The 461,373-nt window shown below is 70.9% G+C and carries 405 protein-coding genes, 2 tRNA genes, 6 pseudogenes and 2 riboswitches (2 of these 415 running past the window's edge); of the genes and pseudogenes, 196 read left to right on the forward strand and 217 right to left on the reverse strand.

Features of this window, described 5'->3' with window-relative positions:
* Positions 1–847, reverse strand: the 5' portion of a protein-coding gene (locus tag OG417_RS11475; RefSeq protein ID WP_329253881.1) for an MFS transporter. 695 nt of this gene lie to the left of the window's left edge; only the first 847 of its 1,542 coding nucleotides appear in the window; its start codon is at positions 845–847; the stop codon falls past the left edge of the window.
* A 112-nt stretch (positions 848–959) separates the two neighbouring features.
* Between OG417_RS11475 and OG417_RS11480 the strand changes: the two genes are divergently transcribed.
* The gene (locus OG417_RS11480) at positions 960–1,694 is read left to right on the forward strand and encodes a TetR/AcrR family transcriptional regulator (protein WP_329253883.1); all 735 of its coding nucleotides are present in this window, start codon (positions 960–962) and stop codon (positions 1,692–1,694) included.
* A 186-nt stretch (positions 1,695–1,880) separates the two neighbouring features.
* On the opposite strand, the gene OG417_RS11485 is transcribed toward OG417_RS11480, so the two are convergent.
* Both OG417_RS11485 and OG417_RS11490 read right to left on the reverse strand, forming a co-directional pair.
* Positions 1,881–2,306 (reverse strand): alpha/beta hydrolase, encoded by a 426-nt coding sequence (locus OG417_RS11485; RefSeq protein ID WP_329253886.1) that lies wholly within the window; start codon positions 2,304–2,306, stop codon positions 1,881–1,883.
* A 13-nt stretch (positions 2,307–2,319) separates the two neighbouring features.
* The gene (locus tag OG417_RS11490) at positions 2,320–2,757 is read right to left on the reverse strand and encodes a hypothetical protein (RefSeq protein ID WP_329253889.1); all 438 of its coding nucleotides are present in this window, start codon (positions 2,755–2,757) and stop codon (positions 2,320–2,322) included.
* A gap of 60 nt (positions 2,758–2,817) precedes the next feature.
* Between OG417_RS11490 and OG417_RS11495 the strand changes: the two genes are divergently transcribed.
* Positions 2,818–3,252, forward strand: a complete 435-nt coding sequence (locus OG417_RS11495; RefSeq protein ID WP_329253892.1) for a hypothetical protein — start codon at positions 2,818–2,820, stop codon at positions 3,250–3,252.
* Positions 3,253–3,341: 89 nt separating this feature from the next.
* On the opposite strand, the gene OG417_RS11500 is transcribed toward OG417_RS11495, so the two are convergent.
* Both OG417_RS11500 and OG417_RS11505 read right to left on the reverse strand, forming a co-directional pair.
* Positions 3,342–3,779: a PaaI family thioesterase gene (locus tag OG417_RS11500; RefSeq protein WP_329253895.1), complete on the reverse strand. Its 438-nt coding sequence runs from the start codon at positions 3,777–3,779 to the stop codon at positions 3,342–3,344.
* 117 nt (positions 3,780–3,896) lie between these two features.
* A complete protein-coding gene (locus tag OG417_RS11505) occupies positions 3,897–4,460 on the reverse strand; it encodes a class I SAM-dependent methyltransferase (RefSeq protein ID WP_329253899.1) in 564 nt (187 codons plus the stop codon).
* A 108-nt stretch (positions 4,461–4,568) separates the two neighbouring features.
* Here OG417_RS11505 and OG417_RS11510 point away from each other — a divergent pair, with 108 nt between their 5' ends.
* A complete protein-coding gene (locus OG417_RS11510) occupies positions 4,569–5,207 on the forward strand; it encodes an RDD family protein (protein ID WP_329253903.1) in 639 nt (212 codons plus the stop codon).
* A 51-nt stretch (positions 5,208–5,258) separates the two neighbouring features.
* Here the strand turns inward: OG417_RS11510 and OG417_RS11515 are convergent, their stop codons facing one another.
* The 5 genes from OG417_RS11515 to OG417_RS11535 all read right to left on the reverse strand — a co-directional run bounded on the left by OG417_RS11515 (position 5,259) and on the right by OG417_RS11535 (position 10,410).
* Positions 5,259–5,633, reverse strand: a complete 375-nt coding sequence (locus OG417_RS11515; protein ID WP_329253907.1) for a hypothetical protein — start codon at positions 5,631–5,633, stop codon at positions 5,259–5,261.
* A 227-nt stretch (positions 5,634–5,860) separates the two neighbouring features.
* Positions 5,861–7,240, reverse strand: a complete 1,380-nt coding sequence (locus tag OG417_RS11520) for a GH1 family beta-glucosidase (RefSeq protein WP_329253910.1) — start codon at positions 7,238–7,240, stop codon at positions 5,861–5,863.
* Positions 7,237–8,100: a carbohydrate ABC transporter permease gene (locus tag OG417_RS11525; protein WP_329253913.1), complete on the reverse strand. Its 864-nt coding sequence runs from the start codon at positions 8,098–8,100 to the stop codon at positions 7,237–7,239. The genes OG417_RS11520 and OG417_RS11525 overlap by 4 nt, the downstream gene beginning before the upstream one ends.
* Positions 8,093–9,088, reverse strand: a complete 996-nt coding sequence (locus tag OG417_RS11530) for a carbohydrate ABC transporter permease (protein ID WP_329253916.1) — start codon at positions 9,086–9,088, stop codon at positions 8,093–8,095. The genes OG417_RS11525 and OG417_RS11530 overlap by 8 nt, the downstream gene beginning before the upstream one ends.
* A gap of 8 nt (positions 9,089–9,096) precedes the next feature.
* Positions 9,097–10,410: an ABC transporter substrate-binding protein gene (locus tag OG417_RS11535; protein ID WP_329253919.1), complete on the reverse strand. Its 1,314-nt coding sequence runs from the start codon at positions 10,408–10,410 to the stop codon at positions 9,097–9,099.
* Positions 10,411–10,539: 129 nt separating this feature from the next.
* Between OG417_RS11535 and OG417_RS11540 the strand changes: the two genes are divergently transcribed.
* Entirely contained in the window at positions 10,540–11,796 is a 1,257-nt protein-coding gene (locus tag OG417_RS11540) for an ROK family transcriptional regulator (protein WP_329253922.1), read from the forward strand.
* A gap of 33 nt (positions 11,797–11,829) precedes the next feature.
* Entirely contained in the window at positions 11,830–13,038 is a 1,209-nt protein-coding gene (locus OG417_RS11545) for a cytochrome P450 family protein (RefSeq protein WP_329253925.1), read from the forward strand.
* 80 nt (positions 13,039–13,118) lie between these two features.
* On the opposite strand, the gene OG417_RS11550 is transcribed toward OG417_RS11545, so the two are convergent.
* The 4 genes from OG417_RS11550 to OG417_RS11565 all read right to left on the reverse strand — a co-directional run bounded on the left by OG417_RS11550 (position 13,119) and on the right by OG417_RS11565 (position 17,736).
* Positions 13,119–15,278 (reverse strand): discoidin domain-containing protein, encoded by a 2,160-nt coding sequence (locus OG417_RS11550; RefSeq protein ID WP_329253928.1) that lies wholly within the window; start codon positions 15,276–15,278, stop codon positions 13,119–13,121.
* A gap of 218 nt (positions 15,279–15,496) precedes the next feature.
* Entirely contained in the window at positions 15,497–16,741 is a 1,245-nt protein-coding gene (locus OG417_RS11555; protein ID WP_329253931.1) for an RNA polymerase sigma factor, read from the reverse strand.
* Positions 16,738–17,061, reverse strand: a complete 324-nt coding sequence (locus OG417_RS11560) for a YciI family protein (protein ID WP_329253934.1) — start codon at positions 17,059–17,061, stop codon at positions 16,738–16,740. The genes OG417_RS11555 and OG417_RS11560 overlap by 4 nt, the downstream gene beginning before the upstream one ends.
* Positions 17,062–17,112: 51 nt before the next feature.
* A complete protein-coding gene (locus OG417_RS11565; RefSeq protein ID WP_329253937.1) occupies positions 17,113–17,736 on the reverse strand; it encodes a dihydrofolate reductase family protein in 624 nt (207 codons plus the stop codon).
* Between the two features lie 145 nt (positions 17,737–17,881).
* On the opposite strand from OG417_RS11565, the gene OG417_RS11570 reads away from it, so the two are divergent.
* The 3 genes from OG417_RS11570 to OG417_RS11580 all read left to right on the forward strand — a co-directional run bounded on the left by OG417_RS11570 (position 17,882) and on the right by OG417_RS11580 (position 20,157).
* Positions 17,882–18,643 carry an SDR family oxidoreductase gene (locus tag OG417_RS11570; RefSeq protein WP_329253940.1) on the forward strand — a complete coding sequence of 254 codons (762 nt, stop codon included), beginning with the start codon at positions 17,882–17,884 and terminating at the stop codon, positions 18,641–18,643.
* A 113-nt stretch (positions 18,644–18,756) separates the two neighbouring features.
* Positions 18,757–19,479 carry a DUF2470 domain-containing protein gene (locus OG417_RS11575; protein ID WP_329253943.1) on the forward strand — a complete coding sequence of 241 codons (723 nt, stop codon included), beginning with the start codon at positions 18,757–18,759 and terminating at the stop codon, positions 19,477–19,479.
* A gap of 45 nt (positions 19,480–19,524) precedes the next feature.
* On the forward strand, positions 19,525–20,157 hold the full coding sequence (locus OG417_RS11580) for a flavin reductase family protein (protein ID WP_329253946.1): 633 nt from the start codon (positions 19,525–19,527) through the stop codon (positions 20,155–20,157).
* Positions 20,158–20,165: 8 nt separating this feature from the next.
* Here the strand turns inward: OG417_RS11580 and OG417_RS11585 are convergent, their stop codons facing one another.
* Positions 20,166–21,398, reverse strand: a complete 1,233-nt coding sequence (locus tag OG417_RS11585) for a serine hydrolase domain-containing protein (protein ID WP_329253949.1) — start codon at positions 21,396–21,398, stop codon at positions 20,166–20,168.
* Between the two features lie 122 nt (positions 21,399–21,520).
* Here OG417_RS11585 and OG417_RS11590 point away from each other — a divergent pair, with 122 nt between their 5' ends.
* Positions 21,521–21,916: a cold-shock protein gene (locus tag OG417_RS11590; protein WP_329253952.1), complete on the forward strand. Its 396-nt coding sequence runs from the start codon at positions 21,521–21,523 to the stop codon at positions 21,914–21,916.
* Positions 21,917–21,935: 19 nt separating this feature from the next.
* Here OG417_RS11590 and OG417_RS11595 read toward each other — a convergent pair whose 3' ends face one another.
* The 4 genes from OG417_RS11595 to OG417_RS11610 all read right to left on the reverse strand — a co-directional run bounded on the left by OG417_RS11595 (position 21,936) and on the right by OG417_RS11610 (position 25,000).
* A complete protein-coding gene (locus OG417_RS11595; protein WP_329253955.1) occupies positions 21,936–22,223 on the reverse strand; it encodes a YiaA/YiaB family inner membrane protein in 288 nt (95 codons plus the stop codon).
* 223 nt (positions 22,224–22,446) lie between these two features.
* Positions 22,447–22,953: a hypothetical protein gene (locus OG417_RS11600; protein ID WP_329253957.1), complete on the reverse strand. Its 507-nt coding sequence runs from the start codon at positions 22,951–22,953 to the stop codon at positions 22,447–22,449.
* Positions 22,950–24,329, reverse strand: coding sequence for a sensor histidine kinase (locus OG417_RS11605; protein WP_329253960.1), 1,380 nt, complete (start codon positions 24,327–24,329; stop codon positions 22,950–22,952). Before OG417_RS11605 ends, OG417_RS11600 begins: the two co-directional genes overlap by 4 nt.
* Positions 24,326–25,000, reverse strand: a complete 675-nt coding sequence (locus OG417_RS11610) for a response regulator transcription factor (RefSeq protein WP_329253963.1) — start codon at positions 24,998–25,000, stop codon at positions 24,326–24,328. Before OG417_RS11610 ends, OG417_RS11605 begins: the two co-directional genes overlap by 4 nt.
* Positions 25,001–25,120: 120 nt before the next feature.
* On the opposite strand from OG417_RS11610, the gene OG417_RS11615 reads away from it, so the two are divergent.
* The 6 genes from OG417_RS11615 (at position 25,121) to OG417_RS11640 (ending at position 34,594) form a co-directional block, all read left to right on the forward strand.
* Positions 25,121–27,187, forward strand: coding sequence for a transglycosylase domain-containing protein (locus tag OG417_RS11615; RefSeq protein WP_329253967.1), 2,067 nt, complete (start codon positions 25,121–25,123; stop codon positions 27,185–27,187).
* A 224-nt stretch (positions 27,188–27,411) separates the two neighbouring features.
* Entirely contained in the window at positions 27,412–28,374 is a 963-nt protein-coding gene (locus OG417_RS11620; protein WP_329253970.1) for an aldo/keto reductase, read from the forward strand.
* An 86-nt stretch (positions 28,375–28,460) separates the two neighbouring features.
* Positions 28,461–30,287: a glycoside hydrolase family 15 protein gene (locus OG417_RS11625; RefSeq protein ID WP_329253973.1), complete on the forward strand. Its 1,827-nt coding sequence runs from the start codon at positions 28,461–28,463 to the stop codon at positions 30,285–30,287.
* Entirely contained in the window at positions 30,284–31,669 is a 1,386-nt protein-coding gene (locus OG417_RS11630) for a glucose-6-phosphate dehydrogenase (protein WP_329253977.1), read from the forward strand. Before OG417_RS11625 ends, OG417_RS11630 begins: the two co-directional genes overlap by 4 nt.
* A gap of 143 nt (positions 31,670–31,812) precedes the next feature.
* Entirely contained in the window at positions 31,813–33,603 is a 1,791-nt protein-coding gene (locus OG417_RS11635; protein WP_329253980.1) for an IlvD/Edd family dehydratase, read from the forward strand.
* Complete coding sequence (locus tag OG417_RS11640) at positions 33,590–34,594, forward strand: C-terminal binding protein (protein ID WP_329253983.1); 1,005 nt, start codon at positions 33,590–33,592, stop codon at positions 34,592–34,594. Before OG417_RS11635 ends, OG417_RS11640 begins: the two co-directional genes overlap by 14 nt.
* On the opposite strand, the gene OG417_RS11645 is transcribed toward OG417_RS11640, so the two are convergent.
* Complete coding sequence (locus OG417_RS11645; RefSeq protein WP_329253986.1) at positions 34,569–35,411, reverse strand: helix-turn-helix domain-containing protein; 843 nt, start codon at positions 35,409–35,411, stop codon at positions 34,569–34,571. The genes OG417_RS11640 and OG417_RS11645 overlap by 26 nt on opposite strands.
* Positions 35,412–35,425: 14 nt before the next feature.
* Between OG417_RS11645 and OG417_RS11650 the strand changes: the two genes are divergently transcribed.
* Together OG417_RS11650 and OG417_RS11655 are read left to right on the forward strand one after the other, a co-directional pair.
* Positions 35,426–35,881, forward strand: coding sequence for a nuclear transport factor 2 family protein (locus OG417_RS11650; protein WP_329253989.1), 456 nt, complete (start codon positions 35,426–35,428; stop codon positions 35,879–35,881).
* Between the two features lie 65 nt (positions 35,882–35,946).
* Positions 35,947–37,356 (forward strand): MFS transporter, encoded by a 1,410-nt coding sequence (locus OG417_RS11655; RefSeq protein WP_329253992.1) that lies wholly within the window; start codon positions 35,947–35,949, stop codon positions 37,354–37,356.
* 49 nt (positions 37,357–37,405) lie between these two features.
* Here OG417_RS11655 and OG417_RS11660 read toward each other — a convergent pair whose 3' ends face one another.
* From OG417_RS11660 to OG417_RS11685, 6 genes are all read right to left on the reverse strand, one after another.
* The gene (locus OG417_RS11660; protein WP_329253994.1) at positions 37,406–38,254 is read right to left on the reverse strand and encodes a chitosanase; all 849 of its coding nucleotides are present in this window, start codon (positions 38,252–38,254) and stop codon (positions 37,406–37,408) included.
* A gap of 193 nt (positions 38,255–38,447) precedes the next feature.
* Positions 38,448–38,951 carry a mycothiol transferase gene (locus tag OG417_RS11665; RefSeq protein ID WP_329253997.1) on the reverse strand — a complete coding sequence of 168 codons (504 nt, stop codon included), beginning with the start codon at positions 38,949–38,951 and terminating at the stop codon, positions 38,448–38,450.
* A gap of 154 nt (positions 38,952–39,105) precedes the next feature.
* Positions 39,106–39,516, reverse strand: coding sequence for a VOC family protein (locus tag OG417_RS11670; protein ID WP_329254000.1), 411 nt, complete (start codon positions 39,514–39,516; stop codon positions 39,106–39,108).
* A 14-nt stretch (positions 39,517–39,530) separates the two neighbouring features.
* Positions 39,531–39,968 carry a helix-turn-helix transcriptional regulator gene (locus OG417_RS11675; protein ID WP_329254003.1) on the reverse strand — a complete coding sequence of 146 codons (438 nt, stop codon included), beginning with the start codon at positions 39,966–39,968 and terminating at the stop codon, positions 39,531–39,533.
* A gap of 30 nt (positions 39,969–39,998) precedes the next feature.
* Positions 39,999–40,439 carry an iron chaperone gene (locus OG417_RS11680; protein WP_329254006.1) on the reverse strand — a complete coding sequence of 147 codons (441 nt, stop codon included), beginning with the start codon at positions 40,437–40,439 and terminating at the stop codon, positions 39,999–40,001.
* Positions 40,440–40,502: 63 nt separating this feature from the next.
* On the reverse strand, positions 40,503–41,129 hold the full coding sequence (locus OG417_RS11685) for a glyoxalase (protein ID WP_329254009.1): 627 nt from the start codon (positions 41,127–41,129) through the stop codon (positions 40,503–40,505).
* 166 nt (positions 41,130–41,295) lie between these two features.
* Between OG417_RS11685 and OG417_RS11690 the strand changes: the two genes are divergently transcribed.
* Positions 41,296–42,309, forward strand: coding sequence for an SDR family oxidoreductase (locus tag OG417_RS11690; protein ID WP_329254013.1), 1,014 nt, complete (start codon positions 41,296–41,298; stop codon positions 42,307–42,309).
* The gene (locus OG417_RS11695; RefSeq protein ID WP_329254017.1) at positions 42,306–42,674 is read left to right on the forward strand and encodes a hypothetical protein; all 369 of its coding nucleotides are present in this window, start codon (positions 42,306–42,308) and stop codon (positions 42,672–42,674) included. Before OG417_RS11690 ends, OG417_RS11695 begins: the two co-directional genes overlap by 4 nt.
* On the opposite strand, the gene OG417_RS11700 is transcribed toward OG417_RS11695, so the two are convergent.
* Positions 42,671–42,928, reverse strand: a complete 258-nt coding sequence (locus OG417_RS11700; protein ID WP_329254020.1) for a DUF7218 family protein — start codon at positions 42,926–42,928, stop codon at positions 42,671–42,673. The genes OG417_RS11695 and OG417_RS11700 overlap by 4 nt on opposite strands.
* Before the next feature lie 121 nt (positions 42,929–43,049).
* Here OG417_RS11700 and OG417_RS11705 point away from each other — a divergent pair, with 121 nt between their 5' ends.
* A complete protein-coding gene (locus OG417_RS11705; protein ID WP_329254023.1) occupies positions 43,050–44,108 on the forward strand; it encodes a DNA topoisomerase IB in 1,059 nt (352 codons plus the stop codon).
* Here OG417_RS11705 and OG417_RS11710 read toward each other — a convergent pair.
* The 11 genes from OG417_RS11710 to OG417_RS11755 all read right to left on the reverse strand — a co-directional run bounded on the left by OG417_RS11710 (position 44,100) and on the right by OG417_RS11755 (position 54,280).
* The gene (locus OG417_RS11710) at positions 44,100–45,143 is read right to left on the reverse strand and encodes a Ppx/GppA phosphatase family protein (protein ID WP_329254026.1); all 1,044 of its coding nucleotides are present in this window, start codon (positions 45,141–45,143) and stop codon (positions 44,100–44,102) included. The two genes, OG417_RS11705 and OG417_RS11710, sit on opposite strands and share 9 nt — an antisense overlap.
* A 70-nt stretch (positions 45,144–45,213) precedes the next feature.
* Positions 45,214–45,453, reverse strand: a complete 240-nt coding sequence (locus OG417_RS11715; RefSeq protein ID WP_329254029.1) for a hypothetical protein — start codon at positions 45,451–45,453, stop codon at positions 45,214–45,216.
* A gap of 52 nt (positions 45,454–45,505) precedes the next feature.
* The gene (locus OG417_RS11720) at positions 45,506–46,171 is read right to left on the reverse strand and encodes a glycosyltransferase (protein ID WP_329254032.1); all 666 of its coding nucleotides are present in this window, start codon (positions 46,169–46,171) and stop codon (positions 45,506–45,508) included.
* Between the two features lie 473 nt (positions 46,172–46,644).
* Entirely contained in the window at positions 46,645–47,235 is a 591-nt protein-coding gene (locus tag OG417_RS11725) for a class I SAM-dependent DNA methyltransferase (protein WP_329254035.1), read from the reverse strand.
* Positions 47,232–47,975, reverse strand: coding sequence for a PIG-L deacetylase family protein (locus tag OG417_RS11730; protein ID WP_329254038.1), 744 nt, complete (start codon positions 47,973–47,975; stop codon positions 47,232–47,234). Before OG417_RS11730 ends, OG417_RS11725 begins: the two co-directional genes overlap by 4 nt.
* Positions 47,972–48,865 carry an acyl-CoA dehydrogenase gene (locus OG417_RS11735; RefSeq protein ID WP_329254041.1) on the reverse strand — a complete coding sequence of 298 codons (894 nt, stop codon included), beginning with the start codon at positions 48,863–48,865 and terminating at the stop codon, positions 47,972–47,974. The genes OG417_RS11730 and OG417_RS11735 overlap by 4 nt, the downstream gene beginning before the upstream one ends.
* 161 nt (positions 48,866–49,026) lie before the next feature.
* Positions 49,027–52,374: a protein kinase domain-containing protein gene (locus OG417_RS11740; protein WP_329254044.1), complete on the reverse strand. Its 3,348-nt coding sequence runs from the start codon at positions 52,372–52,374 to the stop codon at positions 49,027–49,029.
* A gap of 45 nt (positions 52,375–52,419) precedes the next feature.
* Positions 52,420–53,019, reverse strand: coding sequence for a hypothetical protein (locus tag OG417_RS11745; RefSeq protein WP_329254047.1), 600 nt, complete (start codon positions 53,017–53,019; stop codon positions 52,420–52,422).
* 184 nt (positions 53,020–53,203) lie between these two features.
* Positions 53,204–53,311 (reverse strand): DUF397 domain-containing protein, encoded by a 108-nt coding sequence (locus OG417_RS11750; protein WP_329254050.1) that lies wholly within the window; start codon positions 53,309–53,311, stop codon positions 53,204–53,206.
* Between the two features lie 70 nt (positions 53,312–53,381).
* Positions 53,382–53,477 carry a DUF397 domain-containing protein gene (locus tag OG417_RS54275; protein WP_442875675.1) on the reverse strand — a complete coding sequence of 32 codons (96 nt, stop codon included), beginning with the start codon at positions 53,475–53,477 and terminating at the stop codon, positions 53,382–53,384.
* A complete protein-coding gene (locus OG417_RS11755; RefSeq protein ID WP_329254053.1) occupies positions 53,477–54,280 on the reverse strand; it encodes a helix-turn-helix domain-containing protein in 804 nt (267 codons plus the stop codon). Before OG417_RS11755 ends, OG417_RS54275 begins: the two co-directional genes overlap by 1 nt.
* A 166-nt stretch (positions 54,281–54,446) precedes the next feature.
* Between OG417_RS11755 and OG417_RS11760 the strand changes: the two genes are divergently transcribed.
* On the forward strand, positions 54,447–54,839 hold the full coding sequence (locus tag OG417_RS11760) for an ATP-binding protein (protein ID WP_329254055.1): 393 nt from the start codon (positions 54,447–54,449) through the stop codon (positions 54,837–54,839).
* Here OG417_RS11760 and OG417_RS11765 read toward each other — a convergent pair.
* Together OG417_RS11765 and OG417_RS11770 are read right to left on the reverse strand one after the other, a co-directional pair.
* Complete coding sequence (locus tag OG417_RS11765) at positions 54,808–55,452, reverse strand: hypothetical protein (RefSeq protein ID WP_329254058.1); 645 nt, start codon at positions 55,450–55,452, stop codon at positions 54,808–54,810. The two genes, OG417_RS11760 and OG417_RS11765, sit on opposite strands and share 32 nt — an antisense overlap.
* A 109-nt stretch (positions 55,453–55,561) precedes the next feature.
* On the reverse strand, positions 55,562–56,683 hold the full coding sequence (locus OG417_RS11770; RefSeq protein ID WP_329254061.1) for a hypothetical protein: 1,122 nt from the start codon (positions 56,681–56,683) through the stop codon (positions 55,562–55,564).
* Between OG417_RS11770 and OG417_RS11775 the strand changes: the two genes are divergently transcribed.
* Positions 56,676–56,876 (forward strand): hypothetical protein, encoded by a 201-nt coding sequence (locus tag OG417_RS11775; protein ID WP_329254064.1) that lies wholly within the window; start codon positions 56,676–56,678, stop codon positions 56,874–56,876. The genes OG417_RS11770 and OG417_RS11775 overlap by 8 nt on opposite strands.
* A 39-nt stretch (positions 56,877–56,915) precedes the next feature.
* On the opposite strand, the gene OG417_RS11780 is transcribed toward OG417_RS11775, so the two are convergent.
* Positions 56,916–57,473, reverse strand: coding sequence for an SDR family NAD(P)-dependent oxidoreductase (locus tag OG417_RS11780; protein ID WP_442875676.1), 558 nt, complete (start codon positions 57,471–57,473; stop codon positions 56,916–56,918).
* A gap of 106 nt (positions 57,474–57,579) precedes the next feature.
* On the opposite strand from OG417_RS11780, the gene vph reads away from it, so the two are divergent.
* On the forward strand, positions 57,580–58,443 hold the full coding sequence (vph, locus tag OG417_RS11785; RefSeq protein WP_329254070.1) for a viomycin phosphotransferase: 864 nt from the start codon (positions 57,580–57,582) through the stop codon (positions 58,441–58,443).
* 83 nt (positions 58,444–58,526) lie between these two features.
* On the opposite strand, the gene OG417_RS11790 is transcribed toward vph, so the two are convergent.
* Positions 58,527–59,033 carry a universal stress protein gene (locus OG417_RS11790; protein ID WP_329254073.1) on the reverse strand — a complete coding sequence of 169 codons (507 nt, stop codon included), beginning with the start codon at positions 59,031–59,033 and terminating at the stop codon, positions 58,527–58,529.
* Between the two features lie 112 nt (positions 59,034–59,145).
* Between OG417_RS11790 and OG417_RS11795 the strand changes: the two genes are divergently transcribed.
* Both OG417_RS11795 and OG417_RS11800 read left to right on the forward strand, forming a co-directional pair.
* Positions 59,146–59,550 (forward strand): nitroreductase family deazaflavin-dependent oxidoreductase, encoded by a 405-nt coding sequence (locus OG417_RS11795; protein ID WP_329254076.1) that lies wholly within the window; start codon positions 59,146–59,148, stop codon positions 59,548–59,550.
* A gap of 200 nt (positions 59,551–59,750) precedes the next feature.
* Positions 59,751–61,637, forward strand: coding sequence for a translation factor GTPase family protein (locus OG417_RS11800; RefSeq protein ID WP_329254079.1), 1,887 nt, complete (start codon positions 59,751–59,753; stop codon positions 61,635–61,637).
* Positions 61,638–61,648: 11 nt separating this feature from the next.
* On the opposite strand, the gene OG417_RS11805 is transcribed toward OG417_RS11800, so the two are convergent.
* Together OG417_RS11805 and OG417_RS11810 are read right to left on the reverse strand one after the other, a co-directional pair.
* Positions 61,649–62,485, reverse strand: coding sequence for an aminoglycoside phosphotransferase family protein (locus OG417_RS11805; protein ID WP_329254083.1), 837 nt, complete (start codon positions 62,483–62,485; stop codon positions 61,649–61,651).
* Between the two features lie 80 nt (positions 62,486–62,565).
* Complete coding sequence (locus tag OG417_RS11810) at positions 62,566–65,241, reverse strand: helix-turn-helix transcriptional regulator (RefSeq protein ID WP_329254085.1); 2,676 nt, start codon at positions 65,239–65,241, stop codon at positions 62,566–62,568.
* 128 nt (positions 65,242–65,369) lie between these two features.
* On the opposite strand from OG417_RS11810, the gene OG417_RS11815 reads away from it, so the two are divergent.
* Positions 65,370–65,951 (forward strand): dihydrofolate reductase family protein, encoded by a 582-nt coding sequence (locus OG417_RS11815; protein WP_329254088.1) that lies wholly within the window; start codon positions 65,370–65,372, stop codon positions 65,949–65,951.
* Between the two features lie 14 nt (positions 65,952–65,965).
* On the opposite strand, the gene glgC is transcribed toward OG417_RS11815, so the two are convergent.
* Positions 65,966–67,201 (reverse strand): glucose-1-phosphate adenylyltransferase, encoded by a 1,236-nt coding sequence (glgC, locus tag OG417_RS11820; protein ID WP_329254091.1) that lies wholly within the window; start codon positions 67,199–67,201, stop codon positions 65,966–65,968.
* 71 nt (positions 67,202–67,272) lie between these two features.
* On the opposite strand from glgC, the gene glgA reads away from it, so the two are divergent.
* The 4 genes from glgA (at position 67,273) to OG417_RS11840 (ending at position 70,703) form a co-directional block, all read left to right on the forward strand.
* Positions 67,273–68,451 carry a glycogen synthase gene (gene glgA / locus OG417_RS11825; RefSeq protein WP_329254094.1) on the forward strand — a complete coding sequence of 393 codons (1,179 nt, stop codon included), beginning with the start codon at positions 67,273–67,275 and terminating at the stop codon, positions 68,449–68,451.
* Positions 68,452–68,586: 135 nt separating this feature from the next.
* Positions 68,587–68,946, forward strand: coding sequence for an SPW repeat protein (locus tag OG417_RS11830; RefSeq protein WP_329254097.1), 360 nt, complete (start codon positions 68,587–68,589; stop codon positions 68,944–68,946).
* A gap of 81 nt (positions 68,947–69,027) precedes the next feature.
* Positions 69,028–69,618 (forward strand): TetR/AcrR family transcriptional regulator, encoded by a 591-nt coding sequence (locus OG417_RS11835; protein ID WP_329254100.1) that lies wholly within the window; start codon positions 69,028–69,030, stop codon positions 69,616–69,618.
* Between the two features lie 233 nt (positions 69,619–69,851).
* Complete coding sequence (locus tag OG417_RS11840) at positions 69,852–70,703, forward strand: siderophore-interacting protein (protein WP_329254103.1); 852 nt, start codon at positions 69,852–69,854, stop codon at positions 70,701–70,703.
* Here OG417_RS11840 and OG417_RS11845 read toward each other — a convergent pair.
* The 8 genes from OG417_RS11845 to OG417_RS11880 all read right to left on the reverse strand — a co-directional run bounded on the left by OG417_RS11845 (position 70,700) and on the right by OG417_RS11880 (position 79,277).
* Positions 70,700–71,701, reverse strand: coding sequence for a proline racemase family protein (locus tag OG417_RS11845; RefSeq protein ID WP_329254106.1), 1,002 nt, complete (start codon positions 71,699–71,701; stop codon positions 70,700–70,702). The genes OG417_RS11840 and OG417_RS11845 overlap by 4 nt on opposite strands.
* Positions 71,698–72,633 (reverse strand): dihydrodipicolinate synthase family protein, encoded by a 936-nt coding sequence (locus tag OG417_RS11850; RefSeq protein ID WP_329254110.1) that lies wholly within the window; start codon positions 72,631–72,633, stop codon positions 71,698–71,700. Before OG417_RS11850 ends, OG417_RS11845 begins: the two co-directional genes overlap by 4 nt.
* Positions 72,630–74,006: an FAD-dependent oxidoreductase gene (locus OG417_RS11855; protein WP_329254113.1), complete on the reverse strand. Its 1,377-nt coding sequence runs from the start codon at positions 74,004–74,006 to the stop codon at positions 72,630–72,632. The genes OG417_RS11850 and OG417_RS11855 overlap by 4 nt, the downstream gene beginning before the upstream one ends.
* Complete coding sequence (locus OG417_RS11860; protein WP_329254116.1) at positions 74,003–74,308, reverse strand: (2Fe-2S)-binding protein; 306 nt, start codon at positions 74,306–74,308, stop codon at positions 74,003–74,005. Before OG417_RS11860 ends, OG417_RS11855 begins: the two co-directional genes overlap by 4 nt.
* The gene (locus tag OG417_RS11865) at positions 74,305–75,447 is read right to left on the reverse strand and encodes an NAD(P)/FAD-dependent oxidoreductase (protein ID WP_329254120.1); all 1,143 of its coding nucleotides are present in this window, start codon (positions 75,445–75,447) and stop codon (positions 74,305–74,307) included. Before OG417_RS11865 ends, OG417_RS11860 begins: the two co-directional genes overlap by 4 nt.
* A 105-nt stretch (positions 75,448–75,552) precedes the next feature.
* The gene (gene fxsT / locus OG417_RS11870) at positions 75,553–78,441 is read right to left on the reverse strand and encodes an FxSxx-COOH system tetratricopeptide repeat protein (RefSeq protein ID WP_329254125.1); all 2,889 of its coding nucleotides are present in this window, start codon (positions 78,439–78,441) and stop codon (positions 75,553–75,555) included.
* A 107-nt stretch (positions 78,442–78,548) separates the two neighbouring features.
* Complete coding sequence (locus OG417_RS11875; protein ID WP_329254128.1) at positions 78,549–78,884, reverse strand: hypothetical protein; 336 nt, start codon at positions 78,882–78,884, stop codon at positions 78,549–78,551.
* 222 nt (positions 78,885–79,106) lie between these two features.
* Positions 79,107–79,277 (reverse strand): hypothetical protein, encoded by a 171-nt coding sequence (locus tag OG417_RS11880; RefSeq protein WP_329254131.1) that lies wholly within the window; start codon positions 79,275–79,277, stop codon positions 79,107–79,109.
* Positions 79,278–79,580: 303 nt separating this feature from the next.
* Between OG417_RS11880 and fxsT (OG417_RS11885) the strand changes: the two genes are divergently transcribed.
* Positions 79,581–82,097, forward strand: coding sequence for an FxSxx-COOH system tetratricopeptide repeat protein (fxsT, locus tag OG417_RS11885; protein WP_329254134.1), 2,517 nt, complete (start codon positions 79,581–79,583; stop codon positions 82,095–82,097).
* A gap of 23 nt (positions 82,098–82,120) precedes the next feature.
* On the opposite strand, the gene OG417_RS11890 is transcribed toward fxsT (OG417_RS11885), so the two are convergent.
* From OG417_RS11890 to OG417_RS11900, 3 genes are all read right to left on the reverse strand, one after another.
* On the reverse strand, positions 82,121–83,470 hold the full coding sequence (locus tag OG417_RS11890) for an HEXXH motif domain-containing protein (protein ID WP_329254137.1): 1,350 nt from the start codon (positions 83,468–83,470) through the stop codon (positions 82,121–82,123).
* Complete coding sequence (locus OG417_RS11895; RefSeq protein WP_329254141.1) at positions 83,467–84,684, reverse strand: FxsB family cyclophane-forming radical SAM/SPASM peptide maturase; 1,218 nt, start codon at positions 84,682–84,684, stop codon at positions 83,467–83,469. Before OG417_RS11895 ends, OG417_RS11890 begins: the two co-directional genes overlap by 4 nt.
* Before the next feature lie 243 nt (positions 84,685–84,927).
* A complete protein-coding gene (locus tag OG417_RS11900; RefSeq protein WP_329254144.1) occupies positions 84,928–86,472 on the reverse strand; it encodes a DHA2 family efflux MFS transporter permease subunit in 1,545 nt (514 codons plus the stop codon).
* A 307-nt stretch (positions 86,473–86,779) separates the two neighbouring features.
* Here OG417_RS11900 and OG417_RS11905 point away from each other — a divergent pair, with 307 nt between their 5' ends.
* The 6 genes from OG417_RS11905 to OG417_RS11930 all read left to right on the forward strand — a co-directional run bounded on the left by OG417_RS11905 (position 86,780) and on the right by OG417_RS11930 (position 91,925).
* On the forward strand, positions 86,780–87,856 hold the full coding sequence (locus tag OG417_RS11905; RefSeq protein ID WP_329254148.1) for a serine hydrolase domain-containing protein: 1,077 nt from the start codon (positions 86,780–86,782) through the stop codon (positions 87,854–87,856).
* 2 nt (positions 87,857–87,858) lie between these two features.
* Complete coding sequence (locus tag OG417_RS11910; RefSeq protein WP_329254151.1) at positions 87,859–88,764, forward strand: SAM-dependent methyltransferase; 906 nt, start codon at positions 87,859–87,861, stop codon at positions 88,762–88,764.
* 117 nt (positions 88,765–88,881) lie between these two features.
* Positions 88,882–89,670, forward strand: a complete 789-nt coding sequence (locus OG417_RS11915; RefSeq protein WP_329262240.1) for a hydroxypyruvate isomerase family protein — start codon at positions 88,882–88,884, stop codon at positions 89,668–89,670.
* Positions 89,667–90,539, forward strand: a complete 873-nt coding sequence (locus OG417_RS11920; protein ID WP_329254154.1) for an NAD(P)-dependent oxidoreductase — start codon at positions 89,667–89,669, stop codon at positions 90,537–90,539. Before OG417_RS11915 ends, OG417_RS11920 begins: the two co-directional genes overlap by 4 nt.
* Positions 90,540–90,657: 118 nt before the next feature.
* The gene (locus OG417_RS11925) at positions 90,658–91,020 is read left to right on the forward strand and encodes an STAS domain-containing protein (protein WP_329254156.1); all 363 of its coding nucleotides are present in this window, start codon (positions 90,658–90,660) and stop codon (positions 91,018–91,020) included.
* Between the two features lie 80 nt (positions 91,021–91,100).
* Positions 91,101–91,925, forward strand: coding sequence for an SDR family oxidoreductase (locus tag OG417_RS11930; RefSeq protein WP_329254159.1), 825 nt, complete (start codon positions 91,101–91,103; stop codon positions 91,923–91,925).
* 25 nt (positions 91,926–91,950) lie between these two features.
* On the opposite strand, the gene OG417_RS11935 is transcribed toward OG417_RS11930, so the two are convergent.
* Complete coding sequence (locus OG417_RS11935) at positions 91,951–92,490, reverse strand: cysteine hydrolase family protein (protein WP_329254162.1); 540 nt, start codon at positions 92,488–92,490, stop codon at positions 91,951–91,953.
* A gap of 85 nt (positions 92,491–92,575) precedes the next feature.
* Positions 92,576–92,803 (reverse strand): hypothetical protein, encoded by a 228-nt coding sequence (locus OG417_RS11940; RefSeq protein ID WP_329254166.1) that lies wholly within the window; start codon positions 92,801–92,803, stop codon positions 92,576–92,578.
* 250 nt (positions 92,804–93,053) lie between these two features.
* On the opposite strand from OG417_RS11940, the pseudogene OG417_RS11945 reads away from it, so the two are divergent.
* The 5 genes and pseudogenes from OG417_RS11945 to OG417_RS11965 form a co-directional block, all read left to right on the forward strand.
* Positions 93,054–93,287, forward strand: a pseudogene (locus OG417_RS11945) (SDR family oxidoreductase); the annotation flags it as partial.
* Between the two features lie 42 nt (positions 93,288–93,329).
* On the forward strand, positions 93,330–93,542 hold the full coding sequence (locus OG417_RS11950) for a hypothetical protein (RefSeq protein ID WP_329254169.1): 213 nt from the start codon (positions 93,330–93,332) through the stop codon (positions 93,540–93,542).
* Positions 93,543–93,752: 210 nt separating this feature from the next.
* Positions 93,753–94,646: a glycosyltransferase family 2 protein gene (locus OG417_RS11955; protein ID WP_329254173.1), complete on the forward strand. Its 894-nt coding sequence runs from the start codon at positions 93,753–93,755 to the stop codon at positions 94,644–94,646.
* Entirely contained in the window at positions 94,643–95,545 is a 903-nt protein-coding gene (locus tag OG417_RS11960) for a glycosyltransferase family 2 protein (RefSeq protein WP_329254176.1), read from the forward strand. Before OG417_RS11955 ends, OG417_RS11960 begins: the two co-directional genes overlap by 4 nt.
* Positions 95,546–95,567: 22 nt before the next feature.
* Positions 95,568–96,524, forward strand: coding sequence for a UDP-glucuronic acid decarboxylase family protein (locus tag OG417_RS11965; RefSeq protein WP_329254181.1), 957 nt, complete (start codon positions 95,568–95,570; stop codon positions 96,522–96,524).
* Here the strand turns inward: OG417_RS11965 and OG417_RS11970 are convergent.
* From OG417_RS11970 to OG417_RS12010, 9 genes are all read right to left on the reverse strand, one after another.
* Positions 96,490–97,437 (reverse strand): glycosyltransferase family 9 protein, encoded by a 948-nt coding sequence (locus OG417_RS11970; protein WP_329254184.1) that lies wholly within the window; start codon positions 97,435–97,437, stop codon positions 96,490–96,492. The genes OG417_RS11965 and OG417_RS11970 overlap by 35 nt on opposite strands.
* Positions 97,434–98,768, reverse strand: a complete 1,335-nt coding sequence (gene rfaE2 / locus OG417_RS11975; RefSeq protein ID WP_329254187.1) for a D-glycero-beta-D-manno-heptose 1-phosphate adenylyltransferase — start codon at positions 98,766–98,768, stop codon at positions 97,434–97,436. Before rfaE2 (OG417_RS11975) ends, OG417_RS11970 begins: the two co-directional genes overlap by 4 nt.
* A gap of 10 nt (positions 98,769–98,778) precedes the next feature.
* Positions 98,779–99,990 (reverse strand): glycosyltransferase, encoded by a 1,212-nt coding sequence (locus OG417_RS11980; protein ID WP_329254190.1) that lies wholly within the window; start codon positions 99,988–99,990, stop codon positions 98,779–98,781.
* On the reverse strand, positions 99,987–100,904 hold the full coding sequence (locus OG417_RS11985) for a glycosyltransferase (protein WP_329254193.1): 918 nt from the start codon (positions 100,902–100,904) through the stop codon (positions 99,987–99,989). Before OG417_RS11985 ends, OG417_RS11980 begins: the two co-directional genes overlap by 4 nt.
* Entirely contained in the window at positions 100,901–101,890 is a 990-nt protein-coding gene (locus tag OG417_RS11990) for a glycosyltransferase family 9 protein (RefSeq protein ID WP_329254197.1), read from the reverse strand. Before OG417_RS11990 ends, OG417_RS11985 begins: the two co-directional genes overlap by 4 nt.
* The gene (locus OG417_RS11995) at positions 101,887–103,407 is read right to left on the reverse strand and encodes an HAD-IIIA family hydrolase (RefSeq protein WP_329254200.1); all 1,521 of its coding nucleotides are present in this window, start codon (positions 103,405–103,407) and stop codon (positions 101,887–101,889) included. Before OG417_RS11995 ends, OG417_RS11990 begins: the two co-directional genes overlap by 4 nt.
* A complete protein-coding gene (locus tag OG417_RS12000; RefSeq protein WP_329254203.1) occupies positions 103,404–105,014 on the reverse strand; it encodes a carbamoyltransferase family protein in 1,611 nt (536 codons plus the stop codon). The genes OG417_RS11995 and OG417_RS12000 overlap by 4 nt, the downstream gene beginning before the upstream one ends.
* Before the next feature lie 145 nt (positions 105,015–105,159).
* Positions 105,160–105,786 (reverse strand): hemerythrin domain-containing protein, encoded by a 627-nt coding sequence (locus OG417_RS12005; protein ID WP_329254206.1) that lies wholly within the window; start codon positions 105,784–105,786, stop codon positions 105,160–105,162.
* A 131-nt stretch (positions 105,787–105,917) separates the two neighbouring features.
* The gene (locus OG417_RS12010; protein WP_329254209.1) at positions 105,918–106,439 is read right to left on the reverse strand and encodes a hypothetical protein; all 522 of its coding nucleotides are present in this window, start codon (positions 106,437–106,439) and stop codon (positions 105,918–105,920) included.
* A gap of 73 nt (positions 106,440–106,512) precedes the next feature.
* On the opposite strand from OG417_RS12010, the gene OG417_RS12015 reads away from it, so the two are divergent.
* The gene (locus OG417_RS12015) at positions 106,513–106,713 is read left to right on the forward strand and encodes a hypothetical protein (protein WP_329254212.1); all 201 of its coding nucleotides are present in this window, start codon (positions 106,513–106,515) and stop codon (positions 106,711–106,713) included.
* Positions 106,714–106,912: 199 nt separating this feature from the next.
* Here the strand turns inward: OG417_RS12015 and OG417_RS12020 are convergent, their stop codons facing one another.
* Positions 106,913–108,139: an RNA-guided endonuclease InsQ/TnpB family protein gene (locus OG417_RS12020; protein WP_329254215.1), complete on the reverse strand. Its 1,227-nt coding sequence runs from the start codon at positions 108,137–108,139 to the stop codon at positions 106,913–106,915.
* Positions 108,140–108,243: 104 nt separating this feature from the next.
* Between OG417_RS12020 and OG417_RS12025 the strand changes: the two genes are divergently transcribed.
* The 4 genes from OG417_RS12025 to OG417_RS12040 all read left to right on the forward strand — a co-directional run bounded on the left by OG417_RS12025 (position 108,244) and on the right by OG417_RS12040 (position 112,638).
* Complete coding sequence (locus OG417_RS12025) at positions 108,244–109,449, forward strand: glycosyltransferase (RefSeq protein WP_329254218.1); 1,206 nt, start codon at positions 108,244–108,246, stop codon at positions 109,447–109,449.
* A 132-nt stretch (positions 109,450–109,581) separates the two neighbouring features.
* Entirely contained in the window at positions 109,582–110,235 is a 654-nt protein-coding gene (locus tag OG417_RS12030) for a D-sedoheptulose-7-phosphate isomerase (protein WP_329254221.1), read from the forward strand.
* A 13-nt stretch (positions 110,236–110,248) separates the two neighbouring features.
* On the forward strand, positions 110,249–111,673 hold the full coding sequence (gene rfaE2 / locus OG417_RS12035) for a D-glycero-beta-D-manno-heptose 1-phosphate adenylyltransferase (RefSeq protein ID WP_329254225.1): 1,425 nt from the start codon (positions 110,249–110,251) through the stop codon (positions 111,671–111,673).
* A complete protein-coding gene (locus OG417_RS12040; RefSeq protein WP_329254228.1) occupies positions 111,670–112,638 on the forward strand; it encodes a UDP-glucuronic acid decarboxylase family protein in 969 nt (322 codons plus the stop codon). Before rfaE2 (OG417_RS12035) ends, OG417_RS12040 begins: the two co-directional genes overlap by 4 nt.
* Positions 112,639–112,896: 258 nt before the next feature.
* On the opposite strand, the gene OG417_RS12045 is transcribed toward OG417_RS12040, so the two are convergent.
* Complete coding sequence (locus tag OG417_RS12045) at positions 112,897–113,967, reverse strand: RNA-guided endonuclease InsQ/TnpB family protein (protein WP_329254231.1); 1,071 nt, start codon at positions 113,965–113,967, stop codon at positions 112,897–112,899.
* Positions 113,968–114,123 carry a helix-turn-helix domain-containing protein gene (locus OG417_RS54280; RefSeq protein ID WP_442875677.1) on the reverse strand — a complete coding sequence of 52 codons (156 nt, stop codon included), beginning with the start codon at positions 114,121–114,123 and terminating at the stop codon, positions 113,968–113,970.
* A gap of 92 nt (positions 114,124–114,215) precedes the next feature.
* On the opposite strand from OG417_RS54280, the gene OG417_RS12050 reads away from it, so the two are divergent.
* From OG417_RS12050 to OG417_RS12060, 3 genes are all read left to right on the forward strand, one after another.
* Entirely contained in the window at positions 114,216–115,007 is a 792-nt protein-coding gene (locus OG417_RS12050; protein WP_329254235.1) for an ABC transporter ATP-binding protein, read from the forward strand.
* 14 nt (positions 115,008–115,021) lie between these two features.
* Positions 115,022–117,544, forward strand: coding sequence for an FtsX-like permease family protein (locus tag OG417_RS12055; protein ID WP_329254238.1), 2,523 nt, complete (start codon positions 115,022–115,024; stop codon positions 117,542–117,544).
* Positions 117,545–117,687: 143 nt separating this feature from the next.
* Positions 117,688–117,897 carry a PspC domain-containing protein gene (locus OG417_RS12060; RefSeq protein WP_329254241.1) on the forward strand — a complete coding sequence of 70 codons (210 nt, stop codon included), beginning with the start codon at positions 117,688–117,690 and terminating at the stop codon, positions 117,895–117,897.
* Positions 117,898–117,992: 95 nt separating this feature from the next.
* On the opposite strand, the gene OG417_RS12065 is transcribed toward OG417_RS12060, so the two are convergent.
* Complete coding sequence (locus OG417_RS12065) at positions 117,993–118,832, reverse strand: enoyl-CoA hydratase/isomerase family protein (RefSeq protein WP_329254244.1); 840 nt, start codon at positions 118,830–118,832, stop codon at positions 117,993–117,995.
* A gap of 96 nt (positions 118,833–118,928) precedes the next feature.
* Between OG417_RS12065 and OG417_RS12070 the strand changes: the two genes are divergently transcribed.
* Positions 118,929–119,288: a winged helix-turn-helix transcriptional regulator gene (locus OG417_RS12070; protein ID WP_329254248.1), complete on the forward strand. Its 360-nt coding sequence runs from the start codon at positions 118,929–118,931 to the stop codon at positions 119,286–119,288.
* A 123-nt stretch (positions 119,289–119,411) separates the two neighbouring features.
* Here the strand turns inward: OG417_RS12070 and OG417_RS12075 are convergent, their stop codons facing one another.
* From OG417_RS12075 to OG417_RS12090, 4 genes are all read right to left on the reverse strand, one after another.
* Positions 119,412–120,698: a nucleotide sugar dehydrogenase gene (locus OG417_RS12075; protein ID WP_329254251.1), complete on the reverse strand. Its 1,287-nt coding sequence runs from the start codon at positions 120,696–120,698 to the stop codon at positions 119,412–119,414.
* Between the two features lie 89 nt (positions 120,699–120,787).
* Complete coding sequence (locus OG417_RS12080; protein WP_329254254.1) at positions 120,788–121,735, reverse strand: NAD-dependent epimerase/dehydratase family protein; 948 nt, start codon at positions 121,733–121,735, stop codon at positions 120,788–120,790.
* Positions 121,732–122,910 carry a glycosyltransferase gene (locus OG417_RS12085; protein ID WP_329254257.1) on the reverse strand — a complete coding sequence of 393 codons (1,179 nt, stop codon included), beginning with the start codon at positions 122,908–122,910 and terminating at the stop codon, positions 121,732–121,734. The genes OG417_RS12080 and OG417_RS12085 overlap by 4 nt, the downstream gene beginning before the upstream one ends.
* A gap of 102 nt (positions 122,911–123,012) precedes the next feature.
* Positions 123,013–124,026, reverse strand: a complete 1,014-nt coding sequence (locus OG417_RS12090) for an NAD-dependent epimerase/dehydratase family protein (protein ID WP_329254260.1) — start codon at positions 124,024–124,026, stop codon at positions 123,013–123,015.
* An 83-nt stretch (positions 124,027–124,109) separates the two neighbouring features.
* On the opposite strand from OG417_RS12090, the gene OG417_RS12095 reads away from it, so the two are divergent.
* Entirely contained in the window at positions 124,110–125,498 is a 1,389-nt protein-coding gene (locus OG417_RS12095; RefSeq protein WP_329254263.1) for an O-antigen ligase family protein, read from the forward strand.
* On the forward strand, positions 125,495–126,343 hold the full coding sequence (locus OG417_RS12100; RefSeq protein WP_329254266.1) for a class I SAM-dependent methyltransferase: 849 nt from the start codon (positions 125,495–125,497) through the stop codon (positions 126,341–126,343). The genes OG417_RS12095 and OG417_RS12100 overlap by 4 nt, the downstream gene beginning before the upstream one ends.
* On the opposite strand, the gene OG417_RS12105 is transcribed toward OG417_RS12100, so the two are convergent.
* From OG417_RS12105 to OG417_RS12125, 5 genes are all read right to left on the reverse strand, one after another.
* Positions 126,320–127,615, reverse strand: coding sequence for an oligosaccharide flippase family protein (locus OG417_RS12105; RefSeq protein WP_329254269.1), 1,296 nt, complete (start codon positions 127,613–127,615; stop codon positions 126,320–126,322). The genes OG417_RS12100 and OG417_RS12105 overlap by 24 nt on opposite strands.
* Positions 127,612–128,733: a glycosyltransferase gene (locus OG417_RS12110; RefSeq protein ID WP_329254272.1), complete on the reverse strand. Its 1,122-nt coding sequence runs from the start codon at positions 128,731–128,733 to the stop codon at positions 127,612–127,614. Before OG417_RS12110 ends, OG417_RS12105 begins: the two co-directional genes overlap by 4 nt.
* Positions 128,733–130,655, reverse strand: a complete 1,923-nt coding sequence (asnB, locus tag OG417_RS12115) for an asparagine synthase (glutamine-hydrolyzing) (RefSeq protein ID WP_329254275.1) — start codon at positions 130,653–130,655, stop codon at positions 128,733–128,735. The genes OG417_RS12110 and asnB overlap by 1 nt, the downstream gene beginning before the upstream one ends.
* Positions 130,643–131,875: a glycosyltransferase gene (locus tag OG417_RS12120; RefSeq protein WP_329254278.1), complete on the reverse strand. Its 1,233-nt coding sequence runs from the start codon at positions 131,873–131,875 to the stop codon at positions 130,643–130,645. Before OG417_RS12120 ends, asnB begins: the two co-directional genes overlap by 13 nt.
* Before the next feature lie 86 nt (positions 131,876–131,961).
* Positions 131,962–132,828 carry a hypothetical protein gene (locus OG417_RS12125; protein ID WP_329254281.1) on the reverse strand — a complete coding sequence of 289 codons (867 nt, stop codon included), beginning with the start codon at positions 132,826–132,828 and terminating at the stop codon, positions 131,962–131,964.
* A gap of 420 nt (positions 132,829–133,248) precedes the next feature.
* Between OG417_RS12125 and OG417_RS12130 the strand changes: the two genes are divergently transcribed.
* The 3 genes from OG417_RS12130 (at position 133,249) to OG417_RS12140 (ending at position 136,482) form a co-directional block, all read left to right on the forward strand.
* Positions 133,249–134,208 (forward strand): MraY family glycosyltransferase, encoded by a 960-nt coding sequence (locus tag OG417_RS12130; RefSeq protein ID WP_329254285.1) that lies wholly within the window; start codon positions 133,249–133,251, stop codon positions 134,206–134,208.
* Positions 134,209–134,232: 24 nt separating this feature from the next.
* On the forward strand, positions 134,233–135,606 hold the full coding sequence (locus tag OG417_RS12135; protein ID WP_329254288.1) for a polysaccharide biosynthesis tyrosine autokinase: 1,374 nt from the start codon (positions 134,233–134,235) through the stop codon (positions 135,604–135,606).
* Between the two features lie 474 nt (positions 135,607–136,080).
* Positions 136,081–136,482: an STAS domain-containing protein gene (locus OG417_RS12140; protein WP_329254291.1), complete on the forward strand. Its 402-nt coding sequence runs from the start codon at positions 136,081–136,083 to the stop codon at positions 136,480–136,482.
* Positions 136,483–136,536: 54 nt separating this feature from the next.
* On the opposite strand, the gene OG417_RS12145 is transcribed toward OG417_RS12140, so the two are convergent.
* Positions 136,537–137,367 (reverse strand): MBL fold metallo-hydrolase, encoded by an 831-nt coding sequence (locus OG417_RS12145; RefSeq protein ID WP_329254296.1) that lies wholly within the window; start codon positions 137,365–137,367, stop codon positions 136,537–136,539.
* A gap of 91 nt (positions 137,368–137,458) precedes the next feature.
* A complete protein-coding gene (locus tag OG417_RS12150) occupies positions 137,459–138,037 on the reverse strand; it encodes a TetR/AcrR family transcriptional regulator (RefSeq protein ID WP_329254299.1) in 579 nt (192 codons plus the stop codon).
* A 219-nt stretch (positions 138,038–138,256) separates the two neighbouring features.
* Between OG417_RS12150 and groL the strand changes: the two genes are divergently transcribed.
* A complete protein-coding gene (gene groL / locus OG417_RS12155) occupies positions 138,257–139,879 on the forward strand; it encodes a chaperonin GroEL (protein ID WP_329254302.1) in 1,623 nt (540 codons plus the stop codon).
* 38 nt (positions 139,880–139,917) lie between these two features.
* On the opposite strand, the gene OG417_RS12160 is transcribed toward groL, so the two are convergent.
* The 4 genes from OG417_RS12160 to OG417_RS12175 all read right to left on the reverse strand — a co-directional run bounded on the left by OG417_RS12160 (position 139,918) and on the right by OG417_RS12175 (position 142,491).
* A complete protein-coding gene (locus tag OG417_RS12160) occupies positions 139,918–140,529 on the reverse strand; it encodes a methylated-DNA--[protein]-cysteine S-methyltransferase (RefSeq protein WP_329254305.1) in 612 nt (203 codons plus the stop codon).
* The gene (locus tag OG417_RS12165) at positions 140,526–141,014 is read right to left on the reverse strand and encodes an RNA polymerase sigma factor (protein WP_329254308.1); all 489 of its coding nucleotides are present in this window, start codon (positions 141,012–141,014) and stop codon (positions 140,526–140,528) included. The genes OG417_RS12160 and OG417_RS12165 overlap by 4 nt, the downstream gene beginning before the upstream one ends.
* A gap of 221 nt (positions 141,015–141,235) precedes the next feature.
* Complete coding sequence (locus tag OG417_RS12170) at positions 141,236–141,970, reverse strand: PIG-L deacetylase family protein (RefSeq protein ID WP_329254312.1); 735 nt, start codon at positions 141,968–141,970, stop codon at positions 141,236–141,238.
* A gap of 161 nt (positions 141,971–142,131) precedes the next feature.
* Positions 142,132–142,491 carry a DUF805 domain-containing protein gene (locus tag OG417_RS12175; protein ID WP_329254315.1) on the reverse strand — a complete coding sequence of 120 codons (360 nt, stop codon included), beginning with the start codon at positions 142,489–142,491 and terminating at the stop codon, positions 142,132–142,134.
* A 206-nt stretch (positions 142,492–142,697) separates the two neighbouring features.
* Between OG417_RS12175 and OG417_RS12180 the strand changes: the two genes are divergently transcribed.
* Both OG417_RS12180 and OG417_RS12185 read left to right on the forward strand, forming a co-directional pair.
* Positions 142,698–143,519: an SAM-dependent methyltransferase gene (locus OG417_RS12180; RefSeq protein WP_329254318.1), complete on the forward strand. Its 822-nt coding sequence runs from the start codon at positions 142,698–142,700 to the stop codon at positions 143,517–143,519.
* 159 nt (positions 143,520–143,678) lie between these two features.
* Entirely contained in the window at positions 143,679–144,500 is an 822-nt protein-coding gene (locus OG417_RS12185) for an SAM-dependent methyltransferase (RefSeq protein ID WP_329254321.1), read from the forward strand.
* Positions 144,501–144,563: 63 nt separating this feature from the next.
* Here the strand turns inward: OG417_RS12185 and OG417_RS12190 are convergent, their stop codons facing one another.
* Together OG417_RS12190 and OG417_RS12195 are read right to left on the reverse strand one after the other, a co-directional pair.
* Complete coding sequence (locus OG417_RS12190) at positions 144,564–144,890, reverse strand: hypothetical protein (protein WP_329254324.1); 327 nt, start codon at positions 144,888–144,890, stop codon at positions 144,564–144,566.
* Between the two features lie 323 nt (positions 144,891–145,213).
* Entirely contained in the window at positions 145,214–146,272 is a 1,059-nt protein-coding gene (locus OG417_RS12195; protein WP_329254327.1) for a hypothetical protein, read from the reverse strand.
* Positions 146,273–146,396: 124 nt separating this feature from the next.
* Between OG417_RS12195 and OG417_RS12200 the strand changes: the two genes are divergently transcribed.
* From OG417_RS12200 to OG417_RS12220, 5 genes are all read left to right on the forward strand, one after another.
* On the forward strand, positions 146,397–146,885 hold the full coding sequence (locus tag OG417_RS12200) for a pyridoxamine 5'-phosphate oxidase family protein (protein WP_329254330.1): 489 nt from the start codon (positions 146,397–146,399) through the stop codon (positions 146,883–146,885).
* Positions 146,886–148,070: 1,185 nt separating this feature from the next.
* Positions 148,071–148,658, forward strand: coding sequence for an RHS repeat domain-containing protein (locus OG417_RS12205; RefSeq protein WP_329254333.1), 588 nt, complete (start codon positions 148,071–148,073; stop codon positions 148,656–148,658).
* Between the two features lie 129 nt (positions 148,659–148,787).
* Entirely contained in the window at positions 148,788–149,366 is a 579-nt protein-coding gene (locus OG417_RS12210; protein WP_329254336.1) for a hypothetical protein, read from the forward strand.
* A 27-nt stretch (positions 149,367–149,393) separates the two neighbouring features.
* Positions 149,394–151,400 (forward strand): SPFH domain-containing protein, encoded by a 2,007-nt coding sequence (locus OG417_RS12215; protein ID WP_329254339.1) that lies wholly within the window; start codon positions 149,394–149,396, stop codon positions 151,398–151,400.
* Entirely contained in the window at positions 151,397–156,283 is a 4,887-nt protein-coding gene (locus OG417_RS12220; RefSeq protein ID WP_329254341.1) for a DNA repair ATPase, read from the forward strand. The genes OG417_RS12215 and OG417_RS12220 overlap by 4 nt, the downstream gene beginning before the upstream one ends.
* On the opposite strand, the gene OG417_RS12225 is transcribed toward OG417_RS12220, so the two are convergent.
* Positions 156,273–157,481, reverse strand: a complete 1,209-nt coding sequence (locus tag OG417_RS12225; protein WP_329254344.1) for an FxsB family cyclophane-forming radical SAM/SPASM peptide maturase — start codon at positions 157,479–157,481, stop codon at positions 156,273–156,275. The two genes, OG417_RS12220 and OG417_RS12225, sit on opposite strands and share 11 nt — an antisense overlap.
* Before the next feature lie 372 nt (positions 157,482–157,853).
* On the opposite strand from OG417_RS12225, the gene fxsT (OG417_RS12230) reads away from it, so the two are divergent.
* Together fxsT (OG417_RS12230) and OG417_RS12235 are read left to right on the forward strand one after the other, a co-directional pair.
* On the forward strand, positions 157,854–161,516 hold the full coding sequence (fxsT, locus tag OG417_RS12230; protein WP_329254347.1) for an FxSxx-COOH system tetratricopeptide repeat protein: 3,663 nt from the start codon (positions 157,854–157,856) through the stop codon (positions 161,514–161,516).
* A gap of 31 nt (positions 161,517–161,547) precedes the next feature.
* Positions 161,548–162,669: a hypothetical protein gene (locus tag OG417_RS12235; protein ID WP_329254350.1), complete on the forward strand. Its 1,122-nt coding sequence runs from the start codon at positions 161,548–161,550 to the stop codon at positions 162,667–162,669.
* Between the two features lie 1,141 nt (positions 162,670–163,810).
* Here OG417_RS12235 and OG417_RS12240 read toward each other — a convergent pair.
* Genes OG417_RS12240 through OG417_RS12250 form a run of 3 tightly spaced genes read right to left on the reverse strand, consistent with a single transcriptional unit; the run spans position 163,811 to position 167,822 of the window.
* Positions 163,811–166,060, reverse strand: coding sequence for a hypothetical protein (locus OG417_RS12240; RefSeq protein ID WP_329254353.1), 2,250 nt, complete (start codon positions 166,058–166,060; stop codon positions 163,811–163,813).
* Positions 166,060–166,992, reverse strand: coding sequence for a hypothetical protein (locus OG417_RS12245; RefSeq protein WP_329254356.1), 933 nt, complete (start codon positions 166,990–166,992; stop codon positions 166,060–166,062). Before OG417_RS12245 ends, OG417_RS12240 begins: the two co-directional genes overlap by 1 nt.
* A complete protein-coding gene (locus tag OG417_RS12250; RefSeq protein WP_329254359.1) occupies positions 166,989–167,822 on the reverse strand; it encodes a hypothetical protein in 834 nt (277 codons plus the stop codon). The genes OG417_RS12245 and OG417_RS12250 overlap by 4 nt, the downstream gene beginning before the upstream one ends.
* A 414-nt stretch (positions 167,823–168,236) precedes the next feature.
* Between OG417_RS12250 and uidA the strand changes: the two genes are divergently transcribed.
* From uidA to OG417_RS12270, 4 genes are all read left to right on the forward strand, one after another.
* Positions 168,237–170,003, forward strand: a complete 1,767-nt coding sequence (gene uidA / locus OG417_RS12255) for a beta-glucuronidase (RefSeq protein WP_329254362.1) — start codon at positions 168,237–168,239, stop codon at positions 170,001–170,003.
* Positions 170,004–170,078: 75 nt separating this feature from the next.
* Positions 170,079–170,933, forward strand: coding sequence for an FAD-binding oxidoreductase (locus OG417_RS12260; RefSeq protein ID WP_329254365.1), 855 nt, complete (start codon positions 170,079–170,081; stop codon positions 170,931–170,933).
* 80 nt (positions 170,934–171,013) lie between these two features.
* Complete coding sequence (locus tag OG417_RS12265) at positions 171,014–171,907, forward strand: DUF6406 domain-containing protein (RefSeq protein WP_329254368.1); 894 nt, start codon at positions 171,014–171,016, stop codon at positions 171,905–171,907.
* A 208-nt stretch (positions 171,908–172,115) separates the two neighbouring features.
* Positions 172,116–172,886 carry a hypothetical protein gene (locus OG417_RS12270; protein ID WP_329254371.1) on the forward strand — a complete coding sequence of 257 codons (771 nt, stop codon included), beginning with the start codon at positions 172,116–172,118 and terminating at the stop codon, positions 172,884–172,886.
* Between the two features lie 49 nt (positions 172,887–172,935).
* On the opposite strand, the gene phoA is transcribed toward OG417_RS12270, so the two are convergent.
* Both phoA and OG417_RS12280 read right to left on the reverse strand, forming a co-directional pair.
* Positions 172,936–174,294 carry an alkaline phosphatase gene (phoA, locus tag OG417_RS12275; protein ID WP_329254374.1) on the reverse strand — a complete coding sequence of 453 codons (1,359 nt, stop codon included), beginning with the start codon at positions 174,292–174,294 and terminating at the stop codon, positions 172,936–172,938.
* A gap of 208 nt (positions 174,295–174,502) precedes the next feature.
* Positions 174,503–175,471 (reverse strand): annotated as a pseudogene (locus OG417_RS12280) (CehA/McbA family metallohydrolase); the annotation flags it as partial.
* Between the two features lie 614 nt (positions 175,472–176,085).
* On the opposite strand from OG417_RS12280, the gene OG417_RS12285 reads away from it, so the two are divergent.
* A complete protein-coding gene (locus OG417_RS12285; RefSeq protein ID WP_329262242.1) occupies positions 176,086–176,589 on the forward strand; it encodes an LURP-one-related/scramblase family protein in 504 nt (167 codons plus the stop codon).
* A 24-nt stretch (positions 176,590–176,613) separates the two neighbouring features.
* Here the strand turns inward: OG417_RS12285 and OG417_RS12290 are convergent, their stop codons facing one another.
* Positions 176,614–179,439 carry an ABC transporter substrate-binding protein gene (locus OG417_RS12290; protein ID WP_329254377.1) on the reverse strand — a complete coding sequence of 942 codons (2,826 nt, stop codon included), beginning with the start codon at positions 179,437–179,439 and terminating at the stop codon, positions 176,614–176,616.
* 179 nt (positions 179,440–179,618) lie between these two features.
* Between OG417_RS12290 and OG417_RS12295 the strand changes: the two genes are divergently transcribed.
* Positions 179,619–179,834 carry a hypothetical protein gene (locus tag OG417_RS12295; RefSeq protein WP_329254380.1) on the forward strand — a complete coding sequence of 72 codons (216 nt, stop codon included), beginning with the start codon at positions 179,619–179,621 and terminating at the stop codon, positions 179,832–179,834.
* Here the strand turns inward: OG417_RS12295 and OG417_RS12300 are convergent.
* Positions 179,815–180,810 (reverse strand): TetR/AcrR family transcriptional regulator C-terminal domain-containing protein, encoded by a 996-nt coding sequence (locus OG417_RS12300; protein WP_329254383.1) that lies wholly within the window; start codon positions 180,808–180,810, stop codon positions 179,815–179,817. The genes OG417_RS12295 and OG417_RS12300 overlap by 20 nt on opposite strands.
* 179 nt (positions 180,811–180,989) lie before the next feature.
* On the opposite strand from OG417_RS12300, the gene OG417_RS12305 reads away from it, so the two are divergent.
* Positions 180,990–182,198: an FAD-dependent monooxygenase gene (locus tag OG417_RS12305; protein WP_329254386.1), complete on the forward strand. Its 1,209-nt coding sequence runs from the start codon at positions 180,990–180,992 to the stop codon at positions 182,196–182,198.
* A 20-nt stretch (positions 182,199–182,218) separates the two neighbouring features.
* Here the strand turns inward: OG417_RS12305 and OG417_RS12310 are convergent, their stop codons facing one another.
* A complete protein-coding gene (locus OG417_RS12310) occupies positions 182,219–184,642 on the reverse strand; it encodes a LuxR C-terminal-related transcriptional regulator (protein WP_329254389.1) in 2,424 nt (807 codons plus the stop codon).
* A gap of 245 nt (positions 184,643–184,887) precedes the next feature.
* On the opposite strand from OG417_RS12310, the gene OG417_RS12315 reads away from it, so the two are divergent.
* The 3 genes from OG417_RS12315 (at position 184,888) to OG417_RS12325 (ending at position 189,162) form a co-directional block, all read left to right on the forward strand.
* On the forward strand, positions 184,888–185,298 hold the full coding sequence (locus OG417_RS12315; protein WP_329254392.1) for a BlaI/MecI/CopY family transcriptional regulator: 411 nt from the start codon (positions 184,888–184,890) through the stop codon (positions 185,296–185,298).
* A 92-nt stretch (positions 185,299–185,390) separates the two neighbouring features.
* On the forward strand, positions 185,391–185,867 hold the full coding sequence (locus OG417_RS12320; protein ID WP_329254395.1) for a DUF6010 family protein: 477 nt from the start codon (positions 185,391–185,393) through the stop codon (positions 185,865–185,867).
* A gap of 172 nt (positions 185,868–186,039) precedes the next feature.
* Positions 186,040–189,162: a glycoside hydrolase family 2 TIM barrel-domain containing protein gene (locus tag OG417_RS12325; RefSeq protein ID WP_329254398.1), complete on the forward strand. Its 3,123-nt coding sequence runs from the start codon at positions 186,040–186,042 to the stop codon at positions 189,160–189,162.
* A 12-nt stretch (positions 189,163–189,174) separates the two neighbouring features.
* Here the strand turns inward: OG417_RS12325 and OG417_RS12330 are convergent, their stop codons facing one another.
* Positions 189,175–189,366, reverse strand: a complete 192-nt coding sequence (locus OG417_RS12330; protein WP_329254401.1) for a hypothetical protein — start codon at positions 189,364–189,366, stop codon at positions 189,175–189,177.
* 158 nt (positions 189,367–189,524) lie between these two features.
* On the opposite strand from OG417_RS12330, the gene OG417_RS12335 reads away from it, so the two are divergent.
* On the forward strand, positions 189,525–192,167 hold the full coding sequence (locus OG417_RS12335) for an ATP-binding protein (protein ID WP_329254404.1): 2,643 nt from the start codon (positions 189,525–189,527) through the stop codon (positions 192,165–192,167).
* 121 nt (positions 192,168–192,288) lie between these two features.
* Here OG417_RS12335 and OG417_RS12340 read toward each other — a convergent pair whose 3' ends face one another.
* The 5 genes from OG417_RS12340 to OG417_RS12360 form a co-directional block, all read right to left on the reverse strand.
* Positions 192,289–193,200, reverse strand: coding sequence for a helix-turn-helix domain-containing protein (locus OG417_RS12340; protein WP_329254407.1), 912 nt, complete (start codon positions 193,198–193,200; stop codon positions 192,289–192,291).
* Between the two features lie 79 nt (positions 193,201–193,279).
* On the reverse strand, positions 193,280–193,825 hold the full coding sequence (locus OG417_RS12345) for a dihydrofolate reductase family protein (protein ID WP_329254410.1): 546 nt from the start codon (positions 193,823–193,825) through the stop codon (positions 193,280–193,282).
* Between the two features lie 7 nt (positions 193,826–193,832).
* Positions 193,833–194,012, reverse strand: a complete 180-nt coding sequence (locus tag OG417_RS12350; RefSeq protein ID WP_329254413.1) for a hypothetical protein — start codon at positions 194,010–194,012, stop codon at positions 193,833–193,835.
* A 104-nt stretch (positions 194,013–194,116) separates the two neighbouring features.
* On the reverse strand, positions 194,117–194,968 hold the full coding sequence (locus OG417_RS12355) for an IclR family transcriptional regulator (protein WP_329254416.1): 852 nt from the start codon (positions 194,966–194,968) through the stop codon (positions 194,117–194,119).
* A 78-nt stretch (positions 194,969–195,046) separates the two neighbouring features.
* A complete protein-coding gene (locus OG417_RS12360) occupies positions 195,047–195,835 on the reverse strand; it encodes a phosphorylase family protein (protein WP_329254420.1) in 789 nt (262 codons plus the stop codon).
* Positions 195,836–196,209: 374 nt separating this feature from the next.
* Here OG417_RS12360 and OG417_RS12365 point away from each other — a divergent pair, with 374 nt between their 5' ends.
* From OG417_RS12365 to OG417_RS12385, 5 genes are all read left to right on the forward strand, one after another.
* The gene (locus tag OG417_RS12365; protein WP_329254423.1) at positions 196,210–196,959 is read left to right on the forward strand and encodes an ABC transporter ATP-binding protein; all 750 of its coding nucleotides are present in this window, start codon (positions 196,210–196,212) and stop codon (positions 196,957–196,959) included.
* Positions 196,956–197,801, forward strand: coding sequence for an ABC transporter permease (locus OG417_RS12370; RefSeq protein ID WP_329254426.1), 846 nt, complete (start codon positions 196,956–196,958; stop codon positions 197,799–197,801). Before OG417_RS12365 ends, OG417_RS12370 begins: the two co-directional genes overlap by 4 nt.
* Positions 197,802–197,829: 28 nt before the next feature.
* A complete protein-coding gene (locus tag OG417_RS12375) occupies positions 197,830–198,864 on the forward strand; it encodes an ABC transporter substrate-binding protein (RefSeq protein WP_329254430.1) in 1,035 nt (344 codons plus the stop codon).
* Entirely contained in the window at positions 198,851–199,657 is an 807-nt protein-coding gene (locus tag OG417_RS12380) for an ABC transporter permease (protein WP_329254435.1), read from the forward strand. The genes OG417_RS12375 and OG417_RS12380 overlap by 14 nt, the downstream gene beginning before the upstream one ends.
* A gap of 171 nt (positions 199,658–199,828) precedes the next feature.
* The gene (locus OG417_RS12385; RefSeq protein WP_329254438.1) at positions 199,829–200,821 is read left to right on the forward strand and encodes a DUF5914 domain-containing protein; all 993 of its coding nucleotides are present in this window, start codon (positions 199,829–199,831) and stop codon (positions 200,819–200,821) included.
* On the opposite strand, the gene OG417_RS12390 is transcribed toward OG417_RS12385, so the two are convergent.
* The 6 genes from OG417_RS12390 to crtI all read right to left on the reverse strand — a co-directional run bounded on the left by OG417_RS12390 (position 200,807) and on the right by crtI (position 206,313).
* Positions 200,807–202,330, reverse strand: a complete 1,524-nt coding sequence (locus tag OG417_RS12390) for an FAD-dependent oxidoreductase (RefSeq protein ID WP_329254441.1) — start codon at positions 202,328–202,330, stop codon at positions 200,807–200,809. The two genes, OG417_RS12385 and OG417_RS12390, sit on opposite strands and share 15 nt — an antisense overlap.
* On the reverse strand, positions 202,327–203,043 hold the full coding sequence (locus tag OG417_RS12395; RefSeq protein ID WP_329254444.1) for a class I SAM-dependent methyltransferase: 717 nt from the start codon (positions 203,041–203,043) through the stop codon (positions 202,327–202,329). Before OG417_RS12395 ends, OG417_RS12390 begins: the two co-directional genes overlap by 4 nt.
* Positions 203,040–203,351 (reverse strand): lycopene cyclase domain-containing protein, encoded by a 312-nt coding sequence (locus tag OG417_RS12400; protein WP_329254448.1) that lies wholly within the window; start codon positions 203,349–203,351, stop codon positions 203,040–203,042. Before OG417_RS12400 ends, OG417_RS12395 begins: the two co-directional genes overlap by 4 nt.
* Entirely contained in the window at positions 203,348–203,692 is a 345-nt protein-coding gene (locus tag OG417_RS12405; protein ID WP_329254450.1) for a lycopene cyclase domain-containing protein, read from the reverse strand. The genes OG417_RS12400 and OG417_RS12405 overlap by 4 nt, the downstream gene beginning before the upstream one ends.
* A gap of 20 nt (positions 203,693–203,712) precedes the next feature.
* A complete protein-coding gene (locus OG417_RS12410) occupies positions 203,713–204,672 on the reverse strand; it encodes a phytoene/squalene synthase family protein (protein WP_329254453.1) in 960 nt (319 codons plus the stop codon).
* Positions 204,673–204,804: 132 nt separating this feature from the next.
* A complete protein-coding gene (gene crtI / locus OG417_RS12415) occupies positions 204,805–206,313 on the reverse strand; it encodes a phytoene desaturase family protein (RefSeq protein WP_329254456.1) in 1,509 nt (502 codons plus the stop codon).
* A 330-nt stretch (positions 206,314–206,643) separates the two neighbouring features.
* Between crtI and OG417_RS12420 the strand changes: the two genes are divergently transcribed.
* Genes OG417_RS12420 through OG417_RS12445 form a run of 6 tightly spaced genes read left to right on the forward strand, consistent with a single transcriptional unit; the run spans position 206,644 to position 213,084 of the window.
* Positions 206,644–207,972 carry an MFS transporter gene (locus tag OG417_RS12420; RefSeq protein ID WP_329254459.1) on the forward strand — a complete coding sequence of 443 codons (1,329 nt, stop codon included), beginning with the start codon at positions 206,644–206,646 and terminating at the stop codon, positions 207,970–207,972.
* A 28-nt stretch (positions 207,973–208,000) separates the two neighbouring features.
* Complete coding sequence (locus OG417_RS12425; protein WP_329254462.1) at positions 208,001–208,687, forward strand: GntR family transcriptional regulator; 687 nt, start codon at positions 208,001–208,003, stop codon at positions 208,685–208,687.
* A gap of 44 nt (positions 208,688–208,731) precedes the next feature.
* Positions 208,732–209,601, forward strand: coding sequence for an isocitrate lyase/PEP mutase family protein (locus OG417_RS12430; RefSeq protein ID WP_329254465.1), 870 nt, complete (start codon positions 208,732–208,734; stop codon positions 209,599–209,601).
* A gap of 26 nt (positions 209,602–209,627) precedes the next feature.
* Positions 209,628–211,031: a dihydroorotase gene (locus OG417_RS12435; protein ID WP_329254468.1), complete on the forward strand. Its 1,404-nt coding sequence runs from the start codon at positions 209,628–209,630 to the stop codon at positions 211,029–211,031.
* A complete protein-coding gene (locus tag OG417_RS12440) occupies positions 211,028–211,723 on the forward strand; it encodes an isochorismatase family protein (RefSeq protein ID WP_329254471.1) in 696 nt (231 codons plus the stop codon). Before OG417_RS12435 ends, OG417_RS12440 begins: the two co-directional genes overlap by 4 nt.
* Positions 211,720–213,084 carry an FAD-dependent oxidoreductase gene (locus OG417_RS12445; protein WP_329254475.1) on the forward strand — a complete coding sequence of 455 codons (1,365 nt, stop codon included), beginning with the start codon at positions 211,720–211,722 and terminating at the stop codon, positions 213,082–213,084. The genes OG417_RS12440 and OG417_RS12445 overlap by 4 nt, the downstream gene beginning before the upstream one ends.
* Before the next feature lie 4 nt (positions 213,085–213,088).
* Here OG417_RS12445 and OG417_RS12450 read toward each other — a convergent pair whose 3' ends face one another.
* Together OG417_RS12450 and OG417_RS12455 are read right to left on the reverse strand one after the other, a co-directional pair.
* Complete coding sequence (locus tag OG417_RS12450) at positions 213,089–214,162, reverse strand: ABC transporter ATP-binding protein (RefSeq protein WP_329254478.1); 1,074 nt, start codon at positions 214,160–214,162, stop codon at positions 213,089–213,091.
* Complete coding sequence (locus tag OG417_RS12455) at positions 214,146–215,054, reverse strand: ABC transporter ATP-binding protein (protein WP_329254481.1); 909 nt, start codon at positions 215,052–215,054, stop codon at positions 214,146–214,148. The genes OG417_RS12450 and OG417_RS12455 overlap by 17 nt, the downstream gene beginning before the upstream one ends.
* 287 nt (positions 215,055–215,341) lie before the next feature.
* On the opposite strand from OG417_RS12455, the gene OG417_RS12460 reads away from it, so the two are divergent.
* The 11 genes from OG417_RS12460 to OG417_RS12510 all read left to right on the forward strand — a co-directional run bounded on the left by OG417_RS12460 (position 215,342) and on the right by OG417_RS12510 (position 225,037).
* On the forward strand, positions 215,342–216,550 hold the full coding sequence (locus tag OG417_RS12460; RefSeq protein WP_329254484.1) for a dipeptidase: 1,209 nt from the start codon (positions 215,342–215,344) through the stop codon (positions 216,548–216,550).
* Positions 216,550–218,148, forward strand: coding sequence for an ABC transporter substrate-binding protein (locus OG417_RS12465; RefSeq protein WP_329254486.1), 1,599 nt, complete (start codon positions 216,550–216,552; stop codon positions 218,146–218,148). Before OG417_RS12460 ends, OG417_RS12465 begins: the two co-directional genes overlap by 1 nt.
* Before the next feature lie 15 nt (positions 218,149–218,163).
* On the forward strand, positions 218,164–219,126 hold the full coding sequence (locus OG417_RS12470) for an ABC transporter permease (protein WP_329254489.1): 963 nt from the start codon (positions 218,164–218,166) through the stop codon (positions 219,124–219,126).
* Positions 219,123–220,019, forward strand: a complete 897-nt coding sequence (locus OG417_RS12475) for an ABC transporter permease (protein WP_329254492.1) — start codon at positions 219,123–219,125, stop codon at positions 220,017–220,019. Before OG417_RS12470 ends, OG417_RS12475 begins: the two co-directional genes overlap by 4 nt.
* A gap of 2 nt (positions 220,020–220,021) precedes the next feature.
* Positions 220,022–221,197, forward strand: a complete 1,176-nt coding sequence (locus OG417_RS12480) for a M24 family metallopeptidase (RefSeq protein ID WP_329254495.1) — start codon at positions 220,022–220,024, stop codon at positions 221,195–221,197.
* Positions 221,198–221,209: 12 nt separating this feature from the next.
* The gene (locus OG417_RS12485; RefSeq protein ID WP_329254498.1) at positions 221,210–222,055 is read left to right on the forward strand and encodes an alpha/beta fold hydrolase; all 846 of its coding nucleotides are present in this window, start codon (positions 221,210–221,212) and stop codon (positions 222,053–222,055) included.
* Positions 222,056–222,058: 3 nt separating this feature from the next.
* Positions 222,059–223,087, forward strand: a complete 1,029-nt coding sequence (locus tag OG417_RS12490) for an Lrp/AsnC family transcriptional regulator (protein ID WP_329254502.1) — start codon at positions 222,059–222,061, stop codon at positions 223,085–223,087.
* Positions 223,088–223,251: 164 nt separating this feature from the next.
* Positions 223,252–223,689, forward strand: a complete 438-nt coding sequence (locus tag OG417_RS12495; RefSeq protein ID WP_329254505.1) for a response regulator transcription factor — start codon at positions 223,252–223,254, stop codon at positions 223,687–223,689.
* A gap of 73 nt (positions 223,690–223,762) precedes the next feature.
* Positions 223,763–223,835, forward strand: a tRNA-Lys gene (locus OG417_RS12500).
* A gap of 573 nt (positions 223,836–224,408) precedes the next feature.
* Positions 224,409–224,687, forward strand: coding sequence for a hypothetical protein (locus tag OG417_RS12505; protein ID WP_329254508.1), 279 nt, complete (start codon positions 224,409–224,411; stop codon positions 224,685–224,687).
* The gene (locus tag OG417_RS12510; protein WP_329254512.1) at positions 224,687–225,037 is read left to right on the forward strand and encodes a hypothetical protein; all 351 of its coding nucleotides are present in this window, start codon (positions 224,687–224,689) and stop codon (positions 225,035–225,037) included. The genes OG417_RS12505 and OG417_RS12510 overlap by 1 nt, the downstream gene beginning before the upstream one ends.
* Positions 225,038–225,256: 219 nt before the next feature.
* Here OG417_RS12510 and OG417_RS12515 read toward each other — a convergent pair whose 3' ends face one another.
* A complete protein-coding gene (locus OG417_RS12515) occupies positions 225,257–225,637 on the reverse strand; it encodes a DUF1622 domain-containing protein (RefSeq protein WP_442875678.1) in 381 nt (126 codons plus the stop codon).
* Positions 225,638–226,963: 1,326 nt separating this feature from the next.
* On the opposite strand from OG417_RS12515, the gene OG417_RS12520 reads away from it, so the two are divergent.
* Genes OG417_RS12520 through OG417_RS12540 form a run of 5 tightly spaced genes read left to right on the forward strand, consistent with a single transcriptional unit; the run spans position 226,964 to position 230,539 of the window.
* Positions 226,964–228,541, forward strand: coding sequence for a sensor histidine kinase (locus OG417_RS12520; RefSeq protein WP_329254516.1), 1,578 nt, complete (start codon positions 226,964–226,966; stop codon positions 228,539–228,541).
* Positions 228,542–228,572: 31 nt separating this feature from the next.
* A complete protein-coding gene (locus OG417_RS12525) occupies positions 228,573–229,001 on the forward strand; it encodes a roadblock/LC7 domain-containing protein (RefSeq protein ID WP_329254518.1) in 429 nt (142 codons plus the stop codon).
* A 2-nt stretch (positions 229,002–229,003) separates the two neighbouring features.
* On the forward strand, positions 229,004–229,372 hold the full coding sequence (locus OG417_RS12530; protein ID WP_329254521.1) for a DUF742 domain-containing protein: 369 nt from the start codon (positions 229,004–229,006) through the stop codon (positions 229,370–229,372).
* Positions 229,353–229,934, forward strand: coding sequence for a GTP-binding protein (locus tag OG417_RS12535; protein ID WP_329254524.1), 582 nt, complete (start codon positions 229,353–229,355; stop codon positions 229,932–229,934). Before OG417_RS12530 ends, OG417_RS12535 begins: the two co-directional genes overlap by 20 nt.
* Positions 229,935–229,969: 35 nt before the next feature.
* Positions 229,970–230,539 carry a GAF domain-containing protein gene (locus OG417_RS12540; RefSeq protein WP_329254527.1) on the forward strand — a complete coding sequence of 190 codons (570 nt, stop codon included), beginning with the start codon at positions 229,970–229,972 and terminating at the stop codon, positions 230,537–230,539.
* 50 nt (positions 230,540–230,589) lie between these two features.
* Here OG417_RS12540 and OG417_RS12545 read toward each other — a convergent pair whose 3' ends face one another.
* Positions 230,590–232,089 carry an acyl-CoA dehydrogenase family protein gene (locus tag OG417_RS12545; protein WP_329254530.1) on the reverse strand — a complete coding sequence of 500 codons (1,500 nt, stop codon included), beginning with the start codon at positions 232,087–232,089 and terminating at the stop codon, positions 230,590–230,592.
* A 964-nt stretch (positions 232,090–233,053) separates the two neighbouring features.
* A complete protein-coding gene (locus OG417_RS12550; protein WP_329254533.1) occupies positions 233,054–234,088 on the reverse strand; it encodes a sigma-70 family RNA polymerase sigma factor in 1,035 nt (344 codons plus the stop codon).
* A gap of 214 nt (positions 234,089–234,302) precedes the next feature.
* Here OG417_RS12550 and OG417_RS12555 point away from each other — a divergent pair, with 214 nt between their 5' ends.
* The 3 genes from OG417_RS12555 to OG417_RS12565 all read left to right on the forward strand — a co-directional run bounded on the left by OG417_RS12555 (position 234,303) and on the right by OG417_RS12565 (position 237,021).
* Positions 234,303–235,781: an MFS transporter gene (locus OG417_RS12555; RefSeq protein WP_329254536.1), complete on the forward strand. Its 1,479-nt coding sequence runs from the start codon at positions 234,303–234,305 to the stop codon at positions 235,779–235,781.
* 77 nt (positions 235,782–235,858) lie between these two features.
* Entirely contained in the window at positions 235,859–236,194 is a 336-nt protein-coding gene (locus OG417_RS12560) for an antibiotic biosynthesis monooxygenase (protein WP_329254539.1), read from the forward strand.
* Between the two features lie 2 nt (positions 236,195–236,196).
* A complete protein-coding gene (locus OG417_RS12565; protein WP_329262248.1) occupies positions 236,197–237,021 on the forward strand; it encodes an alpha/beta fold hydrolase in 825 nt (274 codons plus the stop codon).
* Positions 237,022–237,381: 360 nt separating this feature from the next.
* Here the strand turns inward: OG417_RS12565 and OG417_RS12570 are convergent, their stop codons facing one another.
* From OG417_RS12570 to OG417_RS12580, 3 genes are all read right to left on the reverse strand, one after another.
* Entirely contained in the window at positions 237,382–237,663 is a 282-nt protein-coding gene (locus OG417_RS12570) for a hypothetical protein (protein WP_329254543.1), read from the reverse strand.
* A 307-nt stretch (positions 237,664–237,970) separates the two neighbouring features.
* The gene (locus OG417_RS12575) at positions 237,971–238,279 is read right to left on the reverse strand and encodes a hypothetical protein (RefSeq protein ID WP_329254546.1); all 309 of its coding nucleotides are present in this window, start codon (positions 238,277–238,279) and stop codon (positions 237,971–237,973) included.
* A gap of 319 nt (positions 238,280–238,598) precedes the next feature.
* Complete coding sequence (locus tag OG417_RS12580; RefSeq protein ID WP_329254548.1) at positions 238,599–239,768, reverse strand: ROK family transcriptional regulator; 1,170 nt, start codon at positions 239,766–239,768, stop codon at positions 238,599–238,601.
* A gap of 157 nt (positions 239,769–239,925) precedes the next feature.
* Here OG417_RS12580 and OG417_RS12585 point away from each other — a divergent pair, with 157 nt between their 5' ends.
* The 9 genes from OG417_RS12585 (at position 239,926) to OG417_RS12625 (ending at position 251,253) form a co-directional block, all read left to right on the forward strand.
* Positions 239,926–241,236 carry a glycoside hydrolase family 36 protein gene (locus OG417_RS12585; protein ID WP_329254551.1) on the forward strand — a complete coding sequence of 437 codons (1,311 nt, stop codon included), beginning with the start codon at positions 239,926–239,928 and terminating at the stop codon, positions 241,234–241,236.
* Complete coding sequence (locus OG417_RS12590) at positions 241,233–242,207, forward strand: carbohydrate ABC transporter permease (RefSeq protein WP_329254554.1); 975 nt, start codon at positions 241,233–241,235, stop codon at positions 242,205–242,207. The genes OG417_RS12585 and OG417_RS12590 overlap by 4 nt, the downstream gene beginning before the upstream one ends.
* An 8-nt stretch (positions 242,208–242,215) precedes the next feature.
* A complete protein-coding gene (locus OG417_RS12595; RefSeq protein ID WP_329254556.1) occupies positions 242,216–243,025 on the forward strand; it encodes a carbohydrate ABC transporter permease in 810 nt (269 codons plus the stop codon).
* A gap of 27 nt (positions 243,026–243,052) precedes the next feature.
* Complete coding sequence (locus tag OG417_RS12600; protein WP_329254558.1) at positions 243,053–244,366, forward strand: ABC transporter substrate-binding protein; 1,314 nt, start codon at positions 243,053–243,055, stop codon at positions 244,364–244,366.
* Positions 244,367–244,520: 154 nt separating this feature from the next.
* Positions 244,521–246,128: a beta-N-acetylhexosaminidase gene (locus OG417_RS12605; RefSeq protein ID WP_329254561.1), complete on the forward strand. Its 1,608-nt coding sequence runs from the start codon at positions 244,521–244,523 to the stop codon at positions 246,126–246,128.
* Between the two features lie 117 nt (positions 246,129–246,245).
* Positions 246,246–246,869 carry an SGNH/GDSL hydrolase family protein gene (locus OG417_RS12610; RefSeq protein WP_329254564.1) on the forward strand — a complete coding sequence of 208 codons (624 nt, stop codon included), beginning with the start codon at positions 246,246–246,248 and terminating at the stop codon, positions 246,867–246,869.
* An 18-nt stretch (positions 246,870–246,887) separates the two neighbouring features.
* A complete protein-coding gene (locus OG417_RS12615) occupies positions 246,888–247,760 on the forward strand; it encodes a helix-turn-helix domain-containing protein (RefSeq protein WP_329254566.1) in 873 nt (290 codons plus the stop codon).
* Between the two features lie 307 nt (positions 247,761–248,067).
* Positions 248,068–249,972 carry a bifunctional metallophosphatase/5'-nucleotidase gene (locus tag OG417_RS12620; protein ID WP_329254570.1) on the forward strand — a complete coding sequence of 635 codons (1,905 nt, stop codon included), beginning with the start codon at positions 248,068–248,070 and terminating at the stop codon, positions 249,970–249,972.
* Positions 249,973–250,266: 294 nt separating this feature from the next.
* Complete coding sequence (locus tag OG417_RS12625) at positions 250,267–251,253, forward strand: sigma-70 family RNA polymerase sigma factor (RefSeq protein WP_329254573.1); 987 nt, start codon at positions 250,267–250,269, stop codon at positions 251,251–251,253.
* Between the two features lie 411 nt (positions 251,254–251,664).
* Here the strand turns inward: OG417_RS12625 and OG417_RS12630 are convergent.
* The 3 genes and pseudogenes from OG417_RS12630 to OG417_RS12640 all read right to left on the reverse strand — a co-directional run.
* A pseudogene (locus tag OG417_RS12630) lies at positions 251,665–252,534 on the reverse strand (RNA polymerase subunit sigma-70); the annotation flags it as partial.
* 122 nt (positions 252,535–252,656) lie between these two features.
* Positions 252,657–253,253, reverse strand: coding sequence for a dihydrofolate reductase family protein (locus OG417_RS12635; protein WP_329254576.1), 597 nt, complete (start codon positions 253,251–253,253; stop codon positions 252,657–252,659).
* A gap of 137 nt (positions 253,254–253,390) precedes the next feature.
* Complete coding sequence (locus OG417_RS12640) at positions 253,391–254,266, reverse strand: SDR family oxidoreductase (RefSeq protein ID WP_329254579.1); 876 nt, start codon at positions 254,264–254,266, stop codon at positions 253,391–253,393.
* Positions 254,267–254,334: 68 nt separating this feature from the next.
* Here OG417_RS12640 and OG417_RS12645 point away from each other — a divergent pair, with 68 nt between their 5' ends.
* Positions 254,335–254,976 carry a winged helix-turn-helix transcriptional regulator gene (locus OG417_RS12645; RefSeq protein ID WP_329254582.1) on the forward strand — a complete coding sequence of 214 codons (642 nt, stop codon included), beginning with the start codon at positions 254,335–254,337 and terminating at the stop codon, positions 254,974–254,976.
* A 556-nt stretch (positions 254,977–255,532) separates the two neighbouring features.
* On the opposite strand, the gene OG417_RS12650 is transcribed toward OG417_RS12645, so the two are convergent.
* The 4 genes from OG417_RS12650 to OG417_RS12665 form a co-directional block, all read right to left on the reverse strand.
* Complete coding sequence (locus OG417_RS12650) at positions 255,533–255,943, reverse strand: GNAT family N-acetyltransferase (RefSeq protein ID WP_329254586.1); 411 nt, start codon at positions 255,941–255,943, stop codon at positions 255,533–255,535.
* Between the two features lie 201 nt (positions 255,944–256,144).
* The gene (locus tag OG417_RS12655) at positions 256,145–257,329 is read right to left on the reverse strand and encodes an FxsB family cyclophane-forming radical SAM/SPASM peptide maturase (protein WP_329254589.1); all 1,185 of its coding nucleotides are present in this window, start codon (positions 257,327–257,329) and stop codon (positions 256,145–256,147) included.
* A gap of 227 nt (positions 257,330–257,556) precedes the next feature.
* Positions 257,557–257,841 carry a hypothetical protein gene (locus OG417_RS12660; RefSeq protein ID WP_329254592.1) on the reverse strand — a complete coding sequence of 95 codons (285 nt, stop codon included), beginning with the start codon at positions 257,839–257,841 and terminating at the stop codon, positions 257,557–257,559.
* Positions 257,842–258,223: 382 nt separating this feature from the next.
* Entirely contained in the window at positions 258,224–258,541 is a 318-nt protein-coding gene (locus tag OG417_RS12665) for a hypothetical protein (RefSeq protein ID WP_329254595.1), read from the reverse strand.
* Positions 258,542–259,403: 862 nt separating this feature from the next.
* Between OG417_RS12665 and OG417_RS12670 the strand changes: the two genes are divergently transcribed.
* Both OG417_RS12670 and OG417_RS12675 read left to right on the forward strand, forming a co-directional pair.
* Positions 259,404–261,242, forward strand: coding sequence for a helix-turn-helix domain-containing protein (locus tag OG417_RS12670; RefSeq protein ID WP_329254598.1), 1,839 nt, complete (start codon positions 259,404–259,406; stop codon positions 261,240–261,242).
* A gap of 343 nt (positions 261,243–261,585) precedes the next feature.
* Positions 261,586–261,753, forward strand: coding sequence for a hypothetical protein (locus OG417_RS12675; protein ID WP_329254601.1), 168 nt, complete (start codon positions 261,586–261,588; stop codon positions 261,751–261,753).
* Positions 261,754–261,778: 25 nt separating this feature from the next.
* Here OG417_RS12675 and OG417_RS12680 read toward each other — a convergent pair.
* The 14 genes and pseudogenes from OG417_RS12680 to OG417_RS12745 all read right to left on the reverse strand — a co-directional run.
* Positions 261,779–261,913, reverse strand: a pseudogene (locus OG417_RS12680) (SAM-dependent methyltransferase); the annotation flags it as partial.
* A gap of 93 nt (positions 261,914–262,006) precedes the next feature.
* Positions 262,007–262,210, reverse strand: coding sequence for a hypothetical protein (locus OG417_RS12685; RefSeq protein ID WP_329254605.1), 204 nt, complete (start codon positions 262,208–262,210; stop codon positions 262,007–262,009).
* A gap of 135 nt (positions 262,211–262,345) precedes the next feature.
* Positions 262,346–263,209, reverse strand: coding sequence for a hypothetical protein (locus OG417_RS12690; protein WP_329254608.1), 864 nt, complete (start codon positions 263,207–263,209; stop codon positions 262,346–262,348).
* A 444-nt stretch (positions 263,210–263,653) separates the two neighbouring features.
* Complete coding sequence (locus tag OG417_RS12695; protein ID WP_329254611.1) at positions 263,654–264,685, reverse strand: acyl-CoA dehydrogenase family protein; 1,032 nt, start codon at positions 264,683–264,685, stop codon at positions 263,654–263,656.
* A complete protein-coding gene (locus OG417_RS12700; protein ID WP_329254614.1) occupies positions 264,682–265,464 on the reverse strand; it encodes an enoyl-CoA hydratase-related protein in 783 nt (260 codons plus the stop codon). The genes OG417_RS12695 and OG417_RS12700 overlap by 4 nt, the downstream gene beginning before the upstream one ends.
* Complete coding sequence (locus OG417_RS12705; RefSeq protein WP_329254617.1) at positions 265,461–266,351, reverse strand: 3-hydroxyacyl-CoA dehydrogenase family protein; 891 nt, start codon at positions 266,349–266,351, stop codon at positions 265,461–265,463. Before OG417_RS12705 ends, OG417_RS12700 begins: the two co-directional genes overlap by 4 nt.
* A 12-nt stretch (positions 266,352–266,363) precedes the next feature.
* Complete coding sequence (locus OG417_RS12710; RefSeq protein ID WP_329254620.1) at positions 266,364–267,257, reverse strand: 3-hydroxyacyl-CoA dehydrogenase family protein; 894 nt, start codon at positions 267,255–267,257, stop codon at positions 266,364–266,366.
* 24 nt (positions 267,258–267,281) lie between these two features.
* Positions 267,282–268,034 (reverse strand): SDR family NAD(P)-dependent oxidoreductase, encoded by a 753-nt coding sequence (locus tag OG417_RS12715; protein WP_329254623.1) that lies wholly within the window; start codon positions 268,032–268,034, stop codon positions 267,282–267,284.
* Positions 268,031–269,320, reverse strand: a complete 1,290-nt coding sequence (locus tag OG417_RS12720) for an acyl-CoA dehydrogenase family protein (protein WP_329254626.1) — start codon at positions 269,318–269,320, stop codon at positions 268,031–268,033. The genes OG417_RS12715 and OG417_RS12720 overlap by 4 nt, the downstream gene beginning before the upstream one ends.
* Positions 269,317–270,120, reverse strand: a complete 804-nt coding sequence (locus tag OG417_RS12725; protein WP_329254629.1) for an enoyl-CoA hydratase/isomerase family protein — start codon at positions 270,118–270,120, stop codon at positions 269,317–269,319. The genes OG417_RS12720 and OG417_RS12725 overlap by 4 nt, the downstream gene beginning before the upstream one ends.
* Positions 270,121–270,184: 64 nt before the next feature.
* Positions 270,185–271,429 (reverse strand): CaiB/BaiF CoA transferase family protein, encoded by a 1,245-nt coding sequence (locus OG417_RS12730; RefSeq protein ID WP_329254632.1) that lies wholly within the window; start codon positions 271,427–271,429, stop codon positions 270,185–270,187.
* Complete coding sequence (locus OG417_RS12735) at positions 271,426–272,439, reverse strand: NADPH:quinone oxidoreductase family protein (protein ID WP_329254635.1); 1,014 nt, start codon at positions 272,437–272,439, stop codon at positions 271,426–271,428. The genes OG417_RS12730 and OG417_RS12735 overlap by 4 nt, the downstream gene beginning before the upstream one ends.
* On the reverse strand, positions 272,436–273,563 hold the full coding sequence (locus OG417_RS12740; RefSeq protein ID WP_329254638.1) for a CaiB/BaiF CoA transferase family protein: 1,128 nt from the start codon (positions 273,561–273,563) through the stop codon (positions 272,436–272,438). The genes OG417_RS12735 and OG417_RS12740 overlap by 4 nt, the downstream gene beginning before the upstream one ends.
* Before the next feature lies 1 nt (position 273,564).
* Complete coding sequence (locus OG417_RS12745) at positions 273,565–274,989, reverse strand: MFS transporter (protein ID WP_329254641.1); 1,425 nt, start codon at positions 274,987–274,989, stop codon at positions 273,565–273,567.
* A 224-nt stretch (positions 274,990–275,213) separates the two neighbouring features.
* Between OG417_RS12745 and OG417_RS12750 the strand changes: the two genes are divergently transcribed.
* From OG417_RS12750 to OG417_RS12760, 3 genes are all read left to right on the forward strand, one after another.
* Positions 275,214–276,899 (forward strand): AMP-binding protein, encoded by a 1,686-nt coding sequence (locus OG417_RS12750; RefSeq protein ID WP_329254644.1) that lies wholly within the window; start codon positions 275,214–275,216, stop codon positions 276,897–276,899.
* Between the two features lie 61 nt (positions 276,900–276,960).
* A complete protein-coding gene (locus OG417_RS12755; RefSeq protein ID WP_329254647.1) occupies positions 276,961–277,692 on the forward strand; it encodes a FadR/GntR family transcriptional regulator in 732 nt (243 codons plus the stop codon).
* Between the two features lie 189 nt (positions 277,693–277,881).
* A complete protein-coding gene (locus OG417_RS12760) occupies positions 277,882–281,394 on the forward strand; it encodes a S8 family serine peptidase (protein ID WP_329262251.1) in 3,513 nt (1,170 codons plus the stop codon).
* 94 nt (positions 281,395–281,488) lie between these two features.
* On the opposite strand, the gene OG417_RS12765 is transcribed toward OG417_RS12760, so the two are convergent.
* The 9 genes from OG417_RS12765 to OG417_RS12805 all read right to left on the reverse strand — a co-directional run bounded on the left by OG417_RS12765 (position 281,489) and on the right by OG417_RS12805 (position 291,513).
* Entirely contained in the window at positions 281,489–283,303 is a 1,815-nt protein-coding gene (locus OG417_RS12765; protein ID WP_329254650.1) for a flavin-containing monooxygenase, read from the reverse strand.
* A gap of 184 nt (positions 283,304–283,487) precedes the next feature.
* Complete coding sequence (locus OG417_RS12770; RefSeq protein WP_329254653.1) at positions 283,488–285,086, reverse strand: FAD-dependent monooxygenase; 1,599 nt, start codon at positions 285,084–285,086, stop codon at positions 283,488–283,490.
* Entirely contained in the window at positions 285,070–285,936 is an 867-nt protein-coding gene (locus tag OG417_RS12775; RefSeq protein ID WP_329254656.1) for a fumarylacetoacetate hydrolase family protein, read from the reverse strand. Before OG417_RS12775 ends, OG417_RS12770 begins: the two co-directional genes overlap by 17 nt.
* A gap of 61 nt (positions 285,937–285,997) precedes the next feature.
* A complete protein-coding gene (gene mhpA, locus OG417_RS12780) occupies positions 285,998–287,626 on the reverse strand; it encodes a bifunctional 3-(3-hydroxy-phenyl)propionate/3-hydroxycinnamic acid hydroxylase MhpA (protein WP_329254659.1) in 1,629 nt (542 codons plus the stop codon).
* 3 nt (positions 287,627–287,629) lie between these two features.
* Positions 287,630–288,355, reverse strand: coding sequence for an HpcH/HpaI aldolase family protein (locus tag OG417_RS12785; RefSeq protein WP_329254662.1), 726 nt, complete (start codon positions 288,353–288,355; stop codon positions 287,630–287,632).
* 65 nt (positions 288,356–288,420) lie between these two features.
* Positions 288,421–288,855: a nuclear transport factor 2 family protein gene (locus OG417_RS12790; protein WP_329254665.1), complete on the reverse strand. Its 435-nt coding sequence runs from the start codon at positions 288,853–288,855 to the stop codon at positions 288,421–288,423.
* Positions 288,856–288,860: 5 nt separating this feature from the next.
* Positions 288,861–289,667 carry a 2-keto-4-pentenoate hydratase gene (locus tag OG417_RS12795; RefSeq protein WP_329254668.1) on the reverse strand — a complete coding sequence of 269 codons (807 nt, stop codon included), beginning with the start codon at positions 289,665–289,667 and terminating at the stop codon, positions 288,861–288,863.
* The gene (locus tag OG417_RS12800; RefSeq protein WP_329254671.1) at positions 289,664–290,560 is read right to left on the reverse strand and encodes an alpha/beta fold hydrolase; all 897 of its coding nucleotides are present in this window, start codon (positions 290,558–290,560) and stop codon (positions 289,664–289,666) included. The genes OG417_RS12795 and OG417_RS12800 overlap by 4 nt, the downstream gene beginning before the upstream one ends.
* A complete protein-coding gene (locus OG417_RS12805) occupies positions 290,557–291,513 on the reverse strand; it encodes a 3-carboxyethylcatechol 2,3-dioxygenase (protein ID WP_329254675.1) in 957 nt (318 codons plus the stop codon). The genes OG417_RS12800 and OG417_RS12805 overlap by 4 nt, the downstream gene beginning before the upstream one ends.
* 208 nt (positions 291,514–291,721) lie before the next feature.
* Between OG417_RS12805 and OG417_RS12810 the strand changes: the two genes are divergently transcribed.
* Positions 291,722–292,420, forward strand: coding sequence for a TetR/AcrR family transcriptional regulator (locus tag OG417_RS12810; protein ID WP_329254677.1), 699 nt, complete (start codon positions 291,722–291,724; stop codon positions 292,418–292,420).
* 43 nt (positions 292,421–292,463) lie between these two features.
* Here OG417_RS12810 and OG417_RS12815 read toward each other — a convergent pair whose 3' ends face one another.
* The 6 genes from OG417_RS12815 to OG417_RS12840 form a co-directional block, all read right to left on the reverse strand.
* Positions 292,464–293,177 carry an SDR family oxidoreductase gene (locus OG417_RS12815; protein WP_329254680.1) on the reverse strand — a complete coding sequence of 238 codons (714 nt, stop codon included), beginning with the start codon at positions 293,175–293,177 and terminating at the stop codon, positions 292,464–292,466.
* A 123-nt stretch (positions 293,178–293,300) separates the two neighbouring features.
* Complete coding sequence (locus tag OG417_RS12820; protein WP_329254683.1) at positions 293,301–294,662, reverse strand: MFS transporter; 1,362 nt, start codon at positions 294,660–294,662, stop codon at positions 293,301–293,303.
* A 316-nt stretch (positions 294,663–294,978) separates the two neighbouring features.
* Positions 294,979–296,136 (reverse strand): glycerate kinase, encoded by a 1,158-nt coding sequence (locus tag OG417_RS12825; protein ID WP_329254686.1) that lies wholly within the window; start codon positions 296,134–296,136, stop codon positions 294,979–294,981.
* Between the two features lie 330 nt (positions 296,137–296,466).
* Positions 296,467–297,237: an IclR family transcriptional regulator gene (locus tag OG417_RS12830; protein WP_329254689.1), complete on the reverse strand. Its 771-nt coding sequence runs from the start codon at positions 297,235–297,237 to the stop codon at positions 296,467–296,469.
* A gap of 12 nt (positions 297,238–297,249) precedes the next feature.
* Positions 297,250–298,092 carry a sugar phosphate isomerase/epimerase family protein gene (locus tag OG417_RS12835; RefSeq protein WP_329254692.1) on the reverse strand — a complete coding sequence of 281 codons (843 nt, stop codon included), beginning with the start codon at positions 298,090–298,092 and terminating at the stop codon, positions 297,250–297,252.
* Positions 298,089–299,126 carry an alcohol dehydrogenase catalytic domain-containing protein gene (locus tag OG417_RS12840; protein ID WP_329254695.1) on the reverse strand — a complete coding sequence of 346 codons (1,038 nt, stop codon included), beginning with the start codon at positions 299,124–299,126 and terminating at the stop codon, positions 298,089–298,091. The genes OG417_RS12835 and OG417_RS12840 overlap by 4 nt, the downstream gene beginning before the upstream one ends.
* A 439-nt stretch (positions 299,127–299,565) precedes the next feature.
* On the opposite strand from OG417_RS12840, the gene OG417_RS12845 reads away from it, so the two are divergent.
* The 6 genes from OG417_RS12845 to OG417_RS12870 all read left to right on the forward strand — a co-directional run bounded on the left by OG417_RS12845 (position 299,566) and on the right by OG417_RS12870 (position 305,778).
* On the forward strand, positions 299,566–300,915 hold the full coding sequence (locus OG417_RS12845; RefSeq protein WP_329254698.1) for an ABC transporter substrate-binding protein: 1,350 nt from the start codon (positions 299,566–299,568) through the stop codon (positions 300,913–300,915).
* A 101-nt stretch (positions 300,916–301,016) separates the two neighbouring features.
* Positions 301,017–301,922 (forward strand): 3-keto-5-aminohexanoate cleavage protein, encoded by a 906-nt coding sequence (locus tag OG417_RS12850; protein ID WP_329254701.1) that lies wholly within the window; start codon positions 301,017–301,019, stop codon positions 301,920–301,922.
* Positions 301,923–301,949: 27 nt separating this feature from the next.
* Positions 301,950–302,936, forward strand: coding sequence for a carbohydrate ABC transporter permease (locus tag OG417_RS12855; protein ID WP_329254704.1), 987 nt, complete (start codon positions 301,950–301,952; stop codon positions 302,934–302,936).
* A gap of 4 nt (positions 302,937–302,940) precedes the next feature.
* On the forward strand, positions 302,941–303,771 hold the full coding sequence (locus tag OG417_RS12860; RefSeq protein ID WP_329254708.1) for a carbohydrate ABC transporter permease: 831 nt from the start codon (positions 302,941–302,943) through the stop codon (positions 303,769–303,771).
* Positions 303,772–303,800: 29 nt separating this feature from the next.
* A complete protein-coding gene (locus tag OG417_RS12865) occupies positions 303,801–304,865 on the forward strand; it encodes a Gfo/Idh/MocA family protein (protein WP_329254711.1) in 1,065 nt (354 codons plus the stop codon).
* Positions 304,866–304,917: 52 nt separating this feature from the next.
* Complete coding sequence (locus OG417_RS12870; RefSeq protein WP_329254714.1) at positions 304,918–305,778, forward strand: fumarylacetoacetate hydrolase family protein; 861 nt, start codon at positions 304,918–304,920, stop codon at positions 305,776–305,778.
* A 98-nt stretch (positions 305,779–305,876) separates the two neighbouring features.
* Here the strand turns inward: OG417_RS12870 and OG417_RS12875 are convergent, their stop codons facing one another.
* Positions 305,877–307,580, reverse strand: a complete 1,704-nt coding sequence (locus tag OG417_RS12875) for a GMC family oxidoreductase (protein ID WP_329254717.1) — start codon at positions 307,578–307,580, stop codon at positions 305,877–305,879.
* A gap of 594 nt (positions 307,581–308,174) precedes the next feature.
* Between OG417_RS12875 and OG417_RS12880 the strand changes: the two genes are divergently transcribed.
* Complete coding sequence (locus OG417_RS12880) at positions 308,175–309,524, forward strand: serine/threonine-protein kinase (RefSeq protein WP_329254720.1); 1,350 nt, start codon at positions 308,175–308,177, stop codon at positions 309,522–309,524.
* A gap of 634 nt (positions 309,525–310,158) precedes the next feature.
* Here OG417_RS12880 and OG417_RS12885 read toward each other — a convergent pair.
* Both OG417_RS12885 and OG417_RS12890 read right to left on the reverse strand, forming a co-directional pair.
* A complete protein-coding gene (locus OG417_RS12885; protein ID WP_329254723.1) occupies positions 310,159–310,863 on the reverse strand; it encodes a choice-of-anchor P family protein in 705 nt (234 codons plus the stop codon).
* Between the two features lie 81 nt (positions 310,864–310,944).
* A complete protein-coding gene (locus tag OG417_RS12890) occupies positions 310,945–311,700 on the reverse strand; it encodes a L,D-transpeptidase (RefSeq protein WP_329254726.1) in 756 nt (251 codons plus the stop codon).
* 608 nt (positions 311,701–312,308) lie between these two features.
* Here OG417_RS12890 and OG417_RS12895 point away from each other — a divergent pair.
* The 4 genes and pseudogenes from OG417_RS12895 to OG417_RS12910 form a co-directional block, all read left to right on the forward strand.
* Positions 312,309–312,707 (forward strand): annotated as a pseudogene (locus tag OG417_RS12895) (SAM-dependent methyltransferase); the annotation flags it as partial.
* 61 nt (positions 312,708–312,768) lie between these two features.
* Entirely contained in the window at positions 312,769–314,337 is a 1,569-nt protein-coding gene (locus tag OG417_RS12900) for a class I adenylate-forming enzyme family protein (RefSeq protein WP_329254728.1), read from the forward strand.
* Positions 314,338–315,051: 714 nt separating this feature from the next.
* The gene (locus OG417_RS12905; RefSeq protein ID WP_329254731.1) at positions 315,052–315,684 is read left to right on the forward strand and encodes a TetR/AcrR family transcriptional regulator; all 633 of its coding nucleotides are present in this window, start codon (positions 315,052–315,054) and stop codon (positions 315,682–315,684) included.
* A gap of 41 nt (positions 315,685–315,725) precedes the next feature.
* A complete protein-coding gene (locus OG417_RS12910; RefSeq protein ID WP_329254734.1) occupies positions 315,726–316,514 on the forward strand; it encodes an SDR family oxidoreductase in 789 nt (262 codons plus the stop codon).
* Positions 316,515–316,564: 50 nt separating this feature from the next.
* On the opposite strand, the gene OG417_RS12915 is transcribed toward OG417_RS12910, so the two are convergent.
* From OG417_RS12915 to OG417_RS12925, 3 genes are all read right to left on the reverse strand, one after another.
* Positions 316,565–317,497, reverse strand: coding sequence for a GNAT family N-acetyltransferase (locus tag OG417_RS12915; protein WP_329254736.1), 933 nt, complete (start codon positions 317,495–317,497; stop codon positions 316,565–316,567).
* A gap of 53 nt (positions 317,498–317,550) precedes the next feature.
* The gene (locus OG417_RS12920) at positions 317,551–318,312 is read right to left on the reverse strand and encodes a glucose 1-dehydrogenase (RefSeq protein ID WP_329254740.1); all 762 of its coding nucleotides are present in this window, start codon (positions 318,310–318,312) and stop codon (positions 317,551–317,553) included.
* A gap of 93 nt (positions 318,313–318,405) precedes the next feature.
* Positions 318,406–319,128, reverse strand: coding sequence for an aspartate/glutamate racemase family protein (locus tag OG417_RS12925; RefSeq protein ID WP_329254744.1), 723 nt, complete (start codon positions 319,126–319,128; stop codon positions 318,406–318,408).
* A 112-nt stretch (positions 319,129–319,240) separates the two neighbouring features.
* Here OG417_RS12925 and OG417_RS12930 point away from each other — a divergent pair, with 112 nt between their 5' ends.
* The 5 genes from OG417_RS12930 (at position 319,241) to OG417_RS12950 (ending at position 326,514) form a co-directional block, all read left to right on the forward strand.
* Positions 319,241–320,176 (forward strand): LysR family transcriptional regulator, encoded by a 936-nt coding sequence (locus tag OG417_RS12930; RefSeq protein ID WP_329254747.1) that lies wholly within the window; start codon positions 319,241–319,243, stop codon positions 320,174–320,176.
* Positions 320,177–320,712: 536 nt separating this feature from the next.
* A complete protein-coding gene (locus OG417_RS12935) occupies positions 320,713–324,084 on the forward strand; it encodes an AfsR/SARP family transcriptional regulator (protein WP_329254752.1) in 3,372 nt (1,123 codons plus the stop codon).
* A gap of 223 nt (positions 324,085–324,307) precedes the next feature.
* Positions 324,308–325,060, forward strand: a complete 753-nt coding sequence (locus OG417_RS12940) for a DUF4190 domain-containing protein (protein ID WP_329254755.1) — start codon at positions 324,308–324,310, stop codon at positions 325,058–325,060.
* Between the two features lie 121 nt (positions 325,061–325,181).
* Positions 325,182–325,826 (forward strand): hypothetical protein, encoded by a 645-nt coding sequence (locus OG417_RS12945; RefSeq protein ID WP_329254758.1) that lies wholly within the window; start codon positions 325,182–325,184, stop codon positions 325,824–325,826.
* Between the two features lie 133 nt (positions 325,827–325,959).
* Entirely contained in the window at positions 325,960–326,514 is a 555-nt protein-coding gene (locus tag OG417_RS12950; RefSeq protein ID WP_329254761.1) for a cysteine hydrolase family protein, read from the forward strand.
* A 66-nt stretch (positions 326,515–326,580) separates the two neighbouring features.
* Here OG417_RS12950 and OG417_RS12955 read toward each other — a convergent pair whose 3' ends face one another.
* From OG417_RS12955 to OG417_RS54285, 3 genes and pseudogenes are all read right to left on the reverse strand, one after another.
* Complete coding sequence (locus OG417_RS12955) at positions 326,581–327,354, reverse strand: GntR family transcriptional regulator (protein WP_329237685.1); 774 nt, start codon at positions 327,352–327,354, stop codon at positions 326,581–326,583.
* 147 nt (positions 327,355–327,501) lie between these two features.
* Positions 327,502–327,984, reverse strand: a complete 483-nt coding sequence (locus tag OG417_RS12960; RefSeq protein WP_329254764.1) for an ROK family protein — start codon at positions 327,982–327,984, stop codon at positions 327,502–327,504.
* Positions 327,948–328,349: pseudogene (locus OG417_RS54285) on the reverse strand (ROK family protein); the annotation flags it as partial. The gene OG417_RS12960 and the pseudogene OG417_RS54285, both read right to left, overlap by 37 nt.
* Positions 328,350–328,406: 57 nt before the next feature.
* On the opposite strand from OG417_RS54285, the gene OG417_RS12970 reads away from it, so the two are divergent.
* The 4 genes from OG417_RS12970 (at position 328,407) to OG417_RS12985 (ending at position 334,181) form a co-directional block, all read left to right on the forward strand.
* The gene (locus tag OG417_RS12970) at positions 328,407–329,690 is read left to right on the forward strand and encodes a hypothetical protein (RefSeq protein WP_329254770.1); all 1,284 of its coding nucleotides are present in this window, start codon (positions 328,407–328,409) and stop codon (positions 329,688–329,690) included.
* Between the two features lie 303 nt (positions 329,691–329,993).
* The gene (locus OG417_RS12975) at positions 329,994–332,246 is read left to right on the forward strand and encodes an MMPL family transporter (RefSeq protein WP_329254773.1); all 2,253 of its coding nucleotides are present in this window, start codon (positions 329,994–329,996) and stop codon (positions 332,244–332,246) included.
* A 7-nt stretch (positions 332,247–332,253) separates the two neighbouring features.
* Positions 332,254–333,516: a sensor histidine kinase gene (locus OG417_RS12980; RefSeq protein ID WP_329254775.1), complete on the forward strand. Its 1,263-nt coding sequence runs from the start codon at positions 332,254–332,256 to the stop codon at positions 333,514–333,516.
* Positions 333,513–334,181 (forward strand): response regulator transcription factor, encoded by a 669-nt coding sequence (locus tag OG417_RS12985; RefSeq protein WP_329254777.1) that lies wholly within the window; start codon positions 333,513–333,515, stop codon positions 334,179–334,181. Before OG417_RS12980 ends, OG417_RS12985 begins: the two co-directional genes overlap by 4 nt.
* 75 nt (positions 334,182–334,256) lie before the next feature.
* Here OG417_RS12985 and OG417_RS12990 read toward each other — a convergent pair whose 3' ends face one another.
* Positions 334,257–334,760 carry a CGNR zinc finger domain-containing protein gene (locus OG417_RS12990; RefSeq protein WP_329254779.1) on the reverse strand — a complete coding sequence of 168 codons (504 nt, stop codon included), beginning with the start codon at positions 334,758–334,760 and terminating at the stop codon, positions 334,257–334,259.
* Positions 334,761–334,843: 83 nt separating this feature from the next.
* Between OG417_RS12990 and OG417_RS12995 the strand changes: the two genes are divergently transcribed.
* Positions 334,844–335,710, forward strand: coding sequence for an alpha/beta fold hydrolase (locus OG417_RS12995; protein ID WP_329254782.1), 867 nt, complete (start codon positions 334,844–334,846; stop codon positions 335,708–335,710).
* 33 nt (positions 335,711–335,743) lie between these two features.
* On the opposite strand, the gene OG417_RS13000 is transcribed toward OG417_RS12995, so the two are convergent.
* Both OG417_RS13000 and OG417_RS13005 read right to left on the reverse strand, forming a co-directional pair.
* Positions 335,744–336,952 carry an FAD-dependent monooxygenase gene (locus OG417_RS13000; protein ID WP_329254785.1) on the reverse strand — a complete coding sequence of 403 codons (1,209 nt, stop codon included), beginning with the start codon at positions 336,950–336,952 and terminating at the stop codon, positions 335,744–335,746.
* Positions 336,949–338,280 (reverse strand): MFS transporter, encoded by a 1,332-nt coding sequence (locus tag OG417_RS13005; RefSeq protein ID WP_329254787.1) that lies wholly within the window; start codon positions 338,278–338,280, stop codon positions 336,949–336,951. Before OG417_RS13005 ends, OG417_RS13000 begins: the two co-directional genes overlap by 4 nt.
* 337 nt (positions 338,281–338,617) lie before the next feature.
* Between OG417_RS13005 and OG417_RS13010 the strand changes: the two genes are divergently transcribed.
* Positions 338,618–339,589, forward strand: coding sequence for a GlxA family transcriptional regulator (locus OG417_RS13010; RefSeq protein WP_329254790.1), 972 nt, complete (start codon positions 338,618–338,620; stop codon positions 339,587–339,589).
* 6 nt (positions 339,590–339,595) lie between these two features.
* Here the strand turns inward: OG417_RS13010 and fxsT (OG417_RS13015) are convergent, their stop codons facing one another.
* Entirely contained in the window at positions 339,596–344,785 is a 5,190-nt protein-coding gene (fxsT, locus tag OG417_RS13015) for an FxSxx-COOH system tetratricopeptide repeat protein (RefSeq protein ID WP_329254793.1), read from the reverse strand.
* A gap of 227 nt (positions 344,786–345,012) precedes the next feature.
* Here fxsT (OG417_RS13015) and OG417_RS13020 point away from each other — a divergent pair, with 227 nt between their 5' ends.
* Positions 345,013–345,180: a hypothetical protein gene (locus OG417_RS13020; protein ID WP_329254796.1), complete on the forward strand. Its 168-nt coding sequence runs from the start codon at positions 345,013–345,015 to the stop codon at positions 345,178–345,180.
* A gap of 37 nt (positions 345,181–345,217) precedes the next feature.
* On the opposite strand, the gene OG417_RS13025 is transcribed toward OG417_RS13020, so the two are convergent.
* Both OG417_RS13025 and OG417_RS13030 read right to left on the reverse strand, forming a co-directional pair.
* A complete protein-coding gene (locus tag OG417_RS13025; RefSeq protein ID WP_329254799.1) occupies positions 345,218–345,514 on the reverse strand; it encodes a LysR family transcriptional regulator in 297 nt (98 codons plus the stop codon).
* Between the two features lie 70 nt (positions 345,515–345,584).
* A complete protein-coding gene (locus OG417_RS13030; protein ID WP_329254802.1) occupies positions 345,585–346,025 on the reverse strand; it encodes a hypothetical protein in 441 nt (146 codons plus the stop codon).
* A gap of 161 nt (positions 346,026–346,186) precedes the next feature.
* On the opposite strand from OG417_RS13030, the gene OG417_RS13035 reads away from it, so the two are divergent.
* Both OG417_RS13035 and OG417_RS13040 read left to right on the forward strand, forming a co-directional pair.
* Positions 346,187–347,329: a sensor histidine kinase gene (locus tag OG417_RS13035; RefSeq protein WP_329254805.1), complete on the forward strand. Its 1,143-nt coding sequence runs from the start codon at positions 346,187–346,189 to the stop codon at positions 347,327–347,329.
* A 4-nt stretch (positions 347,330–347,333) separates the two neighbouring features.
* Positions 347,334–348,023, forward strand: a complete 690-nt coding sequence (locus OG417_RS13040; protein WP_329254808.1) for a response regulator transcription factor — start codon at positions 347,334–347,336, stop codon at positions 348,021–348,023.
* 46 nt (positions 348,024–348,069) lie between these two features.
* On the opposite strand, the gene OG417_RS13045 is transcribed toward OG417_RS13040, so the two are convergent.
* Positions 348,070–348,756 (reverse strand): TetR/AcrR family transcriptional regulator, encoded by a 687-nt coding sequence (locus OG417_RS13045; RefSeq protein ID WP_329254811.1) that lies wholly within the window; start codon positions 348,754–348,756, stop codon positions 348,070–348,072.
* Between the two features lie 168 nt (positions 348,757–348,924).
* On the opposite strand from OG417_RS13045, the gene OG417_RS13050 reads away from it, so the two are divergent.
* Positions 348,925–350,511, forward strand: a complete 1,587-nt coding sequence (locus tag OG417_RS13050; RefSeq protein WP_329254815.1) for an acyl-CoA mutase large subunit family protein — start codon at positions 348,925–348,927, stop codon at positions 350,509–350,511.
* A gap of 15 nt (positions 350,512–350,526) precedes the next feature.
* Positions 350,527–352,281, forward strand: a complete 1,755-nt coding sequence (locus tag OG417_RS13055) for an acetyl/propionyl/methylcrotonyl-CoA carboxylase subunit alpha (RefSeq protein WP_329262254.1) — start codon at positions 350,527–350,529, stop codon at positions 352,279–352,281.
* Between the two features lie 86 nt (positions 352,282–352,367).
* On the opposite strand, the gene OG417_RS13060 is transcribed toward OG417_RS13055, so the two are convergent.
* The 4 genes from OG417_RS13060 to OG417_RS13075 all read right to left on the reverse strand — a co-directional run bounded on the left by OG417_RS13060 (position 352,368) and on the right by OG417_RS13075 (position 360,991).
* Positions 352,368–356,111, reverse strand: a complete 3,744-nt coding sequence (locus tag OG417_RS13060; RefSeq protein WP_329254818.1) for a carboxypeptidase regulatory-like domain-containing protein — start codon at positions 356,109–356,111, stop codon at positions 352,368–352,370.
* Positions 356,112–356,241: 130 nt separating this feature from the next.
* Complete coding sequence (locus OG417_RS13065) at positions 356,242–359,109, reverse strand: helix-turn-helix transcriptional regulator (RefSeq protein ID WP_329262258.1); 2,868 nt, start codon at positions 359,107–359,109, stop codon at positions 356,242–356,244.
* A gap of 233 nt (positions 359,110–359,342) precedes the next feature.
* The gene (locus tag OG417_RS13070; RefSeq protein WP_329254820.1) at positions 359,343–359,927 is read right to left on the reverse strand and encodes a TetR/AcrR family transcriptional regulator; all 585 of its coding nucleotides are present in this window, start codon (positions 359,925–359,927) and stop codon (positions 359,343–359,345) included.
* A gap of 86 nt (positions 359,928–360,013) precedes the next feature.
* Complete coding sequence (locus OG417_RS13075; RefSeq protein ID WP_329254823.1) at positions 360,014–360,991, reverse strand: L-threonylcarbamoyladenylate synthase; 978 nt, start codon at positions 360,989–360,991, stop codon at positions 360,014–360,016.
* A 131-nt stretch (positions 360,992–361,122) separates the two neighbouring features.
* Here OG417_RS13075 and pknB point away from each other — a divergent pair, with 131 nt between their 5' ends.
* Positions 361,123–362,934, forward strand: coding sequence for a Stk1 family PASTA domain-containing Ser/Thr kinase (pknB, locus tag OG417_RS13080; protein ID WP_329254827.1), 1,812 nt, complete (start codon positions 361,123–361,125; stop codon positions 362,932–362,934).
* Between the two features lie 45 nt (positions 362,935–362,979).
* Here pknB and OG417_RS13085 read toward each other — a convergent pair whose 3' ends face one another.
* Both OG417_RS13085 and OG417_RS13090 read right to left on the reverse strand, forming a co-directional pair.
* Positions 362,980–363,633: a GNAT family N-acetyltransferase gene (locus OG417_RS13085; protein WP_329254828.1), complete on the reverse strand. Its 654-nt coding sequence runs from the start codon at positions 363,631–363,633 to the stop codon at positions 362,980–362,982.
* A gap of 66 nt (positions 363,634–363,699) precedes the next feature.
* Positions 363,700–363,798, reverse strand: a riboswitch (SAM riboswitch).
* Between the two features lie 77 nt (positions 363,799–363,875).
* Positions 363,876–364,349 (reverse strand): Lrp/AsnC family transcriptional regulator, encoded by a 474-nt coding sequence (locus OG417_RS13090; protein ID WP_329254831.1) that lies wholly within the window; start codon positions 364,347–364,349, stop codon positions 363,876–363,878.
* A gap of 111 nt (positions 364,350–364,460) precedes the next feature.
* Here OG417_RS13090 and OG417_RS13095 point away from each other — a divergent pair, with 111 nt between their 5' ends.
* The gene (locus OG417_RS13095; RefSeq protein WP_329254834.1) at positions 364,461–365,810 is read left to right on the forward strand and encodes an APC family permease; all 1,350 of its coding nucleotides are present in this window, start codon (positions 364,461–364,463) and stop codon (positions 365,808–365,810) included.
* Here the strand turns inward: OG417_RS13095 and OG417_RS13100 are convergent.
* The 3 genes from OG417_RS13100 to OG417_RS13110 form a co-directional block, all read right to left on the reverse strand.
* Positions 365,776–366,798, reverse strand: a complete 1,023-nt coding sequence (locus tag OG417_RS13100; RefSeq protein ID WP_329254836.1) for an LLM class flavin-dependent oxidoreductase — start codon at positions 366,796–366,798, stop codon at positions 365,776–365,778. The genes OG417_RS13095 and OG417_RS13100 overlap by 35 nt on opposite strands.
* Positions 366,799–366,963: 165 nt before the next feature.
* Positions 366,964–367,920 (reverse strand): NADP-dependent oxidoreductase, encoded by a 957-nt coding sequence (locus OG417_RS13105; protein WP_329254839.1) that lies wholly within the window; start codon positions 367,918–367,920, stop codon positions 366,964–366,966.
* Positions 367,921–368,073: 153 nt separating this feature from the next.
* Complete coding sequence (locus OG417_RS13110) at positions 368,074–368,463, reverse strand: TetR/AcrR family transcriptional regulator C-terminal domain-containing protein (protein WP_329254842.1); 390 nt, start codon at positions 368,461–368,463, stop codon at positions 368,074–368,076.
* Positions 368,464–368,528: 65 nt separating this feature from the next.
* Here OG417_RS13110 and OG417_RS13115 point away from each other — a divergent pair, with 65 nt between their 5' ends.
* Positions 368,529–369,743, forward strand: coding sequence for an FAD-dependent oxidoreductase (locus tag OG417_RS13115; protein ID WP_329254845.1), 1,215 nt, complete (start codon positions 368,529–368,531; stop codon positions 369,741–369,743).
* A 41-nt stretch (positions 369,744–369,784) separates the two neighbouring features.
* On the forward strand, positions 369,785–370,999 hold the full coding sequence (locus OG417_RS13120; protein ID WP_329254848.1) for an acyltransferase family protein: 1,215 nt from the start codon (positions 369,785–369,787) through the stop codon (positions 370,997–370,999).
* Positions 371,000–371,030: 31 nt separating this feature from the next.
* Here OG417_RS13120 and OG417_RS13125 read toward each other — a convergent pair whose 3' ends face one another.
* The 3 genes from OG417_RS13125 to OG417_RS13135 are packed head-to-tail and all read right to left on the reverse strand — an operon-like array spanning position 371,031 to position 373,593.
* Positions 371,031–371,513 carry a hypothetical protein gene (locus OG417_RS13125; protein WP_329254852.1) on the reverse strand — a complete coding sequence of 161 codons (483 nt, stop codon included), beginning with the start codon at positions 371,511–371,513 and terminating at the stop codon, positions 371,031–371,033.
* Positions 371,510–372,922 (reverse strand): HAMP domain-containing sensor histidine kinase, encoded by a 1,413-nt coding sequence (locus OG417_RS13130; RefSeq protein ID WP_329254855.1) that lies wholly within the window; start codon positions 372,920–372,922, stop codon positions 371,510–371,512. The genes OG417_RS13125 and OG417_RS13130 overlap by 4 nt, the downstream gene beginning before the upstream one ends.
* Positions 372,919–373,593 carry a response regulator transcription factor gene (locus tag OG417_RS13135; RefSeq protein ID WP_329254859.1) on the reverse strand — a complete coding sequence of 225 codons (675 nt, stop codon included), beginning with the start codon at positions 373,591–373,593 and terminating at the stop codon, positions 372,919–372,921. Before OG417_RS13135 ends, OG417_RS13130 begins: the two co-directional genes overlap by 4 nt.
* On the opposite strand from OG417_RS13135, the gene OG417_RS13140 reads away from it, so the two are divergent.
* Entirely contained in the window at positions 373,574–374,455 is an 882-nt protein-coding gene (locus OG417_RS13140; RefSeq protein ID WP_329254862.1) for an SGNH/GDSL hydrolase family protein, read from the forward strand. The genes OG417_RS13135 and OG417_RS13140 overlap by 20 nt on opposite strands.
* A 28-nt stretch (positions 374,456–374,483) precedes the next feature.
* Here OG417_RS13140 and OG417_RS13145 read toward each other — a convergent pair whose 3' ends face one another.
* Complete coding sequence (locus tag OG417_RS13145; protein ID WP_329254865.1) at positions 374,484–375,086, reverse strand: TetR/AcrR family transcriptional regulator; 603 nt, start codon at positions 375,084–375,086, stop codon at positions 374,484–374,486.
* A gap of 96 nt (positions 375,087–375,182) precedes the next feature.
* Between OG417_RS13145 and OG417_RS13150 the strand changes: the two genes are divergently transcribed.
* Positions 375,183–375,632, forward strand: coding sequence for a hypothetical protein (locus OG417_RS13150; protein WP_329254868.1), 450 nt, complete (start codon positions 375,183–375,185; stop codon positions 375,630–375,632).
* Positions 375,574–376,800 (forward strand): cytochrome P450, encoded by a 1,227-nt coding sequence (locus OG417_RS13155; protein WP_329254870.1) that lies wholly within the window; start codon positions 375,574–375,576, stop codon positions 376,798–376,800. The genes OG417_RS13150 and OG417_RS13155 overlap by 59 nt, the downstream gene beginning before the upstream one ends.
* Before the next feature lie 12 nt (positions 376,801–376,812).
* Here the strand turns inward: OG417_RS13155 and OG417_RS13160 are convergent, their stop codons facing one another.
* Positions 376,813–377,961 (reverse strand): PucR family transcriptional regulator, encoded by a 1,149-nt coding sequence (locus OG417_RS13160; RefSeq protein WP_329254874.1) that lies wholly within the window; start codon positions 377,959–377,961, stop codon positions 376,813–376,815.
* Positions 377,962–378,081: 120 nt separating this feature from the next.
* Between OG417_RS13160 and OG417_RS13165 the strand changes: the two genes are divergently transcribed.
* Both OG417_RS13165 and pruA read left to right on the forward strand, forming a co-directional pair.
* Positions 378,082–379,008 carry a proline dehydrogenase family protein gene (locus tag OG417_RS13165; RefSeq protein WP_329254877.1) on the forward strand — a complete coding sequence of 309 codons (927 nt, stop codon included), beginning with the start codon at positions 378,082–378,084 and terminating at the stop codon, positions 379,006–379,008.
* Positions 379,009–379,025: 17 nt separating this feature from the next.
* Positions 379,026–380,651, forward strand: a complete 1,626-nt coding sequence (pruA, locus tag OG417_RS13170; protein ID WP_329254880.1) for an L-glutamate gamma-semialdehyde dehydrogenase — start codon at positions 379,026–379,028, stop codon at positions 380,649–380,651.
* A 67-nt stretch (positions 380,652–380,718) separates the two neighbouring features.
* Here the strand turns inward: pruA and OG417_RS13175 are convergent, their stop codons facing one another.
* Complete coding sequence (locus OG417_RS13175) at positions 380,719–381,645, reverse strand: MurR/RpiR family transcriptional regulator (RefSeq protein ID WP_329254883.1); 927 nt, start codon at positions 381,643–381,645, stop codon at positions 380,719–380,721.
* Between the two features lie 168 nt (positions 381,646–381,813).
* On the opposite strand from OG417_RS13175, the gene OG417_RS13180 reads away from it, so the two are divergent.
* Both OG417_RS13180 and OG417_RS13185 read left to right on the forward strand, forming a co-directional pair.
* Positions 381,814–382,134: an MFS transporter gene (locus tag OG417_RS13180; protein WP_329254885.1), complete on the forward strand. Its 321-nt coding sequence runs from the start codon at positions 381,814–381,816 to the stop codon at positions 382,132–382,134.
* Positions 382,135–382,163: 29 nt separating this feature from the next.
* Complete coding sequence (locus OG417_RS13185) at positions 382,164–383,387, forward strand: metal-dependent hydrolase family protein (RefSeq protein WP_329262261.1); 1,224 nt, start codon at positions 382,164–382,166, stop codon at positions 383,385–383,387.
* 31 nt (positions 383,388–383,418) lie between these two features.
* On the opposite strand, the gene OG417_RS13190 is transcribed toward OG417_RS13185, so the two are convergent.
* A complete protein-coding gene (locus OG417_RS13190; RefSeq protein ID WP_329254888.1) occupies positions 383,419–384,291 on the reverse strand; it encodes a sigma-70 family RNA polymerase sigma factor in 873 nt (290 codons plus the stop codon).
* Positions 384,292–384,429: 138 nt separating this feature from the next.
* Here OG417_RS13190 and OG417_RS13195 point away from each other — a divergent pair, with 138 nt between their 5' ends.
* Positions 384,430–384,885, forward strand: a complete 456-nt coding sequence (locus OG417_RS13195; protein WP_329254891.1) for a carboxymuconolactone decarboxylase family protein — start codon at positions 384,430–384,432, stop codon at positions 384,883–384,885.
* Positions 384,886–384,935: 50 nt separating this feature from the next.
* Here OG417_RS13195 and OG417_RS13200 read toward each other — a convergent pair whose 3' ends face one another.
* From OG417_RS13200 to OG417_RS13210, 3 genes are read right to left on the reverse strand one after another with little or no spacing between them, the layout of a single operon-like run.
* On the reverse strand, positions 384,936–386,261 hold the full coding sequence (locus OG417_RS13200; protein WP_329254894.1) for an MFS transporter: 1,326 nt from the start codon (positions 386,259–386,261) through the stop codon (positions 384,936–384,938).
* A 29-nt stretch (positions 386,262–386,290) separates the two neighbouring features.
* The gene (ilvD, locus tag OG417_RS13205; protein ID WP_329254898.1) at positions 386,291–387,955 is read right to left on the reverse strand and encodes a dihydroxy-acid dehydratase; all 1,665 of its coding nucleotides are present in this window, start codon (positions 387,953–387,955) and stop codon (positions 386,291–386,293) included.
* Positions 387,956–387,969: 14 nt separating this feature from the next.
* The gene (locus OG417_RS13210) at positions 387,970–389,334 is read right to left on the reverse strand and encodes an FAD-dependent oxidoreductase (protein WP_329254900.1); all 1,365 of its coding nucleotides are present in this window, start codon (positions 389,332–389,334) and stop codon (positions 387,970–387,972) included.
* A 62-nt stretch (positions 389,335–389,396) separates the two neighbouring features.
* Here OG417_RS13210 and OG417_RS13215 point away from each other — a divergent pair, with 62 nt between their 5' ends.
* From OG417_RS13215 to larA, 4 genes are all read left to right on the forward strand, one after another.
* Positions 389,397–390,035, forward strand: coding sequence for a GntR family transcriptional regulator (locus OG417_RS13215; protein ID WP_329254903.1), 639 nt, complete (start codon positions 389,397–389,399; stop codon positions 390,033–390,035).
* A gap of 215 nt (positions 390,036–390,250) precedes the next feature.
* Positions 390,251–392,140 carry an AfsR/SARP family transcriptional regulator gene (locus OG417_RS13220; RefSeq protein ID WP_329254906.1) on the forward strand — a complete coding sequence of 630 codons (1,890 nt, stop codon included), beginning with the start codon at positions 390,251–390,253 and terminating at the stop codon, positions 392,138–392,140.
* A 135-nt stretch (positions 392,141–392,275) separates the two neighbouring features.
* Positions 392,276–392,509, forward strand: a complete 234-nt coding sequence (locus OG417_RS13225; protein WP_329254909.1) for an EF-hand domain-containing protein — start codon at positions 392,276–392,278, stop codon at positions 392,507–392,509.
* A 2-nt stretch (positions 392,510–392,511) separates the two neighbouring features.
* Positions 392,512–393,786: a nickel-dependent lactate racemase gene (gene larA / locus OG417_RS13230; RefSeq protein ID WP_329254912.1), complete on the forward strand. Its 1,275-nt coding sequence runs from the start codon at positions 392,512–392,514 to the stop codon at positions 393,784–393,786.
* Between the two features lie 212 nt (positions 393,787–393,998).
* On the opposite strand, the gene OG417_RS13235 is transcribed toward larA, so the two are convergent.
* The 5 genes from OG417_RS13235 to OG417_RS13255 all read right to left on the reverse strand — a co-directional run bounded on the left by OG417_RS13235 (position 393,999) and on the right by OG417_RS13255 (position 398,384).
* On the reverse strand, positions 393,999–395,018 hold the full coding sequence (locus OG417_RS13235; RefSeq protein WP_329254915.1) for a C40 family peptidase: 1,020 nt from the start codon (positions 395,016–395,018) through the stop codon (positions 393,999–394,001).
* Between the two features lie 4 nt (positions 395,019–395,022).
* Positions 395,023–395,352, reverse strand: coding sequence for a hypothetical protein (locus OG417_RS13240; RefSeq protein WP_329254917.1), 330 nt, complete (start codon positions 395,350–395,352; stop codon positions 395,023–395,025).
* Positions 395,353–395,482: 130 nt separating this feature from the next.
* Entirely contained in the window at positions 395,483–396,571 is a 1,089-nt protein-coding gene (locus OG417_RS13245; RefSeq protein ID WP_329254919.1) for an amidohydrolase/deacetylase family metallohydrolase, read from the reverse strand.
* Positions 396,568–397,623, reverse strand: coding sequence for a serine hydrolase domain-containing protein (locus tag OG417_RS13250; protein ID WP_329254922.1), 1,056 nt, complete (start codon positions 397,621–397,623; stop codon positions 396,568–396,570). Before OG417_RS13250 ends, OG417_RS13245 begins: the two co-directional genes overlap by 4 nt.
* Entirely contained in the window at positions 397,620–398,384 is a 765-nt protein-coding gene (locus OG417_RS13255) for an IclR family transcriptional regulator (RefSeq protein WP_329254925.1), read from the reverse strand. The genes OG417_RS13250 and OG417_RS13255 overlap by 4 nt, the downstream gene beginning before the upstream one ends.
* Positions 398,385–398,546: 162 nt before the next feature.
* Here OG417_RS13255 and OG417_RS13260 point away from each other — a divergent pair, with 162 nt between their 5' ends.
* From OG417_RS13260 to OG417_RS13335, 16 genes are all read left to right on the forward strand, one after another.
* On the forward strand, positions 398,547–400,100 hold the full coding sequence (locus OG417_RS13260; RefSeq protein ID WP_329254928.1) for an ABC transporter substrate-binding protein: 1,554 nt from the start codon (positions 398,547–398,549) through the stop codon (positions 400,098–400,100).
* On the forward strand, positions 400,097–401,077 hold the full coding sequence (locus tag OG417_RS13265) for an ABC transporter permease (protein ID WP_329254931.1): 981 nt from the start codon (positions 400,097–400,099) through the stop codon (positions 401,075–401,077). Before OG417_RS13260 ends, OG417_RS13265 begins: the two co-directional genes overlap by 4 nt.
* Positions 401,077–401,988 carry an ABC transporter permease gene (locus tag OG417_RS13270; RefSeq protein ID WP_329254936.1) on the forward strand — a complete coding sequence of 304 codons (912 nt, stop codon included), beginning with the start codon at positions 401,077–401,079 and terminating at the stop codon, positions 401,986–401,988. The genes OG417_RS13265 and OG417_RS13270 overlap by 1 nt, the downstream gene beginning before the upstream one ends.
* The gene (locus OG417_RS13275; RefSeq protein ID WP_329254939.1) at positions 401,985–403,238 is read left to right on the forward strand and encodes a threonine synthase; all 1,254 of its coding nucleotides are present in this window, start codon (positions 401,985–401,987) and stop codon (positions 403,236–403,238) included. Before OG417_RS13270 ends, OG417_RS13275 begins: the two co-directional genes overlap by 4 nt.
* Positions 403,235–404,395 (forward strand): M20 family metallopeptidase, encoded by a 1,161-nt coding sequence (locus OG417_RS13280; RefSeq protein ID WP_329254943.1) that lies wholly within the window; start codon positions 403,235–403,237, stop codon positions 404,393–404,395. Before OG417_RS13275 ends, OG417_RS13280 begins: the two co-directional genes overlap by 4 nt.
* Before the next feature lie 5 nt (positions 404,396–404,400).
* Entirely contained in the window at positions 404,401–405,411 is a 1,011-nt protein-coding gene (locus tag OG417_RS13285; protein WP_329254946.1) for an ABC transporter ATP-binding protein, read from the forward strand.
* On the forward strand, positions 405,408–406,439 hold the full coding sequence (locus OG417_RS13290; protein WP_329254950.1) for an ABC transporter ATP-binding protein: 1,032 nt from the start codon (positions 405,408–405,410) through the stop codon (positions 406,437–406,439). Before OG417_RS13285 ends, OG417_RS13290 begins: the two co-directional genes overlap by 4 nt.
* A 10-nt stretch (positions 406,440–406,449) precedes the next feature.
* Complete coding sequence (locus OG417_RS13295) at positions 406,450–406,845, forward strand: RidA family protein (protein WP_329254953.1); 396 nt, start codon at positions 406,450–406,452, stop codon at positions 406,843–406,845.
* Positions 406,846–407,000: 155 nt separating this feature from the next.
* Positions 407,001–407,735, forward strand: a complete 735-nt coding sequence (locus OG417_RS13300) for an IclR family transcriptional regulator (RefSeq protein WP_329254957.1) — start codon at positions 407,001–407,003, stop codon at positions 407,733–407,735.
* A 23-nt stretch (positions 407,736–407,758) separates the two neighbouring features.
* Positions 407,759–409,441 (forward strand): hypothetical protein, encoded by a 1,683-nt coding sequence (locus OG417_RS13305; protein WP_329254960.1) that lies wholly within the window; start codon positions 407,759–407,761, stop codon positions 409,439–409,441.
* A gap of 2 nt (positions 409,442–409,443) precedes the next feature.
* Positions 409,444–410,145 carry a hypothetical protein gene (locus OG417_RS13310; RefSeq protein ID WP_329254963.1) on the forward strand — a complete coding sequence of 234 codons (702 nt, stop codon included), beginning with the start codon at positions 409,444–409,446 and terminating at the stop codon, positions 410,143–410,145.
* 38 nt (positions 410,146–410,183) lie between these two features.
* Positions 410,184–411,152: a dipeptidase gene (locus tag OG417_RS13315; protein ID WP_329254965.1), complete on the forward strand. Its 969-nt coding sequence runs from the start codon at positions 410,184–410,186 to the stop codon at positions 411,150–411,152.
* A gap of 117 nt (positions 411,153–411,269) precedes the next feature.
* Positions 411,270–412,694, forward strand: coding sequence for an MFS transporter (locus tag OG417_RS13320; protein ID WP_329254967.1), 1,425 nt, complete (start codon positions 411,270–411,272; stop codon positions 412,692–412,694).
* Between the two features lie 187 nt (positions 412,695–412,881).
* Positions 412,882–413,796 (forward strand): 5-dehydro-4-deoxyglucarate dehydratase, encoded by a 915-nt coding sequence (gene kdgD / locus OG417_RS13325; RefSeq protein WP_329254970.1) that lies wholly within the window; start codon positions 412,882–412,884, stop codon positions 413,794–413,796.
* Between the two features lies 1 nt (position 413,797).
* On the forward strand, positions 413,798–415,429 hold the full coding sequence (locus OG417_RS13330) for an aldehyde dehydrogenase (NADP(+)) (RefSeq protein ID WP_329254972.1): 1,632 nt from the start codon (positions 413,798–413,800) through the stop codon (positions 415,427–415,429).
* The gene (locus OG417_RS13335) at positions 415,426–416,553 is read left to right on the forward strand and encodes an L-talarate/galactarate dehydratase (protein WP_329254975.1); all 1,128 of its coding nucleotides are present in this window, start codon (positions 415,426–415,428) and stop codon (positions 416,551–416,553) included. Before OG417_RS13330 ends, OG417_RS13335 begins: the two co-directional genes overlap by 4 nt.
* Positions 416,554–416,590: 37 nt before the next feature.
* Here the strand turns inward: OG417_RS13335 and OG417_RS13340 are convergent, their stop codons facing one another.
* Both OG417_RS13340 and OG417_RS13345 read right to left on the reverse strand, forming a co-directional pair.
* Positions 416,591–417,919 (reverse strand): enolase C-terminal domain-like protein, encoded by a 1,329-nt coding sequence (locus OG417_RS13340; protein ID WP_329254977.1) that lies wholly within the window; start codon positions 417,917–417,919, stop codon positions 416,591–416,593.
* Positions 417,920–418,038: 119 nt separating this feature from the next.
* Entirely contained in the window at positions 418,039–418,920 is an 882-nt protein-coding gene (locus OG417_RS13345; RefSeq protein ID WP_329254980.1) for a LysR family transcriptional regulator, read from the reverse strand.
* Between the two features lie 166 nt (positions 418,921–419,086).
* Between OG417_RS13345 and OG417_RS13350 the strand changes: the two genes are divergently transcribed.
* Both OG417_RS13350 and OG417_RS13355 read left to right on the forward strand, forming a co-directional pair.
* Complete coding sequence (locus OG417_RS13350; protein ID WP_329254983.1) at positions 419,087–420,559, forward strand: GntT/GntP/DsdX family permease; 1,473 nt, start codon at positions 419,087–419,089, stop codon at positions 420,557–420,559.
* 156 nt (positions 420,560–420,715) lie between these two features.
* Positions 420,716–421,903 (forward strand): MFS transporter, encoded by a 1,188-nt coding sequence (locus OG417_RS13355; protein WP_329254986.1) that lies wholly within the window; start codon positions 420,716–420,718, stop codon positions 421,901–421,903.
* A gap of 245 nt (positions 421,904–422,148) precedes the next feature.
* Here OG417_RS13355 and OG417_RS13360 read toward each other — a convergent pair whose 3' ends face one another.
* Positions 422,149–422,571 carry a PPOX class F420-dependent oxidoreductase gene (locus OG417_RS13360; RefSeq protein ID WP_329254989.1) on the reverse strand — a complete coding sequence of 141 codons (423 nt, stop codon included), beginning with the start codon at positions 422,569–422,571 and terminating at the stop codon, positions 422,149–422,151.
* 65 nt (positions 422,572–422,636) lie between these two features.
* Positions 422,637–423,386 carry a TetR/AcrR family transcriptional regulator gene (locus OG417_RS13365; protein ID WP_329254991.1) on the reverse strand — a complete coding sequence of 250 codons (750 nt, stop codon included), beginning with the start codon at positions 423,384–423,386 and terminating at the stop codon, positions 422,637–422,639.
* An 89-nt stretch (positions 423,387–423,475) separates the two neighbouring features.
* On the opposite strand from OG417_RS13365, the gene atpB reads away from it, so the two are divergent.
* From atpB to OG417_RS13380, 3 genes are all read left to right on the forward strand, one after another.
* A complete protein-coding gene (gene atpB, locus OG417_RS13370) occupies positions 423,476–424,231 on the forward strand; it encodes a F0F1 ATP synthase subunit A (RefSeq protein ID WP_329254993.1) in 756 nt (251 codons plus the stop codon).
* 89 nt (positions 424,232–424,320) lie between these two features.
* Positions 424,321–424,494: a hypothetical protein gene (locus tag OG417_RS13375; protein ID WP_329254996.1), complete on the forward strand. Its 174-nt coding sequence runs from the start codon at positions 424,321–424,323 to the stop codon at positions 424,492–424,494.
* Positions 424,495–425,093: 599 nt separating this feature from the next.
* A complete protein-coding gene (locus OG417_RS13380; protein WP_329254999.1) occupies positions 425,094–425,498 on the forward strand; it encodes a hypothetical protein in 405 nt (134 codons plus the stop codon).
* 666 nt (positions 425,499–426,164) lie between these two features.
* Here the strand turns inward: OG417_RS13380 and OG417_RS13385 are convergent.
* The 3 genes from OG417_RS13385 to OG417_RS13395 all read right to left on the reverse strand — a co-directional run bounded on the left by OG417_RS13385 (position 426,165) and on the right by OG417_RS13395 (position 427,593).
* A tRNA-His gene (locus tag OG417_RS13385) sits at positions 426,165–426,237 on the reverse strand.
* Between the two features lie 50 nt (positions 426,238–426,287).
* Positions 426,288–426,881, reverse strand: a complete 594-nt coding sequence (gene orn, locus OG417_RS13390) for an oligoribonuclease (RefSeq protein ID WP_329255002.1) — start codon at positions 426,879–426,881, stop codon at positions 426,288–426,290.
* An 85-nt stretch (positions 426,882–426,966) separates the two neighbouring features.
* A complete protein-coding gene (locus tag OG417_RS13395) occupies positions 426,967–427,593 on the reverse strand; it encodes a pyridoxamine 5'-phosphate oxidase family protein (RefSeq protein ID WP_329255004.1) in 627 nt (208 codons plus the stop codon).
* 67 nt (positions 427,594–427,660) lie between these two features.
* On the opposite strand from OG417_RS13395, the gene pdxR reads away from it, so the two are divergent.
* Positions 427,661–429,040 carry a MocR-like pyridoxine biosynthesis transcription factor PdxR gene (gene pdxR, locus OG417_RS13400; RefSeq protein ID WP_329255006.1) on the forward strand — a complete coding sequence of 460 codons (1,380 nt, stop codon included), beginning with the start codon at positions 427,661–427,663 and terminating at the stop codon, positions 429,038–429,040.
* On the opposite strand, the gene OG417_RS13405 is transcribed toward pdxR, so the two are convergent.
* Positions 428,985–429,710, reverse strand: a complete 726-nt coding sequence (locus OG417_RS13405; RefSeq protein WP_329255009.1) for a hypothetical protein — start codon at positions 429,708–429,710, stop codon at positions 428,985–428,987. The two genes, pdxR and OG417_RS13405, sit on opposite strands and share 56 nt — an antisense overlap.
* A 416-nt stretch (positions 429,711–430,126) precedes the next feature.
* On the opposite strand from OG417_RS13405, the gene OG417_RS13410 reads away from it, so the two are divergent.
* Complete coding sequence (locus OG417_RS13410; protein ID WP_329255012.1) at positions 430,127–431,188, forward strand: phosphotransferase family protein; 1,062 nt, start codon at positions 430,127–430,129, stop codon at positions 431,186–431,188.
* 51 nt (positions 431,189–431,239) lie between these two features.
* Here the strand turns inward: OG417_RS13410 and OG417_RS13415 are convergent, their stop codons facing one another.
* The 6 genes from OG417_RS13415 to OG417_RS13440 form a co-directional block, all read right to left on the reverse strand.
* The gene (locus tag OG417_RS13415; protein ID WP_329255015.1) at positions 431,240–432,607 is read right to left on the reverse strand and encodes an RNA polymerase sigma factor; all 1,368 of its coding nucleotides are present in this window, start codon (positions 432,605–432,607) and stop codon (positions 431,240–431,242) included.
* Positions 432,608–432,762: 155 nt separating this feature from the next.
* On the reverse strand, positions 432,763–433,581 hold the full coding sequence (locus OG417_RS13420; RefSeq protein WP_329255018.1) for an isocitrate lyase/PEP mutase family protein: 819 nt from the start codon (positions 433,579–433,581) through the stop codon (positions 432,763–432,765).
* Positions 433,582–433,665: 84 nt separating this feature from the next.
* Complete coding sequence (locus OG417_RS13425) at positions 433,666–435,081, reverse strand: RNA polymerase sigma factor (protein WP_329255021.1); 1,416 nt, start codon at positions 435,079–435,081, stop codon at positions 433,666–433,668.
* A gap of 292 nt (positions 435,082–435,373) precedes the next feature.
* On the reverse strand, positions 435,374–437,059 hold the full coding sequence (locus tag OG417_RS13430; protein WP_442875679.1) for an AMP-binding protein: 1,686 nt from the start codon (positions 437,057–437,059) through the stop codon (positions 435,374–435,376).
* Between the two features lie 48 nt (positions 437,060–437,107).
* Positions 437,108–438,610 (reverse strand): RNA polymerase sigma factor, encoded by a 1,503-nt coding sequence (locus OG417_RS13435; protein ID WP_329255027.1) that lies wholly within the window; start codon positions 438,608–438,610, stop codon positions 437,108–437,110.
* Between the two features lie 192 nt (positions 438,611–438,802).
* Positions 438,803–441,148 carry a substrate-binding domain-containing protein gene (locus OG417_RS13440; protein WP_329255030.1) on the reverse strand — a complete coding sequence of 782 codons (2,346 nt, stop codon included), beginning with the start codon at positions 441,146–441,148 and terminating at the stop codon, positions 438,803–438,805.
* 386 nt (positions 441,149–441,534) lie between these two features.
* Here OG417_RS13440 and OG417_RS13445 point away from each other — a divergent pair, with 386 nt between their 5' ends.
* Positions 441,535–442,527 (forward strand): endonuclease/exonuclease/phosphatase family protein, encoded by a 993-nt coding sequence (locus OG417_RS13445; RefSeq protein ID WP_329255034.1) that lies wholly within the window; start codon positions 441,535–441,537, stop codon positions 442,525–442,527.
* A 50-nt stretch (positions 442,528–442,577) separates the two neighbouring features.
* Positions 442,578–443,396 carry a TrmH family RNA methyltransferase gene (locus OG417_RS13450; RefSeq protein WP_329255037.1) on the forward strand — a complete coding sequence of 273 codons (819 nt, stop codon included), beginning with the start codon at positions 442,578–442,580 and terminating at the stop codon, positions 443,394–443,396.
* A gap of 17 nt (positions 443,397–443,413) precedes the next feature.
* On the opposite strand, the gene OG417_RS13455 is transcribed toward OG417_RS13450, so the two are convergent.
* The gene (locus tag OG417_RS13455) at positions 443,414–443,635 is read right to left on the reverse strand and encodes a hypothetical protein (RefSeq protein ID WP_329255040.1); all 222 of its coding nucleotides are present in this window, start codon (positions 443,633–443,635) and stop codon (positions 443,414–443,416) included.
* On the opposite strand from OG417_RS13455, the gene OG417_RS13460 reads away from it, so the two are divergent.
* Positions 443,634–443,999 carry a hypothetical protein gene (locus OG417_RS13460; RefSeq protein ID WP_329255043.1) on the forward strand — a complete coding sequence of 122 codons (366 nt, stop codon included), beginning with the start codon at positions 443,634–443,636 and terminating at the stop codon, positions 443,997–443,999. The genes OG417_RS13455 and OG417_RS13460 overlap by 2 nt on opposite strands.
* A gap of 500 nt (positions 444,000–444,499) precedes the next feature.
* Here the strand turns inward: OG417_RS13460 and OG417_RS13465 are convergent, their stop codons facing one another.
* The 9 genes from OG417_RS13465 to OG417_RS13505 form a co-directional block, all read right to left on the reverse strand.
* Positions 444,500–444,868: a hypothetical protein gene (locus tag OG417_RS13465; RefSeq protein ID WP_329255047.1), complete on the reverse strand. Its 369-nt coding sequence runs from the start codon at positions 444,866–444,868 to the stop codon at positions 444,500–444,502.
* Positions 444,865–447,357, reverse strand: a complete 2,493-nt coding sequence (locus tag OG417_RS13470) for an SseB family protein (RefSeq protein WP_329255051.1) — start codon at positions 447,355–447,357, stop codon at positions 444,865–444,867. Before OG417_RS13470 ends, OG417_RS13465 begins: the two co-directional genes overlap by 4 nt.
* A gap of 146 nt (positions 447,358–447,503) precedes the next feature.
* The gene (locus OG417_RS13475; protein ID WP_329255054.1) at positions 447,504–448,757 is read right to left on the reverse strand and encodes an aminotransferase class V-fold PLP-dependent enzyme; all 1,254 of its coding nucleotides are present in this window, start codon (positions 448,755–448,757) and stop codon (positions 447,504–447,506) included.
* A gap of 36 nt (positions 448,758–448,793) precedes the next feature.
* Positions 448,794–448,907, reverse strand: a riboswitch (SAM riboswitch).
* Positions 448,908–448,993: 86 nt separating this feature from the next.
* Positions 448,994–451,732: a transglycosylase domain-containing protein gene (locus OG417_RS13480; protein ID WP_329255056.1), complete on the reverse strand. Its 2,739-nt coding sequence runs from the start codon at positions 451,730–451,732 to the stop codon at positions 448,994–448,996.
* 202 nt (positions 451,733–451,934) lie between these two features.
* On the reverse strand, positions 451,935–452,849 hold the full coding sequence (locus OG417_RS13485; RefSeq protein WP_329255059.1) for a 1-phosphofructokinase family hexose kinase: 915 nt from the start codon (positions 452,847–452,849) through the stop codon (positions 451,935–451,937).
* A complete protein-coding gene (gene nagA, locus OG417_RS13490; protein ID WP_329255062.1) occupies positions 452,846–453,943 on the reverse strand; it encodes an N-acetylglucosamine-6-phosphate deacetylase in 1,098 nt (365 codons plus the stop codon). The genes OG417_RS13485 and nagA overlap by 4 nt, the downstream gene beginning before the upstream one ends.
* A complete protein-coding gene (locus OG417_RS13495; RefSeq protein ID WP_329255064.1) occupies positions 453,940–454,821 on the reverse strand; it encodes an ROK family protein in 882 nt (293 codons plus the stop codon). Before OG417_RS13495 ends, nagA begins: the two co-directional genes overlap by 4 nt.
* On the reverse strand, positions 454,818–455,699 hold the full coding sequence (locus tag OG417_RS13500) for an SIS domain-containing protein (protein ID WP_329255067.1): 882 nt from the start codon (positions 455,697–455,699) through the stop codon (positions 454,818–454,820). Before OG417_RS13500 ends, OG417_RS13495 begins: the two co-directional genes overlap by 4 nt.
* Positions 455,700–455,804: 105 nt before the next feature.
* Complete coding sequence (locus OG417_RS13505; protein ID WP_329255070.1) at positions 455,805–456,047, reverse strand: hypothetical protein; 243 nt, start codon at positions 456,045–456,047, stop codon at positions 455,805–455,807.
* Positions 456,048–456,481: 434 nt separating this feature from the next.
* On the opposite strand from OG417_RS13505, the gene OG417_RS13510 reads away from it, so the two are divergent.
* From OG417_RS13510 to OG417_RS13525, 4 genes are all read left to right on the forward strand, one after another.
* Positions 456,482–457,249, forward strand: a complete 768-nt coding sequence (locus OG417_RS13510) for a bestrophin-like domain (protein WP_329255072.1) — start codon at positions 456,482–456,484, stop codon at positions 457,247–457,249.
* Positions 457,249–458,523 (forward strand): hypothetical protein, encoded by a 1,275-nt coding sequence (locus OG417_RS13515; RefSeq protein ID WP_329255075.1) that lies wholly within the window; start codon positions 457,249–457,251, stop codon positions 458,521–458,523. The genes OG417_RS13510 and OG417_RS13515 overlap by 1 nt, the downstream gene beginning before the upstream one ends.
* A 202-nt stretch (positions 458,524–458,725) precedes the next feature.
* Positions 458,726–460,153: a family 2B encapsulin nanocompartment shell protein gene (locus tag OG417_RS13520; RefSeq protein ID WP_442875680.1), complete on the forward strand. Its 1,428-nt coding sequence runs from the start codon at positions 458,726–458,728 to the stop codon at positions 460,151–460,153.
* Between the two features lie 93 nt (positions 460,154–460,246).
* Positions 460,247–461,373, forward strand: the 5' portion of a protein-coding gene (locus OG417_RS13525; protein ID WP_329255081.1) for a family 2B encapsulin nanocompartment shell protein. The gene runs 274 nt beyond the window's last position; 1,127 of the gene's 1,401 nt are visible here — the first part of the coding sequence; its start codon is at positions 460,247–460,249; the stop codon falls past the right edge of the window.

Raw genomic sequence — 461,373 nt, forward strand, 5'->3', positions numbered from 1 at the left:
CGATGGACAGGCCGGCGCCGCTGAAGTCGCGGTCGCGGAACAGCTCCAGCGGCAGCATCGGCGTCCGGGTGATGCGCTGCCAGACGGCGAACGCCGCCAGCGCGACGACCGCGACGACGAAGCCGCCGATCGTCTGCGCGGACGACCAGCCGTCCTTCGCCGAGCCGATGACGCCCCAGACCAGCGCCGTCATGCCGACGGTCGACAGGAGCGCGCCGAGCAGGTCGGGCCGGCCCGCCGGGCCGCGGCTCTCGGGGATGAGCAGCAGGGACGCGACGATGCCGAGCGCGGCGATCGGGACGTTCAGCAGGAACACCGATCCCCACCAGAAGTGGTCCAGCAGCAGGCCGCCGACGACCGGGCCGCCGAGCGCGCCCAGCATGAGCACCGAGCTCCAGATGGCGATGGCCTTCTTACGCTCCTCGTCGTCGAAGACCGTCGTGAGGATGGACAGCGTGCCCGGCATGAGGAAGGCCGCGCCCGCGCCCATCAGCGCCCGGGAGGCGATGAGCTGGCCGGAGGAGCCGGAGAAGGCCGCCGGGATCGACGCGCCGCCGAAGAGCACCAGGCCGATCACGAGGCCGGTGCGCCGGCCGTACCGGTCGGAGAGGGCGCCCGCCGTGAGGAGGAGGCCGGCGAGGACCACCACGTACGCGTCGAGGACCCACTGGATGTCGGCGTTGGTCGCGCGCAGGTCGCGGATGAGCGAGGGGATCGCGACGTTGAGAACCGTGTTGTCGATCACGACGACGAGCAGGCTCAGGCACAGGACGCCGAGGATCAGCCATCGCTGCGGATGAGGTGCCGTCGCCTCCGGGGAGGGCGCGGTGCCGGGGGGAGTGGACATGAGCCTCCGTTCGTACGCTGTGCGAGATAATCGCACAGCGTACTACTGCATCGAACAGTGTGCGAGTGGCGTTATCCTGCGGTGGAGCCGTTCCTCGTGCGAAGGACGTCCGATGCCACGCGACACCGACCCGATCACCAGCTCGGTCTGGGTGCGCCCCTCACGGGCACGCCGGGGTGAGCAGCCCACCCTGAGCCGGGAGCAGATCGTGCGTGCCGCGATCGAGTTGCTCGACGCCGAGGGGCTGAGCGGCCTGAGCATGCGCCGGCTCGGCGCCAAGCTGGGCGCGGGCGCGACATCGGTCTACTGGTACGTGGCGAACAAGGACGAACTGCTCGAACTCGCCCTGGATGAGGCCATGGGCCAGGTCGAACTCCCCGATCCGGCCGTCGCCGACTGGCGATCCGCCGTCGGCGACGTGGTCCGGAGCGTACGGACGGTGATCCTGCGCCACACCTGGATGGCCGGCCTGTACGGGATCCACCCCGCGATCGGCCCCCAGGCGATGCGGCTGAGCGACCGGTTGATCGGGGTGCTCACCGCCGCCGGTTTCGCGAACCTCGATATGGCCTATGCGAGCTCGCTGCTCATGTCGCACGCGTTCGGCTCGGCCGTCATGGACGTGGCAATGCACACGGCGACCGCTCTGGCCGGCAAGGACGCGAATGACCTGGTCCGGCAGCTGGAGCCGTACATGGACCGCATCGCCGGGGAGTACCCGCACTACGCGAAGTGGTGGGCGCAGAACAAGGGCGCGGACATGGAGCGGATGCGAGAGGACGGCTTCGAATTCGGCCTGCAACGCCTGCTCGACGGCCTGGAGTCGTGGCTCCGATCTGATGCCTGACCACCCACGGACCGGCCGCGGTCCGTGGAGCCCGGTGGCGTGGCTCGGCCGGTGGCCGAGCCGTTGTGGGGTAGGGCGGCCGGTCCGCGGTGTGCGTGTTCTCCCCGGGTGCTTTCGGGGACGGAGCGGCGTGCGGTTGCGGACCGGCCGTGGTTCGAGGAGCCCGGTTGTGGCTCCGCCGTGCGTTTATTTTTCGGATGCCTCCGGGAACGGGCTGGCGTCCGGCTCGCAGACGGTCCCGGCAGGAGGAAGGGCGCCGGTCAGCAGGTAGCGGGTCTCATACTCCATGGCGCAGGCGCTGGGATTCGAGAAGACGGTGTGGCCGTACCCATCGACGGTCAGGAGGCGGGCACGGGCCAGCTCGCGCGACAGCGCGACCGCTCCCTGATACGAGGTCGCCGGGTCCTTGGTGTTGTTGAGAAGAAGGATCGGATTGGCCGTGCGCCTGTTCCACGGTCCTGTATACCGGTCCTTGCCCTGCGGCCATCCCGCGCAGGGCTCCGTGATCCACGCGGGCCCCCGCCCCATGGGCCCCGACCTGGCGTAGGCCAGCCGCGAGGCGGTCGTGTAGGCACTCGGGTCACGCGGATTCGGGCTGTCGGAGCAGATCATCGCGAGGAACTGCTCATGCCCGGTGTAGACGGCCGGCGCCGAGGCGTCGGAGCCGGGTCGCGCCCGAGCTCGCGGCTTCGTAGCGGACGCCGCAGACGTCGCGGACGACATAGAAGCCGCGGACGACATGGGGACGGCGGGCGTTGTGGTGGTTGTGGTCGGGGTGGGTGCGGTGGGTGAGGGGATGGCGGAGGTTGTGGTGATTGTGGTCGGGGTGGGTGCGGTGGGTGAGGGGATGGCGGAGGTTGTGGTGGTTGTGGTCGGGGTGGGTGCGGTGGGGCCGGCTGGCGAAAGTGATCGCCGTCGACTCCTGCCGCAAGAGCACGACGGGGCGCCTGGACACCACGGGCAGCCGGATCGTACGGGTCGAGTCGGCGAAGCCGCACTGGATGGCCCGCCGGAGCGCCCGGCCGCGCATCCGGGCGCCGGCGCGCTCCCCAAGGCCGCCCACGTCGGCGACGAGGACGCCGCGCGGGCCTGTGTGGGGGCCGCCGTCGAAGAGTTCGGCGGTGTGGACATCCTGGTCAACAACGCGGGCACTAGCCCGTACTACGGCCCCATGGTCGACCTGGACGCCTCGCGCGCGGCCAAGCGCCGCACCGATCGCCGTCGACACCAGCCCGTCGATGCCGCTCACGCGGAAAAGGTCCACCGCTCCGGCGCCGAAGCGCTCGCCCCGGCCCAGCCCTACGGCCGTACCACCGAGCAGGGGGAACGGCACATCGCCGCCGATCCGCGCGCCCAGGTATACCGCCGGCGTCGCGAGGAGACGCCGCAGGCACCAGCAGCGATACCGAAGTCGCGATCAAAGGCCCTGGCCCGCTTCGGGCGTACTGTCGGCCGCGAGGAGAAGATCATGGCGATGCGCTTCGGCCCGTGCGACGGGGCACCGCGGCGCTACGCCACAGGTGGCGCCAGCACCGTGGTGTCGGTGTGCCTGCGGTAGACGGTTTCGATCACCAGGATGGGCGTCAGGTGGAGAGGCAGTACAGGCGCCACTCGTTGCGCGACGAAGACGTCAAGGCGGGTCGTTGGTCAGGGGAGGGGCTGGATGCGGGCGGTGGCGGTGGCGACGGCGACCGTCTTGCCGTCGGGTGCGGTGAGTTCGCCGGACAGGAAACACACCTCCCTGCCCCGGTGGACGACGCGGCCGTGGCCGGTCAGGCGACCGGGGCGGGCCGGGCGTAGGAACTGGACGTGCAGGTCGAGGGTTGGCGCGAACCGGCCCTCCGGCAGGGTCGCGACCAGGGCCGGGCCCAGCGTGTCGTCCAGCATCGCGGCGAGGAAGCCGCCCTGGATCACGCCCGCCGGGTTGACGAACCGTTCGCTCGCCTCGAAGGCCACCTCGATCGTGCCGTGTTCCGGGTCCACCGCGACCAGTTGCCAGCCGAGTGTCTCGGCCGCGGGCGGAGGAGCCACCCGCCCCGCGAGAACGTCCCAGAACAGTCCTTGCCTTTCGTCGTGTTCTGTCACGCTTCCCATTTCACCAGCCCCCGCCGACATTCCCACGAGGGAACATCTGTCGCGGTGGGAAAGGCCGGCAGGTTTTCTCACTCGGGTGCGGCCGGATCGCGGGCGGGGAGTGATCTTTCAGAGCGCTGGGTCACGGCGCGCCAGGATTCGGCGTTTTTCCCGTTCATCGGTGACGTCGAGCACGGTGAAGTCCTCCGGGAGCAGGGAGGCCGGCTCGCCGGGGGCCAGGCACCACGCGGCGGGCAGCGGGCGGTGCCGCCGGGCGTCCTCGGTGAACGCCTCCCATGCGAGCGCACCGCCCGGAAGCACCGCAGCGGCGGCCGGGCCGAAGAGTTCGCGGTCCCAGTAGCCGAAGCAGCGCACCGCCGCGTACGACGAGGGGGGCGGACGCCATTCGAGCAGGTCGGCGTGGACGAGTGTGATCCGATCCTCGAGCCCCCTACGGCGTACCTCCGCGTCGAGACGCTCCAGGGCCACGTCGGAGACGTCCACCGCGGTCACCGCGCGTCCGGCCTCGGCCGCCGAGAGCGGGTCGCCCGAGAGCCCGCACGCCAGATCCAGCACCGGGCCGTCCGGCAGGGGCGGCGCCAGCGCACGAGCGGCCAGGGGATGGACGGAAAAGGACGGCGTCGTCCGCGCGGCGTACTTGGCGTTCCATCGAAGCCGGTCGGGTGAATTCACGCGCCGCACGTTACTCCGGCGCGATCGGTGGCCTGGACCGGAGGGGCATTTCAAAACGGTTCAACAACGATTTCAGCATTTCAGTAAAGATGGGCCTATCGTTCTGACATGACGCAATCGCCTGATCACCCCGAGGAACGAGCAGGCGCCGAAGGTGCCGCTCCGCCACCCGATCCAGCCCCAGAGGCGACCTCCGCGGCACCCCCACCTCCACCCCCGCCCGCAGAGCCGTACCCCGCCGCACCGCCGATCTCCGAGCCGTACGGCCAAGCACCCCCGCCCGGAATCACCGGGGAGCTCGCCGGCCGCTGGTCCCGCCTGTTCGCGGGGATCATCGACGGGATCGTCTTCACCGCCATCGGCTGGATCGTCGCGGCACCGATCGTCGGCGTCGGCGCGATGTACGACAACAAGCACCTCGGCCCCCGGCTGGCCGCGGACGGCATCACCGTGGTCATCGCGATCATCTATTTCACCTGGCAGCACGGCAAGTGGGGACAGACGCTCGGCAAGCGCGCCCTGGGCATCCGGCTCGTCCGGGCACAGGACGGCGGCCCGATCGGCTACGGCAAGGCCGCGTGGCGCGTGCTGTTCACCTACCTCATCACCTACGTCACGTGCGGGCTCGGCGGGTTTCTCGACGACCTGTGGATCCTGTGGGATCCCCGCAAGCAGGCCCTGCACGACAAGGTCGTCAAGACATACGTGATCAAGGCCGAAGGCCCCGACCCGTACGCCGACCACTGAGCGAGGCGACGCCACGCGCGTAACCCGCCGCCCTCAGCGGTCCGGGGCCGGTTACCGGTAGCGGAAACCGTCGAGGAAGCGTCGGAACACGCCGCCCTCGCGCGGCAGCGGCTTGGCCGGTGGGGGCGTGACGTCGCGCTGCCGCGCCACCGGCTGGTCGTAGTCGGTGCGGGCGATGGCGTCGACGACCTGCTCCTCGGTGAAGTCCGCCGAACCCTCGATCTTCGGCACGAAGCCGACGAGCATCCCGTTGCGCATGACCTGGGCCTCCAGGCCGGCGGTGCCGTCGGTGTCCCACTCGGCCTCGCGGCCGCCGGGCAGCGACACGCGTACGCCGTACTGGCCGACGCCGGCTCGCAGCAGATGGGCGTTGATGCCCCGATCGCGCAGCGCGTCAACGACCCGTCGTGCTCGGTTCTCCTCCATGCGCTCAAGGTAGCCGCCCAGGTGGGCGGCCGGCACGGTCGACGGTCCGAAGGCCCGGTGGTCCGACGGTCGCATGGCCCGAGGTCCGACGGCCCGTCCGGGCAGGACGGCCCGTCCGGGCAGGATGGCCCGTCCGGGCAGGATGGCCCGTCCGGGCAGGACGGCGCTCCAGGCGGGAACGCCGCCCCGGAACGGGCCCGGAGGGACGGTGGCCTTGGAACGCCGCGTCAGGCGGCGCGTTCGCTGTCGCGGCGGTGGGTGCGGATGAGATCGCCGTACCGGTGTCCGCTGCCCTTGATGATCCGCTGCTGCGTCTCGTAGTCGACGTACACGAGCCCGAAGCGCTTGTCGTACCCGTACGCCCACTCGAAGTTGTCCAGCAGCGACCAGACGAAGTACCCGGCCACCGGTGCGCCGCGGCGTACCGCGCGGATGCAGGCGGCCAGGTGTTCCTCCAGGTACCGGATCCGCTCAGGGTCGTCGACCTGCCCGTCGGGGCCGACCACGTCGGGCCAGGCCGAGCCGTTCTCCGTCACGTGGATCCGCGACGCGCCGTAGTCCTCGGTCAGCCGCATGAGCAGCCGCTCCAGGCCCTCGTCGCGGATCTCCCAGTCCATCGCGGTACGGCGGACGTCCGGCCGGTGGACCTCGCGCGTGTACGGCGGTGGTCCGGACGGGTCGTCGGCGATGGTGGTGGGGAAGTAGTAGTTGAGCCCGAGCCAGTCGAGCGGTGCGGCGATGGTCTCCAGGTCGCCGGGGCGTTCGGGCAGGTCGACGCCGTAGACCTCGATCATGTCCGCCGGGAAGCCGCGTCCGTGTACCGGGTCGAGCCACCACCGGACCGAGTGCCCGTCGGCGCGGCGCGCCGCCGCGACGTCGGCCGGGGAGTCACTGGCCGGCTCGGCGTACCCCAGGTTGTTCACGATGCCGACCTCCGCGTGCGGCACGGCCGCGCGGATCGCCTGTGTGGCCAGGCCGTGGCCCAGGAGCAGGTGGTACGAGGCGGGCACCGCGACCGTGATGTCCGACAGGCCGGGCGCCATCGTGCCCTCGAGGTGGCCGATCCACGCCGAGCAGAGCGGCTCGTTCAGCGTCGTCCACGAGGTCACCCGGTCGCCGAGCGCGGCGGCGACGTGCGCGGCGTACGCGGCGAAGTGTTCGGCGGTGTCGCGGGCCGGCCAGCCGCCGCGGTCCTGGAGCACCTGCGGCAGGTCCCAGTGGTACAGGGTCGGGTAGGGCGTGATGCCGGCCTCGAGGAGCGCGTCGACGAGCCGGTCGTAGAAGGCGAGGCCGGCCGGGTTGACGGCGCCGTCGCCGTCGGGCACGACACGAGGCCAGGCGACGGAGAAGCGGTAGGCGTTCACGCCCAGCCGCTTCATGATCTCGATGTCCTCGGGCCAGCGGTGGTAGTGGTCACAGGCGACGTCGCCGTTGTCGTTCCCGTCGATCTTGCCGGGGGTGTGGGAGAACGTGTCCCAGATGGACGGCGATCGGCCGTCCTCCGCGACGGCACCCTCCACCTGGTACGCGGCGGTGGCCACGCCCCAGACGAAGTCGGCCGGGAGAGAGGTGAGGTCGTGCACGGACTGCCCTTCTGTGTCGATCACTTGACGGCCCCGGCGGTGAGGCCGGTGACGAGGTAGCGCTGAAGGAGCAGGAACCCGGCGACGACCGGCACGCTGACGACCAGCGAGGCGGCCATGACCTGGTTCCAGTAGACGTCGTACTGGGTCGAGTAGCCGCGGAGGCCCACGGCGAGCGTGCGGGTGGTGTCGTTGGTCATGACCGAGGCGAACAGCACCTCGCTCCACGCCGTCATGAAGGCGTAGACGGCGACGGCGACGATGCCGGGGATGGCGGCCGGGATCACGACGCGGAACAGCGCGCCGAGCGGTCCGCACCCGTCGACCATCGCGGCCTCGTCCAGGCCGCGCGGGATCGACTCCATGTACCCGGCGAGCATCCAGATGGAGAACGGCAGGGAGAAGGTCAGGTAGGTGATGATCAGCCCGGCCCGCGAGCCGTACAGCGCGATGCCGGTGGCGTTCCCGATGTTGACGAAGATCAGGAACAGCGGCAGCAGGAAGAGGATGCCGGGGAACATCTGGGTGGACAGCACGGTGATCGTGAAGATCCGCTTGCCCTTGAACCGGTAGCGGCTCACCGCGTACGCCGCGAAGACCGCGATGAGCACCGACAGGCCCGTCGCCGCCGCGGAGACGATCGTGGAGTTCACGAAGTAGTGCGCGAGCGGCACGGTGTGCCAGATGTCGACGTACGGCCGGAGTGTGAGGTGGCCCGGGAACCAGCGGAACTTCTCGGTGACGTCCCGCAGCGGCTTCAGCGACGTGCTGATCATGACGTACACCGGCAGCGCGGCGAAGATCGCCATGAGGGTGAGCACGATCCGCCGGGTCCACACGAACGACATCGGCCGGGCGGTCGGCGACCGGTACGTGCTAGGCATTGCTCCTCCGGTTGCTCAGGGAGGTGACGGTAAGGTACGCGGCGGTCACCAGGAGCAGGAAGAGCAGCATCAGCACGGACATGGCCGAGCCGGAGCCGAAGTTCCAGGTGTGGAACGACGCCTGGTAGATGTGCACCGAGATCAGGTCGCCCGCCGGCGGCGCCGACTGGCCGAACAGCACGTACGGCACGTTGAAGTCGTTGAACGTCCACAGGAACAGCACCAGGACGAGCACGCGGTTGATCGGGCGCAGGGACGGCATGGTGATCCGCCGGATCTGCTGCCAGACGCCGGCGCCGTCGATCGCGGACGCCTCGTACAGCTCGTCGGGGATGTTCTGCAGGCCGGCCATGATCACCAGTAGCGCGAACGGCCAGTTGCGCCAGACCGAGACGACGACCACCGAGATGAAGCTGTTGTCGCCGATCAGCCAGAACGCCGGCTTGGCGGTCAGGTGCAGCTGGTCGTGCAGCACGTGGTTCACCAGGCCGTTGTCGTGCTGGAGCATGAACGCCCAGATGATGACGGAGGCGTAGACCGGCAGCGCGTACGGCGTCATGAACAGCGCGCGGAGGAAACCCCGCCCGCGGAAGGTGTCCTGCATCAGGATCGCCCCCGTGATCCCGAGCAGCCAGGAGAACCCGACGGCGAGCACGGCGAACGCGCAGGTGATGAGGAAGGAGTGCAGCAGGGCACTGCCGACCGCGCCGTTGAAGTCGACGACGACGCGGTAGTTGTTCAAGCCCGCCCCGGGCGCCGCGCCCCAGTTACGAATGTAGAACTGGGTGAGCTCCTTGAAGCTCATCACGACGCCGACGACCATCGGCACGAGATGGATCAGCAGCTCCATGACGATGGCGGGCAGGACGAGCAGGTACGGAACGGCGCCCCGCCCGATCGAGTAGCTCCGCCGGGGTTTCTCGCGCCCCCGCGCCGGGCCGGAGCTGTCACTCCGGCCCGGCGCGGTCGCGCTCGTGGTCGCGGCCATGGACGACCTCAGCCCGCCATCTGCTGCTGGGCCTTCTCCAGGCGCTTGCGGACCGAGTCGTCGGTGACCGGGCGGCCGGCCGCGGCGTCGGCGAACAGGTCCTTCAGCGCGGGGCCGACCAGGTCCTCGAACTGCGACTCCTTCGCCACCTGGGGAAGGGCCACGGCGCTCTTGGCGAGGCCCTGCCGAAGGACGGTCTGCTCGGGGTTGGCGAACTGCGGGTCCGACTGGGCGGAGGTCACCGGTGGGATCGAGCCGTACTTGCCGTTGAGGATCTTCTGCTCCTCATCGCTCGTCATGAACTTGACGAACTTCAGCGCGCCGTCGCGGTTCTGGGTGTTCTTGAAGACGGCGAGATTGATGCCCGCGACCATCGTGTCGACCTGGGTGCCCTGGCCGGGGGTGCCGGACTGCACGGGCACCGGGGCCACGCCCCAGTCGGCGGCCTTCATGCCGCGCTGCGCGAGCTGGACGCCCGCGGCCTGCCAGAGCAGCATCGCGGCCTTGCCGGTGGCGAAGTCCTGCAGCGACTGGTTCTGGGCGTACTCGGCGTCGCCCGCCGCGGTGATCTTGTCGGCGGCCATGAAGTCGACGTACTGCTTGACGCCCGCGACCGCACCGGGAGAGGTGAAGGTCGGGTTGCCCGAGGCGTCGAAGAAGTCACCGCCGTGCTGCTTGGCGAAGATGTAGGCGTGGTGGATGTTCTCGGCGTTGTTCGCGCCCTCGACGGCCAGGCCGTACTTCCCGCCGTGGGTCAGCTTCTTGCCGTCGGAGACCAGCTCGGACCACGTGGCGGGCGGGTTCGCGATGCCGGCGTCCTTGAAGAGCTTCTTGTTGTAGTAGAGGCCGTAGGCGAGGGAGTAGAGCGGCACGGCGGCCGGAGGCTTGCCGGCGACGCCGGTCGAGCCGAGTGCGGAGGCCACGAACCGCTGCTTGCCCCCGATGGCGCCCCACGTGCCATCGTCGAAGGGCAGCAGCGCGCCCGTGGCCTGCAGCGACGCGGACCAGGTGTTGCCGATGTTGAGGACGTCGGGGCCCTGGCCTGAGGAGGTGGCGGTCAGGATGCGGTTGAGCAGATCCGGCCAGCCGATCACCTCGAGCTTGACGTGGATCCCGGTCTGCTTCTCGAACTTCTGCAGCTCGGGGGTGAGCTTCTGCTTGTCGTCGTCGAGGTTCTTGCCCTGGTTGCTCGCCCAGTAGGTGAGCGTCTTGGGATTCTTGTTACCACCGTTTCCGGTGGCGGTGCCGCCACCGCAGGCGGTCAGGGCGGCGGAGGCGACGGTGATGGCTGCTATCGCAGCGGTGATCCGGGTCCTGCGCATGGTCAGTGGGCCCTCTCCGGAGGCAACTTCGGCGGGGAAGTTAATTTAGGTTATGAGTTAAGACGTGAGAGAAGATCCTCGTCAAGACTTTGGGGGCGGTAGGTTGCGTCATCGGGGAGGATGTCCGTGATGAGGGATCGGGAGAAACGGACGGTGCGCGACCTACGGCGCACGAACCGCTCCGCCGTGCTGCGCAAGCTCTACTTCGACGGGCCGCTCAGCCGGCAGGAACTGGCGCCGGCCACCGGGCTCAGCTCCGGTTCGATCAGCAACGTCGTCGCGGAGCTGACCGCCGACGGGCTGCTGGAGGAGGCGGGCTCGGTCGATTCGGACGGGGGCCGTCCCCGCACTCTGCTGCGCGTCGCGCGCCGCAGCGCGTACCTGATCGGCGTCGACGTCGGCGAGACCCGGGTGGGCGTGGAACTCTTCGACCTCGGGCTGACCGAGCTGGCCCGCGCCGAGAGGCCGCTCGCCGCGCACGGGTACGACGTCGACCGGGTCGTCGGGCTGATCAGCGACGCGGTGGCCGACGTGCTGCGCGACGCGGACGTCGCGCCCGAGTCGCTGCTCGGCGTCGGCGTGGGCGTTCCCGGCATCGTCGACCGCAGTTCGCCCGGCGGTGCGGTCGTGCACGGCCAGACCGTCGACTGGGACGGCGTGCCGCTCGAGTCGCTGCTGCGGGAGGCCGCCGCCCTGCCGCCGGAGGTGCCGCTGTTCATCGACAACGGCGCCAAGACCCTCGGACAGGCCGAGATGTGGTTCGGCGCGGGCCGGGGAGCGCGCCACGCGGTCATCGCGCTGATCGGCTCCGGCGTCGGCGCGTGCATCATCACCGACGGCGTCCTGTACGGCGGCGCGCACAGCAGCGCGGGCGAGTGGGGCCACACGACCCTGCAGGTGCGCGGGCGCCCGTGCCGCTGCGGCGCGCGAGGTTGCCTGGAGGCGTACGCCGGCGCCGAGGCCGTGCTGGAGCGCTGGGCCGAGATCGGCGGCGACCCGGGAGAGGCCGACGAGGAGACCGCGCTCGCCGCGTTCCTCGCCTCCGCGGCGCCCGCCGACCCGGGCGAGGCGGACGACAAGGCCGCCGCGCTGCTGGAGGAGACCGCCGAGTACCTGGGCGCCGGCATCGCCGACCTGGTGAACCTCTTCAACCCCGAGCGGATCATCATCAGCGGGTGGGCCGGGCTCATGCTCGGCCGCCACGCCCTGCCCGCCGTCCGCGAGGCGGCCGCCGCGTACGCCCTCCGCCATCCGCTCGAACGCACCACGATCGAGCTGGGCCGGCTCGGCCCGGACGCCGTCACCGTGGGCGCCGCGACGCTGCCGCTCGCCGACTTCCTCAGCCGGGGCGGCCGCGGGCGCGAGTCGGCCCCGGCCGTACGCTGACCCGGCCCGAAGAGATCATGGAAGGATCGTCACATGACGACCGCTGACGACCCTTTCATCGCCGTGCCGGACGGGGCGCGGCACCGGGCGCTCGCCGAGCTGGCCGCGGCCGGCCCGGTGCACCACATGAGGCTCGCCACCGGCGCGGACGCCTGGGTCGTGACCGGCCACGCCGAGGCGAAGGCCGTGCTGACCGACCCGCGGGTGGTCAAACAGGGCGCGTCCACCTCGCCGTACGGGGACGAGCTGCCGGCCGAGCTGAGCTCGGCCCTGGACTCCCACATGCTGAACACCGACCCGCCCGAGCACACCCGGCTGCGGCGCCTGGTCTCGGCGGCCTTCACCCGGCGGCGGGTCGAGGCGCTGACGCCGCGCATCGAGCGGATCTGCGACGAACTGCTCGACGGCCTGGAGGAGACCCTGGAGGCGAAGGGCGAGGCCGACCTGATCACCGTGTTCGCCGCGCCGCTGGCCATCACCGTGATCTGCGAGCTGCTCGGGGTTCCGCCGGGGTCGCGGGAGGACGTGCGCGCGTGGGCCGGGCCGCTGCTGGCGGGCCGGTTCGCCGGGTACGAGGCCTACCGCCGCGCCTCGGAGGAGATGGTGGCGTTCCTGCGCGGGCTCCTGGCGGACAAACGCCGCGCACCGGCCGACGACCTGCTGTCCGCGCTGGTCGCGGTCCGCGACGGCGACGACCGGCTGAGCGAGGACGAGCTGACCTCGATGGTCCACCTCCTCCTGCTCGCCGGCCATGAGACGACCGTCAACCTCATCGCCAACGGGATGAACGCCCTGTTCGCCGACCCCGCCCAGCTCGCGCTGCTGCGGGCCGAGCCGGAGCGGCTGCCCGCCGCGATCGAGGAGCTGCTGCGCTACGACTCCCCGGCGCAGGTGCCGATCCCGTCCATCACCGCCGAGCCGATCGAGGTGGCCGGGCAGCGCATCCCGGCGGGGGAGAACATCGTCGTCGCGCTGCTGGCGGTCAACCGCGACCCGGCGCGCTTCGCCGACCCCGGCGTGCTCGACCTGACCCGTGAGGCCGCCGGTCATCTGGCGTTCGGGCACGGCGTCCACCACTGCCTGGGTGCTCCGCTGGCGCGGTTGGAGACGCGGATCGCGCTGGACGCGCTGCTGCGGCGGTTCGGCGACCTCGCGCTCGCGGTGCCCGCGGAGTCGCTGGAGCGGCTGCCGTCACTGATCATCAACCGGCTGGCGACGCTGCCGGTGAGACGGGAGGGCTGATGGTGAACCGGGCCGGCCCGCACCCAGCCATGGCGGGCACGGGCCGGCCGGTTCCGGCCCATTGAAACACGGCGCTTTGATCAGGGGAAACTGGTGATGTTCACCGGGACCGTGTCGGTGCCCTGCGCGGCGGCACCGGTGCTGTTGATCACGTGGTTGATGATGCCCTTGCCGCCGAGCGACACCGTGAGCAGGTCGTGGAACCGCACTCCGGAGTTGTTCGGCACCTCGAAGCCGTGCTCATCGACGATCGAGGGATCGACGTCGAAGTTGCAGTAGCTGCCCAGGCCCCAGCCCTCATGGCTGGTGACGTTGTCGGCCACCTTGTAGGCGGCGTAGCCGCGGGTGCTCCCGTTCATGTAGGCGGCCTGGTTCGGCGGGTCGTACGGCAGTTCGTTCTGGAAGAAGATCGTCTTACCGCCCTGGCCGTTCCAGACGACGTTGTACTTCTGGTAGTGCTCGACGAACAGGCCGTACGCCGTGACGTTCGCGCCGTTCACGATGAGGCCGGTGTCGGCGGTGTTGGTGGTCCACCCGACGCCGCTGCCGTGGTCGGCGCGCCAGGCCCAGATGTGGTCGATGATGGTGTTGGCGCTGTTCACGACGAGGCTGTTGGTCGCCTTGCCCGCCCCGGCGCCGCCGATGCGGAAGAAGACGTCCTGGATCGAGGTCGGGTCGCTCGCGTGGCTCGCCGACGAGCCGCTCGGGCCGACCTGGAGCAGCACCGGCGAGTTGGTCGTCCCGGCGTCGAACAGCAGACCGGCGAGCTTCACGCCGTCGACGTCGGCGACCGACATGGGCGTCACGCCGCCGTCCGGCACGATCGTGGCGTACCCGAGCCCGAGCACGACGGTGTTCGCCCGCGTCACGTTGATCGTCTGGCTGACGTGGTAGACGCCGGGCGTGAACAGCAGGTTCAGCCCCGAGTTCAGCGCGGCGTTGATGGTGGCGGCGCTGTCACCGGAGTGGGCGACGTAGAACTGGCTCAGCGGGATCGACGTGCCGGGGGTCGAGCCGCTCGCCCAGGTCGTGCCGCGCGAGTTCGTGCGCAGGCTCGGCACGAGCACGTTGTAGTTGCCGGCGCCGTCGACGTACAGGTACGGCTTCTCCCGGGTCACCGGGCTGTTGGCCAGCACGGTGTACGGCGGGTTGGGGAAGCTCTGCGCGGGCGCGCCGACCACCCCGGAGAAGACCATGTTCCAGACCCCGTTGAGCCAGCCGCCGATCTGGCTGTCCCGGGTGAGCCACTGCTGCTGGGAGTACGGCTGGACGGTGCCGTCGATCTTGGAGTCGGCGATGTACCCGCCGCTGGCCCAGCCGTACCCGGTCGGGGCGAGGTTGAGGTCGCCGCGGACGTGCATGCGCCGGAACGGCGCCGCCTGCGCCACCGCCCAGCGGTCGTACCCGCCGGACGGGGTGATCGACAGGTTCTCCGCCGAGCGCCAGAAGTTCTGCGTGGCGTTGCCGTTGAACCAGCCCGCGTCGACGGTGACCCCGCCGTTGATGTTCACGTCGTCGACGTTCCGGCCCAGGCCGGCGATCGAGGTGTAGAAGCCGATGTTGGCGTTGACGTTGTAGCTGCCCGGCTTGAACAGCAGCGCGTACCGCTGCGAGCCGAACTGGTTGCTCTCCTGCTGGCTGAAGACCGAGTCGAGCTGGCTCTGGATGCTGCCGCTCGACATCGACGGGTCGAAGACCTTGACGTTCGGCCCGAGGTCACCGCCGCCGGTCGGCGGTGGCGTGGTGCCGCCGCCGGAGCCGTACACCTGGAACTCCCACAGCGAGTAGCCGTACTGGGTGTGCCGGGCGGTGCCGTACATGCGGACGTAGCGGCCGGTGCCGCTGACCGTCAGCGTCTGCGTGCCGCCGGTGCCGCTGGTCGTGGAGTAGACGGTGCTCCAGTTGGAGCCGTCCGACGACACCTGGATCTGGTACGCGGTGGCGTACGCGGTCTCCCAGTTGAGGACGACCCGGCTGACGGTGGCGGAGGCGCCGAGGTCGACCTGGAGCCACTGGGGATCGCTGAAGGCGCTGGACCAGCGGGTGCCGGTGTCGCCGTCCACGGCGGCGGAGGCGGGGGTGCCGGCGTTCTCGGTGGAGGAGGCGGTGGCGGGTTTGTCCTGGGAGAGCAGCGTGTCCGCGGCGTGCGCGGGCCGGGGCGGTGCGACGAACACGACGGTGAGTGCGACGACCACGGCCCAGAGGACCGTGGCGACGCGGGGGAGGGACAGAGATCTCATGGATCGTCTCCTGAGGGGGAGTGGAGACCCGAGCGGCTCTGGCGGGGCCCTGGGTCTCCACACGGTCCGGGGCTTAATTCATGGCGTGATTAAACATGCGGAAAACAGGCCCGTCAAGAGATCAAACCGCTGGTGAATGGCTTCTTTATCGGCTTGATTAAAGCTCTGAAGTGCATCTCGGTGCTTCTCTTCCCCGGTCCCCGCGCTGACCTGGCGGGTCAGTACTGCAGTTGGTCGCGGCGGCGGGTGAGGTAGGCGGTCTCGGCGGGGTTGCCCGCCAGTTCGATGGCTTTGTCGTAGGCCGTGCGTGACCGCCGGCTGTGGCCCAGCCGGCGCAGTAGGTCGGCGCGGGTGGCGTGGTAGGCGTGATAGCCGGTCAACGCCTCGGCGAGGCGGTCAACGATGGCCAGTGCCACGTCCGGGCCGTCGAGTTCGGCGACCGCGATGGCCCGGTTGAGGGCGATGATCGGCGAGGGGTCGAGGCGGATGAGCTGGTCGTAGAGGGCGAGGATCTGCGACCAGTCGGTGTCGCGCATGTCGCGGGCGGAGGTGTGCACGGCGTTGATCGCGGCGAGGATCTGGTAGCGGCCCGGAGCGAGTCCGGCGGCGGCAGCGGCGAGGCGCTCGCGCACCAGCCGGTGGCCCTCGGCGATCAGCGTCGTGTCCCAGGCGCCACGGTCCTGCTCGGCCAGGGGGACCAGTTCGCCGCCGGCCGAGACCCGGGCGGGGCGGCGGGCCTCGATGAGGAGCATCAGCGCCAGCAGCCCGGCCACCTCACCGTCGTCCGGCAGGAGGGCGCGGATCAGGCGAGTGAGCCGGATCGCCTCGGCGGTCAGCTCATGACGTACCGAGTCGGTGTCGGGGCCGGTGGCCAGGTAACCCTCGTTGAAGACGAGAAAGAGCACGGCGAGCACGCCGGACACGCGTGCCGGCAGATCCTCCACGGACGGCACCCGGTACGGGATGCGGGCCGCCTTGATCTTGGCCTTCGCACGGGTGATCCGCCGCTCCATGGCGGTCTCCTGCACCAGGTAGGCGCGGGCGATCTCGGGCACGGTCAGACCGCCGACCATGCGCAGCGTCAGCGCGACGCGGGTCTGCATCGCCAGCGCCGGGTGACAGCAGGTGAAGATCAGCCGGAGCCGGTCGTCGTCGATGGCGCCGACAGGCGAAGGCGGGTCGTCGTCGTACACCAGCCGAGCCTCCTTGTGCTTGTCGTCGCGCTTGTTCTCGCGGCGGATCCGGTCGATGGCCTTGCGGCCCGCGGTGGTGGTCAGCCAGCCGCCGGGGTTGGGCGGTACGCCGTCGGCCGGCCACCGCTCGACGGCGGTCGCGAACGCCTCGGCCGCCGCCTCCTCGGCGATGTCGAGGTCGCCGAAACGCCTGGTCAGGGAGGCGACCACCCGCGCCCACTCCTCGTGGTGGGCCCGGGTGATCGCCTCGCGGACGTCGACTTCGTTCACAGGAACGGCCGCACCTCGATCTTCCGATCGCAGACCTTCGACGCCTCGGCGGCGAGCTTGAGCGCCACATCCAGATCGGGGGCCTCCCACACCCAGACGCCGGCGAGGTACTCCTTCGACTCCACGAAAGGCCCGTCGCTGAACACCGGCTGCTCGCCCCGGTTGTCGATGACCGTGGCCGCGTCGGTGTCCGCGAGTCCGCCCGCGAAGACCCAGTGGCCCTCGGCGATCAGTCGTTCGTTGAACGCGCTGATGGCGGGCTGCCTGTCCGTGCTGCCGGGATTGCTCTTGTCATCGATCACGGAAACCAGGTACTGCATGAAGATCATCTCCTGTTGTGTCAAGACAGCGTGGTTCGGTGGTCAGGGACGTCAAGCCGTTGGCGCGTACTGCGGGCGCCCGGCCGGCCGGTAGACCTGGATCGTCACGCCCTTGGAGTCGACGCGCGACTCGACCAGGTCGAGTGCGAGATCCGGGCCCGCGTCGGGGAACAACCGCGCGCCCTGGCCGACGACCACCGGGACGGTGATCAGAGTCATCTCGTCGACCAGATCGTTTCCCAGCAGCCACCGGGTCAGGGTGCCACTGCCGTGTACCTGCAGCTCACCCCCCGACTCGGCCTTCAGCTTCCGGACGGCGGCCGCCACGTCTCCGGACAGGACGGTCGTGTCCCCCCACGACGGATCGGTGAGCGTGGTCGACGCGACGTACTTGGGCCGTGTGTTCAACGCTTCCACGACGGACTTCCAGGCAGGGACATCCTGGACCGTAAGGGTCCCCCACGAACCGGCGAACAGCTCGTAGGTCCGCCGCCCGAACAGGAACGCCTCGGCGCGCCGGTAGGTCTGGTTGATGAACGCGTGGGTCTCGTCGTCGCCCTTCCCCAGGGCCCATCCGCCGCGCTCGAATCCGCTCCTGCGGTCCTCATCCGACGCGCCGCCGTTTCCCTGCATCACTCCGTCGAGGGTGACCTGAGTCACGGTCGTCAGCTTCATGTCGCGATTCCTCTGCCTTGGCGCCGCCCCCTGTGGACGGTCTCACCCCTGCTACGAACACCACCGCCCCGACCCGACACCGCCTCCCCGGATTTCTTCAAAACGGGTCATGTCACGTTCTCACCGGCTGTGCTGTCTTGGGGGCATGAGGAAGACCTTTCTTGTGACCGGCGGCACCGGGCGGCTCGGCACGCTCGTGGTCGGCCGGCTCCGGCAGGCCGGACATGAGGTCCGCGTCGTCAGCCGGCGTAGCGGGCCCGGGCTGTTCACCGTGGACTGGAAGACCGGCGCGGGGCTCACGGCCGCGCTCGACGGGGTGGATGTGGTGGTGCACTGCGCCTCCGCGCCCGGAAACGTCGACATGGACCGCAGGCTGGTCAAGGCCGCGGCCGACGCCCATGTGTCGCATCTGCTGTACATCTCGATCGTCGGCGTGGACCGGAATCCGCTCCGGTACTACCGGACCAAGCTGACCGCGGAACGGATCGTGGAGCAGTCGGGTGTTCCGTACACGATCCTGCGCGCCACTCAGTTCCACGACCTGATCCGCATGCTGCTCGCGACGCTCGCGCGGATTCCGCTGATGCCGGTGCCGGACCTGAGCTTCCAGCCGGTGGACGTGTCGGAGGTGGCCGCCCGGTTCGCCGACCTCGCCATGGCCGAACCCGCCGGGCGCGTGGCCGACATGGGCGGCCCGCAGGTCCTGCGGCTCACGGACATGGCCAGGACCTACCTGAAGGCGACCGGACGCCGTCGCCCGATCGTGCCGTTCCGGTTGCCGGGCAAGGTCTTCGGCGCCTTCCGGGCCGGCTACCACCGGGCGCCCGACCACGCCGACGGCCGGATCACCTTCGCCGACTACCTCGCGACACACTCGGACGAGCGGGCCGCTTCGCATCGAGGGTGAACCTCGCCGGTGGGCTCGAGCGCACGGAGACCAGAGTGTGATGCCGGGCGCGAGGTGTTCACGAACGGCCTTTCCTCGACTAAGGTTAGCCTTACCTTACTTAGGGAGGCTGGATGTCCGCCACCGATCACCTCGCGGCGCCCATCGCGGAACCGACCCCCGCCGAGCTGGTCCGTTCCGTGCTCGCCGCGGCCCGGTCCCTGACCCTGACGACCGCGGCGCACCGCGTCGACCTCGTCGGCCTGCACGCGCTGGAGACCCCCGGCCGCCTGCTGCTCAACGTGCCGGCCGAGAGCCACGTGGGCGCGGAGATCGTCCGGGCGCCGGGTGGTGACCTGGCGGCCTCGCTGGAGTTCACCGACGTCGCGCCGGTTTCGGTGCCCGACCGGGTTCGCGCCCGGGTGCTGCTGGGCGGCCGGCTGAGCTTCGACCGTCCGGGCGCGAGCGCGGAGGCGCTGTGCTTCGCGACGGCGACCGCCGAGCTCCGGCACGACGGACGGCGGTACGAGCCGACGATGGACGAGTTGGCCGCCGCCGAGCCGGACCCGCTCGCCGCGACCGAGGCGGAGCTGCTCATCCACCTCGCCGACGCCCACGGGGACGCCGTCGAGCTGCTGGCCCAGCTGGTCGACCGCCGGTTCCTGCTCGGCGTGATCCGCGTGGACCCGCTGCGGCTCGACCGCTACGGTGTCGTCCTGCGCCTGCGCCGGGCGGGCGGCCACCGCGACGTGCGCCTGCCCTTCCCCACCCCGCTGCGCAACCCGGCCCACGCCGTGCTGCAGATGCGCGCCCTGCTGGCCCAGGGCCAGGCCTGCGCTCGTCGCTCACGGCGCTGATGATTCGACCGGTGTCGAAATGATTCGCGGCTACGGTCTCGGCCCATGGAGACTCCCGTGGCCGCTGCCGCCGAACACCAGGTCATCACGCCGAGCATCCTGTACTTCGGGACGCCCGTCGTGCTGCTCAGCACCGAGAACGAGGACGGCACGGCCAACCTCGCGCCGATGTCGTCGGCCTGGGCGCTCGGCCAGACGGTGGTCCTCGGCCTCGGCGTGCACGGCCAGAGCGCGCGCAACCTGCTCGCGCGCCCCGAGCTCGTGATCAACCTGCCGGCGCCCGAACACTGGCCGGCCGTCGAACGGCTGGCGCCGTTGACCGGACACGACCCCGTTCCCGCGCACAAGCAGGGCACGTTCCGGTACGAGCCGGCCAAGTTCGAGGCCGCCGGGCTGCGTCCGCTGCCCGCCGACCTGGTCCGGCCGCCGCGCGTCGCGGAGTGCCCGATCCAGCTGGAGGCCCGCGCCGCCGATGTACGGACCGACACCGCGGGCGCGTTCCTCATCGTGGAGGCGACCGTCCTGCGGGTCCACGCCGACCCCCGGCTCATCGTGCCGGGCACCCAGCACGTCGACCCGGCGCGGTGGAGCCCGCTGATCTACAACTTCCGTCACTACTTCGGCCTCGGCCCCGAGCTGGGCAGTAGCTTCCGCAGCGAGACGCGCACCGCGCCGTGACGCCCGGCTCAGTCGACGATGGCCTGGTAGACCAGCTGCCTCAGCCGGGTGCGGATCGGATGGGCGTTCGAGGGCAGCAGCTGGGTCAAGAAGACCACCGTCAGCTCCTCGGCCGGGTCGACCCAGAACGCCGTGCTCGCCGCGCCGCCCCAGTTGTACTCGCCCTTCGACGTCAGCGACTTCGTCCTCGCCGCGTCCTCCACGACGGCGAAGCCCAGGCCGAAGCCGATGCCCGCGTAGGAGACCTCGGCGAACACCGGGCGGTCGAACTCCTCCAGGTCGGCGCCGCCCGGCAGGTGGTTGCGCGTCATGTACGCCACCGTGCGCGGGCTCAGCAGCCGTACGCCGTCCAGCTCGCCGCCGCGCAGCAGCATCTGGCAGAACCGGTGGTAGTCGGCCGCGCTGGAGATCAGGCCTCCGCCGCCCGACAGCGCGAGCGGCGGCCGGAAGGCGCTGTCGCCCATGTCGAGCAGCGTGGCGCGGCCGTCGGGGCCCGCGTAGTACAGCGACGCCATCCGCTCCGCGTCGTCCGCGCCGACGTGGAAGCCGGTGTCGGTCATCCCGAGCGGGCCGAAGATCCGATCGGCGAAGAAGCGGTCCAGCGGCTGCCCGGACACCACCTCGACCAGCCGCCCCAGGACGTCGGTCGCCATGGAGTAGTTCCACTGCGAGCCGGGCTCGAAGAGCAGGGGGAGCCCGGCCAGCCGGTCGACGGCGCCGGCCAGGTCGAGGCCGCGCGGCGTCGTACGGTCGAAGCCGGCCGCGCGGTACAGCTCGTCGACCACGCTGACGCGCTGGAACCCGTACACGAGCCCGGACGTGTGGCTGAGCAGGTGCCAGACGCGGATCGGCTCGGCGGCGGGACGGGTGATGGGGGCCTCCGCCGTGCCCTTCTCGTACACCCGCATGTCGGTGAAGGCCGGGAGGAAGCGGCTGATCGGATCGGTCAGCTCGAAGGCGCCCTCCTCGTACAGCATCATCGCCGCGACCGAGGTGATCGGCTTCGACATCGAGTAGATGCGGAAGAGGGTGTCGGTCTCGACCGGCGTGCCGGAGCCCAGGTCACGCGCGCCGTACGCCGACAGGTGGGCGATCTCGCCGCGGCGGCTGACCAGGGTCAGCCAGCCCGGCAGGCGCCCGTCGTCGACGTACGGGGCGAAGTGGGAGTCGATGCGGCGCAGCCGCCCGGCATCGAGGCCGACATCCGCAGGATCGCACGTGACCTTCAACTCGCCGCCCATCGGCCCCTCCGTGATCGCGGAAGCGTGTTTTTAGAACGTCATTCTAGTGTAGGGGTGCGCACAAGGAGAGGTAGCATGGCTGCGCATTGATGGGGAGTAAGTGCGGATAACGAGGTTATGCGGTGGCGGCTGGAAGCATTGTGCGGTTCGACGAGGTTCGCGGCTACGGATTCATCGCGCCGGAAGGCGGCGGCGAGGACGTTTTCGTACACGCCAACGACCTCATGGCGGACAAGTCACTGTTCAAGGTCGGAGCCAGGGTCGAGTTCGACATCTCCGAGGGCGACCGGGGGCTCAAGGCGTCCACCGTGCGCCTCGTGAGGCAGTCCGCCCCGCCGGCCCGGCGCGGGGACCTCTCCGACGCCGACGAGCTGTGCGACGTGCTGTCGGCGGGCGAGTTCACCCAGGACGTCACCGAAGTGCTCCTCCGCGTGCCCAGCCTCACCGGCGAGCAGATCCTCCAGCTGCGCAGGCACCTGCTGGAGCTGGCTCGCGACCGCGGCTGGGTCGACTCCTGACCGACGCGGGTGTCCGGCGTCACGTGTCGACCTTGAACGGGTCGTGTTCGGCCAGCAGCTTGTCCAGCCGGGCCTGATCCACACGCCCCACGAAAGTGGCCGTCTCCAGCCGGTCCCGAACGCACTTGGCGAGCGTGAACGTGGACGTCACCGCGTACAGCAGCGCGAGTGCCAGAAACGCCCTGATCCATCCGCCGACCGGCAGATAGGCGATGCCGATCACGCAGGCCGCCAACGACACTCCGAACGAGATGGCCGCCTGAACCAGGAACGCGGCCGTGGTACTTGATCTGACCGTTGTGCTCATGCCCACATCGTCCGCTCGCGCGAGCCGGCCCGCATGAGTAGGAGTGCTCAACTCTCGCGGTGTCCCAGGCGCCTGCTGGAATCGGCCCGCGACCGAGGCGCCGGCGACTCCGGATGGTGCCCGCCCCGGCGATCACTACCTGAGAGGCGGTTCCCTCCAGTCTCCGGCCTCGGTTTCACCGAGGACGAGCCGCCGGGTCTGTCGATTCGGGGCACTTCAGGCGTCACTCCGTGGGCGAGGGCATCGGAGCCGCGCCGCCGGGTGAGCCCGCCGCGCCGGAGCAGTCGGGGCTCGGGTAACCCGCGGCGTCTGTCAGGGCCACCTTCACCGAAGGTCGTTCGGGCAGCATGAGCCCGGTGCAGTAGATCTGCGTGTACGCCGGCTCCAGGAGCTTGGGCATGCGCGGCACCGTCTCGATGAAAAGCGCCCGGCCGCCGAGATCGCGGACTGTGATCTGCTTGATCCCGGTCAGCTCCGTGGTCAGGCCCTTCGCGCGCTCGGCCGAGGTGGGCCCGCGCAGCAGTTCGTCGAAGACCTGCTGGGCGTCCCAGGGGCTGACCGCGCGGCCGACCGGGAACGGGAACCCGCGGAGCAGGAAGAAGACCTGGGACCGCGACGACGCCGAGGCGGTGGCGACCGGGGGCTCACCCGCGTACACGACCCCGGTGGGGCGCACGCCGCAGCCCGCCAGCAGCGGGAGCGTCAGCAGGCCCGCGACCAGGCGCCTCACGCGGGAATCCACACGGTGAAGACGGCGCCGCCGCCCGGCGCGTTGGCGGCTTCGATGCCGCCGCCGTGCAGGGCCGCGTTGGCCTGTGCGATGGCGAGGCCGAGGCCGCTGCCCTGGCTCGCGGGACGGGCCGGGTCCGCCTTGAAGAACCGGTCGAACACCTTCGGCAGCAGCTCCTCGGGGATGCCCTTGCCCTGGTCGATCACGCGTACCTCCACTCCGGGCGGACCGGACCGGGCGATGACGCGCACCGGCGGCGCTCCGTGCGACAGCCCGTTGCCGATCAGGTTGGCGAGGATGACGTCGAAGCGGCGGGGGTCCAGGCGGACCCGCAGGTCCGGCGGTACCTCGACGACGATCTGGTCGGCCCAGCCGCGTGTCGTCACGCACTCGCGGACCAGGTCGGCGAGCGGCACCTCGTCCAGGACGAGCTGCGCCGTGCCGGCGTCCATCCGGCTGATCTCCAGCAGGTCCTCCACGAGCGCGTTCAGCCGCCGGGTCTGGCCGGCGATGAGCCGGGCCGCCGTGCCCGTGTCGGCCGGCAGGTCCGCGGCGTCCTCCTCCAGCACGTCCGTGACGGCGGTCATCGCCGCGATGGGGGTGCGCAGCTCGTGCGACACGTCGGCGGCGAACCGCCGCGCGCCCGCCTCCAACCGGCGCAGCTCGTGCACGGTGAACTCCAGGGACGCGGCGCTCTCGTTGAACGCGCGGGCGACGTCGGCGAGCTCGTCGCGGCCGCGCACCTCGACGCGCGCGCCGAGGTCACCGGTGCCGAGGGTACGGGCGGCCCGGCCGAGGCGGCGCAGCGGCCGGAGCACGCTCTGCCCGAGCAGCACGGCCAGGACCAGCGCCAGCAGGAGCGTGAGGGCGCCCGCGCGGATGAGCGCCCGCTGGATGCCGTCGAGATCGGCACGCTCTTTGGCGAGCGAGGCGAACACATACACCGACAGCGGGGAGGACCCCCGGTCGGCGGTGTAGACGCGGGTGGCGACCACCAGCCACGGAGTGCGGCGCAGCTCGACGCGCTGGAAGTACAGGCCGTACTCCGCCCGGCTGACGAGCGACGGCGGCACGTCCCGGACGCCGAACTCCCCGACGCTCACCGTGTCGTCGCCGGCGGTGACGACCACGGCGCGGTCGGGCCGTACGAGGGCCTGGGCGACGTCGCGCAGCGTGTCGCCCGGCACCGGGTCGGCGAGCGTGCCGGGCACGACGCGGGCGAGCGTGTCCCGGGTCTCCACGAGCACGGTGTCCTGGGCCCGCTGCAGGACGGCCCTGCGGACCAGGACATAACCGATGCCGGCCACGAACGCGGTCGAGGCCAGGCACGCGACGATGAACGAGGCGAACATCCGCCCCCGCAGTCCGGTGATCACGAGGCGACGAACCGGTAGCCGAACCCGCGGACCGTCTGGATGAACGCGGGTGCGGAGGCGTCCGCCTCGACCTTGGCGCGGAGCCGCTGCACGGTGGCGTCGACGAGCCGGGAGTCGCCGGCGTACCCGTGGTCCCACACCTCCCGCAGCAGGTGCCGCCGGCTGAGCACCTGTCCCGGGTGGCGGGTCAGTTCGAGCAGCAACCGCAGCTCGGTCGGGGTCAGGTGCACGTCCGCGCCCGCCCGCGAAACCCGCAGCGCACCGCGGTCGATGACGAGGTCGCCGTAGGTGGACCGGTCGCCGGCGCCGCCCACGGCCCGCCGCAGGACGGCGCGGATGCGGGCGTCCAGCACGGCGGGCTCGACCGGCTTGATCACATAGTCGTCCGCGCCCGCCTCCAGCCCGATGACCACGTCGAGGTTGTCGCTGCGGGCGGTCAGCAAGATGATCGGCATCTGGTCGGTCCGCCGGACGCGGCGGCAGACCTCGAACCCGTCGACGCCGGGCAGCATCACGTCCAGGATGACGATCTCCGGCCGGCGTGCCCGCGCGTGCTCCAGGCCCTCCTCGCCGGTCGCGCACGCGGTGACCGAGTGCCCCTGGCGGGTGAGGGCGAGCTCCAGGCCCGTACGGACCGAGGGGTCGTCCTCGACGAGAAGAATGGCGGCCATCGCCCCATTATCGGGCGACCGCCGGGCCCTCGGCCGTACGTCACAAAACCCGGACATTTTCCGGAAAGCGTGACGCTGTTGCGACGCCGGCCGGACGTCCCGCGCCAAGGCTTGATCGACATGGGACGACGACTTCCGAAGGGACGACGACGGCTTCCGAAGGGACGGCGACGGCTTCCGAAGGGACGGCGACGGCTCCCGAAGGGCCGCCGGCGGTGGCGGCTGGTCCGGCGCGGGCTGTACGTCCTGGCCTTCGGCTTCGGGGCCCTGTGCGTGGCGGTGGGCATCATGTACTCACGGACCAAGCTGCCGCCGGTCAACGCCGCCGCGCAGGCCCAGGCGAGCATGTTCACCTACCGCGACGGCTCCACGCTGGCCCAGGTCGGGCAGCTGAACCGGGTGGCCGTGCCGCTGCGGGACGTGCCGCCGTACGTGCGCGGCGCCGTACTCGCCGCCGAGGAGCGCGGTTTCTACCACGACCCGGTCGTCTCGCCGAGTGGGCTGGCGCGGGCGAGCTGGGCGGCGGTCTCCGGCGGGGACACTCAGGGCGGTTCCGGCATCACCCAGCAGTACGTCAAGGTGGCCTACCTCAACCCCGAACAGACGATGTCCCGCAAGGTGAAGGAGCTGTTCATCGCGGTCAAGCTCAGCCGCGCCCGGTCCAAGGACTGGATCCTGGAGCAGTACCTCAACACGGTGTACTTCGGCCGGGGCGCGTACGGGATCCAGGCCGCCTCGCAGGCATACTTCCGCAAGAACGCCGGTGCGCTGACCCCCGCCGAGGGCGCCCTGCTGGCCGGGCTGATCCAGGCACCCTCCTACCTCGACCCGGCGCTCGGGCACACGGCGGAGACCCGGGCACGCTGGCGCTACGTGATCAACGGGATGATGAGCACGGGCGTGCTGCCCAGAGGGCCGTTGCCCGCGTTCCCGAGCATCGCCCCGGCGCACACCGAGCCGACGTACGCCGGCCAGCGGGGCTACCTCATCGAACGCGTCATCGCCGAACTGCACGACCACGGCTTCGACGACGACCAGATCTACCGGCGTGGCCTGCGCGTGACCACCACCATCGACCCGCGGATTCAGGCGGCGCTGCCGGAGGAGGTCGCCCGCGCTACCGGCACCGACAAGGACCTGGAGGTCGGCGTGGCCTCGGTACGGCCCGGCACCGGCGAGATCATCGCCGCCTACGGTGGCCGCGACTACCTCACCCACCAGTACGACAACGCCTTCCTCGCCGCGCTGCCGCCGGGATCGTCCTTCTCGCCCTTCGTCCTGGCGACCGGCCTGCGGGCCGGGATCGGGCTGCGCAGCACGTTCGCCGCGACCCCGGCCGGCTCGGTGGTCAACGACGGTGACGCCAAGGTCGAGTCCGCCGACCTGCTCACCGCGACCACCCGCTCCTACGCCACCGTCTTCTCCCGGCTCGGCGCGAAGGTGGGGGCGTCCGGGGCGACGCGTGTCGGGCTGCCCGGCCGCCTTCCGCCGTCGGGGGTGCACGCCGTCGACCAGGCGGCGGCGTACGCCGCGCTGGTGAACGGCACCTACGCCGCGCCGCACATCCTCGCCAAGGTGACGGACCGGTCGGGAAAGGAGCTGCTCACCGTGCGGCCGCGCACGCGGGCGGCGTTCCCGCCGGCGGTCGCCGCCGACGTCACCTACGCCCTGCAGACGGCGCTGCTGTATGACGGCAAGAAGGGACCCCGTCAGGTCGTGCCGGGCCGGCCGGCGGCGGGCACGATCGGCACCACGGACCACAACGCGGCGGGCTGGTTCTGCGGTTACACGCCGGACATCTCCACCGCGGTCGCCGTCTACCGCGCCAGCAACCGGCCGGTGGTCAACATCGGCGATGCGCCCCAGCGGAGCAGCGCGGACGTACCGGCCGAGATCTGGGGGTCCGTCACCAAGAACGCCGAGTCCGGCCTGCCGGTCCGGACCTTCCCGCCGCCCGCCCTGATCGGATCGGACAGGAACTTCGGCTCCCCGTCTCCCGCGCCCCGCACCCCACAGCGCTCGCCGGTGTCCTCGGCACCCGCAAAACCAGTGCTACGGCCGAAGATGCCGGCGACGGACAAGCCGGGCGCCGGGTCGAGCGGCAAGCCGCCGGTAGAGACCCCGCCGGTCACGACTCCGCCGAAGGGGAAGACGCCGCCGGGCAAGGCACTGGAATCCGCCGGCTGAAACCTTCGAAACCTCACCTGGCGAGGCGTCCTCGCTTCCGGGAGAGGTAATCGACGCGCCCTGACGACGGCGTGTCGCGTAAGGGGGTGCCTCTCCACCCGGTCGTCGCAGCCCCGGGTTCACGCGGTCATGCACCGTCTTTGCCATGTTTCCGCATGTCAGACAGGTTCCTGGACGACATCGGGTAGGTGGCGACGTAGACGGCGTCTGCGGAGGGGCGAGAGATGGAGACGGTAGCGCTCGGTCGCACAGGGCTTCAGGTCACGCCGATCGCCTACGGCACGTGGCAGTTCGGCGGGGAGTGGGGCGAGGTCGAGGAGCGGGCGGCGATCGAGAGCATCTCTCACGCCCGTGACCTGGGCATCAACATCTTCGACACCGCACAGGGATACGGGTTCGGGACCGCGGAGCGGCTGCTGGGAAGGGCCTTCGCCGGTGCGATGGACCAGGTGGTGATCGCCACCAAGGGCGGGCTGCGCATGGACGGCGAGACGCTGGTCCGCGACTCCAGCCCGGCCTGGATCCGGCGCGGCGTGGAGGAGAGCCTGAACGCTTTGGGAGTCGACCACATCGACCTGTACCAGGTCCATTGGCCCGACCCGAGGACTCCGCCGGCGGAGACCGCGGCGGCCTTGTGGGGCATGGTCGATGAGGGGCTGATCGACCATGTCGGCGTCTCCAACTTCGACGCCGAGCAGATGCGCGCGTTCTCGGCCGAACGGCAGGTCGAGGCGTTGCAGTCGCCCTACCACCTGTTCCACCGGGACATCGAGGTGGACACCCTGCCCTATGCCGCCGAGCACGATGTGGGCGTGCTCGCCTACGGTCCGCTGGCGCACGGGCTTCTGGGCGGCCGGTTCGACGAGAACACCACCTTCCCCGCGAACGACTGGCGATCGGGCAGCCCCGACTTCACCGGTGAGACGTTCCGCCGCAACCTTCAGGTGGTCGGCGAGCTTCGTCGCTTCGCCGAGGAGCGGGGCGCCACGATCGGGCAGCTCGCCGTGGCGTGGGTGCTGGCGCACCCCGCGGTGCAGGTCGCCATCGTCGGCTCCCGCCGCCGGGCCCATCTCGAGGAGACGGTCGGCGCCCTGGACATCGGCCTGAGCAAGGAGGACCTCGCGCACCTGGACAAGATCATGTCCGGGGCCGTACCCCTCCGCGCGCCCGCGCCCGAGGGTGCGTGACCGCCCTTGGACATTCGCTGCTCGTGTCCTGGACCTGCCGAATCAAGCAGTACCGCCGAGCTCCGGCTCGGCAGAAACGAGGCGGCATGCTCGATCTCGAGCCATCATTCCGGCCGATTCACCTGCGCGGCGGGTACCTGCCGTTGGAGGATCTCGGCCTGATCGGGGACGGCGCGACGGCGGCGCTGGTCGGCCTGGACGGTTCCATCCCGTGGATGTGCCTTCCCCGCTTCGACTCCGAACCGCTGTTCTGCGGGCTGCTCGATCACGCGCATGGCGGCCACTTCACGGTGGCGCCGGAGGATCCGGTGGAGGCCCGGCAGCGCTACGAGCCGGACACCGGCGTGCTGACGACCGAGCTGCGCAGCGCCACCGGCGTCGTCCGGGTCACCGACGCGCTGGTCCTGCGCTCCGGCGCCGATCTCACCGATGACGCTCCCGTCGACCGGGCCGAACTGGTCCGTTCGGCCGTCGTCCTGTCCGGGAGCGTCCGTCTGCGGGTGGACGTGAGGCCTCGCGGCGGCGGGCATGCCCGGGCGCTGTTCAGCGGGCTGGAGGTACGAGCGTCCCGGCGGCCGGACCTCCGGCTGCACCTGCGCTCCAACCGCCCTCTGACCGCCCTGTCCAGCACACACGACCTGGAACAGGGCGATCGCCTCGACCTGGTGTTGTCCTGGGGGCGTTTCCATCGCCACCATCGGTTCGACGCCGAGGCGATGTTGCGGCAGACCGCTGAGGCGTGGCGCCGCTGGATGACGCATTTCAGCTACCGCGGCCCTGACGAACCACTGGTCCGGCGTGCTGCGATCACCTTGAAGATGTGCGACGACTGGGCCAACGGCTCGCTGGTCGCGGCGCCCACGTCCTCCTTGCCCGCACCCGTCGGCGGGATCCGTAACTGGGACTACCGCTACGCGTGGATCCGCGACGCGGCCTACGCCGTGTTCGCCATGCGCCGCATCGGTTTCGGCGGCGAGGCCGACGCCTTCCTCGGCTGGGTGCTGGACGCGTTCGAGCAGAGCGGGCGACCGCGGATCATGTACGACCTCGGTGGCAATCCGGTGCCGGGCGAGGTCGAGGACTTCGAGTTGGAGGGTTACCGGCGTTCTGCTCCGGTGCGATGGGGCAACGGCGCCGCCGACCAGCGCCAGCACGACGTCTACGGCGAGATACTGGACTGCGCCGACCAGTGGCTGCGCTCCGGCGGTGAGCTCCAGCCGACGCTGTGGGCCGACCTGGCCGCGCTGGCCGACGCCGCGGGGAGCTCCTGGCGGCAGCCGGACCAGGGCATCTGGGAGGTGCGCAGCGAGAGCCAGGTGTTCACGTACTCGGCCGGGATGTGCCAGGTGGCTCTCGACCGGGCCGCGGCGATCGGTGAACGGCTCGGCCTGCCCGGGCGGATCGCGGCGTGGCGAGCCCAGGCCGACAAGGTCCGCCAGCTCATCCTGGACCAGTCCTGGGACGAGGAAGCACAGACCCTGAGCGTGTATCTGAACGGCGGCGGCAGCCTGGACGCCAGCCTGCTCGCCCTTCCGCTGCGGCGGGTCATCCCGGCCGATCACCCCCGGATGGTGGCGACCACGACGGCCGTCGCCGAGCGCCTGTCGGCCGGCGGCGGCCTGCTCTACCGCTACCTGCATGATCAGTCACCGGACGGTCTCGCCGGCGACGAGGGTGCCTTCCTGCTGTGCAGCTTCTGGCTCGTCGACAATCTGATCGGCCAAGGCAGGATCGAAGAGGCCGAGGAGCTCTACGCCTCGCTGTGCGCGCGGGCGAGCCCCCTCGGGCTGCTGTCGGAGCAGATCGATCCGTCCACGGGCGAGTTCATGGGCAACTTCCCGCAGGCGTTCAGCCACATCGGAATCATCGCCAGCGGCGTGAACCTCGCGCGGGCGAAGGCGGGTGCGGCATGATCAATCGGCTGGCCGTCTTCGGCGCGACGGGTGACCTCAGCGCGCGTTACCTGCTGCCGGCGCTGGCCGCGCTGCGAGCGGCGGGACACCTCGGTGACCGGTTCCAGCTGACCTGCGCCGGCCGGGAGGACTGGGACGGCGAGCGGTTCCGGCACTGGGTGGCCGGCCGGCTCGACCGGCACGGCGCATCCTGGCCGGCCGACGCGAGGAAGGCGATCGTGGCTTGCACCCGTTACCGGCGGGCCGATGTCACCGACCCCGCCGACGTCGCGTCGGTCATCGCCGGTGATGGGCCGGTCGCCGTCTACCTCGCCCTTCCCCCGGCGGTCTTCCCCGCCGCGGTCACCACGCTGCACGACGTGGGCCTGCCGCCGGGCAGCCGGATCGCGCTGGAGAAACCCTTCGGGGAGGATCTGGAGGGCGCGGTGGAGCTGAACCGGCTGCTCGCCGACCTCGTACCCGAGCAGGCGGTGTTCCGGGTCGACCACTTCCTGGCCATGACGACCGTCCAGAACGTGCTCGGCAGCCGGGTGGCCAACCGCATGCTGGCGCCCATCTGGAACAGCGTCCACATCGCCGAGGTGGAGATCGTCTGGGATGAGTCCCTCGCGCTGGAAGGCCGGGCCGGCTACTACGACGGCGTCGGGGCGCTCAAGGACATGGTGCAGAACCACCTGCTGCAGCTGCTGTGCCTGGTGGCCATGGAACCGCCGATCAGCCTCGACGAGCGCGAGCTGCGCGACCGGAAGGTCGATGTGCTGCGCTCGGTACGGCCTCTCACCGAGAAGGACGCCGTCCGCCGCACCCGCCGCGCACGCTACAAGGCCGGCCGGATCGGTGATCGCCCGGTTCCCGCCTACACCGACGAGGAGGGCGTGGACCCGGGGCACCACACCGAGACCTTCGCCGAGGTGGAGCTGGAGCTGGACAGCCCGCGCTGGTCGGGAACGGTCTTCCGGCTTCGCAGCGGCAAGGCGCTCGGACATGACCGCAAGGAGGTCGCGGTGCGCTTCCGGCCCGTACCCCACCTGCCCTTCGGCCACAGCGGGGAGGCGCGGCCCGACGTGCTTCGATTCGGGCTCGAGCCGGAAGGTCTCGCCATGGACCTGATGGGCATCGGTTCTCGCGCCCAGACCCTGGTACCCCTCACGCTGACCGCACGGATGGACCCACCGGACCTGCCCGCCTACGGCCAGGTGCTGCTCGACGTACTCAGGGGGGACGCCGCCCTGTCCGTCCGCGCCGACGAGGCCGAAGAGTCATGGCGGGTCCTAACGCCGGTGCTGTCGGCCTGGTCGAAGGACCTCGTCCCGCTTCAGGAGTATCCGGCGGGCTCGAACGGACCGGTTCCCCCGCGGCGAGACGCACCCTGCTCGGCGTGAAACGACCACCGCCGGAGGCAGGGCCTGGCCGCGGCGGAACGCCGGTCTTTGCCATATCTGCGCAGGTCACGCGGATTTTCGCGCGTTGGCGCCGGGTAAAGGCGCCGTAGGGGACTCGGGTAGGCCGGCCAGGAGAGCACCTCATGCCACCGACGAAGCGCACCACGGGAGGCCTGCGGAGCCAGGCCTGGTGGGACAACGCGGGCAATCCGGAGATGACGGCTCTGTACCTCGAGCGCTTCCTCAACTACGGCCTCACCCCGGCCGAACTCCAGTCGGGCCGGCCGATCATCGGCATCGCCCAGACGGGCAATGACCTGGTTCCGTGCAACCGGCACCATCTCGCCCTCGCCGATCGGGTCAGGGACGGCATCCGCGACGGCGGTGGCATCCCGTTCGAGTTCCCCGTCCATCCGCTGCAGGAGACCGGCAAGCGCCCCACCGCGGCGCTGGACCGCAACCTGGCCTACCTCGGGCTGGTCGAGGTGCTCTACGGATATCCGCTCGACGGAGTGGTCCTGACGACCGGCTGCGACAAGACCACGCCCGCGTGCCTGACCGCGGCGGCGACGGTGAACATCCCGGCGATCGTCCTGTCCGGAGGGCCGATGCTCAACGGCTACCACGACGGCATGCGGACGGGCTCGGGGCTGGTGATCTGGCAGTCGAAGCGGCTCCTCGCCGGCGGGCAGATCGACTACGACGAGTACATGGCGCGCGTGGCCGCCTCCGCGCCCAGCATCGGGCACTGCAACACGATGGGCACCGCGCTGTCGATGAACAGTCTGGCCGAGGCCCTGGGAATGTCCCTGCCCGGCTGTGCGGCGATCCCGGCCCCGTACCGCGAGCGGGCGCAGATGGCCTACGACACGGGCCACCGGGTGGTGGCCATGGTGCGCGAGGACCTGACCCCACGCAAGGTCATGACCCGGCAGGCGTTCGAGAACGCGATCGTCTGCGCCTCGGCCATCGCCGCGTCGACCAACGTGCCCATCCACATCAACGCCATCGCGCGTCATGTCGGGGTGCCACTGTCCAACCAGGACTGGCAGCGGGTCGGATCCGACATCCCGGTGCTGGTGAACCTCGCCCCGGCGGGGGAGTTCCTCGGCGAGGACTTCTACCGCGCCGGCGGCGTCCCCGCGGTCCTGCGGTCGTTGCTGACGGCGGGGCACCTGCACGGCGACGCCATGACGGTCTCGGGCCGTACCCTGGCCGAGAACCTCGACGGCGTCCCGCCCGCCGACCCGCGGGTCATCCGGCCCTGCCATGACCCTGTCGCCGCGCGGGGCGGGCTTCTCGTCATGTCCGGCAACCTGTTCGACTCCGCGGTCATGAAGACCTCGGTCGTCACCGACGACTTCCGGGCCCGCTATCTGCCGCGCCCCGGCGATCCGCCGGTGTTCGAGCTTCGCGCCATCGTCTTCGACGGGCCCGAGGACTACCACGCCCATATCGAGGATCCCGAGCTGGGCATCGACCAGGACTGCGTTCTCGTCATCCGCTACACCGGGCCGATCGGCTATCCGGGATCGGCCGAGGTGGTGAACATGGAGGTGCCCGCCGCGCTGATCCAGCGGGGCGTCACCGCGCTGCCCACGCTCGGTGACGGCCGGCAGAGCGGCACGTCGGACGCACCGTCCATCCTCAACGCCAGCCCCGAGGCCGCGGCCGGCGGCAACCTCGCCATCCTGCGCACCGGCGACCGGATCCGCGTCGACCTGGACAACGCGCGTGTCGACGTCCTCCTGCCGGAGGAGGAGATCGCCGCGCGGTGGGCCGAGTACACACCTCCCGCGCTGGAGAACCAGACACCGTGGCAGGAGATCTACCGCTCCACGGTCGGGCAGCTGGACAGCGGAGGTTGTCTGGAGCTCGCCGTGTCGTACCAGGATCTCGTACATACCAAGGGGATTCCGCGTGACTCGCACTGACCCTGGCGGAACGGTCCTGATCGCCGACTTCGACTTCGGCGACGTGGACATCGAACGCGAGATCATCGAGGGCGCCGGCTTGAAGCTCCTCGCCGCCCAGTGCAAGAGCGAGGACGAGGTGATCGAGAAGGGCCGTGACGTCGACGGCGTCCTGACCCAGTACGCGCGGGTCGGCGCCCGCGCCATCGACGCGTTCACCCGTTGCCGGGTGATCGCTCGCTACGGTACGGGCGTGGACATCGTCGACGTCGACGCCGCGACCCGACGGGGCATCCAGGTCACGAACGCCCCGAACGACTGGTGCGCCGACGAGGTCGCCGATCACGCCGTCGCACTCTGGCTCGCCGCCGCCCGCAAGATCTGCGAGTACGACCGGGCGACCCGGCTGGGCGAATGGCACTGGAAGACCGGGCGGCCGATCTGGCGGCTGCGGGGACGGGTGTTCGGCCTGCTGTCCTTCGGCGCCATCGCACGGCTCATCGCCGAACGCGCCCAGGCGTTCGGCGTCGAGGTCTGGGCGCACGACCCGTTCCTCGACGAATCGGAGATGCGCTCGCGCCAGGTGCGGCCGGTGTCCTTCGACGAGCTCGTGGAGGGCGCCGACTACCTGGTGATCCAGTCGCCGCTCACCCCACAGACCCACCACACCTTCGACCGCGCGACGCTTCGCAAAATGAAGCCGACCGCCATCCTCATCAACACCGCACGCGGACCCATCGTGCAGGACACCGCGATCTACCAGGCACTCACCGAAGGGTGGATCGCCGGCGCGGCACTGGACGACATCGAGGAGGAACCCGCGAAACAGCGCGACTGGCGTCCGAGCAACCCCCTCTTCACGCTCCCCAACGTGATCATCACGCCTCACGCCGCCTACTACTCCGAGGAGGCCATCGCATCGGTGCGGCGCATCGCCGCCGAAGAGGCCGTACGGGTCCTGACCGGGCAACCGGCGCGCTCACCGGTCAACGACGTGACCGGCACGCCGTGAGCCCTGACCGGTCCCGGAAGGACACGGCCCGGGGCTTGACGTCACCGACGGACTCCTCGAAGTAGGCGGCGCTCTCCGCGTCCATCGGGTAGTACGACTCGATCGCGACCTCGTCCAGGGTGATGTCCATCGGAGTACCGAACGTGGTGATGGTCGAGAACAGCTGCAGCTGTCGTCCGTCGACGTGAAGGATCATCGGGATCACGACATCGGATTCGACCGATCGGCTCGACGCGTCCTCGGAGCCGGGCTCCAGCAGTTCCTCATAGAGCGCGGTGAGCTCGGCGTCGGGAGCAACGGCGAGTTGACGTCTGATCCGGGAGCGGAACACCGCACGCACGTCGGCCAGGTTGAGGACCAGAGGAGCGAACCCGCGCGGGTCCAGTCCCAGCCGAACCAGGTTGATCGGCGGCCGTAGCAGGTCGGGATCGACGTCCGCGAAGAACGGCTCGACGGCGCGGTTGGTCATCACGATGTTCCATCGGCGATCGAAGGCCAACGCCGGGTACGGCTCATGCGCGCGGAGCACCCTCGCGACCGCGCCCCGGGCCGCCGACAGCCCGTCGTCATCGAGTGGCCGCTCGGCGTACCGGGGTGCGAAGCCGGCCGCGAGCAACAGCCGGTTGCGCTCACGCAGCGGCACATCGAGCCGGTCGGCGAGCCGGAGAACCATGTCGGCGCTCGGGTTGGACTTGCCCGTCTCGACCAGGCTGACGTGACGAGCCGAGACGTCGGCCGAGATCGCAAGATCGAGCTGGCTGAGTCGTCGGCGATGCCGCCACTGCCGCAAGAGTTCCCCGACCGTGTGCACGGTCATCGAGAGTACTCATCGTGGAGCCGTACGCCATGAAATCGGATTTCATCGACAACCGTCGCGACCGCGGAAACACTGCGTCCATGACCACGGACAACAAGAGCATCGTTCAACGGGCACTGGCGGAACTGATCGAGACGGGCAGCGCCGATGCGCTCGAACCGTTGCTGAGCGATGGCTTCGTCCATCACCGGCCGGACTCGACCTCCTCGACCAAGGCGGAATGGCTCGCCGCCGTTCACGCGGCACTCACCCCGCTCGCCGGTATGCGGGTCGAGGTCCACCACCTGCTGGCCGACGGTGATCACGTCGTGATGCACTCGCGGCGACGGCTCCCCGACGCCGGGCCGGAGATCGCCGTCGTCGATATCTGGCGGATCGACGATGGGCTGATCGCCGAGGGCTGGGAGATCATTGAGCCGGTGGCCCAGGCGGCCGCCAACCTGGTGTGGTGGGAGCCTGCTGAGCGCTGACGGCGGGCATCCGCCTTACCCGTGAGGTAATCGACCGGATGACCCGCGGCGGCGAACCTTACGGCATGACCACCGCGATCATCGAAAGACCGGCGCGGGACCACGCTCGCGCCGTACCCGGATGGGGCACGCTGCTCGTTCTGCTCACCGGGACCTTCGTCACCACCCTCGACTTCTTCATCGTCAACGTCGCGATCCCGGCCACCCAGCGGGACCTGCACGCCGGGCCCGCCACCATCCAGTTCATCGTCGCCGGCTTCGGGCTCGCGCTGGCCTCCGGGCTGATCACCGGAGGACGGCTCGGCGACCTGTACGGCCGGCGCCGGATGTACACGCTCGGGCTGAGCCTGTTCACGCTCGCCTCGCTCGCGTGCGGGCTCGCGCCGAGCGCCGGGTTCCTCGTCGCGGCGCGCGTCGCGCAGGGCGCGGCGGCGGCGATGCTCATGCCGCAGGTGCTCGGCATCGTGGGCACCGTCTACACCGGCGAGCGCCGGGCGCGGGCCTTCAACGCGTACGGGCTGGCGATGGGGTTCGGCGGTGTGTTCGGCCAGCTCATCGGCGGCCTGCTCATCAAGGCCGACATCGCCGGGCTCGGCTGGCGCAGCGTCTTTCTGATCAACGCTCCGGTGGGGCTCGTGGCGGTGCCGGTGGCGATGCGCCTGGTGCCGGAGTCGCGGGCGCCCAAGGCCCGGCTCGACGTGCGGGGCGCCCTTCTCGTCACCGCCGGGCTGGTCCTGATCGTGCTGCCGCTCGTCGAGGGCCGCCAGGAGGGCTGGCCGCTGTGGACCTGGCTGTCCCTGGCGGCGGCGCCGTTCGTCCTCGCCGGCTTCGCCGCGTACCAGCGGCGCGCCGGTGAGCGCGCGCTGATCCACCTCGGGCTGTTCCGGCACCGGGCGTTCAGCGTGGGTGCCATGATCGCGGTCCTCAGCCAGATGGCGGTCGCCTCGTTCTTCCTGATCCTCGCGCTCTACCTCCAGCAGGGCCGCGGGCTGTCGCCGCTGGAGTCGGGCCTGATCTTCCTGGCGCTCGGCGCCGGCTACTTCGTCTCCTCCGCGCGGGCGGTCCAGGTCGCGGCCCGGCTCGGCCGTCAGGTCCTCGCCGTCGGCGCGCTGACCATGGCCCTCGGGTACGGGCTGCTGGCCCTCGTCGCGGGGGCGACCGGCGGCGGGATCGGCTGGCTCATCCCCGGGCTGCTCCTCGCCGGCTGCGGCATGGGCCTGGTCATGTCACCGCTTCCCGCGACCGCGCTGAACGGTGTCGAGGCGCGGCACGCCGCCTCCGCCGCCGGGGTGATCTCCACCGCGCTGCAGTCCGGCGGGGCGATCGGCGTCGCCGTCGTCGGTGTCGTCTTCTACGACGTCCTCGGTACGGCCCGTTTCTCGGCCGCGTTCGTCGCCGGCCTCGCCACGGCGGGCGCCTGCTGCCTGGCCGCGACCGCGCTCGTCCAGTTGCTGCCAGGCCGGTCCAGGTCGTGAACCGGCGGGCGGGCGCGGTCGGGATCCGCGTCCGCCCGCCGGAGTTCTTCTATTCGCTGATGGTGTAGCCGTCGCCGTACACCTTCCAGGTGAGCGGCGGGGTGAAGTCGAGGTTTCCGTCGTTCAGGAAGACGCGCTGCTCGGTGTCGACGCGGCTGGTGTCGCTGTGCGCCTCCTCGCGTTTCATCGCGGCCTTCCGCGCGTCGAGGAACGCGTTGAGATAGGCGACCTCGCCGCCGCCCTGCGCCGGAGGCTCGGCCTTCGCCAGGGCGGCGGCGCGGATCCCGCCGAAGCTGTCGGCGTCGTCTCCCGGGCCGTGCATGACCATGGCGTCGTAGTAGATGAACTGCCCGAGCGCCCGCAGGCCGTCGCTCTTCGCCTGCCGGACGGCGGGGTCGAAGTACATCGAGTCGCGCTCGTCGTCCTGCGCCCGCTGGAACGCCGGGTCGGCCGCCGCCTCACGCCAGTCGGCGGGGAAGCCCGGGTCGAGTCCCTCGTGGGAGTCGGTGCCGTTCACCGCGCGCAGCGCCGGCAGGTACTCGGCGAGGACGTTGCCCGGCTCGGCGTCGGTGTAGGCCTGGACGATCTCGAGCATGTCGCCGGTGCCGGAACAGAAGCCGATGATGCCGGCGGTGTAGCCGCGCCCGTCGCCGATGTCCTCGATGTACTTGTACTGCGCCCGCCAGTCGAGCGAGGAGTTCTCCGCGCTGGAGACCACCTGCATGGCGATGTCCTTCTCGTGCGGATCGGCCAGGTCGACGGCCGTCGCCCGTGCGGAGAGCACGGCCGGCGTTCCGGACGCATGCCCGTCACCGGTGAAGGCCACGAGTGCGGGTACGCCGCCGGCGAGGAGGACGACGAGGGCGGGGATCGTCCATCGAGCGGATATCCGTGGCAAGAATGATCCTGTCGGTCCGGGAGCGCGGGGCGAATGGCGCTGGCGGCGAGTGACGAAGGCTGCGCGATTCGTTAATGGCCTTCCTGGCGGGCGCTGGGATAAAAGCATGGATTTCGGCCCGTGTCAACGATTCAGTTAGGAACGTACTTATAACGGAAAGTAGGGTCCCCCAGGCAACAGGGCGAAAAACGAGCTAAATAATAAGACCGCGCAGGAATGCGGCCTGGCCGGCGTGCTGTGTGTCGTCGTTGATCACGCTGACGAGCCGTACGCCCAGCGTCACCGGCGGGTCCCACGCCTCGTCCACCACACGGTCGAGGTCGGCGTCCTTCAGCCCGGCGACGTACCGCAGGGTCTGCTCGTGCACGGCGTCGTAGTAGCCGGTGAGGAGCTCGCCCGACTCGACGCGGACGGCGTCGACGGCCCGTGCGTCGTGGCCGTACCCGGTGTCGGACGGCGGCAGCGGCAGGCCGAACCGCTCGGCCCACCCACCGGCGGTCCACACCTGCTCGACGCCCGCGACGTCGGCGATGTGGTCGTCCTGGACGCGTGTCAGGTGCCAGACGAGCCACGCGATCGAGTTGGAGTCGTCGGTCGGCCGCGTGGCGAGCCGGTCCGGGGACAGGCCGTCCACGACCTCGTGTACGGTCTCGCGAACGCGTTCGAAGGCGTCGGTCAGCAGTTCCGCGCTGTTCATCGGCTTGGCTCCCTTCCTCGCCCGGCCGCGGCGTCCTTCGGTCGGCCGGGGGCGTCATCGGTCCGCTCGTTTCGAGGATGCCAGGCTCGGACGCGACGCCGGGGCGCGGGTGGGGCGGCGGAACCGTCCCCGGCGTCGGGACCCGCCGGACGGCTCAGCGCAGCTCCTGGATGCGGACCATGTTGCCCGCGGGGTCGCGGAAGGCGCAGTCGCGCACCCCGTACGGCTGCTCGGTCGGCTCCTGGACGACCTCGGCGTCGCCGGCCTGCACCCGTTCGAAGGTGCCGTCGAGGTCATGGGTGGCCAGCAGGATCCACCCGTAGGTGCCCTTGGCCATCATCTCGGCGATGGTGCGGCGCTCGTCGTCGGTGATGCCGGGGTCGGCGGCCGGCGGCGCCAGGAGGATGGACGTGCCGGGCTGGTCCCTGGGGCCGACCGTGATCCAGCGCATCCTGCCCTTTCCGACGTCGCTGCGGACCTCGAAGCCGAGGGTGTCGCGATAGAAGGCCAGCGAGGCCTCCGGGTCGTCGTGCGGCAGGGCGCAGGTGTGAATCGTGATGTCCATACTGCTCACGCTAGTCAGTGTCGGCTCCTGACCGGCCGGGTCACCTGTTTCGCCACGCACGACGGCATCTCCTCGGTCGCCTCCATCGCCTGGTGCCGGTAGACGCTGGGCGACACACCGACCAGCTCGGTGAAGCGCGTGCTGAAGGTGCCCAGCGACGCGCAGCCGACCGCGAAGCAGACCTCGGTGACGCTGAGGTCGCCACGGCGCAGCAGCGCCATCGCGCGCTCGATGCGCCGCGTCATCAGGTAGGAGTACGGCGACTCACCGTAGGCGAGCCGGAAGCGGCGGCTGAGGTGCCCGGCCGACATGTGCGCGCCGCGGGCCAGGGCCTCGACGTCCAGCGGCTGCGCGTACTCCCGGTCGATCCGGTCCTTGACGCGGCGCAGGCGCGCGAGGTCGCCCAGTCGCTGCTCCTCGGCGAGTGCGCGGCCCCACGAGGGGTGACACATGAGAGAACTCCGTTCAGCTCCGCGAGTGCGTCAGCTCACCGCCTGCTTCACGAGCGCGCTGATCCGCGCCTCCACCTCGGGGGTGATCTCGGTCAGGGCGAAAGAGGTCGGCCACATCGTCCCCTCGTCCAGTTGCGCCTGGTCGCTGAACCCGAGGTTCGCGTAGCGGGTTTTGAACTTCGCCGCGGGCTGGAAGAAGCAGACGACCTTGCCGTCCAGCGCGTAGGCGGGGCTGCCGTACCAGAGCCGCGGCTCGAGGGCCGGGGCGCTGGCCGTGACGATGGCGTGGACACGCTCGGCCATGGTGCGATCCGAGCCCTGCATCTCGGCGATCTTCGCGAGCACGTCTCGCGCCGCCTCCGCCGCCTTCTCCGCGCGCGAGCCGCGGCGCGACGCCTTCTTCATCTCCTGGGCGTGGTCCTTCATCGCGGCCCGCTCCTCGGCCGTGAATCCCTCGTACGTGCTGCTCATGCCGAATTTCCCCTCAATGTGACTGTGGTGACCTTATGTGATGAACGATGGGTTTTGCCCGGTTTAAAGCGACGCGGTCTTCGCCGCCGGCTCCCACGCGAACCCGTCCGGGTCGGTGAACGGCGTGCCGTCGCCGTTGATGACGAGCCGGTGCGATCCGGTGCCGTCGGGCGAGACGCCGGCGTCTTTGGCGAGGGCCCGGCGCCCGTAGAGCGCCAGCTTGACGGGGCTCGACCCGGTGTCGAACTCGACGTACTTGCGGCCGAAGCTCTTCGCCACGGTCAGACCCTGCTCCAGGTAGAAGCGCTTGCTCGCGGCCATGTCCGCGACCCCCAGCAGGAGCACGACGGAGTCGATCTTTCCGGTGGCCGGGCCGGTGTCCTTCTTCGCCGAGGTGGCGACCTTCCAGATCGCCCCGTCCGGGGCTCGCACGACGCCGCCGTGGCCCCAGAACGACTTCGTGACCGGCTTCAGCACCGAGGCGCCTGCGTCGAGTGCGGCGTCGACGAGGGCGTTGACGTCGGCCGGCTGGGAGACCGTGACCGACAGCGTGAACCCGCGGAAGCCGGTCGTCGGCGCCTCCGAGGCGCGCAGGCGGATCTGGGTGTCCACGCCGAGGGCTTCGGCGTAGAAGCGGTCGGCGGCGGTGAGGTCGGCCACCTCGAGGGTGACGGATGCGATGGAGGTCATGGAGAACAGGCTAGGAACGGCCCGGTGAGGTGCGCTTCTTCATTCCTGACCGGTCTGGCCACCGGACGCCCGCGCACGCCGCGACTCCACGGGCCACCGGCATGGCGTCGGCGATGCTGGGTAGCGCTGCTCGTGAATGGAAGGTAAGCGACCGAGGGGGAGTTCGATGGGCGGCAGTCGTGTCGTGGTGGTGACCGGTGCGAGTGGAGGGATCGGCCGGGCGGCGGCCCGTGCGTTCGGCGCACGGGGCGACAAGGTCGCCCTGCTGGCGCGGGGTGAGACCGGTCTGAACGCGGCGGCCGAGGACGTGCGCGCGGCCGGCGGCGAGGCCCTGGCCATTCCCACGGACGTGGCCGACTACGACCAGGTACGCGCCGCCGCCGAGCGCGCGGAGGCCGTGCTCGGCCCCATCGACGTGTGGGTGAACGTGGCGTTCAGCTCGGTGTTCTCCGAGTTCGTCGACATCGAGCCGGCGGAGTTCAAGCGGACCACCGAGGTCACCTACCTCGGCTTCGTGCACGGGACGAAGGTCGCGCTCGACCTGATGCTGCCGCGCGACCACGGCACGATCGTGCAGACCGGGTCCGCTCTGGCCAAGCGCGGCATCCCGCTTCAGTCGGCGTACTGCGGCGCCAAGCACGCCATCCAGGGCTTCTACGAGTCGCTGCGCACCGAGCTGCTGCACCGGGGCACCAAGGTGCGCACGACCATCGTGCACATGCCGGGGGTCAACACCCCGCAGTTCGACTGGGTGGAGTCGCGGCTGCCGAACCACGCCCAGCCGGTGCCCCCGATCTACCAGCCGGAGGTGGCCGCGCGGGCACTGGTGTACGCCGCGGACCACCCGGCGCGGCGGGAGTACTGGATCGGCGGGAGCACCGTGGCGACCCTGCTCGCGAACCGGATCGCCCCGGGCCTGCTGGACCGCTACCTCGCCCGTACGGGGTTCGACTCCCAGCAGACCGGCAAACCGCGTGACCCGCACCAGCCGGCCAACCTGTGGAAGCCCGCCGACGGCAAGGACGGTCACGACTACGGCGCGCACGGAAGCTTCGACGACCAGGCACATCCGCGCAGCTACCAGATGTGGGCTAGCCGGTACCGGGTGGCCGTGGCGACGGCCGCGGTCGCGGGGGTGGGCCTGGCCGGCCTGGGCCTGCTGCGGGGCCGGTGCCGGTGAGGGGCCTGGCCGCGGCGCGACTCGCGTGGGGCGGGCTGCTCGTGACCGTGCCGGACCTGGTCCTGAACACGCTCACGGGCCGTCCGGCGACGCGGTCCCAGACGTGGGTGCTGCGGGTGCTCGGCACCCGCCATCTCCTGCAGGCGGGGGTGGAGCTGGCCCACCCCACGCGCGCCCTCGCCCGCGCGGGCGCGGCGGTGGATCTGCTCCACGCGGCGACGTGCGCGGGCGCGGTGGCGCTCCTGCCGGCCTGGCGGCGGGCGGCCCTGGTCGACGGTACGGGCGCGGTGGTCTTCGCCACCGGCGGCCTGACCCGCGCCCGCCTCACGTCGACCGGTGCCTCCCCGTCGGCCGGCGTCGCCTAGTGGTTGCGCAGGGCCTTGACGAGCTGGGCCTTGGTCATCGTCGACCGGCCCTTGACGCCGATCTCCCGGGCGCGTTTGACCAGGTCGTCCTTGTTCCAGTCGTCGTACGACGGGCTCTTGCCGCCCTTCTTGCCGACCGACTTGCGTGAGCTGCCCGCCGACGCGTTGGCGATCCGGGCGGCCTTCTCCTTGCTCTCGCCCTTCTCACGGAGCTTCTGGTAGGTCTTCTCGTCCTTGATCTGTGCTCTCGGCATCGATGTGCTCCTTTCCCGGTCGGCCGTTACCGATCGCCTACCCACCCTGCGCGTTTCACACCTGCGCACGAGGACGCGCGGCCGGTGATAGGCCGGAACGGCCGCGGGTAACGGGAGAAATGTGGATGACACGCGAGAGGACGCCCTGACGGTCGAGCTCGTGCGCAGCGACCTCGGCGGTCCGGGCATTCGCCGGAGACGGTGTGGCCGCGGGTTCCGCTACTTCGACGGGGAGGCCGTCGCGATCAGGAATCCGGACACGCTCGCCCGCATCAAGGCGCTGGTGATCCCGCCGGCGTGGGAGGACGTGTGGATCTGTCCCGACGAGAACGGGCACATCCAGGCGGTCGGGACCGACGCGGCGGGCCGGCGGCAGTACCGGTACCACGACCGGTGGCGTGAGCGGCGCGACCGGGAGAAGCACGACCGGGTCCTGGCGTTCGGCGCCGCCCTGCCCCGCGTCCGTGAGCGGGTCGAGCGTCACCTCGACGGCCGGGGACTGGGCCGCGAACGAGTGCTCGCCGCCGCGATTCGCCTGATCGACCTGGGATTCTTCCGGCCGGGCGGCGAGGAGTACGCCGCGGAGAACGGCACGTACGGCCTGGCGACCATCCGCCGCGAGCACGTCACGTGCTCGCACGGCGAAATCGTCTTCGACTACACCGCCAAGGGCGCCAAGGAGCGCGAGCAGGCCCTCGTCGACGACCAGGTCATGGCCGTCGTACGGAGCCTGAAGCGGCGCCGGAGCGGCGGGGAGGAACTCCTGGCCTACCGGAGCGGCCCGCGCTGGCACAACGTCACCGCCGCGGACATCAACGACTACCTCCGGGAGATCTCCGATGGGGAGTTCACCGCCAAGGACTTCCGCACCTGGCACGCCACCGTGCTCGCGGCGGTGGGGCTCGCCGTCTCCAGACCCGCCGCGACCACCGCCAACGCGCGCAGGCGCGCGGTCGTCCGGGTCGTGCGCGAGGTGTCGGAGTACCTCGGCAACACCCCCGCCGTCGCGCGGGCCTCCTACATCGACCCGCGGATCATCGAGCTGTACGAGCAGGGCGTCACGGTCGAGCCGGCGCTCGCCGACCTCGGCAAGGGACGCGACCTCGGCGAGCTCGCCACGCGCGGTCCGGCGGAGAAGGCCGTCCTGAAGATCCTCACCGACTGCGCCGGGTCACCGTGACCCTCCCGCGGCGACGGTCGCGCTCCGGCCGGCCCGTAAGGCCGGCACGGCGCGCCGGGGGCCGAAGGAGCGCTGGACCAGGCTGCCCAGCTCGTCGGTGACCGCGAGTGCCGTCGCGGTCCGCGTCCGCCGGACCGCGATCCCCTCGCGCAGGGCCCACGGGCAGACCTCGGCCTCGTCCAGGCCGAGCGTCGTCATCAGGGCCTCGGCGACGATCGCTCCCGCGACGATCTGGTGCACCCGGCTCTTCGCCACGCCCGGCAGCCGGGCCCGGCGCCGGTCGTCGCACGCGACGAGCTCGGGGATCCGGTCGCGCAGCAGGTCGCGGCGCAGGACCCGGTGCGCGTACGGGCCGGCCGCGCCTCCCGGCGCGCCGGTCAGCCGGGCGAGCTGCTTGAAGGTCTTGGACGTCGCCACCACCCGCCGCGCCGGGGGAAGCCCCCGGATCCGCCCGCCGACCCCGGCCAGGCGCTCGTACACGAACCGCCGCAGCAGCCGGACGTCGCGTGGGCGCGGCGGGTCGCCGGGCAGGAAGGCGCGGGTCAGCCGTCCGGCGCCCAGCGGCAGGGACAGGGCCGGCGCGGGCTCCTCGCCGTCGCCGTAGGCGAGTTCGGTGGATCCGCCGCCGATGTCCATCAGCAGCATCGGACCGGCCGAGCAGCCGTACCAGGCGCGGGCGGCCAGGAACGTGAGGCGCGCCTCGTCCTGCCCGGTCAGGTGCCCCAGCCGGATCCCGGTCTCGGCCGCCACCCGCGCGAGGACCGGCTCGCGGTTGGCCGCGTCGCGCACCGTGGAGGTGGCGAAGGCGATCAGCTCGTCGAGGTGCTCGTCCTCGGCCGCGCGGGCCGTCGCGCCGACCGCCGTGACCAGCCGCTCGACGGCCGGCGCCTGGATGCTTCCGTCCGGGGCGATCGCGTCGGCCAGCAGCGTCGGGTGCTTCACCGACCGGACCGGCCGCGGAGGCTCCCCGGGACGGAGTTCCACGATCTTCAGATGGGCGGAGTTCGATCCGACGTCGAGGACACCGAGGCGCATGGGTAACGCTCTACCCGCCGTTCCGGAACATCACTCGACGTATCGGCGTGGCGGAGGTTTACGGACGTGACTAAAGGTTCTTGCGGTGCTCTTCGGGCGCGTCCTGACGCGGGGCCTCGCCGGTGAGGATGTTCTGGCCCGGGTCGCCGTGGATCGCTCCGCCCGAGACCGGTCCGCGCCTGAGCCTGCCGCCGGGGTTCCTGCTCTTCATCGGGTGCCGGCTCGCTCGCACGGTCATGAAGATCCAGCCGATCAGGACGATCACGATCAGGATGAGCCCGAGGACCGCCAGAATCCCGATACCACTCATGAGACCTCCTTCGTCCGTCAGGAGCCCTACCCAGCGCGCACCGATCATGCGCTCATCCGAGCGTCGTGAGGAAGTGACCGAAGCCGTGCGGCGCCCGGTAACGGTGCCGCGCGGAGGTGATGACCCTGACCTGGGGTGTGTGCAGCACGCGGTGGCCCGCGGCCGTCATCGCGGCGACGAGCGCGCGGTCCTCGCCCGTACGGAGCGGCGGGAAGCCGCCGGAGGCCACGTACGCGTGCGCGCTGAAGCCGAGGTTGGCGCCGTGGACGGGGGCGGGGTCACGCGCGTAGTGACGGGCGTAGGCGGCGATCCGCCGGGGCTCGTGCCCGGTCCAGTCCGTGACCTCGACCGTGCCGACGACGGCGTCCCAGCCCCGCGCCGCGTACCGCAGCTGGGAGGCGAGCCATCCCGGCGGCACCAGCGTGTCGGCGTCGGTGGTGGCCACCCACGACACCCCGCGCCGCAGCAGCGCGCGAACCCCGGCCGCGCGGGCGGCCCCGACGTTGCGGGCGGCGATCTCCACGACCTGCGCCCCGTGCCGTCGGGCCACCTCGGCCGTACCGTCGGTACAGGCGTCGGCGACGACCACGACCGGAACGCCACGGAGCGCGGCCAGGCAGGCCGGCAACCGTTCCTGCTCGTTATGCGCCGGCACCACCACGCCTGCTTTCTGGTCGCGTCCGCTCCTCACTCGCTCCGCGGGCGGCTCGTCCCTCACCGCCCACTCCACTCGCTGCGTCGCTCCCGCTCGGGCTTTCTGGTCGCGTCCGCTCCTCACTCGCTCCGCGGGCGGCTCGTCCCTCACCGCCCACTCCACTCGCTGCGTCGCTCCCGCTCGGGCTTTCTGGTCGCGTCCGCTCCTCACTCGCTCCGCGGGCGGCTCGTCCCTCACCGCCCACTCCACTCGCTGCGTCGCTCCCGCTCGGGCTTTCTGGTCGCGTCCGCTCCTCACTCGCTCCGCGGGCGGCTCGTCCCTCACCGCCCACTCCACTCGCTGCGTCGCTCCCGCTCGGGCTTTCTGGTCGCGTCCGCTCCTCACTCGCTCCGCGGGCGGCTCGTCCCTCACCGCCCACTCCACTCGCTGCGTCGCTCCCGCTCGGGCTTTCTGGTCGCGTCCGCTCCTCACTCGCTCCGCGGGCGGCTCGTCCCTCACCGCCCACTCCACTCGCTGCGTCGCTCCCGCTCGGGCCTTCACGTGAGCCCCTCGGCCGTGGCCACCGAGACCGGTTCGCCGTTCACGTACACCTCGGCGACGAAGTCGGCCTCCCGGTGCTCGGCGAGCCGGGCCAGGCCGGTACGGGCGAGGGCCGCGTGCACCGCGTCACCGGTCTGCGGATAGTCGGCCACGGGGTGCCGCCAGTGCACCGCCAGGAGGGTGCCGTCCGGCCGGAGGGCCTTGGTGGCCAGGTCGAGCACCTGACCCAGGTCTCTCTCGTCCAGGTAGTAGAGGAACTCCGAGAACACGATCAGGTCGAACGTCCCGTCCGGCCAGTCCTCGGGGAGCGTCCGCCGCTCCACCCGCGCCCCGGGCGCCCGCCGCCGGGCCTGCCGTACCGCCTGCGGCGCGACGTCGCAGGACAGCAGGCGGTCGCAGCGCGGCGCGAGCATCGCGGTCAGCACGCCGATCGAGCAGCCCGGCTCGAACGCGTCCTCGTAGTGCCGCCGCGGCAGCATCGCCAGGCTCAGCGCGTACTTGCGCTCCTCGTACCAGCGGCTCGTGAATCCCCACGGGTCGGGCGAGCCGGCGTAGACCCGGGCGAAGTACTCCGGTCCGAGCGTCACCGAAAGAGCACCTCCCACGGGCGCGCGAAGTGGTCCACGACCCCCGGCGGCAGGATCGGCTCCGGCCCTTCGAGCTGGCTGGTGAAGCAGCCGATCGCCGCCTCCTTCCGTTCGCGGGCCTCCGGGGACAGCGGCACCCGTACGGCCCGGTCCCAGGGCAGCCGCGGGTCGCCGGGCCGTGCCCAGTGCCAGGTCCAGATGGGGAACCGCCACACCTGCCCGCCGCAGGCCAGCGCGGCGCGCCCGACGGCCTCGTGGTCGGGGTGCAGGTCCTTCTCCCAGGGCGCCAGGCACGCGTCGAAGCCCGCGGCCAGGTCCGGCAGGAGGCGGCGCAGCTCCTCGTCCCGTACGCCGCTGTCGGGCAGCCCGAGCCGTACGGTCTCGCACGCGCCGATGTGCCTCAGCGCGGCGGCCGACTCGGCGATCCGGCGGGCGGCGATCTCTCCGGGCGGGACGGCGGGGTGGGAGGCCTCGCCGTCGGTCACGGCGACGAGCCGCAGCCGCACGCCACGGGCGGCGAGCAGGGACATCAGGCCGCCCGCGCCGAGAACCTCGTCGTCGGGGTGCGCCGCGACCACCACGACACTGCGCCACGCGGCCGTGTCGAGCACGGGCAGCGCGGGCAGGCCGTCCCACGCGCGCCACTCGTGTTCGGCGGTGCCGGGAGCGTCGATCGGGTTCGGCTCGGCGGGGGCGGTCTCGGCGGCGTCGGGTGCGATGGGTGCGGGCTCCGGGCTCACCAGGTGTCTCCGGTGACCGTCGCGCCCAGGGCGGCCAGGTCGCGCTCGGCGTGGTGCTGGCGGATGTAGACGGTCAGGTCCGCCACCCGCCGCGCATGCGCCTCGTCGTGGGAGAGCGGCCCCGCGCCGAGAGCACGGCCCGTACGGTCGAGGACCTCCGCCGCGACCTCGGCCACCAGCGACCGCACCCGCAGGGCGCGGGCCGCCGCCTGCTCCTTGCGGTCGAGCGGGTCCGCGTCCATCTCGGCCGCCGCCCGCTCGAGCGCGTCGCGCGCCGAGGTCAGCGCGATCTCGACCGCGCCCAGGTGCGCCAGCGCGTGCGGCTCGCGGACGCCGAGCAGGGGACGGGCCACCGCGCGGGCGCCGCCGTACCAGACCGCGGCGACGCCGACCCCTCCGTGGTGGAACCCGGGCCGCCCGGTGTACCCGCCCGGCGGCCCCACCTGCTCGGCCGGAGCGTCGGTGAACCGCACGTCGAGGCTGTCGCTGGCCGCCATGCCGGTCGCCGGCCACGTGCCCTCGACCGGCTCACCGGGCCGCACCGCGAACAGCAGGTCGCCGGCGGTCACGAGCGCGCGGGTACAGACGCGGGCTCCGCTGCAGTACGGCCTGACGCCGCTGACCCGCCCGCCGGAGGCCTCCAGGCTCGGCGGCTTGGCCGCCCACACGCCCCAGAGGTCGCCGGGGGCCGGGTCGGGCCCGTTCAGCTCGGCGAGGATCGCCACTGCGTCGAAGTGTCCCTCGCTGAGCCGGGCGAGGGAGAGGTCCTCTTCGGCGAGCCGGGCGAACAGGGCCCACCGCTCACGCGTCGCCCCGCCGCCGGGCAGGGGGACGCGCAGCCCGGCGACCTCGCGAAATCTTCGTTCGACATGTCGCTGCCATGGAATCACCCGCCTCGCGCTACCCCGATTTCGGCCGCTTTAGCAGACCCCGGCTGAGGTCCGGCGCCGGGTTACGGCCGTCGCCGGTGCTCCCGGCCGGGAAGTACGGCAGCCCGTTACCGCCGCGGAATCCCGAGGAGCGCGAGCAGGGTCGTCGTCGGCACTTCGCCTCAGCCGGGGACGCGCAGGTCCCAGTCGAGCTCCCAGCGCCGTACGGTGCCGTCCGTGCTCGCGGAGAGCGCGAACCCGGCGTCGGCGCCGACCACGACGGCGGTCACCTCTCCCTCGTGACCGTCGAGCGTGCTCAGGCATCGTCCGGTGGCCAGGTCCCAGATCCGCACGGTCGCGTCGGTTCCGCCGGAGACCGCGAACCGCCCGTCCGGGGTGAACCGCACCCGCTTGGAGACCACCTTGGGCACCGAGTCGGCTCCTCGCGGGCTGTCGGGCTCGTCGCCGAAGACGCGCAGGCACTCGCCCGTCGCGGTGTCCCACAGGCGGATCGTCCGGTCGGTGTACGCGCCCGCGGAGAGGGCGTACCGGTCCCCGGGGCTCAGGCAGACCGACATCACCTGATCGGTGTGGCCACACAGCGTTCGCAGGCACTGCCCGGTCCGCGGGTCCCACAGCCGCACCACCCGGTCCGCTCCGGCGGACGCGGTCAGGCGCGGCCCGAGCCAGAGCGCGCAGACCTTTCCGGCGTGTCCCGTCAGCTCGTGCTCGCACGCGCCGGTATCGAGGTTCCAGAGCCGGATCGCCGCGTCCGCCCCGGCCACCAGGGCCAGCCGGCCGGCGCGGTCGAACGCCGCCGCGGTCGCGCCCAGCGCCAGCGGACGGTCGAGGCCGCCGATCCGCTCACCGGTCTCGACCGACCACACGGCGATGGTCCCGTCGCGGCTCGCGGACATCGCTCGGGACCCGTCGTCGCTCACCTCGACGGTGTTGACGGCGCTGAGCTGCTTCCCGGTCACCCGCAGACAGGTCCCCGCCTCCACGTCCCACACCCGGACCGTGCCGCCCGTCCCGCCGGACACGGCGATCCGGCCGGCCGCGTCCACGTCCACCGCGAACGCCGCGGTGTCTCCCTCGAATACCCCGGCGCTCCAGGCCGAACGCAGGCCGATCCGGTCCGCGGACCGGCCGAGTTCCCGCCACGCCGCGAGCAGCCGCGGCTCACGCTCGTATCCGGGGACCGCCCTGGCCTCGGCGAGCAGCCCCAGAGCGTTCCGCGGATCCGTGGCCGACCGAGCCCGGTGCATCAGGTGCGCCACCGTGGCGTCGAGGCCGCTCAGCTCGGCGTGTTCGCGCGGCCTGCTCAGCCGGGGCGGCGCGGTGCGCCGCGGGGGCACCGCCCACCGGCGCAGGAGACCGGCCTGCCATGCGGACAGCAGCACGCCCGCGTCCGCGTCGAGGTGGGCCGCCCGCACGGGGCCGCCCTCCCCGCGGAAGGTGCGCAGGCAGCGTCCCTCGTCGAGCGTCCACAGCCGGACCGTGTCGTCCGCGGCCGTGGACACGAGGAACTCGCCGGACACCGCCAGCGAGCCGACCACGCGGGTGTGCCCGCGCAGGGTACGGGTGTGGCCGCCGTGCAGGTGCCAGACCCGGATCCGCCCGCCGGCGGCCACCGCCGCGATGCGCCCGTCGGCGCTGAGGCAGAGCGCGTCGACCCCCTGGTAGCCGTCGCGTACGCGGCCGTCGAGGACGCGGACGCAGCGCCCGGTGGCGACCTCCCACAGCCGGACCGTGCCGTCCTCGCGGCCCGCGGTGAGCACGAGCCGCCCGTCGTGGTCGACCGCCGCGATCGCGTTGCCGTCGTGCCCGTCGAGGGCCGGCCGGAGCCGGCCGTCGGGGAAGTCCCAGACGAGCACGGTGCCGTCGTGGTTCGCCGACACCGCGACCCGCCCGTCGCCGCTGAGACGCACCGACGCCGACCACAGGCTCCGGTCCCAGCCTTCGGGGGCGTCCAGCACACGCAGGCGGCGCTCGTTCGCCAGGTCCCAGAAGTGCACGGCGTCCGGCCCGGCCGTGACGGCGTACCGGCCGTCGCCGCTGACGTCGAACCGCCCGGCCGGGACCGCCAGTTGCCGCAGGCAGCGTCCATCGCGGACGTCCCACACGCGCAGTACGCCGTCGCATTCGGTCACCGCGCGCCCGCCGTCGTCGGTGAAGCGGATGTGCATCGACGGCGGCTGCCGGCGCATCCGCATGCCGAAGAACGTCCCGTCGTGCTCCTGGTAGACGTACCACGGGATGCGGAGCGCGCCGTCCGATCGCCCAGGCCGGACCGTCGACGCGCGGCCGACCAGCGCGTCCGCCTGGTCGCGGTCGCCGCGCTCCCGATGCACCTCGGCGAGGAGCCGGCGGGTCTGCCCGGGGTCGGCGCCGCCGGCGACCGTCGCGTCGAGAGCGGCGAGAAGGTCCTCGTCGGTGCACTCGCCGCGCCGCCACCGGAGCAGCCCGGCGTTGTAGGTGGCGTTCAGGTGCTGCGGGTCGGCGACCAGCGCGGCGGCGAACGCCTCGCCCGCCTCGTCCGGACGGCCGAGGTCGAGCAGTGAGACGCCGCGGTTGTTGAGCTCGTCGGCCCGCAGGTCCGCGGCGACCGGGGCCGAGCGCGGGTACGGCGTGCCGACCACGCGCCGGTAGATCTCGGTGAGCTCCGTGGCGACCTCGCCCATGGACGCGGGCCGCCCGGCCGGGTGCGGGCTCAGGCACCGGGCCAGCAGGTCGGTCAGGTCCTTCGGCGGCTCGGGTATTCCCGGCTCGGGCCGCTCGCGGCGGGCGGCCAGCGCCGCACCCGCCGTCGCGCCGGACATCCAGTTGATCCCGCCGGTGAACATCTCCAGCACGGACACCGCGAAGCTGTACACGTCGGTGCGCCGGTCCACCCGCCGGCCCGCGCTCTGCTCGGGCGAGGCGTAGGCGGGCGTCAGGCCGTGGACGGACACCACCGGGTTCACCTCGGACGGGGCGGCGTCCGCGGCCATCGGCGGCGCGCTCACGGCCCGGGCCAGCCCGAAGTCGGTCACCTTCGCGACGGCCCCGGAGGCGGTGACGTCCATCAGCACGTTGGCGGGCTTGACGTCCTGGTGGACGAGCCCACGGTCGTGCGCGTGCGCCAATCCCCACGCGAACTGCACCGCCACGTCCAGGACGCGGGCGAGCGCCTCCGCTCGGCCGCCCGCGTACAGGCGGCGGTCGTGGATCCAGTCGCGCAGGCTGCCGCCCGTGACGTATTCGGCGAACACCCGCGGAATCCCGTCGAGGACGCGCACATAGTGGCAGGCGCAGACGTTCGGATGCAGGCCCAGCGACACCCAGATCTCCGCCTCGGCGACGAACAGGTCCCGCTGTGCCCTGGTCCGGAACAGCTCCGCGCGCGGGCACTTCACCGCCAGGTCGGTGTCCCACTCCAGGTGCCGGACCCGGTACACGACGCCCATGCCGCCGCTCTCGTGTACCTGAAGGACCTCGTATCGTCCGTCGACGACCTGGCCGGTCCGCCACACCCCGTCTGCCGCCATGGGTGTCTCAGCCCCGTACGCGTGCCGGGGTCGCTTCCTGGTCGGTCACCGGCCGGAGGCGGTGCCCGGTGCCGGAGGACCGGGCACGAAGTCGGGCAGGGCGGCGAAGGCGGGGTCGACCTGTGCCGTGGCCAACACCCATCGCACCCACGCCCGTACGCGCGACAGCGGATGATCGGGGAACTGCGCGTCCCACGCCGGATCGTCGCCGCGGTGGTACGGCAGCGCGCCCTTCAACTCGGGGGCGTAGGGATGCGGCATGACCCAGCCGTCCATCATGAGGCCGAGCTTGGCCATGATCGTCGTCTCGCGCACTCCGGTGATGCCGCGTTCCTCGGCGGCGCAGCCGAACATCACATGGCGGTCGGCCTTGGCCAGGAAGATGTTCGCAAGGAAGACCTGCCCGCTGGGCGCGTTCGGGATGGGTACCTTCACCACCTGGACCACCCCGCGAACACCGCCGAGCACCACCGGTTCGGCCTCGATGAGACACCCCATCTGCGCGTACTCGATGGCGAGGTTGCGCCGCATGGCCGGGATGTTCTCCAGCCAGGCCGGCTCGGTCAGCGGGCTGTTGTTGAGTTTGAGATTGATCCAGTCCCCGGTGGCGGGGTGCGACCAGGTCGCCTCGTCGACGCGCTGCAAGCCGCTTGTATCGAAGGTGACGACCACGCTCAAAACCCCTCAGAAGCCGAACCGATGACACGCTGCCGCTCGCAACGTACAGCACCGCCTCCGGGACCGCTCCCGACCAGCATGTCCGCATTTGCGTACGAGACGTGTCTCGCGGAACTCGCCAGGAGAAAGGGCCGCTGAGGAGTGACTCAACTCATCCAGACTGTTCGTCGATGATCACCTTGACCTCAACGCAGTTCGGGTTGTTGCCCCCGCTGCGGGTGCTCTTCCGCCAGCCGTCGTGGGTGATGAGCCTGTTCACCTCTGAGCCTCCATTTGCGCTGATGAAGGAGGGCCCCTCGGGAGAGGGGGCTACTTGGGGACGAGCTGGTTCAGGCGGACTGCTCGAGTACCTTGACTTCTACGCATTCAGTGCTTCCACTACGGGTGCTCTTTCGCCAGCCGTCGCGGGTGGCCTGCTTGTCCATCAGAGAGCCTCCATGATTCGTTGGATCATCTCTCGGGACGCCGATGCGGGTAATGCCGCTTGGCCGATTCGTTCATACCGGAGGCCATACTCCCGGACCTCATCGGACGAGGCCACAAGCCTTCCTCCGCCTGGCGACTCGGTGTAGGCGACGTCTCCATCTTTGCCCGATATGAGGGAGAAAGATCCATCTACCCCAGCATGGGCTCCTGCGACCCGGGGGACAACCCTCAGGCTGACGTTGGGTTGAGTGGACAGGTCCAAGAGGTGGGCGAGCTGCTTCCGCATGATCTCTGGCCCGCCGATCGGCCAGTCGATGACGCTCTCCGTGACGATGGCCCAGCACAGGGGTGGGGTGCTCCTTTTGAGTACCTCCGCTCGCGCCATGCGCTTGCTCAACGGGCCCTCGATGTCGACTATGCCCAGAGCTCGGAACAGCTCGGTCGCATACTCCGGGATCTGGAAAAGACCGGGCACGGTGATGGCCTGATATGTCTTGATCAGCCGGGCCTTGGCTTCGAGGTGGGCGTACTGCTTGAACCAGTCCGGGTCGTGACCGCGGCGGGCGAACCGCAGCAGTCTGGAGAAGTGGCCGCCCGTCACGAACCGGACGTCGAGGGCCAGGGCCTGCTCGTCGGTGAGCTTCCGCCGCCCGGCTTCGATGTTTGAAACGTTCGAAGCACTGCTGATGATGACCTGCCCCAGCTGATGTTGCGTCAGGTTGTATTTCTTCCGATAGAACCGCACGTCGTAGGCCAGCCATGCCCATAGTGACGACTCGGGATCGACCAGATCATCAGTCATTTCGCCCCTCCTTCTCTTCGAAGCCTTCGAAATCTATCGCTGCTTTACGCGGCGGGTCCAGGCTTTCTCTAGAGAAACCTAGGGGGTAGGTATGGGGCGCTGCAAAACGCAAGAATTCGGACCAAGTATCCAGAATTCCGACAATCCACTTCGGCAGGAAAGGCGCTTGCCGCCGTTTCTCTCCTCGGCCGGTGTGGCACGCGACTTCGTCGCCTCGAGGCTTCGCCTCTGGGGACGGTCGCACCAGGTCGATGACGGTGTTCAGCTCATCAGCGAGATGTTCAACAATGCCCTCATTCATGCGCCGAGCCCGGATTACGTCGTCGCCGTCGACTGGAACGGCGGACGGATCCGCCTGGAGATGTGGGACTCGTCGCCGCACCGCCCGACCGTGCTCCCGATCGACGTCGAGGAGGAGCACGGCCGGGGCATGCACCTGATCGCGGCCCTCGCGGAGATATGGGGGAGTCGTGTCGCGGCGTCCGGCAAGTGCGTATGGGCCGTCCTTCCCGGCACGCCGGACAAGGTCAGACGGGCGGCACCAGATCGCTCTCGCTGATGGTGTACGTCAGCATGGGGTAGACGAAGTCCGTTTCATTGTTCTCGCGGCGCCGTAGTCGGTAAAACTCGTGCCTCTGCTCATCGTCGGCCGGCGTGAGGCGCGCCCCTTGGGGGAGGTGTGCATGTCCGTCGCGGAACCGAACGAGGGTCTTCGATGTTCGAAAGGTTACGCCCAGCCATTGATTGTCCGCCGCCCGGCCGGGCGTCTCCAGCACGATTTTATGCTTGAGTCGCCGATTCGAGTCGACAGAGAACGCGACGATGCTGTTGTGGGCGAGGGGGATCTCGAACTTCTCGCCGGCGGACCCCTTTGATTCGAAGATCAGCTTCCTCGGCGGGCTCGCTTCGGGACGTTGGTAGCAGGAGAAGACGGCGATGAACGACTCGTCGGCCAGATCGAGGGCTTGGTCGGAATGGCTGCCCATGGTCGTGTAGGCGTTCGTGTAGATCTCCATGAGGGCGTTGTTGAAGCCGACCGAAATCGCCGCACTTTCTTGAATCCGTTGCGCCAGCCGCTCGTGCACCGCCCGGAAACGCTGCGTCGGACTGCCGTATCGAGTGGTAGTACGTACGAGAGGCGCACCACCCGCCTCGTCGACCTTGGCGAGCACGGCGCCTCGCCGGCCTTTTCCTACGTCTTCCAGGCGAGTCGACGCAGATAGCTCCGCGAAGAGATTCCCCTCGATTGGAAGAGCGCACGAGAGGACTTCATCCGCGATCCTATATCCGGGGGGCAACGTAATCTCCCGTGTTCATGCTGAAGAATATTTCGTCGCCGTAATCAATGAAGGACGAGGTCCTGTTCTCCTCGGCGTACAGTCTGCGCAGCTCGTCCATGCCGGCCGGTGTGGGCGGCTCTAGCCTCACCACATCTTCGGCCATCTTGAGGAACGTGTGTCCGTTCTTGTGAACGGCTTCGGCACTCGAACAGCGCACCACATATCCCAGGCGCGTCGGGAGCAAATCGGCGCCCAACGCCGACGGCCGGATCTCGTGCGTGTACAGGCGGTTGGTGGACAGCGGCATGAAGAAGACGGAGCCGGGATAGAGAGTCAGGGTGAACTGCCGGGGGAGCGCGACCTCGTCCCGTTCTTCGTCCGGCTCCTTGAGGCGGAAGTGGAGCCTGGTCAGTCCGCTGGCACCCGTCACGCCGTAGTCGAAGGCGTCTTCGGCCAGGGGCTGCAGCTTGTCGAGCCGGTCATAGAAGGTGCAGAAGGCCATGATGCCGTTGACGGGCATGTCCTTGGTCTTGTCGGCATGGGCCGAGATCTTGGCCTTGGACTGCTTGCGCCCGGTCGTGGCAGGGGTGTTGTGGTAGATCTGAGCGAGGACGTGATTCAGCGGTGCCTGGTTCCGGAAGACGGATGCGGCCTCGCGGTTCAGAGCCTCGACGATGTGCGTGTCGGTCGGGCGAAAGCTCTCGGTCGGCCCCGAGAAATTCGTGGAGCACCGGAGCAGGCGGAAATGCAGTTCGTCGCCGTCTCGTGTGACGGGCGTCAGATAGATTCCGCTGCGATGGGCTGTTCCAGGCTTGGTGGACTCCGTCAGGGACTGGAACGTGTGCTCCGCACGGATCCGTCCGAAGTGATCGGCGTCGAGTCCGAAAAAGCGGCGGTAGTACACGCCGACGCCGTGGACGCGGATGGGAACTCGACCGAGGTCGATGAGGGCCCAGTGTTCGTCGACGCCCTCGTGGTAACCGTGTGACAGCTCCCGGATGACGAACACCCGGGCAGCCGCACGCAGCCGGCGACGGCTGATCCCGGATATATCGCCACACAGGTAAACGGTCTTCTGCGCGAGGTCGGGCGCGCCGGAAGCAAGGTCCTCTGGCGTGATCATGGACCCGAAGAATTCCCTGATGAAGGAATCGTCTTGCAACGTCGAAGGCGCAACCAAGGTGTTGCTCGCATCCTCGATGCATGCTTCTGATCGCTCTTTTGTGTACATCGAACTGGACCTGCCATTCGCAGATCTTGGCTGTATTGCTCAAAATCTTGGACATGGCAACGGCGAAAAGGAGACGGGCCGTTGATGTTTGATGCTCTCACGGGGCTCGACAGCGGGCAACGGGTTATGCGCAAGTCGGGGAGATGGACGTCAGGCGCCGGCACCGCGACGACCTTTCACGATCGTGGTGTGCCGGCTGCTTCCCGATCGGAGTGTCGATCGCTCCAGGGGCCACCGCGACCACTCGAACCCCGCGAGGGGCCAGCTCCACCGCCCAACTGCGGGTGAGCAGTTCCAGGGCGGATTTCGTCGCGGCATAAACCGCGTTGCCCGGCCAGGCCCGTTGCCCGGCCGACGTAGTGATGTTCACGATCACCCCGCCGCTGGTCTCCAACGCGGGCAACGCGGCCCGCGCCAGCATGACCGGCGCAACCAGGTTGGTCGCCAGCTGCGGACCGATCAGACCCCGGCTGATCGTCCCCAGCGTCCCGCCGCCGACAATCCCCGCATTGTTGACCAGCACGTCCAGCCGACCATACGACTCCATGACCGCACGCATGATCTCCTCAGCGGCGCCCTCGGCAGCGACGTCGGCGGTCAGCGGATGGATGCCGTCATAATCGGCAGCGGTTTCCGCCAACGGCTCCGCTCTGCGGCCTACGGCCACCACCCGCGCGCCCATCCCAGCGAACATGCGCGCTGACCGACCAGGAAGGGCAGAAACTGCAGCAGATCGTGTGCCGGGGCAGTACCAGCTCGGTGCGCCGAAGGATCCAGAGGTCACGCTCGTGAGCATCCGTACGACACATCGCGCTCTGCTGGGCCGTCTGCTGCCCGACGACAAACCGGACGACCTTGCAGTACGTCAGGGGCAATTCCACATCGTGGTCATTGGCTCAGACCGCGTCGTGTGCCTGCCTCGCACCCGGGCAGCGGCCGCCCGGTTGCCCCAGCGGGCGGCCGCACTACACGCACTCGCCGGCCTCGACCTCGGCTTCCGCACACCTGAGCCGCTACTCCTGGGCGACGCCCACGACACCGACGAGGCGCCGTTCCTGGTACTCAGCCGCATTCCCGGGGAACCGCTGGAGACCGACGCCATCAACGATGCCCAAGTGGTCGACACCGTGGCGGCGCAGTACGCCATGCTGCTGTCCGGTCTGGCCCGTGCCGGCACCGACGAGAGGGTACGAGCAGTTCTCCCTCAGGCGCCAGAAGGCCGGTGGCGGCTGTTCGCGGAGAACGTGCGCGCGGAGTTGTTCCAGCTCATGTCCGACAGCGGGCGCCTACGGGCCGAGCGGGAACTCACAGCACTCGACGGCCTTCCCCACGTCACCCGAGCAGTGGTGCATGGCGACCTCGGTGCCGAAAACGTCCTGTGGGAGTGGACGCACGGGCTGCCGCACCTCTCCGGAGTACTCGACTGGGACGATGTCACACTCGGCGACCCGGCCGAGGACCTCGCAGCCATCGGTGCCGGCTACGGCCCTGAGCTCCTGGAACGGGTACTCGCCCTGGGCAGCTGGTCAAACCACGGACTCCTTACCCGCATCGCCGCGATCCGCGGCACATTCGCCCTGCAGCAGGCCCTCTACGCAATCCGCGACGGCGACGAAGAAGAACTCGCGGACGGCCTGGCCGACTACCGCTGAGGCACACCGGCACATCCGCCTCATCGAGCACTTCATATCAACAGCAACCCCGCGAACTTATGCGGTCACAGCACTAGCTATATCTAGGGGACGACGGTCACCGGCCAGCGGCCCGCGCGGACCAGGCGGGAGGCGACCGAGCCGATGAGCCGGTGGCCCGCCTGCTCGGACGCGCCGACGACCACCATGTCGGCGTGGAGTTCGGTCGCCGCGTCGCGCAGTTCGACGAACGCGTCGCCGCGCCGGACGACGAAGGTGATCGGCACGCCGATCTCGTCCGCGCGTTCGCGGATCTGGGTGCGCAGATCGTCGATCAGCTCTCCGAACAGCTGTTCCTGCGCGGCGACCGCCGGTCCGGTCGACATCCCGGTCCACAGCGACGGCGCCGCGACGTACACGAACACCAGGCGGGAGCGCTGGCGGCGGGCGAGCCCGGCGGCGTACGAACTGGCCCGCATGGCCGTCGGTGAGCCGTCCACGCCGGCGAGGATCAACAGGGGACCGTCGGTGCCGCGTTCGAACACGCCCGGAGACCACTCGGGTCCGTACTCCTCGACCAGCTGGACCGGCCCGGTCTCATCGCCACTCACCCAGCCAGTATCGATCACGGAAGGCCCTGCCGGCGACGGGGCCCGGGGGAAGGATCGCGGAGGCTCATTGGTTGTGCCCGAGCGAAGATCCCGATCAGATGAGGTGAGGCACATGCTGTTCGGCCGGGAGCACGTCGAGCGCTACCAGGAGACCGATGGCGCCGAGGGGCACGACTGGCAGGGTACGACGGTCCTGCTCCTCACGACGGTCGGCCGTAAGAGCGGGCAGAAGCGCACGAGTCCCCTGATCTACCGCAAGAAGGACGGCGATACCTACACGGTGATCGCCTCCAACGGCGGGGCCGACGAGCCGCCGCTGTGGTACGCCAACCTGCAGGCCGACCCGGAGGTCGAGGTCCAGGTGTGGGGCGAGAAATTCGTCGCACGGGCCCGTACGGCCACGCCGGAGGAGAAGCCCGCGCTGTGGGAGGCCATGGCCGAGACCTGGCCCGCCTACGACGACTACCAGAAGAAGACCGAGCGGGAGATCCCCGTCGTGGTCCTCGAACGCGTCTGACGCGACCGTCCCGCTCGGCGCCGGGTGCGTCACCCGGCCACCCGGCGGCCGGCGGGGCCGGGTAAATCCCGTTGCCCCGCGGAGCGGTCACCTGCTGTAATCGCGCCGACCAAGGAGCCGACCGACGGAGAGAGCAATGCGCCAGGCGTCCATGTCCCCACGCAAGGGAGTTCTCGCCTACCTCAAGGACATGACGCTCGGTGACAACGCTCAACCTCGGGATTCTCGCCCATGTCGACGCCGGTAAGACCAGCCTGACCGAGCGGCTCCTCTACGCCGCCGGTGTCATCGACGCGGTCGGCAGCGTCGATGACGGCAACACCCAGACCGACTCGTCGGCGCTCGAACGCCGGCGCGGCATCACGATCAAGTCCGCCGTGGTGTCGTTCCGCCTCGGCGACGTCACGGTCAACCTGATCGATACCCCCGGCCACCCGGACTTCATCGCCGAGGTGGAGCGGGTGCTCGGCGTGCTCGACGGGGCCGTGCTGGTGGTCTCCGCCGTCGAGGGCGTACAGGCGCAGACCCGCATCCTCATGCGTACGCTGCGCCGCCTGCGCATTCCCACGCTCATCTTCGCGAACAAGATCGACCGCCGGGGCGCGCGGTCCGACGGCCTGCTGCGGGCGCTGGCCGAGAGGCTGACGCCCGCGGTCGTGGCGATGGGCGCGGTCCGCGGACTCGGCACGCGCGACGCGGCCTTCACCCCGTACGGTCCGGGCGACGAGGACTTCCGCGCGGCCCTCGCCGACCTGCTCACCCGACACGACGACGACCTGCTCACCGCGTACGTCGAGGACGCGCTCACCTACCCTCGTCTCCGCGACGCGCTCGCCGCCCAGGTACGGCAGGGGCGGGCGCATCCGGTGTTCTTCGGCTCGGCGATCACGGGTACGGGTCTGGACGCGCTCACCGCCGGCATCCGTGAACTGCTGCCCCGGGCCGGCGACGACGCGGACGGCCCGGTCTCGGGCACGGTCTTCAAGATCGAGCGCGGGGCGGCGGGGGAGAAGGTCGCCTGCGCGCGCCTGTTCTCCGGCACCGTACGGGTGCGGGACGCGCTGCGGTTCGGTGACGCGGGGGAGGCGAAGGTCACCGGGATCAGCGTGTTCGACGGCGGCGCGGCGGTGCCGCGCGGCCGCGCCGGCCCGGGTGACATCGTCCGGCTGCGGGGGCTCGGCGGCGTCCGGATCGGCGACTCGCTGGGCGAACCGCCGTCGGGCGACGCGACCGGCCACTTCGCGCCCCCGACGCTGGAGACGGTGGTCGTGCCGCGCCGCCGGTCCGACAGGGGCGCGCTCCACGCCGCGCTCACCGAACTCGCCGAGCAGGACCCGCTGATCGGCCTCCGGCAGGACGACCTCGGCCAGGAGATCTCCGTGTCGCTGTACGGGGAGGTGCAGAAGGAGGTCATCCAGGCGACCCTCGCCGACGACTTCGGTCTCGACGTGGAGTTCCGTGAGACCACGACGCTTCACGTCGAGCGGCCCGCGGGCACCGGAGAGGCGGTGGAGGTCGGGCAGAAGGACGGCAACCCGTTCCTCGCCACGATCGGCCTGCGCGTCGACCCGGCCCCGGCGGGCTCCGGCACGCGCTTCCGGCTGGAGGTCGAGCTCGGCTGCCTGCCGTACGCCTTCTTCGCCGCGGTCGAGGAGACCACGCACGCGACGCTGCGCCGGGGGCCGCGCGGCTGGCAGGTCACGGACTGCACCGTCACCATGACACGAGCGGGCTACTTCCCGCCGGTCAGCACCGCCGCCGACTTCCGCGGCCTGACCCCGAGAGTGCTGAGGGCGGCGCTCAGGAGGGCGGGCACGGTCGTCTGCGAGCCGTTGCAGCGCTTCCATCTGGAGGTGCCCGAGGACACGTACGGCGGGCTGGCGCCCGTGCTCGGGCGGCTGCGCGCCGTACCGCGCACCACCGAGGTCCACGGCACGGTCCGTACGGTCGAGGGCGAGATCCCGGCGGCGCGGGTACACGAGCTGGAACGCCGGCTGCCGGGCCTGACCCGCGGCGAGGGCCTGCTCGAATGCACCTTCGACCGGTACGCCCCGGTGCACGGCGAAGCGCCCGGACGCCCGCGCTGAACGACATCGCGTCAGTAGTGACCGAGTGCCGCCCGGATCCGGTCGAGCCACTGTGTGCCCAGCCGGCGTCCGTTCGGGAGTTGGTCGTCTCGATCCCAACGCCATGTCGTGGCTATCGCGAGCGTGAGGATCCGGCACCGGCGAAGCAGGTCCGGATCGGCGGCTCGATAGTGCTCGTCGACCTGCTCGGGCGCATGGGCGAGGTCGAACTCGACCGGTCCGCGGCAGCATGTCTCCAGGTCGATGAACAGCTGCCCGGTCTCCGTCCGGAGCACGTTGCCTGGATGCGGCTCACCGTGCAACAGCTGCTCATCGGCGCCGCGGTCGCCGATCTCGCGGCTCAGGCGCGTCAGCGTGTCGCCGAGCAGTCCGCGCTCCGCCTCACCGAGCTCCGGGGTACGCGCGCGGTCGCCGACCAGCCGCTGCGCCTGCGCGACTCGATCGGTGAAGTGCGGCGCGGGAACGTCGATCCGCCGCATGCCGGCATGCAGCCGCACGAGCGCCCGCGCGTACTCGGCGGGCGCGAGGCCGGGTGATGGCACAGGCTCGTAGTACGTCCACAGCGTGACCACGAAGCCGTCACGCACGTACGCGCGGGGCTCGACCCGAGGCTCGAGGCCGGCCACCGGGCTGTCCGTTTCGGCGAGTCGCCGAGCGAGCTCGACCTCGAACTCGGCATCTGCCCGACGTGCGACATACGCGACCCGGGCGAGAACGCCACAAGGCCGCAGGCGCACGGCGATCCGGTTCGAGTCGTGCAGGACGACCGCGTCATCGACGCTCAGGCCGAGCGCGGTGGCCGTGCCAACGGCCGCGGCCACCGCTCGCGGGACATCTGATGCCTTCAACGCGCCTGGTCCCCTCTGCCTCGCGTGGCCGGCCGCCGGCGTTCAACTGTGGGTGGTCAGGTGGTGCAACGAGTATGTGGTCAGTCGTTCGTGAGGTGCGGTATCGCCAAGGCGGCGAGTTCGGTGCGGTTCGTGACGCCGAGCTTGGCGTAGACGTGGGAGAGGTGGGTCTTGACGGTACTGCGGCTCATGAACAGCCGGGCCCCGATGTCGGGGTTGCTGAGGCCCTCGGCGGCGAGCCGTACGACGCTGCGCTCGGCCGGGGTGAGTCCGGCCCAGCCGCTCGACGGGCGGCGGCGCGGGCCGCGGGCGCGGCGAGCCCACTCCACCGCCGCGCGTACGTCGAGTGCACTCCCCTCGGCCCACGCGGCGGCGTACGCGGTCTCGCCCAGCGCGGCGCGTGGGCCGGGGTCGGCGGGTACGGGGCCGACGCCCATGTCCGTACGCGCGCGGTCGCAGGCGGCGAACAGCCGGGTCGCCTCGGTGTGCGCCCCCGCCTCGGCCGCGATCCGGGCGAGCGCGTCGAGGCCGCCGACGCAGGCGAGCCACAGGCCGTGTTCCGCGCGCAGGGCCAGGGCCTCGTGGTGCAGTCTCTCCGCGTCGGCCGGGCCGGCGAGGCGGGCCCGCTGTTCGAGCGCGTCGGCGGCCACCCGGGGCATGCCGACCGCACGGGCGACGGCGAGGGCGCGTTCGCACGCCGACGCCGCGGCGGCGTCGTCCCCGGCGGCGTGGAACGCGGCGGCGAGCCCGGTCAGGGTCTGCGGGGACAGCGCGGCCTCGTGGCCCTCACCGAGCCAGCTCGTCTCCGACGCGAACCAGGCGACCGCCTCGCGCGGCCGGCCGGACCGCAGTTCGAGCTCGCCCATGGCACGCGCCAGACCGGGCACGAACGGCGGACGCTCGGCGCCCTCCACCAGCCGGACCAGCGGGGCGAGGATCGCACGCGCCTCGTCGAGCCGTCCGGCCGCCGTCTCCACGGTGGCCAGCACACCGGCGGCCGACCCGACGCGATGGTGGTCGGCGAGCGGGCGGGCCGTCTCCACGGCCTCGGTCGCGAGCGCGCGTGCCCGTACGACGTCACCCGTGTAGAGCGCCCCGCAGGCCCAGAACCCGAGCGCCGTCGAGGCGACGCCGCGGTCTCCGCGCCGCAGCAGGCCCTCGGTCGCGCTCCGGAAGAGCTCCTCGGCCTCGTCATGCTCGTCGCGCAGGTGCCGGATCATCCCCATGAGGGCGGTCGCCCCGTCGGCGACGAACTCCTCACCGGCCGCACGCGCCTCGACCCGCGCCGTCTCCGCCAGCGACCAGGCGGTGTCGAAGTCCGTGGAGAACAGGGCGACGGCCCGCAGGAGCCGGGCGAGGCAGGCGGTCGCCACGTCACCGGCCTCCACCGCGATCTCCAGCGCGGCCTGTGCCGCGTCGTGGTCCGGTCCCGCCGGGTGGGTCGTGTCGGCGACCAGCGCCAGGCCGGTCAGCAGCCGGGCCTGGAGCGCGGTGCGGTCATCCGGTGTGCGGGCGACGGCCCGGCGCAGCAACTCCAGCCCCTCGTGACCTCGCGTGGTCAGGTGCCACAGCCAGGGCAGGCCCGCCAGGAGCCGGCGTCCGCGTCCGGGATCGTCCCGGGACAGGCCCCAGGTGGCGGCGGCGCACAGGTTCTCGTGTTCGGCGCCGACCGCGGCACGCCAGGCGTCCTTGTCGCGGGCCAGCAGGGGACGGGCGTCGTCCGTCAGCGCCAGGTACGTGTCGAGGTGCCGGTCGCGGACCCGGCCGGCCTCGGCGGAGGCCGCCAGCCGCGCCACGGCGTACTCGCGGACCGTCTCGAGCAGGTGGTACCGCGCGACGCTGCGGTGCGTGTCCGCGACGACCAGCGACTTGTCCACGAGCCGCCCCAGGCCGGCCAGCACCGCCATCCGGTCGAGCGGGCCGAACGCGCAGACCCCGCGGGCCGCCTCGAGCGTGAAACCCCCGTGGAAGGCGCCGAGCCGGCGGAACAGGACCTGGTCGTCCTCTGCCAGCTGGTCGTGGCTCCACGCCATCGACGCCGCGAGCGTCTGGTGCCGCGCCGCGACCCCGCGCGGGCCCCGTACGAGGAGGGAGAACCGGTCGTCCAGGCCCTGAAGGATCTCCCGCGCCGAGAGAGTTCCCGACCAGGCGGCGGCGAGCTCGATGGCGAGCGGGATGCCGTCGAGCCGGGCGCACGCCGTACGCACGGCGTCCCGGTCCGGCGCCGGCGTCGGGCCCGAGCGCTCCTCGAAGAGGGCGACGGCGTCCTCGGCGCCGAGCGGCGGAACGCGCCAGACGACCTCGCCCGGCACGCGGAGCGGTTCGCGGCTCGTGGCCAGCACCGTCACGCCGGGGCAGGCACGCGTCAGCTCGGCGGCCAGCTCCGCGGCGGCCTCGACGACGTGTTCGCAGTTGTCCAGGCACACGAGCATCCGGCGGTCGCCGAGCTGCCGGGCCAGCGAGGGGATCGTGTCCCGGTCCGGCGCGGGGAGGACCCCGGCGGCCGTCGCGACCAGCTCGGCGACGACGAAGGCGTCGCCGGTGGTCGTCAGGTCGGCCCAGCAGACGCCGTCCCGCCGGTGTGCGGCCTCCGCCGACGCCGCCTCGATCGCCAGCCGGGTCTTTCCGCAGCCGCCGGGACCGGCGATGGTGACCAGCCGCGCGTCGCCCAGCGCGGCGGCGAGGGCGCGCAACTCCGGTTCGCGGCCGACGAAGGTCGTCGGCGGAACCGGGAGATCGTGTCGGATCGCGGACATCGCGCCACAGTCTGCCAGCCGGTCTCTCGCCCAGGGGCGATCCCGGTATCGGCCAGGTGGCCGATGTTCCGCACCGCGCGCTCGGCCAGCCTGGATCTCGTCACCGAAGAACGAGAAGGAGATCCGAAATGGGCAAGGTCATCGCCAACATGTCGATGTCGCTGGACGGCTTCATCGCCGACCCGGCCGACGGGATCGACCAGCTGTTCGGCTGGATGGGCAACGGCGAGGTGGAGGTGCCCACCGCCGTGGAGTGGGCGACGTTCCGCATGTCCGAGGCGAGCGCGGCGTACATGCGCGAGTCGATGGCGGGCGTCGGCGCGCTGGTCGCGGGCCGGCACCTGTTCGACATCACGCACGGGTGGGGTGGCACCCATCCACTGGGCGTGCCGGTCGTCGTGGTCACCCACGAGCCGCCGGCCGACCGCCCGGAGACCTTCGCCTTCGCCGGCTCGGTGGAGGCGGCGGTGAAGCTCGCCCGCGAGGCCGCGGGCGACAAGAACGTCGTGGTCGCCAGCGCGAAGATCGCCCAGCAGTGCCTCGACGCGGGGCTGCTCGACGCGATCCACGTCGACCTGGTGCCCGTGCTGCTCGGCACCGGCGTCCGGTGGTTCGAGAACCTCACGACGGCGCCGGTCCGGCTGGAGGGCCCGGCGGTCATCGAGGGACACGGCGTGACGCACCTCGCCTACACCGTCCACCGGTCCTGAGCGTTCCGCCGGCGTCAGCCCGGAATGATCTGGTTCTTCTCGATCACGCGGACGCCGCTCGGCGTGACGGTGAAGCGCTCCTGGTCCTCCTCCAGGTCCACGCCGATCCGCGCGCCGTCCGGCACGTGCACGTTCTTGTCGATGATGGCGTGCCGTACGACGGCGCCGCGCCCGACCCGTACACCGTCCATCAGGACCGAGTCGCACACCGACGCGCCGGAGTCCAGGTGGACGTCCGGCGACAGGATCGACCGCTCGGCTGTGCCGCCGGACAGGATGGCGCCGGGGGAGACCATCGAGTCGACCGCGTACCCGCGCCGTCCCTCCTCGTTGAAGACGAACTTGGCCGGCGGCAGCGGGTCGTGGCCCGTGTAGATCGGCCACTTCCGGTTGTAGAGATTGAAGATCGGATGCACCGAGATCAGGTCCATGTGCGCCTCGTAGAAGGCGTCCAGCGTGCCGACGTCGCGCCAGTAGCCGCGGTCGCGGTCGGTGGCCCCCGGCACCTGGTTGTCGGCGAAGTCGTACACCTCCGCCTGCCCGGCCTGGACAAGCTTGGGGATGATGTCTCCGCCCACGTCATGGCGGCTCACGGTGTCCAGCGCGTCCTGCTTGACGATGTCGATGAGCACGCGCGTGTCGAAGACGTAGTTGCCCATGGAGGCGTAGATCTGGTCGGGCGCGTCGGGCAGGCCGGCGGCGTCCTTCGGTTTCTCCAGGAACGCCGCGACTCTTCGCCCGTCAGGGGCGGTCTCGATGACACCGAACTGGTCCGCCAGCGACAGCGGCTGGCGGATCGCCGCGATCGTGACGCCCGCGCCGGACGCGATGTGCTGGTCCACCATCTGCCGTGGGTCCATGCGGTAGATGTGGTCGGCGCCGAACACCACGACGTGGTCGGGGCAGTCGTCCTCGATGAGGTTGAGGTTCTGCAGGATCGCGTCGGCCGAGCCGGCGAACCAGCGCGGGCCCAGCCGCTGCTGCGCCGGCACCGGGGTGACGTAGTTGCCCAGCAGGGTCGACATCCGCCACGTGCGGGAGATGTGCCGGTCGAGGCTGTGGCTCTTGTACTGCGTCAGCACCACGATCCGCAGAAATCCGGCGTTGGCCAGGTTCGACAGCACGAAGTCGATGAGTCGGTACATGCCGCCGAAGGGCACCGCCGGTTTGGCCCGGTCGGCCGTCAGCGGCAAGAGCCGCTTGCCCTCGCCACCTGCCAGCACCATGGACAGGACCTGAGGCGTCGCCATGGGATGACGATAACCGCCCAGGTCACCCCCGGAACAGACGAAATGGGATCTTTCGCTTTACGCTACTGAGCATGCGCGTCGATCTGCTCAGCCGTGAGTACCCGCCGGAGGTCTACGGCGGCGCGGGGGTGCACGTGGAGTACCTCGCGCGGGAGCTGCGCGCGCTCTGCGACGTCCGGGTGCACGCCTTCGGCGCCGAGCGCGACGAGCCGGGTGTCTCCAGCCACCGCGTTCCCGGCGGCCTGGAGTCGGCCAACGCCGCGCTCCAGGTGCTGGGCGTCGATCTGGAGATGGCCGCCGCCTGTGCCGGGGCGGACCTCGTCCACAGCCACACCTGGTACGCGAACCTCGCGGGGCATCTCGCCAAGCTGCTGCACGGCGTCCCGCACGTCGTCACGACGCACAGCCTGGAGCCGTTGCGGCCGTGGAAGGCCGAGCAGCTCGGCGGCGGCTACGCGATCTCCTCGTGGGCCGAGCGCACCGCCATCCTCGCCGCCGACGCGGTCGTCGCGGTCTCGGAGGGCATGCGCCGCGACGTGCTCGCCTGCTACCCCGAGCTCGACCCCGAGCGGGTCACCGTGCTGCACAACGGGATCGACACGGTGCAGTACGCGCCCGATCACGGTACGGACGTCCTGAAGCGGTTCGGCGTGGACCCCGGTCGGCCCTCGGTGGTGTTCGTGGGCCGGATCACCCGGCAGAAGGGGCTGCCGTACCTGCTGCGGGCGGCCCGGTCCTTCGACCCGTCGGTGCAGCTCGTGCTCTGCGCCGGTGCGCCGGACACCCCTGAGATCGCCGCCGAGGTCGACGCGCTCATCGATGGCCTCCGCCGCGAACGACAAGGCGTCGTGTGGATCGCGAAGATGCTGCCTCGCCCGCAGGTCGTCCAGCTGCTCAGCCACGCGAGCGTGTTCGTCTGCCCGTCGATCTACGAGCCGATGGGCATCGTGAACCTGGAGGCGATGGCCTGCGAGGCGCCGGTCGTGGCCACCGCGACGGGCGGCATCCCCGAGGTCGTCGCCGCTGGGGAGACCGGGCTACTGGTGCCGATCGAGCAGGTCGCCGACGGTACGGGCCTGCCGGTCGACCCGGAGCGTTTCGTCACCGACCTGGCCGAGCGGGTCAACGCGTTGATCGCCTCCCCGGACCGCGCCGCGATGGGCCGGGCGGGCCGCCGCCGGGCGGTCGAGCACTTCTCCTGGCCGCGGATCGCCGAGCGCACCCGGGAGCTGTACGCCCGGCTCGTCTGAGCCTCGGCGCACCGGTGCCGCCCAGTGGAATGTGACATAAATCACATCGTCTTCGGTGGAATTGATTGACCGGGCGGCCAGTTATGGATGGGTGATTGACCGTCCGGCCAGTCAAAAGAGACGGAGGTGGCATTCATGAAAGCCTGGACTCGATGGCAGGACTGGGTGGCGTTGGTCGCGGGTCTGTACGCGGCTCTGTCTCCGATCTGGGTCGACACCACGCATGAAGGCGGTGCCGTCGCCTCGCTGATCGTTCTGGGCGCGCTGCTCGTCATCACGAGCCTCGTCTCCCTCGCCCGCGCGGCCGGTGCCGTGACGGAGTGGCTGATCGCGCTCTGGGGTGTCCTGCTCTTCATCGCGCCCTGGGTGATCACCTACACCGGGCACAGCGGTGCCGCGTGGACCTCCTGGATCGTCGGTGTCATCGCCGTGCTGGCCGGCCTCAGCGTCGGTGTCACCGGCGACCTGACGCACCGCCGCGCCGTTACCCACTGATCCCCCACCGACACACGTACGCTGACGAGGGGCCGGGCAGGCAGCCCGGCCCCTCGCCGTATCTCACCGGAGGAGTCCGCGATGCCCGGCACGTCACGCGTCCGCTCGGCCGAGGACAGCCGCGCGCGCATCCTGGACGCGGCCGAGGGGCTCTTCGCCGAGGAGGGGTACGACGCCACGCCCACGTCGCGCATCGCCGAACGCGCCGGCGTCTACAAGGGGCTGGTCTTCCACTACTTCGCTCGCAAGATCGACATCCTGCTGGCCCTCGTCGACCGCGTGCCGATCGAGCAGATCGCGTCGCTGGAGGCCGAGGTGGTGCCCGGCGACGTCGCCGCGACCCTGCGCAACGTGGCCGCCGACTTCGACGTCTGGTACACCCGGTCGTCCGGGGCGCGGCTCATCCTGTTCCGCGAGGCGGCCACCCATCCGGAGGTCGGCGGTGCGCTCGCCGAGGTGAACGCCAAGCTCATCGGCCTCGTACGCCGGGCCATCGACGGCGCGCTGCCCGACCCCGCCGTGCCCGAAGGCCGCCGGACCGCGGCCGCGACGACCTTCGCCGTCGCCCTGCTCAACCACGCGCACTGGCGCGACGTGGGAGTACCCACCTTCGATCTGGGTGAAATCGCCGAACTTCTGAGCGCCGGCCTCAACCCCAGCGCCAGCCTGTGAAGGGGTCCCCGGCCTGCTGAGGGGCACCCTCACCAGGTTCTGGCCGGGTCAGGGGGACCCTCACAACTCGTAAGCCCTTGCACGCGCCCACGCGGTCGCCGCTCGGCGGCCCTCGCGTCAAGGGCCGGCGCTTGATGCCACCGTCCCTGGGGCGGATGCGCCCACAGCGGATAACCTGTCACACAGGGGGCGTGAGTTAGGTTGACCTAAGCAACCCGTTGAGGAGTCAATCAATGGCGAACGATAGACCGGCCCGCAAGGGCAGGAGACTGACCCGGGCGAAGGTCCTGCGGGTCCAGTGGATCACGCCGCACATGATCCGCGTGTTCATCGGCGGTGAGGGCCTGGCCGGCCTCGGCGTGGGTGAGTTCACCGACCACTACATCAAGCTGCTGTTCCCGGTGCCGGGGGTGAGCTACCCCGAGCCGTTCGACATGGAGGTCATCCGTCGTGACCTGCCCCGCGACCAGTGGCCCCGCATGCGCTCCTACACCGTACGGAGCTGGGACCCGCACGCGCTGGAGATGAGCGTCGACTTCGTCCACCACGGCGACGAGGGCCTGGCCGGCCCGTGGGCCGCGAACGCCCGGGCAGGGGACGACGTGCTGTTCCTGGGCCCCGGCGGCGCCTACCGGCCGTCCCCGGAGGCCGACTGGCACCTGCTGGTCGGCGACGAGAGCGCCCTGCCCGCCATCGCCGCGTCTCTGGAGGCCCTGCCGCAGGGCGCTCCGGCCCGGGTGTTCATCGAGGTGACGGGCCCCGGCGAGGAGCAGGAGCTGATCACCCAGGGCGACGCCAAGCTGGTGTGGCTGCATCGCGGCGACGCGCCGGTCGGCGACGCGCTCGTCGAGGCGGTACACGGGCTGGAGTTCCCGGACGGCGACGTGCACGCGTTCGTCCACGGGGAGGCCGGCTTCGTCAAGCGCCTGCGCCGCCACCTGCGCGTCGAGCGCGGCATCCCGCTGGAGCAGCTGTCGATCTCGGGCTACTGGCGGTACGGCACCGACGACGAGGGCTGGCGCGCCGGCAAGCGCGAGTGGAACCGCCAGATCGAGGAGGAGGAAGCCCGGAGCGCGGCCGGTTAGAGGACGAAGCCGGTCGGCAGTGGATCGGCCGGGTCGAGCAGGTAGTTCGCCGTACCGGTGATCCAGGCGCGGCCGGAGATCTCCGGGACCACGGCCGCGACCCCGCCGACGCGCGTCGTGTCCACGAGCCGGCCGGTGAAGCGGGTGCCGATGAACGACTCGTTCACGAACTCCGCCCCCAGCGGCAACTCGCCCCGCGCGTGCAGCTGCGCCATCCGGGCCGAGGTTCCCGTGCCGCACGGCGACCGGTCGAACCAGCCCGGGTGGATGGCCATCGCGTTGCGCGACAGCCGCGCGTCCGAGCCCGGCGCCAGGAACTGGACGTGCTTGCAGCCCGTGATCAGCGGGTCGGCCGGGTGACGCGGCGGGCGCTGCTCGTTGATCGCCGCCATGATGGCCAGGCCCGCCTTGAGGATGTCGTCCTTGCGGGCGCGGTCGAAGGGCAGGCCGACCGACGACAGCTCGACGATCGCGTAGAAGTTCCCGCCGTACGCCATGTCGTACCGCACCTCGCCCAGGTCCGGCACGTTCACGGTCAGGTCGTGGCCGAGGGCGAACGACGCGACGTTGCGCAGCGTGACGCGTTCGGCGTGCCCGTCGCGGACCGCCACCCGCGCCTCCACCAGGCCCGCCGGGGTGTCGAGCCGTACGACGGTCTCCGGTTCGGTGACCTCCACCATGCCGGTCTCCACCAGCACCGTCGCCACGCCGATCGTGCCGTGGCCGCACATCGGCAGGAAGCCGCTGACCTCGATGTAGACCACGCCCCAGTCGGCGTCCTCGCGCAGCGGCGGCTGGAGGATCGCCCCGCTCATCGCCGCGTGCCCGCGCGGTTCGTCGACCAGGAAGCGGCGCAGGTCGTCCAGGTGCTCCACGGCGTACCGCCGGCGTTCGGCCGCCGTCGCGCCCGGGATCGGCGCCACCCCGCCGGTGACGACCCGCGTCGGCATGCCCTCGGTGTGCGAGTCGACCGCGCTGATCGTACGGATCGACCTCACCGGGCGGTCCTCCTCCGCTGCTTGGCCAGGGCCGCGATCGCGCGGTCCATGTCCGCCTTCACCTGGGCGCGCTGCTCGCCGGTCAGCGGCCCGCGCGGCGGGCGGCAGGGGCCGCCGTACCTTCCGACCATGTCCATGCCCAGCTTGATGGCCTGGACGAACTCCGTACGCGAGTCCCAGCGGAAGGCCGCCACCAGCGGTTCGTACAGCTCCCGCGCCTCATCCAGCCGGCCCGCGACGCCCAGTTCGTACAGCCGTGCCGACTCGGCGGGAAAGACGTTCGGGAAGCCGGCGAACCAGCCGGTCGCGCCCATGAGCAGCGCCTCCAGCGTCACGTCGTCCGCGCCCGCGACGACCTCCAGGCCCGGCGCCTTCTCCTGGATCTCCAGGACCCGCCGCACGTCGCCGGAGAACTCCTTGACCGCGACGACGTTGTCGATCTGCGCGATCTCGGCCAGCAGGTCGGGTGTCAGGTCCACCTTCGTGTCGATCGGGTTGTTGTAGACCATGACCGGCAGGCCGACCGAGGCGACCGCCTCGAAGTGCGCGATGACGTCGGCGCGGCTCGCCCGGTACATCGTCGGAGGCAGGCACAGCAGGCCGTCCGCGCCGTCCTCGGCCGCCAGCTCCGCCCAGTGCCGGGCCAGGTGCGATCCGGGGGCGTGCACGCCGACCACGACGACGGCCCGGTCGCCGACCGCCTCGATCGCCGTACGCGCGACGCGGCGGCGCTCCTCGTCGGTCAGCGAGGAGTACTCGCCGAGCGAGCCGTTCGGGCCGACGCCCCGGCAGCCGCCGTCGATCACCCAGCGGCAGTGTTCGGCGTACCGCTCGTAGTCGACCGCCAGCCCGGCGGGCGCGGAGGCGTCCTCACGGTAGGGGAGCGCGGTCGCCACGATGACGCCGCCGAGCCCTTTGACCTGCCTGGTCACGTGGTTTGCTCCTTTTCGGGGGGATTGGCGAGCTCGCCCAGCCGGATCGGCCAGGCGACCGGCCGGTGGTGCGGGTTCGTGTCGAGCAACTCGGCCAGCGCGGGCCCGCAGATCCGCGCCTGGCACGGCCCGAGCCCGGCACGCGTACCGAGGCGCACGGCACGAGCATCGAGCCCCGGCGCGCGGGCCCCTTCACGAAGGGGGGTGGCTTGGGCGTGGGCGGCTTGGCGGAGGGTGCCGTAGTCGGTCTCCTCACAGCGGCACACGATCGTGTCCGGGCGCAGCCACTCCGTCCAGCGGCGGCCGATGGGATGCGCGGTGGCCAGTCGTAGGGCGAAGGCGCGGCCCTCGTCGCGCCGCCGGAGTATCGCGCGCAGCCGCTCGGGGGAACCGCCGCCCGCGACCCAGCCGGCCACCACGCCCTCGGCGCGGGCGGCCGGCGCGCCGGCGATCCCGGTGACCTCGCCCGCCGCGTACACGCCGGGGACGCTCGTCGCCTGGTCGCCGTCGACCATGACGAAGCCGCCGAGGACGGCGCAGCCCGCGGCGACGGGCAGTTCGAGCCGCGCGGTGAACCCGTGGGTGACGCACAGCGCGTCCACGGCCGAGGTCCGCTCACTGCCGGGCACCACCGACCAGTCGGCGCGGAGCCGTGCGGTGACGGCCTCCTCGATGCGACCGTCGCCGCGCGCCTCGATCACCGCCCGCCCGGTCCGGTACGGGACGTGGCCACGGGCGAGCCTCGCGGCGTACGCGGCGAGTTCGGCGGCCTTGCCCGCCTGTCCCGCGAGCTCCCAGGGACGGTGGGTCCAGCCGCGCAGGACCGCGCCGGCCGTGTTCGCCTCCAGTACCGCGATGACGTGCGCGCCCACGTCCAGCAGCGACGCGGCCACCGGCAGCAGGAACGGCCCGGTGCCGGCGACCAGCGCGCGCTCGCCCACGGCGACGCGTTCGCCCTTGGCCAGTGCCTGGGCGGCTCCGGCGGTGACGACGCCGGGCAGGTCCCAGCCGGGGAAGGGCAGCACGCGGTCATGGGCGCCGGGGGCGAGGATCAGTGCGTCGGGCCGGAGGACGTACCGGCGGCGTTGGGCGCCGTCCGCGTCCGAGCCGCGCACGACGTGTACGAGCGGCGGGCCGGAGTCGCGTCGTTCGAGCGACCAGACGGCGGCACCGGGCCACCAGTCGCAGCGTTCGCTCTCACGGATGCGGAAAGGGCGTTTCTCCTCGTACGCGTCCGTCGGCATCCGGTGGTACTGCCCGCCCGCCTGGTCGGCGGCGTCGATGAGCGTCACCCGCGCCCCGGCCCGTACGGCGGCGGTCGCGGCGGCGAGCCCGGCCGGTCCCGCGCCGATGACGACGACGTGGCGCGTCACGGTGTCTCCTCCGCGATGTCCTCGGCGCGGGACTGGGTGGTGACCACGTCGCCGTCGCGGGCCCTCCGGAGGCAGGCGCGCACGTCGCGGACGCCGTCCACGGTCACCAGGCAGTCGAAGCAGACGCCGATGCCGCAGAACACCCCGCGCGGCGCCCCGGACGGCGCCCGCCGCCACGACCGGTGCCCGGCGGCGATGAGAATCCCGGCGATCGTCTGTCCGTCCCGGCCGCTCAAAGGCTCCCCGTCGACGGTGATCCGGGTCATCGGCACGGCCTCGTTCGCCCGGCGGCTTCGTGTCATCCGGCGGCTCCCTGGGGCAGGACGGCGGGTCGGTCCACGCGGAACGGGGCGGCGTCGACCTCGGGCGTTCGTCCGGTCACCAGGTCGGTGAGGAGGCGTGCGGTGCCCGGGGCGAGGCCGATGCCCGCGCCCTCGTGGCCCGTCGCGTGCCACAGGCCGTCGACGCGAGGATCCGCGCCGATGATCGGCAGATGGTCGGTGACGTACGGGCGGAAGCCGCCGTACGCGCGCATCGCCGGTACGCCGGACAGGCACGGGAACAGCCGCAGCGCCCGCTGCGCGATCACCGAGAGGACCTCTGGGCGCAGCCGGTCGTCGAATCCGGCGGCGCGGCGCGAGGAGCCGAGCAGCACGGTGCCGGCGCGGGTGGACTCGACCACGGCCGAGGCCTGGAGTTCGTCCGTGTCGCCGCCCACGGCACCCACGTAGTCGGCGTCGTACACCTTGTGGAAGACGGTCGGGGGCAGCGGCGTCGTGACCAGGATCTCTCCGCGCCGGGGGCGTACGTCGATCGGCGCGCCGAGGCGGCGGCTCAGCACGCCCGCCCACGGGCCCGTGGCGTTGACGAACAGGTCCGCCTCCAGCGTGCCGGCCGTGGTGTGGACCGCCGTGAGACGCCCGCCACGCGAGTGTGCGCCGAGGACCTCGCAGCCGGTCAGCAGTGTGGCGCCCTCGCGCACGGCGGCGTCGAGGAGGACGTTCGCGGCGCCGGCGGGCTGGACCTGGGCGTCGTCCGGGTAGTGGACGGCCGCGGTGACGTCGAGAGTGAGGTGGGGTTCGGCGCTCGCGAGCTCGGCCGGGCCGAGCGGCTCGGCGCGTACTCCGGCGGCCCGCTGCGCGGCGGCGAACGCGGTGAGCTCGCGGGCCCCCTCCTCGGTGGTGGCCACGACGATGCCGCCCTTGGCCTGCCACTCGGTGCCGTCGCCGGTCACCTCCGGCCACAGCCGCCGGGAGAACTGGGCCAGCCGGAGCTCGGCACCGGGCCCCTTGTCGGAGACGAGGACGTTGCCCTCACCGTGCGCGGTGGTCGCCCCGGCCACGCCGGCCCGGTCGACGAGGGTCACGTGGACACCGGCGAGAGCCAGCTCACGGGCGCACGCGGTGCCGATGATCCCAGCGCCGATCACGATCGCCTTCATCCGTTCGATGATCCGAACGTTATGGCGGCTCTCGCGACGACGTCAACGGCCAGGCCGGGAGGCCCTCGGCGTCGAACACCTCCGGCCGAGCGCCCGTGCGCGAGGTCACAGGGGCATCGGGGAGAAACCCGGGTCGAGGCGTTCGCGGCGAAGGAAGAAGGTCACGTGCGGGTGTTCGGCGCCGAGCGACCGCTGGTAACGAACAAGAATGTCGGCGCGATCGGTCCCCGCCTCCTGCTGCCGGCCGAGGTCCGACAGCACCAGCGTGAGATTTCCGGCGCAGGCCAGCGTATGCGGGTGGTCGGGGCCGAGTACGCGCCGCAGCCCGGTGAGCGCGGTCCGCGCCTCGGCCGCCGCGTCGTCCAGGCCGCCGGAGTCCGCCAGGGCGTTCGCACGCGTGGTCATGGCGGTCAGCGTGTACGGGTGGCCGGCCCCGACCGTGCCGTGCAACCCGCTCAGGGCCCCGTCCAGCAACGTGATGGCCGCCGCGGGGTCTCCGCTCTGCCGGTGGGCCGCCGCCAGCTCGATCGCGCAGGCGTGCGTGTAGGGATGATCGGTGCCGAACGTGGACCGGTAGCGGTCGGCGGTGTCCGTGAGACGGTCCAGAGCCTCCTTCGTGCGACGGCTCATCCGCAGCGCGGAGCCGAGAGTCACCGCCGCGGCGAGTGTCTGCGGATGGTTCACGCCGAAGATCCGCCAGCATCGGTTGTGCACGTCCGAGGCGGACTCGTAGGCGTTCGGGACACCCGCGTCGGCGCGTGCCGCCGCGAGGTCGTTGCCGTGAGCCAGCACCCATGGGTGGTCCTCGCTCAGGATCCCCCGGTCGATGACCGACCGGTATCCCTCGTTGACCTGGTCGGCGACCTGGAGCGCGGCGTGGTAGCGGCCGGCGTGCCGCAGGCTGCGCGCCATCGCGTTCTGGTAGTAGAGAACGGCTGGATGATCAGCGCGGCCGTAGAAGTTCAGAGCGTCGCGGTAGACCCTCTCGTCCTCGCGCGCCGCGTCGTCGTGACGCCCGTTGAGCGTGTCGTCGATCGCGACGTTGTTGCGGGCCATGAACGACTGGGGATGGTCCCGGCCGAACACCCGCAGGTGCGCGCGCAACGAGGCCCTGTCGGCCTCGAGCGCCTCGGCGAAACGTCCGCGCATGCGCAACTCGGCACCGACGGACCTCCCGAGGATGACGGTCTCCTCGTGGTCGTCGCCGAGGGACGCCTGAGCCCGGGCCAGGGTGGTCCGGCTGAGTTCGAAGGCGTCGTCGTACGCGCCGAGGGCCCCCATGGCATCGGCCTTGGAGCGGTTGACGGCCAGGTGCATGGTGAGAGCATCCAGGTCGTCGGGGACCGACGCGGGCCATTGCCGCAGGGCACGGTCCGCGAGCGCGCGTGCCTGCACCGGATCACCGACGACCCGCAGGTAGCGCACGATGTTCAGCACCAGGCGCTGAGCGGACGGGTCGCGGCAGCCCTCCAGGCCGGAGGGCGACATGTGCCCCCGGAGTTCCTCGTAGTGCGGCCAGTTGTCGAAGTCGTCGGGGTCACCCGGATCCGCGGCGGCCAGCAGGAGATGCACGTCGTGTCGCGACTGCTCGACGTCCGCCGCGCTCAGCCGGTCGCGTACGACGGCCTGCACGATGCGGTGCACCTGGATGGTCCGGCGCGCCGGATCCACCCGGGCGAGCGCCGTCCGCCCCAGCGCGCCGATGGCACGGCTGCGCGTGATCGGGTCACCGAGGGTCGTCTGGAGAGAGGAACGGGGAAGATAGCGTCCGCGTTCGAGCGCCTCCAGCGGGATGGGCCCGGCACCGAAGAACGCGCAGCACCGCAGCAACTCGAGTGCCGGCGGTGTGTCCTGTCGCAGTCGTTCGATCGCCGCGTCCCAGCTCTCGGTGACCGATACCGGATAGCCGGACGGCTGATTCGCCGACAGCAGCCGCCGGGGAGCGGCTGCGAGCCGGGTGAGGTACTCATCGAGAGGGATCCGCGACTCGGCGGCGTGTTCGAGGACCAAGGGAAGATCGCCGGCCGCCTCCGCCAGCCGATGGGCGTCCGCCTCGCTGAGCCCACGTATCCGGCGCGACAGGAACTCGACGCTCTCGCGCCGGGAGAGCACGTCCAGCTCGTGCAGCTCCTCGAAGGCCCTCCACCGGCTGTTGCGCGTCGTGATGATGATGTTTCCGCGTTCCGGCGGCAGCAGATCCCGGACCCGGTCGGGGTCGTCCGCGTTGTCGAAGACCAGGAGCCACTGCCCGTAGGGGCGGCCGAGGCGCAGCGCGTCGATCACCGCGGCGGCCCGGTCTTCGTCGGTCATCTCCGTTTCGCCGGCGATGCCGATCTGCGCCAGGTCGGCGAGAGCCCGTTCGCGTGTCTCCGCGGAGATCCACCAGACCAGGTCGTGATTGCCCTTGAAGTGGTTCGCGTACGCGATGGCCACCTGGGTCTTGCCGACGCCGGCCAGGCCCTGGACGGCGATGACGCCGCCCCGCCCGATCAGACGGCGACGCATCTCCTCCAGCACGTCCTCACGGCCGATGAAGTCGTGCACGATCGGCGGCACCGGTCCCCACAACGTGCTCTCGGCCGTGTACGGAGATGGATCATCCGCCGGGGCGGCGGGCGAGGTGGGGGCAGGTGCCGTGCCGCTCTTCTCCGGTCGTGGGCTCCGCGTTCTCCGGGCGCCCCCGTAGCCGACGTCGCGGTGTCCCGCCATGGCCGCGTCCCAGCGGTTCTTCCAGTCCGCCGGGGTGCCGAGCGGGTCCGGATCCAGGCCGCTCTCGGCGGCGGCCTCGCGGCACGCGGTGACGAACACGGCCACGAACCGCCACTCGGGAAGACGGACCCGCTTACCGGTGAGGACATCGCTCATGGTCGAGCGGCTCAGGCGGTGGTCGCTCAGCCGCTCCAGGGTGGAGTAACTCGGCATGCCCGCGTCCTGACGCAGCCGGACCAGATCCGCGACGAAGCTCGGTGCCGCCTCCTCCCCCGAAGGGTTCATCCTCACCCGCCTTCGGCCGCCGGATGTCCACGTGGATGCTGTCCCAAATCCTCCGGATTCCTCCGGACTCATCCGTAGTGTGCCAGGTAGGAAAGGCGATGACTATGTCATTTATGCACCATTCGTGCGGTCACTCCTGACGGATGCGTTTTTGGACGGCGTAAAAATCGAGTATGACCACGTCGCCGCTGCCGTGACACGGTGACCGGAGCCATCGCGGCCGGCCTTTCGGCCGGCCGCCGGCTCGTGTGCTCCTCGAGCCGGGGCGTGAAGCTGAGGGCTCGGGCGAATTCGCGGTAGATCGGCAGCCGCTGGTCGCTCGGCGCGCCGTGGAGCGTCAGCCTCAACCCGATGAACAGCGTCAGGCAGCGCAGTGTCGCCGCGACGACGGTCCCGCCGGCCAGAGCGACGAGCGGCCATAGACATGCCTGGCTCAGGATCACGGAAACGACCTTCCTTGTCGGCCTCTGGTTCAAGCAAACGAGGTCGGTGCCTGGCCGGACAAGGTCATCAGCCGACGTCGGAGGACTCCGGCGTCCGTGGGTCCGGATGCGGCGGCCGGTCCGGACGAATCAAGAAAGACGAGATCCCGGAAATATCGGTCCTCTTCCGGAAGGGGTCGGAATATCGCGGAGTGTCATCCGGCTCGCCCTCCGAGCGGAGGTTCAGAGCCGGTTCTGAAAGCCCGCGGACGCTTCGGTGGTGGCCTCGTCTTCCGCGAGTACGCGGCGAAGTGCCTGGTCCAACGCCCCGTCGGCGTCGACGCGTAGCTCACGGAGAGGCAGCCGTGACAGGTTCGGCAGATCGCGGATCGCCGGAAAGGCGTCGTCGCTCATGTGGTCCCTTTGCTCGCCCATCGATACTGGTAGCAGGCACATCGTAGACCGCGGTGCCAGCCCGGGAATCGACGGCCGGCGGGCATCGGTTCCGGGGTCGGAACGGCCTCCCGGGACGGTCGGCGGCGACGGAAATGCCATCCGGGAACGGATGAAAACGCCGTTCGGGGCGAATAGTCGGCGGAAGTGGCGACATCAGGGCCATGGGTGCTCGGTCGGCGGAGTCTTATGATGTGGACGCATCCGATCCGCCGACCTGAATCCGGAGGTAGGAGCATGGCCATTTCCGGGGAGTCAGGGCGAATGCCGGAGGTCTGGGGCGGAGTGCCGACCCGGAACAAGAACTTCACCGGACGCTCCGAGCTGCTCCAACTCCTGCGGGCACGGATCGGTGACTCGGCCACCGCGGTGCTGCCGAGCGTCGGGTCGCGCCGTACCGCCGGTCCCTCCCATGCGCTTCAGGGCTTGGGCGGCGTCGGCAAGACCCAACTCGCCGTGGAGTACGTCTACCGGTACAGCGCCACGTACCAGCTGATCTGGTGGATTCAGGCGGATCAACCGGCGCTCGTGCGGTCTTCACTGGCCAAGCTCGCCCCTCGCCTCGGGCTGCCGTCCTCCGAGCGCAGTGGCACCGACGGGGCGGCGCAGGCCGTCCTGCGGGCCCTGGCCCGAGGCGAACCCTACGATCGCTGGCTCCTCGTCTTCGACAACGCGGTCGAACCGGCCGACCTGAAGGACCTGATCCCCACGGGTCCGGGCCACGTCCTGGTGACCACGCGCAACTACAACTGGAACGGCCTCGTCGAGACGCTCGAGGTCGACGTCTTCCGGCGCGAGGAGAGCGTGGAGTTCCTCCGGCGGCGGAGCGCGGTCGCCGAGTCGGAGGCCGATCGGCTCGCGGAGGCCCTGGGCGACCTGCCTCTCGCCCTTGAGCAGGCCGCCGCGCTGAAGGCGGAGACGGGCATGTCCGTCGACGAGTACCTGGGGCTGCTCAACGAACGGACCCGGGAACTCCTCGAACAGAGCCGGCCGGCGGACTATCCGACGTTCGTGTCCGCGGCGTGGACGGTGTCCGCCGAAACGGTGGAGGCGAAGCTGCCCGAGGCCATCGAGCTGTTGCGATGTCTCGCGTTCTTCGGCCCCGACCCGGTGCCGCGCGAGATCCTGCGCGCCTCCGGCGAGCTGCGCCGGCCCCTGCTCAAGGCGACGCTCGCGGATCCCATCATGTTGACCCGGGCCGTCGGTGAGCTGGGACGTTTCGCGCTCGCCAAAGTCAGCACCGGCGACCGGTCCATCGAGGTGCACCGGTTGATTCAGGCGCTCCTCCGCGATCAGCTCCCCGCGAAGGACCGGGAGTCGCTGCGCAACGACGTACACGTCCTGCTGGCGCACGGGGCGCCGGCGAACCCCGACGACGGCTCTCAGTGGCCGCGCTACGCCGAACTCGTGCCTCATCTCGGGCCGGTCGGGATCGTCCGGAGCGTCGACATGCGGGTGCGGGACTTCGTGCTGAACGTCGTGCGCTACCTGTACCAGTCGGGCGACCGCCAGGCGGCACGGTCGATGGTGGAGGACGTCCTGCGCCGCTGGGACGACACCCCGGGCGAGGACAACGACCGCCTGCTCCTGACCGCCGCCGCTCACCGCGGTGACATCCTCCGCGATCTCGGGGACTACGCCGCGGCGCTGGAGACCGACCAGGAGGCGTTCCACAACGCCCAGCGGGTCTTCGGGCAGTACCACGAGATCACCCTGCGCCTCGCCCGTGGCATGGGCGGCGACCTGCGCGGCACCGGCAGTTTCGCGGAGGCGGCGGCCCAGGACGACTCCGCGCGCGAACGCCACGTCCAGGCGTTCGGCGCCGACGACCGCAGGACGCTGCGCAGCGTCAACAACCTCGCCCTGGACTACGGCCTCGTGGGCCGCTACAAGGAGGCGCGGGAGCTGCACCTGCTCGCCTACACCAGCCAGCGCGACCCGGAGAGCGGAGCCAGCGAGGTCGAGATCCTCAGCTCCTGGAACGGCCTCGCCCGGGTGATCCGGCAGAACGGTGACTACGCGATCGCGCGTGACCTCGGCCGGGACGCGTTGGGGTACGGACACAAGGAACTGGGTGCCGAACACCCCTGGACGTTGCGGACCGGCCGGGACCTGTCCATCGCGCTGCGCCGGGCCGGTGAGTTCGAGGAGGCGCACGAACTCGCGGAGAGGGTGTACGCCGCGTGCCGCCGGCTCTTCGGGCCGGACAACCCCGACACCCTCGCCGCCGCGACCTGCCTGGCCAACGCCGAGCGCAGCGTCGGAAACACCGACAAGGCCTTTGATCTGGCCGAGGACGCGCTGCGCCGCTATGCCCCGGTCTACGGGCAGGAACACCCCTTCACCATCGCCTGTCTCGGCAACGTCGCGCTCCTCCACCGGGTGAAGGGCGCCGTACGGACGGCACGAGAGCTGGACCAGGAGTGCCTCGCGGGCCTGCGGGACACGGTCGGTCCCGACCATCACTACTCGCTCAACGTCGCGATCAACCTGGCCAGCGACCTGGCGGCGCTGGGCGACATCGCCGCCGCCGTGTCCTTGGGCACCGAGACGCTGGAACGCGTACGCGCGGTCCTCGGCGAGGGGCATCCCGTGGCGATGGGCTGCGCGGCCAATCTGATCAACGACCTGACCGCGGCGGGCGACCGGGAGGCGGCGGCCGTGCTCTCAGCGGAGACGTTCCCCCTGTACGAGCGGCTCTTGTTCCCCAACCATCCGGATGTCAGAACCGCCCGGGAGGGCCGGCACCTCGACTTCGACTTCGATCCACCGCTGATCTGAGCACCGCTGATCTGAGCACCGGGTCAGCCGGACGCCGCAGTGGTGGTGTTCCGCCGCTTCCAGGCGTCGTGGTGCCGCTGGTTCTCGTCGGCGGCCCGGGCCATCGCACGCGCCGGGACTTCGTCTCGCTCCCAGCCGAGCAGCGTGGCGCGTACGCCGGAGACGAACTCCTCTCCCGCGGCGGTCAACCGGCCGCTGTTCAGCAGGGTCTCCGCGCCGGCGCGGGCGGCGGCACGCCAGCGGGCGAACTCGCGGTCGGCGGTTCCGGTGGTGTCGAGGGAGCGTTCGCGGCGCCAGAAACCGGTGACGCCGAGGTACGCGTACACCCCCTGGAGGAGGCCACTGGCCGGGCGTGGGTCGTCGCGCCACGGCGCGTAGTAGCGCGTGCCGTCGTCGGGGAGCACGAGGCGCACGATGTCGAGCAGCCCGGTGAGCTTCGCGTGCCCGACCTCGTGCGCCAGAGTCTCGGCGCAGGACCGCGGGTCGGTGGGCACGGACATCGCGATGGAGCCGAAGGTGTCCCGCCCGGTCGCGCTGACCTGGCCGTGCTCGGGTGACCGCAGCGGAGTGAGCACCCGCAGGGCGGCCCGGACCTCGTCGGCGGTGTCCGGGTGGTGACGCGCGAGGTGTTCCCAGCCCGCCGGGAAGACCTCCTGCCACTCGCGGACCTGCCGGTCGGTGAGCGGGCCGGCGAGATCGGGCATCGCGGGCATGCGGTAGGGGTCCGTGTCATCGACGATCAACTCGATACGGCGGCTCGCGCCGCCGGCGGACAACCTGGGCAGGGCACGCCAGCCGGGGACGTCGTGGCGTGGATCGGCCGGCAGCGTCAGGCGGTCGACCGCGGCGTCGTCGGCGACGCGAGCCGGGGCGCCGCCGGGAAGGCAGCGGATCTCGGCACCGTCACCGCTCACGTCGATGACGGCCCGGTCGCGCCGCAGGAGCGCCCGGCCCAGCGAAGGGAGTACGAGCACGCCCGCGGGCGCGGCCACCTCGACGGTGGCCGGGACGCCGGCGCGGATCGCGGCGGCGGCGGCGAGGGCGCCGAGACGGCCGAGGTCGGCGTCGGCGTCGCGGGCGGAGGAGGGGCGGGTCAGCGTACGTGCGGCATGCCGCGCCCAGGCCCGGACCGACGGGTGGCGGAGCGTGGCCTCCACCTCGTCCGGCGCCTTGTCGTGCAGCGAGGCGAGCTGCTCGAAGGCGCGCTCGGCGTCGAGCGCGCCGGGACGGCCCGTGGCGCGGCGGAGTACGCCGGTGACGAGCAGCAGGAGCTTGCTGTAGGAGATGTCCGAGAGCAGGCTGATCGCCGTCGGCCCGCCTCCTCCCGCGGCGATGGCCGAGAACGTCTCACGCGAGAGCTGATGAGATCTCATGCTTCTCTGTTTCCGTTCGCCCGGGCGATCAGGTCGGTCTCCATCACGCGCGCCATGTGGGAGATCAGGCGGAGCAGATCGGGGCAGTACACGGAGGGATTCGCGAACCCCGACCCAGGCCGGTAGCGGTGCGCGTACAGGCCCGCTCCACAGACACGGTGGACGGCGCAGCGGCGGCAGTCGTCCGCGAGGGCGAGCTCTCCGAGCTGACGTGCGGCGACCGAGGGCAGGGCGAGTGCCGCGTCGAACGGATCGCGTGCGACGTGAAGGCCGGTGACCGGCGCGCCGGAGTAGGCGGACTTCAAGATGTCGGACTGTTCGATGCTGCCATCGGTCTCGACGACCACCACCGTGACCGGCGAGAGCCCGACGCTCTCACTGGCCGACGCGCCGCCGAGCAGCAGGTGCATCAACTCGCCGAACAGCCGGACCCGCGTCTCCTGCCGGGGGGCGGCGTACCAGTGATCGAACACCTCGATCAACCAGTCGGCGTACGGCGTCGCCGCCGAACCGGGGTGCCGGCCGGGTGGCGGCGCCGTCCAGTTGCCGTGCGGGAGAAGAAAGTCGATCGCCGGCGGGTCGAACTCGAGCAGGGCCGCGTACGTGTCGAGCGGTGGGTTGCGCAGGTCGACCGTGCACAGCAGGCCGCTGAACAGATGCCGGTGGCGTTCGGACAGAAGACGCACGTTGGCCGCGACCGTGTCGTAGCTGCCCGCGCCGTGCGCGTAGCGCCGGTGCCGGTCGTTGGCCACGGAGTCCCCGTCGAGGCTGACTCCGACGTGGACGCCGAGCCGGTCCAGCAGTTCGAGGTGGGCGGCGAGCCGTACGCCGTTGGTCTGGAGCGCCATCCGGACCTCCACCCCCGGCCCGACCGCCTCGCGAATCGTGGTCACGGTCTCGGTGATGGCCTCCGGGCCGGCCAGTAGGGGCTCGCCGCCGTGCAGGACCACGTCGATCGAGGTGAGCCCATGGGACCTGACGTGCTCGCCGATCCGGGAAGCGGTCGCGGCGACGACCTCCGAGGACATCCGGAGCGGCCGGTCTCGCCAGCTCTGGTCGGCCATCGCGTAGACGTAGCAGTAGTCACACGCCAGGTCGCAGCGGCTGTGGATCTTCAGGACGAATTCCCGGAACGGGCGAGGCCGCCAGCCGGTCCGTACCAACCGCCCCACGTCCAGCGACGCGGGCCACTCAGGGACGGCCTCGGCTGGCAAGTCTCATCAACCCCTTGCAGGGATCGCGTAGTCGCGTCGTCCAACGCGCGACGCCGCTCGGCGAGCCCGGCGCGTCGTGCGGGCATCAAGCTACTGGTTCACGTACACCGGTGGGGGGAGGCGACCAAGCGTGTTGGGCGGCGGCTCGACGGGCGTCCCCCGGTGTGCCCGGAGGCGGCTTCGATACGGCTTCGGCCTCGCGACGGTGAGGTCGCGAGGCCGAAGAGGACCGATCGAAAGGCGTCAGTGCATCGTCATCGCGGCCGGGCTGTCGGTGGAGCTCGTCGGGTCCGGGCGGTGGCGGGGCATGAGCAGGGCCGGCAGGAAGGCCAGGGCCAGCAGGCCGACCGCCCACCAGTAGGTGCTCTGGAACGCGTCCGCCATCGGGCCGGCGATCTTGTGCATGAGCGCCGGAGGGATCTTCTGAGCGGAGGACAGGCCGCCGCCCGAACCGGCGCCGAGCTTGTCGGTCAGGTTGTTGGCCAGCAGCACCGACATCAGGGCCGTGCCGATGGAGGCCGACACCTGCTGGATGATGTTCAGCATCGTGCTGGCCCGCGGCACCTCGTCGTGAACGAGGGTCTGGATCGCGGCGGCCATGGTGGGCATCATCGTCAAACCCATGCCCAAACCCATCACGAACAGCACCGCGCCCAGCGACCAGTACGAGGTGTCGGCGTGCAGCAGGCTCGTGAAGCCCGCGACCGACGCCACCACCACGACCAGGCCGATCAGCACGACGCGGCCGGGGCCGATGCGGTCGGTGAGCTTGCCGCCCACCGGCATCGTCACCATCGCGCCGATGCCCTGCGGGGCGAGCAGCAGGCCCGCCGCCAGGGCGCTCTCCTGCCGCACGACCTGGTAGTAGAGCGGCAGCAGCAACATGGCGCCCATGAACGCGCACATGAACAGCACCATCGTGCCCGCCGCCGCGGCGACCGAACGCCGCTTGAGCAGGCGCAGGTCGATCAGCGGGTTGGCGGCCGTGAGCGCGCGGACCGCGAACAGGACCACCAGCACCGCACCGGCGATCGTGGTGATGAGGACGTCGGTCGCGCCGAAGTCGCTGTTCTGTGCGCCCTTGGCCAGGCCGTAGATGAGCGCGGCCAGGCCCGGGGACAGCAGGAGGACGCCGAGCACGTCGAGGCGCTCACCCGGACGCGGGGTGTCGCGCTTGAGGATGCGGGCGGCCAGGAACAGCGCCACGAGGCCGATCGGCAGGTTGATGAAGAAGATCCAGCGCCAGGACACGTCGTCGACCAGGTAGCCGCCCAGGATGGGGCCGCAGATCGGGCCGAGCAGCATCGGGACGCCGACGATGCTCATCACCTGGCCGACCCGCTTGGGGCCGGCGGCCTGAGTGAGAATCGTCATACCCGCCGGCATGATCATGCCGCCGCCCAGGCCCTGCAGCACCCGGAAGGCGATCAGCGACTCGGCCGACCAGGCCATTCCGGCCAGTGCCGACCCGATCACGAAGAGCGCGATCGAGATCATGTAGAGCCGTTTCGTGCCGAACCGGGCGGAGGCCCAGCCGGTGAGCGGGATCACCGTGGCCAGCGCCAGCGTGTAGCCGGTGGCCACCCACTGGATCGTGGACAGCGGGGACTTGAACTCGCTGGTCAGGTGGCTGATTGCGACGTTGACGACGGTGACGTCGAGGATCGACATGACCGCGCCGAGTACGACGACCATGGCGACGGCGAGCACGCCCCGGTCGAGCTTCCCCGACGAGTCGGACGCCTCGGGTGGGTCGCTGGCGACCTCGGGTGAGGAAAGGGTGCTCAATGAAGGGTTCCAATCGTCAATGCGCGGGGGGGCCGTTGTCTTGGGATAGTGCGGCAACATGATGGCGGGGCGCACTGACATTTTGGCAAACGAATTAGCCGCCTTGATCAGCACCCCTGTGCTCGGGAACGCCCTTCGCGACGCTGAGCACACCCTCGCTCGCCGACCGTGAGAAGGGCAAAAGTCGCGATCCGAGCGGCTCGGTGACGCCGGCGGATTACCGGCCCGTTACCGGCCCGCGGAAACGCGCGTACGCCGGCGCCGAGGCCCTTCGCACCGCCGGACCCGTCGTTCTAGAGTCCTGGATGTGGCAGACGTCGAGGGATTCTGTGACGAACGTTTCACCGCCGTGCGCGAGGCGCTGGCCGCGAACCTGGCCGGCGGGGCCGACGTGGGCGCGTCGGTCGCCGTGTACCTCGGCGACGAACCCGTCGTCGACCTGTGGGGCGGGCAGACCCACGACGGGCCGTGGCGGCGCGACACCATCACCAACGTCTGGTCCATCACCAAGACGATGACCGCGCTGTGCGCCCTGATCCTGGCCGACCGCGGCGAGCTGGACTTCCACGCGCCGGTCGCGCGCTACTGGCCCGAGTTCGCCGCGGCGGGCAAGGAACGCGTGGAGGTCCGTCACCTCATGGGCCACACCGCCGGCCTGCCGACGTGGGCCGAACGGATCGACGGCTCCCTTCTGTACGACTGGGAGAAGGCGACGTCACTGCTGGCCGCCCAGGCGCCGGAGTGGGAGCCGGGCACCGAGTCCGGCTACCACGCCGTGACGCAGGGCTACCTCGTCGGCGAGGTGATACGCCGGATCACCGGCCGTACGGTCGGCACGTTCTTCCGCGAGGAGGTCGCCGGTCCGCTCGACGCCGACTTCCACATCGGCCTGCCCGCCGAACACGACCACCGGGTGGCCCGGGTCATCCCGCCCGAGGACGCCCCTCCGCCCGCCCCGCCGCGTCAGGCGGCCGAGGCGAGCTGGACCACCGAGTGGCGCCGCGCCGAGATCCCCGCCGCCGGGGGCCACGGCAACGCCCGGTCGGTGGCGCGGATCCAGTCGGTCCTGGCCACGGGGGGCGGCTCGCTGCTGTCCGCCGCCGGCTGCGAACGCGTCTTCGAGCAGCAGTCCGACGGCGTCGACCGCGTCCTGGGCACCTGGGTGCGCTTCGGCCTCGGGTACGGCCTGCCCTCCCGCGGCCTGCCCCTGCCGAGCCCCCGCAGCGTGGCGTGGGGCGGCTGGGGCGGCTCGGTCGTCGTCGCGGACCTGGACGCCGGGATGACCGTGTCGTACGTCATGAACCGCATGGTCGGCGGGTTCACCGGCGACGCCCGGGGGGTCGGCATCGTCCTCGCCGCCTACACGGGACTCGCCGAGAGCTGACCGTGCGGCGCCGCCCGGCGCGGCTCAGGCCCGGGAGATCCAGCGGACGCCCGGCAGGCGTTTTTAATTTTTCGCTAACCTTCGGTGTATATCCGAAAGGTGGAGGTATCGGCATTTCCCACAACCGACCGCCGAAGCGCTTCAACCCCGCGGTGCCCAACGAAGCGCGGATGTTCGACTATGCGATGGGCGGCAAGGACAACTACCGAGCGGATCGGGACGCGGCGCATCTGATCGGGACCGCCCTTCCCACGGCGCTGGCCGCGGTGCGGGAGAACCGCCAGTTCATGCGGCGGGCCGTGCGTCACCTGCTGTCCGCGGGCGTCCGGCAGTTCCTCGACCTCGGCTGCGGCATGCCCGGACGCGGCAACGTCCACGAGCTCGTGGCCGCCGTCGACCCGTCCGCCACGGTCGTCTACGTCGACAACGAGCCGATGGTCGTCAACCACTTCCAGGCGCTGCTGTCCAGCTCCAGCGTGGCGACCGCGCTGCTCGCCGACATCCGCCGGCCGGGCGACGTCCTCTCCAGCCCCGAGGCGAGCAGGCTGATCGACCTCCGCCGGCCGGTGGGGATCGTCCTGGCCGCGGTACTGCACTACTTCGAGGACGAGGACGACCCCGCGGGCGTGGTGAAGGAGTTCGTCTCCGCCGTTCCCCCGGGCAGTCACGTCGTTCTCACCCACTACCACGCCGAGGGCATCCCCGCCGAGGACCGGGCGGTGACGGCCGAGTTCGCCGAGTCCCTGGACGTGACGATGGCCGAACGCGACCGCGCCCAGATCGAGGCGCTGTTCGGCGAGCTCGTCCTGGTGGAGCCGGGCCTGGTCCCGCCGCCCCGATGGCGCCCCGACCGCCCGCTGCGCGACCCGACCGGATGGCTTCTCGCCGGCGTCGCCCGCAAACCGTGACCGAAGCCGGCGCGGAGGCCTGAGGATCGGGCCGTGCGACGCACCGGCGCGGAGGCCTGGAACCTGGCCGCGCACGCAACGGAGGCAATCTTGACGCGTTACCTCGCCAACTGCTCGATGCTGTTCACCGAACTCCCGCTGCTCCGCCGTCCCGACGCGGCGCGGAGGGCCGGGTTCGAGGCGATCGAGTTCTGGTGGCCGTTCGCCTCGCCGGTGCCCGGCGACGCCGAGGTCGAGGCGTTCGTGTCCGCGATCGAGGACGCGGGCGTACGGCTCGTCGGGCTGAACTTCTTCGGCGGCGACCTGGCCGGGCCCGACTGCGGCGTGCTGTCCATCCCGGAGCGGGCCGGGGAGTTCCGCGACAACGTGGAGGTCGCCGTCGGCATCGGCGAACGCCTCGGCGTCCGGGTGTTCAACGCCCTGTACGGCAACCGGGTCGAGGGCACGGAGGCCGGACTCCAGCACGAGACGGCCCTGGCGAGCCTCGCCCTGGCCGCCGAGGCGGCCGGCCGGATCGGTGCCACCGTGCTGATCGAGGCGGTGAGCGGGCCCAAGCCGTACCCTCTGCGCACCGCCGACCAGGCCGTCGCGGTCGTCGACGCGGTGAACGCCGCGACCGGAGCGGCCGGCGTCGGGTTCCTGTGCGACCTGTACCACCTGGCGACCAACGGCGACGACGTCGGCGCCGCCATCGCCCGGCACGCCGACGTGATCCGGCACGTACAGATCGCGGACGCGCCCGGCCGGGGCGAGCCCGGCACCGGCGATCTCGACCTCGCCGGCCACCTTGCCTCGCTGCGGCATCATGGCTACGACGGCTGCGTCTCGCTGGAGTACCGGCCGTCGACCACGACCGAGGAGAGCCTGGCCTGGCTGCGCCGGGGTGATCTGGAGGAGACACGATGACGACCGTCGGCTTCATCGGCCTGGGCATCATGGGCGGCCCGATGGCGGCCAACCTGGTGGCGGCGGGTTTCGACGTCATCGGGTACAACCGCACTCCGGCCAAGACCGAGCGTCTCGTCGAGCGCGGCGGGCGCGCCGCGGGCAGCGTCGCCGAGGCGGTGCGCGACGCCGACATCGTCGCCACGATGCTGCCCGACTCACCGGACGTACGCGCGGTGCTGACCGAGATCTTCGAGCACGCGCGGCCCGGCACGCTCATCATCGACTTCTCCACGATCCGGCCCGACGTCGCGGCCGCGCTGGCGGCCGAGGGCGGCGAGCGGGGGTTCCGCGTGCTGGACGCCCCCGTGTCCGGCGGGGAGCAGGGCGCGATCGACGGCAAGCTGTCGATCGCGGTCGGCGGGGCCGACCGCGACTTCGCGGACGCCGTCCCGGTCTTCGAGGTGGTCGGCGCCACCATGGTCCACGTCGGCCCGTCCGGCGCCGGCCAGACCGTCAAGGCGGCCAACCAGCTCATCGTGGCCGGCAACCTCCAGCTGCTCGCCGAGGCGCTCGTCTTCCTCGAGGCCCACGGCGTCGACACGGACGCCGCCCTCCAGATGCTCCGCGGCGGCATGGCGGGCAGCACCGTGCTCGAACGCAAGGGCGCCTCGATGGTCGCCCGTGACTTCAAGCCGGGCTTCCGCGTCGAGCTGCACGACAAGGACATGGGCATCGTCACCAGCGCCGCGCGGGAGGCGGGAGTCGTGATCCCGCTGGGCTCGGCCGTCGCCCAGCTCCTCGCCGCGCTGCGTGCCCAGGGCGACGGCGGCCTCGACCACTCCGCGCTGTACATGCTGGTCAGCCGGTTGTCCGGCCGTGACTCCTGAGCGCGGTTGACTGCGGACGGTCGCCGGGTGGATGGTGGAGAGAGCCGCCCACCGGTCGCCGGCGGGCGTAGGGGTCCAAACACGCGGCCCTCACCATGGAGCGATGTGAGGAGCCGGCATGTATGCCATGACGCCATTGCAACTCCCCGTGACGACGGTGCGTGGAGACACGGTCGCCGTACTGCCGTCCGAGATCGACGCCCACAACGCGCCGATGATCCGTGATGCGCTGTTCAACCTGCTCGACCAGGGCGTGCCCTCGTTGATCGTCGATCTGACGGGCACGAACTTCTGCGACTGCGCCGGCCTGCGCGCGCTCACGCGCGTACGGCGGCGGGCCGACGTCCTGCACACTCCGGCGTGCGTGGCGCTGCCGGACACCGGTTCCGTCCGCCGGGTCGCGGAGCTGTCGGGCTTCATGCGCGACGACCAGGTCGCGACCGGCCTCGCGGCGGCCCACCGCCGCCTGCACCCGGTCTGAGCGACCGCCCGGCACCGACGCCGCGCCGGCTCCGGAGCGGCGCCCGGGTTCCTCCGACCTCGTACGGGTAGGGCGCGGGCATGACTTCAGCGAACGCGCCGGTCCACGGCACCGGCTACCCGAACATCGCGGTCATCACCGGTGCCGACTCCGGCATCGGCAAGGCCACCGCGGTCACACTGGCCGAGCGCGGCCTGGACGTGGGGATCACCTTCCACCAGGACGAGGACGGCGCACGGCGTACCGCCGAGGAGGTCCGCTCACTCGGCCGGTCGTGCGCGGTGCGACGCCACGACCTGACCGACCCGGTCACGGCGGCGGGCGCCGTGGACGAACTCGCCGACGAACTGGGCGGGATCGGTGTGCTGGTCAACAACGCCGGCACCGGCAGCGGCCGTTCGCTCCTGGAGATGGACTACGACGAGTGGCGGTCCGTACTGTCCGTCGACCTCGACGGCGCCTTCCTGTGCGCCCAGCGGGCGGCGCGCCGGATGACCGAGCGAGGCGGAGGGGGCCGCATCGTCAACGTGACGAGCGTGCACGAGGAATACCCGCGGGTCGGCGCCGGGCCGTACTGCGCGGCCAAGGGTGGGCTGAAGATGCTGGCACGCGTGCTCGCGCTGGAGCTGTCGCCGTACGGGATCACCGTGAACACCATCGCGCCGGGCGAGATCGCCACGCCGATGACGGGCCAGGAGGACCAGCCGCCCCGGCCGGACACCCGGCCCGGCTACCCGCTGGCCCGGCCGGGCGACGCGCGCGAGGTGGCGGCGGCCATCGCGTTCCTCGCCGACCCGGCCGCTTCGTACGTCACGGGCGCCTCGCTGTTCGTCGACGGCGGGATGGTCCTGATGGGTCCCCAGGCATCGGGCGCCCTCGACTCCGCCGGTTGGCGCCGCGGCTGAGCTTGGTCCTCCCGGTGTGAGCGGGTCAGCAGAGGCACTCGGCGGCGGTGACGATCTCGGCGCGCATGTTGCGTTCCATCATGCGCAGCGCGGCCTCGCCCAGCTCCGGGTCGATGCAGGCCACGGCGTCGCGCGGGATCATGATCCGGAAGTGGCGCACGTACGCGTCCAGGGCGCTGTAGAGCACGCACTGCTCGGTCACCTGCCCGGTGAGGATGAGCTGCTCGGCGCCGATGCGCTGGAGCACGTACTCCAGCGGCGTGCCGTAGAACACGCTGTGCCGCACCTTGGTCAGGAACGTCGCGTCCGGCGGAGGCAGGATCGGCTCCACGATGTCCGGCCGCCGGCCGTCGAGGGCCTGGTCGATGAGGTCCTGCCGGCTCGCGGAGAAGTCGCCGAAGTTGTCGTTGACGTAAAGGACGCGGACGTCGTCACGCTCGCGGGCGCGTCCGATCAGCCCGTGCAGCGGTTCGGCGATCCGCTCCGCCTCGGCCGCCAGCCGGTCACCGTCCTCGTGGTCGTACGAGTTGAGCATGTCGATGACGATCAAAGCCGTGACACTCACGGCGCTCACCTGCCCCCACGGTCACGGCCTCATTCACCGGATTCCCAGAACCGCGGCGTCCCCGTTCCCCGCCGGTCGGCGGCGCCTATGCGTCGCTGTCGCGGGAGCGGTCGGCGCGGGCCTCGGCGCCGGTCTCCTCCGCGTAGCCCACGTCCTGGCCCGCGACCCGGCCCACGAACTTCTCGTTCGGCGTGGTGCCCGTCGTCGTCGCCTGGTCGGGCTGGTCGGGATCGGGGACGCCCCCCGTGTCCCGGCTGGCGGCCACGGCCTCGTCCGGCTCCACGTCGCTCTCGGTGTGCTTGTTCCGCTTCATGGTCCCGGCCCTACCCACCAGGTCAGGGACCATTCGGGCGTCCCTGCCGCGCCGTTTCGGCCCGGTCCGCGCGGGTAGCGCGCCGACCGTACCCAGCGGGGATCGGAGGGAAGGTCATGACGGAAAAACCGGCACAGAGTCAGCCGTACCCGGGCAGACCGGTGAGATGACACCGAGGCCGCGCGACGAGATGCGCGACTACGCCGGAAGCGGGCTGCTGGAGGGCCGCCGGGCGCCGGTGACCGGAGGAGACTCCGGGATCCGGGTCAACTGCGTCGCGCCCGGCCCGGTCTGGACACCGCTGATCCCGGCCACGTTCGACGCCGAGCGGGTCGAGGGCTTCGGCGAGCAGTCGCCCATGGGGCGGGCGGGCGAGCCCGACGAGATCGCCCCGTCCTACATCTTCTTCGCCAGCAACCGGCTCTCCTCCTACTACACCGGGCAGAACCTCGTGCCCGCCGGAGGTGAGATCCATCCGGGTTGAGAGTGCGCCGACCGGCGGCGGCACCCGTACGAGAACTGACCCGTGCCGACCGTGATCACCGGCCTGGCCGGCGCCGGCCCGGCGCGGCCCGTGCCGGTCGGGTCGGCTCTGGCGGAGTTCGGCTCCGCGCTGCACGTGCTGCGCGACCCCGGCCACCACGGCGCGTTCTTGAACCTCTGCGGCGTCCTGTCCGCCGGGAACCACGCGCTCGACCTGATCGCCACCGAGCTGCGGGAGGCGTTCGGCCGGCGGTGACCGACCGGTCGGCCGCTTGGTCGCGACGGCCGGAAGCGGCACGGGTTGTCACCGGCGGGCCGTAGCGCCCATCGGATCCCCGGTTCACGATGGAGGAAGGGGATCACGGGGAATGATCCGGGCGGCGGCGGACAGAACAGCATGTCCTCGGGACGGGTGGGTAGAGCGGGAACCCGGTGACAGGTCGGCGGCCGATGAAGGGGGAGACCCATGGCGTCACGTGTGACCGTGGTCATCGCGACCCGGAACCGGCGGGACGAGCTGGCGCACACGCTGCGCCGGCTGCGGGCGCTGCCCGACCGTCCCGAGATCATCGTCGTCGACAACGGCTCCGCCGACGGGACCGCCGAGGCCGTACGCCGTGAGTTCCCCGGCGTGCGCGTGCTCGCCCTCCGGCGCAACCTCGGGGCCGTCGCACGGAATCTGGGGGTCGAGGAGGCGCGCACGCCGTACGTCGCGTTCAGCGACGACGACTCGTGGTGGGAGCCGGGTGCGCTCGACACCGCCGCCGGGCTGTTCGACGCGCATCCGCGCCTGGGCCTGATCGCCGGACGGCCGCTCGTCGGGGACGAGAGGCGACCCGACCCGATCGCCGGCCGGATGGCGGACAGCCCGCTGCCGCCCGACGACCGCCTGCCCGGCCCCGCGGTCCTCGGCTTCCTCGGCTGCGCCGCGATCGTGCGCCGCGCGGCGTACCTGGAGGTCGGCGGTTACAGCGAGGTGCTGTTCTTCGTGGGGGAGGAACGCCTGCTGGCCTACGACCTGGCCGCGGCCGGATGGGGGCTCAGCTACGTCTCCTCGGTCGTGGCGGTCCACCGGCCCTCGCCGGTCCGCGACACGCCCGAGCGCCGCCGCGGGCTGGAGATGCGCAACGAGGTGCTCACGGCGTGGCTGCGGCGTCCGGTACCGCTGGCGCTCGCCCGGTCCCTGCGCCTGGCGGGCCGGTCGGTGACCTCGCCCGCCGCGCGGTCGGCCTGGCCGTCGGCGCTCGTCCGCCTCCCGGCCGCGCTGCGCGACCGGCGACGGCTGCCGGAGCCCGTCGAGCGCCACGCGCGGCTGCTGGAGTCCGTCGAGCGTCACGCGCGGTCGCTGGAGACGGTGTGAGGGCCCGCGACGAGCGGGTGACCGTCGTCATCATCACTCGTGACCGGTGCGGGGAGCTCGCCCGCACCCTCGGCCACATGGTCGCGCTGCCGGAACGCCCGGAGATCATCGTCGCCGACAACGGCTCGCGGGACGGCACCGTCGCCATGGTCGCCGCCCGCTTCCCTCGGGTCCGGCTGCTGCGGAGCGACCGCAACCTCGGCGCGACCGCGCGCAACCTGGCCGTACGCCAGGTGACCTCGCCGTACGTCGCGTTCTGCGACGACGACACCTGGTGGGAGCCGGGCGCCCTGAGCACGGCGGCCGACCTGCTGGACGCCCACGACGGGCTGGCGTCGGTGACGGGCCGGATCGTGGTCGAGCCCGGAGGCGAGGAGGACCCGATCGTCGCCGAGCTCGACGGGTCGCCGCTGCCCGCACCGGGCTGGCTGCCCGGGCCCGCGCTGCTCGGCATCCTCGCGGGCGCCAGCATGCTGCGCGTGACGGCGTTCCGCGAGGTCGGCGGATTCTCGCCGCGGCTGTGGCTCGGCGGTGAGGAGGAACTGCTCGCGATCGATCTGGCCGCCCGCGGATGGTGGATGTGCTACCGCGGCGACGTCGTCGTCCACCACGCGGCCTCGTCCGCCCGCGACGCCACCGAGCGCCGCCGGCTGGGCATCCGGAACACGCTGTGGACGACCTGGCTGCGGCGGCCGGTCCGGGACGCGCTGCGCCGTACCGGCGTGGTCGTCGGTTCCCTGCCGCGCGACACCACGAGCGCCCGTGCGCTGGCCGCCGCCGTCGCGGGGCTGCCGTGGGTGGTGCGCGAACGACGTGTCGTGCCGCGCGACGTCGAGGAGGGGCTGCGTCTGCTGGAGGGGCCGCAACGCCGGTCCGTCGCCCGAAGGTATGTCGGGTAATGCCAGAGAAAGGGAGCGATCTGTGACTGTGCGAACCTTTGCGCGTGCCGTGGTCACCGGCGGGGCCGGTTTCCTGGGCTCGCACCTCTGCGAACGTCTGCTGGAGACCGGCGCGGAGGTCATCTGCCTGGACAACTTCCTGACCGGCACCCCGGACAACCTGGCGCACCTGCAGGAGCATCCGCGGATGCGGATCATCCGCTGCGACCTGACCGACTTCGTGCACGTACCGGGGCCCGTCGACCTGGTCCTGCACTTCGCCTCGCCGGCCTCGCCGATCGACTACCTGCGCCTGCCGCTCGACACGCTCAAGGTCGGCAGCCTGGGCACGCTGCACTCGCTCGGCCTGGCCGCCGAGAAGGGCGCGCGCTTCCTCCTCGCCTCCACCTCGGAGGTGTACGGCGACCCGCTCGTCCACCCGCAGCCGGAGTCGTACTGGGGCAACGTGAACCCGGTCGGCCCGCGCGGCGTGTACGACGAGGCCAAGCGGTTCTCCGAGGCGCTCACCACGGCGTACCGCGCGAGCAAGGACGTCGACACCGCCATCGTCCGGATCTTCAACACCTACGGCCCCCGGATGCGCCCCGACGACGGGCGGGCGATCCCCACCTTCATCCGCCAGGCGCTGCGGAACGAGCCGCTGACCGTCGCCGGCGACGGCTCGCAGACCCGCTCGATCTGCTACGTCGACGACACGGTGTCCGGCATCCTCGCCCTCGCCGCCTCCGGGCACCCCGGCCCGATGAACATCGGCAACCCCGAGGAGATGAGCGTGCTGGACCTGGCGACGAGGATCCGCGCGCTCGCCGGCTCGTCGTCGGAGATCGAGTTCATCGAGCGGCCGGTGGACGACCCGCGCGTACGCCGCCCGGACTGCGCGCTCGCCGAGCGCGAGCTGGGCTGGCACCCCCGGGTGAACCCCGACGACGGCCTCGCCCGGACGATCAAATGGTTCGAGGAGTACCTCGCGGGGGCGTGAGCACGCGCGCCGCCGCGTCGAGGACCTCCTCGACGGAGATCTGCAGCAGGCGGGGGTCGGTCTCGGCGCCGTGGGCGTCGCCCGGGCGGTCGCCGGAGCCGTGCCAGAGGGCGACGTGCTCCGGCCGGCCGGGCGGCGGGCCCCACAGGGCCGGGGACACGGGCCCGAAGAGCGTGACGGAGGGCGTCCCGTACGCGGTGGCCAGGTGTGAGGTGCCCGTGTCGTTGCTGATCACGGCGCGGGCCGACGCCACGAGGGCGGCCAGCTCGGTCAGCGTCGTCTCCAGGGCGGCGCCGGCGGGCAGGCCGGCCTCGGCCGCGACCCGCCGGGTCAGGTCGCGCTCGTCCGGCGCGCCGGTGAGGACCACGCGGTGCCCCTCGCGGGCCAGCGCGCGGGCGACCTCCGCGAACCGTCCGGCGGGCCACCGGCGGCCCGCGCTCGCGGCGCCGGGGTGCAGCACGACCGCCCCCGCGTACGGAGAGGGGCCCGGCGAACGCAGCCGCAGGTCGCCCGGATCGGCCCGTACGCCGTACCACTCCAGCAGCCGGCACCACCGCGTGACCTCGTGCTCGCCAGGGTCCCACCAGGGCCCCTTCGCGTCCGGTGCCTGCGGCGAGGCGTACAGCAGGGTCAGCGGGGCGGACAGCGCCTCCACGACCTGATGGCTGGCCGGGCCGTTGCCGTGCAGGTCGACCGCGACCTCCGGAGGCGGTCCGGACCAGGCGACCGGCTCCAGCTCACCCGCCGGCAGCAGCCGGTCGATCGCGCCGGTCAGCTCCGCCAGGGGCGCGAGCACGGAGGGCGCGGCCAGGATCGTCTCGTGCCCGGGGTACGCGGCGCGCAGCGCGCGGTAGGCGGGCACCGCCGTGAGAAAGTCGCCGAGCCCGAGGGCCCGCAGCATGAGCACCTTCATGACCGGTGCGCGAGAATGCGCGTCGTGGAGCGTCCGGGCAGGTAGGGCAGCACCACCGTACGCCCGCCCCAGCTCGCCACGACCGACGCCTCGGGGAGCCGGTCGACGGTGTAGTCGCCGCCCTTGACCCACACGTCCGGGCGCAGCCGGCGCAGGACCTCCTCCGGCGTGTCCTCCTCGAAGACCTCCACGGCGTCGACGCACTCGAGCGCGTTCAGCACCGCGGCCCGGTCGGCGGCCGGGTTGACCGGCCGGTCCTCGCCCTTGGCACGGCGCACCGACGCGTCGGAGTTGAGGCAGACGACGAGGCAGTCGCCCAGCGCCCGTGCGGAGCGCAGCGTCGCCACGTGCCCGGCGTGCAGGACGTCGAAGCAGCCGCCCGTCGCCACGACGGTGCCGCCGGCCTCGCGTACGGCGGCGACCGGGTCCCGTACGGGCCGGGGCCGCGGTGCCCGGGACAGGGTGGAGGCCGCGCCCCGCTCGACGAAGGCCGCGGCGGCGGCCACGGCGGCCTCGACCGCCTCGGACGGCAGCGCGCCCCGCCCCAGCAGGCCGGCCGCGGTCGCGGCGAACCTGTCGCCCGCTCCGCACGTGTCGCGGCCGGTGACGGGCTCGGCGGGGAAGATCTGCGGTGCTCCCGAGCCGTGCGACAGCAGCGCGCCCCGTTCGCCCATCGTCACCGCGACCCCGTCGGCCCGGTAGCGCCGCACGATCTCCTCCGCGCTCCGGGTCACCGCGTCGAGGTCGTCCTCCCGCCGGTCGCACCAGGAGAGGGCCTCGCTCAGGTTCGGGCAGATCAGCCGGGCGCGGGGCACCGGATCGGCGCCGCGCGGATGCGGGTCCCACACCAGGGGCACCCGGCGAGCGGCGTCGGCGAGCAGCGCGCGCATCCGCGGCTGGGCCACCGCCCCCCGGCCGTAGTCGGAGACCAGCACGGCCCCCGCGTCGGCGAGCACCGCCTCGGCCTCCCGGCCCGGCTCGCCCACGACCCCCGGTGCCGACCGGTCGATCCGCACCAGCGGATGGCCGCCCGCCCGGACCCGGGTCTTCTCCGCCGGGCTCTCGCTGAGCGGCAGCGCGACCACGCGTACGCGCGGCGCCAGCAGGTCCCGCAGCGTACGGCTGACGCGGTCGGCGCCGAGCGGCGTCACCAGGACCACGTCCGGACCGTCGTCGGCCGCCAGGAGGGCGGCCAGGCCCGCGCCTCCGGGACGCGTGTGCTCCTCGACGGCGTCGACCACCGGAACCGGGGCGTCCGGGCTGAGCCGCTCGGCCCGCCCGTCCAGGTCGCGGTCGAGCATAACGTCGCCGACGATGACCAGGGGCTTCATTTGATCTCCTTCACTGGCTCGCCGCCATGGGCCGCCGCCGCGCCAGCCGGTCGTAGACCGCCTCGGTGCGCGCGGCCACGTGCTCCCAGGAGTAGCGGGAGCGGGCCCGCTCGGCGCCGGCGCGGCCGTACTCCGCGAGGCGCGCCGGGTCGTCCAGCAGCGCGCGCAGCGTTTCGGCCAGCACGTCGGGCCGGCGCGGGGGCACGTGCTCGCCGGTGACGCCGCCCGCCACCGTGTCGACGATCCCGCCGACCGCCGAGGCGACCACCGGGACGCCGCACGCCATCGCCTCGACCGGCGCGATGCCGAACGGCTCGTACCAGGGGGTGAAGACGGCCACGTCGGCCGAGCGCAGCAGCGCCGGCACGTCCGCCGGGGGTACGCCGCCCAGCATCACCAGCCGGTCGGCGACGCCCACCTCGGCGGCGACCTTCCGCAGCCGGCACGCCTCGCGGTCGCCGTCGAGCTCGCTGGCGGCTGGGCCGCCGGCGACGACGAGCTCGGCGTCCGGCAGGTCGACGAGGGCCCGGATGGCCGTCTCCACACCCTTGCGCTCGACGAGACGGCCGACGTAGATGAGCCGGTGGCGTTCGCGTCGCGGCACGCGGTCGTCGACCGGCCCGTCCGGGCGGAGTCGCGCCAGGTCCACGCCGCAGGGCACGACGGTCGTCCTGCGGTGGGTCACCCCCATCTTGGCCAGCTCGAACACCTCGTCGCTGCACGTGGCGATGATGTGGTCGGCGTCCTGGCCGATGCGGCGCTCGACGTCGAGGCGCTCGGCCGGGCTCGGGTCGTCCTCGCCGAGGTGGCGGCGCTTGACCGTGCCGAGCGCGTGGTAGGTCAGCGCGACCGGGACGGCGCGCTCGCTCGCCGCGAGCGAGGCCAGCCCCGACATCCAGAAGTGCGCGTGCGCGACGTCGGGCGGGCGGGCCCGCCACCGGCGGCCCAGCTCGTGCCCGAACTCCCGCATGTGCGGCAGCAGCAGGTCCTTGGGCACCGGCTCCGGCGGCCCCGCCGGCACGTGCTCGACCGTGTATCCGGCGTCGGTGCCGACCCGGTCGGGCAGATCGGGGTCGTCGCGGCGCGTGTGCACGGTCACCTCATGGCCACGCCGGCAGAGATGCTCGGCGAGCGCCGCGACGTGCACGTTCTGCCCGCCGGCGTCCTCCTCGCCCAGCACGGCCAGCGGGCTGGCGTGTTCGGAGACCAACGAGATCCTCATGCCGTCACCTCTTTCAGTACGCGGTCCCAGTCGTCGAGGAACCGCTGGAGGCCGTACCGGTTCAGCACGCTCTCGCGGGCGGCGCGCCCGGCCTCGGCGGCCTCGGCGGGATCGCCGAGATACCGCCGGATCGCGGCGCGCAGCGCGTCGACGTCGGTCGAGACGACGCCCGCCTCGGGCGGCACCGCCTCGACCACCTCGGTCGTGGCGAGCGCGACCACGGGCATCCCCAGGTGCATCGCCTCCAGCAGGGACAGGCCGAGCGAGGTCCACCGGATCGGGTGGACGTAGACGCGGCGGCGGGCCAGTTCGGCGTGCATGCGGTCCTGGGGCAGGTCCTCATAGGTGCGGCAGCCGGTCAGCCCGGAGACCTTCATCCCGAACACGTCCAGCGGCGCGTCCAGCCGGGGCAGCAGGTCGGTGCCGACGTAGCGGCCCCGCCGGATCGGCTCGTTGACGACCACGGCGGCGCGCGGGATCTCCCCGGTCCACAGCGGTCCCGGGTCGACCACCCCGTGCTCGACCACGGTCGCAGGCGTCGTGCCGCAGTCCCAGAACAGGTCGTTGAAATGGGTGACGTGCACCAGGCGCAGGTCCGGCCGGTCGGCCATCGGATGCCGGGTGAGCGGCACGTCGCCCCAGGGGGCGTCGTGTTCGAGGTAGACGGTCGGCACCCGGCCGAGCGGGCGGACGAACTCCTCCTCGTGCGGCCGTTGCAGGATCACCACGTCGGGCTCGGCCTCGGCGATCCGGTCCAGGGGCACCTCGCGTACGGACGCGGGCCAGTCCCAGGTGCGCGCGCGCCCGAGCCCGTCGGGGCCGCGGTCGGGCGTCACCGGGACGAAGTACTCGTGCCGCCCCTGCACGAGGGCCGTGGTGTACGAGCCGTGCACGTGCCAGAGCAGGATCCTCACGTCAACAACACCTCCTCGACGGCGGCGACCACATCGGCGGGCTCCACCGAAGTCAGGCACGGGTGCCCGGCGACCGGGCACTCGCGTGCGCGCGTGTCACGACAGGGGGCGTCCTGGTCGCCGAGCAGCACGTGCCGCACGCCGTACGGCGCCCAGCGGACCGCGGGCACGACCGGCGCGAACAGCGAGACCACCGGTGTGCCGACGGCGGCGGCCAGGTGCGCGGGGCCGGTGTTGCCGGCCACGACCGCGCTCGCCCCCGCGAGGACGCCGGCCAGCTCGGCGAAGGTCGTACGGCCGCCCAGGTCCAGGCCGGCGTCGCCCGCGACCCGCGCGGTCAGCGCGCGTTCGTCCGGCCCGCCGGTCACCACGACCCGCCGGCCGCGCGCGGTCAGGTCGCGTACGGCCCGCGCGCAGTGCCCCTCGGGCCAGGCGCGCGCCGGTACCGACACTCCGGGATGCAGCACGACGTACCGGCCGTCGAGCGGCGCGGGCGGCAGGGGACGCCGGACGGCGAGGCGGCCGTCGTCGCCGTCCGGCAGGTCGAAGCCGGCGGCGCGGGCCAGCGACAGCGCGCGCTCGGCCTCGGGGATGTCGTCCTGGACCCGGTGCCGTACGTCGAGCAGGGAGCCCGGGTAGTCCTCGCTGATCGCCGCGATGTGCCCGACTCCGGCGAGCCGCAGCAGCAGCGCGGCCGGCAGCGGCGACTGGTGGAAGGAGGTCAGGATCAGCGCGCGGTCGTAGCCGCCGAGCCGCGCGACCAGGTCCGCCACCTCCCGGCGGTCCACCGGAGGCGGGTCGAACCCGGCCCAGGGAGCGCGCCACACGATCACGTCGTCGACGCCGGGCAGGAGCCGCGCGGCGTCCGCGCCCTCCGGTCCGGCGAGCAGCGTCACGTGGCGCGACCCGGCGGCGGCGGCGCGCACCGCGGGTCCGCACAGCAGGACGTCACCCGCGTTGTCCAGGCGCACGACGAGGGTCCTCATCGGCGTTCCCCGATCGCGAACCGCACCGCCTCGGTGAGCGACCCGGCCACCCGCGCGCCCCGGCACTCGGCCTCCAGCGTCTCGGCGGTCGGCACGAGGACGCTCCGGGCCCCGGCGGCGCGGGCGGCGGCGATGTCGGAGCCGATATCGCCGATCACCACGCACTCGTCCGGGCGGACCCCGAGGGCCGCCGCGGCCTGGAACACCAGGCCGGGCGCCGGCTTGCGGCAGGCACATCCGCCGTCGTGCGGGCACACCTGCCACGTGTCGAAGGGCCCGAGCAGCTCGTCCACCCGCTTGTTGACGCGCTGGACGTCGTCCTCGGTGATCAGGCCGCGCGCGACGCCGGACTGGTTGGAGACCACGCCGACGCGCACGCCCGCGTCACGGGCGAGGCGCACGGCCGAGGCCGCGTCCGGCACGGGCTCGACCTTCTCCGGGTCGCCGTTGTACGGGACGTCGCAGATGAGCGTGCCGTCGCGGTCGAACAGGACGGCCTTCGCCGGGCCCGGCCAGGCGCGCTCGCCGCGGGTCGTCGCGAGGCCGCGCAGCCAGTGCCAGGAGGCCATCGGGGGGATGAGCGCGCTGGTGGCCGCCATGGTCAGGATCTCGTCCGGGGTACGCGGGCCGGGCCTGACGCGGGCGGCGGCGAACTCGGCGATCCCGGCGAGCGCGGCGGCGCCGGCCAGGGCACCGGTCTTGCGCCGTCCCGTGACGGCCAGCCCGGCGGCGAGCGTGCCGGCGGCGGTGATCGCCAGGTGCCGCCCGCGGCGTCCGGGATCGGCACGGGCGCGGCTGTGCCAGCCGGGTCCGTGGACGGCGCGCATGAGCGCGTCGTCGGCGTTGCCCGCCTGCGCGCGTACGCTCGCCCACCGCGACGCGGCCCGTACCGGGTGCACGGTGCGCCGCTCACCTTTGGTCAGGACCCATCCGGCGTCCATCGTCCGCAGGGCCATGTCGGCGTCCTCGCGGAACGCGCGGGGGAACCGCTCGTCGAAACCGCCGGTCTCGACCAGCGCGTCATGCCGGTAGGCCATGTCCGCGGTGATCCACCAGGCGTCGGCGAGCCCGGCGGTGCCGCGCTCCCAGTCGGTCGGACGGCGTCCGTCCGGCAGCGGCACGGTGACGCGTCCCTGGATCCCGCCGGTCTCCGGGGAGGCGTTCTCCAGGTCGCGCCGCAGGTCCTCCCGCCAGGTCTCGGTGACCCGCACGTCGTCGTCGAGGAACGCCACCCAGGGCGCGGTGGTGATCCGCCAGCCGGTGTTGCGGGCCGCCGCCGGCCCCCGGCCGCCGCTGCGGACGACCGTGCCGGGCACGTCGAGCGGCGGGCCGCCGCCCGGCCGGTCGTCGACGACGACGATCTCGTCGGGCTCCGGACCCCGGGACCGTTCGAGGGCACGCAGGCAGTCGGCGAGGCAGGCGCGCCCGATGGTCGGGATGACGACGGCGTACCTGGTGCCGCCGGGCCTCGTGTCGGCGTGCCTCGTGTCGGCGTGCCTCGGGCCGGCGTGGCTCATGACGGCCTCCGGACGGCGAACGGGCCGATCGCCAGGAGGTCGACCGGGGTCGAGCCGAAGCACTCCAGCGCGTCGCGCGGGCTGTCGACCATCGGGCGGCCGGCGGTGTTGAGGCTGGTGTTGACCACGACGGGCAGGCCGGTACGGCGTTCGAACGCGGTGAGCATCCGGGCCACGAGCGGCTCGGCGGCGGGGTCGACGGTCTGCACGCGCGCGGTGCCGTCCACGTGGACCACGGCCGGGATCCGGTCCTGCCAGGCGGAGGTCACGTCGTGCACGAAGAGCATGTACGGGCTGGGCAGCGGGCCGCGGGTGAAGATCTCCGCGGCCCGGTCGGCGAGCACCATCGGCGCGACCGGGCGGAACTGCTCGCGGCCCTTGACGTTGTTGAGCCGCTCCAGGTTCGCCTTGCGGCCGGGGTGGGCGAGCAGCGAGCGGTGGCCCAGAGCCCGCGGGCCGTACTCGGCGCGTCCCTGGAACCAGGCGACGATGCCGTCGTCCGCCAGTGTCTCCGCCACGGCCTCGGCGACGTCGGGCGGCCGTTCGTACGGCACGCGCGCCGTCCGCAGCGCCTCCTCGATCTCCGCGTCGCCGAACTCCCGCCCGAGGTCGGGGGCGAACTCCAGCGGCCCGGTCCGCGCGAGGTGCACGGCCGCGCCGAGCGCCGTGCCGGCGTCCCCGGCGGCGGGCTGCACCCAGACGTGCTCGAACGGGCCCTGCTCCGACAGCACGGTGTTGGCCACGCAGTTGAGACCCGTGCCGCCCGCGATCATGAGGGTGCGGTCGCCGGTGCGCTCGTGGATCCAGCGGGTGAGGTCGAGCAGGACCTCCTCCAGCCGCCGCTGCACGCTCGCGGCCAGGTCGGCGTGCTCCTGCGTCCACTGCTCGTGCGGGGCGCGGGCCGGCGCCAGCCGCTCCCAGTCGATCGTGCCGGTGACGAACCCGCCGTCCTCGGTGGCGCGCACGGCCTCCCGCAGCAGGTCCAGGTGGCGTGGTTTGCCGTACGAGGCCATCGCCATGACCTTGTACTCGTCGCTGGAACGCAGGAAGCCCAGGTGCTGCGTGAGGTCCTCGTACATCAGGCCGAGCGAGTGCGGCAGCTCCTGGCTCGCGAGGATCTCCAGGCCGTCGGGGGAGTGACGGCCGCTCAGGTGGGAGGCGCGCTCCCCGCGGCCGTCGCAGACCAGGACGCTGCCCTCCCGGCCGAGCAGCGCGGAGGCGGCGTGGGCGACGTGGTGGGGGACGAACCGCACCTTGGCCGGATCAAGCCCCGGCAGGGCGTCGGCCAGCAGGCTCGGGGCCTGCTCGGCGTACATGATCCGCAGGTGGTCCCAGGGGTCGTTCAGGCCCATCGCCTCGGCCGGCCGTACGAGCGAGGGATCGTAGGAGAAGCCGACCAGATCGAGGTCACCGGGCCGCAGGCCGGCCTGCTCCAGGCACCAGCGGGCCGACAGGACGGGCTGTTCCCAGGCGGAGAAGGGCACGGGTCGCTTACCGTGTTTGCGCCTGCTGAAACGCTCCTCCTCGGCCGCCGCGACGATGCGGCCATCGACCACGAGCGCCGCGGCCGGATCGTGGAAAATCGCGTTGATCCCGAGTACCCGCACGACCTACCTCCCTCGCAAGAGCCTGCCTGTCGCCTTTTCCCGGAACACAGAGCACTCGCGCTGCCCCAGAAGTCGCTCCGCAAACACCGGCCGCCGATGCCCGAGCTGGGCACCGCTCGCTATGGGCGGGGCTTCGCGGTAGGCCCTACGTTTGCCGGTGGGTGGCCCACAGGTCCGGCCACATGCTGTTCTGGTCGCAGGCGTCGGGGTCCTTCGGGGTGCGCGGTCGGCGTGGTCGCGTCTCGCGTGCCGGTTCAGGCGGGAAGTGTTCGCGTACGCGGTGGGTCAGGTCGCCCTCGTCGCGTGGGTGGGCGGGAGTGGTGAGCTGCGACCGGCTCGGGGCGCGGTTGAACGCGGATTCGACCCGTTCGCCGAGCCGTCGCAGGTCCTCCGGGCTCGCGTGTTCGGCGAGGCGTGGGAGCAGGGCGTGCTGTTCCTCCCGCAGGTGCTCGTGTACCTCGTCCGCGAGCCGCCGGGTCAGTGACGCGAAGGCCCGGTCGGCGGTCGTGGAGCGGCGGAGCTCCTCCAGGAGCCGTTCGACCTGTGCGTTGTCCGAGGCGCACTTGTCGGCGACCTGGGCGCCGTCCGGCAGGTGCCGGCGTACCGCCGGGTACAGGTGCGTCTCCTCCACGACCGCGTGCCAGACGAGCTCGATGGTGACGTCGTCGAGGATGCGGCGGCGTTCGCGGAGGTTCCGTGCGACGGTCAGCTCGCCGAGCAGGCCCTCCAGCTCTCGTTGATCATGGGTCAGGATGTCGATCAGATTCGTCATCAGGCTCCCCCGTCCGGTGACGACCAGCGAACCGTGTTGTCTGGTTCTCTACCCCGCTACTCGGTCATACAGGTCAAAACACACGGTTATCGCGTGAAAGCGCCGCCGATCACCGTCCTTCGCGCGTACGGTCAGGCGGCGGAGGTGGCCAGCCGGGTGCCGGCGCGGAAACGCAGCTCTTCCAGCGTCTCCGCCTGCCGCTTCGCCCGCTCGAGAAGATCGTCGAGTCGTTCGGGATCGAGCCGGTGGTCGTGCTCGGCCAGGATCCGCAGCACGCGCCAGCAGGCGGACTTGCCGGCCACGCCGAGCGCCATGGTCTCCAGCTCCTCCAGGTCGCTCAGCGGCGACCGTTTCAGCAGCCGCCCGTTGGGTTTGAACCGGCCGGCCTTCTCAGCCGTCCAGCCCAGCAGGACCTTGTAGTGCCGGACCGGAACCTCCAGGGCCGCCATCAACGCGATCAGCGTGGCCCGGTCCTCGCGGATCTCCGCGGCGAGGCGTTCGAGGACGGCGCCGTCCTCCGAACCCCGGTGCGCCGAGGTCAGCCGCGCCGCCAGCTCGGTGCCAAGCGTCGCCCCGGACAGGTGGTCGTTGAGGTAGACCCCGAGCAGTTCGGGATCGGCGTTGGCGTCGGCCGTCCGCCCATCGCTGTGCATGGTCCCTCCTTGCCTGAGCCTCTGACCCGGGACCTACCCGCGCGTGCCTGCGCCTATCGTCGGAGTACAGCCGGTGCACAGAGCGGGTTTCACCCTTCCCGCGCCGGTGGCCCTGGCTCGGCGGACCGCGCGGATGGGCCTGGCGGCGGTGCGCGACGGCGACGCCCGCGCCGCGCTGGTGGCCGCCGCGCTGCGCATGCCGATCGCGCTGCGCCGGCGCCGGCCGGTGCCGGGACCGGTCGAGAGCGCCATTCGCCTGATGATCGAGGAATGACTGCCGCGAACCCAACGGTAAAAACTTATTGAAGCCCTTTGACCTAATAATTTACGCCATTTCTGGTGTGGTCGGCCTGCTCGGGTAAGTGGGGTTTCGGTGCTTGTTATCCGGTAATTGTGTTGATATGGCCTGCCTGATAAAGGAGTGACTCTTGACGTCCTCCCCCGCCTGGAAGCGGGGGATTCAGCCCGATCCCCTACACGTAGGAGGGAACAGGTTGAGGTTCGCGGTTCATGGCCCCGCCCAATGGCTGGAGGGCTCCCCGCTCGGGAGGTCGGTCGGGGTCGGTTGGTCGGGGCAGGAACGTCACGGCACGTCCTGCCGCGATGTTCTTGGCCGCGTTCACGTCCGCGTGATCGACATGCCCGCAGGCGCGACAGCGAAAGACCGCTTGGCTCTCACGGTTGTCCGCTGCGCGATGCCCGCAGGCATGACAGGTCTGGGACGTGTAGGCGGGATTGATCTTCTCCACCCGGCCGGCGGCTTTGTGCTCCAGTCGGGTCGCCAGAAGGCCCCATCCGGCCGCGTAGATGGAACGGTTGAGCCCGGCCTTGGCCCGAACGTTCACCCCCGGCGCGGCGATCGTGCCGCGCGCGGAACGGACCATGGCGCTGATCTTCAAATCTTCGAGGCGGATCACATCGAAGCGGCGGGCCAGATCGGTGGAGGTCTTCTCCACCCAGTCCTTGCGCCGATCGGTTTGGCGAGCTTTCAGCCGGGCGATCGCGGTCTTGACCCGCCTGCGCCGGTTCGACCCACGCTGCGCACGGGCCGGCCGACGCTGCAACCGCACCACACGCTTGGCCTCGCTGTCGCGCAGGCCGGGCACCGACAACCGCTCACCGGTCGACAACGCGGCCGACACGGCCACCCCACGGTCGACACCGACGATCGTGCCCGTACCCGGCCCCTCGATCGCCGGTGGGATCACTGCGAACGCCACATGCCAGCGGCCCGCCCGGTCCCGTTTGACCCGGAACGACTTCACCTCGCCGGGGATCTGACGGGACCAGCGGAACCGCACCCAACCCACCTTCGGGACCCAAACCTCACCGATCTTGCGGGACGGCCGCCGAACGTCCCAGTGAGCGCCACGGCGGCCGACAATCCGGAACCCCTCGTGAACGCCCGCCTTACGCCACATCGGACGCCGAGGAGTCCCGGCGAAGAAATTCGCCATGGCCTGGGCGAAATCCCGCAACGCCTGCTGCTGCACCGTCTGCGAACCCGCCGCCGGCCATCCGAACTCTCGCCTGGCTTGGGTCAGCTGCCGGGACTGTTCGCCGTAGCCCGGCGCACTCGCCCGCCCCGGCCGCCAATGCAGATGCTGCTCACACGCCAGATTCCACACATGACGGGCATGCGCACAGTGCTCCAGCAACGCCGCCTCTTGGGCGGGCGTGGGTTGAAGCCGAAATCGCATGCCACGACGCTAACCACCACCACCGACAAACGGGGGAGGGAGCGGCGTTTCCTCCCAGGCCTGAAGGCCAGGGTCTCCACGCCGCGCAGGCGATGAAGATCGAAATGGTCTCGGAGCACGCCAGCCCGCTCGCGCGGGTGGGTGGTCCGGACGCGGGCGGCCAGAACGTCCACGTCGGCGCGCTGGCCGTCGCGCTGGCGCGGCGAGGCCATGAAGTGGTCGTTCTCACGCGGCGTGACGACGCGCACCGGCCGACGGTGGTGCCCTTCGCGCCCGGGGTCACGGTCGAGCACGTCCCGGCGGGGCCGCCCCGCAGGGTGCCCAAAGATCGGTTGCTGGCCTATATGGACGACTTCGCCGCCGCCCTTTCACGGCGGTGGGCGGTACGGCCGCCGGACGTCGTGCACGCGCATTTCTGGATGAGCGGACTCGCCGCCCTCGACGGCGCGCGGGGCCGCGGAATTCCCGTCGTGCAAACATTTCACGCCCTCGGCAGCGTCAAACGCCGGCACCAGAGACAGGCCGACACCAGTCCCGCGAGCCGGATCCACCTGGAGCGGCGGATCGCCTGCGAGGCGGACGCGATCATCGCGACGTGCACCGACGAGGTGAGGGAGCTCACCGCGTACGGAGCGCCGCCCGGCCGGGTGTTCGTCGTGCCCTGCGGCGTGGACACGGCCTGCTTCCGCCCGGACGGCCCGTCGGACGCGCGCGACGGGCGGTTCCGCATCGTGACGTTCGGCCGGCTGGTGCCGCGCAAGGGCGTCGACACGATCATCGAGGCGCTCGGCCGGACGCCCGACGCCGAGCTGCTCGTCGCGGGTGGCCCCGACCGCGGCGCCCTGTGCCGCGACGCCGAGGTGCGCCGCCTGGCGGGAGTCGCGCGGGAGGAGCACGTCACCGGCCGGGTGACGTTCCTCGGTCGGGTCGCGCACGAGGACCTTCCATCGCTGATCCGCTCCGCCGACGTGGCCGTGTCGGTGCCCTGGTACGAGCCGTTCGGTATCGCGCCGGTGGAGGCCATGGCCTGCGGGGTGCCCGTGATCGTCTCGGCGGTGGGCGGGCACCTCGACACGGTCGTCGACGGAGTGACCGGCCTGCACGTGCCGGCGCGGCGACCAGGCGCGCTCGCCGCGCAGCTGCGCCGCCTGCTCGCCGATCCCGAGCTGCGCTGCACGCTGGGGGCCGCGGCGGCCGAGCACGTCCGGGACCGCTACACCTGGGAGCGGATCGCCGCCGAGACCGAGGCCGTCTACGAACGCCTGATCCCGGCCTCCGCCGCCCCGGTCGCCGTCGCGGACCGGGCATGAGCGAGCGGAGCGAGCGAATCAAAGAACACGCGCGCCTGGTCTCTCCTCCGACGAAGGAGGGCTCATGAGCGAGCGGAGCGAGCGAATCGAAGAACACGCGCGCCCGGTCACTCCCCCGACGAAGGAGGGCTCATGAGCGAGCGCATCGACGAGCACGGACTCCCCGGCCTCTCCGCCGACGCGGGAGGTCTCCATGCCGTGTCCCCCCACCTCGCGGAGCTGGAACGGGCCGTGTGCCGGTTCGCCGCGCACGCCGCCCGCATCGAACAGTGGGGGCGGCGGCTCGCGTGCGTGCTGGAGTCCGGCGGCCGGCTGCTCGCCTGCGGGAACGGCGGCAGCGCCGAGCAGGCGCAGCATCTCACCGCCGAACTGGTGGGCCGGTACGAGGACGAGCGCCCGCCGTACGCGGCCATCCCGCTGCACGCCGACCTCGCGGCCCTCACCGCGATCGCCAACGACTACGGGCCGCGGGAGATGTTCGCCCGGCAGGTGCGCGCGCACGGCAGGCCCGGGGACGTGTTCATCGGGCTGTCCACGAGCGGCGAGAGCCGCAACGTCATCGCCGCCGCCGAGGCCGCCGCCGGTCTGGGCATGCGAACCTGGGCGCTGACCGGCCCCGCGCCGAACACGCTCGCCGGCGTCTGCGACGACGCCGTCGCGGTCGACGCTCCGCGCACCGCGACCGTTCAGGAGATCCATCTCGCCGCCATCCACATGCTCTGCGCGTCCGTCGACGCGGTCGTGTGTCGTCCGGGCCGCGCGGCCGGAGAAGGCCTGGCCTCATGACGGAGGAGGCCACGTGACATCTCGGGGCGGGCCGCTCGTCGTGGTCGGCGACGCGCTCCTCGACGTCGACATCGAGGGGACCGCGGGACGGCTCTGCCCGGACGCCCCCGTACCGGTCGTCGAGCGGACACGTGAGCACCGGCGCGCCGGCGGCGCGGGCCTGGCCGCCCGGCTCGCCGCCGAGATCACCGGAAGAGACGTCGTCCTCGTCACCGCCGTGGGCGACGATGAGGCGGGACACGGCCTGGGCACGCTCCTGAAGGCGTACGCCGACGTCGTCCGGATGCCGATGGCCGGGACGACCAGCTGCAAGACCCGGGTCCGCGCCGGGGGCCAGACCCTGGTGCGGATCGACGAGGGCGACGGCCGCGCGGCCGACGGGCCCCTGCCGCCGCGGGCGGCGGAGGTGCTCGCGCGCGCCGGCGCCGTACTCGTCTCCGACTACGGGCGCGGCGTCGCCGCCCACCCCGGGATCCGCCGCCTGCTCGCCGCCCTCCCCGACGGCGTGCCGGTGACGTGGGACCCGCATCCGGCCGGCCCGCCGCCCCCGCGCGGAACACGCTTGGTGACGCCGAACCACGCCGAGGCGCGCCGGTTCGCCGGAGGAACCCCGGCGGACGAACCGCTCTCGCAGGCCGCCGCCGACGCGGCCGCCCTCGTCGGCCGGTGGCGGGTGACCGGGGTCGCGGTGACGCTGGGCGAGCACGGCGCCCTGCTGTCGATGGGCGAGGCGGCGCCCCATGTCGTCCCGGCTCCCGTCGTCGCGGGACCACGTGCGGACGGCTGCGGGGCCGGTGACTGCTTCGCGGCGGCGGCCGCGCACGTGCTGCGCGACGGCGGCATGGTCACCGAGGCGGTCACCGAGGCCGTACGGCGCGCGAGCGCCTTCGTGGCGGCGGGCGGGGCCACCGCGCTCGGCGCGCCGGCCCCCTCCGTGGACACGGCCGCCGTGGAGGAAGACGACCTGTGGGACCTGATCCGGCGCACCAGGGCCTCGGGCGGGCGCGTGGTGGCCACCGGCGGATGCTTCGACCTGCTGCACGCGGGCCACGTCAGCCTGCTGCGGGAGGCCCGGCGGCTCGGCGACTGCCTCGTCGTCTGCGTCAACTCCGACGCCTCCGTACGCGCGCTCAAGGGCCCGGACCGCCCGCTCGTGCCGGCCGCCGACCGGGTGCGCGTGCTGGCGGCGCTGGAATGCGTCGACGCCGTCGCCGTCTTCGACGAGCTCACCCCCGTCGCGCTGCTGGAACGCCTGCGGCCCGGCATCTGGGTCAAGGGCGCCGACTACGCCGGCATCGACCTCGCCGAGGCCGGAGTGGTACGCCGCCACGGCGGCGAGGTGGTGCTGCTGCCCTACCTGGACGGCCGTTCGACGAGCCGCCTGGTCGCGCGGGCCCGCGAGATCACGAGCGTTCTTCCCGGAGGTGATGGCCAATGATCGGACACGCGGTGGTCACCGGGGGAGCGGGCTTCCTCGGCTCCCACATCTGCGAGCGGCTGCTGGCACAGGGCGCCGCGGTGACCTGCATGGACAACTTCCTCACCGGATCGCCGCGCAACGTCGCGCACCTCCTCGGCGAGCCCGGGTTCCGGCTGACCGAGTGTGACCTGACCGGCTTCGTGCACGTGACCGGCGGCGTCGACCTCGTCCTGCACCTGGCGTCGGCGGCCTCACCGGTGGACTACCTCCGGCTGCCGATCGAGACCCTGAAGGTGGGCGGGCTCGGCACCCTCCACGCGCTGGGCCTCGCGCGGGAGAAGAACGCCAGGTTCGTCCTGGCCTCCACCAGCGAGGTGTACGGCGACCCGCTCCGGCACCCCCAGCGGGAGGACTACTGGGGCAACGTCAACCCGGTCGGGCCGCGCAGCGTGTACGACGAGGCGAAGCGCTACGCGGAGGCGCTGACGACGGCGTACCGCGTCAGCCGCGGCGTGAACACCGGCATCGTGCGGATCTTCAACACCTACGGGCCGCGCATGCGGCCGGACGACGGCCGGGCGATCCCGACGTTCATCTGCCAGGCGCTCATGGGCCGGCCGCTGACGGTCGCGGGCGACGGCGGCCAGACCCGGTCGATCTGCTACGTCGACGACACGGTCGCCGGGATCCTCGCCATGGCCCGCGACGACTTCGCCGGCCCGGTCAACATCGGCAACCCGGAGGAGATGTCCGTCCTGGACCTGGCCATGACCATCCGCGACCTCGCGGAGAGCGAGTCGCCCATCACCTTCGTCGAGCGCCCGGCCGACGACCCGGCCGTGCGCCGGCCCGACACCGCACTCGCCCACGACCGGCTGGGTTGGCGGCCCACGGTGCCGAGTAAGGACGGCCTGCGGCGGACCATCGACTGGTTCGCCCGCGAGCTGGACGTACGAGCGGCCGACGGCGCCATCACCACCTGACGGTCCCCGCTCGCCGGGCACACTGCCGCAACGGCGCCGGCGACGTGGGGTGACGACGACGGGCCGCAGGGATGGAGCCCGGCGGAGCGTCACCCACGTCGGTGGCGTCCAGGGGACAGCACCAGGGGGCTGGCACCAGCAGAACCGGCCAGCTCACCGGATCGTCCCGGCGCACGCCGGAACCTAGCGTCTTCTCTAGCTCGAACAGGAGCACCATTGACGTCCTCCCCTGCCTGAAGGCGGGGATTCCAACCCGCCCTACGCTGAGGAGAGGACAAGTTGAGGTTCGCGGTTCAGCGCCCCGCCCAACGGCTGGAGGGCTCCCCGCTCGGGAGGTCGGCCGGGGTCGGTTGGTCGGGGCAGGAACGTCACGGCACGTCCTGCCGCGATGTTCTTGGCCGCGTTCACGTCCGCGTGATCGACATGCCCGCAGGCGCGACAGCGAAAGACCGCTTGGCTCTCACGGTTGTCCGCTGCGCGATGCCCGCAGGCATGACAGGTCTGGGACGTGTAGGCGGGATTGATCTTCTCCACCCGGCCGGCGGCTTTGTGCTCCAGTCGGGTCGCCAGAAGGCCCCATCCGGCCGCGTAGATGGAACGGTTGAGCCCGGCCTTGGCCCGAACGTTCACCCCCGACGCGGCGATCGTGCCGCGCGCGGAACGGACCATGGCGCTGATCTTCAAATCTTCGAGGCGGATCACATCGAAGCGGCGGGCCAGATCGGTAGAGGTCTTCTCCACCCAGTCCTTGCGCCGATCGGTTTCGCGGGCTCTCAACCGGGCGATCGCGGTCTTGACCCGCCTGCGCCGGTTCGACCCCCGCACGGCACGCGCCAGCCGGCGCTGCAATCGCAACAGACGCTCGGTCTCGCCGGCGCGCACGCCCGGCACGGACAACAACTCGCCGGTGGACAAGGCGGCCGAAACGGCCACACCACGGTCGACACCGACGACCGCACCGGTCCCCGGCCCGTCGATCACCGGCGGGATCACCGCGAAGCAGACGTGCCGGCGGCCGGCCCGGTCCCGGTTGACCCGAAACGACTTGGCCTCGGCGGGGACGCCACGGGACCAGCGGAACCGCACCCAGCCCACCTTCGGGATCCGAACCGCACCGACCTTGCGGGACAGACGTCGTACGTCCCAGTGACGGCCGCGCGCTCCGACGATCCGGAGCCCCTCATGCACGCCCGCCTTGCGCCACGTCGGGCGCCGAGGAGTCCCGGCGAAGAAATTCGCCATGGCCTGAGCGAAGTCCCGCAACGCCTGCTGCTGCACCGTCTGGGACCCCGCCGCCGACCACGCGAACTCTCTCCTGGCCTCGGTCAACTACCGACGGTGTTCGGCATACCCCGGCGCACACTTCCGCCCCGGCCGCCAATGCAGATGCCGCTCACACGCCAGATTGCACACATAACGGGCGTGGGCGAAGTGCTCCAGCAACGCCGCCTCTTGAGCGGGCGTGGGCTGAAGCCGGAATCGCATGCCACGACGCTGACCACCACCACCGACATTCCTAGGAGGGAGCGGCGTACCCGCCTTGGCCCGAAGGCCAGGGTCCCGACGCCACGCAGCCGATGAACACGCCACCTCCGCCCCTCACCGAGCCTCCGCCCGAGGCCGCCGTCGCGCTGCGCGGCGTGCGTAAGACCCACGGGCGTCACGCCTCGGCCGTCCAGGCGCTCGACGCCGTCGACCTCGACTTCTTCGGTGGTACGTTCACCGCGGTCATGGGCCCGTCGGGGTCCGGCAAGAGCACGCTGCTGCACTGCGCGGCGGGCCTGGACCGGCCCAGTGCCGGCACGGTGCTGCTCGGCGGCACCGACCTGGCGCGGCTGTCGGAGACGGAGCTGACCCGGCAGCGCCGCACCCGCGTCGGCTTCGTCTTCCAGGCCTTCAACCTCGTGCCCGCGCTCACCGTGCGGGAGAACATCCTGCTGCCGTCGCGGCTGGCGCACGTGCGGCCGGACCGGCGGTGGCTGGCCGAGGTCGTGGAGCGGGTGGGCCTGCGGGGGCGGCTGCGCCACCGGCCGGCGCAGCTGTCCGGCGGTGAGCAGCAGCGGGTCGCGATCGCCCGCGCCCTGTCCGTACGGCCGCAGGTGATCTTCTGCGACGAGCCGACGGGCGCGCTCGACACGACCACCGCGGCGCGCGTGCTGGCCCTGCTGCGCCAGGCGGTCGACGCCGACCGGCAGACCGTCGTCATGGTCACCCACGACCCGGTGGCGGCGTCCTACGCCGACCGTGTCGTGTTCCTGGCGGACGGGAGGGTCGTCGACGACCTGGCGGCGCCGGGCGTGGACGCGATCGCCGAGCGCCTCGCGCACCTCGGCGCGGCGCGCGCCGGAGGCGAGACGCCGTCATGGTGAGGATCGCCTGGCGGATGCTGACGCAGCGTCCCGCGAGCATGCTCGCGACCTTCCTGGCCCTCTGGTTCGCCGTCGTGATCGTGACGATGTGCGGCGCCATGCTGGAGTCCGGGATTCGCTACAACGGCACGGTGGCGCGCTACGCCGCCGCGCCCGTCCTCGTCGCGACCACCGACCTGCAGGTGACCTTCGGCTCGGGCGAGGACCGCGAGACCGAGCGTTACCCGCTGGCCGAGCGCGGGCGGCTGGACCCGTCGCTGCCCGCGCGGATCGCCGCGGCGCCCGGCGTGCGTGAAGCGGTCACCGACGTCGCGCTGCGGGGCCGGCTCGACGCCGACGGCCGTACCGCGCCCGTGGAGGCGCACCCGTGGTCGGCCGCGCGGCTCGCGCCGTTCACGCTCCGCGCGGGCGCGGCCCCGGCGGCGGCCGGTCAGGTCGTGCTCGACCAGAGCCTCGCCGCCCGCGTCGGCGCGCGGCCGGGCGCGCGGGTGCGCCTCGGGCTCGCCTCCGGCGTGCGCACCTACACCGTGGCGGGGGTCGCCGCGCCGGACGGCAGTGCCCCGGAGGCGCCCACGGTCTTCCTCGGCGACGCCGACGCCCGCGCGCTCGCGGGCGGCGCCGCCCAGGTCATCGGGGTCCTGCCGGATCCCGGCGTGGGACCGAAGACCCTGGCCGGCGCCGTACGGCGCGTGCTCCCGCCGTCGCCGGCCCGCCTCGCCGGTGCCTACCCGCACGTCTACTCCGGCGCCGGCCGCGGCACCGTCGAGTCACCGGACGTCGGCAACGGGCGTGAGTTCGCCATCTCCGTCTCGAGCGTGTTCGGGGGCTGCGCGCTGCTCATCGCCGTCCTCGTCATCGCCGGCACGGTCGGCCTGTCGGTACGGCAGCGCCACCGCGACATCGCCCTGCTCCGCGCGCTCGCGGCCACGCCGCGCCAGGTCCGGCGGATGGTGGTGCGGGAGGCCACGGGCCTCGGCCTGCTCGCCGGCGCGCTGGGCGTGGGGCCCGGCCTGCTGTTCGCGGACCGGCTGCGCGACCAGTTCGTCGCGCGGGGCATGGTCCCTGGCACCTTCCGCACGCACCTCTCGTGGCTGCCACCGCTCGTCGCCGCCGGGTCCGCGCTGGTCATCGCGGTCGCCGCGGCCTGGATGGCCAGCCTCCGCGCCAGCCGGATCCGGCCCACGGCGGCGCTCGCCGAGACCGCCGTCGAACGCGGCGGCGTCGGCCTGGTCCGGTCCGCGCTCGGTCTGGTGGCGCTGGCCGGCGGGATCACCCTGTGCGTGGTCGCCGGTTCCGTGTCGGGCGACAGCGCGGCCGGCACCTCGGTCGGCACGGTGTTCACCCTCGTGGTGGCGGTCGCGCTGCTGAGCCCGCTGCTGATCCGCGCCGTCGCCGCGACGTTCGGCCGGCTGCTGCACCTGGCCGGCGTCACCGGCCGCCTCGCCAGGGCCACCACCGCGACCTCGGCCCGGCGGCTCTCGTCCGTGGTGAGCTGCCTGGTTCTCGCGGTCGGCCTGGGCGGCTCGCTGTGGTTCATGCAGACCTCCGAGCTGCACGTCGCGGACCGCCAGAGCCGGGCCGGGCTGCTCGCCGACCGGGTCGTCACGCCCGCCGCGCCCGGCCTGCGGCCCGAGGCGACCGCGGCGATCCGGCGCACCGGCGGCGTCACGGCCGCCACCGGGGTCGTGCACAGCACGCTCTTCACCCGCCAGGCCGGAGGCATCACCGACTTCCCGGCCCAGGGCGTCGACCCCGAAGGCCTCGACCGGACCCTGGACCTGGACGTGACCGGCGGCGACCTGGCCGGCCTGCGGGGCGACACGGTCGCCCTGGACGCCCTCACCGCCCAGTCGATGCACCTTCGCGTCGGCGGGCGCTTCCGCGGCTGGTTCGGCGACGGCACGCCGGTGATCCTCCGCGTCGTCGCGATCTACACGCGGGGCCTCGGTTTCGCCGCGCTGACCCTCCCGCACGACACGCTCGCGCCGCACACCGGCACCGGGCTGGACGACGCGGTGCTCGTCGCCACCACGGGTCCGCGCGCGGTCGCGGCGCTCCGCGCCGAGTTGGACACCGCGGCGCCGGGCTCCTCGGTCGTGAGCCGCGACGCCTTCCAGGTCGGCCTCGACCACAATCTGGAGGAGAACGCCTGGACGAACAAGGTGGTCACCGCGGTGCTGCTGATCTATGTGGTGATCGCGGCGGTGAACACCCTGGCCATGTACGCACTGGGCCGCCGCCGGGAGTTCGCCGTACTGCGCCTGTCCGGGACGACGCGCACACAGGTGCTGCGCATGGTCCGGCTGGAGCAGGTCCTGCTGCTGGGGCTGGCGCTGGTGGTCGGCGCAGCGATCGCCGCGGGCACGCTGATCCCCATGGTCAAGGGCATCACGGGCTCGGCGACGCCGTACATCCCGCCCGGCGGATGGATCGCGGTGATCGGTGGCGTCGTGCTGATCAGTGTCGTGGCGACTCTCCTGCCGGCCCGGCGGGTCCTGCGGACCCGCCCGGTCGACGGGGTCGGCCTCCGCGAGTAGGAGCAGCCACGCGCCGCCGTACGACCTCCGGCGGGAGCCGTCCCTCTCCCGGGGGACACGAGAAGGGTCCCCCAGGGCGACGCGCGCCGGCGTCCGCGTCCCTAACGTAAGAAGCAGCAGGTCATCCCGAGGAGGAAGACGACATGAACGGTCTTTACCGCCCGCGCCAGGGTCGCGTCATCGGCGGCGTGTGCGCCGGGCTCGCCCGCCGGTTCGGGCTCGGCGCCTGGACCGTACGGCTGTTGGCGATCATCTCCTGCGTGCTGCCCGGGCCGCAGTTCCTCGTCTACATCGCGCTGTGGATCATCATGCCGGACGAGCGCAAGTACGCAGCCTCGCACCCGACGATGTGACGGCCGGCGGCCCAGGGCCGGAGGGGCCTGTTCCGAAGCCACGCCGTGCCAACCGCGCGCCGCTCGCCACGGACGAGGACTTTGAGCCAGGCCCTTTAGGCGATCTTGTCGACAAGGATCTCAAAGCGGCGCTCTCCGTCGCGGGTGTGCGCGCCGGCGGCCAGTGCGGCCTTGGCGAGACGGGCTGCAGCGGGTTCGCCGAAGAGTCCGTTGAGGAGCTCGTTGGCCGTCCGCAGACCGTGAGTGGTCGACTCGACCGCGGCGTCGACCGCTTCGGTCGCGGCGCGGGCGACGCCGGGAGGCATGGCGGCGATGCGGGTGGCGATGGTGTCGACGACGTGGTCGAGTTCGGCGTCCGGCACGGCCCGGTTCACCCATCCGATCCGCTCCGCGGTCGCGGCATCGATCAGCTGCCCGCCGAGAATGATTTCCAGGGCGCGTGCGCGACCCACGAGACCGGGCAGGTATGCGGTGCCTCCCGCGCCCGGGATGATTCCCAGCCGACACTCCATCTGCGCCATGCCGGCGCGCTCGAGCGATGCGAACCGCATGTCCATCGCGGACAGCAGTTCCGCCCCGCCGCCGCGTGCCAGTCCGCGCAGCTTGGCGATGGTGATCTGGGGCAGCGACCGGATACGTTCGTGGAGCCGCATCATCGGGTTGAGGGACTGGTCCTGCTCGGGTGCGATGGGAAGTTCAACGAACGACGCGGAGTCGTCGGCGGTCGTCATATCGCCGTGCGCGACGAAGAAGTCCGGGTCCGCGCTGTCGAAAACGATCACCCGGATGTCGTCGTCTCCGGACACGGCGTCCGCGAACCGGTCCAAGTCCGTCATCAGGGCGGCGTCGAGCAGGTTGATCGGAGGGTTGTCGATCACGACGTGCGCCACGCCGCTGGTGACAGAGATCCTGAGGGTCGAGTATGCGTCAGTCATGATTCCCGTCTTCGCCGTCCGGCCAGTTGGTATCTGACGTATATCTAGTAGTCCGCGTATACTTCAACGAAACCAGGTATCGCGAGGGAGACCGACGTGCCCGAAGTAGAGCTCGACGGCGACGGCCGGCGTCTGCTCGACCAACTCTTCGACAAGTGGTCTCTCCTGGCACTGGCCGCGTTGTGCGACCGCCCCCGGCGCTTCAACGAGCTCCGGCAAGACCTGCCCGCTGTCACACCGAAGTCACTGACCACATGCCTGCGGCGGCTGGAGCGCAACGGCATGGTCGAGCGAGCGGTCGTGTCCACGGATCCAGTGGCGATCGAATACCGCATCACCCCCCTGGGCCGAACCCTTCGGTCCCCTGTGCGCGCCATGCTGGAATGGACCGTCGATCACCTCGACGCGGTCGAAGCCGCCCGTTGCCGCTACGACGAGCGGCACGTGGACCACTGACGTCCCGGCACGTGTCGCGAGGACGGCGCCAGGACTCCCGACCGGTCACGCCGAGCCGTTCGCCATGTGCGGCCAGAGCCAGGCCGGTACCGAAACCGCTGTCGCGGCATTCCGACAGGAGCTCTAAAGGCGCTCGACGGTGTCCGACGGCGGCAGCACGCCGCGGGTGTCCAGCACCAGCGCCGCACGCGTCGCGACGAGCGACAGGTCGAAGGACCGGTGCGGCTGGAGCAGGATCGCCAGGTCGGCGGCGTCGAGCGCCTCTTCCAGGTCGTGGACCCGCCGCACGGGCACCCCGCCGGCCGTCCACTCGTCGATGAGCGGGTCGTGGTAACTGACCCTGGCCCGCGCGGCGTCCAGCCGCCGGGCGAGAGGCTCGGCCGGCGACTCGCGGCCGTCGGCGACGTCGGGCTTGTACGTCACGCCGAGCAGCACCACGTCGGCGCCGTTGGCGCAGCGGCCGTGCCGGTGCAGCAGACGCGCCGCCCGCTCGGCGACGTACGCCGGCATCCGGTCGTTGACCTGCTGGGCGAGCTCGGCGAACTGGAACTGCTGCCCCAGGCGCCGCACCCGGTGCGACAGGTAGCTCGGGTCGATCGGAATGCAGTGCCCGCCCACACCGGGGCCGGGCCGGAACGGCTGGTAGCCGAACGGCTTGGTGGCCGCCGCCGAGATCGTGTCCCACACGTCGATCGCCAGCTCGTCGCACAGGACGGCGATCTCGTTGACGAGCGCGATGTTGACCTGACGGTAGGTGTTCTCCAGCAGCTTGGCCATCTCGGCCTCGCGGGTGCCGCGCACCGGCACGACCTGCTCCACGAGCTTGCCGTAGAACGCCATGGCGCGGTCCAGGCACGCACTCGTCACCCCGCCGACGATCTTCGGGGTGTTGCGCAGCTCGTAGACCGGGTTGCCGGGGTCGATCCGCTCGGGTGAGTAGGCCAGGTGGAAGTCGATCCCCGCGGACAGCCCGCTCTTCTCCAGCAGCGGGCGCAGCACCTCCTCGGTCGTGCCGGGCCACGTGGTCGACTCCAGCACGACCAGGGTGTCCGGGCCGAGATGGTCCGCGACCGTGCGGCCGGCCCCGATCACCGCGCCCAGGTCCGGCCTGCGGTCCTCGTCCAGCGGCGTGGGCACGCAGATCACCACCGTGTCGGCGGCGGCCAGCACGCGCTCGTCCGAGGTGGCGCGGAACCCCTGCGCGAGCAGCGTCGTGATCTCGCCGTCGGAGATGTCGTCCACGTGGGAGATCCCGGCATTGAGCCGGGCGATCCGGCCGGGGTCGACGTCGAGCCCGGCGACCCGCATCCCGCCCCGTACCGCCTCGCGGACGAGCGGCATTCCCACATAGCCCAGGCCGACGACGACGAGGTCCCATTCGACGAGTCGATCGCCTCGTGACTGATCCATGATGTGTCCCCCCCGGTTGCACGAGTTGCCATGGTCGAAACGGCCCGTCGAACGCCCCCTGCCGGACAGGCCTGAGCGAACGCCGCCGGTCAGGGCGCGGCGGCGTACACCGGACGCCCGCGGAACCAGGCCACCGTCCGCCGGAGCCCCTCCTCCAGGGGCACGGCCGCGGCGCCGGGAAAGAGCCGCCGGAGCCGGTCGTCCGCGGCCTGGGACTCCCGGACGTCGCCCGCGCGCGGCGGGCCGTGCCGCACCTCGACGGGGGTGCCCAGCACCACGGACAGCCGGCGGGTCAGCTCCAGCACCGACACCCGCGTGCCGAACGCCAGGTTCACCGGCTCGTCGCTCGTGACCCGCCGCAGGACGGCGTCGGCGAGCACCCCGGTCACCGTCCCGACGAAGGTGAAGTCACGCGTCTGGTACCCGTCCCCATGGACGAGGAGAGGCTCCCCGCGCATCGCCGCGTCGACGAAGGTCGGCACGACGGCGGCGTACGCGTGCCCGGCCGGCTGCAGCGGGCCGTAGACGTTGAAGAACCGGAAGGCCAGCGACGGCAGCCCGAAGCTCGCCCCGTACGCCAGGACGTACGCCTCGGTCGCGAGCTTGCTGGCCCCGTACGGGCTGAGCGGCCGCGTCGGCAGGTCCTCGTGCTTGGGCAGCGACGCCACCGAGCCGTACACCGAGGAGGACGAGGCCGCCACCACGTGGACCGTCTCGCGCCGGCAGGCCTCCAGGACGCGGACCGTCCCGGTGGCGTTCACGTCGTGGCTGGCCACCGGGTCGGCGAGCGACCGGGGGACCGACGGACGGGCGGCCAGGTGCACGACGGCGTCGGCCTCGGCCACGAGCCGGCCGAGCACGACGGTGTCGAGGATGCTGCCCTCGACGAGTTCGGCGCCGGTGCCGTCGAGGTTGGCGGCGCACCCGGTGCTCAGGTCGTCCAGCGCGACCACCCGGTCGACCTCGGGCCGCCCCATGAGTTCGCGGCACAGGTTGGCGCCGATGAAACCGGCGCCCCCGGTCACAAGGACCTTCATCGGGCCCCCTCCTTCTGTCGTACGGGCCACCAGCCCCGCTCCTGGGCGATGGACGCGTAGATCCCGGTGATGTCGGCGACGAGGCGTTCGGCTCCGAACCGCTGGGTGGCCCACGCCCGTGCCCGGCGGCCCATCTCGCGGCGCCGCGGGTCGTCCAGGAGCAGGCTCGCCGCCCGGCGGGCCAGCGCGCCGGCGTCGCAGGGCGCGAGCAGGCCGGTGACGCCGTCGTGCACGACCTCGGCGACGCTTCCGACACGGGTCGCCACGACCGGCACGCCGGACAGCCCCGCCTCGATCAGCGAGACCGGCATTCCCTCGTTGTCCGAGGTGAGCAGCACCAGGTCGGCCGCGGCGTACACGGTCTCGATGTCGCGCCGCCAGCCCACCATCCGCATCGCGCCGCCGAACTCCGGCACCGCCGCGGTGACCTCGCCGGCGGCGTCACCGCTCCCGCAGATCACGAACCGCACGCCGGGGACGAGTCGGCGCAGCTCCCGCGCGACCTCCACCAGCCGGTCCGGCCGCTTGACGCCCGTGAGGCGGCCCACGAACGCGACGACGGGCTCGCCGCCGGGCACGCCGAGCGCGAGCCGCGCGGAGGCGCGATCGGGCGGTGTGCCGAGCTCGGTGCCGGGCGGCACCACGGTGTACTGCTCCGCACGGCCGATGCCCGCCGCGACGAGCTCGTCGCGCACCCGCGTGCCGACGGCCACGAGACGGTCGCAGAGGTGGGCGGACATCCGCTCGCTCTGCACCACCATCTTCGTCTTCGCGGGTGAGAAGTAGCCGTAGAGCAGGTGGCCGTGGTAGGTGTGCACGCGCACCGGCACCCGGGCGAGCACGGCCGCCGTGCGCCCGAGCAGCCCGGCCTTGGCCGTGTGCGTGTGCACGATGTGCGGGCGGAACCGCCGCATCGCGGCGACGAGAGAGGCGACCGCCCGCGCGTCGTCGGCCGGACGGATCGACCGGCCCAGAGTGGCGATCCGGTGCGGCGTGACGTCACGCGCACGCAGGTCGAGGTAGTCGGCCTCGCCCGGTTCGACGCTCCCGGTGTACAGGCGCTGGTCGAACAGCTCCCGGTCCAGGCCGCGCATCAGCACGCTCGCCTGCAGCGCCGGCCCGCCGACGTTCATCCGCGCGATGACCCGCATCACCCGAATGCGCTCGTCCGTCATGAGTCCTCCTTCGTCCGGCAGAGACCAGGGACGCTGCGCTGGTTCATGAGTCCTCCTTCGTCGGGGAGGGACCAGGGACGCCGTGCTTGCCGCTTCGCTCGCTCACGGCGACGGCACCAGGTCGGGTCGGGGGGCGGCCTCGCGGCGCGCCTCGGTGATGGCGTCGCTCAGCACGTCGGCGAGCGTGTGGCGCGGCTGCCAGCCGGTGAGCGTGCGCAGCTTCGTCGTGTCGGGCACCCGCCGCTGCATGTCCTCGAAGCCGGCCCCGTACGCCTCGTCGTAGGGGATCAGCTCGATCCGCGACCTGCTCTCGCAGCGGGCGACGATCGCCTCCGCGAGGCGGCCGATGCTGATCTCCTCGGAGGACCCGATGTTGAAGGTCTGCCCGATCGCCGCGTCGTCGTCGAGCAGGCGGAGCAGCGCCTCCACGACGTCGAGCACGTGGGCGAAGCAGCGGGTCTGCCGGCCGTCCCCGTAGACGGTCAGCGGCTCGTCCCGCAGCGCCTGCTGTACGAGCCGTGGGATGACCATGCCGTACGCCGGGCTCTGCCGCGCGCCGACCGTGTTGAACAGCCGGACGACGATCGTGGGCAGGCCGCGCTCGCGGTGGTAGCAGTTGGCGAGGATCTCATCGACGGCCTTGGCGGTGCTGTAGGCCCAGCGGACGATCGACGGGCTGCCCAGGATCCGGTCCGCGGTCTCGTGCAGCGGTCCCAGGGAGTTCTTCCCGTAGATCTCCGACGTGCTGGTCATGAGGATTTTGCGGCGGTACCGATGGGCCGCCTCGATCACCACCTGCGAACCCCGGATGTTGGTGGTGAGCGACTTCAGCGGCTGTTCGACCACCAGCCGGACGCCCACCGCCGCCGCCATGTGCACCACGACGTCGCACTGGTGCACCAGCTCGTCCACGACGAGCTCGTCGAGCACCGAGCCGTGCACGAAATGAAAGTGTGGAGACTCGCTCGCCTCTTCCAGATTGGTGAGCCGCCCCGTCTGTAGATTGTCCAGGGCGACAACGGTGTCACCACGGGCTAATAGGGCATTGACCAGATAAGAGCCGATGAAACCGGCGCCGCCCGTCACCAAATAGCGTGTTCCAGTCCTGTCCGCCATGACACGCCCTCTCGAAATTCCGAGTGGTCAGTGCAGGTAGCACTACCCTTCGTGATCACGCAGTCACTTCAGGTCGGAAACTGGTGATCAAAAAGTCGGTCATCAGTGCACACGGCCACGACATCATCGCGGTGCCGGATCGACAGAGTCCGCGCCGGCGGGCGGGGGCGATGCGACGAGGCGGCACGACCACGGAGGCGCGCGCGGCTTCGCTCCGCCGCGCGGCGGCCCGGCCGTCGTCCCTGCTGCCGCTGTCCGCACCCGTGGTCGCCTTCCTGGTGGTCGACCGCTCATGGCCGGTGGTCGGCGCGGTGGCGATGCTCGCGCTCGGCGTGCTCACCGTGTGCGGCCCGGCGGGCGTCCTGGCCGTGATCCCGGTGAGCCTGCTGGCCGGGCTGTCCGGCGCGACGTCCGTCACGCTCGGCGCCATCGCCGCGGTGACGATGGTCGTGGCGGTCCAGCTCGTGGCCGGCACCCGGACGCCGCGCCCGGCGCACCTGTGGATCGCGCTGCTCGGGCTCCTGGTGCTCCTCGCGTACGTGCTGCCCGCCGGTGGGCCGGGGACCGCGCCCGACCGCTTCTCGGACCTGATCGGCCTGCTCGCCGGCCTGGGACTGCTCGCGGCCGTCGCCGCGTCCCCGCCCCCGGCGGGCCTGATGGCGCGGGTCGTCGCCCTGGCCGGGGCGGTCGCGGCCGGATGGGTCCTGGCCGCCGGGCAGCGGGAGGGCGGCCGGCTCGTCGGCTTCGCCCAGAACCCCAACTTCCTCGGCGCCCTCCTCGCCCTGCCGTTCGTCGCCGCGGCCGGGCTGGCGCTCCGGCACCGGCGGCCCGCGTGGCTGGTGCCCGCCGGTGTGTGCGTGGCCGCGATGGCGGCGACCCAGTCGCGGGGCGCGTTCGTCTCGGCGGCGGCCGGGGTGGCCGTCGTGCTCCTCCAGGGCAGACGGCGCGGGATCCAGGTGGCGGTCGTGGCCACCGCCGTCGTCCTCGGCACGGTCTTCCCCACCGCGATCGACACCGTCGAGCACGTCGCGGTCGGCGACCGGCCGGCGGCGGAGCTGAGCCAGAACTCCTCCGTCCGCGAGCACGTCGCGTGGTATTCCGCGAAGGTCGCGGCCGAACATCCGCTGCGCGGGATCGGCTACGGCGTCTTTCCCTCCTATGCCGAAAACTCCCCCCAGCTCGGTATTTACATCGCCACCCACAACGACTACCTGCGATTGGCGGCCGAGACCGGAATTCCGGCGCTCATCGTCTTTCTCGTACTGATCTGGCTCGGCATGAAAAGCCCGGCATCGGGCGAGGCGGCGGTCCAGCGCGCGATGGTCGCCGCCTACGCGGTCGGCATGCTCTTCGCCAACCCGTTGGCGAATCTCGTGGTCAGCACGCCGTTCTGGCTGGCCCTGGGCTGCCTGCTCGCCGCGCCGGCGTCGCGGGAGCACCCCATCACCTCGGCACTAGGAGTGAAGACATGATCGACGGCCGGCAAGAGGTCTTCGACGGCGACCGGTTCGCCTTCGGCAGCAACTGGCGCGCCTTCGTCGAGCTCGTCGACGAGAGGAGGATCAAGGACGCCGTCGGCTCGCTCGCCGGTGCGCTCGGCACCACCGACCTGACCGGCCGGAGCTTCCTCGACGTGGGGTGCGGCAGCGGCCTGTTCTCGCTCGCCGCGCACCGCATGGGCGCGCGCGTCCGCTCCTTCGACTACGACCCCGAGTCGGTCGCCGCGACGGTCGCGCTGCGCGACCGGTTCGCGCCGGACGCGGACTGGACGATCTCGGCGGGATCGGTCCTGGACGAGGAGAACGTCGCCGGGCTCGGCCGGTTCGACATCGTCTACTCCTGGGGCGTGCTGCACCACACCGGCGAGCTGTGGCGCGCCATGGAGAACGCCGCCGGCCTCGTCGCGCCGGAAGGCCTGCTGTTCATCTCCGTCTACAACGACCAGGGGTGGGAGAGCCGCATGTGGCGGCGGGTCAAGCGCCGGTACAACAAGTCGGGCGCGCTGGCACGCCGGCTGCTCGTGCTCGGCAGCGCCGCGTACATCTACCGCCACAAGCCGCTGGGGACCGCGCTGGGGATGATCCGCGGCGGTGAGATCACGCTCGTACGCCCGCGGCGGGCGCGCGGCATGTCGGTACGGCACGACCTGATCGACTGGGTCGGCGGCTACCCGTTCGAGGTGGCCAAGCCGGAGGAGGTGTTCGCCTTCATGCGCGAGCGCGGCTTCGAGCTGCGTCACCTGAAGACCTGCGCCGGCGGCATCGGCTGCAACGAATACGTCTTCGAGCGCTCCTCAGACGCCCCGGCGCGCGGCTGATAGCCCCAACCGGCCCCGCGCGTACGCCACCTCGGCGGGGCCCGGCAGCAACTCGCGGGGCGACACCCCGCTGGCGCGCACGAACCACGCGGCCTGCAGGCCGGCCAGCGTCACGTACGCGATGCTGGAGGCGACCGCGCTGCCGACGATGCCGAAGAACGGCACGAGCGCGAAGTTCAGCGCCACGTTGACCAGCAGCGCCGCCACCGACATGGACGAGGCGAGCATCGGGCGGTCCAGGCGCAGCAGGTACGCCCCGATCGGCCGGGTCGCGCCGAGCGCCAGCAGCCCCGGGGCCAGCGCGATCAGCGACGGCACGCTGCCCGAGAACGCCTTCCCGTACACGAGAGGCACCAGCGGCGGCGCGGCCAGGCACATCAGGACGGCCGAGGCGACCGCGACGATCGTGCTGAGGCGCGTGACGGCCAGGGTCGCGGCGGCGGCCCCCTTGTCGTCGGTGCCGAGCTGGCGGGGCAGCGCGATCTGCGCGATGGCGTCCGTGACCAGCCGCGTCAGCTCCGCGAGGCTGACCGCGAGGGAGTACAGGCCGACCGCCGCGGTCGTCGTCATCGCGTCCAGGATCAGGATGTCGGAGCGGAACAGCAGGAACAGCGAGGTCAGCCCGAGGTGGTACCGCAGGCCGCGGTCGACGGCCCGCCGCGCGAGCGACCGGTCCCAGTGGCGCAGCCGCGGGCGCGCCGCCGGCACGACCACCGCGAGCGGCACTGCCACCGACACCGCCCACAGCAGCACCACCTCCGCGGACGACAGGCGGGTCAGGTACGCGAGGAGCAGCAGCGGCCCGCACTGCAGCACCCCGCCGAGCAGCGCGGCGGTGTTGACCACCTGCACCCGCGAGCGCAGGACGAGGATGTTGTTCAGGTAGACCACGGCCATCGCGTACGGGATCGCGGCGAGCGCGGTGGCGAGCTGCCCGTAACCGGCGATCGGGATGACGTCCTGCCCCAGCACCCCGACGAGTACCCCGGCGGCGACCGCCGCGAGAGCTCCCACGGCCAGCCCGAGCACCAGCCCGTTCGCGGCCAGGGCCCGCCGGTCGGCACCGCGCGACCACAGCCACACCTGCGACTGCTCGATGGACAGGTGGCCGACGGAGATCGTGATGGTGGCGATCGTGGTGATGACGTAGTACGCGCCGCGCCCCTCCGGCTGGAGCGCGCGGGCGATGACGACGCCGCTGACCGCGCCCAGGACCACCAAGAGGGCGCGGATGCCGACCGTGTGCGCGACCTGGCGGACCGCGGCCGTCACCGCAGCAGCCGCCGGTACACCGCTTCGTGCCGGGCGGCGCACTCGTCCACGCTCAGCCTTTCGGCGGCGCGGCGCCCGGCGGCGCCCATCGCCCGCCGCAGCTCCGGGTCCCCGGCGAGCCGCTCGATGGCGGAGGCCAGCGCGGCGGGGTCGCGCGGCGGTACGACCAGGCCCGCCACGCCGTCGGCCAGCACCTCGGGCACGCCGCCGACGCGTGTGGCGACCACCGGCAGGCCCGCGGCCATCGCCTCCAGGACCGCGTTCGGCAGTCCCTCGGTGTGGGAGGGCAGCACGGCGAACTGGTAGTCCGCGAGCAGCGCACGCGCGTCGGGCACGCCTCCGGCGAGCCGGACGACGTGACCGAGCCGGCGCGCCCGGATCAGCGCGGTGAGCGGCTCGCGCTCGGGCCCCTCGCCGACGAGGCAGACCGCTGGAGGGGAGTTCAGCAGGGCGAGCGCCTCGACCAGGTCGGCGTGCCCCTTGTAGGCGATGAGGTTCGCGACCACGATCCCGCGCGCCGGGCTCCGGGCGGGATCGGCGACGCGCGCGGGCGGCTCGACCCCGTTGGCGATCACCTCGATGCGGTCGGCGGGCACCTTCTCGTCCCGTACGAGGCGGGCTCCCAGGGCGCGGGAGTTGGTCACGTAAAGGCTGGAGGAGCGGTGGCCGGCGAAGTCCAGCGCCGCGCGCAGCAGCCCGGTCGGCTCCTGCGGCGACGCGCCCCGGCGCCCGTTGACCCGCGCCGGCACGCCTGCCAGCCAGGCGAGGGGCAGGACGTGGGTGTAGCAGGTGAACAGGAACCCGTGGCAGACGTCGGGCCGCAGGGTCCGCAGGTGCCGCCACATCGCCAGGAGCTTGCGGATCTCGGCGAGCAGGATCCGCGGGTCCCGGCGGCCGGAGGAGTCGCGCGTTCGCAGGCCCGCGTAGGAGAAGACGCGCGTGGGCACGCCCAGGGCCCGCAGATCGTCCTCGTACGGGCCGCCGCGGCTGACCGCGAGGACGTGCACGTCATGGCCGCGGGCCGTCAGGCGCCCGGCCAGCTTGACGAGCTGGGACTCGGTCCCCCCGACCTGGAGGGACCCGATGGACAGCACGATGCGGAGCGGCCGGTCGGCCATCAGGACCGCCAGCTGTCGGCGCCCGCCGCGATGGCCGTGCCGGCCTGCGTGTGCGCGCCGTCGATGAAGACGCGGTGCCACAGCTCGAACTGGATCAGCGCCCAGATGCGGGGGCTGTGGTCGGTGCCCTCCTGGTGCTGCCGGAGCAGCCGCTCGATCGCGTCGTGGCGGAACAGGCCGCGCGAGCGCGCCGTGTGGTCGGTGAGCAGGTCCCAGGACAGGCCGCGCAGCTCGGTCCGCAGCCAGGACGCGAGCGGCACCCCGAAGCCCATCTTCGGCCGGTTGACCAGCTCGGGCGGCAGCCACTCCGCCACCGCCTTCTTCAGCAGGTACTTGGTCGTGCCCGAGCGGATCTTCAGGTCGGCCGGCAGTCTCGCGGCCCACTCCATCAGGTGCTGGTCCAGGAAGGGCGAGCGTCCCTCGATGGAGTTGGCCATCGTGGTGATGTCGGACTTCACGAGGAGGTCGCCCGGCAGATAGGTGTTGATGTCGACGTCCATGATGGCGCCGAGCTGGGACCCGGCGCGCGAGGCGGTGAACGCCGCGTCCAGGATCTCGTAGCTGTCCACCCCGGCGAGCTGCTCGCGCAGGGCGTCGGAGTAGATCGCCAGCTTCTGCTCGGGCCCGAAGTAGGACATCATCCGCGCGTAGCGGTGCGACAGCGGATGGCTGAGCAGTTCCAGGACGCGCCCGGCCTGCCACGGCGGCGACTGCGGCGCGCCGCGCGAGGTCAGCAGGGCGCCGATGCGCCCGAGCCGGGGGCGCAGCGCCGCCGGCAGGTGGATCCGCCGCGTGCGGTTCATCGCGACGTACCGCCGGTAGCCGCCGAAGGTCTCATCGCCCCCGTCGCCGTTGAGCACGACGGTCACGTGTTCGCGGCTCATCCTGGCGACGTAGAAACTGGGGATCGCCGACGAGTCGGCGAACGGCTCGTCGAAGTGCCACGCCAGCGTCGGCAGCACGTCGAGCGCGGACGGGCGTACGACCAGCTCCTGGTGGTCGGTGCCGTACCACTCGGCCAGCCTGCGCGCGTAGTGCCGCTCGTCGAACTCCTGCTCGTCGAAGCCGATGCTGAAGGTCCTCACGCGGCCCGTGGTCTGGCGTGCCATCGCCGCCACGACCGCCGAGGAGTCCAGGCCGCCGGACAGGAAGGCGCCCAGCGGGCGTTCGCTGACCATGCGCACGCGGGTGGCGTCCAGGAGCCTCTCGCGCAGCTCCTCCGCCGCCTCGCGCTCGTCGGTGACCGGGCGCGGCGTGCAGTCCAGCCGCCAGTAGCGGCGGAGCTCGTGCCGGCCGTCCTGCCACACCAGCACGTGGCCGGGCGGGAGCTTGCGCACGCCCTGGAGGATCGACCAGGGTGCCGGGACGTACTGGTAGGTGAGGTAGTGGTGGAGCGCCACCGGGTCGACCTCGCGCGGTATCGACGGATCCTGCATCAGCGCCTTCAGCTCCGAGCCGAAGACGAGAGAGGTGCCGTCGGACCGGTAGAACAGCGGCTTCTTGCCGACGCGGTCCCGGGCGAGCAGGAGGCGGCGACGGCGCGCGTCCCAGAGGGCGAACGCGAACATGCCACGCAGATGGTCGACCAGCTCGTCGCCGTACTCCTCGTACAGGTGGACGAGGCACTCGGTGTCGCCCTCGCTGGTCAGGCGGTGCCCGCGGCGGCGCAGCGCGTCGCGCAGGTCGCGGAAGTTGTACAGCTCGCCGTTGAGGACCGCGGCGATCGTGCGGTCCTCGTTGTAGACCGGCTGGTCACCGCCTGCCACGTCGATGATGGCGAGCCGGCGCATGCCGAGCGCGGCGTGGTCGTCGGTGTGGAAGCCCGCGCCGTCCGGCCCCCGGTGCACGAGAGCGTCGCACATCCGGTGGACCAGCCCGGCGTCCGGTGCGCCGGCCGACACGGTTCCCGCTATTCCGCACATCGGCGCTCCAGCAGCTCTCGGTAGATCTGGACATGGCGGTCGACCATCGCGTCGACGTGGAGGTGCCGCAGGCTCCAGGCGCGCGCCCGCGCGGCGAGCCGCTCGGCCAGGCCGTGGTCGCGCAGCACGCGGCCGATTCCCTCGGCCAGCGCCGCGCCGTCGGAGGGCGGCACCAGGACGCCGCGGTCGCGCAGCAGCTCGCCGGTTCCCCCGACGTCGGTGGCGACCACCGGGCGTCCCGCGGCCATCGCCTCCATGACGGCGTTGCTCATGCCCTCGTGCAGGGACGGCAGTGCCACGACCTGGGCGCGGGCGAGGAGCGGCTCGACGTCGGTACGGGTGCCGAGGAACCGTACGTCGGCGCCCAGGCGTGCCGCCTGCTCCTGCAGCGCGCGGCGCTGCGGCCCGTCGCCGACGAGGGCGAGGGTGGTCGGCAGGCCCTGGTCGCGGAGGCGCGCGACGGCGTCGATCAGGTACCGGTGTCCCTTGTCGGGCTTGAGGTTCGCGATGCACAGGACGACCGGCGCGGTGGTGTCGATGACCGTGGGGGCGGCCGGGGCGAACGCCGAGTCCGGCAGGCCGTTGTACACGGTGATGATCTTGTCGGGGGAGACCTTCTCCTGGCGGCGCGTGTCCTCGGCGACGGCCTCGGCGTTGGCCACGAGCAGGTCGGTCATGCCGGTGGCGAGGCGTTCGACCGCGAGCATGACGTGGCGGCCCCGCTTGAAGTCACCGAGGCTGCGCCGGCCCGCGACCAGCACGCGGACGCCGGCCAGGCGCGCCGCCGGGGCGGCGGTGACGTAGCTGTGGAAGAGGAAGGCGTGCAGAACGGCGGGCCGCAGCCGCCGCAGGTGACGGACGAGCCGCGCGAAGGCGGCCGCGTTGGCCGGCAGCATGCGCGCTCCCGCGGCGGCGGAGACGAACCCCAGGTGGGTGACGGGTATCCCGGCCGCCCGCAGCGCGCCTTCCCGCGGACCGCCCTCGAACATCAGGAGCACGTGAACGTCGATGCCGCGGGCGCGCAGGCCCTGGGCGAGCAGGACGAGCTGCTTCTCGGTGCCGCCGAGGCCGAGCTGGCCGATCAGCAGGCAGACGCGTGCGGGCCCGCCCGGGAAGGCCGCCGCCGGCCGCCGGTCCCGGTCGGTGGTGCGGCGGCCCGTGCGCTCGTCGCTCGTGCGTTCGTCGCTCGTGCGTTCGTCGCTCGTGCGAAGTTCAGCCATTGCCGGCCACCACGCATCTCCATTCTGGGGCGGTCGCCGCCGTGTGCGTCAGACGCACACGGCGGCGACCGCCGGTGGAACGCGGGTCAGTTCGTGCAGCCGAACAGCGAGCCCAGAGGCACGCAGTTGTTCGGTGTGTTGTTCTGGATGAGGCTGTTGTTCAGCGACACCCGGCTCGGGACGCCGGCGTTGAAGACGCCACCGCCGCTCGCGGCGGTGTTCAGCTGCACCAGAGTCCTCTGCAGGATCAACCGGGCGTCCGCGGCGTTGTAAACACCACCACCGTTGGCGCCGGCCGTGTTGTGGTCGAGCGTGGTCCGGTACAACTCGGCCCGGCCGCCCTGGCCGTTGTAGAGTCCGCCGCCGTTCGTGTTCGCGCGGTTAGCCCGGATGATGCTGTTGTTCGTCGTCATCGAGCCGTCGTTGTACACGCCGCCACCGCCGCCACCGCTGGCGCGGGTCGTGTTGTTCTGGATGAGCGTGCTGCTGACGACCAGCCGTCCGCTGTCATTGGAGATTCCGGCACCGTTGTCCGCGGTGTTGCCGGAGATGGTCGTACGGTACAGGCGGATGGTCCCGCGGGAGTTGAGGATGCCGCCGCCCGAGTCATTGGTCGGCGTCGTGTTGTCGGTAAGTCCTCCGGAGACGAAGACGTTCCGCAGGTCGAGTCTGGCGCCCGATGTAACCTCCATGATCCGGAACGCCGGGGCGGCGGCCGACCTGGTGATCCGCGTCGAGTTACCGCCGATGATGGCGATGTCGCCGGTGATGAGCAGCCCGTCCGGACCGCGCCCGGTCCCCGACGCGGTGGTCAGGACGTAGTCGCAGTTCGAGGCCAGCTCGAGCGTCCCCGAACCGATGCTGTTGACGCCGTTGACCGCCGCGATCAGCGCCGCCGTGTTGCAGGGCACGTTCACGGTCTGGCGGGCGTACGCCGGCTGCGCGACGGCCATTCCAGTCATCATCAGTGTGGCGGCGGCGATACCACCGGATACTCTAATTGCCGAACCCATCAGGCCCCCCTGGCCAATCTGGACATTTCGTTATCCGTGCGATTGAATTGCTTTCTGTGCCACTCCAGAAAATGGCATCCGTGGTCCCGTTCCAAAACCAGGCCGCACGCTATCATGCTGCGCCGGTTCATTGAAACCTTGGAAATATTGACCATTGTTGGCAATCTTTTGTTCGGTCGAATGTTTCGATTCGCGGTGTCCTGAATCGTGCACCAGTGTGCCGACTGGTCTGCCGTGCACCGGTGTTTTGCGGGCCGCGTCCCGCGGTAACAGAGCTGAGAAGCTGCTGCCGTCAACGAGAGACCAGAATCAATGGCAATGACGTGGGTGGCGGTCGCTGCATTCGTATTGGTCGGGGTATTGACCGAATTCGTGCGCAGGCTGGCCGTTCAGCTGTCGTTGACCGATCGGCCCGACATGCGCAAGAGTCACGAGCGGCCGACGCCGTACCTGGGAGGCGTCGTCATCGCCGTCGGGGTGATCGCGCCGACGATCGCCGCGCTGAGCGGCGGCGATCCGCGCCTGCGGATCCTGCTCGTGGCCGCGACGGCCGTGGCGCTGCTCGGCCTGGTCGACGACCTGCGGCCGCTGTCGCCGTACCCGCGGCTGACCGTCGAGGGGCTCGCCGCCGTGGCCGTCGTCGGCGCGGGCGGCCACGTGAAGATCTTCGGGAACTGGCTCGACTACGTCCTGCCGGTGCTGTGGATCGTCGTCATCACCAACTCCTTCAACCTGCTCGACAACATGGACGGAGCCGCGGCCGGCGTCGCCTGCGTGACCAGCGCGTCCCTCGCGCTGCCCGCGATGATGGTGGGGCAGAGGGGCGTGAGCGTGCTGCTCGTCGCGCTGGCCTGCGGATGCGCCGGGTTCCTGCCGCACAACTGGACGCCCGCGCGGATCTTCATGGGAGACGCCGGATCGCTGTTCATCGGCTTCGTGATCTCGGCCTCGGCGCTCTTCGTGTTCGCGCGGACGGACGACACGGGCGTGGCCGGGCCGCTCATGGTCACCTTCGTCGCCACCGTCGACACCTGCGTCGTCCTGGTCTCGCGGCGCCGCGCGGGCCGGCCGCTGATGCTCGGCGGCACCGACCACGTCTCGCACCGGCTGCGCCGGCTCGGTCTCAGCACCGGGCAGGTGGCGTTCGCGCTGTCCGGCACCGCCGCGGTCACCTGCCTCGCGGTCGTCCCGGTTCTGAAGGGCTGGGTGCCGGCGCCCGTGCCCCTCGCGATCGGCGCCGGGCTGGGCGGCGTGTTCGTGTGGCTGCTGCTCAAGGTGCCGGTGTACGCCAAGCCCGACGAGCAGCTTCGCACGACCTAGGGATCCGGCCGAAAGGGGAGCGGGATGGAACTGCTGCACTACCTTCGTCTGCTGCGGCGCCGATGGAAGCTGGTGGCGGCCTCGATCCTGCTCGCCCTCATCGCGGCCGCCTTCGCCACGACCCGGATGAGCCCGCGGTACGCCGCGACGATCACGATGATCGTGTCCGCGCCCGCGAACGGGGGGAACGCGGCAGTGGCCTACCAGGGGTCGCTGCTGTCCCAGGACCGCGCGAAGTCCTACGCCAAGCTGATCCAGAGCCGGACCGTCGCCACCGCCGTGGCGACGGCCCTGGGCGACGGGATGACCGCCGAGGAGCTGCGGCCGAAGATCAGCGCGATGGCGGTGCCGGACACCGTCCTGGTGCGCGCCACGGTCACCGACGCCTCTCCAGAGCTGGCGACGCGGATCGCGCGGACCATCGGCACCACCTTCGCCGGCTACGTGGACCGGCTCGAACGGCCGGACCGGACCGCGCCGGCCGGCGTACGGGTCACGGTCGCCGACGACGCGGACCCGCCCCGCGCGCCGGTGAGCCCCCGGCCCCTGCTCAACCTGGGGATCGGGCTGGTCATCGGCGCCGCCGTCGGCGTGGTCGGCGCCGTCCTGCGGGACCGCACCGACACCTCGATCCGGTCGGCGGGCGCCCTGCGCGAGGTCGCGGGCGGCACCGTGCTGGGCACGGTGCCCGCCGACGGACGCATGGACCTCGGCGTACGCGGCGACGCGCCGCTCGCCGAGGCGTTCCGCCGGATCCGCGCGAACCTGCGGTTCGCCCAGGGCGGCGACTTCCTGCCCCGATCGGTGGTCGTGACCAGCGCCCTCCCCGGCGAGGGCAAGACCACTGTCGCGTGCAACCTCGCGGTGTCGCTCGCGGAGGCGGGCTGGAGGGTGATCCTGGTCGACGCCGACCTGCGCGGCTCCTCCCTGGCCTCCCGGCTCGGCGTCGAGGAGGCCGACGGGCTGGCGGAGCTCCTGAGCGGCGGCCGTGCCGTCGATGAGGTGCTCTGGCAGTGGGGCCCCGACACGCTGTCCGTGCTGCCCGGCGGCGCGGCCAGGGGCAACCCCGGCGACCTCGTCGCGTCGCGGATGATGTCCTCGATCCTCCACGAGCTGGGCGACCGCGCCGACATCGTGCTCATCGACACGCCTCCGCTGCTGTCCACCACCGACGCCGCGGTCCTCGCCCGCGGGTGCGCGGGCGCGCTCGTCGTCGCCCGGCACGGCCGGGCCCGGCGGGAGGACGTCGCCCAGGCCGCCGAGCGACTGGAGACCGTGCACGCACGCGTGCTCGGAACCGTCCTCAACGGCGACCAGCCGGCACGCGGCGCGTACCCCGGCGGTGACCTGCGCCTGTTCCGCCCGGCCGTCCGCCGGCGGCTCGCCGCCCAGCGCTGAGCGCACCGTCTGTTCCGCCTCGCCGCACGGCGGCGGCTTTGTGGCGCAGGGCTGAGCGCACCGCCGTCTGTTCCGCCTGGCCGCACGGCGCTGGGCATCATCTGTTCCGCCCGGACGTACGGAGGCGGTTCACGGTGCGGCGCTGGGCGCGTCGCCGGGGACCGCCTCCTTTGTGATCGTCCCCACGTCCAGGTGCGTGTCGCCTGCTCAGCGGGCGGAGCGATGGGCGGTTCGGCGGTAAATCGGTGTATCTGTAGGGAAATAAGGGGATAACCTCCTGGCAAGGGGAGCGTCTCATCGGAGTGGTCGCCGCCGGGCGGGGGATGCCCGGTGCCGCGAATGCGAGACACCGCCGGGGTTCGGATGCGTGCCGTGGGGGAGCGCGGTGTCCCGGTGAGACGCGTTGTCGCGGTCCAACAGTGAGACCGCCCCACCATTCGGAATGGCACAAGGGGGATCTGGATGGTACGGGCCGTGGTTTCCGCTCTGCCCACCTGGCGCACCAGCCGCTACACGGTCGTCGAACTGCCCGAGCAGATCGACACGTCCAACGCCGACGGGGTCCGCGAGCAGTTGCTCGCGCTGCTCAACTCCGGCGGCGAGCCGATCATCGCCGACCTGACCGGGACGACGTTCTGCGACTCATCGGCGGTCAACGCGCTGCTGCGCGCGTACACCCGGGCCCGTGCGACGGATCGCCCGCTGTACGCGGCGGTGCCGCCGGGCGGCATCGTCCGCAAGGTGTTCGAGATCACCGCGGTCGCGCGCGTGATCCCCACCTTCGACGACGTCGGCTCGGCGGTCGCGACGGCCGTCGTCGCGGCCCTGGACGAGGACTCCTCACCCGGCGGCACTCCCGCCGGGACACCGCGCTGAGCCCGTCTACCGCTGCGTCCGTCTACCGCTGCGTCCGCCTACCGCTGAGCCCGTCTACCGCTTGGCGGTCCGCGCGAAGTCGCCGAACGGCATGCTCGTGCCGCGTCCGACCGCGCGGACCTTGTCCATGAAGCCGCGGTCGCGGGCCTCCGCCTCGTAGTCCGGCAGCCCCGACTTCATGACCGTGTAGTCGTCGTAGTGGACCGGCACCACGCGGCGGCAGCGGATCATCTCGGTCCAGTCGGCGCCCTGCCGCGCGTCCATCGTGACCATGGACAGGCCGAACAGCGTCGTGCCGCCCAGGTGCACCACGCCCAGGTCGATGTCGGGGTAGCGGCGGGGGATCTCCTTCAGGTCGTCGTACATCAGCGTGTCGCCGCTGATGTACATCCGCAGCTCCGTGGCGCCGCCCGCCGGGCCGAACTCCAGCATCGAGCCCATCACCGGCGGCAGCAGGCGGCCCGCGAGCCCGAAGCCGTGCCGTCCGGGCATCGCGGTGATCCGTACGCTGCGGCCCTGCTTGATGAACTCGTGCTCCTGCCACACTCGCAGGGGACGGGTGCGGCCGAAGCCGCGCCGGGCCAGCCCCCGGGACGCGTGCGACGTGGTGACGATGGGCAGGTCGCGGTCGAGATGGCGGGTGGTGACCCGGTCCCAGTGGTCGCCGTGCAGGTGGGACAGGATGACGGCGTCCATCCGGGGCAGCTCGTCGATCGAGATCGCCGGGTCGCGCAGCCGACGCGAGTTCAGCCCGTAGCCCAGGAACGCCCGCTGGCCGCGCCGCAGGAAGTTCGGGTCGGTCAGCAGGGTGAACCCGCCATAGCGGATCACCATGGTGGCGTTGCCGATGAAGTACAGCCCGTCGGCGTCGGTCAGACCTGCCATCGTTCCCCCTGGTTCCCCCGGTGCGCCGCTCACGGCGCGGGCCAGAACGTACCCGCTACGGAGAGTGATCAGTCGCGCCGGTGGGGGCCGGTCAGGCGGCGGCCGTGACGTGGGCGAGGGCCCGGCGCAGGATGGAGGCGAACGGCTCGGAGTCGTCGCGTTCGATCCAGTGGCGGCCGGCCACCCGGATCGCCCCGGCGACCGCCGCGGCCATGACCCGGGCGAACAGCTCGTCGCCGCCGGTGCGCTCGGCGATCGCCTCGGCCAGCGGGCCCTCCGCCGTGGTGAACGCCTTCAGCGCCTCGCCCTCCAGCGCCGGGGTGCACATGATCATGCGCAGGCCCGCCCGGTCGGGCTCGGCGGTTCCGTAGTACTCGGTCACCGCCGCGGTGACGGCCTGGCCGAGCGGCTCGTCGGCCGGGCGCTCCAGCAGCGCCTGCCCGAGCCGGCGTGCCTGGTCGGACTGGAAGGCGCAGATCGCCTCCTCCCGGCTGGAGAAGTAGTTGTTGTAGGTGCGGGGCGACACCCCGGCGGCCTCGGCGATGTCGCGCACCCGTACGAGCGCCAGCCCCTCGGGTCCCCGCTCCAGCGCCAGGCGCAGGGCGGCGGTGCTGATCGCCTCCCGGGTGGCCTGGCGGTTGCGCGTCCGCATGTCCACTGCGTCTTCCATGGGTTACATCCTAGTCATCGATTGCGTGTTGCGCACTAATTGCTTATCGCGCACTATATGCGTGGCACGCAAGTTGTGGATAGAGTGCGCGGCGGTGCCGGGCGGACGCGCCCGGTGAGTGCCGGCACGAGGGGTGGGCCGGGGGGTGAGGCCCGTTCGCGGGCCGTCCGTCGCGGGCGCCGTCCCGGTCCGCCTTCGCCGAAGAGAACAGGAGCAGAGATGTCCCCGAAGATGATCGTGTTCGATGAGGACGCGCGGCGCGGCCTCGAGCGCGGCATGAACCAGCTCGCCGACGCCGTGAAGGTCACCCTCGGTCCCAAGGGCCGCAACGTCGTGTTGGAGAAGAAGTGGGGTGCTCCCACGATCACCAACGACGGTGTGTCGATCGCCAAGGAGATCGAGCTCGAGGACCCGTGGGAGAAGATCGGCGCGGAGCTGGTCAAGGAGGTCGCGAAGAAGACCGACGACGTCGCGGGTGATGGCACCACCACGGCCACCGTCCTGGCCCAGGCGCTGGTCCGCGAGGGCCTGCGCAACGTCGCCGCCGGGGCGAACCCGATGTCGCTGAAGCGGGGCATCGAGTCCGCGGTCGAGCGGGTGAGCGAGGAGCTTTCCAAGATCGCCAAGGATGTGGAGACGAAGGAGCAGATCGCCTCCACGGCCTCTATTTCCGCCGGTGACACCTCGATCGGTGAGATGATCGCCGAGGCGATGGACAAGGTCGGTAAGGAAGGTGTGATCACGGTCGAGGAGAGCCAGACCTTCGGTCTGGAGCTCGAGCTGACCGAGGGCATGCGCTTCGACAAGGGCTACCTCGCCCCGCAGTTCGTCACCGACGCCGACCGTCTCGAGGCGGTCCTCGACGACCCGTACGTGCTGCTCGTCGCCGCCAAGATCTCGGCCAACCGCGACCTTCTCCCGGTGCTGGAGGCGGTCAAGAGCACCTCGCGGCCCCTGCTCGTCATCGCCGAGGACGTCGAGACGGAGGCGCTCGCCACCCTCCTGCTCAACAAGATCCACGGTGTGTTCAAGTCCGTGGCCGTCAAGGCTCCGGGTTTCGGTGACCGTCGGAAGGCGATGCTGCAGGACATCGCGATCTTGACGGGTGGCCAGGTGGTGTCGGAGGACATCGGTCTGAAGCTGGAGAACACCACGCTGGACATGCTGGGCCAGGCCAAGCGTGTCGTGGTGACCAAGGACGAGACCACCATCGTCGACGGCGCGGGTAACACCGACGACATCGCGGGCCGGGTGAACGAGATCCGGGTCGAGATCGACAACAGCGACTCCGACTATGACCGGGAGAAGCTGCAGGAGCGGCTGGCCAAGCTCGCCGGTGGTGTGGCCGTCATCAAGGCGGGTGCGGCGACCGAGGTGGAGCTGAAGGAGCGCAAGCACCGGATCGAGGACGCCGTCCGCAACGCCAAGGCCGCCGTGGAGGAGGGCATCGTCCCCGGTGGTGGCGTGGCGCTGTTGCAGGCGGGCACGGGCGCGTTCGACAAGATCGACCTTGAGGGTGATGAGGCCACCGGTGCCTCCATCGTCAAGCGGGCGCTGGAGGAGCCGCTCAAGCAGATCGCGGTCAACGCCGGTCTGGAGGGCGGTGTGGTGGCCGAGCGGGTTCGCTCGCTGGAGCCGGGTCAGGGGTTGAACGCCGCGTCCGGTGAGTACGTGAACATGTTCGAGGCGGGCATCATCGACCCGGCCAAGGTGACGCGTTCGGCGCTGCAGAACGCGGCGTCCATCGCGGCGCTGTTCCTGACGACCGAGGCCGTCGTCGCCGAAAAGCCCGAGAAGGAGAAGGCCCCGGCCGCTCCCGACGCGGGCGGCATGGACTTCTAAGTCCTGCAACGTCAGGGGCGGCCCTCAGCGTCCGGCTCTCAGGCGGTCTCGAGGGTCAGCAGGGTGCGCTTGGCCTCGGGGCCGCCCGCGTAGCCGCCGGGCGTGCCGTCGGAACGCACCACCCGGTGGCAGGGCACGACGATCGGCAGCGGGTTGGTGGCGCACGCGGTGCCCACCGCCCGCACCGCGCGCGGGCGGCCGGTGGCCGCCGCCACCTGGGCGTACGTCTCGGTGCGGCCGTAGCCGATGTCCGGCAGGTGGGCCAGCACATCGCGCCGGAAACCCCGGGACAGCCGCCAGTCGAGCGGCAGATCGAACCCGGTCCGCCGGCCGGTGAAGTACTCCTCGATCTGCCGGCTCACCTCGTCCAGGCGTACGGGCGCGTGGAGGACGCGGGGGCTGACCTGGTCGGCGAGCAGCCGCAGCGCCGCGTCGTGGTCCTGGACGGCGAAGGCCACCCGCACCAGCCCCCGTGCGGTGGCGGCGAGCAGGAGCGTGCCGACCGGTGTGTCCAGCGTGCGGTACGCGACGTCGAGGATCCCCTCGCGCTCGGCCCGGTCCGCGAGACGGTCGTGCAGACGGGCCAGCGCGGGCCGGTCCTCGGCGGGCAGCGCCGAGAGCGGGTGCCGCGGGTCGGATGCGGTGTTCATCGAGCCATCTCCTCCTGGTCGGTGGCCGGGTAGGTGGAGCGCAGGGTCTTCAGGCCGTCGGCCGCGGCCCTGCGCGCGGCGTCCGTGCTTCCGCCGAGCAGGCCGGCGATCTCCTTGTACGGCAGTCCGGCGAGATAGTGGTACGCCACCGCCTGGCGCTGTTTGGCGGGCAGGTCGCGCAACGCCTGCCACAGGTCGCCGTCCCAGTCCTCCGGCCGGCCCGTACGGCTGGGGTGGTCCGGCAGGGTCTCGACGGGCGTGGGCCGGCGCGCGGCGGCGCGGGTGACGTCGATCGCCTTGCGGTGGGCGATCGTCACGAGCCAGGCCTCGACGTTCGCATCGGCGGGCAGCCCGGGGTAGGCCCTGATCGCCGCGACGAAAGTCTCGGACCAGGCGTCATCGGCGTCTTCCGGCCCGAGCACGGCCCGGCAGACGCGCAGCACCATCGGGCCGTACTCGGTCACGATCTGCTCGAACGGTCGCATGGTCACATCCTGCAGACGCCCGACGGCGCGGAAACGTGAGATCGAGAGCGGCGGGCGCCGGGGCCGGCAGGATGGGGGGAGGGCGCTGGCGGCCCCGGCGTCCGCCGGGGGGATCCCGTCGCGGCCTGGCCGGTGACACCACCTTCCCTCCGGCACCGGCGGGGGACACCCGGATTAATACCCGTGTCGCTACCCGTGCCGTGACGGGGGAGTCCGCTCTCTCAGAGGTCGATGACCTCGAACGCGACGCCGTAGCGGACGCCCAGCCGCGTTCCGGCCGGACCGGCGATCGACGCGAGGAACTCCTCCGGGTCGGCCATCGCGTTCTCGCCGAGCCCCCGCAGGTACTCCGCGTGCGCCCGCAGGGACGCGACCCCGTCGGCGAAGGTGTCGGTGACGTCCACGCCGTGCGCCGCCAGCGGGCTGGAGGCCACGAGCACCCGCCCGGCGCGCCACGGCGGCAGGCCCTCGTCGAGCAGTTCGCGGAACACCCACCGGTTCGCGGCGTCGCGCACCCCGTCGATGACCGCGCGGCCCACCGCGATGTGGTCGGCCTGGTTGGGCGCGCCGGGCGCCCACGTGTCGTGGTGGTTGCCGGTGATCACCACGTCGGGCCGGTGCCGTCGTACGGCACGGGCGATGTCACGCCGCAGGTCCAGGCCGTACTCGATCACGCCGTCGGGATGGCCGAGGAACTCGACCTCGTCGACGCCGACCAGCGCCGCGCCCGCGCGTTCCTCGGCCTCGCGCAACGGCCCGGCCTCTTCGGGCTCGATCGCGTCGATGCCCGCCTCGCCACTCGTGGCCAGGCAGTACACGACCTTCTTGCCCTGGCGCGTCCAGCGGGCCACGGCCGCGGCGGTGCCGTACTCCAGGTCGTCGGGGTGCGCGACCACGGCCAGCGCACGCGACCATGATTCGTCGACCGTGTCCAGCCGGTCACTCGGATGACTCATGTCCGCCGACCCTACTCGGCGGCGGAAACCACCCGGCTCGCCGCGGCACGTTCCGGGCCGGCATGAATTCTTGTTCGCGGAGCAGAGAATGCGCGGGGAGGAAAAGGTGAAGCCCGGGAGAAGAGACTTCTCCCGGGCCTCGGGTTCAGCGGGTGGCCGGTTCAGGCCACGGCCGTGGCGTACTTGGGATTCGGCCCGTATTGGTTGTCGCCGGGCTGGCCGTCGGTGACCAGGAAGACGAGCAGGATGATCGTGCCGATGATGGGAATGAGGCCGATCAGCAGCCACCATCCGGTCCGGCCGGTGTCGTGCAGGCGGCGCACGCCCACGGCGATGGCGGGGATCAGCACCGCGAGAGCGTAGATCAGGTCGATGATGCTGAACGCCTTGGCCCAGGTCGCGAGGATGTTCAGCACGGCGGAGATGACGAAGTTGACGAGGACGAACATCCAGTATTCGGTGCGGCGCGCCCGGCCGCTGAAACCCGCGTAGTTCTTGAGTACCGCCAAGTACCAGTTCACGGCATTCCCCTTCTGCCCCGCGTCGCGTTTAACCCCCAGGTTTCCGCGAGAACAAAAACAGGGTAAATCGAATAATGCGCGGTGGCCAGTATCCGCCGGGGCGTCAGCGTCTGCCAGATTCCGCCCGTACGTCCGTCGCTTCCCTACTAAGATCGCTTGTCGCGGCGGGGAGGCATCGTGTCGGCGCGACGGGCCGTCGGCATGGCTTGGACGGAGGCATTCCCATCGGACAGCAGAGCGATCCGGCGATCCCCCAGATCGACGTCAGCCGGCCCAGCGTCGCGCGGATGTACGACTATTACCTGGGCGGCAAGGACAATTACCGGGTGGACCGTGAGGCGGTGGACCGCGTCGCCGAGGCGATGCCGAACGTCCGCCAGTTGGTCCAGGAGAACCGCGCGTTCCTGCGGCGTACGGTGCGGTACATGGCCCGGCAGGGGATCCGGCAGTTCATCGACATCGGCTCGGGTCTGCCGACCGTGGGCAACACCCATGAGATCGCGCAGGAGATCAACCCGGACGCCCGGGTGGTGTACGTCGACAACGACCCGGTGGTGCTCAACCACGGCCGCGCGCTGCTGGCCGCCGACGACAACACGGCGGTGGCGACGGCCGACATGCATCGGCCGGAAGAGGTGCTCGAGCACCCGCAGACGCGCAAGCTGATCGATTTCAGCGAGCCGGTCGGCGTGCTGATGATCGCCATGATCCATTTTCTGACCACGGAGGAGCGTCCGGCGGTCATGGGCCGCCTGCGCGACGCGCTCGCGCCCGGCAGCCACCTGTCGGCCACACATGGCACTGCCGACGGCAAGTCCGCGGAGGCCGCTGCGGACATCGAGGCGGTGTACGCGACGACGCCGACGCCGGTCTCCTTCCGCAGCCACGAGGAGGTCAGCCGTTTCTTCGACGGGTTCGACCTGGTCGACCCGGGCGTGGTCACGTTGGATCGGTGGCGGCCGGACCCGCAGGACCCGGCGCCGGAGGCCACCGGCTGGATGTACGGGGGCGTCGGCCGCAAGAGCTGATTCGCCCCGGCGCTCCGGCGTGCCGCGGCACGTTCTCGCCAGGCCGGCGATTCGCGTCAGTGTCTGCCGGCATTTCTCGCACGTCCGTCGCTTCTCCGACTAAGATCATTTACTGCGGCGGGGAGGCATCGTGTCGGCGCGACGGGCCGTCGGCATGGCTTGGACGGAGGCATTCCCATCGGACAGCAGAGCGATCCCACGATCCCCCAGATCGACGTCAGCCGACCGAGCGTCGCGCGGATGTACGACTACTACCTGGGCGGCAAGGACAACTACCGGGTGGACCGTGAGGCGGTCGACCGCGTCGCCGAGGCGATGCCCGAGATCCGGCAGCTGGCCCAGGAGAACCGCGCGTTCCTGCGGCGCGCGGTGCGGTACATGGCCCGGCAGGGGATCCGGCAGTTCATCGACATCGGCTCGGGTCTGCCGACGGTGGGCAACACCCATGAGATCGCGCAGGAGATCAATCCGGACGCCCGGGTGGTGTACGTCGACAACGATCCGGTGGTGCTCGCTCACGGCCGCGCGCTGCTGGCCGCCGACGACAACACCACGGTGGCGACGGCCGACATGCATCGCCCGGAAGAGGTGCTCGAGCACCCGAAGACGCGCAAGCTGATCGACTTTGACGAGCCGGTCGGTGTCCTGATGATCGCCATGGTCCACTTCCTGACCGTGGAGGAGCGGTCGGCGGTCATGGGCCGGCTGCGCGACGCGCTCGCACCCGGCAGCCACCTGACGGCGACCCACGTCACGACCGACGGCAAGTCGGCGGACGCCGTCGCGCAGATCGAGGCGGTGTACGCGACGACGCCCACGCCGATCTACTTCCGCGACCGCGAGGAGATCGGCCGTTTCTTCGACGGGTTCGACCTGGTCGACCCGGGCCTGGTGACGCTGGACGTGTGGCGGCCGGACCCGCAGGACCCGGCGCCGGACGCCACCGGGTGGCTGTACGGAGGGGTCGGCCGCAAGAGCTGACGGACCGGCGGTAGGCGGACCCGGGGCAGGGCCCCGGATCCGCGCGTCACCGGTGGTTCCCGCTCAGCGGTGGTCCCAGTGGTAGCGGCCGACCCGCGGGTCGTACCGGTAGTACCCCCAGCGCGGGTCGTGGCGGTAGTAGCCCCACCGCGGGTCGTAGCGGTTGCCGTTGCGCGGGTCCCAGCGCGGATCGCGGTGGTTGTCCCAGCGGTCCCGGCCGTGGTCGTGGTCGTGGTCCCAGCCCGGCCATCCGGTGTGGCCGGCCGGAACGGCGGAGGTGTGCCCGGCGGGTGTCGCCGCTTCGGCGGCCTGCGCGGCGCCGGCGAGCGCCCCCGCGACGATGGCCGGCCCGACGAGAAGGCCCGCCACAGTGGACCGAATCGATTTCATGGATCCCCCTGATGATGTGGTCCGTACTGACCAACGGCTCTCTACCCGCGTGCGACGGAATGGCAAGCCCAACGAATATTCAACCCAAGGCCGAGAATTGCGGTCCGCTATATCCCGCAAAAGCGCGCCGCGGCGTCATCGGTTACGCCAACTAATGGTTCTGTCGCGAACCTAGAATATGGCCAGGTAGCAGGCCTGGTCTGACAGGTGATATCGCCGTCGCCCGCACGAAGAGGCGGAAAACCGGCGCTCGGCAGAAGGGCGCTCGCAGAGCCGGTCGCTCATTCCCTTACCCGCTGTTCTCGCGTCCGTCACTTGCCGTACTAGATGGCGGCCACGTTCGCCTGTTCGGCGAAGACCCAGTTGCCGGCGTTCGTCCGCAGCCCGGGCAGCCAGGCGCCCGGAGTGTCGCGGCAGGCCGCGAGCTGCTGCGCCGCGTGTTCGCGCATGACGCTGTGGGCGTGGGCCAGGTGGAGGCCGACCAGGCCGAAGCCGGGGTAGCCCACGTCGTTCCCCTGCGCCTGGTCGTACGCGCCGGCGAGTGTCCTGGCGGCGCCGCGGTCCAGGTCCCGGCCCAGGGCCGTGATCGACGCCGGGTCGATCTCTTTGATCGCGTCCTGGTCGGCCGCGCCGGCGGCGCGGTAGCCGGTGGGCGGCGCCTCGCCGGGCTTGAGCCGCCGGGGCCAGTGCAGCGTGGTGCGGGTCTTCTCGAATGCCGGCTCTGCCCGGGCGCCGATGTAGTACCCGCTCAGGCCCCCCGCGCCCACCCCGGTCAGAACGGGCAGGGCTTTGATCTCCGCGGTGATGCCGCCGATGATCGACCCGGCCACGTCGTTGACCTTCGCCAGACCGCTGATCAGATCTCGAACCACCTGGGACGCATTGAGCATCCGTTCGTTGGCCACGAAGGTCGTGGCCACGTTCGCGCCGGGCACGGCGGCGGCCGCGAGCAGGCTCGCGACGTAGTTGAGGACCGCCGCCCCGATGACCGCCGACGCCAGGCCCGCCATCGTGTAGCCGACCGCGCACCCGAGGAGGGTGTCATGCACGTTGTCGTACATCTTCGCGGCCTGACCGAGCGTGTCCTGGTAGGGCTTGACCCGGTTGGCGACGAAGGCGTCCCTGCCCTTTTCCTTCCAGTGGTCCGCGGAGGCGTGCCGGTCCACGGCCTGCGAGATCTCCGAGCTCGCCGTCCGGATGTGCTCGGCGACCGTGCCGTACCGCTTGCCGGCGTGCCACATCTGCGCGGGATCCGACACGACCGCGGCGAGCGGCACCGCGACGAACGCGGCGAGCGGGTAGACGCTCGCGGCGCTCGCGGCGTCCGTGGCGCCCCACACGCTCGGCATGGAGGTGATGACATCGGAGGCCGTGATGCCCATGGCGTCCTCCCCGCTGCCGGACTCGCCGTGATCAATGAGCGTAGGACGTGCCGCCCCGCCGCTCAACGCATTCCGCGGAGCACGCCATGGCCCGTCCGCCGGGAGGCGGCGCAGACTGGAGGACATGACACCGGAAGAACGACGCCAGTTCGTCCGCGACCACCGTACGGCGATCTTCGGCTACGCCCGCAGGAACGACGGGCCCGCGATGTCGGTGCTGTACTACATCGTGGAGGGCGACGAGATCCTCGTCTCCACCATGCGTGCGCGAGCAAAGGCCGCCGCGGTGCGCCGCGACCCGAAGGTCTCGCTGTGCGTCCTGGACGAAAAGTGGCCCCCGACCTACCTTAACGTCTACTGCGACGCGGTCCTGGACGAGGACCCGGAGGCCGGCGCCGACCTGTTCTTCAAGATCATGGGCGTCATGGCGGGCCGTCCGCTGAGCGAGGACTCGCGCGCCGAGGTCGAGGCGATGGCCCGCCGGGAGGAGCGGGTGGTGCTGCGCCTGCGCCCGTACGCGACGTTCGCCACCCCGCCCCGCCACGTCACCACCGAGGCGGACCTCGCCGGCCTGACCCACTGGACCAGCGCCTCGGTCCCCTGGGACGTCTGAGAGACATGCCCTGCCGCGCGGCGTCCGGACGCTCGCGGCGAGAGAGGGATCCGGGCGGTTTCTGAGAGACCGCCCGGCCGGTCGCGGACGCCGGTTCCGGGTGGACCTCCGAGCACTCGATGCCACATTTCCCGTCGGGGCCGTCCGGGGTCTTCCGGCTCGGCGCGATCAGCGACCGCAACGGCCACCGGATCGAGGTCCTCTACGGCGACGGTGCCGTGCCGCGTGAGATCCGGCATTCGGGCGGCTACCGCGTCGGCGTCGAGAGCGACGGCGCGGGGCGCGTGACCGCTCTCCGCCTGCTCACCCGCGACGGTGGCGTGCCACTGGCACGGTTCGGATACGCGTCGGGCCGCCTGGCGTACGTGGCGGACGCGTCGGATCGGCCGCTGAGGTTCGAGTACGACGCCGATGGGCGGCTGACCGGCTGGGTCGACCGCAATGGCGGCTGGTACCGCTACGTCTACGACGAGCGCGGCCGTGGCGTCCGCGGCACGGGCGCGGACGGCTACCTCGACGTGCGGCTCTCCTACGGCGAAGGCCTCACCGTCGTGACCGACTCGCTGGGCGGCCGGACGAGGTTCCGCCTGAACGAGCGCGGTCAAGTGACGGCGCGGACCGATCCCCTCGGGCACGTCACCCGGTCGGAGTGGGACCGCCACGATCGGCTGCTTTCGCGCACCGACCCGCTGGGGGGCGTGGCCCGCTACACCTATGACGAGATGGGCGACCTCACCGAGGTCGTCCGCCCGGACGGCGTCCGGTTCAGCGCCGCCTACAACGCGCTCGGCCTGCCCGTCGAGGTGACCGGGCCGGACGGCGCCACGTGGCGTCAGACCTATGACGAACGCGGCAACCTCACCGAGTCCGTCGACCCGGTGTGGCGCTATGAGTACGACGCCGCCGGTCACCTGGTCCGCGAGACCGACTTCGCCGGACGCGTCCTGAGCCACGCCTACGACGCGTGCGGGCGGCTCGTCGAGCGGATCGACGGCCTGGGCCGGACACTCCGCCTCACCCACGACCGGCTCGGCAACGTGACCGAGGCCAGGACCGGGGACGAGGTGACCACGTTCGGCTACGACCGCATGGGCCGGCTGGTCCGTGCGGTCAACGCCGACGCGGACCTGCGCCTCGAACGGGATCCCTGCGGACGGTCCGGTCCTCGCCGAGCAGACCGAGACGGTGCCGGCGGTTCCCGGGGGCGCGAGCGGATCCGTCACATGGGAGTGCGTCCCCGGGGATCTGCGCCCGCTCACCCAGCTCGAACGCCGGGGCCCGTGGACCGGTCTCCACGCCGTCATCACCGATCGCACCGGCGCGCCCGCCGAGCTGGTCGATCCGTCCGGCGACATCGTCTGGCGGTCCCGCGCCACTCTCTGGGGCGTACGGTGGCCGGGCACGGCCGACCGCGTCGCCTGTCCGCTCGGGTTCCCCGGCCAGTACCACGATGCCGAGACCGGCCTGGCGTACAACCTGCGGCGCTACTACGACCCGGCCACCGCCCGTTACCTCAGCGCCGACCCGCTCGGCCTCGTGCCCGTGCCCGGGCCGCCGTACGGGCTGCGGGTGCGGGTCCCATCCGGCGAGATCGGTGTGCTGGACTCCGCTTTCGTCGGCGACGGTCCCGTCGATCCGGCCGACTGGCCGCAGGTCGGCTCGGAGATCACCGTGGTCTCCGGCGGCCGGACCAGCGGTGGCCAGCTCCGCCTCAGCACACGCCCGAGCCATCTTGCGCACGCTCGTGAACTGGCCCGCCGTCACGACACCTGAGACCACCTCGAACGCCGCATGTTGCATAAATCACATTAACGCCTTCTTTTTTGGGCGTAGAGTTCCGCTTCGGAGCGCCGGGAAGCCTGGTCGGCAACAACGACAGGTATGCCGGGGGAGGCGCGAGAGATGACGGAATTCCTACGGGCGGCATTGGGTTTTCCGGCGGCCATTCCCGGTGTTCTCCTGCTTGTGGTTCTCCTCTACTGGACGCTGGTCGCGTCCGGGGTGCTGGACGCGCTGGCCGGCGCCGTCGTCGCCGTCAGGGTGTCGCTGCTCGTCGCGATCGCCTGGTTCGCCACCCTGTCCGGCGCCGTGCTGCTGCGCCGTGGCGACCTGTCCGGCGTGCTGCCCTCCGCCGGTGTGCTCGTCGCCGCCGTTCTGCTGTCCGCCCTGGTCACCCGCCTGCTCATGCGCCCGCTCGGGCGAATGATGGCCGAGGAGGCCGTGCCCACCCGGCGGGACTTCGTCGGACGGATGTGCGTGATCAGCACCGGGCGGGTGGATCTCGCCTTCGGCCAGGCCGTGGTGCGGGCCGCCGACGGATCGGCCGCCGTGATCCAGGTTCGGCAGCAGCGGAACCGAGACGACGAACCCGCCCTCAAAGCAGGTAACACCGCACTGATATTCGACTACGACGCCGAGGGCGAGTTCTTCTGGGTGATGCCGTACGACGCGGAGCTCGACCCCCACCGTTCACCTCGTTGATCCAACTCCCGCAATAAGGACCCACTGATGGATTCGCTGTTCATCGGGCTCGGCGTGCTGCTCGCCGCCATCCTGCTCGTGTTCGCCGGCGTCATCGTCATGCTCAGGCTGTTCCGCAAGGTCGAGCAGGGGCACGTGCTGATCGTCTCGAAGATCAAGAAGGTGCACGTCACGTTCACCGGCGCGATCGTGCTGCCGATCCTGCACAAGGCCGAGGTGATGGACATCTCGGTGAAGACCATCGAGATCGAGCGTTCCGGTGCCGAAGGGCTGATCTGCCGGGACAACATCCGTGCCGACATCCGCATCACGTTCTTCGTCCGGGTCAACAAGACCGTCGAGGACGTCATCCAGGTGGCCCAGGCCATCGGCACGGCGCGCGCCAGCCACGAGGACACGCTCCAGACCCTGTTCAACGCCAAGTTCTCCGAGGCGCTCAAGACCGTCGGCAAGCAGATGGACTTCGTCGACCTGTACACCCACCGCCACGAGTTCCGCGACCAGATCGTGCAGATCATCGGCACCGACCTGAACGGCTACCACCTCGAGGACGCGGCCATCGACCACCTCGAGCAGACGCCGCTGGACAGCCTCAACCCCACGAACATCCTCGACGCGCAGGGCATCCGCAAGATCACCGAGCTGACCGCGATCGAGCACGTGCGCACCAACGAGTACCAGCGGAACGAGCAGAAGGAGATCACGCGGCAGAACGTCGACGCGCGTGAGGCGATCCTCGAGCTCGAACGCCGGCAGGCCGAGGCCGAGGTCAAGAAGAAGCGCGAGATCGAGACGATCCGGGCCCGCGAGGAGGCGGAGATCGCCAAGGTGCAGGCCGAGGAGCGGCTGACCTCCCAGAGCGCGCACATCCGTACCGACGAACAGCTCGGCATCCAGCAGGAGAACCGCAACCGGGAGATCGCCGTCGCGGAGAAGAACCGCGAGCGCGTCATCGCGGTGGAGACCGAGCGCATCGAGAAGGACCGCATGCTCGAGGTGATCGCCCGCGAGCGCGAGACCGAGCTCTCCCGGATCGCCAAGAACAAGGAGGTCGAGGCGGAGAAGCGGGAGATCGCCGACGTCATCCGCGAGCGCATCGCGGTGGAGAAGACGGTCGCCGAGCAGGAGGAGAACATCAAGAAGCTCCGCCTCGTCGAGGAGGCCGAGCGGACGCGCCAGGCCCTGGTCATCCAGGCCGAGGCGGAGGCGCAGGAGAACCTCGTCAAGGACATCAAGGCGGCCGAGGCCGCCGAGGAGGCGGCCAAGTTCCAGGCGCGCCAGGAGCTGCTGCTCGCCGAGGCGCGCCAGAAGACCGCCGAGCTCGACGCCCAGGCCAAGATCCGGCTGGCCGAGGGTATCCAGGCCGAGGCCGCGGCGGAGGGCCTGGCCGAGGTCCAGGTGCGCGAGCGGGACGCCGAGGCCATCGAGAAGGTCGGCAACGCCGAGGCCGCCGTCGACCGCCAGAAGGCCCTCGCCGCCGCCGACGGCATCCGCGAGAAGCTCAAGGCCGAGGCGGAGGGCCTCACCGACAAGGCCGCCGGCATGGCCGCGATGGACGACGCGACCCGGGGGCACGAGGAGTACCGGCTGCGGCTGGAGGCGGAGAAGGAGATCCGCATGGCCGGCCTCGACGTCCAGCGCGAGGTCGCCAGCGAACAAGCAACAGTACTGGCGTCCGCTTTGGAGAAGGCCGACATCGACATCGTCGGCGGGGAGAGCACCTTCTTCGACAAGGTCGTCGGCGCGATCAGTGTCGGCAAGGGCATGGACGGGTTCGTCGAGCACTCCGACGTGGCGCGGAGCCTCGTCGGGCCGTGGCTGAACGGCGACCGCAGCCTGCCCGAGGACCTCACCCGGCTCCTCGGCTCGGTCAGCACCGATGACGTGAAGAACCTCACCCTGTCCGCGCTGCTCATGCAGCGGATCCGCGGCGGCGGGACGGACGGCGCCAAGGCGCAGGAACTGCTCGACCACGCCGAACGCCTCGGCGTCGCCGACGCCGCCGTCTCCTCCGTGGCCGTCATCGACCAGTGACGACAGAAGAGAAGAAGCCTGAGCCGAAGCTGGACGCGGGCACCTACGAGGTGCTCCGCGCCCGGCTCGGCGAGCAGGCCGAAGCGCTGGCGGGCCGGGCCGAGGCGCTGAACGCCCGGCGCGTGGAGACCTTCGGCGGCGCCGAGCTGCGGCTCGTCGGCGCCGAGCGGATCCGCACCGAGAACAACTGCGTTCCCCGCGACGTCGCCGCCGTCGGCGACCTGCTGCTGTTCGGCTACAACGTCTTCATCGGGCTCCGCCCGGAGACGTCGGTGGACGACGTGTTCGCCTTGCACCGGTTCGTCCGGGACGGTGAGGAGTTCCGGTTCGAGCCCGCCGAGTCCGGCCTGCTGCGCGACCCGCAGTTCGAGCGCGACTTCACGGAGCTGTACCGCTACTACCGCGACAGCCGGCTGCTCCAGCTCCGCCACGTCGAGGGCAGGCTCCTGGCCGTCTTCCAGACCGGCCTGGAGGCCGAGCACGACACGCGCGTGCTCCGGTGGAAGACCGGTACGGACGGCACCGTCGTCTACCAGGACAACCTGGGCGAGCCGGACCACGTCTTCCCGCCGTCGCACGACTTCACCTGGACCGAGACCACCCGTGACGACCACGTCCTGGGCCGGCACCCGCACATCTCGATCGAGGACGAGGTCTTCGTCGAGACCGTCGGCGGCGACCTGACGGTCAAGCTGGAGAACAACACCGAGACCGGCGAGGGCATCTACCGTGAGCCGGTCGCCGAGCCGCTGCAGAGCCTCGCCGACGCCGAGGTGGACTACGCCCGCGTCGGCGCACTCATCCTGCTGCGCGTGCGGCCGTACAAGGAGGAGGACCGGCGGCACCTGGTCTTCAACACCCGCACCCGGACCGTCGTACGGCTCGACGGCATCGGCCAGGCGTGCCGCCGGCTCCCGGAGGACCAGGGGATCATCTTCCCCGGCGGCTACTACCTGGTCACCGGGGCGGTCAAGACCTTCGACACCGCCACCGACCGGCTGGAGTACGAGCGCGTCATCCGGTCTCCGAACGGAGAGGACGCGCTCTACGTCTTCCACGCCCGCGAGGCCGGCCGGTACCTCCTGCTGCCGTACAACCTGATCCGCAAGGAGGTCGCCACCCCGATCACCTGCCACGGCTACTCGCTGTTCGACGACGGCACGATGATCTCGTTCCGCGCCGACTCGGCCGAGCCCACCCGGGTGCACCAGATGCAGGTGTGGCAGACCCCCTACGTGTCGGACACGTACGCGGCGACGCAGCCGGTCGGCACCGGGCCGCTGGAGCGCGTCGGCAACGCCGACCTGGTCCGCGGCATCTCCGACGCCCTCTCGATCGCCCGTACGGTGGCCGAGACCGCGCCGTCGGAGGCGATGCTCGAGGCGCTGATCGCGTCCTGCGACCGGGCCGCCGACCGCTACTTCTGGTTCGGCGAGCAGGGCCTGCGCGAGCCGCTCGACGGCGTGCGCGCCACCGCCGAGCAGGTCCTGGAGGAGTACGAGAACGTCCAGCGGCTCACCGCGCAGGCGTCCGGCGCGCTCGCCGATGCCGAGGAGCGGATCACCGCGCTGATCCGGCAGACGAGGGGTGAGTCGCCGGCCACCGCCGAGGCATGGGTGAGCCGGCTCGCCGAGCTCCGCCGTTCGCAGGGCCGGCTCGAGACACTGCGCGAGATGCGGTACGCGGACACCGACGGGATCGACGCGCTGGCCGGGCGGCTCGGCGAGGAGCTGACCACGACGGGCCGGCGCGCCGTGGCGTTCCTCCAGGGGCCGGACGCCTTCACCGGATACCACGAGCGGATCGGCCGGATCGCCGCCGACGCCGAGGCGATCACGACCGCGGCCGAGGCCGATCCCGTACGCGAACGGCTCGCCGAGCAGACCCACGGCCTGGAGACGCTCACCGAGGTCGTCGGCTCGCTCGACGTCGCCGACGCCCGCGTCCGCACCTCCATCCTGGAACGCATCGGCGAGGCGCTCGCCGAGATCAACCAGGCCCAGGCGAGCCTGACCGCCCGCCGCCGCGAACTGCTCGACGCCGAGGGCCGTGCCGCCTTCGCCGCGGAGTTCGCGCTGCTCGGCCAGGCCGTGACCGCGGCGCTGGCGATGGCCGACTCTCCCGGCCACTGCGACGACCAGCTCGGCCGCATGATGCTCCAGCTGGAGAACCTCGAGTCGCGGTTCGCCGAGTTCGACGACTTCGTCGCCCAGCTGTCCGCCAGGCGCGAGGAGGTCTACGAGGCCTTCTCCGCGCGCAAGCAGGCGCTCGTCGACGAGCAGGTGCGCCGCGCGGACCGGCTCGCGGAGTCGGCGGAGCGCATCCTGGCCGGGATCGAGCGGCGCGTCGCGGAGCTGGACTCCCTCGATGAGATCAACACCTACTTCGCCGCCGACCCGATGGTGGCCAAGGTCCGCGGCGTGGCCGATCAGCTGCGGGACCTCGGCGACTCCGTGCGCGCGGAGGAGCTCGACGGGCGGCTCAAGGCCGCCCGCCAGGACGCCGGCCGCGCCCTGCGCGACCGCGTCGACCTGTACGAGGGCGGCGGGCAGACGATCCGCCTCGGCCGGCACCGGTTCGCGGTCAACGCCCAGCCCCTCGACCTGACCCTCGTGCCGTACGAGGGCGGCATGGCGTACGCCGTGACCGCGACGGACTACCGGGTGCCGGTGCGCGACCCGGACTTCGCCGCGACCCGGCCGTACTGGGATCAGCCGCTGGTCTCCGAGACGCCCGAGGTCTACCGGGCCGAGTACCTGGCCGCGGACCTGCTCACCGGCCCGTCGCTCCCCGCGCTGCGGCGCGCGGCCGGGTCCGGCGACGGCCTGCTCGCCGAGGTGCGGCGCGTGGCCGAGACCCGCTACGACGAGGGCTACGAGCGCGGCGTCCACGACCGCGACGCCGCCCTGATCCTTCAGGCGCTGCTGCGGCTGCACGACGGTGCGGGGCTGCTGCGCTACCCGCCGGCCGCGCGGGCCGCCGCCCAGCTGTTCTGGGCGCACGGCACCACGAAGGAGGCCCGTACGGCCTGGGCCGCGCGGGCCCGGTCCCTCGCCCGTGCGCGTGCCGCGTTCGGCGACGCGGCGGCGCCGGCGGAGCTGCGCGCCGAGCTGACCACGGCGATCGCGGCCTCCGCCCTCGACGCCGGGCCGCCCGAGCTCGCGGGGGAGTACCTGGTCGAGGAGCTGGCCGCCGCGCCGGAGGGCTTCGTCACCGGTGCGGGCGCGCGCGCCCTGCTCGAGGGGTTCCGGCGGGCGCTCGGCGACGATCCGGGGTACGCGGCCGACCTGCGCGAGCTGGGCGATGACCTGGCGGCCCGGCGCCAACTCGTCGAGGCCTGGCTGAGCGCGTACGTGTCCTCGACCGGCTCGGCCGGCGACGACCTGGCCGAGGCGGTGGCGATCGAGCTGTGCGGGTCGCTGCCGCGCCATGAGTCCTCCGCGCCACTGACCACGACGGTCGAGGGCCTGCTCGGCACGCATCCGCGCGTCACCGCCCGGCGGCTGGAGCTCCGCCTCGACGAGGTGCTGACCCGCACCCGCCGGTTCCGCGCCGAGCACGTGCCCGCGTACCGCGCGTACCAGAAGCGGCGCGGCGAGCTGGTCGCGGCGGAGCGGTCGCGGCTGCGGCTGGAGGAGTACCGGCCGAAGGTGATGAGCGGGTTCGTGCGGAACGGCCTGCTGGACGAGGTCTACCTGCCGCTGATCGGCGACAACCTGGCCAAGCAGCTCGGCGCGGCGGGCGACGCCAAGCGCACCGACCAGATGGGCCTGCTGATGCTCATCTCCCCGCCCGGGTACGGCAAGACGACGCTGATGGAGTACGTCGCGGGGCGGCTCGGCCTGATGTTCGTCAAGGTCAACGGGCCGGCGCTCGGCCAGTCGGTCACCTCGCTGGACCCGGCCGAGGCGCCGAACGCCACCGCGCGCCAGGAGGTCGAGAAGATCTCCTTCGCGCTGGAGATGGGCAACAACGTGCTGCTGTACCTCGACGACATCCAGCACACCTCACCGGAGCTGCTGCAGCGGTTCATCTCCCTGTGCGACGCCCAGCGCCGCATCGAGGGCGTCTGGCAGGGCCGTACCCGCACGTACGACCTGCGCGGCAAGCGGTTCGCGGTGTGCATGGCGGGCAACCCGTTCACCGAGTCGGGCCGCAGGTTCCGCGTGCCGGACATGCTGGCCAACCGCGCCGACGTGTGGAACCTGGGCGACGTCCTGTCCGGACGCGAGGAGCTGTTCGCGCTCAGCTACGTGGAGAACGCCCTGACCTCCAACCCGGTGCTGGCCCCGCTGTCCACCCGCGACCGCGCCGACGTCGAGCTGTTCGTACGCCTCGCGCGCGGCGACTCCACGGCCGTGCCCGACCGGCTCGTCCACCCGTACTCGGCGACCGAGGTCGAGCAGATCACGGCCGTTCTGCGCAGGCTGCTGCGGGTACGGCAGGTGGTGCTCGCGTGCAACCGCGCCTACATCGCCTCGGCGGCGCGAAGCGACGCGTCGCGGACCGAGCCGCCGTTCCAGCTCCAGGGCTCCTACCGCAACATGAACAAGCTGGCCGAACGCATCGTGCCGGCGATGAACGACGCCGAGCTGGAGGCGGTCATCGACGACCACTACCTCGGTGAGGCGCAGACGCTGGCCTCCGGGGCCGAGGCGAACCTGCTGAAACTGGCCGAGCTGCGCGGCACGCTGACGGCCGAGCGACGCGAGCGCTGGGCGGAGGTGAAGGCGGCGTTCGTGCGCTCCCAGGCGCTGGGCGGCGCCGAGGACGATCCGATGAGCCGGGCGGTCGGGGCTCTCGGCCTGCTCGCCGACCGTATCGCCGGAGTGGAGACCGCGATCGACCGCGCGAGCCACCCGGACGGCTCGCCTACGGGATGACGGTCAGCGGAGAGCCGTGGAGCGCCGGTGGACGGGAGGCCCCGGCGCGCACCGCGAGTTCGTCCACCAGTGCCGTACGGATGTGGTCGAATAGCGCGAAAAGGTCGGAACAGTAAACCGATCGGTGGTCGAACCCTTTTTGGTCCTGATAACGATGGGGATAATGCCCGCCCGCACATACCGCCGCCCAGCGGCACGGGCGGCACTCCCCGGGTATTCCGGTCGTGCCTAATTGACGGGCGACGGTGGCGGGATGGCGTAACGCGGCGTCGAAATCGTCGTCCACGACGTCCAGGCCGAGGTATGCGGCGCCGTCGAAAGCCGCGGCGAGGATATCCGACTGCTCGATCTGCCCGTCGGTCTCCACGACGATCATCGCGGCGGGGCTCGTCCCGATTCCCTCCACGGCGGAGGAGCCGCCGAGCAGCACATTGATGATCTCCTCGAACAGCCGGATGCGCGTCTCGCGCACCGGAGCGTGGAACCAGCGGTCGAAGATGGGGATCAGCCAGGACGCGTACGCGCCCGCCGGCCCCGCCGGAGGATTGCTCCAGGTGGCGTGCGGCAGCAGCAGGTCGATCGCGGGCGGTGAGAAGGCCAGCAGCGCCTCGTAGGTCGCGATCGGGTCGTTGCCGAGGTCGATGACGCACAGCAGCCCGGAGAACAGGTGACGGAACTCCGGGCGTGTGAGCTCGGCCAGCCCCCGTGTGACCTGGGCGTGGCTGCCCCCGCGCGCCCTCCGCCGAGCGCGGTCGTGGGCGGCCTCGTCGCCGTCGAGGCTGACGCCGACACGGACTCCCAGCTCGTCGAACAGGTGCAGGAACCCGCGGTCGAGCAGGGTGCCGTTGCTCTGGAGGGAGAAGCCGACCGTCGCACTGTCGCCCACCGCGCCGCGCACGGCCTCGACGACGTGGCGCAGCCGGTCGGGCCCGGCCAGGAGCGGTTCGCCGCCGTGCAGGACGACCGCGATGTCGGTCAACCCGTGCGCACGTACGTGTTCGGCGATCCGGTCCGCGGCTAACCCGGCTATTCGGTCGGACATGACGGGTGGCCGATCCCGCCAGCGCTGATCGGCCATCGTGTACAGATAGCAGTAGGTACAGGCGAGATTGCACCTACTGTGCACCTTGAGAATGAACTGGCGGAAGGGGGTGGGCTTCACGATCGGCCGATTGCGGCCATTAAGTCCCTTGATCATGATCTAGAGCCTACGTCCGGTCGGACGACTCGATAGTGTCGAGTGACGCTTTACAAACCACTTTAGTGGGGGAGCATGTAAAAAGCGGTGTCTATTATAGAAGTCGGTTCTGGGCGTGGGTGGTGGAGGCATGCGGGGAAACGGGCAACCGGCTCTGGTGGATCTCTCAGGGGTCGATCTGGAGGCTCCGGACCTACAACAGGACGGGTCGGTCATGGGCTGGGCGCTGGCCCGGATACGCCGCGAGGGCGATGAGGGCGCGCGGGGATACGCCAGTTTCATCAATGACACGGTCCTCGAAAGTCCGCCCCGGGCGGCGCGCGGCACCACGCCGGGGCGTCCGGCGTGAACGGCCGGCACACCAGCCGCTGCGTGACGTTCACCTCCGCCGCGCGGGGGCTCGGCCGCACCGCGGCCGTCGCGAACACCGCCATGATCCTGGCGGGCGCGCGTGAGCGCGTCCTCGTCGTCGACTGGAGCGGCGAGCGGCCCACCGGCCGCGGCTACTTCAAACGCTTCAGCGTCGGTGAGCCGCCCGAGGTCGCCCGGCTCGGCGAGCTGCTCGACGGGCTGACCGCGCAGGAGCCCGGCACCTGGCGGCCCGAGCGGTTCCAGCCTCCCGGAGACGCCGGCCCGATCGACCTGGTCACGCCCCTCGACACCGGGAGAGCCGACTCGCTGCCGGGGCTGCCCTGGACCGAACCCGTCGACGTCATCGTCCAGCGGCTGCGCGACGCGATGGAGGATCTCCCGTACCGCTACATCCTCGTCGACGCGCCCACCGAGCCGAACCCCGACATCGTCGACGTCATCGCCCGGGGCAGCGACGTCGCCGTCGTGGTGTTCGGGCCGGGCCGCCTCGCGGCCCTCCAGGCGGCGAACCTCGCCGAGACCATCCAGACGCAGGCGGCGGCCGGGATCGACCTGCTGCCACTCCAGTCCGGCCCCCGCACCACCGGGCCGGAGACCGCTCAGGTCGACGCGGGCTTCCTCGCCCAGCTGTTCGAGTCGCCGCCCGGCGCCGGCAAGGCCGGCAAGGAGGTCATCGCCGTCCCGTTCCTCTCCCGGCAGGCGGGCCGGTCCATCCTCGCCACGCTCGCCGAGGAGCCGGGCAGCGAGGTGGTGCGCGCGTACGCCCGGCTGGTCGAGCGGCTCTCCGGCGGCGTCGTCACCGGCCACGCCGAGCTGCCCGCCGCGCTGCGCGCGAACTACCGCATCGCGGTGGGCCTGGACGAAGCACGGGACACCGAGCGGTTCACGATCGTCCACGACCGGTCCGACCGGCGCTGGGCCGACTGGGTCCAGGCACAGCTGCGGGGGCTCGGCGCCGACGTCGCGCTGGCCGCGGCGGACGAGCCGGTCACGGGCCGGGCCATCGTGATCGCATCGCCCCGCCTGCTGTCGACGCTCCCCGACGGACGGCCCGGCACAGACCCCGACCTCGTGCTCTGCGTGTCCGACGGCGTCGCCGAGCGGCTGCCGGACACGACTCTCACCCTGGACCTCTCCCGCCGGGGACAGCCCGAGGCGATCCGGCTCTTACAAGGCCATCTCGGCCTCGTGTCCGGCGGCCTCGACCCGACGCCCGTGGGCTTCGTCCCCGCGTACCCGCTCGACCGTCCGCGCGGTGTCGTCACGAACCACGTCCCGTCCGACGACGGCCCGGTCGTCGGGCGTGAGGGCGACCTGGCCGCGATGCGCGACCGGCTGATGTGCGACGTCGACGGCTGCGAGCCGTACGTCCTGAGCGGCCCGCCGGGCATCGGCAAGACCGCCATGGTCGAGCACTACATCCGGGCCTTCGGCGACGACTACAAGGTCATCTGGTGGATCTCGGCGCGCACGCCCGAGCTCGCGCGGCTCGACCTGAACACTTTGGCCCGGCGGCTGGAGATCCCGCCGGAGGGCGACCCCGCGGTGGCCGTCGTCGCCGCGCTGCGCTCCTCCGGGCAGGACAACTGGCTGCTGATCTACGACGACGCCGACGACCTCGCCGCGCTGGAGGACCTCATCCCGTCCGGCGGCCCCGGCCACGTGCTCGTCACGAGCCGTACGGCCGAGGGCGCCGACGACCGGCTCGCGCCGGTCGGCACCGGCCCGGCGATGCGTTTTCTGCGCGAGCGGATCGACGGGCTGACGGACGAGCGCGCCGAGACCGTCGCCGGCCTCGTCGAGGGCCTGCCGCTCGCGCTCAGGCTGGCGGGAGCGTGGATCCGCGAGACCGTCGACTACCTCCTGGCCATCAGGGCGCTCGACACCGACGGCGCGACGGCCTGGGCGGTGACGGAGTTCACGGCGCGCGTCGCCCAGCGGATGCGGACCCCCGGGACGGAGGTGACCACGGCCTGCCTGGACGTCACGTTCGAGTCGCTGGAGGACGGCCCGCTCGGGTGCCTCGCGGCCCGGCTGCTCGAGCTCTGCGCCTGGCTGGCTCCCGAGGGCGCCAGCCACCGGCTGCTGTCGTCGGCGTCGTTCCTCGACCGGCTCGCCGCAGCGGCCGATCCCGTGGGCGCCGAGCTCATCGCCGACGACAGCATGGTGCTGGACCAGCTCCTGCGGCTCTGCGTGCGGTTCGGCCTGGCCGACGTCCAGTGGAGCCGCGATCCGCGGATCCGGGTGCACCGGAGGGTGCAGGAGCTCATCCGGGGCCGTCTCTCACCGGACGAGGCGGGCGAACGCCAGCGGCAGACGGTCTGCGCACTGGCGGACATCGTGCCCCCCGAGGCCGACGGCCCGGTGAGCCTTCACCATGAGGTGTTCTCCGAACTCCACCGGCATCTCGGCCCGTCCGGGGCCGCCGGGAGCCTCGACGCCCACGCTCGCCGCTGGCTCGTCGAGGAGGTGCGCTTCCAGTACACCACCGGCGACCGGGGGAGCTGGCGCCTCATGCTCCCGACGATCGAGCGGCTGCTGCCGACCTGGCCGGACGACCTGCTCAAGGGGCGGCTGCTCGTCCAGGTCGCCAACCTCCGCCGCGACCTCGGCCGGTTCGAGGACGCCCTGCGGGCGAGCGAGCAGGCGCTGACGATCCTCCGCGAGGCGGACGCCGCGGGCCGCTACTGGGCGCTGACCGCGGGCCGCGGCCGCACCGGAGACCGGCGCGGCCTGGGGCAGTTCGCCCAGGCGCTGGGGGAGATCGAGGGCATCTACGAGGAGACCCGGCTGCTCCTCGGTGACGGGCACCGCGACACGGTCATCGCCCGTAACAACCTCGCCGAGGCCGCCTTCCTCACCGGGCAGCACCAGCTCGCCGAGGACACGGCCGTGAGCGCCTGGCGGCAGCAGGTGGCCGAGTTCGGCGAGACCGACCCGATCGCGCTGCGCATCGCCCGCCGGGTCGGCGACTACAAGTTCGCGAACGGGCGGAAAAACGAGGCGCGGCGCCTGCTCGCCGTGAGCCTCGGCCAGGCCCGTGACCAGAAGACGCCCGACCGGCTCAGCGAGCTCGACCTGCTGCGGAGCCTCGCGATCGTCGACCGGCAGCGGGGCATCGACGCGGCGGACGAGAAGATCCGGAAGGCCGTGCGCGGCTACCGCTGGGTCCTGGGCGCCGACCATCCCAGCACCCTGGCCGCCGAGCTGAGCCAGGCGATCGAGCTCGACGAGGCCGGCGATCATCTGGGGGCCGCGCGCCTGGGCCGGCGGCTCCTCGACGGCCTGACCGCCGCGTACGGTCCGGACCATCCCTTCGTCCAGCTGTGCCGGCTCGACCTCGCCCTGTTCGAGAGCGCGATGGAGGCGCCGGAGAACACCCTCGCCGCGGTGCGGGACGCGAGGAGCCGGCTCGTCGCCGCACTCGGCGAGCAGCATCCGTGGGCGATGGTGGCCGCGCTGCACGAGGCGCGGGCGCTGACCGGCCTCGGCCGATCGGACGAGGCGCTGCGGCTGCATGAGACGACGGCCACGGACATGCTTGATTATCTGGGGGACGAACACCCCTATACCGCGATCGCCGCGGAGGCGCTCGAGACGGGTCAGGATCTGACCGAAGCGAGCATTACGTCCGCAATTTACCTGGACATTCCAACCATCTGACGGGGAAAAAGCGGATTTTGAGGAGGCGGCAATGGGGGACCTTCGCACAAGCCGTGCGAGCGTCCATGAATGGACGGGAAGCCGCAGCGCTGAGCCGGTTACGGTCAGCACTTTTCACGACTACGTATGCCGGCGTGGAGGGCCGCACTACCTGGCCAAGTACGACCACGGGTTCTATGAGTTCGCCGTGGACGTGCTCGACGACCCGAAGCTCTTCTCGAGCGGTTCCGACGCGTCACCGGACCGCCGTCACTTCTACCAGGCGGCCGCGCAGCAGCTCGCCTTCATGATGACCGCCCTTGACCAGCGGCTGAGCGACCTCGAGACGGGCCGGCTGATCCGCATGGTGCTGCACGCCGAGCGCGGGGCCATGTTCTCCATGTCCGTGACGCCGAAGAACTACGTGCTGGCGATCGTCTTCGGGGCCGCCGCGGCCGTGAAGGGCCGGGCGACCCGGGTGCTGCCGCACGTCGATCTCGTACGGGACGCCGACCGGTTCGTCAGCGGTATCGCCGACGGCCTCCGCGACAGGCTCGGGATCCCGTCCCAGAACCCCGGTGGCTGGAAGACCTCCATGCCGGCGGTGGAAGCGCCGTCGGCGGCACCGCCGGTGCCGGAGGTGTCGTCGGCGGAAGCATCGTCCGCGGAGGCATCGCCGACGGAAACGCCGTCACCGGAAGCGCCGGCGCGCGGGGAGGCCGTTCGCTCCGCGGTCCAGCTCCGGAGCTCGCCGCTGTCCACGCTGGGCGGGCGGCTGCCCGACCTGCTGAGCCCGGACGAGCTGATCTACCTCGCGCACTGCCGGACGGGAGACATCCTCGCCGAGGCGGACCTCCTCGACCACGAGCAGGTCATCGAGCTGCGGCCGCCGCATCTGCCGCCCTCGGCGATGCGGACGCTCTACCGGCGCATGGCCGAGGAATTCGCCATGTTCACCCGGCAGCTGAGCCAACTCGCCCGCCAGGCGATTCGCGGCCGAATGCTGCGTATCGTGCTGGATGTCGAACAGGGTGCGTTTTTCTACTACCGCCTCGGTCCCCGCGACTACCTCGTCGGCGTGACCACCAATCAGAAGCGCGTGAGTCAGGCCGACCAGGCGATGGGAGAGCTGGTGGCAGGCCTTATCGGCGCCGGAGTGAGTTTCGGACAGTAGCAATTGCCGTCCGTCTGACAATATTCTACACTCGTCACGACAGTGTCGTCATTGCCTTGTCCCCTGCTCGCGGGAAGTGTCCGGCGCCATGGCGAAGCGATTTGTGTTAATGCTCGGAATAGTCGGATTAGGCCTTCTCGCGGGCGGATACTTCGGGCATGTCGGAGCGCTGCTCAACAGCGGTTTTTATGCTCCCGTGGTGACGGCGTTTCTCGCGCTCGGCCTCTATGGCAGCACGCACGCCATCGACCTCAAGCATCTGCGTGCGGACCTGCGCACGGTCGTGCTCGCCGTCACGGTGGGCGTCGTGCTGAAGGCCGCGCTGATCAGCGCCGTCATGCTCGCGTTCTTCCCGAGGCCCGGCTCGCTGGTGCTGGGCATCGCCGTGGCGCAGATCGATCCTCTGTCGGTGGTGGCCCTCGGCCGTTCCTCCCGGCTGTCTTCGCGCGGGCGCGGGCTGCTTCTCGCCTGGGCGTCCTTCGACGACCCGGTGACGACGCTCCTCACGATCTACGTCGCGGCTCTGGCGCTCTCGGCGCGGCACGACGGCTCGTCCGCCGCGCTGGACCTCGGCGGACCCGGGTCCTTCGCCCTCGATCTCCTGGGCAACCTCATGCTGGCCGGCGTGGTGTTCCTGCTCTACCGGTGGGTCCGGCGGTTCCGCCCGTGGCCCCGGCTGGTGGTCACCTGCCTCCTGCTCGCCGGCACGGCCGCCATCGCGATCTGGCAGGTGTGGATGCTGGCCGTGGCCCTCATCGGCCTGGTGGCCCGGCCGGTCATCCCGGGCAGACCGCTCGCCGTCGGCCGGCTGCTGGACCGCGCCGTCGACCTCGCCTTCGTCGGGGCCACCGCTCTGCTCGGCCTGATCCTCTCGCTCGGGATCTCGCCCGGAGCCGGGCTCGTCCTGGGCCTCGCGGCGTTCTGCGCCCAGGCGGTGGTCAGCCTTCCACTGACGCGTTCCCAGAGCACCGGCGACACGGTGTACCTGGCGCTGGCGCAGCAGAACGGCATCACGGCGATCGTGCTGGCGCTGCTCCTCGAACCCGCGTTCGCCGGCACGGTGGCCGTGGTGGCCCCCGCCATCCTGGTCATCAACCTGCTCTATCTCGTCACCAACGCGGCGTACGCCCGGCGCGCCCCGTCAGTGGCCGTGGAGCCCGCCGGGGCCCGCGCCGGCGAAGGCCTGGCGCACCCGGTGCCCAAGCTCGCTGAGCAGCCCGTACATGTCGGTCTGCCGCCGCGAGCGGGTGTGGTGTTCGATGACCGCGGTCCGCGATGACGACCGCGGGAGCAGGTCGCCCAGCGTGTTCAACTGGTAGATCGGCAGATCCTCCAGCACCGTGTCGAAGGCGCGGCAGAAGACGGTCAGCCGTTCGAGCTGCCGTGCGCTGGGCGGCCCGTCCAGCTGCCCATGCCAGTCCTCGACGGCGGTGCGGAAGGCCGTGATCACCGCCTCGGTCAGCTTGGCGACGCCGACCGTGCGTACGGCCTCGCTGTTGTGCAGCCGCAGCAGGACGCCGGTGATGCTGCCCGGCGACTCGGCACCGAACATCTCGCTCAGGGCGGCGTCCAGGCCGGTCAGCGCCTTCAACTCGGTGACCGCCTCGGTGAAGAGCATCTCGACGTCTTCCGGCAGCGGCCGGCGGCGGCGCGCGGGATCGAGGTCCTGGAGATCACGGGCCAGGGCGGCGTACTGGCGTTCGGTGGTGTCACGCATCGACTGGACCTGAAGCGCCAGTTGCTCCATGTAGCGCTGGGCGTTGGTCTGCGCCGCCGCGAGCCGGCTGATGTTGGCCCGGATCACGGCCGTCTCGTCCTCGGTGGCCTCCAGCGGTCCGGTCAGCCGGCGCAGGAGGAGCTCGAAGTCCTCGGAGAACCGCTCCCTGGCATAGATGAGAGGCGGCTCGGAGAAACCGTCCTCAAGGTCCCTGCGCACCGTGTCCACCACGAAGCCGTTGACGATGAGCGCGGTCCTGACGCGGGGAGCCGTCGTACGGACCGCCCTGGCGCTCGAGATCAGCCGCTGCGCGTCGGTGTCGTCCATGACCGAGTCGGTGAGGAAGATCGCGCAGCCCGTGTCGTAGACGGGGACCCAGTAGGGGACCCGCGGGCCGTCCTCGCCCCCGACCGGATGATCGGTGTGGTACTCGCGGGCCTGGTTCTGCAGCTCACCGCCGATCTGCTGGCGGACCGTCCGCTCATCGACGACCTCGGACCTGCCCTTCGCCGCTCGGCGGACCATGGATCGGTCGACCCGGCGGCTCTCGAGGGACATGCGGTAGCACGACTGGCAGATCTGGACGACCCGGCGAGCGTTGCCTCCGGCGAGCAGAGAGATGAACTGGACGATGTCCGCGCTGAAGGGGCCCAGCCCCGGCCCGTAACGCGTGGACGCCATGCTCCCCCTGATGTAGGTGAGCACCTGGTCCGTCGACAGACCGTCGTCGGTGGAGATCGTCGCCGTGATGGTGTGCTCGGTGTTGTTCTGGCCGATCGCCTCCAAGAACTCCGGCAGGCCGCAGAGCACGAGGAAGATCCCCTGCCGCGTCGCGAGATCGGTCAGCGCGCGGAAGGCCGCGATGGTCTCCGCGGGTGGACGGCTCGAACTGGGCAGCACCTTCTCCAGTTCGTCGAAGACGAGGACGAAGTGGCGGGACCGGCCGCGGTAGAGGAGCGCCAGCACGCCCATCGCCTCGAGCGCCCGGGGCTCGTCGTCGATCCGGCTGGTGATGCCCCGCTCGCGGAGCAGGGGATCGGGCTCCTCGCCGCGGAGCCACTCCCAGACCTGATCGGCCAGATCGTTGCGGAGAAGGAGCATGAGCGCGGTGCCGTACTCCTCATTCCGGGTGACCTTCGCCAGATCCGCGTTGAGCCGTTGCAGGAAGGTGCTCTCGGCGAGGTTGAACTGCGTGACGAAATGCTGTGGATCGATCTCCAGCTCGCGCAGGCGCCGGGTGACCTGAGCGGGGAATCCGGTGTTCTCAAGGGAGTCCGCCACGATATGTGCGTAGTATTCGCGAATATGGCGGATCACGTCGTCCCGGTTGAAAGTTGCAAGAAAGTTGCCGCGATAAAGGGTGTGAAATCCGCCTCCGCCCTCCTGTGCGCCCACATAGGCGTAGCGCGCCTCGTCGCCGGGCAGCGAGCGTGCCTTGCGGAGTAACTGCGCGGCCAGATGGGTCTTGCCGGTGCCGTAGTCGCCCGAGACCGCCAGCACGACACCCTCGGTGCCGTCCTCGGCGAGGTGGGCGTCGAGCAACCGCATCGCCTCGTCGATCGCGGGAGTCGGCACACTGACCACGTCGACGCCGAGTTCCCACGGGTCGGCCGAGGGGCGGGGGAAGGGGTTGTCGTCAATGAACTGCTCGTCGCGTGCATTAGGGGCATTCATCACAATTTTCCCGCCCGCCCCTCTAGATCCTTCTCGATGAAGCTTGTCAAGTCGCGCCGTCTTACTATATCTCCAGTCGGCCACGGATTATTCTTATAATGTTCGTAGATCATCCATAGCAGCGTCTGCACGGATCCAATGGACAAGTCTCGACCTCCGGTGAATTCGTCAATGGCGTCGGGGTCCAGATCGGGAAAGGTTTCTCCCCGGCCCGGAATATTGATTCTGGCGTTGCGGAAGGCGACGCCGTCGCCCGGTCGCAGGGGCCCGGTCCTCAGGTAGACCGGCTGCGCCACATTGTTGATCTTCCATTCGTTCTTGCGTCGATGGAGGCCCTCGTCCGACGACTCGGAGAACACGAGCATCTTCTGCTGGGTGCCCGCCCAGTACGCGGCGACCTCGTCGGCGCGCTCGGCGGGTGGGGCGATGACGATGAGGACGGTATCGGGCGCCATCGCCCTGCTCAGCGCGTACGTGAGCTCCTCGAGGTCGATCTTCCGGTCGATCTGCGGAAGGTCGGCCGTGACGAGCTGCTGGGTCGAGGAGACCTCCTGGTACATCCTGGTGCCCACCTTGCGGACGCGCCGCTCGATGGTCTGACCGTCGCGTTCGAGGCCACTGAAATTGAGCAGAAGGGTCTTGGTGTTCTCGCTCTCCAGCCTCTTTCGCGCCCAGGTGGCACATCGGTTGACCAACGAGGTCTTTCCGCAGCCGGTAGGGCCGCCCACCGCGACGAAGAGGCCGGCCTCCTGTAGCGTCCCGACGCCCTTCAGCGCGGTCTGGAAGAACTCGTAACTCTCGTTGGCGTGGTCGATGTCGACATGGCACGTGCAGTGCTCGTCATGGGAGCACTTCAGTGGCGGATTGGGCGTGGTGAGCGCCTCGTCCCTGCGGAAGGGATTGACGCGTTGGTTCGGCGAGGGGTCGCTCATGACGCGTCCGGCGGCGTTTCGGCGGGTCCGGCCTGCTCGGCCGGCACCGGTCCGTGCCGCCGCCAGGGGCGGTCCAGCCGGGAGACGACTCCCATGACGTCGGCGTGCCGTGCCTCCAGCCGATCGAGGAGCCGCTGCGTGAGGTGTCTCAGCGCCTCGGTCTCGGTCGGCCAGTCGGCTTCGCGGATGTCCCGGTCGAGACCTCTGATCGCGGTGATGAGGCGTTCGAGCCTCCACCGGGGATGACGGCTCTTGCAGCGCTGGAGCTCGGCCAGCAGCCCGCTGAGCGGCGCGTCCATGGCCGCTTCGAGGGACCGTCCCTGCCCCCGGCGCCACGCGATCAGACAGTCGCGGCAGGCCCGTTCGTACGCCGTCGCCGCGGCGTGCAGCTCTCCCGCCTCCCTCTCGGCGCTCGCCTTCCGTGTGGTCAGCAGGCCGGAGCCCAGCGCGAGCAGCGCGCCGACGGCGACGGGAATCAGCCCGATCACCGTCTTGACCAGATCGCCGGTCCAGCCGCTGGAGGTCTTCGGCAACTTCCGGACCGCGACGAGCGCCGCACAGGCACGACCGAAATCGGCGGGGAAGGTCCGTCTCCAGTCCGTGACCGTGAAATCGCGTCCGTTGACCTTTAGCGGCTTGTCGTGAGTTCCCGAGTCGGCCATGCCCAGGGCCACCGCGGTGTCCACAAGCGGACGCGTATTTTCCGGTTTTGCGCAGTAAAGCGTCTGGGCGTCTCCCGTCGCATCGGCACGGGCGGGGGAGGCGCCCAGGCCGCAGACGGTCTCTCCCAGCAGCGCGGCGACCATCAACCACCTGGTCTGCCGCCGCATGTGAGGACTCCCCCTTTGCCGACCCCAAACCACGATAACGTCGAAGAAGCAGCAAGATAAGAAGCTTAACGGAATCTCTATCGGTTCCCCTGGGTGGGGTTTTGCTGCCGCTGCATTTGCAATAGCGGACGCCCTTCGGCCGGGCGCTCGGCAACGCGCGGGCCGTGCTCGTCGCCCGCATTGAAATGCCATTTTCGGTATGTCCTAAATGCGGGTGGAATGGCGCCCGCCGGGGCACGCTCGCGCCGACGGCGTGGCCGGCGTCCGGCGGCGATCCCGCTGCCGCGCCGGGCCGCCGCCCTGCTCGCCGTCCGCCACCACCGGTGCGCGGCACGCCGCGCGACGCCGGGGCCGGACGAGCCGGTGGGTTAGATTCGGGTGCCGGACCCGCCCCGACCGCCACCGGAGGCACCCGTGCTCCGTCCTCAGGAGACCGCCAGCCGCGAACGCGTCCGCCTCGACGGGCTCTGGGCCTTCGCCTTCGACCCCGGCGACCGGGGACGCGTCGAGGAGTGGTGGCGCGGCGACCTGCCCGACGCGTCGGAGATGCCGGTGCCCGCGAGCTACAACGACGTGCCCGCCACCCGCGACGCCCACGAGCACGTCGGTGACGTCTGGTACCAGCGCCAGGTGCGCGTGCCGGCCCGGTGGGAGGGGCGCCGCGTCGTGCTGCGCTTCGACGCGGCCGCCCATCGCGCCGTCGTCTGGTGGAACGACGTCGAGGTCGGGCGGCACGAGGGCGGCTACACCCCGTTCGAGTGCGACGTCACCGGGCACGTAAGGTTCGGCGAGACCGCACGGGTGACCGTCGTGGTCGACAACCGGCTCGACCTGACCTCCATCCCGCCCGGCATCGTCGACGTCCTGCCGGACGGGCGCCGCCGCCAGCGGTACTTCCACGACTTCTTCAACTACGCCGGGCTCCACCGTACGGTCTGGCTGTACACCACGCCTCCCGTGTACGTCGAGGACATCACCGTCACGACGGAGGTGGACGGCGCCGACGCCCGGGTCCGCTACCGCGTCGACGTGGCCGGCGGGCGGGTCGCCGAGGTGGTGCTCGCCGACGCCGACGGCACCGAACGCGCGCGCGCCACCGCCGCCGAGGGCACGCTGGAGGTCGCGGACGCGACGCTGTGGCGGCCCGGCCACGGCCACCTGCACCGCCTGACGGTCCATACGGCCGGCGACGACCCCGACGAGTACGTCCTGCCGGTGGGCCTGCGCGACGTGCGGGTGGACGGCGACCGGTTCCTCGTCAACGGCGAGCCGTTCCACTTCCGCGGCTTCGGCAAGCACGAGGACAACGCGGTGCGCGGCAAGGGCCACGACGACGTGCTCATGGTGCACGACTTCGCGCTGCTGGACTGGATCGGCGCGAACTCCTTCCGCACCTCGCACTACCCGTACGCCGAGGAGGTGCTGGAGTACGCCGACCGGCACGGCGTGGTCGTCATCGACGAGACGCCGGCCGTCGGGCTCAACTTCGAGATCGCCCACACGCTGGTGCCGGGCGACCCCGCGCACGTCTTCGCCGCCGTCGGCGACGCCACACAGGAGGCGCACCTGCGCGCGATCCGGGAGCTGATCGCCCGCGACAAGAACCACCCCAGCGTGGTCATGTGGAGCATCGCCAACGAACCCGACTCCGCCCGGCCCGAGGCGCGCCCGTACTTCGAGCCGCTCGTCCGCGCGGCACGCGCCGCCGACCCGAGCCGGCCGGTCTGCTTCGCCCAGGTCCAGCTTCCTCCGGACCGTGACGTGATCAGCGACCTGTTCGACGTCATCTGCCTCAACCGCTACAACGGCTGGTACGTCGACACGGGCGACCTGGTCACGGCCGAGCGCGAGCTGGAGGCCGAGCTGCGGGAGTGGGTGCGGCGGCACGGCAAGCCGATCATCGTCACGGAGTACGGCGCGGACGCCGTCGCCGGCGTGCGCTCGGTCGCGGCCGGCACCTGGACCGAGGACTACCAGGTGGAGCTGCTGGAGACCTTTCACCGGGTGTTCGACCGGATCGACGCGGTCGTCGGCGAGCACGTCTGGAACTTCGCCGACTTCGCCACCGGCTACGGCGTGAACCGCGTGGACGGCAACAAGAAGGGCGTCTTCACCCGCGACCGCCGTCCCAAGGCCGCCGCCTTCGCCCTGCGCCGCCGCTGGACGGGCGCCGACCGTTAGGCAATTCCCCTTAATAAGCATTAGCTCGTCCACCGTCACCTGTTCGCCGCCATCGCCGACGTCCTCGGCGACGCGGTGACCGCGGAGGTGGCGGCGGCCTGGGACGAGGTGTACTGGTTGATGGCGGGCAGCCTGATCACGCTGGAGACCCGGCTGTACGCGCAGGCCGGTGTGGCCGACGGTGACGTCTGGCGGCCGTGGACGGTGGTGTCGCGCATCGAGGAGACCCCCGAAGTGGCCACCTTCATGCTCCGCCCGGCCGACCGCGCCCCCAGCCCGCCGTTCCTGCCCGGACAGTACGTCTCCGTCCGTGCCGACCTGCCCGACGGCGCCCGCCAGATCCGCCAGTACAGCCTGTCGTGCGCGCCGAACGGCACCGACCGGTGGATCTCGGTGAAGCGGATCGGCGGCACCGGCGACTCGCCCGAGGGCGAGGTCTCCAACTGGCTGCACGCCAACGTCCGTGAGGGCGACGTGCTCAGCGTCAGCACGCCCTTCGGCGACACGGTCCTGCACGACGGCGACTCGCCGCTGGTCCTGGCGTCCGCCGGCATCGGCAGCACGCCGATCATCAGCATGCTGGCCCACCTCGCCGCCACCGGCTCGACCCGTCCGGTGATCACCGTGCACGCCGACCGCTCCGAACGCACCCACGCCTTCCGCGCCGAACTCCGGACCTGCGTCGGCAAGCTGCCGCGCGCCCAGGCGCACGTCTGGTACGAACACCCCGAGGGCCCGTGGCCCGCGGACCGTACGGGCCTCGCGGACCTGTCGGCGATCGAGATCCCCGACGGCTCCCGCGCCTACCTCTGCGGACCGGTGCCGTTCATGCGCTCCGTCCGCTCACAGCTCCTCGACCGCGGCGTCCCCGCGGAGCGGATCCACTATGAGGCCTTCGGCCCGGACATGGGACTCGAGACCGCCGCCTGAGCGGTGGTGGGGATGCCGGACGGCGGGTGGCCGTCGCGGTGACCGAAGACGGCGCGCCGTCGCCCGGCTAAGGTGCGGCCATGACCGTGAGATGGGCCGAGCGGGTCGCCGACCTGCTGGAGTTCGTCCGGTTCGAACCGGTGCTGGGCGAGTCGGTGGTGGTCAAGACCGCGGACGCCATCCTGCACACCAGGATGCTGCGTGACCCGCCGGATCGGGTGGCCGCCGCCATCGACGAGGGCCTGGCCGGCACGGTGCGGCTGACGGAGTTGGCCCCCGGTGGTCGGGACGAGGCGGACTTCCGCGACTTCCTGGCCCGGCTGCGGCGCCGGCTGGAGGACCTGCGGCCCTGGCCGGAGTGGCGCTACGAGCAGGTCGGCCGGTCCGCCTGGGGGGCGTCGGGGGTACGCCCGGTCGCGCACCTCGCGCTGTCCACGGTTCGGCTGGGCAACCTGCTCGGCGTGCTGTTCGAGCGGGTGACGGAGGCCGGTACGGCGGTGGACATGGTCGTACTGCGCCTGGCGGACGGCCCGACGGTGGCCCTGGCCCGCGAGGTCGGTTCGTCCCGGCCCGGCACCGGCCTGCTGGTGCGGGGCGTCGAGCCGGCGGACGCCGTCCTGGCCGCGTTCCTCGGGGCCACCGGCATCGGCCGGGACCAGGTGACGTGGGTGGCCGATGACGGTGTTCGGCGGGAGAGAGCGCGCATGACCGGCCCGGTGGGACTGCGGCACGGCCGCGCGTACGACGTGGACACCGGGCGGATCGGCGTCGGCCACGTCAGTGATCCCGCGAGTGGCCGGCCGGTGGAGGTGGAGTTGACCGTCGCGCCGTACCGGGGCGACGAGCGGGACCTCACGCTGCGCGCCGGGGACCGGTTCCAGGTCGGATCCGCGAGTTGGCGGCTGGTGCGGGTGGACGGCGCCGGCGGCTACGACTACGTGGTGTGGATCGCGCCGGCGGACGAGGCGACCTGACCACTGCGGACCGGGGTGGTGTCCGGGCCGCGGTTCGTGGCCGCCCTGGAGCGGCCGGGCGGGGTACCGGCGGCGCCGGGCGGGTGACCTGGCCCGCGCCGGTGCCGTCGGCGTACCGTTCGGCGGTGGGCGAGGACGGGACGACGCTGTGCGTCGGCGCGCCGGGCCGGGCCTGGGCTCTGCGGTGGACGGTGAGAGGAGCGCGGCGATGTGGCTGGTGACGCCGTGGTTGAACCGGCGGGCGGTGCGGCGGTGGGAGCGGTTGCACATCCGGGCGGTGTCGACGCTGCGCTGGGAGGAACAGGGCCGGTGGGCCGAGGTGGCCGACGAGCTGGCCTCGATCATCGCCGGGTACGGCCGGCTCCGCCGGCTGCCGGACGTCGTCGACTCGCTGATCAGCGCCCGCATCCGGCGCTGCAACGCGCTGATCCGCGCCGGCGGCGTCCGGCAGGCGCTGGCCGAGGCCGATCAGCTGACCGCGATGCTGCGGCCCGACAGCGCGTCGCTGCGCCGGTTGCGGGAGACGGTCGTCGCCGCGGCGCGGGACGCCCACGACGACACCGCCGAGCGACTGGTCGCCGAGTGGCGCGCGGCGGCGTGCCCGTCCGACGGCTTCCGGCTGGCCCGCGCGGTGGACGTGCCACAGGACGCGAGCGGCGGTGCGGCCCTGGCCGGACCGGGGCTGGAGACCGAGGAGCGGGCGGCGCTCGTCCGGTACCTCACCGAGGCGCCGCTGGTGGCCGTCGCGTGGGGTTACGACCCGGACCCGTTCGACCCGGACCGGCCGGAGGTCGTCCCGTTGAACCTGCACACCGACGGCACCTGGGTGTGGTCGGAGAGCCTGGCCTACTTCGCCGATCGGTACGGCATCGCGCCCGAGCCGGACCTGCTCGCGGCCATCCGGCAGCGCGGCTACCGGCCGCCCGAAGTCGACGAGGCCACCGTGCACCGGGCAGCCGCCTGGGTGCGGGAACGCTAGGGCGTCCGGCCGGGCCGGCCACCCCGTGGGATGACCGGCCCGGCGGAGGTCAGCGGCCGACGCCGAGGGCGCGGCTCAGGGTGTGGAACAGGTCGGTCTGGTCGGTGACGCCGACCACGTTGGCCGCCTGCGGGCCCTGCGCGGCGATGCGGACCTCGGTGCCGGTGTGCTCCTGGGAGACGCCCGGCTTCGTGGTCGCGTAGTTGATCTTCATTTCGGCCCCGTCGGCGGTGATCAGCGTGGCGGTCTGGCCCGGGCTGTCGGCCTCCACCGGGATGATCTGGCTGGTGTGACCGTGGTCGGCGGTGACCACGACCAGCGTGTCGGCGTGGTGACGTGCGTAGTCGAGCGCGGACTTCACCGCGTTGTCGAACTCGATGTGCTCACCGATCTGGCCGCACGGGTTGGCGGCGTGGTCCTGCTTGTCGATCGACGCGCCCTCGATCTGCAGGAAGAAGCCCTTCTTCGCGTGCCTGGTCTGGGCATCGAGGAGCTGGAGCGCCTTGCCCGCCATGTCGGTCAGGTGCGGGCCGGTGAACTCGGCGTTCGGCGCGCAGCGGGACGGTTCGGTGCCGCCGGCCTTGGCCAGGGGACCGGTCTGCTCCAGCGGCAGGTTGCCGTCGGCGAACAGGCCGAGGAGTCTGCGGTCCGGCCTGGCGGCGGACAGCCCGGCGGTGTCGGTGACGACGTTGTAACCGGCGGCCTTCGCCTGGTCGATGACGGTCCTGCCCTTGTACGGCCCCGCCTTGACCGTCTGGGCGAACCGCGCCCGGCCACCGCCGAGGTAGATGTCGGCTCCGGTCTGCACCTGCTGCTCGGAGATCGAGCCCGGGCCGCCGTTGACCTTGTCCTGCTTCGGGCACTTGGCCATGTCGGCCGGTCCCTCGCAGGACCGGTCCGCGACGTGCGCGGCCAGGACGGCCGGGGTCGCGTCGCCGAGTTCGGCCGTCGTGACGTCGCCGGTGCGGAAACCGGCCTTCTGGGCCAGCTCCAGCACGGTCGGCTGCGCCTTGCCGTCCGGGGTGACGGAGATCGCCCCGTTGTAGGTCTTGTGGCCCGTCGACCAGCCCGTGCCGCTGGCGGCTGAGTCGGTGACGTAGTCGGGCCTGCTCGGGTCGGTCTTGCTCACCGCGTACGTGGTGTACTCACCCGTCAGCGGCAGCGTGTCCATGGCCAGCCGGCCGGCCGCGCCCTTGGCGTAGTTGCGGGCGATCGTGATCTCCGAGTCGCCCATGCCGTCGCCGATCAGCAGGATGACGTTGCGGGCCTTCCCGCCCTGGACCGCCGCCCGGACCGCGGTGGTCCTGTCGCCACCGGAGGCGAACGTCGGCAGGGCCGCCGCGGTCAGCGCCCCGAGGGCGACGACGGCGACGGCGCCTCGGCGGATCAGCCTCGACGATGAGGTCATGAAGAGTTCTCCTCTGCGGGGAAGGGACGTTGCGAGAACGTCATCAGCGCCCGATGGCCACCAGCCCCGAAAATGGCGAAGGAAGGGTAAAGCAAGAGCAAAATGACCAGGTCGTGTGCTCGTACTCTCACGCTCGGTCGCCATGCGGGCCGCCCGTGCGAATGCGAACGGCCCGGGTGGAGGTCCCGGGCCGTCGGCGGAGAGGAGGTCAGGCGCGCTTGAGGAAGATGGGGTTGGTCAGGGCGGCCATCGGGCCCCAGACCAGGGCGGGACCCATCGTGTTGCCCTTGCCGGGGCTGCCGTCGGTCATCGGGTGGCGGACCTCGGCCCGCACGTACGCCGCGAGCGACGTCGTCGTCCGCCACACCACGGTGCCGGTGCCGGAGGCGGGCAGGGACTCCTGGTGCATCTGACCCTCATCCGTGATGAGGCGGACGGTGCCGTTCGGTACGCCGGCCACCTCCAGCCGTACGTCGACCGGATCGTCGGCGCGGGCGGTCAGCGTCCCGGCGATGCCCACCTGCCGCCCGGCGGCGCCGGCGGTGAACGTCAGCCGTACCGACGACGACTCGGCGATCCAGTTACGGCCGGCGCGGATCCCGCTCATGATGGCGGAGGTGGTCAGGTCGTCGGCGTACACCACGTTGTGCGGCAGTCCGATGACCTGCGGTTCGCTGTGGGCGTCGCTGTTGCCCACGGCGGGCAGCCAGCGGCTCCCCGTGCGCACCGCCTCGGCGAGGCGGGCGTCCCAGGTGTCGACCGCGGACTCGTCGTCATAGGTCCACGGGCCGTTCCACACCTCGACCGCGTCGGCGTAGCCGAACTTCCACTGGGTGGCGATGTACGGACAGTACGGGTGGGCGGGCACCACGAGACCGCCGGAGCGGCGCACCTGCCGGGCGAACCGGCCGAAGGCGTCGTCGCGCGAGCGGTACCGCCAGTCGATCCACTCGCCGGCGGGCAGGCCGAGCGCCAGCCAGTGGCCGTTCCGGGTGGTGACCTCCTCGCCGGTGATGATGAGCAGGTCCTCGCCGGCGTACTCGCCCCAGACCGCGTGCGAGGAGGAGGTGTTGTGATCCGTCGAGACCATGAAGTCCAGCCCGGCCTGCCGCGCCCCGGCGGCCACCTCCGCGGGGAGCCGCCTGCCGTCGGAGTGCACGGTGTGCAGGTGGCCGTCACCCCGGTACCAGGCGCGGCCCCGGCCCTTGGCCCTCGTCGGCGGGTGGTTCGGCGTGAGTTGCCGGGCGTGCCCGCCGGCACGGGCGGCTTGTCGTAGGAGTACTCGACGGCCATCTTCCGCACGCCCTCCGGCACCTCGACCGGGAGGTGGACGAAGCCGGCCGCGCCGGTTTCCAGGCGCCCGGTCACGGTACGCGTGACGTCGCCGTCGGCGGGTGTGCCCTTCGGCGTTCCGGCGTCGGCGCGCGCCGGGGCGAAGGAGACCGGGGCGAGGGTGAGCGCGACTCCGGTCGCGGCGGCCATCAGCAGCCGCCGCCGGTCGAGCGTGCCGGTGCTGTCGTGGTGGCCGGCCGCGGGCGGGGCGGCCCCGCCGTGCTCACAAGGTCCGTCAAGGCACATGATGATCCTCATCGAGTCGGTCAAAACCGCACGTAATGCGGCATAAGCCCCTGAATGCTCGGCCAGTGCGCCGAATTTCAGATGATCATCCGATGTCGCGACCGGATCGCGGACGTGACGAATGCGCCGCCCTCGGCGTCACGGCGGCGTCACGGCGTCACGGCGGCGGCGGTCACCGGTTTGCCCGGCTTCATCCCGGGGATGCCAGGCGGCGTGAAGTTCATGATGCGCGAGCGCGTGTTCGGGATCGGCGACGACTTCTGGGTCGAGGACGAGACGGGTCAGCGCGCCTTCCTGGTCGACGGCAAGGCGTTGCGGCTCCGCCAGACGTTCGAGCTCAAGGGGCCGGGCGGTGAGGTCCTCGCCGTCATCCGCAAGAAGATGGTCAGCATCCGCGACACGATGGTCGTCGAACGCGACGGCGAGACGGTGGCCAAGGTCCGCAAGAAGCTGTTCAGCCCGATCCGGCACTCGATGACGATCGAGCTCGCGGACGGGCAGGAGTGGACCGCGACCGGCGACCTCATCGAGAAGAACTACGAGATCGAGAGCGACGAGGGCACCGTCGCCACGACCTCGCGCAAGTGGTTCCGGATCCGCGACACCTACGGCATCGAGGTCGGCCACCCGGACGTGCCGCTGGTCCTCGCCGTGGCCGTCGCCGTGGACGAGCTCGCCGCGGCGGACCGCGACAAGGACAAGGACGACGACGACTGACCCGGCCCTGTCGGCGCGGTGCGTTCAGCCGACGCCGGCGGTGGCCAGGTCGTACCCGACGTACACCGGGCTGACCGCGGCGTTGGTCAGCCGAGTGCCGCGGTAGAGGACCACCTTGTCGTACACGAGCGGCACGATCGCGCCCGTGGCCATCACCGCCTGGTCGATCCGCGCGGTCAGGCCCTCACGCGTCTTCTGGTCCTTGGCCTGGTCCGCCTGGTCGAGCAGCCCGTTGATCGTGGAGTCGTTGAGCTCGGCCAGGTTGTTGTTGCCGGTCGGGAGGATCTGCCGGCCGTCGACGAGCAGCGGGAAGAAGCCGGCCGCGGTCGGGAAGTCCGGGCCCCAGACCGACAGGATCATGCCGAGGTCGTGGGCGTGCGCGTACGACGGCTTGCCCGCGTACTCGGTGTAGAAGCGGGCGGCGTCGTACGGCTGGATCTTGACGGAGATGCCGGCCCGCCGGAGCGCCCCCTGGACCGCCTCCGCGACCGCCATGTCCTTCGGCCGGTCCTGCCGGATCGCCATCGTCGCGCTGAACCCCGACGGCTTGCCGCACGCCGCCAGCTCCTGCCGCGCCTTGTCGGCGCTCGCCGGGTACTGGTCGAACTTCTGGCGGCCCACGAGAACCGGCGGCGCCAGGTTCGTCGCGATCTCGGCGCCCTGCGGGCCACCGTCCGCCGTCTGCGCCGCCGTACGGTCCACCGCGTACTGCACGGCGCGCCGGCAGTGCACGTTGTCGAACGGTGCGACCTTGGTCGACAGCGCGATGTAACGCAGGTATCCGCTGGTCAGCGAGTCGGTGTTCTTCGTGAGGCTCGGGTCGGCGAGCGCCTTGGCCCGGGCGGCGTCCGACAGTCCCACGCCGTTCGGGTTCAGCTCGGCCCGCCCGCCCAGGAGTTGCTGGTCGACGGCGTCCGCGGCCAGGCCGAACTGCACCTCGACCCGGTCCGGCAGCTGGGTGCGGATGCCGTCGGGGCTCCACGCCGGGTTGCGGACCAGCGACAGCGACTTCCCCGGCGAGTACGACTCGAACTTGTACGGCCCGGTGGAGGCCGGATGGTTCTTGTACTGCGCGCCGTCGTCCTTGGCCGCCGGCACCGGTGCCGTCTGCGGCAGGGCGGCCAGGGAGTCGAAGTCGGCGAACGGCTTCTTCAGGTGGAAGACCACCGTCTGGTCGTCGGGCGTGGTGACGCCGTGGAAGTCGTCCAGGTCGTGGTCCTTGTACGGCCCGGCGTACGATCCGGCGTCGAGCATCTGGCGGAAGTACGTCGGGCCGAGGTAGTGCACCTCCGTCGCGAACGTCCGTGCGACCGCGTACCGCACGTCCTTGGCCGTGACCGGCGTTCCGTCGTCGAACTTCACGCCGGTACGCAGCTTGTAGGTCCAGGTCTTCAGATCGTCGCTGGACTGCCCGGGCCCGCTCGCCAGGTCGGGCACCGGGCGCAGCGCCGCCGCGCCGGCTCCGGCCCGGTAGGTGAGGAGCGACCGCGCGTACAGGCGGCTGATGTTCCACGAGCCGGCGAAGTACATGTCGGCGGGGTCGAGCGAGTCGAAGTCATCGGCCTGCGCGAGCTTCAGCGTGCCGCCCTTGGCGGTCGAGGGGTTGACCACCTTGGTGAGCGCCGCGTCGGCGGCCGGCGCCGCAACGGCCGTTTCCGTCGGGCCCGGATCGGGGTGCTCGCCGTCGTGGACGAGCCGTACGACGGCGACCGATGCGGCGGCCACCAGCGCGACGCCGACGGACGCGGCGACCGCCGGCACCCAGCGGCGGTTCTTCCGTACCCGTGGGGGCGGCGTCGTGTCCCGCGGCGGAGCGCCCCACGGAGACTGTGACGGCGGCGGCGCGTCGGGGGGAAGGCTCTGCCAGCCGCTCTCCCACTGGCCGGGCCCGGCGCCCCACGGTGAGGCCGGCGCGGGCAGGACGGCCGGCCGCGGCGCGGGCGCCGGAGCCGGGCTCGGAACACCCGGTGCCGCGGTGGCCTCGCCGAGGTCGGTCAGGAGCCGGGCCACGGTGGGCCGGTGCGCCGGGTCCTTGTACATGCAGTACCAGACCAGCTCGCGCAGCGGGCTCGCGATGGTGCCGATGTCCGGGTCGCCGCTGAGGATCCGGTTCATCGTCGCCGGGATCGAGTCGTGGCCGAACGGCGACCTGCCGGTGGCGGCGAAGACCATGGTCGCGCCCCACGCGAACACGTCCACCGCCGGCGTGAGCCGGTGCCCGTTCAGCTGCTCGGGCGCCATGTACGCGGGCGTGCCCACGATGCCGCTCGTCATCGACATCGTCGAGTCGAGAGCACGGGCGATCCCGAAGTCGATCACGCGTGGCCGGCCGGCGCCGAGCAGCACGTTGCTCGGCTTGAAGTCGCGGTGCACGACGTTGGCCTGGTGGATGGCGGCGAGCGCGCGCAGCGTGCCGATCGCGAGGTCGTGCAGCTCGGCCCCGGACAGCGGGCCCCGCTCCCGCACGATGTCCGACAGCGCGCGGCCGTCGACGTACTCGCTGACGATGTACGGGGTGCGGCCCTCGACGTCGGCCTCGACGATGTGGGCCGTGAACGAGGGGTCGATCCGCTGCGCGGCGGCGAGCTCGCGGGCGAAGTAGCGCCGCGCCCGCTCGTCACCGCTCAGGTGGGTCCGCAGCAACTTGATCGCGAACCGCTCCGGGCGTGCCGTCCCGTCCTCGCCGTCGGCCGTCTCAGCGTCGGAGGAGTCGGTCTCGGACGGCTTGGTGTCGTCGATCCGTTCGCCGAGATAGACGACACCCTGACCGCCCTCACCGAGCAGGCCGATCAGTCGGTAGTCGCCGAGCCGCTCCGGATCGTCCGGCCGTAGTGGTCGGGGATCCGGCATGGTCGCCTCCGGGGAGCGGTCGGTGCGCTGGGGTCGGTGCGCTGAGAGAACGCCCATTGTCCACCGTGTGACGGTATGCCTGCTACGCGCCTGGCGGCGCCGCGCCCGGGCACCGGGTGCGGCGACCGGCGCCTGGTCGCCGGTGACCGGCATTCGTGCAGGTCACGTACGCTGTCACGGTGAGTGTCATGGTCGATCGGTACGGGCGGCGCGTCGAGGTGATCCGTCTCGATCGGGGTCATGGCCCGCAACAGTGGATCCGCGTCTCGTGGCGCCGGGTGCTCCTCGGCCCGGGGACTCCGGGTCTCGGCCAGGGCTACTACCGGTCGGCGGCGGCCGCGCTCGCCCACGTCGACGTCGAGAGCCTCGTCGAGCTCATCGAGTTCCACCGCTGACCGCGCCCGGGGCCTCGCCGACCAGGGCGGCGATGCCGTCCAGGAAACGCTGCAGGCCGAAGTCGAAGACGTCGTCGAGGTCGAAGTCATACCCCTCCGTGGCGAGCCGCTCGAAGATCGGAAACCGGCCGGTGGCGAGGATCTTCCACAGCTCCGGCTCCTGGGTGTCCATCCACTCCTCGGCGTCCATGCCGCTGAGAGCCTCGGCCTCCGCCTCGGACTCGATGTTGATCGCGTGGCCCCGCACGTAGTTGAACAGCGCGATGTGGGCGGTGAGGATCGTCTGCAGGTCGAGGAGGCCGTCCAGCGAGCCGAGTACCCATTCGGTGTACGGAATGCCGTTGGGGATCGGCTGCGGCCGGGTGGCCGAGAGGGCGGGCGCGAGCCAGGGGTGACGGCGGAACATCGCCCACAGCGTCCGGGCGGCGACCTCCAGCCGGGCACGCCAGCCCTGCGGCGGATCGTCGGGGAGCGGCCGCTCGGAGAAGGCCGCGTCCATCATCTGCGCGAGCAGGTCCTCCTTTCCCGCGACGTGCCGGTACAGCGACATCGTCGCCATGCCGAGTTCGGCGGCGACCCGGCGCATCGAGACCGCGGCCAGCCCCTCCGCGTCGGCGACGGCGATCGCGGTCGCGACGATCCGGGCCGGCGCCGCCTCTTCGTCCCCGCCCCGCCGGCGTGGCCGCGACCCGCTCGGCCGCGCGGTGGGCCGTGGCGCGGGGCCCGCGTCGGTCGCCACCACCGTGCCGACTCCCGGCACCGCGCGGACCAGGCCCTCGTGACGAAGCTGCGTGAGCACCTTCGTGGCGGTCGCCATCGCGACGCCCCACCGCCGGGTGATCTCCCGGGTGGAGGGCACCCGGTCGCCCGGCGCCAGCTCACCCGTCACGATCCGCTGCCGCAGTTCCGCCACGATCCGGCCCGAACGCGACGCTCTCTGTTCTCCCGGGCTCTGTTCCGTCGATCTCTGTTCCACCGAACCACCTCCGCACTAGTGCACCCTGCGGCGCCGCCACCCTAGCCGCCATGCTGCGCCGATGCCCGTGACCGCCTTCTCCCCGGGCGCACCGTGCGCCTAGCGCCCTAGTGCACCAAATGAGATATGGCTGGTCAACGCGCTTGCAGTGCAGCTTATGTACGCCGTACATTCCGGTCATGCGAAACACCGAGATTCTCGTTTCCGGCGCCGGGATCGCCGGAGCGGCAGTGGCGTACTGGCTACGCGCGGCGGGCTTCACGGTCACGGTCGTGGAGCGCGCCCCCGCCCCCCGTCCGGGCGGGCAGACCGTGGACCTGCGCGGCGCCGGCCGCGAGGTGATCATCCGCATGGGACTGATGGACCAGGCGCGTGCGGCGGCCGTCGAGCAGGACGGCATAGCGATGGTCGATGCCAAGGGCCGGGTCAAGGGGACCATGTCGGCCGACGCCTTCGGCGGCGAGGGGATCATCTCCGAGATCGAGATCCTCCGCGGCGACCTCGCCCGCGTTCTGTACGAGGCGACACTGCCGGACACCGAGTACGTCTTCGACGACACGATCACCGGCCTCGACCAGGACGACGACGGCGTCACCGTGACGTTCGAGAAGGCGCCCTCGCGCCGGTTCGGGCTGGTCGTCGGTGCGGACGGCATGCACTCCGTGGTGCGTGCGCTGGCCTTCGGCTCCGAGGCGGACTGCGTCCGCCCGCTGAACCTCTACAACGCCTGGTTCACGATCAACGAGGGCATGGACCTCGGTGGCTGGTACCGCATGTTCAACGCGCCGGGCGGGCGCGTGGCGTCGGCGCGGCCGGGCCGGATCCCCGGGGAGGTCAAGGCCGCCCTCGCCTTCCGGTCCCCGCCGCTCGCCTACGACCGGAGCGACCTCGGTGCACAGCGGACCCTGGTGGCGAGCCGCTTCGCCGGCGTCACGGGCTGGGAGGTGCCGCGGCTGCTGCGCGGGATGGAGACCGCGCCGGACTTCTTCTTCGAGCCGATGGGACAGGTGCACCTGGACGGCTGGTCGCGCGGGCGCGTGGCGCTCCTCGGCGACGCGGGTTACTGCCCGACGCCGCTCACCGGGCTGGGCACCAGCCTGGCCCTGGTCGGTGCGTACGTGCTGGCGGGCGAACTCGCCGCGACCGGCGACCACCGGGCCGCGTTCGCGCGCTACGACGAGATCATGCGCCCGTACGTCACCGAGGCGCAGAAGCTGCCCCCGGGCGGCGCCTCCGGCTACGCGCCGTCCAGCACCCTGGCCATCCGCATGCGGGCCGCCTCGATGCGCTGGATGACCCGCTGGCCGATGCGGCCGCTGATCGCCAAGCAGTTCGCCAAGGCGGGCAACATCACCCTGCCCGAATACCGCCGGCTCGCCGTGCGGTAGGGCCTGGGGCGGCCGGGCCGTCACGGGCGCGAGGCCGTGCCGCCCTGCTGCTCGACCACCCATGCCGCGATCTCCGCCCGGCCGGTGAACCCCAGGCGGCGCAGGATGGCGCTCACATGAGACTGGACGGTACGGGGACTGAGGAACAGCACCGAGGCGATCTGCTTGTCCGTCTTCCCCTCGGCGATCAGCTCGGCCACGGCGCGCTGTTTGTCGCTGAGCAGCCGGTTCGCCGACCGCTGCCGGGAAGGGGCGCCGGACCGGGGCGTGGACGGCTGGCCCAGCGCCAGGTCGACCGCGGCGCCGAACTCCATCTCCACGCCGTGCCCCTCGGCCTCGTCGTACGCCGCGTCGCCGAGGGCGAGCCGCGCCTGCTCGACGCAGGCGGTGTGCGCCTCCAGCCAGGGACGCAGCCGGTGGATGGCCACGCCGAGCGCCTGCTGCATGTTTCGCGAGGCGCCCAGCAGCACGGCCGCCTCCTCGTGGTGACCGCGGGCCACCGCGCACCACGCGAGCGACTCCACGCCCCAGATCGACCCCCAGCGGTCGCCGATGTCCCACTGGGTGCGCAGCACGGACCGGAACATCGCGGCGGCGGCCGGCGGGTCACCGTGGCGGAGCTCGGCCACGGCACGGGCCCACTGGGCCCAGGAGGCCGCCCAGGTCGCGCCCCGGGCGCGGGTGTCGGCCAGGTGCCGGTCGGCGATGGCGAACGCCTCCGGCGCCGGAGCGGTGAAGGCGGCCGCGATGGCGTGGAACATCTCGGCCATGGGCAGCAGGCGGGTGTCGTTCATCGCGGCCAGCTCGTCGCGTACGGCGGCCCACAGCATGAGCGCCGCGGGGTCGCCGTGGACGAACAGGTCGGTCGAGGCGGTGAGGAAACGGTGGGCGGCCAGCGCGAACGCCGCCTCGTCTCCTCCGGACACCGCCGGCGCCAGCGCGCCGCACCGGCGCAGCAGGGTCTCGGCGTTGACCTCGTCGCCCAGGCACAGCGCGATCCAGCCCGCCTGCGCGAGCACCGTCAGCCGGAGCGGGGCGGCCGCGGCGTTTCCGGCCAGGGCCTCCTCGGCCCGGGACAGGGCCCGCATGCCCTCGCCCAGCGTGCCGCCGAAGAACCACAGCCGCAGGGCGGTCAGCGCGGAGGCGAGCCGCGCACCGACCTCGGCCTCCTCCAGCGTCGTCGCGGCGGCGCACCGGTCCAGGACGGCGCGGTGGTTCGGCAGGTCCTGGCGGGCCTCTCCCAGGTAGCGTGCCTCGTCGGGCCCGTACCAGTGCCGGCTGTACCACTCGGCGCGGTCGAGTAAGTAGGCACTGAGCCGGCGGTGTGCGACCGTCTCGTCGCCGGACGGCGGCGCGGGCCGGCCCTCCGGGTCCGGCAGGTCCCCGGTGCGCGAGCCGAGGCGGGCCAGTCCGTACTCCCGTACGGTCGCGAGCATGGAGTACCGGGTCGGAATCGAGTCGGTGTCGGCGACGACGATGCTCTTGGCGGCCAGTTCGCCGAGGACCACCGGCACCTGGACCGCCTCGATCTCGCCGTCGGCGGCGACGGCCATCGCCGCCTCCATGGTGAAGCCGCCCGCGAACACCGCCAGCCGGGCCCACAGCAGCCGCTCGGCCGGCGAGCAGAGCTGGTAGCTCCACTCGAAGCTGTCCCAGAGGGTGCGGTGCCGGGCCGGGGCGCTCATGTCCTCCGAGAGCGTCCGCAGCCGGAACCCCGACAGCATCGACACGATCTCCGCGACGGACATCACCCGGACCAGCGGCGCCGCGAGTTCGATGGCGAGCGGGATGCCGTCCAGCATCGCCACCAGGCGGGCGACGTCGGCCGCGTTCCGCGGCGTGATCGCGAAGTCCGCGCGCGCCGCGGAGGCCCGCGCCTCGAACAGGCGTACCGCCTCGTACTCGGTCACCACGGCGCGCTCGGGGTCGGCCGGGACGGTGAGCGGAGGCACGTCGATCACGTGCTCGCCCTCACAGCGGAGCGGCACCCTGCTGGTCGCGATGATCCGGAGCGCGGGGCAGTCGCGCAGGAGGCGGACCACCAGCGGCGCGAGCGTGCGGATGAGGTGCTCGCAGTTGTCGAGCACGAGCAGGGCCGCCCGCCTGCTCAGCGCCGCGACCAGGACGTCGCCGGGCTCCCGCGCCGACACGTCGTCGACGGGCAGGGCGTCCAGGATGACCCGGCCGGCCGAGGCCGGGTCGGTGTGGGAGGCGAGGTCGACCCACCACACGCCGTCGGGCTGGGCGCGGCGGGCCTCGTTCGCCAGCCGCATCGCGAGCCGGGTCTTGCCCGTGCCGCCGGTCCCGGTCAGCGACAGCAGCCGGACACGCGGGTCGGACAGCCGCGCCTTCACCGAGGAGAGCAGCTGCCGGCGGCCGATGAGTCCGTTGAGCTCGGCCGGGACGTAGCCGTCGCGCCAGCCGTCCGCGGTGCGTTCCGTCACTCGATCCGCCCGTCTTCACGTCCCCGCCGCAGGAACGCGTACGTCACATGACCAACCGATCGTAGTGATTCCGGTGCGAGGCCGCGCTCGAGGTGCTGCGCGATCCGGTGACCTTGCGGTCCGCGATCCTCATCGCGACGGTCGCCATCGACAAGCTCCTCGACGCGGTATCGGGGCAGGTCAGGTCCGGTCGGCAAACGGCGACGACTATCACGGTAGTACTACCGGAGAGTACTCTCGGCGGAATGAGTGCTGAGCCCCCCGCGCCCGAGCCTTCCGCCGAGCGGTCCACCCGCGGTGGCGTCCGGCGTCAGCCCGGAATGCTCGAGGACGAGGTGCTGGCCGTGCTCTGGACGGGCGGGCGGGCGATGACGCCGGCGGAGGTGCGAGGCCGGCTCGACGACCGGCTCGCGTACACGACCGTGATGTCCACCCTGGCGCGGATGCACCGGAAGGGGCTGGTCTCCCGCCGCCCGGTGAAGAAGGGGTACGCCTACCTTCCCACCGTCGACGAGGCCTCCCACACCGCCCGGGCGATGACCGACCTGCTGAGCCGCCGGCATGATCACGCGGGTGTGCTGGCGAGGTTCGTGTCGTCGCTGAGCCCGGAGGACGAGGCGTTCCTGCAGCGGCTGCTGCGCGGCGAGGACGCCTGACCGGACCCGCTCGTACGGTTGGCGATTTTCCGTTGGAACGTGGCACTCACGCCACTGGGGGCCGCCGCGCCGTCTGCGTACCTTGACGATCCATGCGCAGCCGGATCGTCGGGCCGGCGGCGGGACGAACCTCAGGGGAATGGCACATGCTCCACTACATCGCGCCGGTCGGCATCGGCATCGCCTACGCGCTGCTCATGTCCCTCATCCGCGAACCGCACCGGCAGCGCGTCAACGCGCTCATGATCGCCGGAGCCGGCGCGACGTACCTCAGCGGCGGCGGCATGGGCGTCTGGGAGCCGGCGTTCAGTGCGGTGCTCGTCTACGTCGCCTACCGTGGCCTGGACTCGTGGACGTTCATCGGGATCGGCTGGTTGCTGCACACGGCCTGGGACATCGTCCACCATCTCAATGGACACCCCATCCTCCCGTTCGACCACGGCTCGTCCCTGGGCTGCGCCATCTGCGACCCGGTCATCGCCCTGTGGTGCTTCAGTGGCGGCCGGACCCCGCGTGAGTTGTTCCGCCGCGCCAAGCGCCCGGCGACGATTCAGGGGCAGACCGCCTGAGCACCGTCCGGTCCGGCACCGGGGCCGCGCGGCGGCGCCCGATGGACCCGGCGACCACCCTCGGCCCCGGCTCTTGACTGATCGTCCTGACTTATAGATCGTCAAGGTCCGCAAAGCGATCCTCTGTTCGGGATATCGAACAGAGACGCCTTCTGTCGCTGAGAGGGCACCGATGTCCGGAAACCTCCGTGCCGGCACCGCCGCCCGGCTGCTCGTGGCCATGTCGCTCGTCCTCGCCGCCCTTCCCGCCAGGGCACAGGCCGCCGCGCCGCCTCCGAGGTCCGCCGCGGCCGAACATGTGGCCGACACCGGACGGAGTGTGGATTTCGACCAGGACTGGCGGTTCGCCCTCGTCAACCCCGAAGGCGTCACCGATCCCACCGGCGCCTACGCGCACGCCGCCGATCCGGGCTACGACGACTCCTCGTGGCGCCGGGTCGACCTTCCGCACGACTGGAGCATCGAGCGCGACCCGACGCCGGACGGCGGCACGAACAGCGGCACCGGCTTCCTGCAGGGCGGGCTCGGCTGGTACCGCAAGACCTTCACGCTGCCGTCCTCGATGGCCGGCCGGAAGATCTCCGCCGAGTTCGACGGCGTCTACATGGACTCGGTCATCTACTTCAACGGCCGGCAGGTCGGCGCCCACCCGTACGGCTACACCGGATTCGACGTGGACCTGACCGATCTCGCGCACACCGACGGGAAGACGCCGAACGTGCTCGCGGTCGAGGTGCGCAACCAGCTCCCCAGCAGCCGCTGGTACTCCGGCAGCGGCATCTACCGCGACGTCCACCTCACGGTCACCGCGCCGGTCCACGTCCAGCGGCACGGCGTCTTCGTCACCATGCCGGACCTGGCCAAGACCGTGAAGGCGGGCTACGCGGACGTCCAGGCCCGTACGGACGTCGCCGGCGCGACCGCGGACACGCGGGTCGTCGCGACCGTACGGGACGCCCGCGGCCGTACGGTCGCGCGAGGCTCCTCCGGCGTGACCTCGGGGACCGCGACGGCGGACCTGCGTGTCGATCATCCCGCCCTCTGGTCCACCGCCCACCCGTACCTCTACACGCTGCGCACCGACGTCGTCGTGGCGGGCCGGACGGTGGACACGACCATGACCCGCTTCGGCGTCCGCTGGTCCACCTTCAGCCCGGACGGCGGTTTCTCCCTCAACGGGCAGCGGATGAAGCTGCAGGGCGTCGACCTGCACCACGACGGGGGCGCGCTCGGCGCGGCCGTCACGGAGGACGCCCTGTACCGGCAGATGAAGATCATGAAGAGCATGGGCGTCAACGCCTTCCGCACCTCGCACAACCCGCCCTCGCCGGCCATGGTGCGGGTCTGCGAGGAACTCGGCATCGTGATGATGGTCGAGGCGTTCGACACCTGGCACACGCCGAAGGTGAAGTACGACTACGGCCGGTTCTTCGACGCGAACAGCGACGCCGACATCACCGAGATGGTGAACGCGGCCAAGAACTCACCTGCCGTCGTGATGTGGTCGATCGGCAACGAGATTCCCGACTCGACCTCCGTCGAGGTCGGCGTGCCCATCGCGCGGCGGCTCATCGCCGACGTCCGGGCGGTCGACACGACCCGGCCGATCGTCATGGGGTCGGACAAGTACCGCAGCGTGCCGGCGCCCGGATCGGCCCAGGACCAGATCCTGCGGATGCTCGACGGCATCGGCCTCAACTACAACACCGCGGCCTCGATCGACGCGTTGCACGCCCGCTATCCGGACAAGTTCTTCTTCGAGTCCGAGTCGTCCTCGGAGACCTCCACGCGCGGCGTCTACCAGGACCCGCAGCAGCTCAACACCGGCGAGAACTACACCCCGGGCAAGCGCGGAACCTCCTCCTATGACAACAACCTCGCCTCGTGGACGATGAGCGGGGAGTATGGGCTGAAGAAGGACCGCGACCGCGGCTGGTACGCCGGGGAGTTCCTGTGGTCGGGCATGGACTACATCGGCGAGCCCACGCCGTACAACGTGTTCCCGGTCAAGTCGTCCTTCTTCGGGGCGGTGGACACCGCCGGCTTCCCCAAGGACATGTACTACCTGTTCCGCAGCCAGTGGACGACCGAGCCCATGGTCCACCTGCTGCCGATGAACTGGACCGACCACCGGCGCGGCGAGCCCGTGCAGGTGTGGGCGTACTCCAACGCCGACACAGTGGAGCTGTTCCTGAACGGTCGGTCACTCGGCGTCCGCCGGTTCGACCACAAGACGACCACGGACGGCCGGGCATACCTGGAGACGACGGAGGCGACCCACGACGACAAGACGGTGACCTCCGGGCCGTACCCGGGCAGCTACACCAGCCCGAACGGCAGCGCGGGCAAGCTGCACCTGACCTGGGACGTCCCGTTCGAGCCCGGCACGCTGAAGGCGGTCGCCACCCGGAACGGGAAGGTCGTGGCGTCCGACGTGCTGAAGACGGCGGGCGCGCCGCACACGGTCCGCCTGTCGCCGGACCGCCGGACGATCGCCGCGGACGGCCGGTCGCTGTCCTACGTCACCGCCGACGTCGTCGACGCGCACGGCGTGACCGTGCCGGGTGCGGACGACTCGCTGCACTTCACGGTGACCGGCGGCTCGCTGGCCGGGCTGGACAACGGGGAGGAGGAGAGCGCGGAGAACTACAAGGCGCCGGTGCGCTCGGCGTTCAACGGCAAGGCGCTGGCGATCGTACGGTCGGGGACCGCGCCGGGCCCGATCACGGTGACGGTCACCGCCTCCGGCCTGCGCCCCGCGTCCACGGTCATCCACGCCACCGGCGGCACACCCGGCGCGACCGCACCGGCACCCGTGCCGGTGCGGGCAGCCCCGGCACCTCCCGCGACCGTGACCGCGGACGCGAGCTACTCCGGCGCGCCCGACACGCTGCCGGCCGCCATGCTCGACGGCGACACGGCCTCGGGCGGCTGGTCGAACTACTACGACAAGCACGCCACGGCGCTGCTGCCGGCGTTCAGCCTGGCGCATCCGCGCGAGTGGGTGTCGGTGACCTGGCCGAAGACCCGTACGCTCGGCGGCGTCACGCCGTACTTCACCGTCGGCGCCGGGCGCGCGCTGCCGGCGTCGGTGGCCGTGTCGTACCTGCGCGGCGGCCGGTACGTCCCGGTGCGGCACCTGAGCATCACGTGGGCGACCGGCTCGAACCAGCCGACCGCGATCACCTTCGATCCGGTCCGCACCACGAGCGTGCGGCTGGACCTGACGAGCCGCGCCCCGGGCACGCCGGACGGCTTCCTCCAGATCGCCGAGTTGCGCTTCCCGGGGGACTGACCGCACCCCGTCTCACCGGGGTGGGGCGGGGTGCCGGCGCGTGTCGCCGCGGGGGAGGAGCAGCCGGAGCGTCGTCCGCGCGTCCTTGCGGCGCCGCGGCGTGGGGGCGGCGACGGAGGTGATGGCGGTGACGGCGACCGTCAGCGCGTAGAGGACGCCGGCGGCGCCGCCCGCCGCGTACACGTGACGGAGCAGTGTGTGCATCGAGAACCTCCCGGGAACGGGCCGGGGTGGACGCCCCGGCGGGGATCCCATGAGTGCCCTGTCTGGGACGTTTCCGGCGAACCGGCGTCAGGTAGGCGGGCCGCGACTACCCTGGTCGGGCAGCGGATTTCCGATTTTCCGGGCGAGGCGGGGAGCCGATGGGTACGGGCGGTGCGGTGGAGCGTTTCTCCGCCGAGCTGAGGTCGCTCCACCACGCGGCGGGCCGCCCGACGCTCGACCGTCTCGTACGCCACTGCCGCGCCCAGAAGCCGCCCATCACGACCAGCGACGCGACCATCCACGGCTGGCTGACCGGCACGAACATCCCCTCGGAGCGGTCCGAGCGCGCCTTCTCCCACATCGTGGGTTACCTCCGGGAGGAGGTGCGCGAGCGCGGCGGCGATCCCTCGGCGTACTTCCCCGACGGGTGGAAGAACGCGCTCGCGCGGGCTCGCGCGCAGAAGCGGGCGAACCGCGGCGGCCGGCCCCGCCGGACGAGGGCGCCCCGCGCCGCCGGCGGCCCGCCGCCACGGCCGGTTCCGATGACGCTGCCGCCCGACCCGGCGGGCTTCACCGGCCGCGCCGCGGCCCTGGCGGAGCTCGCGGAGCGCCTGGACGGCGCGGACCAGGCGATCACGGTGGTCACCGGCATGGGCGGCGTGGGCAAGACCGCGCTGGCCGTGCGCGCCGCGCACCGGGCCGGCCGCTTCTCCGGCGGCACTCTGTTCCTCGACTTAGGGGGGTACGGCCGAGACCGGCCGTTGGACGCCGGCGACGCGGCGGAACGCCTGCTGCGCATGCTCGGTGTGGCAGACCCCGGCGGCACTCCGCCCGAGCCCGTCGGCCGGTGGCGGACGGCGCTCGCCGCCTCGGCGGACCGGCCCCTGCTGATCGTGCTGGACAACGCCGCGTCCGCCGGCCAGGTCTCGCCGCTGCTCCCGGACCCGCCGCACCACGTGATCATCACGTCGCGCACCACGCTGTCCACACTCGCGGTGCACCGGATCGGCCTGGCGCCGCTCGACGCGGGGGAGTCCGTGCGCCTCCTCGACCGGGCGCTGCGGAGCACCCTTCCGGACGACGACCGGGTGACGGCGTGCCCGCAGGACGCGGAGCGGCTCGCCGCGCTGTGCGGGCGGCTGCCGCTCGCGCTGCGGATCGTCGCGGCACTGCTCCTCGACGACCCGCACCGGCCGCTCGCCGACGAGGTCGCCGCGCTGGGTGCGGCGCGCGACCGGCTCGACCGGCTGCGGTACGACGACGTCGACGAGCAGGGTCGTCCCCTCGGCGTCCGTGCGGCGTTCGACCTCTCCTACGCGCGCCTCGGCGCCGAGCAGCGACGGGCCTTCGACCTGCTCGGCGCGGTCCCCGGCCCGGATTTCGGGCCGGAGGCCGCCGCCGCGGTGCTCGACCGGACGCCGCCGGAGGCCGAACGCCTCCTGGCCGGCCTGACCCGTCTGCACCTGGTCCAGGGACGCCCGGGTCGCCGGTGGGATCTGCACGACCTGGTCCGCGTCTACGCGACCGAACACGTCCGCGCCGACGCCGCGGAACACCGAGACGCGCTGGACCGGCTGCTGGAGCACTACGAGAGCGCCACCACCGACGCCGACCGGCGGTTCACCGCCCCCGGCACGCTCCGCCTCTTCCACGTCAACCGGTTCGCCTCCCGGGCCCAGGCGCTGGACTGGCTCGACGCCGAGCACCGCAACGTCGCCGCCGCGGTCACGGCCGCCCATGAGGCGGGGCTGTGGCGCCGGGCGTACGAACCGGCCATCAGGCTCGCCCGCTACCTGGAGTTCCGCCGCCACGCCGACGAGTGGATCGCCTGTGCCCGTCTGGCCCTCGACGCCGCGGAGCACCTGGAGCCCGAGTGCGTTCCGCCGGCCGCGCTGTCGCTCGGCAACGCCTGCCGGGTCGCCGGACGGTACGAGGAGGCGGAGCGGCAGCTGCGGCGGGCCCTCGACCTGGCCCCGGATCGCCCGGCCGAGGGAAACGCCTGGCACAACCTCGGTCTCGTGTATTTCAACACCGGTGACCACGCGAAGGCCGTGGAGTGCCACCGGAACGACCTGCGCATCTGCACGGACGCCGGCGATCTGCTCGGCGCCGCCCAGTCGCTCTGCGCGCTGGGCGACGCGCTGCGGATGCGGGAGGAGTACGAGGAGGCGGCCGCGTCGCTCGTGCGTGCCATCGAGGTGTTCGAAGAGCTTCAGGACGCCGGAGGCCTGATGCGGGCCCGGATCAACCTCGCGCTCGTCCTGTTGGGCTGGAACCCGGTGTTGTACGGCGCCTGCGGGATCTGGCACCTCTGCCACGCCCTCCGGCTGGCCCGGGAGCGGGACGACCACCACGGCGAGGCCGTGGCCCTGCTCGACCTCGGCGCTCTCTACCTCAGCATCTGCCCGGCGTGCTACGGCAGCGCCGTCGTCCGGTGCGCGACGCGGGCCGTGGCCCTGTTCGAGAAGCACGATGAGCCGCTGCGCCGGGCGCACGCGACCAGGGCGCTCGGCCGGGGCCTGCTGGCGGTCGGCGACCTCGCCCGGGCGCGCCGGGTCCTGGACCGGGCGAGTGACTCGCTGGAGGCGCTCGGCGTCCGGCCGGACGACGGCGTCCCGGCCGACGTCGGAACGAGGACGCCGCACATCCCCGGCTGCTTCGGCCGGCAGGACGAGAAGCGGTTCCGCTGGCTCGCCCGGCTGCCCGACGACGTGATCCGGGGCAACTTCCGGCACCTGGACGGGTTCACCTGGATCGGCTTCCGCTACCTCACGCCGGCGGACAAGGAGTCCTCACCGTAGAGCAGGCCTGGCTGGTTCTGGACGCTGAAGCCATCTACTTCGGCGGCTTCGACGCGGACGGCGACCAGGACCTCATGGCGGCGCGCGCCGTTCCGTCTGGGTTCCGTGGGTCTTCGCGAGGTCAGGTGTTCTGCCGCTCGCCCCGCGCCATGAGGCGCAACTCGGCGGCGGTCAGGCCGAACTCCTTCTTCAGCGCCCGGCTGAGGTGCCCGTGGTCGCGTATCCCCCAGTGAGCGGCGATCACCGCGGTGGTCCGGGTGGCGAGCGCGGGGTCCAGGAGGTCCCGGCGGATGCGGATGAGGCGTTCGCGCCTGACCCAGGCGGCGAAGGTGAGGCCGCGCCGCCGGAACAGCTGGTGGAGGTAGCGCGGGGAGATGCCGTGGTGACGCGCGGCGGAGTCCACCGACAGGGTGGGGTCACCGAGGTTCGCGAGGGTGTGGGCGAGGATCCGGTCGGTCAGGTCGTCGCCGATGTCCGCCGATTCCGGTGCCGGCTCCGCGAAGGCCGCGACGACCAGGGAGACCAGGGCGTCGGCCAGGTGAACGTCCGGCATGTCGGTGAGTCCGTTGATGCGATCACCCAGGCTCGACAGGAAGGCGGCGAGGACCGCCCAAGCGCCGCGGTCGCACCGCTGCGGGGTGGCGACGTAGCGGCCGACGAGGTCGGCGTTGGCGCCGAGCATGCCGTGCGGCAGTTCGACCACCACGACGTCGCAGGCGCCGGTCACCGAGAGCTCGTACGGCCTGCCGGTGTCGAGGGCGACGAGGTCGCCGGCCCTCGCCGGGAAGCGGCGGTCGTCCTGCGCCACCTGCGCGGTCCCGCTCCGGTGCAACACCACCGCGAACCGGTCGCGCTCGGCGGAGATGACGCGGTGCACCTCACGCGAGGTCCGCGGGAAAACGCCGCGAACCCGGGCCACGGTCATCGAGCCGACGCGAGCGAAATCCACCTGGGTCCGGAATGGCGCGGCGCAGATCGGGTTGACTGTTGTGGAAGGGGCCGCGGTGGTTTCCATGACAGTGGACACGGTCATCAGTAGAACCGTTGACGTGAAGAAATGTCAACCTGAATGAAACCGGTAGCGCCGTCATCCACGCCAGTCGAACGCGGGCTCAGCCGCCAAGAGGCTGGTACGACACCAGCACGACCCCGGAGCTGAACGTCGTGGCGCCGATCAGGCGCATCCGGACCGGTGACCTGCCGTTCTCGATCGGGCGCAGCCCCTCGCCCCAGACCACCGGGTGCAGCCAGAACCTGACCTCGTCGACCAGCCCGTGGCACGCCAGGCTGTGGGCCAGCTCACCGAAGCCGTACGAGAGAAGGTTGCCCGGCAGCTCCCGCTTGAGTTCGGCGACGCGCTCCGGAACGTCACCCTCGAGGAGGCGTGCGTTCCAGGTGAGCGGCCCCTGGAGAGTCCGTGAGGCGACGTACTTCGGCAGGCCGTTGATCTGGTCGGCGAAGCCGCCGGGGTCTCCGGTCATCGTCGGCCACACCGAGCTGAAGAACTCATACGTCTCCCGGCCGAGCAGGAGCGCGTCGGCGGCGCGCAACTGGTCGGCACCGTGCTGTTCGGACTCGCGCTCGGCATCGAACCACTGGTCGTTCTGGTCCATGACGGCATCCGCCGTCATCTGCGCCGACACGATCAGCCTGCCCATGACGACATCACTTCCCGGGTTCCAGATCGGTGAGGAGCCCGGCCCTGAGCCGTGCGGTCGCACGTCGGGAGCGGGGGATGAGCCGTCCCTTATCGAGCGCCTTCGACTGCCGGGCGATCGCCGACCGCGAGACCTCGTGCGGCACGGCGAGTTCCCCGACTGTAGCGCGCCGACCTCGCTCTGACACCCGCGCTCCGTACGGGGCGGGACCGGCCATGCGGGCCTCAGGGAAGACCTGCACCCGGGCGCCCCAACAGCCGGCGAGCAGTTCGGCGCGGCGCCGGTCGGTGGTCAGCGGCTGGGTGTTTCGCCGCCGGCCCCGGCGGCCTCCGGCGTTTCCGGAAGGTTCGAGAACCCGCCCGTGTAGCCGAGTTCCTCGGACAGAGTGCGCGCCGTGCGCAGCACGATCTCCGTCGCCCTGGTGCGCTGGATCGGGTCGCGCATCCGGTTGCCGGCCGCGGCGAGCGTCACGCTGGAGACCGCCTGCGCGGTGGAGGCGAACACCGGTGCCGCGACCGCCCAGACGTTCTCGTCCAACTCGTTCTCACAGACGTCGTACCCCTGCGCGCGTACCTGCGCGAGATGGCTCTTCACCTGCTCGAGGGAGCGAAGGGTCCCCGTCGTGAACGCCGTCAGGTCCCGTTCGCGGAACAGCGTCTCGACGACCTCCTCCGGGAGGAACGCCAGGATGCTGCGGGCCGAGGCGGCGGCGTGAAGGGGCACCTCCTGTCCCACCTGGACGAACAGCCGGAGCGGATGCCGGGCCTCGACCAGGGACACGCAGACGAGCCGCAGGCCGACGATCTCGGTGAGGAAGACCGTCTCGCCGCTCTCCTGAGCCGCCTTGAGCACGGGTGCCGGCGGGGTGACGAGCGTTCCGCGCGTCGCGGAGGAGATCCCGACGAGCTCGGCCGAGGCGGGTCCGAGGAAGTAGCGGCGGTTGATGGGCGACCTGGTGACGTACTGCTCCTCGGCGAGGGCGGCGAGGACGCGGTGCATGCTGCCGATGGGGATCTGGAGCTCCTCATGGAGTTGCTGCAAGGTCATTCCCTGCCGGCTCGCCGCCAGCGTCTTGATCACTCGTAGCGCTCGCGTGAGAACCTGCATGCTCAGCCATCCGTTCACCTGGTGATGCTTGTTCAATTGGCATACGATGCCGCGTCCCTCGCCTCGTCCGGTGTACCGGTGGTGCGGCCTACGCGCATCAGCCCTGAAGGTTAGTCACGCCGAGCCGGCCGGGGCCGGTTCCGCCAGCGACCGCGCGGCGTGCGCCGCGAGCCTCAGCATGGCGACCTGCGCGGGTTCGTAATCCTCCAGCCAGGCGTCGGTGGCCCGGTTGGCGTGCGCCACCAGCAGGGCGCCGGCCCGCAGCCCCATCGCCGCACCCACTGCCAGAACGGTCTCCGCCTCCATGTCGACGCCGTCGACGCCGAGGTCCCGCAGCGCGCGGTACCGCGTGGCCGCCTCCTCTTCGTACCCGGGAAGGGGTCGGCCCTGGCCCAGGTAGTAGGAGTCGGACGATGCGACGGTGACGTCCGTCAGCGCGATGCCCAGTGCGTCGGCCTGGGCGTGCAGACAGCGCAGGACCAGGGCGTCGGCCGCGCGGCCGCCCGTCCCCGCGGCGTACGGCGCCGCGGCTCCGCCCCCGGGCACGGCACGCGTCACCGCGCACACCGACCCGGGCGCGATCCGTTCCCGCAACGCGCCCATGCCACCCGTGCGCAGGACGGTCGTCACTCCCAGCCGGGCGAGTTCGACGACCGCGATTTCGGCCGACGGACCGCCGATGCCGGTCGAGCACACCGCGATCGGCGTGCCCCGCAGGCGTCCCACGCCGAGCCGGAACTCGCGGTTCTGGCCCACGATCGAAAAGTCCGCGAGCACCGCCGACGCGAGGTCCACACGGGCCGGGTCTCCGGGAAGCAGACAGACCCGAGGCAGGGTGCCCAGGCGGGCCGGGATGTGCGGGGCGGTGCCGTCCCGCCAGGGATCCCGGGCGCTACGGGACATCAGATGTCCTCCAGATGTGGATGGCAGATTTCCAGATCTGGAAGTTTGCATCGTTGCTCAGTGTGACGTCAATGCCCCGGGTGGCGCGGAATTCCGGTGTGGCTGAGCCGCAGAAGCTGGCGTATGTCCAGCATGTTACGGATGAGACCGGTCTTGACAGTGTCCGGAATGGGCAGCACGATGTGTCACTCCATTGGTGGAAGCATGCATTCCGTCTATGGAAGTTCCCAGGAATGATGCGGTTCCGCGCCGTACGCGGAGAGGCTCGAAAGACCGAGGGGTATTCGTGTGAGGTTGTCAGGGGAGATGCGACGGCGGCCGCCGGTGGCCGCGGACCGGCGCTGCCCGGCTCGAGCCGAAGAGACGGCGAGCCGATGACCGGGTTTCTTTCGCTCCGGGGCGTTCGTAAGACCTACGTCGGAGCGAACCGCCAGCGGGTCGTGGCCCTGGACGGCGTGGACATCGACATCGCCGAAGGTGAGGTGGTCGCGCTCATCGGCCCGTCCGGGTGCGGCAAGTCGACGCTTCTACGGATGATCGCCGGGCTCGACACGGACTTCCAGGGCGAGTTGTCATGGACCCGGCAGCCACGGCCCGGCAAGGACATCGGCTTCGTGTTCCAGGAGCCGGCATTGCTTCCATGGCGCTCGGTGGAGCGCAACGTCTCTCTCGGCCTGGAGGCGCAGCGCGACCGGTCCGCCGAAGGGCGGAACCGGGTGCGCACCCTCCTCGACCTCGTCGGTCTCTCGGAGTTCTCGCAGTCGTTTCCCAAGGAGCTCTCCGGCGGAATGCGGCAGCGTGCGGCCATCGCCCGCGCGCTCGCGTACGACCCGCAGATCCTCCTCATGGACGAGCCCTTCGGGGCGCTCGACGCCATCACCCGGGACCGGCTGCACGATGACCTGCTGCGAATCTGGGAGAGCACCCGCAAGACGATCATCTTGGTCACTCACAGCGTGGAGGAGGCCACCTATCTGGCGGACCGGGTCGCGGTGATGTCCTCGCGGCCGGGCCGGATCAAGGCCGTGCACGAGGTTCCGCTCTCCCGTGACCGCAACCCCACGACCCGCCAACTGCCGCGGTTCGCCGAGTTCGCCGGCCTGCTCCGGCAGGAGCTGGAATGACCGGCGGCAGCGCGGCGCGGACCCGCCGGTCCGGCGGAGGCCGCGCCGACGACCGGACGCTGCGTCGGTCCGAACGCCGCCGCGGCCTGACCCGAACCGGCGTACGCGCGCTCAGCGCGGTCGCGTACGTCGTCGTCATCGTCGTGGCCTGGAGCCTGTACGTCCGCTGGGCGGACGTGCCCGGCTATCTCCTGCCCCCGCCCGGCGACGTGCTGTCCGCCGCCGGCCACCTGGTCACCGGCGGGCAGCTCTGGCCCAATCTCGCCTACACGTTGCGCAACATCGCGGGTGGCTTCGTCGGCGGCTCGCTCATCGGCGTCGCGCTGGGCTGGCTCCTGTGGTCGTCCCGGATCGTCCGCGAGGTGCTCAGCCCGTACGTCGTCCTGCTCCAGGCCGCTCCGAAGATAGCCGTCGCGCCCCTGCTCGTCCTCTGGTTCGGACTGAGTTTCACCTCGCAGTTCGTGCTGATCCTGCTGCTGGTCTTCTTTCCGATGATGGTCGCGGCGATGCTCGGCCTCCGTGACGTGTCGCCGGACGTCGCCACGCTCGGCCGGCTGCTGCACCTGCCGCGGTGGCAGTACCTGCGGGTCATCCAGATTCCCGCAGCGATGCCGGCGCTGTTGGCCGGCGCCAAGATCGCCGTCATCGACGCCATGACCGGGGCCTTTCTCGCGGAGTACCTGTCCTCACAGCGCGGGCTCGGCTACCTGATGGTCCTCGGCAACACCTCGAACGACACCCCCATGCTCATCGCCGCCGTCATCATCACCGTGCTCGTCGGGCTGCTCGGCTTCGGCCTCATCTCGCTGGCGGAGAAGCGCATTCTGCGCTGGGACCGCTGACCCGGCCGTCCCGTTTCCAAGGAGAGTCATGAAGAAACACCTGCGTCACCTGCCCGCGATCGGGTCCGCCCTCCTGGCGGTCGCCGTCATGGCCGCGTGCAGCCCCGCATCGTCCTCCGGCTCGAACGCGAAGACCGGGCCCGGAGGCACCAAGAAGGTCACCATCCAGATCGACGGCACGGCGGCCCCGTACTACGCGCCGCTGTACGAGGCGAAGGAGCAAGGGTACTTCGCCAAGGCGGGTCTGGATGTGAACTTCACTTACGCGCAGGGCTCGGACATCGTCAAGAACGTCGCCGCGGGCAACGTCGACTTCGGCTTCCCGAACGGCGACACCGTCATCACCGCCTTCGGCAAGGGCGTCAAGGTACGCGTGGTCCACACCACCTACCAGCAGGGCATCGGCGCGCTGCTGTCGAAGGCCGGCGCGCACATCAACACCCCCGCCGACCTCAAGGGCAGAACGGTCGCGGTCACCGACCTGGGCAGCCCGAACTACATCCAGCTCCAGGCCATGCTGAAGAGCGTGCACATGGGCGTCGGCGACGTGAAGGTCAGGACCATCGGCACCGGCGCCATCGTCGACGCGCTGAAGAACGGCCAGGTCGATGCGATCGTCTTCTCCCGGCTCCGCTACTACGCCCTGCAGTCGGCGGGCGTGGACGTGCGCCAGATCCTCAGCGACCAGTACCTGCCCTCGTTCGGCAACGTCGTCGTGGCCGGTCCCACCCTGGTGAAGAACGACCCGAAAACGGTGAAGGCCTTCGACGACGCCCTCGACCAGGGCATCGATTACACGACGAAGAACCCGGCCGCCGCCGTGGACATGTCGGTGAAGAAGTACGCGCCCACCTTCAACGGCCAGCAGAAGCAGATCACCACGATCGTCAAGGATGTCTTCGCCAAGACGCTCTGGCATTCGGACGTCACCGAGAAGAACGGTCTCGGCTATCCGGATGAGGCCCGCTGGCAGAAGGCGATCAACGCCCAGGCCGGCTTCAAGCTCATCGACTCCTCGTTCAAGGCCGGTGACCTGGTGGTGAAGCCGAGTGCGCTCGGCTGACGCGGCCCCGGGCCGTAGCGGGCTCGGCGCCTGGCTGTCCTCGGGCAGGCCGCTGGCGGTCGGCGTGGTCTCGCTCGCCGCCGGCGTCCTGGTGTGGTGGCTGGTGACCGCGGCCTTCTCCATACCGGCCTACAAACTGCCGTCGCCCGGTGCCGTCGTCCAGCACGGCTGGACGCTCATGCGGCAGGGCGCGCTCACGGTGCACATCGAGCAGACACTCGCCGAGGTCGTCCAGGGTGTGCTGCTCGGGGGCGCCATCGGGGTGGTCGCCGCGATCGTGTTCGCGCGCCTGCGTCCCCTGGAGCGCGTGCTGATGCCGCTGATCGTCGTCGCTCAGGTGACACCCAAGATCTCGATCGCACCACTGATCGTTCTCTGGCTGGGCCTGGGCATCGGTTCCAAGATCGCGCTCATCACCCTCGTGTCCTTCTACCCGGTCCTGATCAACATGAGCATGCGGCTGCGCGCCGTCCCCGCCGGGGTAGACGACCTCGCCCGCATCCTGCGGATCGGCCCGATCGCCCGTGCCGTCAAGATCGATCTCCCGTTCAGCCTCCCCGCGATCGCGGCCGGCCTGCGCCTCGGAATCCTGCAGGGAGTGACCGCGGCCGTCATCGGCGAGTTCATCGGAGCCCAGGCGGGCCTCGGCTACCTGGAGAGACAGGCCCAGGACAACGACGACGTCCGGCTCGTCATCATCTCCCTCGGGTTGCTCTGCCTGCTGGCATGGGTCCTGTACGCCCTCGTCGGGGTGCTCGAGCGCAAGCTGAGCAGCCGGTTCGGCGCCGCCTGACGGCGGAGGAGGCGGCGCTTCGCCGAGCCGTGCGGGGGGCTCGGCGAAGCGCGACGCCGGAAATGGCGTGCCCGATCGGACCGGCTCGTGCCGGTCCGCGCGATGACACCCCGCGCTCCGTACGGGGCAGACTGGCCATGTGGGTTCTCCGGCGAGAGGGAGCGTGGAGAGATGGCCGACGACCAGCCCCTGCGTCCCGGGCGGTGGCCGCTGCGTACCGTGCCCCGAGGGCGGTGGTCGGCGCAGACCCCGACCGTCGATGACGCCGACCCGGCGCTCATCGCGGCGGCGCTGAAGCGCGCCCAGGCGCGGCCGTCGGGCAACTGGTTCGTGGTGGCGTCGAGCCGTGTCGTACGTGCCGACCGTCCGCTCGGCACGAAGGTCGCCGGCCGGGAGGTCGTGCTGTGGCGTGACCGTACGGGGCGGCCGGTGGCCGGTCCGGGCGCGTGTCCGCATCTCGGCGCGCCGCTCGCCGACGGGCGCGTCATCGACGGCTGCCTGACGTGCCGGTGGCATGGCCTGCGCCTGCCCGCCGAGGGCACCGACGAGTGGCGCACCCTGCCCGCGTACGACGACGGGGTGCTCGTGTGGGTGCGCCACGACCGGGCCGGTGGCGAGGCTCCGCTCGACGCGCCGGTGCCCGCCGCCCGGCCGCGTCCGGACGGCGGCGTGGGCGCGGTCGCCCGCATGGTCGGCGTCTGCGAACCCGGTGACGTGGTCGCGAACCGCCTCGACCCCTGGCACGGCGCCTGGTTCCACCCGTACTCCTTCACCCGGCTGCGGGTCGAGTCCACGCCGGACGAGGCGGACGACCGCTTCCTGGTGCGGGTGACGTTCCGGGTCGGGCCGTGGCTGGGAGTGCCGGTGCTCGCGGAGTTCGGCTGCCCGGACCCCCGTACCGTGCTGATGCGCATCGTCGAGGGCGAAGGTGAGGGCAGCGTGGTCGAGACCCACGCGACGCCGCTGGGGCCGGGCCGCGACGGCCGGCCGCGTACGGCGGTGGTCGAGGCGGTGGTCGCCACGTCCGGCCGTCCGGGCTTCGCCGCCGCCCGTGCCCTGGCCCCGCTGATCCGCCCGGCCATGCGCCGGGCCGCCGCCCGCCTCTGGCGTGACGACCTGGCCTACGCCGAACGCCGCTACGCCCTGCGCTCACGAACGCTGTGAGCCCAGCGTGGGCAGCCGCCCGCGCAGCGGCACGGTCGTCAGCGGATGACCGGCCACGCCCCAGCCGGACAGCAGCAGGTTGGCGGCCTGCCAGCCGGTGGTGGCGGCGCGCTCCATCAGGGCCACGGGCAGGTCGACGCGGATGCCGTCGCCGGCCAGCACGAGGCCGGGGACCGGTCCGGCCACCGTGGGCCGGTCCGCGAAGGTGCCGGGCGCGAACAGCGGGCAGTCGGCACGCCATTCGCTGAACTCGCCGAGGACCCGGGCGGCCGCCGTCTCCGGGTAGACCGCGTGCAGACGGTCGAGCAGCCCCGCCGCGGCGTCCTCACGCGAGCCCGTGACCGCGTACGCGTGCAGTTCGACCACGGATCCGCCGGCGGTGGCGGCCCACGCCGCGGCCTCGCGGTCATAGCGTTCGAGCACGCTGACGTTGTCGAGCGGCGGCAGCCCGCCGGTCGCCAGGAACGCGGGGCGGTCGGCGGCGACGGGCCGGTTCAGCCAGAGGCGGCGGACGAGGAACGGCGGCGCCGTCCGCTGGGCGGCGATCCGCCGCCGCCAGGCCGGGGTGCCGAGTTCGGGTGAGGCGGCGACGAGGTCGCGCAGCCCCGGAACGTCGAGGGCGAGGACCACGGCGTCGGCGTCCACCGTGCCGTCCGCGACGTCCACCGCGAACCCGGACCCGCCGGGCCGTACGGCGGTGACGGGCGTGCCCGTGTGCACGCGCCCGCCGAGCGAGGCGAGGTGGTCGCCGAGCGGCGTCCAGAGCCGGGGCGGCGGCACGCCGGGCACGTCGAACAGCAGGCCCTCGGCCGAGCCGAGGAAGTACAGGTGGAACATGACCGCGAGCTCGGCCGCGGACAGCCGGCCGGGCGGAGCGAAGAAGCTGCGGGAGAACACCTCGAAGGCCAGGTGACGCGCTGCCGGCGGGAAGCGCAGCCGGGCGAGGAAGGTCTCGGCGTCCAGGTGGTCCAGCCGCTCGTACGTGCCGGGGACGCTGACGCCGATCAGTGGCAGCGCGGCGCGGGCGTTCAGGCGCAGCAGGTCGCGCGGCCGGAAGGTCGGGCTGCGGAGCGCGAAGAACAACGCGTTCCACGGCGGGGTGCGGGGCAGGCCGCGGAAGGTGTCGGTACGGCCCTCCGCGTCGACGAGCGGGTAGTCCGGCACGGCGGTGAGCCGCTTGAGGTCCGGGTCGGTGCGGCGCAGCAGCGTGCGCAGGTTGTAGTACTGCCGGAAGTAGGCGTGGAAACCGCGGCCCATGCCGACGCGCGTGCCGTCCGGTAGCGCGGCGTCCCAGCCGCCCGCGCGGCCCCCGAGATGGTTCTCCCGCTCGTACAGGTCGACGGCGACGCCGCGTTCGGCCAGGGCGACGCCGGCCGTGAGCCCGGCGATGCCCCCGCCGACGACCACGGCCCGCGGACGCCGGGACAGCCGGTCGGCGCTCGGCGCCCCGGGCGGCGGCGGATGGTGCACCCGGCGGCGGTCGGCGCCCGGCGCGCGCCCGGCCGTCATGACGCCCCGTCCGGTCGCCGGCCGCCGAACGCGTGCACGATGCCGCGCTGCCAGCCGGTCATGGTGGCGACGCGCACGTCGGTGAAGCCGGCGCGGCGCAGGCGCCCGGCGAACTCCGGTGGCCGGTCGAACTCCAGCGCGCTCCGCCACAGGTAGCGGTACAGGCCCGCGTCGCCGGTGGTCAGCCGGCCCGCCGGGACGATCACGCCCCAGCACACGGCGTGCCAGACCAGCCGGGTGAGCGGATGGTCGCGTACGGAGTAGTCGTGCACGATGAGGCGGCCGCCGGGGCGCAGCAGGGACCACAGCGAGGCGAGCACGGCGTCCGGGTCGGGCAGGTTCCGGATGAGGTAGGCGGCGAAGACGCCGTCGAACGGCCCGGTGATCCCGGCGTCGGCGAGTTCCTCGGCGCGGGCGTGCACGAACTCCACGCCGGCCGGCCACCGCTTGGCGCGCGCACGGGCGAGCATGCCGGCCGAGGCGTCGACGCCGACGACGCGGGCGTTCGGGGCGGCGGCCAGGAGCGCCGCGGTGGAGGCGCCGGTGCCGCAGCCCACGTCCAGCAGGCGGACCGGCCGGTCGCCGAAACCGAACGCGCGGGCGGACCGCCGCAGGTGCGCGTGGTAGCCGGGGTTGGCGCCGACGAGCCGGTCGTACGCCGCCGCGCCGCGGTCGAACGCCTCGGGCACCCGCCGCCGTACGAGGGGGGTCATCGGGGGCTCCGAGCGTGTTCCCACAGGAGCAGGGTCGCGGTGATGAGGGAGAAGCCGAAGAGGAAGTCCTCCACCGGGATGTCGAACGGGATCCGCAGCCCGGAAAGCTGGTGGGGGTCGTAGCTGACGACCGGCGCGGACAGCTTGGTCAGCCGGCCGTCGACCACCGTCTGGAACGCGAACACGATCACCATCGTGATCCAGTACGCGCCGCTGCGGAACAGCCCGGTGCGCAGCCGCCCGAGCTCCAGCGCGACGACGGCCACGACCGAGACGACGGCCGGGACGGTGTACCCGAGGCCGCTCACCTGACGTCCTCCTTCTCACGTGCCGGGCTGCGCCGCCGGGGGGCGAGGCGGCGGACGGTCTCCAGCGTCAGCACCCCGCAGACCGGGATGACGAGGAAGAACAGCACCTCCTCCAGCGGCAGCGACAGCGGCAGGGTGATGCCGGTGACGTACCGCGGGTTGTACCACCAGACGCCGGCCGCGATCGCGATCACGTCCCACACGACGAAGACCGCGGCGACGGGGAGCACGGCGCGGGCGAGCCGCCGGGGCCGCCGGTAGACCCGGCTGCCCGACAGCTCCAGCGGCAGGGTGACCGCCACACACCCCGCGAGCAGTGCCAGGTACTGCAGATGGTCCATGTCGATCCTTTCCGCCGCTTTCACCGTGCCCGGCCCGTCGTCACCGCATCCGCCCGGGTGCGCGCCCACAGGGAGCGGGCGACGGCACCGCCGGCGAGCACCACCCGGCGGCCGACGCCCACGGAGACGCGCCCGTCGAAGACGTTGTAGTCGCGGGCCTCGATGCGGTCGAGGATGTGGGAGTAGAGCGTGCAGGCCGTCGCGATGCAGGGCCGGGAGACGGGGTGCAGCAGGTCGATCCCGGGCCGGGCGCGGCCGTACACCTCGCGCGTGCGCGCGATCTGGTCGGCGAGCGCGCGCCGTACGCGCGGGTCGGCCCGGCCGGTCCGCCGGCATTCGGCGAGCACCTCGCGGTCGACGCCGAACGCCGCGAGCTCGTCGGCGGGCAGGTAGACGCGGCCACGGTCCAGGTCCTCGGCGATGTCGCGCAGGAAGTTGGTCAGCTGGAACGCCTGGCCGAGCGCCGCGGCGGCGCCGGCGGCCTCGGCGGGGTCGCCGACCGTGCCCAGCACGGGCAGCATCTGCAGCCCGATCACCTCGGCCGACCCGTACACGTACTCCCGCAGCGCCGCCCGCGTGGCGTATCCGGTCACGGTCAGGTCCATCCGCATCGAGTGCAGGAAGGCGTCGAACAGGCCGGCGTCGATGCCGTGCCGGCGCGCCGTGTCCACGACCGCGGCGAGCACCGGGTCGTCGCTGCGCCCGGCGCGCAGGCCGCCGGCCAGCTTGGCGGCGAGCCGGTCCAGCGCGGCGGCGATCCGCGTGAGCGGGGTGCCCGGCGCGGGTTCGTCGACGATGTCGTCCGCGTGGCGGGCGAAGCCGTACAGGGCGTGGACCGCCGGCCGTCGCGACGGCGGCAGTAACCGGGTCGCGAGGAAGAAGGTCCGGCCGTGCCGGGCGTTGAGCGTCCGGCACCGGAGGTAGGCCTCCCGCAGGGACGGCTCGGTGATCCCGGCCGCGTCGAGCTCCCGGCCGGTCATGAACCCTCCTTCGCCGGGGAGGGTGACCACAGGGGCGTGTCTTCGATTCCCTCGCTCCGCTCGGTCATGGGCCCTCCTTCGCCGGGGAGGGTGACCACGGGCGCGTGTCCTCGATTTCCTCGCTCCGCTCGGTCATGACGGCACGGCGCCGGTGATCCGGTCGGCGGCCAGCCGTCCGGACACCAGTGCGGTCGGGACGCCGACGCCGGGTACGGTGCCGCAGCCGGCCAGCACCGCGTTGTCGGTCGTCCGGGGGAGGTTGGCGGGCCGGAACGGGCCGGTCTGGCCGAACGTGTGCGCCAGGCTGAAGGGCGTGCCGGCGAGGAGCCCCTGGCGGCGCCAGTCGGCGGGGGTGATGACGTGCAGAACGTCCTCCATGCGCATTTTCAGGCCGGACCGGGCGGCCGTGGCCTCGATGAGCTCTTCCGCGTACGCCGGGCCGATCCGGTCCCAGTCGAGCCGGGCGCGGGCGAGGTTGGGCGCCGGGGCGAGCACGGACACGAGCTGGTGCCCGCCGGGGGCGAGCGCGGCGTCGGTGACCGTCGGGCGGGTCAGCAGCAGCGACGGGTCGCGCATCGGCCGGCCGTCGCGGATCAGGTCGTCGAAGGTCGTGTGCCAGGCCCGGCCGAACAGCAGGTTGTGATGGGCGGTGCCGTCCGCGCCGCACCGCCCGTCGCCGGACACGCCGGGCCGCCCGTCGCCGGAGACGCCGAGGTGCACGACGACGGCCGACGGCGCGGCGACGAGGCGGGCGGGCCGGCGCGGGACGCGGCCGAGCAGCCGGTAGGCGGCCGGCAGGTCGCAGGTGAGGACGATGGCGTCGCACGGGATCCGGTCGCCGCCGTCGGTGAGCGCGGCGGTCACGCGGCGCCCGCGGCGTTCGAGCGAGGTGACGCGCGTGTCGTAGCGGAACTCCACCCCCGCGTCGGCGGCGGCGCCGGCGAGGGCATCGGGGAGCGCCCGCATGCCGCCGCGGGGAAAGAACACGCCGCCGACGGTGTCCATGTAGGCGATGACCGCGTACAGGGCGAGCGCCCGGCGGGGAGACAGCCCGGCGTACAGCGCCTGGAAGGTGAACACGCGCCGCAGCCGTTCGTCGCGCAGGAACCGGCCGACGGCGTTCTCCCAGCGCCCGAAGCCGCCGAGCGCCGTCAGCCGGGCCAGCTGCGGGGTGAGCAGGCCGAGCGGCGAGTCGACGTTCGCCGCGATGAAACCGGCGTACTCGACCTCGTACAGCCGGGTCAGCCAGGCGCGCAGCCGCGCGTACCCCGCCGCCTCACGGGGCCCGGCGAACGCCCGGACCGCCTCGGTCATCGCCTCGGCGTCGGTGCGCACGTCGAGCGACGTGCCGTCGGCGAAGAACGTCCGGTACGCCGGGTCCAGCCGGATGAGGGGCAGCCGCTCGTCCATCGAGGCGCCGGTGGCCGCCAGCGTGTCGCGCACGATGTCCGGCATCGTGAGCACGGTCGGTCCGGTGTCGAGCCGGTAGCCGCCGACGTCGAGGCGGCCCGCCCGGCCGCCGGGCACCCCGTCGCGTTCGAGCACCGTCACGGCACGGCCGCGCCCGCACAGGTGCGACGCGGCGGCCAGCCCGGACAGCCCCGCACCGACCACGACCACGTGGTCGGTTCTGCGGGGCACGGTCGAACAGCGCGTCATGTCGCATCGACTACCCCGAGAGCCCACGTGGTAATGCCGAACCGCGCCACGGTCCTTCGCGGAACGACGACGGCCCGAGGGGGCCGAACCTCAGGTCGCAGGGGACCTGTCGACTGCTAACTGTTGACAGAAGGCCTCTGAGCAGCTTCGATGGTCGCACGTCCTAATCCGGACGTATTGGGGTCCGGGTTCTCCGCGATGTCGACGATCTCGTGCGGCCTGCCTCGTCCCCCTCTCCGCATCGGCCCGCGCCGCCCGCGGCGGCCGGATCGGATGCGAACGCCCGTGCGCTCCCGCCCCCCAGGAGTGACCATGCAGGTCGACCCGTCCCCCTACCGTCCCAACCCCGCCCCCGCCCCCGCCGGACCGGCGCCCGCGATCGACCGGAGGGTCATCCTCGCCGGGGCCGTCGGCTCGATCATCGAGTACTACGACTTCGGCATCTACGGTTACCTGTCCGCGTCGCTGGCCTCGGTCTTCTTCGTGCACGGAGATCCGGCCGCGGCCCTTCTCGCCACGTTCGCGACGTTCGCGGCGGCGTTCGTGCTGCGCCCGCTGGGCGGGCTCATCTTCGGTCACATCGGCGACCGGATCGGCCGGAAGAAGACCCTCGCGGCGACTGTCATCGCCATGGCGCTGGCCACGTTCGCGATCGGGGTCCTGCCGAGCTACGCCGCCGTCGGCGCGTTCGCGGCGGTGCTGCTGGTCCTCGGGCGATGCGTCCAGGGTGTGGCCAGCGGCGGCGAGATCGGCGGCGCCGCCTCGTACGTCGCGGAGTGCTCGCCCCCGCACCGGCGCGGCCTGCTCTGCAGCACGACGCAGCTCGGCGCGCTGACCGGCGCACTGCTGGCCTCGGCCGTGGTCACCCTGTTCACCACGGTGCTGGGCGACGAGACGATGAAGGCGTGGGGCTGGCGCATCCCGTTCCTGATCGGTCTGCCGCTCGGCCTGGTCGGCCTGTGGATCCGCGCGCGGCTGGAGGACTCGCCGCAGTTCATCGACCTCGCCGAGCGGGGTGAGGTCGCCAAGGCCCCGGTCGTCCAGCTCTTCGCGAACAACCGCGCCGCGCTGGCGCGCACCTTCGGCCTCTCGGTGCTGCTGTTCGCCGCCTACTACGTCGTGTACGTGTACGCCGCGACGCATCTGCAGAAGACCGGCGGCTTCTCGGCGCTGACCGCCTTCTGGTCGACGATCGCGACGCTGGCCGTCTCGTGCGTGCTGATGCCGGTGTTCGGTGCGCTGTCGGACCGGGTGGGCCGCAAGCCGATCTTCTTCGGCGCCTCCATCGCGACGCTCGTGCTGGTGTTCCCCGGGTTCATGGCGATGGACGCGCACGGCACCGCGCTGGCCGTGCTGGCCCAGATCGTGCTCGGCATCCCGGAGTCGGCGCTGATGGCCGTGGCCTTCTCCACGTTCGCCGAGATGCTGCCCGCGCGGGTCCGCTACAGCGGCATCGCGCTGGGCTTCAACCTCGCCAGCATGGCCGTGGGCGGCACGGCGCCGTACATCTGCACGTGGCTGATCAACAAGACCGGCGATCCGCTGTGCCCGGCCTGGTTCCTCGCCGGTACCGCGCTCATCACCCTCGCGACGACCTTCAGCTTGCGAGAATCCGCCGGTACGTCCCTGCGGACGTCCTGACGACACCGACCGACGATTGAGGACCGAAATGTCGAGCAGTCACCTCCCGGGCCCGCTGGAGCGGCGGGCGCAGACCTTCAGCGGACGCAGCGTCGAGGTGCTCCGGGACATGGTGCTGTCCGGCCGGCTCAAGCCCGGCCAGCGGCTGAACGAGGTGGAGCTGGCCCGCGCCCTGGAGATCAGCCGCGGGCCGCTGCGCGAGGCCATCCAGCGCCTGGCCAGCGAGGGGCTGCTGCGCATCGTCAGCCACCGCGGAGCGTACGTGCGCACGTTCGACGCGGACGAGCTGCGCGACCTGTACGAACTGCGCATCGCCCTGGAGACGCACGCCGTACGCCTCGCGGCGGAACGGATGACCGCCGACGACGTCGCGGACGTCGGCGGTCTGCTCGACGAGACGGGCGACATGCTCGCCGCCGACGACGAGCGCCCCTATCCCGAGGAGCTCGACTTCCACCGGCGGATCGTGGCGCTGACCGGCAACCAGATCCTGCTGTCCGCCACGGTGGAGGTGCACCAGCAGATCCACCTCGCCCGGTCACGCTCCGGACAGCAGCCGCGCCGGGCGCGTCACGCGTACGACGAGCACCGTGCCGTCGTCGACCACGTGGCCGCCGGCGACGGTGAGGCCGCGGCGAACCTCATGCGCGCGCACCTGTACCGGTCGCTGGAGAACGCGCTGCGCATCTTCGACGCGTCGCCCGGCGACACCTGACGGCGGCGCGCCCTCCCATTCACACGACCACGGAAAGGTTCCCGGTGAGCGACAATCTCAATGCCCGGCTCCGCGCCCGGATCGAGCCCGGACGGCCCCTGCTGCTGCCGGGCGCGCCGAACGCGCTGACCGCGCGGATCCTGGAGGAGACCGGCTTCGAGGCCGTGTATCTCTCCGGCGCGGGCATCACGAACACCTACCTCGGCGCGCCGGACGTCGGGCTGCTGTCGCTCCCGGAGCTGGCCGACCACGTCGCCGCCGTACGCGACGCGGTCGAGCTTCCCCTGGTCGTCGACGCCGACACCGGCTTCGGCAACGCGATCAACGTGCGGCGCACGATCCGCTCCCTGGAACGTTCCGGCGCGAACGCGGTCCAGCTCGAGGACCAGGTGGCGCCCAAGCGCTGCGGGCACTTCACCGGCAAGGCCGTGATCGACGCGGGGGAGATGGTCGGCAAGATCCATGCCGCCACGGACGCGCGGCAGGACGACGATCTGCTGATCATCGCGCGCACCGACGCCCGCGCGGTGTCCGGGATGGACGAGGCGTGCGACCGCGCCGCCCGCTACCTCGACGCGGGCGCCGACATCGCGTTCGTCGAGGCTCCGCGGTCGCGGGAGGAGCTGCGGGAGATTCCCGGGCGGGTGCCCGGCGCGCACGTCGCCAACATGGTCGAGGGCGCGCTCACGCCCATCACCCCCCTGGACGAGCTGGCCGCGTACGGCTTCGCGGTGGTGCTCTACGCCAACACCGCGATGCGCGCCGCGATCAAGGGCATGCGGTCCGCGCTCACCGACCTGCGCGCGAAGGGCGACAGCCTCGCCCTCGGCGACCGCATCGCGAGCTGGGAGGAGCGGCAGAGCCTGGTCCGCAAAGACGCATTCGACGCGATGAACGAGCGGTACGCCGGCTGAGCGCCGAGAAGATGAGAGGAGCGAACATGACGGAATACGACCTCCGGCTGACCGGTGGTGACGTCGTACTGCCCGGTCTGGGGCGCACGGCCGTGGACGTGTGCGTGCGCGACGGACGCGTCGCCGCCCTGGTCGAGCGCGCCGACCCGGCGCCGGCGCGTGAGGTGCTGGACGTGACCGGGCGGGTCGTGGTGCCCGGCGCGATCGACGCGCACGTCCACCTCGGCCAGGACATCACCGTGCCGAAGACCGCCGACGACGTGGCCCCGGAGACCGCCTCGGCGGTCGCGGGCGGTGTCACCACGATGCTCGCCTACCTGATGAGCCCGAAGCCGTACGAGGAGAGCTTCACCGCGGCGCACGACGTCATGGCGGCCGACGCGTACACCGACTTCGGCTTCCACTTCTGCCTGGTCTCCCAGGAGCAGGTGGCCGCGATCCCGCGCTACGTCGAGGAGTTCGGCGTCTCCAGCTTCAAGTTCTTCATGAACTTCCGCGGGAACGAGGGCGCCTACCTCGGGCTGCCGGGCAACGACGACGGCTTTCTCTACGACCTGCTGATGGCGGTGGCGGAGAACGGCGCGATGGCCGACCCGCACGCGGAGAACATCGAGCTGGTCTGGAAGCTGCGGGAGAGCATGGACAAGCCCGCCGACGCCGGGCTGGACGCCTGGAACAGGACCCGCCCGGACTTCGTCGAGGCCGAGGCGCTGCAACGGGTCGCGTACCTCGCCAGCGTGCTGGGGGCGTCGGTGTACGCCGTGCACACGACCTGCGCCGCCGCGCTGGACGCGATCACCCGGCAGCGCGCGCACTACCCGAACCTGTTCGTCGAGACCTGCCCGCACTACCTCACCCTCGACGAGACCTCCTCGATGGGCTCGCGGGCGAAGGTCAACCCACCGCTGCGCACCGTCGGCGACCGGGAGGCGCTGTGGGCGGCGGTGGCCGACGGCCGCGTCGACGTCATCGGCTCCGACCACGTGCCGCGCCACTTCTCCGCGAAGGACAAGGACATCTGGTCGGCGTCGGCGGGGTTCCCCGGCACCGGCACGCTGTTCCCGTCCATGGTCGGTGAGGGGCACCAGCGGCGCGGCCTGCCGCTGGAGCGGATCGTCGAGGCGACCTCGACCCGGCCCGCCCAGCTGTTCGGCATGTACCCCCGCAAGGGCGTCATCGCCGTCGGCGCGGACGCGGACCTGGTCGTACTGAACCTGGAGGAGGGCTTCACCGTACGCGCCGAGGACCAGCACAGCGCCGCGCGGTACTCCGTCTGGGAGGGGCTCGAGGTCGGCTGCTCGGTCGAGCACACGCTCGTACGCGGCCGGTTCGCCGTCCGCGACGGAGCGCTCGGTGAGGCCGCCGGCGCGTACGTCTCCCGCCCGAACAGCGGCGCCGCCGCCCTGGCCGCCCAGGGGGTGTCCCGATGACCGAGCCGTACCGCCCCTGGGCCGACGTGATCACCGATGACGACGAGCGACGCTACGCCACCGCGGGCTTCGGCAAGCCCGTCGGGACGGGCAAGCGCCCGGCGCTGCTGATCATCGACGTGCAGTACCGCACGGTCGGCGACACGCCGAAGCCGTTCTATGACTCTCTCGCGGACTACCCGACGAGCTGCGGCGACGTGGGCTGGGACGCGGTGGGGCGCATCGGTGAGCTGCTCGGCGTCTTCCGCGAGCGCGAGCTGCCGGTGATCTACCCGCACGTCGCTCCGAAGGAGTCCTACGACGCCGGCCGCCTCGGCGCGAAGGTCCCGGCGATCATGGGCATTCCGCCGCAGGGCTACCGGTTCGTGGAGGAGGTCGCACCGCGCGACGGCGACATCCTGCTGCCCAAGCGGCACCCGAGCGCGTTCTTCGCGACCCCGCTCGTCAGCTACCTCGTCGATCTCGGCGTGGACAGCCTCGTCGTGACGGGCTGCACCACCAGCGGTTGCGTGCGCTCCACGGTCGTGGACGCGTTCGCGTACAACTTCCGGGTGACCGTCCCGGCCGAGGCGGTCTATGACCGTACGCCCACCGTGCACCAGGCGAACCTCTTCGACATGGCGCAGAAGTACGCCGACGTGCGCCCGGTCGCCGAGGTGGTCGAGGCCGTTCGCGGGGTGGAGAGCACATGAACGACGTCGACGTGATCGTGGTGGGCGCCGGCGGCGGCGGGCTCGCCGCCGCGCTCGCGGCCCACGACGCCGGCGCGTCCGTGGCGGTGCTGGAGAAGCTCGACCGGCCCGGCGGCAACACCGGCCTCTCGACGGGGTCGATCCCCGGCGCCGGCACCCGCTGGCAGAAGGACGCGGGCATCGACGACGACCCCGGCCGGTTCGCCGACGACCTGCTGCGGCAGAGCGGCCCCCACGAGGCCGAGGAGCTGACCCGCCTGCTGGCCCGGGTGTCGGCGCCCGTAGTGGAGTGGCTCGTGGACCGGCACGGCGTGGAGCTCCTGCTGATCACCGACTACAAGCACGTCGGGCACTCCGTGCCCCGGCTGCACGCGCCGGCCGCGCGCAAGGGCCAGGTCCTCGTCGATGACCTGGTACGGGCCTGCGGCGACGCGGGCATCGAGATCGTGCTGAACAACCCCGTCGCGTCACTGATCGTCGAGGGCGGCGCCGTACGCGGCGTGCGCGTCGACGGCGACCGGATCGGCTCCTACGACCTGCGCGCCGACGCGGTCGTCCTCGCGGCCAACGGATACGCGGCCAACCCGGAGCTGGTCCGTGCCTGGGCGCCGGACATCGCCGGGGCCACGTACTTCGGCGGCCACGGCAGCACGGGCGAGGCGATCGAGTGGGGGATCGCCCTGGGCGCCCGCACCGGCAACCTCGGCGCGTACCAGGGGTACGCCGCCGTCGCCTACCCGCACGGGTCCATCGTCTCCTGGACCACGGTGGAGATGGGCGGGGTCATGCTCGACCGCGACGGACGGCGGCTGGGCGATGAGACCCTCGGCTACTCCGGCTTCGCCGAGACCGTGCTGCGCGGCACCGAGCCCCCGGCGTACGTCGTCTTCGACACCCGCATTCGCGACTACGTGGCCGCGCACGAGGAGGAGTTCCGCGACCTCCTCGAGGCCGGCGGCGTCCGCGAGTTCGCCACCGCCGACGCGCTCGCCGAGTGGATCGGCGCCCCGGCCGGGAACGTCCGCTCCACGCTGGATGACTATCAAAGCTCCGTGGCCGCCGGCCGCGACGCGTTCGGCCGGTCCGCCTTCGGCATGGCGCCGCTGACCCCGCCGTACGTGGCCTGCCGCAGCACGCCCGGCCTGTTCCACACCCAGGGCGGCCTGGCCGTCGACGGCGACACCCGGCCCACCCGCGAGGACGGGTCGGTCGTGCCCGGCCTGTACGCGGTCGGCGGCGTCGCCGCCGGGATCAGCGGGCGGTCCGGGGGCCGCGGGTACTCCTCCGGCAGCGGCCTGCTCGCGGCCGTCGGCCTCGGATACCTCGCCGGCACCGCCGCCGGCGCCGCCGCGGCCGGGTGAGACCCTAGGCCGGGCCGAAGACGTCCTCCAGGCGAGTGAGGGCGTCTTCGGCGTGGTGGCAGGCGGCCAGCCGCGCTCGCTCCTGCGCCTCGGACGGCCGGCGCAGCGACGGCACGTCGGTCCGGCAGTCGTCGCGGGCCATCCGGCACCGGGTGTGGAACCGGCATCCGGCCGGGGGACTGGTCGGCGACGGCGGGTCGCCGTCGAGCACGATCCGTGCCGCCATCCGTCCGCGCCGCGCCCGGTCCACCACCGGCGAGGCGGACAGCAGCGCCTGGGTGTACGGATGGGCGGGCGCCTCGTAGACGGTGGCGGTCGGTCCGATCTCGGCGATCCGGCCGAGGTACATCACCGCGACGCGGTCGGCCACGTGACGGACCACCGACAGGTCATGGGCGATGAACAGGAGCGTCACGCCGAGTCGCCGTTGCAGGTCGCGAAGGACGTTGACGACCTGCGCCTGCACCGAGACGTCGAGCGCGGAGACCGGTTCGTCGCACACCAGGACCTCCGGGTCCAGCGCCAGTGCGCGGGCGATCCCGATCCGCTGCCGCTGTCCGCCGGAGAACTGGTGCGGATAGCGTTCCATCAGGTCGGGCGCCAGGCCGACCAGGGAGAGCAGCTCGGCGACCCGTTCGCGCCGCGCGGCCCGCGTGCCCGTTCGGGACGCGGCCAGCGGCTCACCGACGATCTCCAGCACGGTCATCCGCGGATCCAACGAGGTGTAAGGGTCCTGGAAGACCATCTGCACGCCTCGCCGCAGCAGCCTCCGGTCGCCGCGACGGGCGGCGGTCACGTCGCGGCCGCGGTAGCTGATCGAGCCCGAGTCCGGCACCTCCAGGCCGACGAGCATCCGTGCGAGGGTCGACTTGCCGCAGCCGGACTCTCCGACGATCCCCAGCGACTCGCCGGCCCGCAGTGACAGGCTGATCCCGTCCACGCTGGACACGCGGGTGCGGCCCAGACCGCCACGCCCGGTGGTGAAGGTCTTCACCAGGTCGTGCGCCTCCAGCACGACCTCTCCGGGCGCCGCCGTTCCGGCCGGCTGCGGCGTGTGGGGGCTACTCGTTGCCGGCACCGACGACCTCCTGACTGCGGTGGCAGGCGGAGTCCCGCCCGCTCCGTATCTCGATGAGAGCCGGGCGTGTCTTCCGGCAGTCCTCCACCGCCCATGAGCAGCGGGGATGGAAGGCGCAGCCCGGCGGGACCCGCTCCGGGTTCGGCGGGTAGCCGGGGATGGTCACCAGGTCCCGGCCGAGGCCCTCCGCCTGCGGCACCGATGTCAGCAACGCCTCGGTGTAGGGGTGCGCGGGCCGCGCGAGCAGGTCGTCGCCGCTGCCGCGTTCGACGATCCGCCCGGCGTACATGACGGCGACCCGGTCGGCGACCTCGCTGACCACCCCGAGGTCGTGCGTGATGAGCAGGACCGCCATGTCCAGCTCGCGGCGCAGCCGGTCGAGCAGTTCCAGGATCTGCGCCTGCACGGTCACGTCGAGCGCGGTGGTCGGCTCGTCGGCGAGAAGCAGCTCCGGTTCGAGCGCGATCGCCATGCCGATGAGGATCCGCTGGCGCATCCCGCCGGAGAACTGGTGCGGGTAGTCCCCGACCCGCCGGGACGCCCCGGGGATGCCGACCATCTCGAGCAGCTCGACCGCGCGGGCGCGGGCGGCACGCCGTGAGCTGTCGGTGTGGGCGCGGATCAGGTCGCCGATCTGGTCGCCCACCGAGAGCACCGGGTTCAGCGCCGACAGCGCGTCCTGGAAGACCATGCTCATCCGGTGTCCGCGTAGCCGGCGGCGCTCGTCGTCGCTCAGCGCCAGCAGGTCGGTGTCGCCCAGCCGCATCTCGTCCGCGCTGGACCGCGCGTTGTCCGCGTCGAGACCCATGATCGAGCGCACGGTCACCGACTTGCCCGATCCGGACTCCCCGAGCAGCGCCACGAGCTCACCCCGCGCGACGTCGAGATCCACGCCCCTGACCGAGGGCACCGGACCCCGCCGGGTCCGAAATTCGACGGACAGGCCGCGTACGCGCAACGCGGATCGCGCCGCCGTCGGTGAGGTTGACGTAACCGCCACGAAACCCCCTAGCGCCGGATGTAACAAGCTGAGACGTGTATTCGGCCGGAATATTGCCGATACCTTGACACTCCCGCCGAAGTTTGGCAAGAGTATGCGGCCATACGACCTCTCGACTATCGGACGTGCCGCAACGGCGATAACGGTCCGAGGTGAGTCGGGAGACGAGAGGAGAGCCAGTGCTCGAGCCCGCGAAGCGCTACACCGGTTACACCGCCTACGAGTACCTCGAGCGCGGCAAGGACTACCGGGACATCACCTACGCCAAGCAGATCGGCCGGGTGCCCCCGTACCAGGGCCTCGAGCTGTCCGACGCGCAGCTGGAACGCACCAAACGCCTGTTGACCGACGAGGTCGTGATCTCACTGCACGAGCACGTGCAGGTCTTCCCCGACGACATGTCCGACCTCCGGGAGCACATCAGGCAGGGCCGCGAGCCCACCGGCTACGAGGGCCTCTCCCGTTCGGGGATGACCGCCGTGTTCGACAACGGCATGGACGGCACGTGCTGCATCAGCAGCGACGCCGGCTGGAAGTACCAGGACGTCCTGTTCGACCTCGGCGTACGGATGGCGGACCTCGCCCACCAGGACTTCGTCGTCAAGGGGGAGACGGTCAAGGACATCCATGACGCTCACGCGACCGGCCGCGTGGCGCACATCTTCGGCCTCGAAGCCGCGACGATGATCGAGAACGAGGTCGACCGGCTCGACGTCCTGTACGGCTTCGGCGTTCGCCAGATGGGCATCGCCTACTCGGAGGCGAACACTCTCGGCAGCGGCCTGAAGGAGCGCGGCGACGGCGGGCTGACCTACTTCGGCGAGCGCGCGGTCGAGCGGATGAACAAGCTCGGCATCGCCATCGACGTCTCCCACTCCGGCGACCGGACCGCCATGGACGTCATCGAGAAGTCCACCAAGCCGATCTTCATCACGCACTGCGGGTCACGCGAGGTCTGGCCGACCAACCGGATGAAGCCCGACGCGGTCATCAAGGCCTGCGCCGAGCGCGGCGGGGTCCTCGGACTGGAGGCGGCGCCGCACACGACGCTGTCCCACGCCCATCCGCGCCACTCGCTGGAGTCGGTGATGGACCACTTCGTGCACTGCGTGGACCTCGTCGGCATCGAACACGTCACCTTCGGGCCCGACACCCTCTTCGGCGACCACGTGGGCCTGCACGACGCGTTCTCCGCCAACCTCTCGATCGGGCAGGCGCACAGCGGCGTGGAGTTCCCGAAGGTGGAGTACGTCGACGGCCTGGAGAACCCGGCCGAGTGCTTCTACAACATCATCGGCTGGCTGGTCTCCCACGACTACTCCGACGACGAGATCCGCGCCGTGGTCGGCGGCAACACCCTACGCGTGCTGGAAGAGGTGTGGGTGTGATGCGTCGGCGCACCGGACTCATGGCCGGCACGGCCGCGGTGACCGTGCTGACCGGCGCGCTCGGCGCCTGTGCGCCCAGCAAGAAGGCGGCGGAGTCGGGCTCGGGCGACCAGCTGCGGATCGCCACCACCACCGACGTGGTGAACTTCAACCCCCTCATCGGCAGCAGCCGGACCGACTACTGGCTGACCAACCTGATGTACCCCCACCTGCTGACGATCGGGAACGACGGCAGCAAGCAGCCCTCGCTCGCGACCAAGTGGGGGTACACCAGCCCGAAGACGGGGTTCTACGAGATCCGCGGCGACATGAAGTGGAGCGACGGAACGCCGCTGACCGCCTCGGACGTGGCGTACACGCTCAACGCGGTGAAGAAGGACAAGCCGTCCGGCACGCTGTACGGGCAGCTCGCGAACTTCTCGTCGGCCAAGGCCGTGTCACCCACCCGGGTCGAGCTCAAGCTGTCCAAACCGGATGCCACCGTCATTCCGGAGGTCGGCTTCTGGGGCAACGTCGTCCCCGAGCACGTGTTCGGCAAGGCCGGCAGCGTCGCGAAGTTCGCCAACAACGCGAACTGGGTCAGCGCCGGGCCGTACAGGCTGACCAGGGTGGCGAAGGGGCAGAGCTACACGATGGAGCGGGTCACGCCGTACCCGCTCGCACCGGGTGGGCGGCCCACGGTGAGCGAGGTGGTCTACAAGGTCTACCCGGACGTCAACACCGAGATCCTGGCGCTGAAGAACGGCGACGTGGACGCGATCGCCAACGCGCTGCCGCCCGCGCAGGTGCAGCCGCTCAAGCAGGCCGACGGCATCACGGTCGAGGAGGTCCCGGGTCTGGGCTACGCGCACCTGGCGTACAACATGGACAAGAAGCCCCTCGACAACGTCAAGGTGCGCCAGGCACTGGCCCACGCCGTCGACTACGAGGCGATCCGCAAGGTCGTCCTGCAGGGCCAGGCGGTCTCCACGGGCAGCAGCCCGCTCATGCCGGTGCTCAAGCAGTTCCACGACCCGTCGCTCCAGGAGTACACGTTCGATCCGGCGATGGCGCGCAAGCTGCTGCGGGACGCGGGGTACACCGCCGACGGCAGTGGCAGATTCCCGCTGTCGTTCCGGATGATCTACTCCCTGCAGGACCCGGTCACCGCGCAGTGGGCGACCCTGGTCAGGGACGACGCGGCCAAGGCGGGGATCACCATCAAGCCGCAGGGCCTGGAGCGCAACACGTACCTGGCCAAGACGGACGCGGGTGACTTCGACATCTACGCCGGCAACTTCGCCATCATGGACGACCCGGCGACGAACATGACCCTGACGTACCTGCCGAAGGGCATCATCAACTACTCCCACGTCGACGCTCCCGACCTGTCGGCGCTGGTGACCAAGGCGCAGGCGACGACCGACGTGAACGAGCAGAAGAAGCTCGTCCAGGCCGCCGCCAAGCTGGTGCACGACCAGGTCTACGACAACGTGATGTACACGCAGAACCTCTACGTGGCGCACCGCTCGAACTGGACCGGGTTCGTCGTCAAGCCGAGCGAGCTGCTGTCGATCGTCGATCCGCAGTCGCTGTCCAACGTCAAGTCGAACAGCTGACGAAGGGCCACCGCCATGCCGCCTCTCGCCCGATTCGCGCTGCGACGGCTCCTTCGCGGAGTGGTCACGATCTGGTTCGCCGTGACCGTCACCTTCCTCATGCTCCGCCTGCTGCCGGGCGACCCGGCGCTGGCGGTGGCCAACCCCAACATGACGAGGGAGACACGGCAGGCGCTGCTTCACCAGTACGGCCTGGACCAGTCGCTGGCCGTGCAGTACGGCAAGTACCTGTGGCAGCTCCTGCACGGGAACCTCGGCATGTCGTTCAGCCAGTCGGTGCCGGTCACCACGGCGCTGATGGAACGGCTGCCGTGGACGCTCCTGCTCACCGTCTCCGCGCTGGTCGTCACCATCGTCATCGGCGTCCCGCTCGGGGTGGTCGCGGCCTCGCGCCGCGGGTTCTGGGACCGCGCCGTGCAGCTCAGCGGCGTCGTCGGGCAGTCCCTGTTCGTGCCCAGTATCGGGATCTTCCTGCTGTACCTCCTCGGCCTGAAGCTGCACTGGTTCCCGATCGGGGGCGCCTACACGGAGAACACCTACGGGATCGCCTGGTACGGCAGCGTGCTACGGCACCTGGTCCTGCCGTGCCTGTCGCTGGTGCTGGTCCAGCTCGGCTCGTACGTGCTCACGCTGCGGTCCACGCTGATCGACGCGCTCGGCGAGGACTACTGCATGCTGGCCCGCGCGAACGGGCTGGGCGAGCGCAAGGTCCTCTGGAAGCACGCTCTGCGCAACGCGCTGCTGCCGACGACGACCCTCGTCGGGCTCCAGCTCGGCTTCGTCGTCGGCGGCGCCGTGCTCACCGAAACGATCTACGCCTACCCGGGGATCGGGCGCGGCATCTACGAGGCCGTGACCCGGCTGGACTTCCCGGTTCTGCAGGGCGCCTTCGTGCTCCTGTCGGCGACGGTGATCGTCGCCAACCTGCTCACCGACCTCGCCTACGGGCTACTCGATCCACGGGTGCGAACCGTATGACCTCACTCATCGAGTCCACGGCCGGCACGGCGGACGTGGCGGACGCGGCGGACCGGCCCACCGCGGCGAAGGCGACCTGGGACGCCTTCCGCCGCAACCCGCTCGGCATCCTCGCGATGGCGCTGCTGGCACTGCTCATCGTGGTCGCGCTCGTCGCACCGCTGCTCGCGAGCTATCCGCGCGGCCACGGCACGGCGATCCTGCGACCGCCCTCGGCCGCCCACTGGTTCGGCACCGACAACCTCGGCCGCGACGTGTTCGCCGAGGTGGTGTACGGCACGAGGGCCAGCATGCTCGTCGCGGCCGGCGCGACCGCGCTGGCGATCGTCATCGGCGTGACCGTGGCCGTGTGCAGCGCGTACTTCCGCTGGGTCGACGGGGTGATGGGCGTACTGGTCGACCTCTTCCTGTCGCTTCCGGTGCTGCCGCTGATGATCCTCGTCGCCGCCCTGGTCGGGCCGAGCCTGCAGACCATCGTGTTCGTCCTGGCCTTCTTCTCCTGGCCCGAGGTGAGCCGCGTCGTACGGTCACAGGCGCTCGCGGTCGTACGGCTGCCGTACGTGGACGCGGCGCGGCTGGCCACCGGCTCACCGCTGTGGATCATCCGTAAGCACCTGCTCCCGGCCGTGGCGCCGGTGATCGCGGTCTCCGTCGTGCTCACCGCGTCCCGCGCGGTGCTGTCCGCGGCGGGCCTGGCGTTCCTCGGGCTCGGGGACCCGAACAGCTGGTCGTGGGGCCGCATCCTCTTCGAGGCCCAGCAGTCCGGCGCCATGCAGGAGGCGTGGTGGACGACGCTCTTCCCGTCGTTGGCCATCCTCGCGCTGGTGGTGGCCGCGACCCTGCTCTCCATCGCCTACAACGACGCCCGCGACCCGCGGACGAGGAAGGACTGAGCGTGCCGTTCGACCAGCGGCTTCCCGCCACCTTCTACGCCGACGTGCAGGACCGCGTACGCGCGGCCCTCGCCGACGAGCGTGTGGACGCCCTTCTCACCGACTCTCCGGAGGACGTGGCGTACCTGACCGGGTTCTTCCACCATCCCTGCGAGCGGCCGGTCGCGGTGTGGATCGGCGTGGACGGGACCGCCGCCCTGCTGCTGCCCGACCTCGAAGTCGAGCACGCCCAGGTCCAGAACACCGCGGCCGAGCTCGTGGTCTACCCGGAGTACCCGGGGCTGGTCCCGCCCTTCGACGCGCTCGCCGGGCACGTGCCCGGCGCCCGGCGCGTCGGCCACCCGGGCGGCATGGCGGTCGACCGCCTCGCCGCCGTCCGCGCGGCGTTCCCCGGCACCGAGTTCGTCCGGACCGGCGTCGCCGAACGCGCCCGCCTGCGCAAACGGCCCGAGGAGATAGCGCTGCACCGGGAGGCCGGGCGGATCACCGACGCGATGCTCACCGCCGGGCGGGAACTGATCGAACAGGCCGTCGCCGCCGGCGGGGAACTGCCGAGCGAGGCCGAACTGGCCGCGCACGTGACCTCGTTCGGCGGCCGCACGATGTACGCCGAGCACGACGACGTCGTGGTGGTCTCGCCGCTGGCCGGCGGCCTGGTCTACGCGGCGGAGAACAGCGCGCGCCCGCACGGGCTGCCGTCGGCTCGCCGGCTGCGCCCCGGCGACACGTTCGTGCTCTCACTCGGGTGCGCGGTCGGCGGCCGCTTCGTCGAGGGCGAGCGGACGTTCGTGCTCGGTGAGCCGTCGGCGGAGCAGCGTCGCTACTACGAGGCCGTACGGGAGGCCCAGGCGGTCGGTGCGGCGAGCATCCGTCCGGGGGCGCGGTGCGCGGACGTGAACCGCACCTGCCTGGACGTCATCCGGGACGCGGGGCTGGAAGGGTTCCTCAGACACCGCCAGGGACACGGCATCGGGCTGGGGATGCACGAGCCACCATGGCTGGAAGACGGCGACGCCACGGTCCTGGAGCCGGGCATGGTCGTGTCCAACGAGCCCGGCATCTACGTCACCGGGCACGCCGGATACCGGATCTCCGACAGCATGCTCGTCACCGATGACGCCGCCACCCCCTTCACCTTCTATCCCCGCACGCTCGACGACGTGGTCGTCCCCGTCTAGCAAGGAGGGATCGTGTTCGTCACGATCAATGGCAACGAACTGGCGGTCGAGGTCTTCGGGGAGGAGGGCGCGCCCGTCCTCATCGCGCACCACGGCGCTCCGGGGCTGGGCTCGCGCGCCGAGCCGCGGGCGACCTTCGCGCCGTTCGCCGACACCTTCCGGGTCGTCGTCTTCGACGCCCGCGGATCGGGGGAGAGCGGTGGCAACCCGCCGTTCACCCACGAGCAGTGGGCCGCCGACGTCGATGGGCTGCGTGAGTGGATCGGGGCCGAGCAGATCGTCATGGCCGGCGGCTCGTACGGCGGATTCATCGCGATGGAGTACGCGATTCGCCACCCGCGGCGGGTCAAGGCGCTCGTCCTGCGCGACACCTCACCCGACCACGACAATGAGGAGGCCGCGCGCCGCAACGCCCTCAACTCGACGAGGGTCACCGTCGATGTGGAGAAACTCGACCGCATCAACAACGGCCTCGTACGCGACAACGATGACCTGCGCGACTGCTGGCGCGAGATCCTGCCGCTCTATGACCATGTCTACGACCCGGCCAAGGTCGAAGAGAAAGTGGCGGCCACCCCTTACCGGTACGAGACGCATAACTTCGCCTTCGCGGTCAATCAGCCGAGTTACGACATCAAGTCGCAGCTGCCCGATATCATCTGCCCGACCCTCGTCACCGTCGGGCGTGACGACTGGATCACCCCGGTCGAGAGCAGTGAGAAAATCGTGTCGCTCATTCCTGACGCCCGATTGGTGGTCTTCGAGAAGTCGGGGCACTCTCCGCAGATCGAGGAGGCCGCACGGTGGCGGAAGGTCGTCCGCGACTTCCTGCGCGACGTGGGCGCCGATCAGCGATAAGGAATGAGCATCAATCCGGTTCTGAAAGAACTCGACGACCTCGACCGGCGCATCATCGTCGCGCTGCAGAGCGATGGCCGGGCGAGCTGGACCTCGGTCGCCGACGTCTGCGACACGTCGGTACCGACCGTGGCGCGCCGCGCCCAGCAGCTCCTCGCCGAGGGCATCGTCCGCGTCGGCGTGACCCCGGACATCAGCCACGCGGGACCGGTGAACCTGTTCATTCTCCGCATCGGCTGTGAGCCGGGCCGCCAGACGAAGGTCGCCCTGGAGCTCGTCCGCCGCGACGATGTCCGTTTCCTCACACTGGTGACCGGGGAGACGGACATCATCGCCGAGCTGAACGTGCGGACGGACGACTCGTTGCACACGCGCCTGATCGACGAGGTGCTGGCGATCGACGGCGTGTCGCGATGCGAGACCGACCTGCTGCTGCACACCTACAAGGCCACGAACGACTGGAGCCGTCAGCTCCTGACCGGAAAAGAGCACGTCTACACGCCCGTCGAGCCGCACGAGTGCGACTCCAGTCACTTCAACGACACCGACCGGGCGATCGTCGCCGTGCTCCGCGACGACGGCCGGGCCAGCTTCCAGGGCGTCGCGGACGTGATCGGGGTCAACGAGAGCACCGTCCGCCGCAGGTTCGAGACGCTGCGGGCGAGGGGATGCATCCTGGTCAACACGCTGGTCCCCGCGCCCGCGCTCGGCTTCGAGTCCGAGATCATCTTCATGATCACGGTGACGCCGGCCAACCTCGACTCGGCCGCTCGTGAACTCGCCACCTATCGAGGCGTCCGATACGTCGCGGCCACACTCAACGGAAGCTCGTTGATGTGCGAGGTGATCCTGCCGACGACGCGCGACGTGTTCGACTTCGTGACCAGGACGCTCGGACCGCTCCCCGGCGTCCAGGGGTGGACCGCCAACATGGAGATGCTCAACCTCAAACGGGGCTTCATCGAAACTCCCTGGTGGCGCGGACGCCTCAACGCGTCCGGCCCGAGCGGCGGACACCACGGGGACGCCTGACGGGATCGACGCTAGATCTTCATCTCAGATCGCATGCGAGAGGGTTATGCTCCGCCCTGATACGGTGCCCCCCCGGAGGCCGGATGAGTTCGGACCCACCACTTCGCGTCATGGTCGTCGATGGCGACCCCTCTCTCATGTCGTCGCTCAGGAGCAGTGACGAGGTGGAAGTGCTTCCTGAGCCGGGCGAGCCGATCGAGGCCGCCGAGCGCCTGAGGCCGGACGTCGTCCTGCTGGGTCTGTCCTCCGCCGCGCACACCGCCCCGCTGAGCCGTACGGCCCGCGTGTTCGTCCTGTGCCCGTCGCCGGCGGCGGCGACCGTGGCCATGCGCGAGGGCGCCAGCGGCTGCCTCCGCCCGAAGGAACTGACCGCGAGAAGGCTGATCCAGGCCGTCCGCGAGGCCGGCCGCGCCCACCTGGGTCTGTCCACGAGAGAGACAGAGGTCATGGACCTGATCGCGAGCGGCCGCTCGAACGGCGAGATCGCCAGGGAGCTGTTCCTGAGCGAGAAGACGGTGAAGAACCACGTCAACCGGATCTACGCCAAGCTCGGCGTGAACTCCCGGGGGGCCGCGATCAGCCTGTGGCAGACCCAGCCCTGAGCCCGGATCCAGGGGGAGGATCGTTCGATTCGCGAGGGTGGTGAGGGGGCTGCTAGAGTAACGGATGTCGCAAGCGCCGCTAGCTCAATTGGCAGAGCAGCGGACTCTTAATCCGCGGGTTCGGGGTTCAAGTCCCTGGCGGCGCACCCGTGCTGAGCTGGGCATTCCCGACACTGTCGGGAGTGCCCAGTGTTCTTTTTGGGGCGGTTTGCGGTCCGCGGATACTCGGTGGGTGCTCGAATGTCATGATCTTGTTGGACGGGGTCGTCGGCCAGCAAGCAGCAGTGCTGGCGCTAGGTGATTGCGGACGGTCCGAACCCTGACGTGTCGGCGCCGAAAGTTCGTGGGCTTGTCAGTTCGCGGTCATGCGGACCGCACCGCTGGCACCAGGGTAGGAGTGATCCTCACCTTGCCTCGGCTTCCGGGCCAATGGGTTGGACATCGACTGCTTCCGGGCCATCCCAAAGCCGACCGGAGAGCCCGGGCCAAAGTCGTCTTGCGGGTCACCCTCCCTCTCGGACAACTCGCCTTTCCCGGAAGCGCCACTTGACCCGCCTGCCACCGCGTCCCTGCTGGACCCTCTAATCACCTATAGCGATATCCCAAGCAGGGGCGGGGGTCTGTCCAGTTAACGGCTCTGTCGCTCTTTCGCAGCGGTCGTCGGCGTCCTCCTGTCCGGCTACGCCGGCGGCGGAGACCTGACCATCGGCGATCCGTACATGTTCGAGACGATCGCCGCGGTGATGGTCGGTGGCACGTCGGTCCAAGGCGCACGGGTCGATTATTGGCGGACGGTCCTGGGAGCACTCCTGTCGACCCTCATGACGACCATCCTCATCGGAAGCGGCGTCTCCGACGCGGTGGAACAAGTCATCTTCGGTGCCCTGATCCTCGTCGTCGTCTTCGGGTACGGGCGTGGCCGCGCCGGATCGGCCACGACCTGGCCGCCCGCTTCCCGCTGGTCGGTCACGACCCGGCACAGGCCCGCGCGTCGCTGATGGCCGAGGCCGAGGCCGCGCGCGAGCTGGCCGACGCCGCCACCGTGCCCACCCCGGAGCCGGTGGCGATCGGGGAGCCGGGCGCGGGCTGTCCGCTGCCGTGGAGCGTCCGCGACACCCCGGCAGGCGTATTGCGCGAGCGCTTCTCCGACTATGACGGGGCGCAGCCGAACGACCCGGTCAAGGCCGCGCAGGCGATCCTGCGGGCGGTCGACGATGACACGTCGCCGCTGCGCCTGCCGCTTGGCCCGGAGGCCGTCACCCTCATCCGCCGCAAGCTCCAGCGCCAACTGGCCGACCTGGACTCCTGGGAGACGGTCTCGTTCGACACCCGCTATCCCGGCGCCTGAGCCACGACGAGCCGAACACCGGCGCTCCCGGCATGTGCGGTACGACGAACCATCTTCGCCAAGCAGATCAAGGCCGCGTAGGACGGCCCCTGTCAGTGAACCCGTGAGCAGAAAGGCCCCCCGGACTCGTACGATGGGCGTCGAGATCGTTCGCCCGGGTGGCTCCCACCGTGGCTCCCCGGATGTCTCGGCCCATGCGTGACTTCCGGCGGTCGCGCGTCACGCATCCGGTATGTCCGACGGACGCGCCGCTCGGCGTCGCTGCCACGGCCAGCTGCCCCCCAACTCCACCTCGAGCGAGAAGCTGAGGACGGTCCGCACCGCCACGATCAGCGCGAGCACGCCGACGCTCGTGAACGTCGGGGATGCGGCAACGGTGCGGATGATGTCACCGGCGACCAGGAACTCCAGCCCGAGCAGGATCGCCCGCCCGAGGTTCTGCCGGTAGAGCCGGTACGCCCCCGGAGGCCGGCCGCCATCGCGCCGGAGACGACCCGCGAACACGGCCGTCACGACAAGGGCGCCGACGACAATGACCGCCACCCGGACGAGGTCGACACCCGCGCCGACCACCTCGGCGATGCCCGCGAGGTCCACCACGTGATGGTCATACCCAACCGCGGCGTCGTCGACTTGACCTTGATCGAGCGCTGTTGATCTGCACCACCGACAACGGGTCATCAGGTCTCCGCACGCCCGCCGGGCGTGCCGGAGCGGGCGGCCTGCGGCGGCGCTTGCGCCGCCGCCTTGATGAGCGGGGCTTCGTTCGGGTCCTGAACCCGGTGGCTCCCAGCGTGGCTCCCACGACAGGGGCGGCACTGCCCGTCATCGCGGCCAGCGCGGGCGTCGCCCTGCCAGCGATGATCTTTCTGACGGGTCGTGGGCGGGGGCCGGCACGTCGGTGACCCAGCCGTCCAGGTGCTCCGCGCCGCCGATGTGGACGATCAGCGGGTGGGAGGGCGGGCGCCCCTTGACCTGGAAGGTGCGCGCGACGGCGGCGGGATCCTCGGCGTTGGGCCCAGACCGTAGACGGTTTCGGTCGGGAAGGCCACCAGGCCTCCGGCGCGCAGCACGCCGGCCGACTTCTCGATGTCGCTGGTTGTTGCCGTCACTCTCGTAATCCTCTCACTGTTCCGCTCTCCACACTTCCGCGGGTTCGAGGACGGGCCGCCGCGGCGGGCGGTGCGGTGGTCGCCGGCCGTAGGGGTTGGGCCTGGTGGGCAGGGTCGGTCACTCGGCAGAGGATTCGTCCACAAGGAGGAGGGCGGCCCAGGGGCCCGTACAACGTGGCTCTTCCGCGCCCCTGGGCGCGCGCCCTGCCTGAGGGTGAAAAGCCCCGGCCGGCGGCGGCCGCTGTAACAGACCCGATCGGCTTGGCGCTGGACCTGATGTGGTCCGGCCCGCCGAGGTTCGCCCCGCGACCGCAGCGCACGTTCCCAGCCGACCCGGGGGTTCGTCGCCCCCGGGTTCGGCTCACACACCGGCTGGGGCTCGGGCCGGCCGGGCACTCATCAGCAAGGGGTCTCCCAGATGCGTACTGCCGCCACCGTGAGCCCGGCCGCCCTCCGGCTCGTACTCGCCGGCTCCAGCAGCACCAGCCCCGTTCTCAAGCGAAGGTCAGCGGCACCTGCACCCCGGGACCGGCCGGACCGCGGGCAGCACAGGTATCTTGACCTGCCGTAAAACCGTATACCGAGGGCAAATACGGACAGTCCACATATCAGTTTGGAGAACTCAGTATTGTGACGCCTGTTGTCGATCCCGGCCCCCGCCCCAAGGACACCGATGTCTGAGTTTCACCAGCCTGCCGCCGCTTCTGAACGCCGCGAATCCGGACGGCATGGCAGGCCGTCCGGCCGTGGCAGGAATCGTTCCACTGGGGTTCGCGCCTTTCATTTGTACATCTCAATCCTGCCGGCCGCCGTTATGGCGTTGCTTGGTGTCTTCGCAGTAGTCGATCTGTTCGTCGTCGGCACCTCCTCGCCGAAAGGTCGTCTGGCGCTGGTGCTCCTCGCCGCCGCCGCGGTCCTCGTTCTCGGCGTCGCCGTTTTCGCCGCCGACGCCGCGACCCGCCGGGAGCGGCTCGTCTTCGGCCACCCGGCCGCGCCAGGGCCTGAGCAGCTGCAACGTCGCCTCGGTGAGCTCGGCTTCCTGATCTCGCGCGGCCGGCAGGACGTGCAGGAACTGCGGGACCGGGTCGCCGCCGGGGACGTTCCCCCGCCGCGGAGCATCGACTCGCGGGCCGTGCCGGGTGAGGATCCGTTCGCGCACCTCGCGCGGGAGCTGCACAAGGCGCAGGCCGAGGCGTGGAACACGGTCGTCGGCGCGGCGAGCCGGCCGAACGGCCAGAGGTCGGCGCAGCGGGTCGAGGTGTTCGTCAATCTCGCACGGCGAATGCAGACGCTGTCCCACCGGGCGATCCAGGGGCTGGACGAGCTGGAGAACCAGGTCGAAGACCCGGACCTGCTCAAGGGCCTGTTCCGGGTCGACCACCTCAGCACCCGCATGCGCCGGCAGGCCGAGAGCCTCGCGGTCATCGGCGGGGCCGCGTCCCGGCGCCAGTGGAGCCGGCCGGTGACGGTGTACGAGGTGCTGCGCTCGGCCATCGCCGAGGTCGAGCACTACAATCGGGTCAAGGTCGTCCCCCCGGTGGAGGGCACTCTCGACGGCAGCGCGGTGGCGGACGTCATCCATCTGCTCGCCGAGCTCGTCGAGAACGCCACCAAGTTCGCGCCGCCGCACACGCAGGTCCTTCTGCGCGCCGAGCCCGTGACCGCCGGTCTGGCGATCGAGATCGAGGACCGCGGCCTCGGCATCCCGCGCGAGACGCAGCGCCGCCTCAACGACCTCCTCGCCGACCTCGAGCGGATCGACATCGACGAGCTCGTGCAGGACGGCCGCATCGGCCTCCTGGTGGTGTCGGCGCTCTCCCGCCGCCACAATGTCGCGGTACGACTGCAGACCAACGTGTACGGCGGCACGCAGGCCGTGGTCGTCGTGCCGAAGGAGCTGATCGGCTCGGAGGAGCAGGAGGCGGCCTCCCGGCTCGAGGCGCCGGCCGAGCCCGTACCGGCGCTGTCGACGGCGGCTCCGGCCACGTCGACGGCGGCTCCGGCCACGATGTCCTCCGCGCCCGTCTTCAGCGGCCCTCCGAACCCGCCGGCCGCCCACGACGAGCCCCGTCCCCCCGCCCACGACGAGCCCCGTCCCCCCGCCCACGACGAGCCCCGTCCCCCCGCCCCGTCCGCCGGAGGAGCCTGGGCGAACCACAGCGCCGGCCGTACCGAGGACGTTCCTTCTCCTGGGGACGCCGGTCGGCGCCCGGAGCTCCCCAGACGCCGCGCCCAGACAAACCTTGCCCCCGAGCTGGTCAACGCCTCCGCCCCCCGGGAGGAAGACACCGACACCCTCCACACCCCGGGGCTGATGGCGGCGTTCCAACAGGGAATGCGTAACGCCCAGGACGAGGACAACCCGACGGGCGGGACCGGTGGCACGGGCTGATGCAACACCACATATTTAGAAGGAGCGTCCATTGAGCGCCGTCTCTCCGAACCAGGCAGCAGATCTCGCCTGGCTGCTGAAGGGTCTTGCCGAGGAGGTTCCCGTCATCCGCGGCAGTGTGCTGCTGTCCTCCGACGGGATGATGAAAGCCGCTCACGGCCTCGACCGCACCGGCGCGGAACACCTCGCGGCACTCGCCTCCGGACTCTTTTCCATGGCGCGCAGTGCCGGCGGCAAGTTCGACGGCAACACCGAGGTCCGGCAAGTCGTCGTCGAGCTGAAATCCAGCCAGCTGTACATCTCCTGGGCCGGGTTCAACTCGGTCCTCGCGGTGCTGGCCAAGGGAGAGGCCGACCCGGCCGTCGTCGGTTTCGAGATGGCGCGGCTCATCAAGGCCGTCCGTCCCTTCCTGGACACGGCGGCCCGGCCGACGGCCGTCTCGGACGGCCGGATGACATGACCATGTCTCCATCCCCCGACGACGACATATGGCTCGATGACGACGCAGGACCACTCGTACGCCCGTACACGGTCAGCGCGGGGCGGACCCGCCCCACAGTCGAGCTGGACCTGCTTTCCCTGGTGGTCGCCACGTCCAAGCCGCCGCGGGGCGTGGAGCCGGAGCACATGAAGGTGCTGGGCCTGTGCAGCGCGCCGACCTCGGTCGCGGAGGTGTCGGCTTACATGCGCCTCCCGATAGCGGTCACCAAGGTCCTTGTTGCCGACCTGGTCGAATGCGAGGCCATGGCCGCGCGAGCTCCGCGTCCCATGTCCGGCGGCCCTGACCGAAACCTATTGGAGAAGCTGCTCGATGGACTACAAGGAGTCTGAAGCGTTCCCCACCCAGGTCAAGATCTTGATCGCGGGCGGGTTCGGCGTCGGGAAGACGACGTTCGTCGGCGCGGCGAGCGAGATCGAGCCGTTGAACACCGAAGAGCTCATCACCGCGGCCAGCGTAGGCGTCGACAGCCTCAACGGGATCGAGGGCAAGTCCACGACCACGGTGGCCCTGGACTTCGGCCGGATCACGATCGAACAGCACGACATCGTGCTGTACCTGTTCGGCACCCCAGGGCAGGAGCGGTTCTGGTTCATGTGGGACGAGCTGTCCGCCGGGGCACTCGGCGCGATCGTGCTGGCCGACACGCGCCGCCTGCAGGACTGTTTCGACGCGGTCGACTTCTTCGAGAGCCGCGGCATCGACTTCCTCGTCGCGGTGAACGAGTTCGACGGCGCGTTCCGGTACGAGCCGGAGGAGGTAAGGCTCGCGCTCGAGCTGAGTCCCCGGGTGCCGATCGTCATGTGCGACGCCCGCGACAAACGGTCGGCGACGGCCACGCTCCGATCCCTGATCAAGCATCTGCTCACCGCTGTACCCGCCACGTCCGCCTAGTCCATCGACCGACCTCACCCCATGTGGAGATAGCCGTGACGTACGACCAGATCTACGAGCCCTCCAGCCATCTGCTGACCCCGGCCGACCCTGAGGCGCCGCAGCGCGCGGCGCGTCTGCGTGAGCTCGGCCTCGGACAGGGCCCGGACCCCGAGCTGGATGAGTTCGCCCGCGAGCTCGCCCACGCGGCCCGCGAACTGTCCGGGGCGGAGCAGACGCCGTTCGCCATGGTGAACTTCGTCACCGACCGGCAGTACCTCGGCGGGCTGTACACCCCGCCGAGCCCCGACGGCGCCGTCGAACTCGGCCGGGAGGTCCCGCTGGACCACGGCTACTGCCCGCACGTCGTCGTCCGCCGCAAGGCGCTCGTCCTGGACGACGTGTGCGACTACCCGCGGTTCGCCGGCAACCCGGTCGTCGACAAGCTCGGCATCCGGACCTACGTCGGCGCCCCGCTCATCGACCGTACGGGCGCGGCCCTCGGCACGATCTGCATCGTGGACAGCGAGCCGCGCCCCTGGGGCCATCCGGGGCTGAACCTCATCAAGAACCGGGCAGAGGAGCTCATGAAGATCATCCGCCGCCGCGAGGGGCTGCCCGGCTAGAAGGGATGTCCCGCGGCCGGCGTCGGCCGCGGGACGGCACCTCCCCTCGGTCACATGGCCGGACCGGCAGGGATGGAGCGGGAGATCACGGTGTTGGCGGGCGGTGAGGCGACCTCGTCGTCGCCGACCACGCCGGTGTCCGCGAGGGCGAACTCCGAGGCGACACCCGTGATGTCGTGCTTGAGGAACGCAATCGCCGTACGCACCCGCTCGGGGTCGGCGCCGGTCTCGGCCGCCCACCGCATGACCTCGGTCATCGCGAACAGGTAACCGATGGCCCGGCCGGCCAGTACCAGGTGCTCCTGCTTGAGGTCGCGGTCGAGGAAGCGCAGGTCCGGCCGGTACGCCTGCACACCGGGCCCGGTGAGCGGCCACTCGGCCAGGAAGGCGCTGAGCGGCCGGCCCTCGAGCCTGGCCAGGCAGTACTCCGCGAGCTGCTGGCTGAGCAGGTCGTTGGTGCCGTCGAAGATCGTGAAGACACGGGCGTCGAGGAACGCCTGGGCGGAGATGTTGGTGGGCGAGCCGCAGCGGTACCCCTCACCGCCGACCAGTTGCTGGTAGTGGTGCGCCGCGCCGAGCATCCGCTCGGTGGCCACCGTCTTGATCGCCTGGACGGCCGGGAACGAGCCCAGCATGTCGGCCTTCATGTTCAGCCGTGTCCGCAGATGGTGGTTCAGCGCCTCGCAGATCGTGTACGAACTGTCGATCGCGGCGAGCCTGTAGCGGGCGAACCTGATCGCCGACAACGGCGCGGGGCCGATCTGGCGGCCATCGGCGTACGAGTGGGCCTCTCGGCTGATCCGTCTCAGGAACCCACAGCCCATCGCCGCCATCATCGCCCGCGACGCCATCAGCATCTCGACCATCGGCCGAAGATTGCGGCCGCCACCGGTCGGGATCCGCCGGTACGCCGGGACCACCGCGTCGATGTCGTTGAGCCCGTAGTCGATCACCTTCAGGCCGAGCGGCTCGTACCGCTCCGCGGTGCGGAACCCCTCGCTGCGCTTGACGATGAAGTAGCCGTACTCGCGGCCGTTGTCGTCGTTCTTGGCGCTGACGAGCCACCAGTGCGCGCTGAAGCTGAACGCCTGCCAGTGCTTGCGGCCGCGGATCCGGTAACCGCCATCGACCTCCTCCCACGTCGTCGTCATGCCGGACATGGCCGAGCCGCAACCGGGCTCGGTGGAGGCGAAACCGGCGATCATCGGATCGCTGCCGGCGAACAGCGGCAGCACCTCCCGCTTGGCTTCCTCGGTGGCGTACAACGCGATCGGACGCAGCGCGACACCGGTGACGATCGTCGTGAACATCCCCAACGGGAGGTGCCACTCCGAAAGGGTCTCCACGACCCGACACATCTCAACGTGGCTGTCGCGGCCGCCGTACTCGCGGGGCAGCGTCGGGAGCAGCACCCCGCTGCCCACGAGCAGCGCCCAGTCGTCAGAGGGGAGGTTCTCCTGCGGATACGTTGCGGAGTCGAACTTCGATGCGACCGATTCGATGCCGGCGATGAACTCGTTCGTCGACAGGGACAGAAGAGTCTTGGTCATGGTTCCGCTCTCATAGGTCGGGTGTCGGTTAGGGGAAGAGGTGGCGTCCCGACGACGGTGAGCGGCCTAATATCTGATACGCGGCGTAAGAGCCGGTCACGCGAACCTCCTGCTAAATGCCGTGCCGTGCCGCGGAGCGGCCTTCAGGCATCATCGTGAATATGTCGGTCACAAAACGCAAGGCATCTTCGGATAGCTGTAATCACCCACGGGAGGCCCGCGTTCGTGTCTGACAGCGTTGTCTTGACGAGATGTTGATCTTAGTCCGCTCTCTAAGCTTGGCGAACCCACCTACTTGACCAGCGGCAGGGCAAGAGGAAGGCCTGATGCGCCCACCGCGAAGAGCCTTGCGGACCGTGAGTATGTGATCACTTGCGCTCATAACGACACGAGCTCAGGGCCCTCTGCCGTCAAGATGACGGCGCATTGGACCACCATTCCGTAGAACCGCAAGTTCACTGCGCGATCAAAAACGGTCTGACCGTTATCGTTAAGGACCGGTCCGCATGTGGCCACCGATGGAAGGCGGGTGCCGCACGCCGCGAGGCCGGCTACCCAGGGGAACGCCTGACGCTCGCATGTGACCGGTGCGGTGGCCTGGCCTTCGAGATGGAGCGGGACCGAACAACGTGCAGGCCTTCCGTCGCAGGCGTGCCCCGTCCCGGGCTTTCGGGGGCGAAGCCCGGGACGGGCGGGGGCGAGGCGGCTCTGGGAGAGCCGCCATACGTTCCCTACAGCGCCCCGCGCCCTGCGATCGTTACCCACCGATGTCCGCGCGGCGCCGACGCTCGCCAACAGGATCGGCCACGCCGCCGACGATGAGCAGCGGTCGGGTACGGAGATCCGATGGATGAAGGCGACCCGGCGGAGCGTGTCCCGGCTGTAACGGCGTTGGTCACCGAGGGTACGCCGACTCTCGGTCCGTCGACATCGAGAAAGAGTAGCGGGCGTTGTGCGGAACCTTTCACGACCGCCGATAAGGATCTTCGTGTTCTGGACCTGTTGCGGCATCGGGCAGGGTACGCGGCAGGCCGAATGTCGAAAACAGCGCCGGATCCTGGAATGAGGTCACTCGCGTGATGCGCGCCGCCGCGATGGTGAGGACCTGGATCGAGTGTGCGTGGTGGATTCCGTCGCGGTCGCGTCGGTAGGTGGCGAGTGCGGGTTGACCGTTGGCGGCGGTCGGGACGACGTGGATGTCGGCGGGATTCGCGGGGATCCGGGAACCGAGGAAACGCCCGATCACCTGGCGGCCGGTGAACCAGGTCGGGATCGGCGGCATCTCGTACACGGCGTCGGCTGTGAGCAACCGCATGAGGGCGGTCACGTCGGCGTTCTTGAACGCGGTGGCGTACCTGTCGAGCAGGGCGCGCTGCTCTGGGTCGGTCGGTTCGACGAGCTCGTCCTCGGCGAGCGTAGCGCGTTCGAGGTTCGCTCGGGCGCGTTGCAGCAGGCTGTTGACCGCGGCGACCGAGACTTCGAGGAGCCCGGCGACCTCGGACGCCTGCCAGCGCAGCACGTCGCACAGGATCAGAACGGCGCGCTGCCTGGCAGGCAGGTACTGCAGGGTCGCGATCAAGGCCAGCCGCATCCCCGCGCGGGAGGCGACGATCGCGGCGGGGTCGGTCGGCGCGGTGCCGAACAGGGTGTCGGGGATCGGCTCCAACCAGGCGACCTCGTGCAGCGCCGGAGCCACGGACGCTTCCGGCCCCTCGGCGGGACCGCTCAGGCCGGAGGGCAACGGACGGCGGTCACGGTTCTCCAGCGCTCTCAAACAAACGTTGGTCGCGATCCGATAGAGCCAGGTACGCAGCGACGCCCGACCCTGAAACCCGTCGTAGGAGCGCCACGCGCGCAGCAGGGTCTCCTGCACGAGGTCTTCGGCGTCATGCACCGAACCGAGCATCCGGTAGCAGTACGCCAGCAGCTCACGACGGTACGGAGCGGTGAGGTGAGCGAAGTCCTCACCGCTTGACGTCATCGTTTCCTCACGCTGCATCGCTGTTCCCAACCCCCGTCACACGAGCAATTCCACGCCTGGATCCGCCACCTGTACAGATCCCCGCCACCGCAGAAACTCATCGGTCTTCGGTGCCTCGCGGGCCGATGAAGTCGAGCGGTCGGCCGTATCTGTACGAGTGACCGCGCACGGCCGGTTCGCTGGCGACGTGCCACCAAGGGTGACGTGCCACCAAGGGTAAGGAGCTCGAACGATGGTCAGTACGGATCTCATGGCCCGGCCGCCAGGACCGGCCACCCAGCGAGCAGGGCGGCTCTGGCTCATGCTGGTCGTGCTGTTGCTCGGCCAGTTCATGGGCCTGCTGGACGTCACCATCGTCAATGTGGCGGTGCCCACGATCGGGACGGATCTACACGCCTCCGGAGCGTCCCTTCAGCTGGTGGTCGGCGGGTACACGGTCGCATACGCGATGCTGCTGATCACAGGGGCGAGGCTCGGCGACCTCTACGGCCGGCGGCGGATGTATCTACTCGGTGCCGTCGTCTTCACCCTCACCTCGCTGATCTGCGGGCTCGCGCCGAACAGCGCGACGTTGATCGTCGCTCGCTTCGTACAGGGCGCCGGCGCGGCGGTGATGGTGCCACAGATCATCAGCGTCATCCAGACCCGCTTCGACGGTATGGCACGCGCCAAGGCGCTGTCGGCCTATGGGGTCGTGTTGTCGACCGGCGCTCTGGCGGGCCTGGTCCTGGGCGGCATCCTGGTCGACGCCGACCTACTGAACGCCGCCTGGCGATCGGTCTTCCTGGTCAACGTGCCCCTGGGAGTGCTCCTGGTGGCGCTCGTCCCGGCGTTCGTTCCGGCCGACGAGCCCCGGGGCACCCGCCGGCTCGACTTCGCCGGTCTCGCCATCGCGGTGCCGGCAGTGTTCCTCGTGGTACTGCCGTTGGTGCTCGGGCACCAGGCCGGTTGGCCACTCTGGACGTTCCTCTGCATCGCCGCCGGCATCGTGCTGGCCGGGATCTTCGTCCTGGTCGAGCGGAGCATCGCGGCCCGCGGCGGTGACCCGTTGCTGAGCCTGTCGGCGCTGCGCGCGCCCGGAATGGCGTCCGGCGTGGGCACCCTCACCTGTATGCAGGTCGCCTACGGCGGATTCATGTTCACTCTCGCGTTGCACCTGCAGGGTGGTCTCGGGGACAGCGCACTGCGTGCCGGCCTGACCTTCGTGCCGGTCGCCGCGGTGTTCGGGCTGGTGGGGTTTTACTGGCGGGCGCTGCCCAGATCCATTCACCACGCACTGTCGCCGACCGGCCTGGCGATGTGCGTCCCGGGCTACCTCGGCATCGCCGCCGGCTTCCACGACGGGACCCAGGACAGCCCGCTGTTGTGGGCCGGGCTCGTCGTCTGCGGGCTCGGCATGGGTCTGACGCTCAGCCCACTACTGGCCCAAGCGCTGGTCCACGTGCCACCGACGAAGGCGGCCGACGCCAGCGGAGTGCTGACCACCACGATGCAACTCGGACAGGTCATCGGCGTCGCAGTCTTCGGCAGCCTCTACCTCTCCCTGGCCGAGCCCCTCCCGCAGCATTCGCCGGCACGAGCGCACTCATCGGCACATGCGATGTCGACGGCGGCGGAATGGATGGCTCTCCTGAGCGTCATCGGCGTCGTCGGCGGTATCGCCCTCGCCCGCACCGTACGCCGAGCCCGGCGGCCCAACGTGGCCGGATAGCGACTCGGACGCGGTCACGGCGTCGACAAAGGTGCCCATGCAGGCCGGAAGCCCATCTCGAATACCTGGAGGTCCCAATGAACAAGATCAATATCGTGCAGTACGAGATTCGTCCTGAATCCGCCGATGAGAACCAACGGCTGATCGAGGAGGTCATGTCCGAGCTCGCGCACAATGACCCAGGCGGGCTGCGGTACGCCGCGTTCCGCCTCGACGACGGGGTCACCTTCGTTCACATCGTGGTCAGCGAGGGCGACCGTGATCCGCTGTCGCGCTCCGCCGCTTTCAAGGAGTTCCAGCGGGGAATCGGTGAGCGCCAGATCCCCGGCACTCGCGTACGAACCGCCGCGACCCTTGTCGGGTCGTATCGTTTCTGGAGCCAGACCGCCCCTGACCTGACAGGCGGGGCGTGAAGATGCGGAAAACCGTTCTGCCGGAACCTGTTCTGGCTCGTACGGTCCGTGGTTCCGGTCCCGGCCTGGTGCTCTCCCATGGCGCGAATGGCAGCATCGAGCGTCAGTTCGGACCGATCCTTGACGGGCTCGCGGCGGATCACACCGTCGTCGGGGTCGACCTCCCGGGTTCGGGCGCGACGGCTCGATCCGAAACTCCGCTCGACATCGACCAACTCGCGGATCAGCTGGTCGCCGCCGCCGACGCTGAGGGCCTGGACACCTTCACGATCGCCGGCATCTCTCTCGGAGGCCCCATCGGCATCCGCGCCGCCGTCCGCCACCCCGATCGGGTCACGGCTCTCGTACTCACCGCCACCTTCGCCCGGCCCGATGCCAAAGTGCGCCTGTTCAACTCGATCTGGCGCCAACTCTACGAATCCGGAGACCGTAGGCTTCTCGCCGAATTCGGCGCCCTCATGGCCTTCAGTACCCGCACTTTGAACACGATGCCGAGCGAGAGGCTGCAGGCCACGATTGAACGGATCGCCGGGGCGTTCCCGCCGGGCACGCCCGAGCAGGCCGATCTGCTCGAGCGGATCGACGTCAGCGATGACCTCTCGCAGATCGAAGTTCCAGCGCTCGTAGTCGTCACGATAGGCGACTGGCTCGTTCCTCCCGAGACGCAACGATGCCTCGCCGACCGCATTCCCGGTGCGAAGTCAGCCGACATCGCCACGGGCCACGCGCCGTTCGGTGAAGATCCGGACGAGTGGCTGAGGACCATCACGGCATTCCTACGGCGCAACCGGCCGCAGGATGCGGAGGAGGCGGGGCGACCCGGTTGACCCGAGTTGGCATCGCTGACGAAGGCCGTCGGCGTCTCTCGGCATAACGGCTGGAGGGAGGCGTTCGTCTCTCTCCAGCCGCTGTACGACCTGTTCGACAGGGTGCTGATCACACGGTTGAGCCGGTCGACACTGTCATCCGCCGCGAGGCCCCGGACCAGCGAGCGCGGGTGAATGAAGATGAGGTGCAGCGTGTAGTCACAGTGGTAGAAGTCGACCTCGTAAAAGGTCTCCGTGAAGAGTTCGGCGAGCGATAGGCTCCTCGACTTGATCCCATCAGAGTGTCAGCCCTTCACCTGACCTCCGGATCGCAGCACGAGATGTCGGGGAACTACCTCTATATAACCCCCGATGACCCGCTCACGTGTCGTTGTCATTTTTTATGAGTGTGCTCGCGATGTAGAGGCGGAAGTCGTAGTTCGCCCCGCTGTGCCCCAGCCCGTCGACGAGTGTGACCGTGACCGTTCCGAGCTTGACCTGCGTGCTGGACACGTTCGTCACGCCGATGATGAGCTCGACGTTCCGATTGATCGAGGATCTGACGGTTTCAGCGAAGGCCGGGGCGGGTGCAAGTGTCGCGGTGAGCGCGATTCCGCCCAAGCCGACCGATGCCATTCGAAGAGCGCTGAATCGTTGACGCATGGCTGTGAATCCCTTCGATCTCGTCGAAGCCGGAAAATCCCGCTAACCATACGACCGGCAGAATGTGCGCACCATATACAGAACACATGCGTATTGGTGTTGATCGCATAAATGCGATCGCCTGATATCGCGACTCTTGGAGCGTGGACGTTGGGCGACGGGGTTTCGATGACGTAACGCCGGTCGTCGGGCAGTGACGGTCCTCTCCGGACGCTCCGCTTCCCTGGCATCTCAACACAGGCACCCGTCCGGCCCTCAGGTTGTCTACGCGCGACCGCAGGACGGCCTCAGCCGGACTTGCGGAGGATCACCTCCGGCGGCGTCGACGGCGCGGTACTCGATCGTGTGCCAGGCCGTACCCGGGCGGCACCTCCTCCCAGGCGACGGCCCTCGCGGGCCTGCCGAGTTTGCCGTAGAAGGGGTCGTCGACGTTCGTGCCCAGCGGCGTGAACAGGAACGGCGCGTTCGAGTCGGTCGGCCAGCCGAAGTAGCGGTACCAGCCGTCCCCGTCGACCTGGAACTCCGCCAGCGTGGCCCCGGCGGTGTCGTCGGAGGGGCTCAGCTTCATGGTGAACCGGTCGTCGAAGACCTTGGCCCGGCCCTCTGTGGCAGGCACACCCCGCGCTGGTAGTAGTTGTACTCGTCCTGGAGACCGCCGAGCGAGTGCCCGATCTCGTGCGGCATGATCAGCGAGGACATGGCGTTGCCGCGGACGCCGTGGCGTACGTCCCGCCGGCGCCGCCGTAGGTGCCGCTGTTGGCGAGCGCGACGATCTGGCGCCCGCGCGCCCGGTATAGCCGTCTCCGAGGATCACGACGTTGAACCGCTTCGCCGGGTCCCCGCTGACCTGCACCGGCACGACTCTGCGACGCAACCCCAGGCCGCTGAGGGGGTGAGGCGCTACACCACGATCGCCTGCGGTCCGCCCCGGGCTCCTAGACAGTCCGTTCGGGCACGACGGCCGGGCGCAGGGCGGGGCCGTCGGGAGCGAAGAAGAACTGGTCGAGGTGGTCGATTGCATAGTCGATGGCACCGAGCACCACGCACTCGTCGCCCAGCGTGGACCCGCGGAGCTTCGGCATGCGCAGGCAGACACGCTCGAGTCGGCGGCGCAGCGGCGGCAGCAGCACGTCGGCCGAGCGAGAGAAGCCTCCGCCCAGCACCACGATCTCTGGGTCGAGCAGGAGGATCGCCGCGGCGGCGCCGACTGCGAGCTTCTCGGTGAAGCGCCCGACAGCGTCCAGCGCCGCCGGATCGCCGTTCCTCGCTGCGGCCAGAGTGAAGCCGGCCGCGTCCTCGATCGGCGTGCCCGCCGGGACGATCGGGCAACTGTTCAGATCATCCGGCGCGGTGACCCAGCGGGTCTCCGGCAACATGACGATCTCCCCTGCCGCCGCACCGAAGCCACGGTGCAGCTTGCCGTCAAGAATCAGACCGGTGCCCATACGCCGCCCGACGTGGAGAAACACGACGTCCCTGGCGCCTCGCGCCACCCCGCGCCTCGTCTCTGCCAGTGCGGCCAGGCGGCTGTCGTTCTCGATCAACACGCGGCAGGGGAACGTCTCCCTCAGCAGACCCGCCAGATTCAGGTCCTTCCACGCCGATATCGACGCCGACATGATGATGCGCCCCTCGGGAGTCACCAGCCCGGTCGTGCCGACCGCCACCATCCATAGGTCGGACATCGTCGGCCCGCCCAGATCGAGGCAGCCCATGACCGCACGCTTGATCGCCGCCAACCGCTCCTCAAGCGACGCGTCTGGCTGCGCCGCTTGACGCGTCTCGGCGAGGACGTTGCCGTCGAGGTCGGCGAGAGCCGCGCGGATGTTGTGTGCACCGATGTCGACGCCCACGAGATGGCCGCCGTCCGCACGGAACCGGTAGCGTCGCGCCGGCCTGCCCATGGTGCCCGCGGCGGGGGGAACCTCTTCCACCCATCCGAGGCCGGTCAACTCGTCGACGACATCCTTGGTCGACGGTCGCGACAGGCCCGTGCGCTTGGCGAGCATCGATAGGGTCGCGGGCTCCGCACCACGCAGCGCCTTGATCACGGACACCGAGTTGAGCTGCCGCAACCTGGACAGATCACCGCCTTTGGGTGACATGGTCGACATCAGAAGGTTCCCTTCTAAAGTCAGGCGATCCCGTCGGCTTGCAGTAGGCAAAAGCCAAGATACCTCCTCCATGCCATTGCCATCGACCGGGATGCCGGGGTACTAATGATGGTCTCCTTTGTAAGTAGCTCCCGAAGTGGGGTGTTTGATGCCGTTCACCGACGTCGGAGAGATCACGGTCACCTTGCGGACGCGGGTCTTTGAGTTCGGCTGGCAGTCGTGGAGCCCGACCGGCATCTACCGTCTCGAAGAGACCCCGCCGCGGGCCGGCGACGACAATATTCAGACGATCTGCTATCGCCCGCAGACACCGGTCCCGGCCGGAGTCTTCCAGGGCGAGGGCCTGCTGGCCGTGGATCCTGGCGACGGCGGCCCGGTGTCGGTTTTCTCGGCGCCCGGTCCGACGCTGGTGCCCTCCATCCGGGCCCGCCGGCACGGCGACCGGCTGCGGGTGTCCGCCGACGGTCCCGTACGCCACACGGCGAGCGACGGCGATCTCGGCGCGGCGCTCCGGCACTGGGCGGCGACCGTGGCGGAGGGTCACACGCCCGCGGAGTTCCCGGCGGTGCCGCCGATGTGGTGTTCCTGGTACGGCTACTGGGACAAGGTCACCGACACCGACATCCTCGACAACCTCGCCCTCGCCGAGCGGCACCGCATCGGCGCCGACATGTTCCTCATCGACGACGGTTACGAAGCCGAGATCGGCGACTGGCTGGAGCTCCGGCCGGGCTTCGGGTCGCTGGAGCGGGCCGTCGGCGCCGTGCGCGAGGCGGGCCGGCGGGCCGGTATCTGGGTGGCCCCGTTCCTCGTGGGCCGGCGCAGCCGGATCCACCAGACGCACCCGGACTGGCTCGTACGGGACGCGGACGCGGGGACGATGTGGGATCAGGACCTCGCGGTACTCGACGTCACCCATCCGCAGGCCGCCGCTCACCTGGTCGAGGTCTTCCGCAACCTCGCCGCGCTGGGCATCGATCACTTCAAGCTCGACTACCTCTACGCCGGTGCCCTGCGTGGTCGGCGGCGCGAGGACATCGATCCGATCGCGGCCTACCGCCGGGGTCTGGAGCTTATCCGTACAGGCGCCGGTCCGGACGCGACGTTGCACGGGTGCGGCGCTCCGATGCTGCCGAGCATCGGCCTCGTCGACATCATGCGGGTCAGTCCCGACACCGCGCCGCGGGTCCTGCCGAAGGCGGGCGACATCAGTCAGCCGTCGCAACTGGGCGCTCGGCTTACTGGAGCGGCGCGTGAGTTCCTGCACGCCCGGTGGTGGGTCAACGACCCCGACTGCATCATGGCCCGGCCCGAGGTCGAGGCGCGGGCGGAATGGGCGGCACATATCGAAACGACCGGTGGCCTGCGCGGATCCAGCGATCCGATCGCCGCGCTCGACATGTGGGGCCTGGACACCACCCGGCGGCTCATGGTCCCGACACGGACGGACCCGTCATGACGCGCGGCACTGAGGGCGGCCTGACCGTGCAGGCCGACCGTGGCGACCCGACCGACCGGGCGGGCGCCGTAACGGCAGGAGCCCGGCGTCGCCGCCGGCGCGGTCGCAGCGACCGGTACGCCTACCTGTTCGTCGCGCCCAGCCTGTTCGGTGTTTGCGCCTTCCTGCTGCTGCCGCTGCTGATCGTGCTGGGCCTGAGCCTGTTCCACTGGGAGCTGTTGTCCGAGCCCACCTTCGCCGGCCTGGCCAACTACCGGCGGCTCGCGGGGGACGGCGGCACCTGGCATTCGGTGTGGCTGACCGTGCTGTTCGTGCTCCTCTGCATCCCGCTGCAGACCGTGCTCGCGCTGCTCCTCGCCCTCCTGCTGAACCAACGGATCCGAGGGGTACGGCTCTTCCGCGCGCTGTTCGTCGTGCCGTGGATGGCCACGCCGATCGTGATGGGCCTCGTGTGGACCTGGATCTTCGATCCGCGGGACGGCGCGCTCAACCGGCTGCTCGACCTCGCCGGCGTGAGAGGGCCGAACTGGCTGACCGACCCGGCGTGGGCGCTGCCGTCGGTGGCACTGGTGAACGTCTGGCAGTACACCGGCTACACCATGCTGTTCTTCCTGGCAGGGCTGCAGGGCATCCCCCAGGAGCTGTACGACGCCGCGGCCACCGACGGCGCGAACCCGGTCCAGCGCTTCTTCCGCATCACGCTGCCGCTGCTCAACCCGACCATGTTCTTCGTCACCGTCACGAACCTGGTCGGCGCCTTCCAGGTGTTCGACACGGTCTACGCGATGACGGACGGCGGGCCGAGCCAGAGCACGGAGGTCCTCAACTTTCGGATCTTCGAGACGGCCTTCCGTCAGTTCGACTTCGGCTACGCGTCGACGCTCGCCGCGCTTCTCTTCGTACTCATCCTCGCGGTGACGCTCGTCCAGGTCCGGTTCTTCACCAAGCGCACCACCTACGACCTGAGCTGAGGAGAAACATGGTCAAGCGCATCGTGCTCTACCTCGTGCTCGTCGCCGGCGCCCTCATCTGCGTCTTCCCCTACCTGCTGGTCGTGCTGACCGCGCTGAAGACCCGGCGGCAGCTCAACTCCACTCAGCCGTGGCTGCCCGCACTGCCGCCCACGTTCGCGAACCTCGGCCACGTGCTGCACTCCGGCTTCGCCGGCTACATCGCCCACTCGGTGCTGATGACCGCCGCGCTGACCGTGGGACAGCTCGTGTTCACGACCTTCGCGGCGTACGCGTTCGCCCGCCTGCGTTTCCGCGGACGGGACGTGCTCTTCTGGCTGTACGTCGCCACGATGATGGTGCCCAGCGCGGTCACCATGATCCCGCTCTTTCTCATCATGCGTGAGCTGCACCTGGTCAACACATGGTGGGGACTGCTCGCGCCGTACCTTCTCGGCACGCCGTACGGGATCTTTCTCATGCGGCAGTTCTTCCGCGCCCTGCCCGCCGGGCTGGAGGACGCGGCGCGCATCGACGGCGCGGGGCCGCTCACCATCCTGACGCGCATCCTCCTGCCGCTGTGCCGGCCCGCCATGGGCACTCTCGCGATCATCACCGTCATCTCGTCATGGAACAACTTCATGTGGCCGCTGATCATCACCAGCGGCGACGACACGAAGGTCGTGACGGTCGGGATCGCCGGGCTGAAGGGCGCCATCGGAGTCGACCCGAACTTGATGACGGCCGCGGGCCTGATCGCACTGCTGCCCATGGTGGCGATCTTTGTCGCCTTCCAGAGATTCATCGTCCGCTCGGTGGTCCTCACCGGACTCAAGTAAGACCGAACAAAGAGAGGTCAGCCCCTGATGTCCTCCTCCCGATTCCGTTGGGTCGCGGCTCTTCTCGGCGCCGCGCTGCTCTGGACCCTGGCCGCCTGCGGAGGCGGTTCAGGAGATTCCGGAGGCAAGGTGACGCTCACGTACCGGCTCTGGGACGACCAGCAGAAGGTCGGCTACCAGAAGGTGATGGCAGCTTTTGAAAAGGCCAATCCCAACATCCACGTCAAGATCGAGCTGCTTCCCTACGACCAGTACTGGACCAAGATGACCGCGGACGCGGTCGCGGGCACGGCACCGGACGTCTTCTGGATGCAGACCACGGAGTTCCCCGAGTTCGTGACCAAGGGTGTGCTGGCGGACCTGAGCTCACTCAACCTCAATACCACCCAGTACCAGCCGAACGTCGTGCAGTCATACACCTACAAGGGCAAGCTGTACGGCGTGCCGAAGGACTTCGGCATCGTCGGGCTGCTCTACAACAAGGACCTGTTCAAGAAGGCCGGCATCACCATGCCGGACAAGCTCACCTGGGCGCCCGACGGCTCAGGCACGCTGCTGCAGATCGCCCGGAAGCTGACGGTCGACGACAAGGGCCGGCACCCGGACCAGGCCGGCTTCGACGCCAATGCGGTCAAGCAGTACGGCTTCGCGTCCTGGAACCACTATCAGACCCAGTGGATGAACTGGGTGGCCTCCAACGGAGGCAAGATCCTGGATCGGCCGTTCGGCAAGTACGTCTTCAACGACGCCGCCTCGGTGGCGGCCCTGCAGTTCGGCGTTGACCTGGTGAACAAGTACCACGTGTCCCCGCCGGCCGCGCAGACCAACCCGCCGAGCGACAAGATCAACGAAATGTTCGAACATGCCCAGGTGGCGATGTTCCCCGCCAACAACGCACTCCTGCCGTTCGTGGCTCCCGATGCCGGCTTCGGGATCGGCATCGCGCCGATGCCGGCGGGCCCCGCCGGGCGCGCGGTGAACATCAATGGGCTGTCCGAGGCCGTCTACGCCAAGTCCCCGCACAAGGCGGCGGCCATGAAACTCGCCGGATTCCTCGGCGGCGCCGAGGCGCAGAAGATCATGTCCGACGACGGCTACGTCTTCCCGGCGCTGAACGGTCTCTCCCAGGGCTACGTCGACTACTGGAAGAAGAAGGGCCTGGACGTCTCCCCGTACCTCGAGGAGTCCAAGGGCACCACCTTCAATCTGCCCATCACCACCGGCTTCACCGCTTTCGAGAACAAGCTCAACCAGACGTTCAACGACATGTACCTCGGCAAGCTCACGCCCCAGCAGGCCGCCGACCGCGCCGTCGCCGACGGCAACGCGCTCGTCAAGTAGCCGAGGAACTCACCCCGGCGAGCCCGCCTCGCCGGGGGTATCAACCATCGCCGCCGCACCGGGCGCCACTGGTGTGCGCGCGGCGACCCGCCGTGCCCTGTGACCGATGTGTTCCACCGACACGAAGATCACCTGCGAAGAGTAAGGGACATAGATGATCATCCCGAAGCCGGTGCGTCTCAACACCAGCCCGGGCCGGTTCGTCCTCGACCGGCACACCGCCCTGACCACCGATCCGGCGTTCAGCGAGGTGGCCGCCTGGCTCAGAGCCGAACTCGGACCGGTCGTCGGCGGTGAGCTGCTACCGGGAACGGGTTCGGGCACGATCACGCTCTCCGCACGCGAGATGCCGCCGGAGGCCTACCGGCTGTCGACGGGAGCCGGCGGCGTACTCATCGAGGCCGGCGACCCGGCCGGCGCCTTCTACGGTGCGCAGACATTCCGTCAGCTTCTCCCGCCCGAGGCGTTCCGCAGGGCGGCCACCGGACGGCCCCTGCCGTTGCCCGCCGTACGCATCGAGGACCGGCCGCGTTTCGCCTGGCGCGGCTGCCTCCTCGACGTCGCCCGGCACTTTCTCACGAAGGCGGATCTGCTGCGGTTCATCGACCTGATGGCCCTGCACAAGCTGAACGTCCTGCACCTGCACCTGACAGACGACCAGGGCTGGCGACTTCAGATCAGACGCTACCCCCGGCTGACCGAGGTCGGCGCATGGCGCCGGGAGAGCCAGGTCGGCTGGAACGGCGCCATGGACGGCCGCCCCCACGGCGGCTACTACGCCCAGGACGACATCCGGGAAATCGTCGCGTACGCAGCGCGTCGGCACATCACCGTGGTCCCGGAGATCGACCTGCCCGGACACACCCAGGCGGCGATCGCCGCCTATCCCGAGCTCGGCAACCTCGACGTACCCCTCGAGGTGGCGACGACCTGGGGTGTCGGCGCGAACGTCCTGAACACCGAGGAACGCACGATCACGTTCTTCCAGAACGTCATGGATGAGGTCCTCGAGCTCTTCCCGAGCCCGTACATCTCTGTCGGCGGGGACGAATGCCGCAAGGACCAGTGGCGGACGAGCCCGGCCGCGCAACGCCAGATCGGAGAGCTCGGTCTGCGCGACGAAGAGGAGCTGCAGAGCTGGATGATCGGCCGGTTCGCCGACCACCTGTCCTCCCACGGCCGGCAGCTGGTCGGCTGGGACGAGATCCTGGAGGGCGGAGCGCCCGAAGGCGCCGTAATCGCCTCGTGGCGCGACGACCACGGCGCCGTGGCCGCCGCGAAGGCCGGGCACGCCGTGGTCACCTGCCCGAACACCTCGACTTACCTCGACTACCGGCAGGCGCCGGATGAGGACGAGCCGGTGCCGTTCGGCACGGTGCTCACCCTCGAGGATGTCTACTCCTTCGAACCCGTACCGGCCGCGCTCGCCGGTGACCAGGCCGCCGAGCACGTCATCGGCTCACAATGCTGCCTGTGGACCGAGCTCATCGACTCCCCACGGTACCTGGACTACATGGCCTTCCCGCGTCTCGCCGCGTTCGCCGAGACGGTGTGGAGCACCTCGGACCGGGACCTGGCGGACTTCCGGCAGCGACTCAACGAGCACCTGCCCCGCCTCGCGGCGCTCGGCGTGGAGTACCGCCCGGACGGCGGACCACTGCCCTGGCAACAGCGGCCCGGCGTACCTGGACGGCCCGAGGAGACCGACACGTGGCGGGCGAAGGTCGCCGACTGGACCCACAACCTTCGCGAAGGCCGGTGAAACGGTCTGACCAGCAGGCGGGCCCAGAGCTCTTGTCCTCCTGGCCACAAGCCTCATCAGCGGCATCAGCGTGCGGCCCCGTCCGGCGGCCCACCACAGGCGAAAGGAGCCCAGACGGTGACTCGGGCAGGAAAAATCATCTGGCCCGACAGCGGAACGCTGCGGGTGAACTTCCTCGGGGACTCCGTCGGCTACCGGGGATCCTTCGCCAGCACCCTGGGAAACTCCTGGCGCCATCTCATGCGATCCCGCCTGGAGTCGGCCGGACCGGTCGCCTACGGCACGTGCGCTCACGCCCATGATGCCGACGGCAACACCGTCTTCACCTCGTTCTCCAACGTCAGCGGTGGCGAGGACGTGACGTTCGTGATGCTGGGCACCAACAACGTGCGGGAGGCGCAGGACTACAGCGCCTTCTCCTCCGACTGCGCCTCCTTGCTGGACCAGGTGCGCACCGCCGCGCCGGACGCGCTGCTGGTGGTCGGCGGGGTGTGGATGCCGAGCGACGGAGGGACGTGGACGGACTGCCGACGCGTCGCGCGTTACAACGCGCTGATCGCGGAGCGGGCGTACGAGCACGACGGCATGTACGTACCGTTCACGGACTTGTTCGACTGCGACGCCAACCGCCATCCGACGGGGGTGCCCGCGTTCGGCGAGTACAGCACCGACGGGTTCCATCCGAACGACGCCGGGCACCGGGCGATCTATAACCGGTACCGGATCGCGCTCGGACTGTAGTCGACGCGAATCCAGCACGTGTACACCGAGGTTCCGGCTGCGGATCTGTTGTGCGCGGGCAGGTTCGACGAGAAGCCCGGCTTCACCGTCTACCGTGAGCACGGCGCCCGGAACTGGATGCTGAGCCTCACCGTCAGCAACACCGCCGACTACTGGGCCGGCGGGCAGCACCTCGTGACCCACCCGGGCGATCTCGTCCTGATCGCACCGGGCACGGTGCAGCACTACCGGGCCTCGCCCGACGGTGGCCCGTGGGGCTACTGGTGGGCGCACTTCCAGCCGCGGGCAGCCTGGTTCTCCTGGCTGCGGCTGCCCGAGATCTCGCCCGGCTTCAGCCTGACCCGGCTCGCCGGCGACCGCCTCGCCGAGGCCGTCGCCGCGTTCGAACGCGTGCACCGCAACGCGACGCAGTCCACGATGGACGTGGCGGAAGGGCGACTGATCGCGCCGTCCCGTGAGCTGACGGGCATGTTCGCGGCCGAACTCGCGCTCAATGCGATCGAGCAGATCCTGCTGCTGGCCGTGGGCGAGCACGAGCAGCGTAAGAAGCACCGACCCGATCCGCGGATCCAGTGCGTGCTTGACCGCATCGTCGCGGACCCCTCGCGCCAGGTCACGATCGAGGAATTGGCCCGCTCGGTCGCGCTGTCGCCGTCCCGGCTGTCGCACCTGTTCCGCCAGGAGGTCGGCGACTCGATCGTGAACGTCGTGCTGGCCACCCGGCTGCGCAAGGCGGCGTCGCTGCTGGAGCTTTCGGACCGGCCGGTCGGCCGGATCGCGGCTGACGTCGGCTTCTCCTCGCCGTACTACTTCAGCCGTCAATTCCGCAGCCGCTTCGGCGAGAGTCCCTCCGCCTACCGGGCTCGCGTCCGGCGGCACGAGCACGCCTGACAGTGAGGATGTAGGTGAGCGCCTCCCGGTGGGTCTGGCGGAACCTGCGGGTCGCCCGCCGTAGCGCCATCACTCAGGTGCCACTGCCCAACGTCAGATCACGTATCCGAGGATCCCTTCCGTTCACAAGGTCAGCGGGATCGGGCAAAAGCACAGCCGCCCACTGCATGGGGAACCGCCGGGTGCCGCCCTATGTTCTGTCCGTGCGTCCCCAGCGCACGCCACCCCCGACCTCTTGAGCCCATTGTGGACGCCCGTCCCATCGGCGCGTCGTGGGTGGCTGCTGCCCGCGAACACGGGAGATCCCATGGACAGCAACGCGATGCCGGTCAGCCGCCGTGCGATGCTACGCGCCGGCGGGGCGGTGGCGGCCGGCGCGGCCGTCGGCTCCACCGCCTTTTCCACACGCGCCTCGGCGGACCCGGCCAGTGCCACCGGGTACGTCGACGTCCAACTGCTGAACATCACCGACCTGCACGGGTACCTGCAGCCGCCGGCGCCGAACGACGGCGGAGTCATCACCGGCGCCGACGGGATCAAACTCACCGTCGGCGGCGCCGGATACCTTGCCACGCACCTGAACCGGCTCCGCGAGGGCAACCACAACTCGATCTTCTGCTCGGCCGGCGACAACTTCTCGGGCTGGCCCTACTACGTTGATTCGCAGAACAACGAGCCCACGATCGAGGTGTTGAACGCTCTCGGACTGCGGTTCTCCTCGGTCGGCAACCATGAGCTGGACAAGAGCCCGAGGTTCCTGATCGACCACATGGAGAAGGGCGCGCCGTACCATCTCGACGAACCGTTCAGCGGCTTCGTCGACTCGACCGGCCGCGGTTTCCACGGCGCCGACTTCCGGTACTACAGCGGCAACGTGGTGTACCGGGACAACGGCCGGCTGATCGTCCCGGCGTACAACATCGAGTACGTCGACGCCGGCCGGGGGCGCCGGCTACCGATCGGGTTCGTCCACGTCACGGTCGACGGCTGTGTCGACGGTCCCGGATTCAACTGCTCCTACCAGCCGACGCTCGCCACGACCGACTTCGTGGCGGCCGCCAACCGGTCGGCAGCGGAGCTGAAGCGCCGCGGCGTCCGGGCGATCGTCATCGTCATGCACGAGGGCGGGTACGCCGGGCCGGACTTCAACTCGGGTGTGAGCCCGACCGGCCCGGCGTTCGAGCTGGCGGCGAAGGCCGACCCCGACATCGCCGCGATCATCACTGGTCACTGGCACTGCCGCTTCAACATGATGGTCCCGGACCCGAACGGTGTGCCGCGCCCCGTCGTCGAGGCCGGCTACTACGGCCAGGTCATCAACGAGATCCAGCTGAAGCTCGACCGGGACACCGGTCACGTCATCCGCGAGCTGACCACGTCCACCAACCATGCGGTGACCCGCGATGTGCCGGTCGATCCGCAGATTCAGGACATCGTCGACTACTGGACCCGCAGCTCCGACAAGCTCTACGCCACGCCGATCGCGCGGCAGACCGGCGATCTCACCCGGATGCCGAACGCCGACGGTGAGAGCACGCTCGGCAACCTGGTCGCCGACTTCATCCGGTGGGACACGCTGCAGAGCAACCACGGACACGCGCAGTTCGCGTTCACGCCGGTCCTGCCGCCGAAGGGACGCGGCCCGCTGTCCGGCGACCTGCCGTACGCGAAGGGGGCCAACGCCGCGGACACCGACGGGACGATCCTCTTCGGCGAGGCATGGACCGTGTACGGTTTCGACTCGCCGATCGTCACGGTCTCGATGACCGGCGACGCCTTCCACCGTGGGCTCGAACAGCAGTGGCAGACGCAGCCCGACGACTCGGTGCGGTACTGCCCGGTCGCGGTCTCCGCCGAGGTCCGCTACACGTACGACCCGACGAAACCGGTCGGGGAGCGCATCGACCCCGCGAACCTGCTGATCAACGGCACTCCGATCGACCTGCACGCGACGTACCGGGTCGCGACGAACGCCTACACGGTGCTCGCGTACGACGGGTACCCGGCGTTCACCGAGTACACCGACGCGGTGCGGCACAGCCTCGACCACGAGGGGTTCATCCGGTACGTGCGGACACGCGGCACGATCGACCCGCCGGCGCTGGGCCGGGCCACGTCGACCACGCTGCGCGGCGCCGCCCCGGCGTACGTGCCGCCGCCGGCCACGGGCCGCGACACCCGGCCGCCGCTGCCGCCCGGCGCCCGCTGCTGATGCCTCCGACGACGGCCGGGCGGCCCCCAGCTCGGGTCCGTCCGGTCCGCGCTTCCACGAGCGTGAAGTCGCCTCCTACCGGCAGGTCGTGCCGTCCCTGGAATTCGCCCATCCAGATGGCTCTGACGCGATGAGTTCTTGTTGCTTCCTTGGTATGTACGGGTAAGCCGCCGTAGAGCGGTCACAGCCGGGCGGGGTGCTACGGCGGCTCATCCGACTCGCTGCCCAGGGCGGTGCCGACGCTGGGATGCGAGACCGGTCGGACGTTGCCTGTCTTGGAAGGCGGGGACAGTGGTGGATCAGGAAGACTTCGAACGCGCGATCAGCCCGCACAGGCGCGAGTTGATGGCCCACTGTTACCGCATGCTGGGCTCAACGGACGACGCGGAAGATCTGGTGCAGGAGACCTTTCTGCGTGCCTGGCGTTCCTACCACACCTTCGATGGTCAGCGAGCGACGCTCCGTACCTGGCTGTACCGGATCGCGACCAACGCCTGTCTGAGCGCTCTGGAACGCCGTAAGCGCCGGCCGCTGCCCGCAGGACTGAGCAGCGCGAGCGACGATCCGCGGGCATCTCTGGAGTCGGACTCGGACATCCCATGGCTGCAGCCCATCCCCGATACATTGTTCGATGAGGCCGACTGGAAAGATCCATCGAAGATCGTCGCGGCGCGAAGCAGCGTCCGCCTCGCTTTCATCGCCGCGCTGCAGCACTTGCCCGCCCGGCAACGCGCGGTATTGATCCTGCGTGACGTCGTGGCGCTGCGGGCCGCGGAGGTCGCCACGGTGCTCGGGATCAGCACCGCGGCCGTGACGAGCTCGCTGCAACGAGCCCGCGAGCAACTCCGGAAAGTGGCGCCAGTCGAAGACGAGGTCGTCGAGCCGGCCGAGCCGGGCCACCGCGAGCTTCTCGAGCAATACGTCATGGCTTTTGAGAACTCTGATATTGACGGTCTCCTCGGCCTGCTGCGTGACGACATCACCTTCGAGATGCCCCCTTACCTGACCTGGTTCGCCGGTCACCGGCCCGTTTCTGCTTTCATCTCCTCGCACGTCCTCGCCAACCGGGGCGTCTGGCGGGTCATCGCCACGCGCGCCAACGGTCAGCCTGCGGCGGCGACGTTCCTCCACGGCCGAGACGGCGACTACCACGCACATTCCATTCAGGTACTCACGATCGTCGACCAACAAGTGTCGCGGATCGTGGCCTTCCAGAATCCGAGGCTCTTCGAGGCCTTCGGTCTCCCGCGGACCCTTCCTGCGGCCGGTGGCCGCAACTGAGAATTCGTCCGCTTGATCGATGAGTTTCGGTTCGCGCCTCGGTATCCACATATAGGGACCCATTCCTCGGGCTCCCCACGTGTACGGATGCGAGGTGAGGATGACATGCGCGAGACCGCACCGGTCTGGTTCCCGTTCTGACGGATAGCCGCGACCGCACGAAAAAGGGGCGGCAGGCCCGAAAGGCCTGCCGCCCGCGACTTTCTGCTCGCTCTCGATCAGCCGCCGAGAGTGAACGCGCGGTCGGTGGTCCGTTCGACGCGGTTACCTCGGCGTCCCACGCCACGAGCCAAGGAGACCGCACCGGTGGTGGCGAGTTTCGGATAGATGGTCGGTCGCGGTGCAGTTACCGTCGCGGCCGTTGTTCAGCGACGCCGCCGACCACCTTGATCCTGACCGGCCGGGCGGATGCTATTCGTACAGCGTCGGCGGTAGGCCGAAGTGCAGCAGGACATTGTTGTCGACGAAGCGGGTGAGCCCCGAGATTCGATCGCCCGCGAGAGTGAGCACGATGAGGCCGCTGGCGCGGGCGATCGGCGCCTGGAGGTCTTTGAGATAGCAGCCGAACGCGGGCTGGGCGTTCGCGCGGGTGGCCACCAGCCGGAACTCACGGGTTCCCCCGCGGAACACAATGGCGGAGAGAACCCGCGCGGCCGCGGCCCGGCCCTGGTATTCGAACGGCAGGGGAGGCGTCGTGAGCCAGACCCCGTCGGTCAGGAGGGTGGCGATGCCCTCGATGTCGCCGCGTTCGAACGCGGCGACGAAGCGTGCCACAAGGTCACGTTCGCACGGGGAACCGGGCAACGGAGGCCGCTCGGATTCGCTCGTACGCAGGTGGACCGTGAGCGTGGTGCGTGCCTGCCGGAGGTCGCTGGTGACCGTACTCTCACTGCGATCCAGGATGTCGGCCACCTCCGCGGCGGGAAAACCGATCACGTCGCGGAGTACGAGCGTCGCGCGTAGCGTCGGCGGAAGGTGCTGCAGCGCCGCGACAAAGGCCAGCGAGATCGACTCTGTCATCTCATACCGTGGCTCGGGCCCCGGCGCCTCTTCCGGGAGCCCGTCGAGTAGCGCGTCAGGATAGGGCTCGAGCCAGAGCGGCTCACCCAGCCGGATGGGCGCCGGCAGCGTGAATGCTCCCGCCGGCCGCTGCCCGACGGAGCCTCGGCCGGCTTCGCGCCACGCGTTCAACCGGCTCGCCGCCATGCGGTAGAGCCACGCGCGCAGCGGCGCGCGTCCCTCGAACTTCTCAAATCCACGCCATGCGGCCAACAGAGTCTCCTGAAGCGCGTCACGTCCTCATAGATACAGACCCTGTCCATGCCGAAAAGTGTTCGGCGCCGACGACCCGTCCCAGCCCGGCACCACGATCGAGGACGTGATGGACCGTGCGGGGTGTGGATTCAGTTCTTCAACGCGTACCGGTTGACAACGATGCCGCAAGCGTACGCCTGGGAAGCGATATGAGCGAGCCGCAGGCCGTTGTTCTGCGCACTGCCGAAAATGGAGCCTCCCGCACCCACGGCCGTAGGGTTGACGAATAGCTGAAGCTCATCGGGCAGGCCATGTCTGATCAGCGATTCGGCGAATCGGGTCCCGCCGAAGGTGATGATGTTCGAACCATCGCCTTGTTTGATCTTCCGGACGACATCACCGAGGTCGCCGTTGGCGATCGTCGTCTTGTCCCACCTGGAGCTCAACCTCTTGCTGGTCACCACGACTTTCTCGACATCAGTGATCTTGCGCGCGAATCTGTATTCGGGATCGCCGGTGTGCTGTTCGGCCGTCCGGCGCCAGTGGTCGAGATAGCCTTCTTCGATCATGGGACGGCTCAGCAGAATCGTGCCGACGTTGTCGAAGACCGAGTTGAAGTACTCCCGTAGTGCGGGGTCCCAGTTCCAGTCGGGCCCCCAGTTCCAGACCTGCCAGTCAAGGTCTTCTTGTGCGGCCGACACGTACCCGTCGACCGAGGTCTGCATCTGCAAGATGAGTTTGCGCACGGGACAATCCTTTCCGATTTCTCCAACGATTGTGGTGCTCGACACGCCTGTTCCGCTCCATGGCCGGTACGCCGAGCGCGCGTACGTCAGGGGAAGTGCTCCCGGCGGGAGCGCTTCCCCTCTACGGTCGCCGGATTTCAGCCGAGGAACGCCTTGGCGTTGCGCCGCGCGAACTCGGCGAAGCTCGTGGGCTCCACACCGAACGCACGGTGGGCTTCGAGGCGTACGTGGGACTCGGGGTGGCGGGCGCGCTCGACGAGCTGCTGCTCGACGATCCGTACGGCGGGTTCGGGCACTCCTCCGTCCCTGAACTCCTGCAGCTTGTCCTCGAGACCGACCTCCACGTACCGGAAGTCGGTGCCCGTGGCGTCGGAGATGTGCTCGACGACCTCCTTCATCGACAGCGCCTCGGGGCCGGTCATGTCGTACGCCTTGCCCTCGTGGCCCTCGGAGCGCAGCAGTCCGACGGCGACCTTGGCGATGTCCTCGGTGTCGACGGGTGAAAGCCTGATGTCGCCGATCGGCAGGCGAAGCTCCCGTCGCCCGGGGTCCACGCCGGTGAGGGCTCCCGGCAGGTAGCGGTTCATGAACTGGCTCGGACGCAGGTGGGTCCAGGCCAGGCCGGAGGCTTCGAGGTACCGCTCGATCTCCTCATGCTCGCGGGTGCCCTGGAACCTGTCGGCGTCGAACCCGATGCCGGACTCCTTGCCGGAGAGCTTCACGATGTGGGGGATGCCCGCGGCTTTGGCCGCGTCGACGAAAACGGATTGCGTCTCCACCATCCGCTCCTCGGGCGAGGAGATCATGAGGACTCGCTCGACGCCGCGAAAGGCCTCGGTCAGCGACTCGGGGCGCAGCATGTCGCCCTGGACCAGCTCCACGCCCACCAGCCCGCGGAACTGCCGGGCTTTGTCGGGGTTTCTGAACAGCGCTCGGACGGGAGCGCCCTGCCGGGCGAACTCACGAATGATCGCCGATCCGGTGAGGCCCGTCGCGCCGGTAACAAGAATCATGGCTACGACTATAGGAGTCACTACTACATAAAAACAAGTTACTTGTCTGAACTGTGTAGCATGTTGGCATGACCACGGCCCGCACCTACGGCGACCCGTGCGCCGCCGCTCGCGCCCTCGACCTGATCGGCGAACGCTGGGCACTGTTGATCGTCCGGGAACTCCTCTTCGGCCCCAAGCGCTACAGCGACCTGCAGAGCGGCCTGCCTGGCGCCAGCCCCACCGTGCTCTCCCAACGGCTTCGCGACCTGGAGCAGGGCGAGGTGATTCAACGTCGCAAGCTCGGCCCGCCGACCCGGGCGTACGTCTACGAGCTCACCGACTGGGGACGGCAACTGCAGCCGATCCTCGTACGGCTCGGGCGCTGGGGCCGCCGGACCCCGGCCAGGGAGACGACGATGACACTCGGCACCGACTCGCTCATGCTCGCCCTGCAGAGCCACCTGCGCCCCGCCAAGCTGGACGGGCTGAACGCCACTTTCCTGGTCGACCTCGGTGAAGACCTGTTCACTCTCGACGTCGTCGACGGCGACCTCACCATCCGGCGAGGCGAACCGGCCCGGCCGGACGCCGCGCTCCGGACCGACGCCGCCACCTTCAAAGCCCTGGTGATCAACGGACACCCCGCCGGTGAGCTCGACGACCGGCTGGAGACCACAGGTGATCACAACGCCCTCTACCGGCTGCTGGACGCCCTCGACGCGTCGTGACCTCGCGCCGCGCCGGCCGATGAGGCGCGCAGGAAGGGGTTCGGAGATGCGCGCCCAAATTTTCTGCTGGCGACCGATAAGTTTCGGTTCGCACCCGGGCCTGTACTTGTAGAGACGGGCGATGAGAGGGGATCCGCAGTGTCGGCGGCAGGCGTACCCACCGGCGCGGGCTCCCTGACCGCGATGACGCTCGCCTCGTCCCCGTTTCAGGACCCCCGGTCCCCCCTCCCCCCAGAGCGCCGGGCCCGGCCATACCCCTGAGATGGTCGGGCCTGGCGCTCAAACGTGGAGCCCATGCATGGCCGAGCAGTGCGCTGCCGCCGATGTGGGAGGCAAGAAGATTCGGGGTGATGCGTGATCGCGGCCACCGCCGACCTGGCGGAGGTCCGCTTTCACGAGCGCGGTGACGAGTGGACCGCCCGCGACGAGGAACGCGCGCCGGCTCTCCGACCTGCTCAGGACACTGCCGGACTGCCCGGTACGGCCGCCGCCCGGGCGATGACCGGCGGGGAACCGGCGAGGCGGCTGCGGTCGTCCTCACATGGGGACGTCCAGATCAAGAAAGTTCGAGCTTCATGCTGATGAACGGAATGTTGATCCCGGAATCGCGGAGCGGTTGAGGGGTCTCGACGACCCCGTCCGGCGTGAAACCGTACCGCCGGTAGAAGGCGGGTGCATCCGTGTCCTTGGCGACATCCAGATAAACGGTCACTGGCCGGTTCAGCCCGTTCAACGCCGTGTCAACGAGTCTCCGTCCGAGCCCGGTCCGGTGGTATTCGGGATCGACGTACAGACCCCCGATCATCGCGGACTGATCTGCCTCCTTCCTGGCGATCTGGCAAAACCCCACGACGTTCGTACCCGACCGGGCGACCGGCCAGCTCTCGCCAAGCACCGCTTCCTTCCAGTACGGCTCCTTGCGGGCCGCCAGGCCCGTAATGAACTTGCCGAGAGCGACCTGATCCATTCCTTTCACCCTCGCGAACGAATGGTGAGAGGCTGCTACGTGGACGCGTAGTATTCCTGGCGCATCTTCTGGCATCACCCGGCTTATCCGCACGCCGGTCGCGTCGACGACGCTACGGCTTCGCGGCGACCGAAAGAACATAGAAAGGCGGCCGAACAGAGCTTCACGCTCACTCGATCCGTGAAACATCAGGATTCCTTCTCAGGCGGTGCCGCCGCCGCTCAGCCGCGCGACGTCCGCACTGATCCGCGCGCGAACATGGCCGACGAAACGCAGCATGTCAGCGCAGTAAATTGTCGGATTCCGGAACCCGCTGCCCTCGCGGTATCGGTGTGTATAGTAGCCGCCACCGCATATTTCCCGCTCCGCGCACCCGCGGCAGGCGTCGCTCAAGGCCGCGACGCCCAATTGGCGGGCCGCCATCGCAGGAAGGCGCAGCGCCGCGTCGAAGGGTGCGTCGCGGACCGAAAGCCCGGTGGCCGAAGCACCGTCGTACGCGGACTTGAGCGTGTCGACCTGCTCGACAAGGCCGTCCGTGTCGACCACGACCACGTCGGCGGGATCCAGCCCGATCTGCTCGGAGACGGCGTGACCTCCGAACAACAGGCTCAGGGTGTCCTGGAAGAGGCGAACCGCTGTTTGCTGCGTGGAGGCGCCGTACCACTGGTCGAAAGCCGCGATCAGCCAATCTCCGTACGGCGTGGAGCCCGGGTCGTCCTTCCACCCCGGAGGTGGCGCGCTCCAGTTGCCGTGAGGGAGCAGGAAGTCCATCCCCGGCGGCTCGTGTTCGAGCAACGAACGGTAGGTCCTCACCGGGTCGTTGTCGAGGTCGATCGTGCACAGCAGCCCCGAATACAAATGTCGGTAGCCGGGCGTACGAAGCGCGTTCAGACCCTTTACCACGGCTTCGTGACTGCCACGGCCGTCGGCATATCGGCGATGGCGGTCGTTCGCTTCGGCATCGCCATCGATGCTGACCGCGACGTTGATATCGTGCTCGGCGAGGACCTCCAGCATGACGTCACTCAAGAGCGTCCCGTTGGTCTGAACGGTGAAGCGTACCTGCGTGGCCGCAGCCGCCTCACGGCGTACCGATGTCGCCACCCGAGCGAGCGTCTCGGCTCCGGCGAGCAAGGGTTCGCCGCCGTGCAGGACGACGTCGACCAGTGGCACGTCGTGGGTGTGGGCGTGCTCGCCGATCCGGTGGGCGGTGAGGTCGATCACCTCGTCGCTCATTACCTTCGAGCTACGCCGCCAGGATTGGTCGCCCATCTCATAGAGGTAGCAGTAGTCACAGGACAGGTTGCACCTGCTCTGCACTTTGAGCACAAAGCATTGGAATGGGACCGGTCGCCAACCTGAGTTCTCGAGCTCATCGACACGCACGACTCCATCGGGCCATTCCGACCGCCTGAGGAGATCTACTGGATTGACTGGCAATGAACACTCCAGGTGTATTGGGAGTGCCCGGACGACGTGTTGGCGCCGTCGTCCGGGGTTTGTTTCGCTAGGAACTCGTCAGGCTGACGATGTCGTGCGCGATCGTGGGGAACCGGCGTCGGTTGATCAGTTGATCGCCGTTGTCAGTGTGCTGTTGTGCGCGCCCGCGATCGTCATTGGACCGTTTTGTGCTCAGTGGGCGCCATGGCGCTGTTGAAGCTGCCCATAGGTCTTACCGTGGTGTCCCGGTGACGACCGATGGCCTGGGCGAGGGCGGACTGACCGATCGAAGCAAGGGCCTCCTGCGATACGTCGGAGACGCTGATCGATGGATTAGCCTCATTGGCCGACGCGCTCGACGCATCGGCCGGTTGCGTAAGGCCGGCCACCGCGGCAGCCACGATGGTAGCGGCGACGGCAACGCCGGACGTCGTGACGGACTTGCGCTTCTTTTCCATGAATCTCCTTCACCGAGGAATGGTCGTGTGGTGCCCTCCAACTGAATACGGCGACGAAATCCGCCGCCGGTGAACGCCCCTCCCACCGGCGGCGCGCAGCCGCCCTGAGGATCGCCTGGCACTGGACACCGCCACGCGCCCGACCGTAGGCGTGGCCTTCCATACGTGACCAGATTGGTTTTGCACAGTGATGCCGATCACCGGGTAAGAGAATGCTGAGCCAGCGACAGAAAGTCGTCCAGACCGCGACCGGCGCCGTACGCCTGTTCGCCGCGTGCGCGCATGCGCCGTGGCCCGCGTTGCCGGGCGCCGGATAGGCCCGTGTGAGGGCCTGGCCGGGGCGGGCTCCCCGCCGCCGGCCTCCGTCCGGCCCTCCGGTCTCTCAGGCGACCTCGGCGCGGGCGGCTTCGGAGAACAGCGGGTTGGTCATGGCCACGACCTTCGGCGTGAACCGGCCCTCGCCGCAGACCAGCCCCGTGGCCTTCTCCCGCGGCGCCAGCGTCGTCGTGCCGATCTCGTGTTCGTACTGCCCCAGCGCGTCCGAGACATCGTGCTTCGTGCCGCCCGTGTCGGTGAGCGAGAAGTAGAGGGGGTTCACCTCAAGCTTCTTCTTGGTCTGGTTGACGACCATTACCTTCACACACGACAACGGGTGGCCGCTGGACAGCACGCTCTTGGACGCCTTCGCCCTTTTCGCCACCAGCTTGATCGGAACCGGCTTCGAGGCGGCGCCCTTTCCGGCTGCTTTCCCCGGCTCGGAGGACTGAACCGCGGTGGGTTTGTCCGCCGACGCCGAGCATCCGGCGAGAGCGACAACGCCGACTGCGGACAGGAAAACAACGATGCTCTTCATAAGAGTTCCTTTCTCTACACACGAAGCCTTGATTCGGCTTCGCCCCGACGGGGTCCGCCCTGCTCGCCACTCTCACTGGACTCGATCGGGCGGACCTCCAGTAACACCGCTGCGGGCGCGGGTTTCCCGCAGGCGGTCCGCACCATCGCGGGGCTGAGGTGCTGCTCCGTATCCAGGCGGACCAGCCGGCCTGCCGCTGCGGACCGCATGGCAAGCCGGCTACGCCGGAAACCCCGTCTCCCCGCGAATTCAGATCGACTCAAAAACCAGCGCCTCGACGGCATCATCCACGAATGCGCCAAGGTCGCCGCACGATCTGAATGAGATTGTCGCTACGCATGAGGCTCGATCGCCTCTGCTCCCCGGTTCCAGAAATGCCGTTTCCACGTCACCCGGCCTGATGAATATCCCCGAAGGCGTTCTCCCTGCTCAAGTGAACATCGGCTCGCTCGCAGGCTAGGGAGCGCGGCGGACGCCGAACCAGAATCATCTTGCACAGTGACGCGGCCGTCCGGTTTCAAAGTGCCGGGTCAGGCCGAGCGGTCGATGGAGGCCCACCGCCACGGTGCACGAACACATATTCGATCTCTGGGAAGAGCGGAATATTCGCTGTCCGACCGATTAATTCTGGCTCGGGCCCGGGTCTATAAGAGGGGCGTTCGATGCCGCGGTGCCGTGGAACCGCCGGGAACGAGAAAGTGGTGGTGACGTGCTCACGCTCAGTGCGCTCGTGAAGCAGTCCGCGCTCGGGCCGTGGCCGCTCGGGGGAGAAGCCACGGACGCGGTCGTGGTGGAGTCGGCGTTCATCGTCTCCGCCGTTGACCTGGCCGGCTGGTCCCAAATCGACGCGGACGCCTTTCGCCGGGTCCTGGTGATCGTGTCGCTGTCCGGCGAGCCGCCGCAGGACCGGATCGAGGCCGCCGTACGGCAGGCCGTCCGGGCGGATGCCGCGGGCGTGGTCCTGGCGACGGGGTCCTCCGGAGCCGGCTCGCTCGAAAGTGATGCTCTGCGGGTGCTGGCGCGTTGCCACGGGATCGCGTTGCTGATCGCGCAGGAGGACCCCTCCCAGGTATGGATGCGGGCGATGAGAGTTATTCGGAAGGAGCGGGAACCCGCCACGAGACACACTGGTGTCGAACTGCGCGAGATGCAGCGTGAGTCGACCCGGCCGGATGGCTTGAAGCGTCTCCTGCGGCGGCTGGCACGGCAGGTCGGGGGAAGCGCCGTTCTGCTCGGCCAGGAGGGCGCGCCGCTGCACGCCTTCCCGGAGCTTCCCGCCGACGTTCTCCAGGAGGCGGCGACCGAGATCGAGCGGGTCGTGACCCGCGAGATACGGGCCGCCGCCGCCGACCTTCAAGACTGCGTCGTGCACGTCCAGTCGATCGGTGGGGATGAGACGGGTGCCACGCTCGTCGTGGTGCGGAAGGAGCGGTTCTCTCCGGCCGTGCGGGAACTCGTCACGGACGTCTCGCGGCTACTCGCACTGTGCTGGCGCGTGGACGATCTCAGCCGTCGGCAGCGACGCGCCGACCTGGCGGACACGCGCATCAGAGAAGTGGTGCTCCAACTGCTGATGACCGGCAACGTCCAGGCCGCCCGGCGCGTCGCCGGAGCGCTCGGCCCGAGTCTGTCCGAGCGGATCCGGGTCTATGTGATGGCCGGCCCGCCGGACGATCGGGACCGGTTGGTGGCCCACTGCGAGCGGGCGTCGGGTGGCCGGGCCTGGATCATACGGTGTCCGGTCTACGTCGGGCACATCATCATCCTCGCCCCGGTCACGGACGAGGTGGACGAGGTCGGAGACGTGCTCCAGGTCTATGCCGGCCAAGTGAACGTCGACGTCGGCGGCAGCACCACCGTGGCGCTCCGGGAGATGGCGTCGGGATACACCCAGGCGTTCCACGCGCTCGCGGTGGCGCAGGGGAACGCCGGCCGCTTCGCCCGGTTCAGCCCGCGCGGAGACCTCGTGGCCCTGGTGCGCTCCCGGGGGCACGAGTGGGCGAGGTCGACGCTCGAGCCGCTCACGGCCTACCGGCCGCACCGGGCGCAGGACCCCGACTCCGCGGAGTTGATCACCACCCTCCGCTCCTGGCTGGACTTCTACGGCGGCGCGGCGCGGCAACTGAAGATCCACCGCAACACGCTGGCCGCACGGCTACGGCACATCGAGCACCTGCTCGGTCACCCGCTGGATGACATCGAGACGCAGTCGAAGTTCTACCTCGCCCTGCACATCCTCGACGGACCAGGAGAAGACGGCGGCCCACCGACCCTGGAGGCGGTACTCGATGATCCCGATGTGCGCCGGTGGGCCGGCATTCAGGTGACGCCGCTGCTCAGACGGGACCCCGAACTCTTCATGAACACATTGCGCGTGTGGCTGGACAACAATGCCGGCCTCGACGCGACGGCGTCGGCGCTCGGCATCTCGGTTCCAGGCGCGCGCAAACGACTGACGCGCATCGAGGAGATCATCGGGCACTCGCTGCTGAGCGGCCCGTCGGCGCGCTACGAGATGTGGTTCGCCCTGAGAGTGCACGACGTGTGAGGCGACTCGCCGAAAACCGGAGGACCGGCACGCCATCGTGGCGGTGCGGGACGCTCGCCGTCCCGTTGACGAGACAGGCCGCCCGAGCCGCGCGCGCATCGCTGAGCGCACTCAGCGCCGCGTTCGGCACCGGCCTGATGATCTTGGGTACACGGTCGTGGACGGTGTGGGCGTCCACCAGGCTCCGACATGGCGTACAGCGGCCGGCTGTTCCTCCTGCAGGGGCCGGTCTTGCCGATGCTCGCCCTCATCCGGCGCAAACGCGACCGGCCGGCGCAGCTACGGCCGTCGCTGGCCGCCGGGATCGCGGGCGGTGTCGTGTCGGCGCGTACGGCCTCGTCCTGTGGGCGCAGACACGCGGCGCCTGGCTCCCATCGCCGCCCTCCGGGAGACCAGCATCATCGTGGGAGCGGTCACCGACACGGTCTTCCTCGGCGAACGCTTCGGCATCAAGCGCGCCGTGGCCGCCATGACCGTCCTCATCGGCATCGTGCTGATCAACATGCCGTGACGGCGGGACCCCCAGCACGGTTGGTTCAGGGTTCGCGTGCGACCGCGCACCAGGCCGATACCGGCCCGGAGGGCCGGGCGTCCGGGTCCGGACGCCACTGCGGATACTGAACCAGCCCCGGCTCCAGCACCTCGACGTCTCCCAAGAACCGCGTCACCTCGTCATGGCCGCGGCGATCTGGCTAGCCCGTAACCCCAGGAGTCGCTGGCTAACATCAACCACCGCCCCGGGTGGAGGGCCAAGGAGATCTTCGCTACTGGTGAGGCCAGGGAAACGTAGTGTGCGGAGGCGTCTTCAAGGTCGCTTCGGCCGGGGCTTGAAAGCCGTGTTCGTCGAACAACCGGGCGAGGCGCGCCATCGCCACGTCGAGCTCGCCTCGCAGCTCGATCTCGAGCGTGAAGTCCTTGCCGTCGTAGCCCCCGATGTCGGCCCTGCCGAGACCCAGCTCGTGCAGCACCGAGCTGAGTGGACCCAGCGTGCTCGGTTCGCCCACGATGTGGAGCGTGTGCCGGGGCCGAGGTCGCCAGGTGGCCGGGCTGAAGTGGCGTCGGATCAGGCTGCCCGGCTCCGCACCAGAGAGCGTCTCAATCACCTAGCACGCCTGCACGGGTATCACCGGCTCGGCCAGCGCGGCCAGCACGGTTGCGTTGTCGCAACCCGCCTTACGGAGCGCCGTGAGCAGGGAACCCGTGGCGCTTAGGTCGCCGGTTGCGGTGATGTCACCGAGCAGCTTGACCACATCGGGGGTACGCCAGGCCGGATCGGGCGCGTCGGCGAGCCGACGTCGGGCGCGCGCCTCACAGGCCTTCAGCTCCGCGAAGGGGAAATCGAGGTTGGAGAGCTTCCGGTAAGAGTAGAGCGTGCGATCGCCGTGTGACTTTTGGTCGAGATACCAGCCCGCGTCCGGGTCGTGCCGCCAGTAAAGGTCGGCGTCGCGGAGGTCACACAACTCCATGAAGGTCTGCACGTATCGGTCGGGCAGCCCGGCGGCGCTCGCGGTCCCGAATTCCCCGTACGGGTCGGCGGCCTCGGCGATGTGGCGCAACGCAGCCTGCAGGAGCGCAATGGCCATGCCGGCATCATCACCCTCCACGATCGGGATGAACGGCGCGAGCAGGGCCACCGCCACACCCGGGTGCGGCAGGCCGGGGGTGTCCCAAGCCGCGCACCGGCCGATCAAGTCAAGCTCGGTCCAGCGCAGGCCCAGCGGCATCGGATGCGCCTCATCGAGGTAAGCGATGCAGGCCGGCTCTGCCGCCTCAGGGCACCGCAGCATCAGGGCGCGGAACTCGATCTCGCGCATCTCCAAGACCAGGCCGTACTCGTCATCGACCGGAAAGGACAGCGAGATATCCGCCAGCTCCGGATATCTCTCCGCCCCCTCGAAGGTCGCCCCGAAGTAATCGGTCCAAAAACGCCGATCGCCCATGCGCCGGCGCAATTCGTACTCTGACATGCGGCCATCCTGGCCCGCCGCTCGGGTTCGTGCGACCAGATGAAAAGCGGCTCTGCGTAACTCTGGTGACTGATGGACATGCCGTCGTTCGGCGTCAGCTGCGGTGGAACGCGAGCTCGACACCTCCGTCCGGCCCGACCTGGCCCGCCAAGCCGCCGAAGACGTCGCCGCAATCCCCAAACCGACTCCCCGCGCTATCGACCGGGCCTCCTGAGGCGGGCAGGCTAGGGCGAGGACTACTGGCTGATGCCGAGGACTGATTCGGCTCTGACTGTTCCAACTTGGGCGGCCAGGTGGACTGTTCGCCTCTGCTAACGCTCCAGCACCTCAGAAATCTGTTCCCGGAACGTCCGGCGCGGGCACCGCCAGTCCCGGCAGGCGAGCCGATGCACCCGCACGTTCACCACCACCCGCCGCCCGTCGAGGGGAACGTCGGCGCAGTCCTCAGGGAATGGCGGCGATGAGAGCACGTAGGGTGACGACGTCGCGCAGCGCACGCTCTACGGGATATTCGCGAAGGTAGCCGTAGCCTCCGTGGAGTTGGATGGCGCGTTCGGCCACACGTACGGCGGTACGGGCGCAGCGCTGGGCGCACGCCCTGGCCGCGTCCGGGGACGGCTGGAACCACGGCGCCGACGCGGCAATGGCACCGGCGAGTTCGATCATCTCGACGGCGCAGGCGTGTGCGTCCTGCTCCATCTCGGCGGTGAGGGCCGCCACGGCGGGCAGGTCGGCGATGGGCGCGCCGAACTGGTGACGCGTGACGACGTAGCCGCGCGCCGCGGCGGCGGCCGAGGACGCCACGCCGGCCGCCGCCGCGCCCAGCAGCAGCGCCCGGGTCTCCCTGCTCCGTTCGGGTGTCGCTGGGAGGACGGCCGCGCAGGTGACCTCGGTGAAGGTGACCGTCCGGGGTGCCCATCCACGCAGACCGGTACGGGCGATCGGCTGGCTCAACCGGCAGGCCGCCGGATCGATTATGAGCGCGCCGGCCTCGGCGTCCACGACGACGAAGGCGGAGGCTTCTCCGGCTCCCTCGACCCGCGCGGCCGTCCCGTTGATCATTGCGCCGTCGCCCGTGGGGGTGATCTTCAGGGATGTGAGCGGGTCGGCGGTGTCGATGGGGACGGCCGGGAGGCCGTCGCCTGCGATTAGCGCGGCCGTGTCCTCGTCTCGGACGGCGTGCAGCGCGCCGTGGACCGAGCCCATGGCGGCGGCCACGGCCGGGGCCGTGGTCGCCGCGTTGCCCGCCGCGAGCACAAGGGCGAGCGGATCGGCACCACCGCCGCCGTGCCGCTCGTCCGCGCCCAGTGTCCACAGGCCCTGCTCGGCGGGGCGTGCGAACAGATCGGCGGAGGGCGTGTCGGACTCCTCGGCCGCACGTACGGCCGTGGCCAGGCGCTCGCGTGCGAAATCGGCGATCGTGTCGGCGAAGGTCCGCAGGTCGGGATCCAGTGCTGGGGTCGCGAACGTCGTCATCGCAAGAACCTCTCCGGGTTCGGTGACCGGCGCTCGGCGAACGACGCGGACATCTCCTCGTGCTCCTCCGTCGTCAGGTAGTAGGTGAGGAGCTGGTCGTGGCCCAGCCGCGCTTGACCGGACACGCCGTGGTTGCGCGCGGAGAACGCGGTCTTGAGCGCCGCCAGCGCGCCGGGCCCCCGGCGCTGCAGCTCGATCGCCAGCCCGTGGACGTGCTCGCGAAGCCGGTCAGCGGGCACGACTTCGTTCACCAGGCCCATCTCCAGGGCCTGGGCGGCGGTGTACTTCCGGTTGAAGTACCACATCTCCTTGGCGCGCTTGCGCCCGATCGTGTCCTCCAGGTACCAGGTGCCATAGCCGGGGTCGAAGCTGCCGACGCTCGGCCCGACCTGCCGGAACACCGCGTTCTCTGACGCGATCGAGATGTCGCAGACAACGTGGAGCACGTGGCCGCCGCCGACCGCGAAGCCGTTCACCGCGGCCAGCACCGGCTTGGCCACGGTGTCGATCAGCTCGTACACGTCCACGATCGGCATGACCTGGGAGTAGTCGTGCCTGCTGACGGGCTTGTCGTGCTCGCCGCCGATGCAGAAGAACTTCTCTCCCGACCCGGTCAGCACCGCCACCCGCCAGTCCGGCTCGGCTCGGAAGCGGCGCAGGACGTCCGCGAGTTCGAGCGCCGTGTGATCGGTGAACTTGTTGCCGTGCTCCGGACGGTTGATCGTGATGGTGGCGACGCCGTCCGCGACGTCGAGCAGGATGTCGTCGTACTCGCTCATGCCGTGGTCTCTCCTTGCGCGTCGTGTTCGGGGCGGACGTGGAAGCCGTGGCCGGTCTTGTCGCCGAGCCGTCCGGCCTCGACCATGCGCCGCAGCAGGGGCGGGGCCGACAGCATCGGGTCCCGAGTGGCCGCGTAGGCCGCCTCGGTCGCGTGCTCGTGGACGTCGAGCCCGATCAGGTCGAGGAGCTTGAGCGGGCCCATCGGGTAGCCGAGGCCGAGTTCGAGCGCGGTGTCGATGTCCTCCGCGGTGGCCAGCCCGTCGTCGTAGGCCTGGATCACGTCGTTCAGGTACGGCATCAGCAGCCGGTTGACCAGGAAGCCCGGCCGGTCCTCGACCACGATCGGCGACTTGCCCGCTGCCTCGGCGAACGCCGTGAGGGCCGCGACGGTCTCCGGGCTCGTCCGCACCGCCCGCACGACCTCCACCAGCGGCATGATCGGCGCCGGGTTGAAGAAATGCAGGCCGCCGAACCGCTCCGGGCGGGGGACGGAGGCGGCCAGTGCCGTCACCGACAGCGCCGAGGTGTTGGTGGCGATCAACGCGTCCTCGCCGACCGCCTCGGCGACCTGGGTGAGGAGTTCGACCTTGACCGCGTGCTCCTCGGCGACGGCCTCGATCACCAAGCCCGCCCCTGCCAGGGCGGAGACCTCGGTGCTTCCGGTGATCCGCTCCAGGACGGCATCCCGCCCGGCCTTGTCGATCTTCCCTCGGCGTACGCCGCCATCCAGGAAACCGGCCACCCGCCGCCGCCCCGCCTCCAGCAGCTCCCCGGTGCGGTCCAGGACGGTCACCTGATGCCCCGCCTGCGCGGCGACCTGCGCGATGCCGGCGCCCATCGTGCCGAAGCCGAGCACGGCCACGGTCGTTTTCTGAGTCTGTGCCATGATCCCTCCCGCTCAGCTGCCGAAGAGCCCGGCGCGCTCGTAGGTGTAGAAGCCGCGTCCGGTCTTGCGCCCCAGATCGCCTGCGGCGATCATCTGGTCGACCAGGGGCGGCGGAAAGAATCGCGGGTCGCGGAGCTGGTCGTAAAGGCTGGTGGCGACCGCCTTGTGGATGTCCAGGCCGACGATGTCCAGCAGCCGGAAGGTGCCCATCGGGTAGCGCAGGCCCTTGGTCACCGCGGTGTCGATCGACTCCACCGTGCCCAGACCCGCCGCCAGCGCGCGGATGCACTCGTTCTCGAACGGGATGAGGAACCGGTTGACGATGAACCCCGGGACGTCGGCCGTGGTCACGGTCGTCTTGCCGAGGCCTTCCAGGAACGTCAGCGTGCGACGGTAGGCGTCGTCGCCGGTCTGTCGCGCCTTCACCACCTCGACCAGCTTCATCAGCGGCGCCGGGTTGCAGTAGTGGGTGCCGACGACCCGCTCGGGATGCCGCGATCCGGCCGCGATCGCGGTGGCCGACAGCGTCGAGGTGTTGGTGTGCAACAGCGTGTCCGGACGGACGATCTCGTCGAGTGCGCCGAAGGTCTCGGCCTTCAGCGCGGTGTCCTCGAAGATCGCCTCGACCACCACGTCGCAGCCGGACAGGTCCTCCAGCCGTGTAGTGCCGGACAGGCCCGCCAGGGCGGTGTCGCGCGTCCTCGCGTCCAGCTTCTTCAGCTCTACGCTGCGGTCCAGGAACTCGCGTACGCCGGACAGGCCGCCGGCGACCCGGTCGTCGTCGACGTCGCGGACGATCGTCGGATGCCCGGCCCGTGCCATGACCGAGGCGATGCCGACGCCCATGGTCCCGGCGCCGAGCACCCCCACCGTGAGGCGTTCGTTCTCGACCACGTCAGGTGTCACCTTCCCCCTCGTTCGGAATTTTGATCATTTCGCCAGCTGCCCTCCGTCGATCACGATGGTCTCGCCCGTGATGAACCGGGTGGTGGGGTCGGCCAGCAGTACCGCCCAGCGGCCGAGCTCGTCCGGCTCGCCCATCCGCCCGGCCGGGATCTGCCGCCTGATGCGCTCCTCGGTCCGCGCGTCGGCGCGGGCGGCGGCGTTGATGTCGGTCGCGAAGTACCCCGGGGCCAGCGCGTTGACCTGCACGCCGTGCCGGGCCCACTCCACCGCGACGGTCCTGGTGAAAGCGATGATCGCCGCTTTGGACGCCGAGTAGGACGCGAACCCGGGGACGCCCTTGTAGGCGAAGTTCGACGCGATGTTGATGACGCGCCCCGACTCCTGGGCGACCATCGTCCGCCCGGCTGCCCGAGTGGCGAGGAACGTGCCGCGCAGGTTGGTGGCGACGACCGCGTCCCACTGCTCGTCGGTGGTGTCGAGGACGTTCGCGTTGTGCAGGATCCCCGCGTTGTTCACCAGGATGTCGAGCTTGCCGAACGCGTCCACGACCGACGCGACCATGCGGTCGACCTCGGTGGTGTCGGTGATGTCGGTACGCGCCACATGCGCGCGCCGTCCCAGCTTCTCGATCTTCGCGGCGACCCGTTCCAGGGTGGACGGGGTCCGGCCGGCGACGGCGACGTCGGCGCCCGCTTCGGCCAGGGCCAGGGCGACGGCCTCGCCGAGCCCCTGCCCGCCGCCGGTGACGATCGCGGTCTGACCCTTCAGCGGACTCATGACGTCTCCTTATGGGTTCCCCCACGCCCGCCGGCAAGAGTCGCGCCCCTGCCGTCGCGTCGTGCGGTCATGACGCCCTTCTCGACGCGGCGGGCGGTGTCGCGGCCCAAGAGGAGTCGCTGCACCTGGTTGGTGCCGTCGTAGATCTGCGTGACCTTGGCCTCGCGCAGCCGCCGCTCGGCGCCCATCTCCGCCAGGTCGCCGAGCGGGCCGAGCAGGTCGGTCACCTCGTCGGCGGCGGCCATGGCCAGGTCGGTGCAGGTGAACTTCATCATCGCGATCCCGGCGGCGGCCGCCTCCTCGTCCTCGTCCACCTGGGCCGCGACCGAGTAGAGCAGCAGGCGGGCGGATGCGATGCGGGCGCGCAGGTCGGCGAGGTGGAACTCGACGTCCTGGCGTCCGCCGCGTCCCAGCGCGCCGGTGGCTCGCGCCCAGCCCAGTGCGACGGCGTACGCGCCGCGCGCCAGTCCGAGGCCCTGCGCGCCCGCGCTGATCCGCGACTTGACGACCGAGCGCATCGACAGCGACCAGCCTTCGCCCTCGGCGCCTAGGCGGGCGGACGCGGGAAGCCGCAGGTTCTCCAAGAACAGTTCGGCGGTGCTGGATCCGTGCATGCCGAGCTTGGCGAGCGTACGGCCGCGGGTCAGCCCCGGAGCGTCACCGGGGACGAGGAACGCGGTGATGCCGCGGCGCCCCGCCGACCGGTCGACGGTGGCGAAACAGACGATCACATCGGCACGGTCGCCGGTGGTGATGAACGTCTTGCCGCCGTCCAGAATGTAGCCGCCGTCGCCGTCCGGCCGCGCCGTGGTACGCATCGCGGCCACGTCCGACCCGGCCTCGGGTTCGGAGATCGCCAGCGACCCGTACGCGGTCCCGGCGCACAGCGCCGGCAGGTACCGGCGCCGCTGCTCCTCGGTGCCGGCGATCAGGATCGGATAGCCCGCATGGGTCTGGGTCATGTAGATCAGCGCGGTCGAGCCGCAGGCCGCCGCGATCTCCTCCATCGCGACCGCGTAGGCCAGGGTGGACGATCCGCTGCCGCCGTAGGCGGGCGGGAAGATCAGCCCGGCGAGACCGGCGGACGCCAGCGCGTGGTATCCGTCCCCGGCGAACTCGCCCGTTCGGTCCCATTCGGCGGCACGCGGCGCCACATCCTTGGCCACGATGTCCCTGACCCGCCCGCGAACGGCGTGTTCCGCCTCGCCCAGCAGCCGGTCGGTCAGCGGTTCATCCAGCAGGGACGGGTCGGCGGGCGCGAAGCCGGGCAGCAGTTCCTCGTTCACCGCTCGGCCTCCTCGCCGGTGAGAGCGGGCGTGGTGAAGGCGGGGGCGCGATGCTCGCGGAAGGCCGCGATGCCTTCCGCGGCCTCCGGATCGGCGACGCAGAGCGCGGCCAGTCCCGTCTCCAGCCGGAGCCCGGCCTCCAGCGACGAGTCCAGGCCGGAGGCGACGGCCTCGAGCACTCGTCCGGACGCGTGCGGTCCGCGGCTCGCGACCGTGGCGGCGATCCGCTCGGCCGTGGCGTCCAGGTCCTCACGCGGGACGGGCGGGACGGCCACCATCCCCAGACCGTAGGCGCGGTCCGCGGTGATCCGCTCGCCGGTCAGGATCGCGTGCAGAGCGGCCTGCCTGCCGATGAGCCGCGGCAGTCGTTGGGTGCCGCCGTAGCCGGGTATCAGGCCGAGCCCGGTCTCGGGAAGGCCGAATGAGGCACGCTCAGCCGCCACGATGAACGAGCAGGCCAGCGCCAGTTCGAAACCGCCACCGAGGGCGAGTCCGCCGACCGCTGCGATCACCGGGACGGGCGAGCGTTCGAGCCGGCCGACGATCCTGCCGCCGCGTGCCAGCACCTGGTGCGCCCGTTCGGCGGGCAGCCCGGCCAGTTCGCCGAGGTCGGCGCCGGCGGAGAAGGCCTTGGTTCCCGCCCCGGTCAGGACGATCGCGCGCACGCCGGTGTCGGCGGCCGCCTCGTCCAGCGCGTCGTCCAGTCGTCCGAGCAGTTCGGCGTTCAGCGCGTTGTGGACGCCGGGACGGTTCAGCGTGAGCCACAGCGTCGCGTCCCGCCGCTCCGTCAGCAGGGTCATGTGCCCTCCTTCGTCGGAGGGGTGACCACTGGGGCGTGCCTGTTGATTCCCTCGCTTCGCTCGGTCATGCGCTCTCCTTTTCCTCGGGCACCGCGACCGCGCCGGTCGCGGTGAGCTCGCCGATCTCCTCGGCGGTGAACCCAAGGCCGCGCAGGATCTGCACGGTGTGGCCACCGACCGGGCCGACCGTGGCGGGGTCCGGGAGGGCGGGACGCGGCTCCATTCGCCATGGGGACGCGACCACGTCCACCGTCCCGTCCTCCGTTGCCAGGGACTGGATGGCCGCGCGGGCCTTGACGTGCGGGTCGTCCACCACCTCCGAGAGCGAGCGGATCGGCGCGGCGGGCACGCCGGCCTCGGCGAAGGTGTCCAGCCAGTGCGCGGCGGGACGCCTGGCCAGCCGCCCGGCGATCAGCGGCAGGATGCGCGGGCGTCCCGCGCGCCGTCCCGCGTTGTCGGCCAGGGACGGGTCGGCGGCCAGGTCGTCCAGCCCGGTGACCGAGCAGAACCGGCGCCAGATCGCGTCGCTGCCGACGGCCACCACGATCGGCCGGTCGGAGGTCTCGAACGCCTGGTAGACGGCCAGCACCGAGTCGGTTCCGCCACTGGGACGGGGCTCGGGCTCACCGGCCAGGAACGCGGCGATGCGCGGCGCCATCAGCGCCAGGTCGGTCTCGAACAGCGACACCTCGACCAGTCGTCCGGTGCCGGTGCGGTCCCGCTCGCGCAGCGCCGCCGTGATCGTGAACGCGGCCATCAGGCCGGTGACGATGTCGGACAGGGCGGTGCTGACCCGCTGCGGGGTGCCGTCCGCAGCGCCCGTCACGCTCATCAGACCGGATCTGGCCTGGGCGACCAGGTCGTACCCGGGCAGGTCGGAGTCCGGTCCGGTCAGCCCGAAACCGGAGATGGCGCAGTACACCAGGTGCGGATGCCGGGCGCGGACGGCCTTCGGGGTGAGGCCGAGCGACTCCAGCTTGGCGGGGTTGAGGTTCTCGACCAGCACGTCGGCCTTCTCCAGCAGCCGGTCGAGCACCCGGCGTCCGCCGTCGCCGCGCAGGTTGATCGCGATGCTGCGCTTGCCACGGTTCGCCGAGTGGAACCACGCCGAGTCCGCCCCGCGGAACGGCGGCCCCCAGGCCCGTGCGTCGTCGCCGTGCCCGGGACGCTCGACCTTGATGACGTCCGCGCCCATGTCGGCGAGGTACATCGTCCCGGTCGGTCCCGCATAGGAGGTGGACAGGTCCACCACCCGGATCCCGGCGAGCGGACCACCGTCCGATTTGGGTCGTGTTATCACCCTTGTCACCTTTCCAATTCCTCGCCGCAGCCACACGCCCGGCGGCCCAGAATCAGCCGCCCGGTCAGCCCGCCGCGTTCGAGCCCGGCCAGCGCCTCGGCCGCCTTCTCCAGCGGGAACACCGCCTCCACCGGAGCTCGCAACGCGCCCTTGACGCGCAGCGCGAGCAGTTCGACCAGGACCTCGCGCATATACGCGGGCTCCCTGTCCCGGTAGTCGCTGGCCTGCAGGCCGAGCACCCCGATGTTCTTGACCAGCAGATGTCCCGCCTTGACGGACGGGATGTCGCCGCCCGCGAAGCCGACCACGACCAGCCGTCCCTCCCAGGCGACGCAGCGCAGGCACGCCGCGAACAGGTCCCCGCCGACCGACTCGACCACCACGTCGGCGCCGTGCCCGCCGGTCAGTTCGCGGACCTGGTCCCGCAGCGTCGCCGGATCGGCCATCAGCGCGTGGTCGGCTCCCTGGCCGAGTGAGGCGGCGCGGCGGCGCTCGTCCCGCGCCACCGCGATCACGGTCGCGCCCAGCGCCTTGGCGAGCCCGACGGTCGCGCCGCCGACACCGCCGCCCGCGCCCGTGACCAGGACGATCTCGCCCGCTCGCAGCCGCGCCCGCCGTACCAGGGCGGCGTGGGCCGTCAGGTGCACCAGGCCGAACCCACCGGCCTCCGCACATGACATGCCGTCCGGGACGGGCACGCACAGCTCCGCCGGAACGGCCACCCGTTCGCGATAGCCGCCGTACTCCAGCTGGGCCATGACCCGTTGCCCTGGTCGCGGGGACACGACGTCCGGCGCGGCTTCCACGACCACGCCCGCGACCTCCTTGCCGGGACTGAACGGCAGCGGCGGACGCACCTGGTACCGGCCGGAGACGACCAGCAGATCGGGGAAGTTCAGCCCGCTGGCATGCACGTCGAGCACCACCTCGCCGGGGCCCGGCTCCGGCGACGGCACGTCCTCGACGACCACGTCCGCGAGCGCCCCGAAGGCATGGACCTGGACGGCGCGCACCGTCATTCGTCCCCCTCCCCGAGGCCGAGCAGGCCGGTGTCGGCACCGAGCGCGGGGACCCCGGAACCGAGATCACCGCGCACGCCGTCCGAGAGCGGGAGCGGCAGCGCGGGAACGGACCGGCCGTCGCTCCGTGCCTCGCCGGCACCGGCGAACAGGCCGGCGAACTGAGGATCGGCGACGGCGTCCTCGAGCGAAGTCACGACGCTGACGCACACGTCCAGGCCCTCGATCGCCTTCCTCCAATGCGCGGTGCCGTGCGCCGCGACACACCGGCCGACCTCGGCGATGGTGGCCTCGGGGTCGGCATCGTCGGCGCGGAACCGCTCCGGCAGCCCGATCAGCTCGCAGAACCGCTCCCAGAACCGCTGCTCCAGCGGTGCCGCAGCCAGCCAGCCGCCGTCGGCGGTGCGATAGAGCCGGTAGCGGGGGCTGCCCCCGGTGACCAGCTCTCCACCCGGCCGGGGCCACCGTCCCGTCGCCCCGGCCGTGGCCAGCGCCCAGTACTGGAGCGGGAACAGGTTGGACGCCATCGAGACGTCCAGGTGCGTGCCCCGCCCCGTCCGGTCGCGGGAGCGGAGCGCGAGCAGGATGTTGATCAGCGCCGGGTACGCGCCGCCCGCGATGTCGGCGATGAGCGCCGGCGGGACGGCGGGGGCGCCGGTGGAGTCGCGGGCAAGGTCCAGCAGCCCGGTCTCCGCGGCGTAATTGAGATCGTGCCCGGCCTGACCGGCACGCGGGCCGTGCTGCCCATACCCGCTGATCGAGCAGTACACCAGGGCGGGGTTGCGCTCGGCGAGGTCCGCGTAGCCCAGACCCAGCCGGTCCATCACCCCCGGCCTGAACTGCTCGATCAGTACGTCCGCCGTGTCAACCAGCTCGCGGACCGCGGCGGCCTGCCGCGGGTCCTTCAGATCGGCGGCGACGCTGCGCTTGCCCTGGTTGAGCAGCGCGAAGTTGGCGCTGGTCGAGCCCACCCGCGGGAGGTAGGAACGCATCTCGTCCCCGCTCTCCGGCCGCTCGATCTTGATGATCTCGGCGCCCGCGGCGGCCAGGATCAGCCCGGCCAGCGGCCCGGGAAGCAGCGTGGTGAAGTCGACGACCCGCACGCCGTCCAGTGGGCCGGTCAACTCAGGACACCTCCGTGGGCTCGTGGGACGCGGACCCGCCCGGCGCGGGCGCGGAGGCCCGCATGTCGACGTCGCGGGTCTCCGGTCCGGCCAGCGCGCCCACCACGATCAGCACTCCGGAGATCACCAGCAGCACCAGCGGGGTGTAGTCCTTGGCCATGAACGAGGCCAGGCCCGACTGGTAGAAGGCGTAGAACGACGGGATGATCACGGCCAGGCTGTAACCGAGCCCGTACCCGGAGGCCCGAACGCCGGTGTGGAACCGCTCGTTGATGTAAGTGGTGATGATCCCCCATAGCGACAACGTGACCACGCCGAGCACGGCCACCATCAACGTGACCGCCGCCAGGCCGCTGACCGCGCCGGCCACGATCAGCCCGTAGACGATCGGGGACGCCACGATCACCAGCACACCCGAGACGACGAGGGACGGCCGCCTGCCGGTGCGCTGACTGATCACGCCGGCCGCCACATACCCTGCGGTGACGAACAGGTAGGTGACGATCAACACCCCGGACACCTGGGTGGCAGACAGCCCCACCGGGCCGCTCAGCGTCCCCGGCAGCACCGCCGAGATCATGTTCAAGCTGCCCCAGACTCCGGTCATCATCAGGAAGACCTGCAGGAAGTCGCGCTTGCCCGCACCGCGGAACAGAGCCACCAGCGACGACTCGCGCTTGGCCGGACGCTCACCGGGGCCCCGGCTCTTCGCGGCCTCCTCGGCCCAGGCGGGCGACTCGGTGACCTCGCGGTGGAACCACCAGACGAACCCGAAGGCCAGCAGCGCGCCGATGACGAACGGGATGCGCCAGCCCCACTGGACGTAGGGAGAGTCCAGGCCGTCGGCCGGAATCAGCTTGAGCAGGGCGTAGGTGATCACCGCGACCGTGCAGTACGCGAGCGGATACCCGGTCATGATGAGCGCGCCGTTGAGCCCGCGCCTGCGCCTGGGCGAGTGTTCCAGCGCGAGCGGGGTCGCGCTGGTGTACTCGCCGCCGAGGAAGACCCCGTCCAGGAACCTGAGCAGGATCAGCAGTACGACGGCGGTCATCCCCCAGGTGGCGTAGCCGGGGAGCGCGGCGATGATCAGGGTGACGATGCCGAAGCCGCTCACGGCCGCGATGGTGACGCGGCGGCGGCCGATCCGGTCGGCCAGATGGCCGAAGAGAACGGCGCCGACGGGGCGGCCGAGCAGCGTGGCCGCGAAGATCATCGCGCTGATGATCGAGTTGGTGCCATCGGACACTCCGGTGGCCTTGAAGTAGACCGAGGCCGGTGCCAGGGCGAGGACCGGCAGGTAGATGTCGAACATGTCGACGTAGAAGCCCAGCCAGGCGCCGAAGACCGCGTTGCGGATCTCCTTCTTCTTCGCGTGTGCCGAGCCGCCGCCGGCGGCGGCAGGTGTGTGGTGGCGTGTACTGGACATCGCTGGGGTCCTCCTCGTCCGGCGAGCCCCCGAAACAACAGTGCTGCATAATGTCCAACATTTGCCAGCAATGTCAATACTGGTCTAGGGAACCCCCCAACTGTAGGGTCTTTAGCGGTACCTACCTGGTAACTCGGCACGGTCTGAGAAATAACAGACCTTAATCAAGATTGGCTGGGCCGGCGCGAGAGCCGGGCCGCGGGGACGCAGAGCGAGGAGATCCGATGTCCGGAACCACCCACCTCGACGCCGCCGGGACGCGCCTGGACGAGGCGACCGTGCGCGAGTACCTGGCCACCGGAGCCTGGCGCGACCGTCCCCTCAGCTCCTACCTGCGGGTCGCGATCGCCGCGGTCCCGCACCGGACGGCGGCCGTCACCCGCCGCGGCCAGGACCGCACCGCCCTCACCTACCGCGAGCTCGGCGCGCTGGTCGACCGTGTCCGCACCGGCCTGCGGCGGCTCGGTGTCGGGCCGGGGGACGTGGTGTCGGTGATGCTGCCCAACACCCACGAGTTCGCCGCCGTCATCTGGGCGATCTTCGAGCTGGGCGCCGTCTACTCCGGCGTCCCGACCGCCTACGCGCGGCGTGAGGTCACCTTCATGCTCAACCGGGCCAAGTCGAAGGTGTGGATCGTCCCCAGCGAGTACCGGGGACGCGACTACGTCGCCTTCGCGAAGGAAGTCAGGGACCAGGCGTCCACCCTCGAGACCGTCGTGGTCCTGAACCTCGGCGAGGGCTCGGGGAGCCCCGAGCGTTATGGAGACCTCGGGAGAGACGAGGGCCTGATCGGCTTCGACGAGCTGATAGCGGGCGCCCCCGAGCCGGTCCCAGCCCCACCGCCCGCTGCGGCGCTGAGCCATCTCGGGTTCACCTCAGGAACCACGGGCGAGCCGAAGGCGGTGATGAACACCCACCAGACGCTCGACGCCGTCCTCGCCTCCTGGGTGAAGCACGTCGGGCGGGACACCTACGGCGAACCGCCCGTCAACCTCGTCCCGTCCCCGATCGGGCACCACACCGGGTTCCTCTGGGGCGTGCTGCTCTCCGCCTACCTGCGCGGCACCGCCGTCTACTGGGACCGCTGGAACCCGGACGCGGCGCCCGGCGTGATCCGGGACGAGGGCGTCACCATGATGGTCGCCGCCCCGACGTTCCTCCAGGACCTGGTGCGCGTGGTCGGCGACGACCCGTCTCCGGTGGTCTCGCTGCGCATGATGGCGATCCCCGGCGCCCCGATCCCGCGCTCTCTCGTGCCCGTCGCCCGGGAACGACTCGGCTGCTTCATCTGCCCGGCCTGGGGGATGACCGAGTGGGGCATCGGCGTCTCCGCCGCTCCCGGCCTGCCGTCCGACCGGATCGACGCGACGGACGGGGTGGCCGTGCCCGGCTGCCGCGTCCGCGTCGTCGACCCGTCCACCCGCGTGGAGCTTCCGCCGGGACGCGAGGGCGCGCTGGAGATCACCGGTCCGGGGCTGTTCCTCGGATACTACGACCGTCCCGACGCCACCGCCGAGGCCATCAGGGACGGCTGGTTCGCGACCGGTGACCTGGCCGTCCTGGCCGAAGACGGACAGGTGACGCTGGCGGGGCGCACCAAGGACATCGTGATCCGCGGCGGCGAGAACATCCCGGTCACCCAGGTCGAGGATCTGCTGTACCGGCATCCGGACGTGCTGGACGCCGCCGTGGTGGGGGTGCCCGATCCCCGGCTGGGCGAGCGGGCGTGCGCGGTGCTGGCCGTGCGTCCCGATAGCATGCTTACGCTCGCCGACGTGACGAGGTTTCTGCTCGGCGAGGGATTGTCCAAGCACTTCCTACCAGAACGCCTGGAACTCGTCGATGCGCTGCCCAAGACCATGAGCGGCAAGATACGCAAGGTCGAGCTGCGCGACTGGCTCAGCGGTTGACCGAGAGCGTCGGTGACCGCGGTGGGCCCGCGTCCAGTCCGGCAGGTGGAGGGGAACAACGGTGGCGCAGACGAGCGGCAAGGTGATCGGCCGGAAGGTGCTCCGCCCCCGCCAGCAGGTGGAGGAGCAGATCCGCGCCGCGATCCTGTCCGGTGAGCTGCGCGGCGGCGAGCGGCTTCCCTCCGAGGCCGAGCTGGCCCGCCAGTTCGATGTCAGCCGCACCACCGTCCGGGAGGCGCTGCGCTCGCTGACCACCCAGAACCTCATCACCAAGGTGCCCGGCGCCAAGGGCGGCAGCTTCGTCTCCACCGTCGACTACCGGTCGCTCGGCGCGGTCCTCGCCGACTCCATGACCAACCTGCTCACGCTGGGCAGGATCGAGTTCGAAGAGGTCGCGAACGTCCGCCAGTTCCTGGAGATCCCCTCGGCGCGGCTGGCCGCCGCGCACCGCACCGAGGGCGACCTGGAGACGCTGCGCGGCATCGTCGAACGACAGCGCGCCATATCCGTCGACGACCCGCAGGTCCCCACGCTGGACGAACAGTTCCACATCACCATCGGCCGCGCCTCGGGCAACCGCGTGCTGGCCTCCTTCGTGGCGGCCCTGCACCATTCCACCGAGCCGGTCAGCTATCTCGACCTGTCTCCGGAAGTGGGACGGACGACCGTGGTCCAGCACCAGCAGATCGTCAAGGCCATCGCCGCCCGCGACCCCGATGCCGCCGAGGTCGCCATCATCGAGCACCTGACCTACCTGCGTGAGCACATCACCGCCTACAACTCCTCCCAATGAACTCGGTACACCCCGCCCGGCGATTCGGCTCCGCGGCGATGTGGCGTCCGGCCTGACGCACTCAGCCGAATGCCCGGCAGCGCGACCTCCCACGCCGTGGCCGTGGGCTCGCCCGCAACGAATTCGGGCGCGTACACCCGCAGGCCCGTCGCCGGTATATAGCGAGAAACAAAATGGTGTTTGGGACTTGTGCATTACCTCGAAACGGCTCCCGAGGTGAACGTCGAGCGGGCGCCCGGCGCCACGGGCTCGGTGCGCATCTCCACAGTGGGCCGGGACACGAAGGCCACGGCCACCCCCGCGACCGGCACCGGGCTACCGGGCGCCGAGACCACGATGAGCCTGCCCGTGATCCACGGTGAGGCGGTCCGCACCCGCCGGTCGAAGGCGGACGCCTTCTGGTCGGCGCTCACCGGCAGGGCCCGGCACGACCGCACGCCGTCGGCTAACAAGACCTCCGGGACGTCGGGCGCCTCGGCGGCGTCGCCGTTCACCGCCGGCGTCGACAAGGTGTGGCTCGACGGCAGGGCGAAGACGGACCTCGCCGACACCACGGCGCAGATAGGCGCCCCCGCCGCCTGGTCCGCCGGAGGCACCGGCGCCGGGGTTCGTGTCGCCGTCCTGGACAGCGGGGCAGACACCGCCCACCCGGACCTGGCGGACCGCATCGTGTCGTCCAAGAGCTTCGTCCCCGGCGAGGACGTCATCGACCGGCTCGGGCACGGAACCCACACCGCCTCCACCGTCGCCGGAACGGGCGCCGCCTCTCACGGCGAGGAGCGGGGGGTCGCCCCCGAGGCCGATCTGCTGGTGGGCAAGGTGCTCAGCAACAAGGGAATGGGGCAGGACTCCTGGGTCATCGCCGGCATGGAGTGGGCGGCACGGACCGAGCACGCCAAGGTGATCAACATGAGCCTGGGCGATCCGTCGCGGCACGGCCAGAACGACCCGGTGAGCCAGGCCCTGAACCAGCTGAGCGCCGAGACGGGCGCGCTTTTCGTCGTCTCCGCGGGCAACGACGGACACGGCAGCTCCTATCACCTCGGCGCGCCGGGAACCGCGGACGCCGCGCTCACCGTCGGGGCGGTGGACCGTTCCGACAATCTCGCCGAGTTCTCCAGTGCCGGGCCGCGGCTGTTCGACGACGGTCTCAAGCCCGACATCACCGCTCCCGGTGTGGGCGTAGTGGCGGCACGCTCGCAGTACATGGCGACCGGCACGGGCTACTACGTCGGGCTCGACGGCACCTCCATGGCGGCGCCCCACGTCTCCGGGGCCGCCGTTCTGCTGGCCCAAAAGCATCCTGAGTGGAGCGGGCAACAGATCAAGAACGCTCTGATGAGCTCCAGCGCGCTGACCTCCGACCACAACCCCTACGAGGCCGGAACCGGCCGGGTCTCGGCATCCGGCGCGTACTTCGCCCACGTCGTCGCGACCGGGTCGGTGGACGCGGGACTCGTCTCCTGGCCGCGCAGCACGCCGCCGCAGCCGATCAAGCGTGAGATCACCTACACCAACGTCTCGGACGCCACCGTCGCGCTGGACCTCTCCGTCGATCCAAACGGCTCCGCCGGAGGGGTGTTCACGTTGGGCGCCGACCACCTCACCGTTCCCGCGAGGGGAACCGCGCAGGTCGACCTGACGGTGGACCCGAAGGGGCTCGATGCGGGCCAGTACACCGCCCAGGTCCTGGCCAAGGACGGCGGCGGCGCCGCGGTGGCGCATACCGCTGCGGGGGTCTCCGTCGAAGCCGAGAAGCGCAACCTCACCGTCCACATGGAGGACCGCTCCGGCCGGCCCATGAGCGGCGCGGTCCACGTCGCCGGCGACAACGGAGTCGAGTCCTGGCTGTGGCTTCCCGAGGACGGCACGCTCACCAGCCGATGGGCTCCGGGCACGTACGTGCTCAGCTCGTTCGCGGACGTAGAGGGGGTGCACGGGTCCCACTCCCTTGGGGAGGCCGTGCTGGTCGCCCCGGAGGTCGACCTGACGACGGACCGGGACGTGGACCTCGATGCCTCGCGGGCCCGGCGGGTGAAGGTCGCGACGCCCAAGCCGACCGCTGTCGTCGAGAGCAGGCTCGACGTCTGGCGCTCCTTCACGTCCAGCAAGCCCGAGCCGGGCACCGGGGCCATCTTCGACGTGCTGTTCCCCTCGGCCGACTACGACAGCGTGTGGGCGCTGCCGACCAAGGATGAAGTGACGAAGGGCAGCTTCGCCTTCGGCACCAGGTTTCGTGCGGAGCAGACGCCGCTGGCGATCACCTACGAGGGCAACCGCCTCGACGGCGCGCTGGCGCAGCCCGGTTCGAGGCCGCTACCGGACGGCACCTCCCGCCTGGACGCCGTCTTCGCCGGCAACGGTACAGCGGCCGACTACGCCGGTCTGGCCGCCCGTGGCAAGGCCGTGGTCGTCCGCAGCGCCGACGCCGTGCCGACCGATCAGGCGGCGGCGGAGGCGGCGGGCGCGGCGATGCTCATCGTGGTCGACCAGGAATCCGGCCGGATCAGCGACTGGTGGTACGGCAGGCCCGACCACACCACCGCCGGATCGGTGCCGGTCGCCTCGGTGAGCCGGGACGAGGGGGAGGAGTTGATCAAGAAGCTCACCGCCGCGGACCAGCGGCCGGTACAACTGGCGGTTGAGGCCCACCCCACACCGAAATATCTCTATGACCTGGCCGACTACCATGTCGGAAGGGTGCCTGCAGACCCGTCCGCCAAGACGGACCTCCGTAGCCTCGCTCGGGTCGACCTCGACTTCGCCGTGCCCTCCGGCAAGCGGGGCCTCGAGAAGCGGGAGGATTTCCCCCCGTACCAGTGGCCGGGCGACCCGGCGTTGCAATGGGGGAACGCCGTCACCCTTCCGTTCGCCAACGAGCCGGTCGCCGCGGGGACCCGTACCGACTGGATCTCCGCCGGAACCGGCGTCCAGTGGCGGCAGTCCGGCACACTGCGGTACGCCAACAGCCAGTCCGGCGCCGTGCAGGCGTTGACGACGCGTGCCGACACGATGAGTTACGAGGCGGGCAGCACACACGAGGATCGCTGGTTCGGCCCCATCATCCGGCCACGGTTGATCGCCAACAATGCCCTGTACCGGTACGCGGACGGCGCGTTCGGCATGACCGTCGACGGACTCGGCGATGCCGGGTCCGCGCACGCCGGTCCCGCCTACGAGACGCTCTCGCTCTACCAGGGTGCCACGCAGATCTTCCAGATTCCCTACTACTACTACTTCTACTGGAGCGGGCTGGACAAGCGGGAACTGCCGTACCGGCTGGTCGTGGACACGACGGGGCAGCCCGATCTGAGCCCCTACTCCACCTCCACCAGTACCGAGTGGCGCTTCACCTCCGGTGCCACCACCGAGATGCGTGAAATCCCCTTGGTCCAGCTGGACTACGCGATGGACCTGGACCTCGCGGGCCGGGCGGAGCGCCGGACCGGCGTCTCCGTTACGCCATCGGTGCTCGGTGGCACCTCCGCGAACGACACGGTCTCCGCGGTCGGACTCGACGTCTCCTACGACGATGGAAGCACCTGGCAGCCGCAGGATCTGAAGGAGAAGAGGGGCACGTGGCGGGCGTCGCTGAACGCGCCGGCCGGGGCCTCGTACGTCTCCATCCGGGTCACCGCCAAGCAGCGGAACGGCGGCGGCGTCACACAGACCGTCATCCGCGCTTTCGGCCTCAAACCGTGAGGATGGTCAGCGACACCGTGGGTGACGGTGATGAGGCCGGCGTGGACGTGGACGACCCGGTCGCCGGCGGACACGGCCTGCCCACTGTCGCGGCCTACTTCGCCGACACTCTCTCCCTGGCGGACGGCGGCAGCGGGACGCGGCTGTACACGGACAGGTCCACCTCGCGGGACGCGGTCCAGTAGTCGAGCAGCGGGTACGGCCATACCTGTGACACGCGGCCTGCGGCGTTCTTGTACCAGCTGTTCACCCCGGCCGCGCCCCAGGCCATCCGCCGGTTCTCGGCGTCCAGGGCCTCGTTGTACCGCTCGTAGGCGTCCTCGCGGAGGTCGAGTGCAGCGTCGCCGCGGGTCAGCAGGCCCTTGATCGCGGTGAGGATGTATTCCACCGACAACTCGGAGAACAGCACCGTGCTGCCGTTGACGACCAGGTTGGTGTTGGGTCCGTAGACGCAGAACAGGTTCGGGAAGTGCGGGATGGTGATGCCGAGGTAGGCGCGGGCGTCGCCGTGCCAGTACTCCTGCAGGTCCAGGCCGTTCACGCCGGTCACGGAGAACGACGACAGGAACTGCTGCGCGGAGAACCCGGTGCTGTAGATGATGACGTCGAGTTCGTGCTCCACCCCGTCGTCGGTGCGGATCCCGTTCGGGGTGAACTCGAGGATCTTTCCGGTCTCCAGGTGGGCGTTGTCCTGCTTGAGTGCCCGGGACCAGGCGCCGTTGTCGCGCAGCATCCGCTTGGCCCCCGGAGGGTAGGCCGGGATGACCTTTTCCAGCAGGTCGGGGCGGTCGCCGAATGTCTCGGTGAGGAACTCGGTCAGCTTCTCGCGCAGGTGCTCGTTGGCCGCGGACACCGAGCCCGGCTTGTCCCAGCCCGGCTCGGCCTGGCTGAACCGGCGGCGACCCTCCACCGATGTCCAGAACTGGTAGAAGCGGAACCACTGCGCGTAGTGGGGGACCGTGCGGAACAGCCACAGCTGGTCCTCCTCGATCCGGTCGACGTAGTTCGCGCTCGGCAGTATCCATGGCGGGTTGCGCTGGAAGACGGTCAGCTCGGCGACCGTCCCGGCGATCGCGGGCACGACCTGGAAGGCGCTCGCGCCGGTGCCGATCACGCCCACCCTCTTGTCCGCCAGGTCCACGTCGTGACGCCACTGGGCGGTGTGGAAGCTCGGGCCTGCGAACAGCTCCTGCCCGGGGAACGCCGGGATCAGCGGGGTGTTCAGCTGGCCGACCGCGCTGATGATCGCGTCGAACGTCTCGGTCACCGCAGGGCCAGAGGCGCCGCGTGAGGTCACCCGCCAGGTGGCGGCGTCCGTGTCGTACGCGGCCGACAGCACCCGGGTGCTGAACCGGATCAGCGGCAGCAGTCCGCTGTCCGTCGCGAAGTCGGCGAAGTACTGCCTGATCGAGTCCTGGGTGGAGAAGTAGCAGGGCCAATCGGGCTTCTGGGCGAAGGAGTAGCTGTAGGCATAGTTGTGGGTGTCCAGCCGGCAGCCCGGATAGGTGTTCTCGAACCACGTGCCGCCGACTCCTGGGTTCTTCTCGAACACCACGGTCTCGATCCCGGCCTGCTTGAGCCGGTACGCCGCGACGAGGCCGGACAGACCGGTGCCGATCACGGCAACGCGAAAGGGCCGGCCGGGCGCGACCTCCGTCAGCGTCCAGCCCGGCGCGCCGCAGTCGTGCGGGACGTCGAGCTCGTGCGCGAGCAGCGGCAGATAGACGTCCGGCGCGCCGTGGGCGATGTAGTCGAGCAGCTCACGGAGCCGGGCGGGCTCCGGCTCCGTGACGGCGGTGAACCCGCCGTCACGGAAGGCACGCAGCCCCTTGAGGCACAGCGCGCGGGCGCGGGCTTGCTGCTCCTTGTCGAGGCCGCCCTGGTGCAGGCCACCGACGGCGGGCGGCACCGAGACCGGGCGCAGCGATTCCGGTATACAGCCGTCGTCGCCGAGCACCTGGGCGAGGGTGACGAGCAGCGATGGGAGGTCGGCGACCTGAAGTGCGCGGATCAGGTGCTCGTCGCTCCAGTCGCCTGCCGGTCCCTGGGGCACGGCGGTGGGTTCAGACATGGCGGGATCTACCTTCACTGGACTACTGGGAGATGAGCCGGGCCGACGCGGCGCGGGCGTTCCAGGCGGCCGGCAGCCACGGTGCGTACAACGCGAGCTGACCGAGTGCGACGGGCTCGCTGCCCTGCTCGGCGACCGCGGCGACGTACCGGTCGGGGCGTACCAGGACGGTGACCGCTGTGCCGGCGAGCGCGGAGATCTCCCCGGAGGCGACCGTGACGGCGAGGGACGTGGGCCCGGGGCCGTCACCGGGCGGCGCCAGCGGGATGACCTCCACGGTGCCCGCCGCGCCGCGGCCGATCCGTAGCGCGCACCAGCCGGAACCGAGAAGCGTGTCAAGCGGGACCCGATCGCCGCCGGGCAGCGTGACGTCCGGCTGGGACAGCGCCCGGCCGACCATGTCCCCGACGGCGCGGCGCACGTCCCGGCCGGCCGGCACGACACAGCCGTCGGTGAAGTGCGGCTGCTTGAGGAACTTCATCCCTGCCAGCCACGCCTTCGCCGGCGGCACCAGGTTCGCGGCCCGGGCCAGCAGGTCCCGGCCGCGCGTCACCCGCGCGTCGGTGCCCATGACGACCTGCCCGATGCGGCGGGAGATCGCGATCATGTCTCTGGCGTGCGGCCGGCGCTCCGATTCGTACGTTCTCACCAGCTCGCCGGTCCCAGTGCCGGAGACCGCGGCGGCCACCTTCCAGGCGAGGTTGGCCGCGTCCCTGATGCCGGCGTTCAGGCCCTGTCCGGCGAACGGCGGCATCATGTGTGCCGCGTCGCCTGCGAGCAGCACCCGGCCGTGGATGAAACGCCGCGCGACCAGCTGGTGCGCGACGTACACCCTGGCACGGCGGATAGCGGTCGGCGCCACCCGGTAGCCCAGGTAGGGTTCGGTCAAGTCGGCGACCGCATCGGGCGTGGTCATCTCCTCGTGGGTTTCGCCCGGCAGCAGCATGAACTCGAACCGGCAGCGGCCCTTGACGCCGGGCACGACGACCGCCGGGCGGGTGCCGTTGCAGTGGAATTCCGCGAACGGTTCATGTGCGCCCGTGTTGAGCAGGTCGACGACGATCCACTCCTCCACCTGCGTGGAGCCCTCCATGGGAATGCCGAGCGCGGTCCGGATCGGGCTGCGTCCGCCGTCGCAGGCGATCAGCCAGCCCGCCCGTACCGAGGTGGCACCGTCCGGACCGGTGAGTGTCATCTCGACGTGGTCTCGGCGGACGACGAGGCCGCCGGCCTCGGTGGACATCCGCAGATCCACCTTCCGGCGGCGGGCCGCATCGAGCAGCAGCTTCTCGAGCACGGGCTGGTCGAACTGCGACTTGCCGGGCTGCCCGAGCCGAGCGCGGCCCGGCCGCACCTCGGCGAGGAGCTGACCGCGTGCGCCGAAGTAGCGCGCGCCGGTGTCGAGCAGCATCTCCGGTGCCAGCCGCCCGAGGATCCCGATCTGCTGCATGACCCGCAGCATCTCGTCGGTCGCGCTGATCGCGCGCGGCTCGTCGCTGGTGACGGCGTTCCGCTCGGCCACGATGACGCGCACGCCGTAGTCGGTGAGCAGGTTCGCGGCGGTCAGCCCGGTCGGCCCCGCGCCGACGACGAGCACGTCGGTCTCAAGCACCGCGCCCATCCAGTTCGGAAACGATCCTGTTGCGCAGCACGCCGAGGCCGGTGATCTCGACCTCCACCACGTCGCCCGGCGACAGCAGGCCGGGCGGGTCCATGAACATGCCGACGCCGCCGGGGGTACCGGTCACGATGACGTCGCCGGCGGCGAGGCGAGTGAACCCGGTGACGTACGCGATCAGCTCGGGAATGGGGAAGTACAGGTCGGCGACGCTCGCGGACTGCCGTACCGCTCCGTTGACGCGGGTCTCCAGCTTCAGGTCACTGACCGGGCCGAGGTCGGCGGCCGGCACCAGGTACGGGCCGAACGCTCCGGTGCCGGGGAAGTTCTTACCGGGAATCCACTGGCTGGTGACGCGCTGCCAGTCACGGGCGGTGAAGTCGTTGTAGGCCGCGTACCCGGCGACGTAGTCGTAGGCGTCCGTCTCGGCGACGTGGAACGCGTCCCTGCCGATGACCAGGGCCAGCTCGCCTTCGTAGTCGAACCGCGTGCTGGCGGCGGGGTAGACGGCGGGGGCGAGGTGGCCGATCTGGGTGTCGGCGAACCGGGTGAAGACGGTCGGCGCCTTCTGCTCGGTGCGGCCGGTCTCCTGCTGATGGGTACGGTAGTTCACCCCGATGCAGATGATCTTTCCGGGGTCGGTGACGGCCGGCAGGAACGTGATCTCGGCCTCCGGCCTGGCCGGGGCTGCGGCGTGGTCACGGACCGTTCCGAAGACGCCGCGCGCGACGGCGTCCTTGAGGCCGGCGGCCAGCCCCAGGCCGGTCGGCCCGAGGTCGTAGGCGGTCCCGTCGATGATCACACCCCAGGTGGGCGTGCCGTCTGCGGCGGTAAAGCTCGCGTAGTGCGTCAAGGGAGGTCCTTAATTCAGGAGGAACGGCCGGTGCCGTCACTGGCACCCACCCGCTCCGCGCTCAGGGCTGGTAGGAGATGGCGGCGAGCAGCTTGTCGGTGGTCGCGTCGGCTTCGATCGCCAGGCACTCGGCGGCGATCACCCGGTCCGGACGGATGAACAGCACCCCGTAGGGGCGCACGTCGAACCACTCCTTGATCCGGCCGGCCGCGTCGCCGATGGCCAGCACGCCATCGCCGGCGTGCGCGGACGCCCAGCCACGCTGTACCTCGGGCACGGCGGTCACCAGGACCGCGCCGATCCGCGTCAGCGCGTCGGCGTGTTCGGCGGTCAGCAGCCGCCTGGGGTCGTTGTTCCACGCGATGACCGCCCAGCGGGGGCCGAGCACGTCGTCGAGCAGCCGCACCGTGCCGTCGGGGCCGGACACCTTCGGCTGGATGAACAACTTGCCCGCCGACGTGGTGATGCCGTGCTCGGGGATGATCGACTTATACTCCCGGACCACGGTGGGGACCACGGCGCCCTTGGTGTAGCTCGGCATCGGCTTGAACTTCATCGAGCTGAAGTACTGCTTGACGGCCGGGATCCGGTCGCCGACGAAGCCGACGGCGGTGCGGAAGACCTCACGGACGATACCGGTCCCGGCGAATGTCCTGCCCATCTGGACGGACAGGTCGACCATGCCCTTGACGTGGTCGCGGCGCTCGGCCTGGTAGGTGTCGAGCAGCGCGTCGGCCGACGTTCCGCTGAGCACGGCGGCGAGCTTCCAGCCGAGGTTCATCGCGTCGCGGATGCAGGAATTCCAGCCCTGCCCGGCGTTGACCGGCATGATGTGGGCGGCGTCGCCGGCGATCAGCACCCGGCCCTTGCGCCAGGCCGTGGCGACCCGGGCGTTGTGGGTGTAGACGCGGCGGCGGACGATGTTCAGCCGGGCGGGGTCCGGCACGTGGTCGGCGAGCATCTTGTGCACGAACTCCTCCGACTCGGCGTACTCGGCGGTCTCGGCGGGGTCCAGGTTGAACTCCCAGCGGCGGATGCCGTGCGGCAGCCCGAACGTCGCCCAGCCGCGCCCGGTGTCGGCGCCGAAGATCGCGTTCGGCGACCCGATCGGGTCATCGGCCACGTCGATGACCAGGCACTGCTTGAGGGTGGTGCCTTCGAAGCCGGCGCCGATCCACTCCCGGGTGAACGACCGGCCGCCCTCGGTGCCGACCATGTAGTCGGCGGTGACAGCGGAATCCTGCTCGCTGAGGAGGTCTTTGACGGTGACCGTGACCTGCTGCCGGTCGGCTTCGATGGCCACCATCTCGGTGTTGAACCGGACCTCGACGCAGTCGAAGCGCTTGAGCCCGGCCAGCAGTTCCCGGTCGACGAGTGGCTGGATGAACCCGTTCCGCCGCGACCAGCCGAACTCGTCGGTCTGCGGCGCCATCTCCGCGACGACCTTGCCCTGGCCGTTGACCGCGCGCACCATGTGGTGCGGAACGGTGTGCGCGAGCACCTCGTTGACGAGGTCGATGGCCTGCATGGAGCGCAACGCCTCGTCGTCGATGCCGATGGCGCGCGGGTAGTCGATCAGTTCGGGCAGCTTCTCGACGAGCAGGGTGCGGACGCCGAAGCGGCCGAGCAGGTTGGCCAGCATCAGCCCGGTGGGCCCTGCGCCGACGACGACGACCTGGTAGTCACTCATCGCTCACCCTCGGAAGCTCTCGATCAGGGCCTTGCTCGCGCCCGCCAGCAGGCCGACGTCGGTGCCGAGCCCGACGAAGTCGACGTCGCGCGCCTCCGCGAGCGCGCCGGCGTACGCGCCGGACAGGCAGAAGATGCCGACGGCGATCCCGGCCTTGCGCGCGCCGGCGATGACCTCGTCGATGGCCGCGCGCACCGGCCCGTCCGCCCAGTCGAGGCGAGGCGGCCGGCCGAGGGAGACGGCCAGGTCCGCCGGGCCGATATAGACGCCGTCCAGCCCTGGCGTCGCCAGGATCTCGTCGAGTGCCGCGAGCCCGGCGGCCGACTCGATCTGCGCGTAGCCGCGGACGGCGTCGTTGGCCGCCGCGAGCGGGCTCGGCCCGGCGTACAGGCCGGGCCGCAGCGGCCCGAGGCTCCGCCCGCCGGCCGGCGGGAACTTGACGGCGGCGACCAGGGCGGCGGCCTGCGCGGCGGTCTCGACCGTCGGCGCGATGATGCCGCCGGCTCCGGCGTCGAGCACGGCGCCGATGATGCCGGAGTCGATTCGGGGCACCCGTACCAGCGTGCGGGAAAGGGAGCCAGGGATCGACCGGATCAGCGTGGTCGCGGAGCCGAGGTCGTGCTCGCCGTGCTGCATGTCGACGACGACGCCGTCGAACCCGCCCGCCAGGGCGTGCTCGGCCATCAGCAGCGACCGGGTGGACAGGTGCAGGTACGTGGGAACGGTCATGACCGAGCGAAGCGAGGGAATCAAAGAACGCGCCCCAGTGGTCACACCCTCCGACGCAGGAGGGTTCATGACCCGATCACCGGCCGAGGTGCGTCCGTGTTGACGAACACAGGCTTGATGTTCCGCTCGGCCAGCAGCCATTCGCCGTCGACCAGCTCGAAGCGGTCGTGCCACTCGCCCACCGATGCCGGGGTGGACGGCTGCGCGCTGCTGTCGCGGAACACGACGTAGTACGAGGTGGCCCGCAGTTCGCCGTCCTCGCCGCGGAACACTCGCGTGTTGCTGACGACATGCCGGACCTGGCTCGGGTTCAGCACCCGCTTGGCGCCCCAGGCGCGGAGCGCCTCACGGCCGATCATGGTCCCCATCGGCCCGTCGGAGGTGTAATCCTCGGTGACCAGTTCCCAGAGCCGGTCGGCCTGTCCGTGGTCGTTGCGCCAGGCGTGCTCGGCGACCAGGGCCAGGACGGCCAGCCGCTCTTCGGTCGTAACAGTGCTCACGGCGCTCACTCCACCTCGAACCGGGCGGTCACCGTACCCAGGCCGGAGATGTGCGCGGCGTAGGTCGGCCCGTAGTCGAACCACATGATCATTCCGATCGAGCCGGGCAGCAGCACCTCGCCGGCCTGCAGCGGGATGTCCTGCTCGATCGCGGTCTTGGCGAGCCAGGCGACCGCGTTGAGCGGGTTGCCCATCACGTTCGAGCCGACGCCGGAGGTGATCTCCTCACCGTCACGGGTCAGCGACAGCGTGACCTGGCTCAGGTCGATGTCGCCGTACTTCTGCTCGGGCCCGAGGATGATGCCGGCGCAGCCCGCGTTGTCCGCGATCGTGTCGGCGATCTTCATGCCGTAGTACTCGTAGTGGAAGTCGACCAGCTCGAACGACGGGGCGACCCAGTCGATCGCGTCCTCGATCGCCGGGATGTCCCAGGAGTGCAGGTCCTTCGCGAGGCCGATCGCGACCTCGGACTCGATCTTCGGCGCGACGTACTTCTTCGGGTCGAACACGACGCCGTCGTGGAAGACCATGTCATCCATGATCGTTCCGTAGTCCGGCTCGCTGACCCCGGCGGCCTTCTGCACCATCGGGTTGGTCAGGCCGACCTTGCGGCCGACGCGGGTGCGGCCTGCGGCGATCTTTCGCGCGTTGATCCGGCGCTGGATCTCATAGGCGGAGTCGGTGTCGTCCTCGGCGATGAACTCCCGCACGAACGGCATCGGCTTGACCTGGAGGTTCGCTTCCCAGAGGAGGTCGGTCACCTTGTCCAGGACCTCGGGCGCGGGCGGTGCCTTCTTCGCGTTCTCCCTCATGCTGTCATCCCTTCGAGGAATCGGAGTACCGCGCCGTTGAACAGGTCCGGGTTCTCCCACTGCGGCCAGTGCGCCGCGTCCTCCACCAGCAGGAACCGGCCGTGCGGCATCAGTTCGGCGAGGTGACGGCCGGTCTCCGGGTCGCCGGACGGCTCGTGGTCCGTCCACACCAGCAGCGCGGGGAGCTTCTGGGCGGCGTAGTCGTCGTCGGTGACCGCATTGCGCCGGCGGATCTCCGGGGTGCGCAGCGCGCCGATCGCCTTCATCGAGGCGGCGAAGCCGGGACGGCTGTAGACGGCCTTGCGGATGGCGATCAGTTCGTCGCTGATGTGGTCGGCGTCGTGGATGACCACGTTCAGCCGGGCCTTGACGTTCTCCCACGTCGGGTCGGCCACGGCGTCCGTGGACACCGACTGCGTCTTGTTCAGCCGGTCGTCGGCGATCATCCGGCCGCCGGGCGCGGACAAGATGAGCGAGGCGAACCGCTCCGGGTGCTCCCTGGCGACCTTGAGGGCGATCCAGCCGCCGAGCGACTCCCCGCACAGGTGCGGCCGGTCAAGGCCGTAGTGGTCGAGCAGCGCGAACAGGTGCCTCGCGTAGTCCGCGATCTCCAGCGTGCCCCCCGCCACCAGGGTGGAGTACCCGTGTCCGGGGTAGTCGTAGGCGACGATCCGGTACTTCGCGGCGAGCGCCCGGATGTTGTGGGTGTAGGCCTCGATGTGGCCACTGGTGCCGGCCATCATGACGATGGTCTGGCGGTTCTCGTCGGGCCGGCCTTCGCCGATGCGCAGTACCCGGGTGCGGATCCCGTCGATGACCGGGAACTCCAGGACGTGCGGCAGGTCGGCGATCTGTGACCAGAACGTCTGGTGGTGGATGCCGGGCTCGCTCACTTGCCCGTTCCCTTCGCGGTGACGACGCCGAACCCGGCGCCCCACGGGCCGGACGCCCAGTAGTTCTCCTCGACGGTGGCGTAGCCGCCGCCGGCCGCCCTGCTGCCGGCGGAGAGGGCGGCGAACGCGGCCAGCCAGGAGCGGATCTCCTGGCCGCCGGACCCGCCGTTGTCGGTCACCCACTCGTTGGTCCAGCCATCGGCCTGCGCCAGGTCACCAGAGGCGAGCACGCGCAGGATCTCACGGTCCCACGCCTCGTTGACCTGCTTGAAGCCGCCCTCGCCCGTGGCCTGCTTGGTGGCGGCGGCCATGATCATGGCTTCCCGCTCGGCCACCTGCTCGGGGGTGACGTCGGCGTGCGTGATGCGCTCGCGGACCGGCGGGGGAGCGGTTTCGAAGTCGGCGATGGGCGGGTCGTGCGACAGGCCGCCCGAGGCGGTGAACAGCACCCGCTTGTCGAGGGTGGCGGCGGTCGCGCCGACCGCCTCGCCGAACAGACGCATCCGCTGCATGGGGCCGAGCGGCCTGCCGACGCAGTTCACGAACACCGGGACGAACGGCCGGGGCAGGTCGGAGCCGAAGATGAACTCGATCGTCTGCAGCATGCCGTGGTCGACCTTGAGGCGCTCCGAGCGCGGCACGTCGATGCCCCGGACGAGCACCCCGGCATGCAGTGCGCGCGCGGTGGCCGAGTCGACGGGCAGCGGGCCGCGTCTGGTGCCCCAGTCGCCCACGCCCTCGGCCTGGGCCCCGATGGCGAACGGCGGCATCATCTCGTAGAGCACGCCGTTGAAGTGGTCAGGCCCGAAGGAGACGATCACCTCCGGGTCGAACTCGGTGACGAACTTCCGCACGCGCTCGATGGCGTCGACGATCTCCGCGAAGATCGTGCCGCCCGGGTCGACGCGGCCGAACGTCGGGGCGTGGCTCATGGCCGCAACCGCGAACTCCATGACACCTCTCGTCTCTGCTCTGCCGGCGGTTTGATTAGCATCTAGATCCTAGAATCAACATACTAGTGACCCAAAGCACCGGCAAGGGTCAATCGCGGCAGGTCAGCGTCGGTGGCGCGGAAGCGCATTCGGTTATGGCCATGTCCGTCGAGCAAGGCCCTTACGGCACGCCGGTAACGGCGCTGAGAGAACGGTTAGGCTTAACCGCATGGCGGAGCGTAAGAGCAGACAGGCGAGGTCGGACAACTCGAAGGAGCTGATCTTGAAGGCCGCGCTGCGCCTGGCGGTCGAACGCGGCTTCGCGGGCACCACCATGGCCGACGTCAGCGCCGCCTCCGGGCTGCCGATCGGGTCGGTCTACTGGCACTTCAAGTCCAAGGAGCAGCTGTTCGTGGCGCTTCTCGAGCACAGCTACGAGGAGTGGCAGAAGATCTACACCGACGAGGTCGGCCTGCGGGACAAGGTGACGCGCGGCATCCTCGGGCTGGCCGGCTCCGCTGATCCCAGCCGGTACACCGATGAGGAGGCCTTCCTCAAGGTCGCCCAGATCCTGGCGCTGGACAAGCGCCTCGGTGGCCTGGGCGCGGAGAGCCCGGTCACCCAGGCCTACGTAGCCGTCCGGGCCAAGATGTTCCAGGTCAACGTCCGGCGGGTGGCCGCCTCCCTGCCGCCGGAGGTGACGGAGGCTCACCCCGAGTTGCCGCAGCAGCTCACCGTGCTCGGCCTGGCCATGACCGACGGCCTTTACGTGCACGCGAACTCGGAGGTGCACCTCGACTTCGCCGCGTACGCCGACGTCGCCGCCCGGGCGCTCGAAGCGCTCGTCGAGCAGTACGCCGCACCCTCCGGTACCCGCCGCGAGGGAACCGGCCGCGAACGGGTGAGTGCTACCCCGGCCGCCGACTGACGGTTGGGCAGCACCGGGCAAAACGCATGGCGCCCGCCGCCCGTCAGACGCTGCGCGTCGACCCGCCGTCGACGCGCAGGCTCTGCCCGGTGATGTACGCCGCGTCATCGGATGCGAGAAACGCGACCGTGCGAGCCACGTCGCCATGGCCGGCAGGCCGGCCAAGCGGAATATGGGAAACCCGCTCAGCAGGGATCGCGGACGGGTCGGCCACGGTGAACCCGGGCAGCACGTTGTTGATCCGCACCCCGTCCCTGGCCGCCTCGGCGGACCAGAGCTTCACCCAGGTCGCCATCGCGGCCCGCGCCACCATCGACGTGGGGAACATCGGCGACGGCTCGGTAGGGGTCGAACTGGAGATGTTCACGATCGACCCTCCGCCCTGGGTGCGCATCACCGGAAGCGCCGCTTGCGCTGAGCGCACTACGTTGTAGAAGTACAGCTCGAACCCGCGGGCGTAGTCGGCCTCGGTGAGCTCGGTCATCGCGCCCTTCGGTCCGTGCCCGGCGCTGTTGACCAGTACTTCCAGGCGCCCGAAGGCGTCCGCGGCGCGCGCCACCGCCGCCTCGATCGCGCCGGGCGCGGTGTAGTCGCCACGGACCGCGAGGCCGTCGATCTCCGTGGCGAGCGTGTCAACCGCCTCGCTGCGGGCCATGACGGCTACCCGGTACCCGCGCGCCGCCAGTTCGCGCGCGCACGCCGCGCCGATCCCGCCGGATGCCGCGATGACCAGCGCCGCCCTCGCCTGCTCCGTCACTTCTGTCCTCCTCGTCAAGCCGTGATGCCCGGTGGCCGGCGGACCCGGCGCTGGGGCGATGTGCACGAACGTCGCGGGGTGTCCGGCACCCTCTGGTACGGGACACCCCTGATTCGGCTGGGCTCAGCCCTGCGTCGTCGCCACGGCCGGTGCCGTGACCGCCGCCTCGTCGCCTGCCGGCGACCGCTTGTCGGCCCTCAGCGCCAGCACCACCACAGCGGACAGCACCAGCGGGATCGCGAAGACCCAGAAGGTCAGCTGCGGGTCGACCTTGTCGGTGAAGAAGTAGCCGCCGAGCGTCGGGGCGACGATGCCGCCGACCCGGCCGATGCCGATCACCAGGCCGTAACCCGTAGAGCGGGCCTTCTCCGGATACAGCCGGGGCACGATCGAGTAGAAGCCGCCCGTGGCCGCGGACAGGAAGAACGACAGCGCCGCGATGGCCAGGTACGGCGTGACCTGGACGGTCGCCGCGTGGCCGAACACGCCGAGCAGCACCGCGGAGGCCACCAGCAGTACCGCCGTCGCCAGGGCCAGGTTGATCCGCTGTGCGAGGACGGCGAACAGCGCGACGCCGATGATGCCGCCGACGCTGTACCAGGTCATCAGGTGGGGAGCGGTCAGCGGGTTGTGCGTGACCGCCGCCATGTAGTTCGGTGCCCAGTTGGTGGCGAAGTAGAAGGCGAGCATGAACAGGAAGTAGCCAACGGTCGACAGCACGGTGCTGCGCAGCAGCGAGCCCTTCAGCACGACGGTGACCGGCGTCTTGACCGGGATCAGGTTCTCCGCCCGGGGCAGCTCCGGCACCGGGGCGATGCCGACGCGGCGCAGTGTCTTGTTGAACCGCTTGAGTGCGTCCGCCTTGCGGGAGATCGCCAGGTAGGCGAGCGACTCCGGCAGGAGGAACACCGTGAGCGGTATGCAGGCCAGAGCGGCGACCGTGCCGAGACCGAACGCGACGTGCCAGCCGTGCTTGGCGACGACCGGGCCGATCCACTGCGAGCCGATCAGCGTGCCGAGCGGGATGGCGGCCGCGTACAGGGCCATGACCACCGCGTAGGCCTTGGAACTGACGAACTCGGAGAAGATGACGGCGACCGACGCGATGAGCGTGCCGATGCCGGCGCCTGCGACGAGCCGCCCGAAGGCCAGCAGCCCGAAGGTGGACGCGTACGTGGAGATTCCCATCCCGGCTGCGACCAGGACCGCGCCGAAGATCGCCGTGTTGCGGCGGCCGATCTTGTCGCCGAACGGCGCGATCACGACTGTACCGATGAACAGACCCACCAGCGCGCCTGACCCCACCAGGCCGAGCCGGGTCGGGTTGATGTGCAGCCCGGCCGCGATGAACGGCGAGGCGAACGATGTGATGGCGATGTCGTATCCGTCGAGGACGACCAGGGCCAGGCCCACGATCACTGTGACGTACTGCATGGGGGACATTCGCCGGGTCTTGAGCGACTCGAGCACGTTTTCCGTTGCCACGTTGCTCCCTGCCTTGGACTGAGGGCCACGGGACACACCGACCCGTAGGCAGATGCTCTAGAGCATAGATTCCAGAATCATCATTCTGGCGAATGTAGCCAGCGTCACGTTTGGCCGTCAATGGCTGGGACGCTAAAAGTTTTCAGCCCCGAAACCCGGTCTCGGCATGGTGCGACCTGCGGTTTCGCGTGCTTCTCCGCAAGACGGCGCCGAACGTCCTACGCTGGAGCCGTGGGGTATGTGGCGCCGATCTGTCCTGCGGCGCGGGCGGGGGGCGAGGGCTGCGTCTGCGGGCGAGTCGGCATTCAGCCTCTCTTCAAAAGGCAGGTTCGTCCGAGCTGACCTGTACGGCCAACGCGTCGGCGGCAGCGGCCAGCCAGCGGCCAGGTTCTCGCATCGCGGCCGAAACGGTGGGCGCGAGCCCGGTCAGCGAGACTGCCGTGTAGGCGGGCGGGGGCGGTGCCATGTCAAGGATTCCGGCGACGATGGCCACGGGGGTCCGGCGCTCTGTGGCCAGGTCGAGGACGTGGCCGACGACCTTGCCGTGGGTTGATTGCCGGTCGAAGCGTCCTTCACCGGTGATGACGATGTCGGCTTCGGCGAGGTGGGCCGGTAGCCCGGCGGCGTCGGCGACGGCGGCCGCTCCACTGGTCAATCGACCGGCCCAACAGGAAAGCAGCCCGAACGCGGTGCCTCCGGCGGCGCCTGCACCGGGCGTGTCGGGGTCCATCGGCCGGGGCGCCGCTGAGCCGAGGACGGTGACATATCGGGTCAGAGCGGCTTCGAGGACGGCGGTGTCGGCGGTGGTGGCGCCCTTCTGCGGTCCGTAGACGGCGGCCGCGCCATTGTCGCCGAGCAACGGGTTGGTGACGTCGACGAGGCACTCGAGGCCGGCGATGGGCCCAGGCAGGAGATCGTCCAGCGTCACGGAGGCCAGTCGGGCGAGCGCGGCGCCGCCCAGGGGAAGTTCGTGGCCGGCCGCGTCGAGAAGGCGGGCGCCGAGGCCGGTCAGAGCGCCCGCTCCGCCATCGGTGGTGGCCGAGCCGCCCAGTGCCAGAAGCACGCGCGTGGTGGCGGGATCGGTGACGGCCAGCCGCAGCAACTCCCCGACGCCGAACGTGGTGGAACTCAGCGGCCGCGAAGTGTCCAGCTGGGTGATGCCGGCGGCCTGGGCCAGCTCCACCACAGCCGTGCCGTCGGGTCGCAGCAGCCACGTCGCCTCGACCGGTTCGCCGGCCGGGCCGTGCACCGTGGCGGTGCGCCGGCAGTGGGATGGCAGGCCGCTGGCGAGGGCGTCGAGAGTTCCCTCGCCGCCGTCTGCGAGCGGCACGCAGATCACCTCGTCGCCTGGTCGGCGCCTGGTCCATCCCGTCGCCAAGGCCGCTGCGGCATCGACCGCCTCGATGCTTCCCTTGAAGGAGTCCGGGGCGATGACAACTCGGCGGGTCGAGTCCCGCAGGGACCTACGCGACATCGCTGCCCTGCGGCTTTCCGTCTGCGTAGACCGGCCGCCCGGCGGACGGCGGAGCAGGCGTTGAGTGGGCGAGCACTATGTGACCTCCGATACGGGCGGCGTAGGGCAAGTGATCGAGGGGGTCGCGGGACGGGTTCTCCGCGTCACCCGAACGCGTCCGTGCTCACGCTGCTCTTCGTACGCCCCGATCAGGCCGCCGAGAAAAGGGCGGCATTCGATCCGCCGACCCGCAGGTGGATCAGGTCCGCGTCATCGGCAGGAACTCGAAGACCCAAGGAGCGGGGCCCAACAGGGACACGCAGCTTGACCTGGTTTTCGACGGGCGCAGGGTCACAGGCCCGAGATGCGTTTGATCAGATATTGCCCCAGTTCCTCGATCCGCGAGTCGGGGAGCCGGCTGGACGGCCCGGATATCCCGACCGCGCCGATCAGGGAGCCGCGAATCCGCGCCGGCACCGCGATGCAGCTGACGCCGTCGAAGGTCTCGTCTCTGTCCACGGCGTAGCCGACTTCGCGTGTCTCTTCCACTCGGCGCCGTAGCTCGATGGGGCCCTTCGCCGCGTGTTCGGTGCCACCGGCATAGGACAGCCGCGCCAGGTTGACGTCGAGCGTCTCCGCGTCCAGCGCGGACAGGTACGCCTTTCCGAGCGCCGAGCAGTGCATCGGCCGGACCGTGCCCAGCTGTTCGGAGACCGCCACCATGTGAACGGTCGGAAAGAACGCCAGGTAAACCATGGTGTCCTTGGCCGGCGCCGCGAGGATGGTCGCGTCGCCGAACTCGTCGCGGATCGACGCGAGGACGGGGTCGAGAATCTGGCTCCAGTCGGTGTCCGGCGTCTGGATCAGGCCGTAGAACTTGGCGGAGACGGTCGCGAAACGCTTCGTCGCCGGGTCGCGAGCAACGTAACCGGTGGCGACCAGCTCCGAGAGAAGCCGCAGCGCGGTGCTGCGGTTGACGTCCAGTTCACGGGCGAGTTCGGCGGCGGTGAGAGGTTCGACCGCGAGAAGCTCGATGGCGTGCAGTGCACGCTGGACCACCGACCCGGCACGGCCCTCGCCCTCAGGCGGAGCACTCGTATCGGGTTTCTGCTTTGTCGTCATAGTCGGGGCCGTTCAGTTGTTCAGGCCGAACAAGTGCTCCAGGGCGACGCGGCACGTCTTGAAGGAGCTTTCGGCCTGGTCCTCCCATCCGAAGACCTGGATCGTAAGAATACCGTCGAACCCGATGGACTCCAGGGCCTGGCGTACGTCCGGCCAGTCGATTTCACCGCGGCCGAGGTCGAAGTGCTGGTGAATACGGCACGAGACTTTCGGAGGGTTGACGATCGTGCGTTCGGGCCGGAACGTGTCGGCGATGTGGACGTGGTCGAACCAGCCGCGGGCGTACTCCACCTGCTCGGTAACGGTGCCGCCGAGGTGGTACGTGTGCGGCACGCAGTGCAGGTAGCGCAGCCGGGGGTTGTCGACCTGCTTGATCAGATCGACTGCGGCGGTGGTCGTCTCGATGAAGTCCCAGGGGTGCGGCTCGACGACGATCTCGACGTCTTCTCGATCGAGTACGGGCAGCAGCTCCTCGATCGAACGCAGGAACGCGGCCCGGCATGCGTCCGGCTGGTCCGGGTGGCCGGAGAGCTCCGTGTTGATGCGTCGACAGCCGAGCTCCACCGCCGCGGCGATCCCGTCCTTCCACCACGAGACCGCCTGGGTACGGGCGTCCTCGTCGGGGCTGGACCAGGACTGGATCACGGCGACCGAGGCGATCTCCACCTCGGCGGCGCTCGCCGCGTCCCGGAAGCCGCGTAGCTCGGTCGGCGTGGCGCGCATCGGACCGAACGCCGGGATGAAGTCGTCGCGGTTGCCCATCTCGAGGTATCGGTAGCCGGCCTCGCCGGCGGCGCGGGCGGCGGCCTCGACCGGCTTTGCCCGGAGCATGGCCGGATCCAGCGCGAGCTTCATGAGTTGTCCTTCCACACACTGTCGGGGACGATGACCGCCTTACCGGGCACCTGCTGAGCGCGCAGCGCGGTGAGCGCGTCGTTCGCCGCGGAGAGCCGCCATTGGGCGATCTCGGGAAGATGTATCTTCTTGGCCGCGGCGAGCGCGATGACCGACTCCAGATCCTCGCGACGACCCGATCGGATCCCGCGGATGTCGACCTCCTTGCGGGAGACGACGGCGAAGTCCAGTTCGGGTACACGCGCGTAACCGGCGAGCACATATATGCCGTGCGGGTTCAGGGACTCAAGGCCCGGCGACATGACCATGGGGACACCGGTGCAGTCGATGACGGCGTCGAGAGGCGTCACGGCGGCCTCTATCGAGGGCACGACATCGTGGCCGATGTCTTCGAGCGCCTCACGGCGCAGCGGGTTGGGCTCCACCACCTGGACCGGGACGTCGCGCACGCGTAGCAGTTCGGCGCAGAGGTAGCCGATGGGGCCGCCGCCGAGGACGAGCACGCGGCTCGGTTCGTGGGTCAGTGCGACACGGACGCTGTTCGCGGCGGTCGCCCCGCCGTCGACGAGCGAGGCCGCGTCGGCCCACGACAGGCTCGACGGCACCTCGACGAGTTGACGTGCGTGGACGCGGACATATTCGGCGTAGGCGCCCCACACGCCGAGGACACCGGTGATCGAGACGAGGTCCGGGCAGAGCCGCTCATCGCCGGCTTGGCACGCCGGGCACGAGCCCTCCCCGGTGAAGAGCGTGATGGTGGCCCGGCGGTCCATCCACTCGCGCGCCGCCGGCCCGGCGTCGACCACGATTCCGACCGGTTCGTGGCCGAGAACGAACGGGAGCACCGGCTTGTAGGAGTGCCCGGCGAGGATGTGCAGGTCGGTGCCGCAGATGCCGCATGCCTGGACGCGCAGCACGACATCGTCGTCGGCCTCGGGTACCGGATGGGCGACGTGCGTGTACTCGAGCCGTTCGCTCGGGATCGAGGTGGCCACGGCCGCCCGCATGGTCGCCGTCGTCGTGGGTGCTTCCACTGGACACCTTCCTCCGGTCAGGTTCGCTTCGCCCGCTCAGCCCAGAACCAACGTTGCAAGATCCGCAACCATAGTCGCCTACTCGCAACACAGTGATGCCACACCGTCCGTCGATATGCAACCCGTCGCCAGGAAACAAGCACGTAACAAGGGTTGACATGAGGTTCATCTCGCTCATAGCGTCTGAGCCCGCGAAGCGCTTTCGTGCAACACAGTTCGCTCGGTGCAACAACCAGGGGATCGCTACCGCTCTCCCGAGCCGGTCGTGCCCCGACGAAGCCGGCCGTCCTCATCGCCGCCCATCTTGTGGATCAGATCCCGACAAGAGGCGCGAGGAGTCACCCCCATAGAAGTCCTCCGGCGTAGGCGCGGAGGTTCTGTGGCTCATTCTCCGAACAATGAGCTGGAGGAAAGCATGTTCCGACACCGTCGCTCCGCGATGGTTCTGACCGCTGTCGCCGCGGCCGTCGCGGCCGGCATCACGGGCTGTGCGGGCTCCCCGAGTCCGAAACCGGCGAAGGCGCTGACGAACGTGGGCACGTCATGCACCAAGTACGGAAACATCAGCCTCACCGTCGGCATGTCCGAGGCCGGCGAGGCCATCGCCGACGAGTTCAAGAAGCAGGTCAAGTCGTTCGAGGCGGCCAACACGAACGTCAAGGTCAACCTGCAGATCAAGGACTGGGCCTCGTCCGCCAACACGATCAAGCTCGTGATGTCCGGCAACAACCCGCCGGACGTCATGCAGGGCAACGAGGGATGGGCCATCAACGGCGCCCTGTGGAAGGCCGGGCTGCTGATGAACCTGGACCCGTACGCGAAGGCGTTCGGCTGGAACGACAAGTTCCCGGACTCCGCGCTGATGGTGAACAAGTTCACCGACGACGGTAAGACGATCGGCGATGGCCACCTCGTCGCCGTGCCGCCCGCCATCCAGTACGTCGGCGTGTTCTACAACAAGGCCGTCCTCAACAAGCTGGGCATCACCGACGTCAAGACCCTCGACAACAAGGCGGCGTTCCTCCAGGCCCTCGACAAGGCCAAGGCGGCGGGCGTCACGCCCGTCATGCTCGGTGACTCCGAGAAATGGCCGGCCCTGCACAACCTGTCGCTGTTCAACGGGTGGTACGTCTCGCCGAGCGCGATCAACAACTGGGTGCTCAACCGGGAGGGCAGCACCTACGACGACGCCGGGCATCTGAAGGGCTCGACCGACTTCCGCACCTGGATGCAGAACGGGTACTTCAACAGGGACGCGCTGGCGACGAGCTTCACGGACGCCACCAACCGTTTCGGTAAGGGCAAGGCCGCCTTCTTCATCACCGGTTCGTGGGCCGTCGGCGATGTCAGCAAGGCGCTGGGCGACGACGCCGGCTTCATGCTCTTCCCGGCCGGAGACAGTGGCAAGCACGCGGCCGTCGGCGGCTACAGCCTCCCGTTCTCCATCTCCGCCAAGACGAAGTACCCGGACTGCGCCGCGTCCTTCATCAACTACGTGACCGCCGGCAACGAGGCCATCGCCGCGCAGACCGCAGCCGGCCGCCCGTCCGCGACCAAGGCCGGCCTCGACGCGGCGATCAGTGACCCGCTGCTCAAGCAGATGGTCAGCGAGTACAAGCGGCTGAACGCCGAGAACGGGCTGTTCACCTGGGAGGACTGGCCGACGCCGACGATGCTGACCTTCCAGGGATCCGAGGCCCAGCGGCTGCTGTCCGGCGAGATCACCCCGCAGAAGTACGACCAGGAGGTCCAGAAGAACTGGGCCGACTACATGAAGACCCGCTCCTAGCGGCTCGGGCGCCTCGTCCGGCGGGCGAGGCGCCCGACTCCACCACCCCCATGCCGACCCGGCCGTAGGACCTACGCACCGGCAAGCCAGAAAGGCCATTGATGGATAAGGTCGTCATCACGGTAACCGTCGACTGCTCGATGTCGTATCCCGGCTTCAAGGGAATGCCGAAGATCGACGACGTTCCCGCCGTCGCCGACGAATACGTCCGGGCGATCGACGCCGGCGCGTCCCTCGTGCACCACCACGGTGTGCACTACCTCGAGGACACGATTCAGGAGGACGGCCGTCAGCTGTCCCGTACCGACTTCGACGGATGGCGCGACCTCACCGAGAGCATCCGTTCCCAGCGGGACGCCATCGTCCAGTTCGGCATCGCGAGCGCCCGGCTCGAAGAGAAGGTCGAGCTGATGAAGCTGCGGCCGGAAATGATGTCCTACGCCTTCAACGTCCACGACGAGTACTTCCAGCCCGACCCGGCCTACCCGCCGAACGAGCAGTACGCGATCCACCCGCGCTCCGAGCTGGAGGCCTTCTGCAAGGCCGCACAGGAGCACGGCGTCAAGCCGGAGGTGGAGTCCTTCTACACCGGCGCGTTCTGGAACCTGGAGTACATCCGCGACCGGGGCCTGCTCGACGACCCGGTGTGGACCACGCTCTTTCTGGGCTGGCCCGGCGGCGCCTGGACGCCCCCCACCGAGGACGCGCTGCTGTACCTGGTCCGGCACCTGCCGCCCCGGGTCAACTGGAATTGCAGCGTCATGAACTCGAAGATGCAGTGGCGTCTGCTCGCCCTGGCTCTGAGCCTCGGCGGTCACGTGCGCGTCGGGTGGGAGGACAACCCGTACCTGCCGGACGGCTCGCCGTCGCGCACCAACGCCGAACTCGTCGACAAGATCGTCGAGATCGCCCGCCTCATGGGCCGCGAGCCGGCGACCGCCGAGGAAGCGCGTGAGATCACCGGCCTCAACGCGAAGACGCCGGCGGCCGCCGGGAACGGCGAGTGAGCCTGCTGAGCACAGGCCGCGCGGCGGGTGGCGAGACCACCGCCGCGCCGGCCCCGGCATCTAGGGAGTAGATCCACCATGGCCGCCACGGTCACTACGAACGCCCGCACGAAGGAGTCGTCGGGTCGGCGGCACCGCCGCAGGTATCGGCGGCCCGACGACGCCCGGGCGGTGCCGTACTTTCTCATCCTGCCCGGCTTCGCCTTCTACGCGTTGTTCGTCATCGTTCCGATCATCGACACTGTGCGCCTGTCCTTTTTCTCCTGGGACGGGCTTTCGGAGCAGGTCTTCGTCGGACTGGACAACTTCAAACAGGTGCTGACCGACCCGAACACCTGGTCGGCGTTGAAGGTGTCGGTCGTCTTCGTCGTCTTCAGCTGCGTGCTGCCGGTAGTGATCGCGCTGTGCCTCGTGGGCATCATCGCGCGAACCCGGATCCGAGGGCTGGCCTTCTTCCGGTTCGTGTTCTTCCTGCCGTACACGATCGCCCTGGCGGTCGTCGCCATCGCGTGGCGCTGGATCTTCGCGCTGGACGGTTCGGTCAACGAGATCATCAAGTTCTTCCTGGGATCTCGCTTCGTGCGCCCGTTCCTCGGCGACACCCACCTGGCACTGCCGGCCCTGGGGATCGTCGGATTGTGGGCCACGTTCGGGTTCGTGCTGGTCATGCTGCTCTCCGGCGCCCAGCACATCCCGAAAGAGCTGTACGAAGCGGCCCGCATCGACGGTGCGGGCCCGGTGCGGGAATTCTTCGCCGTGACGCTGCCCGGGGTTCGTCACGAGCTTCGGGTGGCGCTGGTGATGACTCTCATCATGGCTCTCCGCGTCTTCGACCTGCCCCTGATGGCCACGCAGGGCGGACCGGGCTACGCCACCACCACACCGTCTCTGATGATGTATCGAGACGTATTCGTCAATGGCCAGATCGGGCCGGGAGCAGCCATCGCGGTGCTACTCACGATCGTCATCTTCGTCGGCGTGGGTGTGGCCAACCGGGTCATCCGATCGGAGTAACACAATGAATTCTCGACGCGAACAGACCTTCTCCTACGTCGTCCTCTTCCTCTTCGCGCTTTTCGCGATCTACCCGTTCATCTCCACGGTTCTCGTCGCATTCAACCCACCGGACGCGTCCGTGAGCGGGCTGGCCTTCCCGCACCATTGGTCGCTGGGCAGCTTCACGAGCGCGTGGCACAACAAAGACGCGGGCATCGGACGATCGCTCCTCCACAGCATCATCCTGTCGGTGGTGGTCGTGGTCGTGTCGGTGTTCTTGTCGATCCTGACCGGCTACGCGTTCGGAACGATGAGATTCCGCGGCTCGTCGATCCTGTTCGCCCTGTTCGTCCTCGGTCTGATCGTGCCGTACGAGGCGACCGTCATCCCGCTCTACTACCAGTTCCGGCAGTACAACCTCGTCGACACCTACTGGGCGATGATCCTGCCGGACATCGGCGGCTCGATGGCCTTCGGCACGTTCTGGATGACGGCGTTCTTCAGATCGTTCCCGCGGGAACTCCTGGAGGCGGCGCAGTCGGACGGGGCCAACCGGTGGCAGACGCTGTGGCGGGTCGTCGTGCCCACCGCCGGTTCGCCGATCATGGCCCTCGGCACCATCCTTTTCATCTGGACGTGGAACAACCTGCTGCTGGCGATTGTGATGATCTCGAAGCCGGATCTGCAGATGGTTCCGGCCGCGCTCAATTACTTCGTGGGTCTGCAGTACGGCAGCAATTACCAGATCACCTGCGCGGCGGCGATCATGGTCGCGCTGCCGGTCATGGTCGTGTACTACCTGCTCCAGCGTCGCTACGGGGCCGACGTCCTCGCGGGCGCGGTGAAGGGCTAGCCCTCTCAATTCATCTAGGAGACACAAAAATGGCAGTGTCGAAGCTGGGCGTCGGCATCGCAGGTCTCGGCCTGATCTCAAAGACGCATGCGGCGGCGTACCAGCGGATGTCCGACGTCGTGGATCTCGTGGCCGGTTGCGACGTCGACGCGACGGCGGCCACGAAGTTCGCCGACGAATTCGGCGCTAAGACGTACTCCAACCTCGAAGACCTGATCAACGACCCGGCGGTCGATGTGGTGGACCTGATCCTGCCGCACCACCTGCACTACGAGGCCGCGATGGCGGTGCTGGACGCCGGGAAACACCTTCTTCTCGAAAAGCCCGTCGCGCCGACGTTCGAGCAGTCGGTGGCCATCTACAAGAAGGCGGCGGAGTCCGGCGTCCATTTCATGGTCGCGGAGAACACCCGCTACATGGCGGCCTATCAGGCGGTGCACCGGCTCGTGCAGGAGGGCGCCATCGGTGAGGTCGTCCACGCCAGGACGTACCTGCGCTCCAACGAGAAGGCCCACCTGTCGATGAAGGGTAACTGGCGGACCGAGTTCGCCATGGGCGGCGGCCTGGTCATGGACACCGGCGCGCACTCGTTCTACCTGCTCAAGTGGCTGCTCGGTGAGATCGACGAGCTGACCGGCATCGCCAAGAAGGTGTTTCCGATCGACAACGAGATCGAGGACACCGCCGAGGTGTACGGCCGGATGAAGAGCGGCGCTCACTTCTCGTGCGGGTTCACCTCCGTGTCGGAGGTTCCGCACAGCGAGCGTCTCGAGCTGTACGGGACCGACGGCGGCATCCTCGTCGACCAGATGTCCGAGCCGGTGGTCAAGCTCTTCCGCGGTCAGTACGACTTCGCCGGCGAGGCGGTCGGCGACGTCCCGTTCGGCCCCGACGCGTGGCACCCGGGCGGCTGGCACTACGAGTCCGTGCTCACCGAGGTGACCGACTACGTGCAGTCGCTGGTGGAGGGACGGGCTCCGCTGATCAGTTCCGGTGACGCCGTGTACGCCCTGCGGATCGTCGAGGCCGCCTACGAGTCGATCCGGTCGGGCAAGACGGTCAGCATCCCCGCCGACGCCGCGGCCGGTCTGTGACGCCGGCGAGAACCTCCCACCGAAACACCACACCTGCATCGGGGAAATCTTCATGAGACTCATGCGGATCGGGGACCGTGGCGCGGAGCGCCCGGTCGTCGCGATCAACGATGAAACCTATGTCGACGTGTCCGACGTCGTGACCGACTTCGACGGGTCATTCTTCGCCTCCGGCCTCGAAGCGCTCGCGGCGACCGTCGCCGAGCGGGTGGCCTCAGGGTCGGTCCACCGCTTCGCCGGCGAACGCGTGGGCGCACCGATCACCCGGCCACACCAGATCCTGTGCGTCGGGCTCAACTACGCCGACCACGCCGCCGAGTCGGGCCAGGAGCCGCCGGCCGAGCCGATCGTGTTCACCAAGGCCCCGAACACGCTGGTCGGGCCGAACGACGACGTGTACATCCCGCGCGGATCGTCGGCCACCGACTGGGAGGTGGAGCTCGGCATCGTCATCGGGGCCCGGGCCCGCTACCTCGACAGCGACGATGCCGCGCGCGCCGCGATCGCGGGATACGTACTGGTCAACGACGTCAGCGAGCGTGACTTCCAGTTCCAGCACGGCGGCGGGCAATGGATCAAGGGCAAGTCGGCCGAGACGTTCAACCCGTGCGGGCCGTGGCTGGTGACGCCGGACGAGATCAGCGACGTCAAGGACCTCGGCCTGTGGCTCGACGTCAACGGAGAGCGTCGGCAGGACGGCTCGACCTCGAAGATGCTGTTCGACCCCATCTTCATCGTTCGCCATCTGAGCCGGTTCATGGTCCTTGAACCCGGCGATCTGATCAACACCGGGACTCCTGCGGGCGTCGGCATGGGCCTTACGCCGCCGGTCTACCTGCGGCCCGGCGACCGCATGGAGCTCGGCATCGACGGATTGGGCCGGCAGAGCCAGGCGGTCGTCGCCGCTCCGTAGCCGCGCAAACGGTCTGGTCTCGCCTGACGTATGCCCGGCGAGACCAGACGACGCGGGCTTGGCTTTCGCCCGGCTGGGATCGGACGAAACGGCCCCGGTCAGCTCAGGTTCTTGGTGACCAGTTCGGCCGCACGCTCGGCGACCATGAGAGTAGGCAGGTTCGTGTTCCCCCGAGGGATGCGGCGCATCACCGAGGCGTCGACCACGCTGAGGTTGGACACGCCCAGCACGGCGCAGTCCGGAGCGACGACCGAGGTCGGGTCGGCGGGGTCACCCATCGCGCAGGTGCCGACGGGGTGATAGGTGCCGAAACTGCGTTGACGGACCGTCCTGGCCCGCCATTGCGGGCTGGCCAGCCGGCCCTCGCCGACGTCACCGCCGGCGATGCCCCACTTGAGCAGCAGGCGGCGCAGCGTGGACGGGCCATCAAGCAATGTGGACAAGCTGTTGGTCACCACAACGTTGGCCGTACCTGGCTGGTTCAGCGCGCGCACAACCCGGGAATAGCCTGCCGCGAACGCCTCGTTCCGGATCGCCATCACGGCGGGATCGCGCATGAGCTCGGCGGCCACTTCGAAGCCGTCCATCATGCGCTGCAGGTCGTTGGGCTCGGAGAGCATGTTGAAATCGATGGCCGGCCGGACCTGTGGATCAGCGGATCGCAGGCACACCGTGCCGCGCGAGTCCGGCTTGTACAGGCCGACGCTGAGCCCGGCGACGCAACTGCCGAGCCCATGCCAGGACGATTTGTTCAGTACGAACATGAGCATGTCGCCCTGCCGGTCCGGGGCGGTACCGGAACTGAACCGTAGTCCGGTGGTGAATCCCGGCCGCAGCGACGGCGCCTGGCGTCCCTCTCTGCGCACGTGTGCGGCGAGATAGACGACCGGATGATTCTGCAGGTTCGCACCGACGCCTTCCCGGTCGGCCACGACCTCGATGCCGAACCGGCCCAACTGCCGTTGCGGACCGACGCCCGAGCGCAGCAGCAACGCGGGCGACTGGATGGCCCCGGCGGACAGTACGACGTGTCCCGCACGGATGTGGAACTCCCGGCCGTCGCGCCGGGCCGCCACCCCCACGCACCGGTCACCGTCGAAGAGCACCCTGGCGACGACCGTGTCGCACTCGACGGTGAGGTTGTCCCGCCGGCGGACCTCGGCCGTGAGGTAAGCCGACGCCGCGGACACCCGGGCGGACAGCGTGGCACTCAACGGCAGTCCCGAATACCCGTCGCGGAAGTCGGCGTTGAGGTCATCGAGCGTCTGCCAGCCGAGCCGGCCGCCGGCCTCGGCAACCGCCTCGCAGAACGGAGGCCAGTCGGCGGGCAGGGCACGGCGGATGTGCACGGGGCCCTGGCCGCCGTGCATCGGTCCGGAGAAGTCACGGTCGGTCTCCACCCGATTGAAAAACGGCAGCACGTCGTTCCACGCCCAGCCCTTCGCGCCGGCGTCGGCCCACTCGTCATAGTCGTGCGGAACGCCGCGCAAGGAGACCATGCCCATCACGGTCGATCCGCCGCCCATGACCCGGGCTTGGGGAAAGCCGCTGGGTCGCCTGTCGTGGCCCAGTTGACGGGCCTCGAGGCCAGGCCACATGTACTTGGCGTTGTAGTAGGACCGCGGGTACAGGTCACTGATGTCGTCGGGCACCGCTCCGGGCGGGGTGTCAGGCCCGGCCTCCAACAGGAGAACGTACGCTCCCCGCTCAGACAACCGGTTCGCCATGACGCAGCCGGCCGTTCCCCCTCCCACAACGATGACGTCGTACCGACGGGACGACACGGGTGTCGCAGGACTCATCTCAGTCGTTCCTTTGCCAACCTGCACTTCCTCGACGACCAGGAAGTCGGTGTTCGCGCTGGGTGTGCAACGCGCCTGCCATGACCGCTGCACCGGCCAGCCGGTTCGGTCAATATTGTTGCGCTATGTGAACTACGTTGCACGACGATGTTGGGTGCCATGTGACGTTATTCGGGCAGGAATAGCATGTCAACCCCGTCATTTGCCCTTAGATCGCCGCTGGGTCACCTGGTGGGACGTCGACCGCCGTGTTGCCATGTTGCGTTGCAGTAGAGGAATAAGTTGCATCTACCGCAACACGCTAGTGATCGCGTCGTCGGCGCTGTGGGTGCTCGTTGGGTGCTCGCATGTCACGGCGCTGGATCGCGGTTCCGTGACTGGTGATAACTAGCGGTAACAGGTTCGTCGGGTCTGGCGCTGAGTGTGATAGGGCCGAGTTTTCGGTGGCCGCTGCGTCTGCCGTTTCGGGTTTCGCCTCGAAGTCTGGAGCGTCCGCAAGGTCTTGTTGGCTGGAGTCGTCTCGACGGTCGGAGGGGCGTACGGATGGTGTCGTTGTCAGCGACTGGCGAAGGAGGCTCGGTTCTGCCTCCCGGTGTGAAGCTGCTTGAGGCCACGGATCCTGCCGAGATCGGCGGCTATGAGCTGGTCGGCCGATTGGGATGCGGGGGGATGGGCGTCGTCTATCTGGCGAGTGATCGGCGCGGTGGCCTCGTCGCCGTCAAGGCCGCTTACAAGGACGCCACCGACCAGGAGCGGCGCCGCCTTCGAGCCGAGGCGGCCTGCCTACGTCGGGTTCCGTCGGCGTACACGGCTCGGCTGCTGGCTGACGGTACAGATCAGATGCCGCCGTACATCGTCACCGAGTATGTGCAAGGCCGTTCGCTTGAGGACATCGTCGAGAACGACGGCCCGCTCCCGTCTGTGCAGCTGCGGGCGCTGGCCATGGGCGTCGCGCGTGCGCTGGCCGCTGTCCATCACGTCGGGTTGATCCATCGGGATCTGAAGCCGGCCAACGTCTTGTTGCCCCCTTCTGGCCTTCGCCTGATCGACTTCGGTATCGCCCGGCAGATCCTGGCGTCCGGGGGCATGACCAGCAGCGGCGTCGTGATGGGTAGCCCTGGCTGGATCTCACCGGAACGGCTCACCACAGGCCCCGCCACTCCTGCGGCCGATGTGTTCGGTTGGGGCTGCCTTCTCGCCTATGCCGGAACTGGCCGTAATCCCTTCGGCCAGGGCGACTTCGAAGCGGTCGCGCAGCGGACGATCCACGAGCCACCCGATCTCGACGGGCTGGAGCCGTCACTGCGGCGAGCAGTGGAGGCGGCGCTCGCCAAGGACCCGGCGGAACGTCCGTCCGCCCGCGAGCTTTCCGCCTGGCTCAGTCCCGAGGTCCGCCCGGTCGCTGAAGCCCCCGCCGATCCCGAGGCCCCCGCCGATCCCGAGGCCGCCGCTGGACCTGAGGCCGCCGTCGTGTCCGAGGGCCGTGTCGAATCGCCGGGCCGGGAGCCCCGTCGCCCGCGGCACTCCCAGCGTGCTTCCGCGACACGACGGCGCGTGAGGGCATTCGCCGGTGCCTCGGTGGTGCTGGCGGTGGTCGCGGCGGTGACCGCGATGCTCGCGGCCCGCATCGATTGGCTGGTAGGCCGAAAACCCGGCGCCGCCGCGGCGCCACCGACCCGATCTGCCACGCCCTACCGCCCGGTCTCCCCGCGGCCTCGGGGATCGGCCGGTGGGGATGCCCGTTCCACGGAGACACCGCGCAGGGCAACCGCCGTTCCGAGCCCGCCCCGCCGGCCTTCTGGGAGCCCCACGGGCCATGACGGGAGACAACGCTCTGGCACCGACGCCGACCAGGGCCCCGTAGGGACCACTGGAAGAACGGTGACCCGCGCGACGAGCGCACCGCCGACCACTGTGATCGACAAGCTGCTCCCGCCCGACTAGAACCTCCACGGGCCGAAAATCTGCAGAAGCTTCAGGGAAGGTGGGTTCCGCACTCGGCAGCAGGCTTCGGCTGACCTCGTGCGCGCACGCCTGCGGGCGGCCTCGCGGCCAGTGATCGTTGTGGCTGGTTCGAGCCGGTCAGCGGCGGTAGCAGCCGTGTACGCATCGGACATGGCCAGGGACGTATAGCGTCTCATCGCTTCCGGGGGTTTCAACGCCGATCGGAGTGACATAGATCGGTTCGCCGCAGGTAGGGCAGGCCGGACGCTCGATCGCGCTGAATTCGGCCCAGGTGTATCCGTTCGGGCGTGGTCGTCCCTTTTCAGTGAGCGTGAGTGTGTCGGCGTCGATTCGCCAGTCAGCCACGGTCGTCTCCTCGGTTGTGGGTCCCAGCCGGCGGCGGTTCGTTTGGCGATGGGATGTGCGACGGTGACATCCCGGCGTGCGCGGTCGCTGCGGGTCTGCGGGGGACGGGTACGGCGGGAGAACGGCGGTCGCGGCGTTCGCCGTTCATCCCGTGGGATGTTTTGGTTGTCGGGTTTCGGCGGGCTTCTGTTTGGCCGGCGATCGTGGCGTGCGGTCACGGTGGGGGATCGGTGCGCTGATTCCCCACCGCGACGGTCGGGGTGTGATGTCAGCCGGTCACGGGAAGGTCGCCGGGGACCGGGGTGGGCGCCGGTGCCTCACCAGGCGGCGTGCTCGTGGTCGGCGTCGGGCTGGGGGTACCCGGGTCGCCGGGGGGCGGGGTTTCCGACTTCGCGGGGCCGCAGGTGACTGAGGCGATGCCGACGGTTTGGGTCTTGCCCGCCGCGAGGCGCAAGTTCAGCTCGATCGCGGTGACGGTGATGCCGCCGCCGGGGCCCTGGACCTGCTTGTTGAGAATCACCGAGGCCGTGCCGACGCCCTTGATCGGCACCGTGATGCGGGTGTTCGGCTTCGGGCTCACCTTGAGCTTCTTACCGGCCAGAGTGGCCTTGCCCAAGTGGGAGACGCCATTGCCGTTCTCGCACTTGGCGAACACCAGCTTGGCCGACAGCCCGGCCTTGGCCAGCCGTACGTCGGTGACGCTGGCCCGCCCGTGACCGGCCCAGGCGGACACCGACAACACCGACGCGGACACCAGTGGATTGGACGGCAGCCCGGCGAGTCTCTTGCGGGCCGGCTGCTTGGCCTCGGACGACACGGCCGGTGTCGGGGGGATGGTCACCAGGCCGGTGGCGGCGATGCCGAACGCCGAGCCACTTCCCGCGGCGGTCGCCGAGGCGGGAGCCGCGATGGCCGGCGGCGTGGCGATCACACCCGCGGCAGCCGCGATCACGGTCAGTTGAGTCAGACGCACAGAAATGTCTCCTTCAAGGTGAAAAGGGGGTCGTGACCGAAGCGGGGGTCGGTCTTCATGAGGCCGGGTACGTGACCGAGATCAGTCCGTGACCCAGACAGTGGTCCCGAGCGGTACTCGGGACAGTTTGCTCAGCGCGTCCGCGGGCACCCGTACGCAGCCATGTGTGGCCGCTTTGCCGAACACGGACGTGTCCGGCCAGCCGTGGAGCGCCACCGTGCCGGGTCCGCCGCCGAACGAGTCCAGGGTGTCGGAGTGTGCGCCGAGCGGCAGGATGAGCGGGCTGTAGGTCGCCTTGGCGGGAGCCAGTGAGGCGAGGAGGAAGGTACGCCCGGTGGGTGTGGGCGTCTTGGCGGCGCCGACCGCGACGCTCCAGGTGCCGAGCGTGCGGCCGGCCTTGATGAGCGTGAGCCGCCGCGCGGACCGCTGGACCTTGATGAGGTAGGAACTGTGCGCGGTCTGCTCCTTGCCGCTGGTGGGAATCCATCCCGTCGTACGGTTCGGCCGGGACGGCAACAACACCCGCTGCCAGCCCGGTTTTGTCTCCACGACCGGCACCCAGGTCGGGCCGCCCAACTCCTTGCTGGGGAGCACCGCCACCGGCGGCCCGCCCGGTGTGGCCGATATCGGGACCGACACCGCAGGATGCACCACCGTGCCGCCACCGCCGCCGGCCGTACCGGAATCCAGCGACAGGCCCTTCAGCGTGGTGAACGTGGTCGCCTGCGGCAACGCCGCCGTGGCCGGCGTCGGACTCCCGCCCGAACCCGTCTGGTGATGCCCTCCGCAGCCGGTCGACACGGTGGCGGCGGCCACCACGACCACCGAAGCCGCCACCAGCCTTTGTGGCGTGCTGAGGGGCGCGCGTGACCGTGCCGCACGACCGTACGAGCGCTGAAAACATTCGTTCACGAGAACTCCGCTCTCTCATCTGCGTCGTCAAATACGCATAGAAGCCGCCATAGGTTGCACGGCGCCCCAAAGATTCTTAGACGGCCCTATATAGGCACAATTCAGGCATGGGAACGAAGCCCTTGTCTCTCGGCGCGTTGAATGCGGTTCGCCCGCGACGAGGACCTCGCGAAAGAGAGGCAAGGACCAACACCGGTTCCACCGTCCGAGCGGTGCGAAGCGTCACAGCCACGCGGGCGGGCTCAACGCTTCGGCGGATCGCCCTTTGGCCCGCTCGATCGTTCTTCGCCGAGACTCGGTCCGGGCTCGTTGGGCCGGCCGTTTCACCGAGGCCGCCAAGGGCGGCGCCTTCAGCGCCCGGGCCGCCCCGCGCCGCTATGAGGTGACAAGACCGTTAAGCGTGGCAAACAGTAAACCGCGTAGCCTGTTAGTAAGGGTCGGTATGGGTGGGGGGGCGGGGGAGAAACGATGGCAGGCGAGCGGTCTCGACTGGGTGGATTTAACCCAACTGTGCCGAATATCGCCCGTTCCTCGACATCGGCACTGGCCTTCCCACCCAGCAGAATGTGCACCAGATCGCGCACGCGGTGAACCCCGGCGTCCGCGTGGTCTACGTCGACTACGACGAGCAGGTGGTCGCGCACGGGCGGGCACTGCTCGCCGGCTCGGGACGCACCGAGATCATCCAGACCGATCTACGCCGGCCGTGGGAGATCCTGGACCACCTCGAGATCAAGCGGCTGCTGGATTTCAGCAGGCCGATAGGGCTGCTGCTGATCGCGACCCGAGACGAGGTGATGGGCCTGTTCGGCGACTTCGCGTTGGCCGCGTTCGGGCTGGTGTGGGCGCCGCTGTGGCGCCCCGAGCGCCCGGTGAGCATGGAAACGGCCCGGCGGATCTGGTTCTACGCGGGCGTCGGCCGAAAGCCGTGAGGTGATGGCGGACCGCCCACGATCAGTCATCGTGAAGGCACCAGCCGAGGGGAAGTACGACATGCGAGCGACAACGGTCGGGGCCACGCTTGAGAACGCGATGGCGCGAGGCAAAGCGTTCCTGTACGACGGCGAGGACACCATCACGTTCGCCGAGTTCAATGAGCTGACCGACCTTGTCGCGGCCGGGCTGCTGGCTCGCGGGATCCGGCGAGGCGACCGGATCGGGCTGCTGGGGCTGAACACGCCGCAGTGGCTGGCCGCCTTCTTCGGCGCGGCGCGGATCGGCGCCATCGTCGTCCCGCTCAACGTGCGCTACCGGGAGCAGGAGCTGTCCCACATGCTCGGCCAGAGCGGCGCCCGGATGGTCATCTGCCTCGACGCCACCCCTGATTTCGACTTCGCGGCGTTCTTCGCGGGGTTCCGGCCACAGGTCCCTGGCGTGAGTGACTACGTGTTCTTCGGCACGGGGTTCGCGGGGAGCGCGTCGTTCGACGAGCTGACCGCGACATCGGTCGATCCGGCGGCCCTGGCGGCGGCACGCGAGGCGGTGGCTCCGGCGGATCCGCTGGCGATCCTTTACAGCTCGGGAACGACCGGCCGGCCCAAGGGCGCGGTGATCACGAATCGCAGCATCCTGGCCTCGGCAACGGCGCAGGCGAGCCACTGCGCGATGGGCGAGGGCGACGTGCTGCTCGGGCACCTGCCGTTCAACCACGTCGGCGGCATCACCTGCACGATCATGGCCGCGCTGGTCAGCGGCGCCTCGGTGGCTCTGCTGCCGGCCTTCAGCCCGGATGCGGCGCTGCGCGCCATCGAGCGCAACCGGGTGACCTTCCTGGGTGCGGTGCCGACCATGTACGTGCTCATGCTCGGCCGGGAGCGCTTCGCCGACCACGACGTCTCGTCGGTGCGGATCTGCACCGCGGGCGGGTCCAACGTGGAGCCGGCGCTGGCCGAGGCGATCCGGCGTGGCTTCCCCGAGGCGTCGTTGTACGGGCTGTACGGGCTGTCGGAGTCCTCGGGGGCGTGCGTGCTGTCGCGGCCGGACGACGACACCGAGACGGTCTCCCGCACTCTAGGCGTGATGATCGGTGACTTCGAGGCCCGGGTGGCCGGACCGGACGGGACCGTCCTGCCGCCGGGCGAGACCGGCGAACTCCAGGTCCGTGGCGCGTGCGTGGCCGCCGGCTACTGGGACATGCCGGAGGAGACCGCCGAGGTCTTCTCACCGGACGGCTGGCTGGCCACCGGGGACATGGTCGCCGCGGAGCCCGACGGACATCTGGTGCTGCGCGGCCGCAAGAAGGAAATGTACATCCAGGGCGGCTTCAACGTCTTCCCGGTGGAGATCGAGAACGTGCTGGCCACCCACCCGAAGGTCGCAATGGCCGCCGGGATCGGTGTGCCCGACGAGATACTCGGTGAGGTCGGCCGGTTCTACGTCGTGCCGCGCCCGGAGACCGATCCGCCCACAGTGGAGGAACTCACCGCCTACTGCCGGGACCGGCTGGCCGACTACAAGGTGCCCCGGCAACTCGTCATTACCGCCGAGGTGCCACTGACCCCCGTCGGAAAGATCCACAAGGCGCTGCTGAAGGAACGCAGCCTCTCGAAACACCAGCCTTGAGCCTTCGCCATAGCCTTTGGCGCTCCACTCAGTCGTCCTCGGACCGTGCACGATCCGGGTAAGGCCGTGGCGGATCTGACGCCGATGCTCGAACTCGGCGGGGAATGCCTGGCCGACGTGGCGGTGCCACGCCCGTGAGGGTGCCGATAAATCTGCGGACCGCCGACGTTGTCGATCACGATGTCGACCGGCCGGTCGAGGTCCGCCAGCCCGATCAGGACTTCGGTGGCACCCGCCTTGGCCAGCCCCTCCCCGCGGCCGGCCGAGCCGACAGAGGCGATCACGTGGGCGCCTGCGTGCGCCGCCAGTTGCACGGCGAACCGGCCGACACCGCCCGATGCGCCGGTGACCAGGACCCGCTTCCGCGAAGTCAGCCCGGCCGCGCAGAGAACGCAGGGCGGCAAGACCCGCCACGGGCAACGCCGCCGCGGTCACCAGGTCGACCGACTCCGGAACCGGGGCCAATCCGTCGACGCCGACCGTGGTGCGCTCAGCGAAGGCCCCAGCGGTCAGGGCCACCACCCGGGTGCCCACCGCCGGGCCTGTGATGGCATGCCGTGCCGAACGGTGGAGTGTCCTGGTCCGGCATCCTGGCAATTGCTTGCCATGTATTATCCATGCGGATAACGTTATCCGCATGGATAATAACCTCTATGGCGCGTTCGCGCCCTCTTCGACGCTGCGGGCGTCGTCCCGATCACCACGCTTGGCGTCGTGGCGCTCATCGGCGGCGACATCGCGGTACGGCGCTGCGGCGCCATGGTCATGACCACCCGTCAGGCGGCGACGGCGGCTCGCAGGGAGCAGATCATCCGTGCCGCGATCGCTCTGCTGGCCGAACGCGGCTACCAGACGACCACCTTCGAGGCCATCTGCCAGGAGGCCGGGCTCAGCAGCAAGCGGTTGATCACCTACCACTTCTCCAGCAAAGACGCGTTGTTCGCGGCCGTCGCCGACCAGATCGTCGCCGACGGTGAGACCTTCATGCGGTCCGCCATCGAGGCCGCGACCGGCGCTCGCGAACTTCTCGCCACCGTCATCCGGGCGAATGTGGCGTTCATCGCCGACCACACGCCGCAGGTGCGGGCGCTCCGGCAGATCTTGCTCAACGGCGGTCTGGGCGACTGGGAGCGGCACCACATCGAGTCGGTGAACCGGCTGGCCCGCCTCTTCGCCGACGGACAGCGCACCGGTGCCTTCCGCTCATTCGACCCGCAGGTCATGGCGGCGGCGCTGAGAGCCTCGATCGACAGCACGGCCACGCTGCTGTCCGCCGGCCTCGACCCCGGCGTATGCGCCGGCGAACTGGTCGAACTCTTCGACCGCTGCACGCGAGAAGAGTCCTGACACGCAAGTGCGAGTCGGGACGGAAACACGAAAGGAACCTGATGACGTACACAGGGGTCGCCGGGCGTACGTACGTCGTGACCGGCTCGGCGTCGGGCATCGGGGCCGCGACCGCGGCGCTGCTCCGCGAGCGCGGCGCCGAGGTCATCGGTTGTGACCTCGGCGAGGCCGACATCCAGGCGGACCTGTCCACGCCTGCCGGCCGGCAGGCGTTGGTCGACCAGGTGACCGAGCGTGCGCCCATCGACGCGGTGCTCGCCATCGCCGGGGGCGGCAGAACGGGGCTTCTCGAGACGAACTACTTCGGTACCGTCGCGACGCTCGAAGGGCTACGACCGCTGCTCGCGCAGAGCGAGGCACCCCGGGCCGTGGCCGTGTCGTCGACTTCTTCGCTGGCGCCCGCGCCCGAGCGCGTGGTGCAGGCGTGCCTTGACGGCGACGAGGCCGCCGCCGTCGCCCTCGTCGACGCGGAGCCGTCCATCGGTGGACCCACCGGTGCCTACGGCATCGCCAAGCGCGCGCTGAATCGCTGGGTGCGCAGAGCCGCCCCGACGCCCGAATGGGCGGGGGCCGGCATCGCCCTCAACGCGGTCGCACCCGGCGTCGTCGACACACCTGCCGCCGCCTGGATCCTGGCGAGCGAAGACGTGCGCACCGCCGTGGAGACCGCGGCGCCGCAACCGTTCGGTGGCTTTCCCGGGCGGCCAGAGTGGGTCGGCGAGCTCATCTGCTGGCTCGCCGACGCGGACAACCGTTTCGTCACCGGACAGATCATCTTCGCCGACGGGGGTGCGGAAGCCACGATGCTAGGAGATCTTCATTGGCGCTGACGACCACCGATCTCACGGGCTCAAGGCAGCCATCAGACCATTCAGACAGGCTAAGCGGGGGCGACGATCTCGTGGCCGGCGGCCTGCAAGGCGGTGACCGCGCGGTCGCGCTGCGGCTCGGGCGTCAATACCAGATCGGCTTGGTAGGTGGAGGCGACGAATACCGGTACTGCGGACTCGGCCAGCGGCTGGATAACGGATGCCAGGAGACCAGGGACATCCAGGCCGTGTCCCGCGTCGGCGTCATAGATGCCGATCCAGCGGTCCGCCGGGGCCGTTTGCCCGGATGCCTCTCTGATCACGGTAAGCCCCTCGGACGTGCGCACGAGTGCGTGCCAAGAGTCGTCACGGGGGTGACGGTGATCCGCGAGGTGCTCGACGGCGAACACCGTCGGCAGGACCGTCAGGCGCAGTGCGGGCCGGGCTGCGACGCGCTCGTCGCTCTGGCCGCCGGCCTGCGGCTGAGCGAGATCGAGCGCGAAGACGACCCGGTCGAGTCCGGGGCCGTCGTAGTCCGGTTGGATCGGCAGGCCATCGACGCCCGGTGCCCCGGACAGCATCTCGAAGCCGAGCCGGCCGTGGAACGCGCGAGACGTGGTGTTGCCAGGGCTGGTGATGCAATGGACGTGACGGCGACCATGCGTACGCGCCTGCTCGAAGAAAGCTCGGTAGAGGGCGGTGCCTATACCGCGCCCGTGCAGGGCCGGATCGACACCGACGAAATGGATGTAGGCCACCGCTGGATCGCTCTGCGAGAAGAAACCGATCAGGAAGGCGGCGAGGTCACCGTCGGGCCGTTCGGCCAAGTAACTGGTCGTGGCGAAATGCTGAAAGAAGAGCCGTGGCAACAACAGCGCCCGCTCCGTCGACCCCGCCTCACCCCCGAACCCGCCCCACCAACGATCGAGCACCGCGAGCACCCGCGCGTGATCCATGGCCGTCGGGCGGCGCACGGTCAAGCCCTCCGGAAAATCGTTCATCATCTGCCAACTCTCACAACTCGTAGCCCCAGAGAACAACGCCTCGGATATTTGCGCTACGCGAAACCGCCATTGGCATGCAGATTTTGGCCGGTGAGCCAACGACCGTCCGGCCCGGCGAGGAAGGCGACGACGTCGGCGATGTCGGCCGGCTGTCCGATTCGGCCGAGCGGAGTGAGGCGAGGAATCTGCGCGAGCGCCTGTTCACTGTTGCTGCCGCGCAGAAGATCGGTATCGGTGAATCCCGGTGACACGGTGTTCACGGTGATGCTGCGCGATCCCAATTCCCTCGCGGCTGCCGCGGTGAGTTGCTCGATCGCACCCTTGCTTGCGGTGTACATGGCTATACCAGGGGCCGGCCGTACCGTGTTCACGGTGGAAATATTGATGATACGTCCCGCATCACGCATATTCCTCGCAGCGTAACGTATGGTCAGGAAGGTCGACTTCGTATTGGCTGCCATGACCTGGTCATAAAGACCTTCGTCGGTATCGGCGATCGTTGTCGGGGTGAAGGCCAGGGCCACGTTGTTCACCAATATATCGAGGCCATCGAGTAGGTCATCGGCCTGCTCCATGAGTCGTTCGGCATTGACCGGATCGGTGAAATCGGCCTGGATGCCATGAGCCTTGCCGCCGGCTCGTGAAACCTTCTGCTCGACTTCGACGGCGTGGTCCTTGTCCTTCGCATAGCTGAACACGACGTGTGCGCCTTCGCGTGCGAGCCGCTCCACGATCGCCCGGCCGATTCCTCTGGAGCCTCCGGTGACCACGGCCGTCTTACCCTGCAACGTTCCCATCCTCAACCCTTCAATCATCAGAGGAAGTTATCCGTGTGGATAACTTTATCCATGTGGATAAGCCGCAGCAAGTTCAAAATCTGGCATCCCATGCTCTGTTGCGTCTCAGGCTCAGGCAGGGCCGCCGCGCCAGTCGGGCATCGCCCGCTCGCCCACGGCGACGTCGTAGGCCGCTCGGGCCAGCAGGCGGGTTGAATCCAATGTCGGCAGGGGTGAGACGTCGGGTGTGATCAGCAACGGGATCTCGGTGCAGACGAGCGCGATCGCGTCGCAGCCTCGGTCGGCCAGCCGTTCGATGACGCGGAGGTAGGTCTGGCGCGACGAGTCGCTGATCACGCCGTTCACCAGTTCCGTGAAGATGATCTCGTTGACGAGGTGGCGGTCGTCGGCGTCCGGCAGTTCCGCGGCGATCCCGCGGGCGGCGAGCGCACGCGGGTACAGCGGGCCGTCCATCGTGTACCTGGTGCCCAGCACGCCCACGCGTGCGCGCCTCTCGGTCGCGGCCTGGTCCGCGACGACCTCGGCGATGTGCAGGCCCGGCAGGGGGAGGTCCGGTCCCGGCACCTCCAGAGCCATGTGGGCGGTGTTGTCGGGGCATACGAAGAAGTCGGCGCCGGCCTGGGCGAGCCGCTGCGCGCTGGTGGCCAGGGTGGCCCGGACGCTCGCGTGATCCCCCGCGTCCCAGGCGGGCATGCTGTATCCGAAGGCGATGTAGTCCATGGTGACGTCGGGATGTTCGTTGCGGCCGGTCCGGTGGAATCCCTCCTCGCAGAAGGTGAGGAAGCAAAGGGCGGCTCCCCCCGTGCTGTGAGCGAGAACTCCGAGATGTTTCACGACGGCTCCGGCATTGTCCGGGGATCGGGACGACTTCATTCTTTACCGGGGGATCTCCACGTGCCTACTGTGAGGCATCGGGTGATATGACGCCCATGCTGTGGAGGTATGGATGGATCTACGGTTGCTGGGTTATGTGGTCGCGATCGCCGAAGAGGGGTCCATCAGCGGAGCCGCCCGCCGCCTCCTGCTGACCCAGCCGACCCTGAGCCGGCAGCTACGTGACCTGGAACGACGCTTGGGGGCCGAACTCTTCGTACGCGCCGGCCGCGGCCTCATTCCGACCGCCGCGGGCGAGGCGCTGCTCCGGCGTGCCGTGCACATGCTGGCCGATGCCGAAGCCGCCCTGAACGACGTACGGCTGGCGGCCGAGGGCAAGACCGGTCGTTTGACGGTGGGGTTCGCCGGGTCCGGAATCAATGGCGCGTTGGGAGACGCCCTCGGCCGGCTGCGAGCCGAACTCCCCGACGTCGACCTGTCCCTGGTGGAACTGTTCGACGACGCCGAGATGTCGGCCGGCATCCTTGACGGAAGCCTCGACGTGGCAGTGCAGCGGCTACCGGTCCGCGACGCTCGCCTCGCCACACGGGTCTGGGCGCGCGAGCCGTTGGCCCTCTTCCTGCCGGCCGGGCACCCGCTCGCCAGGACCCGTGAGCCGGCACCGGTGTCCGTACTCGGCCAGATCTCCCTGGTGCTGTGGCCACGCGAATCCGCGCCCCATGCGCATGATGAGATCACCTCGTTGTGCCACCATGCCGGGATCGTGCCACGCATCGGCGCACGAGGACGGACCGTTCAGACGATCCTCGCGCTGGTCGCCGCCGGTTTCGGTGCCGCCGTGATGGCCGACTCCTATCGAGTCCTGCACCGGGAAGGCGTGACACCTCGACGACTCGCGGGTACCGCCACCACCTTGCATCTGGTCTGGCGAGCCGGGGACATGAGCCCCCTCCTCACCCGTTTCATGACCGCCCTGAACGCCGTGCAGCCTCGGCCTGGCGATGAAAGACCCGAGGCTCCCGCAGGAATCGCCGGGCTACAGTCATAGATATTGACGGGCGGAAATCGATGGCCGGCGAATGTCCGCCATCTGATTTGCCGGCTGACAGTTCGTTATAACGTGCGAGGCGAGATGGTCCAACGAGGCGCAATGGGTCTCGGCGGCGCTGAGTTCCTGTACCGCCCGCGATGTCGTCGTCCTCGCCGGGGTGGCGGTTGATCGAGGCGATCAGCCGCCGCAGGCCTCCGACCTCCCGGTCCGAGTTGACCAGCACTTCGGCCTGCATGGTGCCGTTCGCCCGGCGGTTGCAGGTTAGTCTCCGGGGATGGATCATGCTACCGTCGCGATTGTGGCGCTGACTCTTATGCGGAAACATGTCTGCATATACAGCCGCCGTGCCGATTGCCGTAGCGCAACCGACGACACTTCATTGGTCGGCAGCGACATCAACTGATCAATGCTCATCTGTCCGTCGCTGCGGAATACGGGTAGGTCGCGCCGAGCCTTTGTCCTGGTGGTGCTTCCGGGAACGGCTTTTCTCCAGACCAAGACCAAGGGGACGGCTAGAGGGAAGGTGCTCCGTCGTGTCGGATGCCGAAGGAATCACCTTTGCCGTGCTGGGTTCCCTGGAGGTGCGACAGGCGGATCGACTCATCCGTCTGCCCGGCAAGCAACGAGCGGTGCTCGGCGTGCTCCTGCTGGACGCGAACATGACCGTTTCTCGGGACCGGCTTACGGCCGCACTCTGGGACAGGCCCCCGCATTCAGCCGTTGCCAACGTCCATACCTATGTGTCCGGGCTTCGGCGAGCGCTCAAGAGCGTTACGCCTGACCAGGCGTTCCGGCTGGAGACGCGGGGGAGCGGTTACTCCCTGACGGTCGACCGGGCTGAGTTGGACCTCCTGGTCTTCGCCGACATGGCGGAGCGAGGCCGCCGATCCGCCGCGCACGGAGATCTCACCGCTGCCGAGCGGGAGCTCGCGGGCGCCGTGGCGCTGTGGCGGGGGAGTCCCCTGTCCGACGTTTCGCTCAGTGACCTCGTGGCCCCACGCCTGACGGAGCTCGAGGAGCGATTCCAGCAGGTGTGGAGCGACTGGATCGACGTGTGTCTGTCCCAAGGAGACCACGAACGGCTGGTCGGTGAGTTGCGGCGGGCGGCGGAGACCCAGCCGCTGCGCGAGCCCATCTGGGAACAGCTCATCTTCGCACTGCACCGGGCACGGCGGCGGGGCGAGGCACTGGATGCCTACCAGCGGGCGCGGACGATCCTGGTCGAGGAGTTGGGGATCGAGCCGGGCCCTGAGCTGCAGCGGCTGCACGCCGCCATCCTGAACGAGGACTTTTCCATCACCTGGCCGCTGGTGGAGTGCGGAGATTCGGCCAGGCTGCGGCAGAAAGGTCCGGGCGACCCCCCTGCGCCGGCGTCGGGCACGCGGGAAGAAGGACCGCCTTCTCCGGCCGTACCGCCGGATGGGAGACGCGACTCCGGCGACCGGAGCGGATTCACGACCGATCGGAGCTGGGTCAAACCCGCCGAGGTACCCCACGACGTCCGGGGATTCGCCGGGCGCGGGAGAGAACTGGCCGCGCTCAGCACGAGCCTCGCAGCCGACCGACCAGGGCTGGTTCCCGCTCCGGCGAACGTCTGGGTCATCAGCGGTACCGCAGGCGTCGGTAAGACCGCGTTGGCGGTACGTTGGGCGCACACCGTAGTGGACGCCTTCCCTGACGGCCAGCTCTATGTAGACCTCCGCGGGTTCAACCCGAAGCGAGATCCGGTGGAGCCCGCCGCGGCCCTGGCGCAGCTGCTTCTGAGCCTCGGCGTCGATCCCACCCGGATCCCTGAAGGCCTCGATGAGCGGGCGAAGCTGTATCGATCCGCGATCAGGGGAAGGCGGATCCTGCTGCTTCTGGACGACGCGCGTACCGCCGAGCAGGTCCGTCCCCTGCTGCCCGGACACGATGGCGTGGTCGTGCTGATCACCAGCAGATTTCGCCTGAGCGATCTCGTCGTACGCAACGACGCGGCCCCGCTGCCACTCGCGGCACTCAGCCGGGAGGGCGCCCGTGAAGTCCTGTTGCACGTCCTGGGCGCCGAGAGTCTGGCGGCCGAGCCGGGAGCCGCCGACGATCTGGCACGGCTGTGCGGGTATCTACCGTTGGCGCTACGCATCGCCGCGGCCAACATCGTCGGCAGCCCGGCGGTGACGATCGCCGGCATGGTCGTCGCGCTGAGCCAGGGGAATCGGCTCACCCAGCTCGCCGTCGACGGAGATCGTGAAGGAGCCGTGGGAGCGGCGTTTCGGCTGTCGTACCAGTCGCTTCCATCCGAGCAGCAGCGGATGTTCCGGCTCCTCAGCCTGCTTCCCGGACCGACCTTCACGCCTCGGGCGGTAACAGCGATGATGGACCGCGATATCGCCGTCGCCACCAAGGATCTGACCGCCCTCACCGCCGCCCACCTGATCGAACACCAGGGCGCGAACCATTACCGCTTCCACGACCTGGTACGGCTGTATGCGGCAGACCGTGCCGAGCACGAAGAGACGCCACAAGATCGTCAGCGGGCAAAACACGCCGCGTTCGCCTACTACCTGCATGGCGCGAACGCCGCAGGGGCGACGATCAGTACGAGCACCTTCCCGTTTTCCCCGGAGTCGTCCGCCCGAGCCGCGTTGGCCGCCGCCGATTTGGGGGACACCGCTGCGGCCCTGGAGTGGCTCCAGGCCGAGCTGGACAACATCATCGCTACCGTCTCCTACTGCATCACGAACGGTCCGCGGCCGTTCGCCTGGCGGATCATGGACGCACTGCGGCCGTTCCTGAGAGTGGGGATCTACCGGGAAGAGTGGCTGGAGCTGGGCCGGCGAGGGCTTGACGCCGCCGAACGCGCCGAGGACCGGCTGGCCCAAGCGACGATGCACATGAGCCTCGGCGTCGCCCGGCTCGTCCTCGGCAAGCCGGATCTGGCCGTACATGACCTCGAGCAGGCCTTGGACGCGAGCTGCGAGTGCGGCTGGCCGGACGGAGTCGCGGAGGCGAGCACGCATCTCAGTGGCGCGCGTCAGCAGCTCGGCGATTTCGACGGGGCCGCCAACCTGGCTCGTCGCGCCCTCGAACTGCACAACGAACTCGACCGGCCGAACGCGCAGGCCGCGGCCGACGCCGTTCTCGGCTCCGCGCACTGGTGGTACGGCGATCTGGGCCAGGCGCTGCAGCATCAGGAACGCGCCTACGCGCTCTACGAGAAGACCGGGAGGGTGTTCGGCCAGGCCATTTGCCTGACCGAGCTGGCAGCAACGCTGCACGAACTGGGTGACCTGGCCGGCGCGTCTCGGTGCTACACCAAGGCGCTGGGCCTCTGCGAGCACATCGGAGCGACAGGGCGGCAGGTGCAGACGTTCGCCGGGCTGAGCCGCGTGAACGGCGAGATGGGAGACCGCGAGCAGGCCCTGCGTAATGCGGAGCTGGCGGTGATGTTGTCCGATTCGGCGAGAGATCGAAGAGTGCGGGCCATCGCGCTCGACGCGGTGGCGCGAGCCTGCTTGGCCGCCGGTCGGCATGATGACGGATACGAGTATCAGCGCAAGGCTCTGGAGATCGCCGAGCAAGTCGGCGTGGCCTGGGATATCGCGTACGTGCTGATAAGCCGGACCGAGAGTCACCACGCTGGTTCCAACCAGGAGGATTTTCGATCCTCCGGTCGCCGCGCGCTAGTGATCACACGGGAGCATCGATTTCGCCTGCTCGAGGGCAAGGCGGCTGAGGCACTGGCCAGGATCGTCGATCCCGACGAGGCCTTCTTCTACTACCGGATGGCGTTGAGGGCCTACCAGCAGACGAACCACCGCTCGGCGATCGACCGCATTCGGCGCCTGCTTGAGCCATCCGATCTCGGGGCGGGCCTGGAGGCAAAGGATCCTCGATCCGATCAGCCGCCCTACGGGCCACGCTAGGGCGAGGTCTGGACGGGCAGGTCTCGTTCGCGGCGATCCGAGCCCAGCTCAGGGCGCCAGTCGGTCACGTGTAGGCGCGTTATAGCTCTCTTATGGCGATTCTATGGGGTGATTGTAGGGCTGTCCGCCATTATTGTTCCGATAGTGTCGACTATGCCATCGCAATGACTCATTCCTTGATTGTGGTCATAAGGTGGACATGGGCATGGCATAATCCTCCGGCATGACATATCCACCTGATTCCTTCCATTCCGAAGATGTTTCGGCTCCTGAGCATAATTACGGAGAACAGCAGGCGTTCGGACCGGGCGTCCCGCCGCAGCGGCCGGGCCCCCCGCTCCACCGATCGTCGAGCGACAAGGTCAATGGCCTGGCCATCGGGAGTCTGATAACTGGGATCCTGGGATGCGTCTCGTTCATCGGACTTATCCTCGGCATTGTCGCGCTTCGCCAAATCAAGCAGCGTGGCGGACGCGGTCGCGGAATGGCCATCACCGGCATCGTCCTGTTCTGCGTCTGGACAGTGATCGCCGTGGTCGGCGTCATCGTCTCTCCTGACTCCGGTCCGACTTCCGCGTCGGGTGGTATCACGACCCCCAAGCCGACCCATACCGCGCCAAAGAAGACCGAAATTCAGAAGATGCGCGTCGGACAATGCATCAACGACGCCGGCACCGGCGCGGTGGACAGCCTCAAGGTGGTCCCATGTGACCAACCCCACGACGGTGAGGTCATGGCCATCGGGACGCTGCACGGCCTGATTCTGCCCTCCGAAGCCCAGATACGGCAGAAGGCCCGGACACTCTGCAGTCAACTCGCCGAGAAGAAGATCGAGCGCGATCCGGCCGCCGACGTACTCACGATCACCGACTACTACCCCACGGTCGAGGCCTGGCGGGGAGGGGATCATGGCGTCACCTGCCTCGCCGAGCACGTCACGGAGGGCAGGAAGCTCACCCGCCCGATCCGGAGCTAACCCCCCAGCGTGGGTGACGGAACATCTTCTCCAGCATCGAAATGCGCCAGGAGGCGGAGGAAAAATGCTCAATACATCATCGACTCGGCGGGCTGTCGCACTGGCCGCGGCGGCTACCGCCATGCTGATGACTGGAGCGTGCAAGAGCTCATCGGGATCGGAGAACAAGGGAGATGAAAACGGCGAGAAAGCCGCCGCTTCGCCATCCGCCGCGCCGTCCTCTGCCGCCCCCGTTGATAATGGTGTGGCGGCGAAGCCGGCGTCGGTAATCGCGCGCGAGGCGCTGGCCGCGCTGAAGGACGCCAGGGCCGTACGTCTCAAGGGTCGCATGCGGAGCGGCGGGCAGATGATTCAGATCAACCTTCGCTCCGCGCGCACGACGTTCACGGGTACCGTCCGTGGCCCGCTCGCCGGCGGCATGAGGACCTTCGAGATACGTCAGGTGAACAGGAAGGTTTACGCCCGCTACGGTCAGACGTGGAAGTTGGCCGGCTCGTCACGGCAGGCGGCCGCTCACGGCTTGTTCTTCACCACGGTCGGGTTCGCCGATTTGATGAAGCCGTCCGGCCGGGTGGTGAAGGGCGAACCGGCGAAGGTGGGAGGAGTTCCGGCCATCAGCGTTCGCTACTCCGGCAGCCGGCTGTACGTCGCGACCACCGGGAATCCGTATCCGCTCCGCTTCGGCTCGGTGAAGGACCGGCGCGATGCCGTTGACTTCACCGAGTACGACAAGCCCTTCAAGGTCACCGCGCCGACCGCGGCCTGATCCGACCGGGGCGGCTACGCGAGGGCCGGCCGCCGTGGGTGCCATGGGATGTGGATACCCGCTTGCTGATATCCCAGACTGCTTCTACTGTGATCCCAGCTTTTCGGATGGAGAAGCTGGAAGGGAACCTGTCATGGCCACCGCACTGATCATCGGTGACGTCCAGCAGGGCATCACGAGCGGCTACCCGTTCGCCAGGCAAGTCGTGGCGCCGCTCACCGAGCTGCTCCCGCGCGCCCGCGCGGCCGGTGCTCTCGTTGTGTTCGTGCACTTCGCCGTCCGGGTCAACGGAGCCGACCTGCCGCCGGGCAACGCGATGTTGAGGACGTTCTTTGATGCCGGGGACGCCTTCCACGAGGGATCGGCCGGAACCGAGATCGATCTGCCGGTCGCCGACGAGGACGTCGTCGTGATGAAACGCCGCGCCAGCGCGTTCGCCGGCACAGATCTTGACCTTGTGCTCCGCGCGGGCGGCGTCGACACTCTCGCGATCGCCGGAGTCGCGACCAGCGCAATGGTGGCTGCGACGTGCTACGACGCGGCAGACCGTGGCTATGAGGTGACCGTGCTGCGGGACGGTTGCGCCGATGGTGACCCGGCCATGCACGACTTCTTCATGGACGCGGTCTTCCCCAGCCGGGGATTCGAGGTCGTGTCCTGTGCCGGTTGGCCCGGAGAACCACGATGAGCCATGGTGAACGCCTCAAGCAGAGAACCCGCACCCCGGTGTGACCAAGCTCCGGCAGACGCGCATCTAGGCCGGGGGGAGCGACGACGCCGGAATCTCAATGTGCGCCCTGCTGACGGAGTGGCTCTTCGCCAGGACCTGGAGCACGTCGCGACGTACGCGCTCACAGCGCCTGCGCATGGCCTCGTGGGCGCCGTCCGCATCCCGCGCGCGCAGTCGCTCGAAGATGGCCTCGAGTTCCCCGGGCGGGCTCGCGGCCTCGGGAGCGATCAACGCGGCCATCCGCAGGACCCGCTCCAACTCGTCGAGCACGTCGATGATCGCCTTACCGAAACGGTTGTTGCCGCTGAAGTTGGCGATGATGGCCTCGAACTCCATCGCGGCCCGCAGCGCCTCCTCGAGTTCCACTTCGCCCGCTGCGAGCGCGAAGTGCACCTTGGACAGCACTTCGAGCCGTTCGAGCGCCGGCGCCTCGACGCCTCGGCGTGCCGCCGCGGCGGCGGCCTCGCAGGAGAGCAGCGTCCGCAAGGCGCAAAGATCGTCGGTGTCCTGGAGGGTGATCGGGCTGACGACGTAGCCCGCGCGCGGAAGCGCATCCACCAACCCATCGCGCCTCAACCGCGCGAGCGCCTCGCGCACCGGCGTCTTGCTGATGCGCCATTGCTGCGCGAGCGATGCCTCACTGAAGCTGCTGCCGGGCGGCAGCGTCAGGTCGATGATCTGGCGCCTGATCGCCCTGTATGCCCGAGTGGTGCGGTCGAGGCCGGTCTCTTCCGCGCCGGCCAGCAGCAGCGCGGGGATATGAGGCGCTCCCATGATCACGGGATGGATATCGCGCACCACGACAGTATGCCACTGCGGAGCGTTGATACGGCAGAACCTCCTGTCCACGGGCGCATCTGCCGAGGTTCGCAGACCAAGTTGATATCTCAATCACCTAGACCGCTTGTATGCGGCGTTCCGCCTCAGTCCCTTGGATTCTCCCCGTCAGTCAGCGCCGTCTCGGGCGGTTTCGGGGTTCGGCAGGAGCCGGCGGAGGTGGGCGGCCACGGAGTCGATGATCCGCGCGCCGGCGCGGGAGATCCCACCGCCGATGACCAGCATGTCCGGGTCGAGTACCAGCAGTAGCGGAGCCAGGCCGGCGGCGAGGCGGGCGGCGACGGTATCCACCACCTTCCGCCCGACCGGATCATCGGCGGCCGCGGCCGCGAATACCGTCGGGACGTCGAGCGTCGGCCGGCCGGCGAGCGACGACGTGTGTCCCGGCCTGGCCGCCAGTTCGTGTGCGAGGCGGATGATCGCGCGGGCCCCGACCTCCGCTCGAACGGCCCTCGTCCTTCGTCGTCTGGTTCCGCGACGGCGGCATCGTTGCTGAGGACGGTGAGGTATCCGATCTCGCCGGCAGCGCCCGCCTTGCCACGGTGTACCTCTCCGTCGATGCAGATACCGGCGCCGACGCGCTCTCCCCACAGGACGAACACGACGTCGTCGGTGTCCTGGGCGACGCCGCGCCAACGCTCCCCGAGCACGGCGAGGTCGACGTCGTTGTCGAGAAGTACCGGGCAACGGAAGAAACGCCCAAGCTCCTCGCCGAGGTCGAGCGCCGTCCATCCTGGCAACCCCGGTGCCCGTACGACGGTGCCGGCTCGCCGGTCGATGATGCCCGGGCTGCCGACCGCGACCGACAGAACCGCCTGCTCGGTCACGCCTGCCTGCTCCAGCGCCGTCTCGATCGCTGAGCGCACCGCTGCCAGCAGTTGATGCTGGTCGTGCGCCGATGACGTGGATCGCCGGGTGGTCGCGACCGATCGGCCGTGCAGGTCGGCGACGATCACCGCGGTTTGGTGGGGTCCTATGTCGATCCCCAGTACGTAGCCGGCCTCGGCCCGGGCGTGAAGGCCGCCGCTGTCCGCGTGGGCTGGTACGGCGACGTGTACGGCATCGACTGGGGCAACCTGGAAGCCGCATGGCCGACCGGCGCCTTCTCTCCCGACGACCCATGGGTGACCAAGAGCCTGAAGGTGTGGGACGAGCAGACGTTCGAAGGCATCTTCGGCTACCCGGAAGGCGGCATGGAGAACCTTCTGCACAGCTACACGACGTCCTCGATCGGGATCACCCATGTCCGGCGCGGCGACCAGTCGGAGGCGCTGCAGTACCTCTACGGGATGCTGATCCACACCTCGGGCACCCACATGGCCGCGGAAGCGATGCGAGCCTATGAGCGGTGGGGACGCCACGGCTCGCAGACGGACACCATGCCGCACGGCGAGTTCTCCGGTAAGTACCTCACCACGCTCCACGACATGCTCGCGTTCGAGGGCCAGGACGGCACGCTGCACCTGGCCAACGTATGGGCGCCCCAGTGGGCGAAGCCCGGCCGGCGCGTCCAGTTCGCCGGCGACACCGACTTCGGCCACCTCGCCTACACCATCGACGTCGCGGACGGCGGGGCGGTGATGCACCTCGACCCGCCCACGCGAGACGCGCCGAAGAGCACCGTCGTGGGCATCCCGCAGAACGACGCCGTGACCGCGGTCACCGTGAACGGGCACAGCCTCCACACGTTCAGCGGCGACCGCATCACGCTCCCCAAGCTGACCGGACCTGCCACGATCGAGATCGGCTGGAAACAGCAGGATCCCGCCCCGGCGTACTCCTTCGCCCGTGCGGTCTCCGACTACCTGGCGAGCTACCACAAGATGACGTCCCCGCCGAAGGCCCGGGTCGAGGACACCGCGACGGCCCACCCGACGGTCCGGGCCGGCGACCTGTTCCAGGTCACGGCCAACGTCGTCAACACGGGCGGCGCGGGTTACCTCGATGACCCGCGGGTCCGGCTGTACGTCGACGGCAAGCCCGCCCAGACCGACGACCGGGCACTCGCCAAGGGCATCGGGTTCACCACACCGGAGAGCGTGATCTCCTTCAAGCGACACTCCGAGGGCGTGGTGCCGGTCGGGCTCGCCACCACCGTGTGCCGGCCCGGTGAGCACACGCTCGGGGTCGCCCTCGGCGACTCGCAACCCACACGTACGGTGACCATCAACGTACTGCCGTTGGTGCCCACGCAACCGGCGCCGCCGGCCGACCTGGCGCTCGACGCGAGCACGGCGTTCGTCGGCTCGCACACGGCCGCGACGGCGGCTACCTGCCGGTCGTCAATGGTTCCATGACGCTCGGCAAGGGCACCACCGGCCTCGCGGACGCCTCCTTCTTCACCGGGTCGATCGCAGCGACCAAGATCACGGTCGAGTGATCAAGGAGTTACATCGAAGACCGGACGGTCCCGGTCGGCCGTTGAGCCCGGGTCGGCATGTAGTGCGTAGGCACCAGGAGATGCGCGTGGCTGGTCCGGGTGCACCAGGGGAAGACGGCGGCGGGAGACGATGCCCACGCCGGGCGCCGGAGGGAAGTGTTGGAAGCGCGTGAATCTCGCGCATTCCCCTTGCCCAAACGGCGTCTGGAGTGATCAACAAGTGGCGAAGACTCTATACCGGCTCGGACGGTGGGCCTTCCGGCGACGCCGGCTCGTAGCTGGTGTGTGGCTGGGTGCCCTGGTGCTGGCCGTGGCCGCCGCCGCGTTGGCGCCGGCCGGGGAGGAAGAGGACCTCTCCATGCCCGGCACCGAGTCGCAGAAGGCGTTCGACCTGCTGGACGAGCGCTTCCCCGAGAGCAACTCCCAGGGGGCCGAGGCCCGCCTGGTGTTCAAGGCCCCGGACGGGCAGCGGGTGACGGCCAGGGAGAACAGGGCGGTCGTCGAGCACACGCTCGACTCGCTGGACGGAGGCGCCCAGGTCGCGTCGGCGACCGACCCCTATGAGACCGGTGCCGTCAGCGAGGACGGCACCATCGCCTACTCCACGGTCACCTACACCGCGGACGCCGTCGACCTGACCGAGGCGACGAAGAGCGCCCTCCAGGACACCGCGAGCCAGGCCCGGCACGCGGGGCTGACCGTGGAGATCGGCGGCTCGGCCCTGGACACGGAAGAGGAACCGGGCGGTACGACCGAGCTCATCGGCGTGGTGGTGGCGGCGGTGGTGCTGATCCTCGCCCTCGGGTCGCTGGTCGCGGCCGGACTGTCGCTGCTGACCGCCTTTTCGGGGGTGGGCATCGCCTTCGGCCTGGTCTCCGCGCTGGCCGTGCCGCTGGGCCTGTCGTCCACCGTCGCCATCCTGGCGCTGATGCTGGGGCTGGCGGTCGGCATCGACTACGCGCTCTTCATCACCTCCCGCTTCCGCGACGAGCGCGCCCAGGGCAGCGAGCCGGAGGAGGCCGCCGGCCGGGCGGTGGGCACGGCCGGATCGGCCGTCGTCTTCGCCGGCGCGACCGTCTCCATCGCCCTGGTCGGGCTGGGGGTCGTCGGCATCCCCGAACTCACCAAGATGGGCATGGGCGGTGCGGGCGCGGTGGCCCTTGCCGTACTCGTCGCACTGACCCTGGTCCCCGCGCTGTTCGGCTTCTTCGGCCGGCGGGTACTGCCCCGAGCCGTCCGCAAGGCGTCCTCGTATCGCCGGCCGGGAAACGAGCGCCCGCACCGGGTGCCCACCGCGGCCGGCCGGCCCGGGCTCGGCACCCGCTGGGCGCGGTTCGTGCTGCGGCGGCCGGTGGCCGTACTGCTGATCGCCGGACTCGGTCTCGGCGCGGTCGCCCTACCGGCGCTGCGCCTGGAACTCGGGCTGCCCGGAGACGAGTCCAAGTCGGTGAAGACCACCGAGCGCCGTGCCTACGACCTGCTGTCAGAAGGCTTCGGCCCCGGCTTCAACGGCCCGTTGACCGTGGTCGTCGACACGTCGGACTCCGCGGACACCCGGGCCACCACGGACCAGGCCGTCAAGACGGTACGGGGAGTGGACGGCGTCGCGTCGGTCGGTGATCCGGCTTTCAACCGGGCCAAGGACACGGCCGTCTTCACCGTCGTCCCGAAGACCGCGCCGGACAGCGGCGAGACCAAGGACCTGGTGCATTCGATCCGGGGCGCGGTTTCCGGCGTCGAGGCGGACACGGGCGCCGGCATCCTGGTGACCGGCACCACCGCGATGAACATCGACATCTCCGAAGCCATGTCCGACGCCCTCATCCCCTATCTGATCGTGGTCATCGGCCTGGCGGTGCTCCTGCTGATGGTGGTCTTCCGCTCGATCCTGGTCCCGGTCAAGGCCGCGCTCGGCTTCCTCCTGTCGGTGGGTGCCGCCTTCGGCGTCCTCGTCGCCGTCTTCCAGTGGGGCTGGGCGGCAGACCTGCTCGGCATCGAGCAGACCGGACCGGTCATGTCGCTGATGCCGATCATCATCATCGGAATAGTGTTCGGCCTCGCCATGGACTACGAGGTCTTCCTGGTCTCGCGGATGCGGGAGGCCTACGTCCACGGCGCGTCTCCCGGCGAGGCGATCGTCAGCGGTTTCCGGCACAGTGGGCGTGTGGTGGCCGCGGCGGCGATCATCATGATCAGCGTGTTCGCCGGATTCGCCGGGATGAACAGCCCGACCATCCAGACGATGGGCGTCGGCCTGGCCGCCGCCGTCCTCTTCGACGCCTTCGTGGTCCGGATGGCGATCGTCCCCGCGGTCCTGGCACTGCTCGGCCACCGGGCCTGGTGGTTGCCTCGTATCCTGAACCGCATGCTGCCGAATGTGGACATCGAGGGTGAGGCGCTGGGCAGGCATGCCCCGGTCTCCGCGACCGTACCGGACGCGGCGGTGCGGCCGTTCGCCGTCCGTCGGCACTGAGCCGGCCATGACGAACACGGATGGCGGTGACCCGCGACCGCGTGGCACGTGGTGGCGGGAGGGGGCGGTCACGGGGACGGCGTTCGTGCTCTGCCTGCTCGGCGGCGTGGTGCAGGCCGACGGCAGCACGCTGTCACCGCCGTCGGCCGCCGGCTACCTCATCGCGGTGGTGTCCTGTGCGGTGCTGCCGGTGCGGCACCGGGCGCCCCTGGCCGTCATGGCGGCCACGACCGTGTGCGGTGTGCTGGTGCCACCGCTGGGTCTCCTGCTGAGCCCGCTCATCGTGGCTCCCGCTCTGATCACCGCCTACTCGCTCACGGCGCGCGCCGAGCGGTACGCGGTGGTCGCGGTGTCGCTCAGCTCCGTGGCGCTGCTGGTCGCCTCCACGCCCTTGTTCGGGGCCCTGTCGTGGAAGGACGTGAGCAGGGTGGGAGCGGTGGCGGCGTTTCCGCTGGTGGCCGCCCTGCTCGGTTACTCGGTGCAGAACCGGCGGGCCTACCTGGCGGCCGTGGAGGAGCGGGCCCAGCGGGCCGAGAAGAGCCGGGACAGCGAGGCGCGCCGGAGAGTGGCCGAGGAACGGGTGCGCATCGCCCGGGAACTGCACGACCTCGTGGCCCATCAGATCACCCTGGCCAACGCGCAGGCCACGGTCGCCGCCCACCTCTTCGACGCCCGCCCGGAGCAGACCCGCAAGAGCCTGAAAGAGCTCGTCGAGACCACCGCCAACGCGCTCGACGACCTGCGGGCCACGGTCGGTCTGCTGCGTCAGTCCGGGGACGCGGCCACGCCCGCCGACCCGGCGCCCGGGCTGTCCCGGCTTCCCACGCTTCTCGAGTCATTCCGCCGCGCGAATCTGGAGGTCTCGGTGCACCAGGAGGGCACGGCCAGACCGCTGCCGCCGGGAGTGGACCTCACCGCCTACCGCATCATCCAGGAGGCCTTGACCAACGTGACCAAGCACGCCGGTACCGGTAGCGCTCGGGTGCACCTCGCCTGGAATCGTGATCACGTGACCATCACCGTCGCCGACGAGGGACGGGGCGTCCGTACGGCGCCGGTCGCGTCCACGGCGGCGCACCGTCCGCCCGGTTACGGTCTCATCGGGATGCGTGAACGCGCCACCGCGGTCGGGGGACACCTCTCCGCGGGCAGGCGGCCGGAGGGCGGATTCCTCGTCTCCACCCAGCTGCCCCTCCCGCCCGCCAAGGACATGACGCGGAGGGCGGACGGAGCAACGACCATCGACGCAGAGACCGGGGATGCGCCGTGACGCTCCGGGTGCTGCTCGCCGACGATCAGGCCCTGCTGCGCGGTGCCTTCCGGCTGCTTCTCGACTCCGCCGCCGACATCACCGTGGTCGGCGAGGCCGCCGACGGCAGGGAGGCGGTGAGACTCACCCGGGAACTGCGCCCGGACGTGGTGATCATGGACATCCGTATGCCCGAGGTGGACGGTCTCACCGCCACGTCGGAGATCTGCGCGGACCCGGAACTGCGTGCCAGCCGCATCCTGATCCTCACCACGTACGAGACCGACGAGTACGTCGCTCAGGCGCTGCGCGCGGGGGCCAGCGGCTTCATCGGCAAGGGCATCGGGGCCGATGACCTGCTGGACGCCGTGCGTACGATAGCCGACGGCGACACTCTTCTGTCGCCCGCCGCGACCCGCTCCTTGGTCACCCGTTTCCTGGCCACACCCGACGTCCCACCACACGACCCCGAACGGCTCGCCGTGCTCACGCCGCGCGAACGCGAGATGGTGGCTCTGGTCGCGACCGGCCTTTCCAACCAGGAGATCGCCGAGCGGATGTTCCTCAGCCCCTTCACCGTCCGCGCCCACGTGCAGCGCGCCATGACGAAGCTGGACGCCCGCGATCGGGCGCAACTCGTCGTCATCGCCTACCAGACGGGCCTGGCCCACGCCACCCCGAACTGACACCGACCGCCTGTCGTAGTCCGATACCGGGTTCGCGGAGTTCGCGGCCCGGGCTCGCCGCACCGAGCGCCGCGGTCAGTCGGCCGTGCGGGTGCGCTGGTAGTGGCGGCGGGCCTTCATGCGGTTGCCGCAGACGGCCATCGAGCACCAGCGGGCGTTGTTCGGGCGACTGCGGTCGATCAGGAACAGCCGGCACTCTGTGTTCGCGCAGGGGCGCAGGCGGCCGGGGGCCGAGACTCGCAGCGCGTCCCAGGCGAGCACGGCTCGTACGGCGGTGGACCGGCCGTCGGGTAGGTCGAGGGTCCACTCGATGCCCTCGTCGGCGAACGACGCGCGCCGGCTCACGCCGGTCACGAAGCGCGCCAGCGCCGACGGAGGCGCGTCACCGCGTACGACGGCCTGAAGCGCCGGACGTACGTCCCGGAGCTCTCGCCACTCCTCCTCCGACACCGGCCCCCCGTGGGCGGCGAGCCAGCGCCGCCCGGCCTCGGCGTCGGCCAGGTCGTCGCGGGGCACGCCGTCGATGACGGGTGTGGTGTTCAGGAGATCGAGCAGGAGGGTCTCGTCGGCCTCGCTCATCTCTAACCTCCAAAGCTGCATTGACAGGTTACATCATCGCATGCTTAGGTTCTAACCAGCAAAACAATCTAAGGGGGTTACTAATGATGGTTCACCACCGCTACGCGACCGTCCAGGGCCGGCGGCTGTTCTACCGGGAGGCCGGTCCCGCCGACGCCCCGGTGCTCGTGCTGCTGCACGGCTACCCGACGAGCTCGTTCATGTTCCGCGGCCTGATCCCCGCGCTGGCCGACCGGTATCACGTGATCGCCCCGGACCACCTCGGCTTCGGGCTGTCCGACGCCCCGCCCACCGAGGAGTTCGACTACACCTTCGACGCGCTCACCGAGCTGACCGCGGGGCTGCTCGACCAGCTGGGCGTGACGCGGTACGCCATCTACGTCCAGGACTACGGCGCCCCGATCGGCTGGCGGCTGGCCCTGGCCGACCCGAAAGCGATCACCGCGATCGTCACGCAGAACGGCAACGGCTACGAGGCCGGCTTCGTACCGGAGTTCTGGGAGACCGTGTGGGCCTACCACCGTGACCCGGAGGACGAGAGCGGGATCCGTACGGCGCTGACCCAGGAGGCGGTCCGCTGGCAGTACCTCACGGGCGTGCCGGACGAGAGTCTGGTGAGCCCGGACACCTGGCACCACGACGTCGCGCTGCTGTCCCGGCCGGGCAACGACAAGATCCAGCTCGCGCTGTTCCGCGACTACGCCACCAACCCGCCGCTGTACCCGGCCCTGCACGAGTACCTGCGCGCCCACCGGCCGCCGGTGCTGGCGGTCTGGGGCCGGGGCGATGAGATCTTCGCTCCCGCGGGCGCCCGCGCCTTCGCCGACGACGTTCCGGACGCCGAGGTCCACCTCCTGGACGGCGGCCACTTCCTGCTGGAGAGCGCCGGCGACGAGGTCGCCGAACTGATCCACGACTTCCTCGACCGCCGCGTCCCGGCCGGTCGCTGAAACCGGGCAGCGAGACGCTGCGGGAGTAGCAGGTCACGACATAGGCGCGAATTCGGGCAGCGTAATGGCCGAGTGCTCCGGTCGTGTCGTCGCGGAGGGCATGGTGACGAGGCTGCGCAGCATGGTGTTGCGTTGCTCCAGGGCCTGGGGCGTGGTGGGGAAGAGCGTGGCCGCACCGTTGTCGACCAGCGCCTGATTCACGCCGACGAACGCGCGCATGTTGCGTTCGTAGGCGGCGAAGGCCGCGGTGTGGTCCCGGTTCGTGGCCAGGGAGTGGGCGAGCGTGTAGGCGCCGACCAGCGCGAGGCTTGAGCCTTGTCCGGTGAGGAACGAGGGCGCGTACGCGGCGTCGCCGACGAGCGCGACGCGGCCGCTGGACCAGTGGGGCATGCGGATCTGACCGGCCGTGTCGAAGAACAGGTCATCCGCGTCGCGCATCGCGCTGAGCATGCCGGGGACCTCCCATCCCGCGTCGGCGAAGACCCTGGCGACCAGGTCCCGCTGGGCGTCGGGGTTCCGGAGGGCATCGAACGGCGGTTCTGGCCGGTGGAAGTTCAGGAAGGCGTGCAACTCGTCGTTTTCCCCGACGGCGTAGAGGGCTGCGGCTTTCCCCGGGGCGTTCCACATCATGAGCTCGCGGGAGAGCCCGAAGGTGTTCGGCATGGTGAATATGGCGAAGCAGTAGCCGAGGTAGCGGTGGAACCGTTCCTCGGGGCCGAACAGGGCCTCCCGGGTGTAGGAATGCATACCGTCGGCGCCGACCACCAGGTCGAATGTGCGCCGTAGCCCACCGCGGAAAGTAACGTCGACTCCTTGTTCGGACTGGTCGAGGGTGTCGATGGAATCGTTGAACAGGAATTCCACGTCGTCGCGGACGATCGCGTAGAGGGCCGCGGCCAGATCCCCGCGACGTACCTCGAGGTCCTGTCCCTCGGCATTGCCGGCAACGGCACCCGGGACCGAGGCCGCGATGCTGCCATCGGCGTTGAGGAAGGTGTAACGACGCGAGTCGATGTGCGCGTCCTGCAGTCGCGGCAGTATCCCCATCCGCCGGACCACCTCTGTGGCGGTTCCACGGATGTCGATCGGATAGCCGCCGCCGCGCAGTGCGCCTGCCTTCTCCACCACGGTGACCGCGAATCCGGACCGGTGCAGCCAGTACGCCAGCGCGGGTCCGGAGATACTGGCCCCGGAGATCAAAACCTTGCGCTCGGCGGTATTACCTGCGTCCATCCGTGTCATGCCTGGGCTCCTTTTTTCGTGATGCGGACAACGAGCAGTGACAGTGCGCCGACGAGGCCGGCGACGGCGAAACCTGTCACGAAGGCCGATTCGGTCGGCAGGCCGGTCGTCGGGTCGGCCGCGGCGCCGAGGATCGCGCCGCCGACCTGGGCGCCCACGGCGACGCCGATCACGCGTGTCACCACGAGCAGGCTGGTGGCGATGCCGGTGTCCCTGGCATCGACGGCGGTGGCGGTGCCGGCGAGCAACGCCGTGGTACCGACGCCCGCGGCGAACGCGGTCAGCACCTTCGCGAGGACCAGCTGCCATTCCGCGGTGTGCGTCGTCGCCAGGGCGATCATCGTGGCCGTCGTGACGACCGCGCTCACGATGACCACGGCACGCGGACCGTAACGCCGCGCCGCGAACCCGCCGGCCGAGTCGCTTGCCGCCCCGACGATGGCGCCGGGCAACAGGTACAGTCCGATGTCCGTAGTGTCGACTCCGAAGCCGTATCCGTCGGCCGATACCGCGAACAGCTGCGGGAGTAGAAAGATCACCATCCCGGAACTGATGGTGATGACGAAGGTGAGCACGCACGAATGCCACACTGCGGGCTTTGCCAGCATTCGTAGATCGACCATCGGCGAGGCCGCCCGGCGCTCGACGACGACCCATCCGGTCGCGAGGGCGGTCACGACCACCGCGATGACACCGGCCGCGACCGGCGACAGGCCGCCACTCGTCACCCGCACGAGCCCGATCATGAACACCAGCAACGTGCCGCTCAGCAGCACCACGCCGGGCCAGTCGATCCTGTCGTCCGATTCGATCGGCGGATCATGCGGCATCAGCCGGGTCACGGCCAACGTCGCCGCGATGATCACGATCGTCGGCAGCGCGAACATCCAGTGCCAGGACAGTCCTTCCGCGACCGGCCCGGCAATCGACGTTCCCACCATGCCGCCGCCCGTGAACAGCGCCACGACCACCCCGATCGCCGCCTGTGACTCTCCTGCCGGGAGGTGTTTGCGCACCAGGATGAACGAAAGGGGCAGCACACCCACCATGACGCCCTGCATTACCTGACCGAGCAACAACACCGGCAGGTTCGGCGCCAGGCCGGCCAGCAGGCCACCGGCCGAGACCACGGCCATCAGCCCGACCAGCACCCGCTTTCCGCCGTAGCGGTCACCGAGTTTGCCCGCGACGGGTGCGACGACCGCGCCGGCGACGAGTACCGCGTTGCCGACCAACGCTCCTTCGGCGGGACTGACCCCCAGCTCACGTTGCAGCAGCGGGATCGCAGGCTCCACCACTGACTGCAGGGTGCCGAGGGCGAGTGCCAAGACGCCGAGGACACCGATCCACAGCCTCCCGAGGCGGGCCGTCCGCCCTCGCGGTAGGACCGGTCCCGCGGGGCCCGGCCGGGCCGACGCCGCCGCGTCGTAACGAGATGTCGCCACTTGCTGATCACTCCAGACGCCGTTTGGGCAAGGGGAATGCGCGAGATTCACGCGCTTCCAACACTTCCCTCCGGCGCCCGGCGTGGGCATCGTCTCCCGCCGCCGTCTTCCCCTGGTGCACCCGGACCAGCCACTCGCGTGTCCTGGTGCCTACGCACTACAAGCGCTGCCCACGGCAGCGGGTGAGTGGCCGGGGGATACCTGTCGTACCATTCCGGCCATGCCGCATCGTGTTGCCGTCCTCGCTCTCGACGGAGTCCTGCCCCTGGATCTGGGCATCCCGGCCCGGGTGTTCAACGAGGCGTGCACTCCGGACGGGACCCGTCTCTACTCGGTGAGCACCTTCTCGCTCGGCGGCCGGCCGGTCCGTACGCACGAGGACTTCCAGATCCTCGTCGACCACGACGAGTCCGTGCTGCGGACCGCGGACACCGTGGTGATCGCCACCCAGGAGCCCAGCGAGCACCTGCTCGCGACGGGGACGCTGCCGGGCGACCTCGCCGCGACACTGGATCGGATACGGCCGCGGACCCGCATCGTGAGCCTGTGCACCTCGGCCTTTCTGCTCGCGGCGGCCGGCCTGCTCAACGGCCGGCGGGCCACCACCCACTGGGCACTGTGCGACACGTTCGCGCGGCTGTTCCCCGACGTTGAGGTCGATCCGAACGTGCTGTTCGTCGACAACGGGCGCATCCTGACATCCGCCGGCGGAGCGGCCGGCATCGACATGTGCCTTCACCTGGTTCGCCGGGACCACGGAGCGACGGTCGCGGCGGCCGCCGCACGCCGGTGCGTGGCGGCGCCGTGGCGCGAGGGTGGACAGGCCCAGTTCATCGAGCACCTGGTCCCTCAGGACACCGACCGTTCCACCTCGGCGACCCGGCAGTGGGCACTGGAACGACTGGCCGAACCGATCACGCTGGAGGACATGGCACGACATGCGCACATGAGCGTACGTACCTTCACCCGCCGTTTCCGCGGCGAGGCGGGCACCAGCCCACTCAAATGGCTGGCCCAGCGCCGACTGGCACACGCACGCCTGCTACTGGAGTCCACCGACCTCACCATCGCACGCGTTGCCACCGCCTGCGGCTTCGGTGACCCGGTCACACTGCGCAAACAGTTCCACACCCACGTGGGCCTGTCTCCGCTGGCCTACCGCCGGGCGCACAACCCGCCAGAGCGGCACTAGGGCGCCCTAGATCGGTAGTGGATCGAAGTCGAGGTCCAGCCGCCGTCCTTGCCGTGCGGACTGGACGGCCGGGTGATCGGGGCCGAGCCTCTGCGCGTAGACACGGAGGGTCGCCTCGCGCAGGGTCTCCCCTTCGTCGGTCTCGCCCAGTTCCGTCAGGTCGGCGGACAGGTTGGCCGCGCATGCGAGCGTCATCGGGTGGGTTTCACCCAGGAGTGTCCGGAGTCGCGGAAGAATTTCGCGCCCGAGCCGGGCGGCGGCGGCGACGTCGCCGAGGGCCGCCAGATCGCCGGCGAGGTTGGCGGCCACGGTCAGCGAGAAATGGTGGTCGCGGCCGAGCGTCGCATCGAGTGCCGCGAGGACGCTCTCGTTGAGTCGCCCGCCTTCCCGGGCGTCGCCCGAGAGCCGGTGCAGGAGAGCGAGGTTTCCGGTGTGGCCGAGGGTGTACGGGTGGTCCGCTCCGTAGACGTTCGTGGCGCGCCGTGCGGTGTCGGCGGTCAGGTCGAGAGCGGCATCCAGTTCGCCGGCGACGCGCAGGCTCATGGCGAGGCAGGTGGCGGCGGCAAGGGCGTCGGGGTGGTCGGTCCCGAGCCGTCGAACGATGCGGGCGTGCACGTCCCTCGCGCGGTCGAGGGACGCCCCGAAGTCACCGGATCGGCGCAAGGCCGTCGACAGATCGATGGCCGTGCGGAGCGTCCAGGGATGCTCCGGCCCGAGCTTGCCCACACTCTGGGCGTACGCCACCTCGCCCACGTCACACGCTTCCGAGTAGTCGCCGCAGAGGCGGGTCGCGCGGGCCAGATCGCTCCGCGTACTCAGGAGCAGCGTCTCGCCGCCGGGCGGTAGGGACAAAGACGCCTGGTAGGCACGTTCGTGAAGTGCCTTCGCGCCTTGAAAGTCACTGCTCAGGGCGAAGTCGAGTGCCAGTTTGTTCAGCACACGGCACGTTTCCGGGTCGTCCGTGCCATAGAGCCTTTCGCAGTGGAACAGGGCTTCCTCGTCCCGGATCCTGGCCGCGGCGAACTCTCCGCGGCCCCGCATGTCGGTGGCGATACTCACCATGCTTCGCAGAGTCGCCTCGTGCTCTCTGCCGACGGTGGACTCGAGCCTGGCCAACGTCGCCGTGTCGACGTCGTAGGCCGCCTGGTAGTCGCCGAGGGCGCGAAGGATGTCACCGAACAGCTGGTGGGCGAGGGCGATGTCCAGCCCGTCCTCATCAGGCTCCGTGCTCCACGCGGCGATCAGCCGTTCGACCATGGACCGAGCGACGTCATAGGCGCCGGACAGATGCAGGTACCGAATGACGTCCAGCGCGAACTCGCGAACAGCGGGGTCCGTGCTCTCCTCGACGCCCAACGGCTCAACGTGGGCCAGTGCGCTGGAGTAGGTGTTCCACGTCTCGGGATCGGCCGGATCCCCTGATGCGTACCCGGCCAGCAAGAGTCGCGCGTCGCTCCTCATCCGCTGCCGTTCGGCCCCGGTCATTTCTTCACGTACGACGGCCTGGACCAACCGGTGAAGCTGGATGGTGTTTCGAGCGTGATCGACTCTGGCGAGTGCGTAGTAACTGAGCGCGCGGATCGCGCGGGCCAGCTTGAGCGGATCGTCGACGAGAAGAGTAAGCGGTGGCGTTATATCTCCCCGCGCGGGGCGCCTGAAGATGGCGCGGGGGATCGGGTCGGCTCCGAAAAGAGCGCAACAACGGAGTAGCTCGACCGCTTCGGGCTGGTCTTCGCGGAGCTTTTCGATCGACAGGGTCCAGGCGGCGCTCACCGATGTCGGGTACTCGGCCGACCCCACCTCATCGAGGTGTTCGCCCGTGTGCTCACGCAGAAGCGCGAGATACTCGTCGGCCGCGGTCCCGGTCTCCACCTGGAACGCGGCCGCCTGCTCCAGCGCGAGCGGGAGATCGCCCAGTTCCTCGGCGAGGCGGTCGGCGGCAGGCTCGGTGATCACCCGGGCGGTGCGCGCGGAGAGGAACTCCACGCTCTCCCGGCGAGTCAGGACATCGATGTTCACCGTGTTGGCCACGTCCGTCCAACGGGCGTCCCGCGAGGTGATCAGAACATGGCCCGGTCCATCGGGAATGACGTCGTACAGACCTTCTGGCCCCCACGCATTGTCGAAGATCAGTAGCCATCGGGAATAAGGGTCACCACGTCGGAGGGCGTCGAGAACGGCTCTCGCCGCCTCCTCGACACCGGTCGTGTTCGCGTGGGGCAGCCCAAGGTGGGTGGCGAGCGAGGCGAGCGAGGATCGGACGAGAAACGGCTGGTCGGACGGTATCCACCAGACGAGGTCGTAGTCGGCGAGGTATCGATAGGCGTACTCCAACGCCAACTGTGTCTTGCCGATGCCCCCGAGGCCATGAAGGGTGACGGGCAATATCGCGGTCACCCCGGTGGTGATGCTCTCCCTGAGCCTCGCCAGCAACTCCTCGCGCCCGATGAAGTGAGCGTTGCGGGGCGGGACGCCTCCCCAGACCTCGGGCACATGTCCACGAGCCGTACCCTCAGTGACCTGCGACGACAGCTCGGAGCTTCGGGTCCCGGCCGACACCTCCCACGCGGCGGCGAACGGGAAGCGTTCGGCGAACTCCCGACCGCCGGTCCTGGCGAGCCCGTTCAGCTTCTGCCGGGCCGCCTGGTCCTGTTCCGCGGCCAACGCGGCCAGCAGCGGCACGCTGATGTCCAGCGAGCGCTCCTCCGAATCGGCGATGCGGCGCAACAGCGACACGCCCTCCGGTTCGGCGCGGTCCGGTGTGGTCATCCGCGCCACGACCCGGCCCGCCTCCAGGCGCTCCTCGACGGTCAGGGCGTCGTCGAGGATGACGTCCGCGAAATGCTCGTCCCAGCCGGACTCACGGCGCTGAGCCATCGCGAGGACGGCGAACAGCCGGTGCCGGGGGAGGACGGTCGTGCTGCCGGCGATCTGCCGCACCCAGTGCCCGGCGCTGACGCTGGAGGTGTCGACGTCGAGAACGGTGAGATCGTGGCGTCCGGCGCGGGCCTTCTCGTCGTCGGTCGCCTCACCGAAGTCGATCAGCAGCAGGAGGATCCGGTACTTGAGCCACGAGTCATCGGCGGTCTCCAGCACATGGCGCAAGAGGCGGATCCCGGTCTCCCGCGCGACGCCGCAGAGCTCCTCCGCGGTGTCGGCTCTGACCCAGTCCGGGTTGCCCGCGTCCTCGACGAACCGCGTCAGCCGCTCCAGGACCTGCGGATCGGTGGTGAGGTCGATGAGAACGCGAATGGCCTCGGCCGTGGTCTGGTCCTCCTGGGCCAGCTGCCGCGCGAGGTCGGCGATGACGCGGCGACGGAGCGGATCGCTCATCTCGATGCCGTCGGCCGCGATCGCCCCGGCCACGCAGGTCTCCATCCTCCCTCGTTCGAGCAGCATCTCGACGAGTGTGTCGGCGAGCCGGTGCCCGGACGGCCGTGCGGCCGTCTGCGGGAGGCGGGCCAGGATGAACAGGGCGAGATTGCGGCTGTCCGGGCTGAGAGCGTCGGCCAACCACGTGTCCAGGTCGAAGGCCTCCGCGCGCGGGCCGGCGGCCAGATATTCGGCGAAACTCGGATGAACGAACCGCAGCCCGCCCGAGCTGGGCACGATAAGGCTGGTGGCGGTGAGCAGCCGGCTCAACGCGGTCTCCCAGCCCGGCACGGCGTCGAGCAACCCTCCGGATCGCTCTTTTATCCAGGCTATCGCGCACTTTGTCACACTCGGCGAAGTGGGGGAAAGGTGCCGGTCGGCGACGCCCTCGAGAAGGGCCCTGATATTGTCCCGCAACCAGTTCCACGCACGTCCTCCCACGGCTCCCGCGGCGCTGAATTCCGGACTCGGCGGCATCGTCTGCAACTCTCGTGATGTGAGCAGTTGCTGCACGTACCTCTCGTACAGCCCGGCGCGGCTGGCCGGCAGGTCCGTCTCCTGACTCCACTCGAGCACCAGCGCGGTGATCGTCGCGATCAGTGGGGTCCGGGCCAGCGAGGACAGCGATGCGGAGGAGACGCTCGCCATGAACCTCTCGACGGTGATCGGGGCCGCCTCGATACCCGACACGTGATGGTCCCGCCGATAGGCCACCCATTGGGTGATGAACTTGCGCAGGCCCGCTTCGTCGAACCTTTGCAGTACGTACCACCCGACATGGTCCGTGCCGAGCCGGCCGAGTTCTCCGCCCAGCAGAGGACGAGTAGTGATCATGAATCGATAGGACGTGGGTGCCTGCTCGATCCAGCCGCCCAGACGGGCGAGTACCCCCTTGCGTTCCTGGGTGAGGAGAATCTGGTCGATCCCGTCGAGCAGAATCAGCCAGGAGCGCCCACCGGGCGGCGGGACGTCGAACATCCGCGCGGGAGCCTCGAGGCCGGTCAGCAGCCTGCACTCCATGGCCATCGCCTCGGGCAGGCTGTCGCATCCGTGGAGATTGGCGGGCAGCGCGATGGGCACCGACGGTCCGTACGGGGCGTCCTCGGGTTTGGCCGTCCTACGAGCGTTCAGCCACCACGCGCTCTGCTCCTGGAGTACGCGCGCGACCGACGTGGACTTGCCGACGCCGGGTTCCGCCACAACGACCGAGAACCGGCTGGCGTGGAGCATCTGCGCCAGCGTCAACGGGCCGGCTCGGTCCTTGTTCCGCGCGGCCATGGGCGACGGCAGAAGATATTCGGTCCGCTGCTCGACGTAGATGTCCGGCATGGGCGGTGCGGTGCCGTCCCAGTAGTTGTATTCGTGCTGCAGGGACGCTGTCGCGCGCTGCCTGTCCAGCAGTCTCCGGAGCGCGGCGGGAAACGGCTTGGGCTGCCGCCGCCACCACAGGAACCGCGCCGACACAAAGACGCAGGTACCGGCGCTGGTCACCACCACGAGAAGGACCGAGGCCGTGCCCAGCCCGGACGGAACCGACTTCGTGGCGCGGAGGGCCAGGACAAGGAGCGCGAGGCACCCCGACGCCACCGGTACCACCAGCCATGTCCGCCGGGCGCCGGCCTCCTGCTCCGGCTCCGGGGCGTCCTCGTGGCGTTCCACGAACAGTTGAAGGAGCGCGACCACCATGACCAGGACCAGGCCGACGACCAGCGCGACCGGCGCCCAACGCCGGTAGGGCTCCAGGCCGAACGGCAGCTTCCCCGACGTCACGACATTGCCGAGCAGCCCGGCCAATGCGGAGAGCAGAACACTGGCGGTGGACACGGCGAGCAGGCAACCCGATGGTCCGCCGCCACGATGTCGCATTTATCGATCCCCTGCTGTCCGGCCGCCACTTATGGCGCGCAGCGCGCCCTTCCACGCGCGGGCGAACTCGGTGATATCGCTCGCCATAAGTTACCGGAGGCCAATGTCGCGAACAGGGAGAAAGGCCCACTCGATTCCCATGGCAGATACGGGAGGGGGGCCAGGCACGGGCCACCTATCGCCTGATGCGCGACTTCGCCGCCCTGTCGGGCATGGCCATGCTCTGCGTGACCGGCGGTACAGCGCGGGACCTGGAGGAGTTCGACACGCTCTTCGCCGCCTCAGGATGGCGCCGCGGCACGACCTATCCCGTCGGCGGCGGCTACCACGGCCCGGAACTTCACGCTGTCTGAGCGTTCGGCCCGGCGAGGCGTCTCGTGGACCGCCCGTTCATCCGCACGAGCCGGCCAGGGTGCCGGCCTCGCCGGATTCGGCCCAGCGGTGCGAGTCGGTGAGCGCGTCCACCGCGTCCACGATGGCCCGTGCCTCGGCCAGGACCCGCGCGCCCACGGGGGTCACGGTGACCCGCCGGCTGGTGCGTTCGAACAGCCGGATGCCCAGTTCGCGCTCCAGGTTCTGGATGTGGCGGCCGAACGGCTGCGCGCTGATGTAGTGCCGCTGCGCGGCGCGGCCGAAGTGCAGCTCCTCCGCTAGCGTGATCGCATAACGAAGCGACGAGAGGTCCATGCATTCCCTCCGTGAATGCGAGTGAGGTCCCGGACGGCCGCGTGAAGTGGTGGCCGTCGCGCGCGGCCGGCTAGTCGTTCTGGATGCTGACGTAGCACTCGGCTTTTCCGTCGGCGCCCACGGTCTTCCTGTCGCGTTCGTCGCCGTCCACGACGATCCGGCAGGTGGTGCCGGGGGGAGCGCCGGAGACGGCGAGACGGTTGAAACCGAACCCGGCGTCGGCCCGTTTGATCCAGGCCAGCTTCTCCCGGCGGGGCATGGAGGCGTCGGACCCGGAGAAGCCGTAGGAGATCTGTGCGGATCCGGAGCCGGTCACCTCCATCCGTACCTGGTAGGTCCTGCCGAACGGCGACGAGCATCCGGCGGCGGCCGACACCGCCGCGGCGGCGAGGACGAGGGCGGCGAGTGGCTTCCTCAGGGGCCGCCGCGGGGCGGTCCCGGTTCTCGCGAGGACGGTCACGGGCATCGCGGGGCCGGCTTGCGCAGGAGTGGCGGACTCGGTCGTCGGCATGGTCGCTCCTTCAGCGGCCGGTGGCGTACGGCATTGGGAGAACACGGGAAGAGACTGCCGTGCGCCGGGGCCCGGAGGGATCCGCCGCAGGGCGGATTCCACGGGGACGACTCCGCCGAAAGTCAGATACGCCGTCCCGAACCGGCATCTAAGGTTGCCGCATGCTCTCCCGAGTCGCCGTCCCGCAACCGCGGATGGCCGCCGCCGTGTTCGGGGTCGTGTTCCTCCTCTACCTGGACGCGTCTCTGGTGACCACCGATCCGTCCGGCATCGCGCTGATGAGCATGGGCGTGATCATGCTGGGGCTGGCGGTCGCGGCACTGCGGTACAACGTCCCGGTCACCGGGGTGGCGCTGACCGCCGTGGCGCTGTCCTGCGCGTTCACCTACGTCCTGCACGAGACGGTGACGCAGCGGACGTTCGGCGCGACCGAGTTCGCGGTTCTGCTGGGGCTGTTGGTGGCAGTCTGCCGGAGCGCGAGCCGTGTGCAGGCGTTCGGCGTCGGCGTCGCGCTGAGTGTGACGATGATGATGTTGCGGAGCCGGGTGACCGACCCGTGGGTCGGCGACGAAATGCGGCTGCCGATGGCGCTGCTCGTCCTCGGCGCCGTGATCGCGGGCGTGTACATGCGCGGCGAGGACACCCGGCGCGCCGCGCGGGCCGACCGCGTGCGCCGCTTCGAGCGCTTGGAACTGGCCCGCGACCTGCACGACCACGTCGCCAACTTCATGACCGCGGTGGTGGTGCAGGCGCAGACCGGCCAGGAGCTCGTGCGGGACGAGACGGCCGGCAGGCTGTTCACCAACATCGAGCGGGCGGGCCAGGACGGGCTGGTCGCGATGCGGCGGATGGTCCACCTGCTGCGCGAGGACGGTGACGGGTCCGGCTCGGCCTCGCGCCGCGAGACCCCGGGGATCGAGCAGATCAAGGCGCACGTGGAGCAGTTCGCGCGCGGCGGGGCCAGGGCGGATCTGCACCTGGACCCCGACCTGGACCTCGCGTCCCTGTCGCCGGAGCTGGTCACCACGGTGCAGCGGGTCGTGCAGGAGGGGCTGACCAACGTCCTGAAGCACGTCCGGAACCCGACCGGTGTCCGGGTGCTGCTGTCGGCGCATCGCGACACGGTGCGGGTGGCCGTGCGCAACGACGGCACCGGGCATGGACGCCGCGGACGCCGCTTCGCCCGCAGCGGGTTCGGGCTGCTGGGCCTGTCCGAGCGAGTGGAGGGGCTCGGCGGCGAACTGTACTGGGGGGCGCAGCCCGAGGGCGGTTGGGAGCTGTCGGCGTCCCTGCCCAGGAGCTGACCGCGTGGCCGTCCGCGTGCTGGTCGCCGACGACCAGGAGATGGTCCGCAGCGGGTTCTGCCTGATCCTCCAGGCGCAGGACGGGATCGAGGTCGTCGGCGACGCGGGCGACGGCGCGCAGGCGGTCGAGCTGGTGCGGCGGCTGCGCCCGGACGTGTGCCTGATGGACATCCGGATGCCCAAGATCGACGGCCTGACCGCCACTCGCACCCTGCTGGGCTCCCCGCTGACACGGGACACCAAGATCATCGTGGTGACCACGTTCGACAGCGACGAGTACGTCTACGAAGCGCTGCGCGCGGGCGCCGCGGGGTTCGTGCTGAAGAACTCCGGCCCGCGCTTCCTCATCGACGCGGTACGCGCCGCGGTGGACGGCGGCGCGCTCATCTCGCCTTCGGTGACGGTACGGCTGCTGGAGCGCTTCGCGCACGCCGCGCCGTCATCGGAATCCGGGGGGCCGGCGTCGGCCCGCGAGGACGGGCGCGGCGGGCAGGCCGCGGAGGCGCTGACGTCCCGGGAGCGTGAGGTCGCCGCCAAGGTGGCCAGAGGACGGACGAACGTCGAGATCGCCACCGAGCTCGCCATCACCATCGGAACGGTCAAGTCGCACCTGATGCACATCCAGGACAAGCTCCAGGCCCGCAACCGCGTCGAGATCGCCGCCTGGGCCTGGCAGCGGGGCCTCGTCCGCTGAGCCGGAGGACGGCCGATGGGCCCTCCGCGTCTCATGCGGCGGGCGTTCACCGCTCGGGCTCGCCCCCGATGAGACGCCGCAGTGCGGGAAGCAGCGCGTCGAGGTCTTCTCCCGTACGGAACACGGCGACGGTGGTGCCGCCGTCGGCGGCTCGGGGCCGGGACTGGGGCCCGGGGAAAAGAGCGAGCACCTCGCGCATCGCCTCGTCCACCTCGGCGATCGGGTCGGGGGAGTCCCCGCGGAGCCATCGGCGCAGCACGTGGTTGTGGGCGGCGACGACCGATGCCGCCATCAGCTCGGCTCTGAGTGACGCCGACTCCGTGGGGTCTCCCATCCAGTCGGAGATGAACTCGCGGAACAGTCGCTGGTAGCGGGCGACGCTGGCGATCTCGCGGTCGCGGAGGGCGGGCACCTTGCTGGTGAGCGCGTACCGCCGGCGTGCGAGGTCGCCCTCGTCGATGTAGTGCAGCAGCACCAGGCGTACGGCGTCGGAGACGGCGACCAGGGCGGTGCCGTTGCCGGTGGCCGCCAGGCGGTCTCTGATCAGCTGGAGCAGCCGGTCGTGGTCGGGGAAGATCACGTCTTCCTTGGACCGGTAGTGCCGGAAGAAGGTGGTGCGCCCCACGCCGGCCCGCTCGGCGATGTCGTCGACCGTCGTCTGCTCGTACCCGCGCTCGTCGAAGAGCACGAACGCGGCCTGTGCGAGCCGAGCCCGCACGGTCGGTTTGCTCATGACCGTCCATCCTTCCCCGTCGCTGCCCAGGCGGCCACTTGGCGACGGCCCACCCGGCGACGCCGGCCACTCGGCGACGCCGGCCACTCGGCGACGCCGGCCACTTGGCGGCATTGCCGGTACTCAGTACCATTCAAAAGGTACCCAGTACCAGAAGGGATCCGGCGAATGCATGTCCCCTCGCACAATGAGTCCGGGCTGCCGATGCGGCCGGTCTATGACCCCTCCACGCTGGAAGGCTTCGACGCGGACGCCAGGCTGGGCGCTCCGGGCCGGTTCCCGTTCACCCGCGGGGTGTACCCGTCGATGTACACCGGCCGGCCGTGGACGATGCGGCAGTACGCCGGCTTCGGTACGGCGAAGGAGTCCAACGAGCGCTATCACGAACTGGTCGGCGCGGGCACCGGCGGGCTGAGCGTGGCCTTCGACCTGCCGACGCAGATGGGCTACGACTCCGACGAGCCGATCGCCCGGGGCGAGGTGGGCAAGGTCGGCGTGGCGATCGATTCGATCGACGACATGCGGACGCTGTTCGAGGGGCTGCCGCTGGAGAAGGTGTCGACGTCGATGACGATCAATGCCACCGCGTCGGCACTGCTGCTGCTGTACCAGCTGGTCGCGGCCGGTCAGGGAGTCGAGAGCCGGCTGCTGACCGGCACGATCCAGAACGACGTGCTCAAGGAGTACATCGCCCGCGGCACCTACATCTACCCGCCGCAGCAGTCGCTGCGGCTGATCAGCGACATCTTCGCCTACTGCCACCGGGAGATTCCGCGCTGGAACACGATCTCCATCTCCGGCTACCACATGGCCGAGGCCGGGGCCACGCCCGTACAGGAGATCGCGTTCACCCTCGCCAACGCCAAGGAGTACGTGCGGACCGCGATCGCCGCGGGACTGGACGTCGACGACTTCGCGCCACGCCTGTCGTTCTTCTTCGTCGTCCGTACGACGCTGCTGGAGGAGGTCGCGAAGTTCCGCGCCGCCCGCCGCATCTGGTCGCGCATCATGCGCGACGAGTTCGGGGCGAAGAATCCCAAGTCGCAGATGCTGCGCTTTCACACCCAGACCGCCGGTGTGCAGCTGACGGCGCAGCAGCCGGAGGTCAATCTCGTCCGGGTCGCCCTTCAGGGCCTGGGGGCGGTGCTCGGCGGGACGCAGTCCCTGCACACCAACTCCTACGACGAGGCCATCGCCCTGCCCACCCAGAAGGCGGCGCGGCTGGCCCTGCGCACCCAGCAGGTCATCGCCTACGAGACCGACGTGACCAAGACCGTCGATCCCTTCGCCGGGTCCTACTTCATGGAGGCGACGACCGACGAGCTCGAGGCGGCGATCCTCGAGCTGATCCAGGCCGTCGACGACCGCGGCGGCGCCGTGGCAGCGATCGAGCAGGGCTTCCAGAAGTCGGAGATCGAACGCTCCGCCTACCGGATCGCCCAAGAGATCGACAATCGGGAGCGGACCGTGGTGGGGGTGAACAAGTTCGCCCTGGACGAGGAAGAACCCTACGAGCCGCTGCGCGTCGACCCGCAGATCGAGGTCGATCAGTGTGAACGGCTCGCGGCCCTGCGCAAGGAACGCGACAACGCCGCCGTCGAGCGAGCCTTGGACGCCCTGCGCTCCACCGCCCAGGGCACCGGCAACGTCCTGCTTCCGATGCGCGAGGCCCTCGGGCTTCGCGCCACGGTCGGCGAGGTCTCCCACGCCCTCCGTGACGTCTGGGGCGTCCATGTCCCGTCCGATGCGTTCTGACGAGGAGGCGGCATGCTGACGAAGGTGCTCATCGCCAATCGTGGCGAGATCGCGGTCCGCGTCGCCCGTGCCTGCCGGGACGCGGGGATCACGAGCGTGGCCGTCTACGCCGAGCCGGACCGCGACGCCGTGCACGTCCGTACGACGGACGAGGCGTACGCGCTCGGCGGTGACACACCGGCGACCAGCTACCTGGACATCGCCAAGGTCCTGAAGGCCGCCGCGGACTCCGGCGCGGACGCCGTCCATCCCGGCTACGGCTTCCTGTCGGAGAACGCCGACTTCGCCCAGGCCGTCATCGACGCGGGCCTGACCTGGATCGGCCCCCCACCCACCGCGATTCGTGCCCTGGGCGACAAGGTCGCCGCCCGTCACATCGCCCAGCGTGCGGGTGCACCGCTGGTCGCGGGCACCAAGGACCCGGTGCGGGACGCCGACGAGGTGGTGGCGTTCGCCCGGAACCACGGCCTGCCGCTCGCGATCAAGGCCGCGTTCGGCGGCGGCGGGCGCGGCCTGAAGGTGGCGCGCACCCTGGAGGAGATCCCCGAGCTGTACGACTCGGCCGTACGCGAGGCCGTGGCCGCGTTCGGGCGCGGGGAGTGCTTCGTCGAGCGTTACCTGGACCGGCCCCGGCACGTGGAGACCCAGTGCCTGGCCGACCGGTACGGCGACGTGGTGGTGGTCTCCACCCGCGACTGCTCACTGCAGCGGCGCCACCAGAAGCTGGTGGAAGAGGCGCCGGCGCCGTTCCTCACCGACGAGCAGAACGCCGAACTGCGCCGGGCGTCAAAGGCCATCCTGCGCGAGGCCGGGTACGTCGGCGCGGGCACCTGCGAGTTCCTCGTCGGGCAGGACGGCACGGTCTCCTTCCTCGAAGTCAACACCCGGCTGCAGGTCGAGCACCCGGTCACCGAGGAGGTCACCGGCATCGACCTCGTACGGGAGATGTTCCGGATCGCCGACGGCGAGAGACTCGGGTACGACGACCCGGCACCGCGCGGCCACTCCTTCGAGTTCCGCATCAACGGCGAGGACCCGGGCCGGGCCTTCCTGCCCGCCCCCGGAACGGTGACGAAGTTCGCCCCACCGTCCGGCCCGGGCGTGCGGCTGGACTCAGGCGTGGAGTCCGGCAGCGTGATCGGCCCGGCGTGGGACTCGCTGCTGGCCAAGCTGATCATCACCGGCGCCACCCGCGAACAGGCCCTGGAACGCGCCCGGCGCGCCCTGGCCGAGTTCCAGGTCGAGGGCATGGCCACCGCCATCCCCTTCCACCGCGCGGTCATCGAGGACCCGGCGTTCACCAGCGCGCCGTTCACCGTGCACACCCGCTGGATCGAGACCGAGTTCACCAACACCATCCCGCCGTTCACCGGTGGCGCCGGGACCGAGGACGCCGGCGAGCCGGGACGCGAGACCGTGGTGGTCGAGGTCGGCGGAAAGCGGCTGGAGGTCTCGCTGCCCGCGTCGCTGGGAACCACCCTGCCCCGCGCCACGGCCGCGGGCGGCGCGCGCCCGAAACGGCGTGCCGCCGGCAGATCCGGCCCGGCGGCCTCCGGCGACACGCTCACCTCGCCGATGCAGGGCACCATCGTGAAGGTGGCCGTGGAGGAGGGCGAGCACGTCGGCGAAGGCGACCTGGTCGTGGTGCTGGAGGCGATGAAGATGGAGCAGCCCATCAACGCCCACCGCTCCGGCACGATCAAGAGCCTGACGGCGGAGGTCGGCGCCACCGTCTCCGCCGGCCTCGCGATCTGCGACATCAAGGACTGACGACCGCAACCGCCTCGCCGGCAGGACGGCGGCGGCCTCCGGCCGCGTCACGCGTGACCGGAGGCCGCATCACGGCTTGGTCGCCGTCACCTCCCCTGGGACCTGCGTGCCGTCACCTTCATGGAGACGTCGACCGTGCCGTGCTGGTAGGGCGAATCCGTGTCCAGCGACAGCCTGGCGGCGTAGCGGCCCGGCACGCTGACACGAGCGTTGGTCATGATCGTCAACGTCGCCGAGTGGCCCGGTGCGAGTCTGAGCTGGGTGCGGTTCTCCTTCAGCCAGGACACGTCGTCTCCGCCGCACGAGTCGTAGCCGGGGAGCACCTCGCCGACCGGCGACGCGTCGCCCCCCACCCCGCCGATCTTGTACAGCCCACAGCTGCTGCCGACGTAGTACGCGGCGTAGCGCATGCTGGGGAGCGCGTGCCAGGTGCCGGCGACCGGGTCGAACTCCGCGGCCCGGTCGGTGGCGGCCTGGCCGTTGACACCGCCGGCGACCTGAAGCCTGCCGTTGGCTCCGCCGTACGCCATGTAATAGGCGCTGTAGGGCATGTCGGCGAGGCGGGTCCAGGTGTTTCGGCGTGGGCTGTAGGCGTAGGTCTCGGTGTGCGCGACGAAGGGCGCACTCGCGGAGGCCTTGCTGACCCCACCGGCACAGATGATCTGATCGCCGGCTCCGACGCAGGCCTCACCGTCCACGGACATCGGGTAGTCGGCGACGCGTGCCCAGCGATCGCGCTGCGGGTCGTAGCGGTACACCGCCGCCGACGACGCCTTGCTGCAGTCCTCCACGCAGCCGCCCACGACGTAGAGCCGCTCACCGAGCACGGCGACGGCCCCCCGGTCGACCGGGGTCGGCAGGTCGGCGAGCCGGGTCCAGCGGTCGCTCGCCGGGTGGTACGCGTACACCGTGGACGACGGCGTGGCGCTGTGAGATCCGCCGACGACGTACATCGTGCCGTCGAGGAAGATCCCGGCGGCGTTGTACAGGGGCTGAGGCAGGTCGGCGATCGGGCTCCACGTGCCGGCCGCCGGGTCGTAGACGTACCCGGCCGAGAGGGCCTTGCCCGGTGTCACACCGCCGACCGAGTAGACCTTGCCCTGATAGCTGCCGACCGTGTTGCTCATGACCGGGACCGGGTACTCCGGGATCTCCGTCCACGCGGTGCCCTGCGGGACCGCGCTGGTTCCGGCCGTCGCACTGTGCTCGCCGATCGAGACCCGCAGGGGCGCGCCGCCGGTGTTGGTGAGCCGGACCTTCTGGGTCCGGCCCGCGCGTCCCAGGGTGGTGTCGACCGAGACGGCGGTCGTGCTCAGCGAGAGCCGTCCGGCCCGCAGAGACCAGTCGTGGCGGGTCACCGCGTCGGGAGCGACCTTCACCGTGCCGGTCGAGGACGCGTAGCGGTCGGCCGACGCGGTCAGCCGAGTCTTCCGGGCGGTCCCGGCGAAGGTCCAGAACCAGCCTTCGGCCGTGCTGGGCGTGGAGCCGTCGACGGTCGCGCCTGATACCGGCCGGCCGGTGTTGGCGTCGGTGACGGTGCCGCTGACCAGTCCTCCCGGCCGTGCGGTACAGGCACCGACGGTGACGTTGTCGAGCTGCCAGGTGGAGACACCGCGACCGGCGTAGTGGAAGCGCACCCGGACGTCGGACCGGCCCGCCGCCTGGGGGATCGCGATGCTCGTCGGTGCCGCGAAGTCGGCGATGGGGTGACCGACGGTGGTCCAGTTCGTGCCGCCGTCCAGGCTGAGCTGGACGTCGCCCACCGTGCTGTCGTCCGAAGGCACGTAGGCGTTGTCGAACTGGATCTGTGGCGCGCTCTGTCCGGACAGGTCGATCTTCGGCGAGGTGAGGTAGGTGTCCTGTGCCGTGCCGTCGTGGACGAACGGAGCCGCGCCGGCGAAGTTGCCGGTGGCCCCGGTGAGGTTGGCCGGGTCGCCGGTGAACTCCCAGCCGGGGGTGGATCCGCTCACCGTCCAGCCGTCCTGAGGAGTGGTGCCGGTCCAGCCCTCGAAGTCGACGCGGGCCGGGTAGGCGTATCCCGGGGCGGTGCAGGGCTTGCGATCGACCGCGAGGGCCGCGTCCGCGCTGGTGTCCTTGTCACCGACGCTGACCCGCTGGACCTTGGTGGTGTATCCGGGGTAGTCGGCGGCGATGTGGAAGGTGTAGTCGGCGTCGAGGGGGAGCTTGACCGTGTAGCGGCCGGTGTACGGGTCGGTCTTGACCGTGCCGTCCGGGTAGCCGTCGATGGTGATCGACGCCGCGAGCGGCCAGGCGTGGTCGGTGTCCCCGGTGATCTTCCCGGACACCGTACGACTGGGCGTCGTCCTCATGGGGATGTCGGCGGTCACCGTCTGGCCGGTCGTCACGACCACGCCGGTCTTGGTCGCCTTGGCGTAGCCGAAGCCCGAGGCGGTGAGGGTGTACGTCCCCGCCGGCAGCACCAGCGTGTACGCACCCTGACCGTCGGCGCCGGTGTGGTAGGTCCTGCCGTTGTCGTCGTTGCGGGCGGTGATCTCACCATTGGTGACCGGCTTACCGGCGCTCTGGTCGGTGAGGTGGCCGGTCACGGTGCCGGCCGGGCCGAACGCCAGCCCCTTGACGCCGTTCGGGCTGCCGAGGCCGGTCGGCCCGTCCCAGCCGGGACCGGCCTGGCACAGCACGTTGCCGCAGGTGCCGTTGACACCCTGGCTGACGTCGAACAGGTCGGCCGACCCGGCGGCGGAGTAGGGGTAGGTCACCGGGTAGGTGCCCGTCGCCGGGGTGCCGGCGAGGGCGTACATCGCGGCGACCAGCGGGGCGGACAGGCTGGTGCCGCCGTACTGCACCCACCCGGTGTGGCCGTCGCTCGTGATGGAGTGGTAGACGGCCAGCCCGCTGCTCGGGTCGGCGTCGGCCGCGATGTCGGCGGTCGCCCGTCCGCTCGGACAGTTGGTCTCGATGCGGCTCTGGTAGTCGGGGCGTGGTTCGTACGGCGAGCAGCCCGATCCGCCGTCGGCCCACGCGCTCTCGCTCCAGCCGCGATCGGTGGACGTGTCGCGGACCAGCTTCGTTCCGCCGACCGCGACGACGTTGGGGTTGCCGGCCGGCCAGCTGTTGAGGTTGCCGGTGTCGCCGGTGGACGCGGTCACCACGACACCGGGATGGTCGTACCGGTCGTCGTAGGCCTGCTCCCCGTCGGCCTCACCGGGGATGCCGTAGGAGTTGGAGACGAACTTGGCGCCCAGGGCGACGGCGGTGTCCGCCGCCGTACTGAGGTCCTTGACGGAGGCGGAGTTCGCCTCCACCAGGAGGATGTTGCAGTGCGGGCAGACCGCGGAGACCGCGTCGAGGTCGAGCGCGCTCTCCGCCTCCCAGCCGGCGTCGTCTCCCGGATAGTCGGTGCCGCCGTTCTGGTCCACTTTGCGGAAGCAGCCATTGGCCGTGCTGCACTCCGGCAGGCCGTACTCGGCCCGGAACACCGCGAGGTCGCTCTCGGCGACGGAGTAGCCGTAAGCGTCGACGATGGCGACCGTCTGCCCCTTCCCCCCGTCGGGCAGGTTGTACGCCGACCGGATGTCTTCGGGCGTGAGCGCGGTCGACGGCGGTTTTTCCGCCTTCGCGGCGATCTTCGCCTGCTTGGGGGTGTAGACCTCCAGGAAGCAGTGGGCATGGCCGGCGGGCAGGTCCACCCGGTTGCAGGCGGCCGGGGTGTGGTCAGGCTGAGGCATGCCGGGCAGCGGCTCGGCGGCTTGCGAGGCGGTGGGCGGAGGCGCGGCCTGTGCCGGCGCGGCGAGCACGCCGATGCCAAGGCTGAGGGCGGCTGCCAACGTCACGAGTCTGCGCAGACGCATGGATTCTCCCGATCAGGGCGGCTCGTGGTCACGCCGGCGCTCCGGACCGGAAACGCCGTCGTCTCGGACCGGCTCGTCCGGCCGATCAATCATCGGAGCCGTGCGCGGCGCTTGCTATTGGGCGGATGACCTAAAGTTCTGCCGGGAGTTCGCCGGGCCCGAAGCCGGCCTGGGCGGCGGCGACCGCCAGTGCCGTGCGCGAGGAAACGCCGAGCTTGCGCATCGCGGAGTTGAGCTGCGCGGCGACGGTCTTCGGCGAGCGGGACAGCGCCTGCGCGATCGCCTTGTTGCTCTGGCCCGTCATCAGCAGCCGGACCACTTCGAGTTCCCGCGGTGACAGTTCGCTGCCGTAGCCGCGGCGCCCGCCCCGCCAGACGCGCCGCGCGGCGACGCCGTGGCCGCGCAGCCGTTCGACGACCCGGTCGGCGTCGCCGGTGGCACCCAGCCGGGACAGCCCCCGGAGGACCTCGGTCAGCAGTTGCAGCCCGGCGTCGCGCCGCCCGGCGGACACGAGGCAGGACGCCTGTCGCTCGCGGGTGAGCAGTGCCGCGTAGGGCCGCGACAGGGCGTCCCATTCCTCGGCGGCCCGGGCGTACGCGTCGACGGCGGCCGCGGGCCCGCCGTGCGCCTCGGCGAGCCGACCGCGACAGTCGGCCAGCGCCGCGTGCGCGCTCGGCGCCCCGCAGTCCCGCAGGCCGCGTTCGTACTCCGCGGTGAGGTCGGCGGCCTCCGCCGGCCGTCCCGCGGCGACGAGGGCCTCGACCCGCACCGGCAGGAGCTCGGTGGCCCAGAGCCACGTCTCCTTGGCCGCGATCAGACGCATCGGTGCGTCGGTGAGGCGTAGAGCGGCGTCGGCGTCCTGCTCGGCCAGGCACAGCCGGGCCAGGCCCGCGGCCGGCTCCTGCGGGACCCGTACCAAACCGCGCCTGCCGGACTCGCCCAGCACCCACCGCAGCCGGGCCCGCGCGCTCGACCGATCCCCCCGGGCCGCGTCGAGCAGCCCGGCGATCGTCTGCGCGTCCAGCTGGATCTCCGCCTCGCCGTCGAGTTCGGCGAGCCGTGCGGCCCGCTCGGCGAGACCGTCCCACCGGCCGGTGAACCAGTCCAGGTGCGCGGAGGTCACGGCGATCATGTCGTGCAGCCGCACGTAGCCGTGGTGTTCGGCGAGCCGGGCACCACGGGCCAGGTGCTCGCGCGCCTCGCCGTACCGGCCCCAGTCCATGGACGCGTTCCCGATGTTCAGCGCCGCCCGCGCGAGCGGAGCGACCTCGCCCGGCGCGGTCGCGCCGTCGGGCAGTCCGGCGGCGACGGCCCATCCCTCGGGGTCGCCGAGGGACAGCAGGCCGGTCGCCCGGCTGACCTGGAATTCGAGAACCTCCCGCTGCGGGAGCGACGCCTCCGCCACCACGGCGGCGGCCCGGTCGAACCAGCGGCGGTGTTCCTTCGCCGGACGATTCGTGCTGTACGGCATGCCCAGGCCCGTCATCGCGTAGGCCTGCCGGAAGGGGTCATGGCCGAGATCCGGGACGGCGCTTTCCAGCTCGGCGACGGCGGCCTCGGCCTCACCGCCGCGGATGAGCGCCGCGCCGAGCTGGGCGCGTATCTCGGCCCGCTGCCGCCTCGAGAGCGCGGCCCGGTCGAGCATCGAGCGCAGCCCCTCGACCAGGCCGCTGCTGCGCAGGTAACCGCTGGACGCCAGTGTCGGCATCTTGCCTGCGACGCGGATCAGCGCGTCCGCGGGCAGGTCCGCGCCGAGCAGGTCGAGCAGATGTCCGGCCGCGGCCGCGTCGTCGCCCACGGAGAGCGCGAGGTCCGCGGCCCGCTCGGCGTACCGGTGCCACCGGCTCGTGTCGCCGGCCTGCCGGAAGTGGCGGGCCAGCCGCGACGCGGACGGCCGGCCTGCGGCCTCCAGGGCCCGCCCGGCCCGCCCGTGCAGCATGCGGCGGACCGGACCGGGCACCGCGTCGTAGATGGCCCGGGCGGCGAGGACGTGCGCGAACGCCAACCGGCCGCGCTCATCGTCCACGAGCAGGCCGCCCGCGATCGCGTCGACGATCCCGGCGCGGCACTGCCGCTCCGGCAGGTCGGCGACCGCGCGAAGCACCGCCTCCTCGGCGGGCTCCGCGAGCACCGCGGCGGCGTGCAGGAGCGTACGGGCCGGCTCGTCGAGGCGGCCGATGCGCTCCAGCACCGCGTCGCGGATGGTCGGCGGTACCGCGATCTCGTCGAGACTGCGCCGCGTCCACTCCTCGTGCACGCGGACGAGGTCGGCGCGGTCCCGCAGGAGCCGCACGGATTCCTCGATCGCGAGCGGCAACCCGTCGGTCTGGGTGTGCAAGAACTCCGCGAACGCGGCCGACACGTGCTCTCCGCCGAGCATCGACGACACGAGCGCGGCGGTGTCGGCGGTGTCGAGGGGGTTCAGCGTCAGGCGCAGGTGCCCCGACATGCCGCGGGCCCGCGAGGACAGCCGGCGCAGCAGCGACCCGGCCGGCACATCCTCCGGCCGGTAGGTCACGAGCACGCTGATGCCGGGTGGTTGCCGCGCGGTGAGGAACAGCAGCAACTCGAGGGTGGCCTCGTCCGCCCAGTGCGCGTCCTCGACGACGAGCAGCTCGACACCGAGCCGGTCGAGCAGCTCGGCCAGGGCGCGCAACAGCCGGTGCTGGGTGGCGGCCGCGTCCAGCAGCGGTTCGACCGGGTCCGGCAGCTCGTCCGCCCAGTCCGGGAACAGCGGCCGCAGCGCGCCGGCGAGCCCGCTCAGCCCCAGTCCGGCGGCCGTCACACCGGTCTGGCGGATGGCGTCCACGACCGGGCCGAGCGTCGACGCGTCCTGGAACGGGGGGCATACCGCGACGAGCACCCGCCGCCGCTCGGCGACGGCCTCCTGCACCAGCCGGGTCTTGCCGATTCCCGCCTCACCGTCGACGAGCACCAACGCGGACGGACTCGCCACCGCGCGGCGCAGTCGCGCCAGCTCCGCGTCGCGCCCCACCATGCGCGGCACACGTACGAGGGGAACAGGCGCCTCTTGTACCCGAGCCACCGACAACCCTCACCCTCCGCGGTACCAGAGCAGACCTCGCACCGCCGCCGGCCAACAAGTTCTGCCCGGAAATCTTCGCATGGCACATGTTTGGTGCGATAGGTGTCAATAGGGGCTCAGGGGTGGCGAGGCCGCCGAGGCATCGGTGTCGTCCTCGTGCGCGTGCCAGGGCCCGTCCGCGCCTTCTAGGTCCGGTGGCTCTGGGGTCGGAGACCGTCCAGGAGGAGATCCAGGAGCCGCCCGGTCCGCCCGCCCTGCCCGGCGGTGACGGTGAATATGCCGATAAGGCTCGCTGCGATGTCGTCGGCGGCGACATCGGGGCGCAGGTCGCCTGCGGCGCTCCCGGCGTCGAGGATGCCGGTGATCGCCGCGAGCAGCTCGTCGCGAGTCTCAGTGTGCGCGATCTCGCCGGAGTCGATCATGCCGCGCAGGGTGTCGATCATGCCGTGCTTGGTCATGAGCCAGTCGCCGAAGAGGTCCATCCACGCTCGCATCGCCTCGCTCGGCGGGAGCCGCCGCAGCAGCTTCCCGGCTTCCTGGGTGAGCCGCTGCACCTGGTCCTGATAGACGGCCTCGACCAGCGATTCCCTGGTGGGGAAGTGCCGGTAGAGCGTGGCGATTCCCACGCCGGCCTCGCGCGCGATGGCCCGCATGGACGGCTCCGTGGCGGACGCGGCGAAAGTCCGGGTGGCCGCCTCCAGCAGGGCTTCCCGGTTGCGCGCGGCATCGGCTCGCAGCTCGGCCGGATCGGCACCCTTCAACCGGATCACGCTCCACTTATCGTGCGTTCACGGAGTAAACGGAACGCGATCCAATTTATCCGACCGTCTCGACGTGATCGGCGCGCCGGTGCCGGTCAGTCGGTGGGCCGGGGCCCGGCGGCGCGGCGGAGGCGGTTGGCGATCGCGAGCCCGAGCCCCTGCTCCTCCGGCAGGGAGGCGATGATCACGTCGCACCCCGCCTGGTCGAGTTCGCGCAGGAATCCGTACAGCCCGCGCGCGTAGGCGGCCATCGAACCGGGGACCGTCACCACGGCGTGCGCCTTCACCGGGGCGTCGGCGAAGGAGGGGGGAAGGAAGACGCCCACCTGCCGCCCCAGCTCCTGCGCGCGCTGTGCTTCGGCGACGACGTTCTCGGGCTCGACGAGGATGACCCGCGCACGGGGCGCGTAGTGCGACGGATGCTGGCCCGGCACCCGGACCCGGCTCGTCGAGTGGACCGCGAGCGGGCGCCCCAGCGCCGTTTCGAGATCCTCGCGCGTCACCCCGCCGGGCCGGAGGACACTGAGGGTCTCGCCGGTGGCGTCGACGATGGTCGACTCGACGCCGACCTCGCACGGGCCGCCGTCCAGCACGAAGTCGACGGCATCGCCGAGTTCGGCACGGACGTGGTCCGCCGTTGTGGGACTCACCGAGCCGAAGCGGTTGGCGGACGGGGCCGTGACACCGCCGCCGAAGGCCGACAGCAGCGCCAGCGCGACGGGGTGGTCCGGCACGCGCACCGCCACCGTCTCCAGGCCACCCGTCGCCTCCAGGGGCACCCGGCGATCGCGCCGCAGAACCAGCGTGAGCGGTCCGGGCCAGAAGCGTTCGGCCAGCAGGCGCGCCGTCGCCGGCACGTCCTGCACCCAGTCGTCCAGGTGCTCCGCGCCGCCGATGTGGACGATCAGCGGGTGGGAGGGCGGGCGCCCCTTGACCTGGAAGGTGCGCGCGACGGCGGCGGGATCCTCGGCGTTGGCGCCCAGACCGTAGACGGTTTCGGTCGGGAAGGCCGCCAGCCCTCCGGCGCGAAGCACCTCGGCCGCCTTCTCGATGTCACTGGTTCTCGCCGTCACCCTCGTAATCCTAGGTGCACCTCGAGGACCGGCGGCGGTCGGTGCGTCTCGGGGGAGGGCACCGGCGGGCGGGCGCATGCCAGCGGCAAAGCGGCAGGTCAGCGCATCAAATCCCGCATACACTCCATCTGATGGAGATGGCAGGGGCGGATCCACTCGTCGGGCACGTGCTCGACGGGCGCTACGTCGTGGGGTCCCGGGTCGCCCGTGGCGGCATGGCCACGGTCTACGCCGGTCACGACACCAAGCTGGACCGTGCGGTGGCGCTCAAGGTGATGCACGCCAACCTGGCCGGCGATGAGGATTTCGTACGGCGCTTCGCCGACGAGGCCAGGCACGCCGCGGCGCTGTCGCATCCGAACGTCGTCGCGATGTACGACCAGGGCACCGATCAGGGGCGCGTGTTCCTCGTGATGGAGTACGTCGCCGGGCGCACTCTGCGTGACCTGCTGACCGAGCGGGGCCGGCTCGGGCCGCGCGCGGCGCTGCGGATCATGCGGCCGATACTCGCCGCGCTGGGCGCCGCGCACCGCGTCGGTCTGGTCCACCGTGACGTCAAGCCGGAGAACGTCCTGCTGGCCGCGGACGGGCAGGTCAAGGTGACGGATTTCGGCCTGGCCCGAGCGGAGACGGCGAGCAGGCACACCAAGACGGGCATCCTCATCGGCACGGTGGCCTACCTCGCGCCGGAGCAGGTCCTGACGGGCGACGCGGACGCTCGCACCGACGTGTACGCCGCGGGGATCATGCTGTTCGAGCTGCTGACCGGATACCAGCCGTACCAGGCGGGCACCCCGCTGGCCGTGGCGTACCGGCATGTCAACGAGACGGTGCCGCCGCCGTCGAGCGTGATCCCGGGACTGCCGCCGCAGCTGGACGCGCTGGTGGCCGGGGCGACCGACCGCGATCCGGCACGGCGTCCGCCCGACGCCGACCGGTTCCACGCGGCGGCCGGTGAGGTCCTCCGGTCGCTGCCGCCGGACATCGACGCGATCTCGGCGTCCGCCGTGCCGGTGCCGCCGGGGCCGTCCCCGGCCGCCGGCGGAACGCAGGCGCCACCGCCCGAGAGGGTGACGCAGAACCTCCACGCCCATCCGGACGTGTCGTCGTCCGGCCGGGACGGCACGACGCGGACGCCGAGTTCGCACACCATGGTGATCCCCGACCACGAGGGGCCCTCGCGGAAGTGGCGGCGTCGTCCACGGACGTACGGGCTGTTCGCCGCCGCGGTCGTCGTCGCGCTCCTGCTCGGGGGCTTCGTGTGGTTCCAGACGGCGGAACGCACCGCGCGCGTGCCCCAACTCGTAGGCCTGTCGGAGGCGGATGCGCGTCTCCGGGCCGAAAGACTCGGTCTCAAGGTCAAGGCCGGTTCGTTCCGCCAGGACCCGAGCGTGCCCAAGGACAAGGTCGCCCAGGTCGAGCCGGGCGCCGGCACGCAGGTCAGGACGGGCACGCTGCTCACTCTGACGCTGTCGTCGGGCCGGCCGCCGGTCGCCGTGCCGGACGTCCGGAACCAGCCACTCGGCCAGGCGGAACAGCGGCTGCGGCAGGCGGGACTCCAGCCGGGCCGGCGGCTCCGGCAGGACAGCGCCACCGTGCCGCGCGGCGACGTCATCACGACCAGACCGGCGGCCGGGAAGAAGCAGAACCCGGACGAACCCGTCACCGTCGTCGTCAGCCGCGGCATGACGATGCCGGACCTGAGCGGCCTCACCCCCGATCAGGCCGCGCGGAAGCTGGCCGCACTGGGGCTGAACGCGCAGTGGCGGCAGCAGCCCCCGGACGGCGGCCGGCAGCCGAACACCGTGGTCGGCCAGGACCCTCCCGCGGGACGGCCCGTCAACCGGGGCGACGACGTCCAGGTGACCTTCACCGACCAGCGCCAGTGCGAGTGGGGCCCCTTCTGCTCCTACGGCGACGGCCAGGACGGCGGCGACGGGTAGGCCCCGCCCGGCGACGAGCCCGCACGTCCGCCGAGAGGCTCCGCGCTACGCGAGATCGTTCTCCGCATCTCGTACGGCCCGTGAGCGGGAGATCGCGGCGGCGAGACGGGCTCGCAGTACCGGTTCGACGGCGGGCCATTCGCCGGCGACCACCGCGAACATGGCCGAGTCGCGGACCTTGCCCTCCTCGCCGCGTGCCCATGACATCGACCAGGCGCGCAGCACGCCCTCGAAGGGGATGCCGAGCCGCTCCAAGGCCCGGCGGCAGCGGTGGTTGCGGGCATCGGTCTTCAGATCGACGCGGGTGACGCCGAGAACGTCGAACGCATACGACAGCAGCAACAGTTTCGCCTCGGCGTTGATCCCGGTGCCCTGCGCCGAGGCGGCCAGCCAGGTGAAGCCGATCTCGATCGCTCGCAGGCCCGGCCGATCCGGCCAGCCGCGAGGATCCCACAGGCCGGTGCATCCCACCGCCTTGCCGTCGGCGAGCCGAACCTGGGCGAACGGGGTCAGCCCGTCGCGGGCGAGCTGGGCCGCCACGTAGTCCGGTATCTCATCGGCGCGGGGCACCAGCGTGAAATCGTAGGACGACCGGTCCTCCTCGACCGCCTCCGCGAGATCCGGCGCGTGCCGCACCGTCAGTGGCTCCAGGCGCACCACATCACCGGCAAGGGCGGGAACATCGAGCCGCACGCTCATGAGTCCTCCTTCGTCGGAGGAGAGACCCGGCGCGCGTGTTCTTTGATTCGCTCGCTCATCAGCGCTCCTTCATCGTTCCTGGCATTGGCACCTTTCCCGCGGGTTCCCGCCGGGAGGTTGCCGGACCGTCACAGGGCCAGGTCCCTCGGATCCTCTGGATGAATTACCGGCTCACGATCATGCCTGCCCGGTCGTAGGCGGTCAACCCGCCACAGGGACCGCCGGCGCCGTCGACGAGTGGTTCAAGGGACGATGTCCGGGTCTTCCAGGCGCTCCAGTACGGGATTGCGGACCTGCTGGAAGACCACCGATGTACGGAAGCCGGCGACCTCCTTGCGCGTGCTGACCCGGTCGGTCAGGAACGCGTGCAGATGGTCGAGGTCCTGGACCGCGACGTGCACGATGAAGTCGTCGTCTCCGGAGACGACGTACACGCTGAGCACCTCGGGCAGCCGTGACGCGAAGTCCTTGAAGGCGTCGATGGCCGTACGGCTGGAGACGCGCAGCTTGACGGACACCAGGCCCTGCACTCCCCGGTTGAGCGCGGGCAGGCTGATGTCGGCGTGGTAGCCGCGGATCACTCCGCGGCGGGTGAGCGTACGGACGCGTTCCATGCAGGTCGACGGCGCGATGTCGAGCTTGCGGGCCAGTTCGCGGTAGGACTGCCGGGCATCCGTTTGAAGAAGTCGCACGATTTCGGCGTCACGTTCGTCCACAGCTGGATTCTGGCACTCATCTCGACCGAGCGTTCGCCAGGGCAGTTGTTCTGCCGGTCGATTGTCTACCTTCGAGGCTCTCCATCGATCAATAGAACGGCAGGGACGACGGTGAGCGGACGTACGATCGAGGATCCACTTGGGCACCGACTCGGTCCGGCCCAGGGCACGGCGCTGTTCGTGGGGGCCGTGCTCGGGCCCGGGGTGCTGGCCCTGCCGCACCTGGCGGCGGTGGCCGCCGGGCCGGCCTCGATCCTGGCCTGGGCCGCGTTGCTGGCCCTCAGCGTCCCGGTGGCGATCACGTTCGCGGCGCTGGGCGCCCGGTTCCCCGACGGCGGAGGAGTGGCGGCGTTCGCCGCGCGGGCGTTCGGGCCGCGGACGGCGGCGGTCGTGGGCTGGTGGTTCTTCGCCGCGGTTCCGGTGGGCGTGCTCGCCGGCGCGTTGATCGGCGGGGACTATGTCGCGTCGGCCGTCGGGCTGGGCCGCCCGGCGGCCGTGACGGTCGCGATCGGACTGCTGGTGGGGGCGTTCGTCACCAACCACGGAGGCCTGCGGGTGTCCGGGCGGGTGCAGCTGCTCCTGGTGGGCGCGCTGGTCCTGCTGCTGACGGCCGCGATCGTCGCGGCCGGGCCGGGCCTGCGGCCGGCGAACTTCACGCCGTTCGCCCCGCGCGGCGGCCTCGGCGTGGTGCACGCGGCCGGCGTGCTGTTCTTCGCCTTCTCCGGATGGGAGGCGGCCAGCCACCTGTCCGCCGAGTTCGCCGACCCGCGGCGCTCGCTGCCCCGGGCGACCGCGTCGACCCTGCTCATCGTCGGCGTCCTCTATCTCGGGCTGGCCGTGACCGTGACCGGAGTGCTGGGGGAGCGGGCCGCCTCCTCGCCGGTGCCGCTGGCCCTGCTCCTGCAGGAGGGCATCGGCGGTACGGCCCGGGTGGTCACCGGTGCGGTGGCCGTCGTCCTGAGCTTCGTCGCCGTCAACACCTACATCGCCGGCGGTGCGCGACTCGGCGCGGCGCTCGCCCGCGACGGCGCGCTGCCCGCCCCGCTCGCCCGCGGAGCGGGGGCCGGACGGGTGCCACATCGGAGCCTGCTGCTGCTGGCGGCGCTCACCGGCCTGGTCACGGCGGTCGCCGTTCCGTACGGGCTCGGCCTGGACACGTTGATGCGGGCGACGTCGGCGTGTCTCGCGGCCGTCACCGTCGCGGGGATGGCCGCCGCCGTCCGGCTGCTGCCCCGCGGCCGTACGCTCGCCGCAGCCGCGACCGTTTTCGCCGCCCTGGTGCTGCTGTCGTGCGGGGTCTACCTTCTCGTCCCCGCCGTCCTCGCCGTCGCGGCGGTGCCGGCGACCTCGAGAGCGCGTGGTCGCCGGGCCGGGGACACGGCCTCCACCTGCCGCGAACCGACCTACGCGTCCCCGCCGGCCCCGTTCAGCGCCAGCCGAGGTCCGGTGCCACGTGGGTGAGGATGTTCTCCAGCAGGTGGACGTTGTAGTCGACTCCGAGCTGGCTGGGGATGGTCAGCAGCAGGGTGTCGGCGGCCTGGACGGCTTCGTCCTGGGCGAGTTCCTTGACCAGGACGTCGGGCTCGGCGGCGTACGACCGTCCGAAGATCGCTCTGGTCGTTTCGTCGATCATGCCGATCTGGTCCTGGGAGTTGCGGTCGTGGCCGAAGTAGGCGCGGTCCAGGTCGGTCGTGAGAGCGAAGATGCTGCGGCTCACCGACACCCGGGGCTCCCGCCGGTGGCCGGCCTCCTTCCACGCCTCGCGGAACGCTTCGATCTGCTTGCGCTGCTGGACGTGCAGCGGTTCACCGGTCTCGTCGTCCTTGAGCGTGGAGCTCTGGAGGTTCATGCCGAGCTTGGCGGCCCACACGCCGGTGGCGTTCGATCCCGAACCCCACCAGATGCGCTCGCGCAGGCCCTCGGAGTGCGGTTCGAGCCGTAGCAGTCCGGGCGGGTTGGGGAACATCGGCCGCGGGTTCGGCTGCGCGAAGCCCTCGCCCTCGATCACCGTGAGGAACGTTTCGGCGTGCCGGCGGGCCATGTCGGCGTCCGTTTCGCCTTCGGCGGGGCTGTAGCCGAAGTAGCGCCAGCCGTCGATCACCTGTTCGGGGGAGCCGCGGCTGATGCCGAGCTGGAGCCGGCCGTCCGCGATGAGGTCGGCCGCGCCGGCGTCCTCCGCCATGTACATCGGGTTCTCGTACCGCATGTCGATCACGCCGGTGCCGATCTCGATCTTCGAGGTCCGTGCCCCGATCGCGGCGAGCAGCGGGAACGGGCTGCTCGCCTGGCGGGCGAAGTGATGCACCCGGAAGTACGCCCCGTCCAGGCCGAGCTCTTCGGCCGCGACCGCCAGGTCGATGGACTGGTGCAGGAAGTCACTCGCGGTCCGGGTCCGCGACTGCGGGCTCGGCGTCCAGTGCCCGAAGGACAGGAAACCAATCTTCTTCACAGGAACTCCCAGCGCGTAGCGGACACGTTTGATTCCGGCACGGGCTCCGAAGCGTACGTCGTTCGGGGACGAAGGGCATCCCGCCCTGGCGCCTTGGCGGGCGGGAGGCCGTCCCCGCCTGATCAGTGACGATGACATCGCGTTCATCGTCGCGACGGACTTGGTCTAGAGGTCGATGACGACCTTGCCGCGCACGTGCCGGCCGGCTTGGAGCTCGGCCGCGCGGCGGATCTGCTCGATCGGGAAGCTCGCCGCGATCGGCACCCGCAGTCGACCCGCCGCGACCAGGCGGGCGATCTCTTCCAGGGCACCGGGCGCGGCGTTCGCTCCGTTGCCCGTCGACACGCCGTCGACCTGCGCGGCGATGGTGCAAATGCGGCCGTCCGGGACGCCGAGTTTCCTTGCGGCGTGCACTGTCTCCGTCCCGTGCAGGTCGATGGCGGCGGTGACACCGCCGGGAGCGAGGGCTCGGACCCGGTCGACCAGGCCGTCGCCGTAGGCGACCGGCTCGGCTCCGAGATCGCGCAGATGATCGGCCGATGCCGACGACCCTGTCCCGATCACGCGCGCTCCCGCGATCCGGGCCAGCTGGACGGCGAACACCCCGACCCCGCCCGCCGCACCGCCGATCAGCACCGTGTCCTCCGGGCCGGGGCCGACCACGGCGAGGGCGGCGGATGCCGTGCGGCCCGCGATCGTGAGGGTGGCGGCGGTGCGGTCGTCGACGCCGTCAGGCGTGTGGTGGGCCTCGTTCGCCGCGGTCTCCCCGGCCGGGTCGACCACCACGAAGTCGGCGACCGCGCGGGACAGGGCACCCCCGAACACCCGGTCGCCGGGTGCGAAGCCGGTCACCCCGTCACCGACCTGGTCGACCACTCCCGCGTAGTCGGTCCCGAACCCGACCGGGAGGCTCAAGCCGAACCGGGCGGCGGTGTCCGCGTCGGCGGTCATGATCCAGTCCATCGGGTTCAGGCCGGCCGCGGTGACCCGCACCCGGACCTGTCCCGGGCCGGCCTGCGGCGCGGGAATCTCCCGGATGTCCAGGACCTCGGGGCCGCCGAACGAATCGAGCCGGACCGCCCTGCCCTTGCCCGCCGACGGTTGATCGCTCTGTTGCTGCATGGACGCCTGCTCTCCTTGGATTGAGGGAACGCAGCGAACCGGAATACGCTCCGGTTACCTGGACGACCCTAACAGAAAACGGAGCGCGATCCGGTTTGGCCGTTGCCGGAGAGGGGCGCGCCACGGGGGAGGCGGCCCGCAACCGCGAGAGCTTCAGGCGGTGGTCCTCGAACGGAGGCCGTCGAGGAGAAGGGTGAGGCCGAACTCGAAGCCGCGGTCGCGGTCCTGTTCGGGCTGCCCGAGTTTGCGGTTCTGTTCTTCGATGGTGAAGCCGTTGACGTAGCTGGTGAGGACGTCGGCGGCGGCGGCCGCGTCGGTGGCCGGCAGGCCGGCCTCGCGCAGCGCCTTCACCGGTATCGCCATGAAGGCATGGCCCATCGGACCCGGGCCGGAGATCGCCGTGATGACCCGTGCGCCATCGGTGTGGGACAGCAGGGCCCGGCGGTAGGCGCGTGCGAACCGGAACAGGCGGACGTCCCAGGCGTCGGTGGACGGCTCCGTCAGGGTCAGTGGTTCGAGGATGCGGGCGGCGATGGCATCCACGAGTGCCTGTCTGTTCTTGTAGTGCCAGTACAGCGCGCCGATCCGGCGAGGTCGGAGGGGTGGCCATGCATGTGATCGTCGTTGGCGCGGGGATCGGCGGGCTGTGCCTGGCGCAGGGGCTGCGGCGAGCCGGGATCACCGTGGACGTCTACGAGAAGGACCCGGGCATCACCGCCCGCTTCCAGGGCCACCGGATCGGAATCGACGCCGGTGGCGAGGCCGCCCTGCGGGCGTGCCTGCCCGAGCGGTGGCACGACCTGCTGGACGGCACGATGGGCGACCTCTCCGGGGCGCGATCGGTGCTGGACCCGCGGCTGAACCTGATCGACGAGTGGCCGCCCGCCCAGGGCTCCGCCGCCGACCGGCACGTGCTGCGCCACCTCCTGCTGACCGGGCTGGGGGAACGCCTGCACACCGGCAAGCGGCTGACCGGGTACCGGAACCGCCCGGACGGCACGGTCGAGGCGCTGTTCGCGGACGGTACGACGGCGACCGGCGATCTGCTGGTGGGCGCGGACGGGATCAACTCCGCCGTGCGCGGCCTGCTCGACCCGGAGCTCACGCCGACCGACACCGGGGTCCGGTTCGTAATCGGCCGTACGCCGCTGAGCGACCGCTTCGCCCGTCTGGTGCCTGGTTTCGGTACCCAGATCGTCGACGGCGAGGTCAGCCTGGCGCTGGGCCTGATGCGATTCCGCCGACCGGAGGCGGCTTCGGAGGCGGCGGCCCACGGGATCGAGCTTCCGCCCATCGCCGACTACGTCCGGTGGGTCATGCTGCTGCCACCGGATCACCCCGGTGACGCGGCGGGCGCGCAGGAGACCGTCCTGGACAGGATCGAAGGCTGGCACGCCGACGTGCGCGCGCTCATCGCCCGGGCCGATAAGGACAACACCACCTCGCTGGCGATCCGCGTGGTCCATCCGGTACGCCGCCGGCCGCCGGGCCCGGTGACGCTGCTCGGCGACGCCGTCCACGCCACGTCGCCCAGCGGCGGCAACGGCGCCAACACCGCACTGCGCGACGCGGACCTCCTGCGGCGCAACCTGACCGACGTCGTCCAAGGCCGACGAGAGATCCGCGACGCCATCGACGACTACGAGACCCAGATGATCGAGTACGGCGCGGCCGCCGTCAGGTACAGCGTCGCCGCGCTCGAGAAGTTCCTTCCCGCAGGACGGCGCGGACCGACGAGGCCGGAGGCCACCGCCTCTATCTCGGCAGCGGCGGTGAACAACACCGGGAACCGGCGGCCGCGCTGCGACGAGACTGCGACCTGACGCGGACGGCACCTCCACACGGGCCCGGCACCGTCGGCGGCATGACGCGAGTTCAGGCCGCCGCGGCCACGAGGCCGACCACGAGGCAGACCGCCGGGCGGAGGCCGCACCTCCCCGCGCTGGACGGGCTGCGGGGTGTCGCGATCCTCGGAGTGCTGTTGTTCCACACCGGCCATCTGCCCGGTGGCTTCCTCGGCGTGGACCTGTTCTTCGCGCTGTCCGGCTACCTCATCACCGGCCTGCTGCTGCGGGAGATCGAGGCGACCGGCGCCGTCTCGCTGGCCGCCTTCTGGGGCCGGCGGGTCCGGCGGCTGCTGCCCGCGCTGGCCACCATGCTCACCGTGGTCACGGTGCTGGTCTGGGCGGTGGGACCGCCGGACCTGGTGCGGACCACGCTCGCGGACGGCCCGTGGGTGCAGGCGAACCTGGTCAACTGGCACCTGCTCGCGGAGTCGGCCGCCTACTGGGACCGGTTCGGGCCGGACCGGCTGTTCGAGCATCTGTGGAGCATCGCGGTCGAGGAGCAGTTCTACCTGGTGTGGCCGGTGCTCGTGCTGGTCATCGCCCGGGGCGGGCGGCGGGCCGGCCGCCGCGTCGCGGTGACCGCGGCCGTCGCCTCGGCCGTCTCGCTGGTGCTGATGGTCGCGCTCGCCGGCGCGCCGGACCCGACCCGGGTCTACACCGGCACCGACACGCGGGCGTTCTCGCTGTTGCTGGGCGCCGTGGTCGCCACCCGGCCGGCGCCCGCCGCATCGGCCCGTACGGCCGGCCGGTGGGCGGGGGTCGCGTCGGTGTCACTGGCGGCCGGGATCGGCGCGGTGTGGTCGTTGGCCGACGGGGTGAACTCGCCCTGGCTGTTCACCGGCGGGCTCTTCGCCCACTCGCTGGCCGCCGCGCTGCTTATCGGGCTGTGCGTACGAGAGCCGCGGACGCCGGTCGCCACCCTCCTCGCCCGGCGGTCGCTGCGGTGGCTGGGACTGATCTCCTACAGCCTGTACCTGTGGCACTGGCCCGTCTTCGTGCTGCTCTCCCCGCAGCGCGGCTGGATCCGGACGGTGGCGGCGTGCGCCCTGTCGATCGGTCTCGCCGCGCTGTCGAAATACCTGATCGAGGACCCGATCCGGTTCCGCGCCACGTGGGCCAGGGGGCGGAGCGGGGTGCTCGCGTTCGCGGCGGTCATGGTCGGGCTGGCCCTGCTGTGGTCGGCGCTGCCCGCTCCGGCCCCGCCCACCGTCGACATCGGCAGGCTCGGCTGATCACCCGAAAGCGGGTCACCTGAACAGCGGGTCACCTGAACAGCGGGCAGGTCCGCCGCTTGGCCGACTCCGAGGTGGTCAGGGTGAAACGGATCTGCACCTTCGTGCTCCGCGGCCCGCCGCTCCGTACGTGGACGTCCAGTGCCGTGCAGACGATCTGGTCGATGCCCAGCGGGGTCACCTCGTGAATCGACAGGGGCACCATGAGCCGGATGAGGCCCGGCGCGGTGGTCACGACGACCTGTGTCGTCGCGTTCGGGGGGAGCTCCGTGTGCAGGCCCGATTCGTGGGGCCCCGCCGACAGCAGCAACGACATCGCCTCGGAGATCGTGCCCAGGTGGCCGGTTCGCCGCGGCTGCGGCCGGAGCGCGCCTCGCGCGTCGACGAAGTACAGCGTCACCCCGGCCGCCACGCCCGTCGGGGCCCGGCCCCCGTCGGTCACCCCGGAAGGGCGCACTCCACAGCCCGCGACCAGCAGCAGCAGCACCGCCGCCGCCCACCAGATCCGCTTCACCGGTCCTCCAGATCCCGCGGCAGCTCCAGGACGAACCGCGCGCCGCCGCCGTCGGCGTTGCCCGCGGTGAGGTCGCCGCCGTGCAGGCGGGCGTTCTCCAGCGCGATCGCCAGCCCGAGCCCGCTGCCCGGGGTACGGGTGCGAGCGGCGTCGGCCTTGTAGAAGCGGTCGAACACGTGCGGCAGCACGCGTTCGGGCAACCCCGGTCCGCCGTCGGTGACCTCGATCCGCACCTGCTCCCGTGACGCCGAGACGCGGACGCGCACCGGCGGCTCGCCGTGCCGCAAGGCGTTCCCGACCAGATTGGCCACGATGACGTCCAGCCGGCGCCGGTCCACCCGCAGCAGGATCTCCTCCGGCGCCATCAGGCCGACCCGGTCCAGCCAGCCTCGGGTACGCAGGCAGTCCCGTACGGCGCGGGCCACGTCGACCTCCTCCACCCGCAGCCGGACGGTGCCGGCGTCGAAGCGGGACACCTCCATCAGGTCCTCGACGAGCCGGACAAGCCGGTGGGTCTCGGTGATCGCCAGCTGCGCGGACTCGCGTGCGTCCGGCTCCATCTCATCGGTCACGGTCGCCAGCACCTCCACGACCGCCGTCAGCGTGCTCAGCGGGGTCCGCAGCTCGTGGGAGACGTCGGCGGCGAACCTCCTGGCGTCGGCCTGCATCCGCCGCATCGCCGCCATCGACGCCTGCACCGACGCGGCCATCTCGTTGATGGTGACGGTGAGTTCGGCCAGCTCGTCGGCGCCCTGGGGCGGCGACCGCGCATCGAGGTCGCCGGCGGCCAGCCGGCGGGCGGTGTCGCGGAGCTCGCGCACCGGGCGCAGCACGCTGCCCGCGGCCAGCAGCGCCAGCAGCATCGCCAGCGGCAGCGCCAGCGCGGCGGTGCCGGCCGCGGACCTGGCGAGGCCGTCCACCTGCCGCTCGACCCCGCTGAGGTCGCGCACGGCGTACACCTCGATGCCGGACGGAGTGCGCGCGCCGTCCGACGCGGTGATCATGATGGGCGCGCCGACCAGCAGCCAGGGCCTGCCCTTGGCGGTGATCCGCTGCGTGACCAGCCGGTTCCGGGCGCGTACGGCGGTGCGCAGCGCATCGGTGACCAGCCCGGTGCCGGTACCATCCGCGGACCTGAGGTTCCGGTAGGTCACCAGGGTGTTCGCGCCGACGGCCGCGCGCAGCCGGTCGAGGGTGCCCTGGTCCGGCGGATAGGTCAGCTGGGGAGTGATCGCGCGGATCTGCCCGGCGATGGTCTCGGTAAGCCGGCGCTGCGCCGAGGCGACCAGCGCGGTGCTCGCCGATCCGGCGCTCGACCAGGCCGCCGCAGTGGCACCGAGCACGGTCACCAGCACGAAGGCGACGACCAGCCGGGCACGCAGCCCGCGCGGCCACAGCTGCCTGGTCATACCGGTCCGAACCGGTAGCCGAACCCGCGCACGGTCTGCACGTACGCCGGAGTCGCGGGATCGGCCTCGATCTTCGCCCGCAGCCGCTGCACGCAGTTGTCGACCAGCCGGGAGTCACCGAGGTAGTCGTGCTCCCACACTTCCTCCAGCAGCCGCTGCCGGGTGAACACCCGCCCCGGAGCCCGCGACAGGGTCAGCAGCAGCCGGAGCTCGGTCGGCGTCAGCGTCACCGGCCTGCCGTGCAGCGACACCGTCAGCGCGGTGGTGTCGATGCGCAGGTCGCGGTGCACCCGTACGCCGTCGGAGGCGCCCGTGCTGCGGCGCAGCACGGCGCGGATCCGCGCGTCGAGCACGGTGGGCCGGGCCGGCTTGACGACGTAGTCGTCCGCGCCCGCCTCCAGGCCGCCGACGACGTCGAAGTCGTCGCCCCGTGCGGTGAGGATGATCACCGGTATCTCGCCGGCCGCCCGGATCCGGCGGCACACCTCGAATCCGTCGATGCCCGGCAGCATGAGGTCGAGCACCACGAGGTCCGGCATCGACGAGCGCAGCTCAGCGAGACCGTCCTCGCCGGTATCGGCGGTGCGGACGTCGTGGCCGTGCCTGGACAGTGCGAGCTGGAGCCCGCGCCGTACCAGGGGATCGTCCTCGATGAGCAGAATCGCCGGCACCCGTCCAGTATGGGCGGGGCCGGGCCGGTTCGACGGCGGCGGCGTTCTCCTGCGACACAACCGCGACACGACGGCGCAGGCGCCGGGACACGGCGGCGGCACCGTCGAGGCCATGACCAAGACACGAAGCCTCATCCTCGGGCTGACCGGCCTGATCCTGCTGACCACCGCCTGCTCCGGCCGCTCGTCCGCGACCGGTGCCCCCTCCGCCTCCGGCTCGGGCCTGTCCAAGGTGCTCTTCCTCGGCGACTCCATCGCCGCGGGTGAGGCGCTGCCGCTGGCCGCCGCCTTCAAGGCCAGTGGTGTCGAGTTCGCGTCGATCGCCGCCGACGGCGGCGGGAACGTCGTCGGACCGTTCTCCGACAAGAACTGGACGAAGCTGCCCGGGCAGATCACCTCCGCCCGGCCCACCGTGGTGATCTACCAGCTCACCACGTACGACTGGGGCAGCCGGCAGGAGCAGCGGGCCGCGTACGGCAGGCTGCTGACCACGGTGAGCGGGGCCGGCGCGAGGCTGGTATTCGTCACCGCGCCGCCGATCAGGCCCGACGACTTCTACCGGCCGCACATGCCCGATCTGAACCGCGCCCCGGACGCCGCCCGCGCGGTCGCGGCGGGGTCCTCCGGGAAGGCCGGTGTGCTCGACGCCCGCGCGGTGTGGGGGAGCACCTACCGGCGGGTCAGGGACGGCAAGGCCGACCGCAGCACCGACGGCATCCACACCTGCCCGCAGGGTGCCGCGCGCTTCACCCACTGGGTGCTCACCCGGCTGGCGAAGTCGTTCCCCGGCTTCACCCCGGCGGCGCCGCGGGCCTGGGCCAACACCGGCTGGTCCGCCGACGACCGCTTCAAGGGCTGCTGACCGTGGTGCCGGCCCATGAGACGACGACTTACTTGAGCCGCAGGGCGTTGAGGGTCCGCCGGATGATGTAGGACCATTCGTCGCGTATGCGGGGCTTGTCCTCGTCGGTGGCGTCGGCCAGGGCCAGGCCGGCTCCGCCGAGGATCCAGAACGAGAAGCGAATCGTGGTCTCGACCGCCCGGCCTTCGAGGTAGCCCGCGTCGATGAGGGCGTGAACGAACCGTTCGACGAGCCCGTAGGCGTACTTCTCCTCGCATTCGCGCCAGCGCTTCCATCCCAGCGCGGTCGGCCCCTCCTGCCACACCAGCCGGCCGTACGCCGGATCGCAGCACTTGTCCAGGAAGGCGTCCAGGGCGAGCAGTGCCGCATCCCACGGATCCGTCGCGGTCGCCGCCGCGGCGATCTCGTCGATCGCCTGCTTCTCCTGGGCGTCGAGCACGGCCTCGAAGAGCGCCTGCTTGTCGGCGAAGTGGTGGTAAACGGCGCCACGGGTCACCCGGGTGGCCGACGCGACGTGCTCCAGGGACGTCGCGGCGTACCCACGCTCCGCGAACAGCGTGGTCGCCTCGGCCAGGATCGCGGCCCTGGTCGCTTCGGAGTAGGCCTCGCGCCGGCTCTTGACAGGTGACATACGGTGAGTCTAATGACATACACAGCGTATGTGACATTCAAAGAGTAGGTGATCACCGTGGCCGGATGGGAGCAAGCTCGGCGCAGGTACCGGCTTGTGCACGATGTCGCCGGGGACTTCGCGAGGAACGGGCCGGGGGCGCTCGCCGAGTGGCGGTCCGCGATCGAGACGGAGTTCGGCGGCCTCGACGACCTTCTGCGAGACGTCCAGCGGCGTTTCCACACCACCGCCGAGGCCCGGCTGGACGCCTTGATCGAGGCGCCTCCCGCCGACCCGGAGGCGTCGGTCGTGGCGGTCCTCGACGAGGTCGCCGAGATCCATCCGGACCTGAAACGCCTGCTGGACGCGTACGCCGACCACCCCGCCGTCGCGGAGGGCACCGCCCGGCTCCACCGGGCCGTACGCGCCGCCACCGGCGTCGACCTCACCCGAACCCGAAACCGAACCCAGTCCGGCCGCTCGCGGTATGAGGAGAAGGGACCCAGCCATGACCGAAAGCCCGCCTACCGAGCCCGTCTTCGACCCGTTCGCGCCTGGCTTCACTGACGATCCGTATCCGCACTACGCCGAGATGCGCGAGCACGCGCCGGTGCATCGGCACCCCCTCGGGTTCTGGCTGCTCACCCGGTACGAGGACGTCTCGTGGCTGCTGCGGGCCGGACTCTCGGTCGAGGAGCGCAACGTGGCCGAGGGCAACCCTCTCCGAGAGATGCGGGAGGCCACGTACGGCGACCAGATGCCGCGGTTCGACGGACGGTCCATGCTGGACCGGGACCCGCCGGACCACACCCGCCTGCGCCGGCTCGTCTCGAAGGCGTTCACCCCCCGTGCGCTACGAGCGCTGCGGCCTCAGGTCGTCGACCTGGTCGACGGAATGCTCGACGCGATGGCCCGCGCCCGCCACGTCGACCTCATCGAGTCCCTCGCGTTCCCGCTGCCCTTCGCGGTGATCGCCAAGATGCTCGGCACGCCCTCCTCCGACCATGAGCGGATCCGGGAGCTGACCGGCGTCGTCGTGCGTTCCCTCGAACCGGTCGCCGACCCCGACCTGGTCTCGGCGATCGTGTCGGCCGACCACGAACTCGGCGGCATCGCCGCGGAGATGATCGCGTGGAAGCGGGAGAACCCCGCGGACGACCTGCTCACCGCCCTCATCAACGCCGAGGACGAGGGCGACGTGCTGGACGAGGACGAGCTCATCGCCCAGACCCTGCTGCTGTACATCGCGGGCCACGAGACGACGGTGAGCCTCATCGGGGGCGGAACGCTCGCCCTTCTGCGCGATCCCGGGCAGACGGCGCTGTTGCGCGACGATCCCGGTCTGGTCGCGAACGCCGTGGAGGAGATGCTGCGCTACGACAGCCCGGTGCAGGCGAGCCGGCGTATCACCGTCGAACCGGTCACGGTCGGGGGCGTCGAGATCCCTGCGGGCGCGTTCGTCACGGCGAGTCTCGCCTCGGCCAACAGGGACGAGCGTTTCTGGGGGCCGGACGCCGGAGAGCTGCGGCTGAACCGCGAGAACGCCCGCCAGCACGTGTCCTTCGGCGCGGGTCCGCACCACTGCCTCGGCGCGTCCCTCGCGCGGATGGAGGCCGGCATCGTCTTCGAACGGATGACCGCCCGCTTCCCGCGCCTGGCACAGGACGGTGAGGTGAGGTGGAACGGCCGCATCAACCTGCGCGGTCCGTCGTACCTGCCGGTGTCGACCGGGTGACCGGCCTGGCGGTCAGTCGTTCGCCGGGTCGTCGGGGGCGGTGGCCAGGCGGAAGGTCTTGATGGCCAGGTGCAGCAGGAGGCGGTCGGCCCCGGAGTCCAGGTCGAGGCCGGTCAGTGCCTTGATCCTGGACAGGCGGTAGTACAGGGTCTGCCGGTGCACCGACAGGGCCTCGGCGGTGCGCTGGGCGTGCCCGGCCTGGTCCAGGTAGGTCTCGGCCGTGTGCAGGAGGTCGGCGCGCGCGGGGTCCAGGAGCGGCACCAGAGCGGGGTCGGCGGGCGGTGCCGCGGGGGTCGCCATCGGGGGCGCGGCGATCAGCCGGTAGGCGCCGAGCTCGTCCCAGCAGGCCACCGGTCCCAGCCGGGGTTCGGCGCGCGCCGCCCGTACGGCCAGCCGGGCCTCTTGCCATGAGCGGGGCACATCGGACAGGTCCGTCTTGGCGCCGCCCACTCCCGCGAGTGTCCGGGGGGAGCCGGCGGCCGGTTCGAGCAGCCCGGTGGCGATCGCCCGAGCGGCTGCGGTGTCGGCGGCGTCCGGGAGCGGCACGAGGAGTGCCAGGCCACCCGGGCTCCGATGGGCCGGCACGTCGTGCGGGATCCGGCCGACGGTGAACGGCGGGGCGGGGCTCGCCCAGACGACGGTGACGGACGCGGACGCCGCCGCCGGGTGCCGCAGCGCCCCGAGGGTGCGGGCGGCCTCGGCGCGGTCCGTGGCCGAGCCCGACAGCAGCGCCGCGAACGCCCGCGGGGCGGCCTCTCTCTGCCAGGTATCGGCGGCCAGCAGCTCTCCGGCCCGGGTCGCCAGGGCCATCACCCGGGTCATGCGGGGATCGCCGGGATCGACGGTGCCGTCGTCCAGCAGCCACAGGTAGCCGTAGACGGCGCCCTCGTGCCGGGCGGGCACGCACAGCCGCGCGCGGACCCCTGCCGCGGGGTCGGCGGGGGTACGGGTCGGGCCGGTCGCGCGCGCGATCCCGAAGCCCTCGAACCAGGCGCGTACCGCCGGAGAGGAGCGGCGGCGCAGGATCGAGCGCGTGCGTACCGGGTCGAGGTCGTCGTCGTGGGAGCTGAAGGCGATGAGCGTGAACTCCCGGTCCTCCAGGGTGACCGGCGCCTGGAGGAGGGCCGAGACCTCGTCCACCAGGCCCTGGTAGTCGCTCATCTCATACAAATGTACAAGGAGCGGCGGCCAGGGTCGTGACCGCTGTCGATGGTGGCAGCGCCGAGGCGGACCGTAGCTTCGAGGGCACCGACATTCACTGCTCGACCTGGGAGGTCACCGGTGTTGGGCCCTGCCTTGCTCGCCGCCTCGCGCAGTGACCGGATACGCCGGCTCGTCAGCGGGGCCGCCGTGACCCGGCCCGTCGTCGACCGCTTCGTCGCCGGGGACGGGCTGCCCGAGGCGCTGGAGGCCGTCCGGGCGCTCACCGCCCACGGCATCGACGCCACGCTCGACCACCTGGGCGAGGACATCACCGACGCGGCCCAGGCCCACCGCAACCGCGACGCCTACCTCGGGCTGCTGGAGGCGCTCGGCCGCGAGGGGCTGGGCGGGCACGCCGAGGTCTCGGTGAAGCTGTCGGCGTTCGGCCAGGGTCTGCCCGGCGGCCACGACCTCGCCCTGGCGGGCGCCCGCCGGGTGTGCGAGGCCGCCGAGGCGATCGGCACCACCGTCACGCTCGACATGGAGGACCACACCACCGTCGACTCCACCCTGACGATCCTCGCCGAGTTGCGCCGCGACTTCCCGCGGACGGGCGCCGTCCTGCAGGCGTACCTGCGGCGCACCGAGGACGACGCACGGGCACTGGCCGTCGAAGGGTCGCGGGTGCGCCTGGTCAAGGGCGCCTACCGCGAACCCGCCTCCGTGGCCTACCAGAGCAGGCGGGAGGTGGACCTGGCCTACGCGCGCTGCCTGCGGATCCTCATGGCCGGGGACGGCTACCCGATGATCGGCTCGCACGACCCGCGGATGATCGAGCTGGCCGTCCGGCTCGCCGCCAGGTACGGCCGTTCGCCGAGCGCCTACGAGTTCCAGATGCTGTACGGAATCCGCGACGCGGAGCAGCGCCGGCTGGCCGCCGAGCGGCGGCGGATCCGCGCCTACGTGCCGTACGGCGCCGACTGGTACGGCTACTTCATGCGCCGCCTGGCCGAGCGGCCGGCGAACCTCGCCTTCTTCCTGCGTTCGTTCACCACCCGCCACTGAACCCCGGGAGACTCCCCATGGACGCCATCACCCGCGTGCCCGCACCGGCCAACGAGCCGGTGCACGACTACCGGCCCGGCAGCCCCGAGCGTGCCCGGCTGGAGGCCGAGCTGGCCGCCCTGTCGGCCGGCGGCGCCGAGCTGACCTGCACGATCGACGGCAGGGAGCGGATGGGCGGCGGCGAGCGGTTCCCGGTCGTCCAGCCGCACAGCCACCGGGAGGTGCTGGGCACCACCGCGAACGCCGACCACGCCGACGCGCGGGCCGCGCTGGACGCCGCCCGCCGGGCCGCCCCCGGCTGGCGGGCCCTCGATTTCGACGACCGGGCGGCGATTCTGCTGCGAGCCGCCGACCTGCTGTCGGGGCCCTGGCGGGAGAAGATCGCCGCCGCCACCATGCTGGGTCAGTCGAAGACCGCCCAGCAGGCCGAGATCGACGCGCCCTGCGAGCTGGCCGACTTCTGGCGGTTCAACGTTCACTTCGCCCGGCAGATCCTGGCCGAGCAGCCCGTCTCGTCGCCCGGCGTGTGGAACCGCGCCGACCACCGGCCCCTGGAGGGCTTCGTCTACGCGGTCACCCCGTTCAACTTCACCGCGATCGCCGCGAACCTGCCGACCGCGCCCGCGCTCATGGGCAACACGGTGATCTGGAAGCCCTCGCCCACCCAGCAGTTCGCCGCGCACTTCACCCTGCGGCTGCTGGAGGAGGCCGGGCTGCCGCCCGGCGTCATCACCATGCTCACCGGGGACGGCCGCGCCGTCTCCGACGTCGTGCTGGCCGACCCCGACCTGGCGGGCGTGCACTTCACCGGCTCGACCGCGACCTTCCAGCACCTGTGGCGCACCGTTGGGGAGAACCTCGCCGGCTACCGCTCCTATCCGCGTCTGGTCGGCGAGACCGGGGGCAAGGACTTCGTCGTCGCGCACTCCTCGGCGGACCCGGCCGCCCTGCTCACCGCGCTGATCCGCGGCGCGTTCGAGTACCAGGGGCAGAAGTGCTCGGCCGCCTCCCGCGCCTACGTGCCGCGTTCCCTGTGGGGGCGGATCAGGGACGAACTGGTCGCCGAGACCGAGGCGCTGACCATGGGGGACGTGCGCGACCTGCGAAACTTCGGCGGCGCGGTGATCGACGCCAGGTCCTTCGGCCGGCTCCGGGACGTCCTGGAGCGCGCCGCCCAGGACCCGGCCATCGACGTCCTCGCGGGCGGCACCTGCGATGACCGGGAGGGCTACTTCGTCCGCCCGACGGTCCTGGTCTGCGACGACCCTGGGCACGAGGTGTTCCGCAGCGAGTTCTTCGGGCCCATCCTGGCCGTCCACGTCTACGACGACGACGACTTCGAGCCGATGCTCGCCCAGATGGAGTCGGTCAGCCCGTACGCGCTGACCGGGACGATCTTCGCCCGTGACCGGGCCGCGATCGCCCGCGCCACCGAGGTGCTGCGGTTCGCCGCCGGCAACTTCTACATCAACGACAAGCCCACCGGCGCGGTCGTCGGCCAGCAGCCCTTCGGCGGCGGACGCGCCTCGGGCACGAACGACAAGGCCGGCTCCGCCCAGAACCTGCTGCGCTGGACGTCCACCCGCACCATCAAGGAGACGTTCGTGCCGCCGACCGGTCACCGCTACCCGCACATGGGCTGATCCGCCCACCGAGCCACCGGCCCCGCACAACGGCGTGCGGGGCCGGTTACGTGTCGGCGGGACATCCTCAGCCGGGATTCCGGGTGCTCCGGGGGGCGCGCGGGACGTGCAGGACGCCGAAGCGCTCCCAGAGCTCTTCGGAGCGGCGCAGGCTCTCGGTCGTACGGGCGGGGTCGCGGGCGGCGAGCTGGGCGCAGAGGGCCTGGGCGACGGAGACGGCGGCGGTCAGGGCCGGGAAGAAGGCCGCGCCTTCGGCGGGCACCACCAGGACGTGGTGCGCGGCGTCGGCGAGCGGGGTGCTGGCCGAGTCGGTGATGGTGCACACCGTGGCGCCGCGTTCGCGTGCGACCTGCGCCGAGCGGACCGTCTTCGCGTACAGCCGCCAGAGGCTGATCGCGATCACGGTGTCCTGCGGGCCGACGTCGGCCAGGGCGTTGAGCATGTCCGACTTGCCGTAGCCGCCGAGCAGTTCGACCGGGTAGCCCGCCAGCACCGCGTTGTGCACCAGCGCCAGGCCGATCGTGGCGTAGCTGCCCTCGGCGATCACCAGCGTGCGGCGGGCGGCGGCGATCGCCTCCACCATGTGTTCGGCGACCGCCGGGTCGAGGTGCCGCCCGGCGAGCGCGACCGACTCCAGGTCACGGCGCAGGGAATCGGCGAACACCCCGCTCTGGGGCGCGCGGTGCTCGGCGGCGATCTCGGGCACGCTCAGCGAGGTCAGGTAGCGGGCCCGCAGCTCGGTCTGGAGGGCGGGCCAGCCGGAGAAGCCGAGCGCCTGTGCGGCGCGGGTCACGGTCGCGACGTTCACCGCGGCGGCGCTGGCGATCTGCTGGGTGGAGCCGTAGGTGCTCATCCGCGGCTGGGTCGCCAGCACCTCCAGGACGGCCCGCGCCTTGGGGCTCAGCGAGAACCGGGAGGCGCGCTCGCGCAGCCACTCCGCCACGACGGCGGAGGCCGAGCCGTCGGCTCCTTCGGACTCCTCGGTCCCTTCCACCGGGCTCCCCCTCGGTCTCGGCGCCCTCGCGGGCGATCTGCATCGTACGCCGCCGTGTCCAGACGGCATTGCAGTGACTATTGCTCACAGCGAACCATGCAACGTATATTGCAGCTCACTCGGACTCTCGCCGTCCCTCCCATGCCCCCATCGTCGAGAGGTGCGCTGATGAACCTCCTCGCACGCGTGGACAGACTCCCGCTGTCCCGGCCGCACTACCTCCTTCTGCTGATCGGCGGGCTCGGCTACACCTTCGACGGCATGGACGCCGCGGTCGTCTCGTTTCTGATGCCCAGCACCAAGGAGCTGTGGCACCTGGGCGGCGTCCGGCCCGGCATGCTCGCCTCGTCCAGCGCCTTCGGCTACCTGCTGGTCGCCGGTCTCACCGGCGTGCTCGCCGACCGCATCGGCCGCCGCCGCGTGATGATGTACGCGCTGGCCTGCTACGCCTTCTTCTCCGACACCGAGCAAGGAGCACTCTCTTCGTGACCAGCACCACCGGTTCGAGCGCCGCCCTGATGCTGCGCAACGCCCACCTCCTCGATCCGATCAGCGGCGACTACACCGAGGGCGATCTGCTCGCCGTCGACGGGCGGATCGCCGAGACCGGCCCCCGCCTGACCGCCCCGGAGCGCGCCGAGGTGCACGACCTGCGCGGTGCCTACGTCCTGCCCGGGCTGATCGACGCGCACGTCCACGTCACCGCCATCACCGCCCATCTCGCCTCGCTCGCCACCACCTCCCCGCTCTACGTCGGCGCCTACGCGGCCAAGATCATGAGCGGCATGCTGGACCGCGGCTTCACCACCGTCCGCGACATGGCCGGCGCCGACCACGGCATCGCCGCCGCCCAGGCCGAGGGCGCCATCCGTGGTCCCCGGCTGGCCTTCGGCGGGCGGGCGCTCTCCCAGACCGGTGGTCACGGCGACCACCGCGGCCCCGGCGCGCACCTTCGCGACGAACACCCCTGCTGCGGCGACCACTGCAGGATCGCCGACGGCGTGGACGCGGTACGCGCCGCCGCCCGCGACGAACTGCGCAAGGGCGGCCACCACCTCAAGGTCATGGCCTCCGGCGGAGTCGCCTCGCCTACCGACCGGATCGACTCCACCCAGTACTCGATGGACGAACTGCGCGCCGCGGTGCAGGAGGCCGAGGCGTTCAACCGCTACGTCGCCGCCCATGCCTACAGCGCCCGCGCCGTCAACCGGGCCCTGGAGGCCGGTGTCCGCTCCATCGAGCACGGCAACCTGATCGACGACCGCAGCGTCCGGCTCCTCCTGGAGCGGGACGCCTTCCTCGTCCCCACATTGGTCACCTACTGGGCCCTGAAGGAAGAAGGCCGCCGGTTCGGTCTGCCCGAGGGCAGCTGGCGCAAGGTCGACGAAGTGCTGCACGCGGGCCTGGCCGCCCTCGAACGCGCCCACCGCGCGGGCGTCACGATCGTCTACGGCTCCGACCTGCTTGGCGGTATGCACGGCCACCAGAGTCGAGAGTGGCGCATCCGCGCCGAGGTCCAGGAGCCCATCGACATCATCCGCTCCGCCACCGGCAACGCCGCCCGTCTCCTCGACCAGGAAGAGCAGATCGGCACCCTCGCCGTCGGTGCCCACGCCGACCTGGTCGTCCTCGACGCGGATCCCCTCCGGGACATCGGCGTCCTCGCCGCTCCGGCCGAGCACATGCCCATGGTCGTCCAGGCCGGGGCCGTCGTCCGCGACGACACCGCCGGGCGTCGCTGACGGCCGGACTCTCCCGGACCGGCCGGTGTGGTCATGTAGCCCAGGATGGGACGATCTGGCCCAGCCGGGTCGGGGCGGTCAGTCCGAGGATCGTGGTGATCACACCGTTCACGACCGTGAAGGCCAGGACCGTGACCGGTCGCCCGCCGACGGTGATGAGAACGCCCGGGACGCCGTCCACCAGTGCCGGATGCGCGAGCGCGTCCCGGCGTGCGTACGTGCTCGCCGTGGCCGCGACCCGGTCCGCGCCGCGGATGACGGTGGGCCCCTCGGGACTCTGCGTCCGTAGCTCGACCTCGGGCGCGAGCATGGTCAGCAACGTGGCGACGTCGCCCCGGCCGGCCGCCGCGAGGAACGCGTCCACGACGTCCCGGGCCGCGGCATGGGCATCGGCCGGGGGCGTGCCCGGCCGCAGGCGCCCCCGCGCCCGGCTGGCGAGCATCTTGGCGGCCGCCGTACTCCGGCCGAGGACGGCCGCGATCGCGTCGAACGGGACCTCGAAGACGTCGTGGAGCACGAACGCCACCCGTTCCGCCGGGGTGAGGGCGTCCATGACGACGTACAGCGCGAGGGCGAGGGAGTCGGCGAGGACGGCCTCCTCCTCCGGATCGACCCGGGAGCCCCCGGCCGCGTCCCAGGCGAGCGCGCCGACCTCGAGTTCGAGTGGCTGCTCGCCCCGCACCCCGCGCCTGCGAAGTGTGTCCAGGCAGATCCGGCTGGTCACCGTGGTGAGCCAGCCGCGCAGGTCCTCGATGCCACCGCCGCCGGTGCGCGCGAGCCGCAGCCACGCCTCCTGGACGGCGTCGTCCGCGTCGGCGTGCGAGCCGAGCATCCGGAACGCGATCGCGTGGAGATAGGAGCGCTGGGTCTGGAACTCCGCGGCGAGCTCGTCCTCTTCGGTCACGGTCCTCCTCGGCGTACGGCGGTGTCACTACCAGGACGCGTCACGCGCCGCTGAGGTAACGCCCGGGCCGGCGTTACCTTCCGCCGTGGCCGGACGTCGTAGTGCCGTCCACCGATCGACCCGTTCCCTGGGGGAGACATGACGGCACGCATCCAGAACGCGACCAGCCGACCCGACATCACGCCGGCCGTCCAGCACCTCTTCAAGGAGGTGTACACCGGCGGAGTACCGCGTCAGACGCTTGAGCTGGTGCATCTGCGCGTGAGCCAGATCAACGGCTGCAGCGCCTGTGTCGACGCCGGCGCCGCGAGCGCGGCCAAGGCCGGTGTCGGCTCCGAGAAGCTGGTCGCCGTCGCCGCCTGGTACGAGAACCCGCTCTTCGACGACGCCGAGCGGGCCGCTCTGGCGCTCGCCGAGGCGGCGACCCGGCTCTCCGACCGGCCCGGCGCGGTCACCGACGAGATCTGGGCCGAGGCACGCGGGCACTACGACGAACGGCAGCTCGGGTCCCTGGTGCTGATGGTGGCGATCACCAACTTCTTCAACCGGATCAACACCACCTTCCGGGTGCCCGCCGGGACCAGATGGGACTGACGGCCTTCGCCACGGGGACGTAGCCCTCGCCGCGATGACGGAGCCGCGGGTCATCCGGGCCGATGAGCGGCCGGGGCGGGCGCCGAATCCGGCCGCGGCGCCGGCTCGAGGCCGGACCGTCGTGTCTCCGGTCCCACGAGCAGTGCCACCAGGGTGAGCGCGGTGAGCAGGCCCAGATAGACGACGACCGGCCACCAGTGCCCGGACCAGGTGAGCAGCGCGGTCGCTATGAGCGGCAGGAACCCGCCGGCCAGGACCGATCCGATCTCACGGGCGAAGGCGAAACCGGCGAGGCGGGTCCTGGTGTCGAACAGCTCGGCGAACCAGGCCGCCTGCGGCGCCAGCATGGCCGGATAGCAGATGCCGAGTCCGACCACGAAGGCCAGCGTGATCGCGACGGGGGAGAGGGTGTCCAGGATGAGGAAGAACGGCGCGCTCCAGGCCAGGGAGGCGATGGCCCCTACGGCGTAGACGGGGCGGCGGCCCCAGCGGTCGGAGAGCCAGGCGAACAGCGGGATGGCCGCGATCTGCACGACTGACGCGACGATGACCGCGACCAGGCCCACGGACTCCGGCGCGTGCAGTTGGTGGGCGAGGAACGACACCGCGAACACCGGGAACAGGTAGGCGAACCCGTTCTCGGCGAACCGTGCGCCCACGACGACCAGGAAGTTGCGCGGGTGACGGCGCAGCGCCGCCAGCAGCGAGACCTCGGGCTGTTCGGAACGCCGGGCGGCCTCGAACGCGGGGGTCTCATGGATACCTCGGCGCAGGACGTAACCGATGGCGAGGACGAGGGCGCCGAGCAGGAAGGGCACCCGCCAGCCCCAGGCGCGGAACTGCGCGTCGGGCATCAGGATGAGCAGCTGGAAGACCCCGGTGGCCAGGAGGGTCGCGAGCGCGTACCCGGCCGGCGCCCACGCGCCGGCCAGGCCGCGCCGCCGCTGGTCCCCGTACTCGACCGAGAAGACGACCGCGCCGGCGTACTCGCCACCGGCGCCGAACCCCTGCACCAGCCGTAGCACGATGAGCAGCAGCGGCGCCCACATCCCGATGGAGGAGTAGGTGGGCAGCAGACCGATGAGCGTGGTGGCCGTGCCCATCATCAGGAGGGTCGCGATCAGCATGGTCTTGCGGCCGAGCCGGTCGCCCATGCTGCCCAGCACCATCCCGCCCAGCGGCCGGGCGAGGAACCCCACGGCGTACGTGGCGAACGTGGCGAGGGTGCCCGCCGTCGAGCTCACCGAGGGGAAGAACAGTTTGTTCAGGACGAGGGCGGCGGCGGTGCCGTAGACCAGGAAGTCATACCACTCCAGGGTGGTGCCGACGAGCGCCGCGATCCCGGCGCGGCGCGCCTGGCCTGGGGTGTGGGCCATGAAACGTCTCCCGTTCAAGGTGGATGGGCTCAGCGGCGCCGGGGCCGGCGGAGGACCGCGCCCTGCTGGATGGGGCCGACCAGGGCCGCGTACTGCCCGAGCCAGCCGCGCTCTGCTCCCGGATCGCCCGCGGTGACGGGCTCGCCCTGACGCAGGGGGGCGGCGTCGACGGTCCGCGCGTCGAGATCGATGCTGATCGCGTCGCCGTCGCGCACTCCCGCGAGAGGTCCGCCATCGGCCGCCTCGGGCATGACCTGGCCGACGACGAGCCCGTGGTTGAGCCCCGACAGCTCGCCGTCGGTGACGACCGCGACCCGGCCGCCCAGCCCGGCGCCGTTGAGAGCCGCGACGAAACTCGCGGCGAACACCGTGCCCGGGCCGCCCCGCGGGCCCATTCCCCGCAGCACGATGACGTCGCCCGGCTCGATGGCGCCTTCCCCCAGAGCGGCGATGGCGTCGTCCTCGCCCGCGAAGACCTTGGCGGGGCCGGAGAACCGCCGCCGCGCACCGCCCACACCCGCGACCTTCACGATCGCTCCGTCGGGTGCCAGCGAACCGCGCAGGATCACCAGCCCCGGCTCGTCGGCGACGGGCCGGCTCAGCGCGTGCACCACGTCACCGTCCGGTTCCGGGGCCTCGGCGATGAGGTCGGCGACGGTACGGCCGGCCACCGTGCGGGCGCCCGTGTGCAGGCGTGGTTCGAGGGCGCGGAGCACGGTCCGTACGCCGCCGGCCTCGTCGAGGTCCCATACCTGGTGCGTCCCGTTCGGGCGGATGGCGGCGAGTTGCTTGGCGGTGCGCCCCTTCTCCTCGAACAGCGCCACCACGTCCAGATCCAGGTCGGCCTCGGCGGCGACGGCGGCGAGGTGGCGGATGCAGTTCACCGAACCGCCGAGCGCGAGTGCGACCTCGATCGCGTTCTCGACGGCCTCCCGGGTCAGCACCTGCCGGGCCGTGAACCCCTCGCGTACCAGGTCGACGATGCGCCGCCCCGCGGCCGAGGCGCGTTCCAGCATCGCTTCGGAGTTCGCGCGTACGGGCGCCGAACCCGGCATGGTCATGCCGAGCGCCTCGGCGAGCACGTGCATGGTGTTCGCGGTCGCGAGGCCGGCGCACACCCCCGGCCCCTTGATCGCGCTGTCGGCGAGTTCGGCCAGCTCATCGACCTTCAGCCGCCCGGACGCGACCGCGCCGACGGACTCGTACACCGAGTCGATGTCGACCGAGCAACCCGCATAGGTGCCGCCGCGCTGATAGCCGCCGATGACGACGATGGCGGGCAGGTCGAGGCGGGCCGAGGCCATCAGGTGGGCCGGGGTCGTCTTGTCGCAGCTGGAGAGCAGCACCATGCCGTCGAGTTGCGCGCCCTCCACCGCCGCCTCGACGTCGTTGACCACGAGGTCCCGGGTCGGCATCAGGTAACGCGCCTTGCGGCCGGCGCTGGTGACGAAGTCGCTGGGCGCGGTGGTGCGAATCTCCAGAGGCAGACCGCCGGCGGCGCGGATCGCGTCGGCGACCACTGTCGCCACATCGTCCAGATGCGCGAAGCACACCGACAGCTTCGACGACGTGTTGACCACAGCGATCTTGGGTTTCTGCTGGTCTTCGACGCTGATGCCCATCGCGCTCCACTGCGCGCGACGTACGGCCCAGCGCGTCGTTCCGGGCTCGAAGTTGCTCCGTAGCCGTTCCATGGGTGTTCCTCCTGTCAGCTGAGGGAAAGGGCGCTGCCGTTGGCGGCCATGGCGGCCCGGACCTCACCGCCGGGCAGCTCTCGGTAGGGGATGTCCCCGTCGAGGGAGAGCACGGTGGCCATGGCGGCGGCGTGACCGTATTCGAAGCACTGCGCGGTGACGCGGGCCGAGGCGAGTGCCTCGTGCTCGGCGGACAGGCACCGTCCGGCGACGATGATGTGCTCGCCGCGGTCGGGAACGAGCGTGCCGTAGGGGACTTCGTAGTAGTCGTCCAGCAACCATGTCAGCTTCGGGCGGTCCCCGGCGTGCAGCTCGATGGGCCACGGCACCCGGCAGATCCCGTCGTCCCGCTTGCGCGCGGCGAGTACGTCGTCGTTCGTGAGCCGCTCGATCCCGGCGATGGTGCGGGTCTGGCGAATCCCGGCCTCGACTCCGGTGTCGACGACGAACGCGTTCTCACAGCCGGGGAACCGCTCGATCATGAACCGCGCGTAGTCGCGGACCTGCCGCCGGCCCAGGATCTCGGCTTCGGTGAAGTCGGCCGGGTCGATGACGTTGAGCATCCTGCCGTCGCGCCCGCTGAGCCGGGTCGCGTTGACCATCAGCTCACCGGGCCGGGGCGTCGTGAAGATCCAGATCTTCTGCCGCGGCAGGTTCAGACCGGCGTTGCGTCCGTCGATGATCGCCTCGGTGACGTGCGGTGGGCAGATCGCGTCCGCACCGTAGAACTCGGTGAACCGCCTGACGTCGACGTTCCCGAGCCGGAAGAACATGGTCGGGTTCTGGATCACGCCGTCGTCGCCGAACGTATAGCGATGGCCGGCGCGGGCGACGACCGCCGCGTCGCCCGACGCGTCGATCGTGCGATCGGCCAGGACCACGGCACGGCCCGCGTTGGACTCCACCACGACACCGCGATGCGTCACGCCGTCCAGGACGACCCCGGTGACCACGGTGTGGAACAGCACCCTCACCCCGGCGCGTTCCAGCAGGGCGTCCGCGGTCTCCCGCCACACCAGCGGATCGTGTGCGACCGTCCACGTCTTGCCATAGATCTGGGGAGCGGTCAGCCCGCCGCGGCGTGTCAGCTCCCGACGGAACCGTTCGGTGAACCCGCCCACGACCTGGCGGGGTTCCCGGTCGTTGTCCGAGGCCAGGTACAGCCCGCAGATCGTGCCCGACATGCCCGCGACCGCCGCGCCGCCCGCGAAGCCGTACCTCTCCACGATCAGGACGGACCTACCGGCCTCGGCCGCCACCGTCGCCGCCGCGACCCCGGCCGCACCGGCGCCGACGACCAGGACATCGACCTTCGCCAGTACGTCAAGCCCCTGTTCAGGGTGTGGGTCCGTCAGCGACCAAGCCGATATATCAGTCATGTACTGGTTGTACACGGCCGATCAAGGTAGTGTCTACCCCAGACCGGAGCAGGAGGGACGCCGTGCCCAACAAGGCCGACCACGCCTACGAGGTGCTCGAGCGGATGATCACGTTCCAGGAGCTGCCGCCGGGGACACTGGTCTCCGAGGCGCGGCTGATGGAGCGCACGGGGCTCGGCCGCACCCCGGTACGCGAGGCACTCCAGCGCCTCGCGCGGGAGCGGATGGTCGAGATCCACCCGAACCAGGGGGTGTTCGTCCCCCCGACGTCGATCGAGGCGCAGCTTAAGGTGCTGGAGCTACGCCGTTCGGTGGAGGAACTCGCCGTACGCCTGGCCGCGCACCGCGCCACCACCGCTCAGCGCGAGCGGATCCTCGCCCTCGCCGATGTGCTCGCGGAGTTCGACGGCGGCAGCGTCGAGGAGTTCGGCGGGCTGCTCAAACAGACGCACGACCTGATCGTCGAGGCCGCGCACAACGAGTACCTCTCGCTGACGATGGCGCCGCTCCAGGGGCTGTCCCGGCGGTTCTGGTTCGCGCACCTGCACGACGAGAAGACCGACCTGCGCAAGGCGGCGGACCTCCACGGCGACATCCTGCGGGCCATCTGCCACGGCGACGAGGCCAAGGCCACCGAAGCGTCGCTGCACCTGAACGACTACCTCACCGACTTCACCTACCGGACGCTGCGGAACCGCTAGGCCGGCCTGGGCGCCGCTTACGCGACATAGCCCTCGGGGGTGCGGGATGTGGCGAGGACCGGTGCACGTTTTGGCGGCTCGCCTCGGCGCGGCGGTTCTAGTTTGACGGCATGGGAAGGTCCGCGGGGGCGATCGCCGGGGGCGCGACAGCCGTCCGCGCTGGTCGCCATCATCGGCCTCCGGCCATAACGGGGCCGGGTGGCGATGGCGGTGCTGTGCGGTTCGAGGTCCTGGGGCCGCTGGCGGTGCTGGGCTCGGGTGGCGCGGTGGACCTCGGGCCGCCGAAGGCCCGCGCGCTGCTGGCGGTGTTGCTGCGCCGCCCCGGCCGGGTCGTGGCCGGTGACGTCCTGGTCGAGGCGCTGTGGGGGGACGATCCGCCCAAGAGTGCCGCCAAGAACGTTCAGGCCTACGTTCATCAGCTACGCCGCCGTCTGGGGGACCCTGGGCGCATCGTCCATCAGCACTCGGGCTATCTCCTGCGGGCCGGGCGCGACGAGCTGGACGTCGCGCGGTTCGACGACCTGGTCGAGGCCGCGCGTGCGGTGGAGGCGGGCGGCGAGCCGGAGCGGGCGAGCGACCTCCTGCGCGACGCACTGGCGCTGTGGCGCGGCGAGGCCTATTCCGGCATGGCCGACATCCCGATCGTGGCGGCGGAGGCCGCGCGCCTGGCCGAGGCCAGGCTGTCCGCGCTGGCGCAGCGGGTCGACGTCGACATCCGGCTGGGCCGCCACGCCGAGCTGGTCGGTGAGCTGACCGCGCTGGCAGGGGAGCATCCCCTGCGGGAGTGGATCTGGGCGCAGCTGATGCTGGCGCTCTACCGCTGCGGGCGCCGTGCGGATGCGTTGCAGGCCTATCTGCGCGCTCGGGACGCCCTGGTCGAGCAGATCGGGCTGGAACCCGGACGTGAGCTGCGGGATCTGCACGAGGCGATCCTGACCGGCGCCCCTTTCCTCGATCTTCCCGCCGCGCCCGGGGCGACGGGCGCGCGGATCACCGCCCCGTGGGAACCGGATTCGCCGGTGGCAGCCGCGCCACGGATGCTGCCGGGGGACATCGGCGACTTCACCGGCTACGACGCCGAGCTGACCGGTATCGACGCGGTCCTGCGCGGTGACCGCGCGCCGGACCGGCCGACGTCGGTCGTGGCCGTGACGGGCGAAGGCGGAATCGGCAAGACGACGGTCGCGGTGCGCGCCGCGCACCGGCTGCGGACGGCCTACCCCGGCGGTCAGCTCTTCGCCGCCCTGGGCGGCGCGCGGTCGACGGCCGCGGACCCGTACGAGGTGCTCGGGCGGTTCCTGCGAGCGCTGGGCATGCCGGACGCCGCCGTACCCGGGAACGAGGATGAGCGTGCCGCGGCCTACCGGAGCCTGCTCGCCGATCGCCGGGTCCTCGTGGTCCTCGACGACGCACGGGACGAGAGGCAGGTCGAGCGGCTGCTGCCCGGCAGCGGGACCTGCGCGGTCATCGTCACCGGCCGGCCCAGGCTCGGCGGGCTGGCCGGAGCGCACCGGATCGACCTCGGGGGCCTGCCGGACGCGGACGGCGAGGCGCTGTTGCGCACGATCGCCGGACGCGGGCGGATCGAGGCCGAACCGGCCGAGACGAAACGGCTGCTGGAGCTGTGCGCGGGGCTCCCGCTGGCGCTGCGGATCGTCGGTTCGCAGCTCGCGACGCGACCCCACTGGAAGGTCGGCGACCTGGTCGCCCGGCTGGCCGACCCACGTCACCGGCTCGACGGTCTCCGCCACCGCGGCCTGGAGGTGCGTGCGAGCTTCGGGCTGGGCTATGGGGCGCTCGCGGCGCCGGCGCGCCGCCTCTTCCGGCTGCTCGGCCTGCTCGACACACCGGACTTCCCGGTGTGGACGGCCGCCGCCCTGGTGAACACCACGCCGCCGACGGCCCAGGACCTGCTGGACGACCTGGTCGACGTGCGCCTGCTGCGCGTCACCATCTCCTCGGCCGTCGGCGGCGTCCGGTACGGCTTCCACGAGCTGGTCCGCATCTACGCGCGGGAGCGTGCGGAGGTGGAGGAGCCCGCGGAGTCACGCCGGGCGGCTCTCGCGCGGGCGAGGACGTGTCCCCCCATCCGGGCGGCCGGATAGGGGGACACTGGTCCCGTCACGGCTGTATCTGAGCGTCCGTCGCCAGGGGAGGCCCCGGCCCTTCCCCCGCCGGTCACGTGATCCCCATCACCTGGTTACGATCAGTGTTCCGGTGGCTATGGAGGAAGGAAAGTCATGTCGGCTGACTACGAGGCGGTGTTCGCGCGGTACGACACCGATGGCGACGGGCGGCTCACCGCGCACGAGGTGACCTCGGCGATCGCGGGGATGTTCCCGGCGGCCGAGGTGAACGACCTGTCCGGGATCGTCAAGGCGCTGTTCGACCAGTACGACGTCGACCAAGACGGGCTGCTGTCGGTGACCGAGTTCGTGCCGCTGGCCCAGAACCTCCCCGAGCTCGGTTCCTGACGGTGAAAGTACGCCTTGCCTACGGTGAGACCGGCTTGGACGTCGACGTCGACCCGGAGAAGACCACCGTCGTCGAGCCGGTCCATCACGAGGCGGCCCCTGATCAGGCCGGCGTCCTGACCGCCGCGCTGCGCGACCCGGTGGCCGGGCCACCGCTGCGGGAGCGGGTGCGGCCGGGGCAGTCGGTGGCGATCTCCGTGTGCGACGGCACCCGACCGCAGCCCAGGCACCTGATGGTCCCCGCCGTGCTGGCCGAGCTCGACGGGATCGTGAACCTGGACGACGTGGTCATCCTCGTCGCCACCGGCACCCACCGCGGCAACACCGAGAGCGAGCTGCGGCAGATGCTCGGCGACGAGGTCGTGGACCACGTGCGCATCGTCAACCACGACGCCCGCGACCGGGGACAGCTCGCCTGGATGGGCACCTTCGGCAAGGACGTCCCCGTATGGCTGAACCAGGAGTGGGCGCGGGCCGACGTACGGATCACCACGGGGTTCGTCGAGCCGCACTTCTTCGCCGGTTTCTCCGGCGGGCCCAAGCTCGTGGCCCCCGGTCTGGCGGCGCTGGAGACGGTGCTCGTCCTGCACGACGCCGCCCGCATCGGAAGTCCGCGGGCGACCTGGGGCATCACCCACGGCAACCCGGTCCACGACGACGTACGCGCCATCGCCGAGGCGACCGGCGTCACCTTCGCGCTCGACGTGGTGCTCAACCGCGACAAGGAGATCGTTTCGGCCTTCGGCGGAGACCTGCCGGCCATGCACGCCGCCGCGACCGCGGCCGCCAAGCGGATCGCGATGCGGCCGGTTCCGGCGCCGTTCGACGTCGTGGTGACGACGAACTCCGGTTTCCCCCTGGACCAGAACCTCTACCAGGCCGTCAAGGGCATGTCCGCCGCCTACCAGGTCGTACGCCCGGGAGGGACCATCGTGTGCGCCGCCGAGTGCCGCGACGGGTTCCCCGACCACGGCTCCTACCGGCAGGTGCTCGCGTCGGCGCGGTCCCCGCGGCACCTGCTCGAGACCATCGCGGCACGGTCCGCCGGCGAGACGGTGCCCGACCAGTGGCAGGTGCAGATCCAGGCCCGCATCCAGTGCGACAACCAGGTCGTGATGCACACGTCCTATCTCAGCGACGACGACCTGGCCTCGGCGCACCTGCGGCAGACCGGTGACGTCTCCGAGGCGGTCGCCCAGGCCCTGGCCGCCGCCGGGCCGGACGCCCGGCTCTGCGTTCTCCCCGAAGGACCCCAGACCATTCCCTACCTGAGCTGAGGAGGATGACGCGCGATCGCCGTCGCGCCGACGGCGCCGGTGCTCACTTCGGCCACTTTCGCTCGCCTGTACGGCCTCGGCTCTGAGAAATGCGAGAGCAACGTACGGTGAAGTCAGTGAGCGCACACGTGTGAAGACGGCCGGAGCGCAACATTACGTTGCGCGATCATCCCCTGCATTACCCGGGAAATGCTGCCCTTTCGGCCTCCGACTTAGTGGGGACGGACGAAACCGAGGACCCCTCCCGGATAGTTCTTGTAGGGATAGATCTTGATGACGTCGCCGGTGTGCGGCGCTTCGATCATCGTGCCCGCCTTCGGGTCCAGCACGATGCCGACGTGCCCGGGCCGCCCGGCGCCGTCGGGGTGGAAGAAGACCAGGTCGCCGGGCTGCTCGTGGCCGGGCGTGATGTGCGGACCGGCCGACCATTGTTCTTCGGAGGTGCGCGGAATGCTGATCCCGGCCGCCGCGTAGGCGTGTTGGGTGAGACCTGAGCAGTCGTATCCCCTCGGCCCATTGCCGCCCCAGATATAGGGAAGACCGAGCTTCGACTTCGCGAAGTTGAGCACTTGCTGTGCTCGGGGATTGGGCGCGAGGTTGGCGAAGTTGGGTGGCACCGGGATGTTGCCGGAGGTCGAGTAGTCGACCGGAGCGGCCGGGGTGCCGTGTCCACTGCCCGTGTCGGTTCCGGTGCCGGTGCCGTTGCCGCCCGCCAGGTCGGTCTTGCCGGGCACCAGGCCGCGCAGTGCGGACGCGGCCGAGTTGTCGGCGGCGGTCGCCTCTCTGAGGGCGGCATCGATGTCGGCCTGGTACGTTTTCATGAGACTCGCACGGTTCTGGGTGGCCTGCGAGTCCGACTGGCCGTTGTACGGTCTCGTGTCGGTGACGTGACCGCCTGCGCAATCGAAACCGTTGGCCTTCGCCTTTGAAACGGTCGCCACGAGCTTGTTGTGCGCATCCGCGAAATTCGAGTAGGCGGAGCTCAGCGTGCGCGACACCTTGTCCAGGACGCCGGCCGCCGTCGTGGCCTTCAAGTGCCGCGCGTCGATGAACGCGCTGGCCTCGGAGGCCGCGACGCTGCCCCAGTTAGCGGACACGTGCTGATTGACGAGGCGGAGTCCATTGGCGTGCGTGGTCACGGCCTCCCGCCACTTACCCCATGCTTCGGCAGTGGTCTTGTAGTGGTGCGGAGTGGCGTTCAGCAGGTCGTCGAATGAGATGCGGTAGGCCACTTGATCACACTTCCCGGACCGCGGGCGGCACCGCCATGGCGCGGCTGCGTCGATCCGAATCCCATTCCGCATCGGCGTAGCCGGCGTGTGTGCGGTGGATCCGTTGACCGATGTCATGGGCGTCGTCAACGATTCCACGCAGGTGGGAGGCCCATGCCTCGACGCATTCATTCAGCGCCGCGGTGGTCTCCCAGCCCTTGTGGCTGTCGCCGGCCGCCGCGCAGCCGGCCAGGTGTTCGTTGACCTTGCCGGTCAGAATGTTGGCGGCCTCCCGGCTGTACCGGGTGGCGCGCGTCAGGCCCGCATAATGCACGTCGAGCGGCTGCTCGGTCATATCGCACCCCCAAACCGCATAGCGTCGAAAATGGCGGCACCAGGTTAACGCCTCAGACCGGAAATGGGCAGCGTTCGATGATCTCCATTCGGCCGCCCGTATTGGACTCGCCGAAACCGGAATATCGGGGCTAGGCCTGTCCCGCCGCGGTGACCGTACCGTCGCTGACCGTCGCCACCGGCACGATGTGCGCGGCGGGATCGAGCGCGATTCCGCGGGCGTCTTCGTAGCCGCGGTGTGGCGGGGGCGCGCCGGTCAACCGGAACACGGTCGCGTGGCGTACCACGCCGTCCTCGGTCAGCCAGGGTTCCGGCGCGCGTAGGGTCTCGCGCGGCGCGTCGGTCACCGCGGTGATCACGTCGTCGAGCGGCATGCCGCAGGCGAGCAGCTTCGTCATCGTCGTCGGCAGGTCGTGGACCGGTCCCCGGATGTTCCGCACGTGGACGTCGGTGCTGATCGAGTGCGGCGGGAACCCGGCGGCGATGGCGCGGCGCGCGACGTCGGCCGCGAAACTCGCCGCGCCGTGACCGACGTCGAGCCGCACACCGCGGTCGAGTGCCCGGTCCAGGGCCGGGGACGGCCGGCCGTCGGCCCGCCAGGGGTGACCGGTCTTGCCGTGGTAGCAGTGGGTCACGACGTCGCCGTCGCCCAGTAGGTCCAGCACGTCCTCGATGAGCGGCGGCGCCTCCCCGATGTGCACCATGAGCGGCAGCCCCGCCTCGCGTGCGACGAGCCGGCCGAGTTGCAGGGGCTGAAGTCCCATCGCGCCGACGATCACCCCGCTGGAGCGGACCTTCACGCCGCAGACGACGTCGCGGTGCCGGTCGATGGCCGCCAGCGTGGCGTCGACGTCGATGTCGCGGATGTCGGCGGTCTCCCGCATGTGCACCAGGCCGTACGACCCGATGTTCACCCACGCGCGGATGCGCACGCCGGCGGCGGGGATCACGTACTTGACCAGCCCGTCCAGGGTCGCGGCGCCCGCGCTGCCGGCGTCGCCGAGCAGGTGGACGCCGGTGGCCAGGCCGACGTCGTCCGCCGCCACGCCGATCTCGGTCATGCCGTCGTAGACGTGCGCGTGCGCGTCGGCCCATCCCGGGCCGACGTACAGCTCGCCGGGCGGCTCGTCGCTCGGCCTGAGCTTCACGGCGCCGTCCGGACCCGGCTCCAGCCGGGCCGTACGACCGCCGATGACCCGCAGCGGCTCACGGATGATCATGACGCCGCCAGGCACGCGGTCACCGCCGCGTTGTGGAAGCGCGGCCGGAGCCGGGTGATCGCGTCGGACTCGCGGGTGGGGTGCACGCGGTTGGTGAGCAGCACCACGAAGACGTCGAGGACGGGGTCGACCCAGATGCTCGTGCCGGTGAACCCGGTGTGCCCGTAGGCCGCCGGGGTCAGCAGGTCGCCGCCGCTGCAGCGGTGCGGATCGCGGCCCTGCCAGGCGAGCGTCCGGCGCAGCGGGAGCCGGTCGGTCCGCGGCTCGGTCATCACCGCGAGGGTGCGCTCGGCGATGATCCGGCCCGCCGTTCCCCGGCCGCCCCGGCAGAGGGCCTGGCCGAGGGCGGCGAGGTCGTCCAGCGTTCCGAACAGCCCGGCGTGCGCCGCGACGCCCCCGAGTACCTCGGCGTTCTCGTCGTGCACCGTTCCCTGCACGACCCGGCCGCGCCACGGGCAGTCCTCCGTGGCGGCCGCCCGCGCGCGGTCGCCCTCGGGCAGCAGGAAGCGGGTCTCCTTCATGCCCGCGGGCACGGTGACACGCTCGGCGACGAGCGTGTCGAGGGGAGTGCCCGAGGCGCGCTCGGCGATCAGCCCGAGCACGATGAACCCGGCGGAGCTGTAGTCCACGGCCGTGCCGGGCGGGGAACGCAGCGGCAGGCGCGGCAGCGCGGCCAGCAGCTCCGCGCGGGTCGCGCACCGCCGCCACAACGGCTGCTGACCCGGCAGGCCGGAGGTGTGGGTCAGCAGTTCGAAGACGGTGAGCTCGGCCTTGTCCGTGCCGGCGTACTCCGACAGGTGGGCGGCGATCGGGTCGTCGAGGGTCAGCGCTCCGGACTCGACCAGGCTCATCACCGCGAGCCCGGCGATCGGCTTGGTCACCGACGCCAGGTCCCAGAGCGTGTCATCCCGGACCGGCTCGCCGTCCCACGACAGGGTGCCGAGCGTGCCGCGTCCCACGATGCCGGCGCTGCCGCCGAATGCCCAGGCCGCTCCGGAGAACGTCCGCTCCGTACGAGCCCGGGCGACGATGCCGGCGGGATCCACCGTCATGAACCGTTCCTTTCCGCGGGCATGCCCAGTGCCGTGGAGATGCGGCGTGCCGCCGCCACCACCATGGGCCCGAGCAGCCCGACGTCGTCCTCTTTCAGGGTGAACGTGAGGCCGGAGACGCTGATCCCGGCGATGGCGGTGCCGTGCCGGTCGCGGACCGCGGCGCCGACACAGCGGACGTTGCGCTCGTTCTCCTCCTCGTCGACGGCGTACCCGCGTTCGCGCACCTCCGCCAGCGCGGCCAGCAGCAGGTCCGGCTCGACGATGGTCGCCGGCGTGTGGCTGATCAACGGGGAGGCCGACGCGATGATGGCGCGGACCTCCTCGTCGGGGAGGCCGGCGAGCAGCGCCTTGCCGATGGCCGTGCAGTGCAGCGCGACCTGCATGCCGACCTTCGACGCCATGCGGTACGGCTCCTGGGATTCGACCTTGGCCAGGTACACCGCGACCGTGCCGCTCCGTACCGCGAAGTGAACGGTGTGCCCGGTCTGGCGCTGCAGGTTCTCCAGGATGGGCCGGGCCACGGCGCCGAGGTCGCGGTCGGCCAGGGCGGAGCCGGCCAGGGCGAGGAGCGCCGGTCCGGACGCGTACGCGCCGTCGCCGCTGGTGACCGCGTACCCCTCCGCGGTGAGGATCTGCAGGATGCGGTGGGCCGTCGTCTTGTTGATGCCCGTTCGTTCCGCGATGTCGGCGAGCCGCCGCGGTTGGTCGGGGCTGGAGAGGGCGCGCAGGACCGCGAGTGTCTTCTCCACCGAGTTCATTTACGCACCTAAAGGGTTGACCGGCCGGACCGATATGCGGCATATTCAACCATACGACACGGCGTTTCACAATGCGAAACGCAAAAGACTGTTCGCCCCCCTATTCGTCACCCCTGTCCCCTGGGCGCGGCGCTGCGGGAGTTACGAGGAAGGCAGCGAGACGTGACCGAACGCACCACGATGGGCCGCCGTGATCTGCTGAGATTCGGCGGGCTGGCGGTCGCCGGGATATCCATGCCGGGCCTGCTGACGGCGTGCAAGGCCGGCGGCAACCCCGCGGGCAAGGCGGGCAACGTCCTGCGCGTGTCCCAGCCGGCCGACGCGACCACGCTGGACCCGCAGAAGCAGGGCGATCTGCCCTCGATGAACGTCCTGATCAACATCTTCGACACGCTGACCGTGCGCGACGTGAACGACCGTCTGGTCGGGGGCATCGCCGAGCGCTGGGAGTCGGTGTCGCCGACGACCTGGCGCTTCCACCTGCGCAGCGGGGTGACCTTCCACAACGGCGAGCCGTGCGACGCCGCCGCGGTGGCCTACAGCATCCAGCGCCTGGTCGACCCGGCGACGAAGTCCCCGATCGTCGAGCTGCGGTTCGTCACCAAGGCCAAGGTCGTCGACGAGAAGACGGTCGACGTGATCACCAGCCAGCCGGACCCGATCCTGCCGCAGAAGGTGTCGCTGTTCGGCGGCGTCATCGTGCCGCCGAAGTACATCAAGGAGAAGGGCGACGCCGCCTTCGCGGCCAACCCCGTGGGCACCGGGCCGTACGTCTTCCAGTCCTGGCAGCGCGACAACCAGATCGTGCTGAAGGCCAACCCGAAGTACTGGGGCGGCAAGCCGGCGGTGGAACAGGTCACCTTCAAGGTGATGCCGGACGCCGCCGCGTCGCTGGCCTCGTTGCAGTCCGGTGACGTGGACATCGTCTCCCAGCTCAGCCCGGACGCGGCGCAGCAGCTCGGGAACGGTCCAGACCTGAAGGTGGTGACCTCGCCCGGAATCCGCACGTTCTTCGTGTCCATCGACACCCTGAGCGGCGGTCCGCTGGGCAAGAAGGAGGTCCGCCAGGCGCTCAACATGGCGCTCGACGTGCCCACGCTCATCAAGTCCGTGCTGAACGGCGCCGGGCAGCAGACCCCCACGCTGATCCCGCACCAGTCGTTCGGCTACGACCCCTCGATCCAGGCGTTCCCGTACGACCTGGCCAAGGCCAAGACCCTCCTCGCGCAGGCCGGCTACCCGAACGGCTTCACGACCAAGCTGACGGCCTCCGCGGTCGACAAGGACATGGCGCAGGCCATCTCGGGCCAGCTCGCCAAGATCGGCGTGAAGGCGACCGTGTCGATCATGGACGCCGCGAGCTTCAAGCAGCGGCTGGTCTCCTCGAACAAGCAGGCCCTCGGCCCGATGTACTTCACCGGCAACACCGGATGGACGATGGACGCCGAGAGCAACCTGCAGTCGTTCATCCGGCACGACCGCCGGCAGAGCCGCTGGAACAGTTCACAGGCGGACAAGCTCATCGACACCGAAGAGGGCTCGGTCGACTCCGCGACCCGTAAGAAGGCCTTCACCAAGCTCCAGCAGCTGCTGGTGGACGAGGCGCCCTTCCTGTTCCTCTACCAGGCCAAGAGCCTGTTCGCGGTCAACGACCGGGTCCAGTGGAAGACGAACTCGAACGGGACACTCGCCATGGCGAGCGCGAAGCTGACATGAGCGGTGACCTGACGGCCCGATCCGGTGCGCTGACGCTGCCCCGGATCGGGGACCGCGCGCTGTGGTCCTTCATCGGCCGGCGGGTCGGCCATGCGGTGCTCGTGCTGTTCTGCGTCGCGACCGTGTCGTTCTTCCTCGTCCGGATCTCCGGTGACCCCGTACGCCAGATGCTCCCGCCCGACGCCACGGCGGCGCAGGAGGCGGCGCTGCGCGCCCAGCTGGGCCTCGACCGGCCGTTGCTCGGCCAGTACGTCTCCTACATGACCGGCCTGCTGCACCTGGATCTGGGCCAGTCGCTGTTCTTCCACCGTCCGGCGTTCGACGTGATCGCCGAGCGGCTGCCCGCCACCGTCACCCTCGCGGCGGGCGCGCTGGTGGTGGTGCTCCTGGTGGCGATCCCGGCCGGCATCGTGTCCGCCCTGCGGCGCGGCACCGCGACGGACTCCACGGTGATGGCGGCCGTCCTCGTCGGCCAGTCGACGCCGGCGTTCTTCGTCGGGATCCTGCTGATCCTGGTCTTCGCGGTGAACCTCCAGGTGCTGCCCGCGTCGGGGATGGGGGGAATCGAGAACCTCGTGCTCCCGGCCATCACCCTCGGGCTGTACTCGATCGCGATGATCGCCCGGCTGTTGCGGTCGTCGCTGGTGGACGTGCTGGGCGAGGACTACATCCGTACGGCACGCGCCAAGGGCCTGACCGGATGGCGGATCGTGACCGCGCACGGGCTGCGGAACGCCTCCCTCCCCGTGGTCACGGTCGCCGGCCTGGAGATCGGCAACCTCCTCGGCGGAGCGATTCTCACCGAGCAGGTCTTCGCCTGGCCCGGCGTCGGACGGCTGACCGTCGAGGCCGTCACCTACCGCGACTACCCCCTGATGCAGGCGACCGTGCTCTTTTTGGCCACGGTGTTCGTGGTCGTGAACCTGCTGGTCGACCTGTCCTATGCCGCCCTCGACCCCCGAGTGAGGCTGAGCTGATGACCACTGCGACGGCCGGGCGGGCCTCCGCCCCGGCGCGGCCCGCCCCGAACACGATGCGGCACGCCGTCCGGCGTGCGCTGCGCCGCAACCACGCCGCCAAGGTGGGGATCGGCGTCCTCGTCCTGGTCGTGGTCGTCGGGGTGTTCGCGCCGCTGATCGCGCCGCACGACCCGAACGCCCAGAACCTCACGCTCAAGCTCCGTCCGCCCTTCTGGTCGGCCGGGCACGAGCCCGGATATCCGCTCGGCACCGACATGCTCGGCCGCGACGTGCTGAGCCGGGTCGTGTACGGCACCCGGATCTCGCTGCTGGTCGGCGTCGCCTCGACGCTGCTGTCCGGTGTCGTCGGCACCGCGATCGGACTCATCAGCGGCTACTACCGCGGATGGCGTGACCAGGTGTTCATGCGGCTCGCCGACATCCAGCTCGCCTTCCCCACGATCCTGCTCGCGCTGGCGATCATCGCCGTGCTCGGCCCGAGCCTCTGGTTCGTCATCCTCGTCCTCGGCCTGACCGGCTGGGTCTCTTACGCTCGCGTCGTCCGCGCCGAGGTGCTGTCGCTGCGATCTCGGGAGTTCGTGGTGGCGGCCCGGGCGATCGGCGACAACGACCGGCAGATCATGACCCGTCATCTTCTGCCGAACATCGTCGCTCCGCTGGTCACCATCGGTACCCTGCAGGTCGCCGCGATGATCATCGCGGAGGCGTCGCTGGGCTACCTCGGGCTCGGCGTGCCACCCAGCATCCCGACCTGGGGCGGCATGCTGTCCGAGGGGCAGCTCTACCTGCGCAGCGCCTGGTGGATCGCGGTCTTCAGCGGAGCGGCGATCATGCTCACGACACTCTCGATCAACGTAACCGGCGACATGCTCCGGGACGTCGCCGACCCGAAGGCGTACACGAAATGAACCTCGCGTCCCACTATGTCTGCGACGACTGCCATGCGCGTACGCCGCTGGACACTCCGGCTCTGCTGTGCACCGCGTGCGGTGGACTGCTGGAGATCGAATACGACCTGACGCGCGCCTCGCGCGAGATTCTCACCCGCGCGGCCGGCCGCCGCGACATCGGCCTGTGGCGCTGGGCGGACCTGCTCCCGGTGGCCGACGGCACGGAGCCGCTGTACCTGGGCGAGGGGGACACCCCCCTGCTGACCACCCGGGTGCTCGGCGACCGCCTCGGGATCCCGAAGCTGCGCGTCAAGAACGACACGTTGATGCCGACCGGCAGCTTCAAGGACCGCGGATTCGCCGTCGCGGTCGGCTTCGCCCGCTCCATCGGGGTCGGGGAGGCGTTCACCTACAGTTCGGGCAATGCGGGCGCGTCCTTCGCGACCTACGCGGCCCGCGCCGGGATCGACGCCACGGTCCTCGTCGAGGACGTCGCCAACCCGACGAAGGTGGCGGCGATCAGCCTGTACGGCGCCCGGGTACTGCGGCTCCACTACCGCTCCAGCCTGGAGATCTTCGCCGGTGTCAGCGCGCTCGCCGACGCGGGCTTCTACTCGTTCGTCAACTTCATCAACCCGGTCCGGCACGAGGGGATGAAGACGTACGCCTACGAGATCTGCGAGGCGCTCGGCTGGCGGGCCCCGGACGTGATGGTGCACCCGGTCGGCACGGGTGGTGGCCTGTGGGGTGCGTGGAAGGGCTTCCGCGAGCTGCGGCGCATGGGCGTCATCGACCGGCTGCCGCGCATGATCGGCGTCCAGCCCTCCGCCTCGGCCCCGATCGTGCGGGCCTTCGCCGAGGGGCGGCCCATCGCCGGTGCGCACGGCGACGCGACGCGGACCGTCGCGCAGAGCATCGCCGGCGACGCACCGATCCAGGGCGGGGCGCGCGTCCTGCGCGCCATCTACGAGTCCGGCGGCCGGGCGATCGCGGTCGACGACGGCGAACTGTTCGAGGCGATGCGGCTGCTCGGCGCCGAGGGCGTGACGGCCGAGCCGTCGGCGGCGGCGTCGGTCGCCGCGCTGCTCCGGGCCCGCGCCCGGGGCTGGGTGGCGGAGGACGACGTGGTCGTCGCGGTGGTCACCGGCTCGGGACAGAAGCAGCCCGACGCGCTGGAGCGCGCGGCGCCGCCGCCCGCCGGCGACGTCCGCGCCGACCCGGACGAGCTACTCGCCCTGTTCGGCGCCCCGGTGAGGAGCGGCGGATGAGCGCCGGCGCGGCGGTGATCGAGCGCCTGGCGGCGTGCGTCGCGCTGCCCAGCCCCACCCCGCCGGGCGACGTGACCCGGGTCGCCGACTGGGTGGCCGACTGGGCGGCCGGCTTCGGCGCCTCGGTGACCCGCCAGCACGTCACCCCGGTCGCGGACAACGTCCTCGCCCGCCTCCGCTTCGGCGACGGGCCGCGCCTGGTGTTCAACAGCCACCTGGACGTGGTCGACCCGTCGTCGCAGGACTGGGCGACGCCGCCGTACGAGCCGGTCGTCCGGGACGGGCACATGGTCGGACGGGGCACCTGCGACGCGAAGGGCAGCCTCGTCGCCATGCTCTGCGCCATGGAACGGCTCGCCGCCCGGCCGTCCGGGCTGACCGGCGAGATCCTGCTCACCGCCGTCATGGGCGAGGAGGCCGGCGGGCTCGGCAGCGCGCACCTGGTGGCCCAGGGGCTACGGGCGGACGCGGCCGTGGTCGGCGAGCCGACCGGCCTGACGATCGCGCGGGCGCACAAGGGCACGTACATGAAGCGCCTGCGGTTCCGCGGCCGGGCCGCGCACAGCGCCTCGCCGTGGCTCGGCCGGAACGCCGTCGCCGACGCGGCGGCGTTCGTGACCGCCTGCGAGGAGGAGACCACGCGGCTCACCGCCTTTCCGCACGAGGCGCTCGGCCCGGCCACCATGACCGTGACCGTCCTGTCCGGCGGCGCCCTGCAGAACACCGTCCCGGACGAGGCGACGCTCATCGTCGACCGGCGGCTCGTCCCCGGTGAGACGCACGAGGACTGTGACCGGCGGCTCGCGGCGATGCTGGACGACCTGCGGGCCGCCAGGCCGGGGATGGACGTGGCCGAGCCGGAGGTCGTCGTGGCGACCGTCCCGTCCGAGACCGCGGCCGGCGAGCCCGTGGTGGCCGCCGCGCTCGCCGCGCTCGGCGACGCGGGACGGCCCGCCGACCGGGCGACCGGCTTCAACGCCGGCTGCGACATGAGCAAGCTCGTCGGCGCCGGCATCCCGACGGTGATCTGTGGCCCGGGAAGCCTGGCGCACGCACACCGGCCGGATGAGTCCGTGCCGCTCGACGAGCTCGTGGACGCCGTCGACGTCTACGAGGGAATCGCCCGCCGCCTGCTGGCCCGTACACGGGAAGGGTGAACGCCGTGCCGGTACTCGAGGTCAATGACCTGCATGCGGAGTTCCGCCTGGACACCGGGACGGTCCGCGCCGTCAACGGCCTGTCGTTCTCGGTCGAGCCCGGGCAGACGCTCGCGGTCGTGGGGGAGTCCGGTAGCGGCAAGACCGCCACCGCGCTCTCGATCCTGCGGCTGCACCCCACGCCGCCGTGCGTGTACACGGGCGGTCAGATCATCGCCGGTGGCCGCGACCTGCTGACCCTGCCGGAGCGCGAGATGCGCCAGGTCCGCGGCAACGAGATAGCGATGATCTTCCAGGACCCGATGACCAGCCTCAACCCGGTCAAGACCGTCGGCGCGCAGATCGTCGAGTCGCTGCGCCGGCACCGGTCGCTGCCGCGCGGCGAGGCGCGCGCCCGCGCGGTCGAGGCGCTCCGCGAGGTCGGCATCGCCCACCCGGAGGCGCGCGCGGGCCAGTACCCGCACCAGCTCTCCGGCGGCATGCGGCAGCGCGTCATGATCGCGATGGCGCTCGCCTGCCGCCCGAAGCTCCTCATCGCCGACGAGCCCACGACCGCGCTCGACGTCACCGTGCAGGCGCAGATCATGGAGCTGATGGCCGATCTGCAGGAGCGGTTCGGGATGGCGATCGTGCTGATCACCCACGACCTGGGGGTCGTCGCGCAGGTCGCCGACCAGGTCCTGGTCATGTACGCCGGGCGGCCCGTGGAGGCGGCCGGCGCCGACGACCTGTTCGAGCGCCCGAGGATGCCCTACACACGGGCGCTGCTCGAGTCGATGCCCCGGCCGGACGTCCCCGGCGGCGCGGTCCTCGACCCGATCCGCGGCGCGCCGCCGAACCTGCTGGACCTGCCGCCCGGATGCGCGTTCCACCCGCGCTGCGAGTTCGCCCGGCCGGAGTGCGCGAGCACTGTACCCGTCCTGGAGGAGAAGGCGCCGGGGCACGCCGCGGCCTGCGTCCTGACCGACGATGACCTCCCGGGAACGAGCGAAGGAAGGCGGGTGAGCGGAGCATGAGCGCGCAGGAGGAGCCGCTGCTGTCGTTGCGGGGCGTTCGCAAGGAGTTCGCGGGACGCGGCATGGGACACCCCGGATCGACGGTCCTCGCCGTCGACGACGTCTCGCTGGACGTTCACCCGGGTGAGACGCTCGGCCTGGTCGGGGAGTCCGGGTGTGGCAAGACGACGCTCGCCCGGCTGATCCTGCGTCTCATCGACGCGACCGCCGGCGAGATCCGGTTCGGCGGACGTGACCTGCTGAAGCTGTCGCAGCGCGAGATGCTGTCGGTGCGGCAGGACCTCCAGGTGGTCCTCCAGGACCCCTACGCCAGCCTGAACCCGCGCATGCGCGTCGGAGAGATCATCGCCGAACCCCTGATCACCCATCACAAGGTGCCCCGGGGCCGGCGTGGCCGCGCCGTCGCCCGCGAACGCGTCGAGGAACTCCTGGGCGACGTCGGCCTGGACGCCTCGGTCCAGGACCGGTACCCGCACGAGTTCTCCGGGGGACAGCGGCAGCGGATCGGCATCGCCCGCGCGCTGGCGCTCGAACCGAAACTGGTGATCTGCGACGAGCCGACGAGTGCCCTGGACGTGTCCATCCAGGCACAGATCACCAACCTGCTGAGGCGGCTCCAGCGCGAGCGTGGCCTGACGTACGTGTACGTCTCCCACGATCTTTCGATGATGCGGCAGATGGCCGACCGGGTGGCGGTGATGAACCTCGGCCGCATCGTCGAGCTGGCCGGCACCGAGGAGCTGTTCACCAGCTCGCGGCACCCGTATTCGCACTCCCTGCTGTCGGCGGCGCCGATCGCCGACCCGAAGGCCGAGCGGACGCGGCGCCGCATCGTGCTGCACGGTGAGGCGCCCTCGCCCGCCGACCCTCCGTCCGGGTGCGTCTTCCGCACACGCTGCCCGATCGCCCGCGACGAATGCGCCCGGACCCGTCCGCCGCTCGTCGACCACGACGTGCCGGGACATTCGGTGGCATGTCTCTACCCGGTCCGCGCGGCGGCGGACCTGCTGAACACGACGACGAGTTGAAGGAGCACCGATGACACGACAGGAAGTACGGACCGAAGACGCCCCGCGCCCGGCCGGGGCCTACTCCCAGGGCATCGTCGCGAACGGTTTCCTCCACACCGCGGGGTTCGGCCCGCAGGACCCGCGCACCGGGGCGGTCGCCGACACGATCGAGGAACAGACCGCGCAGGTCATCCGCAACGTCGAGGCGGTCCTCGCCGCGCAGGGCCTGACCTTGGCCGACGTCGTCAAGGCCACGGTGCACCTCCAGCATCTGCACCGCGACTTCGCGGGCTTCAACGCCACGTACGAGTCGCTCATGCCGAAGCCCTACCCGGTGCGCACGACGGTGGGTTCCGACCTCGCGAACATCCTCGTCGAGATCGACGTCGTCGCGGCACTGCCGGACGGTCGCCCCGGCGAATAGCGGGACGCATCGACCACTGGCACATCGATTCGCCAGGTCGGCCTATTGACGGCCGGCCTGGCTTTCTTTTAGTTTCAGGCTGTCACACATTCTAGGATGCTGTCATGAAATATAGGACAGATAGCACGGACTCTGCAAGCGCGAGCACGCGGCCGATGTCGTCGGCCCTGAAGCTGCTGCGGCTCCTCGACGTCGTGGGGGAGTCGGAGGAGCCGGTCCGGGTCGCCGATCTCGCGCGGACCCTGGGCGCCACCCGGTCGGAGGTGCATCGGCACCTCGTCACGCTGGTCGCCGCCGGGTGGATGGAGCGGCTGCCGGACGGCGCGTACCAGCTCACGGTGAAGGCCGCGCACCTCGGGCACGCGGCGTTGCAGCACGCCGGGTTCGGCGAGCGGGTCTCGGCGATGCTGGTCGGGCTCGCGGCGGAGACGGGGCAGTCCGTCTGCCTGGCCGTGCTCGACGACGACGCGACGCGCGTGGTCAAACGGGCCGAGCCCGGCACCGCCGCCCACGTGACACTGGCCCTGGGGCGGCGCCTGGACCTGCGGTTCGGTGCCACCGGACGGGTGCTGCTCGCGTACGCCGACCCGGCCGTCGTCGCCGGCCTGCGCGCACGGGAGGTCGGCGTGCCGACCGACGCGGAGCTGGCCGAGATCCGCGAACAGGGGTACGCGCTCATTCCGGAGGCCGACCCCGACGGAGGGCTCGCCGCGATCGCCTTCCCGGTCTCCGGCCGTACCGGGCGGCCCAACGTCGCGCTCTGCGCGGTCGGGCCCAGGGCCGTCTTCGACCCGCTCACCGCACGCGAGCCGCTCGCGGCCGCCGCCGTCAGGCTGTCCCGCCTGACCACCAGCGTCGAACCGGGGGCGGCCGCCCCCTGGGACTCCTAACCCACCACCCGTACAGGAGGGACATGCAGACCGCCGCGCCCGACACCGATCCGACGCTCGGCCCCGACCCGGAGGCGTTCATGCGCCCGGAGCGGCTCGCCACGCTGCCGCCCACCCGGCTCTCGGCCGGCCGCGCGCTGGTCAACCGGATGAGCCGGGAGCGCTGGCGCATCGAGATCGTCCGGTTCGACATCGACGACCGGGCCAGGGGAGACGCGCTGTACCGCGTGCACGCCCCCGGCCGGACGTTCGACTTCATGGTGTTCTCGTTCGAGCCCAAGCTGGAGGGCCGCACCGGCCGGATCATCGGTACGGACTGGGACATGATGGGCTCGCTCGTCGAGGGCGAGGCCGGCGAGGCGGAGATGCGCGCCACCCGCGCCGAGTTCCCCAAGCTGTACGCCGGCCGGGCCACGCCGGGCACGCTCGTCTGGTGCCGGTCCAACCGCAGCCTGCGGCTGTTCGACCACGTCATCGAGCGGCTGGCGAGCGGGCGCCAGCCGGACGTGGACGAGCTGTGGCGCGTCGGGTACCTGATGCGGAACACCGGCCTGGACGGCAACGGCACGTTCGGCACCCGTTCGTACCTGGCGCTGGAGGACGACCACCCGCTGCGCGGCCCCTACCAGGCACAGATGCTGTCGGCGTATCTCATGCGGGAGTTCTCCTTCGACCTGGCCGAGCACCTGGCGCGGCTGGCGGACCCCGGCGCAGCCCGGCTGGATCCGGATCTGAAGCGGTTGCTCGGGCTGGGCAACGGCTCGGCGCTCGGCCTGGTCTTCTTCGCCAACAACCACCCGGCGCTGCTGGACCGCTGGCTGACCCTCCGGTTCGCGGCCGTCGCCGAGGCGCGGGCCCGGCCCGCGGTGCCCGGCGGCGCCGAGTGGAACCGCGCGGTCGAGCTGCTGGAACGTGCCATCGCGTTCTACGACGAGGACCCCTTCCGCTACCACTCGTTCACCCCGGCGGCCACGGTCGCCGACGGCCTGCGGCGCATCGCCAAGGCCATGGCCGGGGCCGAACCGCCCGGGACGTTCGGCGAGCTGGTGGACGCCGCCGCCGAGGTCGGCCCGGACGCCGTCGAGGTGGGCAACGCCATCCTGCTCGAACTCCGCCCGGAGGCCACCGACGCGTGGCTGCGGTACCAGCCGGTGGACGAGACGCTGACCCGCCGCCCGGCGCAGCGCGTCGGCGAACTGCGCGACCTGCTCGACCGCGAGTACGCGTGGACGCGCCGGTTCGAGATGGCCGATCCGGCGCAGCGGCGGTTCCGCTGGTACAAGTCGCGCGACGCGGAGGAGCCGCGGCGCGGGCCGGTCGAGGAGGTGCCCGAGGGCTTCGAGTGGGCGCTCGACCTGCCCGGCGACATCCAGCGGCTGGCCCGCGCGCTGCGGGACGAGCCGGCCGACCGCACGGTCGGCGAATTCCTGGCGGCGCACCCGGCCGAGCGCGCCACCGTGCAGCGCGTGCAGGGCCTGGCCGGCCGGCGGTACCACTCGCCGCACATGAACATGCTGGCCGGCGACTTCACCCCCGCGCACGTCGTCCGGCTGATGAACTCCGCGTTCCACGGGCTGGACAAGACCGTGGACGGCCTGGGCCGCAACGTGCTCGGTCTGCTGTTCCACGGCGCACCCGTCGCGGCCGACCTCGAGGCCGGGCGCGCCGCCGACTGGATCTACCCCCGCCGTCCGGAGGAGCGATGACCATGCCCGAGACGACCGCGCCGCCGGAGCGGACCGGCCCGGACCCGATCAACGTGTCGCTGCGGGAATGCCGCCTGGTCGCCTACCGGGTGCTGTGGCACCACGGAGCCCCGGTCGGCACCATCCCGGCGATCGTCGACGTGATCGTCGCGGCCGAGGCCGCCGGGCTGGAGGGGCTCCGCGCGCTGCACGCCGACGCCCCGGCCATCGGCGCCACGGCCGCCCGCCCCGTGACGTACGCGGAGGCGGGGGACGAGCTGGTGATCGACGTGGCCGGCAAGCACGCGCTGGCCGCCGTTCCCGACGTCATCGACCTCGCCGCCGCCCTGGCGAGCGACGACCGGCGTACGGTGCGGATCGCCGGAGCGGAGCGGGACGGCCTGCTCGCCGTCCTCCCGCACGTGGCGCCCGACCACGGCCTGGCGCTGACCCCGGCCGGTCCGGGCCGCTTCACCTGCCGCCCCGTCGCCTCCGCCCGCGACGGGCTGCCGTCGGCGGCGGGCATCCTGCGCGACGGCACGGACGTGCCCGCCGAGCTGTGGTGGGCGCTGTTCCACCTCGGCAACCTCGCGCTCACGCCCGACTCGCCGGTGTCCCGGCGGCACACCGGCCGGTCGGTCTTCGACGCGCAGGGCCGCATCGTCGGCGAGCTCGGCGAGGACGCACAGGACCCCGACGACGCCACCACGCCCGCCACCCGCTGAGCGCGCGAACACCCCGAGACGGAAAAGGACAGCGCACCATGTACATCGACGGCCTGGAATGCAGCGTCTACGACCGACAGGTTTTCCAGGAGCTGCGCGACGGCGGCCTCGCCTGCGTCACCAACACCCTGGCGTTCTGGGAGGACGCCGGGGAGACCATGGACGAGATCGGCCGCTGGCGTGACCTGGCGCGGGAGAACGCCGACCTGATCACGATCGCCCGCACCGCCGACGACATCGAGGCGGCGTACGCGTCCGGCCGCACCGCCATCCTGCTCGGCACGCAGAACTCCTCGCCGATCGAGGACCGCATCCGGTACGTCGAGCTGTTCCACGACATGGGCCTGCGGGTCATGCAGCTCACCTACAACAACCAGAACGCCATCGGCGGCTCCTGCTACGAGCCGCACGACTCGGGGCTGACCCGCTTCGGCCGGGAGGTCGTGCGGGAGATGAACCGGGTCGGCATGGTCGTGGACCTGTCGCACGTGGGCGAGCGCACCGGCATCGACGCGATCGAGGCGTCGGAGGTGCCGGTCGCGGTGACCCACGCCAACGCCCGCTCGCTGTATGAGCACGCGCGCAACAAGGGCGACGACCTGCTGCACGCGCTGGCCGCGAACGGGGGCGTGATCGGCCTGGCGACGTACCGCAACATCAGCGGCCCGTGGGCGGACTCGCGCGAGGCGTGGTGCGACATGCTGCGCCGCACCGTCGACATCGTCGGCCTCGACCACGTCGGGATCGGCACGGACCTCAGCCGCAAGAGCGGCGACAAAGAGCTCCAGTGGATGCGAAAGGGCCGCTGGACGCGCACCACGCAGTACGGAGCCGGATCGGCCGGAAACCCCGGCAAGGCCAAGCCGGTGGAATTCATGACCTCCACCCGCGACTTTCCCGCGCTCGCCGAATGCCTCACCACCCGTGCGGGATTCAGCGACGAGGAGACCGCCAAGATCATGGGCGGCAACTGGATGCGTTTCTACCGGCAGGTGTTGAAGGGCTGACCGCCCGGCACGGGTGAACGCGGAAATCGAAGTTCCCGGTACAGAAGAAAGCGAGTGTTCTCCTCGACTGATCCCGGCGTCGCCACGTGTGACGCGTTGTGCCGAAAGGCGATGGTCATGGCTGTATCCTCCTCCTCTCAATCGTCCTCCGACACCCACGATGACGGGCGCGTCGCCGCCGCGTACGCCGAGGTGGCGGCACGGCTGGACCGCCTGCCGTTCACCTCGGTGCAGCGCGGAATCCTGCTGAAGGGCGGCCTCACCACCACGTTCGACGGACTGGACAACGGAATCGTCTCGTTTCTGCTGCCGATCGTCACAGGCGTTTTCTCGCTGTCCGGAGTCGAACAGGGATTTCTCGGCAGCTCCTCGCTGATCGGCGCGTTCGCCGGGGCGATCGCGGTGAGTTTCATCGGTGACCGCACGGGCCGCAGAAATCTGCTGCTGTACTCCATGGCGTTCTACAGCGCGGCGATGATCGTCGGCGCGGTCTCTCCGGACGGCGTCTTCCTGATCGTCACGCGGGTGGCCGCCGGCGTGGCCATCGGAATCAACGTCAACATCATCATTCCGTACCTGGCGGAATTCGCGCCGGTGAAACAGCGCGGCCATTTCGTCGGGTCGCTGGCCGGGTTCTTCGGCTTCGGGTTCGTGCTCGCCGCGCTGATCGGCTACTTCGTCATCCAGACGATGGACCAGGGCTGGCGGGTCGCGCAGCTCATCGTGGGCCTGCCGATCATCCTGGCCGTCCTCTGGCGGCGCAACCTGCCCGAGTCGCCGCGCTACCTGCTCTCCAAGGGCCGCATCGACGAGGCGCGGGCGATCATCGACGACCTGGAGGCCAAGGTCTGCCGGGTCACCGGCGCCGACCTGCCGCCGGTGGACGCCGACGTGCGGTACAAACCGGACGAGCACCTGTCCATGCGCAGCGTGCTCCAGCAGTTCCTGGCGCTGTGGCGGCCGAAGATGCTCCGGCAGACGATCCTGATCTGGGTGCTGTGGTTCTGCTTCAGCTTCGCCTACTACGGCTTCCTGGTGTTCCTGCCGACGCTGCTCGTGGACAAGGGCCTGACCATCAGCGAGAGCTTCGGCTACTCGATCGTGATCGAGGTCGCGCAGGTCCTCGGGTACTACCCGGCGGCGGCGCTGTCGGAGAAGCTGGACCGCAAGTGGAGCATCGTCATCTTCCTGGCGGCCGGCGCGCTGTCGGCGGTCGGCCTGGCCGTCGCGGGCGGCAACGTGCAGGTGCTGATCTTCGGCATCGCCCTGGCGTTCTTCCTCAACGGCGCCTACGCGCCGCTGTACACGTACACGCCGGAGGTCTATCCCACGCCGATCCGCGCCACGGGGGTGGGCGCGTCGGCGGTGTTCAGCCGGGTCGGGGCCGCGCTCGCGCCGATCATCATGGGCGCCACGTACACGTCGCTGAAGTTCTCCGGCGTGTTCCTGACGCTGTGCGCGATCATCGCCGTCGCGGTGGTCGCCGTGGTCACGATGGGCGTCTCCACCCGCCGGCGCTCCCTGGAGGAGATCACCGGCTGACGGAGCGGCGAGCGTGAGCAGCGGACCCGCCGGGGCCCGGCACCCGCGCCGGTGCCGGGCCCCGGTCCGCGCCGGGTGTCATGTCGCCAAGGTATCGAGCCATCCCAATGCGGTGTTGGACGTGAATCACGGGCTCTTCCTACAGTCGCGGTACACCCGCACTCCCGCGCCAGAAGGAGACCGTGGCATGGCCAACCTCACTCCCGGGGAGGTCGCCCGGCATCTCGGGTCGGGCCTCCTGTCCTTCCCGATCACCCACCTGACCGGGGACGGTGCCTTCGACGAGCCGGCCTACCGGGACCATGTCGCCTGGCTCTCGGAGTTCCCGGCCGCCGGCCTTTTCGCCCCGGGCGGCACCGGCGAGTTCTTCTCCCTCACGCTTTCCGAGGTCGAGAGGGTCGTCACCGCGGCCGTCGACGCCGCCCCCGAAGGACTGCCCGTCATCGCCCCCGCGGGGTACGGCACCGCCACCGCCGTCGAACTGGCCCGGGCCGCCGAGCGCGTGGGCGCGCACGGCGTCCTTCTCTTCCCGCCGTACCTCACCGAGGCCGGGCAGGAGGGGCTGCGCGCTCACGTGCGGGCGGTGTGCGACGCGACGAGTCTGGGCGTGATCGTCTACAACCGCGCCAACGCGCGGTTCACCGACGAGACGGTCGGCCGCCTCACGGAGGAGTGCCCGAACCTGTTCGGCTTCAAGGACGGCGTCGGCGACATCGAGCAGATGGCGCGGATCTACGCCCGGCTGGGCGACCGCCTCACCTACATCGGCGGGCTGCCGACCGCCGAGATGTACGCCCTTCCCTATCTCTCGCTGGGCCTGACGACGTACTCGTCGGCCATCTTCAACTTCCTGCCGCGGTACGCCGCCGGCTTCTACGACGCCGTCCGCCGCCGTGACGACGCGGCCGTGATGTCGGCGCTGTCGGAGTTCGTGATCCCGTACACCGACCTGCGCAACCGCCGGCCCGGGTACGCGGTCAGCATCATCAAGGCCGGGATGAAGGTGATCGGGCGCCCGGCCGGCCCGGTCCGCCCGCCGCTGACGGATCTCGACGACGCCGAGCTCGCCGAGCTCGCGACCCTGGTGAAGAAGGTGAGCTGACGTGCCGGAGACCGTATCCGAGAACACGGCGATCACCGGCCGGTCTCTGGTCGGCGCGGCGGACGTCATGGGGACCGGTGGCACGTTCCACGCCGTCGACCCCGCGACGGGCGCGCGGCTCGCGCCGGGGTTCGGCGAGTGCGGCACCTCGGAGGTCGAGGAGGCCGCCGAGCAGGCCTGGAGGGCCTTCGACACCTACCGCTCCACCGCTCCGGAGGTACGCGCGGCGTTCCTGGAGTCGATCGCGGCCGAGATCGAGAACGTCGCGCCGGCCCTGGCCGCACGGGTCCAGGCCGAGACCGGACTGCCCGCGGGCCGGGTCGCCGGGGAGACCGCCCGCACCACCGGCCAGCTCCGGCTGTTCGCCGGCGTCGTACGGGACGGCGGCTGGAGGCAGGCACGGATCGACCCGGGCGACCCCGGCCGGCAACCCGTGCCCCGCCCCGACATCCGGCAGCGGTCCGTCCCGGTCGGCCCGGTCGCGGTGTTCGGCGCGTCGAACTTCCCGCTCGCCTTCTCCGTCGCCGGCGGCGACACCGCGTCGGCCCTCGCGGCCGGCGCGCCCGTCGTGGTCAAGGGCCATCCCGCTCATCCCGGGACCGCCGAGATCGTCGGCCGCGCCGTACGTGCCGCCGTGCGCAAGCACGATCTGCCCGCGGGCACGTTCAGCCTGCTCCAGGGCACGAGCAACGAGCTCGGTCACGCGCTGGTCACCCACCCGCGCATCCGGGCGGTCGGCTTCACCGGGTCCCGGCGCGGTGGCCTGGCGCTGGTCGAGGCGGCCGCGCGCCGTCCGGTGCCGATCCCGGTCTATGCCGAGATGTCGGCGGTCAACCCGGTCTTCCTGCTGCCCGGAGCACTCGCCGAGCGGGCGACCGCGCTCGCCGCCGGGTTCGCCGCCTCGATGACCGGCAGCGCCGGCCAGCTGTGCACGAAGCCGGGACTGGTCTTCGTCCTGGACGGACCGGACGCCGACCGCTTCGTCGCGGCGGCGAGTGAGGCGGTCCGGGCCGTCGCGCCCGCCCCGATGCTCAGCGCCGGGATCGCCGCCGCGTACGAGAACGGCGTGGCGGCGCTGCGATCCAACGACGCGGTCGAGGAGACCGTACGCGGCGCCGGCACCGCGCCGTTCGCCTGCCCGGGTGAGCCGGACCTGTTCGTCACGACCGTCGAGGCGTTCCTGGCCGACGAGCGGCTGCACGAGGAGGTCTTCGGCCCGGCCGCCGTCGTCGTCCGGGTCCGCGACGAGCGGCAGCTGGCGGAGATCGTGGAACGCCTCGAAGGGCAGCTCACGGCGACGGTCCATGCCTCGCCCGGCGACCACGACCTCGCCGCTCGTCTCCTGGGCCGGCTCGAACTGGTCGCCGGACGCCTCATCGTGGACGGCTGGCCGACCGGCGTCGAGGTCGGTCACGCGATGGTGCACGGCGGTCCGTTCCCCGCCACGTCGGCGCCGGCGACGACGTCCGTCGGCGCCCGCGCCATCGAGCGTTTCCTCCGGCCGGTCGCCTACCAGGACGTGCCCGCGAACCTGCTTCCGCGCGAGCTGCGCGACGACAACCCCGACGGCATCGTCCGGTGGCGCGACGGCAGACCGGACACCGGCGGGACGGAACGGAGCGGCGACCGATGACCGACCGGATCGCCCACGTGAAGCTCTCCTCCATCGTGCTGCCGCTGGCCGGCCCGATCAGCGACGCGAAGGTGCTCACCGGCCGGCAGCGGCCGATGACCGAGGTGGTCTTCCTCTTCGCCGAGGTCGTCAGCGAGGCCGGCCACGAGGGCATCGGGTTCTCCTACTCCAAGCGGGCCGGCGGCCCGGGCCAGTTCGCCCATGCCCGGGAGATCGCGCCCGTCCTGATCGGGGAGGACCCCTCCGACATCGGCAGGATCTGGACCAAGCTCACCTGGGCCGGCGCCTCCGTCGGCCGCTCCGGACTCGCCGTCCAGGCCATCGCGGCGATCGACGTCGCGCTGTGGGACCTCAAGGCCAAACGCGCGGGGCTCCCGCTCGCCAAGCTGCTGGGCGCGCATCGCGACTCCGTCCGCACGTACAACACCTCCGGCGGCTTCCTGCACACCCCGGTCGACGAGCTCATCGAGAACGCCGGGAGGTCGCTGGCCGCGGGGATCGGCGGCGTCAAGCTCAAGGTCGGCCAGCCCGACTGGCGCCAGGACCTGGCGCGCGTGACCGCGGTGCGCGAGGCGCTGGACCCGGACGTCCCGCTCATGGTCGACGCGAACCAGCAGTGGGACCGCGCGACGGCGATGCGGATGGGCCGGCTGTTCGAGCCGTTCGGCCTGGTCTGGATCGAGGAGCCGCTGGACGCCTACGACGCGGAGGGCCACGCGAACCTGGCCCGCGCGCTCGACACCCCGATCGCCACCGGCGAGATGCTCTCCAGCGTCGCCGAGCACGTCCGGCTCATCGACGCCGGCGCGGCCGACATCGTCCAGCCCGACGCGCCCCGCATCGGGGGCATCACGCAGTTCCTCAAGCTCGCCGCCTACGCGGAGCACCGGCAGCTGGAGATCGCGCCGCACTTCGCGATGGAGATCCACCTGCACCTCGCCGCCGCGTACCCGGTCGAGCCCTGGGTGGAGCACTTCGACTGGCTGGCGCCCTTGTTCAACGAGCGGCTGGAGACGCGCGACGGTCGCATGTACGTCTCCGAGCGGCCCGGCCTCGGCATCACCCTGACCGAGCAGGCGCGTGCCTGGACGGTGGGAACCGCGGAGTTCGGCGAGCGGCCCTGACCGTCCGGCCGGACGGTCGGCCCACCCGGGGGCCGGGTCAGCGGACCAGCGCGGGCCGCTTCGGGTCGAAGGACCAGTCCGGTACCAGGGACCGCATCGCGACGGTGTCGTCCCGCGCTCCCAGCGCGTGCCGGACGTACCGCTCGTGCGCCGCCGCCAGCGCGTCGCGGTCGAGCTCGACCCCCAGGCCGGGACGCCGCGGGACCGCGATCCGGCCGTCGTGGATCTCGAGCGGCGCCGTGGTCAGCCGCTGGCCGTCCTGCCAGATCCAGTGGGTGTCCAGAGCCGTGATCTCGCCCGGTGCGGCGGCGCCGACGTGGGTGAACATGGCCAGCGAGATGTCGAAGTGGTTGTTGGAGTGCGAGCCCCAGGTCAGCCCGAAGTCATGGCACAGCTGGGCGACGCGGACGGCCCCGCGCATCGTCCAGAAGTGCGGATCGGCCAGGGGGATGTCGACCGCGTTCGCGCGGACCGCGTGCGCCAGCTGGCGCCAGTCGGTCGCGATCATGTTGGTCGCCGTCGGCAGGCCGGTCGCACGGCGGAACTCCGCCATCGCCTCCCGCCCGGAGAAGCCGTCCTCGGCGCCGCACGGGTCCTCCGCGTACGCGAGGACGTCGCCGGCGTCGCCGCACAGCGCGATGGCGTCGGAGAGCGACCAGGCGCCGTTGGGGTCCAGCGTCACCCGGGCGTCCGGGAAGCGGGCGGCGAGCGCGCGCACGGCCTCCATCTCCTGCTCGCCGGCGAACACACCGCCCTTGAGCTTGAAGTCGGCGAATCCGTAGCGTGCCTGGGCGGCCTCGGCCAGCGCGACGATCGACTCGGCGTCGAGCGCCTCGCGGCGGCGCAGCCGTTCCCAGTCGTCGGCGGCGCGCTCCTCCACGACGTACGGAAGGCCGGTCGCGGCGTGGTCGCCGACGTAGAACAGGTAGCCGAGCACGGGTACGGCGTCACGCTGCGGGCCGTCGCCGAGCAACGCGGCGACGGGGACTTCCAGGTGCTGACCGAGCAGGTCCAGCAGCGCGGATTCGAGCGCCGTGACGGCGTGGACGGTCGTGCGCTGGTCGAAGGTCTGCCGGCCGCGACCGCCGCGGTCGCGGTCCGCGAACCGGAGGGCCACCTCGCGGAGCAGGGGGCCGAGCAGCGCGACGGGCCGCCCCACGAGGAGCTCCGCGGCCTCGTTGATCGTGTCGGCGATCGGTGCGCCCCCGGGGACCTCGCCCAGTCCCGTACGGCCCTCGCTGTCGGAGACCACGGTGATGTTCCGCGTGAAGAACGGCCCGTGCGCGCCGGACAGGTTCAACAGCATCGAGTCGTGGCCGGCGACGGGGACGACCTCGACCGACGCGATGGTGGGCGTGCGAGCCACGTGCTCACCCTTCGTAGGACCGGTGGGAGTGCCGTACGGCAGGACCACGGTAGAACGGCCCGCGATACCCGGCCAGGATCAACTTTGCATCGGCCGATGCTCGCGGAGCATCGCGCCGGTCACACCGAGAACCCTTCGAAATGGGTGAGGACCTGCCACAGGGCGGGGTTCTTGGACTCCTTCAGCCAGAGCAGGTGCAGCTCCACCGGCTTGTCGACGCCGGCGAGCGGGAGGAACTCCACACCCTCGATGCCCAGGCGTGTGGCGGCCTCGGGGACGAAGGCGATCCCCCGGCCCGCGGAGACCAGCCAGACCATCGTCAGCACCTGGCTGACGCTGTGCACGACGTTCCGGTGGCTGATCGGGACGAGGCTGACGACGAGGTCGTAGAAGTAACGGGCCTTGGTGGGAGCGTGCATGATCAGGGGCTCGCTGGCCAGGTCCGCCGCCTCGACGGGACGGCCGAGGCCGGTGAGCCGGTGACCGGCCGGGACGGCGAGCACGATCGCCTCGCGGCTGATCACCCGGGAGTCGAAGACCTCCGGGTCGAACGGCGGCCGTGCCACGCCGAGGTCGAGCTCGTGGGCGAGCAGCGCCTCGATCTGTTCCCCGGTGACCATCTCGTGCAGGTCGACGTCGACGTCGGGCAGCCTCTCGTCGATGCGGCGCAACACCGTGGGCAGGACGGCGAGCATCGAGACCGCCGTGAACCCGATGCGGACCGTGCCCGCCGACCCGGCCGAGATCCTCCGGGCCAGGTCGGGCGCGTTGTCGGCGAGTGCGAGGAGGCGCCTGGCCTCGGACAGGAACGCCCTTCCCGCCGCGGTCAGCTCGACGCGGCGGTTGTCGCGCTCGAAGAGCTGGACCCCGATCGCTCGCTCCAGCTTCTGGATCTGCCGGCTCAGCGGCGGCTGCGTCATGTTGAGCCGCTCGGCGGCACGCCCGAAATGGAGTTCTTCGGCCACGGCGACGAAACCGCGAAGCTGGTCGAACGAGAACATGATGCCGTAAAGGTATCACTTGATGTCTCATCGGGTTTGGACACGCATTAGTCGACGATTCTACGCTCCTCGATACCACCGCCAGTGATCTCCATCACATGGCACGGCCACGCCCGCGCGCCGCGCTCGGGACGCGCTCGGGCCGCGCCGCCGGAAGGAGAGCGAAATGCCCCTGATAATCGTGGCACTCGCCGTAGTGCTGCTGCTCGTCCTGATGACCAAGTTCAGGATCAACGGCTTCATCGCCCTGTTCATCGCCGCCCTGTTCGTGGGACTCGCGCGGGGCCTGTCGCTCACCAAGGTCTACGACGCGATGGTCACCGGCGTCGGCGACCAGCTCGACGAGCTGATCCTGATCCTGGGGTTCGGTGCCATGCTCGGCAAGGTCCTCGCCGACAGCGGCGCCGCGCAGCGGATCACCACCTCGCTGGTCAACGTGTTCGGCATCGGCCGGGTCCAGCTCGCGATGGTCCTGACCTCGATCTGCATCGGCATCACGATGTTCTACGAGGTCGGCTTCGTGCTCCTCATCCCGCTGGTGTTCACCATCGTCCGTGAGTACCGGCTGCCGCTCCTGTGGGTCGGGCTGCCGATGTCGATGACCCTGTCGACCATGCACAGCTTCCTGCCGCCCCACCCCGGCCCGGCCGCCGTGACCGGCACGTTCCACGCCAGCCAGGGCCTCACGCTGCTCTACGGCCTCCCGATCGCCATCGTCTCCGCCTCGATCATCTGCTACGTGTGGCCGCGGCTGGCCTTCGTCAGGCGGGTCAACCCGCGTGTCCCGGTCTCGCTCATCACCAACCGGGTGTTCGCCGAGGACGAGCTGCCGAGGTTCGGCACGTGCGTCACGATCGTCGTCATCCCGATCGTGTTGATGGGCGCCTCGGCCGTCGCGGAGCTCAGCATGAGCGACGGCAACGCGGTCCTGCCCTACCTGGAGTTCTTCGGCGAGGCGCCGGTCGCCCTGCTCATCGCCCTGCTCCTGGCCGTCGTCCTCCTCGGCCCCAAGATCGGGCGAGCGGAGGACACCGCCGGGTCCGCGGCCGAGACCGGCGACGGCGCCCCCGCGCCCGGCGGCGCCGAGGGCCCGGCCGGCGGTGAGGGCGTGGCCACGGCGACCGCCCCTCCCGCGGTCTCCGCCACCGCCGTCGCGCCGCGGGGCCGTTTCCAGGCCGCGATGGACTCGTGCGCCGAGGCGGTCAAGCCGATGGCCATGATCATCCTGGTCATCGGCGCGGGCGGCGCCTTCAAGGAGGTCCTCGTCAAGTCCGGGATCGCCGACTACATCGCCGACTTCACCCGGGGCTGGCACATCTCCGCGATCTTCCTGGCCTGGGCCATCGCGGTGCTGCTGCGCATCGCCGTCGGCTCGGCCTCGGTCGCGGTCGTGACCGCCGCGGGCATCGTGCTCCCGCTCGTGCAGAGCTCGGGAACCTCACCGGAGCTGATGGTGCTCGCCGTGACCTGCGGCAGCATCGCCGCCAGCCACGTCAACGACCCCGGGTTCTGGCTCTTCAAGCAGTACCTGAACCTCTCGGTGATGGACGCGATCAAGATCCGTACGACGTACACGACGGCTCTGTCGGTGCTCGGCCTGGGCGGCGTCCTCCTCATGAACACCTTCGTCGGCTCGTAACCCGCGGCCCCCGTCCGTGGTGCCTGTCCGTCCGTGGTCCCGCCCGTCCGGCCGCCGGAAGCGTCTTGCGAAGGCCGGACCGCCCCTGCGAAGATCGCGGCGCAGTGCCGAGCCGGGTCAGAAGGAGCCCTCATCAACTCGTCCCGCAGCCTGGTCGTGTCCGCGTTCGTCGCCTTCGCAGCCTTCGGTTCGTTCTGGGGCGTGTGGGGCGCCTCGGTGCCCCGGGTGCAACACCAGGCCGGTGTCAGCGACGGCCGGCTCGGGTTCGCCCTCCTCTTCGTGGGAGCCGGTGCCCTCCCGGCGATGCTGCTGGCGGGCCGGGCGCTCGACCGCTGGGGTCTCAAGGTCGCTGCCGGCGCGATCGGCCTGCTCGGTGTAGTCGGCGCCGGCCTGGCCCTGACCGCGGTGAACCTGCCGAGTCTGTGCGTCGGTCTCGGGGTCGCGGGCGCTTCCAGCGGCGCGGCCGATGTGACGATGAACGCGGTGGCGGGCCGCGCCGAGAAGATCGCCGGACGGCCGGTCATCACCCGTGTGCACGGCGTCTTCTCCACCTTCGTCGTCCTGACCAGTCTCGGCGCGGGGGTCACTTCCGCCGCCTCGTGGCCGCTCGCCGTGCCGTTCGTCGCGGTGACCGTTCTCTGCCTGGTCGCCGGGGTCGTCATGCTCGCCGCGATCTCGCGCAGCGCCATCGCCGACGACGGGGCGGCGGTGGGCGAGGCACCGGCGCCCGCCCGTGTCCGCCTCGCCCCGCTTCTGCTCGTCGGCGCGCTGGGCGCCCTCGCGTTCGCCAGCGAGAACGCCCACCAGAGCTGGAGCGCGGTCTTCGCGCAGGACGAGTTGCACGCCGGGGCATGGCTCACCACCGTGGCGCCCGCCGTCTTCGCGGGAACCGTCGCGATCACGCGTTTCTCGGCCGGAGGCCTGAAGACCACCCACGCCCGGTCCGTCATTCTGGCGGGCGCGCTGGCCGCCGCCGGCGGCGCGCTCGTCATCGCGGGCGCCCCGACGCTGCTCGTCGCCACGCTGGGGCTCGTGCTGGCCGGCGCCGGAACCGCAGTGCTCTTCCCCACGCTCCTCGGCATCGTCTCGCGCAACGTCGAGGAGGCCTACCGGGGGCGCGCGACGTCCATCGTGAGCACCGTCTCCTACCTCGGCTTCCTGCTCGGCCCCGTCTACGTCGGCGCGTGGGCCGACGCCGCAGGACTGCGCGGGGCGATGATCGCCGTCGCCGCGATGGCGGCCGCCCTGCTCGTCCTCACGCCGGTGCTCCTGCGCCTCAGCGGATTCGCCGTCACCGCGGTGACGGCCGGCACCTCCGAGCCAAGCGCGGACACCCGCGTGTGACCTCGCCCGGGGTGACGTGTGGTCGGCCGCTCGCAGGCCGTCGAGTGCCGCGTCGGCGAACGCCGCCGACCGCGAGACCCGCGACCTGTCCCTCGGCCGCGACATCGTACGCGCGACGCCCTCGGGTACCGAACCCGTCACGGGCCTGACCGCACCGGAACGCGCCGCACGCCGTCGCCGGGCCGTCTCTCAGCGGCGGCCCGGACCGACGGGCGAGCGTTTCCGGGCGGTCTCTGGGAAAAGCGTCAGCCGCCCGCCTGGCCGCTGTCCTTGAAGCTGCCCCAGCCGTGCCAGCGGTCGATCTCGATCCAGGCGCTGACCCGGCCGCGGTCGCGCTGCGGGTACGGCTGCCCGGTGTACTGCTGGGACAGCCGGTCGATGTCGGCCAGAGTCTCGTCGGCGCGCGTCTCGGCGACGTGGCCGATCAGGGTGACGTGGCTGTACCAGTCGTCGCCGTCGAGGACCGTCAGCGAGACCCGGTCATCGCCCCGGATGTGGTCGAGCCGTTTGCGGCCCTCGTCCATGTTGATCAGCACCCGGCCGTCGTCCCACAGATACCAGGTGGCCGTGGAGATCGGCTGGCCGTCGGACCGCAGGGTGGCGATGACCGCCGGGTTGGCCTTCTTGAGCATGGCGACCGCGGACTCCGGGAGCGGCGGCTTCGACATGTTGCCTCCTCTTTCGCATGGTGACGGCCCCGCCGGTCGATCGATGCGACGGGTCTCCCACGCTGTCACACGGGAGATCCCGCCTCACCGGCGGCCCGACGGCCCCCGGCCGATCCCTGGATGCTGTCCAGGAGGCGTTCGAGGCCGTACTCCCAGCGCTCGTCGAATCCGGTCAGGGTGCGGCCGGCCTCCGCGGTCATCCGGGCGAACATCGGGTGGTCGCCGGCGCTGACGACCGATTCGATGTACGGGAGCTGCCGCCGCATCCAGTCGGAGAGCTCCAGGCCGGTGCGTCTCTGCGCCTCCTGATCGGCGAGTTCGATCTGCACGAACCCGTAGACGTGGACGAAGATCATGATCATCGTGGTGAGCATCGCGTCCATGCTCAGCTCCAAGGCGTCCAGGACGCCGAGGACCTGCTCGAAGAGCCGGATCCGGTTGGGGCTCGCGGCCTGGCGCCGTAGGCCGATCTCCGCCAGCCAGGGGTGGCGGTGCATGGCCGACCGCATGCGTCTCGCGAGACCGCGCAACTCGGTCCGCCAGTCGCCGCACGCCGCACCGTCCGGGCGGAGGAACTCCGCGGTGACGGCGTCGACCATCAACTCGATGAGCTCGTCCTTGCCGGTGATGTAGGAGTACGGCGACATCGGCCCGGCGTCCAGGTCGGCCGCCAGCCGTCGCATGGACAGGGCGGCCAGTCCCTCGGCGTCCGCGATGGCGATCGCGGCCCGGGTCATCTCCGCCCGGCCGAAGCGTGGCCGGGGACCGCGCGCCGGCTGCTCGGGCCGGAGCCAGAGATTCTCACGCTCCTTCACCCACCCAGCTTCCCATCGAAGGAAAACTCGATACGCTGTATCAAGTTAACTCCATACGGTGTCTTGAGTTTCCGAGTTCGGGGGCGCAGATGTTCGAGCCGCCAGGCCTGGGCCTGTTCGAATGGAAGCCGCTGTTCCGCCTCGGGCCGGTCGCGGTCCACAAGCCGATCGTGCTGTGCCTGCTCGTCACGGCCGCCGTGCCGGCGTTCTTCTGGGCGGCGTTCGCCCGGCCGGCGATCGTGCCCGGCCGGATGCAGAATCTCGGCGAGCTGGCCTACCTGTTCGTCCGCGATCAGATCGCCCGGCCGATGATGGGCGTCCGGGGCGACCGCTGGATGGGGCTGCTGTTCTCGCTGTTCTTCTTCGTCTGGATGGCGAACCTGATGGCGGTGGTGCCGCCGGCCCAGTTTCCGGTGACCGGGCACATCGCCTTTCCCGCCGTGCTCGCCGGGCTGGTGTACGTGATCATGTGGGTGGTCGGTGTCCGGACCCACGGCCTGGTCGGCTTCATCAGGCACGCCACCTGCCCGCCAGGCCTGTCCAGGGGGGAAACCGTTCTCGTCGCGCCGCTGGAGTTCCTGTCCGCGTTCGTCCTGCGGCCGTTCACCCACGCCGTGCGGCTGTTCGCCACCATGTTCGCCGGCCATCTGCTCGTGGCGCTCTTCGCCACGGTCGGCTACCACTTCCTCATCCAGGCACCGACGCCGCTCGGCGTGCCCGTCGGCGTCGTCGGCGTGGCCTTCACGGTGGTCGTCACCGCCCTGGAGGTGTTCGTCCAGGCCGTTCAGGCGTACGTGTTCACGCTGATCGCCGCCTACTCCATCGGCGACGCGTTGGGCGTGTAGCTCCCGATTCACGTCGTACGCGCCCGGGTCGTACGGGCGTCATCCGGCGGGTATGCCCCGAACAGGGACTCTCCATAAGGAGGCGTGACATGGCGCTGTTCCTGGCCCTCATCCTCGTGGCGGTGGCACTCGGCATCGCGGGGTGGGTGGTGAAAGGCCTGTTCTTCCTGCTGATTATCGGGATCTTGGTCTTCCTCGCCGACTTGGTGTTCAGCGGAATCCGGATCGGCCGCCGTCGCGGCGGCGCCCGCGCCGCCCGCTGATCGACCGCAACGCCAAGGGCCCGGCCACCAGTGATGACCGGACCCTTGGTACTGCTTGGGGTGAGTGAGGGGACTTGAGCCCCTCGACACCCAGGACCACAACAGGGGGCACTGTGACTGAATGGGCCCAAGATTCGACGTTGGCGCAGCTCGGAGCCCAATGACGCCCCAACCTGACCGCGTCTGACCGCGCCAGCCGGGAGCCCACCGCTCCCGCGGACGGACCGCTCTTACCGCGTGCAGCAGTTTAGGAAGGCTTGTTCGCGCAGTGTGCTGACGTGGCTTCTTGAATCTCTGCGTGCTTGTGCCCGCACTCTGCCCGTGAGGCTCGAGCGCCCCGCGCAGCATCCTGAGCGGTTGATCACGGTGTGGGGATGAACCTCAGACTGGCGATATTCCGGAGAGACGCCGGACAAGGCAGTGTTCGGGTTCGACCCGGCGACCGGAGCCATGCGATGGACCCTAACCCTCTCACCGGTGTCGCAACCCGGCGACCTGGTCGATGCCTTGGGGGTTGTCAACGGCCGGCTGGCCGTGGCGGACGGAGACACGACCGACCTCCTGGACTCGGCGACCGGCCGCATCATCGCCAAGCGGCGGTGGAAGAACCAGCACGCGCTCGCAGCGGACGGGGGCTCCAGGTCAGCTCCTGCGAGGACAAGAAGGACAACGCCATCTGCGGCTTCGATCCGGCCACCGGTGCGGAGCTGTGGCGCAGCCCGATCCCCGAATCCGGCTACCTCCCCCAGCTCGGCGAGAGCCTCGCCATGGCCGACGGCCGGGTCTACATCGTGTCCCTCAGAAACGACACCGTCGTCTTCCATCTCGTCGTCTTCGACGGCCGGACCGGCAAGATCCTTGGCCGCATCCCGATCACTGGTGATGCGGAGTTCATCTATGGACCTGTCACCGACGGCGTCATCGCCATCGGCCGCGGCACCAGCCAAACCGACCTGTACGCCGAACGCCCCGATATCCGGAGCACACGCAAACCCCCGTCATAACAGCCCGGGGCACCGGATGGCGCCGGCGATCGGTCCCGGTGCCTGCAGGCCTTGGCCGGTCCCGTCCTCGCGGTAGGCAGCTCACGACAGAATGCCGCATCGGGGACGTGCGCAGGTCGTTAGACGCAGTGGCCCGCGGCTGCCGAGACGCAACAGAAGGTCCTCGCCCCAGTCCGCGACTCGTACGGACCCGCCGACCCTGCGTCCACGGTTCTGGAAGGCTGGGGATGTCACGTCTGTGACGTGCGGGAACTTCTGATAGCTGGCGGCCGTGCCCGTGGCCTGCCCGTCCTTGACTCCGTTGCCAGGTGCGCCGAGGTCGACCTGGCTTCCACAGGCGTGGGAACGTCTACACAGAGCCTGCCTGAGCAACTACGCAAAGAGCCCCTTGCCTTAGCGGGTCAGCTCATGCTCGACAAATCTCCGCCCGAGGCAGATATTTACCCTGCGGTACCTGATACCTACAGGCTCGCTTGAGGCTCGCCGGGCGCTGGCACCCTGTTCGGGGAGTGCCGCTTCTGAACACTCTGCTACGCGATTCCACGGCGCGGTGAAGCATGATCGCTCCCAAAATCGGACACTCCGACTGGAGCGGAGACGGGGAGCAACACCAAGGGCCTGGTCGTCGATGCCGATGACCAGGCCCTTAGCCTTCGTACTACACGGGGTGAGTGAGGGGACTTGAACCCCCGACACCCAGGACCACAACCTGGTGCTCTGCCGACTGAGCTACACCCACCATGACCGCACGAGGCGGCATGAAGCAGTGTAGCGGTTCCCGGCGGGTCTTCAGTCACCGATCTTCGCCGCGATGGCGCGCGCGGTCTCCGAGTCCGGGCCCGGGTGGGGCACGAACACCGCGGCGCGGTAGTAGCGCAACTCCGTGATGCTCTCGGTGATGTCCGCCAGGGCCCGGTGGCCGCCCTTCTTCACCGGGCTGGCGAAGTACGCCCGGGGGTACCAGCGGCGGGCCAGCTCCTTGATCGAGGAGACGTCGACCATGCGGTAGTGCAGGTGGGCGTCCAGCGCCGGCATGTCGCGGGCGAGGAAGGACCGGTCGGTGGCGATCGAGTTGCCGCACAGCGGGGCCTTCTTCACCCCCGGCACATGTGAGCGCACGTAGTCGAGGACCTTGGTCTCGGCCTCCGCGAGCGTGATCCCCGCAGGCAGTTCTTCGAGCAGGCCCGAGGTCGTGTGCATGTCATGCACGACGTCGGACATCTGGCGTATGGCCTCCTCCGGAGGCTTGATCACCAGATCGATGCCCTCGTCGAGGATGTTCAGCTCACCATCGGTCACCAGAGCCGCGATCTCGATCAGCGCGTCGTGCCGCAGATCGAGCCCGGTCATTTCACAGTCGATCCAGACCAGCCGGTCGTTCATGACCTTCACCATAAGTCCTGCCAGGACACTTTGCGTGAGGAGAACCGCGGATCCGGTGGCCGAGGCCGGAAGACTGTGGGGCACGTCACACGTAGGCGACGCCCGGGCGCAGCCTCGGGTCGGGCACGGGGGGCCCGAACGACTGGACCGCCGGCAGCAGCCCCGCCCACACGTCCAGCGCGTAGTCCTCCTCCTCGTCGCCGGCCCATCCCTGGCGGGACTTGACCGACGCCTCCTCCAGGGACAGGGCCAGGACGGAGGTCGCGGCGAGCTCCTTGCGGGTGGGCCGGCGGGCGACGTTCCAGCGTCCCGGCGTCAGCTGCTCGACCAGCGCGCGCAGGCCGGTGAGCTTCTCCTCCAGGTCCGTCACCGTACGGGGGCGGCCGAAGATGACGGCGCTGCGGTAGTTGACCGAGTGGTGGAACAGCGACCGGGCGAGGACGAGGGCGTCGAGGTGGGTGACGGTGACACAGACCTCCTCGGTGGTGCGCAGGCTGGTCGCGCCCGTCGAGCCGTGGAGGTAGAGGGTGTCGCCGTCCCGCCCGTACCCGGTGGGGATGACGCGGGGCGCCCCGTCCATGATCACGCCGAGGTGGCAGATCCGGCCGGCGTCGAGGACCTCATAGAGGGCCGAACGGTCCGACGCGGCGCGTTCGGGCAGCCGCCGGACCCGGGTGCGCTCGGTGCTGGAAAGGGGCGCTGAAGTGCTCATACGCCCACGTTAGGATCTAAGTGGCCCAGTGCGAATGGCCACTGAGACATCGAAAAGAGAAGCCACTTTGCCGCGGAACCAGTTCGACCTGCCGGTCGTCGTCGAGCGCGACGCGGAGCAGCCGCTGAGCGTGCAGCTCGGCCGCCAGCTCCGCGAGGCCATGAACGACGGGCGCGTGCGCGCGGGGGAGCGGCTGCCCTCCAGCCGGGCGCTCGCCTCTGCGCTCGGTGTCAGCCGCACCGTCGTCACCACCGCGTACGAGCAGCTCTACGCGGAGGGCTGGCTGGAGGGCCGCCACGGTTCGGGCACGTACGTCGCCGACATCGCCGCCCAGAGCGTCCCGGCCGAGGTCGCGTACGCCGCGCCGGACCGGCCGGCGGAGGCCGGCGTCATCGACCTGCGCCCCGGCATTCCGTGGGTCGCCGCGCTCGACACGCCCGCGTGGCGGCGCGCCTGGCGCCTCGCGGCGGCGATACCGCCGGTCGCGCGGCCCGACCGCCGCGGCCTGCCGGGGCTGCGCGCGGGCCTGGTCGACTACCTGCGGCGCAGCCGTGGAGTGTCCTGCCCGCCCGAGCGCGTGCTGGTGACCCGCGGCGCGACGAACGGCTTCGACCTGCTGGCCGCGACCGTCCTGCGGCCCGGCGACCGCGCGGGCGTCGAGGAGCCGGGCTACCCCAACGCGCGGGAGGTGCTGGCCGCGCGGGACGTGGAGGTGGTGCCGTGCCCGGTGGACGCGGACGGGCTGGTCGTGGACGCCCTGCCCGCCGGCCTGCGCCTGGTCTACACGACTCCGTCCCACCAGTACCCGCTCGGCGGCCGGCTGCCGGTGCCGCGCCGTCAGGCGCTGCTGGCCTGGGCGCGGCGCGAGGACGCGCTGATCGTCGAGGACGACTACGACAGCGAGTTCCGCTACGACGTCGCCCCGCTGCCCGCCCTGTACGGCCTCGGCCCCGACCACACGGTCTACCTCGGCACCACGTCCAAGACGCTGACGTCGGGCGTCGGCACCGGCTGGCTGGTGGCCCGGCCCGACCTGGTGGAGGCGATCGCCGAGACCCGGCTGCGTCTGGGTGACAGCACGGCCGTCGTGTCCCAGGAGGCCGTACGCATCCTGCTCGAACGCGGTGACCTCGACCGTCACGTGCGCCGCATGCGTGCCGAGTACGGCCGCCGGCGCGCCGCGATCGTCGAGACGCTCGGGCACCTGCCGCTGCTGGGAGACACCGCCGGCCTGCACATCGTCGTCCAGCTGCCCGCCGGGGTGCCCGGCCCGGTCATCGAGCGCGCCGCCGAGCGCGGTGTGCTGCTGGCCTCCCTGGAGGAGCGCTACGCGTCCGTCCAGGACGTGCACGGGCTGATCCTCGGGTACGGCGGCGCGACCGTCTCCCAGGTCAGGTCGGGGTGCTCGCTCGTACGGGAGCTGGTCCGGGAGGCGAGCCGGCGGTAGCCGCCGCGGCGGGCCCGCCGGGGGCCTCCGCCGAGGCGGCGCCGGAGACCAGGCGCGCGATGGGCAGGTCCTCCGCGCCGCCGGGCAGCGACACCTCGCTCGCCGTGATCCGGGGCAGCTCCGGGGCCACGGCGGGGCCCGTGATCCTGCCAGTGTCGATGGCGCCGGGAGCCGGGCTCTGGGCGTGCGGCACCTGGGACACGCCGAAGTGCCCGCCACGCGCCCATGCTCTGCGGTCCCGCGGCGCGCCGTAGGCCTCGGGAGGCGCGAGCGGCGCGCCCGCCGGCCACCGCCGTGGGACCTGCCACGCGTCGAGCCAGTCGAGGATCAGGCCGAGACTCTGCATGGCGCCGCCGGTGAACGGCTCGCGGGCGAGCCCGACCACGAGGATCTGCAGGCACCGCCGGCCTTCCCGGCCGATGCCGTCCGGGAGCAGGAGCGACGACTGGGTGGCCGGCACCATCTGCACGATCTGGCCGGTGAAGGGATTCCAGACGACGTGAGCGTTGGTCCCTTGCTGCTCGAGATTCTGTGCCACCGAGTGCGCGGAGACCGCCAGTGGGTCGTGCTCGCTCGTATGCCAGACGGCACGGGGCGCTCCGCCCCGCGGTGAGCCACCGTCGTGTCGGGATTGCAGTCGTACGGCGCCGGGCAGCCATGCGTCGGCCACGATGAGTCTCCCCAGTCGGGTCGGGTCGTGTCCCGAACGGTCACTGTGCAAGTCTTTACCAAGGTGGGGCGGGAGTTCGCTCCGGCCAAGTGAACTTTGCGAACTTATGTGCCAACCTCCCCTGTTCATCCAGTTTTGATACATCGACGGGTTGACGGCCTACCCTTCGTGACTCCCCGCCACCCGTCCGGGGCCGCATCCGGCCGATGTGCGGCGCCGCCCTCGGGGACGCGGCCGACGGCGTTGGCGCGGCGGGCCCTCGCGGGCCACGGCCGGACCGTCACCCGGGGTCGCGCGTGTCGACCGAGTCGCGTTCTAATAGGCGCGGGAGCCGAACGAGGAGGGCCCATGACCGAGCGAAGCGAGGGAATCAAGGACGCGCCCTTGTGGTCACACTCTCCGACGAAGGAGGACGCATGACTGAGCCGGTGTCCGTCCCCGGCATCGACGTTCCCCACCTGTCGTCCTGGCTGGCGGAGACGCTGCCGGGGGAGGGGCGGATCACGGGGATCGACCTTCTCGCCGGAGGCCGGTCCAACCTGACCTATCTCGTCCGGCTGGAGAACCGCCGCGTCGTACTCCGCCGCCCTCCGCTCGGCCACGTCCTGCCCACCGCACACGACATGCGCCGCGAGTACACCGTGCTCTCGGCCCTGGCCGGCAGCGACGTACCGGTCCCGGCGCCCCTGGCCCTGTGCACCGAAGAGGAGGTCATCGGCGCGCCGTTCTACGTCATGGACCACGTCGAGGGCCGGGTCATCCGCACGCCCGAGGACGCCGTCGACGTCACCGCCGAGGAGGCGTACGCCCTGTCCGAGCGGCTCGCCGAGGTGCTCGCCGCGATCCATCTCCTCGACGTCGAACGCGCCGGGCTGAGCGACTTCGGCCGTCCGCACGGGTACATGGCCCGGCAGCTCAAGCGCTGGTGCCGGCAGTGGGAGTCCTCGCACCCGGCCGAAGACGGCGGGCGGACCGACGAGGCGTACGACCGGCTCGTCCAGCGGCTCGGGGAGCGGCTGCCGTCCGACGGGCTCACCGGGCTCGTGCACGGCGACTTCCGGCTCGACAACGCGCTCGTACGCCTGCGGCCGGAGCCGCGGATCGCCGCGGTCGTCGACTGGGAGATGTCCACGCTCGGCGACCCCCTGTCCGACCTCGGGCTCACGCTCACCTACTGGGCCGACTCCGGTGACGCCGCGCGTACGCCGACCGCCGTCGGCTCGACCGTGACCTCGGCGCCCGGGTTCATGACCCGGGCGGAGTTCGCCGGCCGGTACGCCGACCTGACCGGCCACGACCTGTCCCACCTGGACTTCTACGTGGCGTTCGGCTGCTTCAAGCTCGCCGTCATCCTCGAGGGCATCCACGCGCGGTACCTGCAGAAGGCGACCGTCGGCGAGGGCTTCGAGCTGATCGGCGCGTCGGTCCCGGTCTACCTCGACCGCGCCCATCAGGTGCTGGACGAGGGCGCGCTCTGACCTTCTGCCGGACCCGCCGCCGAGGACGCGTCCGGCGGGCGGCGCGTCCGGTCAGCAGTTGAAGGTCACGGTGGCGGTGATGTTCGCGTTGAAGGTCACCGAGGCGCTGGGGACGCCGATGCACCACTGGTCGGTCCGGGTGACGGTGACCGAGGCGCTCTGGCCCGCGCGGAGCCGCCCGCTGCCGCTCGCCCTGATGGTGCCGACCGTCCCGGTCACCCGCCAGCTGATCGGCCCGCCCTTGGCGGTGACCTTCACCGAGCAGTGACGGGTGCTGGGCATGTGGCAGCCGGTCACCGACAGCGTGCCCGGCCGCTGCGGCGAGCGCGGGCGCTCCGGGTACCGCGTCGGACGCGCCGGCCTCGGGGTCTTCTCGGCCGGCTTCGGGCTCGGCGTCGCGCTGCCGCTGGGCTCGGGCGAGCCGAGCAGCAGGCGGGCGGACGTGGACGACCGGCTCGGTGAGGGCCCGCCGCTCGCCGCGTCCCCACCCGGTCCGGGCGCCAGGAGGAACACCCCGCCCACGGCGAGCACGACGCACGCGGCGGCGCCGAGCATGGGCCACAGGCGCCGTTCGGTGCGCTCGGGCTCGGCTTCGGGCTCGGGCTCGGGCGGGGGATCGGCGCGCTTCGCGATCGTCGCCCGCAGGTCCGCGAGCCCGGGGGCCGAGGCCGTGTCGAGCACGCGGGCCCGCAGTGCGCCGGGGAGGGCCACCGCGGGCATGGCGCGCAGGAGCTGCGCGTTGGCGACCGTGAGGTCGCTCCGCGAGCCGCAGATCGGGCAGCTCGCGATGTGCCGGACGAGCTTCCCGCAGGTCCCGTCGTCCAGCGGCGTACCCGGCGGGGCCAGCTCCGCCACGTCCGGGCAGTCCTCGCGCCCGGTCGCCGCCACGACGACGGCGGAGAAGGCGTCGTTCACGTCGTTCCGTGCCTGCGCCACGCGTATGGACGCCTCGTGCGGTGTCACGCCGAGGACCTCGGCGAGGTCGTCCGGGTCCAGCTCGTGCCGCAGGAACAGGTCGAGCGCCTCGCGCTGGGAGGCGCTGAGCACGGGCAGGGCGGCGTGCACGAACGGACGTGTCGCCTCGTCGTCCTCGGCCCCGTCCGCCTCCGGGACGAGCCGGCGCTCGCCCGGCGGCTCACCGTCCGCGCGGCGGCGGAGGCATTCCTTCCGCGTCACGGTGTACAGCCGGGCGCGCAACGGCGCGTGGGCGAGCCGTTCGGTGCGTTCCTGAAGGGTGATCAGGGAGTCGTGCAGGGCCTCCTCCGCGGCCTCCTGGTCGCGGAGGAGGACGTGGCAGTAGTCGAACAGCCGCGGACCGTACGAGTCGTAGATCTGTGGCAGTGCGGTGGGCTCGCCCGCGATCAACGACTCGGCCAGTCGCCCGTCGGCGTCCCTGTCGAGACTCGGCCATCCTGCCACGAGTGCTCCTGCTGAACTATGGGACACGAGGTCACAGGGGGTCCCACCAGTCGTGGGAACCAGGATCCTGCCACCATCGAGCGCAGCTTTGGAGCGTTTGATTGCGATTTAATCGCAATGGCAGTTTGTTGAAATCCATTCCGGCCGGAACAGGGTCAGTACGGCGCCACGCCCTCCCGCAGCCGTCCGGCGAGGTCGCCGAGCACGGCCATGGTCGCGCGGTGCAGGCCCGGCCCGAACGTCACCCGCGCCACGCCCAGTTCGGCGAGCCGGGCCGGTGACGGCACGCCGGGCCGGTAGAGGATGCTCACCGGTCCGGGGATCCGCTCGACCAGCGTGCCGATCACCTCCTCGTCCGTGACCATGATCGGGAACACGCAGTCGGCCCCGGCGTCGAGGTACGCGCGGCCACGCGCCACCGCCTCCTCCATGACGTCCGCGGGCGAGGCGCCCGGGAGCGCGCCGTCCATGAACACGTCGGTACGCGCGTTGATCACCAGGTGGGGATCGGCCTCCCGCAGCTCACGGACGCGGTCGGCCTGCACCTTCAGGTCCGCGAGCACGTGCCGTGCCTTCGGCCGCCGGCGCTCCTCACCCCCCACACTCGCGACTTCGCCGGCCGCCTCACCGTGGAGGGTGTCCTCCAGGTTGCAGCCCACGGCACCGGCCTCGCGCAGGCACTCGGCGAGTTCGGCGGGCGTCAGGCCGTAGCCGGACTCGGCGTCGACCGTGACCGGCACGTCGACGCTGCGCGCGATGCGGGCCGCCGCCGCGAACATCTCCTCGGGCGGCGCGCCCTCACCGTCCTCGTAGCCGAGAACGTGGGACACGGCGGCGCTGGCCGTGGCGAGCGCCGGGAACCCGGCGGACGCGAGCGCCTGGGCGCTCGCGGCGTCCCACACGTTGGGCAGGATGAGAAGCGGCCCGCTCCGGTGCAGCTCGCGCAGCCGCGCGGCCTTGTCGATGAGACTCATGAGCCCGACCGTACGTCCCGGCGCGGCCGGGCAGAAGGGCCACTTGGGGTCCACCGCGCCGGACCACCCGGCGCCAGGGCCCGGTCAGCAGCTCCAGGTGACCGACGCCGACGCGCCGGAGTCGAACCTCACCGAGCCGCTGCCGCTGCCGAAGCAGAAGCTGTCGGTCCGGGTGACGGTGACCGAGTCGCTCTGGCCCGCGCCGAGGCTTCCGCCGCCGCTCGCGCTGACGCTGCCGCTGGTCCCGGTCACGCGCCAGTCGACCGGGCCGCCCTTGGCCGTGACCGTCACCGAGCAGTGCCGGGTGCCGGACATGTGACAGCCGGAGACCGACAGCGTGCCCGGACGCTGGGGCGCGGTCGGCCTCGGGCGGTGGGTGTGCCGTTTCGTCGTGTGCGGGGTCGGCGTCGGCGTCTTGCTCGACTTGGACGGGGTCGGGCTCGGTGTGTCGCTGGTGCTCGGCTCGGGCGCGGCCGAGTCCGACGGGAGGACGTCGTCGGCCGACGACGACTCGCTGGGTACGGCGAGCGGCTGCCCGCCGCTCGTCTTCTCCTCGCCCGAACCGGGCAGCAGGAGGAACACCCCGCACACGATGACCAGGACGCACGCGACGGCGGCGAAGATCGGCAACAGGCGCGGGCCGGTGCGCTCCGGCTCCGGCTCCAGGTCGGGTTCGGGCTCGGGCGGGGGGTCGGAGCGCATCGCGATCGTCTCCCGCAGATCCGCGAGCTCGGGGGCCGATGCGGTGGTGAGCACGCGGGAGCGCAGCGCGGCGGGGAGGGCCGCCGTGGGCATGGCGTTCAGGAGGCGTGCGGTGGCGACCTTGCGGCTGCTCCGCGAACCGCAGATCGGGCAGCTCGCGATGTGGCGCGCGAGCTTCCCGCAGGTCTCGGTGTCCAGCGGCGCGTCGGGCGGACCGGCCAGCGCCGCCACGCTCGGGCAGTCATCGCGCCCCGTCGCCGCCACCACCACGGCGGCGAACGCGTCGTCCAGGTCGTGCCGGGCCTGGGCCACGTGCACGGAGGCCTCGTGCGGCGTCACGCCGAGGACCTCGGCGAGCTCGTGCGGGTCCAGCTCGTGCCGCAGGGACAGGTCGAGCGCCTCCCGCTGGGCGCCGCTGAGCACGAGCAGCGCCTCGTGCACGAGCCGGCGCGTCGCCTCGTCGGCCTCGATCCCGTCCGCCTCGGGCGCACGCTGTCGCTCGGCCGGCAGCTCGGCGTACGCGCGGCGGCGCAGGCACTCGTCCCGGGTCACCGCGTACAGCCAGCCGCGGAAGAGACGCGCGTCGGGGATGTGCCCGATGCGCTCCTGGACGGTGATCAGGGAGTCGTGCAGGGCCAGCGCCGCGGCCTCCTGGTCGCGGAGGAGGACGTGGCAGTAGTCGAACAGCCGTGGGGCGTACGAGTCGTAGATCTCCGGCAGGGCGTGGGGGTCACCCGCGTACAGCGCCTGAGCGAGTCGCTGGTCGGCGTCCCTGTCGATGCTCGGCCATGCGGCCACGGAGTCCTCCTGCTGAACTGGTGGGGCACGAGGTCACAGACGTCCCACCCGGGGCGTGGGTTCACAGGATCCTGCCACCATCTACAGCTACTTTGGAGGATTTAATGGCAAATATGTCATATCCGGCTACTGGCTGTTGATGTGATTCGGTGATGTCCCAGGAGGCCGTGACCGACGGTGACCGGTGTGGCGCCGCGCACCGCCGGGCGGCGGCGTCTCCCGGAGCCTCACCGGCACGGCGCGCGGCCCGCCCGATACGAGCGGACCGGCGCCGATTCGCCTTTTCGGCCCGTCAGCCCTTCAGGTCGGGGAAGTCCTCCTCGCGGAACTCCTCCGGGCGGCGCTCGTCGCCCTCCAGACCGCGCAGCTCGACCCGGCGGATCTTGCCGGAGATCGTCTTGGGCAGGTCCGCGAACTCGACGCGCCGCACCCGCTTGTACGCCGCGAGGTGCTCCCGGCAGTGCGCGAGGATCGCGCGCGCCGTCTCGGCCGTCGGCTCGTGCCCGGCCGCCAGGCTGACGTACGCCTTCGGCACCGCGAGGCGTACGGGGTCGGGCGCGGGGACCACGGCGGCCTCGGCCACCGCCTCGTGCTCCAGCAGCACGCTCTCCAGCTCGAACGGCGAGATGCGGTAGTCCGACGCCTTGAACACGTCATCCGTACGGCCCACGAACGTGATGTAGCCGTCCGCGTCCTTCGTCGCGACGTCACCCGTGTGGTAGTAACCGTCGGCCATGGCCGCGTCGTTGAGCTCGGCGTCACCGTGGTAGCCGACCATCAGCGCCGCCGGGCGGTCGGACAGGTCGATGCAGACCTCGCCCTCGTCGCCCTTCTCTCCGGTGGCCGGGTCGATCAGGGCGATCGTGTAACCGGGCAGCGGACGCCCCATGGATCCGGGCTTGAGCGGCTGGCCGGGAGAGTTGCCGATCTGCGCCGTCGTCTCCGTCTGGCCGTACCCGTCGCGGATGGTGAGGCCCCAGTGTTTCTGCACCTGGTCGATGATCTCCGGGTTCAGCGGCTCGCCGGCCGCCACCACCGTGCGCAGCGGGAGCCGCCACGCGGACAGGTCCTCCTGGATGAGCATGCGCCACACGGTCGGCGGGGCGCAGAAGCTCGTGACCTCGCAGCGCTTGAGCACGTCGAGCATCGCGGGCGCGGAGAAGCGCGTGTAGTTGAACACCAGCACGCAGGCGCCGGCGTTCCACGGCGCGAAGAAGTTGCTCCACGCGTGCTTGGCCCAGCCCGGCGAGGAGACGTTGAGGTGGATGTCGCCGGGGCGCAGCCCGATCCAGTACATCGTGGACAGGTGCCCCACCGGGTACGACGTGTAGGTGTGCTCGACCAGCTTCGGCTTGTTCGTCGTGCCCGAGGTGAAGTAGAGCAGCAGCGTGTCGCCGCCGTGCGTCGTCTCCGTGCCCCCGGCGTACGGCTCGGCGCCGTACGCGTCCTCGTACGACAGCCAGCCCTCGGCCGGGCCGACCGAGATGCGCGTCCACTCGCCGGCGAGACCGTCGAACTTGGCCGTGTGGCCGGTGCCGGTGACGACGTGCCGCACGCCGCCGCGTTCGATGCGGTCGGTGAGGTCGGCCGGGGTGAGCAGCGTGGTCGCCGGGATGACGACCGCGCCCAGCTTCATCGCGGCGAGCATCGTCTCCCACAGCTCGACCTGGTTGCCGAGCATGAGCAGGATCCGGTCGCCCCGCGCGACCCCGTGGCTCCGCAGCCAGCCCGCCACCTTGCTGGACCGGTCGGCGAGCTCGGCGAACGTGAGCTTGGCCTCCGAGCCGTCCTCTTCCACGATCCACAGCGCCGGGGCGTCCGGCGACTCGGCGGCGAGCACGCCGTCGAACCAGTCCACGGCCCAGTTGAGGCCGGGCGCGTCGGGCCATCGGAACCCGCTGCGTGCGGCGTCGTAGTCTTCGGCCTGCGCCAGGAGGAAATCGCGGGCCGCTTTGAAGGTGGCGGCATCGGGGGTCATGTGTCGCATCCTGGCACTGCCCCGCCGATCACGTAAATACCGTGGCGATCAGCCGAAGATGCCGCAGGACCAGGAGACGCTGATGGAACCGTTCGGGGAGAAGAACACCTCGGCGCTGTCCGTCGGACAGGCGCCGGCGTCCTTCGTCACCGTCACAGTGGCGTGATCGCCCTTCGCGAGGCGGCCGCTCGACCTGTCGAGCGATATAGGCCCGGAGGCCTTGGCGGTCCACGGGACCGCGCCGCCGACGGCGGTCACCGTGACCTGGCAGTCGTCATCTCCGTCATCCAGCGCACAGTTGCCGGTGACGGACAGGGTGCCCGGCTTCGGCTTGGTGGTCGGCCTGTGGGTCTTCGGCGGGGCCGGGCGGTGGGTGGTCGGGGTCGGGGTCGGCGTGTGCTTGGTGGGCGTGGGCGTCGGCGTGTGCTTGGTCTTCGACGGGGACGGCTCGACGCTGTCGCTCGGCGAGGGGAAGGCGTCCGACGGGCTGTCGCTCGGACCGGCCGCGACGTTGCCGGGGACCTTGTTGTTCAGGTTCTTGGGGTCCTCCGACCCGCCGCCCGTCAGCAGGAAGATGGCGCCGATGACCAGCACGACGCACGCGGCCACCGCGACGGCGGGCAGCAGGTGCGAGGACGTGCCGTCGCCGCGCCGGTCCTTGCGGGCCGGCTGCGCGCGGCGTTCGAGGCTGGTCGGCCAGCCCCAGACGTCGAACGGCTCGGCGCGCTGCGCGATGCGCGTGCGGTTCTCGTGCTGGTCGGGCGCGTCGGCGAGCGACAGCACGGCCATCCGCAGGTCGGAGGGGATCGCCGCGACCGGCAGCACCTGCATCAGCCGGTTCGTGGAGACCTTGCGCTTGCGGCGGTCGCGGCAGACCGGGCAGGACTCGATGTGGCGGATCAGCTTGCGCGCGACGTCCGACGGCAGGGGCCACTCGTTCTCGTCCACGAGGGCGGCCACGCTCGGGCAGTCGCCGCGTCCCGTACGCGCGATGATGGCGGCGGCGAGAGAGCTGTCCAGGTCGTCGCGCGCCTGGGCGACCAGCTCGGTCGCCTGCTGGGAGGAGATGCCGAGCACGCCGCCGAGCTCCTCGGCGGACAGGTCGTGCCGCGCGGACAGGTCGATCGCCTCGCGGTGGCGGGCGGCCATCCCGGCGAGCGCGCTGTGCACGAGCTGCCGGGTCTCCTCGAGCCGCTGGCGCTCCTCGGCGTCGAGGAACGCGTCCTCGTTCTGCTCGGGCGCCCCGTGGCGCTGCTCGGGACGCTCGGGGTCGGCGAGCTGCCGCAGGCACTCGTTGCGGACGATGGCATAGACCCAGCTGCGGAAGCGCTCGGGCTCGCGCAGCTTGCCGATGTGCTCCTGCGTCGCGATGAGCGAGTCGTGCAGGGCGTCCGCGGCCATGTCCTGGTCGCGGAGCAGCGCGTGACAGTAGTCGAACAGGCGCGGCGCGTAGAAGTCGTAGATCTCCGCCAGTGCGGTGGCGTCACCGTCGCGCAGGGACTGCGCCAGCCGACGATCCTCTACACGGCCGAGACTGGGCCAACCGGCCACAGGTTCCTCCCGAGAGTGTCATGCCCGGACAGGCCCCCGGAAGTGAAGAAGGAGGCCCGACGCCCCGCTCCCGTCGGGCCTCCTTCATGTACAAGACGCCGCAGCCGGGAGCCTGGTTTACAGGATCCTGCCACTAGTCCAAGAAAATCCTCCGCTGAATGAATAGACCGATATGAACTCGTGTTGGCGATTTCAGTGGCATTGCGGCGAACAGATGCGCCGCGCGATCGTCTCCAGCAGGAAGCGTTGCACGTCCTGAGGCTTCAGGGCGTGGAACGCCTCGCCGTTGGTCTCCGACGCGATCTTCTGCATCGCGGACATGTCCACATCCGGCCCGAAGCCGATGAAGACGACCTCGACCGGCCGGTCCGGGTCGGCCTCCTTCTTCAGCGTACCGAGCAGGGAGGTGAGGGAGATGCCGTTGTCGTCGTCGTTCTTCCCGTCGGTCAGCACGAGGACGGAGTGGTAGTAGCCCGGCTTGTAGCTCTTCTGCATCGACCGCACGCTCGCCAGCACCGAGTCGTACAGGCCGGTGTTCCCGGTCGGCTTCGGGCGGATGCGGCCCAGGGCGGACAGGATCTCCTGTCTCCGTGTGCCCGACCCCAGGCGGGTGGACAGCGGCCCGATCGGCACCTCGCTCCGGTAGTCCAGGGCGCCGTTCAGATTGGTGGAGAAGGTCCACAGCCCCAGGTCGGTGTCGTCGGGCAGCATCGCGAGGCCGTTCTGCGCGATCTGGGCGGTCGCCTGCATGCGGGTCAGGCCGTTGCCGACCGGCTGGGCCATCGACCCCGACACGTCGAGAAGAGTCAGCATCCGGGTGCGCAGGGAGAGCTTGGTCCACGCCTGCATGACGTCGGTGACGTCGCCGGCGGCCGGCGTCGGCAGCGCGCGGGGCACCCGGGGGCTCAGCCCGTTCTGGGCGGTGAAGCCGTCGCCCGGATGGCCGTCGGGGGTACGGAAGCCGAGCGCGCGCACGGCGTTCTTCGCGTCGGCGCCGCCGAGCGCCTGCTCGAGCAGGCCGGCCGCGCTCACCTTGTCATCGTCGTCGGTGGCCAGCGTGAACGGATAGTCCAGGCTCAGCAGGCCCTCGCTGGGATACAGCGCGGTGGCCGGAGTGGAGGGGTTCCCGTGGTTGAACTTCCATACCGCCTGCTCGGGCACGATCACGACCGGCGCACGTCCGTGCAGGTCGCGGTGGAAGCTGGCGAACAGGGCCTGCGGCGTCGGCGACAGGCTGTTCTGCACGTTGCGGACGATCTGGGTGAAGATCGGGTCGGCGTTCGGGTCGCCCTGCAGCAGCTCGCGGGTCATCACGACCGCGCCGATGCCGCCCGCGTTGCGGTTCGGGTCGAGGATCTGCAGGTGGACCGAGTTGGCCGGGAGCATGTCGTTCTTGCTCACCGCACCCGCGGCGAGGGCGTCGGTGGCCTTGAGCAGCATGTCCCACGTCGGGCGGATGCCCTCACCGTGGATCTTGTTGGCGAACGTCCGCGACGTGGCGACGACGATCGGCGTCTTGGCCAGTGAGGTCGGCGTCAGATGGACGCTCGACGCGCCCTTGGCGGTGCTGCGCACCATCGTGACCCACAGCGAGGAGTCGGGGATCCACACGTCCGGGTCGGCCTCGCCCGGCACGGACCCTCCGCCGGACAGCACCGTGGACATGCCGGCCGGGTCCGACGCCTTGACGGTCGCCTGCACGCACTTGCCGTTCACCGAGTGCCGCGCGTCGTCGAAGGACTTGGTGACCTGGCTGATGGCCGGGGCGATCTCCGGCGCCGCCGCCACGTTGAGCTTGATCGCGTCGCTGCCGCAGCCCCGCGGGCCCGCGAGCGCGTACACGCCCGCGCCGAGGAGGATGGCCAGGCCGATCGCGCCGGCGAGCGGGCCGATCAGCGTGCCGAGCGAGCGGCGGCGCACGGCCCGCCGTCGCCCTCCGCCCCCCGCGCCCGATCCCGCCCGGCGGCGTCCGCCCTCCTCGCGGCCGTTCTCACCCCGGCTCCGGTCGTCGCGTCCGTAGCCGTCGTCGCCCGAGCCTCCCTGGCCGGAGGCGTTCTGGCCTGGGCCGCCCTGTGGGGGAAGGTTCTGACCCGGTCCGTTCGAGGGTGTTCCGTAGTTGCCGTACCCCTGGCTGCGAAAGTCCGAGCCGCCGTACCCGCCGGCCGGTATGCCGACGCCGGACCGGCCGAGGCCGGGCCCGATGTAGCCGTCACGCCCCTGCCCGGGACGCCGGTCGTCGGCCGGGCCGCCCGCATACCCTCCGCCACCCGGGGGACCGTTCGTGCGGCCGCCGTACGGATCGCGTCCCCCGCCCGTGCCGTACGGATCGCGTCCCCCGCCCACGCCGTACGGGTCGCGTTCGCCACCCATACCGTACGAGTCGCGTCCGCCGCCCGCGCCGTACGGATCGCGCTGGGCCGGTCGGCGATGGGGATCCGCGTCGCCGGGGTTCGCGCCGCCCGGTGGCATCGGACGGCCTGGCTGCCCGTCGTCCGGCGTGCCGCCCGAGGGCTCCTCCTTGCGGCGACGTCCGCTCACGGTTGTCCCTCTTTCGCGGGAGATGGGTGGATCTAGAGCGGCACTGTAGCCTCCCCTTCCCGATGTGACCAAAGAGACCAAGGAGAACTTTCCGCAGGTCAACGCGGGCCGGTCATGACTGGAAAGCTTGCCGGCCGGTAAAGAAACGAACTTCCGCGCACCGCCTTGAGTTGACTCCTGGGCCGATACGCTGCGCCGTCGCGGACAGGCTCCGGTAAGAAATCCTGTTACGTCCGGTTGACCCCACCGCCCGGGGCGAGCGCCGGTGACGGCCCGCCCACGTGGCGTCAACGGATTCGGTCTGGTATACGGCCGAACCTGAACCCGCCGCTCAGCTTCGTCGTGCACAGTAGGGCAGGGGCCCACGGCTACGGGGGGAGCGCAGCATGACGAGACTCGCGACCGTACGGGACGACGACGCGACGGCACGACCGGCCACTCGGCGGCGGTGGACAACGGTGATCACCTGGATTCTCGTGGCGATCTGGCTGCTCTGGGCGGCCGCGCGCCTCGTCGGTGTCGACCGGATGTCCTCCTTCTCCTCGATCCTGATCCCGGCGATGGCCGTGGTGCCGTACGTCGCGGCGGGCGTGGTCATCCCGCTCGCCGTCGCCGCGCTGACCCGCAACTGGATCGCGCTCGGGGTCACGGTCGCCGTCGCCGCGGTGTACGCCGGCATCGTGCTGCCGAGGGCGTTCGGCGGCGGGCAGCCGGACGCGACCGGCCCGCGCCTGCGGATCCTCACCGCCAACCTCAAGTTCGGCCAGGCAGGTGACGCCGGCCTGGTCGACCTGGTCCGGCGTACGGGCGCCGACGTGCTCAGCGTGCAGGAGTTCACCCCGGCGGCGGCCGAGCGGCTCGACGCGGCGGGCATCGAGGGCCTGATGCCGTACCGGGTGATCGATCCGCGCGGCGGCCCGGAGGGCACCGGCCTGTACTCCCGCTATCCGCTGACCGAACGGCCCGACCGCGGATCCACCACCTTCGCGATGGTGAACGCGACCCTGCAGGTGCCGGGCGCCGCGCCCGTGCGCTTCACGGCCGCGCACCCGCCGGCGCCGCTCGGCCCGGACGCCGCGAGGTGGCGGCACGACCTGAAGCAGATCCCGACGCCCACCCCGCACGGTGAGGTCGGCATCGTCACGGGCGACTTCAACGCCACACTCGACCACGCACCGCTGCGCCACCTGATCGGCGAGGGCTTCACGGACGCCGCGGACGCGACCGGGCAGGGCCTCGTGCCGACGTTCCGGCCGTGGCCGCCGATCACGATCGACCACGTGCTCGCCGACCGGCGCTGCGCGATCGAACGGGTCAAGATCTACCTCCAGCCCGCCAGCGACCACCGAGCGCTCTTCACCGAGCTCCGGCTGCCCTGACCGGGCCGGGCGAGGCGCCCGGGGGGCGCTCGGGTCGCGATACTGGAGGCATGGCCCGCCTGATCCCCGTCGCCGACCCGGCCGACCCGCGTCTCGCCGACTACACCCGCCTGCGCGACGTCAACCTCCGCAAGAGCCTGGAGGCCGAGCACGGCCTGTTCATGGCCGAGGGGGAGAAGGTCATCCGCCGGGCGATCGCCACGGGCCATCCCGTACGCTCCGTGCTGGCCGCGCGCCGCTGGGTCGAGCCCCTGTCCGACGTGCTCGGCGACGCGCCGGTGTACGTCGTGGAGGACGCGGTGGCCGAGGCGGTGACCGGGTTCCCGGTGCACCGCGGCGCGCTCGCGTCGATGGAGCGCCTGCCGCTGCCGCCGACCGGCGCGCTCCTGCCGGGCGTACGCCGCATCCTCGTGCTGGAGGACCTCGTCGACCACGGCAACGTCGGGGCGATCTTCCGGTGCGCGGCGGCCCTCGGCGTCGAGGCGGTCGTCCTGTCACCCCGGTGCGCGGACCCGCTGTACCGGCGTTCGGTCAAGGTATCGATGGGCGCGGTCTTCGCCGTGCCGTACGCCCGGATGACCGACTGGCACGGCGGCCTGGACGAACTGCGCGCGGCCGGGTTCACGCTGCTGGCGCTCACCCCGGACCAGGCGGCCACGCCGATCGGCAAGGCGCCGCGGGGAGAGCGGGTCGCCCTGATGCTCGGCGCGGAGGGCGACGGCCTGTCCTCCCGCTGGCTCCGCGAAGCCGACGAACCCGTCTGCATCCCGATGAGCGGCGACGCGATGGACCGCGGCGTCGACTCGCTCAACGTGGTCGCGGCCGCGGCGATCGCCTGCCACGAACTGATGCGCCCCGGCGTCCTGTAGCGCGCGCGGCGCGGACGTCAGTGCGCGCCGCCGCCGGGACGGCGCGTCCTGCGGTGCGCGCCCTTCTGCTTCGGCGTGCGAGCGTGGGCCCGGCCGAGCCGTACCTGCGTCAGGAGCAGGGAGAAGGCGACGAGAAGCGCGGCGAGCCAGGCCGCCTGGGTGCTGGCCAGCTTGTCGAAGGTGAGCTCGTCGGCCGCGTCGGCGGTCCCGCGCATCTGCTGGGAGTTGCTGGTATTCATGACCGGAGCGGTCGACGGCGTCTGCGACGGCGCGATCGAGGGCAACACGGCCGGATCGTTCGACGGAGCGACGGACGGCGCCGGCGTGCTCCCGGACGACCCCAGCCCGCTCGGCAGATCCGACGTACTGGAACTGCTGCTACCGCTGCTGCTCTTACTCGACCCGCTGCTCTTACTCGACCCACCGGACTTCGAGGATGACGAAGACGAGGACGATGACTTGGCCTTCACCGACAACGACAGGGACGGGCTCGCGTTCGCCACGGGGGTGTTGTCCGCGTCGGCCTGTGCCCACACCCCCACCTTGCGTTTGGTGGACATGTCACTCGGGACAGAAACGGTAATAGCTACCGACTTCGTATAGGCCAGCGACTTGATGGCGAGGTCGTGCTTGCTGTTTGACTCGAACAGGACAGTCGCCTGTGAGCTTCCGACATGCAGCGTGAGCCCGGTCGGGGCCTTGGAACCGTCGGGAATATGCGGTGTGACCTGCACATACATCGTCGCCTTTTGCCCTTGGCGCACTGAGCTAGGCACGTGCGTAAAGGTCACAGACAGCGTTGGGTCGGGCGGCGTGGGGGTCGGGGTCGGGCTGGGGCTCTCGGAGCCCGAGGCCGACGTCGTGGGGGACGGGCTGTCCGTCGCCTCCGCGAGGGCTGCCGCGGTGCCGCTGACCAGGACGATGCCTGTGCCAACGCTGATGATCAGTGGGGTTCGTACCGATCGTGCGAGCACCGCCCACGACCTCCTCAACGCTTGTCGTTGATTTCAACCCTACGCTTCGTCATGCGTGAGGTAAGAATCATGCGATCACGTCAAGGCCGATCAATCAACAGGGCAAGCGAACTTGTCGCCCCGAATGCCCTAAATGTTCTCCTCGCGTAGTTGGTCGATCTCTTCGCGTGAGACCCAGATCTGGTACACGCCGGCGTCGACCGTCTCCAGGCCCAGCGCCGCCGCGACCGGGGCGCGGCCACCGGCGTACTCCAGCCGCACCCAGCCGCTGTGCTCCCCGATGACGACGAAAGGCTCTCCGCGCCACGTGCAGTGCGTCCGGACGTACCGCAGGTCGTCCACCTCGGCGTCGCGGACCACGCGAACGAACCGGGCCGGGCCCACCTCGTCGAACCCCTCCGCGGGCTCGGTGGCGTAGAGCCGCACCTCGCCGTCGACGCCGGGCGTGGCGTCGTACTCCGCGCCGCGCCAGCGTGCGGTGTAGCCGTCGCGAATCACTCCGTGTCCCCCCAGACCAGCCGGTCGGCGTCCCAGCGCGCGACGAAGCGTTCGGAGGCGTCGCTGCCGATGGCGTACATCTCCGAGCCGTGCGGCAGGCGCATGCTGTCGACCTTGTACTCGCGGATGCTGCCGGCGCTGCCCGGCGCGAAGCCGTCACCGCCGAAAGGCGGGTGCTCGAGCACCCAGCCGCCGTCGCCCCACGCCCGCATCGCCTCTTCGGTCTGGCCGCCGAACGGGATGCGGTAGAGCCCGGACCGGTACGCGGGCCAGCGGATGACGTGGACCTCGGTGTCGTCCGGGTGGAACGGCGAGCCCTCGCGCAGCAGGCCGAGGGACTCGTACAGCAGCTTCGGGGTGTTCAGGTCGACCACGTCCTGGACCCGGTGCACGAAGCCGGCCACCCGGTCGTACGCCTGCTCCAGGTGCCACGCGACCTGGTCGTGCGGCACGACCTTCTGCATGATGGCGAACGGCCCGCGCGGCGCCTCGGCCGGACGGTCGGCGGTGGCTTCGGGCCGCGCGCCGGCCTCCTGCGGCACGTCGGTACGCGCCGCCTCGGCGTCGTCCTCGCGGCGCGGTGCGCCGGCGGGCGCCGGAGCGTCGCCGAGCGGCACCCCGCCCTCCAGCACGGGTGGCGGCATGTCCTCGGCCACCCGCTCCAGGCCGACGGCGGACAGCGCACGGAGCTGCTCACCGGACAGGACCAGCTCGATCGGCGTCCCCGGGTTGACCGACACGCTCCAGCCGTGATCCGGCCAGCCCGCCACGAGCTCGGCGAACGTCGGCATGACGAAGCCGGTCGTGCCGACCGCCGCCTTCATCCAGTCGAAGGAGGTGAACGCGAGTACGGACGGCCGCCCGCGTACGGGAACGGCCGACCAGGGGAACGACGGGTCGCCCGGCCGGGTCTGCACGGCGGGCGGCGTACGGCTCCAGACCGGCAGGAAGACCGTGGCGTCCATGAGGACCTTCACGACCATGTCGGCGTCGCCGCGCACGTCGAACATCTGGCGTTCGGCGTCGCTCTGCGCCGGGAAGTCGCGGGCCAGCCGCGCCGCCGCGGCGGCGTCGACCTGCTCGGCCATCGGGGTGACGCGGTCGCCGGGGACCGACGCGCCGATCGCGGTGCCGCCGTTGATGACGAGCTCCAGCGCCGGGTCCGGCCAGAAGCGCAGCACCTTGGCGAGGTCGGACAGCACGAACGGGTGACCGCCCATCGCGTCGCGCATCCGCCCCGGTCCGGTGTAGATCGGCACGACGGGACGGCCGGAGGAGTCGTCGACGTACCACTGGAAGCCGGGGCGCCCCGGCGCCAGCATCGAGTCGCCGCCGTCGACGACCGGCACCCAGATCTGGCGGACGCTGAGCAGGGTCCGCAGGAACTCCTCGCGGTCGCCGCGCGTGGCCGCCTCGAGCAGGCTCCGCTCCTCTTCGTCGAGCGGCGTGAACTCGGCGTCGGGGGTGAAGTGCAGCACGAGCGGTGACGCGTCCACGTCGAGCGGCCCGTCGAGCGGCGGCGGCACGTCGTACGCCGGGGCGGGCGGCGGCGTGCCCGGCGCGGCCTCGGCGGCCGGGTCGGCGGCGCCGGCCGGCACCGGCTCGGCGGCGGGTACGGGCGCGGGCTCGGCGGGGGCGGGCTCGGCCGGTGGGGGAGCGGGCAGGCCGGACTCGGGCGCCGGCGCGGGCTCGGACGGCTGAGGCGCGTCCTGCGCCGGCACGGCCGGGATGCCGTCGTGCACGGTCGTCTCGAAGGCGTCCTCGGAGGGGACGGGGCCCGGCTGCGCGCCGTTCTCCGCGGACGCCGGCGCGACCTGCTGGAGCGGCGCGGTCGGCGGCACCGGCTCCTGAAGCGGCGCGGACGGCGGCGCGGCGTCCTGGAGCGGCGCCGGCGGCGCGGGAGGCGCGTCCGGAGCCGGTGCGTCGCCCAACGGAGCGGGCGGAGCGGCCTGGATCGGCGCCTCCTGCGCGTGCTGCGACTCGTGCGTGCCCTGCGACACCGGGGAGGCCTGCTGGGCCGGCGGCGCGGTCTCCGCGCCGGGAGCCGCCGCGGCGTCCTGCGGCGGCGACTCGCCGGGAACCGGCGAGATGCCCGCGGTGAGCTGCCCGATGAACCAGGCCGGCAGGTAGCCCTCGATGGGCAGGCCGGAGTTCAGCGCGAGCCACCACTCCTGGTCGGGCCACGTGCGGGCCATGTCGGCCAGCGTCATGTGGACGAAGTGCTGGTAGGCCGGGCCCAGGCACGCGCGCCCGGCCTCACCGGAGGTGTAGGCGAGCACCTGCGTACGGCCCTCGCGGGTGCTCGTCGGCCACGTGAACGACCCCGGGTTGGCCAGCACCGACTCGGCCTCGCCCGGCGGCAGCGGAACGAAGAGTTCCGCGCCGCTCACGAGTTTGAAGTAGGTGTCCTGGTCGCCATCGCGTAGCGCGTCACGGAGCTGGTGTTCGAGCTGATTCGCGGGCTCCCACGCGTCGGTCAATGTCGCCACCCCCCGGAAGCTCGATAGCGGAGTGTCCACCGTACCCGGATGAAACCGGCGGTGCTTCGGAGTATGCCGAGTCTGGTGGGACGGCACGGCGCGCTCCGGACATCTGGGTCGCCCTGGCGGCACACTTCGTCGATGACATGCGACTTTCAGTGACCGAGCCGCCGCAGAGCGGTGAGGAGCCGGTCGATGTGCCGGTCGGTCGTGCCGATGCCGAAGCTCGCGCGCAGCGCCGTGCCGTCGCCGTCGTCGCAACCCCCGGCGCCCTCGCCGAGCAGCCGCCGCAGGAACGGATGTGCGCAGAACTTTCCGTCACGAAGCCCGATGCCGTACTTCTCGGACAACTCGGTCGCGACGTCGCGTGCGCTGCGGCCGTCCACGACGAACGACACGATGCCGACCCGCGGGCTCAGGTCGCCCCACAGGGACAGCTCCCGTACGCCGGGGATCGCGGCCAGGCCGGTGCGCAGCCGGGCCAGCAGCCGCTCCTCCTCCGCGATGAGCGTGTCCCAGTCGGTGAGCGCCTCGCACGCCGCCGCGAGAGCCACGACGCCGAGGACGTTCGGCGTGCCCGCCTCGTGCCGCGCCTCCGGGTCGGTGGCCCAGACGACCTGGTCGCCGACGCTCGCGGTCGCGCCGCCGCCGAACAGGTACGGCTCGGCGGCGCGCAGCCAGTCGGCCCGGCCGACGAGGCAGCCCGCGCCGAACGGGGCGTACAGCTTGTGCCCGGAGAACGCCACGTAGTCCACGTCGAGCGCGGTCATGTCCAGGGGCCGGTGCGGGACGAGCTGCGCCGCGTCCACGGCGACGCGCGCCCCGTGCTCGCGCGCCACCCGGGCGAGCTCGGCGACCGGCCACAGCTCGCCGGTCACGTTCGAGGCGGCGGTGACGACGAGCAGGCGCGGACCGGCCGGGGCCGAGGCCAGCGCCTCGTCCGCGGCGGCGACCGCCGCCGACGGCGAGACCGGGGCCGGCAGCCGGACGACCCGGCCGCCGCGCTGCCACGGCAGGAGCGTCGCGTGGTGCTCGGACTCGAAGACCACGACGGTGGTGCCCTGCGGCAGCGCGTGGGCGAGGAGGTTCATCGCGTCGGTGGTGTTGCGGGTGAACACGACCGCGTCGCGGCGCCAGGCGCCGACGAACGCGCGCACGGTGTCCCGCGCGCGTTCGTACCGGTCGGTGGTCACCTGCGAGGCGTGGCCCGCCCCGCGGTGGACGCTGCTGTAGTAGGGCAGGGCGGCGTCGATCGCCGCGCGCACGGTCTCCAGACAGGGCGCGCTCGCGGCGTAGTCGAGGTTGGCGTACGGAACGCTGCGGCCGTCCGCGAGGGGGACGGGCACGTCCTGACCGATGACCCGGAGGGGAGCGGGGGCGAGGTCGACGACGGCGGACGCAGGGGACATGGGTAACCTCCAGCGGGGACCAGGGACCCGCAGAGGGGTCCGCGCTTGTCCGGCACGGTCGTGCCGGACCTGGTCATCACCCGGGGCACCCCGCCACGGACGGAGGGTTGCCGGCCAGCTAGCCGGGGCTTGACGCTGGCGCTCATGACCTGACGGAGAGAATACAACACCCGCCCGAAGCGTCCCGTAGACAGGGCCTACGGGCGGGTGCTCCGGGCGGGTCTGCGCGTGCGGGGTCAGCCGTACAGGTGCGGGATCCGATGGCCGTGCCGCTGCAGGTTGCGCTGCGTCCCGCCGGTCGGCGGCGGGTCCGTCGGCTGGTCGCCGCCACCGCCGCCACCGTCACCGCCGCCGTCCCCGGGCGGGCCGTCGGTCGGCGGGACCGGATTCGTCGGGCCCGTCGGCGGCGGGGTCACCGGCCGCGACCCGGTCGGGTGCGGGCGCGGGTTGATCGGGACGGTCGTCGACCGCCCGCCCCCGCCGGTGTAGACCGACGGCGCGCCGAACGACTTCGGATCCAGGTCGAGCACCTGGTCGGCCTGCACCATGTACGAACGCCAGATCCGGGCCGGCAGGTCACCGCCGTACGAGGAGTAGCCGGGGATGGACAGCGGCTTGTTGTCGCTGCGGAAGATGCCGACCGAGGCCGTGAGCTGCGGGATGAACCCGTTGAACCACAGCTGCTTGCCGTCGCTCGTCGTCCCGGTCTTGCCGGCGGCGTTCCGGTCGGGCAGCCCGGCGTTGGTGCCGGTGCCGGCGTCGACGACCTTCTGCATCGCGTACGTCGCGTCGCGCGCCACGGTCGTGCTGAACGCGCGCTTGCCCGGCTCGGTCACCTTGCGCGTCTTGCTGCCGGGCGCGGTGACCGACCTGATGACGTGCGGCGCGTGGTAGACGCCCTCCGAGGCGAACGTCGCGTAGCCCGCCGCCTGCTGCTCGACGCTGACGTCGGCGACGCCGAGCGGAAGCGTCGCGGCGTCCTTGTGCGGCTCGAGCTGCGCGGCCGGGATGCCGGCCTTCTCCGCCATCGACACCACCTTGCCCAGGCCGACCTTCTGGCCGAGGTTGACGTACGCGGTGTTGATGGAGTCCTGCGTCGCGGTGACGAGGTTGACCATGCCGAAGTTCTCGTTCTCGTCGTTGTGCAGCGCGACTCCGGCGAAGGTCTGCGGCGAGCTGCCGTCGACGTAGGTGTTGAGGCTCTCGCCGTCGTCCAGCGCGGCGGCCAGCACGTACGGCTTGAAGCCCGAACCCGCCTGGACCTTCGCGTCGAACGCGTTGTTGAACTGCTGGTCGATGTAGTCCTTGCCACCGTAGAAGGCGTTGACCTCGCCGTTGTCCGGATCGATCGACACGAGCCCGGTGAGGATCTTCTTCGACGTGCCGGCCGGCATGTTCTGCTTGACCGCCTGCCGCGCGGCGGCCATGAGGTCCTTGTCGAAGGTCGTCCGGACCTTCAGCCCGCCCATGTTGATCTGGTTGTCGGTGTAGCCCATGCGGCGCAGCTCGGCCTTGGCCAGGCTGACCATGTAGCCCTTGTCACCGGCGTAGATCGATTTCTGCTTCTGCTTGGCCGGGGTGGGGAACTTCATCGTCGCGACCTGCTGCTGGCTGATGGCGCCCATCTGGACCATGCCGCTCACGACGTACTGCCACCGCGACCGCATGTACGACTGGGCACCCGGGATGGTGAGGTCGCCGGCGTAGGTCGGCACCTGGATCGCCGCCGCGAGGTAGGCGCCCTCGGCGGGGGTGAGCTGCTGCACGTCCTTGCCGTAGTACGCCTGCGCGGCCGACTCGATGCCGTACGCGTCGCGGCCGAAGTAGATGGTGTTGAGGTACTGCTGGAGGATCCAGTCCTTGTCCTTCTCGCGCGAGACCTTCAGCGCGATCATGATCTCTTTGAGCTTCCGGCTCGCGGTGCGCTGCTGGGACAGGCCGCTGTAGTAGTTGCGCACCATCTGCTGGGTGATGGTCGAGCCGCCCTGCATCGAACCACCGGTCAGCGTCGCCCAGACCGCGCGCGCCGAGCCCTTCACCGACACGCCCGAGTCGCTGTAGAAGCTGCGGTTCTCGGCCGAGATGACCGCGTCGCGCACCTGCGGGGGGACGGCCTTCAGGTCGACCGGGCGGCGGTCGAAGTCGCCGGTGCGCGCGATGACCGTCTTGCCGTCGTTGTAGTAGAAGACCGACTGCTGCGCCTTGGCGGTGGGCTGGGCCGAGCTGGGGACCGGCGTCATCAGGTAGACGACGACGAAGCCGATGATGGGCAGCAGCACCAGGACGCCGAGCACGTACGCCGCGCGCCGCGCGTACTTGATGCGGCGGTCCTGCGGTTTCTTGGTCTTCTTTCCCGGTTTTGCGGGCTTTCCGGGTGTGTCCTTGGAGGAGGCCGCCGCGAGGCGTACGCCCTGCGAGGGCTCCTCCGCCTCGTCCGCCTTGTCGTCCTCGGGCGGGATGATGACCGGCTTGGTCACGTCGGCCGGAGCGGGCTCGTCCGCGGAGTGCGTGCCGGGTTCGTCGGTGGAGCCGGGGGAGAGGGTGTCGTCGTCCGCGCCGCCGGACGGAGGGGTCTTCGCGGCGGTCGTTCCGTCGTCCTTTTCGCCGTCGTCGTCGGCGAGTTCGCGTTCGTGCGCGTCGTCGTGCCGGTCGTCTTCGTCCCGCTCGTCGTCCGGCCGCTCGTCGTCCGCGTCGCTCGCACCGGCGGCGGTCGCGGGGCCGCGCTCACCGGCCGGGGTGTCCTCGGCGGCCGGGCCGGAATCCCCGGACGCGGAATCCTCGGGCGCGGGATCGCCGGGCCCGGAGTCGCTCACCGGCGTCTCGTCCGCCGCGTCCTGGGGGCCGGCGTCGTTGTCGGCGTCGTCCGTGACCTCGTCATCGCGTGCGACCACGTCGTCCTCGTCCGGCTCCCGTCGCGAGCCGCCACCGCCCGCGGACAGGTTCGCGTCACCGTTATTTACTGGCTTGTCAGACATTTCGGGCTCCCCAGCCCCTGATGACGTCGTTGATGTCGCTCATCCATCCCCCGTGACCTGCCGGAGTTCGCGAACCCGCCCAAAGGGGCTCGGCTGATCGGTTCAACCGTATTGGGCGTCCGGGGTCTTGACGATCCTAAGCCAAAGAGGCTAAGGATCCTGTTAGGCGGTGGCCACTTTCACACCGCGCGGCCGGGCATTCTTACGCACCGGCTGCATCGCGTCCCTTATCCGGCGACGACGGACGCCGAACGCGAAATTCCTCGTACGCGGACCGGTCGAACGAACCCGCGAGAGGCGCGAGCACGGCCGCGGCCGACAGCGCGGCGGCGTCGGTGAGGAGCCGCGGCCACGACACCGCGCCACCGGCGACCAGGCCCGCTGCGAGCGCCGCCACCACCGCGTCGCCCGCGCCGGTCGGGTTGCCGGACACCCGCCGCGGCGGCGGGGCACGGTGCACCCCGTCGGCGGTGACGGCGAGCAGCCCGTCGGCGCCCAGCGACACGACCACCGCGGGCGCCCCCAGCATCCGCGCGCCCGCGACCGGGTCGCCGGTGCCGGTCGTCTCGGCGAGCTCCTCGGCGTTGGGCTTGACCGCCCAGGCGTACGGCGCGGCGCGCAGCAGGGCGTCTCCGGACGCGTCCACGATCACCGGGAGGCCGCGGGCGGACAGCCGGGCGGTCAGGCGGGCCACGGCCTCGCCGTCCACGCCGGGCGGCAGGCTGCCCGAGATCACCAGCACGTCGGCGTCCGGCACGCGCTCCTCCAGCGCCGCCCACTCGTCCGGGGCGACCGCCGGGCCGGGTTCGCCCAGCATCGTCGCCTCGCCGCCGGCCACCACGGTCACCGTCCGCCGCGTCTCTCCGGCGGTCGGCACCAGGTCGTGCGCCAGCCCGGACGCCTCCAGCTCCATGCGTACGGCGTCGCCGGTCGGCCCGCCCGCCAGGCCGAGGACGAGCACGTCGTGGCCCAGCGACCGCAGGACCCGCGCGACGTTCACGCCCTTGCCGCCCGCCCGCGCGTGCACCGCGTCGACCCGGTTCGTCTCGCCGGGGCGCAGCTCCGTCACCTCGTACGTGACGTCGAGCGCGAGGTTCGGCGTGATCGTGACGATCATGCCGTGACGACTTTCCGTACCCCCAGGTCGTCGTCCAGCACCAGCAGGTCGGCGCGGAGCCCGGGGGAGACGGCGCCGCGGTCGGACAGCCCCAGCAGGGCGGCGGGGGTGGTGGAGGACATGCGCACGGCCTCCTCCAGGGACAGGCCGGAGTCGCGCACCGCGCGGCGGAAGATCTCGGCCGCGGTGGCCGTGCTGCCCGCGATCGAACCGCCCTCGGTCAGCCGCGCCACGCCCTCGCGTACCTCCACGCCGAGCCCGCCGAGCTCGTACTCGCCGTCGGCCATGCCCGCGGCGGCGATGGAGTCGGTGACCAGCGCGGCGCGCCCGGCCCCGGCCGTACGGGCGACGTGGCGCACGACCGCGGGGTCCAGGTGCGTGCCGTCGCCGATCACCTCGACCACGACGTCCGGCGCGTCCAGGAGGGCCAGGATCGGGCCCGGTTCGCGGTGGTGCAGGGGACGCATCCCGTTGAACAGGTGTGTGGCCACCCGCGCGCCGGCGCGGACCGCCTCCCGCGTCACCTCGTACGTCGCGTCGGTGTGGCCGACCGCGGGCAGGGCACCGGCCTCCCGGACCCGCCGCAGCGCGTCCAGGCCGCCGTCCAGCTCGGGCGCGATCGTCATCATGCGTACGTGCGGGACCTTGAGCAGCCGCTCGACCGTCGCGGGATCGGGGGCGCGCAGCAGTGTCGGGTCGTGCGCGCCCTTGCGCGCCGGGGACAGGAACGGCCCCTCGTAGTGGATTCCGGCGACGAGGCCGTCGGCGGCGAGCTCGGACAGCACGGACGCGCGGCGTTCGAGGGCGTCCGGCGCCGCGGTGACCAGGCTCGCCACCAGCGTCGTGGTGCCGCGCTCGCGGTGGAACGCCGCCGCGCGGGCGCACTCGCCGGGGTCGGCGGAGTCGAACGAGGCGCCGCCTCCGCCGTGGCAGTGGAGGTCCACGAAGCCCGGAACGATCACCGCGCCGTGCAGGTCGGCGCGCTCCGGCACGCCCTGGCCGACGGCCGTGATCCGGCCGCCCGCGACCTCCACCCAGCCGGGTTCGAGGACGCCGTCCAAGGCGACGACCTTGTCCGCGCTCAACACCGTCATTGCGTCTCCAACAGGTCGAGTGCCCACAGTCCGGCGCCCACACACCCCGCCTCGTCGGCGAATCGCGCGATGGTCAGGCGCGGCCTGCGGTGGAACGTCAGGCGTGACTCGATGTCATCGGCGAGAGGTTCCAGCAGCAGGTCGCCGGCGCGGGACAGGCCGCCGCCGATGACGATGACCTCGGGCGCGGTCAGGACGGTCGCGGCGGCGAGCGCGGTGCCCAGCCAGCCGACCGTCTCGGCCCACACCGCCACGGCGTCCGGCTCGCCCTCGGCGACCAGCGCCGCGACCGCGTCCGCGGTCGTCTCGCGCCCGGTGCGCCGGGCGTACCGCCGCGCGACCGCCGGCCCGGACGCCACCGCCTCCAGGCAGCCCGTGCCGCCGCACACGCAGGGCTCGTCGGCACCCACCGACATGTGGCCGATCTCCCCGGCGTAACCGTTGCCGACGCACAGGTGGCCGTCGATGACCATCGCGGCGGCGATGCCGGTGCCGATCGGCACGACGAGGGAGTTGCGCGCCCCTCGCGCCGCGCCGAGGCGCTGCTCGGCCGTGCCGCCCGCGCGTACGTCGTGCCCGACCGCGACCGGCAGGCCCGTGCGCTCCTGGATCAGGGCGCGGAAGGGCACGTCGCGCCAGCCGATGTTCTCCGACCAGACGGCGACGCCGGTCTCGTCGTCGACGATGCCCGGTACGGCGAGGCCGACCGCCTCGGCCCCGGGGGCCTGCGCGACCAGATCGCCGACGGTGTCCAGGACCGCGGCGACGGCGGCCTCACCGCGCGGGGTGGGCCGCCGTACGGTCGCCGTCCGCTCCAGGGAGTGATCCATGACCGCGCCCTTCATCGACGTGCCGCCGACGTCGAGAGCGACGATCATGGGAGGACGACCGAGCGCGTGAGGGACCGCGGCCGGTCCGGGTCCAGCCCCCGGGCCCGCGCGCGGGCGACGGCCAGCCGCTGGGCGACGATGAGGTGCGCCATCGGGTCCAGGTCGCTCGCGGCGTACGCCGCCCCGGCGGCGGCCACGTCTTCGGCGAGCCCGTCGGGCGCGGGGCCGAACATCCAGGTCAGCCGGCCGGGCTGGGCGATGCTGATCGGCCCGTGGCGGTACTCCATCGCCGGGTAGGACTCGGTCCACAGCTGCGCCGCCTCGCGCGCCTTCAGCGCCGCCTCGTCGGCCAGGCCGACCGTCCACCCGCGGCCGAGGAAGGTGATCTGTTCGGCCTCCAGCCACTCGGGGGCGAGCGGTTCGCCGAGCGCGCGCGTCGCGTCGGCGTCCGGCACCGGGTCGCCGAGGGAGGCGCGCAGCAGCGCGAGCGCCGACGTCGCGAACCTCGTCTGCACCACCGACCGCTCGTCGGCGAACTCCAGGACGACGGTGCGGGTGCCGTCGGGTATCGGCGCGTCGGGCACGGCGGTGATCGCGGTGGTCGCGGCCGTCTCGGGCAGGCGCTCGATGGCCCGCAGCACCTCCGTGGTCGTGCCGGAGCGGGTGATCGCGACGTGGCGGTCGTATTCTCGTTCCCGGCCGGGAGGCAGCTCCGAGGCGGCGAACGCGTCGGTGACCCCGAGGCCCTTGGCCTCCCGGAGGGCGGCGTACGCCTTCGCCATGTACAGCGACGTGCCGCAGCCGAAGACCGCGACCCGATCGCCGTCGCGTGGCAGCGCCTCCCGTACGCCGGGTAGCCGCTCGGCGGCCTGACGCCAGCACGACGGCTGACTGTCGATCTCCGCCTCGACGTGATAATCCGCCAAACCCGCCTCCACGCGTGCTCGTTCATGCGCGAATCGTGCTCGCATCATGCACTAATGAACACATACTCGCCAAGGGAGCGTAATCGGGGGAAGGCGGGTCCCGGATCACCGGTCGTGATGGCGGCTGACGTCGCGTTCGAGCAGGTCGAGGCGGCCGGCGACGCCGATGGAGCCATCGGGCGGCCGGGCGTCGTCCCTTCGCGAGCCGGGTGAGCGCCTCCTCCACCGCGGACTGCGCGGCGAACGGGCACGGCGATCCAGGGGCAGCCCGTAGTGGGAGGCGGCGAAGCCGAACCCTGGCACGAAGAGCCCGTCGTAGTGGCGGGCCGCGACGGACGCGGGGAACATGTGCCGATCTCTCCCGTCGATTTCACGCGTCACGCTGATCGAGCGGGCCTTCGTCCCGGCGAAGCCGTTGGTCGAATGTGGGTCACCTCGCCGCGCATTTAAGATCATTTCTATAAGCGGCTTGACTTGTGCCTGCATTACGGGCGGACCCGCAGGTGGCGGCGGGGTCTCGGCGGTGTCCGGAAGTGGTCGCTCCGGGGACGTGTAAAGCCGTTCGGGCGGGCCGTTCGGCGTTCATCGTGTGCCGCATAGCAGGTCATTAGTCCCGATAGTGGACATGCCGCGAGGTATTCCATCTGCGTACGCCGTCGAACGGCGGGAATCGGCCCGTTTCACGGCTTCACCATGGTCACCCAATGTGATAGTCAAATAACGCTCAGCAATGCCGGGCGTCCGCCCCTCCCCGCCAGCCACCCAAAGACCTGGAGCCGGTCATGCTCGTCTGCATTCTCGCCGTCGTCGCGGCGGTCGGCGTCGTCGTCGCGGCGGCCCTGCTCTTCCGCAAGTTCGGCCGCGGCTCCGACGACGGCGATCCCGGCGGCGCGACCGCGGGTCATGCCGGCTCGATGCTGTCGGCGCTGTTCCTGCTGGTCTTCGCCATCGCGATCGTCGTCCCGTGGACCACCGCCGACTCCGCGCGCGAGAACACCTACACCGAGGGCCGCGCGCTCGTCGAGGCGTACTGGGCGGCGGCCGCGCTCCCCGCCCCGCAGGGCCACGACGTGCAGGCCGACCTGCGCGCGTACACCGACCTCATCGTGGGCCGCGAGTGGCGATCGATGAAGCGCGGCCACGTCACCGCCGAGGGCGACGACCGGCTCACCGCGCTCCGCGCGAAGGTCAACGCCCTGCCGGTGGCCGACGACGACCAGAAGGACGACCGCGACGCGGTCGTGGAGCAGCTCCAGGCCCTGGCCACGGCGCGCGGCCAGCGCGCGATGGACGCGAAGGCCCGCCCGCCCGTGGGCCTGCTCTACATGACCGTCCTCACCGGTCTCGTCGTGCTGGTCTTCCCGTTCATGGCGGGCGCCCGGCCCCGCGCGATGACGATCGTGCCGCTCGGCGTGATGGCGGCCCTGCTGGGCGTCGGCGTCTTCCTCGCGTTCGACATCTCCCACGTCTTCACCGGTGCACTGCGCGTCAAGCCCGACGCGTACATCACCGCCCAGCACGAGTTCCAGCAGATCCCGGAGAGCCGCTGATGCGCGTCGCCCTCACCCCTCGTTCCGCCGGCACCGCCTGCGCGGCCGTCCTCGCGGCCGGAACGGTCGTCGGCCTGACCGCCACCCCCGCGCTCGCGACCGGCACGAACCCCGACCAGACGTCCGCCGCGCGCACCGACCAGCGACGGGCCCGGCCGCCCGACGCCGGCGCGGCGACATCGCCGGGCACTCGCGCGAGACCCGTCCGCTCCAGGGCGGCCGCCCCACGACCGGGCACCGGCACCTCCCGAGCCGAAGGCGCGGGGCCGGAGTCCCCGGAGGAGGAGGCGCGCCCGGCGGCCGCGCCGATCCGGCCCGCTCAAGCGCCTGCGCGGCGCGCTCGGGACCGGGGCGCCGCCTCACCCGTCGCGGAGAGTCCCATCGGTGATCCGCCTTCGGCCGGAGCCTCCCGGCGGACGGACCCGGGCGCTGCGGGTGAGCCTGTCCGGTCCGGTCGGGCGCCCGCCGGGCGTTCTCCGGCCGGACCGCCCGTACGAGAGGGGAGCGCCGGGACTGTTCCGCGGTCGGACGTCGGCGCGTCGTCGTCCTTCCCGCGCGCGGCCCGCGGTGATGACACGGGCGTCGCCGAGTCCTCGCGGCGGGAGCCGGGCGCGCCCGGGACGTCCGTAGCGGAGGGGAGCGCCACCGATCCGGCGGTCGCCGGAGCCTCTCCAGGCCTGCCGGTCTCGGCTCTCGACCCCGGCGGCGGTCCGCCGGCCCTGGTGGCCGCTCTGCGGCTGGGCGGCGGTCCCGGCCCCCTGTCCGTGCTCGCCGCCGACGCCGGGGTGGGCTCCGCGTCCTCGGTGGCCGCCGGACGGCCGGACATCGCGCACGTGAGCGTGCGTGTCCTCTACCCCCTGTGCGTCGACCTCGGCGTACTGAACCTCGTGACAGTGCGCGCGGAACTCGGCGACTGCGGTCCGGTGCCGTCGCCACCCCCTGGGCCCCCTTCGCCCGCGCCGCCGGCTCCACCCCCGCCCGTGCCGCCGCCAACGCCGTCGCCGCCGAACCCGCCCCCTCCGGCGGCTCCGCCGTCCGCGTCCTCTCCGGCCCCGGTGGCGCCCGTGGTGGATCGCGTCGTGCCGGCCGCCGCGGCGCCCGCACCGCACCGGCCGTCCGCGCCGATCACGGCACCGCCTCGCCGGGCGTCCGTGCCCAAGGCCGCACCCGTGCCGCCCCGGCGCAAGAACCCGCTGACCACGCTGATGGTTCTCGTCGTCATCACGGCCGTCATCGCGGCGGGTGCCGGCGTGGCGTTCGCGGCCGCTCCGTGAGCGCGGGCGGGCCCGTGGCGACGGTCGCCGGCGCCCCGGGAAACGACCTGCGATTGCCTATTGTGATCAAAGGGATACACAACGTAATGTCATCCGCGAGCAAAGGTGTTAATTCAATGCCGGGCCAATGTGCCGCCCTTCCTGGCGGCCGGTTCGGTAGCTGAATTCACCCGTCGGGTTCCCCAGTCGGTACGAACACGGAATGGTGGTGTGTGTCGTGACGGAGTCGGCGCAGTCGGGTCTGGGTGTTGAGGGTTCGCCGTTGAGTCTGGGTACGGCGGCGGCGCGTAATCTGGCGACGACGACGAAGTCGGCGCCGCAGATGCAGGGGATTTCGTCTCGGTGGTTGTTGCGGATGCTGCCGTGGGTTCAGGCGTCGGGTGGGGTTTATCGGGTGAACCGGCGGTTGAGTTATGCGGTGGGTGATGGGCGGGTGAGTTTTTCTTCGACGGGGTCGGAGGTGCGGGTTGTTCCGCCGGAGTTGTGTGAGCTTCCGTTGTTGCGGGGGTTTGCGGACGAGGGGACGTTGAATGCGTTGGCGGGGCGTTTTGTGCAGCAGGAGTTTGATGCCGGGGATGTGATTGTGGAGGTGGGGAGGCCTGCGGATCAGGTGTTTTTGATCGCGCATGGCAAGGTGGGTCGGGTGGGGGTTGGTAAGTATGGTGATGAGACGGCGTTGGGGGTGTTGGCCGATGGTGATTACTTCGGTGATCGGGCGTTGGCCGGGTCTCAGGAGACGTGGGATTTCACCGCCAAGGCCCAGACCAAATGCATCGTCCTGACCCTCTCCGGGATGGTCTTCCAGGAGATCGTCGACCAGTCCGACACTCTCCGCGCGCACCTCGAGCGCTACCGCGAAGGTCCCGCCGGAGACCACAACGAGCACGGCGAGGCCGCGATCAGCCTGGCGTCGGGACACACCGGTGAGCCGGTGTTGCCGGGGACGTTCGTGGATTATGAGCTGTCGCCGCGGGAGTACGAGCTGAGCGTGGCTCAGACGGTGTTGCGGGTTCATACGCGGGTGGCGGATCTGTACAACCAGCCGATGAACCAGGTGGAGCAGCAGCTGCGGCTGACGATCGAGGCGCTGCGGGAGCGGCAGGAGAACGAGCTGGTCAACAACCGCGAGTTCGGCCTGCTGCACAACGCCGACCTCAAGCAGCGCATCTACACCCGCTCCGGCCCGCCCACCCCGGACGACATGGACGAGCTCCTGTCGACGGTCTGGAAGAACCCCGGGTTCTTCCTCGCGCACCCGAAGGCCATCGCCGCGTTCGGCCGTGAGTGCAGCCGCCGGGGCGTCTACCCGCAGAGCGTCGACATCGCCGGCAACTGGGTGCCCGCCTGGCGCGGGGTGCCGATCTTCCCCTGCAACAAGATCCCGGTGAGCGACACCCGCACCAGCTCGATCATGCTGCTCCGCGTCGGCGAGGACGACCAGGGCGTCATCGGCCTCCACCAGACGGGCATCCCGGACGAATACCAGCCCGGCCTGTCGGTCCGCTTCATGGGCATCAACGAGAAGGCGATCATCTCCTATCTCGTCAGCGCCTACTACTCCGCGGCCGTTCTCGTACCCGACGCACTGGGCATCCTCGAAAACGTCGAAACCGCTCCGACGAACGAATAGCGGGCCGCCGATGGGCGCGGGGCGATATGCGCTCCGCGCCTGTCCCCGTACGGATCAACAACCAAACGATAAAATAGAATGGTGGTGTGTGTCGTGACGGAGTCGGCGCAGTCGGGTCTGGGTGTTGAGGGTTCGCCGTTGAGTCTGGATACGGCGGCGGCGCGTAATCTGGCGACGACGACGAAGTCGGCGCCGCAGATGCAGGGGATTTCGTCTCGGTGGTTGTTGCGGATGCTGCCGTGGGTTCAGGCGTCGGGTGGGGTTTATCGGGTGAACCGGCGGTTGAGTTATGCGGTGGGTGATGGGCGGGTGAGTTTTTCTTCGACGGGGTCGGAGGTGCGGGTTGTTCCGCCGGAGTTGTGTGAGCTTCCGTTGTTGCGGGGGTTTGCGGACGAGGGGACGTTGAATGCGTTGGCGGGGCATTTTGTGCAGCAGGAGTTTGATGCCGGGGATGTGATTGTGGAGGTGGGGAGGCCTGCGGATCAGGTGTTTTTGATCGCGCATGGCAAGGTCGGTCGGGTGGGGGTTGGTAAGTATGGTGATGAGACGGCGTTGGGGGTGTTGGCCGATGGTGATTACTTCGGTGATCGGGCGTTGGCCGGGTCTCAGGAGACGTGGGATTTCACCGCCAAGGCCCAGACCAAATGCATCGTCCTGACCTTGTCGCGCGAACGCTTCGACGAGCTCGCCGAGCAGTCCGAAGAGCTGCGCGACCACCTCGCCGCGCTCCGCGACCAGGAGCGGCCGGCCCAGAACAAACACGGCGAGGCCGCGATCAGCCTGGCCTCCGGGCACGCGGGTGAGCCGGTGTTGCCGGGGACGTTCGTGGATTATGAGCTGTCGCCGCGGGAGTACGAGCTGAGCGTGGCTCAGACGGTGTTGCGGGTTCATACGCGGGTGGCGGATCTGTACAACCAGCCGATGAACCAGGTGGAGCAGCAGCTGCGGCTGACGATCGAGGCGCTGCGGGAGCGGCAGGAGAACGAGCTGGTCAACAACCGCGAGTTCGGCCTGCTGCACAACGCCGACCTCAAGCAGCGCATCTACCCCCGTTCCGGCCCGCCCACCCCGGACGACATGGACGAGCTGCTCAGCCGCCGCCGCAAGACCCGCTTCTTCCTCGCGCACCCGAAGGCCATCGCCGCGTTCGGCCGTGAGTGCAGCCGCCGGGGCGTCTACCCGCAGAGCGTCGAGGTGGAGGGCCACGCCGTGAGCTCCTG

Source organism: Actinoallomurus sp. NBC_01490 (assembly GCF_036227085.1).
In the GTDB taxonomy this organism is placed as follows: Bacteria; Actinomycetota; Actinomycetes; order Streptosporangiales; family Streptosporangiaceae; genus Actinoallomurus; species Actinoallomurus oryzae.

Bases quoted from the DNA above. Each gene is read 5' to 3' on its own strand.
- OG417_RS11480 (WP_329253883.1), top strand. From the start codon at position 960: ATGCCACGCGACACCGACCCGATCACCAGCTCGGTCTGGGTGCGCCCC.
- OG417_RS11485 (WP_329253886.1), bottom strand. From the start codon at position 2,306: ATGATCTGCTCCGACAGCCCGAATCCGCGTGACCCGAGTGCCTACACG.
- OG417_RS11510 (WP_329253903.1), top strand. From the start codon at position 4,569: ATGACGCAATCGCCTGATCACCCCGAGGAACGAGCAGGCGCCGAAGGT.
- OG417_RS11515 (WP_329253907.1), bottom strand. From the start codon at position 5,633: ATGGAGGAGAACCGAGCACGACGGGTCGTTGACGCGCTGCGCGATCGG.
- OG417_RS11525 (WP_329253913.1), bottom strand. From the start codon at position 8,100: ATGCCTAGCACGTACCGGTCGCCGACCGCCCGGCCGATGTCGTTCGTG.
- OG417_RS11530 (WP_329253916.1), bottom strand. From the start codon at position 9,088: ATGGCCGCGACCACGAGCGCGACCGCGCCGGGCCGGAGTGACAGCTCC.
- OG417_RS11535 (WP_329253919.1), bottom strand. From the start codon at position 10,410: ATGCGCAGGACCCGGATCACCGCTGCGATAGCAGCCATCACCGTCGCC.
- OG417_RS11540 (WP_329253922.1), top strand. From the start codon at position 10,540: ATGAGGGATCGGGAGAAACGGACGGTGCGCGACCTACGGCGCACGAAC.
- OG417_RS11545 (WP_329253925.1), top strand. From the start codon at position 11,830: ATGACGACCGCTGACGACCCTTTCATCGCCGTGCCGGACGGGGCGCGG.
- OG417_RS11550 (WP_329253928.1), bottom strand. From the start codon at position 15,278: ATGAGATCTCTGTCCCTCCCCCGCGTCGCCACGGTCCTCTGGGCCGTG.
- OG417_RS11560 (WP_329253934.1), bottom strand. From the start codon at position 17,061: ATGCAGTACCTGGTTTCCGTGATCGATGACAAGAGCAATCCCGGCAGC.
- OG417_RS11565 (WP_329253937.1), bottom strand. From the start codon at position 17,736: ATGAAGCTGACGACCGTGACTCAGGTCACCCTCGACGGAGTGATGCAG.
- OG417_RS11570 (WP_329253940.1), top strand. From the start codon at position 17,882: ATGAGGAAGACCTTTCTTGTGACCGGCGGCACCGGGCGGCTCGGCACG.
- OG417_RS11575 (WP_329253943.1), top strand. From the start codon at position 18,757: ATGTCCGCCACCGATCACCTCGCGGCGCCCATCGCGGAACCGACCCCC.
- OG417_RS11580 (WP_329253946.1), top strand. From the start codon at position 19,525: ATGGAGACTCCCGTGGCCGCTGCCGCCGAACACCAGGTCATCACGCCG.
- OG417_RS11585 (WP_329253949.1), bottom strand. From the start codon at position 21,398: ATGGGCGGCGAGTTGAAGGTCACGTGCGATCCTGCGGATGTCGGCCTC.
- OG417_RS11595 (WP_329253955.1), bottom strand. From the start codon at position 22,223: ATGAGCACAACGGTCAGATCAAGTACCACGGCCGCGTTCCTGGTTCAG.
- OG417_RS11610 (WP_329253963.1), bottom strand. From the start codon at position 25,000: ATGGCCGCCATTCTTCTCGTCGAGGACGACCCCTCGGTCCGTACGGGC.
- OG417_RS11615 (WP_329253967.1), top strand. From the start codon at position 25,121: ATGGGACGACGACTTCCGAAGGGACGACGACGGCTTCCGAAGGGACGG.
- OG417_RS11620 (WP_329253970.1), top strand. From the start codon at position 27,412: ATGGAGACGGTAGCGCTCGGTCGCACAGGGCTTCAGGTCACGCCGATC.
- OG417_RS11625 (WP_329253973.1), top strand. From the start codon at position 28,461: ATGCTCGATCTCGAGCCATCATTCCGGCCGATTCACCTGCGCGGCGGG.
- OG417_RS11630 (WP_329253977.1), top strand. From the start codon at position 30,284: ATGATCAATCGGCTGGCCGTCTTCGGCGCGACGGGTGACCTCAGCGCG.
- OG417_RS11635 (WP_329253980.1), top strand. From the start codon at position 31,813: ATGCCACCGACGAAGCGCACCACGGGAGGCCTGCGGAGCCAGGCCTGG.
- OG417_RS11645 (WP_329253986.1), bottom strand. From the start codon at position 35,411: ATGACCGTGCACACGGTCGGGGAACTCTTGCGGCAGTGGCGGCATCGC.
- OG417_RS11655 (WP_329253992.1), top strand. From the start codon at position 35,947: ATGACCACCGCGATCATCGAAAGACCGGCGCGGGACCACGCTCGCGCC.
- OG417_RS11665 (WP_329253997.1), bottom strand. From the start codon at position 38,951: ATGAACAGCGCGGAACTGCTGACCGACGCCTTCGAACGCGTTCGCGAG.
- OG417_RS11670 (WP_329254000.1), bottom strand. From the start codon at position 39,516: ATGGACATCACGATTCACACCTGCGCCCTGCCGCACGACGACCCGGAG.
- OG417_RS11675 (WP_329254003.1), bottom strand. From the start codon at position 39,968: ATGTGTCACCCCTCGTGGGGCCGCGCACTCGCCGAGGAGCAGCGACTG.
- OG417_RS11680 (WP_329254006.1), bottom strand. From the start codon at position 40,439: ATGAGCAGCACGTACGAGGGATTCACGGCCGAGGAGCGGGCCGCGATG.
- OG417_RS11685 (WP_329254009.1), bottom strand. From the start codon at position 41,129: ATGACCTCCATCGCATCCGTCACCCTCGAGGTGGCCGACCTCACCGCC.
- OG417_RS11690 (WP_329254013.1), top strand. From the start codon at position 41,296: ATGGGCGGCAGTCGTGTCGTGGTGGTGACCGGTGCGAGTGGAGGGATC.
- OG417_RS11700 (WP_329254020.1), bottom strand. From the start codon at position 42,928: ATGCCGAGAGCACAGATCAAGGACGAGAAGACCTACCAGAAGCTCCGT.
- OG417_RS11710 (WP_329254026.1), bottom strand. From the start codon at position 45,143: ATGCGCCTCGGTGTCCTCGACGTCGGATCGAACTCCGCCCATCTGAAG.
- OG417_RS11715 (WP_329254029.1), bottom strand. From the start codon at position 45,453: ATGAGTGGTATCGGGATTCTGGCGGTCCTCGGGCTCATCCTGATCGTG.
- OG417_RS11740 (WP_329254044.1), bottom strand. From the start codon at position 52,374: ATGGCGGCAGACGGGGTGTGGCGGACCGGCCAGGTCGTCGACGGACGA.
- OG417_RS54275 (WP_442875675.1), bottom strand. From the start codon at position 53,477: ATGGACAAGCAGGCCACCCGCGACGGCTGGCGAAAGAGCACCCGTAGT.
- OG417_RS11755 (WP_329254053.1), bottom strand. From the start codon at position 54,280: ATGACTGATGATCTGGTCGATCCCGAGTCGTCACTATGGGCATGGCTG.
- OG417_RS11770 (WP_329254061.1), bottom strand. From the start codon at position 56,683: ATGATCACGCCAGAGGACCTTGCTTCCGGCGCGCCCGACCTCGCGCAG.
- OG417_RS11780 (WP_442875676.1), bottom strand. From the start codon at position 57,473: ATGGGCGCGCGGGTGGTGGCCGTAGGCCGCAGAGCGGAGCCGTTGGCG.
- OG417_RS11795 (WP_329254076.1), top strand. From the start codon at position 59,146: ATGCTGTTCGGCCGGGAGCACGTCGAGCGCTACCAGGAGACCGATGGC.
- OG417_RS11810 (WP_329254085.1), bottom strand. From the start codon at position 65,241: ATGTCCGCGATCCGACACGATCTCCCGGTTCCGCCGACGACCTTCGTC.
- OG417_RS11815 (WP_329254088.1), top strand. From the start codon at position 65,370: ATGGGCAAGGTCATCGCCAACATGTCGATGTCGCTGGACGGCTTCATC.
- glgC (WP_329254091.1), bottom strand. From the start codon at position 67,201: ATGGCGACGCCTCAGGTCCTGTCCATGGTGCTGGCAGGTGGCGAGGGC.
- glgA (WP_329254094.1), top strand. From the start codon at position 67,273: ATGCGCGTCGATCTGCTCAGCCGTGAGTACCCGCCGGAGGTCTACGGC.
- OG417_RS11830 (WP_329254097.1), top strand. From the start codon at position 68,587: ATGAAAGCCTGGACTCGATGGCAGGACTGGGTGGCGTTGGTCGCGGGT.
- OG417_RS11835 (WP_329254100.1), top strand. From the start codon at position 69,028: ATGCCCGGCACGTCACGCGTCCGCTCGGCCGAGGACAGCCGCGCGCGC.
- OG417_RS11840 (WP_329254103.1), top strand. From the start codon at position 69,852: ATGGCGAACGATAGACCGGCCCGCAAGGGCAGGAGACTGACCCGGGCG.
- OG417_RS11860 (WP_329254116.1), bottom strand. From the start codon at position 74,308: ATGACACGAAGCCGCCGGGCGAACGAGGCCGTGCCGATGACCCGGATC.
- OG417_RS11865 (WP_329254120.1), bottom strand. From the start codon at position 75,447: ATGAAGGCGATCGTGATCGGCGCTGGGATCATCGGCACCGCGTGCGCC.
- fxsT (WP_329254125.1), bottom strand. From the start codon at position 78,441: ATGAACCCTTCGGGGGAGGAGGCGGCACCGAGCTTCGTCGCGGATCTG.
- OG417_RS11880 (WP_329254131.1), bottom strand. From the start codon at position 79,277: ATGAGCGACGACGCCTTTCCGGCGATCCGCGATCTGCCGAACCTGTCA.
- fxsT (WP_329254134.1), top strand. From the start codon at position 79,581: ATGCCGGAGGTCTGGGGCGGAGTGCCGACCCGGAACAAGAACTTCACC.
- OG417_RS11890 (WP_329254137.1), bottom strand. From the start codon at position 83,470: ATGAGATCTCATCAGCTCTCGCGTGAGACGTTCTCGGCCATCGCCGCG.
- OG417_RS11915 (WP_329262240.1), top strand. From the start codon at position 88,882: ATGCTGTTCACCGAACTCCCGCTGCTCCGCCGTCCCGACGCGGCGCGG.
- OG417_RS11920 (WP_329254154.1), top strand. From the start codon at position 89,667: ATGACGACCGTCGGCTTCATCGGCCTGGGCATCATGGGCGGCCCGATG.
- OG417_RS11925 (WP_329254156.1), top strand. From the start codon at position 90,658: ATGTATGCCATGACGCCATTGCAACTCCCCGTGACGACGGTGCGTGGA.
- OG417_RS11930 (WP_329254159.1), top strand. From the start codon at position 91,101: ATGACTTCAGCGAACGCGCCGGTCCACGGCACCGGCTACCCGAACATC.
- OG417_RS11940 (WP_329254166.1), bottom strand. From the start codon at position 92,803: ATGAAGCGGAACAAGCACACCGAGAGCGACGTGGAGCCGGACGAGGCC.
- OG417_RS11955 (WP_329254173.1), top strand. From the start codon at position 93,753: ATGGCGTCACGTGTGACCGTGGTCATCGCGACCCGGAACCGGCGGGAC.
- OG417_RS11970 (WP_329254184.1), bottom strand. From the start codon at position 97,437: ATGAAGGTGCTCATGCTGCGGGCCCTCGGGCTCGGCGACTTTCTCACG.
- rfaE2 (WP_329254187.1), bottom strand. From the start codon at position 98,768: ATGAAGCCCCTGGTCATCGTCGGCGACGTTATGCTCGACCGCGACCTG.
- OG417_RS11980 (WP_329254190.1), bottom strand. From the start codon at position 99,990: ATGAGGATCTCGTTGGTCTCCGAACACGCCAGCCCGCTGGCCGTGCTG.
- OG417_RS11990 (WP_329254197.1), bottom strand. From the start codon at position 101,890: ATGAGGACCCTCGTCGTGCGCCTGGACAACGCGGGTGACGTCCTGCTG.
- OG417_RS11995 (WP_329254200.1), bottom strand. From the start codon at position 103,407: ATGAGCCACGCCGGCCCGAGGCACGCCGACACGAGGCACGCCGACACG.
- OG417_RS12005 (WP_329254206.1), bottom strand. From the start codon at position 105,786: ATGACGAATCTGATCGACATCCTGACCCATGATCAACGAGAGCTGGAG.
- OG417_RS12010 (WP_329254209.1), bottom strand. From the start codon at position 106,439: ATGCACAGCGATGGGCGGACGGCCGACGCCAACGCCGATCCCGAACTG.
- OG417_RS12020 (WP_329254215.1), bottom strand. From the start codon at position 108,139: ATGCGATTTCGGCTTCAACCCACGCCCGCCCAAGAGGCGGCGTTGCTG.
- OG417_RS12025 (WP_329254218.1), top strand. From the start codon at position 108,244: ATGGTCTCGGAGCACGCCAGCCCGCTCGCGCGGGTGGGTGGTCCGGAC.
- OG417_RS12030 (WP_329254221.1), top strand. From the start codon at position 109,582: ATGAGCGAGCGCATCGACGAGCACGGACTCCCCGGCCTCTCCGCCGAC.
- OG417_RS12040 (WP_329254228.1), top strand. From the start codon at position 111,670: ATGATCGGACACGCGGTGGTCACCGGGGGAGCGGGCTTCCTCGGCTCC.
- OG417_RS54280 (WP_442875677.1), bottom strand. From the start codon at position 114,123: ATGCGATTCCGGCTTCAGCCCACGCCCGCTCAAGAGGCGGCGTTGCTG.
- OG417_RS12050 (WP_329254235.1), top strand. From the start codon at position 114,216: ATGAACACGCCACCTCCGCCCCTCACCGAGCCTCCGCCCGAGGCCGCC.
- OG417_RS12055 (WP_329254238.1), top strand. From the start codon at position 115,022: ATGCTGACGCAGCGTCCCGCGAGCATGCTCGCGACCTTCCTGGCCCTC.
- OG417_RS12060 (WP_329254241.1), top strand. From the start codon at position 117,688: ATGAACGGTCTTTACCGCCCGCGCCAGGGTCGCGTCATCGGCGGCGTG.
- OG417_RS12065 (WP_329254244.1), bottom strand. From the start codon at position 118,832: ATGACTGACGCATACTCGACCCTCAGGATCTCTGTCACCAGCGGCGTG.
- OG417_RS12075 (WP_329254251.1), bottom strand. From the start codon at position 120,698: ATGGATCAGTCACGAGGCGATCGACTCGTCGAATGGGACCTCGTCGTC.
- OG417_RS12080 (WP_329254254.1), bottom strand. From the start codon at position 121,735: ATGAAGGTCCTTGTGACCGGGGGCGCCGGTTTCATCGGCGCCAACCTG.
- OG417_RS12085 (WP_329254257.1), bottom strand. From the start codon at position 122,910: ATGACGGACGAGCGCATTCGGGTGATGCGGGTCATCGCGCGGATGAAC.
- OG417_RS12090 (WP_329254260.1), bottom strand. From the start codon at position 124,026: ATGGCGGACAGGACTGGAACACGCTATTTGGTGACGGGCGGCGCCGGT.
- OG417_RS12100 (WP_329254266.1), top strand. From the start codon at position 125,495: ATGATCGACGGCCGGCAAGAGGTCTTCGACGGCGACCGGTTCGCCTTC.
- OG417_RS12110 (WP_329254272.1), bottom strand. From the start codon at position 128,733: ATGGCCGACCGGCCGCTCCGCATCGTGCTGTCCATCGGGTCCCTCCAG.
- asnB (WP_329254275.1), bottom strand. From the start codon at position 130,655: ATGTGCGGAATAGCGGGAACCGTGTCGGCCGGCGCACCGGACGCCGGG.
- OG417_RS12120 (WP_329254278.1), bottom strand. From the start codon at position 131,875: ATGGCTGAACTTCGCACGAGCGACGAACGCACGAGCGACGAACGCACG.
- OG417_RS12125 (WP_329254281.1), bottom strand. From the start codon at position 132,828: ATGGCCGTCGCGCAGCCGGCGTACGCCCGCCAGACCGTGAACGTGCCC.
- OG417_RS12135 (WP_329254288.1), top strand. From the start codon at position 134,233: ATGGAACTGCTGCACTACCTTCGTCTGCTGCGGCGCCGATGGAAGCTG.
- OG417_RS12145 (WP_329254296.1), bottom strand. From the start codon at position 137,367: ATGGCAGGTCTGACCGACGCCGACGGGCTGTACTTCATCGGCAACGCC.
- OG417_RS12150 (WP_329254299.1), bottom strand. From the start codon at position 138,037: ATGGAAGACGCAGTGGACATGCGGACGCGCAACCGCCAGGCCACCCGG.
- groL (WP_329254302.1), top strand. From the start codon at position 138,257: ATGTCCCCGAAGATGATCGTGTTCGATGAGGACGCGCGGCGCGGCCTC.
- OG417_RS12160 (WP_329254305.1), bottom strand. From the start codon at position 140,529: ATGAACACCGCATCCGACCCGCGGCACCCGCTCTCGGCGCTGCCCGCC.
- OG417_RS12165 (WP_329254308.1), bottom strand. From the start codon at position 141,014: ATGCGACCGTTCGAGCAGATCGTGACCGAGTACGGCCCGATGGTGCTG.
- OG417_RS12170 (WP_329254312.1), bottom strand. From the start codon at position 141,970: ATGAGTCATCCGAGTGACCGGCTGGACACGGTCGACGAATCATGGTCG.
- OG417_RS12190 (WP_329254324.1), bottom strand. From the start codon at position 144,890: ATGAAATCGATTCGGTCCACTGTGGCGGGCCTTCTCGTCGGGCCGGCC.
- OG417_RS12195 (WP_329254327.1), bottom strand. From the start codon at position 146,272: ATGGGCATCACGGCCTCCGATGTCATCACCTCCATGCCGAGCGTGTGG.
- OG417_RS12200 (WP_329254330.1), top strand. From the start codon at position 146,397: ATGACACCGGAAGAACGACGCCAGTTCGTCCGCGACCACCGTACGGCG.
- OG417_RS12210 (WP_329254336.1), top strand. From the start codon at position 148,788: ATGACGGAATTCCTACGGGCGGCATTGGGTTTTCCGGCGGCCATTCCC.
- OG417_RS12215 (WP_329254339.1), top strand. From the start codon at position 149,394: ATGGATTCGCTGTTCATCGGGCTCGGCGTGCTGCTCGCCGCCATCCTG.
- OG417_RS12225 (WP_329254344.1), bottom strand. From the start codon at position 157,481: ATGATCAAGGGACTTAATGGCCGCAATCGGCCGATCGTGAAGCCCACC.
- OG417_RS12235 (WP_329254350.1), top strand. From the start codon at position 161,548: ATGGGGGACCTTCGCACAAGCCGTGCGAGCGTCCATGAATGGACGGGA.
- OG417_RS12240 (WP_329254353.1), bottom strand. From the start codon at position 166,060: ATGAATGCCCCTAATGCACGCGACGAGCAGTTCATTGACGACAACCCC.
- OG417_RS12245 (WP_329254356.1), bottom strand. From the start codon at position 166,992: ATGAGCGACCCCTCGCCGAACCAACGCGTCAATCCCTTCCGCAGGGAC.
- OG417_RS12250 (WP_329254359.1), bottom strand. From the start codon at position 167,822: ATGCGGCGGCAGACCAGGTGGTTGATGGTCGCCGCGCTGCTGGGAGAG.
- OG417_RS12265 (WP_329254368.1), top strand. From the start codon at position 171,014: ATGACCGTGAGATGGGCCGAGCGGGTCGCCGACCTGCTGGAGTTCGTC.
- OG417_RS12270 (WP_329254371.1), top strand. From the start codon at position 172,116: ATGTGGCTGGTGACGCCGTGGTTGAACCGGCGGGCGGTGCGGCGGTGG.
- phoA (WP_329254374.1), bottom strand. From the start codon at position 174,294: ATGACCTCATCGTCGAGGCTGATCCGCCGAGGCGCCGTCGCCGTCGTC.
- OG417_RS12290 (WP_329254377.1), bottom strand. From the start codon at position 179,439: ATGCCGGATCCCCGACCACTACGGCCGGACGATCCGGAGCGGCTCGGC.
- OG417_RS12305 (WP_329254386.1), top strand. From the start codon at position 180,990: ATGCGAAACACCGAGATTCTCGTTTCCGGCGCCGGGATCGCCGGAGCG.
- OG417_RS12315 (WP_329254392.1), top strand. From the start codon at position 184,888: ATGAGTGCTGAGCCCCCCGCGCCCGAGCCTTCCGCCGAGCGGTCCACC.
- OG417_RS12320 (WP_329254395.1), top strand. From the start codon at position 185,391: ATGCGCAGCCGGATCGTCGGGCCGGCGGCGGGACGAACCTCAGGGGAA.
- OG417_RS12325 (WP_329254398.1), top strand. From the start codon at position 186,040: ATGTCCGGAAACCTCCGTGCCGGCACCGCCGCCCGGCTGCTCGTGGCC.
- OG417_RS12330 (WP_329254401.1), bottom strand. From the start codon at position 189,366: ATGCACACACTGCTCCGTCACGTGTACGCGGCGGGCGGCGCCGCCGGC.
- OG417_RS12335 (WP_329254404.1), top strand. From the start codon at position 189,525: ATGGGTACGGGCGGTGCGGTGGAGCGTTTCTCCGCCGAGCTGAGGTCG.
- OG417_RS12340 (WP_329254407.1), bottom strand. From the start codon at position 193,200: ATGACCGTGTCCACTGTCATGGAAACCACCGCGGCCCCTTCCACAACA.
- OG417_RS12345 (WP_329254410.1), bottom strand. From the start codon at position 193,825: ATGGGCAGGCTGATCGTGTCGGCGCAGATGACGGCGGATGCCGTCATG.
- OG417_RS12360 (WP_329254420.1), bottom strand. From the start codon at position 195,835: ATGTCCCGTAGCGCCCGGGATCCCTGGCGGGACGGCACCGCCCCGCAC.
- OG417_RS12365 (WP_329254423.1), top strand. From the start codon at position 196,210: ATGACCGGGTTTCTTTCGCTCCGGGGCGTTCGTAAGACCTACGTCGGA.
- OG417_RS12370 (WP_329254426.1), top strand. From the start codon at position 196,956: ATGACCGGCGGCAGCGCGGCGCGGACCCGCCGGTCCGGCGGAGGCCGC.
- OG417_RS12375 (WP_329254430.1), top strand. From the start codon at position 197,830: ATGAAGAAACACCTGCGTCACCTGCCCGCGATCGGGTCCGCCCTCCTG.
- OG417_RS12385 (WP_329254438.1), top strand. From the start codon at position 199,829: ATGGCCGACGACCAGCCCCTGCGTCCCGGGCGGTGGCCGCTGCGTACC.
- OG417_RS12390 (WP_329254441.1), bottom strand. From the start codon at position 202,330: ATGACGGCCGGGCGCGCGCCGGGCGCCGACCGCCGCCGGGTGCACCAT.
- OG417_RS12395 (WP_329254444.1), bottom strand. From the start codon at position 203,043: ATGACCCCCCTCGTACGGCGGCGGGTGCCCGAGGCGTTCGACCGCGGC.
- OG417_RS12405 (WP_329254450.1), bottom strand. From the start codon at position 203,692: ATGGACCATCTGCAGTACCTGGCACTGCTCGCGGGGTGTGTGGCGGTC.
- OG417_RS12410 (WP_329254453.1), bottom strand. From the start codon at position 204,672: ATGACCGGCCGGGAGCTCGACGCGGCCGGGATCACCGAGCCGTCCCTG.
- OG417_RS12420 (WP_329254459.1), top strand. From the start codon at position 206,644: ATGCAGGTCGACCCGTCCCCCTACCGTCCCAACCCCGCCCCCGCCCCC.
- OG417_RS12425 (WP_329254462.1), top strand. From the start codon at position 208,001: ATGTCGAGCAGTCACCTCCCGGGCCCGCTGGAGCGGCGGGCGCAGACC.
- OG417_RS12435 (WP_329254468.1), top strand. From the start codon at position 209,628: ATGACGGAATACGACCTCCGGCTGACCGGTGGTGACGTCGTACTGCCC.
- OG417_RS12440 (WP_329254471.1), top strand. From the start codon at position 211,028: ATGACCGAGCCGTACCGCCCCTGGGCCGACGTGATCACCGATGACGAC.
- OG417_RS12445 (WP_329254475.1), top strand. From the start codon at position 211,720: ATGAACGACGTCGACGTGATCGTGGTGGGCGCCGGCGGCGGCGGGCTC.
- OG417_RS12465 (WP_329254486.1), top strand. From the start codon at position 216,550: ATGCGTCGGCGCACCGGACTCATGGCCGGCACGGCCGCGGTGACCGTG.
- OG417_RS12470 (WP_329254489.1), top strand. From the start codon at position 218,164: ATGCCGCCTCTCGCCCGATTCGCGCTGCGACGGCTCCTTCGCGGAGTG.
- OG417_RS12475 (WP_329254492.1), top strand. From the start codon at position 219,123: ATGACCTCACTCATCGAGTCCACGGCCGGCACGGCGGACGTGGCGGAC.
- OG417_RS12490 (WP_329254502.1), top strand. From the start codon at position 222,059: ATGAGCATCAATCCGGTTCTGAAAGAACTCGACGACCTCGACCGGCGC.
- OG417_RS12505 (WP_329254508.1), top strand. From the start codon at position 224,409: ATGTTCGAGACGATCGCCGCGGTGATGGTCGGTGGCACGTCGGTCCAA.
- OG417_RS12510 (WP_329254512.1), top strand. From the start codon at position 224,687: ATGGCCGAGGCCGAGGCCGCGCGCGAGCTGGCCGACGCCGCCACCGTG.
- OG417_RS12520 (WP_329254516.1), top strand. From the start codon at position 226,964: ATGGCGTTGCTTGGTGTCTTCGCAGTAGTCGATCTGTTCGTCGTCGGC.
- OG417_RS12530 (WP_329254521.1), top strand. From the start codon at position 229,004: ATGTCTCCATCCCCCGACGACGACATATGGCTCGATGACGACGCAGGA.
- OG417_RS12535 (WP_329254524.1), top strand. From the start codon at position 229,353: ATGGACTACAAGGAGTCTGAAGCGTTCCCCACCCAGGTCAAGATCTTG.
- OG417_RS12545 (WP_329254530.1), bottom strand. From the start codon at position 232,089: ATGACCAAGACTCTTCTGTCCCTGTCGACGAACGAGTTCATCGCCGGC.
- OG417_RS12550 (WP_329254533.1), bottom strand. From the start codon at position 234,088: ATGCAGCGTGAGGAAACGATGACGTCAAGCGGTGAGGACTTCGCTCAC.
- OG417_RS12555 (WP_329254536.1), top strand. From the start codon at position 234,303: ATGGTCAGTACGGATCTCATGGCCCGGCCGCCAGGACCGGCCACCCAG.
- OG417_RS12560 (WP_329254539.1), top strand. From the start codon at position 235,859: ATGAACAAGATCAATATCGTGCAGTACGAGATTCGTCCTGAATCCGCC.
- OG417_RS12565 (WP_329262248.1), top strand. From the start codon at position 236,197: ATGCGGAAAACCGTTCTGCCGGAACCTGTTCTGGCTCGTACGGTCCGT.
- OG417_RS12570 (WP_329254543.1), bottom strand. From the start codon at position 237,663: ATGCGTCAACGATTCAGCGCTCTTCGAATGGCATCGGTCGGCTTGGGC.
- OG417_RS12580 (WP_329254548.1), bottom strand. From the start codon at position 239,768: ATGTCACCCAAAGGCGGTGATCTGTCCAGGTTGCGGCAGCTCAACTCG.
- OG417_RS12585 (WP_329254551.1), top strand. From the start codon at position 239,926: ATGCCGTTCACCGACGTCGGAGAGATCACGGTCACCTTGCGGACGCGG.
- OG417_RS12590 (WP_329254554.1), top strand. From the start codon at position 241,233: ATGACGCGCGGCACTGAGGGCGGCCTGACCGTGCAGGCCGACCGTGGC.
- OG417_RS12595 (WP_329254556.1), top strand. From the start codon at position 242,216: ATGGTCAAGCGCATCGTGCTCTACCTCGTGCTCGTCGCCGGCGCCCTC.
- OG417_RS12600 (WP_329254558.1), top strand. From the start codon at position 243,053: ATGTCCTCCTCCCGATTCCGTTGGGTCGCGGCTCTTCTCGGCGCCGCG.
- OG417_RS12605 (WP_329254561.1), top strand. From the start codon at position 244,521: ATGATCATCCCGAAGCCGGTGCGTCTCAACACCAGCCCGGGCCGGTTC.
- OG417_RS12620 (WP_329254570.1), top strand. From the start codon at position 248,068: ATGGACAGCAACGCGATGCCGGTCAGCCGCCGTGCGATGCTACGCGCC.
- OG417_RS12640 (WP_329254579.1), bottom strand. From the start codon at position 254,266: ATGATTCTTGTTACCGGCGCGACGGGCCTCACCGGATCGGCGATCATT.
- OG417_RS12645 (WP_329254582.1), top strand. From the start codon at position 254,335: ATGACCACGGCCCGCACCTACGGCGACCCGTGCGCCGCCGCTCGCGCC.
- OG417_RS12650 (WP_329254586.1), bottom strand. From the start codon at position 255,943: ATGGATCAGGTCGCTCTCGGCAAGTTCATTACGGGCCTGGCGGCCCGC.
- OG417_RS12660 (WP_329254592.1), bottom strand. From the start codon at position 257,841: ATGGAAAAGAAGCGCAAGTCCGTCACGACGTCCGGCGTTGCCGTCGCC.
- OG417_RS12690 (WP_329254608.1), bottom strand. From the start codon at position 263,209: ATGTCAGAGTACGAATTGCGCCGGCGCATGGGCGATCGGCGTTTTTGG.
- OG417_RS12695 (WP_329254611.1), bottom strand. From the start codon at position 264,685: ATGACGACGTTCGCGACCCCAGCACTGGATCCCGACCTGCGGACCTTC.
- OG417_RS12700 (WP_329254614.1), bottom strand. From the start codon at position 265,464: ATGAGCGAGTACGACGACATCCTGCTCGACGTCGCGGACGGCGTCGCC.
- OG417_RS12705 (WP_329254617.1), bottom strand. From the start codon at position 266,351: ATGGCACAGACTCAGAAAACGACCGTGGCCGTGCTCGGCTTCGGCACG.
- OG417_RS12715 (WP_329254623.1), bottom strand. From the start codon at position 268,034: ATGAGTCCGCTGAAGGGTCAGACCGCGATCGTCACCGGCGGCGGGCAG.
- OG417_RS12725 (WP_329254629.1), bottom strand. From the start codon at position 270,120: ATGACCCTGCTGACGGAGCGGCGGGACGCGACGCTGTGGCTCACGCTG.
- OG417_RS12735 (WP_329254635.1), bottom strand. From the start codon at position 272,439: ATGACGGTGCGCGCCGTCCAGGTCCATGCCTTCGGGGCGCTCGCGGAC.
- OG417_RS12745 (WP_329254641.1), bottom strand. From the start codon at position 274,989: ATGTCCAGTACACGCCACCACACACCTGCCGCCGCCGGCGGCGGCTCG.
- OG417_RS12750 (WP_329254644.1), top strand. From the start codon at position 275,214: ATGTCCGGAACCACCCACCTCGACGCCGCCGGGACGCGCCTGGACGAG.
- OG417_RS12770 (WP_329254653.1), bottom strand. From the start codon at position 285,086: ATGGGCGCGGTGCTTGAGACCGACGTGCTCGTCGTCGGCGCGGGGCCG.
- mhpA (WP_329254659.1), bottom strand. From the start codon at position 287,626: ATGAGTGACTACCAGGTCGTCGTCGTCGGCGCAGGGCCCACCGGGCTG.
- OG417_RS12785 (WP_329254662.1), bottom strand. From the start codon at position 288,355: ATGACCGTTCCCACGTACCTGCACCTGTCCACCCGGTCGCTGCTGATG.
- OG417_RS12795 (WP_329254668.1), bottom strand. From the start codon at position 289,667: ATGAGGGAGAACGCGAAGAAGGCACCGCCCGCGCCCGAGGTCCTGGAC.
- OG417_RS12805 (WP_329254675.1), bottom strand. From the start codon at position 291,513: ATGGAGTTCGCGGTTGCGGCCATGAGCCACGCCCCGACGTTCGGCCGC.
- OG417_RS12810 (WP_329254677.1), top strand. From the start codon at position 291,722: ATGGCGGAGCGTAAGAGCAGACAGGCGAGGTCGGACAACTCGAAGGAG.
- OG417_RS12825 (WP_329254686.1), bottom strand. From the start codon at position 296,136: ATGTCGCGTAGGTCCCTGCGGGACTCGACCCGCCGAGTTGTCATCGCC.
- OG417_RS12830 (WP_329254689.1), bottom strand. From the start codon at position 297,237: ATGACGACAAAGCAGAAACCCGATACGAGTGCTCCGCCTGAGGGCGAG.
- OG417_RS12835 (WP_329254692.1), bottom strand. From the start codon at position 298,092: ATGAAGCTCGCGCTGGATCCGGCCATGCTCCGGGCAAAGCCGGTCGAG.
- OG417_RS12845 (WP_329254698.1), top strand. From the start codon at position 299,566: ATGGTTCTGACCGCTGTCGCCGCGGCCGTCGCGGCCGGCATCACGGGC.
- OG417_RS12850 (WP_329254701.1), top strand. From the start codon at position 301,017: ATGGATAAGGTCGTCATCACGGTAACCGTCGACTGCTCGATGTCGTAT.
- OG417_RS12860 (WP_329254708.1), top strand. From the start codon at position 302,941: ATGAATTCTCGACGCGAACAGACCTTCTCCTACGTCGTCCTCTTCCTC.
- OG417_RS12865 (WP_329254711.1), top strand. From the start codon at position 303,801: ATGGCAGTGTCGAAGCTGGGCGTCGGCATCGCAGGTCTCGGCCTGATC.
- OG417_RS12870 (WP_329254714.1), top strand. From the start codon at position 304,918: ATGAGACTCATGCGGATCGGGGACCGTGGCGCGGAGCGCCCGGTCGTC.
- OG417_RS12875 (WP_329254717.1), bottom strand. From the start codon at position 307,580: ATGAGTCCTGCGACACCCGTGTCGTCCCGTCGGTACGACGTCATCGTT.
- OG417_RS12900 (WP_329254728.1), top strand. From the start codon at position 312,769: ATGCGAGCGACAACGGTCGGGGCCACGCTTGAGAACGCGATGGCGCGA.
- OG417_RS12910 (WP_329254734.1), top strand. From the start codon at position 315,726: ATGACGTACACAGGGGTCGCCGGGCGTACGTACGTCGTGACCGGCTCG.
- OG417_RS12915 (WP_329254736.1), bottom strand. From the start codon at position 317,497: ATGATGAACGATTTTCCGGAGGGCTTGACCGTGCGCCGCCCGACGGCC.
- OG417_RS12920 (WP_329254740.1), bottom strand. From the start codon at position 318,312: ATGATTGAAGGGTTGAGGATGGGAACGTTGCAGGGTAAGACGGCCGTG.
- OG417_RS12930 (WP_329254747.1), top strand. From the start codon at position 319,241: ATGGATCTACGGTTGCTGGGTTATGTGGTCGCGATCGCCGAAGAGGGG.
- OG417_RS12940 (WP_329254755.1), top strand. From the start codon at position 324,308: ATGACATATCCACCTGATTCCTTCCATTCCGAAGATGTTTCGGCTCCT.
- OG417_RS12945 (WP_329254758.1), top strand. From the start codon at position 325,182: ATGCTGATGACTGGAGCGTGCAAGAGCTCATCGGGATCGGAGAACAAG.
- OG417_RS12950 (WP_329254761.1), top strand. From the start codon at position 325,960: ATGGCCACCGCACTGATCATCGGTGACGTCCAGCAGGGCATCACGAGC.
- OG417_RS12980 (WP_329254775.1), top strand. From the start codon at position 332,254: ATGACGAACACGGATGGCGGTGACCCGCGACCGCGTGGCACGTGGTGG.
- OG417_RS12990 (WP_329254779.1), bottom strand. From the start codon at position 334,760: ATGAGCGAGGCCGACGAGACCCTCCTGCTCGATCTCCTGAACACCACA.
- OG417_RS12995 (WP_329254782.1), top strand. From the start codon at position 334,844: ATGATGGTTCACCACCGCTACGCGACCGTCCAGGGCCGGCGGCTGTTC.
- OG417_RS13000 (WP_329254785.1), bottom strand. From the start codon at position 336,952: ATGACACGGATGGACGCAGGTAATACCGCCGAGCGCAAGGTTTTGATC.
- OG417_RS13010 (WP_329254790.1), top strand. From the start codon at position 338,618: ATGCCGCATCGTGTTGCCGTCCTCGCTCTCGACGGAGTCCTGCCCCTG.
- OG417_RS13020 (WP_329254796.1), top strand. From the start codon at position 345,013: ATGCGCGACTTCGCCGCCCTGTCGGGCATGGCCATGCTCTGCGTGACC.
- OG417_RS13025 (WP_329254799.1), bottom strand. From the start codon at position 345,514: ATGGACCTCTCGTCGCTTCGTTATGCGATCACGCTAGCGGAGGAGCTG.
- OG417_RS13030 (WP_329254802.1), bottom strand. From the start codon at position 346,025: ATGCCGACGACCGAGTCCGCCACTCCTGCGCAAGCCGGCCCCGCGATG.
- OG417_RS13035 (WP_329254805.1), top strand. From the start codon at position 346,187: ATGCTCTCCCGAGTCGCCGTCCCGCAACCGCGGATGGCCGCCGCCGTG.
- OG417_RS13045 (WP_329254811.1), bottom strand. From the start codon at position 348,756: ATGAGCAAACCGACCGTGCGGGCTCGGCTCGCACAGGCCGCGTTCGTG.
- OG417_RS13050 (WP_329254815.1), top strand. From the start codon at position 348,925: ATGCATGTCCCCTCGCACAATGAGTCCGGGCTGCCGATGCGGCCGGTC.
- OG417_RS13060 (WP_329254818.1), bottom strand. From the start codon at position 356,111: ATGCGTCTGCGCAGACTCGTGACGTTGGCAGCCGCCCTCAGCCTTGGC.
- OG417_RS13065 (WP_329262258.1), bottom strand. From the start codon at position 359,109: ATGGTGGGGCGCGACGCGGAGCTGGCGCGACTGCGCCGCGCGGTGGCG.
- pknB (WP_329254827.1), top strand. From the start codon at position 361,123: ATGGAGATGGCAGGGGCGGATCCACTCGTCGGGCACGTGCTCGACGGG.
- OG417_RS13085 (WP_329254828.1), bottom strand. From the start codon at position 363,633: ATGAGCGTGCGGCTCGATGTTCCCGCCCTTGCCGGTGATGTGGTGCGC.
- OG417_RS13105 (WP_329254839.1), bottom strand. From the start codon at position 367,920: ATGCAGCAACAGAGCGATCAACCGTCGGCGGGCAAGGGCAGGGCGGTC.
- OG417_RS13115 (WP_329254845.1), top strand. From the start codon at position 368,529: ATGCATGTGATCGTCGTTGGCGCGGGGATCGGCGGGCTGTGCCTGGCG.
- OG417_RS13120 (WP_329254848.1), top strand. From the start codon at position 369,785: ATGACGCGAGTTCAGGCCGCCGCGGCCACGAGGCCGACCACGAGGCAG.
- OG417_RS13130 (WP_329254855.1), bottom strand. From the start codon at position 372,922: ATGACCAGGCAGCTGTGGCCGCGCGGGCTGCGTGCCCGGCTGGTCGTC.
- OG417_RS13140 (WP_329254862.1), top strand. From the start codon at position 373,574: ATGAGCAGAATCGCCGGCACCCGTCCAGTATGGGCGGGGCCGGGCCGG.
- OG417_RS13145 (WP_329254865.1), bottom strand. From the start codon at position 375,086: ATGTCACCTGTCAAGAGCCGGCGCGAGGCCTACTCCGAAGCGACCAGG.
- OG417_RS13155 (WP_329254870.1), top strand. From the start codon at position 375,574: ATGACCGAAAGCCCGCCTACCGAGCCCGTCTTCGACCCGTTCGCGCCT.
- OG417_RS13160 (WP_329254874.1), bottom strand. From the start codon at position 377,961: ATGAGCGACTACCAGGGCCTGGTGGACGAGGTCTCGGCCCTCCTCCAG.
- pruA (WP_329254880.1), top strand. From the start codon at position 379,026: ATGGACGCCATCACCCGCGTGCCCGCACCGGCCAACGAGCCGGTGCAC.
- OG417_RS13180 (WP_329254885.1), top strand. From the start codon at position 381,814: ATGAACCTCCTCGCACGCGTGGACAGACTCCCGCTGTCCCGGCCGCAC.
- OG417_RS13185 (WP_329262261.1), top strand. From the start codon at position 382,164: ATGCTGCGCAACGCCCACCTCCTCGATCCGATCAGCGGCGACTACACC.
- OG417_RS13195 (WP_329254891.1), top strand. From the start codon at position 384,430: ATGACGGCACGCATCCAGAACGCGACCAGCCGACCCGACATCACGCCG.
- OG417_RS13200 (WP_329254894.1), bottom strand. From the start codon at position 386,261: ATGGCCCACACCCCAGGCCAGGCGCGCCGCGCCGGGATCGCGGCGCTC.
- ilvD (WP_329254898.1), bottom strand. From the start codon at position 387,955: ATGGAACGGCTACGGAGCAACTTCGAGCCCGGAACGACGCGCTGGGCC.
- OG417_RS13210 (WP_329254900.1), bottom strand. From the start codon at position 389,334: ATGACTGATATATCGGCTTGGTCGCTGACGGACCCACACCCTGAACAG.
- OG417_RS13225 (WP_329254909.1), top strand. From the start codon at position 392,276: ATGTCGGCTGACTACGAGGCGGTGTTCGCGCGGTACGACACCGATGGC.
- OG417_RS13240 (WP_329254917.1), bottom strand. From the start codon at position 395,352: ATGACCGAGCAGCCGCTCGACGTGCATTATGCGGGCCTGACGCGCGCC.
- OG417_RS13245 (WP_329254919.1), bottom strand. From the start codon at position 396,571: ATGATCATCCGTGAGCCGCTGCGGGTCATCGGCGGTCGTACGGCCCGG.
- OG417_RS13250 (WP_329254922.1), bottom strand. From the start codon at position 397,623: ATGACGGTGGATCCCGCCGGCATCGTCGCCCGGGCTCGTACGGAGCGG.
- OG417_RS13255 (WP_329254925.1), bottom strand. From the start codon at position 398,384: ATGAACTCGGTGGAGAAGACACTCGCGGTCCTGCGCGCCCTCTCCAGC.
- OG417_RS13265 (WP_329254931.1), top strand. From the start codon at position 400,097: ATGAGCGGTGACCTGACGGCCCGATCCGGTGCGCTGACGCTGCCCCGG.
- OG417_RS13270 (WP_329254936.1), top strand. From the start codon at position 401,077: ATGACCACTGCGACGGCCGGGCGGGCCTCCGCCCCGGCGCGGCCCGCC.
- OG417_RS13275 (WP_329254939.1), top strand. From the start codon at position 401,985: ATGAACCTCGCGTCCCACTATGTCTGCGACGACTGCCATGCGCGTACG.
- OG417_RS13280 (WP_329254943.1), top strand. From the start codon at position 403,235: ATGAGCGCCGGCGCGGCGGTGATCGAGCGCCTGGCGGCGTGCGTCGCG.
- OG417_RS13290 (WP_329254950.1), top strand. From the start codon at position 405,408: ATGAGCGCGCAGGAGGAGCCGCTGCTGTCGTTGCGGGGCGTTCGCAAG.
- OG417_RS13295 (WP_329254953.1), top strand. From the start codon at position 406,450: ATGACACGACAGGAAGTACGGACCGAAGACGCCCCGCGCCCGGCCGGG.
- OG417_RS13300 (WP_329254957.1), top strand. From the start codon at position 407,001: ATGTCGTCGGCCCTGAAGCTGCTGCGGCTCCTCGACGTCGTGGGGGAG.
- OG417_RS13305 (WP_329254960.1), top strand. From the start codon at position 407,759: ATGCAGACCGCCGCGCCCGACACCGATCCGACGCTCGGCCCCGACCCG.
- OG417_RS13310 (WP_329254963.1), top strand. From the start codon at position 409,444: ATGCCCGAGACGACCGCGCCGCCGGAGCGGACCGGCCCGGACCCGATC.
- OG417_RS13315 (WP_329254965.1), top strand. From the start codon at position 410,184: ATGTACATCGACGGCCTGGAATGCAGCGTCTACGACCGACAGGTTTTC.
- OG417_RS13320 (WP_329254967.1), top strand. From the start codon at position 411,270: ATGGCTGTATCCTCCTCCTCTCAATCGTCCTCCGACACCCACGATGAC.
- kdgD (WP_329254970.1), top strand. From the start codon at position 412,882: ATGGCCAACCTCACTCCCGGGGAGGTCGCCCGGCATCTCGGGTCGGGC.
- OG417_RS13335 (WP_329254975.1), top strand. From the start codon at position 415,426: ATGACCGACCGGATCGCCCACGTGAAGCTCTCCTCCATCGTGCTGCCG.
- OG417_RS13345 (WP_329254980.1), bottom strand. From the start codon at position 418,920: ATGTTCTCGTTCGACCAGCTTCGCGGTTTCGTCGCCGTGGCCGAAGAA.
- OG417_RS13350 (WP_329254983.1), top strand. From the start codon at position 419,087: ATGCCCCTGATAATCGTGGCACTCGCCGTAGTGCTGCTGCTCGTCCTG.
- OG417_RS13360 (WP_329254989.1), bottom strand. From the start codon at position 422,571: ATGTCGAAGCCGCCGCTCCCGGAGTCCGCGGTCGCCATGCTCAAGAAG.
- atpB (WP_329254993.1), top strand. From the start codon at position 423,476: ATGTTCGAGCCGCCAGGCCTGGGCCTGTTCGAATGGAAGCCGCTGTTC.
- OG417_RS13375 (WP_329254996.1), top strand. From the start codon at position 424,321: ATGGCGCTGTTCCTGGCCCTCATCCTCGTGGCGGTGGCACTCGGCATC.
- orn (WP_329255002.1), bottom strand. From the start codon at position 426,881: ATGAACGACCGGCTGGTCTGGATCGACTGTGAAATGACCGGGCTCGAT.
- OG417_RS13395 (WP_329255004.1), bottom strand. From the start codon at position 427,593: ATGAGCACTTCAGCGCCCCTTTCCAGCACCGAGCGCACCCGGGTCCGG.
- OG417_RS13410 (WP_329255012.1), top strand. From the start codon at position 430,127: ATGACTGAGCCGGTGTCCGTCCCCGGCATCGACGTTCCCCACCTGTCG.
- OG417_RS13420 (WP_329255018.1), bottom strand. From the start codon at position 433,581: ATGAGTCTCATCGACAAGGCCGCGCGGCTGCGCGAGCTGCACCGGAGC.
- OG417_RS13430 (WP_442875679.1), bottom strand. From the start codon at position 437,059: ATGACCCCCGATGCCGCCACCTTCAAAGCGGCCCGCGATTTCCTCCTG.
- OG417_RS13445 (WP_329255034.1), top strand. From the start codon at position 441,535: ATGACGAGACTCGCGACCGTACGGGACGACGACGCGACGGCACGACCG.
- OG417_RS13450 (WP_329255037.1), top strand. From the start codon at position 442,578: ATGGCCCGCCTGATCCCCGTCGCCGACCCGGCCGACCCGCGTCTCGCC.
- OG417_RS13460 (WP_329255043.1), top strand. From the start codon at position 443,634: ATGACCGGAGCGGTCGACGGCGTCTGCGACGGCGCGATCGAGGGCAAC.
- OG417_RS13455 (WP_329255040.1), bottom strand. From the start codon at position 443,635: ATGAATACCAGCAACTCCCAGCAGATGCGCGGGACCGCCGACGCGGCC.
- OG417_RS13475 (WP_329255054.1), bottom strand. From the start codon at position 448,757: ATGTCCCCTGCGTCCGCCGTCGTCGACCTCGCCCCCGCTCCCCTCCGG.
- OG417_RS13480 (WP_329255056.1), bottom strand. From the start codon at position 451,732: ATGTCTGACAAGCCAGTAAATAACGGTGACGCGAACCTGTCCGCGGGC.
- OG417_RS13485 (WP_329255059.1), bottom strand. From the start codon at position 452,849: ATGATCGTCACGATCACGCCGAACCTCGCGCTCGACGTCACGTACGAG.
- nagA (WP_329255062.1), bottom strand. From the start codon at position 453,943: ATGACGGTGTTGAGCGCGGACAAGGTCGTCGCCTTGGACGGCGTCCTC.
- OG417_RS13495 (WP_329255064.1), bottom strand. From the start codon at position 454,821: ATGATCGTCGCTCTCGACGTCGGCGGCACGTCGATGAAGGGCGCGGTC.
- OG417_RS13505 (WP_329255070.1), bottom strand. From the start codon at position 456,047: ATGTTCCCCGCGTCCGTCGCGGCCCGCCACTACGACGGGCTCTTCGTG.
- OG417_RS13510 (WP_329255072.1), top strand. From the start codon at position 456,482: ATGCTCGTCTGCATTCTCGCCGTCGTCGCGGCGGTCGGCGTCGTCGTC.
- OG417_RS13515 (WP_329255075.1), top strand. From the start codon at position 457,249: ATGCGCGTCGCCCTCACCCCTCGTTCCGCCGGCACCGCCTGCGCGGCC.
- OG417_RS13520 (WP_442875680.1), top strand. From the start codon at position 458,726: ATGGTGGTGTGTGTCGTGACGGAGTCGGCGCAGTCGGGTCTGGGTGTT.